The 409,241-nt window shown below is 62.7% G+C and carries 368 protein-coding genes, 6 tRNA genes, 11 pseudogenes and 2 riboswitches (1 of these 387 cut by a window edge); of the genes and pseudogenes, 218 read left to right on the top strand and 167 right to left on the bottom strand.

Going from position 1 to position 409,241, the window contains the following annotated elements:
* Positions 1–213: transposase (locus NP552_RS11620; RefSeq protein ID WP_274096740.1), on the bottom strand; the 213-nt coding region annotated here is incomplete at its 3' end.
* Positions 214–348: 135 nt separating this feature from the next.
* Positions 349–720 carry a histone-like nucleoid-structuring protein, MvaT/MvaU family gene (locus tag NP552_RS11615; RefSeq protein WP_100633735.1) on the bottom strand — a complete coding sequence of 124 codons (372 nt, stop codon included), beginning with the start codon at positions 718–720 and terminating at the stop codon, positions 349–351.
* A gap of 553 nt (positions 721–1,273) precedes the next feature.
* Here NP552_RS11615 and NP552_RS11610 point away from each other — a divergent pair.
* From NP552_RS11610 to NP552_RS11585, 6 genes are all read left to right on the top strand, one after another.
* Positions 1,274–2,026 (top strand): alpha/beta hydrolase family protein, encoded by a 753-nt coding sequence (locus tag NP552_RS11610; protein ID WP_100633734.1) that lies wholly within the window; start codon positions 1,274–1,276, stop codon positions 2,024–2,026.
* A gap of 747 nt (positions 2,027–2,773) precedes the next feature.
* Complete coding sequence (locus NP552_RS11605) at positions 2,774–3,061, top strand: carboxymuconolactone decarboxylase family protein (protein WP_100634010.1); 288 nt, start codon at positions 2,774–2,776, stop codon at positions 3,059–3,061.
* A gap of 93 nt (positions 3,062–3,154) precedes the next feature.
* Positions 3,155–3,850 (top strand): DsbA family oxidoreductase, encoded by a 696-nt coding sequence (locus tag NP552_RS11600; RefSeq protein WP_100633732.1) that lies wholly within the window; start codon positions 3,155–3,157, stop codon positions 3,848–3,850.
* A 51-nt stretch (positions 3,851–3,901) separates the two neighbouring features.
* Positions 3,902–4,450 carry an OsmC family protein gene (locus NP552_RS11595; RefSeq protein WP_274096739.1) on the top strand — a complete coding sequence of 183 codons (549 nt, stop codon included), beginning with the start codon at positions 3,902–3,904 and terminating at the stop codon, positions 4,448–4,450.
* An 88-nt stretch (positions 4,451–4,538) separates the two neighbouring features.
* Entirely contained in the window at positions 4,539–4,874 is a 336-nt protein-coding gene (locus NP552_RS11590) for a thioredoxin family protein (protein WP_100633728.1), read from the top strand.
* A gap of 74 nt (positions 4,875–4,948) precedes the next feature.
* The gene (locus NP552_RS11585) at positions 4,949–5,842 is read left to right on the top strand and encodes a DMT family transporter (RefSeq protein ID WP_100633726.1); all 894 of its coding nucleotides are present in this window, start codon (positions 4,949–4,951) and stop codon (positions 5,840–5,842) included.
* Positions 5,843–5,934: 92 nt separating this feature from the next.
* Here the strand turns inward: NP552_RS11585 and NP552_RS11580 are convergent, their stop codons facing one another.
* Positions 5,935–6,393: an Lrp/AsnC family transcriptional regulator gene (locus NP552_RS11580; protein ID WP_100633724.1), complete on the bottom strand. Its 459-nt coding sequence runs from the start codon at positions 6,391–6,393 to the stop codon at positions 5,935–5,937.
* 176 nt (positions 6,394–6,569) lie between these two features.
* Between NP552_RS11580 and metC the strand changes: the two genes are divergently transcribed.
* The 4 genes from metC to NP552_RS11560 all read left to right on the top strand — a co-directional run bounded on the left by metC (position 6,570) and on the right by NP552_RS11560 (position 11,055).
* A complete protein-coding gene (metC, locus tag NP552_RS11575) occupies positions 6,570–7,754 on the top strand; it encodes a cystathionine beta-lyase (protein ID WP_274096738.1) in 1,185 nt (394 codons plus the stop codon).
* 123 nt (positions 7,755–7,877) lie between these two features.
* A complete protein-coding gene (locus NP552_RS11570; RefSeq protein WP_100633720.1) occupies positions 7,878–9,308 on the top strand; it encodes an amino acid permease in 1,431 nt (476 codons plus the stop codon).
* Between the two features lie 76 nt (positions 9,309–9,384).
* On the top strand, positions 9,385–10,575 hold the full coding sequence (locus NP552_RS11565; protein WP_100633719.1) for an NAD(P)/FAD-dependent oxidoreductase: 1,191 nt from the start codon (positions 9,385–9,387) through the stop codon (positions 10,573–10,575).
* A gap of 30 nt (positions 10,576–10,605) precedes the next feature.
* Positions 10,606–11,055 (top strand): DUF1641 domain-containing protein, encoded by a 450-nt coding sequence (locus NP552_RS11560; RefSeq protein WP_100633717.1) that lies wholly within the window; start codon positions 10,606–10,608, stop codon positions 11,053–11,055.
* A gap of 83 nt (positions 11,056–11,138) precedes the next feature.
* Here the strand turns inward: NP552_RS11560 and NP552_RS11555 are convergent, their stop codons facing one another.
* Together NP552_RS11555 and NP552_RS11550 are read right to left on the bottom strand one after the other, a co-directional pair.
* Positions 11,139–11,339, bottom strand: coding sequence for a YbdD/YjiX family protein (locus NP552_RS11555; RefSeq protein ID WP_014860748.1), 201 nt, complete (start codon positions 11,337–11,339; stop codon positions 11,139–11,141).
* Positions 11,340–11,353: 14 nt separating this feature from the next.
* Positions 11,354–13,411 carry a carbon starvation CstA family protein gene (locus NP552_RS11550; RefSeq protein WP_100633715.1) on the bottom strand — a complete coding sequence of 686 codons (2,058 nt, stop codon included), beginning with the start codon at positions 13,409–13,411 and terminating at the stop codon, positions 11,354–11,356.
* A 295-nt stretch (positions 13,412–13,706) separates the two neighbouring features.
* Here NP552_RS11550 and NP552_RS11545 point away from each other — a divergent pair, with 295 nt between their 5' ends.
* The 3 genes from NP552_RS11545 to NP552_RS11535 all read left to right on the top strand — a co-directional run bounded on the left by NP552_RS11545 (position 13,707) and on the right by NP552_RS11535 (position 17,200).
* A complete protein-coding gene (locus tag NP552_RS11545) occupies positions 13,707–15,068 on the top strand; it encodes a cache domain-containing protein (RefSeq protein WP_100633713.1) in 1,362 nt (453 codons plus the stop codon).
* A gap of 32 nt (positions 15,069–15,100) precedes the next feature.
* Positions 15,101–15,742, top strand: coding sequence for a response regulator (locus NP552_RS11540; RefSeq protein WP_100633711.1), 642 nt, complete (start codon positions 15,101–15,103; stop codon positions 15,740–15,742).
* An 882-nt stretch (positions 15,743–16,624) separates the two neighbouring features.
* Positions 16,625–17,200, top strand: coding sequence for a TetR/AcrR family transcriptional regulator (locus NP552_RS11535; protein WP_100633709.1), 576 nt, complete (start codon positions 16,625–16,627; stop codon positions 17,198–17,200).
* Between the two features lie 545 nt (positions 17,201–17,745).
* Here NP552_RS11535 and NP552_RS11530 read toward each other — a convergent pair.
* On the bottom strand, positions 17,746–17,994 hold the full coding sequence (locus NP552_RS11530) for a hypothetical protein (RefSeq protein WP_100633707.1): 249 nt from the start codon (positions 17,992–17,994) through the stop codon (positions 17,746–17,748).
* Between the two features lie 538 nt (positions 17,995–18,532).
* The gene (locus tag NP552_RS11525; RefSeq protein ID WP_100633705.1) at positions 18,533–18,850 is read right to left on the bottom strand and encodes a transposase; all 318 of its coding nucleotides are present in this window, start codon (positions 18,848–18,850) and stop codon (positions 18,533–18,535) included.
* A 273-nt stretch (positions 18,851–19,123) separates the two neighbouring features.
* Between NP552_RS11525 and NP552_RS11520 the strand changes: the two are divergent.
* The 6 genes and pseudogenes from NP552_RS11520 to NP552_RS11495 all read left to right on the top strand — a co-directional run.
* Positions 19,124–19,572: pseudogene (locus NP552_RS11520) on the top strand (transposase); the annotation flags it as partial.
* A gap of 393 nt (positions 19,573–19,965) precedes the next feature.
* Positions 19,966–20,520, top strand: coding sequence for an OsmC family protein (locus tag NP552_RS11515; RefSeq protein WP_100633703.1), 555 nt, complete (start codon positions 19,966–19,968; stop codon positions 20,518–20,520).
* 72 nt (positions 20,521–20,592) lie between these two features.
* Complete coding sequence (locus NP552_RS11510) at positions 20,593–21,366, top strand: SDR family NAD(P)-dependent oxidoreductase (protein WP_100633701.1); 774 nt, start codon at positions 20,593–20,595, stop codon at positions 21,364–21,366.
* A gap of 95 nt (positions 21,367–21,461) precedes the next feature.
* Positions 21,462–22,052: a TetR/AcrR family transcriptional regulator gene (locus tag NP552_RS11505; RefSeq protein ID WP_100633699.1), complete on the top strand. Its 591-nt coding sequence runs from the start codon at positions 21,462–21,464 to the stop codon at positions 22,050–22,052.
* 3 nt (positions 22,053–22,055) lie between these two features.
* On the top strand, positions 22,056–22,754 hold the full coding sequence (locus NP552_RS11500) for a DsbA family oxidoreductase (protein WP_274096737.1): 699 nt from the start codon (positions 22,056–22,058) through the stop codon (positions 22,752–22,754).
* A gap of 63 nt (positions 22,755–22,817) precedes the next feature.
* Positions 22,818–23,147 carry a thioredoxin family protein gene (locus NP552_RS11495; RefSeq protein WP_100634008.1) on the top strand — a complete coding sequence of 110 codons (330 nt, stop codon included), beginning with the start codon at positions 22,818–22,820 and terminating at the stop codon, positions 23,145–23,147.
* A gap of 33 nt (positions 23,148–23,180) precedes the next feature.
* On the opposite strand, the gene kefC is transcribed toward NP552_RS11495, so the two are convergent.
* From kefC to NP552_RS11460, 7 genes and pseudogenes are all read right to left on the bottom strand, one after another.
* Positions 23,181–25,004: a glutathione-regulated potassium-efflux system protein KefC gene (kefC, locus tag NP552_RS11490; protein ID WP_186517019.1), complete on the bottom strand. Its 1,824-nt coding sequence runs from the start codon at positions 25,002–25,004 to the stop codon at positions 23,181–23,183.
* Entirely contained in the window at positions 25,005–25,526 is a 522-nt protein-coding gene (kefF, locus tag NP552_RS11485) for a glutathione-regulated potassium-efflux system oxidoreductase KefF (protein WP_100633693.1), read from the bottom strand.
* A gap of 109 nt (positions 25,527–25,635) precedes the next feature.
* Positions 25,636–25,854 (bottom strand): tautomerase family protein, encoded by a 219-nt coding sequence (locus tag NP552_RS11480; protein ID WP_014860756.1) that lies wholly within the window; start codon positions 25,852–25,854, stop codon positions 25,636–25,638.
* Positions 25,855–25,884: 30 nt separating this feature from the next.
* Positions 25,885–26,991, bottom strand: a complete 1,107-nt coding sequence (locus tag NP552_RS11475) for an alkene reductase (protein WP_186517017.1) — start codon at positions 26,989–26,991, stop codon at positions 25,885–25,887.
* 44 nt (positions 26,992–27,035) lie between these two features.
* Complete coding sequence (locus tag NP552_RS11470) at positions 27,036–27,368, bottom strand: carboxymuconolactone decarboxylase family protein (RefSeq protein ID WP_014860758.1); 333 nt, start codon at positions 27,366–27,368, stop codon at positions 27,036–27,038.
* A 316-nt stretch (positions 27,369–27,684) separates the two neighbouring features.
* Positions 27,685–28,075: pseudogene (locus tag NP552_RS11465) on the bottom strand (hypothetical protein); the annotation flags it as partial.
* Between the two features lie 62 nt (positions 28,076–28,137).
* Positions 28,138–28,488 (bottom strand): hypothetical protein, encoded by a 351-nt coding sequence (locus tag NP552_RS11460; protein ID WP_146095018.1) that lies wholly within the window; start codon positions 28,486–28,488, stop codon positions 28,138–28,140.
* An 86-nt stretch (positions 28,489–28,574) separates the two neighbouring features.
* Here NP552_RS11460 and NP552_RS11455 point away from each other — a divergent pair, with 86 nt between their 5' ends.
* Positions 28,575–28,736, top strand: a complete 162-nt coding sequence (locus NP552_RS11455; RefSeq protein WP_167400214.1) for a hypothetical protein — start codon at positions 28,575–28,577, stop codon at positions 28,734–28,736.
* A gap of 165 nt (positions 28,737–28,901) precedes the next feature.
* On the opposite strand, the gene NP552_RS11450 is transcribed toward NP552_RS11455, so the two are convergent.
* The 5 genes from NP552_RS11450 to NP552_RS11430 form a co-directional block, all read right to left on the bottom strand.
* On the bottom strand, positions 28,902–29,198 hold the full coding sequence (locus NP552_RS11450; protein WP_274096736.1) for a hypothetical protein: 297 nt from the start codon (positions 29,196–29,198) through the stop codon (positions 28,902–28,904).
* Positions 29,199–29,727: 529 nt separating this feature from the next.
* Positions 29,728–31,881 (bottom strand): AAA family ATPase, encoded by a 2,154-nt coding sequence (locus NP552_RS11445; RefSeq protein WP_100633686.1) that lies wholly within the window; start codon positions 31,879–31,881, stop codon positions 29,728–29,730.
* 274 nt (positions 31,882–32,155) lie between these two features.
* Positions 32,156–32,806 (bottom strand): HAD family hydrolase, encoded by a 651-nt coding sequence (locus NP552_RS11440; protein WP_100633684.1) that lies wholly within the window; start codon positions 32,804–32,806, stop codon positions 32,156–32,158.
* Positions 32,807–33,122: 316 nt separating this feature from the next.
* A complete protein-coding gene (locus tag NP552_RS11435; protein WP_100634006.1) occupies positions 33,123–33,419 on the bottom strand; it encodes a hypothetical protein in 297 nt (98 codons plus the stop codon).
* A 25-nt stretch (positions 33,420–33,444) separates the two neighbouring features.
* Positions 33,445–34,173, bottom strand: a complete 729-nt coding sequence (locus tag NP552_RS11430) for a metallophosphoesterase (protein WP_100633682.1) — start codon at positions 34,171–34,173, stop codon at positions 33,445–33,447.
* 292 nt (positions 34,174–34,465) lie between these two features.
* Between NP552_RS11430 and NP552_RS11425 the strand changes: the two genes are divergently transcribed.
* Positions 34,466–34,945, top strand: a complete 480-nt coding sequence (locus tag NP552_RS11425) for a helix-turn-helix domain-containing protein (protein WP_122389127.1) — start codon at positions 34,466–34,468, stop codon at positions 34,943–34,945.
* 126 nt (positions 34,946–35,071) lie between these two features.
* Here the strand turns inward: NP552_RS11425 and NP552_RS11420 are convergent, their stop codons facing one another.
* Positions 35,072–35,584: a hypothetical protein gene (locus NP552_RS11420; protein WP_100633678.1), complete on the bottom strand. Its 513-nt coding sequence runs from the start codon at positions 35,582–35,584 to the stop codon at positions 35,072–35,074.
* Between the two features lie 232 nt (positions 35,585–35,816).
* Between NP552_RS11420 and NP552_RS11415 the strand changes: the two genes are divergently transcribed.
* Together NP552_RS11415 and NP552_RS11410 are read left to right on the top strand one after the other, a co-directional pair.
* Positions 35,817–36,269, top strand: a complete 453-nt coding sequence (locus tag NP552_RS11415) for a helix-turn-helix domain-containing protein (protein WP_100633676.1) — start codon at positions 35,817–35,819, stop codon at positions 36,267–36,269.
* Positions 36,270–36,885: 616 nt separating this feature from the next.
* Positions 36,886–37,086 carry a hypothetical protein gene (locus NP552_RS11410; RefSeq protein ID WP_157811436.1) on the top strand — a complete coding sequence of 67 codons (201 nt, stop codon included), beginning with the start codon at positions 36,886–36,888 and terminating at the stop codon, positions 37,084–37,086.
* Between the two features lie 228 nt (positions 37,087–37,314).
* On the opposite strand, the gene NP552_RS11405 is transcribed toward NP552_RS11410, so the two are convergent.
* The 4 genes from NP552_RS11405 to NP552_RS11390 form a co-directional block, all read right to left on the bottom strand.
* The gene (locus NP552_RS11405; protein WP_100633674.1) at positions 37,315–37,521 is read right to left on the bottom strand and encodes a hypothetical protein; all 207 of its coding nucleotides are present in this window, start codon (positions 37,519–37,521) and stop codon (positions 37,315–37,317) included.
* A gap of 11 nt (positions 37,522–37,532) precedes the next feature.
* Positions 37,533–37,739: a hypothetical protein gene (locus NP552_RS11400; protein ID WP_371920438.1), complete on the bottom strand. Its 207-nt coding sequence runs from the start codon at positions 37,737–37,739 to the stop codon at positions 37,533–37,535.
* A 515-nt stretch (positions 37,740–38,254) separates the two neighbouring features.
* The gene (locus NP552_RS11395; protein ID WP_371920439.1) at positions 38,255–39,709 is read right to left on the bottom strand and encodes a methyl-accepting chemotaxis protein; all 1,455 of its coding nucleotides are present in this window, start codon (positions 39,707–39,709) and stop codon (positions 38,255–38,257) included.
* 342 nt (positions 39,710–40,051) lie between these two features.
* Positions 40,052–40,366 carry a DUF7673 family protein gene (locus NP552_RS11390; protein WP_274096735.1) on the bottom strand — a complete coding sequence of 105 codons (315 nt, stop codon included), beginning with the start codon at positions 40,364–40,366 and terminating at the stop codon, positions 40,052–40,054.
* 480 nt (positions 40,367–40,846) lie between these two features.
* Here NP552_RS11390 and NP552_RS11385 point away from each other — a divergent pair, with 480 nt between their 5' ends.
* Complete coding sequence (locus NP552_RS11385) at positions 40,847–41,848, top strand: AraC family transcriptional regulator (protein WP_274096734.1); 1,002 nt, start codon at positions 40,847–40,849, stop codon at positions 41,846–41,848.
* Between the two features lie 65 nt (positions 41,849–41,913).
* Here the strand turns inward: NP552_RS11385 and NP552_RS11380 are convergent, their stop codons facing one another.
* A complete protein-coding gene (locus NP552_RS11380) occupies positions 41,914–42,501 on the bottom strand; it encodes an acyl carrier protein phosphodiesterase (RefSeq protein WP_274096733.1) in 588 nt (195 codons plus the stop codon).
* A 290-nt stretch (positions 42,502–42,791) separates the two neighbouring features.
* Here NP552_RS11380 and NP552_RS11375 point away from each other — a divergent pair.
* Positions 42,792–43,288: pseudogene (locus tag NP552_RS11375) on the top strand (IS5 family transposase); the annotation flags it as partial.
* A 549-nt stretch (positions 43,289–43,837) separates the two neighbouring features.
* On the opposite strand, the gene NP552_RS11370 reads toward NP552_RS11375, so the two are convergent.
* Positions 43,838–44,860 (bottom strand): hypothetical protein, encoded by a 1,023-nt coding sequence (locus NP552_RS11370; protein WP_274096732.1) that lies wholly within the window; start codon positions 44,858–44,860, stop codon positions 43,838–43,840.
* 166 nt (positions 44,861–45,026) lie between these two features.
* On the opposite strand from NP552_RS11370, the gene NP552_RS11365 reads away from it, so the two are divergent.
* A complete protein-coding gene (locus tag NP552_RS11365) occupies positions 45,027–45,218 on the top strand; it encodes an MbcA/ParS/Xre antitoxin family protein (protein WP_100633664.1) in 192 nt (63 codons plus the stop codon).
* A gap of 177 nt (positions 45,219–45,395) precedes the next feature.
* Here the strand turns inward: NP552_RS11365 and NP552_RS11360 are convergent.
* A pseudogene (locus NP552_RS11360) lies at positions 45,396–45,563 on the bottom strand (IS5/IS1182 family transposase); the annotation flags it as partial.
* A gap of 372 nt (positions 45,564–45,935) precedes the next feature.
* A complete protein-coding gene (locus NP552_RS11355) occupies positions 45,936–46,430 on the bottom strand; it encodes a hypothetical protein (protein ID WP_274096731.1) in 495 nt (164 codons plus the stop codon).
* Positions 46,431–46,568: 138 nt separating this feature from the next.
* Between NP552_RS11355 and NP552_RS11350 the strand changes: the two genes are divergently transcribed.
* Positions 46,569–47,600 (top strand): hypothetical protein, encoded by a 1,032-nt coding sequence (locus NP552_RS11350; RefSeq protein ID WP_100633660.1) that lies wholly within the window; start codon positions 46,569–46,571, stop codon positions 47,598–47,600.
* A gap of 304 nt (positions 47,601–47,904) precedes the next feature.
* Here NP552_RS11350 and NP552_RS11345 read toward each other — a convergent pair whose 3' ends face one another.
* From NP552_RS11345 to NP552_RS11315, 7 genes are all read right to left on the bottom strand, one after another.
* Entirely contained in the window at positions 47,905–49,467 is a 1,563-nt protein-coding gene (locus NP552_RS11345) for a hypothetical protein (protein WP_100633658.1), read from the bottom strand.
* Complete coding sequence (locus NP552_RS11340) at positions 49,436–50,488, bottom strand: nucleoid-associated protein (RefSeq protein ID WP_100633656.1); 1,053 nt, start codon at positions 50,486–50,488, stop codon at positions 49,436–49,438. The genes NP552_RS11345 and NP552_RS11340 overlap by 32 nt, the downstream gene beginning before the upstream one ends.
* A gap of 848 nt (positions 50,489–51,336) precedes the next feature.
* A complete protein-coding gene (locus tag NP552_RS11335; RefSeq protein WP_100633654.1) occupies positions 51,337–51,993 on the bottom strand; it encodes a hypothetical protein in 657 nt (218 codons plus the stop codon).
* Entirely contained in the window at positions 51,962–55,342 is a 3,381-nt protein-coding gene (locus NP552_RS11330; protein ID WP_100633652.1) for a hypothetical protein, read from the bottom strand. The genes NP552_RS11335 and NP552_RS11330 overlap by 32 nt, the downstream gene beginning before the upstream one ends.
* Before the next feature lie 149 nt (positions 55,343–55,491).
* Positions 55,492–56,919: a tyrosine-type recombinase/integrase gene (locus NP552_RS11325; protein ID WP_100633650.1), complete on the bottom strand. Its 1,428-nt coding sequence runs from the start codon at positions 56,917–56,919 to the stop codon at positions 55,492–55,494.
* Between the two features lie 218 nt (positions 56,920–57,137).
* Positions 57,138–57,227 (bottom strand) — tRNA-Ser (locus NP552_RS11320).
* 23 nt (positions 57,228–57,250) lie between these two features.
* Positions 57,251–57,359 (bottom strand) — tRNA-Ser (locus NP552_RS11315).
* Positions 57,360–57,480: 121 nt separating this feature from the next.
* On the opposite strand from NP552_RS11315, the gene NP552_RS11310 reads away from it, so the two are divergent.
* The 8 genes from NP552_RS11310 to NP552_RS11275 all read left to right on the top strand — a co-directional run bounded on the left by NP552_RS11310 (position 57,481) and on the right by NP552_RS11275 (position 63,283).
* A complete protein-coding gene (locus tag NP552_RS11310) occupies positions 57,481–58,152 on the top strand; it encodes a Bax inhibitor-1/YccA family protein (protein ID WP_043860836.1) in 672 nt (223 codons plus the stop codon).
* A gap of 217 nt (positions 58,153–58,369) precedes the next feature.
* Positions 58,370–59,740: a nucleobase:cation symporter-2 family protein gene (locus NP552_RS11305; RefSeq protein WP_043860837.1), complete on the top strand. Its 1,371-nt coding sequence runs from the start codon at positions 58,370–58,372 to the stop codon at positions 59,738–59,740.
* Positions 59,741–59,833: 93 nt separating this feature from the next.
* Positions 59,834–60,226: a sulfurtransferase complex subunit TusD gene (gene tusD / locus NP552_RS11300; RefSeq protein WP_043860838.1), complete on the top strand. Its 393-nt coding sequence runs from the start codon at positions 59,834–59,836 to the stop codon at positions 60,224–60,226.
* The gene (gene tusC, locus NP552_RS11295; protein WP_043860839.1) at positions 60,227–60,586 is read left to right on the top strand and encodes a sulfurtransferase complex subunit TusC; all 360 of its coding nucleotides are present in this window, start codon (positions 60,227–60,229) and stop codon (positions 60,584–60,586) included.
* On the top strand, positions 60,586–60,882 hold the full coding sequence (gene tusB / locus NP552_RS11290; protein WP_058541209.1) for a sulfurtransferase complex subunit TusB: 297 nt from the start codon (positions 60,586–60,588) through the stop codon (positions 60,880–60,882). Before tusC ends, tusB begins: the two co-directional genes overlap by 1 nt.
* The gene (locus NP552_RS11285) at positions 60,879–61,214 is read left to right on the top strand and encodes a TusE/DsrC/DsvC family sulfur relay protein (protein WP_058541210.1); all 336 of its coding nucleotides are present in this window, start codon (positions 60,879–60,881) and stop codon (positions 61,212–61,214) included. Before tusB ends, NP552_RS11285 begins: the two co-directional genes overlap by 4 nt.
* Positions 61,211–62,206, top strand: coding sequence for a glycosyl transferase family protein (locus NP552_RS11280; protein WP_058541211.1), 996 nt, complete (start codon positions 61,211–61,213; stop codon positions 62,204–62,206). The genes NP552_RS11285 and NP552_RS11280 overlap by 4 nt, the downstream gene beginning before the upstream one ends.
* A gap of 108 nt (positions 62,207–62,314) precedes the next feature.
* On the top strand, positions 62,315–63,283 hold the full coding sequence (locus tag NP552_RS11275) for a glutathione S-transferase family protein (RefSeq protein ID WP_058541212.1): 969 nt from the start codon (positions 62,315–62,317) through the stop codon (positions 63,281–63,283).
* 92 nt (positions 63,284–63,375) lie between these two features.
* Here the strand turns inward: NP552_RS11275 and cysG are convergent, their stop codons facing one another.
* The 6 genes from cysG to ftsK all read right to left on the bottom strand — a co-directional run bounded on the left by cysG (position 63,376) and on the right by ftsK (position 70,870).
* On the bottom strand, positions 63,376–64,761 hold the full coding sequence (gene cysG / locus NP552_RS11270) for a siroheme synthase CysG (protein ID WP_043860844.1): 1,386 nt from the start codon (positions 64,759–64,761) through the stop codon (positions 63,376–63,378).
* Positions 64,762–66,042: a serine--tRNA ligase gene (serS, locus tag NP552_RS11265; protein ID WP_058541213.1), complete on the bottom strand. Its 1,281-nt coding sequence runs from the start codon at positions 66,040–66,042 to the stop codon at positions 64,762–64,764.
* Positions 66,043–66,059: 17 nt separating this feature from the next.
* Positions 66,060–66,434, bottom strand: a complete 375-nt coding sequence (crcB, locus tag NP552_RS11260; protein ID WP_043860846.1) for a fluoride efflux transporter CrcB — start codon at positions 66,432–66,434, stop codon at positions 66,060–66,062.
* Entirely contained in the window at positions 66,431–67,756 is a 1,326-nt protein-coding gene (locus NP552_RS11255; protein WP_043860847.1) for a replication-associated recombination protein A, read from the bottom strand. Before NP552_RS11255 ends, crcB begins: the two co-directional genes overlap by 4 nt.
* A gap of 19 nt (positions 67,757–67,775) precedes the next feature.
* Positions 67,776–68,399, bottom strand: a complete 624-nt coding sequence (gene lolA / locus NP552_RS11250) for an outer membrane lipoprotein chaperone LolA (RefSeq protein ID WP_043860848.1) — start codon at positions 68,397–68,399, stop codon at positions 67,776–67,778.
* Between the two features lie 65 nt (positions 68,400–68,464).
* Positions 68,465–70,870 carry a DNA translocase FtsK gene (ftsK, locus tag NP552_RS11245; protein WP_043860849.1) on the bottom strand — a complete coding sequence of 802 codons (2,406 nt, stop codon included), beginning with the start codon at positions 70,868–70,870 and terminating at the stop codon, positions 68,465–68,467.
* A gap of 341 nt (positions 70,871–71,211) precedes the next feature.
* Here ftsK and aat point away from each other — a divergent pair, with 341 nt between their 5' ends.
* From aat to infA, 3 genes are all read left to right on the top strand, one after another.
* Positions 71,212–71,889: a leucyl/phenylalanyl-tRNA--protein transferase gene (gene aat / locus NP552_RS11240; protein WP_088515153.1), complete on the top strand. Its 678-nt coding sequence runs from the start codon at positions 71,212–71,214 to the stop codon at positions 71,887–71,889.
* Between the two features lie 75 nt (positions 71,890–71,964).
* Positions 71,965–72,672, top strand: coding sequence for an arginyltransferase (locus NP552_RS11235; protein ID WP_043860851.1), 708 nt, complete (start codon positions 71,965–71,967; stop codon positions 72,670–72,672).
* Positions 72,673–72,773: 101 nt separating this feature from the next.
* The gene (infA, locus tag NP552_RS11230) at positions 72,774–72,992 is read left to right on the top strand and encodes a translation initiation factor IF-1 (RefSeq protein WP_002553999.1); all 219 of its coding nucleotides are present in this window, start codon (positions 72,774–72,776) and stop codon (positions 72,990–72,992) included.
* A 130-nt stretch (positions 72,993–73,122) separates the two neighbouring features.
* On the opposite strand, the gene clpA is transcribed toward infA, so the two are convergent.
* Complete coding sequence (gene clpA / locus NP552_RS11225; protein ID WP_043860852.1) at positions 73,123–75,393, bottom strand: ATP-dependent Clp protease ATP-binding subunit ClpA; 2,271 nt, start codon at positions 75,391–75,393, stop codon at positions 73,123–73,125.
* 30 nt (positions 75,394–75,423) lie between these two features.
* Positions 75,424–75,786: an ATP-dependent Clp protease adapter ClpS gene (clpS, locus tag NP552_RS11220; RefSeq protein ID WP_043860853.1), complete on the bottom strand. Its 363-nt coding sequence runs from the start codon at positions 75,784–75,786 to the stop codon at positions 75,424–75,426.
* Positions 75,787–76,014: 228 nt separating this feature from the next.
* On the opposite strand from clpS, the gene cspD reads away from it, so the two are divergent.
* The gene (gene cspD / locus NP552_RS11215; RefSeq protein WP_152644099.1) at positions 76,015–76,269 is read left to right on the top strand and encodes a cold shock domain-containing protein CspD; all 255 of its coding nucleotides are present in this window, start codon (positions 76,015–76,017) and stop codon (positions 76,267–76,269) included.
* 61 nt (positions 76,270–76,330) lie between these two features.
* Here the strand turns inward: cspD and icd are convergent, their stop codons facing one another.
* Positions 76,331–77,587, bottom strand: a complete 1,257-nt coding sequence (gene icd / locus NP552_RS11210; protein WP_274096729.1) for an NADP-dependent isocitrate dehydrogenase — start codon at positions 77,585–77,587, stop codon at positions 76,331–76,333.
* Positions 77,588–78,005: 418 nt separating this feature from the next.
* On the opposite strand from icd, the gene NP552_RS11205 reads away from it, so the two are divergent.
* The 23 genes from NP552_RS11205 to NP552_RS11095 all read left to right on the top strand — a co-directional run bounded on the left by NP552_RS11205 (position 78,006) and on the right by NP552_RS11095 (position 106,726).
* A complete protein-coding gene (locus tag NP552_RS11205) occupies positions 78,006–80,231 on the top strand; it encodes an NADP-dependent isocitrate dehydrogenase (protein ID WP_043860856.1) in 2,226 nt (741 codons plus the stop codon).
* A 163-nt stretch (positions 80,232–80,394) separates the two neighbouring features.
* Positions 80,395–80,835, top strand: coding sequence for an NUDIX hydrolase (locus tag NP552_RS11200; RefSeq protein ID WP_054915102.1), 441 nt, complete (start codon positions 80,395–80,397; stop codon positions 80,833–80,835).
* Positions 80,836–80,908: 73 nt separating this feature from the next.
* Positions 80,909–82,030 carry a tRNA 2-thiouridine(34) synthase MnmA gene (gene mnmA / locus NP552_RS11195; RefSeq protein ID WP_058541215.1) on the top strand — a complete coding sequence of 374 codons (1,122 nt, stop codon included), beginning with the start codon at positions 80,909–80,911 and terminating at the stop codon, positions 82,028–82,030.
* On the top strand, positions 82,030–82,650 hold the full coding sequence (gene hflD / locus NP552_RS11190; RefSeq protein ID WP_043860859.1) for a high frequency lysogenization protein HflD: 621 nt from the start codon (positions 82,030–82,032) through the stop codon (positions 82,648–82,650). The genes mnmA and hflD overlap by 1 nt, the downstream gene beginning before the upstream one ends.
* Before the next feature lie 135 nt (positions 82,651–82,785).
* Entirely contained in the window at positions 82,786–84,156 is a 1,371-nt protein-coding gene (purB, locus tag NP552_RS11185) for an adenylosuccinate lyase (protein ID WP_043860860.1), read from the top strand.
* 80 nt (positions 84,157–84,236) lie between these two features.
* Positions 84,237–85,403 (top strand): ribosomal protein uL16 3-hydroxylase, encoded by a 1,167-nt coding sequence (locus tag NP552_RS11180; RefSeq protein WP_043860861.1) that lies wholly within the window; start codon positions 84,237–84,239, stop codon positions 85,401–85,403.
* Positions 85,396–85,821 carry a GNAT family N-acetyltransferase gene (locus NP552_RS11175; protein ID WP_043860862.1) on the top strand — a complete coding sequence of 142 codons (426 nt, stop codon included), beginning with the start codon at positions 85,396–85,398 and terminating at the stop codon, positions 85,819–85,821. Before NP552_RS11180 ends, NP552_RS11175 begins: the two co-directional genes overlap by 8 nt.
* Positions 85,822–85,946: 125 nt before the next feature.
* Positions 85,947–86,681: a secretin N-terminal domain-containing protein gene (locus tag NP552_RS11170; RefSeq protein ID WP_231390883.1), complete on the top strand. Its 735-nt coding sequence runs from the start codon at positions 85,947–85,949 to the stop codon at positions 86,679–86,681.
* A 523-nt stretch (positions 86,682–87,204) separates the two neighbouring features.
* Positions 87,205–88,530 (top strand): isocitrate lyase, encoded by a 1,326-nt coding sequence (gene aceA / locus NP552_RS11165; RefSeq protein ID WP_043860864.1) that lies wholly within the window; start codon positions 87,205–87,207, stop codon positions 88,528–88,530.
* Positions 88,531–89,157: 627 nt separating this feature from the next.
* Positions 89,158–89,571 carry an NADH-quinone oxidoreductase subunit A gene (locus NP552_RS11160; RefSeq protein WP_010220397.1) on the top strand — a complete coding sequence of 138 codons (414 nt, stop codon included), beginning with the start codon at positions 89,158–89,160 and terminating at the stop codon, positions 89,569–89,571.
* A gap of 10 nt (positions 89,572–89,581) precedes the next feature.
* Positions 89,582–90,259 (top strand): NADH-quinone oxidoreductase subunit B, encoded by a 678-nt coding sequence (locus NP552_RS11155; RefSeq protein WP_043860865.1) that lies wholly within the window; start codon positions 89,582–89,584, stop codon positions 90,257–90,259.
* Positions 90,260–90,336: 77 nt separating this feature from the next.
* Positions 90,337–92,118: an NADH-quinone oxidoreductase subunit C/D gene (gene nuoC / locus NP552_RS11150; RefSeq protein ID WP_043860866.1), complete on the top strand. Its 1,782-nt coding sequence runs from the start codon at positions 90,337–90,339 to the stop codon at positions 92,116–92,118.
* Between the two features lie 2 nt (positions 92,119–92,120).
* A complete protein-coding gene (nuoE, locus tag NP552_RS11145; protein WP_043860867.1) occupies positions 92,121–92,618 on the top strand; it encodes an NADH-quinone oxidoreductase subunit NuoE in 498 nt (165 codons plus the stop codon).
* Positions 92,615–93,970, top strand: coding sequence for an NADH-quinone oxidoreductase subunit NuoF (gene nuoF / locus NP552_RS11140; protein WP_043860868.1), 1,356 nt, complete (start codon positions 92,615–92,617; stop codon positions 93,968–93,970). Before nuoE ends, nuoF begins: the two co-directional genes overlap by 4 nt.
* A gap of 128 nt (positions 93,971–94,098) precedes the next feature.
* A complete protein-coding gene (nuoG, locus tag NP552_RS11135; protein ID WP_043860869.1) occupies positions 94,099–96,813 on the top strand; it encodes an NADH-quinone oxidoreductase subunit NuoG in 2,715 nt (904 codons plus the stop codon).
* A complete protein-coding gene (gene nuoH, locus NP552_RS11130) occupies positions 96,810–97,817 on the top strand; it encodes an NADH-quinone oxidoreductase subunit NuoH (protein WP_054915105.1) in 1,008 nt (335 codons plus the stop codon). The genes nuoG and nuoH overlap by 4 nt, the downstream gene beginning before the upstream one ends.
* An 11-nt stretch (positions 97,818–97,828) precedes the next feature.
* On the top strand, positions 97,829–98,377 hold the full coding sequence (nuoI, locus tag NP552_RS11125) for an NADH-quinone oxidoreductase subunit NuoI (RefSeq protein WP_009400993.1): 549 nt from the start codon (positions 97,829–97,831) through the stop codon (positions 98,375–98,377).
* Between the two features lie 9 nt (positions 98,378–98,386).
* Positions 98,387–98,887, top strand: a complete 501-nt coding sequence (gene nuoJ / locus NP552_RS11120; RefSeq protein ID WP_043860871.1) for an NADH-quinone oxidoreductase subunit J — start codon at positions 98,387–98,389, stop codon at positions 98,885–98,887.
* Between the two features lie 3 nt (positions 98,888–98,890).
* The gene (gene nuoK / locus NP552_RS11115; RefSeq protein WP_010220409.1) at positions 98,891–99,199 is read left to right on the top strand and encodes an NADH-quinone oxidoreductase subunit NuoK; all 309 of its coding nucleotides are present in this window, start codon (positions 98,891–98,893) and stop codon (positions 99,197–99,199) included.
* Entirely contained in the window at positions 99,196–101,049 is a 1,854-nt protein-coding gene (gene nuoL, locus NP552_RS11110; RefSeq protein ID WP_043860872.1) for an NADH-quinone oxidoreductase subunit L, read from the top strand. The genes nuoK and nuoL overlap by 4 nt, the downstream gene beginning before the upstream one ends.
* A gap of 39 nt (positions 101,050–101,088) precedes the next feature.
* Positions 101,089–102,621 carry an NADH-quinone oxidoreductase subunit M gene (gene nuoM, locus NP552_RS11105; RefSeq protein WP_043860873.1) on the top strand — a complete coding sequence of 511 codons (1,533 nt, stop codon included), beginning with the start codon at positions 101,089–101,091 and terminating at the stop codon, positions 102,619–102,621.
* Between the two features lie 7 nt (positions 102,622–102,628).
* A complete protein-coding gene (gene nuoN, locus NP552_RS11100; RefSeq protein WP_043860874.1) occupies positions 102,629–104,098 on the top strand; it encodes an NADH-quinone oxidoreductase subunit NuoN in 1,470 nt (489 codons plus the stop codon).
* 534 nt (positions 104,099–104,632) lie between these two features.
* Positions 104,633–106,726 (top strand): TonB-dependent receptor family protein, encoded by a 2,094-nt coding sequence (locus NP552_RS11095; RefSeq protein ID WP_274096728.1) that lies wholly within the window; start codon positions 104,633–104,635, stop codon positions 106,724–106,726.
* Between the two features lie 17 nt (positions 106,727–106,743).
* Here NP552_RS11095 and NP552_RS11090 read toward each other — a convergent pair whose 3' ends face one another.
* Positions 106,744–107,805, bottom strand: coding sequence for an AI-2E family transporter (locus NP552_RS11090; RefSeq protein WP_043860876.1), 1,062 nt, complete (start codon positions 107,803–107,805; stop codon positions 106,744–106,746).
* A 120-nt stretch (positions 107,806–107,925) separates the two neighbouring features.
* On the opposite strand from NP552_RS11090, the gene trhP reads away from it, so the two are divergent.
* Positions 107,926–109,245, top strand: coding sequence for a prephenate-dependent tRNA uridine(34) hydroxylase TrhP (gene trhP / locus NP552_RS11085; protein ID WP_043860877.1), 1,320 nt, complete (start codon positions 107,926–107,928; stop codon positions 109,243–109,245).
* An 84-nt stretch (positions 109,246–109,329) separates the two neighbouring features.
* Here trhP and pvdQ read toward each other — a convergent pair whose 3' ends face one another.
* Complete coding sequence (gene pvdQ, locus NP552_RS11080) at positions 109,330–111,651, bottom strand: bifunctional acylase PvdQ (RefSeq protein ID WP_337994634.1); 2,322 nt, start codon at positions 111,649–111,651, stop codon at positions 109,330–109,332.
* A gap of 208 nt (positions 111,652–111,859) precedes the next feature.
* Here pvdQ and NP552_RS11075 point away from each other — a divergent pair, with 208 nt between their 5' ends.
* Positions 111,860–112,246, top strand: coding sequence for a fe2+ zn2+ uptake regulation protein (locus tag NP552_RS11075; protein ID WP_088515161.1), 387 nt, complete (start codon positions 111,860–111,862; stop codon positions 112,244–112,246).
* 40 nt (positions 112,247–112,286) lie between these two features.
* On the opposite strand, the gene NP552_RS11070 is transcribed toward NP552_RS11075, so the two are convergent.
* On the bottom strand, positions 112,287–112,475 hold the full coding sequence (locus tag NP552_RS11070; protein ID WP_043860879.1) for a hypothetical protein: 189 nt from the start codon (positions 112,473–112,475) through the stop codon (positions 112,287–112,289).
* 454 nt (positions 112,476–112,929) lie between these two features.
* Between NP552_RS11070 and NP552_RS11065 the strand changes: the two genes are divergently transcribed.
* Complete coding sequence (locus NP552_RS11065) at positions 112,930–113,310, top strand: Mor transcription activator family protein (RefSeq protein ID WP_043860880.1); 381 nt, start codon at positions 112,930–112,932, stop codon at positions 113,308–113,310.
* Positions 113,311–113,389: 79 nt separating this feature from the next.
* On the opposite strand, the gene NP552_RS11060 is transcribed toward NP552_RS11065, so the two are convergent.
* The 3 genes from NP552_RS11060 to NP552_RS11050 all read right to left on the bottom strand — a co-directional run bounded on the left by NP552_RS11060 (position 113,390) and on the right by NP552_RS11050 (position 119,517).
* Positions 113,390–117,064 carry a translocation/assembly module TamB domain-containing protein gene (locus NP552_RS11060; RefSeq protein WP_274096727.1) on the bottom strand — a complete coding sequence of 1,225 codons (3,675 nt, stop codon included), beginning with the start codon at positions 117,062–117,064 and terminating at the stop codon, positions 113,390–113,392.
* Positions 117,061–118,800, bottom strand: coding sequence for an autotransporter assembly complex protein TamA (locus NP552_RS11055; RefSeq protein WP_043860882.1), 1,740 nt, complete (start codon positions 118,798–118,800; stop codon positions 117,061–117,063). The genes NP552_RS11060 and NP552_RS11055 overlap by 4 nt, the downstream gene beginning before the upstream one ends.
* Positions 118,801–118,866: 66 nt before the next feature.
* Positions 118,867–119,517: a GNAT family N-acetyltransferase gene (locus tag NP552_RS11050; protein ID WP_043860883.1), complete on the bottom strand. Its 651-nt coding sequence runs from the start codon at positions 119,515–119,517 to the stop codon at positions 118,867–118,869.
* Between the two features lie 148 nt (positions 119,518–119,665).
* Here NP552_RS11050 and xthA point away from each other — a divergent pair, with 148 nt between their 5' ends.
* The 3 genes from xthA (at position 119,666) to NP552_RS11035 (ending at position 123,033) form a co-directional block, all read left to right on the top strand.
* Positions 119,666–120,478 (top strand): exodeoxyribonuclease III, encoded by an 813-nt coding sequence (gene xthA / locus NP552_RS11045; RefSeq protein ID WP_043860884.1) that lies wholly within the window; start codon positions 119,666–119,668, stop codon positions 120,476–120,478.
* Positions 120,479–120,563: 85 nt separating this feature from the next.
* On the top strand, positions 120,564–121,874 hold the full coding sequence (locus NP552_RS11040) for a substrate-binding domain-containing protein (RefSeq protein ID WP_104572630.1): 1,311 nt from the start codon (positions 120,564–120,566) through the stop codon (positions 121,872–121,874).
* Between the two features lie 160 nt (positions 121,875–122,034).
* On the top strand, positions 122,035–123,033 hold the full coding sequence (locus tag NP552_RS11035) for a TerC family protein (protein WP_058541225.1): 999 nt from the start codon (positions 122,035–122,037) through the stop codon (positions 123,031–123,033).
* Positions 123,034–123,117: 84 nt separating this feature from the next.
* Here the strand turns inward: NP552_RS11035 and NP552_RS11030 are convergent, their stop codons facing one another.
* Positions 123,118–124,347, bottom strand: a complete 1,230-nt coding sequence (locus tag NP552_RS11030; protein WP_058541226.1) for an acyl-CoA dehydrogenase — start codon at positions 124,345–124,347, stop codon at positions 123,118–123,120.
* A 150-nt stretch (positions 124,348–124,497) separates the two neighbouring features.
* Between NP552_RS11030 and NP552_RS11025 the strand changes: the two genes are divergently transcribed.
* From NP552_RS11025 to NP552_RS11015, 3 genes are all read left to right on the top strand, one after another.
* Entirely contained in the window at positions 124,498–125,424 is a 927-nt protein-coding gene (locus NP552_RS11025; protein ID WP_058541227.1) for a LysR family transcriptional regulator, read from the top strand.
* 166 nt (positions 125,425–125,590) lie between these two features.
* Positions 125,591–125,992 carry a MerR family transcriptional regulator gene (locus NP552_RS11020; RefSeq protein WP_043860889.1) on the top strand — a complete coding sequence of 134 codons (402 nt, stop codon included), beginning with the start codon at positions 125,591–125,593 and terminating at the stop codon, positions 125,990–125,992.
* A gap of 20 nt (positions 125,993–126,012) precedes the next feature.
* Entirely contained in the window at positions 126,013–126,912 is a 900-nt protein-coding gene (locus NP552_RS11015) for a hydroxymethylglutaryl-CoA lyase (protein ID WP_058541228.1), read from the top strand.
* 550 nt (positions 126,913–127,462) lie between these two features.
* On the opposite strand, the gene NP552_RS11010 is transcribed toward NP552_RS11015, so the two are convergent.
* Positions 127,463–127,981, bottom strand: a complete 519-nt coding sequence (locus NP552_RS11010) for an MgtC/SapB family protein (protein ID WP_043860891.1) — start codon at positions 127,979–127,981, stop codon at positions 127,463–127,465.
* Between the two features lie 139 nt (positions 127,982–128,120).
* Between NP552_RS11010 and NP552_RS11005 the strand changes: the two genes are divergently transcribed.
* The 4 genes from NP552_RS11005 to NP552_RS10990 all read left to right on the top strand — a co-directional run bounded on the left by NP552_RS11005 (position 128,121) and on the right by NP552_RS10990 (position 132,343).
* On the top strand, positions 128,121–128,360 hold the full coding sequence (locus tag NP552_RS11005) for a DUF3203 family protein (protein WP_054915115.1): 240 nt from the start codon (positions 128,121–128,123) through the stop codon (positions 128,358–128,360).
* A gap of 121 nt (positions 128,361–128,481) precedes the next feature.
* Positions 128,482–129,894, top strand: coding sequence for a cytochrome c oxidase accessory protein CcoG (ccoG, locus tag NP552_RS11000; RefSeq protein ID WP_058541230.1), 1,413 nt, complete (start codon positions 128,482–128,484; stop codon positions 129,892–129,894).
* 39 nt (positions 129,895–129,933) lie between these two features.
* Entirely contained in the window at positions 129,934–131,343 is a 1,410-nt protein-coding gene (gene mapR / locus NP552_RS10995) for a GntR family transcriptional regulator MpaR (RefSeq protein WP_043860894.1), read from the top strand.
* A 169-nt stretch (positions 131,344–131,512) separates the two neighbouring features.
* Positions 131,513–132,343: a hypothetical protein gene (locus NP552_RS10990; protein WP_196933145.1), complete on the top strand. Its 831-nt coding sequence runs from the start codon at positions 131,513–131,515 to the stop codon at positions 132,341–132,343.
* A 13-nt stretch (positions 132,344–132,356) separates the two neighbouring features.
* Here NP552_RS10990 and NP552_RS10985 read toward each other — a convergent pair whose 3' ends face one another.
* The 4 genes from NP552_RS10985 to NP552_RS10970 all read right to left on the bottom strand — a co-directional run bounded on the left by NP552_RS10985 (position 132,357) and on the right by NP552_RS10970 (position 136,838).
* On the bottom strand, positions 132,357–132,977 hold the full coding sequence (locus NP552_RS10985; protein ID WP_058541232.1) for a cell wall hydrolase: 621 nt from the start codon (positions 132,975–132,977) through the stop codon (positions 132,357–132,359).
* Positions 132,978–133,041: 64 nt separating this feature from the next.
* Positions 133,042–134,346: an NAD(P)/FAD-dependent oxidoreductase gene (locus NP552_RS10980; RefSeq protein WP_100633377.1), complete on the bottom strand. Its 1,305-nt coding sequence runs from the start codon at positions 134,344–134,346 to the stop codon at positions 133,042–133,044.
* Complete coding sequence (locus tag NP552_RS10975; protein WP_274096726.1) at positions 134,343–135,431, bottom strand: polyamine ABC transporter substrate-binding protein; 1,089 nt, start codon at positions 135,429–135,431, stop codon at positions 134,343–134,345. The genes NP552_RS10980 and NP552_RS10975 overlap by 4 nt, the downstream gene beginning before the upstream one ends.
* Positions 135,432–135,479: 48 nt before the next feature.
* On the bottom strand, positions 135,480–136,838 hold the full coding sequence (locus NP552_RS10970; protein WP_043860899.1) for a glutamine synthetase family protein: 1,359 nt from the start codon (positions 136,836–136,838) through the stop codon (positions 135,480–135,482).
* 173 nt (positions 136,839–137,011) lie between these two features.
* On the opposite strand from NP552_RS10970, the gene NP552_RS10965 reads away from it, so the two are divergent.
* The 6 genes from NP552_RS10965 (at position 137,012) to NP552_RS10940 (ending at position 142,805) form a co-directional block, all read left to right on the top strand.
* Positions 137,012–137,926, top strand: coding sequence for a helix-turn-helix domain-containing protein (locus NP552_RS10965; protein ID WP_054915122.1), 915 nt, complete (start codon positions 137,012–137,014; stop codon positions 137,924–137,926).
* Positions 137,916–138,125: a DUF6434 domain-containing protein gene (locus tag NP552_RS10960; RefSeq protein ID WP_043860901.1), complete on the top strand. Its 210-nt coding sequence runs from the start codon at positions 137,916–137,918 to the stop codon at positions 138,123–138,125. The genes NP552_RS10965 and NP552_RS10960 overlap by 11 nt, the downstream gene beginning before the upstream one ends.
* Positions 138,126–138,216: 91 nt before the next feature.
* Positions 138,217–138,654 carry a hypothetical protein gene (locus tag NP552_RS10955; RefSeq protein ID WP_054915124.1) on the top strand — a complete coding sequence of 146 codons (438 nt, stop codon included), beginning with the start codon at positions 138,217–138,219 and terminating at the stop codon, positions 138,652–138,654.
* Between the two features lie 147 nt (positions 138,655–138,801).
* Positions 138,802–139,305: a sigma-70 family RNA polymerase sigma factor gene (locus NP552_RS10950; protein ID WP_043860903.1), complete on the top strand. Its 504-nt coding sequence runs from the start codon at positions 138,802–138,804 to the stop codon at positions 139,303–139,305.
* On the top strand, positions 139,302–140,273 hold the full coding sequence (locus tag NP552_RS10945) for a FecR domain-containing protein (protein WP_274096725.1): 972 nt from the start codon (positions 139,302–139,304) through the stop codon (positions 140,271–140,273). The genes NP552_RS10950 and NP552_RS10945 overlap by 4 nt, the downstream gene beginning before the upstream one ends.
* A 108-nt stretch (positions 140,274–140,381) precedes the next feature.
* The gene (locus tag NP552_RS10940; protein WP_274096724.1) at positions 140,382–142,805 is read left to right on the top strand and encodes a TonB-dependent siderophore receptor; all 2,424 of its coding nucleotides are present in this window, start codon (positions 140,382–140,384) and stop codon (positions 142,803–142,805) included.
* A gap of 79 nt (positions 142,806–142,884) precedes the next feature.
* On the opposite strand, the gene NP552_RS10935 is transcribed toward NP552_RS10940, so the two are convergent.
* Positions 142,885–143,346, bottom strand: a complete 462-nt coding sequence (locus NP552_RS10935; protein ID WP_100633371.1) for a GNAT family N-acetyltransferase — start codon at positions 143,344–143,346, stop codon at positions 142,885–142,887.
* Between the two features lie 79 nt (positions 143,347–143,425).
* Between NP552_RS10935 and NP552_RS10930 the strand changes: the two genes are divergently transcribed.
* Positions 143,426–144,364, top strand: a complete 939-nt coding sequence (locus NP552_RS10930) for a helix-turn-helix transcriptional regulator (protein WP_157811430.1) — start codon at positions 143,426–143,428, stop codon at positions 144,362–144,364.
* 124 nt (positions 144,365–144,488) lie between these two features.
* Positions 144,489–146,681 (top strand): TonB-dependent alcaligin siderophore receptor FauA, encoded by a 2,193-nt coding sequence (gene fauA, locus NP552_RS10925; protein WP_116054834.1) that lies wholly within the window; start codon positions 144,489–144,491, stop codon positions 146,679–146,681.
* A 113-nt stretch (positions 146,682–146,794) separates the two neighbouring features.
* Here fauA and NP552_RS10920 read toward each other — a convergent pair whose 3' ends face one another.
* A complete protein-coding gene (locus tag NP552_RS10920) occupies positions 146,795–147,358 on the bottom strand; it encodes a GNAT family N-acetyltransferase (RefSeq protein ID WP_104572640.1) in 564 nt (187 codons plus the stop codon).
* A 159-nt stretch (positions 147,359–147,517) separates the two neighbouring features.
* On the opposite strand from NP552_RS10920, the gene NP552_RS10915 reads away from it, so the two are divergent.
* Together NP552_RS10915 and NP552_RS10910 are read left to right on the top strand one after the other, a co-directional pair.
* Positions 147,518–149,932, top strand: a complete 2,415-nt coding sequence (locus NP552_RS10915) for a membrane-bound PQQ-dependent dehydrogenase, glucose/quinate/shikimate family (RefSeq protein WP_274096723.1) — start codon at positions 147,518–147,520, stop codon at positions 149,930–149,932.
* Between the two features lie 5 nt (positions 149,933–149,937).
* Positions 149,938–150,573, top strand: coding sequence for a TetR/AcrR family transcriptional regulator (locus tag NP552_RS10910; protein ID WP_081315165.1), 636 nt, complete (start codon positions 149,938–149,940; stop codon positions 150,571–150,573).
* Between the two features lie 80 nt (positions 150,574–150,653).
* Here the strand turns inward: NP552_RS10910 and ppnN are convergent, their stop codons facing one another.
* Positions 150,654–152,027 (bottom strand): nucleotide 5'-monophosphate nucleosidase PpnN, encoded by a 1,374-nt coding sequence (gene ppnN / locus NP552_RS10905; protein WP_043860910.1) that lies wholly within the window; start codon positions 152,025–152,027, stop codon positions 150,654–150,656.
* 149 nt (positions 152,028–152,176) lie between these two features.
* The gene (locus NP552_RS10900) at positions 152,177–153,019 is read right to left on the bottom strand and encodes an SDR family NAD(P)-dependent oxidoreductase (RefSeq protein WP_058541240.1); all 843 of its coding nucleotides are present in this window, start codon (positions 153,017–153,019) and stop codon (positions 152,177–152,179) included.
* 113 nt (positions 153,020–153,132) lie between these two features.
* On the opposite strand from NP552_RS10900, the gene NP552_RS10895 reads away from it, so the two are divergent.
* Complete coding sequence (locus NP552_RS10895; protein WP_058541241.1) at positions 153,133–154,071, top strand: LysR substrate-binding domain-containing protein; 939 nt, start codon at positions 153,133–153,135, stop codon at positions 154,069–154,071.
* Here NP552_RS10895 and NP552_RS10890 read toward each other — a convergent pair.
* Together NP552_RS10890 and NP552_RS10885 are read right to left on the bottom strand one after the other, a co-directional pair.
* Positions 154,010–154,762 carry an anti-sigma factor family protein gene (locus tag NP552_RS10890; protein WP_088515176.1) on the bottom strand — a complete coding sequence of 251 codons (753 nt, stop codon included), beginning with the start codon at positions 154,760–154,762 and terminating at the stop codon, positions 154,010–154,012. The two genes, NP552_RS10895 and NP552_RS10890, sit on opposite strands and share 62 nt — an antisense overlap.
* Positions 154,759–155,268 carry a sigma-70 family RNA polymerase sigma factor gene (locus NP552_RS10885; RefSeq protein ID WP_116054857.1) on the bottom strand — a complete coding sequence of 170 codons (510 nt, stop codon included), beginning with the start codon at positions 155,266–155,268 and terminating at the stop codon, positions 154,759–154,761. Before NP552_RS10885 ends, NP552_RS10890 begins: the two co-directional genes overlap by 4 nt.
* A 131-nt stretch (positions 155,269–155,399) precedes the next feature.
* On the opposite strand from NP552_RS10885, the gene NP552_RS10880 reads away from it, so the two are divergent.
* The 8 genes from NP552_RS10880 (at position 155,400) to NP552_RS10845 (ending at position 164,627) form a co-directional block, all read left to right on the top strand.
* Positions 155,400–156,443 carry a catalase family peroxidase gene (locus tag NP552_RS10880; RefSeq protein ID WP_054915135.1) on the top strand — a complete coding sequence of 348 codons (1,044 nt, stop codon included), beginning with the start codon at positions 155,400–155,402 and terminating at the stop codon, positions 156,441–156,443.
* The gene (locus NP552_RS10875; RefSeq protein WP_043860916.1) at positions 156,440–156,967 is read left to right on the top strand and encodes a cytochrome b; all 528 of its coding nucleotides are present in this window, start codon (positions 156,440–156,442) and stop codon (positions 156,965–156,967) included. The genes NP552_RS10880 and NP552_RS10875 overlap by 4 nt, the downstream gene beginning before the upstream one ends.
* Positions 156,968–157,139: 172 nt before the next feature.
* Entirely contained in the window at positions 157,140–158,396 is a 1,257-nt protein-coding gene (locus NP552_RS10870) for an OprD family porin (RefSeq protein WP_043860917.1), read from the top strand.
* A 194-nt stretch (positions 158,397–158,590) separates the two neighbouring features.
* Positions 158,591–159,121, top strand: coding sequence for a sigma-70 family RNA polymerase sigma factor (locus NP552_RS10865; protein WP_054915138.1), 531 nt, complete (start codon positions 158,591–158,593; stop codon positions 159,119–159,121).
* Entirely contained in the window at positions 159,118–160,068 is a 951-nt protein-coding gene (locus tag NP552_RS10860; RefSeq protein WP_196932447.1) for a FecR domain-containing protein, read from the top strand. Before NP552_RS10865 ends, NP552_RS10860 begins: the two co-directional genes overlap by 4 nt.
* A gap of 154 nt (positions 160,069–160,222) precedes the next feature.
* The gene (locus NP552_RS10855; protein ID WP_443201034.1) at positions 160,223–162,706 is read left to right on the top strand and encodes a TonB-dependent siderophore receptor; all 2,484 of its coding nucleotides are present in this window, start codon (positions 160,223–160,225) and stop codon (positions 162,704–162,706) included.
* 113 nt (positions 162,707–162,819) lie between these two features.
* The gene (locus tag NP552_RS10850; protein WP_058541248.1) at positions 162,820–164,016 is read left to right on the top strand and encodes an MFS transporter; all 1,197 of its coding nucleotides are present in this window, start codon (positions 162,820–162,822) and stop codon (positions 164,014–164,016) included.
* A 62-nt stretch (positions 164,017–164,078) separates the two neighbouring features.
* Positions 164,079–164,627, top strand: a complete 549-nt coding sequence (locus tag NP552_RS10845) for a cupin domain-containing protein (RefSeq protein WP_043859772.1) — start codon at positions 164,079–164,081, stop codon at positions 164,625–164,627.
* 66 nt (positions 164,628–164,693) lie between these two features.
* Here NP552_RS10845 and NP552_RS10840 read toward each other — a convergent pair whose 3' ends face one another.
* On the bottom strand, positions 164,694–166,184 hold the full coding sequence (locus NP552_RS10840; RefSeq protein ID WP_054915142.1) for a DASS family sodium-coupled anion symporter: 1,491 nt from the start codon (positions 166,182–166,184) through the stop codon (positions 164,694–164,696).
* A gap of 439 nt (positions 166,185–166,623) precedes the next feature.
* Here NP552_RS10840 and NP552_RS10835 point away from each other — a divergent pair, with 439 nt between their 5' ends.
* Positions 166,624–166,953 carry a hypothetical protein gene (locus NP552_RS10835; protein WP_043859774.1) on the top strand — a complete coding sequence of 110 codons (330 nt, stop codon included), beginning with the start codon at positions 166,624–166,626 and terminating at the stop codon, positions 166,951–166,953.
* A gap of 133 nt (positions 166,954–167,086) precedes the next feature.
* Here the strand turns inward: NP552_RS10835 and NP552_RS10830 are convergent, their stop codons facing one another.
* The 3 genes from NP552_RS10830 to NP552_RS10820 form a co-directional block, all read right to left on the bottom strand.
* Complete coding sequence (locus NP552_RS10830; protein WP_043859775.1) at positions 167,087–167,389, bottom strand: hypothetical protein; 303 nt, start codon at positions 167,387–167,389, stop codon at positions 167,087–167,089.
* A 216-nt stretch (positions 167,390–167,605) separates the two neighbouring features.
* On the bottom strand, positions 167,606–167,794 hold the full coding sequence (locus tag NP552_RS10825; protein WP_043859776.1) for a hypothetical protein: 189 nt from the start codon (positions 167,792–167,794) through the stop codon (positions 167,606–167,608).
* Positions 167,795–167,932: 138 nt separating this feature from the next.
* Positions 167,933–168,253 carry a YbjQ family protein gene (locus tag NP552_RS10820; protein WP_043859777.1) on the bottom strand — a complete coding sequence of 107 codons (321 nt, stop codon included), beginning with the start codon at positions 168,251–168,253 and terminating at the stop codon, positions 167,933–167,935.
* A 177-nt stretch (positions 168,254–168,430) separates the two neighbouring features.
* On the opposite strand from NP552_RS10820, the gene NP552_RS10815 reads away from it, so the two are divergent.
* The 21 genes from NP552_RS10815 (at position 168,431) to NP552_RS10715 (ending at position 191,714) form a co-directional block, all read left to right on the top strand.
* Entirely contained in the window at positions 168,431–168,814 is a 384-nt protein-coding gene (locus NP552_RS10815) for a hypothetical protein (protein WP_370409155.1), read from the top strand.
* Positions 168,815–168,934: 120 nt separating this feature from the next.
* Entirely contained in the window at positions 168,935–169,723 is a 789-nt protein-coding gene (locus NP552_RS10810; RefSeq protein ID WP_058541250.1) for a hypothetical protein, read from the top strand.
* A 63-nt stretch (positions 169,724–169,786) separates the two neighbouring features.
* On the top strand, positions 169,787–170,692 hold the full coding sequence (locus NP552_RS10805) for a transporter (RefSeq protein ID WP_043859780.1): 906 nt from the start codon (positions 169,787–169,789) through the stop codon (positions 170,690–170,692).
* A 14-nt stretch (positions 170,693–170,706) separates the two neighbouring features.
* A complete protein-coding gene (locus tag NP552_RS10800; RefSeq protein WP_058541366.1) occupies positions 170,707–171,453 on the top strand; it encodes a DUF2092 domain-containing protein in 747 nt (248 codons plus the stop codon).
* On the top strand, positions 171,450–172,013 hold the full coding sequence (locus tag NP552_RS10795; protein WP_078481936.1) for a hypothetical protein: 564 nt from the start codon (positions 171,450–171,452) through the stop codon (positions 172,011–172,013). Before NP552_RS10800 ends, NP552_RS10795 begins: the two co-directional genes overlap by 4 nt.
* Positions 172,014–172,038: 25 nt before the next feature.
* Positions 172,039–173,016, top strand: coding sequence for an AAA family ATPase (locus NP552_RS10790; protein ID WP_043859761.1), 978 nt, complete (start codon positions 172,039–172,041; stop codon positions 173,014–173,016).
* Positions 173,017–173,025: 9 nt separating this feature from the next.
* Positions 173,026–173,976 (top strand): DUF58 domain-containing protein, encoded by a 951-nt coding sequence (locus NP552_RS10785; RefSeq protein WP_100633351.1) that lies wholly within the window; start codon positions 173,026–173,028, stop codon positions 173,974–173,976.
* Positions 173,973–174,464 (top strand): DUF4381 domain-containing protein, encoded by a 492-nt coding sequence (locus tag NP552_RS10780; protein ID WP_043859763.1) that lies wholly within the window; start codon positions 173,973–173,975, stop codon positions 174,462–174,464. The genes NP552_RS10785 and NP552_RS10780 overlap by 4 nt, the downstream gene beginning before the upstream one ends.
* On the top strand, positions 174,451–175,455 hold the full coding sequence (locus NP552_RS10775) for a vWA domain-containing protein (RefSeq protein WP_104572649.1): 1,005 nt from the start codon (positions 174,451–174,453) through the stop codon (positions 175,453–175,455). Before NP552_RS10780 ends, NP552_RS10775 begins: the two co-directional genes overlap by 14 nt.
* Complete coding sequence (locus tag NP552_RS10770) at positions 175,445–177,016, top strand: VWA domain-containing protein (protein WP_274096722.1); 1,572 nt, start codon at positions 175,445–175,447, stop codon at positions 177,014–177,016. The genes NP552_RS10775 and NP552_RS10770 overlap by 11 nt, the downstream gene beginning before the upstream one ends.
* Positions 177,013–178,329 carry a BatD family protein gene (locus NP552_RS10765; RefSeq protein ID WP_116054879.1) on the top strand — a complete coding sequence of 439 codons (1,317 nt, stop codon included), beginning with the start codon at positions 177,013–177,015 and terminating at the stop codon, positions 178,327–178,329. Before NP552_RS10770 ends, NP552_RS10765 begins: the two co-directional genes overlap by 4 nt.
* Entirely contained in the window at positions 178,326–179,342 is a 1,017-nt protein-coding gene (locus tag NP552_RS10760) for an HAD family hydrolase (protein ID WP_116054882.1), read from the top strand. Before NP552_RS10765 ends, NP552_RS10760 begins: the two co-directional genes overlap by 4 nt.
* A gap of 78 nt (positions 179,343–179,420) precedes the next feature.
* Positions 179,421–181,010 carry an arylsulfatase gene (locus NP552_RS10755; protein ID WP_043859768.1) on the top strand — a complete coding sequence of 530 codons (1,590 nt, stop codon included), beginning with the start codon at positions 179,421–179,423 and terminating at the stop codon, positions 181,008–181,010.
* Between the two features lie 153 nt (positions 181,011–181,163).
* Positions 181,164–183,782 carry a fused MFS/spermidine synthase gene (locus NP552_RS10750; protein WP_274096721.1) on the top strand — a complete coding sequence of 873 codons (2,619 nt, stop codon included), beginning with the start codon at positions 181,164–181,166 and terminating at the stop codon, positions 183,780–183,782.
* 51 nt (positions 183,783–183,833) lie between these two features.
* The gene (locus NP552_RS10745) at positions 183,834–186,191 is read left to right on the top strand and encodes a cytochrome c3 family protein (RefSeq protein ID WP_274096720.1); all 2,358 of its coding nucleotides are present in this window, start codon (positions 183,834–183,836) and stop codon (positions 186,189–186,191) included.
* A gap of 101 nt (positions 186,192–186,292) precedes the next feature.
* A complete protein-coding gene (locus NP552_RS10740) occupies positions 186,293–187,144 on the top strand; it encodes an STAS domain-containing protein (RefSeq protein ID WP_054915144.1) in 852 nt (283 codons plus the stop codon).
* Between the two features lie 4 nt (positions 187,145–187,148).
* Positions 187,149–187,511: an STAS domain-containing protein gene (locus tag NP552_RS10735; RefSeq protein WP_043861203.1), complete on the top strand. Its 363-nt coding sequence runs from the start codon at positions 187,149–187,151 to the stop codon at positions 187,509–187,511.
* Complete coding sequence (locus NP552_RS10730; protein WP_043861202.1) at positions 187,508–187,912, top strand: anti-sigma regulatory factor; 405 nt, start codon at positions 187,508–187,510, stop codon at positions 187,910–187,912. The genes NP552_RS10735 and NP552_RS10730 overlap by 4 nt, the downstream gene beginning before the upstream one ends.
* On the top strand, positions 187,903–188,913 hold the full coding sequence (locus NP552_RS10725) for an ATP-binding protein (RefSeq protein WP_210015328.1): 1,011 nt from the start codon (positions 187,903–187,905) through the stop codon (positions 188,911–188,913). Before NP552_RS10730 ends, NP552_RS10725 begins: the two co-directional genes overlap by 10 nt.
* Positions 188,906–189,781 carry a sensor histidine kinase gene (locus NP552_RS10720; RefSeq protein ID WP_043861201.1) on the top strand — a complete coding sequence of 292 codons (876 nt, stop codon included), beginning with the start codon at positions 188,906–188,908 and terminating at the stop codon, positions 189,779–189,781. The genes NP552_RS10725 and NP552_RS10720 overlap by 8 nt, the downstream gene beginning before the upstream one ends.
* A complete protein-coding gene (locus NP552_RS10715; RefSeq protein ID WP_054915145.1) occupies positions 189,771–191,714 on the top strand; it encodes a response regulator in 1,944 nt (647 codons plus the stop codon). Before NP552_RS10720 ends, NP552_RS10715 begins: the two co-directional genes overlap by 11 nt.
* 6 nt (positions 191,715–191,720) lie before the next feature.
* On the opposite strand, the gene NP552_RS10710 is transcribed toward NP552_RS10715, so the two are convergent.
* On the bottom strand, positions 191,721–194,360 hold the full coding sequence (locus NP552_RS10710) for an excinuclease ABC subunit UvrA (protein WP_196932455.1): 2,640 nt from the start codon (positions 194,358–194,360) through the stop codon (positions 191,721–191,723).
* A gap of 76 nt (positions 194,361–194,436) precedes the next feature.
* Complete coding sequence (locus tag NP552_RS10705; RefSeq protein WP_054915147.1) at positions 194,437–195,321, bottom strand: EamA family transporter; 885 nt, start codon at positions 195,319–195,321, stop codon at positions 194,437–194,439.
* Positions 195,322–195,519: 198 nt separating this feature from the next.
* Here NP552_RS10705 and NP552_RS10700 point away from each other — a divergent pair, with 198 nt between their 5' ends.
* The gene (locus NP552_RS10700; RefSeq protein ID WP_043861197.1) at positions 195,520–195,942 is read left to right on the top strand and encodes an NUDIX hydrolase; all 423 of its coding nucleotides are present in this window, start codon (positions 195,520–195,522) and stop codon (positions 195,940–195,942) included.
* Positions 195,943–196,010: 68 nt separating this feature from the next.
* On the opposite strand, the gene NP552_RS10695 is transcribed toward NP552_RS10700, so the two are convergent.
* Together NP552_RS10695 and NP552_RS10690 are read right to left on the bottom strand one after the other, a co-directional pair.
* The gene (locus NP552_RS10695) at positions 196,011–196,505 is read right to left on the bottom strand and encodes a copper chaperone PCu(A)C (RefSeq protein WP_043861196.1); all 495 of its coding nucleotides are present in this window, start codon (positions 196,503–196,505) and stop codon (positions 196,011–196,013) included.
* Positions 196,505–197,110, bottom strand: coding sequence for an SCO family protein (locus NP552_RS10690; protein WP_054915148.1), 606 nt, complete (start codon positions 197,108–197,110; stop codon positions 196,505–196,507). The genes NP552_RS10695 and NP552_RS10690 overlap by 1 nt, the downstream gene beginning before the upstream one ends.
* A gap of 228 nt (positions 197,111–197,338) precedes the next feature.
* Here NP552_RS10690 and NP552_RS10685 point away from each other — a divergent pair, with 228 nt between their 5' ends.
* The 6 genes and pseudogenes from NP552_RS10685 to NP552_RS10660 all read left to right on the top strand — a co-directional run bounded on the left by NP552_RS10685 (position 197,339) and on the right by NP552_RS10660 (position 203,512).
* Positions 197,339–198,511 (top strand): DUF1624 domain-containing protein, encoded by a 1,173-nt coding sequence (locus NP552_RS10685; protein WP_043861194.1) that lies wholly within the window; start codon positions 197,339–197,341, stop codon positions 198,509–198,511.
* A 40-nt stretch (positions 198,512–198,551) separates the two neighbouring features.
* Positions 198,552–198,746, top strand: a riboswitch (cobalamin riboswitch).
* A gap of 146 nt (positions 198,747–198,892) precedes the next feature.
* Entirely contained in the window at positions 198,893–199,906 is a 1,014-nt protein-coding gene (locus NP552_RS10680; RefSeq protein ID WP_274096719.1) for an ABC transporter substrate-binding protein, read from the top strand.
* Positions 199,903–200,919 carry a FecCD family ABC transporter permease gene (locus NP552_RS10675; protein ID WP_274096718.1) on the top strand — a complete coding sequence of 339 codons (1,017 nt, stop codon included), beginning with the start codon at positions 199,903–199,905 and terminating at the stop codon, positions 200,917–200,919. The genes NP552_RS10680 and NP552_RS10675 overlap by 4 nt, the downstream gene beginning before the upstream one ends.
* A pseudogene (locus tag NP552_RS10670) lies at positions 200,916–201,455 on the top strand (ABC transporter ATP-binding protein); the annotation flags it as partial. The gene NP552_RS10675 and the pseudogene NP552_RS10670, both read left to right, overlap by 4 nt.
* A 273-nt stretch (positions 201,456–201,728) precedes the next feature.
* Positions 201,729–202,166, top strand: coding sequence for a pseudoazurin (locus NP552_RS10665; protein WP_058541265.1), 438 nt, complete (start codon positions 201,729–201,731; stop codon positions 202,164–202,166).
* Complete coding sequence (locus NP552_RS10660; protein WP_274096717.1) at positions 202,163–203,512, top strand: OprD family porin; 1,350 nt, start codon at positions 202,163–202,165, stop codon at positions 203,510–203,512. The genes NP552_RS10665 and NP552_RS10660 overlap by 4 nt, the downstream gene beginning before the upstream one ends.
* 3 nt (positions 203,513–203,515) lie before the next feature.
* Here the strand turns inward: NP552_RS10660 and NP552_RS10655 are convergent, their stop codons facing one another.
* From NP552_RS10655 to glcC, 4 genes are all read right to left on the bottom strand, one after another.
* Entirely contained in the window at positions 203,516–204,025 is a 510-nt protein-coding gene (locus NP552_RS10655) for a GNAT family N-acetyltransferase (RefSeq protein ID WP_043861188.1), read from the bottom strand.
* Entirely contained in the window at positions 204,015–204,476 is a 462-nt protein-coding gene (locus NP552_RS10650; RefSeq protein ID WP_043861187.1) for an Lrp/AsnC family transcriptional regulator, read from the bottom strand. Before NP552_RS10650 ends, NP552_RS10655 begins: the two co-directional genes overlap by 11 nt.
* Positions 204,477–204,662: 186 nt before the next feature.
* Positions 204,663–206,729, bottom strand: a complete 2,067-nt coding sequence (gene treS, locus NP552_RS10645) for a maltose alpha-D-glucosyltransferase (RefSeq protein ID WP_043861177.1) — start codon at positions 206,727–206,729, stop codon at positions 204,663–204,665.
* Positions 206,730–206,876: 147 nt separating this feature from the next.
* Positions 206,877–207,635 carry a transcriptional regulator GlcC gene (gene glcC / locus NP552_RS10640; RefSeq protein ID WP_078481750.1) on the bottom strand — a complete coding sequence of 253 codons (759 nt, stop codon included), beginning with the start codon at positions 207,633–207,635 and terminating at the stop codon, positions 206,877–206,879.
* Positions 207,636–207,868: 233 nt separating this feature from the next.
* Here glcC and glcD point away from each other — a divergent pair, with 233 nt between their 5' ends.
* Genes glcD through NP552_RS10615 form a run of 5 tightly spaced genes read left to right on the top strand, consistent with a single transcriptional unit; the run spans position 207,869 to position 214,293 of the window.
* Positions 207,869–209,368: a glycolate oxidase subunit GlcD gene (gene glcD, locus NP552_RS10635; RefSeq protein WP_043861170.1), complete on the top strand. Its 1,500-nt coding sequence runs from the start codon at positions 207,869–207,871 to the stop codon at positions 209,366–209,368.
* Positions 209,368–210,447 carry a glycolate oxidase subunit GlcE gene (gene glcE, locus NP552_RS10630; protein WP_274096716.1) on the top strand — a complete coding sequence of 360 codons (1,080 nt, stop codon included), beginning with the start codon at positions 209,368–209,370 and terminating at the stop codon, positions 210,445–210,447. The genes glcD and glcE overlap by 1 nt, the downstream gene beginning before the upstream one ends.
* Positions 210,448–210,460: 13 nt before the next feature.
* Positions 210,461–211,687, top strand: a complete 1,227-nt coding sequence (gene glcF / locus NP552_RS10625; RefSeq protein ID WP_043861168.1) for a glycolate oxidase subunit GlcF — start codon at positions 210,461–210,463, stop codon at positions 211,685–211,687.
* A gap of 4 nt (positions 211,688–211,691) precedes the next feature.
* Positions 211,692–212,099 carry a heme-binding protein gene (locus tag NP552_RS10620; RefSeq protein ID WP_043861167.1) on the top strand — a complete coding sequence of 136 codons (408 nt, stop codon included), beginning with the start codon at positions 211,692–211,694 and terminating at the stop codon, positions 212,097–212,099.
* Positions 212,100–212,115: 16 nt separating this feature from the next.
* A complete protein-coding gene (locus NP552_RS10615; protein WP_274096715.1) occupies positions 212,116–214,293 on the top strand; it encodes a malate synthase G in 2,178 nt (725 codons plus the stop codon).
* 65 nt (positions 214,294–214,358) lie between these two features.
* Here the strand turns inward: NP552_RS10615 and NP552_RS10610 are convergent, their stop codons facing one another.
* Positions 214,359–215,045, bottom strand: a complete 687-nt coding sequence (locus NP552_RS10610; protein ID WP_210015277.1) for a lysophospholipid acyltransferase family protein — start codon at positions 215,043–215,045, stop codon at positions 214,359–214,361.
* 45 nt (positions 215,046–215,090) lie between these two features.
* Positions 215,091–215,675, bottom strand: coding sequence for an acyl-homoserine-lactone synthase (locus NP552_RS10605; protein WP_043861164.1), 585 nt, complete (start codon positions 215,673–215,675; stop codon positions 215,091–215,093).
* Between the two features lie 222 nt (positions 215,676–215,897).
* Here NP552_RS10605 and NP552_RS10600 point away from each other — a divergent pair, with 222 nt between their 5' ends.
* Both NP552_RS10600 and NP552_RS10595 read left to right on the top strand, forming a co-directional pair.
* Positions 215,898–216,611: a LuxR family transcriptional regulator gene (locus NP552_RS10600; protein ID WP_274096714.1), complete on the top strand. Its 714-nt coding sequence runs from the start codon at positions 215,898–215,900 to the stop codon at positions 216,609–216,611.
* A gap of 136 nt (positions 216,612–216,747) precedes the next feature.
* Positions 216,748–218,643 carry a sigma-54-dependent Fis family transcriptional regulator gene (locus tag NP552_RS10595; protein ID WP_274096713.1) on the top strand — a complete coding sequence of 632 codons (1,896 nt, stop codon included), beginning with the start codon at positions 216,748–216,750 and terminating at the stop codon, positions 218,641–218,643.
* Between the two features lie 101 nt (positions 218,644–218,744).
* Here NP552_RS10595 and aldA read toward each other — a convergent pair whose 3' ends face one another.
* Together aldA and NP552_RS10585 are read right to left on the bottom strand one after the other, a co-directional pair.
* Entirely contained in the window at positions 218,745–220,178 is a 1,434-nt protein-coding gene (gene aldA / locus NP552_RS10590) for an aldehyde dehydrogenase (RefSeq protein WP_274096712.1), read from the bottom strand.
* A gap of 17 nt (positions 220,179–220,195) precedes the next feature.
* A complete protein-coding gene (locus tag NP552_RS10585) occupies positions 220,196–222,352 on the bottom strand; it encodes a PQQ-dependent dehydrogenase, methanol/ethanol family (protein WP_054915158.1) in 2,157 nt (718 codons plus the stop codon).
* Positions 222,353–222,716: 364 nt separating this feature from the next.
* Between NP552_RS10585 and NP552_RS10580 the strand changes: the two genes are divergently transcribed.
* A complete protein-coding gene (locus NP552_RS10580) occupies positions 222,717–223,553 on the top strand; it encodes a bifunctional allantoicase/(S)-ureidoglycine aminohydrolase (protein WP_043861160.1) in 837 nt (278 codons plus the stop codon).
* Between the two features lie 66 nt (positions 223,554–223,619).
* Here NP552_RS10580 and NP552_RS10575 read toward each other — a convergent pair whose 3' ends face one another.
* The 8 genes from NP552_RS10575 to NP552_RS10540 form a co-directional block, all read right to left on the bottom strand.
* Positions 223,620–224,501 carry a LysR substrate-binding domain-containing protein gene (locus tag NP552_RS10575; protein WP_043861159.1) on the bottom strand — a complete coding sequence of 294 codons (882 nt, stop codon included), beginning with the start codon at positions 224,499–224,501 and terminating at the stop codon, positions 223,620–223,622.
* Positions 224,502–224,607: 106 nt separating this feature from the next.
* Positions 224,608–225,426, bottom strand: a complete 819-nt coding sequence (locus NP552_RS10570; RefSeq protein ID WP_231390634.1) for a sulfite exporter TauE/SafE family protein — start codon at positions 225,424–225,426, stop codon at positions 224,608–224,610.
* A gap of 22 nt (positions 225,427–225,448) precedes the next feature.
* Positions 225,449–225,772 (bottom strand): DUF3325 domain-containing protein, encoded by a 324-nt coding sequence (locus NP552_RS10565; RefSeq protein ID WP_274096711.1) that lies wholly within the window; start codon positions 225,770–225,772, stop codon positions 225,449–225,451.
* A 1-nt stretch (position 225,773) separates the two neighbouring features.
* Positions 225,774–227,297 carry a PepSY-associated TM helix domain-containing protein gene (locus NP552_RS10560; protein WP_274096710.1) on the bottom strand — a complete coding sequence of 508 codons (1,524 nt, stop codon included), beginning with the start codon at positions 227,295–227,297 and terminating at the stop codon, positions 225,774–225,776.
* Between the two features lies 1 nt (position 227,298).
* Positions 227,299–227,583 (bottom strand): hypothetical protein, encoded by a 285-nt coding sequence (locus NP552_RS10555; RefSeq protein WP_043861156.1) that lies wholly within the window; start codon positions 227,581–227,583, stop codon positions 227,299–227,301.
* Entirely contained in the window at positions 227,583–228,944 is a 1,362-nt protein-coding gene (locus NP552_RS10550; RefSeq protein WP_088515198.1) for a sensor histidine kinase, read from the bottom strand. Before NP552_RS10550 ends, NP552_RS10555 begins: the two co-directional genes overlap by 1 nt.
* A complete protein-coding gene (locus NP552_RS10545; RefSeq protein ID WP_104572668.1) occupies positions 228,941–229,651 on the bottom strand; it encodes a response regulator transcription factor in 711 nt (236 codons plus the stop codon). Before NP552_RS10545 ends, NP552_RS10550 begins: the two co-directional genes overlap by 4 nt.
* Before the next feature lie 106 nt (positions 229,652–229,757).
* Positions 229,758–231,974 carry a TonB-dependent siderophore receptor gene (locus tag NP552_RS10540; RefSeq protein WP_274096709.1) on the bottom strand — a complete coding sequence of 739 codons (2,217 nt, stop codon included), beginning with the start codon at positions 231,972–231,974 and terminating at the stop codon, positions 229,758–229,760.
* A gap of 333 nt (positions 231,975–232,307) precedes the next feature.
* Between NP552_RS10540 and NP552_RS26055 the strand changes: the two are divergent.
* The 3 genes and pseudogenes from NP552_RS26055 to NP552_RS10530 form a co-directional block, all read left to right on the top strand.
* Positions 232,308–233,639 (top strand): annotated as a pseudogene (locus NP552_RS26055) (PDC sensor domain-containing protein); the annotation flags it as partial.
* A gap of 102 nt (positions 233,640–233,741) precedes the next feature.
* The gene (locus NP552_RS26050) at positions 233,742–234,497 is read left to right on the top strand and encodes a methyl-accepting chemotaxis protein (protein ID WP_370409154.1); all 756 of its coding nucleotides are present in this window, start codon (positions 233,742–233,744) and stop codon (positions 234,495–234,497) included.
* A 198-nt stretch (positions 234,498–234,695) separates the two neighbouring features.
* On the top strand, positions 234,696–235,847 hold the full coding sequence (locus tag NP552_RS10530) for a cysteine desulfurase family protein (protein WP_213605859.1): 1,152 nt from the start codon (positions 234,696–234,698) through the stop codon (positions 235,845–235,847).
* 106 nt (positions 235,848–235,953) lie between these two features.
* Here NP552_RS10530 and NP552_RS10525 read toward each other — a convergent pair whose 3' ends face one another.
* The gene (locus NP552_RS10525; protein WP_043861150.1) at positions 235,954–237,333 is read right to left on the bottom strand and encodes an amino acid permease; all 1,380 of its coding nucleotides are present in this window, start codon (positions 237,331–237,333) and stop codon (positions 235,954–235,956) included.
* A 531-nt stretch (positions 237,334–237,864) separates the two neighbouring features.
* Here NP552_RS10525 and NP552_RS10520 point away from each other — a divergent pair.
* From NP552_RS10520 to NP552_RS10475, 10 genes are all read left to right on the top strand, one after another.
* Positions 237,865–238,269: a hypothetical protein gene (locus NP552_RS10520; RefSeq protein ID WP_274096708.1), complete on the top strand. Its 405-nt coding sequence runs from the start codon at positions 237,865–237,867 to the stop codon at positions 238,267–238,269.
* A gap of 93 nt (positions 238,270–238,362) precedes the next feature.
* The gene (locus tag NP552_RS10515) at positions 238,363–244,935 is read left to right on the top strand and encodes an SDR family NAD(P)-dependent oxidoreductase (protein WP_274096707.1); all 6,573 of its coding nucleotides are present in this window, start codon (positions 238,363–238,365) and stop codon (positions 244,933–244,935) included.
* 34 nt (positions 244,936–244,969) lie between these two features.
* Positions 244,970–246,286 carry a flavin-containing monooxygenase gene (locus NP552_RS10510; RefSeq protein ID WP_054915169.1) on the top strand — a complete coding sequence of 439 codons (1,317 nt, stop codon included), beginning with the start codon at positions 244,970–244,972 and terminating at the stop codon, positions 246,284–246,286.
* A gap of 28 nt (positions 246,287–246,314) precedes the next feature.
* Positions 246,315–249,851 (top strand): alpha/beta fold hydrolase, encoded by a 3,537-nt coding sequence (locus NP552_RS10505; RefSeq protein WP_274096706.1) that lies wholly within the window; start codon positions 246,315–246,317, stop codon positions 249,849–249,851.
* Positions 249,848–251,338 (top strand): flavin-containing monooxygenase, encoded by a 1,491-nt coding sequence (locus NP552_RS10500; protein WP_274096705.1) that lies wholly within the window; start codon positions 249,848–249,850, stop codon positions 251,336–251,338. Before NP552_RS10505 ends, NP552_RS10500 begins: the two co-directional genes overlap by 4 nt.
* Positions 251,326–253,986 carry a beta-ketoacyl synthase N-terminal-like domain-containing protein gene (locus NP552_RS10495; RefSeq protein ID WP_274096704.1) on the top strand — a complete coding sequence of 887 codons (2,661 nt, stop codon included), beginning with the start codon at positions 251,326–251,328 and terminating at the stop codon, positions 253,984–253,986. The genes NP552_RS10500 and NP552_RS10495 overlap by 13 nt, the downstream gene beginning before the upstream one ends.
* Positions 253,983–255,800 carry an ACP S-malonyltransferase gene (gene fabD, locus NP552_RS10490; protein ID WP_274096703.1) on the top strand — a complete coding sequence of 606 codons (1,818 nt, stop codon included), beginning with the start codon at positions 253,983–253,985 and terminating at the stop codon, positions 255,798–255,800. The genes NP552_RS10495 and fabD overlap by 4 nt, the downstream gene beginning before the upstream one ends.
* Entirely contained in the window at positions 255,797–256,060 is a 264-nt protein-coding gene (locus tag NP552_RS10485) for an acyl carrier protein (RefSeq protein ID WP_043860793.1), read from the top strand. The genes fabD and NP552_RS10485 overlap by 4 nt, the downstream gene beginning before the upstream one ends.
* Positions 256,053–257,783, top strand: coding sequence for a fatty acyl-AMP ligase (locus NP552_RS10480; protein ID WP_274096702.1), 1,731 nt, complete (start codon positions 256,053–256,055; stop codon positions 257,781–257,783). Before NP552_RS10485 ends, NP552_RS10480 begins: the two co-directional genes overlap by 8 nt.
* Positions 257,770–258,567: a thioesterase II family protein gene (locus NP552_RS10475; RefSeq protein ID WP_054915175.1), complete on the top strand. Its 798-nt coding sequence runs from the start codon at positions 257,770–257,772 to the stop codon at positions 258,565–258,567. Before NP552_RS10480 ends, NP552_RS10475 begins: the two co-directional genes overlap by 14 nt.
* Here NP552_RS10475 and NP552_RS10470 read toward each other — a convergent pair.
* The 3 genes from NP552_RS10470 to NP552_RS10460 all read right to left on the bottom strand — a co-directional run bounded on the left by NP552_RS10470 (position 258,564) and on the right by NP552_RS10460 (position 259,997).
* Positions 258,564–258,854, bottom strand: a complete 291-nt coding sequence (locus tag NP552_RS10470; protein WP_196932473.1) for a DUF3077 domain-containing protein — start codon at positions 258,852–258,854, stop codon at positions 258,564–258,566. The genes NP552_RS10475 and NP552_RS10470 overlap by 4 nt on opposite strands.
* Positions 258,855–259,054: 200 nt before the next feature.
* On the bottom strand, positions 259,055–259,282 hold the full coding sequence (locus NP552_RS10465) for a hypothetical protein (protein WP_078481922.1): 228 nt from the start codon (positions 259,280–259,282) through the stop codon (positions 259,055–259,057).
* 349 nt (positions 259,283–259,631) lie between these two features.
* Entirely contained in the window at positions 259,632–259,997 is a 366-nt protein-coding gene (locus tag NP552_RS10460) for a DUF2388 domain-containing protein (RefSeq protein WP_274096701.1), read from the bottom strand.
* A gap of 238 nt (positions 259,998–260,235) precedes the next feature.
* Here NP552_RS10460 and NP552_RS10455 point away from each other — a divergent pair, with 238 nt between their 5' ends.
* A complete protein-coding gene (locus NP552_RS10455) occupies positions 260,236–261,369 on the top strand; it encodes a hypothetical protein (RefSeq protein ID WP_258659416.1) in 1,134 nt (377 codons plus the stop codon).
* Between the two features lie 622 nt (positions 261,370–261,991).
* Here the strand turns inward: NP552_RS10455 and NP552_RS10450 are convergent.
* Entirely contained in the window at positions 261,992–262,501 is a 510-nt protein-coding gene (locus tag NP552_RS10450) for a DUF2514 domain-containing protein (RefSeq protein ID WP_258659417.1), read from the bottom strand.
* Positions 262,498–263,109: a glycoside hydrolase family 19 protein gene (locus NP552_RS10445; RefSeq protein ID WP_274096700.1), complete on the bottom strand. Its 612-nt coding sequence runs from the start codon at positions 263,107–263,109 to the stop codon at positions 262,498–262,500. The genes NP552_RS10450 and NP552_RS10445 overlap by 4 nt, the downstream gene beginning before the upstream one ends.
* 221 nt (positions 263,110–263,330) lie before the next feature.
* Here NP552_RS10445 and NP552_RS10440 point away from each other — a divergent pair, with 221 nt between their 5' ends.
* Positions 263,331–265,235 carry an SMP-30/gluconolactonase/LRE family protein gene (locus NP552_RS10440; RefSeq protein WP_258659419.1) on the top strand — a complete coding sequence of 635 codons (1,905 nt, stop codon included), beginning with the start codon at positions 263,331–263,333 and terminating at the stop codon, positions 265,233–265,235.
* 42 nt (positions 265,236–265,277) lie between these two features.
* Here the strand turns inward: NP552_RS10440 and NP552_RS10435 are convergent, their stop codons facing one another.
* The 3 genes from NP552_RS10435 to NP552_RS10425 form a co-directional block, all read right to left on the bottom strand.
* On the bottom strand, positions 265,278–265,988 hold the full coding sequence (locus NP552_RS10435) for a hypothetical protein (protein ID WP_274096699.1): 711 nt from the start codon (positions 265,986–265,988) through the stop codon (positions 265,278–265,280).
* Positions 265,988–266,842, bottom strand: coding sequence for a hypothetical protein (locus NP552_RS10430; RefSeq protein ID WP_274096698.1), 855 nt, complete (start codon positions 266,840–266,842; stop codon positions 265,988–265,990). The genes NP552_RS10435 and NP552_RS10430 overlap by 1 nt, the downstream gene beginning before the upstream one ends.
* A gap of 101 nt (positions 266,843–266,943) precedes the next feature.
* Positions 266,944–267,300, bottom strand: a complete 357-nt coding sequence (locus NP552_RS10425; RefSeq protein WP_274096697.1) for a hypothetical protein — start codon at positions 267,298–267,300, stop codon at positions 266,944–266,946.
* Positions 267,301–267,626: 326 nt separating this feature from the next.
* Here NP552_RS10425 and NP552_RS10420 point away from each other — a divergent pair.
* From NP552_RS10420 to NP552_RS10410, 3 pseudogenes are all read left to right on the top strand, one after another.
* A pseudogene (locus NP552_RS10420) lies at positions 267,627–267,959 on the top strand (SAM-dependent methyltransferase); the annotation flags it as partial.
* Positions 267,960–268,105: 146 nt separating this feature from the next.
* Positions 268,106–269,266: pseudogene (locus NP552_RS10415) on the top strand (IS3 family transposase).
* A gap of 28 nt (positions 269,267–269,294) precedes the next feature.
* Positions 269,295–269,822 (top strand): annotated as a pseudogene (locus NP552_RS10410) (tyrosine-type recombinase/integrase); the annotation flags it as partial.
* 69 nt (positions 269,823–269,891) lie between these two features.
* Here the strand turns inward: NP552_RS10410 and NP552_RS10405 are convergent.
* The 9 genes from NP552_RS10405 to thrS form a co-directional block, all read right to left on the bottom strand.
* Positions 269,892–269,968: transfer RNA gene (locus tag NP552_RS10405), tRNA-Pro, on the bottom strand.
* Positions 269,969–270,074: 106 nt separating this feature from the next.
* Positions 270,075–270,431, bottom strand: coding sequence for a MerR family transcriptional regulator (locus tag NP552_RS10400; protein WP_043860798.1), 357 nt, complete (start codon positions 270,429–270,431; stop codon positions 270,075–270,077).
* Entirely contained in the window at positions 270,412–270,714 is a 303-nt protein-coding gene (gene ihfA / locus NP552_RS10395; RefSeq protein ID WP_002553164.1) for an integration host factor subunit alpha, read from the bottom strand. Before ihfA ends, NP552_RS10400 begins: the two co-directional genes overlap by 20 nt.
* Before the next feature lie 3 nt (positions 270,715–270,717).
* Complete coding sequence (pheT, locus tag NP552_RS10390; protein WP_058541295.1) at positions 270,718–273,093, bottom strand: phenylalanine--tRNA ligase subunit beta; 2,376 nt, start codon at positions 273,091–273,093, stop codon at positions 270,718–270,720.
* A gap of 35 nt (positions 273,094–273,128) precedes the next feature.
* The gene (gene pheS, locus NP552_RS10385) at positions 273,129–274,145 is read right to left on the bottom strand and encodes a phenylalanine--tRNA ligase subunit alpha (RefSeq protein ID WP_054915262.1); all 1,017 of its coding nucleotides are present in this window, start codon (positions 274,143–274,145) and stop codon (positions 273,129–273,131) included.
* A gap of 107 nt (positions 274,146–274,252) precedes the next feature.
* Positions 274,253–274,609, bottom strand: coding sequence for a 50S ribosomal protein L20 (gene rplT, locus NP552_RS10380; protein WP_043860801.1), 357 nt, complete (start codon positions 274,607–274,609; stop codon positions 274,253–274,255).
* A 29-nt stretch (positions 274,610–274,638) separates the two neighbouring features.
* Positions 274,639–274,833, bottom strand: coding sequence for a 50S ribosomal protein L35 (gene rpmI, locus NP552_RS10375; RefSeq protein WP_027620572.1), 195 nt, complete (start codon positions 274,831–274,833; stop codon positions 274,639–274,641).
* Between the two features lie 60 nt (positions 274,834–274,893).
* Positions 274,894–275,445, bottom strand: a complete 552-nt coding sequence (infC, locus tag NP552_RS10370; RefSeq protein WP_173925091.1) for a translation initiation factor IF-3 — start codon at positions 275,443–275,445, stop codon at positions 274,894–274,896.
* On the bottom strand, positions 275,445–277,367 hold the full coding sequence (gene thrS, locus NP552_RS10365; RefSeq protein ID WP_043860803.1) for a threonine--tRNA ligase: 1,923 nt from the start codon (positions 277,365–277,367) through the stop codon (positions 275,445–275,447). The genes infC and thrS overlap by 1 nt, the downstream gene beginning before the upstream one ends.
* Before the next feature lie 370 nt (positions 277,368–277,737).
* On the opposite strand from thrS, the gene NP552_RS10360 reads away from it, so the two are divergent.
* Both NP552_RS10360 and NP552_RS10355 read left to right on the top strand, forming a co-directional pair.
* Complete coding sequence (locus NP552_RS10360) at positions 277,738–278,034, top strand: hypothetical protein (protein WP_043860804.1); 297 nt, start codon at positions 277,738–277,740, stop codon at positions 278,032–278,034.
* Positions 278,035–278,197: 163 nt separating this feature from the next.
* Complete coding sequence (locus NP552_RS10355) at positions 278,198–278,410, top strand: cold-shock protein (RefSeq protein WP_003179963.1); 213 nt, start codon at positions 278,198–278,200, stop codon at positions 278,408–278,410.
* Positions 278,411–278,491: 81 nt separating this feature from the next.
* Here NP552_RS10355 and NP552_RS10350 read toward each other — a convergent pair whose 3' ends face one another.
* Together NP552_RS10350 and NP552_RS10345 are read right to left on the bottom strand one after the other, a co-directional pair.
* The gene (locus NP552_RS10350; protein WP_043860805.1) at positions 278,492–278,812 is read right to left on the bottom strand and encodes an I78 family peptidase inhibitor; all 321 of its coding nucleotides are present in this window, start codon (positions 278,810–278,812) and stop codon (positions 278,492–278,494) included.
* A 140-nt stretch (positions 278,813–278,952) separates the two neighbouring features.
* Positions 278,953–279,255, bottom strand: coding sequence for a hypothetical protein (locus NP552_RS10345; RefSeq protein ID WP_054915264.1), 303 nt, complete (start codon positions 279,253–279,255; stop codon positions 278,953–278,955).
* Between the two features lie 324 nt (positions 279,256–279,579).
* On the opposite strand from NP552_RS10345, the gene NP552_RS10340 reads away from it, so the two are divergent.
* Complete coding sequence (locus NP552_RS10340) at positions 279,580–279,810, top strand: hypothetical protein (RefSeq protein ID WP_043860807.1); 231 nt, start codon at positions 279,580–279,582, stop codon at positions 279,808–279,810.
* On the opposite strand, the gene NP552_RS10335 is transcribed toward NP552_RS10340, so the two are convergent.
* From NP552_RS10335 to NP552_RS10305, 7 genes are read right to left on the bottom strand one after another with little or no spacing between them, the layout of a single operon-like run.
* The gene (locus NP552_RS10335; protein ID WP_054915265.1) at positions 279,782–280,807 is read right to left on the bottom strand and encodes a nucleoside hydrolase; all 1,026 of its coding nucleotides are present in this window, start codon (positions 280,805–280,807) and stop codon (positions 279,782–279,784) included. The two genes, NP552_RS10340 and NP552_RS10335, sit on opposite strands and share 29 nt — an antisense overlap.
* Before the next feature lie 30 nt (positions 280,808–280,837).
* A complete protein-coding gene (gene rbsD, locus NP552_RS10330) occupies positions 280,838–281,242 on the bottom strand; it encodes a D-ribose pyranase (RefSeq protein WP_043860809.1) in 405 nt (134 codons plus the stop codon).
* Positions 281,239–282,156 (bottom strand): ribokinase, encoded by a 918-nt coding sequence (gene rbsK, locus NP552_RS10325; protein ID WP_196932476.1) that lies wholly within the window; start codon positions 282,154–282,156, stop codon positions 281,239–281,241. The genes rbsD and rbsK overlap by 4 nt, the downstream gene beginning before the upstream one ends.
* A gap of 12 nt (positions 282,157–282,168) precedes the next feature.
* The gene (locus NP552_RS10320; protein ID WP_043860811.1) at positions 282,169–283,191 is read right to left on the bottom strand and encodes a LacI family DNA-binding transcriptional regulator; all 1,023 of its coding nucleotides are present in this window, start codon (positions 283,189–283,191) and stop codon (positions 282,169–282,171) included.
* Between the two features lie 3 nt (positions 283,192–283,194).
* Positions 283,195–284,190 (bottom strand): ABC transporter permease, encoded by a 996-nt coding sequence (locus NP552_RS10315; RefSeq protein ID WP_054915267.1) that lies wholly within the window; start codon positions 284,188–284,190, stop codon positions 283,195–283,197.
* On the bottom strand, positions 284,187–285,737 hold the full coding sequence (locus tag NP552_RS10310) for a sugar ABC transporter ATP-binding protein (protein WP_196932477.1): 1,551 nt from the start codon (positions 285,735–285,737) through the stop codon (positions 284,187–284,189). The genes NP552_RS10315 and NP552_RS10310 overlap by 4 nt, the downstream gene beginning before the upstream one ends.
* 46 nt (positions 285,738–285,783) lie before the next feature.
* On the bottom strand, positions 285,784–286,740 hold the full coding sequence (locus NP552_RS10305; protein WP_196932478.1) for a sugar ABC transporter substrate-binding protein: 957 nt from the start codon (positions 286,738–286,740) through the stop codon (positions 285,784–285,786).
* A gap of 335 nt (positions 286,741–287,075) precedes the next feature.
* On the opposite strand from NP552_RS10305, the gene NP552_RS10300 reads away from it, so the two are divergent.
* From NP552_RS10300 to NP552_RS10290, 3 genes are all read left to right on the top strand, one after another.
* Positions 287,076–288,164 (top strand): asparaginase, encoded by a 1,089-nt coding sequence (locus NP552_RS10300; protein WP_043860815.1) that lies wholly within the window; start codon positions 287,076–287,078, stop codon positions 288,162–288,164.
* A gap of 197 nt (positions 288,165–288,361) precedes the next feature.
* Entirely contained in the window at positions 288,362–288,607 is a 246-nt protein-coding gene (locus tag NP552_RS10295) for a DUF1654 domain-containing protein (protein WP_043860816.1), read from the top strand.
* Between the two features lie 87 nt (positions 288,608–288,694).
* On the top strand, positions 288,695–289,762 hold the full coding sequence (locus NP552_RS10290) for an endonuclease/exonuclease/phosphatase family protein (protein WP_196932479.1): 1,068 nt from the start codon (positions 288,695–288,697) through the stop codon (positions 289,760–289,762).
* 43 nt (positions 289,763–289,805) lie between these two features.
* Here NP552_RS10290 and NP552_RS10285 read toward each other — a convergent pair whose 3' ends face one another.
* Positions 289,806–290,771: a DUF559 domain-containing protein gene (locus NP552_RS10285; RefSeq protein WP_196932480.1), complete on the bottom strand. Its 966-nt coding sequence runs from the start codon at positions 290,769–290,771 to the stop codon at positions 289,806–289,808.
* Between the two features lie 145 nt (positions 290,772–290,916).
* On the bottom strand, positions 290,917–291,585 hold the full coding sequence (locus NP552_RS10280) for an FMN-binding negative transcriptional regulator (RefSeq protein WP_196932481.1): 669 nt from the start codon (positions 291,583–291,585) through the stop codon (positions 290,917–290,919).
* Between the two features lie 98 nt (positions 291,586–291,683).
* Here NP552_RS10280 and pdxR point away from each other — a divergent pair, with 98 nt between their 5' ends.
* Entirely contained in the window at positions 291,684–293,177 is a 1,494-nt protein-coding gene (gene pdxR / locus NP552_RS10275; RefSeq protein ID WP_043860820.1) for a MocR-like pyridoxine biosynthesis transcription factor PdxR, read from the top strand.
* Here the strand turns inward: pdxR and NP552_RS10270 are convergent.
* From NP552_RS10270 to NP552_RS10260, 3 genes are read right to left on the bottom strand one after another with little or no spacing between them, the layout of a single operon-like run.
* Positions 293,156–293,581 carry an HD domain-containing protein gene (locus NP552_RS10270; RefSeq protein WP_043860821.1) on the bottom strand — a complete coding sequence of 142 codons (426 nt, stop codon included), beginning with the start codon at positions 293,579–293,581 and terminating at the stop codon, positions 293,156–293,158. The genes pdxR and NP552_RS10270 overlap by 22 nt on opposite strands.
* Positions 293,582–293,593: 12 nt before the next feature.
* Positions 293,594–294,109, bottom strand: coding sequence for a GNAT family N-acetyltransferase (locus NP552_RS10265; RefSeq protein ID WP_043860822.1), 516 nt, complete (start codon positions 294,107–294,109; stop codon positions 293,594–293,596).
* A gap of 55 nt (positions 294,110–294,164) precedes the next feature.
* Complete coding sequence (locus NP552_RS10260) at positions 294,165–294,734, bottom strand: SPOR domain-containing protein (protein WP_054915273.1); 570 nt, start codon at positions 294,732–294,734, stop codon at positions 294,165–294,167.
* Positions 294,735–294,827: 93 nt separating this feature from the next.
* Between NP552_RS10260 and NP552_RS10255 the strand changes: the two genes are divergently transcribed.
* The gene (locus NP552_RS10255) at positions 294,828–295,292 is read left to right on the top strand and encodes a cysteine hydrolase family protein (protein ID WP_043859730.1); all 465 of its coding nucleotides are present in this window, start codon (positions 294,828–294,830) and stop codon (positions 295,290–295,292) included.
* 46 nt (positions 295,293–295,338) lie between these two features.
* On the opposite strand, the gene NP552_RS10250 is transcribed toward NP552_RS10255, so the two are convergent.
* From NP552_RS10250 to NP552_RS10235, 4 genes are all read right to left on the bottom strand, one after another.
* The gene (locus NP552_RS10250) at positions 295,339–297,585 is read right to left on the bottom strand and encodes an Orn/Lys/Arg decarboxylase N-terminal domain-containing protein (RefSeq protein ID WP_043859729.1); all 2,247 of its coding nucleotides are present in this window, start codon (positions 297,583–297,585) and stop codon (positions 295,339–295,341) included.
* Positions 297,586–297,671: 86 nt separating this feature from the next.
* Positions 297,672–298,424, bottom strand: coding sequence for a DNA polymerase III subunit epsilon (gene dnaQ, locus NP552_RS10245; RefSeq protein ID WP_229589435.1), 753 nt, complete (start codon positions 298,422–298,424; stop codon positions 297,672–297,674).
* 86 nt (positions 298,425–298,510) lie between these two features.
* Positions 298,511–298,966: a ribonuclease HI gene (gene rnhA, locus NP552_RS10240; RefSeq protein ID WP_043859728.1), complete on the bottom strand. Its 456-nt coding sequence runs from the start codon at positions 298,964–298,966 to the stop codon at positions 298,511–298,513.
* A gap of 9 nt (positions 298,967–298,975) precedes the next feature.
* Complete coding sequence (locus tag NP552_RS10235) at positions 298,976–299,758, bottom strand: class I SAM-dependent methyltransferase (protein WP_043859727.1); 783 nt, start codon at positions 299,756–299,758, stop codon at positions 298,976–298,978.
* 80 nt (positions 299,759–299,838) lie between these two features.
* Between NP552_RS10235 and gloB the strand changes: the two genes are divergently transcribed.
* The 8 genes from gloB (at position 299,839) to fabI (ending at position 310,471) form a co-directional block, all read left to right on the top strand.
* Entirely contained in the window at positions 299,839–300,618 is a 780-nt protein-coding gene (gloB, locus tag NP552_RS10230; RefSeq protein WP_043859726.1) for a hydroxyacylglutathione hydrolase, read from the top strand.
* Between the two features lie 99 nt (positions 300,619–300,717).
* The gene (locus tag NP552_RS10225; RefSeq protein WP_043859725.1) at positions 300,718–302,139 is read left to right on the top strand and encodes a LysM peptidoglycan-binding domain-containing protein; all 1,422 of its coding nucleotides are present in this window, start codon (positions 300,718–300,720) and stop codon (positions 302,137–302,139) included.
* A 119-nt stretch (positions 302,140–302,258) separates the two neighbouring features.
* On the top strand, positions 302,259–304,091 hold the full coding sequence (locus tag NP552_RS10220; protein ID WP_054915278.1) for an extracellular solute-binding protein: 1,833 nt from the start codon (positions 302,259–302,261) through the stop codon (positions 304,089–304,091).
* The gene (locus NP552_RS10215; RefSeq protein WP_274096696.1) at positions 304,088–305,950 is read left to right on the top strand and encodes an extracellular solute-binding protein; all 1,863 of its coding nucleotides are present in this window, start codon (positions 304,088–304,090) and stop codon (positions 305,948–305,950) included. Before NP552_RS10220 ends, NP552_RS10215 begins: the two co-directional genes overlap by 4 nt.
* A gap of 1 nt (position 305,951) precedes the next feature.
* Positions 305,952–307,025 (top strand): microcin C ABC transporter permease YejB, encoded by a 1,074-nt coding sequence (locus NP552_RS10210; RefSeq protein ID WP_043864486.1) that lies wholly within the window; start codon positions 305,952–305,954, stop codon positions 307,023–307,025.
* A gap of 1 nt (position 307,026) precedes the next feature.
* Positions 307,027–308,046, top strand: a complete 1,020-nt coding sequence (locus tag NP552_RS10205; protein WP_043864487.1) for an ABC transporter permease — start codon at positions 307,027–307,029, stop codon at positions 308,044–308,046.
* Position 308,047: 1 nt separating this feature from the next.
* Positions 308,048–309,658 carry an ABC transporter ATP-binding protein gene (locus NP552_RS10200; RefSeq protein ID WP_043864488.1) on the top strand — a complete coding sequence of 537 codons (1,611 nt, stop codon included), beginning with the start codon at positions 308,048–308,050 and terminating at the stop codon, positions 309,656–309,658.
* 18 nt (positions 309,659–309,676) lie between these two features.
* The gene (fabI, locus tag NP552_RS10195; protein WP_043864489.1) at positions 309,677–310,471 is read left to right on the top strand and encodes an enoyl-ACP reductase FabI; all 795 of its coding nucleotides are present in this window, start codon (positions 309,677–309,679) and stop codon (positions 310,469–310,471) included.
* 195 nt (positions 310,472–310,666) lie between these two features.
* On the opposite strand, the gene NP552_RS10190 is transcribed toward fabI, so the two are convergent.
* From NP552_RS10190 to NP552_RS10160, 7 genes are all read right to left on the bottom strand, one after another.
* Positions 310,667–312,538, bottom strand: a complete 1,872-nt coding sequence (locus NP552_RS10190; RefSeq protein WP_054915281.1) for a SurA N-terminal domain-containing protein — start codon at positions 312,536–312,538, stop codon at positions 310,667–310,669.
* Between the two features lie 196 nt (positions 312,539–312,734).
* Positions 312,735–313,007: an HU family DNA-binding protein gene (locus NP552_RS10185; protein ID WP_003183171.1), complete on the bottom strand. Its 273-nt coding sequence runs from the start codon at positions 313,005–313,007 to the stop codon at positions 312,735–312,737.
* 146 nt (positions 313,008–313,153) lie between these two features.
* The gene (gene lon, locus NP552_RS10180) at positions 313,154–315,550 is read right to left on the bottom strand and encodes an endopeptidase La (RefSeq protein WP_274096695.1); all 2,397 of its coding nucleotides are present in this window, start codon (positions 315,548–315,550) and stop codon (positions 313,154–313,156) included.
* A gap of 152 nt (positions 315,551–315,702) precedes the next feature.
* A complete protein-coding gene (clpX, locus tag NP552_RS10175) occupies positions 315,703–316,986 on the bottom strand; it encodes an ATP-dependent Clp protease ATP-binding subunit ClpX (protein ID WP_043864492.1) in 1,284 nt (427 codons plus the stop codon).
* Positions 316,987–317,091: 105 nt separating this feature from the next.
* Positions 317,092–317,727, bottom strand: coding sequence for an ATP-dependent Clp endopeptidase proteolytic subunit ClpP (gene clpP, locus NP552_RS10170; protein ID WP_043864493.1), 636 nt, complete (start codon positions 317,725–317,727; stop codon positions 317,092–317,094).
* 91 nt (positions 317,728–317,818) lie between these two features.
* Positions 317,819–319,129: a trigger factor gene (gene tig, locus NP552_RS10165; protein ID WP_043864494.1), complete on the bottom strand. Its 1,311-nt coding sequence runs from the start codon at positions 319,127–319,129 to the stop codon at positions 317,819–317,821.
* Positions 319,130–319,392: 263 nt separating this feature from the next.
* Complete coding sequence (locus NP552_RS10160; protein WP_043864495.1) at positions 319,393–319,698, bottom strand: DUF6388 family protein; 306 nt, start codon at positions 319,696–319,698, stop codon at positions 319,393–319,395.
* 226 nt (positions 319,699–319,924) lie between these two features.
* Between NP552_RS10160 and NP552_RS10155 the strand changes: the two genes are divergently transcribed.
* The 3 genes from NP552_RS10155 to NP552_RS10145 all read left to right on the top strand — a co-directional run bounded on the left by NP552_RS10155 (position 319,925) and on the right by NP552_RS10145 (position 323,360).
* On the top strand, positions 319,925–321,754 hold the full coding sequence (locus NP552_RS10155) for an SLC13 family permease (protein WP_058541306.1): 1,830 nt from the start codon (positions 319,925–319,927) through the stop codon (positions 321,752–321,754).
* A gap of 143 nt (positions 321,755–321,897) precedes the next feature.
* Positions 321,898–322,416, top strand: a complete 519-nt coding sequence (locus NP552_RS10150; RefSeq protein ID WP_043864497.1) for a sigma-70 family RNA polymerase sigma factor — start codon at positions 321,898–321,900, stop codon at positions 322,414–322,416.
* Positions 322,413–323,360 carry a FecR domain-containing protein gene (locus NP552_RS10145; RefSeq protein ID WP_274096694.1) on the top strand — a complete coding sequence of 316 codons (948 nt, stop codon included), beginning with the start codon at positions 322,413–322,415 and terminating at the stop codon, positions 323,358–323,360. The genes NP552_RS10150 and NP552_RS10145 overlap by 4 nt, the downstream gene beginning before the upstream one ends.
* A gap of 13 nt (positions 323,361–323,373) precedes the next feature.
* On the opposite strand, the gene NP552_RS10140 is transcribed toward NP552_RS10145, so the two are convergent.
* From NP552_RS10140 to NP552_RS10115, 6 genes are read right to left on the bottom strand one after another with little or no spacing between them, the layout of a single operon-like run.
* Positions 323,374–324,138 (bottom strand): ATP-binding cassette domain-containing protein, encoded by a 765-nt coding sequence (locus NP552_RS10140; protein WP_043864499.1) that lies wholly within the window; start codon positions 324,136–324,138, stop codon positions 323,374–323,376.
* Positions 324,139–325,149 carry a FecCD family ABC transporter permease gene (locus NP552_RS10135; RefSeq protein WP_054915286.1) on the bottom strand — a complete coding sequence of 337 codons (1,011 nt, stop codon included), beginning with the start codon at positions 325,147–325,149 and terminating at the stop codon, positions 324,139–324,141.
* A complete protein-coding gene (locus tag NP552_RS10130; RefSeq protein ID WP_082405732.1) occupies positions 325,146–325,982 on the bottom strand; it encodes a heme/hemin ABC transporter substrate-binding protein in 837 nt (278 codons plus the stop codon). The genes NP552_RS10135 and NP552_RS10130 overlap by 4 nt, the downstream gene beginning before the upstream one ends.
* Positions 325,979–326,923: a ChuX/HutX family heme-like substrate-binding protein gene (locus tag NP552_RS10125; protein ID WP_274096693.1), complete on the bottom strand. Its 945-nt coding sequence runs from the start codon at positions 326,921–326,923 to the stop codon at positions 325,979–325,981. Before NP552_RS10125 ends, NP552_RS10130 begins: the two co-directional genes overlap by 4 nt.
* Positions 326,924–326,951: 28 nt before the next feature.
* A complete protein-coding gene (locus tag NP552_RS10120; RefSeq protein ID WP_274096692.1) occupies positions 326,952–327,884 on the bottom strand; it encodes a ChaN family lipoprotein in 933 nt (310 codons plus the stop codon).
* A 17-nt stretch (positions 327,885–327,901) separates the two neighbouring features.
* Positions 327,902–330,310, bottom strand: coding sequence for a TonB-dependent receptor (locus NP552_RS10115; RefSeq protein WP_274096691.1), 2,409 nt, complete (start codon positions 330,308–330,310; stop codon positions 327,902–327,904).
* Positions 330,311–330,578: 268 nt separating this feature from the next.
* Here NP552_RS10115 and NP552_RS10110 point away from each other — a divergent pair, with 268 nt between their 5' ends.
* The gene (locus NP552_RS10110; RefSeq protein WP_054915290.1) at positions 330,579–330,764 is read left to right on the top strand and encodes a hypothetical protein; all 186 of its coding nucleotides are present in this window, start codon (positions 330,579–330,581) and stop codon (positions 330,762–330,764) included.
* A 100-nt stretch (positions 330,765–330,864) separates the two neighbouring features.
* Positions 330,865–331,257, top strand: a complete 393-nt coding sequence (locus NP552_RS10105) for a RidA family protein (protein ID WP_274096690.1) — start codon at positions 330,865–330,867, stop codon at positions 331,255–331,257.
* 99 nt (positions 331,258–331,356) lie between these two features.
* Here NP552_RS10105 and NP552_RS10100 read toward each other — a convergent pair.
* From NP552_RS10100 to NP552_RS10090, 3 genes are all read right to left on the bottom strand, one after another.
* Positions 331,357–331,441, bottom strand: a tRNA-Leu gene (locus tag NP552_RS10100).
* A gap of 53 nt (positions 331,442–331,494) precedes the next feature.
* Positions 331,495–331,570, bottom strand: a tRNA-His gene (locus NP552_RS10095).
* 41 nt (positions 331,571–331,611) lie between these two features.
* Positions 331,612–331,688 (bottom strand) — tRNA-Arg (locus NP552_RS10090).
* Positions 331,689–331,973: 285 nt separating this feature from the next.
* Between NP552_RS10090 and folD the strand changes: the two genes are divergently transcribed.
* The 11 genes from folD (at position 331,974) to NP552_RS10035 (ending at position 342,553) form a co-directional block, all read left to right on the top strand.
* Positions 331,974–332,828, top strand: a complete 855-nt coding sequence (folD, locus tag NP552_RS10085) for a bifunctional methylenetetrahydrofolate dehydrogenase/methenyltetrahydrofolate cyclohydrolase FolD (protein ID WP_043864505.1) — start codon at positions 331,974–331,976, stop codon at positions 332,826–332,828.
* 118 nt (positions 332,829–332,946) lie between these two features.
* Positions 332,947–333,149: riboswitch (cobalamin riboswitch) on the top strand.
* A 121-nt stretch (positions 333,150–333,270) separates the two neighbouring features.
* Positions 333,271–335,205 carry a TonB-dependent receptor plug domain-containing protein gene (locus NP552_RS10080; protein WP_210014999.1) on the top strand — a complete coding sequence of 645 codons (1,935 nt, stop codon included), beginning with the start codon at positions 333,271–333,273 and terminating at the stop codon, positions 335,203–335,205.
* A gap of 44 nt (positions 335,206–335,249) precedes the next feature.
* Entirely contained in the window at positions 335,250–335,591 is a 342-nt protein-coding gene (locus NP552_RS10075) for a (2Fe-2S) ferredoxin domain-containing protein (RefSeq protein ID WP_043864507.1), read from the top strand.
* Entirely contained in the window at positions 335,588–336,514 is a 927-nt protein-coding gene (locus NP552_RS10070) for an ABC transporter substrate-binding protein (RefSeq protein ID WP_088515234.1), read from the top strand. Before NP552_RS10075 ends, NP552_RS10070 begins: the two co-directional genes overlap by 4 nt.
* Positions 336,515–336,647: 133 nt before the next feature.
* Complete coding sequence (gene ctlX / locus NP552_RS10065) at positions 336,648–337,565, top strand: citrulline utilization hydrolase CtlX (RefSeq protein WP_043864655.1); 918 nt, start codon at positions 336,648–336,650, stop codon at positions 337,563–337,565.
* A 23-nt stretch (positions 337,566–337,588) separates the two neighbouring features.
* Positions 337,589–338,635 carry an ornithine cyclodeaminase gene (locus NP552_RS10060; protein WP_210015000.1) on the top strand — a complete coding sequence of 349 codons (1,047 nt, stop codon included), beginning with the start codon at positions 337,589–337,591 and terminating at the stop codon, positions 338,633–338,635.
* Positions 338,636–338,910: 275 nt separating this feature from the next.
* Positions 338,911–339,690 (top strand): ABC transporter substrate-binding protein, encoded by a 780-nt coding sequence (locus NP552_RS10055; protein ID WP_088515235.1) that lies wholly within the window; start codon positions 338,911–338,913, stop codon positions 339,688–339,690.
* Positions 339,691–339,764: 74 nt separating this feature from the next.
* Entirely contained in the window at positions 339,765–340,490 is a 726-nt protein-coding gene (locus tag NP552_RS10050; protein WP_043864511.1) for an ABC transporter permease, read from the top strand.
* Positions 340,487–341,200 (top strand): ABC transporter permease, encoded by a 714-nt coding sequence (locus NP552_RS10045; RefSeq protein WP_043864512.1) that lies wholly within the window; start codon positions 340,487–340,489, stop codon positions 341,198–341,200. Before NP552_RS10050 ends, NP552_RS10045 begins: the two co-directional genes overlap by 4 nt.
* A 3-nt stretch (positions 341,201–341,203) precedes the next feature.
* Positions 341,204–342,046: an ABC transporter ATP-binding protein gene (locus tag NP552_RS10040; RefSeq protein ID WP_236066305.1), complete on the top strand. Its 843-nt coding sequence runs from the start codon at positions 341,204–341,206 to the stop codon at positions 342,044–342,046.
* 12 nt (positions 342,047–342,058) lie between these two features.
* The gene (locus NP552_RS10035) at positions 342,059–342,553 is read left to right on the top strand and encodes an Lrp/AsnC family transcriptional regulator (protein WP_100633178.1); all 495 of its coding nucleotides are present in this window, start codon (positions 342,059–342,061) and stop codon (positions 342,551–342,553) included.
* A gap of 49 nt (positions 342,554–342,602) precedes the next feature.
* On the opposite strand, the gene NP552_RS10030 is transcribed toward NP552_RS10035, so the two are convergent.
* Entirely contained in the window at positions 342,603–344,300 is a 1,698-nt protein-coding gene (locus tag NP552_RS10030) for a putative bifunctional diguanylate cyclase/phosphodiesterase (protein ID WP_274096689.1), read from the bottom strand.
* Between the two features lie 21 nt (positions 344,301–344,321).
* Positions 344,322–345,887, bottom strand: a complete 1,566-nt coding sequence (locus NP552_RS10025; protein WP_043864515.1) for a methyl-accepting chemotaxis protein — start codon at positions 345,885–345,887, stop codon at positions 344,322–344,324.
* A 186-nt stretch (positions 345,888–346,073) separates the two neighbouring features.
* On the opposite strand from NP552_RS10025, the gene NP552_RS10020 reads away from it, so the two are divergent.
* The 5 genes from NP552_RS10020 to NP552_RS10000 all read left to right on the top strand — a co-directional run bounded on the left by NP552_RS10020 (position 346,074) and on the right by NP552_RS10000 (position 349,907).
* A complete protein-coding gene (locus NP552_RS10020) occupies positions 346,074–346,388 on the top strand; it encodes a helix-turn-helix domain-containing protein (RefSeq protein WP_210015001.1) in 315 nt (104 codons plus the stop codon).
* 251 nt (positions 346,389–346,639) lie between these two features.
* Positions 346,640–347,953, top strand: a complete 1,314-nt coding sequence (locus NP552_RS10015; RefSeq protein WP_043864516.1) for a C4-dicarboxylate transporter DctA — start codon at positions 346,640–346,642, stop codon at positions 347,951–347,953.
* 36 nt (positions 347,954–347,989) lie between these two features.
* Positions 347,990–348,694, top strand: a complete 705-nt coding sequence (locus tag NP552_RS10010; RefSeq protein ID WP_054915296.1) for a FadR/GntR family transcriptional regulator — start codon at positions 347,990–347,992, stop codon at positions 348,692–348,694.
* Positions 348,695–348,708: 14 nt separating this feature from the next.
* On the top strand, positions 348,709–349,395 hold the full coding sequence (locus tag NP552_RS10005) for a GntR family transcriptional regulator (protein ID WP_043864518.1): 687 nt from the start codon (positions 348,709–348,711) through the stop codon (positions 349,393–349,395).
* A gap of 146 nt (positions 349,396–349,541) precedes the next feature.
* Positions 349,542–349,907, top strand: a complete 366-nt coding sequence (locus tag NP552_RS10000; protein WP_063612014.1) for a DUF7079 family protein — start codon at positions 349,542–349,544, stop codon at positions 349,905–349,907.
* A gap of 18 nt (positions 349,908–349,925) precedes the next feature.
* Here NP552_RS10000 and NP552_RS09995 read toward each other — a convergent pair whose 3' ends face one another.
* The 4 genes from NP552_RS09995 to NP552_RS09980 all read right to left on the bottom strand — a co-directional run bounded on the left by NP552_RS09995 (position 349,926) and on the right by NP552_RS09980 (position 354,485).
* Positions 349,926–352,352: a TonB-dependent siderophore receptor gene (locus NP552_RS09995; RefSeq protein ID WP_210015003.1), complete on the bottom strand. Its 2,427-nt coding sequence runs from the start codon at positions 352,350–352,352 to the stop codon at positions 349,926–349,928.
* A gap of 98 nt (positions 352,353–352,450) precedes the next feature.
* Positions 352,451–353,425: a FecR domain-containing protein gene (locus tag NP552_RS09990; protein ID WP_043864520.1), complete on the bottom strand. Its 975-nt coding sequence runs from the start codon at positions 353,423–353,425 to the stop codon at positions 352,451–352,453.
* A 4-nt stretch (positions 353,426–353,429) separates the two neighbouring features.
* A complete protein-coding gene (locus NP552_RS09985; RefSeq protein ID WP_054915299.1) occupies positions 353,430–353,960 on the bottom strand; it encodes a sigma-70 family RNA polymerase sigma factor in 531 nt (176 codons plus the stop codon).
* Between the two features lie 84 nt (positions 353,961–354,044).
* On the bottom strand, positions 354,045–354,485 hold the full coding sequence (locus NP552_RS09980; protein ID WP_043864659.1) for a PACE efflux transporter: 441 nt from the start codon (positions 354,483–354,485) through the stop codon (positions 354,045–354,047).
* Between the two features lie 99 nt (positions 354,486–354,584).
* Between NP552_RS09980 and NP552_RS09975 the strand changes: the two genes are divergently transcribed.
* The 11 genes from NP552_RS09975 (at position 354,585) to NP552_RS09925 (ending at position 366,450) form a co-directional block, all read left to right on the top strand.
* Positions 354,585–355,475: a LysR family transcriptional regulator gene (locus NP552_RS09975; protein ID WP_043864522.1), complete on the top strand. Its 891-nt coding sequence runs from the start codon at positions 354,585–354,587 to the stop codon at positions 355,473–355,475.
* A gap of 144 nt (positions 355,476–355,619) precedes the next feature.
* Positions 355,620–357,500 (top strand): methyl-accepting chemotaxis protein, encoded by a 1,881-nt coding sequence (locus tag NP552_RS09970; protein WP_254998473.1) that lies wholly within the window; start codon positions 355,620–355,622, stop codon positions 357,498–357,500.
* Between the two features lie 155 nt (positions 357,501–357,655).
* Positions 357,656–358,441 (top strand): sulfite exporter TauE/SafE family protein, encoded by a 786-nt coding sequence (locus NP552_RS09965; protein WP_043864524.1) that lies wholly within the window; start codon positions 357,656–357,658, stop codon positions 358,439–358,441.
* A 478-nt stretch (positions 358,442–358,919) separates the two neighbouring features.
* Entirely contained in the window at positions 358,920–359,246 is a 327-nt protein-coding gene (locus NP552_RS09960) for a DUF485 domain-containing protein (RefSeq protein ID WP_274096688.1), read from the top strand.
* Positions 359,243–360,901 carry a cation acetate symporter gene (locus NP552_RS09955; RefSeq protein WP_058541320.1) on the top strand — a complete coding sequence of 553 codons (1,659 nt, stop codon included), beginning with the start codon at positions 359,243–359,245 and terminating at the stop codon, positions 360,899–360,901. The genes NP552_RS09960 and NP552_RS09955 overlap by 4 nt, the downstream gene beginning before the upstream one ends.
* Before the next feature lie 84 nt (positions 360,902–360,985).
* Positions 360,986–362,254: an OprD family porin gene (locus NP552_RS09950; protein WP_043864527.1), complete on the top strand. Its 1,269-nt coding sequence runs from the start codon at positions 360,986–360,988 to the stop codon at positions 362,252–362,254.
* 134 nt (positions 362,255–362,388) lie between these two features.
* Positions 362,389–362,691 (top strand): type II toxin-antitoxin system HigB family toxin, encoded by a 303-nt coding sequence (locus NP552_RS09945; protein WP_054915303.1) that lies wholly within the window; start codon positions 362,389–362,391, stop codon positions 362,689–362,691.
* A 4-nt stretch (positions 362,692–362,695) separates the two neighbouring features.
* Positions 362,696–363,085 carry a helix-turn-helix domain-containing protein gene (locus tag NP552_RS09940; protein WP_116055022.1) on the top strand — a complete coding sequence of 130 codons (390 nt, stop codon included), beginning with the start codon at positions 362,696–362,698 and terminating at the stop codon, positions 363,083–363,085.
* Positions 363,086–363,122: 37 nt separating this feature from the next.
* Positions 363,123–363,827, top strand: a complete 705-nt coding sequence (locus NP552_RS09935; protein ID WP_043864530.1) for a hypothetical protein — start codon at positions 363,123–363,125, stop codon at positions 363,825–363,827.
* A gap of 38 nt (positions 363,828–363,865) precedes the next feature.
* On the top strand, positions 363,866–365,743 hold the full coding sequence (locus NP552_RS09930; protein WP_104572751.1) for a DUF294 nucleotidyltransferase-like domain-containing protein: 1,878 nt from the start codon (positions 363,866–363,868) through the stop codon (positions 365,741–365,743).
* The gene (locus NP552_RS09925; RefSeq protein WP_043864532.1) at positions 365,740–366,450 is read left to right on the top strand and encodes a 3'-5' exonuclease; all 711 of its coding nucleotides are present in this window, start codon (positions 365,740–365,742) and stop codon (positions 366,448–366,450) included. The genes NP552_RS09930 and NP552_RS09925 overlap by 4 nt, the downstream gene beginning before the upstream one ends.
* Before the next feature lie 139 nt (positions 366,451–366,589).
* Here NP552_RS09925 and NP552_RS09920 read toward each other — a convergent pair whose 3' ends face one another.
* Positions 366,590–368,260, bottom strand: coding sequence for a BCCT family transporter (locus tag NP552_RS09920; RefSeq protein ID WP_054915306.1), 1,671 nt, complete (start codon positions 368,258–368,260; stop codon positions 366,590–366,592).
* 203 nt (positions 368,261–368,463) lie between these two features.
* On the opposite strand from NP552_RS09920, the gene NP552_RS09915 reads away from it, so the two are divergent.
* Positions 368,464–368,811 carry a hypothetical protein gene (locus tag NP552_RS09915; RefSeq protein WP_058541323.1) on the top strand — a complete coding sequence of 116 codons (348 nt, stop codon included), beginning with the start codon at positions 368,464–368,466 and terminating at the stop codon, positions 368,809–368,811.
* A gap of 6 nt (positions 368,812–368,817) precedes the next feature.
* Here the strand turns inward: NP552_RS09915 and NP552_RS09910 are convergent, their stop codons facing one another.
* Positions 368,818–369,783, bottom strand: a complete 966-nt coding sequence (locus NP552_RS09910) for a GlxA family transcriptional regulator (RefSeq protein WP_104572752.1) — start codon at positions 369,781–369,783, stop codon at positions 368,818–368,820.
* Between the two features lie 127 nt (positions 369,784–369,910).
* Here NP552_RS09910 and NP552_RS09905 point away from each other — a divergent pair, with 127 nt between their 5' ends.
* Positions 369,911–370,552, top strand: a complete 642-nt coding sequence (locus NP552_RS09905) for an HD domain-containing protein (RefSeq protein ID WP_274096687.1) — start codon at positions 369,911–369,913, stop codon at positions 370,550–370,552.
* Here NP552_RS09905 and NP552_RS09900 read toward each other — a convergent pair.
* Complete coding sequence (locus NP552_RS09900) at positions 370,500–371,447, bottom strand: NRAMP family divalent metal transporter (protein ID WP_274096686.1); 948 nt, start codon at positions 371,445–371,447, stop codon at positions 370,500–370,502. The two genes, NP552_RS09905 and NP552_RS09900, sit on opposite strands and share 53 nt — an antisense overlap.
* A gap of 58 nt (positions 371,448–371,505) precedes the next feature.
* Here NP552_RS09900 and NP552_RS09895 point away from each other — a divergent pair, with 58 nt between their 5' ends.
* The 4 genes from NP552_RS09895 to neuC are packed head-to-tail and all read left to right on the top strand — an operon-like array spanning position 371,506 to position 374,856.
* A complete protein-coding gene (locus NP552_RS09895; RefSeq protein ID WP_258659438.1) occupies positions 371,506–372,252 on the top strand; it encodes a formyltransferase family protein in 747 nt (248 codons plus the stop codon).
* 21 nt (positions 372,253–372,273) lie between these two features.
* Entirely contained in the window at positions 372,274–372,654 is a 381-nt protein-coding gene (locus tag NP552_RS09890) for a hypothetical protein (protein ID WP_274096685.1), read from the top strand.
* A complete protein-coding gene (gene neuB / locus NP552_RS09885; protein WP_274096684.1) occupies positions 372,611–373,681 on the top strand; it encodes an N-acetylneuraminate synthase in 1,071 nt (356 codons plus the stop codon). Before NP552_RS09890 ends, neuB begins: the two co-directional genes overlap by 44 nt.
* A complete protein-coding gene (gene neuC, locus NP552_RS09880) occupies positions 373,681–374,856 on the top strand; it encodes a UDP-N-acetylglucosamine 2-epimerase (RefSeq protein ID WP_274096683.1) in 1,176 nt (391 codons plus the stop codon). Before neuB ends, neuC begins: the two co-directional genes overlap by 1 nt.
* Positions 374,857–374,863: 7 nt before the next feature.
* Here the strand turns inward: neuC and NP552_RS09875 are convergent.
* Together NP552_RS09875 and NP552_RS09870 are read right to left on the bottom strand one after the other, a co-directional pair.
* Positions 374,864–375,001, bottom strand: a pseudogene (locus NP552_RS09875) (lysis protein); the annotation flags it as partial.
* A gap of 251 nt (positions 375,002–375,252) precedes the next feature.
* Positions 375,253–375,498 (bottom strand): annotated as a pseudogene (locus NP552_RS09870) (site-specific integrase); the annotation flags it as partial.
* Between the two features lie 103 nt (positions 375,499–375,601).
* On the opposite strand from NP552_RS09870, the gene dusA reads away from it, so the two are divergent.
* From dusA to NP552_RS09855, 3 genes are all read left to right on the top strand, one after another.
* Complete coding sequence (gene dusA, locus NP552_RS09865; RefSeq protein WP_274096682.1) at positions 375,602–376,612, top strand: tRNA dihydrouridine(20/20a) synthase DusA; 1,011 nt, start codon at positions 375,602–375,604, stop codon at positions 376,610–376,612.
* Positions 376,613–376,732: 120 nt separating this feature from the next.
* Positions 376,733–377,659 carry a transaldolase gene (tal, locus tag NP552_RS09860; protein ID WP_043864539.1) on the top strand — a complete coding sequence of 309 codons (927 nt, stop codon included), beginning with the start codon at positions 376,733–376,735 and terminating at the stop codon, positions 377,657–377,659.
* A 174-nt stretch (positions 377,660–377,833) separates the two neighbouring features.
* Positions 377,834–379,720, top strand: coding sequence for an alkaline phosphatase D family protein (locus NP552_RS09855; RefSeq protein WP_274096681.1), 1,887 nt, complete (start codon positions 377,834–377,836; stop codon positions 379,718–379,720).
* A 40-nt stretch (positions 379,721–379,760) separates the two neighbouring features.
* On the opposite strand, the gene rssC is transcribed toward NP552_RS09855, so the two are convergent.
* Positions 379,761–380,243 carry an anti-sigma factor antagonist RssC gene (gene rssC / locus NP552_RS09850; RefSeq protein WP_043864541.1) on the bottom strand — a complete coding sequence of 161 codons (483 nt, stop codon included), beginning with the start codon at positions 380,241–380,243 and terminating at the stop codon, positions 379,761–379,763.
* Positions 380,240–381,424: a two-component system response regulator RssB gene (gene rssB / locus NP552_RS09845; RefSeq protein WP_043864542.1), complete on the bottom strand. Its 1,185-nt coding sequence runs from the start codon at positions 381,422–381,424 to the stop codon at positions 380,240–380,242. Before rssB ends, rssC begins: the two co-directional genes overlap by 4 nt.
* Before the next feature lie 270 nt (positions 381,425–381,694).
* On the opposite strand from rssB, the gene NP552_RS09840 reads away from it, so the two are divergent.
* The gene (locus NP552_RS09840; protein ID WP_043864543.1) at positions 381,695–381,994 is read left to right on the top strand and encodes a PilZ domain-containing protein; all 300 of its coding nucleotides are present in this window, start codon (positions 381,695–381,697) and stop codon (positions 381,992–381,994) included.
* Positions 381,995–382,044: 50 nt separating this feature from the next.
* Here NP552_RS09840 and NP552_RS09835 read toward each other — a convergent pair whose 3' ends face one another.
* On the bottom strand, positions 382,045–382,749 hold the full coding sequence (locus NP552_RS09835) for an MlaA family lipoprotein (protein WP_043864544.1): 705 nt from the start codon (positions 382,747–382,749) through the stop codon (positions 382,045–382,047).
* A 206-nt stretch (positions 382,750–382,955) separates the two neighbouring features.
* Between NP552_RS09835 and NP552_RS09830 the strand changes: the two genes are divergently transcribed.
* On the top strand, positions 382,956–383,543 hold the full coding sequence (locus NP552_RS09830; protein WP_054916180.1) for a hypothetical protein: 588 nt from the start codon (positions 382,956–382,958) through the stop codon (positions 383,541–383,543).
* A gap of 124 nt (positions 383,544–383,667) precedes the next feature.
* Positions 383,668–383,931, top strand: a complete 264-nt coding sequence (locus NP552_RS09825) for a DUF4404 family protein (protein ID WP_043864546.1) — start codon at positions 383,668–383,670, stop codon at positions 383,929–383,931.
* 49 nt (positions 383,932–383,980) lie between these two features.
* Here the strand turns inward: NP552_RS09825 and queF are convergent, their stop codons facing one another.
* Both queF and NP552_RS09815 read right to left on the bottom strand, forming a co-directional pair.
* Positions 383,981–384,811, bottom strand: coding sequence for an NADPH-dependent 7-cyano-7-deazaguanine reductase QueF (gene queF / locus NP552_RS09820; protein ID WP_054916181.1), 831 nt, complete (start codon positions 384,809–384,811; stop codon positions 383,981–383,983).
* A 57-nt stretch (positions 384,812–384,868) separates the two neighbouring features.
* Positions 384,869–385,390, bottom strand: coding sequence for a cupredoxin domain-containing protein (locus NP552_RS09815; protein WP_043864548.1), 522 nt, complete (start codon positions 385,388–385,390; stop codon positions 384,869–384,871).
* Positions 385,391–385,542: 152 nt separating this feature from the next.
* Here NP552_RS09815 and NP552_RS09810 point away from each other — a divergent pair, with 152 nt between their 5' ends.
* Together NP552_RS09810 and NP552_RS09805 are read left to right on the top strand one after the other, a co-directional pair.
* Positions 385,543–386,223: a heavy metal response regulator transcription factor gene (locus tag NP552_RS09810; RefSeq protein ID WP_043864549.1), complete on the top strand. Its 681-nt coding sequence runs from the start codon at positions 385,543–385,545 to the stop codon at positions 386,221–386,223.
* Complete coding sequence (locus NP552_RS09805) at positions 386,220–387,578, top strand: heavy metal sensor histidine kinase (RefSeq protein WP_100633166.1); 1,359 nt, start codon at positions 386,220–386,222, stop codon at positions 387,576–387,578. Before NP552_RS09810 ends, NP552_RS09805 begins: the two co-directional genes overlap by 4 nt.
* A 102-nt stretch (positions 387,579–387,680) precedes the next feature.
* Here NP552_RS09805 and NP552_RS09800 read toward each other — a convergent pair whose 3' ends face one another.
* The 3 genes from NP552_RS09800 to NP552_RS09790 all read right to left on the bottom strand — a co-directional run bounded on the left by NP552_RS09800 (position 387,681) and on the right by NP552_RS09790 (position 390,939).
* On the bottom strand, positions 387,681–388,925 hold the full coding sequence (locus NP552_RS09800; RefSeq protein WP_043864660.1) for a lipoprotein-releasing ABC transporter permease subunit: 1,245 nt from the start codon (positions 388,923–388,925) through the stop codon (positions 387,681–387,683).
* A 72-nt stretch (positions 388,926–388,997) separates the two neighbouring features.
* Entirely contained in the window at positions 388,998–389,681 is a 684-nt protein-coding gene (gene lolD / locus NP552_RS09795; protein ID WP_173925058.1) for a lipoprotein-releasing ABC transporter ATP-binding protein LolD, read from the bottom strand.
* Between the two features lie 7 nt (positions 389,682–389,688).
* Entirely contained in the window at positions 389,689–390,939 is a 1,251-nt protein-coding gene (locus NP552_RS09790; protein WP_054916186.1) for a lipoprotein-releasing ABC transporter permease subunit, read from the bottom strand.
* Between the two features lie 94 nt (positions 390,940–391,033).
* Between NP552_RS09790 and NP552_RS09785 the strand changes: the two genes are divergently transcribed.
* Together NP552_RS09785 and NP552_RS09780 are read left to right on the top strand one after the other, a co-directional pair.
* A complete protein-coding gene (locus NP552_RS09785) occupies positions 391,034–391,621 on the top strand; it encodes a PilZ domain-containing protein (protein ID WP_043864553.1) in 588 nt (195 codons plus the stop codon).
* A gap of 27 nt (positions 391,622–391,648) precedes the next feature.
* Positions 391,649–392,371: a glycerophosphodiester phosphodiesterase gene (locus NP552_RS09780; protein ID WP_043864554.1), complete on the top strand. Its 723-nt coding sequence runs from the start codon at positions 391,649–391,651 to the stop codon at positions 392,369–392,371.
* A 42-nt stretch (positions 392,372–392,413) separates the two neighbouring features.
* On the opposite strand, the gene sthA is transcribed toward NP552_RS09780, so the two are convergent.
* The 3 genes from sthA to NP552_RS09765 all read right to left on the bottom strand — a co-directional run bounded on the left by sthA (position 392,414) and on the right by NP552_RS09765 (position 396,537).
* Entirely contained in the window at positions 392,414–393,808 is a 1,395-nt protein-coding gene (gene sthA / locus NP552_RS09775; RefSeq protein WP_043864555.1) for a Si-specific NAD(P)(+) transhydrogenase, read from the bottom strand.
* Between the two features lie 187 nt (positions 393,809–393,995).
* Positions 393,996–394,907: an FAD:protein FMN transferase gene (locus tag NP552_RS09770; protein WP_080922958.1), complete on the bottom strand. Its 912-nt coding sequence runs from the start codon at positions 394,905–394,907 to the stop codon at positions 393,996–393,998.
* A 166-nt stretch (positions 394,908–395,073) separates the two neighbouring features.
* Complete coding sequence (locus NP552_RS09765) at positions 395,074–396,537, bottom strand: glyceraldehyde-3-phosphate dehydrogenase (RefSeq protein ID WP_043864557.1); 1,464 nt, start codon at positions 396,535–396,537, stop codon at positions 395,074–395,076.
* 180 nt (positions 396,538–396,717) lie between these two features.
* Here NP552_RS09765 and mfd point away from each other — a divergent pair, with 180 nt between their 5' ends.
* From mfd to NP552_RS09750, 3 genes are read left to right on the top strand one after another with little or no spacing between them, the layout of a single operon-like run.
* Complete coding sequence (gene mfd, locus NP552_RS09760) at positions 396,718–400,167, top strand: transcription-repair coupling factor (protein ID WP_043864558.1); 3,450 nt, start codon at positions 396,718–396,720, stop codon at positions 400,165–400,167.
* Between the two features lie 10 nt (positions 400,168–400,177).
* On the top strand, positions 400,178–400,750 hold the full coding sequence (locus NP552_RS09755) for a CsiV family protein (protein WP_043864559.1): 573 nt from the start codon (positions 400,178–400,180) through the stop codon (positions 400,748–400,750).
* 4 nt (positions 400,751–400,754) lie between these two features.
* Positions 400,755–403,409 (top strand): DEAD/DEAH box helicase, encoded by a 2,655-nt coding sequence (locus tag NP552_RS09750; RefSeq protein WP_196932503.1) that lies wholly within the window; start codon positions 400,755–400,757, stop codon positions 403,407–403,409.
* Positions 403,410–403,482: 73 nt separating this feature from the next.
* Here NP552_RS09750 and nagZ read toward each other — a convergent pair whose 3' ends face one another.
* Genes nagZ through NP552_RS09735 form a run of 3 tightly spaced genes read right to left on the bottom strand, consistent with a single transcriptional unit; the run spans position 403,483 to position 405,787 of the window.
* Positions 403,483–404,481, bottom strand: a complete 999-nt coding sequence (nagZ, locus tag NP552_RS09745; RefSeq protein WP_196932531.1) for a beta-N-acetylhexosaminidase — start codon at positions 404,479–404,481, stop codon at positions 403,483–403,485.
* Positions 404,482–404,503: 22 nt separating this feature from the next.
* Positions 404,504–405,028: a L,D-transpeptidase gene (locus NP552_RS09740; protein WP_196932504.1), complete on the bottom strand. Its 525-nt coding sequence runs from the start codon at positions 405,026–405,028 to the stop codon at positions 404,504–404,506.
* Positions 405,029–405,073: 45 nt separating this feature from the next.
* Positions 405,074–405,787 (bottom strand): TetR/AcrR family transcriptional regulator, encoded by a 714-nt coding sequence (locus NP552_RS09735; RefSeq protein WP_043864562.1) that lies wholly within the window; start codon positions 405,785–405,787, stop codon positions 405,074–405,076.
* Between the two features lie 228 nt (positions 405,788–406,015).
* On the opposite strand from NP552_RS09735, the gene lexA reads away from it, so the two are divergent.
* On the top strand, positions 406,016–406,624 hold the full coding sequence (gene lexA / locus NP552_RS09730) for a transcriptional repressor LexA (RefSeq protein ID WP_043864563.1): 609 nt from the start codon (positions 406,016–406,018) through the stop codon (positions 406,622–406,624).
* Positions 406,625–406,636: 12 nt separating this feature from the next.
* Entirely contained in the window at positions 406,637–407,119 is a 483-nt protein-coding gene (gene sulA / locus NP552_RS09725) for an SOS-induced cell division inhibitor SulA (RefSeq protein ID WP_043864564.1), read from the top strand.
* A 66-nt stretch (positions 407,120–407,185) separates the two neighbouring features.
* On the opposite strand, the gene NP552_RS09720 is transcribed toward sulA, so the two are convergent.
* From NP552_RS09720 to topA, 4 genes are all read right to left on the bottom strand, one after another.
* Positions 407,186–407,422 (bottom strand): hypothetical protein, encoded by a 237-nt coding sequence (locus tag NP552_RS09720; protein WP_043864565.1) that lies wholly within the window; start codon positions 407,420–407,422, stop codon positions 407,186–407,188.
* A 50-nt stretch (positions 407,423–407,472) separates the two neighbouring features.
* Positions 407,473–407,994 (bottom strand): DUF6586 family protein, encoded by a 522-nt coding sequence (locus tag NP552_RS09715; RefSeq protein WP_196932505.1) that lies wholly within the window; start codon positions 407,992–407,994, stop codon positions 407,473–407,475.
* An 89-nt stretch (positions 407,995–408,083) separates the two neighbouring features.
* Positions 408,084–408,836 (bottom strand): HAD-IB family hydrolase, encoded by a 753-nt coding sequence (locus tag NP552_RS09710; protein ID WP_274096680.1) that lies wholly within the window; start codon positions 408,834–408,836, stop codon positions 408,084–408,086.
* Positions 408,837–408,975: 139 nt separating this feature from the next.
* On the bottom strand, positions 408,976–409,241 hold the end of the coding sequence (gene topA / locus NP552_RS09705) for a type I DNA topoisomerase (RefSeq protein ID WP_274096679.1). Its footprint extends 2,341 nt past the window's final position; 266 of the gene's 2,607 nt are visible here — the last part of the coding sequence; the start codon falls outside the window, past its right edge; it ends in the stop codon at positions 408,976–408,978.

Raw genomic sequence — 409,241 nt, 5'->3', positions numbered from 1 at the left:
GTTTCGCCAAACCCGAAACCGTTGATACACCGTTGACCACGGGCCAAAGCGCTCCGGCATATCTCGCCACGCAGCACCTGAGCAGAGCACCCAGAGCACGCCATCTAGCATCAGGCGGTCGCTCAGACGGGGCCGCCCCCGGCCATGGGTTTCGGTGAAGAGATCACCAATCACAGCCCAAGCCTCATCCGAGAGTTCGCAACGCTTTGCCATCACAGGATTCCTTTCCGTAGATGGTTGGAAACCTTACAAAAAATCAGCTTCTGAGGGACGCCGATTGGGTTTCTCTGGATTTCACTATCCCATAAAAAAGGGCCCCGCAGGGCCCTGATTTGTACTCAAACAGTGTTACTTAGCCAACCAGGATTCGACCTCTTCGGCACCGTGTTCAGCCTTCCACTCTTTGAGCTGCTTGTGATTGCCGCCTTTAGTTTCGATGACTTCACCAGTGTGCGGGTTTTTGTACTGCTTGACCTGGCGCGGCTTGCGATTGCCTTTTTCAGCAACTGCGATAGGAGCTGCCCGGCGAGAAGCGGCTTGAGGATCGAGGATGGCAACAACGTTACGCAAGCTATAATTGTACTCGCCCAATAAGTTGCGAAGCTTTTTCTCAAATTCGATCTCGCGTTTGAGACCATCATCGTTTTTCAAGCTTTCCAGCTCAGCCAACTGTGCAGCGAGCTGTTGTTCAAGGGCGCGGAATTCAGCGAGCCTAGACATATCGGTTCCTTTTAGATTATTGGTTAGGCTCGTTTTGAGCCTCAGGCAGAGCCTGGTGAGACTGCACGAATAGTACGATGGCCGAAGCTGCCGTGTGAAGGGTGTAGGCCACCATGTGGCAGTCAATTTCTTTGGCAACAACCCCTTGGCCAGACCGGCCAAGGCATTGCGAATGCTCGGCATGCCTCCAACCAATAGGTTTGTCCAACCAGACGGAAAAGTCGTTAACTGACAAAAAGCGTCGCGAATGACAAGATTGGTCTGACGCTGTCCGTGAAGTTCGGCATTTAACCGGGCGCTCCAATAGTAACGTATAAAACACGCTCTGGTGATCAGTCCCCCCCCTCAGTGCTTAGCACCGTGCAGCCCTGTGCCAGTTCGCCCCCCTCTAAAAATCGAGGCTGTCAATCACGATTGCAAGCACACCTACTAGATGGTAGGCTTCGATCCATTCGAGTTCGACCCTCAATTCCCTACCACCTTTGCGACAATTCACACACGCAAAACTCTCAGCAAGCCTACTCCAAGACCAATGCTTCCTACGGAGCTAAACATGACCAAACAGAAAATTACGTTTCCAAATTCCCAGGGCATGAACCTTTCAGGTCTGCTTGAGGCGCCTCAGTCAGCTAAAGCTTACGCATTGTTCGCGCACTGTTTCACGTGTGGAAAAGATATAAAAGCAGCCGCCCGAATTGCCAAAGCGTTGGTAGACAATAATATCGCTGTGCTTCGATTTGACTTCACAGGTCTTGGTGGCAGTGATGGAGATTTCTCCAACAGTAATTTCTCTTCTAATGTTGCCGACTTAGTAGCTGCAACAGAATATTTGCGTAATTTCCACCAGGCACCATCCCTTTTGATTGGACACAGTTTAGGCGGCGCCGCAGTTATAGCAGCGGCCAAGCACATTCCAGAGGCAAAGGGGGTAGTTACAATCGGCGCTCCCGCCGATGCGTCCCATGTCATGAAACAGTTCAAAGGTCAGGTGGAAACCATCAGAGACATTGGTGAGTACAGCGTAACGCTTGCAGATAGACAATTCACAATAAAAAAGCAGTTTCTTGACGACATTGAGAGCCACCAGCAGGATAACAGTGCTGCGAACTTGAAACGTGCGCTTCTTGTCTTTCACTCCCCCACGGACAACATCGTATCGATAGAACAAGCGCAGAAGATTTACCAAGCAGCTAAACACCCTAAAAGCTTCATTTCACTGGATTCCGCCGACCATCTATTAACTAACAGTCGAGATGCGGAGTATGTTGCCTCATGCATTGCCGCCTGGAGCTCTAGATATCTATAACAGTGTTACTGCCTCGATCTAAAGGAATTGTCTTATGCGATACTGCTCAATTTTGGCCCTAAAGAAGGCTAGGGAACAAGGGAAAGAAACTCCCCTCTGCTGCGATAGTGAATCGGCACAGCGACAAGGGAAAGAGAGTGCCAGTAGCAGTTCCTGGTCTATGATATTTCTCATCATATTAGTGGCGTTTTTTGCGTTAGCTCTAATGCAATCGTCCTAATCCCAGCGTTAGCGTAGGTGCGAGAATTCTGCATAGGGCTGGCACCCTACTCTTCAGCGGTCGCAAGGCTGTGTTGTTGCCGCCACCAATGACGAGCTCAATCGTGAAGCCATCCTAGACACCTAACGAATGGCCGTAGCTCCCCTTCAGACCAATTCCGCCAGTCGAGTCGATCACGTACAGCATCGGCTCACTCATATCCACTGCGGGAAACGGCTAAGCGGCAGGGGTGAGGAAAGCACAGGTAGCTCAGCATCCACAGCGCTCCGTGACCGCCGGAAGCTTCTGAAAGCCAGATATCAAGCCAAGTCCAGCCGACCAGACACAGAGGCTCGGCGCAAGTGATTGCGCCTGTTGGCTGGGAAATCCTAATAAATGAAACAGGATTGCTATTCCTACCTACTAGGTGGTAGGCTTGTTTTGCTTTCACGTAACCATACTAAATGTTTCAGTTCTACGCCTTGCCGTAGCTGAGAGGATCACATGCAAGATTGGAACAGGCCCGACAAGACATCAACGCCCGCGTTATGCAGCTTGGCTCGCTTTCGCCAGAAACCATTAAAGGCGTAATGGCACTAGGTGGGGCTGGCGCAAAAACCAATCACCTAGACGCGAAAACCCGCGAGCTGATTTCTCTTGCGGTAGCGGTGACCACTCGCTGCGACGGCTGCATTGCATTCCATGTAGCCGAAGCTAAGAAGCTTGGTGTTACGGTTGAGGAGGTCTCAGAAGCTCTGGGAGTCGCAATCAACATGAACGCAGGCGCAGCTCTGGTTTATAGCACCCATGTGCTAGACGCCTTCGACAAAGAATGACCTAAAGGGGCTGTTTTCCTAATGAGCAGCCATCCTTTTCCCGTCCGCGCCCAGACTAATAACTGGGCTGCTGAATCTTTCAGGTGATACAAAATGAGCGCAGAATCCAAATTGATCACGATTGACGTTTGGTCGGACTTCGTCTGCCCTTGGTGCTGGATTGCAAAGCGTCGGTTCGAGATTGCCCTCGCCGATTTCGAGCACAAGGACTTGGTTCAAGTTAACTACAAGGCATTTCGACTCGCTGCTGGCCAAAAAGCTGCACCGATAAAACAGGTTCTTGCGCAGAAGTTTGGCAACGAGCAGTCTGCCAAGGGGATGATCCAGGCTGTTGTTGCGAACGCCACAGAAACAGGCCTCGTTTACAACTTTGACACTATGCTTTTTGGAGACACCACAAAAGCACATGCTCTCGTCAAAGCAGTCGACGATAACGACATCAAAAAGGCTCTCAGCGAACGCCTTTATAAGGCCTGCACCACAGATGGACGCTCGATCTTCGAAGTGAACTCATTAGCGGAAATTGCGGGAGAAGTCGGCCTTTCAGAAAGTTTCGTCCAGCATGCCTGGAATGATGAGACGCTGCCTTACCTAGTCGCCAAGGATGAGAAAGAGGCTCGTGAGGTCGCAAACGGCGTTCCTCTGTTTGTCTTCAACAACGGCTTCTACATTTCGGGAGCCCAAACCGTTGACGCATTCAAACTGGCGCTACAACGAATGCATTCGGATGCCACCGAAGATGAATCTTTTCAAGGGCAGACCTGCGGCCTAAACGGATGTGACAGCTGATGAACGTGCTCGCACATTAACGATAAATATTAATTTCTGTAGGCCGTCAGCATGAACAACATTGTGAATGGTATCGACGTTACTAATCTAGAGAACTTCGCTCGCGAAGTAGCGGCGGATGACACAAAAGCTGAAGTCCGCTTCAATGTCCAGACTAAGTGGATGGGCCAAACCAAAAGCGTTACGAATGTTACTCAATGCAGGCTTGCCGGTCGGCAAATAGCGCGAGACTTCCAGATCGTCTCGGACGAGCCTGTTGAGCTGCTGGGTGAGAATACAGCTCCCGGCCCAATGGAGCTGCTGCTTGCCGCCCTGAATGCTTGTATGTCGGTGGGTTACGCAACAGGCGCTGCGGCGAGGGGCATCAAAATCAAGAGTCTTGAAATTGAAACGGACACTAATCTAGATCTACGTGGATTCTTGGGTCTTGATGAAAGCCTCAACCCTGGCATAAATGAAATTAACTACAAAGTAAAAATTTGCGCAGACGCGCCTCAGCATCAAATCGAGGAGCTTCATGCACACGTCATTAAAACCTCGCCAAACTTCCATAATATGGCGAGAGAAATCAAAGTATCACCTAAACTAGAGATCATATAATATCTGGCAGCATCATCGCTGAAGGGACGCCAAAGTACTACCTGGCGGCCCTACGCAGCACTTTAAGAACAAGCTTGGATATGTTTCTATGAGTGACGTTCATGACTTAGATGCAGACGGGCTGTATAGAGAACTTAGCGTACCCCATAGACTTTTTGTGGTCTACTTCTCTGCTCCTTGGTGCGGCCCGTGCACCGGAATGAAGCCAGTCTTCCAAAAGCTCGCTGACGCCTACTCTCAGCTCGCGTCATTCAGACACGTTGATGTCGCCCTATCCCCCACGGTTGCGAAAGCATCAAATATTCACGGCGTTCCTTCAATCGCAGTATTTAGAGAGGGGATTCTCTCTAAGTTGATCATGGGTGCGAATTCATACAGGGAGTTGCAGAAAGCTCTGGAAATTGAACTCAAATACATGGACTGAAGCGACCTTTAAGGTTGACACTCTATAACAGATTCTCGGTTGGAAATCTGACCCTACCCAGTGGAGGACTTCTCTTGAATACACGTCTATCTGCCGCTCTCACCACAAAAAAAACACAACGCGTTGTCATTCTCACCGCTATCGCTTTGACCGCCTTTGCTGCGAACTCAGTGCTGTGCCGCGTCGCACTGCGCCACAGCGCTATCGATCCGATCAGCTTCAGTGTCATACGTTTGGTGAGTGGTGCACTGATCCTATGGGTGATTCTTAAGTTTCAGCGGCCAGTAAAAAAGGCGACAGGCTCCTGGGGGGGAGCTGTATCACTCTATGTTTATGCCTTTGCGTTTTCCTACGCGTACCTGAAACTAGACACCGGTACCGGCGCACTTGTTCTGTTCGGCGCAGTGCAGCTAACCATGCTCGGGTACGGAGTTCTGCAGGGAGAGCGTATGGGCGTCTTGGCACTGCTAGGCCTAGTGTTGGCGGTTACTGGCCTTGTCGTGCTGCTTCTTCCTGGATCCAGCGCTCCGCCGCTGACAAGCGTAGTAATAATGCTAACATCAGGGGTGGCATGGGGGGTCTACTCAATCCTCGGTAAAAGCTTAACTGATCCGTTGGCGGCTACAGCTGGCAACTTCATGATGTCTGTGCCGCTAATCATGCTTACCTCCCTGCCCTTCATATCCTCTTTCCATGCAGACGTTGTCGGTATTACCTCTGCCGTCGTATCAGGCACAATCGCATCAGGCGCGGGATACGCTATCTGGTACGCGGCGGTTCGAAATCTCTCATCTTTTCGCGCAGCTACGGTACAGCTGACCGTGCCAGTGATTGCCTCTATCGCCGGAGTTCTACTGCTAGGGGAAACCTTTACTACTCGACTTGGCCTAAGCTCCCTCACAGTACTAGGTGGCATTGCCCTGGTACTGTCAGCTAAGCAAACAGCTTCATTAAAGCCGAGAGACTGAAAAGCATCGACACGTGCAGCACAGTCGATCTTAGGCTGCACGCACTGCATCAATCGCTGAGGCAAGTTCCACATCGCGCGTAACCTTGGCACTCACAAAGGAAGAGTCGGGCACCTTTTGATCTCTTTGAGAGAAAAGCCCGTATACATCTCCTTAATATTTCCCAAGCGGCGGATCTTATACATAGCCAGCTGATGGAAATCGTCCATGTCTTTAACCACCACCTGAAGTAAATAGTCATACTTCCCAGATATGTTATGACAGGAAATCACACTTGGAAGTGAATTGATTCCCTTCTCAAAGTTGTCCATCGCCTCCTCAGAATGCGTATCCAACGTAATACTGATGAAAGCAAAAACATTCAAACCAATAGCTTTTCGGTTAAGGGAAGCGTGATACCCCTCGATCACCTCTTCTTCAAGCCGCTTCAATCGCTTCCAGCTTGCAGGGGCCGAAAGCGAGACGCGAGCTGCAATCTCAGCGTTGGTGAGACGACCGTTCAACTGAACGATCTCAAGGATCATTCGATCCACCTTATCCAGCTCAATCATGGGCGCATCTCGGGCAATGGCAGAAAAATCTAAATTAATCGGATACGGAATTTTCCTAGACAGCCCTAATAATATTAACTAGATAACCGCCATGCAAGAAATATACGAAAGAAAATTTCTCTAGGAAATAAATATAATTAACTGGTCTAGCCACGCATCGATCAGAGAGAAAAGCCTTGAATAACAATAAGTTAACCACCTCAAGCGCGACGGTGATTGCTCACGCAGGTAGCCATCCCGAAGACCACTACGGTTTCGTCAACCCTCCTATCTACCGAGGTTCGACAGTCGTTTTCCCAAGCGTCGACTGTATGCAGAATGGCGACCAGCGCTATCAGTACGGTCGATGGAACAATCCATCGACCGAGGCCCTGTGCGAAGCTATATCAACGCTGGAAGGCGCCACTGGGGCCGTTCTGTGCCCTTCCGGCCTATCCGCGTGCGTTACCGCGATATTGTCCGTTGTAGGCTCAGGCGACCATATTCTGGTACCGGACAGTGTTTATGCCCCGACACGCCATTTTTTGGATACTGCAGGAAAACGGCTGGGTATTCAGACAACCTACTACGACCCTCAAATTGGAGCGGGCATCTCCGAACTTTTCCAATCTAATACTGAGGCGGTGTTTACTGAGTCCCCAGGCTCTCACACCTTTGAAATTCAAGACATCCCGGCAATCGCCAAGGCCGCACACGCCCATGGCGCACTGGTTCTGCTCGATAACACCTGGGCGACGCCGCTTTACTTCAAAGCGATCGATCATGGCGTTGATCTCTCGATTATGGCTGCCACCAAGTATATCGTTGGTCACTCTGATGCCCTTATCGGCACCATCGCCGCATCATCACGCGCATGGCCGCAACTGAAAGCCTACCATTTCCAATCGGGTACCTATGTAAGCCCAGACGACGCGAATTTGGCTCTGCGAGGACTGCGGACATTAGATGTTCGTCTGGAGCGACATCAACGCAACGCCATGTGCGTGGCCAAATGGTTGGAAGAGCAAGACCAAGTTTCTCGTGTCATTTACCCTGGGCTACCATCCCACAAAAATCACTCCCTATGGCGCCGGGACTTTACCGGCGCAACAGGCCTCCTATCGTTTGTTACCAAGTCCGCCCCCATTGAAGCAGTCAAAGCTCTTCTTGATGATCTAAGTCTTTTCGGACTCGGCTATTCCTGGGGTGGCTTTGAAAGCCTAGCGATGACAGTTGATCCACGAAAAATGCGTACCACAACCACTTGGGAGGAAGAAGGTCACCTGATTAGACTTCATATCGGCTTGGAAAATGCAGAAGACCTGATCGCCGACCTCAAACTAGGCTTTGATAGATTCGATCTGATTTTCCATCAGGCTTAACATTGGTCTAGCGTTAATTAACCGAGAAGATAAATAAAGCCTTGCGCACGCTAAAACAGGGGGAGCCGGTAGGTTACCCCCCTTCTTCACGTACTGCCGCGAATAATAAAACCGGAGGCAATTGTGAGCATTTTTAGAACAAAAAGCTTAGACGAAATAAGCAAATTACAGAACTCGAACGCATCTCTGAAAAAAGTGCTAGGGCCAGTCGATATGATTTTTATCGGTGTGGGCGCCATTGTAGGAACAGGTATTTTTGTGTTAACGGGCACAGGGGCTCTAACAGCCGGCCCCGCATTAACAATTTCGTTCATCATCGCTGCTTTAGCATGTGGGCTCGCAGCACTCTGCTATTCAGAGTTTGCATCAAGCATTCCAGTAGCAGGCTCCGTCTATACCTACAGCTATTTCACCCTTGGGGAGATTGTTGCATGGATGATCGGCTGGGATCTTATGCTCGAATACGGCCTGGCTAGCGCAGCAGTCTCTGTTGGTTGGTCTGGTTACTTTCAATCCCTGCTAAGCGGATTCGGATTATCGTTACCCACTGCGTTGACGGCAGCACCTGGGGCGCTGCCAGGCGTTAGTACGTTCTTCAATCTGCCTGCGTTTGTCATCATGATGGTAATCACTTGGCTGCTTTCTATTGGAATACGTGAATCTATAAAAATCAACAATATCATGGTGGCACTCAAAATTGCAGTAGTACTTTTGTTCATTCTCGTCGGCGCCCGACACGTAAAGCCCGAGAACTGGCAGCCCTTCGCGCCTTTTGGATTCAATGGAATAATGAGCGCAGCAGCATTGGTCTTCTTCGCGTTCATTGGTTTTGACGCAGTATCTTCTGCAGCTGAGGAAGTCAAAAGACCTGAGCGTGATCTGCCAATCGGGATTATTGGTTCACTTGGTATATGCGCGATATTGTACGTTGTGGTATCCATGATCATGACAGGTATCGTTCCATTCGGTGAGTTCCTCGGCGTCGACCATCCAGTCTCGCTCGCCCTCCAGTATGCAGGTGAGAACTGGGTAGCGGGCTTTGTCGACCTGGGTGCTATTTTGGGGATGACCACGGGTGTTCTTGTAATGCTCTATGGGCAATCCAGAATTATCTTCGCTATGTCTCGCGATGGACTGGTACCCTCAAAGTTTTCCGAAGTTCATCCTAAATATGGCACACCATTCTTCACTACTTGGGCGATCGGCATCATTTTTGGTCTTATCGCAGCAGTAGTACCACTGAATGTACTTGCCGAACTTATGAACATCGGCACGCTAGCCGCATTCTGCCTAGTTTCGTTTGCAGTAATCGTGCTTAGGAAGAAGCGTCCCGAACTGCCACGCGCCTTCAAGTGCCCGCTCGTGCCGCTCGTACCAGCACTCGCAATTATTTCCTGCATTACGCTGATGTCGTATCTGAAACTGCACACATGGATTGCATTCGGAGCATGGCTGCTCATTGGTGCCGCAATTTACTTCCTATACGCCAAAAAACACTCAAAACTCAATATGTCTACAGAAGGTGCAGTGAATACAGGCATCCCCTCGGTCTAATCCGCTAGCGCCTCATTGTGGCCAGTCTCGCTCAGAGCAAGACTGGCCTTCATTTAGACAAAGCTAAGGAGAACACATGCCCCATCGGATAATTATTGTCGGCGGCGGTATTGGCGGCACAATGACTGCCAATCACCTTGCCACCAAACTCTACCCTGAAATACGCAGTGGTAAAGTAGAAATCTTGATGTTGTCAAACTCCCCCTGGCACTACTACAAACCAGCCTTCATGTACATCGCCTTTGACAGCTTCTTCAAGAATGAACTCAGGCGGCCTCAGCGCAGCCTACTCCGCCCTGAGATTGACTTTCTTATTGAAGAGGTCGAGGAATTCCAATTCAATATAAACCGCGTGAAATGTAAGAGCGGAAAAGCATACGGATACGACCAACTCATTATCTCCACAGGGTGCATACCAAGCCCTGAACGAATCGACGGCCTAAAAGAAGGCGGTGATCACTTCTATCAGCATGAGCCTGCGCGGCAGCTTGCAGATAAGTTAAAGTCGATCGAAAAAGGTCGCATCCTAGTCACGGTAACATTCCCCAAGACGCCCAATGTACCTCATCAATGTGGTATTGCGCCCATTGAAACTACACTAATGCTTGACGACCTGCTACGTAAACGCGGCGTTAGAAACAAGGTGGAAATTGTCTACACGTACCCCACCGTAGCTCAACTGTTAAGAAACTGTCTTTTTTTGCAAAAGGACACCTGCGAAGTACTACCAAGCATATTTGAGCAAAGGGGCATCAAGCATCAAAGAAGCTTTACTCTCAACAGAGTTGATCCAGAAAGCAATATCGCCTTTTCAGAAGAGGGTGGGGCTGAAGATTTCGATATCCTTATGGCAACCCCACCTATCCGCGCCGTAGAGGCGGTCAGAAACTCCGGACTATCGCAAGCTGCAGACGATGAAGGGTGGCTCCCTACAAATTATCAAACCATGAAAGTCTATGGCTTAGAAAACGTCTATGTTTTGGGCGATACCGTTGATCTCCCCGTGAGCAAGGCCGGAGGCGCATGCCATAGCCAGTCCCCCGTTGTAGTAAATAACATAGCCTCCGAGCTTCGTTTCGGGCGGACTTGCGACAGTTACGAGGGCAAGGTTGCTGCAATTGCTCAGATGGGACTGGAGGCAGGAATGCCGCTCTGGTACGACTATGAAAGTGATGTAAAGCCTACGCCCCCCACTAAGGTTGGCGGACTTATGAGGAAAAGCTTCAATAGAGGCATATATTGGGCGGTCGCGCGCGGCCTGGTGTAACACGATCAATAATTTTACAGGACACCTCAGATGAGCTTACTCTCTGAACAAGGAAGCGCCTCGGAAAATCAACCGGGAGCGCCCTCGATTTTGGAATCGTTGGAACTTAGCGAGGCGGCGCTCGAAGGGCTCAGGCTGCTTGTCGTAAAGCTTGAGCCACTCTTGGCCGGAGATCGACTCTCAAGGCTGGTCGACCTAATGTCAGTTGCGACCGACATCGTCGACATGAGCGATTCTTACATGGTCGAAAAGCTAGCAAATGTCTTCGAAGAAGGCACGTCTGCTGCATGGTTAGCGGGTAACGCAGCTCGCGTCGCAAGCGCGCAAGTGAGCAAGCTTTCGGAACCCCCCTCTTTAATCCGTTTGCTTCGGATGACCTCTGATCCGGATGTCAGACGGGGACTAGCATTTGCGTTGGAATTTTCGGGAGCACTCGGAAAGCAACTCAACCATGGCGTTACCAACCATTTAGATGACTGACACCGTTTTCGCAGACCAAGACGCAAAGCGCCCGATGCATTGCATCGGGCGCGATTGACTACGCAGATAAATACCTCAAGGTGCTAACAGCAACGTGGCTGACCGTTGCCACCGCCATATCGAGCTTCCTGTCTCTCCCGAAAGAATTCCTCATATGACATCAGAGGTTTGTCAGGGTGCTTGTTCTGCATGTGCTCGACGTAGGTGTCGTAGTCAGGCATGCCCACCATCAGACGCGCTGCCTGACCCAGGTATTTACCGAGGCGGCTCAGGTCATTGAACACGCTACCACCCTCCTTTATGCATCAGGCAGTGCTTGGTAAGGCGACTCTTTATCCGTCCGCTCCTTGCTACCCCACGCCGCAATCCCAACCTTAAGCGCGTAGAACAAAATGCTAAACATAACAAGCAAGAACAGGGCTGTGAGCGTAGCGTTCGTATAGGCGTTGAAGATCACATGCTGCATCTGCGAAATGTCCTTCGCCGGCGCCAAAATCTGACCATTGGCCTGCGCATCACTGTACTTACGGGCCAACGCCAGGAAGCCCATAGCAGGGTTAGCATCGAACAGTTTGATGAATCCTGCAGTTGTAGTGCAAATCAGCAGCCAAATCGCTGGTAGCAGGGTCACCCAAACATACCGATGACGCTTCATTTTGATAAGCACGACGGTACTTAGCATCAGAGCGATACCTGCCAACATCTGGTTGGAAATGCCGAACAGCGGCCAAAGCGTATTGATACCACCCAACGGATCGATCACGCCCTGGTAGAGCAGGTAGCCCCACAGTGCCACACAGCCAGCGGTGGCAATAAGGTTCGCCGTCCAGGACTCTGTGCGGCGTAGGGAAGGAACAAACGAACCTAACAAATCCTGCAGCATGAAGCGTCCTGCCCTGGTGCCAGCATCGACTGCGGTCAAGATAAACAGCGCTTCGAAGAGGATTGCAAAGTGGTACCAGAACGCCATGGTATTTTCACCCGGCAAGAGGTGGTGCAGGATTTGGGCAATACCTACAGCTAACGTCGGTGCACCTCCTGCCCGGGCAAGAATTGTGGTTTCACCGATATCTCGGGCAACAGCCTCAAGCTGATCAGGTGAAATTGTGAACCCCCAACTGCTAACCGTCTGCGCTACGGACACTGCATCACCACCAACGATAGCCGCAGGGCTGTTCATGGCGAAGTACACACCAGGCTCAATTACCGACGCAGCCACCATAGCCATGATCGCTACGAAGGACTCCATCAACATGCCACCGTAGCCGATGTAGCGGGCGTGGCCTTCGCTTGCGAGCAATTTAGGTGTTGTGCCAGAGGCTATCAGCGCGTGGAACCCCGACACGGCACCGCATGCAATGGTAATAAAGAGGAACGGGAACAAGCCGCCTTTCCACACCGGCCCCGTGCCATCGGTGAACTGAGTCAACGCCGGCATTTTCAGCTCGGGCATAGTGACGAGAATCCCGACGGCAAGTGCGAGAATCGTGCCAATTTTGAGGAATGTGGACAGGTAGTCACGCGGTGCCAAGATCAGCCAGACGGGCAGCACCGCAGCGACGAAGCCGTAGCCAATCAGCATCCAGGTGATTTGAATACCGGTGAAGGTAAAAGCCTTGGCCCAAACTGGATCAGCAGCAATCTGCCCTCCCAACCAAATTGAGCCCAACAGCAGCAGCACCCCAATTACCGAGATCTCTCCGATGCGCCCGGGACGAACATAGCGCATGTAGACGCCCATAAACATGGCGATCGGAATGGTGGCCATGACGGTGAAGATACCCCAAGGGCTCTCGGCCAGCGCCTTGACCACAATCAGCGCTAATACGGCAAGGATGATGATCATGATCAGGAAGCAGCCGAACAGCGCGATCGTTCCTGGAACTCTGCCCATCTCCTCTCGCACTATGTCTCCCAAAGAGCGACCGTTGCGGCGGGTAGACAGGAATAGCACCATGAAGTCTTGTACCGCGCCGGCAAGCACCACGCCGGCTATCAGCCAAAGCGTTCCAGGCAAATAGCCCATCTGGGCAGCGAGTACCGGCCCAACCAAAGGCCCCGCACCAGCGATGGCAGCGAAGTGATGCCCGAAGAGCACGTGTTTGTTGGTCGGCACATAATCCAGGCCGTCGTTGTTGACTACGGCGGGAGTGGCTCGACGAGGGTCTAGCTGCATCACTTTCTCGGCGATGAACAGACTGTAGTATCGGTATGCAACGAGATAGATGGCGACTGCTGCGACTACGATCCAGAGAGCATTGATAGCTTCGCCACGGCGCAAGGCCACGACGCTCAGCGCGAATGCTCCCAGAACAGCCACGGCAAACCAGGCAATGTGTTTAGCCATATGGGTCATTACGTGTCTCCTGTCGACAGCCTGTAGGTCGTCGACCGTGATTTTTATATTTGTGTCCGCTTCGCGGCAGCGGCCAATATCCGCGTATACCCACCACAAATAAATCCGCAGAACTACGCCCACAAGGCTACGTAGTTCTACTGAGCTGCCGGCTATGCAATCGGGCCTTTCGACCGCTAGCCGCTTTCGGCTACTCGGTGCATCGGGGATTGACATAAGATGCTGGTGCCTCGGTGGTCTCTAACCGCAGAGCCCAAGACCGCTGGTCGAGTACAAGGTCTGGACAGGAGTAGGAATGCAGCTCAAACACAAAATTGTCGCCCTGGGGATCTTGCCACTTGTACTGGCTATTGCCGCTATCTGCGCGCTTGTCATCTCCCTGAACAACCAGCTAGGTGACCAGCAAGCACAACTGATCGAAGACAGTATTTTGGTCAGTAAGCGCGCAGAGCTGGAGAACTACGTAGCGATGGCGAGGAGCTTGATCGCCCCCCTCTATAACGATGGCCATGGTGACGACCAGGCCAAGCAAAAAGTCCTAGACGAGCTGAGGAAGCTAAGCTTTGGTATAAATGGTTATTTTTTCGTCTACGACCGCCAAGGCCGCAGTCTGATGCATGCACGGCAGACGGAGCTTGTCGGCAAAGACCTCATGGATATGAGAGATCCACACGGTCTGCTAGTAATTCAAGCGTTGCTGCAAAGTGCCCGGTCTGGAGAGGGTTTTCAACGCTATGCGTGGAACAAACCTTCATCCGGAAGAGTGACCGAAAAGCTAGCGTACGTCGTAATGTTAGAACAATGGGGGTGGATGATCGGTACGGGCATCTACCTCGAAGACGTTGAGAAAGCCACTCAGCAAGCTCGTGATGAAGTGGCCCAGGGTATCCGCAAGACGATGGTTTCAATTGCCGTCGTCGCACTTGTGGCGGTCTTGTTCGTATTTGCAAGCGGAATGACGCTGAACCTGAGTGAGCATCGGCTAGCCGACACCAAGCTGCAACGCTTGAACCAGCGAATTGTCAGCCTTCAGGAAGAGGAGCGTTCGCGCGTTTCTCGCGAGCTTCACGATGGCATTAGCCAAGTTCTCGTATCCATAAAATACAAACTTGAGCTAGCAGGCTTTCTGCTCGAAAACGAAGAAAGCCGAGGTGCAGTCATCTTAAAAGAGGCTACCGAGCGGCTTGGGGAGGCAATTGGGGAGGTTCGCAGCATCTCACACGACCTTCGCTCTTCGCTATTGGACACCCTGGGGCTTCCTGCCGCGATTGGACAATTATCTGAGGAGTTCGAGCAGCGCAGTGGGCTGCGGGTAACGTTTGAGACTAATGAGTTTGAGTGCCTGCTGGACGACGGGGTGCCCGTCTCGCTTTTTCGAATTGTTCAGGAAGCGTTATCCAACATCGAGCGACACGCTCAAGCTCAGGATGTAGCCATTACTTTGTTTGGAACCGAGCAATCTGTTCGTTTAAGAGTCATCGACGATGGAATTGGCTTTAACGTCGATGAAGTTGAGCGTCGCCATGCCGGGATCGGGCTCAGAAACATACGCGAACGCGTCGAACACTTGGGTGGTCGATTTCATCTGGCATCTTCACCTGGCCGGAGTGAGGTCGACATTGAGATCCCAATGAGCATCCCCTGTAGAAAAGTTTGAATCACTTATTTCGATAACGATGGACACCCCCAATGAGCCTATCAACAAAAATTCGTTTAGCCTTAGTCGATGACCACTCGCTCGTTCGCGATGGAATCAAGGCACTGCTTTCAGTAGTACACAACGTGACTGTTGTTGGTGAGGCCGAAAACGGCGCACGCGCCATGGAAATGGTTGAACAGTGCAAGCCAGACCTACTTCTAGTAGACATCAATCTACCAGACATAAACGGTCTTGTACTCACACGAAAAATACGCGAAAAGCATCCTTCATTGCGGGTTCTGGTGCTCAGCATGCACGACAGTAAAGAATACGTCAGCGAATCACTGCGTGCAGGCGCGAGCGGCTACGTGTTAAAAAACTCCCCTTCGAGAGAAATAGTTGCGGCGATTGAAGCGATCGCAACTGGAGGTACTTTTTACAGTGCCGAAATAGCACAAAAACTTCTCCTTGAAGACGGCGAGTCCAGCGAACTAACACCCAGGGAGAGCCAAGTTCTTTATAAAATGGCTCAAGGACTGAACAACAAAGAAATGGCCCGTGAACTTAATATAAGCGTCAGAACAGTAGAGACGCACCGCCTGAGCATTCGACGAAAATTAAAAATCGACAAACCTGCAGCGCTAGTAAAATATGCAATCGATCATGGGATAATTTCCAGCCAACCACATTGAAAATGTGACGATAACCTAAACAACTATCTGGCTCGCCAAATTGTAATGAAATCGTACCATTTCTCGTGCGTCATTATACACCAGCCAGCCAGCCAGCCGCGCACCAGCAGGACTGGCACAGCCACACTCCAGCTCACAAGGATGCAGCAGTGCCCCATTCCGTGTACCTCTGAATCCAAATTCCTTAGTACTGCCCCCCGACATAAGTGATGTCAGATGGCACCACCCATTGCAAGCCTACCTACTGGATGGTATCCTGCCTTCACAAGTCGGAGGAATTTACACGTGGACACAAACGATAAACCACCCACCCGAGCTACCTTTCGGTTCGGCATCAATCGATCGTCGGCTAATAAGCGAATGCGTTACATTGAAGGAACGCAAATCGATCCAAACGAATGCATTTTTTGCGTGCCCGACCTCAATGATGACGTCGTCGAATTAGGCAAGCGGGTGCCAGACGCAGAATCACCCCAGAAAACTCAGTGATCAAGCAAGGCGGCAAACGGCATGACCCCCGTACTCCCGCTCTTGGTAAGCTTTTTCCCGCCCTGCCCTCCAAAAAATAGATAGCCTGGCTGGGAAGCCTCATTGATCACGTATGGATTTTGATCTGCGCATTCGCAACCAATCCCAACAAAATTCGTTGATCCCGAACCAGTTTGCGTCTTAGCGTTTCTGGCTCATTTCGAAATGGCCTCAGATCAGCCGCCGCCTGGTGGATCGGTAGTCCTAAGCAGGCTCCTAGGCTCGCCAATCCCGCATGGAGCCTATTCGAGATGGGCGCTAAGGGTTAGGAAGCCCAGTGCGCGCATGGCGAGCGCTGTCTTATGAGGGGTGACTAATTTATGATGTCTGGATGACAAATTTGGATGCCGCATCATGAGTACACGTTCAGACCTTTTGACCAGCGCTGAAATTCTGTTGCGCACGAAGGGCTACGCAGCCTTCAGCTATGCCGACTTGGCAGAGGAAATTGGCATCAAGAAGGCGAGTATTCATCATCATTTCCCGACCAAGGAAGGCATGGCAATTGCCATCGTCGAAAGCTATCTGTTTCGTTTCAAGAAGCAGTTGAATGCCATCAATGATGAAAATATTGGCGTTGTTGACCGGTTGAACGCCTTTGCTCTTATGTTCGCGCACAGTAGTGAAAATGGAATGCTTCCACTCTGCGGGGCGTTGGCTGCAGAGCTGCTGGCCTTACCTGAAAGCCTCAAGGCGATAACAAAGGATTTTTTCGAAATCCATCTCACTTGGCTTCAAGATAACATCAAGCATGGCCAGGTTCTGGGTGAGCTTAAGGCCGACCTAGACGTTACGAAGGTTTCAAGATTTATATTGAATGCCCTGGAGGGTGCCAGCTTTGTGTCTTGGGCCATGAACGATGATTACCAGAAGTCTTCTGGGTTTGATTTGATTCTGGCTGGGCTTTTGAATTCTGAAACTAAACATTGATAGTAACCGTCCGGCCAACACATCTTCCCGCCCCACCCGCTGCAAGCCATGGTGTCCACCTAATCGAGTGGACACCATCGCCCTCAATACTGGGGTTTTGAAGGTGCGTTCTTCGACCTCTTACGTGACTCGAACAGGGTCATCTTTCCCTAGCATACGCCTGTATCCGTCCAGCAATTCGCTGAGGGCGTTCGCGACGCCCTCGCCATAGCAACCCGAGGCGCGCCCCAGACGTCACTGACGATTATGCTTTCCATTCCACTCGCTCTAACGCTCAAAGACCGAAAAGGCATCGCCAGGGCAATAGGCCATCAATGCACAGGAACAACTCGAAGCTCAATCTAAAGCAGACGGGGGTTATCCATTGCTGGCCCACAATCAAGAAATCCCGCTACGGTACTCGCCTCAACGGGCAGCCGGAGCCAAGCTCCACCTCGCAAAAACTACCTCATGGCGGGGTGTCACAGGTAGGAGATGAACCGTCGGGCTCCGCAACAGAAATAGAAACGCCCCGCCTGGGCGGGGCGTGGTTACCAGCACCGAACTCAGCGCTCTTTGTTCGCCTGCGAAAGCACGGAGCCGGCCAGGCTCAACACCGTCTGGCTGTGGCCCAACTCACCCAGAATTTTGCTGGCTAGCTCCTCCATCCGAGCACTGGTTTGCTTGGTAGATGAGGCCTGAGAAAGCGCCGAGCCAGCTAGCTCCTTGGCCAAAGCGGAGGATTTAGAGTCAAGCAGTACAGCCGAGGCCAGGCTGGCGATCGAACTGCTGGTTTGTTTCGCATTAAAGCTCATAGTCTTACCTTTTGATCAGAGATTAAGTGCCCCGACCGAGCGCTAGCGCATCGAACCACGCGTCACCTTTCATTTGACGCGGCAGTGCGCAATTCGATGTAATGCGTTCACTCAAGTCAGGTTGTCCAACCGTATGGCTTTGAGAGCGAGTGGATCACGGAACGTTTGGCGACCTAACGTGACCGCTCGCTGAACTCGCCTCCCGTCTAGGGACACGGCACTGCAAACACCATATCTAGGGTGTCTTTGTCGCAGCAACCACAAGATGAGCGATTTCCGCTTAGTTATCAAGCGTTGAAGACACATATGCCCTGTGGATAATGTGTGCATATCCTGTTGGGCGTACAGCCCAAGCTGCATACCGCTTGGCTTGCAGCGCGCCCCAAAAATTTCGAACTTTTTTTTGACGCTGGCCATTACGTGATTCGTCGTGAGGATCTGAAGCGCTCACGCATGCTGAATTGGCCTGCACCTGGTGGCGGAGACGCTCGGGAGATAGGGCGAAAATGATGCAGGCCAGCCTCGTCCCGCTTGGCCTTCAAGCTAAGGCTGCGCAGGCGGCGGCACTGTCGACGGGCCAACTCATTTTGATGAGCGTGCGCGGATATTGGATTTCAAGGCAAATGTAGGCGGGTTGGCCTTGTGATCTGGTCGGGAGCATCTGGGTATGCAGAGGGATGAACGCTGGCTGCAACGCGGTGGATTTCTGCGTGTGCAGGCGTATCCATTTATGCACGAGGTTGGCGTTGAGGCTGGGGCCCAATCCGATGTTGGCGATGGAGGCGCCGGGCTCTGAACACTCTTGAATGACCTGGGCTTTGAAGGATTTGCTGTAGGTACGGCGCTGAAGGCGCATGAAGAGTCCGCCTGATGGGTCAGAAATGGCGTCCACTTAAATTAGGTGGATACCATGGCCTCCGGCGTTTGCATCGGGAAGGTGTGTTCGCCGGTCCCTTACCATTAATTAGGCGTTTTGGGGCTCAGAAAAGCTTGTTCTTCATGCGCTGATTATTGAGAAACCAGGGCAACGCCCTGGTTACATTCTTCACGGACGCACGTCCCCCAACTAATGCAGGCGCACCAGCCACAGATTTGAGAGCGCAAACAACTTGATCAGTCTCGCCGTGCTCTGCAAACACGCCACAAGCGTTTCCTGGCTGAGATGAAACAGGTCGTGCCGTGGCATGCACTGGTTGCATTGCGAACCGCATAATCCAAAAGCTGACAGCGGTAGGAAGCCCTATCCACTGGAAACCATGCTGCGCATCCACCTCTGCAATACTGGTCTCACTAGCGATCCAGCCATGGAAGAAGCGCTGTAAGAGATCACCTCGATGCGCCAGTCTGCACAGCTGACACTCAGCGCCCCGACCCCTGAGGGCACCACGATGGTGAGTTACCGGCATCTGCTGGAAGAGCATCTGCTTGCGAGGGGCATTCTGGAGATCATCGACGACTTCTTCTCGACAAAGGCCTCTCATTGCGCAAGTGGTCGATGGTCGATGCCATCATCGCCACCCTCCCTGTTCGACCAAAAACATGCATGAAAAACGTGCCCCTAAGGTGCATCAGCCGAAGACAACTGCTGCCAGCCTAAAACCCCTCTTGTCTGGTTTATGTTTTCATTAATTATATTAAAAACAACGTCTTGGAGTATTTCACTCTGAGCCGCTACCACCTCTTCGCAGTGGAGCTCCGCACTGTCCGCTGCCAGTTCTTAACGGAGCTGGCCTCTTCCCCTCTGTGTAAATCTAAAACCTCCGAGAGCCTGGCATTTCAGTCGCCTAACCTGCTGAAATAGCAGGTATTTCACCAAGCTTAAGATACGAGCCTCTTCGGATCGAAAGGTCGCCGCATGCGTGCGCACACTTCACGGGAAAAGAATTTCTTGCACGCCAACCTACCAGTTGGTAGAGTTGTTTCTCAGCGAACAACCTACCCCCGTAAATGCGTGCACCGAGGATCTATCAAATGACTACCAATCTGAACGGTATTGACGTAGCTGCCCTGCAACAATTTGCCCAAGCCGTTGCTGAGGATGCGAGCAAGCGCCACGCCAGTTTCAACGTTAAGACCGCGTGGAAAGGCCAGACCCGCTCTGTAGCCAAAGTCAGCCGTTATAGCCTGGCCGGTGAAACCTACTCGCGTGATTTCGAAATCGCCGCCGATGAACCCAATGAACTGCTGGGCGAAAACACTGCGCCTAACCCTCAGGAACTGCTGATGGCTGCTCTCAACGCCTGCATGTCGGTCGGCTATGCCGCCAATGCCGCGATGATGGGCATCAAGATCCACAGCCTGGAAATTGAGACCGACGGCACTCTCGACCTGCGTGGCTTCCTGGGTATCGATGAAAGCGTTAACCCAGGCTACGACGAGGTAAGCGTCGTAATCCGCCTGCACACCGACGCCTCCCGTGAGCGCGTGGAAGAGCTGCACAAGGTGGTGCTTAAGACTTCGGTCAACTACGCAAACTTCTCTAAAGCCATCCGCATGCTCCCTAAGCTCGAAGTCATCGAAGGCTAACTGTCATGGCCGCAGGTGTGTACGGCACCTGGCGGCCAGCGACCTTTCGGTTATCTGGTACTGGAGTCTGTAATGAACGATTTTTTTAAAGGCAAAAAACTGTTGGTCGTGGGCGGCACAAGCGGCATGGGCCTGGAAACAGCACGCCTGTTTTTGAAGGCTGGTGGCAGCGTGGTTCTCACCGGCAGTAAACAGGATAAAGCCGACGCTGTTCGCGCTGAGCTGAGTTCGTTGGGGAACGTATCGGTGATCGTTGCCAACCTCATGACCGAAGAAGGGATGAATTTCGTACGCAACGAAATCAATGCCAATCACAGTGACATTGGCTTCATGGTGAACTCCGCAGGCATATTCATTCCGAAGCCTTTCATCGAGCACGATGAGGCTGATTACGACATGTATCTGGATTTGAACCGCGCCACGTTCTTTATCACGCAGGCCGTGGTCAAGAATATGCTCGCCGCCAAGCGCGAAGGTTCCATTGTCAACGTCGGTTCGATTGGCGCCCAAGCTGCACTGGCAGGCTCTCCAGCGACTGCTTATTCGATGGCTAAGGCGGGTCTGCACGCAGTCACCCGAAACCTGGCAATTGAGCTGGCGCACTCCGGTATCCGAGTTAATGCCGTGTCTCCTGGCATCGTTCACACCTCGATCTATGAAGGTTTCATGGACAAGGACGCGATTCCGGATGCGATGAAGTCGCTCAACGATTTCCACCCGCTGGGGCGTGTCGGTGTTCCCGAGGACGTCGCCAACACCATCCTCTTCCTGCTCTCGGATAAAACTTCCTGGGTGACAGGTGCTATCTGGGACGTTGATGCAGGGGTGATGGCAGTACGGGCCTAATACCGTAGCAAGCGCTGCATATAGCGCCTCTCAGTGAGGCGCTTTCCCAGTGCACTGCCTCCGGTGGAAAAAGGTGCTGGCCGTAGGAGTTCCAAATGCCTATCACGACAAAAGCTGCGCTCATGAGTTACGCGGAAACCCAGATGCGTTCAAAGGGTTACTCAGCATTCAGTTACGCTGATCTCGCTGCGAAGATCGGTATCAGAAAAGCCAGCATTCACCATCATTTTCCTACGAAGGAGTGCTTGGGCGCAGAGCTGATCAACGATTACATCTCCCGGTTCAATGAAACGCTGGCCTCAATCGAAGCCATGTATCCCGAGCCACTGCAGCGTCTGCAGGCCTTTTCTCGACTTTTCGTGATCAGCGCGAATGATGGGCTGCTGCCTTTATGCGGCGCCTTGGCTGCGGAAATGGCTGCGTTGCCGTTGTCGCTCCAAGGGCTCACGCGGGACTTCTTCAACTCTCAGCTCGCCTGGCTCCAAAGCACCCTGAATGACGCAGTCCGCCAGCACAACTGGTCGCTGGGAACAACGGCTGAAAACTTCGCCTTCATGCTGTTGAGTATGTTGGAGGGAGCAAGCCTCATTGATTGGACACTCGGTCGATCAACCGACCCTTTGGCTGGTTTTAACCATTTGCTTGAAATGGCGGCAATTCGGTCTTCATTTCTTCGTGCAGGATAGATTATGAAAACTCCTTCGAAAAAATACGTTGTCGATATCTGGTCTGATTATGTGTGTCCTTGGTGCTGGATTGCCAAGCGCCGCTTTGAGAAAGCACTTGAATGCTTCCCAGAGAAGGACGACGTACAGGTCAACGTTCGGGCCTATCGGCTGGCTGCCAACCATGCTCCGGAGCCGATGATTCCTACCTTGAAGCGTAAGCTTGGTAACGCAAACTCCGCTTTATCGATGATGAGTACCGTCAGTAAATATGGCGAGGTCGACGGGCTTGATTACCGCTTTGACACCATGATGTTTGGCGATACTGCGGATGCTCATGTGCTGGTAAAAGCTGTTGAAGACTCGGAGGTAAAGAAGCGTCTTGTGGAAGCGCTGTACGAGCAGAGTACCAGCCACGGTAAGTCCCTTTTTGATCGCGCCAGCTTGGCGGCGATTGCTAAAGGCGCAGGTGTGTCGGACGAGTCCATCCAGCTGGCTTGGTCATCTGCAGAGTTGCGCGCTGAGATGAAGGCGGATGAACAGTTTGCCGCCCAATTGGGTTCCGGCGTACCGCTCTTCGTCTTCAATAATGCGTTCTCGGTATCAGGCGCACAGACAGACGCATCCTTTCTTCAGGCGTTGAATCAGATGGCAGCTGAGGCGAAATCCCTGGATAGCTCATCAATGGGCCAAGTCTGCGGGATCGATGGCTGCAAAATTTGACTGGCAATGGATGGCGGCATTCTCAAGGTGCCGCCTTTCCTCAATACAGAACGAGAAATCCAGATGAGTCGTATCGTTGAGTTGAGCGCTCCCCAATTTGCTCGCTTCGTAGCCAAAGGGAGCAGTGTCGTAATGTTCTCAGCCTCCTGGTGCAAACCTTGTAAAGAGATGAAGCCGATCTTCTTGGAACTGGAGGGAAAACTCCATTCTCTAGCGGTCTTTGGAAAGATTGATATTGCGGTGTCTCCGACAATTGCGCCGATGTATGGCATCCGCTCTGTGCCGTCCTTGGCGGTGTTTCACGAAGGCCGCTTATTGAAAGTCTTCGCTGGGTCTAAGTCAGTTTCAGCCTTGAAGAAAGCAATTATCACTGAGCTGGAAGACGCTAGCTAACGGAGCGTTCTCCATAACTCGCAGTCTGGCCGGCTATTCACCTCTCGGTGCTGAAGACTCATTTTTTCCTGGGCCTGCGTCAATTGGATGAGCACGATCTTCGTTGAATATTTCCGTCAGTAAAGCGTTGGCTCGTTTGTAAGCGTCGTACTTGAATTCGGTGTCATCAGCGGGCTGAGCGGCCATTTCTTCCAGCATTTCCAAATTCAGGCGACGGAACCGATCCGCACGCTCACGAGCCTCGTAGCGCCCTACACCCAGTTGCTCCAAGGCTCTACGCCCAAGGGATAACGCGCTTTCAAAAGTTTCCCGCTCGACGGCCTCTATGCCCATCTGGCGCAGGGTAATGCTATGCCCCATATCACGAGCACGCACCACCAGTTTCAGGGATGGAAAATGCTCTTGAGCCAGCTCGGTCAGTGCCAGGTTATCGTCCTGGTTGTCGATGGCGTTGATCAGCACCACGGCTTTCGCGGCACCCGCAGCGTGAAGTAAATCGAGACGTGTGGCATCCCCATAAAACACCTTCACTCCGAATTTTCGCAGTGTCTCGATGTGGTCGGGATCATGATCCAAGACCACTACCTCAAAGCCACAGGACATCAGTAGACGCCCAGCGATTTGACCGAACCGACCGAAGCCAGCAATGATGACCCGAGGATTGCTCTGATCAATGATGTCCGATTCCTTGCTACCCTGTTTGCCCGACGAGTCCAAGTGATTGAGCAAGAGGATCAGCAGAGGCGTTATACACATGGACAGCGCCACCGCCAACGTCAGGCTTTTACCCCAAGGGTCGATCAGGATGCCGGCGACAGTCGCTGCGCCAAATACCACAAAGGCAAACTCACTGCCTTGGCCGAGGAACACCGCCTGCCACGAGCGCTGATCACTTGGGACACTCAAGAAACGCCCCAGAAGCTTTATCACGAGCAGCTTGATCAGGATAAAGCCCAACGTCAGAGTGATGACTTTCAAAGGGGCGTCGATCAGCGTTCCGAAGTCAATCGACATGCCTACGCCGATGAAGAACAGACCCAGCAATAATCCCTTGAAAGGCTCGATATCGCTCTCTAGGGCATGACGATATTCCGAGCTAGCCAATAGAACGCCCGCTAAGAAAGCACCCATGGCCATCGATAAGCCTGCCTCTTCCAATAAGAGGCCGAATCCGAATACCAGGAACAGCGCGACAGCACTAAAGATCTCTCTCAGGCCAGAGCGCGCTACAAAGCGAAGGACGGGTCTGGATACGTACTGACCCAAAAGAACAACTGCGACAACTGCACCTACGATTTTCGCGATAGACAGGGCCAGTTCCGCACCCGAGGGCGTGCCACCGTTTGCGGCCAGCAGTGGAATCATAGCCACCAGGGGAATCGCCGCGATGTCTTGGAAAAGCAACACGGCAAAGCTGCTTCGACCCACGGCGGTCGAGGTCATGTTCCGCTCATTCATGGCCTGCATCGCGATAGCTGTCGACGAGAGGCTCAGCGTTAGCCCTACCAGCAGCGCAGCTGTCCAGTTCAAGCCTAGTGCAGCGCAAAATATTGCGATGGCTGCACCACATGCCAGCATCTGCATCGCACCACCACCGAACACCATCCGGCGCATAGCCCAAAGACGCCTGGGGTCGAGTTCGAGACCAATGATGAACAGCATCAACACCACGCCAATTTCAGCGAAGTGCAGTATGGACTCGACGTCGGTCACAAGCTTCAAGCCCCACGGGCCGATTAAGCAGCCGGCTATCAGATACCCCAGAACCGGGCCTAAACCTAACCGAACGGCAATTGGGACTATCAAGGCAGCTGAGCCCAAGTAAATGAGCATTTCAATCAGGCTATGAGTGTCCATTCAATCTTCCTTCCACGAGGCCAGGCGCTCGCCGTAATGGCGGATCTGCTTGAGCAGTCCGTCTTGGTCTGCTCTATATGCACCATGAACTGCGACTGGGCTTAACCAACGCATTCCACAGTAATTCGCGGTTGCTTGAAGAGGCTGGGACAGCACCGCGAAACCCGGATGGTCACCGCCTTCAAAATGATCATGCTCTCCGCCCGTGGTCACGGCCCACAGGAGATTTTTATTTTTCAAAGCAGTAGCACCCGCCCCGTAGGCCCAGCCCTGCGTGAAGACCTTATCGATCCACAGCTTCAAAAGTGGGGGGTAGCTATACCAATACAAAGGATGCTGCAGAACCAGCAGGTCTGCTTGCTCCACGGCCTTCTGTTCAGCTTCAACGTTGATGTTGAAATCGGGGTATAGGTCGTACAGGGAACGGACTACAACATCGGATTTGTTAGCTGCGAACCTGAGCATCAACGTGTTTACGTTGGATTTCTCAGGGTAAGGATGGGCGTAAATGATCAGAATCATGACGTGATTCCCCACAAACCTGGCGTTCTTCAAGAACGGAAAAAGCCCCCTGATCGTTGAGCGTAAATACACTCAGCGATCAGGGAGCTAATGGTTTGGCGATGAAGCCTTATTGGCCTGCTTGCAACTTCAGCACGTCCTGTGCAGTGACTGGATTGCCAGCGATACCCCAGTCTCCGCTCTTAACCTCTTCGAAAATGACCCAGGTCAGGGCACGCATGTTTTCGCCTTCCACCGACACCATGGCGTCAGTCACTTTGCGAATGACCTCGGCTTTTTGCTCGTCAGAAAAAACCCCTTCAATACCTTTAATAGTTACGAGTGGCATGGTGTTCTCCTAAATGTTTGGGATGGAATTTCAGGCTTTTGCTGCTGCGTATTCAGGGTAGTCGGTGTAACCCTTATCAATCGAATCGCTTACGCCGTAGTAGGTAGCGCGATCACCCTCGGCCAGCGGCCAATCGTTTTGCATGCGCTCGACCAGATCCGGGTTGGCGATGTAAGCGGTGCCGAAAGCGATCAGGTCGAGTTCGCCTTTGGCCAGCTCAGACTCTGCGATCTCTTTGGTGAAGCCGCCAGCAGCCATCAAGGTGCCTTTGTAAGCGTCGCGGAACGCAGCACCGAAGCCTGGGGGCGTTTGCGCGGCCAAGATGGTCGGTTGGTAGTTCAGGTGAACAAATGCCAGCTCTCGTTCGTTGAGGGCAGCCGCCATGCTCATCCAGGTTTCTTCTTCGCCTTCGTACACCCCGAAGTCGTACAGGCGACCAAACGGCGAGAAGCGAACGCCAATCTTCGAACCACCAATTTCAGCAGCAATCGCGTCAATTGTTTCCAGCAGGAAGCGCTGACGGTTGGCAATAGAGCCACCGTACTGATCAGTGCGAGTGTTCAGGGCGCTGCTCAGGAATTGATCGAACAGGAAGCCGTTGGCTGCCATGATTTCGATACCGTCAAAACCTGCGTCCATCGCCATCCGCGCGGATTTAACGAAATCCGCAATGACCCGTTTCACTTCTTCAGTTTCCAGGGCGCGAGGTTCGCTTGGTTGAACAGGCCCAGATTTGCCCGGTTCGATCCAGGCATACACCGTGGTGTCTACGGCAGGCACTTTGCCCGAGGAGACCGGTACCAAACCATGCACCGAGACATGGGACATACGCCCTACGTGCCAGAGCTGCGCAAAAATCTTCCCGCCTTTGGCATGCACAGCGTCAGTGACATTGCGCCAGCCTGGCAGGTGCTCATCTTCGTAAATGCCGGGGGTGTACAGATACCCCCGAGCCTCGTCGGAGATAGGCAGGCCTTCGGTGATCAGCAAGCCGGCAGAAGCACGTTGCGCGTAGTACAGCGCGTTGGATTCATTTGGAATGTTGTTCAAGGTTCGGGTGCGAGTCATGGGGGCCATGACGACGCGGTTTTTGAGCGCAATACCGGACAGGTCGTACGGAGTGAACAGCTTATTCATGATTAATCTCGACGTCGTTGGAAGGTTGAAAGTCAGCGTCTGATTCAGGACTTATCAAACGCGTCGAGCACGTGGGTGCTGTAGACCAGCGCAGCACCGGCGTTCATGTTGATGGCTACACCCAGGGCTTCAGCTACTTCTTCACTGGTAACGCCGAGCTTCTTGGCCTCAGCTGCGTGGAAAGCGATGCATCCGTCGCAGCGAGTGGTCACAGCTACAGCCAAAGAAATCAGCTCGCGGGTTTTGGCGTCCAGATGGTTCGTCTTGCCGCCAGCGGCGCCTAGCGCAGCCATGCCTTTCATGGTTTCAGGGGACAGGCCATTGAGCTCAACGAGGCGAGTGTTGATGTCTTTGCGGGTTTGCTTCCAATCTTGCATGAGGCTCTCACGTGGGCGTTAACGCCCGGCAGGTTCACGGGTTGGTTTCGACTATGAGCATACGCTACCATCTAGTTGGTAGGCTTGCAACGCCTCATGCTAAATTCACGTCATTACGCAGGATCGAGGTGACAGTATCGATACGTGGCCAATGATATTTTGGTCGAAGGCGCCTGGCCATGACTGCGCACCTACCTATAGGTAGCCATCTTCAAAAAGAAGATTCGAATGAGCGTAGGCAGTGCAAAGGCTCAAGTGGAGCGATCCATATTCGCGAAATGTGGTTGAGGCTCGGTCAGAGTCAAGCCTGGCCTTATCAGGGTTGAAGGCACTGAATAGGCTCTGGGCTGAGCCCTGCGAGGGTGCGCCGGCAATAGGCTCTGTACCGCATGGAACAAGCCAGTGAGACTATGGCGGCATAGCCTCTGGCAAGCTTATCGAAGCCCGGAGGTTCTCTTCAGCCAGCCAAACATGCGCTTGGTGATGTTGCGCTGTCGATACTTGGGCTGATCGAACACTCTGGGTAATCTAGGCTTGGGCTTGCATTTCTTCGAGCGCAGGGAGATGGCGGGCTGCATTCGCTATTGGTCGCATTAGCGGCGTAGCGCTTCGACGTTGTAGCCCTTGTAGGTAAGCAACCATTTACGGCGCTTACGCGGGCGGCTAGGTTGGCTCGATGGAATGCTGACCTCGTCCAACAGTGGCTGGACGTAGTTCATTCAAAACGGGGCCCGGTCAGCATCAGATTGATTCTGATCGACGCCGTTATTCATACACCAAGATCTCCCGCAAAAAAGGCATCTCTCAGAGCAGGCGTGCCCTCATGCTCAAAGACGAGCTTACGCAGTAAATACTGCGCGAGGTATGACCGAAGACGGGATCGGAGCTGAACATAAGGTTCTGCATGCCCCACATCGCTATCAGGCCAGCGAAGCTTCAAGGCGTGTCTCAAACTCATCAGTGTCTCGCCGCCGAGTGTGTCCTCGTAGAGCCGGGTCAAATCGTCGAAGCCAGCGGTGCGCTTGTAGCCGACCAGTGCCTCACTCAGAATCAAGCTAAGCGAATCCGCGTAGACCTGCCACGCCCTTTCCCACACCAGCTTTTCCACATCACTGTCCAAGCACAAACCTCGCTGCTACAGCACAACTACACCGTGCCCACTAGAACACGGCACGACATTTAACAGCCCTGGAATTGAGCCTGAGCATGCACATCGAATTTGACCTGAATCAGAACGACCTGGAAGCCCTCTTGCGCCACTGCCAGGCCTACAGACCAACAAGCAGTGATCCTCGTGAGAATCAACGCCTGCAGGATGCGCTGGAGGCGTTGGAGCAGGCCTTGGTGGAGGCAAATGCTACTCGGTAATCCGAGGACATCATTATGCAGATCAATATGCTGATAACCAGAGGCAAGGACACCCGTATGCACTAGGGAAAATAAGGCGGCGCAACTCCAGCGTCGCCGTAGGTTGTCTGACATGGGTGCATTTTGAGACGGAGCTACTCCACTCAAAAAATTGGGTTCAGCTTGTTATTTGAAGTCAAAAGCAAAAGCAGCGGCCTTACGGCCAAAAAGACGATCTCCCCTACCGGCCCTCGCCTCGCCTATCGGCAAGGCAATTGAGGCCTGAAAAGCGCTCAGACCAAAAGCGAAAAGATCGGCCATCACACCGTGTCTTATCCAAGCATCATCGGTGGCGCCGACACGGTAGAAAATCTTTTTGCTCTCAAATATAGAACTCCGTCTCGCTTTAAAAATTTCAAGAGGGGGGGTGGCGAAAACGTCGCAAATTGATAAGAGATGTCGCAATTGAACAAGGTTGTCCAACGCTGTCCTTGGAATGTGACATTTTGACGATTGTTACGATGGTAGTAGCTTTCCCCAATTTGGGGTTCATCAGCAACGCATCAAAGGCCTGACGGGCGCCAAGTTAGGAGGCTGGTACGTCATCTGGTTACGCGATCGGCGGCCAGGTCTGGCAATAAGGAAGGGCCTGAGGGAGGGGGTGCAGCTACCACCTCGGTACGTTCAATTAACGGCGCGGAAGGGAGCGCATGTGCGTGCACACGATCTCCCATTGCCCCAGCCGGAAACGGTTGTACTGGCGAACCAAGACAACTTTTCCATGATCGGTCATGGCGTATTCTCCATCTGATCTCAGCGGGCCGCTGATAGCCTTTACACGCCACGTGCAAAGCGAGCAGATGAGTGCCAGGCAGGAAGGAGAGTCCTTTGGTGGTAGCTGCAGGCGTAATGCTATCAGTGGAGGGCCAGCCTGAGAAGACTCGCATTTACTTTGGTGGCCTTCCCACCTTTCCCCATACCGGCTTCGAAAAACCATCGCCTCCAGGCAACCTCATGCCATCATCTTGTCGAAATGAGCTTCGAAATTCGTTTCGACGAACACGTCCTTGAAACGATCGATGAAGGTGGCAGGATCGATCTCTCCAAAGTCTGTGATGTTGACCGCATCAGTATGGGACTCGCGGTTGATGTAACGAAAAAAGGCCGTGAATTCCGGCTTGTCCTCGCTGAGCTTCATCAGCGCCTGGCGCAGCGTGGGTGCCTGGTGCACGAAGCTGAAGTAGTACTCCAAAATGTTACGCATCATGTTCGGCATCACGTTGGGGGACGTCCTGCCTTGCAAGGCGTCCTTGATCGTCTGCCAGCACGCCTGGTAGTCATTCTGAATTTCCCTCTCCTCCATCGCCACTACCGAGCTGTATTCAGACTTGGTAATACGGAACAGCGCAAACGCCTTCTCCCCATCCTCTTTCAACAGCTTCACCATTTCATGGAAGAAGAAGAGGTTGTGCGTGAGTATAATCACCTGCTTGAAGCGCTCCTTCGGCATCAACACCTGGCGCCTGATCAAGGAAGCTATGTCGTACACGTAGTTATGGGAAAGGCTCGAAATCGGATCGTCGATGACGATGATCCGGTCACTCTTGAGCCTCCCACCTCCAGCACCCATTTCGCCATTGCAGACTTCAAGGAAGTAGAGGAATGAGATCAGTGTTTTCTCGCCCTCACTCAGGGTCTTGAACACCCCCTCAGTCTGACCTGGACGCTCTAGCCGGTATTGGGGTACTGCCCCCTCCTCCCTGATCAGCGTAAAACCCTTCAGTCCGAGCATCCGCAACCAGTATTTGATGTTCTCGACCGCTTGGTCGATGTTTGTGATGGACGCTCTGGACGTGCTGACGATGCCCTGCTGCTCTTGAATACGATTTCTGAGGGCCTGCACTTCATCCTTGGCCGCTTGGCGTACGCGGCCTTGGGCCTTTTCAACTTTGTCGAATGTCACGAAAAAGGCGTTGCACGCACCTCTGTACCATTTCCAGAAGCGTTGCTTAATGCTCTCTTCATGCTGCTTACGGTTTTTTATCTTCCCGTTGACCTCGTCGATCTTCTGCTGCTCCGCGTCGATCACAGAATTCAATTGAGCTGTTAAAGGAACGGTGGACTCCAACGTCGTTACTAGCGAAGGACTGGCGATTTTCCCGGCCAAGGCTTGGAGGTTATTTTGGAGCACAGCTTGCAGCTTGGAGACATGCAGCTTGATTGCTTGATGCTGATACTCCGGAGCCTCGCACCGACGTAGAAACTGCTCGACTCCGCTCCGGTACCGGCCTTCGAGTTGTCGCAGCACATCCAGGCGTTCCTCGTAGGTCTTGTCGAAGACTTTACGAACCTCAGCGTAAAAATCCGGTGGCAGGTTTTGCTGGCAAAGCGGGCATTTGTCGTGTGCTTCTGTCTCGTAACGCAGGGCATGCTTGACCCAGTCCGAGTTTCCCAGCTGCTGAATAAACGCAGAAAGGTAGGAGTTACCTGACCCGGTGATGACCTCTTGCAGAATCGGATCCCCCTCAAGGCTTTGCGCTTGAAACGCGAGCTGCGGGATACCTGGCAGTTCCTGATCGCTGAACTCCTTTAGCGCAGCGGCCTCAGCCAACAGCACTTGGGCAGTTTCGGAGGAGGCCTCCAGCGGTACACTGCGTACGTGCTCTAGCAATCGCTCCTTTGTGTTGAGCAACTTGAAGCAATAGGCCAGTGCAGTACCATCAAACTCGCGCTTGGGCTTCCACACATTCTCCAACAGTACCTCGTACGCGGCGTCATTAACCTTCTTGCTGTTAACTCCCTTCTCCATTTCAGCGTCATGGGCGATCGTAAGCTCAGCAATGGATGCCTCTGCCGTCGCCAGTGCCTCTTTGGCCTCAATGTTTCCCTCATTGAGCGTGAATACCCCTGGCTGAGAAGTCGCTTCCTGGAAGTTCTTCTCCATGAAATGATGGTTGTAGACCAGCACCTCGCGACCGACCTTGATCGGCTCCACCCCGCAGACGCTATAACAGGCCTCGCCTGGGGCTTGGAGATAGTTGCCAATGGTGGTTTTGCCTGTACCGTTCTGGCCATAGAACAGGCTCACGCGCTTGAGCGGAGCAATGGACACGGCAGCGTCAGGCGAGTAGCTGGAAACATTGCGGAGAAGGATTTTTTCGAGCATGGCACAGTCCCTGGCAGAGGCAGATCCAGCTCAAAGATAGGCAGAAACCGTGCGATTTCATAGGGCCAGCACGCGCTAGAAAACAACTATTCGTGTCGCTAGTGTGAATCGGGGAAGTGTCAGGGGCAGCAGGCTCGTGCCGATCTGGCTCAGCGTCCATTCACAGGGCTGATCAGGGTGGCTCAGCTAGAGAGCTGGGCCGGCTGCGTGGGTGATGATCAGAGAGCGTTCTGGGCTGACCTCTGGTTGGCTCTGATCATTCAGTGGTTACTGCTCAACCGGCGCGATTGTGGTCGGTGACCAGGTTGGCGAATTGCACAAGGTCGCTGATATGCCCCTGGCCTGACCGATCCAAGTGATGCCCCACGATTCCCACAGCTCTAGGGCCATCCCTGTCGCATTTTCTGGAATCGCCAATCATCACCACTCGGGCTTTCTCTCGGGCTCTTTGAATCTCCGCATGGCGGGCGTCCACCCCCATCTCTCGGCAAATGTGCAGGTAGATTCTGGGGTCAGGCTTCATGACCCCAAGCTCGTAACTGAAAGCGTGACATTGCACGTGCGGGAAGGCTTTCCTGATAACAGGGCCGTAGGGCTGGGCTAGGTTCGAACAGATGCCAATGAGCAGCCCCGCTTCCTGCAGTCGGTCAATCACCTCAAGGGCATCAGGGTATGGCTCGATTGATGCCAGTTCCTCGCCCAACGCATCGTTCATCTCCGCTCGCTCCGAAGAAGAAAGCTCGATCCCCAGATGATCAGCTACCTGGTCAAAACTGAGGTTCGCTGTCATCACGAAATGGGTGCTGTCGGATGTTAGCGCCAAACCCTGTCGGCGGCCTTCTTTAAGCAAAGCGCCGTAAGGGTTGGTGCGTTGACCGATGCGAACAACGGTACCGTATGCATCGAAAACGACTGCTGAAATCATGTGCCCTTCTTCCTGTCCAGCCTTATTCAAAAGCCATTGTTCAGATCAAGTAGTAGTAAGACGGAACTGAGCCCGAGCCTGTTCCGCCACCCGTTTTCCTCAGGACTTAGCCCGCCAGAATTGGACTGTAAACCATTTTTTTGACCTGTAAACTAAGTAGGTTTACACATCAAAAAACCGGTTTACACAATCCAGAACTAGGAATCGACAGTCCACTGGCTGTCATACGAGCCCGACTCCGCGCGAAAGCGATTGCCTCATCCAAGAGCACACTGGCCCCGGGCACCCCCTCCTCTGGTCGATGATCCGGATCATTTCAGGGGCAGGGATGAGTGCTAGCCTCATCGGCTTCGAGCCAACTCACGACGACGTAATGATCACGCCCACAAAGGCTCTGGAGCAACACGAAGCCCTGCTGCTCAGCGACAGCCATAGCCGGGGGAGTGGCGACGGTCTCGCCATCACCGATGAGGCCCGAGCGATCCGCGAAAGCAATAGCCGAATAACGCGCACCTACCTTGGCGACATTAGTAAGGTAGGCATCGATGATCACGCCCCACTTGATACGCTTCGCTGCTAAGACTTTCAGAGGAATGGGGTGCTCGTCGCTCACCGAGCACCTTGCTACTGTCGACACTTCAAATCTCCAAAATTTTAAACGGGTTAAAACCGGTTTCTTCTTGGGGGTATCCACGTGGATTCGAGATCAGCCGGCACCGCCCGAATGGTCGATCGATCGAATGGTGGGTATGCCCAAAAATCCAGACGTCTGCCTGGTCAACTAGCTGGTGCCATCGATTGAAATAGGCAGCGCTCAAATGCCCAGAATGCTCTGACCCAGAGGCCTCAGGGATAGGACAGTGATGGGTTACGACGACGGTCTGGCCGGCGTAGGGAGTCGCGAGCTTTTCGCGGAGAAACTCGTACGACGCGCGATTTAATTCGATGAGATCTGCAGGCCGGATACGTCGGTACTCACTGCCCGTACGGATCATCCGAAAATCGTTCATTCCCCCCAAACACGCACTGGAGGCTGCCATCACATCCCCGGTGCCACTGAAATCTGTCCAACACGTCGCGACTAGAAATCGAACGTTGTTCGACGTCCAGACCTGGTTATCCAGGACGTGGACATGCGAGGCGGCTACGGCTTCCATTTTTTCGCGAGTACGGGTGAGATGGCCTTTGTAAAATTCGTGGTTGCCGCTGCAATAAATCACATCACTGCTGAACGACTCATTGGCCCACTTCACACCTCGGTTCAAGAGATCAATATCCCCTGCCAAAATGACAAGATCTGCATCGACGCTCGGAGGGCTGAAGCAGTCGAATTCGTTGTGCAAATCCGAGTAAATCAAAATCTTCATTCAGGAACCCTTGCCTGAGCCGGGGTGGCATGCCTGGCCGACCGCAGAGCCTGCTGAGGGCGGTTCTGCATGGCCTTCCATTTGACGGTTTATCGCTATATTGAAGTTCCGTGAAGCCTGACTAGGAGCCCTACTCTCCCCGGTATTCACAGGCCTGGAGGGAGCAACTGATACAGGGCGAACCTCCCTTCAAGGAGACGATCACGCGAAAACAAAGTCCGTTAATGACAACTATATATGGTGGAACCAGACTGAGCAACATGGCCTTATCCTCGATTTTTGAGGATGCCCCATGACGCTTAAGCTCGGCGTTGCTGCAGTGCTTCGAACGCTGCGAAGCGGGCAGCGCCTGACGATTGAAAGCGTCAACGATGCCACCAGCCGCCAGTACTTGACCCAGCTTGAGCAAGCCAAGTCCAGTATCTCACTTGAAAAACTTCAGGCGATCAGCACTGCCTTGGGCATGAGCCCGCTCACCTTCATCGCCCTCACGCTCTCCGTCACCGGCGAGGAGTCGGCGCAAACACTTCTGAAAACCGCCCAAGGTGAACTGGACGAATTCGAAAAAGCTGGTGGAGTAGAAGCGCTGCAGCACCAGTTCAGCCAAGGGGCGGTAGCTTCTCGACGCCCAGGTCGGCCCGTGGATCAGGATCGCTTGAACAGCGTTTTGCGTTGCAAGGCTGAGGGGCTTACTCAGTCAGCAACTGCTCAGAAATTGGGTATCTCCAAGCAGACCGTGCATGAATTATGGAAGCGAGAGGTCGGCCTGTAGGCCAGGCACTAAGCAGATCTGAGAATTCCCGGCGATCAGAAAGACCTGAGGAAATAAAGTCAGAGGATAGCGAGCGCGTGTTTCGTAGCCCTGGCTGCATGTAAACACCCACCGCCCCAAAGACATTTATCTCGACCAACCCTCCCCCACATTAATACCAAGCTGCGAAAAATCTTGCAGAAGACGCTTGCGACTCAAAATTGCAGGGATCTTGAAAATCTGCTTGTAAGCCTGATAGAGGCCAAAGGGGATCAGCAAAAGTCCCGCCCCGAAGGTTGCAGTAGCAATGACTATACCCGCAGGGATCGAAGCAACGCCAATCAGAACGCCAGCCCAAAAACCGGATCGTGACAACTGACGAACTTCGTCCAAGTCATATTCGACCGTGCCGTTTTTGGTTTCAAACGCGACCAGCACAACGGCGGACTTATGAATATTTTTAACATACCACGTCCTTGGCACATCAGATGCAAGCGCACCTCTGCTCTCAAGGTATTTAGGAATAATTAGGTTTTTATAGTAGAAAATTTTGCCTGACTCATCCAACAAGCGAACCTTTTTGTAGAGGCGCGCACAGTCTTGAGACGAATGAAATTCATAATTTTTTACAGTAGCTGTTACTTTCTTCAGCTCCGACATCCTAGCGTTCCTTAATGCCTGTTCCGTCGACAATTTTTCGATCAGCCTTGGTGCCTGAAGGCGACTGTATGAAAGCCACCACCAGGCTCATGCGCCACCGGTGGGTAAGGCTTCAACTGGCCTGTGCGCAACTCACCTCGGATAATGATGGCGAAAAGCCCATACGTTTCAATATATAGATTTGTATGGATTCAGGCAAACGCGGCATACCGTCTGTTTTTGGGGTGCCGCCATGTCGATTCAGGAAGGTTTCGCCGCAGCGCTGCGGCTGATTCGAATGACCAAAGGGCTGAATCAGAAGGATTTAAGCGGCACAGTTACAGGATCGCACGTCAGCCAGCTCGAAAGCGGCAAAACCTATCCAACGGTCAAGGTGGCTGGTGACCTGGCCCAGGCTCTGGATCTCTCACCCTCAGCATTACTCGCTGTTGCCATGGCTTGTGATTCGGGGGCCACTCCAAGGGCCGTGCTTCTGCAGGCCATCAAAGATCTGGAATCGCTCGGATTGATTGACCAGGTGCCTCCTGCTTCAGCGGATGCCCTGGATGGAACCCATCCGACTAGTCTTCGAGCAGCCGCTGTTCGCGCCAAAGTCCAGGAGCTCAAGAGGCAGGGGCTAAAGCAGGTCGAGGTGGCCAAAGAACTGGAGCTACCTAGGACGACAGTCCAACGGCATTGGCACTAAGTTTGTTAATCCGGGTCTTCAAAGCCAAGTCACTGAGCCTCCCCGCACCTGTAAAAGCTAGCTGAAATTCATCCTCGACGACTGGTGAAGGTGTTCGCACGCAGGGGCGAGGACTTCGACGACGCAGCGCTGGAGTGCGCCGCTGCCATAGGCTCGCTTCGCCTTGCCAAGCGTGTTTCGGAGAGGCTGCTGGTCGGAGCACCGGAACAGCGCGCAGCGAAAGCTTCCAATTTTGCTACGGTTGCTTGTGATGGCCAAGCAAGCGGCTAGGCTGATCGGCGATCGCCACCTCCAAGCTGGAGAACGCAGACTTCTTAGCTCAACAGCAAACCGCCTAGAGCTGACCACCTTCTGCCGATGCTGCCATATATAACGGAGGACAGTTGAGACCGCCAGAACCAGATTTCTTGACCAAGCTGTTTTAAGCCACTAGCGAACATGGGAGCTGGAGGGTTGTGTGCATCGTGATCAAACGATGCTGAACGAAAGTTAGATCGGAGCCGTAGGGACACACTATTTGAGGCATATCAACAACTTGCCTGCCGGAAAGCCACCGACAGCTAGTAACAAAGCTAGTTACCTTTCCACATACCGCGAATAACGTTTCGCATCCCTCTTGAAAGCGCCCATCAACAGCAATAAGATCTTCATGCACCACCAACATCCACATCAACACAAGGAAGATTTTATGGCGCTTAAACCAGGCCCAAAGCCGATTGCCAAGTCAACCGGCGAAGTAGATAAACGTCGCCGTGACAATAAAGACACGCAAGGTAACAACCCTGACTTGAAGCCGAGCAAATCTTCAAAGAAATAGCTTGTTACAGACAGAGCTACTGTAACGGTAGCTTTTGTCATTAAAGCCTGCAAGAGACCGACGAGCAGCCGGACGGTTGAGTTATCGTTACTTTTGTAAATTACTTGCAGGCTACCTACTTATAATTTTACGTACTCTATTTCTTGCTCTTCAGAGAAGCTGAGTGGCCGTTTTTTGCATTCTTCTATCGGTCTCTGCAAAGCATGGAGCCGACTATCCAGACGCCCATCAGTGAGTAGTCCCGCCGCCACTGCCGAATGCCCTCATTTGATAGTCTGTTACAGACTGGAACAGAGCCTCGGCAATCAAGCGTAGCCTTTCCACTTCGATTGCGGGCGCGCCAGTGCCCTGAGCTTGATGGTAACGGCGCATCGCCTCAACTGCCTCAGAGTAGGCTGGATGGTCGGGCGGCAGGAGATCGGACAGTTTTGGCATAAATGCTCCGATTAGTGAATCAGGTCAGGCAGACTACAGGTTGCCAGCAACTGGAAATCCACTACCTCGTGATAAAGGGACTCCGCTCGCAATCGACGGCGCTCTACCTCTTCCAGAGATGCCTCTTGATCCTGAGCTTTTTGATGCGCCCGCATCGCTTCAAGGGCTTCGCGCAGCAGCGGCTCGCCAGCCTTGGCCATGCCTTCTAAGGTTCGCACAGTGCGCTCCTCTCTACACTGATTGTTTGGCCTATTTGCGAGCGGAGGTGATCAAGGATCGGATGCCTGTTACCACTAGGAGGAGTGGCACCCAAACGTTGACTTCACTCATTAACCGCTGAGGCGACACTGAAGACCTGAAAGCACAAATCAACTGAGATAGGAAACGGCTCCTCTCAGACATGCAGTTCAGTTAGTGACTGCGGGTATCGGCAATTATAGCGATAACGGTGACAGCGTCCGCATGAAAATATGCAGACACCATTGCCGTTAACGCTAGAGTTCGGAGGGCAAATTGACAGGACGCTTGCACCCCTCGCGCCCCTACGTTGAGACAAACGGTCATGAGAACAGCGGTTCGGTCGCGCAGAAGAATTTACGGAAGGAAGGGCAAACGCCACTCAAGCCACTTCAAGACCCCGACGTCGCTGCAAGCCTTGATTTCCAAAGATTCGAACAGGTTAGTCAAAAGCACTATCGTCACCGTTACGAGCACGAAGAGTGCCCTGAGTCATTTAGATAACGAAACGGGCGACCATGCCATTGAGTTCCACGGCTAGCCTAGACAACTCATGGCTAGCGGCACTGGTCTGATTAGCTCCAGCGGCGGATTGAGTCGCCAGGTCGCGAATATTCACAAGGTTCCGGTCTACCTCGCGAGAAACCTGCGCCTGTTCTTCGGATGCACTAGCGATTACCAAGTTGCGTTCATTGATCTGAGAAATGGAGGCAGCGATTTGTTCCAATGCATCGCCTGCTGAGCGTGCGAGTTCCAGCGTGCTTTGCGTGCGATTGGTATTAAGAGACATCGACTGAACAGCATCGCCAGTACCAGTTTGGATGCCCGCTACCATCTGCTCTATTTCTTGGGTAGATTGAGCCGTCCTGTGGGCCAAGGCGCGAACCTCATCAGCCACGACTGCAAACCCTCGGCCCGCCTCTCCTGCACGCGCGGCCTCAATGGCTGCATTCAATGCCAGCAAATTGGTCTGCTCGGCAATAGTACGAATAACATCCAGGACTTTACCAATCTCGCGTCCTTGCTCAGCAAGACCTTCGACCTGAGAAGAGGTAGTTTGTACATCTTGAGTCATGGCCTGAATGGCCTTCACCGTTTCTACCACCTTATCGCGCCCCTGGCGCGCAGTGTCGTTAGACGCCTGGGATGCTTGAGAGGTAGACACCGCATTGCGGGCTACTTCTTCGACCGCAGCCGTCATTTGGTTGACCGCTGTTGCAGCCTGCTCAAGTTCATTATTTTGTTGCATCAGCCCCCGCGAAGACTCCTCGGTAACGGCGCTTAACTCCTCCGCTGAAGAGGCAAGTTGCGTGGCCGATCCAGAAATCATCGCGATCGTTGTACGCAGATTCTGCTGCATGATGGACAATGCTCCTAGCAACCGCGCAGGCTCATCACTACCTCCAACCTCGATATGTCCAGTCAACTTACCTTCGGCAATGTCCTGCGCGGCACTCACAGCTTCGCTTAATGGGGTTACTATGCTTCGCGTTAGCAACCAAGCGAGTAGCACTGTCAGCAGAGTGGCAGCCACCGAAACGATGATAATAGCCAATTTTGCGTTGCTGTATTGTTCACCTGCCAAATCCGAGGCATCACTCGCGTTGACTTTATTTATAGCTATTAACTTACTGAGCTGAACACCCATCAAGTCGGCCAAATCCTTCATCTGACCATTTACAAGTTGGCGGACAGCTTCAGTCTGTCCTTGCTGTGACAACTCTAGCGCCCGAGCTTGCTCTGACAAATATGTCTTTAAGGTAATGTCGAATTGAGTGTAGAGCGCTCGCTCATTGGCACCCGACGGCAGGATTGCATAGCTGTCTTTTGACTTTTGGAGGAGCTCAATTAACTCTTTTACGCGACGTTCAGTTTCCTGGAGCGCAGCAGGCTCACGATTGACCAAGATGCGAAAAATGGTAATACGTAACCGCAATGTATTTTCAGTCATCCCCCAAGAAAACCTACACTAGGCAGAAGGTTAGTTTCCATATTTACCGTTGTGTCACGGATCACAGACATGCGCCCCTGAGCAAATAATTCAAGTAAAATAACTAGCCCAGCAATAAACGAAAATCCCGAGAACGCCCGGGGCGCTATATTAAGTCGCCTCAACATCATGGAACGCCCTCCAGGTTTTAAATAACGGCCATAGCTATAGAACTCGCAAAAAAAACGATGACCTAAGGCGAGAAGTAGATCTAGCTTAAACCGTGCACTTTAGTTAAATTTTGGCACCCTCGAAATTAATAATAAATTCGTTGACAGCTTCGACCCCACAGCCTAAATTTCTTTAGTAAGCCCAACGAGCAGCTATAGCATTAAATACAATTTGGAGGCCTAGTTCACGAGGCGTTACGTGATTTTTGCTAAGCCACACAAATAAAACCACTGCTGCTTGCCGCGACTTTTTATTCATCACCCAGAGATCCGACAAATTGAAGCCGCCATAGCTTTCTGGGTCATGCCACGCCATGAGAAATGCCGCGACGGGCTCGGCTGCACAGTCACCCGCAATGGCTGCAGCAATTAGATCGCGGATAGATAAGGATACAAGCTCGTCCAACTCGTCATATCGGAAGTGTGCTAAAGATTTCTCGTAACTCATAATTCTCAGGCTGACCGTCTCGGTATGATAGAAATCACCACATCAAGCGTACGCCTCCTCTCAACCTCATCGGGGAACGCGGTTAAGTCGTACGGATGAGCAGAGGAATGGTACAGCTCATTAGGCGACGCCAGCCTTTCCCAGGTCAACAGAACCCAATTAAAAAATCGCCTAGACCTCCATGATTGATACTTATATCTAGAAGAACACGATAACCTAAAAAGACTACCAAGGAGAAGGCTTAAATACCACTAAAAATTTTACCGATATTTCAACATACTTTTTTGTTTTATGTTGCTTCCTGAGACGCAAATTTTCACGTCCACAGGCGCAAATCGAAGAAAGAAAACTGTAGCCATCTTGAAGGCCTGTCTGCACTCAAAAGTATTGGCGCCATAGCCGCTTTTTGAACGCTAGAGACTTGGCATGCTTTCTCATATTTGGCATGCTCATTGGCTACCTAACCCATTGAGTTCTATCATGCCCACACTAGCGCCCTCTTGCGCCCAAGTGATTTTACGCTTGGCCGAATACGTGCCTGAGCCTCCGGTACCGCTTCAACACCTATACTCAAGTGTGGACTCAAAAGTCAGAGCAGACGCTAGGGTAGATATCATTGAGGCGGCAAGCCTGGTACAAGCGATTGCACTCGTCTCAGGAGATATTGATATTGGACTAATGGCATATGACCTATTCAGGCCTGGGCAGCTCAATGCCCAACTCTACGCAATCATGTCGAGTGACAACCTGGGCGAAGCACTTAGAGTCGCAGTTAAGTATTCAATATTACTAGCCGATGGCACGCCGATTTCATACACTCAGAATGAAGATGGGTTGACGCTAAAATTCCTAAGAGTTGAATCGATGAATGTCACTCGACAGTACATTGATTGCTGCCTATCCACGATGGTGGGGCTAACCCACTGGCTGCTTCCTTGGGAGCCACCTATTCCGCTGTCCGCGACATTTAGCTACCAGGCCCCAGCCGACCAAAGCAAGCTGAAACGCATCTTCGGAAATAATTTAACATTCTCTAGCGAGTTGAATACTATTACCTATTCCGCTCGTGACTTAATGAAACCCCTAGACACTGCTAACCCACAGCTCAAAATATATCATTTAAGCCAGATCAACGAATTACTCTCTAAGCGACAAAGCAAGATCACCTCTATCGTCAAAAATCTGATTTTCACAGACCTAAATTCAAGCCGATTGATGTCTCTGAATAAAGCGGCACGTGAACTAAATTTTAGCTCTCGTACGCTTCAAGCTCGACTCAATGAGGAACGGACATGCTTCAAAGACTTACTTGATGAGTGCCGGCGTGAAATAGCGTGTGAATTTTTACGCACCTCTGATGCTACGTTTACTTCAATCGCAGATAGATTGAGCTTTCGCGGAACAAGTAGCTTCCACAAAGCTTGTACTAGATGGTTTGGCTGCTCGCCCGGCATGTACAGATCCAATCAAAAAATTGATTAATTAGTACGCTAAAATGCAACCTCAGCTGGAGGACTGTTTAGTCCAGACCGAAACATCAGGAATTCTCACACTGCTTTTTTGGATAAGGCGGATCGAGCGTAGTGCCAGAGCAAAGGATAAAACTCCTTAAAGTCCACGCTCAGGGAGTCATAATTATCCATCATTTCGTCGTAAGCACCAATTAAGTGCGTGGGTTGAGACAATCGCTGGGAAATGACATGTAATCCCTCACCAATCTTGGAAATATTTCTGTAAGCGCCAAGCCAATCCTCGGAAATGATTAGAGGGGCTATAGGCTTCAAACGCTCAGGTAAAACCGGCTCATCCTCCAAAATTTTGTAAACTTTATGTGAAAAGGTATCGAGCGCAACATCTGAATATTGATCCCAGTCTCGCGCCAGACAGTGATCAAAAAACATATCGATCACGATCCCCGCATAACGACGCCTTTGGCTAGGGAAACGTCCAAGTGCGCGCCTCACCACGGAATGGGCATCAGTAAAAACATCGATTTTTCGATGTAACTTTATAGCTTCCTCTGTCTGGAAAGAAAATTGCCCTGTCAGCGGCCCTTTTACAAAGTCACCATACAAGCTGCCAAGCAGTTGGTCAGGATCCTGGCCGCCTAAGTGCAAATGCGCTAGATAATTCATTAACAGTACCTACTGTGCTCGCCTATAAAGTCGCGCCAAGCGATCTGAATTTCGATAGCCCGAACGATTAACCTCTCATCCATCAGGTCGGTATCGTACACCCCCCTATCCTAACCTAGCTATCGATCACGTCGATTATCACAATAACCTGAACGACTACCTTCTGGATTGTTTTTATGAAAACCCAGCATTTTTAGCTCAGACCAACAGGAAAAACGACTAGGTAAACTCTGAAAAAGACCTCCTGATTTGGCAAAATTTCCGAATACCAGTTTCTGAGCCTTTCGATCATGAAACAGATGTCCTTCGCCGACACCGAGTACGCCAGCAAGCGCAAGTAGACCCGCAAAAATTATTCCTGATCGAGAGGGATCAGGTGGTGCCCTGCAAGGGTTTGATTACTCTGATCGAGCCGCATTATCCAAAGGGTGAAGGTGGTCGTCCGGCCTACCCATTGATGGCGATGCTGCGGATACATCTGATGCAGAGCTGGTTCGGCTACAGCGACCCGGCGATGGAAGAGGCGTTGTATGAGACGACCATTCTGCGCCAGTTTTCTGGCCTGAGCCTTGTGCGAATCTCGTACGAAACCACCACTCTCAATCTCCGGCGCCTGCCGGAAAAGCACGACCTGGCAACTGGAATTCTCGGTGTGATCAATAGCTATCTGGGCGATCACGGCCTGTCGCTGCATCAGGGCACTATCGTCGATGCCACTTTGATTCACGCCCCCAGTTCGACAAAAAACAAGGACGGCAAGCGCGATCCCGAGATGCACCAGACGAAGATGTATTGGCTGCGCGAGGGCACCGGATAGGCGATCTCTAAAGTTTTAAAACCGGCCCTGCCTAACCCTCGCTCAACCTTCAAGCCTATGCCTATGCGCTATGTGGCCGCTGCTGAGTCGAGCAGTTCCTGCGCGCCCAGAGTCACCGACATTCAATACGATGATCCGTATCGGTTGAGCACGCTTTTACTATTGCGAAACAGGCAGAAGATCGTACCGCCTGAATAGCGATCGATAGAAGGAGATCATCTGCTCCTCTGCATCCGGCAGGGAGAGTTCGTAACCACCAAATCGATACACCTCATACCCTGCGAGCCTCAGAGCCCTGTCTGCCGACATCATCGCTGAGTAGCGGCGGGGGCTGGCTCGTCCATCATCAGTCGCGTAGTGATGATCACCATCGACCTCAATGACTACCCGGACTCCTCCAGGTAGCAACAGCAGAAAATCCATTCGAGAACGGAGCAGCGCGTCCTTGCCTCGTTGAGAGACCGTCTGCGGATCCCAGAAAAACCAGACCTCCGGCAAGAGGACTGGGAGCTCAGGAATTCAAGCTTTATCAAAGGCCTTGTAGAAGCTTGTAAAGGCCAAAATCTGCGGAGGCGATGACTTGGGTAAACAGTTACCCAATCGTTGATACAACGCCTTCTTGCCCTCCCCCGCTGCCAATCCCCGGGTGTGCTCGAACCAGGATTGCAGGTCACGCCAAAGCAGCCCCGCCGGCCCTATCGCTCGGTCGTACATCAAGACCTTGTCAGCATTGCTGACCACTTCAATGTCGTTGTCCAGTGCATTACTGAAGCGCAGGTCGGGCTTGGCTTTGGATGCAAAGATAAGGTTCTTAGGCGAAGCCTTAGCATTGCCGCCAAGATACGTGAGCTGACCCTCCAGGTAGGCGTCAGCCCCAATCGTGACGATGAAATGGACGCCGTAGGGCTTCAACACTTCATCCACTGCATCCATGAACGCCCGCTGAGCGGCCTCGTCGGGGCGCACCGAGGAAGAAGCCAGTGCTTCGATGAATCGCACGAAACGGGCATCGGTGGATTTGAAGGCGCCCACCTTTTCAAAGAGTGTCGTGGCGCTCCAATCATCGTTGGCGATGCAGTGACGCTCAATATGGTCACGCAGGCTGGGGGCCAGCGAAAAATCTGCCAGCAAGCTTCGCTCATCGATACGCCAGAAGTTCGCAAGGGTCGTGAGAAACCCTTCCCCATGGAGAAACAGTGCTTCTTGATCAAGTCGCCGGGATAAATCCCGCCGGTACCGTGCGGGGATGGCCGGGCGAGAGCCCTCGTCCCAGTAGAGCTCTTGAAGCTCATCGCGATGCACGACCGGTAAATCAAGTTGTGCCAAGGCCGCGCCGGCAGCGAAGACCAACTGCTCGTCTGAAGCTTCGTACACAGCGCCACGAAAGTGATCGCGCTTCGAAGGTGCGCCCAAGTAGTCGTTCAGCCCTATCGACGCGAGGACGCCTGGAATTTGAGTACCGGTGTAGTGATTCTTCTGCTCGCCCAGGATCTCGCCTAGACGCTCACGTAACGCAATCAGGTTTGACGGGGCTCGGGGCATTCGAGAACCTTTGTGCAGAGGACGACAGTGAACTTGAACGTACGTGGTGCTACGGTCGCGCCGCGATCGGCAAAGCCTAACCGTTGTGATGCCTTGACCGTAGCTGTATTCGCACTGAACAGCAGCTACGCTTGGCACACACCATTTAGGCCCGGAGGAAATCACGATGGCGTATTCAGAGCTCCTGCGCGACCAAACTGAGCGAGTCTTTGGGGACAAAGTCAAATCAGCGGTGTGGCTCAGTCAGCCACGTGCTGCGTTCGATGGGCTAAGCGCGCTGGAGTATGCCCGAGACGAGCCTACGTATCTTCGCGTAAAGGAAACACTGGACAGGATCGAGCATGGGTTTGCAGCCTGATTCCGTTTCAGCAAGGCCTCTGTTCGGAGATCACTCCAACTAAGCGCTCGGACGGTAACCGCTATCCAACATCCTGAGCGATGGCAAACCCTCATCATGGGAGGTGCAGCTGATTGTTCTACAGCCCGTCACGCGCCCCCAAAACCTCTGCTTTCCAGAATTACCCTTTCACCGAGGTAATGCGTAGGGTTTGCGACCGCCACCTGCCTTCGGGTAATGCGGCTCGATCAACGCGACCAGCCTGCTCCACGGCACGACCTGTTCCATCTCCGCCAGGAAACGCTCACGAGGGGTTTACTTGCGCTTACCGGCGTATTCGAAATCGGAGAAGCTCATCTGTCTCATGGGCAAGGCTTGTTGGCGTGGATGAACGGAGCACTATTTCAGCACTGGTCAGGCTGCCTGTGCTGACTTGATCGGAGTTTCCCTAGAGCTAGGCTTCGTACCGTCAGCACCGTCCGCTGCGCTGCTTTGGTGAATCACAGCCGCAGTCTGACAAACCTTGGTTCATAGATAAAAGATCGCTCCCTTCTACTCGGAGAGCAATCAATGCATCGACATACAGTGCTTGCTTGGCTGCAGAGCTTCCTCAGCGGCGTCGATCTGCAGGGCCTTGGCGATTGACCGGAGGCTCCTCCGAGCGTCGTTGATACTCAGTGGTGGGCGGAGGTGGCGGAACGCGCGTTTGTTCGTTATTGCTTGGTTTCTGGTTGTCGGTCACGCAATTAGCTCCCTTAAGGTGACTAGAACAGCAAGTGCCGCAAGAGCCCCTGCTCCGATTATGATTTCCTGGTATGCCAGATCGAGTGGTTTGGTCTTCTCAGCTACCGTGACCTTCAGCGACTCCAAGGTATCGATGTAGCAGTTGTAGATGTGCTTCTTCTGCGCCTCTTCATCTACGGCAATCAGGTACTCGCAAGTCGGTCGGGAGGACGGCAGGTTTGGATAGTCCTTGATTCGCAGTGCGCTCAGCGCGTGCCCCCATGCACAGGCGATTGCGAACGCTGCCACGGCGAAAGCAATGAAAATCAGTATGGCCAGGGGAGACCCGAGCTGAAAGATGACTCCGTTCTTTAGGCCTGCTATTGCGCTGAGGCCTGCGATGAGAATCGAGACCGCAGTGAAAAAACGAGCGCTCTTGTTCTCTACGTGATTGAAGCGTTCCTGCTCATCCTTGAACCTGTCTTTCAGGTAGGAAATGGTTTCGTCCATTAGACCATCCAGAAGTTGCTGGCATGCTTGCGTACTGGATGTGACATTAGGCTGTGACATCTGCACGTATGGGAGGCCGCTATGATAGCGTTTTAATGCCCCAGCGGGCACCAAAGGCCAACAGAAGGGATCTGACCGATGAGTACCAGCCTCTATCGCACCCAGATAGCGCAGCATCAGCGCACCATCGCCAGACTTCAAGGCGAAAAAGTAAAGAAGGTCAAGGCAGCAGCAAACGCGGGCAAGAAAAGCGCCGACGCCAGCGCAGCTGCGGCCAAAACCTCATCGGTCTCAACGATGAAATCGAAGCTGCGTGATGCAATGCGCTACGACAGCGAACAGACCAAAGCGCTATCGGAAGTCAGCCAACTGGAGAAAAAAATCTTCGAAGCCCAGAAACGGCTCACCCAGAGCGAGCAGCGGCTTACCGAGGTGCTCAAGCGTGAACAGCGACGCTCTGACGCAGCACATGAGCAACGCATGCGGCAGATCAATGACGGGCTATCCCGCCATGAAGAACTCCACGATCAAACCGCCAAGGAGATCGAAAAGCTGAAGGCCTTGCCCGAGAAAATCACGGTCGTGTTCTTTGCCGCAGACCCCGGTAGCGATAAGAGCAACAGGCTTCTGCTGGATGAGGAAGCTCGTTTGATTGGCGAGAAGATCAGGGCATCCGAGCACAGGGATGTGCTTGAGTTCCACACCCGATGGGCAGTGCGGCCCATGGACGTTTTCCAGGCAATGAACGAGCTCAAGCCAACCATCGTCCACTTCAGTGGTCATGGCACGAGTGCCGACACGCTGGTGCTTCAGGACGATCAGGGAAACCCGAAACATGTTCCTTTGGAAGGCATCGTAAGCGCTATGGCTATTGGCTCTGAAAACCTGAAGCTGGTCTTCTTCAATACGTGCCACTCGTTCAACCAGGCCGAAGCATGCATACGCCACATACCGGCAGCGATTGGCATGAACCGCGACGTGGGAGATCTCCCCGCTCGATTCTTTGCCGCACAGTTCTACTCAGCGATCGGTTTCGGCCATTCCGTCCAGAGAGCCTTTCACCAAGCCAAAGCCTTGGTCGCGATGGAGTTTCCAGGCGAAGAAGCCATACCTGAGGTGTATGAGCAGGATGAGGGGTCGCTGGTTTTGGTGAGGCCTTCAGAGTTTTGATTGCACTCTTGCCCTGATTTGCTTTGTTCGGGAAAGTTTCCAAGCAAATGCTGCGCTTTCCACTAGCAGGGTGGAGAACATTCCATGAAGAGCTTACTGAAAAAGTGGTTGACACTAACACTGTATGCACATACAGCTAGCTCGTCAACCCACGGTTCCCTCTTCAACTAGCGAGCAACACAGCTTTGCAATGTGCCTGGGTAGAGTTGCGCTACAAACAGGATGTTTGTGACGTATTGAGATAGCTCCTAGCGGGGCTTTTTTCGTTTTTGTGCCCGGTCGGCTGCCCAGAACTGTTCGGCTTTCACGTAACCCTCTCTGAGCTCTGCATAATCGACCGCGCAGCGAAAATCCCCTGATCAAACCTTGCGGGGGTCTCCCTCTTTTCCAACGGTTTCGACGGGACGTGTTCTTTCTGCTCCGGGTTCGGTTGTGGCTTTATCTCAGGCCGAGTCGTAGCTGGGTCGTCGACAGACGGATGCGGGGTTGCTGGAGCTTGAGGCGATGGAACGGCGAGCGTAGCCGCTGAGGGTGCAGGGGCGCTATAGGTAAAGGCGTAAATAGAAATACCCAGCGCCGCGAGCCCAAGCATCGCAGTACCTCGGCAACTGACCCTGTAGAAGAGCCCCTCAGCTTGCTCAATGGGCTCCCCAACCATTTTCTTGAATTCAGCTTCAGACAGAAAGCGATACAGCTTTGGCTGCCAGTCCTTACGCAGCTTTCGCTGGATGCTGATGAACTTTCGGCCCGACATCACGTTCAGTACCGTGTAGCCAAATGCGACCGCCATTACGATCGAGATCAGGTACGGGTTGATCTGCAACGTGAGCCTCGCGGCAATCAAGCCCAGGCCAACAGTCAGCGCCGTGGAGATCGCGGCAATTGATTGGCGAGTCGCGTCTGTGGCCTTCGACGTTTCCTCCGTCACGGCCTTACGAAGATCTGTAAGGGATTTCAGTGTGTCTTTGGTGATTTCCGAGACCGCCATCTGATAAGCGATTCTCGCGCAATCCAAGGCAGCGGCCAGGTTCTCCCTGAAGTACTCCTGTACCTCCCCGTCCGCCCGACCGGAGCGCGCGATTTCGGCGGACAACAGGATGTGCTTCACCTCTGCTTCCCGCGCGTTATCGAACACCCATGCCGCTGCTTCCTGGACAACCTCGAAGTCTTTAAGCGAGATGGATGGAGTCCCCTCGACCGCCGCTGGGATTGTCAGGTTGAGCTTGGGCGGCCCTTTGAAGGTGAGCTTGCTACCACTGGTGTCGATTTCATTCGCAAAGCAACAGCTGAGGGCACCGAACGCCTGCGCTGCCCAGAGCATGTGTAAAGGATCAGCCTCATCGAGATGGTGTCCTTCTGCGAGCAACCAATGGCGCACATCCTCCGGTACTTTGCGGAGGGTCGCTGATTCTTTCACCAGGAGTCGAGGTGACTTGGTCGCCTGTGATTCGGTGTAGTCGCCCCCTTCACCCCAACCACAATATGCCCTCGCTCTGGTATTGAAAGGCTGAGTGAGGCCAAGCAGGTGCCAACGTGCAGCAGCGTGTCCATTGACCAGGAACGCCTTGAAGCCTACTTCCGTCGCCACATAGAGGGCCTGTTCCTGGACATGATCTTCCGGAAGTGGCTTCTCCAGCTCAACGCGGAACGGCCCGAAATCTTCATCCTCGTCATCGACGTCAGTTTCGCTGCTCGCGCAGTCGTAGATCGTGAATGACCAGGCAGCAGCGACAGCGGCTTTCTTGATCGACCGAGCAGTTTCCGCTGATAGGTCGGAAACGATGAGGGTAAGGTTGCCCTCTGTGATTAGCGCCTGACGCTTGCGCGATAGCTCGTTAAGCAGGCTGGCCAGGCTTTGGTGTGACAACGCTGTCCTCCTTGACTCGATCTGTATCGACGATGATTTGTTTCTTATCTCCGTCGAGCTGTATCACCTGGACGTTGGGGTTTTCCTTCCGATCGGGGAAGAGAATGGTGACGCCCTCAGCCGTGACGATCTTGCGCATGTAGGGCTGACGGAGGATCCGGCGATCGGGCTTGAAGCTCAGCTCGTGCAGCTTGCTCTTCCTGACACGACTCCGAGTCTCACGCTCCAGGCGGTTGGCTATTTTCTCATCCTCAGGATGTCCCGCTGCCATCATCACTGCCTCAACGATCGCCTCTTCATCAATGCGTCGACGAGTGCCCAGGTTGGCTTGGGCCCGCTGCAGCGCCTTGGCTATATCCTGACCGGGCAGGTGCTCAATGCAGGTCTGCAGCGCAGCCTTTAGGACTTTGCGGGTTATCTCGCTCAGCTCAGTGTCCGAGACTGCTCTACTCACAGCCAAGAAATCGGCGAAGTAGTCGGCAAGATCCACCCCTTGCTTGGTGCGATCGGTAGCCGAAATGTTCTGGTCGGCAACCCCGCTGATCACCCGAATCAGTGCCGTTTTCTGAATGGCCTTCTTCTCGTCTACCAAAGCATTCACGATACGCCGCAGCTTCTTTCCTGGAGCACCGTCATTCTGCTCCAACGCAAGCTTGTAGTCGTACTTGATCAGGCTGTAGATCTTCACATCCGGGTCTGCGACAGACAGCTCGAACATCAACAGAACGCCATCAGCACTGCCGCCCACGTGCGCACGGTTGAAACTGGCGGCTAGGGCCTGAGCGCCGGCCACGAAGGACGTGTCCGCACTTGCGATCGCCTCGACCTCGTTACGGGTCACCGATACCGCTTTGAACATGAAGACCGGCGCGGTGGCCATGTCCACGATCTTGCCGATGAAGAACGCTTCCTCCTCCAGAGCCCGCTCTGGCATGGCCGCGAAGTCCTTGGTACCCACGACATGCAAGATCATCCGTGTGATCTTGAGTGAATCAATCTCTTCGTCCGAAAAAAAGCTCATGCCATCTCCATGGAATCTGCCCCCCTCCTGAGCAGGAAGAGGAACCACCCGCCTCGGCATGCGCCCAGGCGACAATTAAGCATCAATTGCAGCCTGCAGGGCCGATGGCCACTTTCGCGGAGGGCTAGGATGTAATGCTGTGGCCGGAGCATATCCGGAAAGAATGGCCAGCAGCCAGTACAACAGCGCTGTGGGTGCATTAGCCAACTTAAGCAGCGTAAGGCCATCCCACAGTCGCCAAGCCGATCAGCTTTTGCTGCCAGAAATCCTCACAACCGCCTGGCTCCTCCATAAAGAGTACATTTGTACCAAAACGCTACAAGTTTCTGCGTTGGGTTTCTCAATGGACGAAACTCTGCTAATTCACATGATCCGGAATGGATGAACGAGTGAGCTATTAGAGAATGTTGCATCTCAACAGAAATTAGTTAGAGAAAGTATTAATAAATATCATTGACACCAATGACATCTAGCAAGCGAGCCAAGGCTTGGGAAAATCGACGGATAGCATGAAGAATTAGATAGTGAGTGAAGTGATCATGCTTTAACCAAGGACTAACCTCGAACGCCTAATTCGCTCTAACAATGCGCTATTTATGAATGACTATGTAACTCAGTAGAACCACCGGCAAGGCGACCATCCAGCGGAGCGATGTTATTAAGTCAAACACTCCACCTACGCAGCCCCGTCACCCACGCCATCTAAATCTTCTGAAAACCACTTGATATCTAATAGCACAAAATATAAAGCAACGGAAACTGACTTTGACTCCATTGATTTATTGCGGACACACTAAAACCCGGAAAATTCCGAACAAAATCAAAAAAGGGAAAAATTTGGATGCTCTTTAACTCAATCGCTTCCTAATTCTATCTAGCTCTCTAAGCTCATCCAATGTCGATATTTTAGCCCAAGGCCCATAAAATCCTGGCTCTGGGAAGTTTTCGGACTCCTCCCCTTCTAGAACTGTTTTATATATATCTGCCGCTTGCTCTACCATGCCATCAATCATCTTTAAGAATGTAACCAACGCATGCCTTAAAGTCTCAGACTCATCCACCACAGCTTGATCTATCTTTCCCTGCGTTGGCAAAGCCACTAAATCAATGCTTCTAATCTTTTCTTTAAGCAATAAATTCTGCGACTCAAGGCTCGCATTGCGTATCCTCAAAGCTTCTATATCGGTTATGACACTACCTGAAACTGCCTCCACGGAAGCCTCCGCCCCCAGGAAGTCTTCAAGTAGCTTACGGTAACTTGTATTCCTGAGCAGCGTAACGTGGCTCACAGGCTTACAAAGCTCCTCACGCTCTGAACCCGTCTGAGCGAAGAACGCTTTTAACTCAAACTCCGTTACCAGCTTAGCCACATCCTTGGCTAACCTGGTAACATTATTATACTTAGCATTAGAAAGAACAATCAGTGCCTTTCTAATAAACTCTATACGCTGTTGTCTATGATTTTCCCTATACTCATCGAACGTGTCCTTTTTCGGGTTCAGCATCGTGTTTCTCCACTTGGCTGTGCCCGATCCTATTGGTTATTAGCAAATCGGGTTTCACGGGCACTGGCGGTTTGGCTGCCGCCTGACTGATCTTGAAGACGTCCATAACGTCTAGTGCCTGTGAATTTACCATACTGCCAATTTGCGAAGCTAACGCCACGCCTGGTGGATGCTCGCTGATATTGAGGACGCTATCTAGATCCCCCTGCTTCATTAGCAACATTGCTCGAAGATAGGCGAATTTAGTATCCAGATCGGCGCTAGATGCGTCCGGAAAATTCTGGACGTCGATGAGCCGTTTGACCAAATGCTCCCCCCCGGTGAGCTCCACCCGCTTGAAGTGGGTCAACAGATCATCCTTCCTGGGAACGAACAGCTTATTCGCCTGCCCATTGAGTGCCATTTGGTACAGCTGCTGCTCGACAGCCTCGTACGCAAAGGCTTCACGAGCATACCTATCGTGATCCTCACTCAGCGTCTCGATCACCTGCCGATCAGCTGCGGTGCGTTTGAGACTCCGATAATGTTTCAGCTTGCGGAGCACCTCTGCCATTAACTCCTTGCATTTGTCCTTTTCGGCACTGATTGCCGGTAGGTGACAAACTCCGCGAATGGCGTAATGACACATATCACAGGGCCTGCCAGCCCCCAGCAGCTCCAAAATCTCTTTGGGGCACCGATTGTTGAATGGACAGATGTGAGTTGGGTTGTAGGCAAATACCGTATCCTTACGAGCCCTTAGAATCTCAATTCCGCTTTGATCTTCCTTCACTCCAATCAAGCTGATCAGCCCATGCGTTTTAATAGCTTGAGCGGGATCAGTTTTGATGTCAGCAGCTAATCGTGCATTGAGCTTGATGACCGCAGCAGCCAGCTCCGGAGCCTCTGCATCGTTGAGTTTCTCTGTGTTTTTCAGCAAATAATTCGCTAGTAGTTTCTGATGATTCGGAAGGTCATCCTCTTCAAATACAGAGTAATACCACACATGCGGCTCGGACTGACCTGTCATATATTGACCGACAACCCATGCAGGGAGGAACCTGACTGCTTCCGAGACGAAGCCAGCGCGCAGCCCGTGAGGCGTATAATCACTGACCATAGAATCAACAGTGATCCCCGCAAAGAACTCGTCGGTGTAAACAATAGGGATCTCAGCCCCACCATTTCTCCTTCTTACGAAGACCAGGTCAGGGACTTTCAGATCTTTGAGTTGATTATGGATAAAGCACTGCAAAATCGACAGCATCACAGGATAATATCTATAGCTCGCCCAACTATTTTGCCCTTCCAGTGGCATTCTGAACAATGGCTTGAATTTGCCAAATTTAGAGCTCTCCTTATTTCCGTACCATAAAGGCTCGCTGTAGTTTTGCGCACTGCACTGTCCATACCATTTCCTTTGCCTATCAAGGATGGCCATCACCGGACGAGCAACAATCGCAGTCCATTCGCCATGCGACTTATCACTACTAACAAACAGCGGCGACAGCTGGCTACCACTACTGCGATCCAGCATGCAATCGTATCGATCTTTATCAAGCCAGATGAGATGCTTCTGACGAAGGCCAGTCTCACACATAAGCTGCGTCAGGCGAACGTGATTAGGCACGATCCTCGGCACAACTTCGCCCCCAATCTCATAATCGATCGTACGATAGAAACGGGGAAGAAATTCAAACTTATGGATTTTTCCATCGCAGTAGAAAATAGGACAATAGTTCAATTTGCTCTGATCAATAACCGTGACCCGAGCCTCCCCCCTACCCCACATCGACTCCCATTCAGAAGATTCTTGCAGTTCGGCTAGACTAGGTTGATACAGCGCCCCCTGAATGACCCCTGGCATTTGACCGTCAGCCATCATATTCAGATGCATAACCAAGTATTCCATGGAATAAAGCATACTCACAAAGGCACCAAAGTACGCTCGGGGAATTGGCCGTTTGACTGTACCGCTCCGCCGCCTCACCGGTGGATAGCAGGCTGACGAAAAATTGTTCGTAAAACGATCAGCATTTGGGATGGTGAACCGGTGCTCTTGCACCCAATCACAAAACTCGTCTGCACAAAGGACGCGCGAATACCACGACTCATTCCCCCAATCGTTAAACCTAGCGTAGCACTCAAGAAATTTCAGAAATGTCATGGGAGGTTCTTTCTCATACACAAGAACCCCATCTACAAAGTTAGCCTCACGAGTAAAATACAACACGCAATCGTAATCATTGAAAGTAGCCGGGTAATCTCGCAGATCTCCATCGCGAGCCAGGAAGAAATTAGGCAGATAAGTCGACAAGTATGCCAACTGCAAATTCAGCAGAAAAATCTGAGTTTTTTCGCTTTGCAACCGCTTCGATTTTACAAATGATCGGAAGGTGGCATCCACTCCAGCACAGAAGACCCTGACCTTCTCAGGCAACCTAGCATAAAACTTCGCACCACCCTCTTGCATATCAAATACAGGTTTAAGCATGTACGACTTGACGCAACGAGTGAAAAGAGCATCAAGATCTACGGGCTTAACGCCATTCCCATACTCGACGCCCTCGTCAAACGCGATGTCTGCAGCCGTCTTTTTTGCAGGTTTCTTTCTATTTTCCCGAGCAATTCTATTGATGTCGTCGATTTCCCTCCTGACTTCCGCGACTACCTCTTCTACCATTCCCCGAGCTGCAACGTTATCCCCGGCCAAAAAATACAGGAACTGCAACACACGGTATTGTCCAAGAGACTTTTTTCGCCCAATACTATCTTTATAAACCGCAACACAGTACTCCCGAGTCAAATCATCCGAACAGTAAACCTGACCACTTAGCAACAGCTTAGTCCAACGTGTATAAGCGCTCTTGTCAAAATGACGATCGTGCTTGCTGGCGTATAACTTGTCATGATTCATATTCTTTCGTATCTGTTGGAGCGCAGGCGCTCCACCCAATGCGATCACTTTTTCAAGGACGCTATCCAGATGGCTTACGGCCCTCATCGAAAGAGGCAGGATGACCTGCCTCCTCGACCACATGAGAATAAAGACTAGCTTGAAGAAATTTGCGAGGGCCTGTTCTTGCCGTGGAGTGCACGAAGTCAGCTGGGGATGAACATCCGCGAATTTCGCATCAGGATCATCAGTGCAGCAATTCACCAGCGCACGATAATGACTTTTCTCCCACAACGAGAAGTTAATCATCGCCCCCTGAAAATAACTATCAACCTGATAAGTTGCATCGGGAGTTACCCCTGAAGAGTGCTCCTGATAGAAAGCTCTGACCTCTTTGCAAGCGCCTTGAATCGCAGAGGCGATCTCCGAACCAGGAATCAACCACATCATGGAGTTTTTGTATAAAATCTTCATACCATCTTTACTCTTTAAGCAGAACGAAATAGCGAATTTTGGACAAGAGAAGCCCACAGGACGCACTTTCTAATTAAGTGCGCTCGGATACTCCGCGCGTTTTTTGACTAGACGTTATTTACAGGGGCCAAATAGCACCAAAAGGTAGATCAGGCTTCGCTGGTTACAAATTTTTCAAGATGAGCAATTTGCTGCCTCAAATGCTCAATCTGTACCTTAGCTACATTGAAGGTACCATCTCGCATTCTCATAAGGTTCATCGCAGCCATGGACGCTCGAAGCATGTGGCTATCTTTGCGCGCATATCGCTGGACTGCAGTAGCGGAGGAGTGCCCAAGTAATTTCTGGACAACGCCAAGCTCGAAGCCAAAGGCACCAGGTTTGAAAGGATTTGGGCAGTGATTGTGCAAGTAGTACGCATACATATGGCGAAGAGCATGAAACCCATAGCTCTCGCCCGTCAACGCTTTAGCGGCTGCGTTGAAGCGCTCCCATACGGCTTGATAGGAGGATGGCATGCCCTCTCCGTTGATGAGGTTCCTAAACAGAAAATGATGCGACACAGGCCTGTGGCGCTTCATTTCCAGAGCACGCTGCTCGGCGATGTAAAGATCCAGATTCACCCAAAAATGAGAAGCGAACGGCTCTATCAAGAAGGTTTCGGGGTGCAAACGCCCTTTGTGGCTCAGCTTGCTGATAGCCACATCTGTCATGAAGCGGGACAGCTCTTTGATTCGAGTGTTCGGATCGATGATCTGAACGTAGTTGTCAAATGGCTTCCCAGGATAGATACATACATCAGACGTAAACATCGTCAGCGCTTCTGAGATACGGCAACCGCAGGCCGCTAGCAGTGACCATAGCGTCTTGTCCCTGAGGCACGTCGCGCTCTCGATAAGCTTCACACACAGGTCAATCGGAAAGACTTTTTCATCGCCACCATAGCTATCAGTATGTGCCATGGTTGACGGCTTGGAGGTGGCGACCAGCCCCACCTGTCGTATCCGTTTTGCCCCACCCGCTATGCATCCTGCCAACCAGCTACTGTTGCCAATTGCAATGCTGATCTTCGTAGGTGCAGCTACGTACTGAGAGGTGATTGCCGGCAGCGCTGAAACGAGATCTTTGCCTACGTAGCCGGTCTCCTGGAGCTGAAGGATTGCCTTTCTGAAAGTCTCACTCGCATCGATGAAGTTATTGACGGCAGTAAGGTGCTTCCGGATCGAGCTACCCCCCATTTTCCGGTCACCCAAAATCCTCGCGACGGATCGGCTCAGCTCGACACTGCTGCCCGAGCCATAAGCCAGGAAATTCTCGTACCCCTCGATCGCTTCAGTCAGAAGCAAAGGCGTGAGGCCCCCATTCAGATCGGCAACCACCTGGATGTATTGGATGAACAGCAGCACTGCTGGGCCATAGGCTTTCACTGTGTTCCAGGCCTGACGCTTCGAGAGCTCGAAGATCCAGGTGTCAAAGAACTCGCTGGTCACCACGTCAGCAGAAAGCATGCGGTACGTTGGCCTTCCGGCGCGAAACGTTTCCATGATGCTGACCGACACATCTACCACTGCAGCCATTAAGCCCCCGTCTCGGATGTAGGTTTGCTGGAATGGGCAAACCCCTAAGGTGCAACTACCAGTTGCAACGGGTGGCGATACTGCAACAAGACGCAACAACACGCAACCAAAACGTTGCACATTTTAGTTTTCTTGTGGGCCTGGTGAGGTTGGGGTTAAGAAAATCGAGACGAAAAAAAAGGGCCTAGATTGCTCTAGGCCCTTAATTCATTGATGTTTGGCGGGAAACCAGGGATTCGAACCCTGGGAACGCTCTCACGTTCGCCGGTTTTCAAGACCGGTGCATTCAACCACTCTGCCAATTTCCCGGGATGTTCGTAGCGCGACTGGACAACAGCGCTATAAGATGCAACTAGAAGGGGCCTTAGATAAGAACTCTAGGATAGTTGCCCATCGACGGTTTTCAAGACCGTTGCCTTAAACCACTCGGCCACGCTTCCTCGTATTGCGGGCGCCATAATACCGAAATGAAACAAGCTGTCAAACTCTCTAGGTGGCTGGTCTGCGCGCCTCTGTTATGATCTTTGCATCTGAACGTTTCAAACCCACAGGAGTGTCGCCATGCGCGAACAGGATTACGCCGTCAACCACGGCCTGCAGGTCGAACAGCAAGAGGTCAGCCGCGTCCTGCGCAACACCTATGGCCTGCTGGCCATCACCCTCGCTTTCAGTGGTGTCATGGCCTATGTGGCCCAACAGATGCGCGTCGGCTACCCGAACATTTTCGTGGTACTGATCGGCTTCTACGGCCTGTTTTTCCTCACCAACAAGCTGCGTGATTCGGTATGGGGCCTGGTGTCCACCTTCGCGCTGACCGGTTTCATGGGCTTCCTGCTCGGCCCTATCCTCAACCGCTACCTGGGCATGGCCGGCGGCGCTGAAGTGGTCAGCTCGGCATTCGCCATGACCGCACTGGTGTTCGGTGGTCTGTCGGCCTACGTGCTGATCACCCGCAAGGACATGAGCTTCCTGGGCGGCTTCATCACCGCAGGCTTCTTCGTGCTGCTGGGCGCTGTGCTGGCAAGCTTCTTCTTCCAGATCAGCGGCCTGCAACTGGCGATCAGCGCAGGTTTCGTGCTGTTCTCATCGGTGTGCATCCTGTTCCAGACCAGCGCAATCATCCACGGTGGTGAGCGTAACTACATCATGGCAACCATCAGCCTGTATGTATCGATCTACAACCTGTTCGTCAGCCTGCTGCAACTGTTCGGGCTGATGGGTCGGGACGACTGATCTGAGCTTGGTTGGTTGAGTGTTGAAAAAGCCCGCTTCGGCGGGCTTTTTTGTGGGTGGCGTTTGAGGGGCGCTGGCTTCGCGCTCGTTCGCTGGCAAGGCCGACCCCTACGCCCCGCGGGCTGTAGCGCCAGATAATGCTGGCAAACTGGACTACCCCAATCCCCGCGCGCGCCGTAGAATGCGCTCCTTTTTTCTGCCCGGGGCAGCAACACCCATGAGCTCACTCGAACAAGCGCCCGAACAGGCCAATGAACTGGTTCTAGGCCTGGAAGACCGGCCCCGGCCGCTGATCGCCCTGCTCGCTGCCCTGCAGCACCTGCTGGCGATCATCGTGCCTATCGTTACCCCCGGCCTGCTGATCTGCCAGGCACTCGGCGTATCGGCCCGCGATACCAACCTGATCGTGTCGATGTCGCTGGTGATCTCCGGGATCGCCACCTTCGTGCAATGCCGACGCTTCGGGCCCTTCGGCGCCGGGCTGTTGATCGTGCAAGGCACCAGCTTCAACTTCGTTGGCCCGCTGATCGCCGGCGGCGCGCTGATGGTCAAGCAAGGTACGCCCGTAGAAGGCGTAATGGCGGCAATCTTTGGTGTGGTGATTGCCGGCTCGTTCGTTGAGATGGGCATTTCGCGCATTCTGCCGTTCGTGAAGCGCCTGATCACCCCCCTGGTCACCGGCATAGTAGTGCTGATGATCGGCCTCACGCTGATCAAGGTGGGCCTGATCAGCATGGGCGGCGGCTTCGGCGCCATGGCCAACGGTACCTTCGCCAACGGCGAAAACCTGCTGCTGTCCGGCGTGGTGCTGGCCATCATCGTGGTACTCAACCGCATCCCGGTGGTGTGGATGCGCAGTTGCGCGATCGTGATCGCGCTGGCCGTCGGCTACGCACTGGCCGGCTACCTGGGCCGCCTGGACTTTACCGGCATGCATGAAGCCGCCGTGTTCCAGGTGCCGGTGCCATTGCACTTCGGCCTGAGTTTCTCCTGGGCGCTGTTCATTCCGATGCTGGTGATCTACCTCGTGACTTCGCTGGAAGCCATCGGCGACGTTACCGCCACCAGCAAGGTGTCGCGCCAGCCGGTCGAAGGCCCGCTGTGGATGCAACGCATCAAGGGCGGCGTGCTGGTCAACGGCGCCAACTCGCTGCTGGCCGGTGTATTCAACACCTTCCCCAGCTCGGTGTTCGCGCAGAACAACGGCGTGATCCAGCTGACCGGTATTGCCAGCCGCCATATCGGTATCTGGATTGCCGCAATGCTGGTGATTCTGGGGCTGTTCCCAAGCGTGGCCGGGGTGATCCAGGCGGTGCCGGAGCCGGTGCTGGGTGGCGCTGCTATGGTGATGTTCGGTGCCGTAGCGGCCTCGGGTATCAATATTCTGGCCAGCATCAGCCTGGACCGTCGCGCCCTGCTGATCATCGCGGTGTCCCTGGCGTTGGGCCTGGGCGTGGCGCAGGTGCCGGAATTCCTGGCGCACATGCCATCGGCACTGCGCAATGTGCTGGAGTCTGGCGTGGCAACCGGTGGCATCTGTGCGCTGGTGCTGAACTGGTTCCTGCCCGAGTCCAAAGCCCAGAACTGAGGCCGCTTGCCAAGCTGCCCCAACCAGGCCCGCGCCCACAAGGCGCGGGCTTTTTGCTTTATCATGGGCGCAGTTTTGCTGACAGAGCCTGCCATGAAGTTCGCCCTCGCGGTATTTTCCCCCGGCCATGCGCCCTCCTCGCGCCGTGCACTGCTGTTCGCCCAGGCTGCCCTGGCCAGCGGGCACGAGATCGTGCGGCTGTTTTTCTATCAGGATGGCGTGCACAGCGCCTCGGCCAACGTGGTCGCGCCGCAGGATGAGCTGGACGTGCCGGCGCAATGGCGTGCCTTCGTCACGGAGCACCAGCTCGATGCAGTGGTGTGCATTGCCGCCGCCCTGCGCCGTGGCGTGTTGAACGCCGAAGAAGCCCAGCGTTATCAACGCCCCGCGGTGAACCTGCCCGCGCCGTGGGAGCTGTCGGGCCTGGGTCAGTTGCACGAAGCTGCACAAACCGCCGACCGCCTGGTCTGCTTTGGAGGCGATTGAATGGCCAAGTCATTGCTGATCATCAGCCGCCAGGCCCCCTGGGCCGGCCCGTCGGCCCGCGAGGCACTGGATATCGCCCTGGCCGGCGGCGCCTTCGACTTGCCGCTGGGCATGCTGTTTCTGGATGATGGCGTGTTTCAGCTGGCACCTGCGCAGCAACCGGCACAGCTGCAACAGAAGAACCTGGCGGCCAACCTCCAGGCGCTACCGATGTTCGGCGTGGAGGCCCTGTTCGCCGACGCCCGCAGCCTGCTCGAGCGCGGCCTGGACGCTGAACACCTGACACTGGACGTCGAGGTACTCGACGACGCTGCACTGGCAGCCCTGATCGACCGTTTTGACCAGGTGGTAACCCTCTGATGAGCACACTGCACGTCATTTCCCACTCGCCCTTCGGCGATAACCGCCTGAGCAGTTGCCTGCGCCTGCTGGGCAGCAACGACGGCCTGCTGCTGTGCGGCGACGCGGTGTATGCGCTGCAGCCCGGCAGCGAGCCGCTGAAAGCGCTGGAGCACGCCAACCTGGGCGCAAGGCTGTTTGCGCTGGAAGAAGACCTGCAAGCTCGCGGTATCTCCAGCGACGCGGCCCGGGCCATCGACTACCCGGCGTTCGTGCAGCTGTCGCTGGACCACGACAAGGTCAACAGCTGGCTATGAGCACCCTGAGCCTCGACAACCAGGACATTGCCCTGGACAAGGACGGCTTCCTGGTCGACCTGAAGGACTGGTCGAAGCCCGTGGCACAAGCCCTGGCCGAGCGCGAAGGCCTGGAACTGACTCCCGAACACTGGGAGGTACTGGAGCTGCTGCGCCAGTTCTACCAGGAGTTCGAGCTGTCGCCGGCCACGCGCCCGCTGATCAAGTACACCGCCTTGAAGCTGGGCCCGGACAAAGGCAACAGCCTGCACCTGAACCGCCTGTTCAACGGCACCCCCGCCAAACTTGCCGCGAAGCTCGCGGGCCTGCCAAAGCCGACCAACTGCATATGACTGCCCCTACCCCGCTCACCCTCGAAACGCCCGCCGAACACCCCTTCGCTCAGTTCGTGCGCATTTTGGGCAAAGGCAAACGCGGCGCCCGCGGCCTGACCCGGGAAGAAGCCCGCGAGGCCATGGGCATGCTGCTGGACGGCAAGGTCGAGCAGACGCAGCTGGGCGCCTTCCTGATGCTGCTGCGTCACAAGGAGGAGAGCCCCGAGGAGCTGGCCGGCTTCACCGAAGCCGTGCGCCAGCGTGTACAGGCACCGCCCATCGCGGTCGACCTGGACTGGCCGAGCTATGCGGGCAAGAAGCGCCACCTGCCGTGGTTTCTGCTGGCGGCCAAGTGCCTTGCGAAAAACGGCGTGCGCATCCTGCTGCACGGCGGCGGCGCTCACACCGCCGGGCGCCTGTATACCGAACAGGTGCTGGAACAGGTGCAGATCTCGCTGTGCCGCGACTGGGCCAGCGTCGCCAGTGCCCTGGACGAGCACTGCATCGCGTTCATCCCCCTGCAGGACTGGGCGCCGCGCCTGCAGCACATGATCGACCTGCGCAACACCCTGGGGCTGCGCTCGCCCATTCACTCCCTGGCACGGGTGCTCAACCCGCTGGGGGCGCGGTGCGGCCTGCAGAGTATCTTCCACCCCGGCTACCAGGCCGTACACCGCGAAGCCAGTCGGCTGCTGGGCGATACGGCGATTGTGGTCAAGGGTGACGGCGGTGAGATCGAGATCAATCCGGATGCCACCAGCCACCTGTACGGCACTGCCCATGGCCAAGACTGGGATGAAGAATGGCCGCAGCTGTCGGCCCAGCGCCATGTGAAGCCGGCCAGCCTCGACCTGCAGCACCTGCTGGCAGTATGGCGCGGCGAGGCCCGCAACAGCTACGGTGAACTGGCTCTTGTATCGAGCATGGCGCTGGCGCTACGCGGCTTGGGGCAAACCCGAGAGGACGCCTTCACGCAGGCGCAGCACTGGTGGGATCAACGCCTGAGCTAGGCGACTGATCGGGGTTTTCGATCAAACAGGCCGATGCTTTGCGCCATTGGTTCGAACTTGAACCCGTACACTGGGCTCCAAGTTGAACGAATCGCCAAGGAGACCACCATGGGCCTGTTGATCGACGGCCGCTGGCATGACCAGTGGTATGAAAGCAGCAAAGACGGCACCTTCCAGCGCGAGAACGCGCAGCGGCGCAATCAGCTGCCCGCAGCCGACGCCGGGCGCTATCACCTGTATGTGTCGCTGGCCTGCCCCTGGGCGCACCGCACGCTGATCTTTCGCACGCTCAAGGGCCTGGACAAGCTGATCGACGTGTCGGTGGTCAGCTGGCTGATGGGCGAGAACGGCTGGACCTTCGACACAGCCCTGGGTTCGACGGGCGACAAGCTCGACCAGCTTGAATTCCTGCATCAGCGCTACACCCGCGACGACCCGCATTACACCGGCCGGGTCACGGTCCCGGTGCTGTGGGACAAGCAGGAACAACGCATCGTCAACAGCGAGTCGGCCGAGATCATCCGTATCTTCAACACCGCCTTCGACGGGCTGACCAGCAATCGCCTGGACCTTTACCCCGAGCCGCTGCGCGCGAGCATCGATGCACTGAACGAGCGGATCTACCCTGCCGTGAACAACGGCGTGTACCGCGCAGGCTTTGCGACTACGCAAAAAGCCTACGAGCAGGCGTTCGACGAGCTGTTTGCCGAGCTGGATGCACTGGAAAAGCTACTGAACGACCAGCGCTACCTGGCCGGCGAGTACCTGACCGAAGCTGACTGGCGGCTGTTCACCACGCTGGTTCGGTTCGATGCGGTGTATCACGGGCACTTCAAGTGCAACCTGCGGCGCATCGCCGATTATCCGAACCTGTCGAACTGGCTGAGGGAGCTGTACCAGTGGCCGGGAGTGGCCGAGACGGTGAACATGGAGCATATCCAGCATCACTATTACATGAGCCACAAGACCATCAACCCGAACGGGATCGTGCCCAAGGGACCATTGCAGGACTTTGCGGCGCGACATGATCGGGATCGGCTGGTGGGCCGGGGGATTTGGGACAAGACCAGTTTTTGATCAGGGGTTGAAGGGCCCCTTCGCCAGCAAGGCTGGCTCCTGCAGTGGGTCGCGTGAAGCTGCAGGAGCCAGCCTTGCTGGCGAAGCTGTTGTTACTGAGCCCCTTCGAACCAAGCCAGCTTCTCGCGAAGCTGCACCACCTCGCCCACGATCACCAGCGTCGGCGCATGCACTTCATGCTCCGCCACCAGTTGCGGCAGGTCGGCCAGGGTGCCGGTAAACACCCGCTGGTTGGTGGTAGTGCCCTGCTGCACCAGCGCCGCCGGCGTACTAGCCGCACGACCGTGACGAATCAGCTCGGCACAGATGGTCGGCAAGCCCACCAGCCCCATGTAGAACACCAGGGTCTGCGCAGGCGCCACCAGGTCATTCCACGGCAGGTTGCTAGTACCGTCCTTGAGGTGGCCGGTCACGAAGCGCACCGACTGGGCATAATCGCGATGGGTCAGCGGGATGCCGGCATACGCCGAGCAGCCGCTGGCCGCAGTGATGCCCGGCACCACCTGGAAGGGTATGCCATGCTCGGCCAGCTCTTCGATCTCCTCGCCACCCCGGCCGAAGATGAACGGATCGCCGCCCTTGAGGCGCAGCACGCGCTTGCCTTGCTTGGCCAGGGTCACCAGCAGCTGGTTGATCTGGTCCTGCGGCACACTGTGATCGGCACGGCGCTTGCCCACGTAGATGCGCTCGGCGTCGCGCCGGCACAACTCGATGATGGCGGGCGCCACCAGGCGGTCGTACAGCACCACATCGGCCTGCTGCATCAGGCGCAGCGCACGGAAGGTCAGCAAGTCCGGATCACCCGGCCCCGCCCCCACCAGGTACACCTCGCCCGAGGTCTGCGGCAGCGCGCCATCCACCTTGGCCTGCAGCAGGCGTTCGGCTTCGGCGCCCTGCCCGGCCAGCTGGCGCTCGGCAATCGGGCCCTGGAACACGTCTTCCCAGAACCCACGACGCTGGTTCACGTCGGGGTACAGTTCCTTGACCCGATGGCGAAAGCGCGCGGCCAGGCCGGCCAGTTCGCCATAGGCGGCAGGAATCCAGGTTTCCAGCTTGGCGCGGATCAGGCGTGCCAGCACCGGCGCATCGCCGCCGCTGGACACCGCTACCACCAGTGGCGAACGGTCGACGATCGCCGGGAAGATCACCGTGCACAAGGCCGGCGCATCCACCACGTTGACCGGCACACAGCGCTGGCGCGCATCGGCCGATACCTGGGCGTTGAGCGCCTGGTCGTCGGTGGCGGCGATGATCAGCTGGCAACCGTCGAGGTCGCTTTCGTGATAGCCGCGGGCCAGGGTCTGGCCGCCACTGGAGCGTGCCAGTTCGGCCAGCTGCCCCTCGATTTCAGGGGCAACCACCCGCAGCACGGCACCTGCATCGGCCAGCAGGCGAGACTTGCGCAGGGCAATCTCGCCTCCACCCACGACCAGCACCTGGCTGCCCCGAAGGTTGTGGAACAGCGGCAGGAACTCCATTTAACCGATGATCTCCAGGCCACCCATGTAAGGCTTGAGCACGTCCGGTACACGGATGCTGCCATCAGCCTGCTGGTAGTTCTCCAGCACTGCCACCAAGGTACGGCCTACAGCCAGGCCCGAGCCGTTGAGGGTGTGCACCAGCTCCGGCTTGCCGGTTTCCGGGTTGCGCCAGCGGGCCTGCATGCGGCGCGCCTGGAAGTCGCCGCAGTTGGAGCACGAGGAAATTTCGCGGTACTTGTCCTGGCTCGGCACCCACACTTCCAGGTCGTAGGTCTTCACGGCACTGAAGCCCATGTCGCCGGTGCACAGCGACAGTACGCGGTAAGGCAGCTCCAGCAGTTGCAGCACGCGCTCGGCGTTGGCAGTCAGGCCTTCGAGGGCTTCCATCGACTTGCTCGGCTCGACCACCTGGACCATCTCGACCTTGTCGAACTGGTGCTGGCGGATCATGCCGCGGGTATCGCGACCTGACGCACCGGCTTCGCTACGAAAGCACGGGGTGTGGGCGACGAACTTGATCGGCAGTTGCTTGGCATCGACGATTTCGCCGGCCACGATGTTGGTCAGCGACACTTCGGCCGTCGGGATCAGGTAGAAGTCGGCCTCGCCTTCACGGCTGATCTTGAACAGGTCTTCCTCGAACTTGGGCAGCTGGCCGGTACCTTGCAGCGCCGGGGCCTGTACCAGGTACGGGGTGTAGGCTTCCTCGTAGCCATGCTCGGCGGTGTGCAGGTTGATCATGAACTGCGCCAGGGCACGGTGCAGACGGGCGATCGGGCCGCGCAGCAGGGCAAACCGCGCGCCCGACAGCTTGGCCGCGGTCTCGAAGTCGAGGTAGCCGTTGCGCTCGCCCAGGGCGACGTGGTCCTGGATCGCAAAATCGAAGCTGCGCGGGGTGCCCCAGCGGCGCACTTCGACGTTGTCGTCTTCATCGGCGCCCACCGGTACGCTGGCGTCCGGCAGGTTGGGGATGGTCAGCAGGATAGCGTCCAGCTCTTCGCGGATACCTTCCAGCTCCACCTTGCCGGCAGCCAGTTCGTTGGCCATGCGCTCGACGTCGGCCATCAGCGGGGCAATGTCCTCACCCTTGGCCTTGGCCTGGCCGATGGATTTGGAACGGGCGTTACGCTCGGCCTGCAGCTGTTCGGTGCGGGTCTGCACAGACTTGCGGCGCTCTTCAAGTGCTTCGATGCGCGCGACATCCAGGCTGAAGCCACGGGAAGCCAGGCGATCCGCCACTTCCTGAAGTTGGCCGCGTAACAGTTGGGAATCGAGCATATCGTTTTCTCGCTGGTTCAGAATTTGGTCAAGGACAAACCGGCCCAGGTGGCGAGCAGGCCACCCACTACACTGAGGCTGGCATAGCCGAACGCCAGGGGCGCTTGCCCGCTTTCGAGCAGGCGTACGGTGTCCATGGAAAAAGATGAAAAGGTCGTCAGGCCGCCAAGGAAGCCGACGATCAGGCCTGCGCGCAGCTCGACCGGCACCAGCGGGCGATGCAGAAACAGCCCGTAGAGCAAGCCGATCAGCAGGCAGCCAATCAGGTTGACCGCCAGCGTACCGAGATAGAAGTGGCGTGGCCAGTGGGCATTGACCCAATTTCCCGCGGCAAAGCGCAGCAGCGTGCCGGCAATGCCCCCGGCGCTGACTGCGGCCACCAGGGCAATCATGGCTTTCTCCGCTGGCGCGGGCTCAGGCGATCGAGTTCGGCCAGGTGGCGCAGCTTCTCGCCGATCTTCAGTTCCAGGCCGCGAGGCACCGGCTGGTAGTACTGGCGCGGCGCGAGGTCATCGGGAAAGTAGTCTTCGCCCGCCGCATAGGCATCGGGCTCGTCGTGGGCATAACGGTACTCGTCGCCGTAGCCCAGTTGCTTCATCAGCTTGGTGGGTGCGTTGCGCAGGTGCAGCGGCACTTCCAGCGAACCATGCTCGGCGGCTTCGCGCAGGGCGGTCTTGAAGCCCATGTACACCGCGTTGCTCTTGGGCGCACAGGCCAGGTACGTAATGGCCTGGGCCACCGCCAGCTCGCCCTCGGGGCTGCCCAGGCGCTCCTGCACGTCCCACGCGGCCAGACACAGGCTCAGCGCACGCGGGTCGGCGTTGCCGATGTCTTCGCTGGCCATGCGCACCACGCGCCGCGCCAGGTACAACGGGTCGCAGCCGCCATCGAGCATGCGTGCGAACCAGTACAGCGCCCCATCGGGGTTGGAGCCGCGCACCGATTTGTGCAATGCGGAAATCTGGTCGTAGAAGGCCTCGCCGCCCTTGTCGAAACGTCGACGGGTATCGCCAAGCAGGCTTTGCAGCAGCTCCACCCCGATCTCGCTGCCGTCTTCGGCCAGGTCCGAGGCATTCTCCAGCAGGTTGAGCAGGCGCCGGCCATCGCCATCGGCGGCAGCCAGCAGCATCTTGAAGGCTTCGTCGCCCAGGCTCAGGTTGCGCTTGCCCAGGCCGCGCTCCTCGGTCAGTGCGCGCTCCACCAGGCGGTGCAACGCGGCTTCGTCCAGGCTCTTGAGCACATACACACGCGCCCGCGACAGCAGGGCGTTGTTGAGTTCAAACGAGGGGTTTTCGGTGGTGGCGCCGATGAAGATCAGCGTGCCGTCTTCCACATACGGCAGAAAGGCGTCCTGCTGCGACTTGTTGAAGCGGTGCACTTCGTCGACGAACAGGATGGTGCGCCGCCCGTACTGGGCGGCCTGCTGCTTGGCGATCTCCACCGCCTGGCGGATCTCCTTGACCCCGGCCAGTACGGCCGAGACGGTCTCGAAGTGCGCCTCGCAGAACTGTGCCAGCAAACGCGCCAGGGTGGTCTTGCCCACCCCGGGCGGGCCCCAGAAGATCATCGAGTGCAGCGCGCCCTGCTCCAGTGCCTCGCGCAGCGGCTTGCCGCGCGCCAGCAGGTGCTGCTGGCCGACGTATTCGTCCAGGTTGGCCGGGCGCAGGCGCGCGGCCAAGGGCTGGGCAACAGGGTCACTTCGAAACAGGTCCATGGACGCGGGCTTGACCTCTTTACTCTTGAATCACGTCGGCGCCTTCAGGCACGACGAACTTGAATTTGCTCGCCGGGATCGGCTCATTGGCCTTGACCCCGCTGAACAGGATGTTGGTGCGCTGGCCGACGCTGTCGATCAGTTGCATATCGTTTACCAGCCCCTTGCGGAACGACAGGCGCAGCGAGTCGAACAGGGTGTCCTTGGTTTTGGGCTTGAGCGTGAAATCGATCACGTCACCCTGTTGCTTGGAGGTGATATCGAAGCTCTGGCTGATTTTCGAGATATCACCCGACAACAGCAAGGCCGGCGTTTCGGTCAGACGCTCGTCGAGCTTCTTGATGGTCGCCTGCTCCAGGTCCGGGTCCCACAGGGTCACCTTCTTGCCGTCCGACACCACCACCTGCTCGGCAGGCGCATCGGTGTGCCAGTAGAACAGGCCAGGGCGCTGCACCGCCATCTGACCGGTGGTTTCCTGCAACTGGGTGCCGCTGCCATCGAGGGTCAGTTGCGAGAAACCGGCAGAAATGGTCTTGGACGTCTCCAGCAATTGGGTCAGGCTTTTGACGTCCGCCTCTGCGGCGAAAACCGAAGCGCTGGACAGGGCCATGGCGGAAACCAACAGCATGCGAATCAGGCGCATGGAAATCCTCGTTGCAGTAGGGGTGGGCCGGCGGCCGTCAATGGCCGCCGGCAGATAAGGAATCATCAGTCGCGCATCGGTCCGGGCGCAATCACTTCACGCGAACCGTTGGTGTTCATGGCAGTGACCACACCGGCCATTTCCATCGCCTCGATCATGCGGGCGGCGCGGTTGTAGCCAATCTTGAGCTTGCGCTGTACCGCGGAAATGGAGGCACGACGGCTTTCGAGCACGAACTGCACGGCCTCGTCGTACAGCGCGTCGGTTTCGGCGTCATCGTCACCGCCACCACCACCGCCCCCATCGAAGCCGCTGCCGGCCTCTTCGACACCGCTGAGGATGTCGTCGTTGTAGTCCGGGGCGCCGCGCAGCTTCCAGGCCTCGACCACGCGGTGAACCTCTTCGTCGGACACGAAGGCGCCGTGCACGCGAATCGGCAGGCTGGTGCCCGGCGGCATGTACAGCATGTCACCATGGCCCAGCAGTTGTTCGGCGCCGCCCTGGTCGATGATGGTGCGCGAGTCGATCTTGCTCGATACCTGGAACGCCATGCGGGTCGGGATGTTGGCCTTGATCAGGCCGGTGATCACGTCCACCGACGGACGCTGGGTGGCCAGGATCAGGTGGATACCGGCAGCCCGCGCCTTCTGCGCGATACGGGCGATCAGTTCTTCGACCTTCTTGCCGACGATCATCATCATGTCGGCGAATTCGTCCACCACCACCACGATGGTCGGCAGGGTCTTGAGCAGCGGCGGCACGTCATCCATGCTTTCGCGCTTGAACATCGGGTCGTAGATCGGCTCGCCCGCTTCTTCGGCGTCCTTGATCTTGCGGTTGAAGCCGGCCAGGTTGCGCACGCCCATGGCCGCCATCAGCTTGTAGCGGCGCTCCATCTCGGCCACGCTCCAGCGCAGGGCATTGGCGGCGTCCTTCATGTCGGTGACCACCGGGCACAGCAGGTGCGGGATGCCTTCGTAGATCGACAGTTCGAGCATCTTCGGGTCGATCATGATCAATTTGGCGTCTTCGGGGCCGGACTTGAACAGGATCGACAGGATCATCGCGTTCACGCCCACCGATTTACCGGAACCTGTGGTACCGGCCACCAGCAGGTGCGGCATCTTGGCCAGGTCGGTGATCACCGGCTTGCCGCCGATATCGTGACCCAGGGCCATGGTCACAGGCGACTTGGCCTCGTCATACTGCGGCGACGACAGCACCTCGGAGAAGCGCACGATCTGGCGGTCTTCGTTGGGGATCTCGATACCCACCGTGGTCTTGCCCGGGATCACTTCGACCACGCGCACGCTGGTTACCGCCAGCGAGCGCGCCAGGTCCTTGGCCAGGTTGGCGATGCGGCTGACCTTGACCCCGGCGGCCGGCTGGATTTCGTAGCGGGTGATCACCGGGCCGGGGTGGATCGAGTCCACCGACACTTCAACCCCGAACTCCTTGAGCTTGATTTCCAGCAGATGGCCCACGCCCGCCAGGGACTCTGGCGAATAGTTGACCTTCTTCTTCTCGGCCGGGTCGAGAATCGAAATCGGTGGCAGCGTGCCTTCGATGGCGCTGTCCACGAACAACGGCGCCTGCTTTTCCTTCTGCACGCGCTTGCTCGGCTCTGGCGCCTTGGCCGGCGCCGGCATGATCACCGGTGGCACATGCTGCTCGCGTTCGGCCACATGCTTGCTCAGCGCGGTATCGCGCTCGATGATGCGTTCCTTGGCCTTGAGCTGCTCGCGGCGGTCGGGCACCACAGGCGCCACCACGTCGTGCACCTGCTCGTCGACTTCACGCAATTGGGCAACCAGGCGCTTGCGCTCGTTGCGCCCGGCCCACCAGCGGTTGGCCGCACCCTGGAACAGTTCGAACAGGTCAAGGGTGATCTTGCCGGTGATGTCCATCACCTTGAACCACGACAGGTCGGTGAACACGGTCAGGCCGAACAGGAACAGCGCGATGAACATCAGGGTGCTGCCCTGCACGTTCAGCGCGTTCTTGGCCAGGTCACCCAGACTTTCGCCCAGCGCGCCGCCCGCCGAGGCCGGCAGGCTCGGGGCCGAATGGAAATGGATATGCGCCAGCGCGGCGCCCGACAGCACCAGGAACACCAGGCCGATCAAACGCCAGGAGAACAGCCAGCCGCTCCACTGCCAGGGCTGATGACGTTCGCGGAAGATCTGCCAGGTCTTGATCGCCAGCAGCAACGGGAAGATATAGGCGAAATAGCCCAGCACCATGAACAACACGTCGGCAAAGAACGCCCCGGCGCGACCGGCGGCGTTCTGCACCTGCTCGACATTGCTGGTATGGCTGAAGCCCGGGTCGGCCTGGTCGTAGGTGAGCAGGGCCATCCACAGGTACAGGCACAGCGCGCCCATGGCGATCAGCGCACCTTCCTTGAGCCGGTAGTGCAGCTGCTGGCGCCAGATCGGCTCGGGGTTGGGTGTTGCGGTGGATTTCTTCAAAACGCGTCTATTCCTGCGCTCAATGCGCGTCCAACAGGGGTTGACCGGGCGACCGGGTCAACAAACCACTACTTTTAACATTACTGCCCGCCTGCCGCCATGACGGCACGCCGGAACGAGGCGTAAACGGGGGCCAATTTCCTATACGGCAATTTGAGCACGCATTCTCTTTTGTGACAAAGGCTTATGCGGGGTTTTTGCGTAGTTGGGACAGCATAGTGCAGGTTAAGTTGCGCCGCCCGCCAACGCCGGCGGGGCAACGGCAGGCGCCGGCCTTGCCGACGAAGCCTTTTGCGGCGATCCTTCCCCTCCCCTCCTCCACCGCACGGCGACCCACCTCCATGCTGACTTGGCTGAGCCGCAACAACCTGGACTTCCCGCCCCTGGAAAAGGCCCTGCACGAACCCAACGGCCTGCTCGCCGCCGGCGGCGACCTGAGTGCCGAGCGCCTGGTGCAGGCCTATCGCCATGGCTGCTTCCCCTGGTACCAGGACGGCCAGCCGATCCTGTGGTGGTCGCCCGACCCGCGCACCGTGTTGTTCCCGGACGAGCTGCACGTGTCGCGCTCGCTGCGCAAGGTCATTCGCCAGGGCCGCTACCAGGTCAGCTTCGACCAGGACTTTGCCAGCGTGATCAGTGCCTGTGCGGCGCCTCGCGACTATGCCGACGGCACCTGGATCACCGACCCCATGCAGGCTGCCTACCTCACGCTGCACCAGCAGGGCTTCGCCCACTCGGTGGAAGTGCGCGAAAACGGCGAGCTGGTGGGCGGGCTCTACGGCCTGGCCATGGGCCGCCTGTTCTTTGGCGAATCGATGTTCAGCCGCGCCGACAACGCCTCCAAGGTGGGCTTCGTGCACCTGGTCGAACACCTCAAGGCGGCCGGCTTCGTGCTCATCGACTGCCAGATGCCCACCAACCACCTGCACAGCCTCGGCGCCCGCTCCATCGCTCGCAGCGCCTTTGCCGAGTACCTGCGCAACTACCTCGACCAGCCGGCCAACGTCAGCTGGGCCTGACGTCCTGGCGTTTGCTAGGCGAGTTTTCACAGCTGGCTTACACTTAATCCAAACGCACCTCCCGAGGGGTTGATCATGACAGAGCTGGCGCGGTTGAAGTTTTATGCCACTCAACCCCATGCCTGCAGCTACCTGCCAGACGAGCAAGCCACCACGCTGTTTCTCGACCCGAGCCAGCCAATGGACGCCAACGTCTACGCAGACCTGTCGGAAATGGGCTTTCGTCGCAGCGGCGACCACCTGTACCGCCCGCATTGCCAGAACTGCAATGCGTGCGTACCTGCGCGCATCCCGGCGGCTCGCTTTACGCCCAATCGCCAGCAGAAGCGCATCATCAAGCGCAACGCCGACCTGGTGGTGACCCCCGCACGCCCTCGGTTCAACGAAGAATACTTCGAGCTGTACCGCCGCTACATCGAGCAGCGCCATGCCGACGGCGACATGTACCCGCCCAGCCGCGACCAGTTCTCCACCTTCCTGGTCCGCGACCTGCCGTTTTCACGCTTCTACGAGTTTCGCCTGGACGGCAAGCTGCTGGCGGTGGCGGTCACCGACCTGCTGCCCAACGGCGTATCGGCGGTGTACACCTTCTACGAACCCCAGGAAGAACGGCGCAGCCTGGGACGTTTCGCGATCCTCTGGCAGATCAGCGAAACCCTGCGCCTGGGGCTTGAAGCGGTCTATCTCGGGTACTGGATCAAGAACTGCAAAAAGATGAATTACAAGACCCAGTACCGCCCCATCGAGCTGCTGATCAATCAACGATGGGTCACGCTTAACTGAAACCCTTGGCTTGAACCCCATTTTTCGGGCACAATGCACGCCACTTTTTAGCCTGGCGCAGTTGCACCGGGCCGGCAACTGGACACCGAGGGCTTTACTGCATGTCGAAAGAAGACAGCTTCGAAATGGAAGGCACTGTCGTCGACACCCTGCCCAACACCATGTTCCGCGTGGAGTTGGAAAATGGGCACGTCGTTACCGCGCATATCTCCGGCAAGATGCGCAAGAACTACATCCGTATTCTCACCGGCGACAAGGTCCGCGTCGAACTGACGCCTTATGACCTGAGCAAAGGGCGCATCACCTACCGCGCCCGCTAAACGCTACACACAAGAACGCCCGGCCAGTGCCGGGCGTTTTTGCGTGCCTGCCTGAAAAGCCTCGCCGGCCAGGCCGACCCCTACCAGGGCTGCATCACCCCGCAGGAGCCGGCCGTGCCGGCGAACGCGATCAGGCCATCTCGGCCGTGGTCTCGAAGTCGAACACCAGCTCGCCATCGCGCAGGTCGATGTGCACCACGCCGCCATGCTCGGCCAGCTCGCCAAACAGGATCTCTTCGGCCAGCGGCCGCTTGATCTTGTCCTGGATAAGCCGCGCCATGGGCCGCGCACCCATCTGCGCATCGTAGCCACCGGCTGCCAGGTAGCTGCGAGCAGCATCCGACACCTCCAGCAGTACGCGCTTGTCTTCCAGCTGGGCCTGCAGTTCGGTGAGGAACTTGTCGACCACGCTCTTGATCACTTCGTGGCTCAGGCGACCAAACTGGATGATGGTGTCCAAGCGGTTGCGGAACTCCGGCGTGAAGCTCTTCTTGATCACTTCCATCGCGTCGGACGAGTGGTCCTGATGGGTAAACCCGATCGAGGCCCGTGCCGCAGTCTCGGCGCCGGCGTTGGTGGTCATGATCACGATGACGTTGCGAAAGTCCGCCTTGCGCCCGTTGTTGTCGGTCAGGGTACCGTGGTCCATCACCTGCAGCAGCAGGTTGAAGACTTCCGGGTGAGCCTTCTCGATTTCATCGAGCAGCAGCACGCAATGCGGCTGCTTGGTGATGGCTTCGGTCAACAGGCCGCCCTGGTCGAACCCGACATAGCCCGGAGGCGCACCGATCAGGCGCGACACGGTGTGACGCTCCATGTACTCGGACATGTCGAAACGCACCAGCTCGACCCCCAGCGCCTTGGCCAGCTGACGCGCCGCCTCGGTCTTGCCGACCCCGGTAGGGCCTGCAAACAGGAACGAGCCCACCGGCTTGTCCGGCGCCTTCAGGCCGGCACGCGACAGCTTGATGGCGGTGGCCAGCGAATCGATCGCGGCATCCTGGCCAAACACGGTCAGCTTCAGGTCGCGCTCCAGGTTGCGCAGCAGCTCCTTGTCGGAACTGGTGACGTGCTTTGGCGGAATGCGCGCAATCTTGGCGACGATGTCTTCCACCTGCTGCACATCGATGCGCTTGACGCGCTTCTCGACCGGCTGCAGGCGCTGGTACGCCCCCGCCTCGTCGATCACGTCGATGGCCTTGTCCGGCATATGCCGGTCATTGATGTAGCGCGCTGCAAGCTCCGCTGCGGCACGCAGCGACTCATCGCTGTACTCGATGCTGTGATGGGACTCGAAACGCCCCTTGAGGCCGCGCAGGATGCCGATGGTGTCTTCCACCGACGGCTCGCTGACATCCACCTTCTGGAAGCGCCGCGCCAGGGCCCGGTCCTTCTCGAAGATGCCGCGGAACTCCTGGAACGTAGTCGAGCCGATGCAACGGATATCACCCGAAGACAGCAGCGGCTTGAGCAGGTTGGACGCATCCATCACCCCGCCCGATGCCGCACCGGCGCCGATGATGGTGTGGATTTCGTCGATGAACAGGATCGCCTGCGGACGCTTGCGCAGTTCGCCGAGCAGCGCCTTGAAGCGCTTCTCGAAGTCGCCACGGTACTTGGTACCGGCCAGCAAGGCGCCCAGGTCCAGCGAATAGACCACGCTCTGGGCCAGCAGGTCAGGCACCTGACCGTCGACGATACGCTTGGCCAGGCCTTCGGCGATGGCGGTCTTGCCCACCCCGGCCTCGCCCACCAGCAGCGGGTTGTTCTTGCGCCGACGCGCAAGGATCTGCGCCACGCGCTCGACCTCGGTCTCGCGCCCCACCAGCGGGTCGATACGCCCCTGGCGTGCCAGTTCATTGAGGTTGCTGGCATAGGCATCCAGCGGATTGCTCGAGGACGAGGCTTCGCCGCCGTCTTCGTCCTGCATGTCCTGCTCGCCGTCCTGGTGTTCACCATGGCCCGGCACCTTGGAGATGCCGTGGGCGATGTAGTTGACCACGTCGATTCGCGCGACACTTTGCTGTTTGAGCAGGAACACCGCCTGGCTTTCCTGCTCGCTGAAGATCGCCACCAGCACATTGGCGCCGGTGACTTCACGTTTACCCGAGCTCTGTACATGGAACACGGCACGCTGAAGCACCCGCTGGAAGCCCAGGGTTGGCTGGGTCTCGCGGTCTTCATCATGCACGGGGATCAGTGGCGTGGTGGAGTCGATGAACTCCTGCAGGTCGTGCTTGAGCTTGTCGAGGTTGGCTCCACAGGCACGCAAAACGGTTGCGGCGGCCTCATTATCCAAAAGCGCCAGCAGAAGGTGTTCGACGGTCATGAACTCATGACGCTTCGAACGGGCCTCCTTGAAGGCCAGATTGAGGGTGACTTCGAGCTCGCGGTTTAACATAGCTTCACCTCATACCCAAGTGGTCGGCGATTAACCGTCCTTCTCGATTTCACAGAGTAGCGGATGCTGGCTTTCCCGGGCGTATTGGTTGACCTGCATGGCCTTGGTCTCGGCGATGTCGCGGGTAAACAATCCGCACACTGCCCGCCCTTCTGTATGGACGGCCAGCATGACCTTGGTCGCCAGCTCGCGATTCAGGTTAAAAAACACCTCGAGCACTTCGACGACGAAATCCATCGGTGTGTAGTCATCGTTGAACAAAACCACCTTGTACATCGGTGGTGCCTGCAGCGCGGGCTTGGCTTCCTGTACCGCCAGACCAGAGCCATCGTCCTCATCCTGCTGCGGGCGATCCTGATTGAATGTTAGTCGAATCTGGCTATGTGCATGCATGGAAAGAAATTCATCATTTCGACAGGTTAAGGTTGAATGTGGACCGCCTGGCCACACGCCGGAACGGCCGTCGCCTGACCTTGACTATCGGCAAATCGGTGTTACAACCAATAAGAGCCCACCGTGGTCGATAAAGATCCGCGCAGTCAACCAGAATTTTCGCAGGTTCATAGGCGGATGGAGTGGATGATACTCCAGTGATGGAGTCCTTTGCAGAGGGATATGAGGATGGCAACCGGCAAAGTCAAGTGGTTCAACAATGCCAAGGGATTCGGATTCATCAACGAGGATGGCAAGGATGAGGACCTGTTTGCCCACTTCTCTGCCATTAACATGGAAGGTTACAAGACCCTGAAGGCCGGACAAGTCGTCACATTCGATATCATTCAGGCACCCAAGGGGTTTCATGCGCAGAACATAAGACCCGTCGTCACCAGCGCCCAGAGCGAGCCCGCCAGCAGCGCGACCACGATCGACGCCTGAACACCCCAGGAACACCAGGGCCGGCCTGCCCTCACGGACAGGCCGGCCTTTTGCTGCCCGCTTACATGTGCTTGATCAGCGCCTCACCGAAGCCCGAGCTCGACACCAGCGTCGCGCCTTCCATCAGGCGCTCGAAGTCGTAGGTCACGGTCTTGGCCTTGATAGCCCCGTTGGTGCCCTTGATGATCAGGTCCGCCGCCTCGGTCCAGCCCAGGTGACGCAGCATCATCTCGGCCGACAGGATCACCGAACCAGGGTTGACCTGATCCTTGCCGGCGTACTTGGGCGCCGTGCCGTGGGTGGCCTCGAACATGGCCACGGTGTCCGACAGGTTGGCACCCGGCGCGATACCGATACCGCCCACCTCCGCCGCCAGGGCGTCGGACAGGTAGTCACCGTTCAGGTTGAGGGTGGCGATCACGTCGTACTCGGCCGGACGCAGCAGGATCTGCTGGAGCATGGCGTCGGCAATGGCGTCCTTGACGATCACTTCACGCCCGGTCTTGGGGTTCTTGAATTTCATCCACGGGCCGCCATCGAGCAGCTCGGCGCCGAATTCGTTCTTGGCCACCTCGTAGCCCCAGTCCTTGAAGGCCCCCTCGGTGAACTTCATGATGTTGCCCTTGTGCACGATGGTCAGCGACTCGCGGTCGTTATCCACCACATACTGCAGGGCCTTGCGCACCAGGCGCTGGGTGCCTTCCTTGGAAACCGGCTTGATGCCGATGCCGCAATCCTGGTCGAAGCGGATCTTGGTGACACCCATTTCCTCCTTGAGGAACCTGATGACCTTGTTCGCTTCGGGCGAGCCGGCCTTCCACTCGATGCCGGCATAGATGTCCTCGGAGTTCTCGCGAAAGATCACCATGTCGACGTCGCCAGGTTTTTTCACCGGGCTGGGCACACCCTCGAACCACACCACCGGACGCAGGCACACGTACAGGTCCAGTTGCTGGCGCAGGGCGACGTTCAGCGAACGGATGCCGCCGCCGACCGGGGTGGTCAGCGGACCCTTGATCGATACCACGTAGTCTTTCACCGCATCCAGGGTTTCCTGGGGCAGCCAGGTGTCCTGGTCGTAGACCTGGGTGGCCTTCTCGCCGGCGTACACCTCCATCCAGGAGATCTTGCGCTTGCCGCCATAGGCCTTTTCGACTGCAGCATCGACCACCTTGATCATCACCGGGCTGACATCGACGCCAATACCGTCACCTTCAATGAAGGGGATGATCGGATTGTCGGGAACATTGAGAGAATGGTCTGCGTTGACGGTGATTTTGTCACCGACTGCCGGAACCTTGATTTTCTGGTATCCCATGCTGCACTCCGCTTTTTTCTGGTTGATAGGACTTCATGCAATCCCCAGAGCCTAACCCAGTTGAACGCAGACGCAAACCTCGCCGAAAAAACCGTCATACCAGCGTAAAACGCTCTACGTCTTTGGTCTAAAAGTGGCCATCCGACATGTTGACCTTGATGATTACGACCAAGGGTTTGATATACTCCGCCGGTGACCAAAGGGTCACTGGGGGCGACCGGTCCGAATAGAGACGTCCGGCCCCGACAAGACTGGGCTGTTACCGCAGTTCAGCCGTTTGACACTCGACTGATGCAACCCACCATCACAGCCCGGAATCCTCGACTTTCTGCTCATGGATCCGCTTGAGCGAAGCGCCTATCCTGCGCACCCCTCGAGATTCCGCGCACGCTCAGCAAAACAGAGAGTTAACCCGAATATGCCCACCCGATCCAAGATCATCTACACCTTCACCGACGAAGCCCCCGCCCTCGCCACCTACTCACTGCTGCCCATCGTCGAAGCGTTCACCGCCACTGCCGACATCGCCGTCGAAACCCGTGACATCTCGCTCGCTGGCCGTATCCTCTCTGCCTTCCCTGAACAGCTCGGCGCCGACAAGCAAGTGGCCGACCACCTGGCAGAACTGGGCCAACTGGCAACCACGCCTGAAGCCAACATCATCAAGCTGCCGAACATCAGCGCCTCGGTACCGCAACTGAAGGCCGCGATCAAGGAACTGCAAGCCAAGGGCTTCAACATCCCGGACTACCCGGACACCGTCAGCACCGACGCGGAAAAAGAAGCCCGCGCCCGCTACGACCGCATCAAGGGCAGCGCCGTGAACCCGGTACTGCGCGAAGGCAACTCCGACCGCCGCGCACCGCTGTCGGTCAAGAACTACGCCCGCAAGCACCCGCACAAGATGGGCGCCTGGGCAGCCGACTCCAAGTCGCACGTCGCGCACATGGACAACGGCGACTTCTACGGCAGCGAAAAAGCCGCGCTGATCGAAGCCGATGACAGCCTGCGCATCGAACTGCTGGCCAAGGACGGTTCGACCACCGTCCTGAAAGAAAAGACCGCGGTCAAGGCCGGCGAAATCGTCGACTGCGCCGTGCTCAGCACCAAGGCCCTGCGCAGCTTCATCGCTGCCCAGATCGAAGAAGCCAAGGCCCAGGGCGTACTGCTGTCGGTTCACCTGAAAGCCACCATGATGAAGGTCTCCGACCCGATCATGTTCGGCCAGATCGTCGCCGAGTACTACAAGGACGCGCTGACCAAGCACGCCGCCGTACTGGAGCAGGTCGGCTTTAACCTGAACAACGGCATCGGCGACCTGTACGCCCGCATCAAGGACCTGCCAGCCGAACAGCAGGCCCAGATCGAAGCCGACGTGCAGGCCGTGTATGCCGTGCGCCCGGCGCTGGCCATGGTCAACTCCGACAAGGGCATCACCAACCTGCACGTGCCAAGCGACGTCATCGTCGACGCCTCGATGCCGGCGATGATCCGCGACTCGGGCAAGATGTGGAACACCGAAGGCCAGCTGCAGGACACCAAGGCAGTGATCCCGGATCGCTGCTACGCCACCATCTACCAGGCGGTGATCGAAGACTGCAAGCAACACGGCGCCTTCGACCCTACCACCATGGGCAGCGTGCCGAACGTCGGCCTGATGGCACAGAAGGCCGAAGAGTACGGCTCCCACGACAAGACCTTCCAGGCCAAGGCTGATGGCGTGATCCGCGTCGTCGACGGCAAGGGCAACCTGCTGCTGTCCCAGGACGTCGAGGCCGGCGACATCTTCCGCATGTGCCAGACCAAGGACGCGCCGATCCAGGACTGGGTCAAGCTGGCCGTCAACCGTGCCCGCGCCAGCGCCACCCCGGCGATCTTCTGGCTCGACCCGCAACGCGCCCACGACGGCGTGCTGATCGAGAAGGTCCAGAAATACCTGAAAGACCACGACACCACCGGCCTGGACATCCGTGTCCTGTCGCCTGTCGAGGCCATGAAGGTTTCGCTGCAGCGCATCCGTGCTGGCAAAGACACCATCTCGGTCACCGGCAACGTGCTGCGTGACTACCTGACCGACCTGTTCCCGATCATGGAGCTGGGCACCAGCGCCAAGATGCTATCGATCGTGCCGCTGATGAACAACGGCGGCCTGTTCGAAACCGGCGCCGGCGGTTCGGCACCCAAGCACGTGCAACAGCTGGTGGAAGAAAACTTCCTGCGCTGGGATTCGCTGGGCGAGTTCCTGGCCCTGGCAGCTTCGCTCGAGCACCTGAGCACCGCCTACGCCAACCCCAAGGCCAAGGTACTGGCTGCGACCCTGGACCAGGCCACCGGCCAGTTCCTGGACAACAACAAGTCCCCTGCGCGCAAGGTTGGCAGCATCGACAACCGTGGCAGCCACTTCTACCTGACCCTGTACTGGGCCCAGGCACTGGCTGCACAGACCGATGACGCGGCGCTGCAAGCACGCTTCGCACCGCTGGCCAAGGCACTGACCGAGAACGAAGCGACCATCGTCGCCGAGCTCAACGCAGTCCAGGGCAAGCCGGTTGAAATCGGTGGTTACTACTACCCCGATGCCGAGCTGACCGCCAAGGCAATGCGCCCGAGCCAGACCTTCAACAACGCGGTTGCCGCGCTGTAAGGTTGGCTTGAGCTGACACACAGACCCCGGCCACGCACCGGGGTTTGTGCTTTCTGGAATCTGTGTCGTCTGCATCGCGGGTCAAGCCCGCTCCCACAGGGGTTGTGTGGGAGCGGGCTTGACCCGCGATGCAGGCGACGCTGCCCTGAGCAGGAGCACCCGCATGACCTGGCAACCCCACATCACCGTCGCCACCATCGTCGAAGACAACGGCCGCTTCCTGCTGGTCGAGGAATTCAAGGCCGGCCGGCACGTCTTCAACCAGCCCGCCGGCCACCTCGAAGCCAACGAAACCCTGCTCGAAGCCGCCCTGCGCGAGACCCTCGAAGAAACCGCCTGGGACGTCGAGCTTACCGGCATCGTCGGCATCTACCTCTATACCGCCCCCAGCAACGGCGTGACCTACCAGCGCATCTGCTTCGCTGCCCGCCCGCTTCGCCACCACCCCGAACGCGCCCTGGACACCGACATCGTGCGCGCCACCTGGCTCACCCGCGACGAACTGCTGGCCGACCCCGAGCGCTGGCGCAGCGAGCTGGTGCCGCAATGCATCGACGACTACCTGGCCGGCCCGCTGCACAGCCTGAGCCTGATCCGCAATTGAAGCCGCGGCTTTCGCCTTGCGCGGCGCAGCCTGATAGAATCGACGTCTTTTTCCAGATACACAGCCGGTACCTATGACCAGTCCAGCACTCTACGAACCCGAAAAGACACGCGTCATCGTCGGCATGTCCGGCGGCGTGGACTCTTCCGTCTCCGCCCTCCTGCTGATCGAGCAGGGCTACCAGGTGGAAGGCCTGTTCATGAAGAACTGGGAAGAGGACGACGGCACCGAATACTGCACCGCCCGCGAAGACCTGGCCGATGCCCAGGCCGTGTGCGACCGCATCGGCATCAAGCTGCACACTGCCAACTTTGCCGCCGAGTACTGGGACCACGTGTTCGAGCACTTCCTGGAAGAGTACAAGGCCGGGCGCACGCCGAACCCGGACATCCTGTGCAACCGCGAAATCAAGTTCAAGGCGTTCCTCGACTACGCCCTGATGCTCGGTGCCGACCTGATCGCCACCGGCCACTATGTGCGCCGCCGCGACATCGACGGGCGTACCGAGCTGCTCAAGGGCCTGGACCCGAACAAGGACCAGAGCTACTTCCTGCACGCCGTCGGCGGCGAGCAGATCGCCCGCACGCTGTTCCCGGTGGGCGAACTGGAAAAGCCCGAGGTGCGCGCCATCGCCGAAAAACACGGCCTGGCCACGGCCAAGAAGAAGGACTCCACCGGTATCTGCTTTATCGGCGAGCGCCGCTTCAGCGATTTTCTCAAGCAGTACCTGCCGGCGCAGCCCGGTGAAATCCAGACCACCGAGGGTGAAGTCATCGGCCAGCACCACGGCCTGATGTACCACACCATCGGCCAGCGTCAGGGCCTGGGCATCGGCGGCCTCAAGGATGCCAGCGACGAGCCGTGGTACGTGCTGGAGAAAGACCTCAGCCGCAACGTGCTGGTGGTCGGCCAGGGCAACGAGCACCCGTGGCTGTTCTCCCGCGCCCTGCTCGCCTCGGAGATCTTCTGGGTCAACCCCGTCGACCTCTCCAGCCCGCGCCAGCTGACGGCCAAGGTGCGCTACCGCCAGAGCGACCAGGCGTGCACCCTGGAACGCACCGCAAGCGGCTACCGCGCCGTTTTCGACGAGCCGCAGCGCGCCGTGACGCCGGGCCAGTCGGTGGTGTTCTATGACGGTGAGGTATGCCTGGGGGGCGGTGTGATCGAAGTGGCCGAGCCCTGGAGCAGCCGCTGATGAACCAGATGCAAGAGCAACTGGTCGCCCTGGGCGGGGTATTCCAGGCCGCCGTGCTGGTCGACCGAATCGCCCGCACGGGCCAGGCCAGCGAGGCCGACCTGGGCTGCATGCTCGGCAGCCTGCTGGTACGCGACCCCAAGGACACCCTGGAGGTGTTCGGCGGTGACGACCTGAACCTCAAGGATGGCTACCGCGCCCTGGCCAGCGCGCTGGAGCGCGACCCTGCCAGCCTGCAGCGCGAGCCGCTGCGCTACGCCTTGTCGATGCTGGGCCTGGAGCGCCAGCTGGCCAAGCGTGGCGACATGCTCGACACCATCGGCAAGCGCCTGCCGCAGATCCAGTCCCAGGCCGATCATTTCGGCCTGGTGCATGAAAACGTGATCGCTTCGTGCGGCGCCCTCTACCAGGACACCCTGAGCACCCTGCGCCAGCGTATCCAGGTGCATGGCGACATGCGCAACCTGCAGCAGCCCAACAATGCCTCGAAGATCCGCGCCCTGCTGCTGGCCGGCATCCGTGCTGCGCGCCTGTGGCGCCAGCTGGGCGGGCACCGCTGGCAGCTGGTGATCAGCCGGCGCAAGCTGCTCAAGGAGCTGTACCCGATGCTGCGCGGCTGACCCTGACCGCGTCGCGGCCTTCGCTGGCTTGCCAGCGAAAAGGCCCGAAAGACCTTTTGTCACCCTCAAAACCCGGGCGCGTTTTTCATGTATGATATGCGCCCTTTTCGTTGCCCGACTGTCCGAGAACACCCCATGCAGCTTTCCTCGCTCACTGCGGTTTCCCCTGTTGACGGCCGCTACGCCGGCAAAACCCAGGCCCTGCGCCCCATCTTCAGCGAATACGGCCTGATCCGTTTCCGCGCCCTGGTCGAGGTCCGCTGGCTCCAGCGCCTGGCCGCCCACCCGCAAATCGCTGAAGTACCAGCGTTTTCCGCCGAAGCCAACGCCGTGCTCAACGCCCTGGCCGACGACTTCGCCCTCGAGCACGCCGAGCGCGTCAAAGAGATCGAGCGCACCACCAACCACGACGTCAAGGCCATCGAGTACCTGCTCAAGGAGCAGGCCGCCCAGCTGCCGGAACTGGCCAAGGTCAGCGAGTTCATCCACTTCGCCTGCACCAGCGAGGACATCAACAACCTGTCCCACGGCCTGATGCTGCGCGAAGGCCGCGACAGCGTGCTGCTGCCGCTGATGCGCCAGATCGCCGAGTCGATCCGCGAACTGGCCCACCGCTTCGCCGACGTACCGATGCTGTCGCGCACCCACGGCCAACCGGCTTCGCCGACTACCCTGGGCAAAGAGCTGGCCAACGTGGTGTACCGCCTGGAGCGCCAGATCGCCCAGGTTGCCGCCGTGCCGCTGCTGGGCAAGATCAACGGCGCCGTGGGCAACTACAACGCCCACCTGTCGGCCTACCCGCAGATCGACTGGGAAGCCAACGCCCGCGCCTTCATCGAAGACGAGCTGGGCCTGGTGTTCAACCCCTACACCACCCAGATCGAACCGCACGACTACATTGCCGAGCTGTTCGACGCAATCGCCCGCTTCAACACCATCCTGATCGACTTCGATCGCGATATCTGGGGCTACATCTCGCTGGGCTACTTCAAGCAGCGCACCATTGCCGGCGAAATCGGTTCCTCGACCATGCCGCACAAGGTCAACCCGATCGACTTCGAGAACTCCGAAGGCAACCTGGGCATCGCCAACGCGCTGTTCCAGCACCTGGCCAGCAAGCTGCCGATCTCGCGCTGGCAGCGCGACCTGACCGACTCCACCGTGCTGCGCAACCTGGGCGTCGGTTTCGCCCACAGCGTGATCGCCTACGAGGCCAGCCTCAAGGGCATCAGCAAGCTGGAAATCAACGAAGCCCGCATCGCCGAAGACCTGGACGCCTGCTGGGAAGTCCTGGCCGAGCCGATCCAGACCGTGATGCGCCGCTACGACATCGAAAACCCGTACGAGAAGCTCAAAGAGCTGACCCGCGGCAAAGGTATCAGCCCTGAAGCGCTGTTAACCTTCATCGATGGCCTGGACATGCCGGCCGAAGCCCGCGCCGAGCTGAAGAAGCTGACCCCGGCCAACTACATCGGTAATGCCGCGGCACAAGCCAAACGCATCTGATTGCCCCCGCGTTTTGACGCCCGGCTTGGCCGGGCGTTTTTATTGCTGAAAGAAAATTACTTTTTTTCAATAGGTTACACATGAATCCTGATACCCCACTTCAGCTGCTGGGCGGCCTGACTGCCCGCGAATTCCTGCGCGACTACTGGCAGAAGAAGCCCCTGCTGGTTCGCCAGGCCTTCCCTGATTTCGAAAGCCCGATCGATGCCGATGAACTGGCCGGCTTGGCACTGGAAGAGGAAGTCGAATCGCGCCTGGTCATCGAACATGGCGAGCGCCCGTGGGAACTGCGCCGCGGCCCGTTCGACGACGACACCTTCAGCACCCTGCCTGAGCGCGACTGGACCCTGCTGGTACAAGCCGTCGACCAGTTCGTGCCGGAAGTGGGCGAGCTGCTGGAGAGCTTTCGCTTTCTGCCAAGCTGGCGCATCGACGACGTGATGATCAGCTTCGCCGCCCCGGGTGGCAGCGTGGGCCCGCACTTCGACAACTACGACGTGTTCCTGCTGCAAGGCCAGGGCAAGCGCAACTGGAAGATCGGCCAGATGTGCGACAGCGACAGCCCGCTGATCGAGCACGCCGACCTGCGTATCCTGGCCGACTTCGAGCAGACCGACGAGTGGACCCTGGAACCGGGCGACATGCTCTACCTGCCACCGCGCCTGGCCCACTACGGTGTGGCCGAAGACGACTGCCTGACCTATTCGGTCGGCTTCCGCGCGCCGAGCGCCGCCGAAGTGCTGACCCACTTCACCGACTTCCTCAGCCAGTTCCTGCCTGACGAAGAGCGCTACACCGACGCCGACGCCCAGCCAGTGAGCGACCCGCACCAGATCCAGCGCGACGCCCTGGACCGCCTCAAGGGCCTGCTGGCCGAGCACATGAGCGACGAGCGCCTGCTGCTGACCTGGTTCGGCCAGTTCATGACCGAACCACGCTACCCGGAACTGGTGGCTGGCGAGGCACTGAGCGAAGAAGACCTGATCGACAGCCTGGAACAGGGTGCGATCCTGATCCGCAACCCGAGCGCGCGCCTGGCCTGGTCGGAAGTCGACGACAACGTGCTGCTGTTCGCCAGCGGCCAGAGCCGCCTGCTGCCGGGCGAACTGCGCGACCTGCTCAAGCTGATCTGCGCCGCCGACGCCCTGCACGTGGAAAACCTCGCGCCATGGCTTGGCGACGAAAATGGCCTTACCCTGATCTGCGAACTGGTCAAGCAAGGAAGCCTGGGATTTGCCAATGAATAAGATCGAAGTACGCCTGGCCGATTGGCAGAAAGACAACGCCGACATCCGCCGTATCCGCGAATCGGTGTTCATTGCCGAGCAGAACGTGCCGCCAGAGCTGGAGTGGGATGCCGACGACAACATCGCCGTGCACTTCCTGGCCTTTGAGGGTGACTACGCCATCGGCACCGCCCGCCTGTTGCAGGATGGCCAGATCGGGCGCGTGTCGGTCCTCAAGGACTGGCGCGGGCTCAAGGTGGGTGACGCACTGATGCAGGCCGCCATCGCCGAGGCGCAGAACCGCGATCTGCGCCAGCAGAAGCTCACCGCACAAGTGCATGCCACCGCATTCTACGAGCGCCTGGGCTTCAAGGTCGTCAGCGAGGAGTTCCTCGAGGCCGGCCTGCCGCACGTGGACATGGTGCGCGACTCGCAGTAAGCGCCAACCCTGTCGCCGGCAAGACCAGCTCCCATACCCGCGGGAGCCGGCCTTGCCGGCGAACAGGCCAGCACAACCGCTACAAATTTGCCATCATGTCCACTCCACCCGCGGAGACCATGGACATGCCGCTACGCCCCCTGCTCGCCACCCTGCTTCTGTCGTTCAGCCTCAGTGCGCTGGCCGCCACCGAAGTCCTGCCGCTGAACCACCGCACCAGCGCCGAACTGCTCCCCGCCGCGCAAGCCTTCATCGGCAAGGACGGCAGTGTCAGCACCTTCGAAAACAAGCTGATCGTCAATGCCGAGCCCGGCAAGATCGACGAACTTCGCACCCTGCTGCAACAACTGGACACCGCCCCCAAGCGCCTGCTGATCAGCGTCGACAACACCGACAGCAACGTCCAGGACAACCGCGGCAACGCCCGCGTGATCCGCTACGGCACCGCCAACCGCGAGGGTGGGCTGCAACAGGTGCAGGCCAGCGAGGGCACTCCGGCGCTGATCCAGGTTGGCCAGAGCATTCCCATTACCAGCACCCAGACCGACAGCTACGGACGCGTTCAGAGCAACACCGAGTACCGCAACGTCACCCAGGGTTTCTACGTCACCGCCAGCGTCACCGGCGAAACCGTGCACCTTGCCATCAGCACCAACAATGACCGGATGAGCCAGGAACGTCCCGATGTAGTGAAGGTGCAAAGCACCGACACGAAGGTCACCGGCAAGCTTGGCGAGTGGATCAGCCTGGCAGGTGTCAACGCTCAAAGTCAGGCCGATCGCAGCGCTTCGACCCTCAGTTACTCCACACAGCGCGGTGAGAACATGACTTTGCGGGTAAAAGTCGAGGCACTGGACTGACCCCGCGTCGTTCAAGGCCTCGACCAAAGGCCTCGAAACTGACTGACGAGTCGTATTAGACCAAAGATGTAGTGGATGAAAAAAAGCACTACAAAACATTTGACGCCCCCGAATCGCAGAGGCATGATGGCCCCGCTCCCGCTAATCAGAGGCCCTGGCAAGGGCCTTCGAGTTGCGCTCTGACCTACCCGACCTGAGCCGATTCGTGTCTGTACAGCCCACAAGGCGGTTTGACGAGATTGCGACTGGAACGAAGTTGTCCCGAGGGACGGAAGCGCATCAAACGGTAGACGGCACACCCTGATCGACGCAGCACGGCAACCACGAGCCAACCTGCCCGACAGCCACGCCAAGGACCTGCTCACTTCCCCCCTTCGAGCCCCATCGTTCAACGTCGCCATTTCGCCCACACCACTGGCTGCCAGTGCTTCTGACCAGCGAGCAATCGGAGCTGCCCCTGTACGCACAGCGCAGCCGACAGAGCGAACATTTTTTACCGACCTATGCGACGAGGTTTACTTTCATGGCACTGACACGCGAACAGCAAATTGCAGCCCTCGAAAAAGATTGGGCCGAGAACCCACGCTGGAAAGGCGTGACCCGTACCTACTCTGCCGCTGATGTCGTTCGTCTGCGTGGCTCGGTTCAACCTGAGCACACCCTGGCCCGCATGGGTGCCGAGAAGCTGTGGAACCTGGTAACCAAAGGCGCCCACCCTTCGTTCCGCCCTGAAAAAGATTTCGTCAACTGCATGGGCGCCCTGACCGGCGGCCAGGCTGTTCAACAGGTCAAGGCCGGTATCCAGGCTATCTACCTGTCCGGCTGGCAAGTGGCTGCCGACAACAACTCGGCCGAGTCCATGTACCCCGACCAGTCGCTGTACCCGGTGGACTCCGTGCCAACCGTGGTCAAGCGCATCAACAACTCGTTCCGTCGCGCCGACCAGATCCAGTGGAAAGCCGGCAAGAACCCGGGCGACGACGGCTACATCGACTACTTCGCACCGATCGTGGCTGACGCTGAAGCCGGTTTCGGCGGTGTACTCAACGCCTACGAGCTGATGAAGAACATGATCGAGGCAGGCGCCGCCGGCGTTCACTTCGAAGACCAGCTGGCCTCGGTTAAAAAATGCGGCCACATGGGCGGCAAGGTACTGGTTCCGACCCAGGAAGCCGTACAGAAGCTCAGCGCTGCCCGCCTGGCGGCCGACGTTGCCGGTGTACCGACCATCATCCTGGCCCGTACCGACGCCAACGCCGCCGACCTGCTGACCAGCGACTGCGACCCGTACGACCAGCCATTCGTGGTGGGTGAGCGCACCCAGGAAGGTTTCTACAAGGTACGTGCCGGTCTGGACCAGGCGATTGCCCGCGGCCTGGCCTACGCACCGTATGCCGACCTGATCTGGTGCGAAACCGCCAAGCCGGACCTGGACGAAGCACGCCGCTTTGCCGAAGCCATCAAGAAGGAATACCCGGACCAGATCCTGTCCTACAACTGCTCGCCTTCCTTCAACTGGAAGAAGAACCTGGACGACGCGACCATCGCCAAGTTCCAGCGCGAGCTGTCGGCCATGGGCTACAAGCACCAGTTCATCACCCTGGCTGGCATCCACAACATGTGGCACGGCATGTTCAACCTGGCGCACGACTACGCCCGCAACGACATGACTGCCTACGTGAAGCTGCAGGAGCAGGAATTCGCCGACGCGTCCAAAGGCTACACCTTCGTGGCGCACCAGCAGGAAGTGGGCACTGGCTACTTCGACGACATGACCACCGTGATCCAGGGTGGCAAGTCTTCGGTTACCGCCCTGACCGGCTCGACCGAAGAAGAGCAGTTCCACTGATCGGCTGATCGATTGGTGACATTCGGGTAACACGCAAGACCCGGGGCCTGTGATGGGGCTCCGGGTCTTGTGCCATTCATACCCCGCGCAGGCGCCAGCCTTGCCGGCGAAAAGGCCAGCCGCCCGGCACAAGGCTTCCTTATTACCCCCGATTGGCTATGCTAGTGCACACCGGCGTCAGCGGACGGCCGTGGCAGCGCAGATACCGACGCGCCACCCCCGCGCACAACCCTGAGCCAGAGCCCAGCGCCAGCACGCAGACACTGCCCGAAACAGGGGCGCACAAACTTGCCGGCCACACCCTTGAACAACAACTTTTAGTTGACGCAGGAGGTAGGAATAACAGGAGCTCTTCAAATGATATTAATTATCATTTCGAAACTTGCATTTCGTTACGCCATACAAGAAACATAATTAACAAAAGCACGCGCAATCCACGGAATACGTGGCCTGCAGCGAGTTACGAAAGATTTTTGTTCTTAATGCTACGAATAAATTTGCTGCAGAAATTTTACTTGCTACGGGTTTACCCATAAAATCAGCGCGATAGATTTCGCTGCGACATATCGTCACTGCTCTACTTCTTTTCAAGCTCAGAGACCAAGCGCTCTGTTAAGGATTTTCAGCATGCCCGATTCGACAGGACTCATCGCCCACAACTGGGGCTTTGCCATCTTCCTTTTGGGTGTCGTCGGCCTGTGTGCCTTCATGCTCGGCCTGTCCGCCCTGCTGGGCAGCAAGGCCTGGGGCCGCAGCAAGAACGAACCGTTCGAGTCCGGCATGCTGCCAACAGGCGGTGCCCGCCTGCGTCTTTCCGCCAAATTCTATCTGGTCGCGATGCTGTTCGTGATCTTCGATATCGAAGCCCTCTTTCTCTTTGCATGGTCTGTGTCCGTCCGCGAAAGCGGCTGGACCGGATTCGTCGAAGCACTCGTTTTCATAGCAATTCTGTTGGCAGGTCTTGTCTACCTATGGCGCGTCGGGGCCCTCGATTGGGCTCCCGAAGGTCGTCGCAAGCGGCAAGCGAAGCTGAAACAATGAGGCTTTGGCAATGCAATACAATCTCACCAGGATCGACCCCGATGCGCCCAACGAGCAGTATCCAATCGGTGAACGGGAAACCGTCTCCGATTCGCTGCTAGAGGACCAGGTCCACAAGAACATCTTCATGGGCAAGCTCGAAGATGTACTCAGTGGAGCCGTCAACTGGGGGCGCAAGAATTCCCTGTGGCCGTACAACTTCGGCCTCTCCTGCTGCTACGTGGAAATGACCACGGCCTTCACGGCGCCCCACGACATCGCCCGCTTCGGCGCCGAGGTCATCCGGGCATCGCCGCGTCAGGCCGACTTCATGGTCATCGCCGGCACCTGCTTCATCAAGATGGCGCCGATCATCCAGCGCCTGTACGAGCAGATGCTCGAACCCAAGTGGGTCATCTCCATGGGTTCGTGCGCCAACTCCGGTGGCATGTACGACATCTACTCGGTCGTTCAGGGGGTCGACAAGTTCCTCCCCGTGGATGTCTACGTGCCTGGCTGCCCGCCTCGCCCCGAAGCGTTCCTGCAAGGCCTGATGCTGCTGCAGGAATCGATCGGCAAGGAGCGGCGCCCTCTTTCGTGGGTCGTCGGCGATCAAGGCGTGTACCGCGCCGAGATGCCGTCGCAGAAAGAGCAGCGTCGTGAACAGCGTATCCAGGTTACCCACCTGCGCAGCCCCGACGAAGTCTGATCCAGCGACCTGCCGCCTGTTCATTCGAGCAGGCGGCCTGGCTTCATTCTCTACGTTGACCGAAAGCGATCGAGACCATGACAGCGGACACCGCTATTTACATCCCGCCTTACAAGGCTGACGACCAGGATGTGGTCGTCGAATTGAACAATCGTTTTGGCCCCGAGGCGTTCACCGCCCAGGACACCCGCACCGGCATGCCGGTGCTTTGGGTTGCCCGCGCCAAGCTGATCGAAGTGCTGACCTTCCTGCGCAACGTGGCCAAGCCGTACAGCATGCTGTACGACCTGCACGGCGTGGACGAGCGCCTGCGCACCCAGCGTCGCGGCCTGCCGGGCGCCGACTTCACCGTGTTCTACCACCTGCTGTCCGTCGAGCGTAACAGCGACGTGATGATCAAGGTGGCACTGAACGAAGGTGACCTGAACCTGCCCACCGTCACCGGTATCTGGCCCAACGCCAACTGGTACGAGCGCGAAGTCTGGGACATGTTCGGCATCGACTTTGCCGGCCACCCGCACCTGACCCGCATCATGATGCCGCCCACCTGGGAAGGCCATCCGCTGCGCAAGGACTTCCCGGCGCGCGCCACCGAGTTCGACCCCTACAGCCTGAACCTGGCCAAGCAGCAGCTCGAGGAAGAAGCCGCACGCTTCAACCCCGAAGCCTGGGGCATGAAACGTTCCGGTGCCAACGAGGACTACATGTTCCTCAACCTTGGCCCCAACCACCCTTCGGCTCACGGTGCGTTCCGTATCGTGCTGCAGCTGGACGGTGAAGAGATCGTCGACTGCGTCCCGGACATCGGCTACCACCACCGTGGTGCCGAGAAGATGGCCGAGCGCCAGTCCTGGCACAGCTTCATCCCCTACACCGACCGCATCGACTACCTGGGCGGGGTGATGAACAACCTGCCCTACGTGCTCGCGGTCGAGAAGCTGGCCGGCATCAAGGTGCCGCAGAAGGTCGACACCATCCGCATCATGATGGCCGAGTTCTTCCGCATCACCAGCCACCTGCTGTTCCTGGGTACCTACATCCAGGACGTCGGCGCCATGACCCCGGTGTTCTTCACCTTCACCGACCGTCAGCGCGCCTACACCGTGATCGAAGCCATCACCGGTTTCCGTCTGCACCCGGCCTGGTACCGTATCGGTGGCGTGGCCCACGACCTGCCGCGCGGCTGGGAAAAACTGGTCAAGGACTTCGTCGACTGGCTGCCCAAGCGCCTCGACGAGTACACCAAGGCCGCCCTGCAGAACAGCATCCTCAAGGGCCGTACCATCGGCGTGGCTGCCTACAACACCAAGGAAGCCCTGGAATGGGGCGTCACCGGTGCCGGCCTGCGTTCGACCGGTTGCGACTTCGACCTGCGCAAGGCACGCCCGTACTCGGGCTACGAGAACTTCGAGTTCGAAGTGCCGCTGGCCAGCAATGGCGATGCCTATGACCGCTGCATGGTGCGCGTGGAAGAAATGCGCCAGAGCATCAAGATCATCGACCAGTGCATGCGCAACATGCCGGAAGGCCCGTACAAGGCGGATCACCCGCTGACCACGCCGCCGCCAAAAGAGCGCACCCTGCAGCACATCGAGACCCTGATCACGCACTTCCTGCAGGTTTCGTGGGGCCCGGTCATGCCGGCCAACGAGTCCTTCCAGATGATCGAAGCGACCAAGGGCATCAACAGTTACTACCTGACGAGCGACGGCGGCACCATGAGCTACCGCACCCGGATCCGCACTCCGAGCTACCCGCACCTGCAGCAGATCCCTTCGGTGATCCGCGGCAGCATGGTCGCGGACCTGATTGCGTACCTGGGCAGTATCGACTTCGTTATGGCTGACGTGGACCGCTAAGCATGAATAACACGCTTATCCAAACCGACCGTTTCGCCCTGAGCGAAACCGAGCGCTCGGCCATCGAGCACGAGATGCACCACTACGAGGACCCGCGCGCGGCGTCCATCGAAGCCCTGAAGATCGTTCAGAAGGAACGCGGCTGGGTGCCGGACGGCGCCGTGTACGCCATCGGCGAAGTGCTGGGCATCCCTGCCAGCGACGTCGAAGGCGTGGCCACCTTCTACAGCCAGATCTTCCGCCAGCCGGTCGGCCGCCACATCATCCGTGTGTGCGACAGCATGGTCTGCTACATCGGCGGCCACGAGTCGGTGGTCAGCCAGATCCAGAGCGAGCTGGGCATCGGCCTGGGCCAGACCACCGCAGACGGGCGTTTCACCCTGCTGCCGGTATGCTGCCTGGGCAACTGCGACAAGGCCCCGGCCCTGATGATCGACGACGACACCTTTGGCGACGTGCAACCTGCCGGCGTTTCCAAACTGCTGGAGGGTTACGTATGACCATCACTTCCTTCGGCCCGGCCAACCGCATCGCGCGCGCCGCCGAAACCCATCCGCTGACCTGGCGCCTGCGCGACGACGGCGAGCCACTGTGGCTCGACGAGTACCAGGCCAAGGACGGCTACACCGCTGCCCGCAAGGCACTGGCGCAGATGTCGCAGGACGACATCGTGCAGACCGTCAAGGACTCCGGCCTCAAGGGCCGTGGCGGTGCGGGCTTCCCGACGGGCGTCAAATGGGGCCTGATGCCCAAAGACGAATCCATGAACATCCGCTACCTGCTGTGCAACGCGGACGAAATGGAGCCCAACACCTGGAAGGACCGCATGCTGATGGAGCAACAGCCCCATCTGCTGATCGAAGGCATGCTGATCAGTGCCCGCGCGCTCAAGGCCTACCGCGGCTACATCTTCCTGCGTGGCGAATACACCACCGCCGCGCGCAACCTCACCCGTGCGGTCGAGGAAGCCAAGGCTGCCGGCCTGCTGGGCAAGAACATCCTGGGCAGCGGTTTCGATTTCGAACTGTTCGTGCACACCGGCGCCGGGCGTTACATCTGTGGTGAAGAAACCGCACTGATCAACTCCCTCGAAGGCCGCCGCGCCAACCCGCGCTCCAAGCCGCCCTTCCCTGCCGCCGTGGGCGTGTGGGGCAAGCCGACCTGCGTGAACAACGTCGAGACCCTGTGCAACGTGCCGGCCATCGTCGGCAACGGCATCGACTGGTACAAGTCGCTGGCCCGCGAAGGCAGCGAAGACCACGGCACCAAGCTGATGGGCTTCTCCGGCAAGGTGAAGAACCCTGGCCTGTGGGAACTGCCCTTCGGCGTCACCGCCCGCGAGCTGTTCGAAGACTACGCCGGCGGCATGCGCGACGGCTTCAAGCTCAAGTGCTGGCAGCCAGGCGGCGCCGGTACCGGCTTTTTGCTGCCCGAGCACCTCGACGCCCAGATGTACGCCGGCGGCATCGCCAAGGTCGGTACCCGGATGGGTACGGGCCTGGCCATGGCCGTTGACGACAGCGTCAACATGGTCTCGCTGCTGCGCAACATGGAAGAGTTCTTTGCCCGCGAATCGTGCGGCTTCTGCACCCCGTGCCGCGACGGCCTGCCGTGGAGCGTCAAGCTGCTGCGCGCCATCGAGAAAGGCCAGGGTCAGCCAGGCGACATCGAGACGCTGCTGGGGCTGGTCGGTTTCCTCGGCCCAGGCAAGACCTTCTGCGCTCACGCACCCGGTGCGGTCGAGCCGCTGGGCAGTGCCATCAAATACTTCCGCCCCGAGTTCGAAGCCGGCATCGCAGCCACTGCTGCACCGCGCCCGGACTTGGCCAAACCCGTTGTGGTTGGCGCATAACGAACAAGAAGACGGGCGGTCCGTGCCGCCCGTTGCCCGCGATGCTCGCCCGGATGACGGCGAACCGCAGGCATACAGCTTTCCATTAGCCACGCCCGCAGACGCGGGCCAACGAAGAACTTTGAACCATGGCCACTATCCACGTAGACGGCAAAGAGCTCGAAGTCAACGGTGCAGACAACCTGTTACAGGCGTGTCTGTCGCTAGGCCTCGACATCCCCTATTTCTGCTGGCACCCGGCGCTCGGTAGCGTCGGTGCCTGCCGCCAGTGTGCGGTCAAGCAGTACACCGACGAGAACGACACCCGTGGTCGCATCGTCATGTCCTGCATGACCCCTGCCACCGATGGCAGCTGGATTTCCATCGAAGACGAAGAAGCCCGCGTGTTCCGCGCCAGCGTCGTCGAATGGCTGATGACCAACCACCCGCACGACTGCCCGGTGTGCGAGGAAGGCGGTCACTGCCACCTGCAAGACATGACGGTGATGACCGGCCACAACGAGCGCCGCTACCGTTTCACCAAGCGTACCCACCAGAACCAGGAGCTCGGCCCGTTCATCTCCCACGAGATGAACCGCTGCATCGCCTGCTACCGCTGCGTGCGCTACTACAAGGACTACGCCGGCGGTACCGACCTGGGCGTGTTCGGTGCGCACGACAACGTGTATTTCGGCCGTGTCGAGGACGGTGCCCTGGAGAGCGAGTTCTCCGGCAACCTGACCGAGGTCTGCCCGACCGGTGTGTTCACCGACAAGACCCACTCCGAGCGCTACAACCGCAAGTGGGACATGCAGTTCGCCCCGAGCATCTGCCATGGCTGCTCCAGCGGCTGCAACATCAGCCCGGGCGAGCGCTACGGTGAACTGCGCCGCATCGAGAACCGTTTCAACGGCTCGGTGAACCAGTACTTCCTGTGCGACCGTGGCCGCTTCGGCTACGGCTACGTCAACCGTACCGACCGCCCACGCCAGCCACTGCTCCAGGACGGCCAGAAACTGGGCCTGGACGCCGCGCTGGACAAGGCCGCCGACATGCTGCGCGGGCGCAACATCGTGGGTATCGGTTCGCCCCGTGCAAGCCTGGAGAGCAACTACGGCCTGCGCGAGCTGGTGGGTGCCGAACATTTCTATGCAGGCATGGAAGCCGGTGAGCTGGAGCGCGTGCGCCTGGCTTTGCAGGTGCTCAACGACAGCCCGCTGCCGGTGCCGACCCTGCGCGACATGGAAGACCATGACGCGGTGTTCGTGCTTGGCGAAGACCTGACCCAGACCGCTGCCCGCGTGGCCCTGGCCCTGCGTCAGTCGGTCAAGGGCAAGGCCGAGGCGATGGCCGATGCCATGCGCGTTCAGCCATGGCTCGATGCCGCGGTGAAGAACATCGGCCAGCACGCCATGTACCCGCTGTTCATTGCCAGCCTGAGCGAGACCAAGCTCGACGACGTGGCGCAGGAGTGCGTGCACGCCGCGCCGGACGACCTGGCCCGCATCGGTTTCGCCGTGGCCCACGCCATCGACCCGAGCGCCCCAGCCGTCGAAGGCCTGGACGCCGAAGCCCTGGACCTGGCCAAGCGCATCGCCGACGCCCTGGTCGCGGCCAACCGCCCACTGGTGGTTGCCGGTACTTCGCTGGCCTCCAGGGCTCTGATCGAAGCCGCTGCCAACATCGCCAAGGCACTCAAGCTGCGCGAGAAGAACGGCTCGCTGAGCCTGGTGGTGCCCGAGGCCAACAGCCTGGGCCTGGCCATGCTCGGTGGCGAGTCGATCGATGCGGCGCTGGACGCCGTGATCGCCGGCAAGGCCGATGCCATCGTAGTGCTGGAAAACGACCTGTACAGCCGCGTACCGGCTGCCAAGGTCGACGCTGCCCTGGCCGCGGCCAAGGTGGTGATCGTTGCCGACCACCAGAAAACCCCGACCACCGACCGTGCGCACCTGGTGCTGCCGGCCGCCACCTTCGCCGAGGGCGACGGTACCCTGGTCAGCCAGGAAGGCCGCGCCCAGCGCTTCTTCCAGGTGTTCGACCCGCAGTACCTGGACAGCAGCATCCTGGTGCACGAAGGCTGGCGCTGGATGCACGCACTGCGTGCCACCCTGCTCAACAAGCCGGTCGACTGGACCCAGCTGGACCACGTGACCCACGCCGTGGCTGGCGTGGTGCCGCAACTGGCCGGCATCGTCAACGCCGCGCCATCGGCCGCGTTCCGCATCAAGGGCATGAAACTGGCCCGCGAGCCGCTGCGCTACTCGGGCCGTACCGCCATGCGCGCCAACATCAGCGTGCACGAGCCACGTACCCCGCAAGACCCGGACACCGCGTTCGCCTTCTCCATGGAAGGCTACTCGGGCTCCGCCGAACCGCGCCAGCAGGTGCCGTTCGCCTGGTCGCCGGGCTGGAACTCGCCGCAGGCCTGGAACAAGTTCCAGGACGAGGTCGGTGGTCACCTGCGTGCAGGCGACCCGGGCACCCGCCTGATCGAGACCCAGGGCGACAGGCTGAACTGGTTCGCCAGCGTTCCGGCGGCGTTCTCGCCGGCCCGTGGCACCTGGCAGGCCGTGCCGTTCTACCACCTGTTCGGCAGTGAAGAGAACTCTTCGCGCGCCGCCCCGGTGCAGGAGCGCATCCCGCAGGCCTACGTGGCACTGGCCAAGTCCGAAGCCGACCGCCTGGGCGTCAACGACGGCGCACTGCTGAGCCTGAACGTGGCCGGCCAGACCCTGCGTCTGCCGCTGCGCATCAATGAGGAACTGGGCGCAGGCCTGGTTGCATTGCCCAAAGGCCTGGCCGGCATCCCGCCTGCCATCTTCGGTGCATCCGTCGAAGGCTTGCAGGAGGCAGCACAATGACCTGGTTCACCCCTGAAGTGATCGATGTGATCCTCACTGTCATCAAGGCCATCGTGGTGTTGCTGGCGGTGGTGGTCTGCGGTGCGCTGCTCAGCTTCGTCGAGCGTCGCCTGCTGGGCTGGTGGCAGGACCGTTACGGTCCTAACCGCGTCGGCCCGTTCGGCATGTTCCAGATTGCCGCCGACATGCTGAAGATGTTCTTCAAGGAAGACTGGAACCCGCCCTTCGTCGACAAGGTGATCTTCACCCTGGCGCCGGTGGTGGCCATGAGCGCCTTGCTGATCGCCTTCGCGATCATCCCGATCACCCCGACCTGGGGTGTCGCGGACCTGAACATCGGCCTGCTGTTCTTCTTCGCCATGGCCGGCCTGTCGGTGTACGCCGTCCTGTTCGCCGGCTGGTCGTCGAACAACAAGTACGCCCTGCTCGGCAGCCTGCGGGCCTCGGCCCAGACCGTGTCGTACGAAGTGTTCATGGGCCTGGCGCTGATGGGCATCGTGGCCCAGGTCGGCTCGTTCAACATGCGCGACATCGTCGAATACCAGGCGCAGAACCTGTGGTTCATCATTCCGCAGTTCTTCGGCTTCTGTACCTTCTTCATCGCTGGCGTGGCCGTGACTCACCGTCACCCCTTCGACCAGCCGGAAGCGGAACAGGAACTGGCCGACGGCTACCACATCGAATATGCCGGCATGAAATGGGGCATGTTCTTCGTGGGCGAGTACATCGGCATCATCCTGATCTCGGCGCTGCTGGTAACCCTGTTCTTCGGTGGCTGGCACGGGCCGTTCGGCATCCTGCCGCAACTGTCGTTCGTGTGGTTCGCCCTGAAGACCGCGTTCTTCATCATGCTGTTCATCCTGCTGCGCGCCTCCATCCCGCGCCCGCGCTATGACCAGGTGATGGACTTCAGCTGGAAGTTCTGCCTGCCGCTGACCCTGATCAATTTGCTGGTGACCGCTGCGCTCGTGTTGCTCAACACGCCAGCTGTTGCGGCCCAGTGAGGATTTGACCCATGTTCAAGTATATTGGCGACATCGTTAAGGGCACTGGCACCCAGCTGCGCAGCCTGGTGATGGTGTTCTCCCACGGGTTCCGCAAACGCGACACCCTGCAATACCCCGAAGAGCCGGTCTACCTGCCGCCGCGCTACCGCGGCCGCATCGTGCTGACCCGCGACCCCGACGGCGAGGAGCGCTGCGTGGCCTGCAACCTGTGCGCCGTGGCCTGCCCGGTGGGTTGCATCTCGCTGCAGAAGGCCGAGACCGAAGACGGTCGCTGGTACCCCGAGTTCTTCCGCATCAACTTCTCGCGCTGCATTTTCTGCGGCCTCTGCGAGGAAGCCTGCCCGACCACCGCGATCCAGCTCACCCCGGATTTCGAAATGGCCGAGTTCAAACGTCAGGACCTGGTGTACGAGAAAGAAGATCTGCTGATCTCCGGCCCCGGCAAGAACCCTGATTACAACTTCTACCGTGTTGCAGGTATGGCCGTTGCCGGCAAGCCGAAGGGCGCCGCGCAGAACGAAGCCGAGCCGATCAACGTGAAGAGCTTGCTCCCTTAAGGAAGAAAGATGGAATTCGCTTTCTATTTCGCATCCGGTGTCGCCGTGGTGTCCACCCTGCGGGTGATCACCAACACCAACCCGGTGCATGCCCTGCTCTACCTGATCATTTCGCTGATCTCCGTGGCGATGACCTTCTTCGCCCTCGGCGCGCCGTTTGCCGGCGTGCTCGAAGTGATCGCCTACGCTGGCGCCATCATGGTGCTGTTCGTGTTCGTGGTGATGATGCTCAACCTGGGGCCGGCCTCGGTCGCCCAGGAGCGCGGCTGGCTCAAGCCCGGCATCTGGGGCGGGCCGGTGTTCCTCGCCGTCCTGCTGCTGGCCGAACTGCTGTACGTGCTGTTCGTGCAGCCGAGCGGCGCCGCCATCGGTCATACCACCGTTGACGCCAAGGCCGTGGGCATCAGCCTGTTCGGCCCTTACCTGCTGGTGGTGGAACTGGCCTCGATGCTGCTGCTGGCTGCAGCAGTGACGGCGTTCCACCTCGGCCGCAACGAGGCGAAGGAGTAAATCATGTCAGCAATTCCTCTCGAACACGGCCTGGCCGTCGCCGGCATCCTGTTCTGCCTCGGCCTGGTCGGGCTGATGGTGCGCCGCAACATTCTGTTCGTACTGATGAGCCTGGAAATCATGATGAACGCCTCGGCACTGGCATTCATCGTGGCGGGCAGCCGCTGGGCGCAACCGGACGGGCAGATCATGTTCATCCTGGTGATCAGCCTGGCCGCCGCCGAGGCCAGTATCGGCCTGGCGATCCTGCTGCAGCTGTATCGCCGCTTCCACACTCTCGATATCGATGCTGCCAGTGAGATGCGCGGATGAACCTACTCTTTCTGACCTTCGTCTTCCCCCTGATCGGCTTTGTGCTGCTGTCGTTCTCGCGCGGGCGGTTCTCGGAGAACCTGTCGGCGCTGATCGGTGTCGGTTCGATCGGCCTCTCGGCCATCGTGGCCGCCTACGTGATCTGGCAGTTCAACGTCGCCCCGCCTGAAGGCGGCGCGTACAGCCAGCTGCTGTGGCAGTGGATGCAGGTGGGCGACTTCAAGCCCAACTTCACCCTGTACCTGGACGGCCTGTCGGTGACCATGCTCGGCGTGGTGGTCGGCGTGGGCTTCCTGATCCACCTGTTCGCCTCGTGGTACATGCGTGGTGAAGCCGGCTACTCGCGCTTCTTCGCCTACACCAACCTGTTCATTGCCAGCATGCTGTTCCTGATCCTGGGCGACGACCTGCTGTTCATCTACTTCGGTTGGGAAGGCGTTGGCCTGTGCTCGTACCTGTTGATCGGTTTCTACTACAGCAACCGCAACAACGGCAACGCAGCGCTCAAGGCCTTCATCGTCACCCGTATCGGCGACGTGTTCATGGCCATCGGCCTGTTCATCCTGTTCCAGCAACTGGGCACCCTGAACATCCAGCAACTGCTGGTGCTGGCGCCGCAGAAGTTCCAGGCCGGTGATTTCTGGATCGTGCTGGCAACCCTGATGCTGCTGGGCGGCGCCGTGGGCAAATCGGCCCAGCTGCCGCTGCAGACCTGGCTTGCAGACGCGATGGCCGGCCCTACCCCGGTATCGGCACTGATCCACGCCGCCACCATGGTGACCGCCGGTGTCTACCTGATCGCGCGTACCCACGGCCTGTTCGCCCTGGCACCCGACGTGCTGCACCTGGTGGGTGTGGTCGGCGGCGTGACCCTGGTGCTGGCCGGCTTTGCCGCGCTGGTACAGACCGACATCAAGCGTATCCTGGCCTACTCGACCATGAGCCAGATCGGCTACATGTTCCTGGCCCTGGGCGTGGGCGCCTTCGACGGCGCGATCTTCCACCTGATGACCCACGCCTTCTTCAAGGCCCTGCTGTTCCTTGCCTCCGGTGCGGTGATCGTTGCCTGCCACCACGAGCAGAACATCTTCAAGATGGGCGGCCTGTGGAAGAAACTGCCACTGGCCTACGCCAGCTTCATCGTCGGTGGTGCCGCCCTGGCTGCCCTGCCGCTGCTGACCGCCGGCTTCTACTCCAAGGACGAGATCCTCTGGGAAGCCTTCGCCAGCGGCAACAGCGGCTTGCTGTACGCCGGCCTGGTGGGTGCGTTCATGACCTCGCTGTACACCTTCCGCCTGATCTTCATCGCCTTCCACGGCGAAGCCAAGACCGAAGCCCACGCTGGCCACGGCATCTCGCACTGGCTGCCGCTGGGCGTGCTGATCGTGCTGTCGACCTTCGTCGGCGCCTGGATCCACCCACCGCTGGCCGGCGTGCTGCCGCAGAGCGTCGGGCATGCCGGTGGCGAAGCCAAGCACAGCCTGGAAATCGCCTCGGGTGCCATCGCCATCGCCGGCATCCTGCTGGCCGCCATGCTGTTCCTGGGCAAGCGTCGCCTGGTTACCGCGATCGCCAACAGCGGTATCGGTCGTGTGCTGTCGGCCTGGTGGTTCGCCGCCTGGGGCTTCGACTGGATCTACGACAAGCTGTTCGTCAAACCTTACCTGCTGATCAGCCACATCCTGCGCAAGGATCCGGTTGACCGCAGCATCGGCCTGATTCCGCGTTTGGCCAAGGGCGGTCATGCCGCCATGAGCAAAACCGAAACCGGTCAGCTGCGCTGGTACACCGCCTCGATCGCCATTGGTGCCGTGCTTGTGCTCGGTGCCGTTGTTGTGGCTGCGGTCTGATATGAACCTTGCGACTTTGCGAAAGGAATTGAGCCCGTCATGATTTTGCCTTGGCTGATCCTGATCCCCTTTATCGGCGGCCTGCTGTGCTGGCTGGGTGAGCGCTTCGGCGCCACCCTGCCGCGCTACATCGCGCTGCTGACCATGTCCCTGCTGCTTGGTATCGGCCTCTGGCTGTGGGCCAACGGCGACTACACCCTGGCGCCTGCGCCGGGTGCCGCGCCACAGTGGGCCTACGAGTTCAAAGTGCTGTGGATCGAGCGCTTCGGCATCAGCCTGCACCTGGCCCTGGACGGCCTGTCGCTGCTGATGATCCTGCTCACCGGCCTGCTCGGTGTGCTCTCGGTACTGTGTTCCTGGAAAGAGATCCAGCGCCACGTCGGCTTCTTCCACCTCAACCTGATGTGGATCCTGGGCGGCGTGGTCGGTGTGTTCCTGGCCCTGGACCTGTTCCTGTTCTTCTTCTTCTGGGAAATGATGCTGGTGCCGATGTATTTCCTCATCGCGCTCTGGGGTCACAGCTCCTCGGACGGCAAGAAGACCCGGATCTACGCAGCCACCAAGTTCTTCATCTTCACCCAGGCCAGCGGCCTGATCATGCTGGTGGCGATCCTGGGCCTGGTACTGGTCAACTACGGCAACACCGGTGTGATCACCTTCGACTACACCCAGTTGCTCAAGGCCGACCTGCCGGCGGGTACCGAATACCTGCTGATGCTGGGCTTCTTCATCGCCTTCGCGGTCAAGCTGCCGGTAGTACCGTTCCACTCCTGGCTGCCTGACGCCCACGCCCAGGCGCCGACTGCCGGTTCCGTCGACCTGGCCGGTATCCTGCTGAAGACCGCGGCCTACGGCCTGCTGCGTTTTGCCCTGCCGCTGTTCCCGAACGCCTCGGCCGAGTTCGCGCCGATCGCCATGACCCTGGGTCTGATCGGGATCTTCTACGGTGCATTCCTGGCCTTCGCGCAAACCGACATCAAGCGCCTGATCGCGTTCTCCAGCGTCTCGCACATGGGCTTCGTGCTGATCGGCATCTACTCCGGCAGCCAGCAGGCCCTGCAGGGCGCGGTGATCCAGATGCTGGCCCACGGCCTGTCGGCGGCGGCGCTGTTCATCCTCAGCGGCCAGCTGTACGAGCGTCTGCACACCCGTGACATGCGTCAGATGGGTGGCCTGTGGTCGCGCATCGCCTACCTGCCGGCCATCAGCCTGTTCTTCGCCGCGGCTTCGCTGGGCTTGCCGGGTACCGGCAACTTCGTCGGCGAGTTCCTGATCCTGATCGGCAGCTTCGTCAGTGCCCCATGGGTCACCGCGATTGCCACCTCCGGCCTGGTGTTCGGCTCGGTGTACTCGCTGATCATGATCCACCGCGCCTACTTCGGCCCGGCCAAGTCCGACGAAGTACTGGCCGGCATGGACAACCGCGAACTGATCATGGTGCTGGGCCTGGCGGTACTGCTGATTGTGCTGGGCGTTTACCCGCAGCCGTTCCTGGATACCTCCGCCGCCACCATGAGTGGTGTGCAGCAGTGGCTCGGCTCCGCTTTCACTCAACTCGCTTCGGCCCGGTAAGAGCGCTATGGACCTGACGATTCAACACTTTATTGCGCTTGCGCCACTGCTGATCACCAGTATCACCATCGTCGTGGTGATGCTGGCCATCGCCTGGCGCCGCAATCACTCGCAAACCTTCCTGCTGTCGACCGTGGGGCTGAACCTGGCCCTGCTGTCGATCATCCCGACCCTCAAGGTGGCCCCGCTGGCGGTCACCCCATTGCTGACCGTCGACAGCTTCGCGTGCCTGTACATGGCGTTGATCCTGGTCGCCACCCTGGCCTGCGTGACCCTGGCGCATGCCTACCTGGGTGACGGCGGCAAGGGTTACCCGGGCAACCGCGAAGAGCTCTACCTGCTGATCCTGATGGCGGCCCTGGGCGGCCTGGTGCTGGTCTGCGCGCAACACCTGGCCGGCCTGTTCATCGGCCTGGAGCTGCTCTCGGTACCGGTGTATGGCCTGGTGGCGTATGCGTTCTTCAACAAGCGTTCGCTGGAAGCCGGCATCAAGTACATGGTGCTGTCGGCAGCCGGTTCCGCGTTCCTGCTGTTCGGCATGGCGCTGCTGTATGCCGACGCTGGCAGCCTGAGCTTCGACGGCATCGGCAAGGCCCTGGCCACCACCAGCCTGCCAAGCCTGATTGCCCAGCTGGGCCTGGGCATGATGCTGGTCGGCCTGGCGTTCAAGCTGTCGCTGGTACCGTTCCACCTGTGGACCCCGGACGTATACGAAGGTGCTCCGGCGCCGGTCGCCGCGTTCCTGGCCACCGCGAGCAAGGTGGCTGTATTCGCCGTTGTGGTACGCCTGTTCATGCTCTCCCCTGCTGCCAGCAGCGGCGTGCTGACCACCGTGCTGTCGGTGATTGCAGTGGCCTCGATTCTGGTCGGCAACCTGCTGGCGCTGACCCAGAGCAACCTCAAGCGTCTGTTGGGTTACTCCTCGATCGCCCACTTCGGTTACCTGCTGATTGCGCTGGTGGCGAGCAAGGGCATGGCGGTGGAAGCCATTGGCGTGTACCTGGTGACCTACGTGATCACCAGCCTGGGCGCGTTTGGCGTCATCACCCTGATGTCCTCGCCTTACAAGGGCCGTGATGCCGATGCCCTGTACGAGTACCGCGGCCTGTTCTGGCGTCGTCCGTACCTGACGGCGGTGCTGACCGTGATGATGCTGTCGCTGGCGGGTATTCCGCTGACCGCGGGCTTCATCGGCAAGTTCTACATCATTGCTACCGGCGTCGAGTCGCAGCTGTGGTGGCTGGTGGGTGCGTTGGTGATCGGTAGTGCGATTGGGGTGTTCTACTACCTGCGCGTGATGGTCACCCTGTACCTGATCGAGCCGAACCTGCGTCGTCACGATGCGCCGTTGAACTGGGAGCAGCGTACCGGTGGTGTGATGCTGCTGGCGATTGCGATTCTGGCGTTCGTGCTGGGTGTTTATCCGCAGCCGTTGCTGGACCTGGTGCAGCATGCAGGTTTGCAGTTGCTTGGTTGAGTGCTGATGCATTGACAGGACACCCCGCTTCGGCGGGGTGTTTTGTTTTTGGCGATTGAACAACCAATACACCAAACCGCCGTTGCTCTTGCTCTTGATCTTGATCTTGATCTTGATCTTGATCTTGATTGTCCGGCCTGTCAGGAGGCCGAGTGGAGGTGTCGTGCAGGGGGCGGGGCGAAGCTCCTTCGGCGTTAGCCGAAGCGAGCGACTGTTAGAGTTGCGCAGCAACTCGGGTCGCGTGCCCCCTGGACGGCGCCGGAGGGAGGGAACCCGGAGCGAAGCGTAGGGCCGTATGTTTGGCCGGGGACCTTTTGGTTACTTTTGCGTCCTTGCAAAAGTGACCCGCTGTAAGAGCGGAAGGCGTCATTCGCAGCGCTATCCATGCCGGATAAACACACCACTCGGTAAAATCGACGACCGTGAACATATCCAGAGCAGATCAAAAACATGACTGCACTACAGATCACCCACTGTGCTTCGTCTGATACTTGCAACGTCAGATAGCCGCCCCACCGTCCCGGAACCCCTTCGATGCACCCCACCCTGCCCCGCTCGTCCCTCGCCGTATTGATCGCCTGCACCGCCACCGCCCAAGCCAACCCAGGCATCGAACTCGGCCAGGTACTGATCCAGGACCAGGAACACAACGAGCTTCAGGACGCCCGTGAGCGCCTGCAGCAAATCCCCGGGGCCACCAACCTGATCGACATGCAACAGGTCGAACAAGGCCGCGTCGCCAGCAACCAGGACGTGCTCGCCTACCAGCCCGGCGTGTTCGCCCAATCCGCCGGCAACGACGGCATCAAACTGTCGATTCGCGGCTCGGGCCTCAACCGTGCCCCCGGCGCCCACGGCTCCGGCGTATACACCCTGTTCGACGGCCTGCCCCTGACCGGCCCCGGCGGCACGCCCTATGAACTGTTCGAGCCCCTGTGGCTAAGCCGCGCCGAGGTACTGCGCGGCGCCAACGGCTTCGACCGCGGCGCCCTGGCCCTGGGCGGCGCCATCAATTACGTGACCCACACCGGCTACGACGCCGCGCCCCTGCAGGTACGGGTCGAGGCCGGCAGCCGTGGCTACGGCAAACGCCAGGTCAGCTCCGGCCAGGTACTGGGTGACCTGGACTACTACGTCGCCCTCACCGACTCGGAATACGACGGCTACCAGGACCACAGCAGCGGCAGCAGCAAGGGCATCGCCGCCAACGTCGGCTACCGCTTCAACCCCAACCTGGAAACCCGCTTCTACCTGCGTTACCGCGAAACCGAAAACGAACTGGCCGGGCGCCTGACCAAGGACCAGATCAAGCACCACCCGCGCGCTGCCAACCCGCTGTACCTGAGCCGCGACGCCAGCCGCCCGCAACCGGGCAGCACCTGGCTGGGCAACAAGACCACCTTCTACCTCGATGACGACTCGCTACTGGAAGCCGGCCTGGTCTACCACGACTACCCCATGGACCTGCGTGAAGGCACCAAGCGCCTCAAGGTGGCGTACACCGACGTCAGCGGCACGCTCAACTACCTGCGCCGCGACACCCTGTTCGGCCGCGAGAGCAAGACCACCCTGGGCTGGCGCACCACCAAGCACCTGCCCAACACCGGGGCCTCGGAGTTCGTGCGGGTCGAGACCGACCCCACTCAGCCCATAGGCACCAAGACCCGCGACTTCACCTACCAGGGCTCGGACAGCGTCCTCCACTTCAGCAACGAACTGGAACTGGTGCCAGACCTGTGGCTGACCAGCGGCCTGGCGATGATCTATACCCGCCGCGAAAGCGCCGTCACCTATCCGGCCAGCGGCGGCAAGGTCAGCCAGCATGACTGGGACTACGCCCCGCGCCTGGGGCTGCGCTACGACTTCAGCCCCGCGCTGCAGCTGTACGGCAACCTGAGCCGCTCGGTGGAGCCTGCGCACCCCTGGGCACTGATCTGGAGCTCGCCAGCGATCAAAGGCCTGCAGACCCAACCCATCGAGCTGCGCAACCAGACCGCCACCACCCTGGAGCTCGGCGCACGCGGCGACTCGCGACTGGGACGCTGGGACCTGGCCTGGTACTACTCGGCCGTGCGCCACGAACTGCTGACAGTGGAAACCGTGGCCGCCAGCAGCACCACCAACGCCATCGTCGGCGAGGTGAATGCCAGCCCTACCGTGCACCAGGGGGTGGAAGCCAGCCTCGACAGCCTGCTGTGGGAACACAGCGGAGTTGGCCGGGTGTCGCTGCGCCAGGCCTACACCTTCAGCGACTTCCACTACCGCGATGACGCGGCGTTCGGCGACAACCGCCTGCCCGGCATGCCGATGCACTACTACCAGGCGCAGGTGCGCCTGGACCATCCCAGCGGCTTCTATGCCGGGCTCAACACGCAGATGGCCTCAAAGGTGCAGGTCGACTACGCCAACTCCTACCAGGCCGATGCGTATGCCCTGCTGGGCGCAACCTTCGGCTACGCCTCCCCCCGACAGGACTGGACCACCTGGCTCGACCTGCGCAACCTCACCAACCAGCGCTATGCCGCAACCGTGACGCCCGGCTACGACGACAAGGGTCTCGATGCCGCACGCTCCACCCCCGGCGAAGGCTTCGCAGCCTACGTGGGCATGTCCTATAGCTGGAAGTGACGCTCGCCAGCGGCGCCTCAGGGCAGTTGCACCTGAGGCTTGGTCGCCACGAAAATCCCCCAGCTGGACATGAACAGCGCCGCGATCAACGGCCCGATGACGAAGCCGTTGAGGCCGAACACCGCCAGCCCGCCCAGGGTCGAGATCAGGATCAGGTAGTCGGGCATGCGGGTGTCCTTGCCCACCAGGATCGGGCGCAGCACGTTGTCCACCAGGCCGATCACGAACACCCCGAAGGCGGCAAGCACCACACCCTGCCAGATCGAACCACTGAGCAGGAAGTACGCGGCCACCGGGCCCCACACGATGCCGGCACCCACCGCCGGCAGCAGCGACAGAAACGCCATCAGCACCGCCCACACCAGCGCACTGGGGATATCCAGCACCCAGAAGATGAACCCGCCGAGCGCGCCCTGGGTCACCGCCACCAGCAGGTTGCCCTTGACCGTGGCACGCACCACGCGATTGAACTTCAGTTGCAGGCGACGCTTCTGGTGTTCGGCCAGGGGCACCGCCGTGCGGATCTTGCGCACCAGCTCGGCGCCATCGCGCAGGAAGAAGTACAGCAGGTACAGCATGATGCCGAAGCTCACCAGGAACTCGAACGTGCCCTGCCCGAAGCTGAACGCCTGGGTGGCGAAGAACTGGCTGCCCTGCATCGCGCCCTTGGCGATCTTGTCGCGCAAGCCCTCCAGATCCCCCATGCCCAGGCGTTCCAGGCCATGCTGGGCCACAGCGGGCAGCATGTCCTTGAAGCGCTCGATGTAGCCGGCGATATCCAGTTGGCCGCTCTCGATGTTCTTGTACAGCGTGGCGCCTTCCTGAACCAGCAACGTGCTGATGACGATCACCGGCAGAATCGCGATCAGCAGGCACACCAGCAGCGTGATACCCGCCGCCAGGTTGCGCCGCCAGCCCAGGCGCAACAGCAACCGGCGCTGCAACGGCGCAAACACGATGCCCAGGATCACCGCCCAGAACACCGCGCCGTAGTAGGGCAATAGAATCCAGATGAAGGCCAGGGTCACCAGGACCAGCAACCACATCAGGGCTTTTTGCTGCAATACCGATTCGTTCATGTCCGCTCCTTTGCGCTCTGATGATTAGTGCGCGGCGCACTGCAGAAAGTGCCGTTGCCGTGGATCAATAAAATCGGTGGTGCAGGCGCGTAGCATCCGCGCTTTTGTCGCGACCTTGCCATGACCCACCTCGCCCGACCCGAACTGCTCGCCCCTGCCGGCACCCTGAAGAACATGCGCTATGCCTTCGCCTACGGCGCCGATGCGGTCTACGCCGGCCAGCCGCGCTACAGCCTGCGTGTGCGCAACAACGAATTCGACCATGCCAACCTGGCGCTGGGCATCCAGGAAGCCCAGGCCCAGGGCAAGCGGTTCTACGTGGTGGTCAACATCGCCCCGCACAATGCCAAGCTCAAGACCTTCCTCAAGGACCTGGAACCTGTGATCGCCATGGGCCCGGACGCGCTGATCATGTCCGACCCTGGGCTGATCATGCTGGTGCGCCAGCACTTCCCGGCCATGCCGATCCACCTGTCAGTACAGGCCAATACGGTGAACTGGGCCAGTGTCGCGTTCTGGCAATCCCAGGGCCTGAGCCGAGTGATCCTGTCCCGGGAGCTGTCGCTGGAAGAAATCGAAGAGATCCGCCAGCAGGTGCCGGCGATGGAGCTGGAAGTGTTCGTGCACGGCGCCCTGTGCATGGCGTATTCGGGGCGCTGCCTGCTGTCGGGCTACCTGAACCGGCGCGATGCCAACCAGGGCAGCTGCACCAACGCCTGCCGCTGGCAGTACAGCGCCACCCCGGCCCAGGAAAACGAGGTGGGTGACATCGTGCGCGAAGTCCAGCCGACCCTGGGCGTCGGCGCCCCCACCAACCAGGTGTTCGTGCTGCAGGAAGCCAACCGGCCCGGCGAAGACATGCCGGCATTCGAGGACGAGCACGGCACCTACATCATGAACGCCAAGGACCTGCGTGCCGTGCAGCACGTCGGGCGCCTGACCCGCATGGGGGTGCACTCGCTGAAGATCGAGGGGCGTACCAAGTCGCACTTCTACTGTGCCCGCACCACCCAGGCGTACCGGCAGGCCATCGACGATGCGCTGGCGGGGCGTGAATTCGACCGTTCGCTGATGCTCGACCTGGAGTCATTGGCGCAACGCGGCTACACCGAAGGCTTCTTGCGCCGCCACGTGCACGACGAGTACCAGAACTACGAGCGGGGCAACTCGGTGTCCGAGCGCCAGCAATTCGTGGGCGAGCTGACCGGGGAGCGGGTCGACGGGCTGGCCGAGGTCAAGGTCAAGAACCGTTTCGGGCTGGGCGATCACCTGGAGCTGATGACGCCGCGGGGCAACTACCATTTCGACCTGCACCAGCTGCGGGATCGCGCAGGCAATCCGCTGGAGGTGGCGCCGGGGGATGGGCACACGGTGTACCTGCCGATTCCCGAACAGGTGGAGCTGGGCTTCGGGCTGTTGTTGCGGGATCTGAATACGTAGACACGCTATCGCGGGTCAAGCCCGTCCCCACAGGTAGTGCGCAACCCTGGTGGGAGCGGGCTTGACCCGCGATGCAACCGACGCTCAACGTGGGCTGCTGGCTACAGCTGCAGTATCCGTCTCACGTATCACCTGCACCTGATACTGCGGGTCCGCCTTGATCTGCGCCTCGGTGAATGGAATGGTGTGCCAGTGCCCGGCCGAGAACGCACGGGTCTGGTCACTGGCATGCACCGACCCCGCCTCGCTGGACTGGGAAAACGCCAGCAGCCCCTGCGCGTGCGGCCCCTTGTCATCGAAACTGACCACTTGCAGGTAACTGGTGCCGCTGATCACGGTGCGCTTGCCCCCCTCGCCCGGCACGCTCTGCATGGCGTTGTACACCCCAAGGCTCGACGGCCCGCCATGCATCGGCGTGCCGTCGCCCGCCTGCTGGATCTGCCCCCACTGCACATTCGCATTCAGCCCGGCCTCGGCCACCTGGGCCTGCGACGCCAATGCCGCCGCACGCACGGCCCTGGCCACCTCGGCACGCTCCAGCGCAAGGCCGCGTGGGGTGTGCTGGGGGTCGGCCGGATCGAATGCCACGCGCCAGAATTCACCGTGCTCCTGCAACGCCTGCAGGATGTTCTGAAAGTGCACCAGGCCGATGCCACTGGCCAAGCCGGCCTTGCCATCCCACGCCGCCAGGCTGTCACATACGGCCTTGAGCTGCGGATCGGCCGTGGCGCCCTTGCACCACTGCAGCAGGTCGGGCAGCGCCAGCTCGGCCAGGTACACCTTGTCGTCCATGACCATGTGGTGCAGGTCCTGCGCGCTGATCTTGCCGGGGCGGTTCAACCGCTGCAGGGCAAAGCGGCTGCGCGGGCCCAGGGGCACGTCTTCACGGCTGATGATCGGCGAGTAGCCGCGCAGCGGCTGCGCCGGGTTGACCATCCAGGCCGAATCGTTGGAGTGTTGTACGAAGTCGCCACGCAGCAGGCTGGGCTGCAGTTGCGCGGGGAAGATACCGGGCTGCGCCGCTCGCGCATCGACCTTCCAGTTGCAGGCGCTGCGCGAACCGTCGAGCACGATCAGTTCCAGGCCCGCCGCCGGGTCGCTGCACTGCGCCAGCAGCGGCGCATCCACATAGGGCACCACCGACTGGTTCAGGTACAACGCCTGCCCCCTGGCATCCACCGCCAGGGTGTTGACCCAGGGTATGCCCTGCAGGCGCTGCACCGACTGCTGCAGGGCCTGCAGGCTGTCGGCCTGGTTCATGCTGTACCACTGCTGCAGCACGCGGGTGTTGCCCAGGTTGGCATCACGCAGGCTGAAGGCCACCTGCCCGGTCCAGTCCAGCCGCCCGGGCCACTGCACCAGCGGGCCGTAGATCGTGCCGTACAGCTCGCGGGTGACCACCTGCTGCTGGCCGTCCTCAGCCTTGACCGACACGCTCACCGGCTGGCGGGTCATGGGGGTGGACACGCCGTCGAGCAGGTAGCGGGTCGAGTCTTTCGGGTCCAGTTGCAAGCGGTGCAAGGTGAAGTGCCGGGAGGTGTCGACGGTGTGCGTCCAGGCCAGATGCCGGTTGAAACCGATGTTGATCAGCGGCAGGCCGGGCAACGCGGCGCCCATCACGTTCAGCTTGCCGGGGATGCTCAACTGCATCTGGTAGAAGCGCATGCCACCCACCCACGGGAAATGCGGGTTGGCCAGCAACAGGCCACCGCCATTGGCCGAACGCTCGTGCCCTATCGCCACCGCGTTGCTGCCGCGCTCAAGCGCAAAGTTGGCCTGGCGCGCCTGGGCCACACTGAAGGCCGCAGCCGGCAACCCCGCCGCTGCAGCGGGGGGGGCGGCACCGGCCACGGCTTCGACGAACTGCCCGGCCCCACCCTCGACCAGCAGGCGCCGGGTCAGCTTGACCAGGTCCAGGGCGGTGATGGGGCGCAGCCACTCGGCCTGCTGGCACTGGGCAGGCAGGCCCTGGGCAGTGCGCTCGGCCAGCGCGCGGTTGTAGCCCAGCGCGTAGCCTTCGAGCAATGAACGGATCGGCGCCGGTTGCGCCTGCCAGTACGCAGACACCGCCGCCGGCGTGTTCAGCCAGGTGAAAAACACGTCGCTGGCCAGGTTTTCACGCTGCTCCAGGGTCAGCGCCTGCGGCCCGAAGAACCGCGAGCGCTCACCGTTGACGGTCACCACTTCGTTGGCCAGCAGGCACAGGTTGTCCTGCGCGTAGGCATACCCGATGCCATAGCCCAGGCCACGCTCATCGCGGGCCACGATGTGCGGCACACCGAAGCTGGTGCGGCGGATCTCGGCCCGGGCCTCGCCCGGCGGCGCCTCGCGGGCGTGGGCTGAACAACTCAGAGCAACCAGCAGGGCCGTCAGGCAGAACGAGGGGATCGAGCGATTGGCAGACACGCGGACTCCGGCAGCATCAGGGTGAACGAACATCCTGACTAGACGAATTTCATCATGAAAATTTACCGCTTTTGCGCCGCTCGTTCGTCTCTCTCTACATAAAGGCAATATTTTTTGCCTTGCCGATGCAGATTTGCCGCGCTCGTTCGTCTTATAGAGTGAGAGCACCACACGCAAACTGGACAGGCTCGAGAAAGGGAGTTTTCACATGTACAACCAGCAACAGCCAATCACACCGCTGCGCTTCAGGCGCAAAGCCCACGCGCCGCTGCCGGAAAAGCCCGAAGCGGCTGAACCGGACCGCGCCGGCAACGAACATATCCGCGAACTGCTCAAGGCATTCGGCCTGCGCACCAGCCTGATCCGGCTGAAGGTCATCGATGCGCTGCACGCGGCCGCCAGAGAGGGGCGCAGTATCGGGGTGCGCGGGGTGCACAGCCAGCTCGAGCAGCTGGATATTCCGCTGTCGTTCCTGAGCGTTCGCGAAGTGCTCAAGCGCCTGTGCGTCGAGGGTGTGATCAGCCTGGGCAGCGACAAGTGCTACAGCCTCAACCCCGAGGCCCGCGCGGTGCTGGAACAGCCGGTTTCACGCTAGGCCAACGGCCGGGTGACGCCGGCCGCAGCCTCGCAAGCGGTCAGAACTTGACCTTGCGCCGCATGATGCCGTTCACGATCACGGCCAATACGGCTACGCCGATGGCGATGTACTGGAACACCTTTTCGCTGATCACGCCGGCGTTCTGCAGGTACGAACCGCCCAGCATGATTGCCAGCACCACCAGGGCAACCAGGATCGAGTATTTCAGGCGTTGAGCTTGAGTCATTGAAAAATCCTTACGACAACGGGTTTGAGGGCCCTACTGCGGCCGGCGGCCATGATACAACGCCACGTCACGCAGGAGGATGTTTCCCGGTTTTTCCCGACGCGACAACCTGAAATCATCCGCCAGGTGTGCCCATGCCCTGCGTTCAGGGTTGAGCAACCTGAACCACAGCGCTGGAGCAGGCTCGCCGTAGACACGCGGCCACGCCCTCCCTGGCGCCGCTGGTTCCTACAACAGACCACCGACTTCCTCACGCAATGTGTACGGAAAGACTACCTCCCCTGACCCGCTTGCTGCCTAGTCTCCCCTTGGCGGTTGACCGAGAATTCCTTCAGGCCACTTGGCAGTTCAACGCTGTCGACGTGGGGCGCGCCGCACCTGGCAAGGATGCTCAGGCACGGACGGCACCCGATGAAGTGGCCCCTTCGCTCATACCGCCAACAAGGAAGTCATCATGGAACTGTGTGACCTGAACAAGATCGACATCGAACAACTGCCCCAGTCACTGCAGATGCTCATCGAATGCATCGGGCTGGAGCATGCCTACCGCCTGACCACCATCTACGGCGGCCGCCCCAAGTACATTCCCAAGCACCGCGAGCGCACCACGCTGGCCGAGATCCTGCCAACCGAAGCGCTGGATGCATTGATCAAGCGCTACGCCGGCATGGCGCTGGAGATTCCCAAGGCCGACCACTTCAATCGCCAGCTGCGCAACCAGCAGATCCAGCAGGAAAGCTCCAATGGCCAGTCACGCAGCGTGCTGGCCGACAAGTACGGGTTGAGCCTGCGCCAGATCGGCAACATCCGGCGCCAGGAAGCGCACACGCGCTAGACACACCCTGCACACAACAACGCCAGGCGCGAGCGGTCGCGCCTGGCGTTGTTGTGTGCGCAGCCCTTGACTGGCCGTATCAGAAGTCGCGCTTGTAGAAGATATCCAGCGAGCTGGCGATACCGCTGGCAGCCTCCAGGTAGACCTTCTTGCTGAGCAGGTAGCGCAAGGCGATGGTGTTGGCCGGCTCGAACACCCCTACGCCGTAGCGCAGGCTCAGGCGCTCGGTCAGCTTGCCGCTGGCCACCACGCTGGTGTTGTCACCGCTGCCCTGGGTGTCGAGCTGGAAGTCCTCGATGCCCAGGCTCGATGCCAGGCTGCCGGTAATCCCCGCGCTGCCCGCCAGGCCCAGGCCCAGGGCCGCCTCCGCCAGCATGTTGTTGTCTTCGCCGGTATTGCCCAGCGGACGCCCCAGCACCAGGTACGACAAGGCCTGCTCCTGGCTCATCGCCGGCTCGGAAAACACCTGGGTGGTGGGCTGTTCGGCGCTGCCGCTGAGGCGGATGCCGGCAATCACGTCGTCGGTCTGGCGAATGGCCTCGATGTCCAGGTAGGGCTGGTCGATAGGCCCGGCAAACAGCAGCCGCGCACGGCGGATGGTCAGGCGCTGGCCATAGGCGCGGTAGCGCCCATCGGCCAGGCTGAGCTCGCCACGGGTATCGAGGTTGTCGCCAATGTGCACGCGCCCCAGCAGGTTGGCGGTCAGGCCGAAGCCGCTGAATGCCAGCTTGTCCTGCCCCACCTCCACGTCGATGTCCATGGCCACGGCCATCGGCGCCTTGCCCTGCTCGGTCTGGTGGCCGACGATGACCGTGTCATCCGACACCTTTACAGTCGAAGGCGGCAGTTCGCGCACGGTGATCTTGCCCTTGGGCACCAGCACCTTGCCGGTGACCGCGAGCTTTTCGCCGATCATGTGGATCTTCAGGTCCGGCGCCACCTCCAGGTTGGCGTAGGGTTCGACGGTGACCGGCAGGCGCTGCCCCTGCAGTTGCAACTCCACCGCCAGGCCCTGGGCCCAGCCGATCTGGCCACTCAGGCGGCCCTGGCCGACCGGGCCGCTCTTCCACTCGCCGCCCAGTTGCACCTGCTCGCCTGCGATCTGTGCCCGCAGGCTGAGGTCGCTGAGGCTGATGGGCAACTCGGCCCCCGACACTTCGCCATTGCTCAGCGTCAGGTTGCCGTTGACCTGGGGCGCCAGCAGCGTACCGGTGATCTGTCCGCTGCCGTTGAGCTGGCCAGCCAGGCGCTCGACCATCGGCGCGAACGGCCGGCCCACCGACAGGTCCAGCCCGCTCAGGCGGAAGTCTCCGCTCAGCGGCTTGTTGCGCGCCAGCGGGTCGATGCGCGCCGACAGGGTCAGCTCGCCCAGGCGCCCGCCCACGAACTCCAGGCGCGTGTCCACGCGGCGCGGGCCCAGGGTGCTGTTCAGGCGCAGCGCCTGGTACGGGAAGTCCAGCCATCGATCCTTTTCCCGCACCCGCAAGGTGCCGCCACTGGCGTCCACCACGATCGACCCCTTGGGCCCGCTGGCCGGCAGGTCGAGGTTGATGTCGGCATTGAGCATGCCCTGCCAGGCGAAGTCCTTGGGCAACCACTGCGCCAGGCTTTGCAGCGGGAACTGCTTGAGGTGGTACCGCAGGCGCGGGTCGGGCATCAGGCGCTGGTCTTCACCACACAGGCTGGCCTGCCCGGAGCGCCAGCAATGGGCGCCGAAATCCACCTGCCCATTGGCCAGGCGCTGCAACCTGGCCGGTGCCTGCAGCTGCCAGTCCTGCCCGCCTGCCTGCACCTGGCCGCTGGCCAGGCGTCCGCGCCAGTTGCCCTTGTCGAGCTGACCGTCCAGGCCCAGGTCGAGCTTGAGTTGCGGCCCATCGAGGGCCAGGTGCAATTGCTGCTTGCCAATGTCGCCCTGGCCTTTGGCGGTCAGGGTGCCCAGGTTGGTTTCGCCCAGGCGGATCGACCCGGCCTGCAGGTCGATCAGGGCACGCTGAGCGCTGTCCAGCCGGGCGTCCAGGTCAAGGCGTTGCACGCGGTTTTCGGCCTGGCCCAGTTGCTGGCCCTGCAAGGTCAGTTGCCCCTGCGGCGCCTTGAGCGTACCGGCCACATCAAGCCGGCCCTTGAGCTGGCCTTGCAGTTGCGGCCACAGCTGGCCCAGGCGCGGCAGGTTGAGGTCAAGCTGACCGGCCAGGCGTTGCTGCACACTGGCGCTGCCGTTGATCTTGTTGTCCCCCAGCTGGATCAGCAAGGTGCCCAGGGTCCAGTTCTCGCCTGCACCGTCGGCCTTGGCCTGCAGCACGGCGGGCTGGCCGCGCAATCGCCCCTTGAGGTCCAGGTCGGCATTCAGGCGCATCGTGTCGCCCTTGAGTTCGCCCTTGCTGCGCAGCGGGCCCGCCAGGGTGCCCGGCAGCTCGGCCAGCCAGTACGCCGGGTTGAGCGCCGACAATTCCAGCGCCGCGTCCCACGCCACGCCCTCGGCAAACTGCACGGCGACGCTGCCGGCCACCTTGCCCTGGCCGGCTTCAAGGGCCAGCTGTGGCAGGCTGACCTGGCCCAGGTCGCCCTTGAACGGGCTGCTGACCTTGAAGGCACCTGCCGGCCCGTCCAGGTCGCCACTGAAATCGCCCTGGTAGTTGCCGTCGCGGTAGTTGACCTTGGCGTTCAGGCGCCGCAGCGTGACCTGCGGAGCCTCGTCCAGCGGGTACAGGCGCAGCCACGGGAAGTCCAGCCAGTCGATGCTGGCATCGGCAACCAGACCGCTCTGCCAGTCGGCAGTGGCGCTGAGCGTGACACGCTGCTGCGCGGCGGCGCTCAGGTCCAGGGCGGCGATCTGGGCGCCCTTGGCATCCACCCGGCCACGCAGGCTCAGGCTGATCGGCCCCTGCTCGGCCGGCAGGCGGCCGGCGCCCACCAGTTGGTAACCTTTTGCCAGGTCGCCATAGGCACTGAGTTCCAGCTGCTCGAACTGCAGGGTGTCCGGCAATCCGGCCGATGGCTTGAAGCCGGTGGCGCTCAGGCGTACCTGGGCCGGCAGGTGCTCGGCCAGGGGCCGCAATTGACCCGCCAGGCGCCCTTGCAGGTAGCCGCTGCTGTCGGCCTGCAGGTCGAGGCTTTTCTGCAGGTCGCCTTTTATCTGCACCGCCAGTTGCCAGGGCTGGTCGTCGATGGCCGGCAGTTGCACCTGACCCTGCAGCTGCAACGGCCAGTCACCCACCGGTTGCAGCAGGCCGCTGAGGTTCAGGCTGAGGTCTTCGCGTTGCAGGTTCAGGCTGTCGATCTGCAGGCCCTGGGCGGTCCAGTGTGCAGCCAGTTGCAACTGGCTCAACTGCTCGCTGCCGTCCAGATGCAACTGGCCGACCTGTACTTCGCCCAGTTCGATCGCCACTGGCAACTGGAGGCTGGGCAACTGCAGCGGGCCGCTGTCAGCCGCTGCCTCGCTGGGGGCGAAGTCCAGGTTGACCTGCCCGGCGCGCAGCTGGTCGATGCACAAGGTCATGCGCAACAGGCAGCCGGGCGACCAGGCAAACACCGGTGCAAGCACTTCGACCCGGTCCTCGCCCTGCTGCCAGATCAGCCGATCGGCCTGCCATTGCCCGCCAAGGCGGCCTTGAAAATTGTCCAGCTGCAAGCCCGGCACCAGGCTCAAGGCCCAGCGGCTGCCGGCCTGGGTACCCAGCAGGATACCCACGGCCAGCACCAGCACGACCAGCAGCGCCAGCAGGGCCAGCCCGCCGCGTTTCAACACCTTGCTCACAACTCGGGCCCCATGGAAAAGTGCAAACGTATGCCGCCGTCATCGTCCAGCGCCTTGGCCAGGTCGAGCCGCAGCGGGCCGACCGGCGACACCCAGCGCACACCGAAGCCGACGCCGGTCTTGAGGCTGGGAAGCTCCAGGCTGTTGAACGAGTTGCCCTGGTCGACGAAGGTCGCCAGGCGCCACTTCTCGGCGATCGAGTACTGGTACTCGGCACTGGCGGCCACCAGGTAGCGCCCGCCGATACGGTCGCCATCGGCGTTCTTGGGTGAAAGGGTCTGGTAGTCGTAGCCACGCACGCTCTGGTCGCCACCGGCAAAGAAGCGCAGCGAGGGGGGCACCGACTTGTAGCCGTTGGTGGCGCTGCCGCCGAACTGCACCCGGCCCAGGAAGCGGTGGTTCTGCGCGACGGTGGTCAGGCCCTTGAGCAGCACGTTGCCATGCAGCAGGTTGGTGTCGGACAGCAGCCCTTCCTTGGCCACCTGCGCGTCGAACTGCAAGCGGTAGCCGTTGTGCGGGTCGATGCGGTTGTCGCTGCGCAGGTAGCTGTAGCTCACACCCGGCATCAGCAGGGTGCTCAAGCCCGAATCGTCACCCAGGCGGTACTCTTCGCGCTGCCACTTGAGCGATACCACGCGCTGCCAGCCGCTGGGCAGCTTGCTGTGCCATTCCGGGCCCACGGTGAGCAGTTTGCTGAGGCTGTCGGTGCCGGCGATCTCTTCGTTCTGGTAGCCGCCGGCAAAGCGCAGCTTGTCGGTCAACGGCGGGTCGAGCGGTATGTCGTACCACAGGCCGACGTTCTGGCGCGGCGCCGAAAGTTCGGTTTCCAGGCCATAGCTGTGGCCTTGCGGGTTGACCCAGTGGCGGGTCCAGTTGGCCTTGCCGCGCGGCCCGACGTCGGTCGAAAAGCCCAGGCCCAGGCCCATGGTACGGGGCTTGCGGGTTTGCAGTTGCACCTCTACCGGGATGCTCTGCGCCACGGCGGCAGTGGGCGCAGCGTCGACCCGCACGCCTTCGAAGTAGCCGCTCGATTGCAGCGCGTTGTTCAGTTCGGCGATCAGTTCGGAGTCGTAGGGGGTGCCTTGCTTGAAGGGCACCATGCGTTGCAGCAGGCTCTCGTCGAACGGCGCGTCGCCTTCGAAGCGGACCTTGCCCAGCTGGTAACGCGGGCCGCTGTCGTACACCAGTTCGATATCTGCCACACCCGCCGCCGGGTCGACCGCCAGGCGCTGGCGCAGGAAATGCCCGCTGAAGAAACCGTAGCGCGAGGCCTGGTTCTGGATCAGCCGCTTGGCGTCCTCGTAGTTGCCATGGTTTAGCACTGCCCCAGGCCGCAGCGCCTTGCTCGAAGGAACCCGGAAGGCCGTCATCTCGCTGGCCGGGCCCTCGACGCGCACGGTCACCTCGCGCAGGCGCACCGGCTCGCCCGGCTCGATGCTGAGCACCAGTTGCGGGCCCTTGTCGGCCTTGGGCGAAGGTTTGACCTGGCTGTCGATCTGCGCCTGGTAGTAGCCCAGCGCCTGGGCGGCTTTTCTGGCCTGCTCCACGGCGCCGCGGCTGAAGCGCAGCAGCGCTTCTTCATCGCGGGTGCCAAGGCTGCCGATATAGCCTTCGACGTTGGCCTTGAGCTCGTTGTTGGCGGGCTTGATGCGTACTACCAGCTCGCTCTGTGCGTACACCGCGCAGCTGGCAACCCATAAAATCAACCCGCAGGTGAATCGTCCTGAATACGTCATAGGCGCGGATGCTACCAGAGCTTGGCGGTTGCCCGCAGCTCGCCGACGGTCTGATACACCACCCCTTCAGGCCTGTGCCTGGCGCAAACGCTGGGGATTGGGATGAAAAAACACATGCTCGCGGATTGGTCCTACAGCAATTTCACCGATTTCCAGGTAGCCCTGTCGCTTGTAGAACTCGAGGTAGTGGTCATTGCCGGTATTCAGTACCACCCCTTCGGACTGTTCGTCCTCGGCGCACCAGTCATGCAGCGCCAGCAGCAACTGTTCGCCATAGTGATGGCCCTGGAACTGCGGGTGAATGCCCAGTAGCGGCAGCACATGCACCGCGTCGCCCGGCACACAGGCCATGACCGCGGCCTGGTAGTCCAGGTAGCGCCGGGTACAGCGCAGGCCGGCGCTCAGCAGCATGCGCAGGCGCCACGCCCAGCTCTCGGTGATGCCCAGGCGCCGCTGCGGCGGGGCGATCAGGGCGATGCCGATCAGCCGGTCCTGCACCAGCAGGCCCAGCGCCGGCAGGTCCTGGAAGAAATGCTGACGCACCAGCTCGCGTACCGTGGCGCGCACGCGATGGTCGTAGCCGGGGCGATCGGCCTCGAACAGGTAGCGAAAGGTCGGCTCATGCCGGTAGGCCTGGTACAGCAGCGAGCGCGCCTCACGGCTGTAGCCGCTGTCGAGCTGACGAACTTCGGCCGGTACGGCAGGGGTATCGGACATGGTGACTCTCCTGGTGGGCTTCAATGCCTCTTTCTGAGTACTGCGCGCTGGCCAACGTTCCCTTTGACTATAGGCCAGGACGCCACGCGTGCTGACACGCCGGGCGCCATCGGCTAGCATTCCCGATTTGCTCAGGATTGCGCCCCCCATGAAGATCGTCTCGTTCAACATCAATGGCCTGCGCGCCCGCCCCCATCAACTGGCCGCGCTGATCGAAAAGCACCAGCCAGACGTGATCGGCCTGCAGGAAACCAAGGTGTCCGACGAGCAGTTCCCGCTGGCCGAGGTGCAGGCGCTGGGCTACCACGTGCATTTTCACGGGCAGAAGGGCCACTACGGTGTCGCCCTGCTGTCGCGCCAGGCGCCGCTTAGCCTGGTCAAGGGCTTCAGCACCGATGAAGAGGACGCGCAGCGGCGTTTCATCTGGGGCACCTTCGCCGACGAGCACGGCAACCCCATCACCATCATGAACGGCTACTTCCCCCAGGGCGAAAGCCGTGACCACCCCACCAAGTTCCCGGCCAAGCAGCGCTTCTACGAAGACCTGCAGGCCCTGCTCGAATCCCGATTCCAGAACGACCAGCCACTGGTGGTGATGGGCGATGTGAACATCTCGCCCGAGGACTGCGACATCGGCATCGGCCCAGACAATGCCAAGCGCTGGCTGAAGACCGGCAAGTGCAGCTTCCTGCCCGAAGAGCGCGAGTGGATGGCGCGCCTGAAGAACTGGGGCCTGACCGACAGCTTCCGCCATCTGCACCCGGAAGTGGCCGACCGCTTCAGCTGGTTCGACTACCGCAGCCGCGGCTTCGAGGACGAGCCCAAGCGCGGGCTGCGCATCGACCTGATCCTGACCTCCCAGGCACTGCTGCCGCGCATCAAAGCCGCCGGGGTCGACTACGAGTTGCGTGCCATGGAGAAACCCTCCGACCATGCGCCGATCTGGCTGGAACTGAACTGAGTCATGCGCTCGATGGCAGTCATTGGACTGTCATCGATCTGTCTTAATCTGCGCTCACCATCTTGAGTGCAGAGCACCCCCGGCAATGTTGCGATCTTTCTGTCTGCTGCTTGGCCTGCTGCCGGCGCTGTGCTGCGCCGAGCCGGCCAGCCTGCGCCTGCAAGGCTCCAATACCGTGGGCAGCGTGCTCGGCCCCGCGCTAGTACGCGGCCTGCTGCAGGCCCAGGGCGCCCGGTCGATCCAGACCCTGCCCGGGGCACGGCCCAACGAGGTGTGGGTGCAGGGGGTTTCGCCACAGGGTCAGACACTGCGCGTGAGCATTGCCGCCCATGGCTCGAGCACCGGCTTTGCTGCGCTCAAAAGCGGCGACGCCGACCTGGCGGCCACCTCACGCCCGATCAACGACAGCGAGCAGCAGGCGCTGCACGCGCTGGGCGACCTGAAAAGTGCCGACGCCGAACAGGTCATCGCCCTCGATGGCGTGGCCGTCATCGTGCACCCGGACAACCCGCTGCCCCAGCTGAGCACCACGCAACTGGCGCAGATCTTCGCCGGCCGCATCACCACCTGGGATGAACTGGGCGCCGGCAGCGGGCCGATCCACCTCTACGCCCGCGATGACCGCTCGGGCACCTTCGACACCTTCAAGGCCCTGGTGCTGGACGCCCAGCAGTATTCGCTGGCCAGCCACGCCAGGCGTTTCGAGTCCGGCGAGCAGTTGGCCGACGAGGTCAGTGCCGACCGCCAGGCCATCGGCTTCAGCAGCCTGGCGTCGGTGCACGGGGCCAAGGTGCTGGCCATCGTCGACGGCACCTCCCAGGCCATGCTGCCGACCCCCGCCCTGGTGGCCAGCGAAGACTACCCGCTGTCGCGGCGACTGTACCTGTACCTGCCGCCCGCCCAGCGCAACCCGCTGGCCAGTGCCCTGGTGGAGTTCGCCCAGAGCGCAGCGGGCCAGGCCATCGTGGCCAGCAGCGGGTTCGTCGCACAGCAGGTGCGGCCGGTCCAGGTACAGGCCTTGCCGGGCATGCCGGCGCAGTACCGCCAGTTGATCGCCAACGCCAGGCGCCTGAATGTCAATTTCCGCTTCCAGGAAGGCAGCGCCAGCCTCGACAACAAGGCACTGCGCGATGTCCAGCGCGTGCTGGAGTACCTGCGCGAACACCAGAAGCTGCAGCACAGCGTGGTGCTGGTGGGGTTTGGTGACGCCAAGGACGACCCCGACCGCGCCGCCCTGCTCTCGCGGCTGCGGGCCATGGCGGTACGCCGCGAACTGGTGCGCGAAGGGGTGAACCTGCGCGAAGTGACGGGCCTGGGCGGTCAGATGCCCGTGGCGACCAATGCCGCCGAGGAAGGCCGAATCCGCAACCGCCGCGTGGAAGTCTGGGTCTACTGACCCACCCACCCGGGAAACCATTTGTAACAGCCTCCCCCCTCACCCTTTCCAGAGGCGAGCTAGGCTTTGGCTCAGTGACACCGGGCCCCTCTGACGGCTGATCGCCGCCATGTCGGAGTCACAGTTGTTTTCATACAACTACGACGACAAGGAGGGGCTCATGAGCGCTCTGCCGTTATTTCTCTTCGACGACTTCCTGGGCACGGCCGTGTGGCTGTGGCTGGTGTTCATCACCCTGGTGGTGGCTCTGCTGGTCCTGGACCTTGGCGTGCTGCACCGTCGCCCGCACGACATCGAAATGCGCGAAAGCCTGCTGCTGTACTCGGCCTACTTCAGCGTGGGGCTGCTGTTCGGTGGCTGGGTGTGGCTGGAGCTGGGTGCGCAGAGCGCGCTGGAGTTCTACACCGGGCTGCTGGTGGAGCAGTCGCTGTCGATGGACAACGTGTTCGTCATGGCGATGATCTTCGGCTTTTTCGGCATCCCGCGCCGCTACCAGCACCGCGTGCTGTTCTGGGGCATTCTGGGCGTGGTGGTGCTGCGCGCCCTGATGATCGGCCTGGGCAGTGCGCTGGTGCAGGAATTCGACTGGATACTGTACCTGTTCGGCGCATTCTTGCTGTTTACCGGCCTCAAGATGCTGTTCACCCGCCACGAAACGCACCCGGACCTGGCACACAACCCGGTGATCAGGTTCGTGCGCCGGCACATGCGCGTGACCGATGACCTGCATGGGGCGCGCTTCTTCGTGCGCCTCAAACCGGCTGGCCAGCCCAGGGCACTGCTGTACGCCACACCGCTGTTCCTGGCCCTGGTGCTGATCGAGCTGGCCGACCTGGTGTTCGCGGTAGACAGCGTGCCGGCCATCCTGGCGATCACCCAGGACCCCTTCATCGTGTACACCTCCAACATCTTCGCCATCCTGGGCCTGCGTGCGCTGTACTTCGCCCTGGCGGCGCTGGTGCACCGCTTCGTTTACCTCAAGTACGCCCTGGCGCTGGTGCTGATATTCATCGGCGGCAAGATCTTCGCCCACGGCCTGATCGGCAAGGTGCCGCCGCTGCTGTCGCTGTGCGTGACGTTCGGGCTGCTGGCCGGTGGCGTGCTGCTGTCGCTGTTCAAGACACGAACGGCGGCCAAGGAGGTGAAACGGGTGGAGTAGCCTCGGGCAGCGTGTCGAATACCCTCGCGGATCATGCCCGCCCTACCCGATCAGCAGGCGATCCGCGAGGGCATCGACGCGGGCTCAGTGCCCGCTGCGCAGCATCTCCCGGGGCACGTACTTGCCGATCTCGTACTTGCCGATCGCCGCGCGGTGCACTTCATCCGGCCCGTCGGCCAGGCGCAGGGTGCGTTGCATCGCGTACATGTAGGCCAGCGGGAAGTCGGCACTGACCCCTGCCCCGCCGTGAATCTGGATGGCCCGGTCGATCACCTTCAGCGCCACGTTCGGTGCCACCACCTTGATCTGCGCGATCTCGCTGCGGGCCACCTTGTTGCCGACGGTGTCCATCATGTAGGCCGCCTTGAGGGTCAGCAGCCGGGCCATGTCGATCTCCATGCGCGAGTCGGCGATCTTGTCGATGTTGCCACCCAGGCGCGCCAGCGGCTTGCCGAATGCGGTGCGCTCGGCCGAACGCTTGCACATCAGCTCAAGGGCACGCTCGGCCATGCCGATCGAACGCATGCAGTGATGGATGCGCCCCGGCCCGAGACGGCCCTGGGCGATCTCGAAGCCGCGCCCTTCGCCCAGCAGCACGTTGTCATACGGTACGCGCACGTTCTCGAACAGCACCTCGGCGTGGCCGTGGGGCGCATCGTCGTAGCCGAACACCGGCAACGGGCGAACGATCTTCACCCCCGGTGCATCGGTAGGCACCAGGATCATCGAGTGCTGCTGGTGACGCGGCCCGTCCGGGTTGCTCAGGCCCATGAAGATCATGATCTTGCAACGCGGGTCGCAAGCGCCGGAGGTCCACCACTTGCGGCCGTTGATCACCCACTCGTCACCGTCGCGCACCGCCCGTGCGGCCATGTTGGTGGCATCGGACGAGGCCACGTCGGGCTCGGTCATGGCGAACGCCGAACGGATCTCACCGCGCAGCAGCGGCTCCAGCCACTGGCGTTTCTGCGCCTCGCTGCCGTAGCGCACCAGGACCTCCATGTTGCCGGTGTCCGGGGCCGAGCAGTTGAACGGTTCCGGCCCCAGCAGCGAGCGACCCATGATTTCGGCCAGCGGCGCGTACTCCAGGTTGGTCAGGCCGGCGCCCAGCTGCGACTCGGGCAGGAACAGGTTCCACAGGCCCTCGGCCTTGGCCTTGTCCTTGAGTTCTTCCATGATCGCGGTCGGCTGCCAGCGATCACCTTCGGCAACCTGACATTCGAACACCGCCTCGGCGGGATATACATAGGCGTCCATGAACGCGATGACGCGTTCGCGCAGTGCCTGGACCTTGGGTGAATAGGCGAAATCCATGAGCGGTACCTGCTGGGAAAGGCGAGTGATTTAAGAGATCTGGCTTGGATGCTAGATCACCGGGCAAAATCCACCTAGCCTATTCTCGGCGTGTATAAACATTCATAACCGATATATGATCGGGCCATAACTCCAACAAGAGCGGCATCCATGAACCTCAGCAAGGTCGATCTGAACCTGTTCATCGTCTTCGATGCGATCTACACCGAAGCCAACCTGACCCGTGCCGGGCAGATCGTCGGCATCACCCAGCCTGCGGTGTCCAATGCGCTGGCGCGGCTGCGCGAGACCTTCAACGACCCGCTGTTCGTGCGCACGGCCCAGGGCATGGTGCCCACGCCCATGGCCCAGAACATCATCGGCCCGGTGCGCAATGCTTTGTCGCTGCTGCGGGTGTCGGTGCAGGAGAGCCGCATCTTCAACCCCTTGCAGGCCAACAAGACCTTCCGCATCAGCATGACCGACCTTACCGAGGCGGTGGTGCTGCCATCGCTGTTCCAGCGCCTGCGCCGGCTGGCGCCGAACGTGGTGATCGAGAGCTTTTTGTGCAAGCGCCGCGAGACCACCAAGGAACTGGCCGCCGGACGCCTGGACTTTGCCGTGGATGCACCGCTGAACACCGACCCGCAGGTGCGTCACGTCAAGCTGATGCAGGACCCGTTCGTGTGCGCGATGCGCCAGGGCCACCCGCTGGCCAGGGACAGCATCAGCCTGGAGGATTACCTGAGCCTGACCCACATCCAGATCTCCAGCCGGCGCAACGGCCTGGGGTATGTGGACCTGGCGCTCGGCAAGCAGGGGCTCAAGCGCAAGATCGCGCTGCGCTCGCAGCATTACCTGATGGCCTCGCAGGTGCTGCAGCAGACCGACATGGTGATGACCGTGCCGGAGCGCTTCGCGCGGCGCCATCAACTGAGCTACGTGAGCCTGCCGGTGGGCGACGTGCCGCCTTTGGAAACCCACCTGTACTGGCATGAAAGCACCGACCAGGACCCGGCCAACCGCTGGATGCGCGAGCAGATGATCGAGTTGTGCCAGGCGGTGGTGGCGCAGGACGAGCGGGAGGCGCGCGCATAAGCTGCAGGCTGCGTTGAAGCCATCGCGGGTCAAGCCCGCTCCCCCCGACCTGCGCTGAAGCTGTGGGAGCGGGCGTGACCCGCGACAGGCACCCCCGAATGCCTGCTTGACGTATACGTCAACCAGCCAGTAGCTTAGCCGTATGCCCCCTTCCCCGAGCCATGCAATGAGCAGCCAGACCTACAGCATCTCCGACCTTTCCCGCGAACTCGACATCACCACCCGGGCCATCCGCTTCTATGAGGAGCAGGGCTTGCTCAGCCCCGAACGTCGTGGCCTGGAGCGTGTGTATTCGGCCCGCGACAAGGTCAGCCTCAAGCTCATCCTGCGCGGCAAGCGCATCGGTTTCTCGCTGGCCGAGTGCCGCGAGCTGATCGAACTCTACGACCCCACCAGCGGCAATCAGAAACAGCTGCACAGCATGCTGGCTAAGATCGCCGAGCGCCGCGCCCAGCTCGAACAGCAACTGCTCGACATCCAGCAGATGCAGCTGGAACTCGACACCGCCGAGGAGCGCTGCCAGCAGGCGCTGGCCACCACCCTGAACAATCAGAAAAACGGCCATTGAGGCCCACAGGAACCCTAGCCATGTCATTGCCTACCCATGTGCGTCTGGTCGAAGTCGGCCCCCGCGACGGCCTGCAGAACGAAGCCCAACCCATCAGCGTGGCGGACAAGGTCCGCCTGGTGGATGACCTGACCGACGCCGGTGTGTCCTATATCGAGGTGGGCAGCTTCGTCTCGCCCAAGTGGGTACCGCAGATGGCCGGTTCGGCCGACGTGTTCGCCAGCATCCGCCAGCAGCCCGGCATCACCTATGCGGCGCTGGCCCCCAACCTGCGCGGTTTCGAAGACGCACTGGCCGCAGGCGTCAAGGAGGTGGCCGTGTTCGCCGCCGCGTCCGAGGCGTTTTCGCAGCGCAACATCAACTGCTCGATCAGCGAAAGCCTGCAGCGCTTCGCGCCCATCATGCACGCGGCGCGCGAACACGGGGTGAAGGTACGCGGCTATATCTCGTGCGTGCTGGGCTGCCCCTATCAAGGCCAGGTAGATGCCGAGCAGGTCGCCCCCATCGCCCGCGAGCTGCGCGACATGGGCTGCTATGAAGTGTCGCTGGGCGACACCATCGGCACCGGCACCCCGGGCGCCACCCGCCGCCTGTTCGAAGTGGTCGGCGCGCAGGTGCCACCTGCCGAGCTGGCCGGGCACTTCCACGATACCTACGGCCAGGCGCTGGCCAACGTGTACGCCAGCCTGCTGGAGGGAATCAACGTGTTCGACAGTTCGGTCGCCGGCCTGGGCGGCTGCCCGTATGCCAAGGGCGCCAGTGGCAACGTGGCCAGTGAAGACCTGCTGTACCTGCTGCAGGGCCTGGGCATCGAGACCGGCATCGACCTGGACAAGCTGATCGACGCCGGCCAGCGCATCAGTGCCGTGCTGGGCCGCGCCAGCGGTTCGCGTGTGGCCAGGGCACGCGCTGCCCGGTAACGGTGCGCAGCAACAGGGCCAATGGGGGGTGAGTGTTACCGCCCCCACACCCGACAGGGAAAATCCGGGTAACACGGAAACAAATCAGCACAATTTCCCGTGACGATTTTTCCACCAAACCAGCAAACCATTGATTTTATTGGGTTTTAAAAAGTTGGCACGGCACCTGCTATATCTTTCGTACAACAACAATAAAAAATGCGACAACCCAATAAAAATAAGACGTACCGGCTCTGACATAACAAGAACAACACGGCAGAGGCGCAGCTAACAGATTTTTTTGAAGTGGATGGCTTTTCGGGGGCGTGCCCCGCGACCTGACAGAGAACAATAAAACTACCCCAAGGTAGCGCCCGTCTCGGTTGGATCAGCAATGATAAAGGTCGATCAGCGCTCAAAAAAATACGTTTGCTCTTGATCCCGGATGGGGATCGCAACGCAACAAGAGGCAAGGGTCGCCAAAAACAACAATAGACCACCCTCCAATAATAAAAAGAGCACACGCAACAAAATTTGAGGGGAGCCCAGGCTCCCCTCAGTGCTTGCTGCCCTACTCGTTCTGCTGGTCATCCTCTGGCTTGCGCTTCTCCAGGCGGTCGACCACCCACGGCATCACCCCCAGCACCAGCAACGCCAGCACCGTGCTCACCAGCGCAGTGGCTTCGCGCCCCATGCCTGCGGCCACGCCGATGGCGGCGGTCATCCACAGGCCCGCAGCAGTGGTCAGGCCCTTCACATGACCCGCATCGTCCTCCTTGCCCTTGAGTATGGTGCCCGCCCCCAGAAAGCCGATGCCGGCGACGATCCCCTGCACCACCCGACTCAACGCTGCGTCGTCCGCCCCGGCCATGCGCGGCACCAGCACGAACAGCGCCGCACCGATGGCCACCAGCATGTGCGTGCGCACTCCCGCCGCCTTGCCCTTGAGCTCGCGCTCGAAGCCCAGCACCGCCCCCAGCAGCGCAGCCATCAGCAGGCGCACCGTCACCTGCGTCAGTTGCTTGGCATCGGTGATATCGGCGAATTCGGCAATCAGTGTCGACCAGACTTGGTGCCACCAGGCGTCCATGAGCAGCGTCCATCAGCAAGGGGATACTGGATGGACAACAGCCTGGCGCGCGAGTGCTGTCGACCGCTGATCGGCCACGCTCAGCAACCCGGCCGGCAACGGAGTCACAGCTGTAAGCCCCCCGTTCGAGGACACCGCCATGCCCATTGAAATCAACGAAACCACCAAGCGCTGCACCCTGATAGCCGACGACCTGAACATCGAAGGTGAAGCGGCAGAGGTGCAGATCATCACCGATGCCGACCTGCGCATGTCGATCGCGACCCTGGCCGGGCAACGGGTGCCGATCACCGAGGCAGAGGCTGACGCGCTCACCGTGGCAGGTGCGGTGGATAGTCGCAGGCATTTGAAGACCTCCGAGGAGGGCTCGATCATATAAGGGCTGCAGGGTTTCAAGGGATAATCTGATACGGTTTTTATCCAGATATCTGCACCTGTTATGCAAACAGATGGGACGCCATAGTGCTCTGGCCTGATCGAGGCCTGATGAGCGACGAACCATGAGCGAACGAATTCCCGTCCAGATCGTTGAAATTGCCGAGCCCTCCACGTTCAAGAAGAAGGCCGCCAGCAGCGACAGACACATCCACACCCGTAGCTTCACCGGCTTTTTCCGAAACCTGCGCCTGGGTGGCGCGGGTTTTCTGTTTCTGCTGTTTTTCGGCACCGTCTGGCTGAACTGGGACGGGCGCCAGGCGGTCCTCTGGGACCTGGCCGACAGCAAGTTCCACATCTTCGGCGCCACCTTCTGGCCGCAGGACTTCATCCTGCTGTCGGCGCTGCTGATCATCTGCGCCTTCGGCCTGTTCGCCATCACCGTGTTCGCCGGGCGCGTCTGGTGCGGCTACACCTGCCCGCAAAGCACCTGGACCTGGGTGTTCATGTGGTGCGAAAAGGTCACCGAGGGCGAACGCAACCAGCGCATCAAGCTCGATGCGGCGCCCTGGGGCCCCAACAAGCTGGCGCGCCGCGCAGCCAAGCACACCCTGTGGCTGGGCGTCAGCCTGCTGACCGCACTGACCTTCGTCGGCTACTTCACCCCCATCCGGCCACTGACCCAGGAGCTGTTCACCCTGCAGCTGGGTGGCGTCAGCCTGTTCTGGATCCTGTTCTTCACCGGTGCCACCTACATCAACGCCGGCTGGCTGCGCGAGGCGGTGTGCATGCACATGTGCCCGTATGCCAGGTTCCAGAGCGTGATGTTCGACAGGGACACCCTCACCATCGCCTATGACCCGCAGCGCGGCGAGTCGCGCGGGCCGCGCAAGAAGGACGCCAACCACAAGGCCCAGGGCCTGGGCGACTGCATCGACTGCCACATGTGCGTGCAGGTATGCCCCACCGGCATCGACATCCGCGACGGCCTGCAGATGGAGTGCATCGGCTGCGCCGCCTGCATCGACGCCTGCGACAGCATCATGGACAAGATGAACTACCCACGCGGGCTGATCGGCTACAAGTCCGAGCACACCCTGCAAGGCGGCACCACCCAGTGGATGCGTCCGCGCCTGCTGGGCTACGTGACCGTGCTGGTGGTGATGATCGGCGCCCTGGTGATCGCCCTGCAGCAACGCCCGATGGTGTCGATGGACGTGATCAAGGACCGCGGCCTGTTCCGCGAGAACGCCCTGGGGCAGATCGAGAACATCTACACCCTCAAGGTCATCAACAAGACCCAGCAGCCGCAGACCTACCGCCTGCGCCTGGTGGACGCCGAGGGCTTCGAACTGCATGGCAAGACCGAGTTCACCCTGGCGGCCAGCGAGATGAGCGATATACCGGTCTCGGTGGCGATGCTGGCCGACCGTGCGCCCAGCAGCTCCCAGGAGATCAGCTTCGAACTCATCGACACCGACCAGCCGAACGTGCGCAGCCTTGCGCGCAGCCGTTTTGTCGCGCCTTTGAACCGCTGATCACATACACTCCGCTGAGTCAGACCGCCCAGAGCCATGATGAAACGCTACGAGAAATTCGCCGACGACATTGCCGAACTGATTCGCTCCGGGGTACTCGGCCCCGGCCAGCGCGTGCCGTCGGTGCGTTACGCCAGCCAGACCCACGGGGTCAGCCCGTCCACGGTGTTCCAGGCCTACTACCTGCTGGAGCGTCGCGGGCTGATCCGGGCCCGGCCGCGCTCGGGCTACTTCGTCAACACCCACGCCCCGCGCCAGTTCAACGAGCCGCAGATCATCGAGCAGGCCAGCGAATCGACCGAGGTGGACGTCAGCGAGCTGGTGTTCTCGATCCTCGACTCGATCAAGGACCCGCAGACGGTGGCCTTCGGTTCGGCGTTCCCCAGCCCCAACCTGTTCCCGCTGCCGCGCCTGGCGCGCTCGCTGGCCAGCGCCAGCCGCGAGATGGACCCGCGCATGGTGGTCACCGACCTGTCGCCGGGCAACCCGCAACTGCGCCGCCAGATCGCCCTGCGCTACATGGTCGGCGGCTTGATGCTGCCGATGGAAGAACTGCTGATCACCAACGGTGCGCTGGAGGCGTTGAACCTGTGCCTTCAGGCGGTAACCGAGCCGGGTGACCTGGTGGCCATCGAGGCACCGGCGTTCTATGCCTGCCTGCAGATTCTGGAGCGGCTCAAGCTCAAGGCGGTGGAGATTCCGGTGCACCCGCGCGAAGGCATCGACCTGGGGGTGCTGGCGCAGACGCTGGAGCGGCATCCGGTCAAGGCCGTGTGGTGCATGACCAACTTCCAGAACCCGGTGGGCGCGAGCATGCCGGAAGACAAGAAGAAGCAGCTGGTCGAGCTGCTGAGCGTGCACCAGGTGCCGCTGATCGAAGACGACGTGTATGCCGAGCTGTACTACGCGCAGCAGGCGCCCAAGCCGGCCAAGGCATTCGACACCGAAGGGCTGGTGATGCATTGCGGCTCGTTCTCCAAGAGCCTGGCGCCGGGCTACCGGATCGGCTGGGTGGCGGCCGGGCGCTATGCGCAGAAGATCGAGCGGCTCAAGCTGATGACCTCGCTGTGTGCATCGATGCCGGCGCAGGCGGCGATTGCCGACTACCTGCAGCATGGTGGCTACGACCGCCACCTGCGGCGCCTGCGCTATGCGCTGGAAGAGCAGCAGAACGCCATGCTGGCGGCGATTGCCCGGCACTTCCCGGCGCAGACGCGGGTCAGCCACCCCAGCGGCGGGTACTTCCTGTGGTTGGAGCTGCCGGAGCAGATGGACTCGCTGAAGCTGTTCCAGATGGCATTGGCCCAGGGCATCAGCATTGCGCCGGGGCCGATCTTTTCGCCGACGCGGCGGTTTCGCAACTGCATCCGCCTCAATTACGGCAGCCCCTGGACCGAGCAGTCGGAGCAGGCGATGGAGACGCTGGGGCGGATCGTGCGGTCGTTCTGAGGGGCTGGCATGACGGCCAACGCCCCATCGCGGGTCAAGCCCGCTCCCACATGACTGCGGTGATCCTGTGGGAGCGGGCTTGACCCGCGATTGGGTCGTTGCAGCCCCTTGCCCACACCCGCACAATCGCGCACCATCCCCTCCCGCACTTGCCCACGGATGGCCCCGGATGAAACCGCTGTACCTGCTACTGGCCCTGCCCCTGCTGCCCGCCTGCAGCCTGATCGGTTTCGTCGCCAAGGAAAGCGTCGTGGGCGCCACCAGCCACTACGGCTTGAGCAGCACCACGCTGATCGCCGAACTCCCGCCCAACCACGGCGTCACCTACAACGCCAGCTACGCCCCGCTCGACCCGTACCGCTGCACCGTGGCCTCCCCCGCCACCGGCGGCATGCGCTCGCGCCCCAACCAGTACCGCACCGACCAGGCCGATGCGCACCCCGACGCGCGCACCGTCACGTTCAGGATCCCGCTGACCTACACCATCGGCAGTTGCACCCAGCAACTGGACAACATCACAGTGAGCATCAAGTCCCCCAGCGGGCGGTACAGCCTGGCGGGGGTCAAGGTATTGCCGGCACTGCCCGACGGCACTGGGCCGGTGCGCGACGCAGACCCCGAGCTGGTTGTGCGCCGCCTGTGCGGCACGGCCTACCACATCTTGCCCGGGCATGAGCGCCACGTGCTGGCCAGGGACATCGACTGCCTCGCCGCCGACAGCCAGTGGCAACCCCTGGAGCGGACCTCCAGGCACCCCGGCCCGGTCGCCAACGTCGCCTACACCCAGCTGAACAAGACCGACCTGCGCTTCGTGTACCGCCTCATCGACAAGGAGTGGCCGCTTTATCCCGAGAACTGGTCACCGGTCGGCAATGGCATGAAGCCCTGCGCTTCACAATGGAAGTGGGTTGGCGAAGCCTCCTGCAGCTACCGCCAGCAGACCTTCAGCACCTTCGAGATGGACGGGCGCCAATGCACCACCTACCCGGGCTGCTCGTAACCGCGTCGCCCCTTCAACGGGCCTCCCCCGCACGCGGCTTGTAGAACAGGAACCTGGGAGTTTCGGCGGTCTTCAAGTACGTCCTGGCCCACGCGGGATGCACATGGCGGTCATGAAAGTACATCGCGCCATCGGTGCTGTCGGTCAGTTGCTGATTCAGCGCCTTGCGCGCGATTTCCTTGGCCACGGTGTACTGCACCGGCTCTTCCACATCGTCCGAGCGCCCGTCGCACCACCACGAGAACTGGCATGTACGCTCCTTGATGCCCTGCTTGACCACCTCGCACACGGTGCCCGGAAACCCTTCGTGCCCCAGCCGGTTCATCACCACGCTGGCCACACCCTGCATGTCCGCCGCCTCACCGCCCTTGGCCTCCCAGTAGAGGGTGCGCGCCAGGCAGGTGATCGCGTCATCCAGCGCGGCCTCGCCCTTGGGGTCGACCGCCTGCACTTCGCTGCGGGTGATGGCCTGGTCGCTGGGTACGCTGGCCTCGCGCCCCTGTTCGGCAGCCTTCTGCTCCAGCACCTGGGCCTTGTCTTCGGCTACCGCCGCAGGCGGCGCCGCGGCGGCAGAGCCCGGCAGAACAGCGATCAACCACACGGCAAGACAGCAAACTGCAGCGAATGAGCGCATGACCGAGCCTTCTTGTGAGCCTCTGATAGATGCACAGTAGCTGCAACCGGCGATTTGCGCCGCCCTACCCCAGCAGCTCGCGCAGGCGGTACCACAACATGCCCAGCGCCAGCAGTGGCGAGCGCAGGGCCGGGCCGCCGGGGAAGGTCATGTGCGGCACCTTGCTGAAGATATCCAGGCCCTGGCTATGCCCGGCGTGGATCGCCTCGGCCAGCAACTTCGCCGTCCAGTGGGTGACGTTCACCCCGTGCCCCGAATAGCCCTGGGCGTAGAACACGTTGGGGTGCTGCTGCAGGCGTCCCACCTGTGGAAAGCGATTGGCGGTAATGCCGATCTTGCCGCCCCATTGAAAGTCGATGCGCACATCCGCCAGTTGCGGGAACACCTTGAGCAGCTTGGGCAGCATGTAGCCGGCGATATCCGCCGGGTCGCGCCCGGAATAATGGCAGGCCCCGCCGAACAGCAGGCGCCGGTCGGCAGTAAGGCGGTAGTAGTCCAGGCCGACCTTCTGGTCGCACAGCGCCAGGTTCTGTGGGATCAGCCCGGTGGCGCGCGGTGCCGACAGCGGCTCGGTGGTGATGATGTAGCTGCCGGCCGGCAGCACCTTGCCGCTCAGGCGTGGCTCCAGGTCGTCCAGGTGCGCATTGCACGCCAGCACCAGGCTGCCGGCCCGCACGCTGCCGCGCGCGCAGCGCACCTGCACGGTGGGGCCATGCACCAGTTCGAGCACCGTGCTGTGCTCGAACACCTGCACCCCCAGCGACGCCGCCAGGCGCGCCTCGCCCTGCACCAGGTCGAGCGGGTGCAGGTGGCCGGAGCCCATGTCCAGCAGCCCGCCGGCATACACCTTCGAGGCCACCACCTCGTGCATCTGCTGCGGCCCGTAGAGTCGGGTCTGGTGCCGATAGCCCAGCGCCTCCAGGCTCTGCTGTTCAGCCTGGAACGCTGCGTACTGCGCCGGGGTATTGGCCAGCTCGCAGAAGCCCCAGCGCAGGTCGCAGTCGATGCCGTCCTCCTGCACCCGGCGGCCCACCACCTCCACCGACTCGATGCCGGCGCGTTGCAGGTAGGCCACCCCTTCCTGCCCCACGTAGCGGGCAAACCCCGACACCTCGTGGCCGATGCCGCGAATCAGTTGCCCGCCGTTGCGCCCGCTGGCACCCCAGCCGATGCGCCGCCCCTCCAGCAACACCACCGAAAGCCCGCGGCGAGCCAGTTCGATGGCGGTGTTGACCCCCGTGAAGCCACCGCCGATCACGCACACATCGGCGATCAGGTCCTGCTCCAGCGTCGGGTAGTCGGCCTGGCTTCTGGCCGTCGCTGCGTAGTACGAACGGGCGTGTTGCGCATTGCCATTCACGTTGTTCATTTGTTCGATTTCACTTTGCTCCACGAGCGGGTCATCAAGCGCATGATGGCCGGCGTGGGGGTGCTGGAGATGTACAGTTTGTCGAGCACCGCCTGGGGCGGATACACCTCGGGGTTGTCGACCAGGTCGGCGGCCATGTACTGGCGCGAAGCCGGCGTAGGGTTGGCGTAGCCCACCAGGGTGCTGACCTTGGCGATCACCTGCGGGTCCATCAGGTAGTTGATGAAGGCGTGCGCCTCCTTGGGGTTGGTGGCGTCGGCCGAGATCGCCAGCAGGTCGAACCACAGGTTGCTGCCCTCCTTGGGAATCGAATAGGCGATGTTCACGCCGTTGTGGGCTTCCCTGGCGCGGTTGGCCGCCTGGAACACGTCGCCGGAGTAACCGAAGGCGATGCAGATGTCGCCGTTGGCCAGGTCCGTGACGTACTTGGAGGAATGGAAGTAGGTGATGTACGGGCGCAGCGCCAGCAGCTTGGCCTCGGCCTTCTTGTAGTCCTGCGGGTTTTCGCTGCGCGGGTCCAGGCCCATGTAGTTGAGCACTGCCGGGAACAGCTCGTCGGCAGAATCCATGAACGACACGCCGCACTGGCTGAGTTTTTTCAGGTTCTCGGGCTCGAACAGCACCGCCCACGAATCGATATGGTCGATGCCCAGCACCTGTTTGACCTTGTCGACGTTGTAGCCGATGCCATTGGTGCCCCACAGGTAGGGCACCGAGTGGCGGTTGCCGGGGTCGTTGTCCTCCAGTTTCCTGAGCAGCACCGGGTCGAGGTTCTTCCAGTTGGGCAGTTGCGAGCGGTCCAGCTCCAGAAACGCCCCGGCCTTGATCTGGCGCGCCAGGAAGTGGTTGGACGGCACCACCACGTCGTAGCCGGTGCGCCCCGCCAGCAGCTTGCCCTCCAGGGTTTCGTTGGAGTCGAACACGTCGTAGATCACCTTGATCCCGGTCGCCCCCTGAAAGTCGGCCAGGGTGGTGGGGCCGATGTAATCGGTCCAGTTGTACACGCTGACGCTCGGCTGGGCCTGTGCGGCGGCCCCCCACAGCAACCCCAGGGCCACCGGCAACACGGATTTCAACAGACGCATATCGACACCTCTTCTGATTGTTTTATCGATGATCGGCAGGTCAGCGCATCACACGCTCAGCAGCAGGAACTCGCGCTCCCACGAACTGATCACGCGCTTGAAGTTCTCGTGCTCGGCGCGCTTGACCGCCACGTAGCCACGCACGAACTTGCTGCCCAGGTAGCGTTCGATGGTCGGGCAGTCTTCCATGTGCGCCAGCGCGTCCTCGATGGTGATCGGCAGGCGCAGGTTGCGCCGCTCATACGCACGCCCCTGCACCGGGGCGCTGGGCGCGATGCCCTCGACCATGCCCAGGTAGCCGCACAGCAGGCTGGCGGCAATCGCCAGGTACGGGTTGGCATCGGCGCCGGGCAGGCGGTTCTCAACGCGCATCGACTCGGGGCTGGAGGTGGGCACGCGCAGGCCCACGGTGCGGTTCTCTTCGCCCCACTCCACGTTCACCGGTGCCGAGGTGTCGGGCAGAAAGCGGCGGAACGAGTTGACGTTGGGCGCGAACATCGGCAACACCTTGGGGATGTACTTCTGCAGGCCGCCGATGTGCTGCAGGAACAGCTCGCTCATGCTGCCGTCGTCATTGACGAAGATCGGCTTGCCGGTGGCGCTGTCGACCACGCTCTGGTGCAGGTGCATGGCGCTGCCCGGCTCGTCGCCCACCGGCTTGGCCATGAAGGTGGCGGTGACGTTGTGCTTGAGTGCGGCCTCGCGCATGGTGCGTTTGAACACGGTGATCTGGTCGGCCAGGTCCAGGGCGTCGCCGTGGCGGAAGTTGATTTCCATCTGCGCCGGGCCGTCTTCGTGAATCAGCGTGTCCAGGTCCAGGCCCTGGGCCTCGCACCAGTCGTAGACGTCCTCGAACAGCGGGTCGAACTCGTTGGCGGCATCGATGGAGAACGACTGGCGGCCACTTTCGGCGCGGCCCGAACGGCCCAGTGGCGCCTGCAACGGCAGGTCCGGGTCTTCGCAGCGCTGGGTCAGGTAGAACTCCATCTCCGGTGCCACGATCGGTTGCCAGCCCTTGTCGGCGTACAGCTTGAGGACTTTCTTGAGCACGTTGCGCGGCGACAGCTCGATGGGGTTGCCCTGCTTGTCGAAGGTGTCGTGGATCACGATCGCGGTGGGCTCCAGCGCCCAGGGTACCGGGTAGATGGCCGTCGAGTCGGGGCGGCAGAGCATGTCGATGTCGGCCGGGTCGAGCAGGTCGTAGTAGATCTCGTCCTCGACGAAGTCGCCGGTCACAGTCTGCAGCAGCACACTTTCCGGCAGGCGCATGCCTCGCTCATGCAGGAACTTGTTGGTGGGGGCGATCTTGCCGCGGGCGATACCGGTCAGGTCGGTGACCACGCATTCCACTTCAGTGATCTTGTGTTCTTTCAGCCAGGTGGACAGCTGATCGAAGGGGGTATTCATGAGAACCTCGTTGTCGTGATGCAGGGCATGCGCAAGGGTGTGTGTGGCGCGGGCGGGCAAGGCCTGGCTTCCCCTGCGCCGCGTTGAGGTCTATCTTGGTGCCGCAGCTGCGGCTGCATCTATCCACTTTGAGCAGAAGAAAATGCACCAAAGCAGTGCATTCAGAGGTTCTCATGACAACCCCGTCGCCCTTGCGGGTACAGGCCTTCACCAGTGCCGATGTGGCCGAACAGGTACGCGCCACGCCAGGCTGGGCACAGCACTACCAGCAGATGTCACCCGGGCACTTTGCCGGGATGGTGCGCTGCCTCGACCTGCAGGGCGTGGAGGTGTACGAAGAGCGCATGAACACCCGGGTGGAGCAGAGCTTCAGCGCCCCCGGCGGTTCGCTGTCGTTCTGCTTCGACCGCAGTGACAACAGCCTGTACGTGCTCAATGGCGAAAGCCGCAACATCTGGATCACCCCCGAGAACTACCAGGAAGTGGCCGTCGTGTTCGGCCCTGCGTTCGTGCGTGAGCACGGCGTGGACGTTGCGGCGCTCGAAGGTCTGTTCATGGCACCGCTCAATTCCCAGCGCAATGCCTTGTTCAGCGGCTGGCTGAGCAGTACCCTGACGCGCCTCTCGCAGAGCGAGGACGCGCCGTGCCAGCAGGTGCTGGCCAGGCAGTTGCTGGACGATTGTCTGTACATTCTCGACACCGCCTCGGTGTGCCTGGACCGAGGCGAGCTGTGGCGGCGCACCGAGGAGCGCACCATCATGCGCAAGGTCAGCGAATGGGCGGCGGATTCGCCGGAGGAGTCATTGAACCTGCTGCAACTGGCGCAGGTGGCCGGCAGTTCGGTGCGTCAGTTGCAGCATGCGTTCAAGGCGTACACCGGCATCACGCCCAGCCACTGGCTGCGCCTGCGCCGCCTCAATGGCGCGCACCGCGAGCTGCTGACCGCGCGCGGCCACACCGTGGCGGAAGTGGCGATGCGCTGGTCGTTCTGGCACCTGGGGCGGTTTTCCAGCAGTTATCAGGCGCTGTTCAAGGAGTTGCCCAGTGAAACCCTCAAACGACGCAAGGAGACACGGTATGGCTTTTGACTGGCATGGCGGGGTGATTACCCGGGATACACCGGTGGGCGAGGATTACCGCAACACGCAGAACGTGCGGCGGTTCATGCGTGAGCAGTGTGGCGAGGATTTCAGGTTCGACCGGCCGTTGATGGCGTGGATAGTCGATGGTACGGCGCGGACGATGGGGGATGTGGTGGATGAGTGGGCCAGACGTCGTAGTGCTTAGCTGAACCCGCGACATCCCTGCGCAAGTACCCACTGGCAGCCCAGGCTGGTATTGTGCCGCCCTGCAAACCCAACTGGATGACTGTGAGGAAATGACGTTGAACGCTGATGCGAACATGACCGGGGACCTGTTCGAAGTCGACAAGCGCCTGGGCCTCAAACCCGTGGTGGACTTCAACACCTACCTGCGCGCCGCATTCGCCGACGGCGCCTGCGCATGCAGCCGCTGCCTGGAAAACAAGGGCGACGAGAGCGGCTACGCCTTCGCCCATACCTTCGACTTCCAGGGCCAGGTCACCCATCGCCGCTTCGCCACCACCACCGCCAGCGATGTGCTGATGGTCCTGAAAAAAGCCTGGCTGTCCTACACCAAGGCCGAACTGGATGTCAGCGGCAACCTGGACCTGGACGCCATCAAGGCCTTCGTCGAGCCACAGCTGCACAAACGCCTGGTGCCACTGTTCGTCGCCAGCGGGCTGGTTGTCGAGGTCGACGGGCAACTGGTGCTGCAAGCCCAGGCCGCCGCCTGACGGCCATGCCTGGGGCGCGTTGCCGGCAGAGCCGGCAACGCGCCCTGGCGCAACCCGCGCGCGATTGCACCCCCGCCCAGGCTACACACAGGCATTGCGACACTGTAGTATTGAGAACTATTCACATTCACTGTCGAGTCGTTCCCGGTGCACACGCCTTCCTCCAAGCTCGGCTTCTTCTTCAGCGACCACCACCGCTGGCTGCTGCAACACATCCAGAAGCGCCTGCGCAACCGCGCCGACGCCGAAGACACGGCTGCCGAGGCGTTCTGCCAATTGCTGGTGGCGCGGGTTGATCCGGACAGCATCCAGCAACCGCGGGCCTTTCTGTCGACCATCGCGCGCCGGCTGATCTTCGACCGCCACCGCCGCCGCCAACTCGAAAATGCCTACCTGGAACGCCTGTCGAGCCTACCCGAGCAGGTAGCGCCCTCCCCGGAGGAACAACTGCTGCTGGTCGAAGCGCTGGTGGCCATCGACCGAGCGCTCACCGGCCTGCCCGCGGTGGTCAAGGCAGCCTTCCTCTACAGCCAGCTCGATGGCCTGAGCTATGTGGAGATCGGGCGCAAGCTCGCGCTGTCGGAGCGCACCGTCAGCCGCTACATGAAACAGGCCCTGCGCCAGTGCTACCTGGCCGAGATGGCACCATGAGCAAGGCCCGCCTCGACCCGGCCGCGGAGCAGGCCATCGACTGGATGGTGCGCCTGAGCGCCGATCGCAACGACACCCGCCTGCACGCCCGTTTCGATACCTGGCTCAACAGCGACCCGGCCCATGCCCAGGCCTGGGGCCGGCTGCAGGAGCGCCTGGGTGGCGCGTTCGGCACCGTGCGGGCGCTGGACCAGCGCCTGCCCGGCCAGGCCGGCGAAGCCCGGCGCGTGCTGATGCAGCCCGGCACCTCCCGGCGCGATGTGCTGCGCGCCATCGGCGGGCTGGGCCTGCTGGGCGGCGGGTTGTGGCTGGCGGCGCGCAGCGAGGTCGGCACCACGCTGATGGCCGACCTGCACACCGGTACCGGCGAGCGGCGCACCCTGGAACTGGAAGATGGCAGCCAGCTGAGCCTGAACGCTAGCACTGCCGTCGACCTTCAATTCGATGCCCACCAGCGCCTGGTGCTGCTGCGCCAGGGCGAACTGGTGATTGAAGTGGCACCCGACCCGCAGCGCCCCCTGCGCGTGCGCACCGCCCAGGGCGAAATCCGCGCGCTGGGCACGCGCTTTCTGGTCAGCCAGCAGCCCGACGCCACCCGCGTGGTGGTGCTGCAGCATGCGGTGCGCGCACGCCTGCACGATGGCAGCGAACTGGACCTGCAGGAAGGCCAGGCCGCCCTGCTGCACGCCCAGCGCATCGAGCGTCTGGGCCGGGACGAGCGTCACCGCGCCGACTGGCTGAACGGGCACCTGAATGTACTGGATGACCCGCTGGATGCAGTGGTCGACGCGCTGCGCCCCTACACCCGCGGCTTCGTGCGTGTCGCGCCGCAGGTGCGCAACCTGCGCGTGCAAGGGGTGTTCCCGCTCAACTATCCGCAGCGCAGCTTCGGTGCGCTGGCCGAAACACTGCCGATCGAGGTGCGACACTACGGCCCGTGGTTGACCCTGATCGGCCCGAAAAGCTGAGCCCGAGAACCCTCTGATAAGTTTTTATGAAAAACAATCGCATTTGTGTCCGGTTTTCATTTCTCATCCCACCTATCTCCTGACTGCACACACAATCAGGAGAATTCCGTGCTCAACCCTTGGTCCCGCGCCCTCCCCGCCGCCGCTGCCCTGGCCACCCTGAGCTGCGCCGTGTCTGCCCAGCAGCAGGCACTTGCGTTCAACCTGCCGGCCGGCCCGCTCGCCGCCACGCTCAATGCCATCGCCAGCCAGAGCGGACAGATCATCTCCCTCGACCCGGCCCTGGTGCAGGGCAAACAGGCCCCGGCCGTCCGTGGGCAGATGAGCGCCGAGCAGGCCCTGCAGGCCGCACTGGCCGGCAGCGGGCTGCAACTGCTGGTGACCGGCAGCGGCCACTTCAGCGTGGTGCCGGGGGTAGACACCGCAGGCGCACTGGAGCTGGGCGCCACCAGCATCACCGAGGTGCGCAACCTGGCCACCACCGAAGGCTCGAACTCCTACGCAGCGCGGGTCACCACCATCGGCAAGGGCGAACACACGCTCAAGGAAATCCCCCAGTCGGTCAGCGTCATGACCCGCAAGCAGATGGACGACCAGGGCCTGACCAACCTCAAGGACGCCGCCAACCAGACCACCGGCCTGGTCGGCCAGCAAGGCGTGGGCAAGGGCATGATCCTGATGTCGCGCGGCTTTCAGATCGACGACTGGCAGTACGACGGCGTACCGATTCCGCGCAACACCTACTCGCTGGGCAACTGGGCGACCCAGGACCTGATCTTCTTCGACCGCATCGAGTTCCTGCGCGGTGCCTCGGGCCTGCTGCAGGGCACCGGCAGCCCGGGCGGCGCGATCAACCTGGTGCGCAAGCGCGGGCAGGACAAACCCACCGTGACCGTCACCGGCAAGGCCGGCTCCTGGGACCACTACGGCCTGCAACTGGACGCTGGCGGCCCGCTGAACCCGCAGGGCACGATCCGCGGGCGCTTCGTCGCCGACGAAGACCAGAGCCAGTCGTTCATCGACTACGAGTGGAGCAAGACCCACTCGCTGTACGGCGCGCTGGATTTCGACCTGAGCCCGGACACCACCGTGGGTGTGGGCGTCAGCTACTCGGACAACACCTCACGGCCCATGCTGCGTGGCCTGCCGCGCTATGCCGACGGACGCCCTGTGGACGTGCCGCGCTCGACCTATACCGGCGCGCTCTGGAACCACTCGGAAATCGACGTGACCACGGTGTTTGCCGACCTCGACCACCGCTTCAACGACGACTGGAAGGTGCATGCCGCCGCCGTGTACATGAGCGAGAACAACGACTCGCTGCACCAGCGGGTGCAAACCACCGGCCAAGGGCTGAATCCTGACGGCAGCGGTGTCCAATATGCCAACTGGTACACAGACTTCGACTCGACCAAGGTGGGTCTGGACGCCTACGTCAACGGCCATTTCGAGACGCTGGGGCTGCAACAGGAACTCATCCTGGGTGGCAACTATTCCCAGCTCAAGACCGACGATGTGTTCGCGCGCACCTTCATCAACGGCGGCAATATCTTCGATATCGACCACGACCGCCCCAAACCCAGCTACGACAGCCTGATGCGTGACGGCGGCCGAGCCACCGCAAGCGAATATGACGTGCGCCAGAAAGGCCTGTACGGCAGTTGGCGGGTCAAGTTGGCCGAGCCGTTGACCGTAGTGCTTGGCTCGCGCGTGAGCTGGTACGACTTCCGCTACTCCTCAGTCATCACACAGGGCAACACGGTGACGGTCGCTGACCCAAGCGTCATGACCGAAACCGGTGTGGTTACCCCCTATGCCGGCATCATCTATGACCTGACCCAGGAATGGGCGGCCTACGCCAGCTACACCGACGTGTTCCAGCCGCAGAGCGAACTCGATGCCGCACAATCGGTGCTGAAGCCGATTGTCGGCAGCAACTACGAAGTGGGCCTCAAGGGCGAACTGATGGATGGCCGGGTCAACACCTCGTTCGCCGTGTTCCGCTACGACCAGAACAACCGAGCGATCACCGACGCTTCTGCGCAATGTGGCTCCGGCGATTGCTCGAAAGCGTCCGGCAAGGTGCGCAGCCAGGGTTTCGAAGCCGAAATCAGTGGCGAAGTGATGCCCGACCTGCAGCTGTTCGCCGGGTACACCTACACCACCACCACGTACATCAAGGACCCGGAGAACGAAGGCAAGGTCTTCAACCAGTGGACCCCCAAGCACATGCTGCGGGTATGGAGCGACTACCGTTTGCCGGGCGACTGGAGCCGCGTAAGCGCGGGCCTGGGCTTCAGCAGCCAGAGCCACACACTGGGTTACGAGAGTACGTTTGATGTGCCCGGTTACACGGTGTGGAATGCACGCCTGGCCTATCAGCTGACGCCAGAGGTGAGCGTGGCAGTCAACGCCAACAACCTGTTCGACAAACACTACATTGCCTCGGGCTACAACCAGCTCGGCGGCAACAACAACTACGGCGAGCCGCGCAACATGATGTTCAGCGTCAAGTACACGCCGCAGTTCTGAGGCGCCTGTTTCGCCGGCAAGGCCGGCTCCTGCACAGCCTGTAGGAGCCTGCCTTGCCGGCGAATGCCCCGACGCGGTGTCACCTGCCCAGCGCCCTGGCCATCACGATGGTGCGCTCTTCCCCCTCCACCACCTCGCGTACCACCGCATACCCCAACCGCGCATAGAACGCCTGCGCCGTCAGCGAGGACGGTACCCGCAGCGCCTGCACCCCCGACGCACCGGCCAGCTCTTCAACATGCAGCATCAAGGCCCGACCGATGCCCAGCCCCTGCCGGTCCGGCGCCACGAACACCGTGCGCACCACGTCCCCCTCCAGGCTCGCGGTACCCACCACCTGCCCGCCCAACTGCGCCACCACCACCTGCCGGCGCGCCATCAACCCCAGCAGCGCCTCGGGGGAAAAACTCTGCTCCACCCGCGCAATCACCGCCGGCGAATAATCCTGGCTGTTGCTCGTGCGCAAGGCCTGGACAATCACCCGGCTGATCGCCGGCACATCCGTTTCCAGTGCTTGGCGCACCTGACATGTTTCGCTCATCACCGCCCCACTCCAGCCACCCTGCATTTGAGAATGAATGCTATTATCGCCTTACTTTTTTCGACACCCGAGCCCTGTCTTGTCCGCGCCCACCCGCTACCTGCTGAGCGACTTCCATGCCCTGGGCCAGCGCTACGACGTGCACTATAGCCTGCCCGAAGGCGACGGCGGCGAGGACGATCCGTGCCTGATGCAGGGCCATATCAGCGAACATCGCCTGGCCCCCGGCTTCAGCCTGGTGAACTCCGACGTGCAGGCCTTCCACACCTACCGCGCCGATTCACTGGACATGCCCGACCTGACCCTCGCGCTGGTACTCCAGGGTCAGGCCTCGATCACCTACACCCGCACCCAGCCCCTGCAACCAGGCGCCTGCATCACCGCGCTGTGCGGCGATGGCCGGCCGATGTCGGCACTGCACCGCGGTGGCGCGCACCTGCGCGGGCTCAACCTGTCGCTGCGCCGCCCGCAGGATGTGGGCGAAGAGGCCTTGGCCGAGCTGATCGAGGCCCGCCTGCGCGGCCACGGCTCGGCCCTGAGTTGCTGGGCCCTGCCCGCGCACCTGCTGGCGGGCATCGAAGACATGTTGTCCGGTCGCTGGCAAGGCACCCTGCAGCACCTGTTGTGCCAGGGCCTGAGCCTGCAACTGCTCAGCCACGGCCTGGCCAGTTTCGACAGCCTGCCGGCCCCTTCGCCGGGCCTGTGCCCACGCGACCGGCTGATGCTCGAACGGGTGCGCGAGCACCTGCACCAGCAGCCCGGCGACGAGCACGACCTCACCGAACTGGCGCGCCTGGCCTGCATGAGCAGCAGCTCACTGCGCAGCAAGTTCCGCGCGCTGTACGGCGAAACGGTGTTCGGCTACCTGCGCAACCGGCGCCTCGACCAGGCCCGCCAGTTGCTCGAACAGGGCTGGCAGATCCAGCAGGCCGCCCACCATGTCGGCTACCGCCACGCCAGCAATTTCGCCACCGCGTTTCGCCAGCGCTTTGGCCACGCCCCCCGCGAGACCGCCTGAAGTTCCCCACCCGACGCACGCTTTGGCAGCGCCCATAAGCAGTCTGGCATCTGCCAAACGTGGCCCCGCAAGCAACTGTGAATAATACGCAGACGATAACGATACTCTGCGGAGAACGATTCCCATGCAGCGCCGCCTTGCCCCCTCTACCCGACCGATCAGCAGCGTGCGTATCGCCCTGCTGGGCGGGGCCTTTGTCTCCCTGATGGCCAGTGCCGAGGAGTCCGCCGAAAAGCCGGTGCTGACACTGCAGGCCACCGACGTACAGGGCGAGGCGTACCGGCCGCAGACCACCGAAGGCAGCGCCAGCTACACCACCGGCGCGATGTCCACCGCCATCGGCTTGCCGATGTCGATCCGCGAAACCCCGCAGTCGGTCAGCGTGGTGACCCGCCAGCAGATCGAGGACGAGGGCCTGAGCAACACCGCGCAGATTCTCGACAGCGCGCCGGGCATTTCCCATGTGCGCAACGACAGCAATCGCCTGTCGTTCTCGGCGCGTGGTTTCACCATCGACAACTTCCAGTTCGACGGCCTGGCCTCGCCGATCAACGGCTTCTGGAACTTCGGCGCCACCGAGATGGACTCGGCCATCTATGATCGCGTCGAGATCGTGCGCGGCTCCACCGGCCTGCTGACCGGCGCCGGCAGCCCGTCGGCGGCGGTCAACTTCGTGCGCAAGCGCCCGCTGCCCGAGTTCGCCGCCAGCGGCTCGGCGGGCATCGGGCGCTGGGACGAGCGACGTGGTGATGTGGACGTGTCGGCCCCGCTGACCGAGGACGGGCGCATCGCCGCGCGGGTGGTGGCCGCCTATTCGCAGAAGGACAGCCACGTCAGCTACCTGGACTACGGCTCGCGCACCTTGTACGGCGTGGTCAGCAGCGAACTGGGCCCGCGCACCCGGCTGACCACCAGCCTGGAGTACCAGAAGAACGAAACCGACGGCATGGGCAGCGGCTTTCCGCTGTTCTACAAGGACGGCGGGCGTACCGATTTCGGCCGATCGGCGGCCAACAACACCAAGTGGGGCTACTTCGGCACCGAGTCCACCACCGCCTTCGTCGACCTCGAGCACCAGTTGGAAAACGACTGGAAGCTGCGCGCCGCCTACAGCCGCTTCGAAGGCAACTACCGCATGCGCTACCTGTACCGCGGCGGCTACCCGGACCGCGAAACCGGGCGCGGCATGTCGGCCAGCTTCCTCAAGTACGAGGGCGAACGCACCCGTGACGACTGGCACCTGACCGCCAGCGGGCCGTTCCAGCTGCTGGGCCGCAGCCACGAACTGGCGTTCGGTGCGATGAGCATCGACGACGACCTGACCATCGACCAGTTCAGGCCGCTGGGCACGGTGCCGGATACCGGCAACTTCATGGACTGGAACAGCAACCACATTGCCGAGCCCGCCTGGTCCAACGTGCGTGCCTCGGGCGATGCCACCCACACCCGGCAGAACGGCGGCTACGCGGTAACGCGCCTGTCGCTGGCCGACCCGCTGCACCTGATACTCGGCGCACGGGTCAGCAACTGGGAAATCGACCAGGACTACTACGGCAGCCTGCGCCAGTACCGCTACCGCAACGAAGTGACGCCCTACGCGGGGCTGGTGTATGACCTGAACTCGACCTACAGCCTGTACACCAGCTACACCAGCATCTTCAACCAGCAGAACGCGCGCGGGCCGGACGGCAGCATCCTCGACCCGGTGACCGGTGACAGCTACGAGGCCGGCATCAAGGCCGGCTACCTGGACGGTCGCCTGAACGCAGCGCTGGCGGTGTACCGCACCCAGCAGGAGGGCCTGGCCGAAGCGATCCCGGGGGTGAACGTGGAGGGGCGCCCCAATGAGCAGGCGTACAAGGCCGGCACCGGGGCGCGGGTCGACGGCTTCGACCTGGAGCTGGCCGGACAGCTCACCGAGCAGTGGAACCTGTCGGCCAGCTACACCCACTTCATTGCCCGCAATGCTGACGACAAGGCGATCAACACCAACCACCCGCGCACCCAGGCCAAGCTGTTCACCACCTACCGCCTGGGCGGTGTGCTGGACAAACTGACCGTGGGCGGAGGCGCAACGTGGCGCAGTGGCGTGTCACGCAGCGACGTGGCGATGCCGGGCGGTTTCACCGACCTGGAGCAAGGCGGCTACACGCTGGTCAGCCTGATGAGCCGTTACGCCCTCAACGACCACCTGAGTGTCAGTGCGCATGTCGACAACCTGTTCGACAAGCGTTACTACGAGCAGATCGGCTTCTACAGCCAGGGCTGGTACGGCGAGCCGCGCAACCTGCGCCTGAGCGTGCGCGCCACCTTCTGACCGCATCGCGGGTCAAGCCCGCTCCCACAAGTACTGCGCCGGCCCCAGGAACATCGCAATACCTGTGGGAGCGGGCTTGACCCGCGATGGGCTGCAAGGCAGCCCCGCCTCAATCATCCCTCAACCCTGCGCTCGAATATCCAGGTGTCATGCACCCCATGCCACGGTGTATCGCGCACACCCTCCACCACCCGCACCACCTCGAACCCCAGCGCCCTGGCCAGCCCATGGCTGGCGCCGTTCACCGACGCCGCGGTCAGGCGCAGGGTGCCGAAATCCTGCGCCGCCAGCAGCGCGCCGATGCCTTCGCTCATCAACCCCTGCCCGCTGTACCCGACGTTGGCCCAGTACCCCAGCACATGCGCATGCTCGCCCGCAGGGTCCGGGTGCAGTCCCGCACAGCCAATCACCGCGGTCTGATCGGCCGTGAGAATGAAGTAACGTTTCTCGGCCGCCACCCGCGCGTGGTCCAGCAACGCCTGGCGCAGGTTGTTGCGCGTGTCCTGCAACGCCGGTGCGGCCTTGGCCCACGGCAAAAACGGCTGGTGCAGCACAAAGCTGTCGATCAACGCCTGGTTCACCCACGGCGCCAACACCGCATCCGGCATCACCACCACCGTCCTGGGCGTACTCGCCACCACCTGCAACACCATGTCTGCACTCCCCTTGCTGTTCATCCTGATCCCGATGATTGTCACAAAAAATTTCACCGGTGCGACATTTTGTCTTTCATTGCCGCCTGAACAGGTTCAAAATAAAACTGTACCGTACAGTACTAAACATGAATCCACGCCCCCATGCCCGCGCAGCTGGGGTCGTGTCATGGACAAACAGGAATGAAAAACACAGATAACCCGGGGGCCCCTGCCCCTGCTTCAACTCGCCTTGCCTTTTATACCTTCGGTACCCTGCTCGGCCTCAGTGGCCTGGCCCTGGCGGTCGGCGGTGTGCGCCTGGCCACCCTCGGCGGCTCGTGGTACTACCTGCTGGCCGGCCTGGGCATGCTGCTGGCCGGTGTGCTCTATGCCCGGCGCAAGCCGCTGGGCGCCGGCCTGATGGCGCTGGTGTTCGGCGCCACCGTCATCTGGTCGCTGTGGGAAGTCGGCCTGCGCTTCTGGCCACTGGTGCCGCGCCTGGCGCCGTTCCTGGTGATCGGCCTGGTGGCGGCGGTGTTGCATCCGTACCTGGCCGGCGGCCGTCAACGTGGCCTCAGCCATGCCTGCGCCGCCCTGTTCGGGCTGGCCCTGGTGGCCGGCGGCGCCTCGACCTTCGTGCCGCACGGGGTCATGCACGCCACCACCCAACCGGTGCTCGACACCCCGGCCACCACGGCCGGCACCCCCCAGGACTGGCAGCACTACAGCAACGGCCCGCAGGGCACGCGCTTCACGCCGCTGGACCAGATCAACAAGGGCAACATCGACAAGCTCCAGGTGGCCTGGACCTACCGCACCGGCGAGATCGCCGAAGGCGCCTCCGAGTCGCAGAACACGCCGATCCAGATCGCCGACACGGTGTACACCTGCACCCCGTTGAGCAAGGTCATCGCGCTGGATGCCGACACCGGCAAGGAGCGCTGGACCTTCGACTCCAAGCCCGCCAACGACAAGACCTGGAACCGCTGCCGCGGCCTTGGCTACTACGAGCCGGCCAAGGTCCAGAAGCCGTTCCAGTTCGCTGACCTGGCACCCGCCCCACGCGCCACGGGTGGTGTGTGCGCCAAGCGCATCGTGCAGGTCACCATGGATGCACGGCTGATCGAGATCGACGCCGACACCGGCAAGCCGTGCGAAGACTTCGGCGACAAGGGCTCGGTCGACCTGACCCAGGGCCTGGGCCTGGTGGATGAAGGCGTGCCGTACTACGCCTACACCTCCGCGCCCACCGTGGCACGCAACCTGATCATCCTCGGCGGCTGGGTCTTCGATGGCCGCTCCACCGACGAACCGTCAGGCGTGGTGCGTGCCTTCAGCGCCGATACCGGCGAACTGGTATGGGCGTGGGACCTGGGCAACCCGGCCATCACCAAGCTGCCACCGGAGGGCGAAACCTATACCCGCAGCACGCCGAACATGTGGTCTACCCCGGCGTTCGATGACGAACTGGGCCTGGTCTACCTGCCTACCGGCAACCAGCAGCCCGATTTCTGGGGTGGCGATCGCCCGGCGCTGACCGAGAAATACTCGTCTGCCGTGGTTGCCCTGGACATGGCCACCGGCCGCGAGCGCTGGACCTTCCAGACCGTGCACCACGACATCTGGGACTACGACGTGGCTGCCCAGCCGGCGCTGTACGACGTGCCGGACGGCAAGGGCGGCAAGATCCCCGCGCTGATCCAGCTGACCAAGCGCGGGCAGATCTTCCTGCTCGACCGTCGCACCGGCAAGCCGATTGCCGACGTGGTCGAAAAACCCGTGCCCCAGGCCCATGCCGAAGGCGACTGGGTAGCCAAGACCCAACCCTACTCGGTAGGCATGCCGGCGCTGGGCGCCGAACCGCTGACCGAACAGGACATGTGGGGCGCGACCTTCTTCGACCAGCTGATGTGCCGCATCAACTTCCGCGAGCTCAACTACGAGGGTGAGTTCACCGCACCGAGTACCCGCGACACCCTGATCTACCCGGGTTACTACGGTGGCTTCAACTGGGGCGGCGCGGCCATCGACGAGCGCAACGGCTACCTGTTCCTCAACGACATCCGCATCCCGCAGGTGGTCAAGCTGGTCAAGCGTGAAAACGTCGACCTGTCGCACCTCAAGTCCGGGCACGGCGTGGGCAGTACCTACCCGATGGACGGCACGCCGTTCGTGATCGACCACAAGGCCTTCAACTCGCCACTGGGCATCCCCTGCCAGAGCCCACCATGGGGCGTGTTCGCCGCCATCGACCTGAAAACCCGCAAGCAGGTCTGGGAACGTCCGGCCGGTACGGTGCAGGACGCGGTGATCAATGGCGTGCGTGCCAACCTGCCGATCCCGCTGGGCATGCCCACCCTGGGCGGCGGCGTGAGCACCGGTGCCGGGCTGGTGTTCTATGCCGGTACCCAGGACTACTACCTGCGGGCACTGGACATCGCCACGGGCGAGGAAGTGTGGAAGGGTCGCCTGCCGGTCGGCGGCCAGGCCACGCCGATGAGCTACGTGTCGCCGCGCTCGGGCCGTCAGTACGTGGTGGTGGTGGCCGGCGGTGCGCGCCAGTCTCCAGATCGCGGGGATTACGTGATAGCGTACGCGCTCCCTGACAAAGAGTAGCGCCCATGACCCCGTTGCACCGTGCCCCGACTTCCCCTACGAGCCGAAGTGTGGAGCGCAGGCGCAACCTGCTGGTGACCGCCAGCGAGCTGTTTCTGGAGCACGGCTACGATGGCGTCAGCATGGACGCCATCGTAGCCGCGGCAGGCGGTTCCAAGGCCACCATCTACCGCTACTTCGGCAGCAAGAACGAGCTGCTGGTGGCGGTGGTGGAGTACCTGTGCGACGACTTCATCATCGACCTGCGCCAGCTGGACACCAGCACCGTGGGCCTGGCCGAGGGGCTGCGGCTGATCCTCGACCAGTTGGTGGCGGTGGTCACCAGCCCGCGGCACGTGGCGTTCTACCGCCTGGTGGTCAATGGCACGGCGCATGTGCCCGAAGTGGGCCAGACCTGGTACGAGCATGGCCCGCAGGTGTGGCATTCGCTGATTCTGCGCTTGCTCGAAGGCCAGCGCGGGCAAGGGGCAGTGGCCGCGGATGCATCGCTGTCGGAACTGCCGCACGTGCTGTTCGATGCGCTGTTCTCGCACCTCACCACACGCACCGTGATGCTCGGGCAGCACTGCACGGCCGAAGCGTTCCGGCCGATGATCGATGAGCTGACCGGGTTGGTGCTCAGGCGTTTGCAGCAGGGCTGATCGTTTTGGCCCATTCGCCGGCAAGGCCGGCTCCTACAGGTCGTGCACCGTCTGTAGGAGCCGGCCTTGCCGGCGAAGCTTCAGCTCACCACGCGGTAGCACGGCTCATACGCCGCCCCACCCGGCAGCTTCATCCGATGCTGCTCCACGAACGCCTGCAACAGCTTGTCCAGTGGCTGCATGATCGCGGTATCGCCATGGATCTCGTACGGCCCATGCTCCTCGATCAGGCGAATGCCCTTGTCCTTCACGTTGCCCGCCACGATCCCGGAGAACGCCCGGCGCAGGTTCGCCGCCAGCTCGTGCGCCGGCAAGTCGCGGCTCAGTTGCAGGCTGGCCATGTTGGCGTGGGTCGGGTCGAACGGGCGCTGGAAGCCCTCTTCGATCTTCAGCATCCAGTTGAAGTGGAACGCATCGTTGCGCTCGCGGCGGAACTGCTTGACCTGCCTGAGCCCCTCGGTCATCTGCCGCGCCACCTGGGCCGGGTCGTCGATGATGATCTCGTACAGCGCATGGGCCGCCTCGCCCAGGGTGGCGCCGACAAAATCATGCAGCTGCTGCAGGTACGCCTCGGCGCTGCGCGGGCCGGTGAGGATCACCGGGAACGGTAGGTCGCGGTTTTCCGGGTGCATCAGGATGCCCAGCAGGTACAGGAACTCCTCGGCCGTGCCTGCGCCACCGGGGAAGATGATGATGCCGTGGCCCACGCGCACGAAGGCTTCCAGGCGCTTTTCGATGTCCGGCAGAATCACCAGCTCGTTGACGATCGGGTTCGGCGCCTCGGCGGCGATGATGCCCGGCTCGGTCAGGCCCAGGTAGCGACCGATGCTCATGCGCTGCTTGGCGTGGGCGATGGTGGCGCCCTTCATCGGCCCCTTCATCACGCCCGGGCCGCAGCCGGTGCAGATGTCCAGCTTGCGCAGGCCCAGCTCGTGGCCGACCTTCTTGGTGTACTGGTATTCCTCGGTGCTGATCGAGTGGCCGCCCCAGCACACCACCATCTTCGGCTCCACGCCCGGGCGCAGGGTGCGCGCGTTGCGCAGCAGCTGGAAGACGTAGTCGGTGATGCCCTGGGAGCTTTCCAGGTCGATGCCCATGCGGTCCAGTTCGCTTTCGGTGTAGACGATGTCGCGCAGGGCGCTGAACAGCATTTCGCGGGTGCTGGCGATCATTTCGCCATCGACGAAGGCGTCGGCCGGCGCGTTCAGCAGCTCAAGGCGCACGCCGCGGTCCTGCTGGTGGATACGGACTTCGAAGTCCTTGTAGGCGTCGAGAATGGTCTTGGCGTTGTCGACGTGGGCGCCGGTATTGAGGATGGCCAGGGCGCACTGGCGGAACAGGGTGTAGATGCTGCCGGAACCGGCTTCGCTCAGTTGCTGCACTTCACGTTGGGAGAGTGTCTCCAGGCTGCCTTTGGGGCTGACAGATGCGTTGATTACGTGTCTTGGGGTCATTCTGGATTCCATATGTACGACGCCAGCGAACGGCTGTGGCATCGGGGTATTAACGCCTGACGCAATGCTGCATACAGGTTTTATCAGGTGGCCGGTCGCAATGGCAAACGGTCTGCCTGAAAGAGTAGGCGCGATCCCCCGGCGATGCCTCAGATTCCGTGCGCCGCCCAGCACTGCGCCACCTGCTCGGGCTGCTGCGCCTCGACCCCGCGCAGATCCCTCGGGTAGGTGACCCCCGCCTGCTCCTCGAAGCGCGTGGCCACGAACTGCCCGTTGCTGGCGCGCAGCACCTGCCCCGTCACCTGGCACGCGTCCGACACCAGGTACACCACCCCCGGCACCACCCACTCGGGCTTGAGGTCATCCGGCTCGCCCTCCTCGCCCCACATGCGCGTGCGCGCCACCGGCGAAACCGCGTTGACCAGAATGCCGTGTGCGGCGCCCTCTTCGCTCAAGGCATTCATGATGCCCAGCTGCGCCATCTTGCCGGCCGCATAGGCCGCCAGCCCGGTTTGCGCGTAGCACGCATACATGGCCCGGTCGGAGGTCGTCAGCACCACCCGCGGCGCGGCGCTGGCCTTCAGGTGCGGCCAGGCGTGCTTGCACAGCCACAAGGGCGCCTGCACGTTGATCGCCAGGGCGCGCTCGACAAAGCCAGCATCCACCTGCTCGATCGGCTGGTAACCCACCCAGCCGGCGTTGTGGATCACCCCGTCGAGGCCGCCGAACTGCTCCACAGTGCGTGCCACCAGCGCCTCACAGGCCGCTTCATCGGCCAGTTCGGCGCAGTGCCCGAGTACCTGGTGCCCCGCCGCCCGCAGGGCCTGGGCCGCCTGTTCGACCGGGCCGGGGTCGGTGCCGCAGCCGGCGCGGTCGGCGCCGCGGTCGGTAATGACCACCTGCGCGCCACGTTCGGCCAGGGCCCTGGCGTAGGCAAGCCCCAGGCCGCGGGCGGCGCCGGTGACGAGAAAGGTGCGATGGGTGAAGTTCATGGGCGCTCTCCTGTAAAGTCGTCGAGCCTATCGAGCGCGCTGCGCAAAGTTGAATACTATCGAAGGCCGGTTCCGATACCCGTCAGATATCGCACCGCGCCAGGGACGCCGCCATGATCGAGACCCGCCTGTTACGCCAGTTCATCGTCGTTGCCGAAGAACTGCACATCCACCGCGCCGCCGAACGCCTGCACATGGCCCAGCCGCCGCTGAGCCAGGCGATTGCGCGGCTGGAACAGAAGCTCGGTTGCACACTGCTGGTCCGTCACTCGCGCGGGGTGTGCCTGACCGGCGCCGGCCAGGCCTTCGTCGAGACAGCGCGCGCCACCCTGAGCCTGCTGGACCAGGGCGCCGAACACGCCCGCGAGGTGGCCGACGGGGTCAGCGGGCACCTGCGCATCGGCAGCCTGGCACTGGCCGGCTACCCGCCGCTGCTCGAGGCCCTGCGCCGGTTTCGCGCGCAGTGGCCCAAGGTGCGCCTGAGCCTGCAGCAGCAACCCTCGGCGCAACTGGCCGAGGGCATGCTGGGTGGTGAACTGGACGTGGCCTTCATGCGCCAGTTGCCGGGGCTGAGCGAGCGCCTGCACAGCCGGCTGATCCTCGACGAGCCGCTGCTGCTGGCGGTGCCTGCCGGGCACCGACTGGCCCACGGTGGCCCGGTGCACCTGGGCGAGGCCGCAGACGAAGACTTCGTGTTCACCCCGCCGGCCCTGGGCAGCGGCTTTCACCAGCAGATGCTGAGCCTGTGCGAACGCGCCGGCTTCACCCCGCGCATCAGCCAGCAGGCGGCGCAGATGCAGACACTGGTCAGCCTGGTGGGCTGCGGGTTCGGCGTGGCCCTGGTGCCGCAGGCGGCGGCGCGGGCCAACCGTCAGGACGGCGTGCACTTCTGTGCCCTGCACGACACCCCGCCGCTGGGCCTGTACATGGTGTGCCCGGGGGAGCAGAGCACCCCGCAGGCACGCCACTTCATGGACCTGTTCGCACCGGCTACAGGGCAATCCCCAGTGCCTGGCGCAACTGCGCGGCACGCGGCTCTGCTGCCGGGCTGACCAGCGCGTAGTTGTAGGCGCCCTGCGACCAGTAGCGGGCCTGCAACTCGCCGTCCACCCGCTCGCCACTGGGCATGCGCGCATAGTGCTCGCCGGGCGAACGCAGGAACAGGCTGACCCGCTCGCCGCTGGCATCCTGAAACAGCAGCAGCGCCGCCGGCCCCTGCTCGTTGCTGAGCAACCGCGCGCCCACCGGCGTGAAGCCATAGGCCGAGAGGTCCGGCAACTGCCCTGCCTGGGCAAAGTGCTCGCCCAGCCAGGCCTGCAATTGCCCCGGCCGCTGCACGTTCAGGTCCAATGTGCCCGACTGGGCAAACAGGCGGTGCGCCTGCACGGCATCGGCCATCGGTGCGAGGCCCGCCTGCAGGCTCGACTCGCGCGCCTGCCAGCCGCCCAGGCCACCGATGCCCAGTGCCACCAGCAACATCGCCGCGCTGGCCCATTGGCGGCGATGGCGCTGGCGCACGGCGCGGCGCACGGCTGCCGGGTCGAGCCGCGGGTTCGCGGGCTGCTCGGCCAGCCCGGCCAGGGCGGTGCGCAGCAGGCGTGCATCGGCGCGCCAGCCCTCGACCCGCGCCGCCTGCTCGGGGTGGGCTGCCAGGTACAGTTCCACCTCGCGGCGGCGCGCCGTCTCGAGGCGTTCGTCGACATAGGCGTGCAACTCGTCTTCGGACGGGATCAGCCGGCTCATTTCAACCTCCGCAATGCCGGGGGCGGCGTATTGCCCTCGGCCAGTTCTCGCATTGCCGCACGCGCCCGCGACAGGCGCGACATCACCGTGCCGATGGGCACGTCCAGGGCCTGGGCGGCCTCCTTGTAGCTCAGGCCCTCGACACTCACCAGCAGCAACAGCGCCCGTTGCTCGGTGGGCAGGCGCGCGAATGCGGCCAGGCCCGACTCGGCGAGCACGATATCCTCGGTGCTGCTGCCCACCGCCTCGTCGCGCCCGAACCACGCCAGCCAGCGGGCATGCCGGCGCTCGCGGCGCTTGGCGTCGATGAACAGCCGGTACAGGATCGCGAACAGCCAGGCGCGCAGGCTGTCATCGCCACGCTGCTGGCTGCGCCGGCTCAGGGCGCGCTCCACCGTGGCCTGCACCAGGTCGTCGGCGCTGCTGGCCTCGCGGGTCAGCCACAAGGCAAAGCGGCGCAGGCGCTGGAGCATGTCGCGCAACTGGTCGTCATCAAGATCGTTCATGGTCGGGGTTCTGGGCGGCTGGCAGTCAGTGTACGAGGCAGACGCTCGCCGCCGAAATTTATTCCCGCCGGCGTGGAATAAAACCTGGTGCGGTGCGTCGTACCAGCTCATTCACTGACCGGATCGCCGCCATGAGCACTCCGTTAAACGGTCGCGCCCGCACCCTGCGCCTGGCCGTCATCGGCCTGGGTATCGCCGCCCTGGGCGCAAGCTTTGCCTACGCTGCCGGCTGGATCGGCCCGCAGCGCCTGACCCCGCAACGTATCATCGACACCTTCGAGGCCCAGGCCGGGCACTACCCCGGCTATCGAAAGAACCACGCCAAGGGCCTGTGCGTGAGCGGCTATTTCGACAGCAGCGGCCAGGCTGCCAGCTGGTCGCGGGCCCGGGTGTTCAGCCAATCCAGAGTGCCGGTGATCGGACGTTTCGCCATCGGCGGCGCCAACCCGTTCAGCGCCGACGCCAGTGTCGCCACCCGCAGCCTCGCGCTGCAGTTCAGCAGCGACGACGGTCAGCGCTGGCGTACCGGCATGAACACCCCGCCAGTGCTGGCCGTCAGCGATGCCGCAGGGTTCTACGAACAGGTGCTGGCCTCGACGCCCGACCCGGCCACCGGCAAGCCGGACCCGGCGGCCCTGCAGGCGTTTTTCGCCAGGCATCCCGAAAGCGCCGCCTTCCGCCAGTGGGCCAGGGACTACAAGCCCTCCGACAGCTTTGCCAGCTCGGCCTTCAACAGCATCAACGCGTTTCGCCTGGTGGATGCGGCGGGCAAGGTGCAGTACGTGCGCTGGAGCCTGCAGCCGCACAGCGACTTCGCCCCGTTGCCAGCCCAGGTCGACGACAGGAACTTCCTTCAGCACGACCTGCAGCAACGCCTGGCCAAGGGCCCGCTGCGCTGGACCCTGCGCCTGACCCTGGCCGGCGCCGACGACCCGGTGGACGACCCCGCGCGCCCCTGGCCCGTCACCCGCCAGCAGGTCGATGCCGGCACCCTGGTGATCGACCACGTCGATGCGCCCGAGCAGGGCGAATGCCGTGACCTGAACTTCGACCCGCTGATACTGCCCGACGGCATCCAGGCCTCGGCCGACCCGATCCTGGCCGCCCGCTCGGCCGCCTATGCCGAATCCTTCAACCGGCGCAGCCGCGAAACCGCCCTGGGGGCCCACCCATGAACCTGCACCCGTCCACCCGCTTCCACCCGTTGGCGCGCCTGCTGCACTGGCTGATGGCCGTGTTGATCCTGGCGATGCTGTTTGTCGGCGTGAGCATGGTCGCCGACCTCTCGCCCCGCCACCCCTGGCTGGTCAGCCTGCACAAGGCCATCGGCCTGGCCCTGCTGGTGCTGGTGGTGCTGCGCATCGCCACACGCCTGCGCTACGCCACCCCGCCCCTGCCCAGCGACCTGCCACGCCTGCAGCAGTGGGCCGCCAAGGCTTCGCACCTGCTGCTGTACGGGTTGATGCTGGGCATGCCGCTGATCGGCTGGGGCATGCAATCGGCCGGTGGCTACCCGCTGCCGTGGCAACTGCCGGCCATCGCGCCCCACGACCTGCGCCTGTACGCCCTGCTGCGCGCCCTGCACGGCTGGCTGGCGTACCTGCTGTTTGCCACCGTGCTGGTGCATATCGCCGCCGCACTGGTGCACGGTTTTGTCCGCCGCGATGGCGTGTTGCGCAGCATGTGGCCGGGGCGCTGAGCGCGCCGGCGCAGCAACAGGCAACCTACCTGGCAACGGGCATAACGTTAACACGTTAACTTTTTTCGCTCACAAGCCTGCAAAGGCTTTCGGGGCAAAAAGATAATATGTTAATTATATGCCCGCACCGCAGCAGCGGCTGCCGCCAGAACAACAACAAAAGGTAGATTGCATGTCGTTTTCCCGCCGTCCCCTGACGGCCAGCGCCGGCCTGTGCGCCGCGCTTGCGCCGTTGCTTGTGCAGGCCGATTTCATCCAGGACAGCAAGGCCAGCCTGGAGGCCCGCAACTTCTATTTCAGCCGCGACTTTCGCCAGCACGCCGCGCCCCAGAGCCAGGCGCGCGAATGGGCCCAGGGCTTCATCCTGCGCATGGAATCGGGTTACACCGAAGGCACCCTGGGCGTTGGCCTGGATGCGCTGGGCGAGCTGGGCCTGAAGCTCGACTCCAGCAAGGCGCACCGGGGCACCGGCCTGCTGCCGTTCGGCGCCAGCCAGGAGCCGGCGCACGACTACAGCGAACTGGGCCTGACCGCCAAGCTGCGCCTGGGCAAGAGCGTGCTCAAGCTCGGCACCTTGCAGCCCACCTTGCCGGTTGCCTCGATCAACGACGTGCGCCTGCTGCCCTCGACCTACAACGGCAGCCTGCTGACCTCGCAGGACATCGACGGCCTGACCCTGAACGTGGGCCGCCTGGAAAAACAGAACCTGCGCGACTCCTCGAGCAACGACCAGATGAGCTATGCCGGTGTCCAGAGCAGCCACCTGGACCTGGCAGGCGGCACCTACGCGCTGCGCCCCAACCTGGCGCTGAGCTACTACTACGCACAGATGCACGACCTCTACCGCCAGCACTACGCCGGGCTGGTGCATGACCTGCCGCTGGCCGAAGGCGTGAGCCTGCGCAGCGACCTGCGCTACTTCGACACCCGCGAACAAGGCAACGCCAACCTGCGTTCCGCTGCGCGGGTGGACGGCGGGCGCATCGACAACCGCTTCTTCAACGGCATGCTGACCCTGGGCGTGGGCGCGCACAAATTCGGCCTGGGCTACCAGAACCTCTCGGGGGACGGCGACTTCGCCTACCCGGGGCTGGACCCGTACTCGGTCAACCTGGTGACGGTGAATGTGTTCACCAAGGCCGAAACCGATGCGTGGCAGGCGCGCTACGACTACAACTTCGCCGCGCTGGGGCTGCCGGGGTTGAGCTTCATGACCCGCTATGTGAATGGCAGCCATATCCAGACCGCGACGGTGAGCGGCGGCAAGGAATGGGAGCGCGACACCGACATCGCCTATGTGGTGCAGAGCGGGCCGCTGAAGAACGTGAGCGTGCGATTGCGCAATGCGACGTTCCGTTCCAGTGGCGGGTTGACCAGCGATATCGACGAGAACCGCTTGATCGTGGGGTATACGCTGGCGTTGTGGTAATCGCCAAGGGGCCGCGTGGCGGCCCTTTCGCGGGGGCAAGCCCGCCCACAGCCAAACCGCTGCCTTGCAGGACGGTGCAGACCCCGTGGGAGCGGGCTTGACCCGCGATGCGCCCAGCGCTATTTCACCTGCCCTCTTTCTAACATTCTTGGGAATGCTTATCATCTGCATCCTTTTTCTCGGAAGTCGCCAGGATGAGCGCCCCCACCTCACCCGCCAACGCCGAAGTCGGCCAGCTCTACCAGCACCATCACCTGTGGTTGCAGCACTGGCTGCGCCGGCGCCTGAGCTGCCCGCAGCGCGCCGCCGACCTGATGCAGGACACCTTCGTGCGCATCCTCGCCTCGTCCGAGTCGCTGGAGCTGGTGCGCCTGCTGCGCGAGCCGCGCAGCTACCTGGCGACCGTGGCGCGGCGGGTGATGATCGACCACTTCCGGCGCCAGAAGCTCGAACAGGCCTACCTCGAGGCCCTGGCCGCCCAGCCGGTGTACGAGGAGATCTCGCTGGAAGAGCGCCTGCTGATTCTCGAGACCCTGCGCGAAGTCGACCGCCTGCTGGCCGGGTGCGGCGCCAAGGCGCGCCAGGCGTTCCTGATGGCCAACTGGCTGGGCATGACCTATGGCGAAATCGCCACGGCGCTGGGCGTTTCGCTCAGTTCGGTGAAGAAGTACATGTACAAGACCACCGAGCGCTGCCTGCTGCTCGCCTTCGACGAGCAGCCATGAGCAACGACCGCGAAGCGCAGCGCCAGGCGCTCAAGGAAGCCGCCCGCTGGCATGTGCAGCGCATGGCCGGCGATGCCAGCCCCGGCCTGGAACGGGCCTGGCGGGCATGGTTGGACAGTGCCCCGCAGAACGGCTGGGCCTGGGCCCGGGTCGAGCAGTTGCATGGGCAACTGGCCAGTGTGCCGGGTGGGCTGGCGTTCGATGCCTTCAAGCGTGCCGAAGCCCAGGGCCTGACCCGCCGCGGCGTGGTCAAGGGGCTGCTGCTGGCGACCGGGCTGGGGCTGGGTGGCTGGGCCAGCTACCGCAGTACTCCGGCGCAGGCGTTGCTGGCGGACGTGCACAGTGGCACGGGTGAAATTCGCAGCGTCACTCTGGCCGACGGTAGCCAGTTGGTGCTCGATACGGCGTCGGCGGTGAACATCCGCTTCGACAGCGGGCAACGGCTGATTCAGCTGGTGCGCGGGCGCATCCTGCTTACCAGTGGCAAGGATGTGCAGCAGCGGCCGTTGCGGGTGCAGACCGCGCAGGGCGTGGTGCAGGCGTTGGGCACGCGCTTCAGCGTGGCGCAGCAGGCCGGGCGCAGCGAGGTCGAGGTGTTCGAGCATGCGGTGCGGGTCAGCCCCTTGCTGGGGGAGGCGCAGCGCCTGGAGAGCGGGCAGGCGTGCGGGTTCAGTGATCAGCGGGTGGATAGCCCGCAGCTGGCGTCGGCGGCCCAGGCGGCGTGGAGCCTGGGGCAACTGGTGGTGGAGAACTGGCGGCTGGGTGATCTGCTCGACGAGCTGGGGCGGTACCGGCCGGGGTTGCTGACCTATGCGCCGCAGCTGGCAGAGCAGCGTGTGTCGGGCAACTTCTCGTTGACCGACAGTGATGCAGCGCTGTCGGCGCTGGCGCGCTCGTTCGATTTGCGAATCGAGCGGCATGGTCGGTACTGGGTGCGGGTGATGTAGGCGCCGGCCTTGTCTGGCCGGCTCTTGACCTGCACAGCGCAGTGTTTGATGCAGCAAAAAAAATTCCTCATCCCGCGGTACTTTTTCTCATTCTCATCCGCCTTGTCTGAAACACCCCCTTTCGCGCATCCCTTCTGCATCCGACGAGGCCCCCATGTCACCCCGTTCCCCCCGCCTGCTCCCCGCCCACCTGCTGGCCGCCGCCATGGCCGCCAGCGTGCTGCCAGCCCCCTCGGCGATGGCCGATGAAGTCAGCAGCAGCCGCACGGCCTACAACATTCCGGCCGGTTCGCTGGCCAGCGTGCTCGGCGCCTTCGCCGCCGCCAGCAGCCTCAACCTGTCCTACGACGCCGCCCTCACCCGCGGCAAGCAGAGCCCCGGCCTGCAAGGCCAGTACGCCACCCTCGACGGCCTCGGCCGCATCCTGGCCGGCAGCGGGCTGCAAGCCTTCCCACAAGGCGACGGCAGCTACTCGCTGCGCCCGGCCCCCAGCAGCAACGGCGCCCTGGAACTGGGCGCCACCAACGTCGACGGCACCCGCACCAGCAGCACCGGCGACAGCACCGACAGCTACACCGTGCGCAGCGTCAGCATCGGCAAGGGTCAGCATTCGCTGCGCGAAACCCCGCAGTCGGTCACGGTCATCACGCGCAAGATGATGGACGAACAGAACCTCACCAGCCTCGAACAGGTGATGGAGAAAACCCCCGGCATCACCGTTCACGACTCGCCCATGGGCGGCAAGTACTTCTACTCGCGCGGCTTCATGATCGCCGGCCAGTACCAGTACGACGGCGTACCGCTGGATGTGGGCGGCAACTACGTGCAGGCCAACAGCTTCTCCAGCGACATGGCCTATTACGACCGCGTCGAGATCATGCGCGGCGCCGCCGGCATGATGAAAGGCGCCGGCAGCTCGGCCGGCGGGGTCAACTTCATTCGCAAGCGCGGCCAGGACAAGGCCGCCACCCACGTCACGCTGTCGGCCGGCACCTGGGACAACTACCGCGCCCAGGTCGACACCGGCGGCCCGCTCAACGACGCCGGCACCCTGCGCGGGCGCGCCGTGGTCGCCCAGCAGGACCGCAAGTACTTCTACGACATCGGCGAGCGCGAAGACCAGGTGGTGTACGGCGCACTGGACTACGACCTGAACGAGGACACCACCCTGGGCCTGGGCCTGGCCTACGAAAAGCTCGACGCCAAGCCCTGCTGGCAGGGCCTGCCGCGCTACAGCGACGGCAGCGACCTGAAGCTGTCGCGCTCCACCTGCCTGGGCGCGTCGTGGAACCACTGGGACAGCGAGCGAACCAGCCTGTTCGCCGACCTCACCCACCGTTTCAACGCAGACTGGGCGCTCAAGGTCGCCTCGATGTACACCCACAACGACCAGAACATGCAATACGCCATGGGCGAAGGCACCGTGCCGGTGGGCAGTACCCAGGGCGCCTCGAAGCTGTACTCCGGGCTGTTCGACTACGACCAGGACGACTACGGCTTCGACGCCAACCTGGACGGCCATTTCCAGGCCTGGGGCCTGGAGCACGAGATCATCGTCGGCGCCAACGCCAGCCGCTCCAAGGGCCGCGACCGCTACGAACTGATCAACCTGACCGAGCTGTACGGCGTCACCCAGAACCCGTTCAACCCCAACCCGCACATCCCCAAGCCGGGTGACTCGGTCTACGAGAAGGAGTCCTACCGCGGCGGGCCGATTCCGGTGACCTCCGACACCCGTCAGTTCGGGACCTACGCCACCCTGCGCCTGAAGCTGGCCGAGCCCCTCACCGCCGTGCTCGGCAGCCGCGTCAGCTGGTACCGCAACAGCAGCGACAGCTACACCCAGGCCTGGGACTACTGGCAGCGCAACCGCAGCCAGGAAAACGGCCAGGTGACGCCGTTCGCCGCGTTGATCTACGACCTGGACGACACCTGGTCGGTGTACGCCAGCTACGCCGACATCTTCCAGCCGCAAAGCACCTACACCAAGGCCGACGGCAGTTCGCTCAAGCCCAAGACCGGTGCCAGCTATGAGGTGGGGGTCAAGGCCGAGTGGTACCAGGGTCGCCTCAATGGCGCCTTCAACCTGTTCCGCAACACCAAGCAGGGTCGCGCCGAGGCTGACTACAACACGGTATGCGGCGGGTCGTCCGACGGTTTCTGCTACACCGACAGCGGCAAGGTTCGCGCCCAGGGCTTCGAAGCCGAGCTGAGCGGTGAACTGATCGAGCGCCTGCAGGTGCTGGCCGGCTACACCTATACCCAGGTCGAATACCTCAAGCGCATCGACGACACCCGCCAGGACGCCACCTTCACCGCCAGCTACGTGCCCAGGCACATGGCGCGTGTATGGACCAACTACGACCTGGACGGCGCCCTGCAGCGCTGGAGCGTTGGCGGCGGGGTCAGCGCGCAGAGTGCCAACCACTTCGTGGACCGCAACACCAAGATGGTGCAGCCCGGCTACGCCCTGTGGAGCGCCCGCATCGGCTATCGCCTGGATGACAACTGGAGCCTGGCCCTCAACGGCAACAACCTGTTCGACAAGCACTACTACAGCAGCGTCGGCGCCGCTGGCTGGGGCAACTTCTATGGCGAGCCGCGCAACCTGATGGTGACCCTGCAAGGCGACTTCTAACCCACAGCAACAAGGCTGAAGTCAATTAAATGATTATTACTATCGTTTACAGGCTTTAGCCTTGGGGACAGCTGCGGCACAATGGCCGCCCTGCTCCTCTGCCTTGGATAGCCATGAACACCGCCCAGCAACCCCCGCTGCTCAAAACCCCCGCCTTCGACCTGCGTCCGCTGATGGTGGTCAACATGGCCTGCACCATGGCGATGATGGCCTTCGTCGCCCTGATCGGCCCCATCGCCCGGGTGCTGGGCCTGGCAGCCTGGCAGGCGGGGGCGGCGGTCACGGTAGCCGGGGTGGTGTGGATGCTGCTGGCGCGCCCCTGGGGCCGGGCCAGCGACCGCTTCGGTCGCCGCCGGGTGCTGCTGGTGGGCACCGCGGGGTTCACCCTGGCCTATTGGGCCCTGTGCCTGTTCATCGATGGCGCGCTGCGCTACCTGCCGGCCACCTCCCTGGCCTTTGCCGCACTGGTGATCGGCCGCGGCCTGATCGGTGCATTCTATGCCGCCCTGCCGGTCGGCTGCGCCGCGCTGATTGCCGACAACATGCAACCGCAACAGCGCGCCCGCGCCATGGCCTCGCTGGGTGCGGCGAACGCCGTGGGCCTGGTGATGGGCCCGGCACTGGCCGCGCTGCTGGCGCGCCACAGCCTGAGCCTGCCGTTCTATGCGATGTCGGTGCTGCCACTGCTGGCATTGCTGGTACTGCAGTTCAAGCTCAAGGGTCAGGAGCTGCACCTGAGGCAACCGCCCCGCCCCGTCAGCCTGACCGACCCGCGCCTGCTTCGCCCGCTCACGGTGGCCTTCGTGGCGATGCTGTGCGTGTCGCTGGCGCAGATCACCGTAGGCTTCTTTGCCCTTGACCGCCTGGGCCTGGCGCCTGCCGATGCCGCCCAAGCGGCGGGCATTGCCCTGACCATGGTGGGTGCGGCGCTGATCTTCTCGCAGGTGCTGGTGAGCAAGCTGCAATGGCCGCCGCTGCGCATGATCCGCGTGGGCGGCTGCATCAGTGCGCTGGGTTTTGCCAGCGGCGCCCTGGCCGACAGCGTGGGCATGCTGTGGGCGTGCTACTTCGTCGCTGCGGCCGGCATGGGCTGGGTGTTCCCGGCGTTCCAGGCGCTGGCGGCGAACGCGGTGGATGCCGGTGAACAGGGCGCGACCGCAGGCTCTGTGGGCGCGGCACAGGCCCTGGGCACGGTGATCGGGCCGCTGGCCGGCACCCTGATCTATGCCCTGGACCCGCGCCTGCCGTACCTGATGGCCGCCTTGCTGCTGCTGTTGATCGCCTTGTGGCCGGTGCCTGCACGCCAGTAGGCGGGTTCGGCGACGGAATGTGTTTTAATGCGTCGCCCATTATTTTTGACATCAAGGCGGCTATGGACACGGGGACACGACTCAAACTGGTACGTGAACGCACCAAGCTCTCGCAACGGGAGCTGGCCAGGCGCAGCGGCCTGACCAACTCGACGATTTCACAGATCGAGCAGAACCGCGTCAGCCCATCGGTGAGCTCGTTGAAAAAGCTGCTGGAAGGCATCCCGATGTCGTTGGCGGAGTTCTTCAGTTTCGACGAACCGCCGCGCGAAGAACGCTTCGTGTTCCGCGCCAACGAGCAGCCCGACCTGGGCAGTGGTGGCTTGCGCATGCTGCTGGTCGGCGCCAGTGTCGAAGGTCGGCAGATGCGCATGCTGCGCGAGCTGTATGCGCCGGGCGCCGACTCCGGCGAAGAGCCGATCGTGCACACCGAGGGCGAGGAATGCGGCCTGGTGACCCGTGGCACCATCGAGTTGCGGGTAGACGGCCAGGTCAGCGTGCTGAACTCCGGCGACGGCTACTACTTCCCCACCACCCTGCCCCACAGCTTCAAGAACATCGGCCAGGACGAAGCCGAGATCATCAGCGCCAACACCCCGGCGAACTTCTGATGAGCATCGCTGCAAGCGGCAAGCTGGCTCGGCCTCGCTTGCCGCTTGCCGCTTGCAACGGCCCTTCTACATCCAGCCCAGCCAGTGCCACCAGGTTGCGGCGAACACCAGCATCAACCCGTACCCCACCAGCGTCACCACGATTCCGACCTTGGCAAACTGCCGCGCGTTGAAGGTTTCGGTACCCAGGCACACCATGTTCTGCGGTGCGTTGATCGGCAGGATGAACCCGTAGCTGACCACAAACCCCAGCACCATGGTCATGCCCAGGCGGCTGAAATCCCCCGGCAAGGTCTGCAGCACCGCGATCAGTATCGGCAGCAGCGCCGAGGTCAGCGCCGTGGCACTGGCAAAGCCCAGGTGGATCACGATCAGAAACGCCGCCAGAATCGAAAACACCCCCAGCGTGCCCAATTGATCCAGCCCGGTATTGGCCACCACCTGCCCGCCCAGCCATTGCCCGGCCTGGGTGGTCAACAGGGTGGTGCCCAGGCTGATGCCGACGCCGAACACGATCACCGTGCCCCACGGAATACGCGCCTGCACATCCTTCCAGGTCATCACCCCGAAGCGCGGCAGCAACAGCAGCACCAACCCGGCGTAGGTGGTCGAGGTGGTGTCGAAGTGATGCAGCTTGCCCTCGGTGGCCCAGGCCAGCAGCAACAGCAGCGACACCCCCAGCAGACGCTTCTGCGCCCCGCTCATCGGCCCCAGCGCCTGCAACTGCTCGGCCACCGCCGCCTTGCCGCCGGGAATGCTGTCGCTCTCGGGGGGCAGCATCCTGAGCACCAGCACGATCAGCACCACCGACATGATCAAAGCCCACGGCGCCCCGGCGATCAGCCAGTCGATCCATGACACCCGTGCACCGAGCATCTTGTCCATGAAGCCGACCGTCAGCAGGTTCTGCGCGGCAGCGGTCTGGATACCGATGTTCCAGATGCTGGTGCCCTGGGCCACGATGATCATGATGCCGGCGGCGATGTTGGAGCGCTTGTTCACACCGAACGCTGCGATCACGCCCATCATGATCGGCACCACGCAGGCACTGCGCGCCGTGGCACTGGGCACCACCAGGCTGAGCAGGATGATCACCACCATCGCCCCCAACAGAATGCGTCGGGTGCTCACGCCCACACGGTTGAGCGTGACCAGCGCGATGCGCCGGTCCAGCCCGGTGTGGGTCATCGCCGCTGCGATGAACAGGGCCCCCACCACCAGTGCCAATGCCGGGTTGGCAAAGCCCGTCAGGGCCATGCTCACGGCTGCCGACGAGCCGTAGATCACCGACGGGTCGGCAAGGGTCGGTGCGGTGCCCAGCAAAAATGCCAGCAGCGAGGTGATCATGATCGCACTGGCTTCGTACGACACCGCCTCGGTGATCCAGATCACCACCGCAAAGGCCAGGATCGCCAGCACGCGGTGACCGGCCACCGGCAGGTCGGCCGGCAGCGGCAACAGCAGCACGCCGACCAGCGCGACGATGCCCAGCAGCAGGCCCACGGGCAACAGGGGTTGAGCGCCAGGCGCTGCGGGAGGATTGGCGGGGGTACTCATGGGCAGGACTTCTTTGGCAACAAAACAGGCCCCTATCATCCCCAGCGCCTGGCCGGTACGCGCTGACGCGGGTCAATACATGGCCAAGACGCCCTGACCAGAACGCTTTGTAGGACATTCCAACAGCCGGTGGCGCGGCGACCCGTAAGCTCGAAAAAGACTGACCGGTCATTTGTAGTGAATAAAAAAAATCACTACAAAACCTATTGACGGCATTCGTTGCCCCTTGCATGATGAGGCCGTCTCCCTGATCGGGAGCGCTGGCAAAGGGTGTTCCAGACAGTTCGAGCGGTTTCGGGCTGTCCGTGGAGAGGGACTGTCCAAAAGGCAGAGTGAAGAAAGCCCCTGTTGCGACGCTGCTGTAGCAGCCTTGGTAGATCGCTACATGAAGTAGCGCAGGTTTGAACTCACCAACGACGAATAGGTAATAGGGGGCTTTATGATCAACTTGAACAACCAACCCACCATCGACCAATTGGCTCAGCTGTTCGCTGCCCGCAAGGACAGCCTCGATGACCACCTGCTGTGGGTCAGTGCCACAGGTGACGTGCACATCGACAAGATGCCGCCGCACACTGTCGAAGAGGCGATCGATGCGAAGCGTGAAATGCGCGCCCGTTTCAGGATGTTCCGCCGTGGCAAGGGCTACGTCGGCAAGAAGGCAGCGGCAGACACCGCGTTTGTCGCCAAGGTGCTGGAGACCCTGCAACAGGAATGGCCCGCCATCCGCGAGCGCCAGGACGTGAAGGTGATCGACCGGCTGTGCTGAGCCAGGCGAATTGAAAAAGGCGACCTTCGGGTCGCCTTTTTTATGCGTGCCTTTATCGCCTCATCGCGGCTCCGGCTCGCCCCACCGTCTGCGCACATTTCCTGTGCGCCACGACAGGGCGTAACCGCAGGCATCAGGCCTGACGACGAAACCGCGGGTGCTCCATCGGCACGGCGTCGGTGGCCAACGCCCGGGCCCGGTCCACACCGCGCACCAGCGCACGGCTCATGGTTTCACCCGGGCACGAGGGGTAGTACTCCTCGAACAGCGCCTTGCCCCGGCGCCCGTACACCCCCAGGAACATCTGCGTGGCCCCGGTGCGCGACAACCGCACCTGCACGTCGATGCTGGTGCCATCGCTGAGTTCTTCGTCATGGCTGCGGCTGTGCAGCTGAGAGTCGGCCCACGCCCAATAAGTCTCTTCCCTGATGCGCATCGCACTGCTCCTTGTTCGTTCGAACCGACAGTAAGGCATACAACCGCCAAGGGGGCTAGCGACAGCCGTCGCCCCATTGAGCGAGGTCAAGAAAGCCGCATAAAACGGCAGATTCAGCGTACCGGTCGTCTGTTTGCGAAATAGCCTACAACCTACATGAAAAAGCCCCACACACCGCAGCACAGACTGGATGGCGGGGCCTCTTCGGCGTCGTGGCTACTTCTTGCGCAGGCCCGGCAGAAACCGGCGGCGCTCGCTGCGCGGTGGCACCGTGGAGCGCACACGTACCGGCGCGTCTTCCAGGGTCATGTTGGCAAACCCCAGCTGGAACGCTGCTTGCCCGCAACGCACCTGGCTGTTGATGGGAAACTCGTCACCATCGTCTTCGAAATACGATTCCTTCATACCCGGCTCCCCTGCTGTGGATCACTACCGGCACGCAGATGAATGCCTAGGAAATAGTGACCTGTTGCTTTCAGAGACTAGCCGGACATTTGAAGACTGCCTGGTCACTTATTGTCGCACCCGACCAGTGGCCTATGGCTACCTGAGTTTGACCGCGGTGCCGGTGACGAACACCACCACCATGCCGCCACGGGCCGACGGCATGCTGATTTCGTAATCCAGGCCGATCACTGCATCGGCCTGCAGGCTGCGGGCGCGCTGGCGGATTTCGTCGGTGGCCTGGATGCGCGCTTCTTTCAGGGCGCTTTCCAGGGTTTGCGAACGGCCGCCGAAAAAGTCGCGAAAGCTGGTGAAGATGTCGCGTACCACGTTGATGCCCTGCACCGATTCGGCGCTGACTACATCCAGGTAGGCCGCGACTTCGCGCCCTTCGACAGTGCCAGTGGTGGTGAGGATCATTGCGTACTCCTGAGCGTTGTCGGGGCATGCCCCGACCCAAAAGAACACGATGGTAACAAACCCGCACTTTCGCCGCCCGTCACTTGCGGCCCGCCCAAGTGCGGCTATTTTCATTGGAACGTTGTTACAGCGTATTAATACTTCGGACGGAGTCGAAGCATGTCGATACCACGTTGCATGAGCGTTCTTGCATTGGGCCTGGTGCTGGCCGGGCTGGCGGGCTGCAGCAGCATCGATGCCCGCACCACACAATACGTCGGGGCGCCCCATCCTTCGCCCACCGCTGCGGCTACGGTCGAGGTACTGCGCAGCGAACCGACCCGCCCCCATGTCCGCCTGGGCGAGATCGTGGTCGATGCCAGCGTGTCCCCGCCGCCACCGATCACCGACGTGGAGCAGAAGCTGCGCGAACAGGCCGCCAGTATCGGCGGTGACGCCGTCGTGGTGGTCTACGACCGCATCCAGCCGGTTTCGGCCTATGTCAGTGGCCCGCTCTGGGACCGCGATATCCGCTCCATCGACGGACGCAAGCTCAAGGGCATCGTCATCAAGTATCAGTGACCCTGTGGTCGCCGATGGTGCCGGCGCCGGCGTACGCGCCCATTCGCCCCCTTCGGCCCCTGCCTCGCTGGCAAGGCCGGCCCCTGCCCAGAAGCGCAACATTGAACAGGCACCACCGTCATGCAAAGGACCACCGCCACTTGTCTCGTACTGCCCTGCGCCCTGCTGTTCCTGCAGCACGCCCTGGCGGACAACGCCGAAACCGCCAACAAGAGCAACAACCCGCTCAACCTGGCACCGGGCCTGAACCTGCAGGACTACTACACCCCCTCGGTGTACGACAGCAACGTGCATACCAACGATTTTCTGGTGCGCGGCACCCTGCCGGTCGCCCCTGGCGAACTGCTGCCGGTACCGCAACTGCTGCGCGCCACCCTGCCCATCAGCACCCGACCCGACCCCCACGGCGGCTACAGCACCGGCATCGGCGACCTGAACCTGTTCGACATCTTCCTGCTCAAGACCGAAGGCGTGCAGCTGGGCATCGGCCCGCAGCTCACCGCCCCCACTGCCGAGCACGACGAGCTGGGCACCGGCAAGTGGCAGGCGGGGCTGGCGGCGGTGGCCATCGACGCCTCGCCACGCGGGCTGCTCGGGGCGCTGGTGCAGTACCAGAGCTCGTTTGCCGGCGACCATGACCGCGCCCACGTCGAAACCGCCACCCTGCAGCCATTCATCATCCACAACCTGCCCAAGGGCTGGTACCTGCGCTCCACCGGCACCTGGACCTTCGACCTGAAGAACGACACCCACTACATCCCGCTGGGGCTGGGCGTGGGCAAGGCCTGGAAGGCCGGCAGCAACATCCTCAACGCCTTCATCGAGCCGCAGTGGACGGTGGAAAAGAAAGGTGACGGCCTGCCGCAGTTCACCGTGTTCGCCGGCCTCAACGTGACCTTCGGCAAGTAGCCAGCCCATGACCGGACCCTCCGGCAGCCAGCACCCTGTGCGTTCAATTGAAGGAGCACCACCATGCATACCCGACCTGTCCTGCGTTACCTGCCGGTGCTCGTGCTCAGTGGCGCGCCGCTGCTGGTGCAGGCCGACAACGCGCGTGACTGGCAGAACATCCCGATCGACCTGAACATGGTGTTCGGCTACTACAACCGCATCGACACCAACACCCCGATCGACACCGCCCTGCCCATCGACGGCCTGTCCCTGGATGCCGACCTCTACATCCTGCGCCTGGCGCGCTCGTTCAGCATCGACGGACGCAACAGCGCGATCCAGCTGGTGCAGCCATACGCCGACGTGTCGGCCTCGTTCGACGATGCACGTTTCTTCAATGGCACCAAGCACAACGGCGGCATGGGCGACACCCAGATCGTGTTCGCCCACAACTTCTTCGGCGGCCCGGCGCTGACCGCCGAGGAGTTCGCCAGCTGGACCCCGGAAACCTTCATGACCGGCGCCGTATGGCTCACCGTGCCCAATGGCGACTACGCCAAGAACCGCGTCATCAACATCGGCGCCAACCGCTGGGTGGTCAAACCCGAAATCGGCTTCGGCCACCCCATCGGCCCCACCTGGCTGGAGGTCAACACCTGGGTTTCGCTGTTCGGCGACAACGACGACTACCTGGGCGACAACAAGCTGGAGCAGAAACCGCTGTATGCCGTCGAAGGCCACTACAGCTACACCATCAACCGCGGCCTGTGGGCTTCCCTCGACGCCACCTACAGCTTCGGCGGCGAAACCCGCATCAACGGCGAAAACCAGGACAACAAGCAGGCCAACACCCTGGTCGGTGCCAGCCTGGGCTTCATGCTCTCGCCGCAGTTCGGTGGCCTGATCGCCTACACCGACACCGTGTCCGAACGTACCGGCTCACCCGATGTGAACACCTGGACCTTGCGCCTGAACTACGCCTGGTAGCCATGGGAGGCCTGATGAAGCGTTCGCACCGACTCACCTGCATGGCCCTGCTGGCCCTGTTGCCGGCCCTGGCAAAGGCTGCCGACCCGCTCGACCCCAGGGCCCTGGCCGCGCTGTCGAACATGGGCAGTTACCTGCACCGCCTGCAGGCCTTCAGCCTGAGCACCCGCAGCGAAACCGACCAGCAGCTCGACAGCGGCCCCACGGTGACCTTCACCCACCACACCCAGGTGCTCGCCCGCCAGCCCGACAAGCTGTTCGTCAGCGTCGACCAGGGCTCGGCGGCGCGCCAGTTCTTCTACGACGGCAAGCAGTTCACCCTGTATGACGGTCGTCATGGCTACTACAGCAAAGGCGCGGCGCCGGCGACCATCGAGCAACTGCTCGGACAACTGAGCGAGCGCTACGCCATCACCCTGCCGCTGGCCGACCTGTTCCGCTGGAACGCCCAGACCGCGAAACAGGTCGGCATCACCCAGGCCACGCTGATCGGCAGCGAATCCCTCGACGGCCAGGCCTGTACCCACTACGTGTTCCGCCAGCCCGACATCGACTGGCAACTGTGGCTACGCGAAGGCGCGCAGCCGTTGCCGTGCAAGCTGATGATCACCCGCCGCGACGACCCCGAGCGCCCGCGCCATAGCGTGACCTTCGACTGGGACCTGAGCACGCCCATCAACCCGGCAGCCTTCGACTTCACCCCGCCGGCCAAGGCCGTGGCGGTGCCGCTGCGCGAACCGAACGAGGGCCGCCAGCCATGACGCCACTGCGTACCTGCCTGCACCTGGGCCTGAGCGCCTGCCTGCTGACACCGCTGATGGCCGACGCCTGGCAACTGCGCGGCGGCGGTGGCGGGCGTACCTTCGTGGTGCCCTATCACGCCGGGGGCGGCCATTTCGCCCCCCCGCCGCCGCATTACCAGCCCATGCCGCACCCGATGCCCCCGCATCCGCAGCCGATGCCGCCCCACCCGGCGCCGCCTCCGCATCCGCAGCCCGGCCCTGGGCCGCACCCACCGGGCCCGCCACCGCATCCACCGGGCCCGGGCCCTCACCCGCCCGGCCCCGGCCCGATGCCGCCACCACCGCCACCGCCACCGCCGCACCCGGACGACTGGTATCACCCCTGGGCCGCCGCTGCCGTGGTCGGTGCCACCACTGCCACGGCCATCGCCATCGGCACCCAGGTGGCCGAAGTACCGCCGGACTGCGTGTCGGTGGTCGCCAACGGCGTGGCCTACCAGCACTGCGGCGCCACCTGGTACCAGCCGCAATACGTCGGCAGCAACGTGCAGTTCATCGTGGTGCCTGCGCCATGGTGAAACCACCCGCCCCAAAGGAATGCCCATGAGCGCCCTCACCGACATCAATGCCCTGCACGCCGCCATCGCCGCCTCGGTGCTGGGCCAGGACCAGGTGATCCGCCAGATCCTGGTGGGCCTGCTGGCCAACGGGCACGTGCTGCTCGAGAGCCTGCCGGGCCTGGCCAAGACCCGCACGGTCAAGGCCCTGGCCCGGCACCTGGATGCACGCATGAGCCGCATCCAGTTCACCCCCGACCTGCTGCCCTCCGACATCACCGGCGCCGAGGTGCTGCAACAGGTCGAGGGCCAGCACCAGGTGCGCTTCCAGCCCGGCCCGCTGTTCGGCAACCTGATCCTGGCCGACGAGATCAACCGCGCCCCGGCCAAGGTGCAGGCGGCGCTGCTCGAAGCCATGGAGGAGCGCCAGATCACCGTGGCCGGCACCAGTCACAGGCTGCCCGACCTGTTCATGGTGATCGCCACCCAGAACCCCATCGAGCAGGAAGGCACCTACCCGCTGCCCGAGGCGCAGATGGACCGCTTCCTGATGAAGGTGCTGCTGGATTACCCCGCGCCGGCCGATGAAAGCCAGGTGTTGCAACTGCTGCGCCAGGAGGAACAGCGGGCGGCGGCCAAGGCGGCCAGCGACAGCTTCAGCCTCGGCCAGGAGGTGATCTTCCAGGCCCGCCGGGAAGTGGCGGCCATTCACGTGGCCCCGGCCATCGACAGCTACCTGATCGCACTGGTCAACGCCACCCGCCACCCCGCCGACTACGACGCCGACCTGGCGCGCTGGCTGCAGCTGGGCGCCAGCCCGCGCGGCGGCATCGGCCTGGACCGCTGCGCGCGCGCCGATGCCTGGTTGCAGGGCCAGGACTTCGTCTCGCCCGACAACGTGCGCGCCATGCTCCACCCGGTGCTGCGCCATCGCCTGCAACTGAGCTACGACGCGGTGGCCGACGGCGTGACCAGCAGCGAGGTACTCGACCGCCTGCTCGACAAGGTGGCCATCCCGGCCTGAGGACCGCATATGCCAGCACCGGCGCAGCAACCCGACGGGCACGTCTACGTATCGCTGGCGCAGCTGATGGCGCTGGCGTTCGATGCCCGTGGCCTGAGCTTTCTGGCGCGCCAGCCCAGGGCCAGCGTGCTGGCCGGCAGCCACGCCTCGCGCCTGCGCGGGCGCGGCCTGAACTTCGACGAGCTGCGCCGCTACCAGCCCGGCGACGACCTGCGCCATCTCGACTGCAGGGCCAGCCTGCGCACCGGCACGCCGGTGGTACGCACCTTCACCGAAGAACGCGACCGCCCGGTGCTGGTGGTGCTCGACCAGCGTATGTCGATGTTCTTCGGCTCGCAGGTCAGCTTCAAGTCGGCGCTGGCCGCGCAACTGGCCGCGCTGTGCGCGTGGATCGCGCTGGCGGCAGGCGACCGGGTCGGCGCCCTGCTGTTCGACGACACCCGCATCGAATACCTGGCGCCGCTGCGCAGCCGCAGCCGGGTCCAGGCGATCTGCGCCAGGGCCGCACAGTTCAACCAGGCGCTGTCGGCGGATGTACCCGATGGCGATGCTGCGCACGGCCTCGACACAGTCCTGCAGCGCTGCCTGGCGCTGGCCGCGCACGACTGCCTGATCTGCTTCATCAGCGACTTCGCCGGTGCCGGCGAACGCACCCTGCATCAGTTGCGCCAGCTGCGTACCCACAACGACGTGATCGCGTTGCAGGTCTACGACCCGCTGGCCCTCGACCTGCCACGCCAGGGGCGCCTGCTGGTGACCCAGGGCCAGTTGCAGGTGGAGCTGGCGGTGGAGCGGCGTCAGGTGCACAAACCCTTGAGCGAGTTTCTCAGTGGCCGCCTGCACGACGTGGCGCAGATGCTGCGCCGCAGCCAGGTGCCGCTGCTGATGTTCAGCACCGCCCAGCCTGCCGCCCAACAGCTGCGCATGGAACTGGGCAAGCTGCGCAGGCCACCGGCATGACCGCGCCAGTGCCCAGCGTCGACCAGCTCAAGGAGCTGGCGCTGCCGCCCGCCGTCAGCTACTGGCCACAAACCTGGGGCTGGGCGCTGCTGGCGGCATTGCTGCTGGCCGGGCTGGTGCTGTGGGCGGCGCTGCGCCTGCGCCGCTGGCAGCGCGACCGCTACCGCCGCCAAGCCCTGGCACGCCTGCGCCAGCTGGAACAGGCAATGGCAGATCAGACCCGGCGCGTGCAGGCCCTGCGCGAAGTGCCCGAGCTGCTCAAGCGCGTGGCCCTGTCGATGCCCGAGGCTCCGGCCGTGGCCCCGCTGCATGCCGCCGACTGGCAGGCGTTTCTGGTGAGCCATTCACGCACCCCGCTGCCCGCCGACTTCGCCTGGCAACTGGCGCAGCTGGCCTATGCCCCCGACAGCCGCCTGCACGAAATCGATGCGTCAGCGCTGTTGGGCTACAGCCGCGCCTGGGTGGAGCATCATCATGTGGCAGCTTGATTACCCCTGGCTGTTGCTGATGCTGGCGCTGCCCTTGCTCGGCTACCGCTACCTGCCGCCCTATCAGGAAGCCCGCAGCGCCTTGCGCGTACCGTTCTTCGAGGCCATCAGCCAGGCCACCGGGCAGCGTCCGCGCCTGCCCGGCACCCGGGCCAATCGCTGGCAGCTGCTGTTGCACTGGCTGGTGTGGGCACTGCTGTGCCTGGCCGTGGCACGCCCGGTGCTGGTCGAGCCCCCCATCGAGCACCAGGCACCGGTACGCGACCTGATGCTGGCCATCGACATCTCCCAGTCGATGCAGACCGTCGACCTCAAGAACGCCGACGGCAAACCGGTTTCGCGCATCAGCGCGGTCAAGGCGGTGGTCGCCGACTTCATCGCCAGGCGCCAGCAGGACCGTCTCGGCCTGGTAGTGTTCGGCAGCGGCGCCTACGCCCAGGCACCGCTGACCCTGGACCACGCCAGCCTGTCGATCCTGCTGCAGCAGACCGACGTCGGCATGGCCGGGCCCAACACCGCCATTGGCGACGCCATCGGCCTGAGCCTCAAGCTGCTGGAGCAGGCTCACGAGCCGCAGAAGGTGCTGATCCTGCTGACCGACGGCAACGACACCAGCAGCGCCATCACCCCCGCCCACGCCGCCCAGATCGCCGCGGCCCGCGGGGTGGTGATCCATACCATCGGCATCGGCGACCCGCAGGCCGAAGCCGAGGCCAAGGTCGACCTGCCGACCTTGCAGCAGATCGCCACCGTCACCGGCGGGCAGTTCTTCCGGGCCCAGGACCGCGATGCCCTGCAACAGGTGTACGCCACCCTCGACACGCTCACCCCGCACGCGGTGAAGACCTACAGCCACCAACCCAAGCGCGACCTGTTCTGGCTGCCGCTGGGCGCGGCCCTGTTGCTGCTGACGCTGTACCACCTGCTCGCCCTGGCGGCAGCGTGGTGGCGCAGGCGCCTGCCTGCGGAGGCGCCCGCGCATGGACATTGACCTGAACAACCTGCATTTTCTGCGCCCGCTGTGGCTGTGGCTCTGGCTGCCCGCCGTGCTGCTGGTGCTGGCCTGGCGCCGCCAGCGCGGCCAGGCGCTGAACGTGAGTATCGCCCCGCAACTGCTGGCGCACCTGCGCATGGACGGCCACGACCGGCACCGCATTCGCCCCATACACCTGCTGGCGGCCCTGCTCGCACTCGGCGCACTGGCCGCTGCCGGCCCCACCTGGGAGCAGGACCGCCCGCAGTTTCTCGACAACCGCGCGCCGTTGATCCTGGCCCTGGACCTGTCCGGCTCGATGGACGCCAGCGACCTCTCGCCCACCCGTCTGGAGGCCGCCAAGCACAAGCTGCACAGCCTGGTGCAACGCCGCCAGGGCGCAGCCACCGGGCTGATCGCCTATGCCGGCAGCGCACACCTGGTGCTGCCCCCCACCCGCGACCCGGCGCTGCTCGACAGCTTCATCCAGGCGCTGGGCAGCGACCTGATCGAACAGCCTGGCAAGAACGTTTTGGCCGTGGTGGCGCTGGCCCGCCAACTGATCGCCGCCGAGCCCGGCCCCGCCACCCTGGTGCTGCTCACCGACGGTGCCGACACCACGCAACTGGCCCCGCTGGGCAAGGCCCTGGACGCCAGCCTGCTACAGGTACTGGTGCTGGCCGTAGGCAGCAGCGATGACGGCCTGGTCAGGGGCGCCGACGGTCAGCCGCGCACCGACAGCAACGGCCGGCCGCAACTGGGCCGCTTCGACAAGGCCGGCCTCGAACAACTGGCCAGGGCGCTGGATGCACCACTGGGCAGCCTGACCCCCGACGATGACGACCTGGACTGGATCGAGGCCCATGCCCAGCAGCACTTCGCCGACGTCGACCCGGCCAGCCAGCAGCTGCGCTGGAAAGACGCCGGCTACTGGCTGTGCTGGCCGTTGCTGCTGATCGCCCTGTTGTGCATCCGCCGCGGCTGGAGCCTGAACTGGAGCGCGTGCCTGCTGCTGGGCCTGGTGCTGGCCCCGGACGGGGCGCGCGCCAATGCCCTGGTGGATGCATTCATGACCCCCGATCAGCAGGGTCGCTGGGCCTTCGAACACCACCACCTGCCCGCCGCGGCGGCGCACTTTCAGGACCCTTACTGGAAGGGCATTGCCGCCTACCAAGGGGCCGACTACGACCTGGCGCTGGCCAGTTTCGCGCGCCTGCACACCGCACCGGCCTATTTCTACCTGGGCAATATCTACACCCGCCGCTTCAAGTTCGACCAGGCCATCGCCGCCTATCGCCAGGCACTGGCCCTGCAACCTGGGTTTGCCGAGGCCCAGGCCAACCTCGCCCTGGCCATCGCCCTGCAGAAGGACACCGAGTCGGCGCAGCAGAACGCCCCAGAGGTGCAGGCCGACCAGGTGGCCTTCGACAAGCCGGCCGGCAAGGGCCCGAGCAAGCAGGTGCAGACCCCGCAGGCGACCTCGGACGCCCTGTGGCTGCAGAACCTCACCACCTCGCCCGCGCAGTTTCTCAAGCGCAAGTTCAGCCTGCAGGACCAGGCTGCCAGGGGGGCGCCATGAGGCTTGTCGGCCTGCTCCTGGCCTGGCTGCTGTGCAGCTGTGCGCTTGCCGCCGACCCGCAGTTGCGGGTGCAGGCGCAACTGCTGGGGGGCGACAGCGTGGTGGTGGGTGAAACCGTGCAGTTGCAGCTGGACGTGCTCACCGACACCTGGTTCACCGGCGCCCCGCAGTTGCCGACGCTGAGCGTGCCCGGCGCACTGGTCACCCCACCCGGCGACCAGGCCCAGCACCTGACCCTGAACCTGGACGGCAGCACCTGGTTCGGCATGCGCTACCTGTACCCGATCACCGTGCAGCAGGCCGGCACCCTGGACATTCCCGCACTGACCGTGACGGCCCGGCCGGGCAATGCCGCGGCCGCCCTGAGCGCCACCACGGCGGCGCTGCACCTGCGCGTGCAACTGCCGGCCGGGGTCGAGCCGGGCCAGGCGGTGCTGGTGGCCAGCGCCCTGAGCCTGACCCAGCAGGTGAACCCGGCAAGCAGAACACTCAAGGTGGGTGACAGCCTCACCCGCAGCGTGACCCTGCAGGCCCAGGGCGCGCCGAGCCTGATGCTGCCGGTGACGGCGCTGCAGGCCGTGCCGGGCCTGAGCCTCTACCTCAAGACGCCCCAGGTGCAGGCCCTCGACGATGGCCGTGGCCACGTCGTGGGCGGCCAGCGCATCGACACCGCCAGCTACCGCATCGAGCAGCCCGGCAGCTACCAGCTGCCCGCCGTGCAGGTGCACTGGTGGAGCACCACCGACCAGGCCCTGCGCAGCACAACGCTGCCCGCCGTGCCCTTCACCGCCAGCGCCGGCCCTGCCTACACCCCGGTGTTCTCGGTGGCCGACGATCTGCAGCGCCTTGGCCAGCAGGGCCGCCTGCACCTGTCGCGGCACTGGCTCGGCGCCGCTTTGGTGCTCGCGGCACTGGGCCTGGCGTGGCGGGTGTGGCGTAGCCGCGGGCCGACCTGGCTGGCCCGCTGGCGGCACTGGCAGGCCCGACGCCAGGCCCGTCGCCTCGCCTCTGCCGAGCATGCATGGCAACAGGTGCCCGTTGATCTGGCCAGGCATCCGCCGCAGCTCACTGCGCTATACCTGTGGTTCAGGCGCAGCCAGGGCAGCGTGCGCCTGGCCACGGCCGACGACACCACCCTGCTGGCGCTGCTGCGACGCGGCTACGGCGCAGACGGCGCCCCCGATACGCTGCTCGCTGCGCTCAAGGCCGAACTTGCACAGCTTCATGCACGGCATTCACCGCGCCAGCCTGCCGCGCCCGCGCGCCACGGCCTGCGCCCGCTCAATCCAATGCAGAACAGGGAGTCGCGATGAAATCCAGTCCGAGTGTTCGTGGGTGGCTGCTGCTGGTGTTGCTGCTGCACTGGCCATTGTCGGCCCAGGCCGATGCGCCGCTGCCCTCATGGCACCAGGGCGCCGCCAGGGCCGCCCTCGTGCAGTTCGTCGAAAGCGTCACCCGCGAGGGCGACCCGCAGTTCGTGACCCCCGCGCAACGCATCGCGGTGTTCGACAACGACGGCACCCTGTGGAGCGAACAGCCCGCCTACTTCCAGGTGCTGTTCGCCTTCGACGAGATCCGCCGCATGGCCCCCGAGCACCCCGAGTGGAAGACCACCCAGCCGTTCAAGGCGGTGCTGGAAAACGACCAGAAGGCCCTGGCCGCCGCCGGCATGGACGGCCTGCTGAAAATCATCGGCGTGACCCATACCGGGGTCAGCACCGAAGCCTTCATCGGCCATGCCCGGGCCTGGCTGGCCAAGGCCCGTCACCCCACCCACCAGCGCCCCTACACCGAGATGATCTACCAGCCCATGCACGAGCTGCTCGACTACCTGCGCAGCCAGAGCTTCAAGGTGTACATCGTTTCCGGGGGCGACACCGCGTTCATGCGCGCCTTCGCCGACGAGGTGTACGGCGTGCCGCCCGAGCAGGTGATCGGCTCCAGCTTCGTCACCGAATACCAGCTGGTCGACGGCGTGCCGGCCCTGCTGCGTACCGCCAGGATCGCGCACAACGATGACGGCCCGGGCAAGCCCGAAAGCATCGACGCGATCATCGGGCGCCGGCCGATCCTGGCCTTCGGCAACTCCGACGGCGACCTGCAGATGCTGCAATGGACCGCCGCCGGCAAGGGCCCGCGCTTCATGGGCCTGGTGCACCACACCGACGCGAAACGTGAATGGGCCTACGACCGCCAGTCGCAGGTCGGACGGCTGGACAAGGCGCTGGACGAAGCGCGCCGCCAGCAATGGACAATCGTGGACATGGCGGCTGACTGGGCCCGGGTATTCCCGTTCGAGCCTGCCTCCACCCCGCAATCGCAGTGACGCGGTAACGAGCAAAGCAGTGATGCAACCGACATGTCGCCTGCGGGCGGCTCGAATGGCGAAAGGGAGGCAAGTCAGATGACTCGCATACGCAGATGGGCACCGCAGCTCGCGCTGGTCGCGGCCACGGTGATGGGGCTCGCGACAGGGGCGGCAAGTGCCGCCGACAAGCCGAATATCCTGGTGATATTCGGCGACGACATCGGCCAGACCAATATCAGTGCCTACTCGATGGGGGTGGTCGGCTACCAGACCCCCAACATCGACCGCATTGCCAAGGAAGGCATGCTGTTCACCGACTACTACGCGGAAAACAGCTGCACCGCCGGCCGCTCCAGCTTCATCACCGGGCAGACGCCACTGCGCACCGGCCTGTCCAAGGTCGGCGCACCGGGGGCGCCGGTGGGCCTGCAGGACCGCGACATCACCATCGCCCAGGCACTCAAGTCGCTGGGCTACGCCACCGGGCAGTTCGGCAAGAACCACCTGGGCGACAAGGACGAGTACCTGCCGACCAAGCACGGCTTCGACGAGTTCTTCGGCAACCTCTACCACCTCAACGCCGAAGAGGAGCCCGAGCGCCCCTACTGGCCCAAGGACCCGAACGACCCCTACGTGAAGAACTTCAGCCCGCGCGGGGTGATCCACGCCTTCGCCGACGGCAAGATCGAGGACACCGGTTCGCTCAACAAGAAGCGCATGGAAACCATCGACGATGAAACCACCGGCGCGGCCGAGGAGTTCATCAAGAAGCAGGTGGCCGCCGACAAGCCGTTCTTCGTGTGGATGAACACCACGCGCATGCACGTGTACACCCATGTGCGCGACTCGATGAAGGGCCAGAGCGGCATGCCCGGCAACGAGTACGCCGACGGCATGCTCGAGCACGATGGCGACGTGGGCAAGCTGCTCAAGACCCTCGACGACCTGAAGATCGCCGACAACACCATCGTGATCTACACCACCGACAACGGGCCCAACCAGTTCTCCTGGCCGGACGCGGCGACCACGCCGTTTCGCAGCGAGAAGGACTCCAACTGGGAAGGCGCCTTCCGCGTGCCGGCGATCATCCGCTGGCCGGGCAAGATCAAGGAAGGCACGGTGTCCAACGAGATGTTCTCGGGCCTGGACTGGTTCCCCACCCTGCTGGCGGCTGCCGGTGACACCGGCGTGAAGGACAAGCTGCTCAAGGGCTGGGCACCCACTGCCGGTGGCAAGAACTTCAAGGTGCACCTGGACGGCTACAACCAGCTGCCCTACCTCACCGGCCAGCAACCCAAGGGCGCACGTGACGAGTTCTACTACTTCAACGACGACGGCGACCTGGTGGCGATGCGCTTCGGCGACTGGAAGGCGGTGTTCTGCGAACAGCGTCGCCCCGGCGGCTTCGAAGTGTGGCAGGACCCCTTCGTGTGCCTGCGAGTGCCGAAGATCTTCAACCTGCGCATGGACCCGTATGAGCGCGCCGACGTGGTCTCTGACCAGTACAACGACTGGCTGGCGAAGAACGTCTACCTGACCGGCATCGCCACCATGAAGGCCTCGGTGTTTCTCGAAACCTTCATCGACTACCCACCCAGCCAGCACCCGGCCAGCTTCAGCGTCGACCAGGTGCGCAAGCAGGTGGACGCGAAGATCGAGGAGAAGATGAAGCAAGGCAAGCAATAGGCGGCAAGCTGCACACGGATGCCTCGTCCCTGACGGGGCATTTTGCCGACTGCGATACCCGCCCAACCCGCCAATCTGCTGCTAGGCTCAAGCACTGGTTGTCCCTCCCGCGAGGGCGTATTCCCAGCACTCACCACAAGGCCCCTTGCCCTGATGCCGGTCGCCAGCCGCTCCTCCCGACACGCCAAAGCCCCCGCCGCCTGCGCTCCACCCCGCACACTGCCCCTGGCAGCGACCCTGCTGCTGGTCTCCGGCAGCGCGGCGCTGATCTATCAGGTGCTGTGGATCAAGCAGCTGTCACTGGTGGTGGGGGTGGAAGTGCATGCGATCACCACCGGCATCAGCGCATTCTTCGCCGGGCTGGCGCTGGGCGGCTGGTGGCTGGGGCGTCACGCCGATCGGCTGCGCCAGCCGCTGCGCCTGTATGCGCTGCTCGAACTGGCCGTGGCCGTGGTCGGCATCGCGGCCACCCTGGCCCTGGGCAGCAGCGCCGGGTTGTTCGCCCGCCTGCAGGGCAGCATCGGGCTGCTGGCCTGGGCGCTGCCGTTCAGCCTGGTTGCCCTGCCGGCGCTGCTGATGGGCGGCACCCTGCCGGTGCTGGTGCGTGCCGTGACCGCGCAGGGGGCAACGGCCGGACGCGCCGGCGGGCAACTGTACGCGGCCAACACGGCCGGGGCGATTGTCGGCACCCTGCTCGCAGCCTTTGTGCTGATCCCGCTGCTGGGGGTACGCGGCAGTGCCTGTGCCGCCGCCGTGCTCAACCTGCTGGCCGGGGCCGGTGCACTGTGGCTGCTGCGCCTGACACCGGACGTCGAAGCCGACACCGTGGTAACCGCCAGCGCCCCGCGCAGCCCGGCGGCGCGCCTGGCCCTGGCCCTGTACGCGGTGGCCGGGGGCATTGCGCTGGGCTATGAGGTGATCTGGTCACAGGCCCTGGTGCAGTTCATGAGCACCCGCACCTTCGCCTTTGCGGTGATGCTGGCCACCTACCTGGCCGGGCTGATGCTGGGCAGCGCACTGATTGCCCGGCGCGTGGAGCGGCTGCGCGACCCGTGGGCCACCTTTGCCGTGCTAATCGGTGCGGCGGGGCTGCTGGCGCTGCTGGAAATCGCCGGGCTGGGGCGCTGGCTGATCAGTGCGCAAACCCAGGCCGAAGCGCTGGTACTGGGCCTGGGCGGCAGCGCACTGGCGGGCATGAGTGCCCGCTTTGCGGTGGTGGCGGTGAGCGTCGTGCTGCTGCCCACCACGCTGCTGGGGGCGGCGTTTCCGGTGGCGCTGCGCCTGGCCTGCGCGCCGGGCCATGCGGGGCGCGACGTGGGCGCGGTGGTGGCGCTCAACACCCTGGGCGGGATTGCCGGGGTGATGCTGTGCGGGTTCGTGCTGGTGCCCGCGCTGGGGCTGGTGCGCAGCCTGGGGGTGCTGGCGGTGCTGGCGGCAGGGGTCGGGGTAATCGCGGTCGTGGTGGGGGCAGGCCTGGCCGCTTCGCCGGCAAGGCCGGCGCCTGCAGGTACAGGCTCAGGATCTGCTCGAACCCTGTGGGAGCGGGCTTGCCAGCGAACAGGCGCGCTCAGTCAACCCAGATTCATCGCCCTCTACGCCATTGCCCTGGCCAGCCTCCTGACCGCCCTGCTCACCCCACCCCAGCGCCTGGCCAACCTGCTGCCCGGCGCGCGCAGCGGCGAGCTGGTGTTCTATCAGGAAGGCCGTGGCGCCACGGTCGCCGTGGTCGAACAGCACAAGCCCCAGGGCAGCTTTCGTCGCCTGTACATCCAGGGCGTGTCCAACACCGGCGATGCCATGCCGTCGCTGCGCTACATGCGCCTGCAGGCCCTGCTGCCGCTGTTGATCCACAACGGCGAGCCGCGCTCGGCGCTGGTGATCGGGCTGGGCACCGGCATCACCGCCGGCGCCCTGCTGCGCTACCCGGGCCTGGAGCAACGCGTGGTGGCCGAACTGCTGCCGGCGGTGGTGCACGCCTCGACGCTGTTCCAGGGCAACTACCACGCCGCCGACGATGCGCGCCTGGACATCCGCCTGCGCGACGGGCGCCGTGAACTGCTGGCCAGCCCGCAGCCCTACGACCTGATCACCCTGGAGCCACCGCCCCCCTCGGCAGCCGGCGTGGTCAACCTGTACTCGCGTGACTTCTACCAGCTGGCCGCCAGCCGCCTCAACCCCCAGGGCCTGGTCGCCCAGTGGCTGCCGCTGCCCACCCAGAACATCGACGACAGCCGTGCCCTGGTGCGCAGCTTCATCGACGTGTTCCCGCATGCCTCGCTGTGGACCACCGAGTTCCATGAAATGCTGCTGGTCGGCTCGCTGCAGCCGGTGCGCCTGGACCTGCCGCGCATCAGCGCGCGCCTGGCGCAACCCCCCGTGCAACGCACCCTGGCCGAGGTGGGCGTGGACTCGCCGGCCGCACTGCTGGCCACCTGGGTCACCGACCGCGCCGGCCTGGAGCGCTTTGCCGCACAGGCCCCGGCCGTCACCGACGACCAGCCACGCATCGAGTACGCCCCCTGGGTGCGCAGCGACGAGATCACCCGGGTGTTGCCGGCCCTGCTGGCGCTGGGCAGCCCGGTGCCGCTGGAAGGCGCCGATGCCCTGGCCAGCCTGCGCCTGAACGACCAGCGCCAGCGCCTGCAGCGCTTCTACCAGGTGGGCCTGAGCGCCTACCGCGGCCAGCGCGACACCTGGGCGCGACAGGTTCAGGGCGTGATGCGAGAAGATGGCAGCAACCCGTACTACCGTTGGTTCCTGGGCATGCCGTGAAGCGCGCCGCCTGATTGAAGCGCCCCTTACCCCAACAGCATGGACGTCTGCATGTCGAAAAAGCGCGCCGTTACGCCGCCCCAACAGCCCCCCGTGCGCGGCACCAGCCTGCTCTGGCCGGTGCTGGCCGGGGCGGTCCTGCTGGCCCTGCTGGGCACCTGGTTCGCCCTCGACCGTGCCCCGGCACACCTGCCGGTGGCCGCGCAGAGCACGCCACCAGCCCCGCCGGCGCCAAGCAGCCCCGCCCCGGCGCTGGTCGACGAAGCCACCTGCCAGGGTTGCCATGGCGAACAGGTTCGCCAGTGGCAAGGTTCCCATCACCAGCTGGCGATGCAGCCGGCCACCGCCCAGACCGTGCTGGGCAATTTCGCCGACGTGCAGTTCAAGAGCGACCGCGAGACCACGCGCTTCTTTCGCCAGGGCGACCGCTTCTGGGTCAACACCCCAGGCGCCGACGGCCGGCCCCAGGATTTCGAGGTGGCCTATGCCTTCGGCATCGAGCCTTTGCAGCAGTACCTGATCGACACCGGCGGCGGGCACCTGCAGGCGCTCGGGGTGGCCTGGGATACGCGCCAGCAGCAGTGGTTTCACCTGTACCCCGGCCAGGGCGTGGACTTCAAGAACCCGCTGCACTGGAGCAAGCCGCAGCAGAATGCCAACTTCATGTGCGTGGAGTGCCATACCACCGGCTTCAAGCGCAATTTCAACGCTGCCAGCGCCACCTTCGACAGCCACTGGAACAGCCTGGGCGTGGGGTGCCAGGCGTGCCACGGCCCGGCCTCCGGGCACCTGGCGTGGGCGGCGCAAAAGCCGGCCAGGCAGGTTGCCCATGCCGGCTTCCAGCAGAGCCTGGTGGAGGGTGGCAACCTGGCCGAAGTCGAGACCTGTGCCCGCTGCCATGCGCGCCGCGCGCCGCTGGGCGATGGCTTTCACAACGAGCGCCGCCTGATGGACGACTACCTGCCCAGCCGCCTGACCCGCGAGCTGTATGAGCTGGACGGCAAGATCAAGGACGAGGTGTTCGAGTACGGCGCCTTCACCCAGAGCAAGATGTTCGCCAAGGGCGTGCGCTGCAGCAATTGCCACGAGCCCCACAGCACCCAGCTCAAGGCACCGGGCGACGGGGTGTGCCTGCAGTGCCACAACCCTGCGGGCAAGACCGGCGTGGCCGGGGTCGACGGCGCCGGGCTCAAGGCCCGCGACTATACCGCCACCGAGCACCATCACCATGCCCCCGGCAGCCCCGCGGCGCAGTGCGTCAGCTGCCACATGCCCGGCAAGTTCTACATGGTCAACGACTATCGCCACGACCACGGCTTCAGCATTCCGGCACCGGCCCAGGCACTGGCGCTGGGCACGCCGGATGCCTGCCTGGGGTGTCACAAGGGCAGTGCCGGGCAGCGCGTCAGCGAGCAGTTCGCGCTGTGGTACGCCGACCGGCCCTCCGACACACCGGCCTACGCTGCCAGCCTGGACCTGCTGCGCAGCGGCAAACCCGGTGCCGCCCAGGCGCTGCTGACGCAACTGGCCAACAGCGAACTGCCGGCGATCCGCCGCGCCACCCTGCTCGCCGAACTGCCCAACTACCCGAGCGAACGTACCCTGCAGGCGGCGCGCAGCGCCCTGGGCGACAGCGCACCGCAGGTACGCGCCGCGGCGGTGGAAGCCCTGGCCGCGCTGCTGCCCCCGCAACAGCGAAGCATGCCGCTGGCCCCCTTGCTGCGTGACCCGGTGCTGGCCGTGCGCATCGCGGCCGCCTACGCCCTGCTGCCGGCACGGGCAGCCGGGCTGGGCGCGGCGCAGGCGGCGTTCGAGCAGGCGCTGGGCGAATACGAAAGCGTGCAGCTGAGCCTGCTCGAACGCGCCGAAGCCAACCTCAACCTGGCCCTGCTGTACCAGGCCAGCGGACGCACCGATGCGGTCGAGCCGTACCTGCGCAGCGCGGTGCTGCGCGACGCCGACTTCCTGCCGGCCCGTGTGGCCCTGGTGCAGTGGCTGGACAGCCATGGCCGCCAGGACGAAGCACGCACGCTGCTGGAAGACAGCCTGCGCCAGCACCCCGACTCGGCGCTGTTGCAGCAGGCCCACGGCCTGGCCCTGATTCGCCAGGGCCGTCGCGACCAAGCGCTGGTGGCGCTGCGCAAGGCCGTGCAGCTGGCCCCGCAGAACGCCGGCTACGGGTATGTGCTGGCGGTGGCCCTGCACGATCAGGGGCAGCGCGAGCCGGCAATGCAACAACTGTGGAGCAGCCTGCAACAACAACCGTTTAACCGTGATGTTCGGCTGGCCTTGATGCATTATCTGCAACAGGCCCGGCAGGTGGACACAGCCAATGCCCTGCTCGAGTCGCTGCGCCAGCTCAACCCCTACGACCCGATGCTGCAACCGCGCCCCGCCAGCGGGAGCTGAGGGCCTGCAAAAAATTTGATGAAGGCAATATCGAACTAGAATCAGGCCTGCACACTCAGATGCGCATGTGCCTTACCTACCCTGCTCAGGAGCTTGTCCAAATGGCTGCACTGCAACCTGTCACCCTCACCGCCATCCGCACCCACCAGGCCTCCCTGGTAGCCGAATGGCTGGCCGGGCTGGACGCGTCGGGTGCCACGCGCAACCTCAAGGCCGACGACCTCAAGCGCCAGACCGAAGAGTTTCTCGACCTGCTGCACGCCGGCCTGCAGAACGGCGATGCCAGCAACCTCAACGCCGGTGCCTGGGACGAGGTGCGCCTGTTCCTGGAAAAGCTCTCCCATAGCCGCGCCCTGCTCGGCCAGGACTCGCAGCAGACCGCCACCTTCATCTTCTCCCTCAAGGGCCCGCTGTTCGCCCTGCTGCAGCGCGAGTACAGCGAGCAGCCGGCGCAACTGGCCAACCAGCTGCTGCAGGTGTCCGAACTGCTCGATGCCCTGGGCCTGCACACCATCCGCACCTTCCAGAAATCCCGCGAGGCGGTGATCAAGCGCCAGCAGGAAGAACTGCTGGAGCTGTCCACCCCGGTGGTCAAGCTGTGGGACGGCGTACTGGCACTGCCGATGATCGGCACCCTGGACTCGCAACGTACCCAGGTGGTGATGGAATCGCTGCTGCAGCGCATCGTCGACACCGGCTCTGAAATCGCCATCATCGACATCACCGGTGTGCCCACCGTCGATACCCTGGTGGCCCAGCACCTGCTCAAGACCGTGACCGCCATCCGCCTGATGGGCGCCGACTGCATCATCAGCGGTGTACGCCCGCAGATCGCCCAGACCATCGTGCACCTGGGCCTGGACCTGCAGGGCGTGGTGACCAAGGCCAACCTGGCCGACGCCCTGAAGCTGGCCCTGCATCGCCTGGGCCTGTCCGTCGCCAAGGCGGGCTGAAGCCATGGAGCGCATCCCGATTCTGCAAATCGGCGAATTCCTGCTGGTGACCATCCAGGTCGACATGCATGACCAGCTGGCCATGACCCTGCAGGACGACCTGTCCGAGCGCATCAGCGCGACCTCGGCCAAAGGCGTGCTGATCGACATCTCGGCGCTGGACATGGTCGACTCCTTCATCGGCCGCATGATCGGCACCATCTCCGGGGTGTCGCGCATCATGGACACGCAGACCGTGCTGGTGGGCATGCAGCCGGCCGTGGCGATCACCCTGGTCGAACTGGGCCTGACCCTGCCCGGCGTGCGTACCGCGCTCAACGCCGAGCGCGGCATGCGCCTGCTCAACAACTCGGCTGCACCGCAATGAGCGCCGAGCAAAGCGGCACCCAGCCCATCCTGCTGGAGCAGGATGTGGTACGTGCACGGCAACTGGCGCGCACCCTGGCCCAGGGCTGCGGCATGAGCCTGATCAACCTGACCAAGCTGGTCACGGCGGTCAGCGAGCTGGCCCGCAACGCCGTGGTGTATGGCGGCGGTGGCCACATGGACTGGCAGGTGGTCGAGAAGGACCATCGCAAGGGCCTGCGCCTGACCTTTCGCGACGAAGGGCCGGGCATCCCCGACATCAAGCTGGCCATGACAGATGGCTGGACCAGCGGCGGCGGCCTGGGCCTGGGCCTGACCGGGGCCAAGCGACTGGTGGACGAGTTCGAACTGGATACCGCCCCCGGGGCCGGCACGCGCGTGACGATTCTGCGATGGGCCTGAGTATCCTGGGCAGCCTGACCCAGGTGCTGCCGATAGAAGACGAGAGCCAGGTCGGTCATGCCCGGCGCTGCGTGCAACGCCTGGCCGAACAGCAGGGTTTCGATGCCACCGACGCCGGGCGCGCCGCGCTGCTGGCCACCGAGCTTGCAAGCAACCTGCTCAAGCATGCCGGGCGCGGTGAACTGCACCTGCGGGTGCTGCCCAACAGCGGCTACAGCGGGCTGGAACTGATCGCCATCGACCGTGGTGCAGGCTTCGACCTGCACCACTGCCTGGCCGACGGGTTCTCCACCGGCGGTACCCAGGGCATCGGCCTCGGCGCGATCAAGCGCCTGGCCGATGTGTTCGATGTGTACGCCGACAGCCGTGGCGCCGCCGTGCTGGCGCGCCTGTACCCGCGCAGCAGCGCGGCCTGCGACCTGCGCTGGGGCGCCAGCCAGCACAGCCTGCATCACGACCCGGCCTGTGGCGATGCCTGGTACCTGGCCTACGACGGCCAGCGCATCAGTGCCCTGGTGGTCGACGGGCTGGGCCACGGCGAGCTCGCCGAACGGGCCGCCCACGCCGGCACCCAGGCCTTTGCCCAGGCCCCGTTCGCCGACCCCGCGCAGGTGCTCGAGGCGATGCACGTCAACATGCAGGGCACCCGTGGCGGCGCCGCGGCCTTCGCCCAGTACGACAACGGCGCGCTGCGTTTCAGCGGCGTCGGCAACATCGGCGCGCACCTGCTCGCACCCGGTAGCAGTCGTGGCCTGGCCTCGCACCCGGGTATCGTCGGCGGGCAATTCCGCCGCGTGCGCCCCTTTGACTACGCTGATGTGCAGGCCAACCTGCTGGTGCTCTACAGCGACGGGCTGCAATCGCGCTGGGACCTGCAGCAGTATCCTGGCCTCATGCATCAGCACCCGGCACTGATCGCCGCCGTGCTGCATCGCGACTTCTGCCGAGGCCGCGATGATGTCACCGTACTGGTTGTTGCCCTGGAGACCCTAAGTGGCTGATTCCCCTACCCTTGCCGACACCGAGGCGCAGGCGCTGATCGCGCGGCTGCGTGAAGAGGGCGACGCCCTGCGCGCCGAACTCGAAGAAACCAACCAGGGCGTGCTGGCCCTGTATGCCGAGCTGGATATCCAGGCCGAGCAACTGCGCCAGGCCTCGGACCTCAAGAGCCGCTTCCTGTCGTACATGAGCCACGAGTTTCGCACGCCGCTGGGTTCGATCCTGAGCATCGCCCGCCTGCTCAGCGACGAGCTGGACGGCCCGCTGAGCCCCGAGCAGCACAAGCAGGTGACCTTCGTCAGCAATTCGGCGCGCGAACTGAGCGACATGGTCGACGACCTGCTCGACCTGGCCAAGATCGAGGCCGGGCGCATCACCATCTCGCCGGCCTGGTTCGACATGCTCGACCTGTTCGCGGCCCTGCGCGGCATGTTCCGGCCGATCGTCGATGCCTCGGCGGTCGACCTGATCTTCGAAGAGCCCCAGGGCCTGCCGCGCCTGTACAGCGACGACAAGAAGCTGGCGCAGATCCTGCGCAACTTCATTTCCAACGCGCTGAAATTCACCGCCCGTGGCGAAGTGCGGGTATCGTCGCAACTGGAAGACGACGGCCAGATCCGCTTTGCGGTGCACGACACCGGCATCGGCATCCCGGGCGAGTTGCACGACACGCTGTTCGAGGACTTCGCACAGATCGACTCGCCGCTGCAGAAGCGCCTGCGCGGCACCGGCCTGGGCCTGTCGCTGTGCAAGCGCTTCGCGGCGCTGCTGGGTGGCCGGGTCGGGGTCGAGAGTACGCCCGGGGTCGGCTCGACCTTCTACGTAGTGATCCCCTTGGCGCTGGCCCAGGAGCCTGGTGATGAAGCCTGACATCCGCCTGCTGATCGTCGACGACAACATCGTCACCCGCTATGCCCTGCGCCGGCGCCTGGAATGCCATGGCTACCGCATCGACGAGGCCGGCACCGGTGGCGAGGGCCTGGAGCTGATTGCCAGCCAGACCTACGACGCGCTGATCCTGGATGTACACCTGCCGGACATGAGCGGCTTCGATATCGTGCGCATCCTGCGCGCCACCCCGGCCACCGCGTTGCTGCCGGTGATCCACGTATCGGCGGCCGCCATCGGTACCGGCGACATCATCACCGGGCTGGACGCCGGGGCCGACGCCTACCTGATCCACCCGGTCGACCCCGAGGTGTTGCTGGCCACCCTGCGCACGCTGCTGCGGGTACGCGACACCGAGCAGGCGCTGCGCGAGAGCGAGGCGCGCTTTCGCGAGATCTTCGTCAGCACCGCCGCGCCCATCGCGCTGCTGGGCACCGGGCTCAAGGTGCACGAATGCAACCAGGCGTTCGCCCAGCTGATCCAGGACAACCTGAGCCCCGACACCCTGGTCGAGTGCTTTGCCGACGACCAGCAGCCGGTGATCGACGAGCTGCTGCGCAGGCTCGGCACCCGGGACCGCTGGAAGGGCCTGCTGCACATGCGCGTCAACGGCCAGCTGCGCGAGACCCAGTGGCAGGTGTCGCCCTACCGCAGCGGCGAGTCGAGCCTGATCTTCGTCGAGGACGTGACCGAACAGCGCCACCGCGAACGCACCCAGCGCGCCGAACTGGACAGCGCGACCACCCTGCTGGCCCAGGAAGTGGCCGAGCGCGCCCGTACCGAGGCGCAGTTGCTGCAGGTGCAGAAGATGGACGCACTGGGCAAGCTTACCGGCGGCATCGCCCATGACTTCAACAACATGCTCACCGGCATCATCACCAGCCTGGAGCTGATCAAGAAACGCATCGAGCAGGGCCGCGTCGACAAGGTGCAGTCCTACGCCGACGCTGCACTGGGCGCCGCCATGGGGGCCGCCACCCTGACCCACCGCCTGCTCGCCTTTGCCCGCCAGCAACCGCTGGACCCCCGCCCGGCCGACATCAACCAGCACATCCGCTCGCTGGAGGAACTGCTGCGACGCACCATCGGCGAACACATCAGCCTGCACCTGAACCTGAGCGAGCACCTCAGCGTGGCCCTGGTAGACCCGATCCAGCTGGAGAACGCCGTGCTCAACCTGGTGATCAACGCGCGCGACGCGCTGCCCCAGGGTGGCAACATCTGGATCAGCACCTACGCGGCGCACACCCAGGACGACCTCAAGCTGGCCGATGGCGCCTACGTGGCATTGTCGGTGCGCGACGACGGCAGCGGCATCGCCCCCGAGGTGATCGGCAAGGTCTTCGACCCGTTCTTCACCACCAAGCCCATCGGCCAGGGCACCGGGCTGGGGCTGTCGACCATCTACGGCTTCGCCCGCCAGTCGGCCGGCGACGTGCAGATCCGCAGCACCGGCGGGCGCGGTACCGAAGTGACGCTGCTGCTGCCGGCCAGCCAGAGCCCGCTGTTGAGCATCACCGAACCCACACCCGACACCGTGATCAGTACCGCCGGCGAGCATGTGCTGGTGGTCGAGGACATGTCGGTGGTGCGCAGTTTCGTCTGCGAGGTGCTGACCGATGCCGGTTACCGCTGCACCCCGGCGCCGGACGTCGAAAGCGCCCTGCAGAAACTGCATGCCGACCCGAGCATCGCCCTGCTGCTCAGCGACGTGGGCCTGCCGCACATGAACGGGCGCGAGCTGGCCAATGTCGCGCGCATGCTGCGCCCGAGCCTGCCGGTGCTGTTCATGACCGGCTACGCCGAGAACGCCATCGACCGGCAGCATTTTCTCGGTGAGCGCATGGACATCGTCACCAAGCCGTTCCAGATCCACGAACTGCTGGACAAGGTTCGGCGCAGCCTCGACGCCTGAGCCGCCTCAGCCCAGGGCCCGGGCCAGAAACGGCGCGGTACGGCTGTGGGCACTGGCCGCCACCTGCTGCGGCGTGCCGCAGGCCACCAGCGTGCCGCCCTGGTCCCCCGCCCCCGGGCCGATGTCGATCACCCAGTCGCTCTGGGCCACCACGCGCATGTCGTGCTCCACCACGATCACCGTATGCCCGGCATCCACCAGGCGCCCCAGCTGCAGCATCAGCCGGTCGATATCCTGCGGATGCAGGCCGTTGGTGGGTTCGTCGAGCACATACAGGGTGGCCCCGCGGGCCATGCGCTGCAGTTCGGTGGCCAGCTTGATGCGCTGCGCCTCACCGCCCGACAGCTCGGTGGCCGGCTGGCCCAGGCGCAGGTAGCCCAGCCCGATTTCGTGCAGCACCGCCAGGGCACGCTGCACCGCCGGCTGCTGCTCGAACACCGCCAGTGCCTGGGTCACCGTCAGCTGCAGCACCTGGGCGATGTTCAGGCCCTGCCAGGTGACCGCCAGGGTCTGCGGGTTGTAGCGGGCGCCATGGCAGGTGGGGCATGGTGCGTAGACGCTGGGCATGAACAGCAGCTCGACGCTGACAAAGCCTTCGCCTTCGCAGGTTTCGCAACGGCCCTTGGCCACGTTGAACGAGAAGCGCCCGGCGTCGAAGCCCTGCTCGCGGGCCGCATCGGTGGCGGCGAACAGTTTGCGCACGTGGTCGAACAGGCCGGTGTAGGTCGCAAGGTTCGAGCGTGGGGTACGGCCGATGGGCTTCTGGTCCACCTGCACCAGCCGGCGGATGTGCTCCAGGCCCGCCGTGACCTGGCCGCCGCTGGCCTGCGCCACGTCATCCTCCAGGCTCTGCTCCTGGGGCTCGCTGGGCGCGGTGGCCTGGCCCAGGTGCGCGCCCACCAGCTCCAGCAGCGCCTGGCTGACCAGGCTGGACTTGCCCGAGCCGGAAATCCCGGTAACGGCCGTGAAGCACCCAAGGGGGAAGGCCGCATCGAGGTTGTGCAGGTTGTTGCGCGTCACGCCCTCCAGGCGCAGCCAGCCGCCGGGTTCACGCGGGGTGCGCGGCTCGGCGGCCTGGGCGCCGAACAGGTAGTTGCGGGTCTGCGAGGCCTCGACCTCGGCCAACCCGGCCGGGGGCCCGCTGTACAGCACCTGGCCGCCCTGCTCGCCCGCCGCCGGGCCCACGTCCACCAGCCAGTCGGCGCGGCGCATGGTGTCCAGGTCGTGCTCGACCACGAACACCGAATTGCCCGCGGCCTTGAGGCGCAGCAGGGCCTCGTACAGCGCCTCGCCATCGGCCGGGTGCAGGCCGGCCGAGGGTTCGTCCAGTACATAGATCACCCCGAACAGCTGCGAGTTGAGCTGGGTGGCCAGGCGCAGGCGCTGCAGCTCGCCCGAGGACAGGGTCGGCGTGCTGCGCTCCAGGGCCAGGTAACCCAGGCCCAGGTCGATCAGGGTGGCCACCCGTTCGAGCAGGTCCTGGGCGATGCGCTGCGCGGCCAGGCGTTTTTCCAGCGAGAGGTTGGGCGTGTGGCGCACGTCCGGGCCGCCGGCATGGGCGTTGTCGCCCCTGGCCGCGCGCTGCTGGCGGGCGTCACGGGTTTGCGCGTGGGTCAGCACCGCACCCTGCTCGTCGCCATGCTCGACATAGGTGGCGCTGGCCACCGGCTTGAGCACCTCGGCCAGCTGCAGCAAGGGCAACTGCGCCAGCTCGGCAATGTCCAGCCCGGCGAAGGTCACGGTCAGGGCCTCGCGCTTGAGCCGCTTGCCCGCGCACAACGGGCAGGCGCTGGCCCGCATGAACTGGCTGACGCGCTTGCGCATCAGCGCGCTCTGCGAATGGGTGAAGGTGTGCAGCACATAGCGCCGCGCGCCGCTGAAGGTGCCTTGATAGCTGGGTTCGAGCTTGCGCTTGAGGGCGTCGCGGGTCTGGGCCGGGGTCATGCCGGCATACACCGGCACGGTGGGGGTCTCTTCGGTGAACAGGATCCAGTCGCGCTGCTCCTGGGGCAGGTCGCGCCACGGAATGTCGACGTCATAGCCCAGGGTCACGAGGATGTCGCGCTGGTTCTGGCCCTGCCACGCCAGCGGCCACGAGGCCACCGCACGCTCGCGGATGGTCAGCGACGGGTCGGGCACCATCGAGGCCTCGTCCACCTCGTAGACCCGGCCCAGGCCGTGGCACTCGGGGCATGCGCCCTGGGGCGTATTGGGCGAGAAGTCCTCGGCATACAGCATCGGCTGGCCGTCCGGGTAACTGCCGGCGCGCGAATAGAGCATGCGGATCAGGCTCGACAGCGTGGTCACGCTGCCCACCGAGGAGCGCGCGCTGGGGGTGCCGCGCTGCTGTTGCAGGGCCACCGCCGGCGGCAGGCCTTCGATGGCGTCCACATCCGGCACCCCGACCTGGTCGATCAGGCGTCGCGCATAGGGCGCCACCGACTCGAAATAGCGGCGCTGGGCCTCGGCATACAGGGTCGAGAACGCCAGCGACGACTTGCCCGAGCCGGACACGCCGGTGAACACCACCAGCGCATCGCGGGGGATGTCCACATCCACGTTCTTGAGGTTGTGTTCGCGCGCGCCGCGCACCTTGACCATGCCGGCCGGGCCGGCATGGGGCGTGGTGGATCGAGGTGAATTCATGGTCGGACCTTGGTCGGCGAGGGTCTGGAATTGGAGCGGCGTGCGCGGCGGATCGTTCCACCGCCGCCCTGGGGCCTCAGCTCAGCGCGGCCCGCAGGCGTTGACGCAGGCGCGAGCCGAACACGTTGATCAGCAACCCCACCATCACCAGCACCCCACCCCAGCATTGCAGGGTACTCAGGCGCTCACCCAGCAGCAACGCCGAGGAGCTCAGCCCCACCACTGGCACCAGCAGCGAAAACGGTGCGACCTTGCCCGCCGGGTAGCGCGACAGCAGGCCGCTCCACAGGCTGTAGCCGAGCATGGTGGCGATGAAGGCCAGGTACGCCAGGGCCAGGATCGAGTTCAGGCCGATGCCGCGCAGCGAGCTTTCGATCAGCGCCGGCCCTTCGAGCCACCACGACAGGGCGAAGAATGGCAACGGCGGAATCAGCGCGCCCCAGATCACCAGCGCCACCAGGTCGATGTTGCCGAAGCGGCGCGTGATGATGTTGCCCATGGCCCAGCATGCGGCGGCGCACAGGGTCAGCACCAGCGCCAAAAATGGCACGTGGCTGCCGTTCTCGCTGCCGATCAGCGCCAGGCCCCCGGCGGCCACCAGCAGCCCCAGCAGGCTGGCGGCGCGCAGCCGCTCACCGAGAAACATCGCGGCAAAGAACAGCGTGAAGAAGGCCTGCGACTGCAGCACCAGCGACGCCAGGCCCGGCGGCATGCCGTTGCCCATGGCCTCGAACAGAAAGGCGAACTGGCCCAGCGAGATGGTGGTGCCGTAGGCCAGCAACCAGCGCCACGGCAGTTGCGGGCGCTTGATGAAGAAGATCGCCGGAAACAGCACCAGCACGAAGCGCAGGCCACCCAGCAGCATGGGCGGCAGGCCGTCGAGGCCGACCTTGATCACCACGAAATTCAGGCCCCAGGCGACGATCACCACCAGCGCCAGCAACAGGTCCTTTAACGGCATTCTGCCCTCACCAATTTGTAATATTTCGAAACAGCATATCCTTATTCCCGGGTTCAGTTATACCCGTCGGCGGCGCATGCCTGTGTGACCAGGAGCTGCCCGGCAGCCCACACCACAAAAAATGCCGCGCAACCTGCAGAACCATCGTATAAATACCGGCCCGGTGCCTAACGCCCGTCCTGCCAGAGGCCAGTCTCCATGCCCCTCAAACCCTTCTGCGGTGCCAAACTCGCCCTGCTGTTCCACGACCACCTGCTGACCTACAAGCGCGACGTGAAAAGCACCATCCCCTTCCCCGGCTGCTGGGACTTTGCCGGCGGGGGGCGCGAAGGTGATGAGACCCCGGTGGAATGCGCGCTGCGCGAGCTGGACGAAGAGTTCGCCCTGCGCCTGCCCCCCGAACGCATCGAATGGCGCCGCAACTACCCCAGCCTGGCCAGACCCGGCTGGGAGTCCTGGTTTCTGGTGGGGCACATCACGCAGGGGGAAATCGATGCCATCGAATTTGGCGACGAAGGCCAGTACTGGCAGATGATGCCGATCAGCGATTACCTGAAACACGCTGAAGGTGTGTGGTATCTGCAGGATCGGCTGCGGGACTATCTGGCGCAGGCCAGTTGAACCCATTGGGTGGCGAACCACCCGGCAGGAACGGATTGCGCCGGCGCAAGGGCCGGCGCGGCGGGTACTTACATGTGGCTGTGGTCGTGCATCGAGTGCTCGCCGTGACCGTCGGTGGCGGTCAGCGAACGCACCGGGGCGTCGACCTTGATCGACTCCTTCTGGCCCTTGGCGTCTTCGACGATCAGGGTCAACGGCACCGTGTCGCCTTCCTTCACCTGCTTGACCAGGCCCATCAGCATCACGTGGTAGCCATTGGTGTCGAGCACCACCGGCTTGCCGGCGGGCAGGTCCAGCGCCTTGACTTCACTCATGCTCATCACGTCGTTGTGCATCTGCATCTGGTGCACCTGCACGGTCTTGGCCACCGGCGACTCGACGCCCACCAGCTTGCTGTCGGTGCTGGCAGTGAGGGTCATGAACGCACCGGTCGACTGCTGCTGCGGCACGCTGGCGCGCACCCAGGGCTCGCCCACGGTGGTCTGGGCAACGGCGGGCAGCGCCGCACCGAACAGGGACAGCAACGCCATCGCGCCAAGCGCGTGTTTCACGGGAGAACGCATTAACAAACCTCCATTACGGTAAGCAGGTCTTCGGTGCATTCCCTGGCATTGAGGGAGTGCGAGAGGCCAAGGCGCAGCACGCCACGCGAGTCGAACACGTAGCTGGTCGAGCTGTGGGAAATGGTATAGGTGTCGCCGGCCGGCACCTTCTCGTAGAACACGCCGAATTCCTTGGCCACTGCGGCCGTCTCTTCCAGGGTACCGGACAGCGCCACGAACGAGGGATCGAAGGCCTTGACGTAGGCGTCCAGCACTTCGGGGGTGTCGCGCTCGGGGTCCAGGCTGATGAACACCACCTGCAGGAAGTCGGCGTCGCGACCCATCAGCTTCTTGATCTGCACCGCGCGGGCCAGGGTGGTGGGGCACACCGCCGGGCATTGGGTGAAGCCGAAGAACACCATCGGCATCGAGCCCTGGAAGCTCGACAGGGTCATTACGTTGCCTTGCGGGTCCTTGAGCTTGAAGGTGCGGCCGAGGATCTTGTTGCTCAGGTCCTTGCCGTATTTGAAGTCCAGCGCGCCGGAGTTGTTGCAACCTGCCAGGGCACCGAGGCCGAGCAGGCCGAGCCCGGCGATCACCGTGCGCCGGGTCAGTAAATCGTTCATGTAACCATCCTTTTGGGAAGGTGCCGGCCCCGAGAGCGGGAGCCTTGTGCAAGGGTTTTGCGAGGCGGCATTTTGTCACGCAGGGTCGACGGGTTCCAGCGCGCAGCGCCAGATGGGTGCGGTCTGATGTCGCAGCATGGCAGTCAAGATTGTAAGGAAGATTTACCGAGCGAATAGAAATGTTATACAGTAACCATTCAATTCGCCCCCTCTGCCTGCGACCTTTCAATGACTAGCGCTACTGCCCTCCCCGCCGCCAGCAAACCGAGCCAACGCCTGCTGTCCATCGATGCCCTCAGGGGCCTGGTGATCCTGTTCATGCTGCTGGACCACGTGCGCGAAACCTTCTTCCTGCACCGCCAGGTCAGCGATCCGATGGCCATCGACAGCACCGAACCTGCGCTGTTCGTCAGCCGTACGCTGGCCCACCTGTGCGCCCCGGTGTTCGTGCTGCTGACCGGTCTGTCGGCCTGGCTGTATGGCCAGAAGCACCAGGGCCGGGGCGATGTGTCGGCCTTTCTGTTCAAGCGCGGGCTGTTTCTGGTGGTGCTGGAGTTCACCCTGGTGAACGTCGCCTGGACCTTCCAGCTGCCACCCAGCGTGATCTACCTGCAGGTGATCTGGGCCATCGGCATCAGCATGATCGCCCTGGCGGCCCTGGTGTGGTTGCCGCGCCCGCTGTTGCTGGTGCTGGGCGCCGCGATCGTGGCCGGTCACAACCTGCTCGACGGCCTGCACTTTGCGCAGGGCTCTGCGCTGCACGTGCCGTGGGCGATCCTGCATGACCGCGGCTGGCTCGAGTTCTCCGACAGCCTGCGCCTGCGTACCTCGTACCCGGTGCTGCCGTGGGTCGGGGTGATCGCGCTGGGCTACGGCCTGGGGCCCTGGTTCGCCCACTCGATGCCGGCCGCCACGCGCCAGCGCCGTCTGCTGCTGGCAGGCCTGGCAACCCTGCTCGGCTTTGTCGCCCTGCGCCTGCTCAACGGCTACGGCGAGGCGCCATGGACGGTTCAGGCCGATACCGCGCACACCCTGATGAGCTTCTTCAACATCACCAAGTACCCGCCCTCGCTGCTGTTCCTGGCCCTGACCCTGGGGGCTGGCCTGCTGTTGCTGCTGGGCCTGGAGCGCGCCGGGCAGCGCCGGTGGATCAGCACCCTGGCGGTGTTCGGCGCCGCACCGATGTTCTTCTACCTGCTGCACCTGTATGTGCTGAAAGTGGCGTACCTGGCCTGCGTTGCACTGCTGGGCCTGAACCAGGGCAATTACTTCGGCTTCGATGGTATCTGGGCGGTGTGGCTGACCGCCGTGCTGCTGGCCGTGGCGCTGTTCCCGCCGGTGCGCTGGTTTGCCGCGTTCAAGGCACGCCGTCGCGACATTGCCTGGCTCAAGTACCTCTGAGGCTGGCGGGGTTTTGTTTCCCTGCGGGCGGCATGATCGACTACCATGCCGCCCGCCGGTTTCCACACGGAATCAATAGGGAATCCGAGACGCCACTGCATGGCGTCAAACGGAACTGCCCCCGCAACTGTAAGTGCCGAGCCTGCTCCTGAAATGCCACTGGGTGCCCCCCGGGAAGGCCGGAGCCAGGTGACGACGCACCAGTCAGGAGACCTGCCGGCACAGCAACAATCACTAACCGGCGGGGTGTCCGGGGAGTACATCTGTGCCGCGAGCGCCCCGCGCGCCGAACGGCCTTGCCCTGCCCTCGCGGCAGCGCCTGTCGATGTGTTTCCAGGTTGTACACCCCTGCCCGTGTACGGTTCGAATGGAGATCGCATCATGCAGTTGCCCCGCCTTGCCACCCTGCTCGCGGGCCTGGGTCTGTCGACCCTGGCCCAGGCCGCCCCGACCCACTACCCGCTCACGCTGCAGAACTGCGGCATGCCGCTGACCTTCCAGCACGCGCCCGACAGCGCCGTGACCATCGGCCAGGCCGGCACCGAGATGTTCTACGCACTGGGCCTGGGCGACAGGCTGGTCGGCACCTCGCTGTGGTTCAACGATGTGCTGGCGCAGTACAAGGTGCAGAACGACAAGGTCGAGCGCCTGGCCGACAACGACCCCAGCTTCGAGGCGGTGATCGGCAAGCGCCCGCAACTGGTGGCGGTGCAGCTGGAGTGGATGGTCGGCCCGCAGGGCGTGGTCGGCACCCGCGAGCAGTTCCATGAGCTGAACATCCCCACCTACCTGATGCCGTCCGACTGCGAGGGCAAGGACAACCTGGTCGGCGCCGACGGCACCCGCCTGGAGCCGTTTCGCATCGACAGCATCTACAACAGCATCAGCCAGCTGGCCGAGATCTTCGACGTGCAGGCGCGTGGCGAGCGGTTGAACAGCGAGCTCAAGGCACGCCTGGCCAAGGCTGCCGCCACCGTGAAGGGCAAGGATCTGAAGGACACCAGCGCCCTGTTCTGGTTCTCCAGCGCAGACCTGGACATCGACCCGTACGTGGCCGGGCGCAAGGGTATCCCCGACTACATGCTGCAGACCCTGGGCGTGCGCAACGTGGTGCAGTCCGATGAGGAATGGCCGACCGTGGGCTGGGAAACCATCGCCAAGGCCAACCCCACCTTCCTGGTGATCGCGCGCATGGACCGTCGTCGCTTCCCGGCCGATGACTACCAGAAGAAACTCGAATTCCTGCGCAGCGACCCGGTCACGCGCAACATGGACGCGGTCAGACACAACCGCATCGTGATTCTCGATGCACATGCCATGCAGGCCAGCACGCGCCTGTTCAGCGGCATGGAGACCCTGGCCTCGGCCATCAACGGCTTCGACCTGGCGCCATGACAGGCAGCGTTGTGCGCGGCCTGCTCGCGTGCCTGGCCCTGCTGCTGGCGATACTGGCAGGGGTGGCGATTGGCGAAACGCCGATCGCCCCCTCGGTGGTGCTGCAGGTGCTGGCCAACAAGCTGTGGGCCGCCGGGCACCTGCTGGACCCGATCGATGAAGGCATCGTGTGGAACTACCGCCTGACCCGTGCGCTGGTGGCCGCCGCCTGCGGCGCGGGGCTGGCCACCTGCGGGGTGGTACTGCAGTCGCTGCTGCGCAACCCGCTGGCCGACCCGTACCTGCTCGGCATCTCGGCCGGCGCCTCCACCGGCGCGGTACTGGTGGCGCTGCTGGGGCTGGGCGCGGGGGCGTTCACGCTGTCGCTGGGCGCCTTCGTCGGGGCCATCGCGGCCTTCGCGCTGGTGGCGCTGCTGGCCCGTGCCAGCGGGCCGTCCAACAGCACGGGGCAGATCATCCTCGCCGGGATCGCCGGCTCGCAGCTGTTCAACGCGCTCACCGCCTTTCTGATCACCCGGTCGGCCAGTGCCGAGCAGGCGCGCGGCATCCTGTTCTGGCTGCTGGGCAACCTCAGTGGCGTGCGCTGGCCGTCGGTGTGGCTGGCGGTGCCGGTGGCGCTGGCCGGCCTTGCGGTGTGCGTGTGGCATCGGCGGGCGCTGGACGCCTTCACCTTCGGCAGCGACTCGGCTGCCTCGCTGGGCATCCCGGTACGCCGCGTGCAGGTGCTGCTGATCAGCTGCGCGGCACTGGTGACGGCAGTGATGGTGTCGATCGTGGGCGCCATCGGCTTTGTCGGGCTGGTGATTCCGCATGCGATGCGGCTGCTGTTCGGTACCCCCCATGCGCGCCTGCTGCCGGCCAGCGCGCTGGGTGGCGCGCTGTTCCTGATTGCCGCCGACGTGCTCTCGCGCACCCTGATCAAGGGCCAGGTGATTCCGGTGGGGGTGATCACGGCGCTGGTCGGCGCACCGGTGTTCGCATTGATACTGATTGGCCGCAGGAGCGCCCGATGAACGCTGTCACCCACCCGCTGGATGAAGCTGCACTGCGCTGCACTGGGCTGGGTTTGAAGGTGCGCGATGCCGTGCTGCTGAACGCGGTCGACCTTGAGGTGCGCCGTGGCGAGACCCTGGGTATCGTCGGCCCCAACGGCTCGGGCAAGTCCACCCTGCTCAAGCTGCTGGCCGGGCTGCGCACGCCCACCTGCGGCGAGGTGCAGCTGGGCAGCAACGCGCTCAGGCAGCTGCCACGCCGCGAGGTGGCGCGGCGGTTGGCAGTGGTCGAGCAACAGGCCGACACCAGCGATGCGATCAATGTGTTCGATGCCGTGGCCCTGGGCCGCACGCCGTGGTTGTCGGCGTTGCGCCCGTGGTCGGCAGACGATCACGCCATCGTGCAGCAGGCCCTGGCCGACGTGGATGCCACCCACCTGGCAACACGCAGCTGGCGCAGCCTCTCCGGTGGCGAGCGCCAGCGCGTGCACATCGCCCGGGCCCTGGCGCAACGCCCGCAGCTGCTGTTGCTCGACGAGCCGACCAACCACCTCGACATCCAGCACCAGCTGGGCATTCTGCGCCTGGTTCAGGCGCTGCCGGTGACCACCCTGATCGCCCTGCACGACCTCCACCAGGCCCTCACCTGCGATCGCCTGGCCGTGCTCGAGCGCGGGCGCCTGGTGGATGTCGGCCCGCCGTTGCAGGTGCTGACCCCGCAACGCCTGCAGGCCACCTTCGGGGTGCAGGCGCACTACCTGACCGACCCCTTCGACGGCGCGCAGATCCTGCGCGTTCGTTCCCCTTGACCTGAAATGGATAGCCCGCCCATGCGCCTTGCCGCCTTGCCCCTGCTGCTCGCCAGCGCCCTGCTCGCCCCTTCGGTATCGGCCGAGGTGCACGAAGTGAAAATGCTCAACCGTGGTGCGACCGGCAGCATGGTGTACGAGCCGGACTACCTGCGCATCGCCCCCGGCGATTCGGTGAAGTTCATCGCCACCCAGAGCGGGCACAATGCCGCCTCGCTGCCCGGCCTGCTGCCCGAAGGCGCCGAGGCGTTCAAGGGCAGGATCAACCAGCAAATCGAGCAGACCTTCAACGTGCCGGGCCTGTACGGCATCCAGTGCATCCCGCACCTGTCGATGGGCATGGTGATGCTGATCCAGGTCGGTGAGCCCGCCGCCACGCCACCGAGCCTGCCGAGCACCTTGCCCAGGCGTGCAGCAGATCGTCTTGCCGCCCTGCTGCAACGCGAGGCCGCACAATGATCGCACTGCGCACCCGTTCGGCCCTGCTGCTGGCATTGGCCGGGCCGGCGCCCCTGGTGCTGGCCGAATCGGCCCAGGAGCAGGCCAACGGCCTGGTCGAAGACAGCACCTGGAGCCTGCTCAACCGCAGCGTGTACGACAAACGCGAATACCGCCACGGCGCGCGCAACAGCGGCGCACGCAATGCCTACAAGCCCCGTGCCGAGCGCAACGGTTATGCCGAGGAATGGGCCTATGGCCTGATGGGCACGTTGCAGTCGGGCTTCACCCAGGGCCTGATCGGCGTGGGCGTGGATGCCCATGCCTACCTTGGCGTGCAACTGGACAGCGGCGGCGGACGCGCCGGCAAGGCGCGCCTGCTGGGGCTGGACAACCACGGCCACCCCAAGAACGAATTCAGCCGCGGCGGCGCGGCGGTCAAGCTTCGGGCCTCCTCCACCGTGCTGTCGTATGGCGAACAGCGGGTCAAGACCCCGGTGTTCAGCTCGTCCGACAGCCGCCTGCTACCCGAAACTGCCACCGGGGTATTTGTCACCAACACCGAATTCGATGGGGTGAAACTGGTAGGCGGGCACTTCACCGAGAGCACCGACCGCAACGCCAGCAGCCATGACCAGGGGTTCGTGGTGAACTACTCCAACGCAGCAAAGGGCGATGCCTTCGACCTGGCCGGGGTGGTCTACAGTGCAAGCCCGAGCCTCAGCGCCAGCCTGTACACCTCGCGCTACGAAGACACCTGGAACCAGCACTACCTGGGCGGCACCTTCAGCCATGCACTGGACGCCAATCGCTCGCTCACCTTCAACCTCAACCTGTACCGCACCACCGACACCGGCAAGGCGTTGTCCGGGCAGATCGACAACACCACCTGGAGCCTGCTCTCGACCTACGCCCAGGGCCCGCACAGCTTCAGCCTGGGCTACCAGAAGGTCGATGGCGACACACCGTTCGACTATGTGACCCGTGGCGCGATCTTCATCAGCAACGCCGTGCAATTGTCGGACTTCAACGCCCCCAACGAGCAGTCGTGGCAGGCCCGCTACGACCTGGCGATGACCCCGTGGGGCCTGCCCGGGCTGGTGCTGAGTGCGGCGTATGTGCGCGGCAGCCGCATCGATGGCAGCCACGTCGACCCGCGTGGCGGCTATGCGTACCTGGGCTACGGCGAAGGCGGCAAGCACTGGGAGCGCGACCTGGAGGCGCGCTACGTGGTGCAGGGCGGCGTGGCCAAGGGCACCACGGTGTCGCTGCGGCACAACGTGCACCGGGGCAACACTGCCCAGGCCGAGCTGGATGCCGACCAGATCCGCCTGGCGGTGGAATACCCGCTCAACGGGCGCTTCTGAGGTTCAGCCGGCGGGCAGGCGACATTGCATGTGGGTGGTCTGCCACACCGGGTCGGCTTCCACATCGATGATCTCGAAGCCGTGCTTTTGCCAGAAACCAATGGCGCCTGGCAGAAACGGATGGGTGTGCAGGTACAGCACCTGCACCTGGTCCTGCAACGCCAGCTCACGCAACGCGCGGTACAACTCACCGGCCAGCCCGCTGCGGCGATAGGCCGGCAACACGAACAGGCGCACCACTTCCACCACCTTCTGCCCACGGTAGTCGAGCTGGCGGAAGCGGTGGTCGTAAGGCAGGTAGCCGATGGCCGCGACGATCTGGCCATTGCAGCGGGCCAGCAGGAAACGCCCCGCGCCGTGCAGGTAGACCTGTTCGAACTGCTGCAGGTCTGCCGGCATCCCGGTGGCGGCGAGCTTGGGGAACAGCGCGGCGCGGGCCTGCATCACGAATGCTACGGCAGCCTGCCTGTCGTCGGCGCCGGCCTGGTGCAGCGTGATCGGCTCAGGGCGCATAGCGCAGCGGCAGGCGGGTGGAGTACTTGATCTGCTCCATGGAGAAGCTGGAGCTGATGTCGGACAGGCCCGGAATGCGGATCAACTGCTTGTACACCGCGTCGTAGGCGGCCACGTCCGGCACCACCACGCGCAGCAGGTAGTCGGTGTCGCCGGCCATGCGGTACACCTCCAGCACTTCGTCGATACCGGCCACGGCGGCATGAAAGCCGGCCAGCCAGTCGGCGTTGTGCTGGGTGGTCTTGATCGAGACGAACACCACCACGCCGACATTGAGCTTCTTGCCGTCGAGCAGGGCCACGCGGCCGCGGATGATGCCGGCCTCTTCGAGCTTCTGGATGCGCCGCCAGCAGGCGGTGGTGCCCAGGCCGATCTGCTCGGCGATATCGCCCACCGCGCGGGTGCAGTCGGTTTGCAGAAGGTCGAGTATTGCCCGGTCCAGCTTGTCCATGCAGAAGCCTTTTGGTGGGGGAGGCGTCGGGCATTTTCCATCAGGTGGGCGGGGTGTGTCACGGGGCAGGCAGCAGTGCGGTGACGGTGGCGGCCCCTTGCAGGAGCTGGCCTTGCCAGCGAAGGGGCCGGGGAACCGTCAGACACGAAACCCCGGGCCTGTAAAAACGTTACCGCATGCAAACGCCTACAGCGTCGCCACACTGCTCACGATGCGCAGCGAAAGGCCCTCATAGCCATCCAGATTGATGGTCATCTCCCCCGCTTCGCTCAGCTCGCCCTCCAGCCGTTCGTTGATCATGTCCACCACCGCGCCGGGGCTTACATCCGGCAGATGCAGGGTTTCGCTCAGTGGCTCGGCACCGAAGTTGAGTGCGGTGATCTGGATGCCCTTGCCTGCCGGCAGCTCGTGCACCATCAGCAGCAAGGCCGGGTTGGCCACCTCGGGGATCAGGATCTGCCGGCTCGCCGCAATCGCATAGGCCTGGCGCACAGCGAGCATGCGTTTCAGGCTGCTGGCAAAACTGTCGGGCTGCTGCAACTGGCTGGCCAGGCTGCCATACAGCGAACGCGCACGCGGCAGGCCCTCGGCCGAGAGCTGCGCCTCCACGTCCAGGTCGGCCAGGTCATAGGCGCCGCGATGAATCCAGCGGGTGTCGCCGTCACCCATCAGCCCCTCCACCTGCTCGGGCTCCAGCGGCAAGGCGCCGACCAGGTCCCAGCCCGACAGCGCAAACACCCCCGGCTGCATGGCGTTGTACATGGCCAGCAGCAGGTGCACCTTCTGGATCAGCGCCAGCTGCTCGGCGTCGATGCTGCCCAGGTCGCGAATGCCCAGCGCGGCAGTGATGATGCTGACCGTGGTGCACGACACGCCATTGGTCACGAACTTGAGGTTGTACGGTGCGTGCTCGCCCGCCAGGCCCTCGTACATCTCGCTGCGGATATGCTCGCGCAGGATATTGCCGGGGAAGGTCTGGCCCTTGTACAGGTAGCTGTCGTTGGCGTGCAGGGTCCAGAAGTGCACCAGCTCCAGGGTCAGTTCATCGTGGTTCTGCAGGGCATGGATCAACGAGGCCGGGTCGATCTTGAACGCATGCATCTGGTGCAGCATCAGGCGCAAAAACTCGGTGTCGCCGGTCAGCAGCGCGTGCTGGTAGGCCGGGCGCGTGACGAAGTCGTAGGACAGGTCGGCGCCGCCGTGGGACATGTTGGCGATGTCGTCCAGGGTCAGGTTCAGTTCCTGGAAGCTGAAACCGCCGGCCTTGCGGATCATGCCGCCCAGCAACTGGTTGCCGGTGACCGACAGCGGGTGGCTCTCCGACCAGGCCGGCCCTTCGGCGCGCCGCTCCACGCCGAGAAAGCCATTGGCATCCAGACGCAGGCCACGGGCGCCGAGCACGTCGATGGCGTGCAGGGCGTCGCCGATGATCAGCTGCTGCGCGGCAAAGCTTGGGTCCAGCCAGTTCAGCGATGGCTGGCCCTCCTTGAAGTAGTGCAGGTACACCCAGCGTCGCAGCTTGCCGTCGACCCCGAGTACCGGCGGCGTGGCGCTCCAGTCGGTTTCCTTGATGCCGGGTTCGAAGAAGATCACCCGCTGCAACTGGCCAACGATGTAGTGGCGGGCCTTGAGCTCGTCGCACATGGCCGGCGTGAGGTTGGCCGCATCGCGCCCGGCCGGCACCTCGGGCAGCAGGCCCCAGTCGGCTTCGCGGATCTCGATCATGTGGTACAGCCCGGGATAGTCGCCGTAGGCCATCTCGGCCAGGCGAAAATCGGCGCCCTTGCCGGTGTGCGCCGGGATCGAGTCGTCGATGGTCACCGCGTTGTGCGCCGAGGCCACCTTGCTCAGGTGCACCAGCTCGGCCTCGCTGCCGTAGCGCGGGTCGATGTCGAAGCTGATGCGGTCGAAGTTGCCGTCCACGCTGGGGGTGAACTCGCGCTGGGTGATGCCGCCCGAGCGCTTCAACGGCCCGGTGTGCACGCCCTGGATGCCCAGCTCCGACAGCGCCTGCCACAGCTGCTCATGGGCCAGCGCCTGCAACACCGAACCGCCCTCCTCGACGATGATCGAGGCCGGGTACACCGTCAGCCACACCGAGGCGATGGCACTGGCGTCGCGGGCGCGGGCCTCGGCGTAAGGGTGCAGCCACATGCGCGCCTGCCCTGCATACAGCCGGGCGCGGTCGCGGGCGGCTTGCAGCATGGACTGGCCTTGCAGCCATTCGATGGTGTCCTGGCCTCGCTGGGTCATACGCTTGCTCCTTCGACGGGGGGCGTGGGGTCGTGCCCTCAAGGTGTGAGTGGGTTTGACTGCAATCGTTCGCATTTTTTGCTGCGACCAGCGGGCAGATGTGGCAGAGCTCCGCCGCACGGCGCGCCTACCCCGGCCCACACGCCCTCAAACCCACCCCTCCAGCCGCAACGTCGCGCGTACCAGCCGCTGCTCCTCCTCCTCGATCTCCTTGAGGTTCGCGCAGATGCCCTGGATATGCGCAATCGCCGCCTTGCGCGCCTGCTCCGGCATTCGCCCGGTCACGGCGTTGTACAACCGCGCATGCTGGCGGTCGATCTGGCGCTTCTGCACATCGCGGTGGTACAGGTTGTTCACCGAGGCGAACACCGAGTTCAACAGCAGGTCGGTCAGCGAGCGCAGCGTCTGCACCAGCACCGGGTTGTGCGAGGCCTCGCAGATCGCCAGGTGAAACGCATGGTCCAGGTGCGCATGCTCAGAGGCCGTCAGTGGCTGCTCATGGGCCGCCAGCAACGCCTCGTAGCTGCGCCGTATGAGCACGAAGTCCGCCTCGGTGCCGCGCAGCGCCGCCAGGCGTGCCGACTCCCCTTCCAGCAGGCTGCGCACCTCGAACAGGTCGTACAGGGTGCGCGGCTGCGAACTGAACAGGTGCATCAATGCCGAGGTGCTGCCCTGCCCCGACAACTGCGCGACATATGAACCCTTGCCATGCGCAGTCTCGATGATGCCTTTGGCGCGCAGCAGCTTGAGCCCTTCGCGCAGGGCCGTGCGCGACACGCCGAGCTTTTCGGTCAGGCGCCGCTCCGACGGCAGCGCCTGGCCGACCTTGAGCACGCCATCGACGATCAGCCGCTCGATGCGCTCGCACACCACGTCTGCCACCTGCATTGAAAGCGGTTCGCCCATCGTTCCTCCAACTGGTATGACCAGACACCGTGGGCTTTATTACCCTTGCCAGATCAATACATAACTAACTGTATTTATTGAATATTCATGAAAAAGCCGGAAAAACCGCAGCAACAAACTGGTTCGACCAGTGATTTGAGCGATAGACACTAAGCCGCCGCCGGCCAATGATGCAAGTGAGCCGTGTTCCATCGAGCTTCCATAACAACAAGACAAGGGTCGTTAGCCTGCCCATGAATATTCTCTACGACGAACGCGTCGATGGTGCGCTGCACAGCGTCGACCGGGCCGAGTTCCTGCACACCCTGCAGAGCCGCCTGCCCGACCTGGATATCCTGCACGCCGCCGAAGACCTCAAGCCCTACGAGTGCGACGGCCTCTCGGCCTACCGCACCACGCCGATGCTGGTGGTGCTGCCGCGCCATCTGGAAGAGGTGCAGAGCGTGTTGCGCCTGTGCCACGAGCGCAAGGTGCCGGTGGTGGCACGTGGCGCCGGCACAGGTTTGTCCGGCGGCGCGCTGCCGCTGGAAAAGGGCGTGCTGCTGGTAATGGCGCGCTTCAACAAGATTCTTGAAATCGACCCGGCCGGGCGCTTTGCCCGCGTGCAGCCCGGCGTACGCAACCTGGCGATTTCCCAGGCTGCCGCGCCGCATGGGCTGTACTACGCACCCGACCCCTCCTCGCAGATCGCCTGCTCGATCGGCGGCAACGTCGCCGAGAACGCCGGTGGCGTGCACTGCCTCAAGTACGGCCTGACCGTGCACAACGTGCTCAAGGTCGAGATGCTCAGCGTCGAGGGCGAACGCATGACCCTTGGCAGTGATGCCCTGGACGCCCCCGGCTTCGACCTGCTGGCGCTGTTCACAGGTTCCGAGGGCATGCTCGGCATCATCACCGAAGTCACCGTCAAGCTGCTGCCCAAGCCGCAGGTGGCCAAGGTGCTGCTGGCCGCCTTCGACTCGGTGGAAAAGGCCGGCCGCGCCGTGGGCGACATCATCGCCGCCGGCATCATCCCCGGCGGCCTGGAGATGATGGACAACCTGGCGATTCGCGCCGCCGAAGACTTCATCCACGCCGGCTACCCGGTAGAGGCCGAGGCCATCCTGCTGTGCGAACTGGACGGCGTCGAGGCCGACGTGCACGACGACTGCGAGCGCGTGCGCGTGCTGCTCGAACAGGCCGGTGCCACCGAAGTGCGCCTGGCCCGCGACGAAGCCGAGCGCGTGCGCTTCTGGGCCGGGCGCAAGAACGCCTTCCCCGCCGTGGGCAGGCTGTCGCCCGACTACTACTGCATGGACGGCACCATACCCCGGCGCGAACTGCCCCACGTGCTGGGGGCCATCGCCGACCTCTCGGCCGAGTACAACCTGCGCGTGGCCAACGTGTTCCATGCCGGCGACGGCAACATGCACCCGCTGATCCTGTTCGATGCCAACACCCCCGGCGAGCTGGAACGCGCCGAGGCGTTCGGCGGCAAGATCCTCGAGCTGTGCGTGAAGGTCGGCGGCAGCATCACCGGCGAGCACGGCGTAGGCCGCGAGAAGATCAACCAGATGTGCGCCCAGTTCAACAGCGACGAGCTGAGCCTGTTCCATGCGGTAAAGGCTGCGTTCGACCCGCTGGGCCTGCTCAACCCGGGCAAGAACATCCCCACCCTGCACCGCTGCGCCGAATTCGGCGCCATGCACGTGCACCACGGCCAACTGCCCTTCCCGGACCTGGAGCGCTTCTGATGAGCACCGTACTGTTCGACCCGGCCCACGGCAGCGACCGCAGCGCCGACCTGCTGGCCCGCGTGCAGCAGGCCATCGCCGAGCGCACCCCGCTGTTCATCCGCGGCGGTGCCAGCAAGACCTTCTACGGGCGCCCCGTCGACGCCCAGCCACTGGACCTCGCCGGGCACACCGGCATCGTCTCCTACGACCCCACCGAACTGGTGATCACCGCCCGCGCCGGCACGCCCCTGCGCGAGCTGCAGGCCGCGCTGGAGCGTGGCGGGCAGATGCTTGCCTGCGAAGTGCCGTGCTTTGGCGACAACGCCACGGTCGGCGGCATGCTCGCTGCCGGCCTGTCGGGCCCGCGTCGCCCATGGGCGGGTTCGGTACGCGACTTCGTACTGGGCACGCGCATGATCAGCGGCCTGGGCACGCACCTGCGCTTTGGCGGCGAGGTGATGAAGAACGTCGCCGGCTACGACCTGTCGCGCCTGCTGGCTGGCAGCCTGGGGTGCCTGGGGGTGATCACCGAAGCCTCGTTCAAGGTGCTGCCCAAGTACCGCTGCCGGGTCAGCCTGCGCCAGGCCATGCCGCTGCAGATGGCCCTGGACAAGCTCGGCGAATGGGGCCAGCAGCCGATCCCGCTGACCGCCGCCAGCCATGACGGCAGCACCCTGTACCTGCGCCTGGAAGGCAACGAGGGTTCGGTACGCGCCGCCGCTGAACGCCTGGGCGGCGATGCGCTGGATGACAGCTACTGGGACGACCTGCGCGAACAGCGCCTGGCGTTCTTCGACGACCCGCGCCCGCTGTGGCGCCTGTCGGTGCCGGCACTGACGGCGCCGCTGGCGATCGAGGGCGAGCAACTCGTCGACTGGGGCGGCGCGCAACGCTGGCTCAAGAGCAGCGCCGATGCCGACAGCATCCGCCAGCTCGCCGCCGCCGCCAACGGGCACGCCACCTGCTTCACCCCGGGCGTGGTGGACAGCCCGTTCCAGCCGCTGGCCGCACCGATCCTGCGGTTTCACCAGACGCTCAAGCGCAACCTGGACCCTCAGGGCATCTTCAACCCCGGCCGCCAGTACGCCGACGTCTGACCCAGGAGCCACCATGCAGACCAACCTGAGCGAAGCGGCCAAGCGCCTGCCCCACGCCGACGAAGCCGAACGCATCCTGCGCAGTTGCGTGCACTGCGGCTTCTGCAATGCCACCTGCCCCACCTACCAGGAACTGGGCGACGAGCTGGACGGCCCGCGCGGACGCATCTACCTGATCAAGCAATTCCTCGAGCAGGACACCGTCAGCGAGAAGACCCAGCAGCACCTGGACCGCTGCCTGACCTGCCGCAACTGCGAAACCACCTGCCCGTCGGGGGTGGAGTACCACAAGCTGCTGGACATCGGTCGCGACGCCATCGAGGCCCGTGTGCCCCGCCCGCTGGGCCAGCGCCTGCTGCGCAGCGGCCTGCGCGCCGTGGTGCCGCGCCCGGCCCTGTTCCAGGCGCTGGTGAGTACCGGCGAGCTGCTGCGCCCAGTGCTGCCCGAGGCATTCAGGACCCACCTGCCACGCAGCGTGGCACCGGCCCGGCAACGCCCCCAGGCCACCCATGCACGGCGCGTGCTGATGCTCGAAGGCTGCGTGCAGCGCAGCCTGTCGCCCAACACCAACGCCGCCACCGCGCGCGTGCTCGACCGCCTGGGCATCAGCATCACGCCGATTGCCCAGGCCGGCTGCTGCGGCGCGGTGGACTATCACCTCAACGCGCAGGACACCGGGCTTGAACGTGCGCGGCGCAACATCGACGCCTGGTGGCCAGCCGTGGAAGCCGGCGCCGAAGCCATCGTGCAGACCGCCAGCGGCTGCGGCGCCTTCGTCAAGGAATACGCCTACCTGCTGCGCGACGACCCGGCCTACGCGGCCAAGGCCGAGCGCATCAGCGCCCTGGCGCGGGACATCGTCGAAGTGATCCGCGCCGAACCGCTGGAGCGCTTCGAGGCCTGCTGCGACCAGACCCTGGCCTTCCACTGCCCGTGTACCCTGCAGCACGCACAAAAACTTGGCGGCGCAGTTGAAGCCGTACTCAAACGCCTGGGCTTCAACCTTACCGAGGTACCCGACAGCCACCTGTGCTGCGGTTCGGCCGGCACCTATTCGCTGACCCAGCCGGTGCTGTCCAGGCAACTGCGCGACAACAAGCTCGATGCGCTGGAAAGTGGCCACCCCGACGTGATCGCCACGGCCAACATCGGCTGCCAGACCCACCTCGACGGTGCCGGGCGAACCCCCGTGCGGCACTGGATCGAACTCGTTGACCAAGCCCTCAACCCAGGAGCCTGATTTCATGCAAAGCAAACCCGTAATGACCCTGAGCGACGTGCAGCAGATTCTCGCCGCCGCCCGTGCCGAGGCCCAGGCCAACCAGTGGGCCGTGAGCATTGCCGTGGTCGACGACGGCGGCCACCCGCTGGGCTTCGAGCGCCTGGACGGCTGCGCGCCGGTGAGTGCCTACATCGCCACCGAAAAGGCCCGCAGCGCGGCGCTGGGCCGACGTGAAACCAAGCTGTACGAAGACATGATCAATGGCGGGCGCACGGCGTTCCTGTCGGTGCCGGTGATCAGCGGCACGCTCGAAGGCGGCGTGCCGGTGATCGTCGACGGCCAGGTGGTCGGCGCGGTGGGTGTGTCGGGGGTCAAGTCCGAACAGGACGCCCAGGTGGCCAAGGCCGGCGTTGCCGCCGTTAAAGACTGATCAGGAGCAACCGAACATGAACGACCGTATTCAGCGTCAACGCCTGCAGGTCGCGAGCGCCCTGCAGCACTTCATCGAAACCGAGGCCCTGCCCGGCACCGGTGTGCCGGAGGCCAACTTCTGGCAAGGCTTCGACGCCCTGGTGCACGACCTGGCGCCGAAGAACCGCGCCCTGCTCGCCGAACGCGACCGCCTGCAGGCCGCGCTGGACACCTGGCACCGCGCCCACCCGGGCCCGGTGGCCGACATGCCGGCCTACCGCGCCTTCCTGAGCGAGATCGGCTACCTGGTGCCGGTGCCTGAACAGGTGGCGGTGAGCACCTCCAACGTCGACAGCGAGCTGTGCGAACAGGCCGGCCCGCAGCTGGTGGTGCCGGTGATGAACGCGCGCTATGCGCTCAACGCCGCAAACGCACGCTGGGGCTCGCTGTATGACGCGCTGTATGGCACCGACGCGATCAGCGACGCCGACGGCGCCGAGGCTGGCGAGGGCTACAACCCGCGCCGTGGCCAGAAGGTCATCGCCTTTGCACGCAAGGCCCTGGACCAGGCTGCACCGCTGGCCGGCGGCTCGCACGCCGAGGCCAAGGCCTACCGCATCGAGGGCGGGCAACTGCGCGTCGAGCTCATCAGCGGCATGACCACCACACTCAAAGACCCCGCCAAGTTCGTCGGTTTCCAGGGCGATGCCGCCCAGCCGAACGCGGTGCTGCTGAAGAACAACGGCCTGCACCTGGAGATCCAGATCGACCCCACCAGCGCCATCGGCCAGACCGATGCGGCCGGGGTCAAGGACGTGCTGGTCGAAGCCGCCCTGAGCACCATCCTCGACTGCGAGGACTCGGTGGCCGCGGTGGATGCCGAAGACAAGACCCTGATCTACCGCAACCTGCTGGGCCTGATGAAAGGCGACCTGAGCGAAGCGATCAGCAAGGGCGGCAAGACCCGCGTGCGCCGCCTCAACCCGGACCGCGTCTACACCGCAGCCGATGGCGCAACGCTGACCCTGCATGGCCGTTCGCTGCTGTTCGTGCGTAACGTCGGCCACCTGATGACCAACCCGGCGATTCTCGATGGCGATGGCGCCGAGATTCCCGAGGGCATCATGGACGCGGTGCTCACCGGCCTGATCGCCATCCACGACCTGCAGCGGCGCGGCAACTCGCGCAGCGGCAGCGTGTACATCGTCAAGCCGAAGATGCACGGCCCTGCCGAAGTGGCGTTTGCCGCCGAACTGTTCGGGCGTGTCGAAGACCTGCTGGCGCTGCCGCGCAACACCCTGAAGATGGGCATCATGGACGAGGAGCGGCGCACCTCGGTGAACCTCAAGGCGTGCATCGGCGCAGCGCACGAGCGGGTGGTGTTCATCAACACGGGCTTTCTCGACCGTACCGGCGACGAGATGCACAGCGCCATGGAAGCCGGCCCGATGCTGCGCAAGGGCGACATGAAGTCCACGCCGTGGATCACCGCCTACGAGCGCAACAACGTGCTGGTGGGGCTGGCCTGCGGGCTCAAGGGGCGCGCGCAGATCGGCAAGGGCATGTGGGCCATGCCCGACCTGATGGCCGACATGCTGGTGCAGAAGATCGGCCACCCCAAGGCCGGTGCCACCACCGCATGGGTGCCCTCACCCACGGCCGCCACGCTGCATGCGCTGCACTACCACCAGGTGGACGTGCAGGGGGTGCAGAGCGAATTGCAGCGCATCGACCTGGCCGGCGAGCGTGACAGCCTGCTCAACGACCTGCTGACCATTCCGGTGTCGCCGCGTCCGAACTGGAGCGATGCGGAAAAACTGCAGGAGCTGGAGAACAACTGCCAGGGCATTCTCGGCTACGTGGTGCGCTGGGTGGAGCAAGGGGTCGGGTGCTCCAAGGTGCCGGACATCCACAACGTCGGCCTGATGGAAGACCGTGCGACCTTGCGTATATCCAGCCAGCACATTGCCAACTGGCTGCTGCATGGCACGGTGAGTGAGGCCAAGGTACGCGAGGTGCTCGAACGCATGGCGGTGGTGGTCGACCGGCAGAATGCCGGGGATGCGGCATACCGCCCGATGGCGCCGGACTTCGCCACCTCGATGGCGTTCCAGGCCGCCAGCGACCTGGTGTTCAAGGGGCGTGAGCAGCCGAGCGGGTATACCGAGCCGCTGCTGCATGCGTGGCGCTTGAGGTTCAAGGCGGCGAACTGACGGGCCTCTTCGCCCGCAAGGCTGGCTCCTGCAGGAACCAGCCTTGCGGGCGAAGGCCCCGGCAACTACACGATGGGCAACCCATTGTTGACCACTTCCCGCGTATACGACGCCAGCTGCTTGGCATCCATGCTGGCCACCAGGTCGGCCTCGATGGGCCGGTGCGCCACGATACTCACATCGGTGCAGCCCAGGGCGTTGTGGCGAATCCGGCGCACCGCCGGGCTGATGGTCACGGGGATGATGCCGATGCCCATTTCCTTGGCGATGCGAAATGCACCGGTCTTGAACGGCAGCACGCCCTGCCCGGTGTTGCGCGTGCCCTCGGGGAAGATCCAGAGCGATGTCTTGCTGTCGGCCACGCGGGTGGCGATGCGCCGCAGGCTGGTGATCGACGCGCGCGGGTTGCTGCGGTCGATGAACAGGCTGCCGGTCAGCCAGTACAGTTGCCCGGCCAACGGCAGCCAGCGCAACGATTGCTTGCCCACGATCACCGTGCCTGGGCGCAGCGCCTGGGCCACGACAAATGCATCGTGGTTGCTCTGGTGGTTGGCCACATAGATGTAGGAGCGGTCGGGCGCGATGGCGTCGAAACCACCGACCTCGACGCGCACGCCAAAGATCCAGTTGATGGCCCTGTAGACCTTGCAGGCCAGGTAGAGGTTGTCCTGCTTGCGCGGGTTGAGCAACAGCACCAGGCACAGGAACGGAAACGTCACCACCACGAACAGCACGACCAACAGCCAACGCACACACGCAATCATTGCTTTACCACCTTCCCTCGACATGTTCACCCGTCACGCTGCCAGTTGCAGTGCGCGGGTCGTCTGGTCATCGATTTCGATCCAGAAGGCCAGCACCGGCTTGTCGTCAATCATCTGCGGACGCGCGATTCTTCGCGTGGTCACGCCCATGCGCTTGAGCAACCGCTCGTTACCCATTGCAGTAAAGGCAATCAGCCTGCGCGCCCCCTGGGCACGGGCCACATCGATCACCTTGCCGACCATCGCCACGGTATTCTGCCAAGCCTGTTCAGCCGACAGGTATTGGCCTTTGGGCGAACTCATGGCGAAGCGCGAGAGCTCCCATATGTCCTGCTGATAGGGGAGCGGCGCATCGCCAACCAGGTGCGGAAACACTTCTGCCAGCAGGTACGGGCGATGGGTGGGGATCAGGCGGGCACAACCGAAAATATTCTGTTGCTTGTCGCATGCCAGCACATACAGCGTATCGGGGCGGTCGAACTCATCCCACTCCTGACCCTCGGGACACTGCAATGGCCAGCCCAGCTCCCTTACAAACACCTGGTAGCGGTACTCGGCCAGTGCGCTCGCCATGGTGCGCGGAAAGTCTTTGATGGTCCCGGTTACAGCAGTGAACATGAAAACGCCCCAACTCAAAGAGCTGGGAGTACAACAAACCCTCCGGAGCCTATATAGCTGCCCGAAAGGGCAGGTTTATTCGTAGGAAAAACCTGAAATGCCAGCGCACTGATGGCCATTTGCTACAGAAGTTTTCCGCGAAAACTGTACCGTACGGTATAATTCGGGCCTGTTTGCACTCTCCATTGGCCGAGCACATTCCACCCATGAAAGGCACATTGCGTGAATGACTGGCGCGAGCACTTCATTGCCGTGGTGACGGGGTGCCGCAACGAAAGCGAGCTGTTCAGCGAGCTGACCCGGCTTACCCGCGAGCTGGACTTCGAGTTCTGTTCCTATGGGCTGAAGAATCCGCTGCCGATCGCCGCCCCGCAGTTCATCCTGCGCTCCAACTACCCCAGCGCCTGGGAAGCCAGGTACGTGGCCGAGGACTATTTTTCCTGCGACCCGACGGTGGCCCACGGGCTGACCCGCACCACGCCCCTGCAGTGGGCCGCCGCGCAACAGCAGCACCAGCAGGCATTCTGGGAAGAGGCGCGGCACTACAGCCTGGACCACGGCTGGTGCCTGTCGGTGCAGGGCGACTACGGCACCATCGGCCTGCTGTCCCTGTCCCGCCCGGATGACCCGATCTCCACACTTGAACTGGACGCCAAGGAAGCCAAGCTCATCTGGCTGTCGCAACTGGCGCACAGTGCCATGACCGGCTTCTTTGCCCAGACCCACCTGCCCGAGGCCCAGAAGACCCTGACCGCACGGGAGAAGGAAGTGCTCAAATGGACCGCCGTGGGCAAGACCTACAGCGAGATCAGCATCATCCTCACCATCGACAGCCGCACGGTGAAGTTCCACCTGGTCAACGCCATGCGCAAGCTGCAGGCCAGCAACAAGGCCGAGGCGACGGTGAAGGCGATTCTGCTGGGGATGCTTTTCTAGGCCAGGGCTGCATCAATAGCTGAAAATTCCCGACACAGCGACTAAGGTAGGCACAGATCGGTGCCCGCCCCTGGCCCGAGACAACAAGATGACGGTGAGCCGCCCCTGCGCGCGCCACGGTCGACGGGAGCCCAGCATGCAGCATACCCAGACCAGCCCGAGCGATCTCGCGGCCTTCGTCGACGATCACTTCCCCGAGCGCGGCATCCGCCCCGACCCTGTCATTGCGCAGTCCTGGTACCGCAGCGTGGTCGAGCATCGCCTCGACCCCGGCGCCGCCGGGCGTACCCACGTGCTGGGCGCCGACGCCATCCGCCAGCATCAACAGCAGCACCAGCAATACCTGGCCATCGCCAGCCAGGGCGTCAGCGGCCTGGCCAGGCGCGTGGTGCCGGCCGGGTTCGCGGTGCTGCTCAGCGACGAACACGGCATCACCCTCGACACCCGCCTGCCCGAAGCCAGCCACATCTATACCCAGGCCGGGCTGGTGGTGGGCGCGCGCTGGGACGAGTCGATTGCCGGCACCAACGGCATCGGCACCACCCTGGCCGCCGCGCAGCCGCTGATCATCCACCGCGAAGAGCACTTTCTGGCCTCCAACTTTCGCCTGAGCTGCTCGGTGGCGCCGATCTTCGACGCCCAGGGCCTGCTGCGTGGCTGCCTGAACGCCACCTGCCTGAACAGCAACGGGCCCAAGGAGGCGCAGTACCTGACCCTGCAACTGGTGATCCTGTATGCGCGGCTGATCGAGAACGCGCACTTTCGCGAGTGCTACCGCGACCGCCTCACCCTGTCGCTCAAGCCCATCGACGACATAGCCGACCTGGCCAACGAGCAGTTGCTGGCGCTGGACGACAACGGCCGCATCATCGGCGCCAACCGCGCCACCTTCGTTGCCCACCAGCGCGATGCGGCGCCGCTGCTGGGTGCGCGCATCGACAGCCTGCTGCCAACCTCGGTGGATGAACTGCTGCACCTGACCCAGGGCGGTGCACGCGGCGTGCGCCTGCGCGGGCAGCAGGACGACGCCTTGCTGGATGTGGGCCTGCGCATACCGTCGCAGCGCCACCGCCCTGCCCCGGCCAGACCGCCGGTGCGCAGCAGCCACCCCGACCTGCAGCAGCTGGCCGGCGGCGATGCGCGCCTGCAACAGGCGGTGCAGCGGGTGCGCAAGGTGCTCGACAAGGACCTGCCGATACTGATCACCGGCGAGACCGGCACCGGCAAGGAGGCATTCGCCCGCGCCATCCACCAGGCCAGTGCGCGGCGCGCCGGGCCGTTCATCGCGCTCAATTGCGCGGCGATTCCCGAGACGCTGATCGAGAGCGAGCTGTTCGGCTACCGCGGCGGCAGCTTCACCGGGGCCGACAAGAAGGGCATGAAGGGCAAGCTGGAACTGGCCGCCGGCGGCACGCTGTTTCTGGACGAGATCGGCGACATGCCGGCGCACCTGCAAACCCGTTTGCTGCGGGTGCTGGCCGAGCGCGAGATCTTCCCGATCGGCGCCCAGGCGCCGGTGGCGCTGGACGTGCAGGTGGTGTCGGCGACCCACCAGGACCTGCACGGGATGATTGGCGACAAGCGCTTTCGCGAGGACCTCTACTACCGCCTGGGCGGCATGAGCCTGGCGTTGCCGGCCTTGCGCGAACGCAGTGACCGGGGCGCGTTGATCGAGCAGTTACTGGCGGCGCAGAGCAGCGGCGTGCGGCTGACCGAACAGGCCCGCCAGTGCCTGCATGCCCATGCGTGGCCGGGCAACATTCGTCAGTTGCTCAATGCGTTGCGCTACGCGGTGGCGTTGGCCGAGGACGGGGTGATCGACGTGGATTGCCTGCCGGCGGAAGTGGTGCAGGTGGTGCGCGACGAGCCGCTGCGCATCGACAGCCAGGACCCGGCCAGCGAGTTGCTGCAAAGGTTGCGGCGCCATCGCTGGAACATCAGTGCGGTGGCGGCTGAACTGGGGGTGGCGCGCTCGACGCTGTATCGGCAGATGAAGAAGTACGGGGTGGTGCAGCCCAATGATCGGTTGTGATGGCAGGGGTTGCTGTGCAACCCATCGCGGGTCGAGCCCGCTCCCACAGGCTGTGGGAGCGAGCTTGACCCGCGATGAGGCCCTAACAGGCTACCTGGGCCTCAGATCTGGATATAGACCACATGGGTATGCGTGTACTCATACAACCCATGCTTGCCATCGGCCCCACCGATCCCCGACTTGCGCGTGCCGGCATGGAAGCCCTGCATGGCCTCGAAGTTCTCGCGGTTGATGTAGGTCTCGCCGAAATCCAGCGCGTTGCTGGCATGCATCGCTGCACTCAGGCTGCGCGTGTACAGCGATGAAGTCAGCCCGTATTCACTGTCGTTGGCCAGCGCAATCGCCTCGTCCAGGCTCTCCACGATCTGGATCGGCAACACCGGCCCGAAGATCTCCTTGCGCATGATCTCCATGTCGGCCGAGCAGCCGGCCAGCACCGTCGGCTGGTAGTGGAAGCCCTGCCCGCGATCGGCCACCGCGCCCCCGGTCACCAGCTGCGCGCCCTGCCCGGTGGCGGTGCGCACCATCTGCCCGACCTTGTCCAGGGCGGCCTGGTTGATCAGCGGGCCCATGTCCAGGTCCGCCTCGGCCAGCGGGTCACCATAACGGGTGGCGGCCATGGCGCTGGCCAGTTTGTCGGTGAACTCATCCGCCACCTCGCGCTGCACGTACACCCGCTCGGCGCAGTTGCACACCTGCCCGGTGTTGATCACCCGCGACGCGGTGATCGACTTGACCGCCAGCTCCAGGTCCGCATCAGCCAGCACGATGGCCGGCGCCTTGCCGCCCAGCTCAAGGTTGAGCTTGGTGATGTTCGGCGCCGCCGCGGCCATGATCCGCGAGCCGGTGCCCACGCTGCCGGTGAAGCTGATCAGGTCGATGCCGGCGTGGCTGGTCAGGCGCTGGCCCACGGTCGCCCCGGTACCGCACACCACGTTGAACACACCGCTGGGCAGGTCGGTCTCGGCCACCAGGCGGGCGAACTCGAAGCAGTTGATCGGTGTTTCCTCGCTGGGCTTGATCACGATGGTGTTGCCCGTGAGCAGGGCCGGCGCCATCTTGCGGGCGATCAGAAAGAACGGGAAGTTCCACGGCAGAATCCCGGCCACCACGCCCAGCGGCTTGCGCAGCAGAAAGATGCTTTCACCGGCGCGGTCGCTGGTGAGCACCTCGCCTTCCAGGCGTCGCGCCCACTCGGCCATGTAGTCCAGGTAGTCGGCGGTGAAGTTGACTTCGACCAGGGCCAGGCCGAGCACCTTGCCCTGCTCGGCGGTGATGATGCGCGCCAGGCGCTCGGCGTTGTCGCGCACCTTGCTGGCGATCTTGCGCAGGTAGCCGGCGCGCTCGATGGCCGGGCGCATGGCCCAGCCCTTCTGGGCCTTGCGCGCGGCGGCAATGGCCTGCTCCACCTGCGCGTCACTGGCCTGGGGCACGCGCCCCAGCAGTTGTCCATTGGCCGGGTTGTGCACCTCGATCTGCGCGTCGCTGTCGACGAACGCATTGGCGATGTAGTTCTGGTAGATGACGTCACTCATGGATCAATGGCTCCTTTTCAATGGGATGACTTGGCGCTGAACTGCTTCCAGGTATCGCCTTCCTGATGAAGGTCGTGGGCGCGCTTGATCAGGTACTGGTGGATCTGGTCGACCTGCTCGGGGGTGAAGGCGTCGGCGAACGACGGCATGCCATCCGGCACGCGGCCACCGAAGAGGATGCCGAGGAACATCTGGTGCTTTTCCGGGGTGAGCTTGCGCAGGTCGGGCAGCACGCCGCCGCTGACCGCGTGGATACCGTGGCACTGCGAGCAGTAACCGTCGTACAGCTTGGCGCCCGCCTCGATCGAAGCGGTGTCGTTGCTCAACGCGGGTGGTTTGGGGGTGTCCGGGCGTGGCGCCGGCTCTTGCAGCTTGGCGGTGCCGCCCAGCTTGTAGGTCAGCACCTGGGCGTACGGCTGCACGCCGGCCCGCAGCGACAGGGCCCCGGCAAAGGTGGAGAACGCGCCGCCCCAGCCGGCCATGAAGGTCACGTACTGCTCGCCATCCACGCTGTAGGTGACGGGCGCGGCCATCACGCCGCTGGCAGCCGGTTGCTCCCAGAGTTTTTCGCCGGTGTCGGCGGCATAGGCGATCACCCGCCCGTCGGCGCTGCCCTCGAACACCAGGTTGCCCGCGGTACTCAAGGTGCCGCCGTTGAAGATGGTCACGTAGGGCACTTCCCAGGCGGCCTGCTGCTTGACCGGGTCCCAGGCGATCAGCTTGCCCGACCAGCTCTTGGCCATCTCCAGCAGGCCTTCGGCGCCTTCGGGCATCATCCCGGTGCGCAGGCCCAGCTGGTACATGCTCTTGAACGGGTTGCGCTTGGGCGCCTCGGGGATGTGCTCGTAGTAGGCCGACATGATGTGCGCCGGGATGTACACCAGCCCGGTGTCGGGGTTGTACGACATCGGCTGCCAGTCATGCGCGCCCCAGAACGCCGGGGTCACCAGGTTGCGCTTGCCGTTCTTCCAGTAGGCGGCGTTCTCTTCGTCCAGGATCGGCCGCCCGGTCTTCATGTCCATGCCCTTGGTCCAGCTCTGCGGCACGATGCCCTTGGCCGACAGCAGCTCGCCGGTGGCGCGGTCGATCACATAGAAGAAGCCGTTTTTCGGCGCCTGCATCAGCACCTTGCGCGGCTTGCCGTCGATGGGCAGCTCGGCCAGGATCATGTGCTGGGTGGCGGTGTAGTCCCAGGCATCGCCCGGGGTGGTCTGGTAGTGCCACACGTATTCGCCGGTGTCGGCATTGACCGCCACGATGGACGACAGGAACAGGTTGTCGCCCTTGGCCTGGCTACGCCATTTGGGGTCCCACAGCGAGCCGTTGCCCACGCCGATGTACAGCAGGTTCAGCTCCGGGTCGTAAGCGAACGAGTCCCAGGCGGTGCCGCCACCGCCCTGCTCCACATAGGCATCGCCGAACCAGGTCTTGGCGGCGATCTCCATGCCCTTGCCCTCGGGCGGCAGCTTGGGGTCGCCCGGCACGGTGTAGAAGCGCCACGCCTCCTTGCCGGTTTCGGCGTCGTAGGCGGTGACATAGCCCCGCACGCCGAACTCGGCGCCGCCGTTGCCGATCACCACCTTGCCGTTGACCACCCGAGGGGCGCCGGTGATGGTGTAGCTGCGCTTGTGGTCGGCGCGGGTGTCGACCGACCAGGCGCGCTGGCCGGTCTTGGCGTCGATGGCCTCCAGGCGCCCGTCGAGCACGCCCACGTAGACCTTGCCCTTCCACACCGCCACGCCACGGTTGACCGCGTCGCAACAGGCTTCGCCGGCGCGGTGGCGGTCCGATTGCGGGTCGTACTTCCAGATCAGCCTGCCGTCGCGCGCATCCAGCGCGTACACCACCGAGAACGGCCCGGTGGTGTACATCACCCCGTCGACCACGATGGGGGTGGCTTCCACGCCACGGTCCAGGTCCAGCTTGTAGCTCCAGGCCAGGCCCAGCTGGCCGACGTTCTGGTCGCTGATCTGCTTGAGCGGGCTGTAGCGCTGTTCGTCGTAGGTGCGCCCGGTGCTCATCCAGTTACCGGGCTCCTTGTCGGCGGCGATGATGCGCGCGCCATCGACGTTGGCCGGGATGTCCGCAGCCAGCGCCGGTGTACCCGCCAGGCTCAGCAGCACGGCAACGGCAAGGGATTTGAGGGGAAGCGAGGCGAGGCCAGTCTGTCTCATGGGAGTGTCCTGTTCTTATTAGTGGCGCAGTCTTCGCGCTGCGCCATCAGCTCATCGCAACCGCCATGCCAGCTGTGACATGAACCGCCACAACCGCTCTGGCACGCGGCTTTGCGCGCGCCGCACCGATGCCGCCCACGCTGCAATCAACGCTACAGGTGTTGCATCACCCGCTACACAGGGCGCACACCTGTAGCGCAGTGCTGGCCCGGCGCACGCCGCATTCACAAATCGAATGACAGGGATTTCAACATTTAATTTGTGGATAGCTAAAGATGGTCATAACGTAGCGGTGCAATCCCTGAACGGGGCCGCCCGCCGCAGGCTGGCCCGGGGGACACAACAACAAACATCGAGACTGTCCATGTCCAGAACCACTTACTTCGCCCCCCACGGCGGGCACCCGGCTCAGACCGAGCTGCTGACAGACCGTGCCATGTTCACCGAAGCCTACGCGGTGATCCCCAAGGGCGTGATGCGTGACATCGTCACCAGCCACCTGCCCTTCTGGGACAAGATGCGCATGTGGGTCATCGCCCGCCCGCTGTCGGGTTTCGCCGAGACCTTCTCGCAGTACATCGTCGAAGTTGCCCCTGAAGGCGGCAGCGAGCGCCCGGAGCAGGACAAGAACGCCGAGGCGGTTCTGTTCGTGGTCGAAGGTGAAGTCGACATCACCCTGCAAGGCAAGCCGTACACCCTCAAGCCAGGCGGCTACGCGTTCATTCCGCCGGGCGCCGACTGGAGCCTGCGCAACAACAGCGCGGCCAACGTGACCTTCCACTGGATCCGCAAGCACTACCAGGAAGTCGAAGGCCTGGCGCACCCGGAAGCGTTCGTCACCAACGAACAGGACGTTACCCCGATCCCGATGCCGGGCACCGATGGCGCCTGGGTCACCACCCGCTTCGTCGACATGGCCGACATGCGCCACGACATGCACGTCAACATCGTGACCTTCCAGCCGGGCGGCACCATCCCGTTCGCGGAAACCCATGTGATGGAGCACGGCCTGTACGTGCTGGAAGGCAAGGCGGTGTACCGCCTGAACCAGGACTGGGTCGAAGTGGAAGCCGGCGACTTCATGTGGCTGCGCGCCTTCTGCCCGCAGGCCTGCTACTCGGGTGGCCCTGGCCCGTTCCGCTACCTGCTGTACAAGGATGTGAACCGCAACGTGAACCTGACGCTGAACCCAAAGCGTTAAGCAGGTAGCAATGCAGAAAGCCCGCCGTGACTGGCGGGCTTTTTTGTGGGGAAGTGACCCGCAGGCTCACACCGCCTGTGCTTCGAGCAGGCCGGTCAACACGCCCGCCAGCGCTCGTACCATCGGGTCGGCCGTCTGGCGATGCAGAATCAGAATCTCGTAGCTGTCGATCACCGGCAGGCCGTCCGCCTCGCCGAGCACCCGGTGCTCGGCGGTGACGGCGCGTGGCGGCAGCAGGCTGATACCCATGCCGTCGGCCACGGCGGCCTGAATGCCGCTGAGGCTGGAGCTGGTGAACGCGATGCGCCAGCGCCGGCCCAGGCTCTCTACTGCGCTGATGATTTCGTCGCGGTACAGCCCGCGTGGCGGAAAGGTCACCAGCGGGATCGGGTCCAGCGCCAGGGCCGGGTTGTGCGCGCTGTCGATCCAGCGCAATTGCTCCGGCCAGCTGGCCACCCCTTCGCGACCGTTGCGCCGCTGCTTGAGCAGCACCAGGTCGAGCTCGCCGTTGTCGTAGCTCTGGCTGAGGTCGCGGCACAGGCCGCTGGTGACTTCGAGCTTGACCTGCGGGTGCTTGCGGTTGAACGCCGACAGCGCGTTGGTGGTGCGCCCGCCAACGAAGTCTTCGGGTACGCCCAGGCGCAGGGTCACGCCGACCGTGGCGCCGGCCAGGGCTTCGAGCATCTGGTCGTTGAGGGCGAGCATGTGGCGGGCATAGCCGAGCAGGGTCTGGCCGGCGTCGGTGGGCAGCACCTCGCGATTGCCGCGCTCGAGCAAGCGGTGACCGACCATCTCCTCGAGGCGCCGGACCTTCTGGCTGATGGTCGACTGGGTGGAATGCAGGCGCGTGGCCGCCGTGGTGAAACTGCCGCAGTCGGCCACCACCACGATGGCGCGCAGCAGGTCGAGGTCGAACAGAGACCTGTTGGGTTTGAGGCTGAGGCTCATGGCGGGATTCAGGTTTTGAATGGGTAGGCGGTTTTCTAGCATGTACCGGGGGGTTGGGCAAATGCGCGAACCTGCAGGAGCCGGCCTAGCCGGCCAAAGGGTTGGGTTACCCCAGCAGGTTCGGCACAGACGAAATCAGCAGCGAGACACCCGAGGCAGTCAGCAAGCCCAGCACGATGCGGCGAAACTGCAGGTCGCTGATGCCGATGTACAGGCGCGTACCAAGGAAGGTCGGAATCAGCATGGCCGGCGCGACGATGGCGAAGAACGGCAGCATGTCCACCGTAACGATGCCGGTGCCCAGGTAGGTGAGCATGGTCACGAACAGCATCGACAGGTTGAAGTTCTGGATGATCGAGCGCTGCAGGTCGCGCTCGTAGCCCTTGAGGGTGCACCACAGCGTCGGGACCGTGCCGGTGAAACCGCCAAGCCCACCCATAACGCCACCGATCACACCGATGACGCCATCGACCAGCCGGCCGGCCAGCGGGATTCTCGGCAATCTGCCGGCCAGCAGCATGACCGGGCACCAAGTCACCAGCAGGGCCCCGAGCAAGGTCTTGAACCAGTGCATGTCCAGGTTGGGCAACAGCGCAACACCCAGAGGAATGCCGGCCAGGCCACCGAGGATGAAGGGCAGCAGGCGTTGCAGGCTCAAGCCCCGGCGCACCGAGAACGCGGCCACCACCTGCCCGGTGAGGCCGCCGAACACCGCCAGGGTGGCGGCCAGCTTCGGGTCGAGCACCCAGGCCCAGAACGACATCGCGACCATGCTGAAGGCGAAGCCCGAAAGCCCCTGGACGAACCCCGCAACAACGGCCCCGAGAGCGACCACCAGGTAGATCGTGAGCATCTGCAAGACATCCGGGGTGACTGTGAACGAGTTAGCGATGATGCCATCGCGCAGGGGGGGCCTGTCCAGCATGTCAGCCCCCACTGCAACATCGTCACACCGCCAGCAGCACGCCCCACAACGGCAACGCTGCAGCCAGCCAAACCATTGCACGCGGCCAGTACGGCAACAGCATCGCCACCCCGAACCCCGCCAGTGAAATACCGCCAAACCAGGCTACCGGCCCCATCGCCCAGCCCCAGGCCACGCCACTGACCCACAGGCTGATGGCCAGCGCCGACCAGCCCGCCGACCGCAGGGCCACCCTCAACCAGGGTGCAGGTGACCTGCCCCACACCTGCTTGTAGTGCCGCTCCAGCCCCAGGCACAACGCCAACATACCCACATAGGCAAACACCACCGCGCCGATCATCAGCATGTCATTGCCCCTCCACCGCTACCGTCGCACGCTTGCGCGCAGGTTTTTCTTCACGCGGCGCCACGCAGCGCCATGCCGCATACGCCAGCAACCCACCCAGCACCACGCTGGTGGCCTCCAGCACGCGGTGCGCCGGGTCGTGCTGCGCGGTCAACGCGCCCAGCACCGGCAGGCCGATGCACAGTACCGCGGCCAGCCCCAGCTGCTCGGCCCAGGCGCGCTGCGCCGGGCGCAAACCGGCATGCAGCAGCGACAGCAACCACACCGCGAAGAACGCCTTGACCTCCCAGTTGGCCCGCTGCGCCAGCTCCACCGGCAGCAGGCGGTTGGCCCACAGCAAGCCTGCGCAGGCCAGCATCAGGCCGGCGACGAACGCCACGTTGAAGTTCTCGGCCACCTTGTACCAACGCTGCGCCGACACCGAGGCACTGGCGTACTTGCGCCGGCGCTTGACGCAGAACAGCACCAGCCCGGTGCCGATCATCGCGGTGCTGACCAACGCACACACGAAGTACAGCCAGCGCATCGGATAGCCGCCGAACTGGGCGAAGTGCAGCCCCGCCATCACCCGCTGGGTGAGCACGGCAGGCCGCATGTCGGGCACATCGCGCAGCAGCTCGCCGCTGACGCCGTCGAACACCATGGCCTGCCCCTTGCTCAGGGCGATGCGATACCCCAGGGTCGGGCGCACCTCGATCCGCGCGGCCGCCGTACCGGGGTTGGAGATACCGATGCTGCTGATGGCGCCCAGCCGCTCTTGCGCGCTGGCCAGTACCGGGGCCAGGTCGACCAGCGCGGCTGGCTGCTTGAGCGCCGCGCGCGGCGTGGGCAGACGCTGCTCGCCCTGGGCCTTGTAGTACGCCTGGTTGTCACCCTCGAACAGCGCATCCACCGCCGCCGGCATGTAGATCAGCAAAAAGATCACCAGCCCGGTGTAGGTGATCATCAGGTGAAACGGCAACAGCAGCACCGCGCTGGCGTTGTGAAAATCCAGCCACGAGCGCTGGCCCTTGCCGGGGCGGAAGGTGAAGAACTCCTTGAAGATCTTCTTGTGGATCACGATGCCGCTGACCAGCCCCACCAGCATCACGATTGCCAGGGCACCGACCACGAAGATGCCCCAGTTGCGCGGCAGGTTCAGGGTGAAGTGAAAGCGGAAGAAGAAGCTGCCACCGGCCGTCTCGCGCACCTCGATCGGCTCGCCGGTATGCGGGTCGAGCGGGGTGCCGCCACCGCGTCGACGCTCGCCGGACGCTACCTGCAAACCGGGCGAACGCGCATCCGGCAGGCTGATGTTCCAGTTGCTGGCGCCCGGTGCATGCTGGGTCAGGTAGGCCAGCCCGCGTTGCGCGGCCTGCAACTGGGTGAGGTCGTGGCTGCGCACCTCGGGGCGCATCCAGTTGTCGATTTCGCTGTCGAACACCGCCAGCGTACCGGTGGCGAATATCGCGAACAGCAGCCAGCCGAAGATCAGGCCGGCCCAGGTGTGCAGCCACGCCATGGATTGGGTGAAGGTATTTTTCATCTCACAGGCTCCACAACTGCGGCCAGAAGCCGACCGCCGCCAACGGCACCGCCAGCGCCGCCGGCCACCACGCACGCAGGGCATCGCGACTGGCGAAGGCCCACAGGAACGCGCAGGTGTAGAACGCAAAGGACGGCAGGCTGGCCACGATCACCGCATCCACCGCAGGCATTGGCAGCACACGGGCCAGAAAAGCCGTGGCCGCATAGCTGAATGCATAGCCGCCCAGCAAGGCGGCTGCCGCGCGCGACACAATCAACAACCAGACCGGTCGGGTGTTGCTCATCAGGTTTCTCCTTGTGCTGCCGCTGGCAGGCGCAGGTTCACGCGCAGGCCCGGCTTGAGGTTCTGTGCCCATACCTGGCCGCCCTGCAATTGCACCCGGCAACGGGCGATCGTCAGGCCCAGGCCGAAGCCGTCGCCGCCCGGGCGTGCGGCGTCGAGTCGGGTGAAGGGTTGGAAGATGGTCTCCAGCGCAGCCTCGGCCACGCCGGGGCCCTGGTCGTCGATCCACAGGTGCCAGCAATCGCCATCGCGCCGGCCGCCCAGGCGCACCTGCCCGTTGGCAGGCGAATGGCGGATGGCATTGCGCACGATGTTTTCCATCGCCTGGGCCAGGCCGTTGAGGTGGCCGCGCACCAGGCAGTCTTCGGTGAGCGCCATGGGCAGTTGCCCCTCACGCCAGCCGGACTCGAAACAGGCGTTCTCGCGTACCACCTCCCACAGGGTCTGCACCTCGACCGTGTCCAGCGCCAGTTGCGGGCGCTCGGTGCCGAGCCACACCAGCTCCAGGGTGTCGTCGACCAGCTGGCGCATGCACTGCACCTCACGGGTCAGGCGCTCGCGCAACACATCATCGTCGGGCTCGTTTTCGGCGGCCATGTGCAGGCGCGTCAACGGCGTGCGCAACTCGTGGGACAGGTCGGCGAGCAGGCGCTGCTGCAGCGACACGGTCTTTTCGAGGCGCTCGGCCATGTGGTCGAAGGCCCGCCCCAGATCGCCCAGTTCGTCGCTACGCCGGGAAATCGCCGGGTCGACCCGGGTGTCCAGGCGGTCGGCACGCAGGGCATTGGCCTGGGCGCGCAGGTGCGCCAGCGGGCCGATCAGCACGCGATACAGCAGAAAACCCGCCAGCAGTGCCAACAGCGCCGGCAGTAGCCCGTGGATCAGCAGTTGCACCAGCAGCGGACGCATCGACGGCATGAAGCGCTCGGGCAACTGGATCACCAGCCTGCCGGCCTGGGGCGCCTCGGGGAACGGCACGCTGATCGCCGGCAGCTCGGTGGAGCGCTTGCTCATGGGCCAGTCGAGCTCGCGCATGAACGTCACGTACTTCTGCTGCTCATCGGTCAGCGTCTGGCTGCTCAACGAGCGCAGGTCGCTGCCCAGCACCAGCGCCCAGCCCGGCTCGCGGATCTTCAGGTCGGCCAGCCACCGGTCGACGCCTGGCGTACCGCCGCTGCGCCACGCCGCGTGGGCCTCCACGGCGTAGCCCTTGAGCACCTGGCGCGCCTCCTCGCTCAGGTGATAGCTCCTGCGCTCCAGGTGCGCACCGCCCGAGCGGCTGAACCAGATGATCGACAGGCACAGCACCACCAGAAGCGCGCACAGTTTCCACAGCAGCGAGTGACGTCCGGGCAAGCTCATGCCGGCACCTGTGTCAGCACGTAGCCCTTGCCCCATACCGTGGCCAGGCGGCCGGCATAGCCGATGGCGGCCAGCTTGCGGCGCACATGGCTGACGTGCATGTCCAGCACGCGGTCCTGCTGGGAGAACGGCCTGTGCAGCACCTGCTGGTAGAGGAACGGCTTGCTCAGCACTTCCTCGGGGTGCGCCAGCAGCACTTGCATCAGGCGGTACTCGATGGGGGTGAAGCTGGCCACCGCGGCGCCCAGCTGCATGTCCTGGCGCATGTCCTTGCGCAGCGCCGCCGGCTCGCCCTGCGCGCCTTCCGGCGCGGCCCGCTCATAGGCAACCCGGCGCAGCACCGCATCGATGCGCACGTCCATCTCGTTCATGCTGAACGGCTTGGGCAGGTAGTCGTCGGCGCCCTGGCTGAAGCCGACGATGCGGTCCTGCTCGGCACCCAGTGCCGACATCAGGATCACCGGCACCATGAACCGCTCGCGCAATTCACCCAGCAGTTGCAGGCCGTCGCGACCGGGCAGGAGGATGTCCATGAGGATCAGGTCGAAGGCCGTCCAGGCCTGCAGGTCGGTGCTGTCGTCCACGCCATGACAGACGCTCACATCGAAACCGCGGCGACGCAGGTGCTGTTCCAGATGGGCCGCCAGCAGCGGATCGTCCTCGACGGCCAGAATCTTCGTGGCAGGTTGTGCTGATAGATAACTCACGCTTCACCTTGGGTAGTACGGGTGTAGAGGGCCTGAAAACACAAAAAAGCCGCCCCGGGCCGATCGATGCGCGATCGACCCGGGGCAGCCTGTAGGCAATGGCGGCTCAGAACGAGATGTTCAGTGCCGCGAACAGCGCCCGGCCCGGCTGGTTGTAGGTGTTGGCGCCCGAACTGCTGGCGTTGCCACCCCGGTGGATCTGCTTGTCGAACACGTTGTTCACGCCAAAGCGCACGTCGTAGTTCTTGGTGATCTTGTAGCCGGTGCTCACATCGACCAGGCCGTAGGCTTCGACGTCCTGCTGGGCATCCAGGTCGTAGTTCTGCTGGGTGCGGTAGTTGTAGGTCGGCGACTTCTGCTTGCCGAAGTAGGTACCGGCGACCTGGAACGACAGCTTGTCGGTGGCACGCCAGTCCAGGGTGCTGTTGACCGTGTACTTGGGAATCACGCTCAGCGGCTCGCCGGTGTCGCGGTTGTCGTTGTTGAGCATCAGGGTGAGGTTGGTGTTCCAGTCCAGCGACGGGGTCAGCTCGACGAAGAAGTTGCCTTCCACCCCTTCCACCAATGCCTTGTCGGCGTTTTCCCACTGGGTCACGCGGCGACCGCTGTTGATGTCGTAGATCACGTCGGTGCCACCGATGATCTTGTTCTTGTAGTCGTTGCGAAAGTACGTCGCGCTGGTGCGCCAGGTGCCACGGTCGTAGAGCAGGCCGATTTCCTTGTTGACGCTGGTTTCGGGGTCGAGGTTGGGGTTGCCCTGCAGGTAGCAGCCACCGTTGTTGGTCTGCTGGGTGCTGCAACCGTTGCCCCGGCTGTAGAGCAGGTAGTTGGGGTTGGCCTGGTACAGGTTCGGGGTCTTGTAGGCCCGCGCGATACCGCCCTTGACGGTGAGGTCGTCGGTGAGCTTGTGCGCCACGTTCAGGCTCGGGCTGTAGTTGTCGCCGAACTCTTCGTGGTGGTCCAGGCGCAGGCCCGGGGTGATGGTGGTGTCGCCGATCACGATGTTGTCTTCGGCGAACAGGGCGAAGCTCTTGGCCGACATCTTCGAGTCGCTGCGATCGAAGCCTGCGATTTCATTGCCGGCACCACCGCTGGGGTCGAAGCTTTGCGGGCGCAGCGAGCCCTTGTCGTTGAGCACTTCGTACAGGTACTCGCCACCCAGGGTCAGCACATGTTCGCTGCTGTCGAGGCTGAACGGCAGGTTCACTTCGCTGGACAGGCGCGTGTTGCGCAGGCGCGACATGTCGGCACCGGTGTCGTTGATCGAGCCTTCCGGGCCACCGGCCAGACCTTCGTTGAGGCGCCAGTTGCGCACGTATTCATACGACAGCGACGACTTGGTCGAGCCCCACTGGAAGTCGCCCAGGTGCGTGAGGTCGTAGGTGCTGCGTTGCATCACGTTGGTTTCGTGGCCGTACAGGCTGGAGATGCGCTCCACGTCACCGCCGCCGTTGCTGTTCATGGTGTCGCCGGCGTAGATATTGCCCTGGCGGCTGTAGCCGCTGCCCAGCTCCAGGCGGTGTTCATCGTTCAGGCGCCAGCTGAGCAGGCCGTTGATGTCCTTGTTGCGCACGCCTTCGCGGCCGGCCACCAGCGCGCTGTTGGCGCTCTTGGCGTTGATGTCCAGGTCATCGGCGTCGGTCTTGGCCAGGCCGCCATACACACGGAACGCCAGGTCGTCGGTGAGGCCGCCGCTGAGGCTGAAGTTGGTGCGCTTGCTGGCGCCTTCGGCGTGGTCTTCGGGCAGCGTGGTGAACAGGCTGACGTTGCCCTGCAGCTCCTGGGTGGGGCGCTTGGTGATGATGTTGACCACCCCGCCCATTGCGCCGGAGCCATAGCGTGCAGCAGCCGGGCCGCGCAGGATCTCGATGCGCTCCACCGCCTCGGCCGGTACCCAGTTGGTTTCGCCACGGGTGTCGCGGTCGCCGTTCCAGCCGTAGCGCACTGCGTTGCGGGCGCTGGAGGGCTTGCCGTCGATCAGGATCAGGGTGTTTTCCGGGCCCATGCCGCGCAGGTCGATCTGGCGGTTGTTGCCGCGTGCGCCGCTGGCGCTGTTGCCGGTGAGGTTGACCCCCGGTTCGCGACGGATGATGTCGGACAGGTCGTTGGCGGGCGGGTGACGCTTGATGTCCTCGGCGGTGATGATCGAAGAGCCCAGTGCCTGCTTGGCTTCCTGCTCGGCGGTGACCATGGTGTTCTGGATCACCAGGGTGTTCTCGCCGTTCTGCTCGTCATCGGCCTGGGCCGAGGTGGCAATCAGGGCCGGCGATGACAGCGCGACAAAGGCCCAGGCCAGGCTGTTGTGGGTACTTCTGGACTGCATTTCACGTCTCCGTCACATCAAGCACAAGGGCAGCCTGCACGGCAGGGCTGCCACAAAGAGACGCCAAATATAATGATTCTCAAATGGGTTTAAATCTTATTTACGAAATTTACATATGGTTCCGCCTGGGCTGATAACCAATCTGTCTAATTTAATAAACAAACCATCACTCATCACCCACGAAAAAACGGAAACATCGGCAATTTTGCGTTTTATCTGCGAACACCCCGCCTCAAAGTGGAAATATTAATTGACACTTGTCTGTCAATTTTCTTATGGTCCGTGCCTCCTGTATGCCATCACTGCGCCACCCCTGCCGAGCACCGCCCAACGATGCCTACCCGCGATCCAGAGCGGGCCGTTGCTGCTCGACACCGTGAAATCAAGGACCTGATCATGTTGCTGCGTCGCCTGCGAATTCAATGGAAGATCACCTTGCTGGCGGGCCTGTGCCTGCTGGCCGTCGTGGTGGTGCTGATGGTGGCGACACGGGTGCAGTCCTCGCGCAGCGCCACGCTGGTGAGCAGCGCCAGCACCCAGATGCTCGACCAGAACGCGCGCCTGCGCCTGCACACCTACGCGCAGCTGCAGGCGGCGCAGATCCAGCGCTACTTTCAGAGCGCCTACCTGTACGGCAACGGTTTTGCAGACCTGGTGATGTACCTGCGCGCCCAGGGCAATGGCGACCTGCGCCAGGTCCTGACCCGCGAAACCGAACGGGCGCTGGGCAACAACCCCGAACTGCTCGGGCTGTACCTGGTGTTCCTGCCCGATGCGCTGGACGGCAAGGACGCGGCCTTCGTCAACCAGGCCGGCGCGGGCAGCAACGAGGCCGGACGGTTCTCGTTGTACTGGTCGCAGCCCAGCCCCGGCACCCTGGAGCGCGAGGCGATGCCTGAATCGATGCTCGCCGACACCAGCGTCTCGGCCAATGGCTCGGTCTCCAATCGCTGGCTGACCTGCACCCTGGAGAGCGGTGACACCTGCATGGTGGAGCCCTACTTCGACACCGTGGGCGACCGCACCCCGCTGACCACCAGCATCTCCATCCCTCTCAAGCACAACGGCAAGCTGATCGGCGTGCTGGGTGTGGACATCAGCCTGGACAACCTGCAGCTGCTGAGCCTGGAGGGACGCAAGGACCTGTTCGACGGCAACGGGCAGGTGAGCATCGTCAGCGCGACCGGCCTGCTGGCCGGGCACAGCGAGGACAGCGGCCAGTTGAGCAAGCACTTCGAGCAGGTGTTCGGCACCGACTCCAGGGCCCTGGCCGAACAGATGCGTGCCGGCAAGGCGGCCGAATTCAACGACAACGGCCTGCTGCAGGTGAGCCAGTCGTTCGCCCCGGTGCCCGGTGCCCAGCCGTGGAGCGTGCTGCTGGAAGTGCCCGAGCAGGTGCTGCGTGCGCCGGCCGTGGCACTCAACAATCGCCTGGACACCTACAATGCCAGCGCCAACCTCAGCAGCCTGTTGATGGCACTGGTGGCCGCGGTGGTGGGGTTGCTGGTGATCTGGCTGACCGCGCGCGGCGTGACCCGCCCGATACTGGACGTGGCGGCGATGCTCAAGGACATCGCCAGTGGCGAGGGCGACCTGACCCGGCGCCTGGAGTATGCGGGCAAGGACGAGCTGGGTGAGCTGGCGGGCTGGTTCAACCGGTTTCTCGACAAGCTGCAGCCGGTGATTGCCGACGTGAAGGCCTCGGTGCACGACGCACGCGGCACCGCCGACCAGTCGGCGGCACTGGCCAGCCAGACCAGCGCCGGCATGCATCAGCAGTACCGCGAGGTGGACCAGGTGGCGACGGCGTCGCACGAGATGAGCGCGACTGCGCAGGATGTGGCGCGCAACGCCGCGCAGGCCGCCGAGGCTGCACGCGGCGCCGACCATGCCAGCCGCGAAGGCCTGGAGCTTATTGGCGACACCACCCGCGCCATCGAACAACTGGCCGGCGAGATGACCACCAGCATGCAGGAGGTGGAGCACCTGGCCACGCGCAGCGAGCAGATCGGCTCGGTGCTGGACGTGATCCGTTCGATTGCCGGGCAGACCAACCTGCTGGCGTTGAATGCCGCCATCGAGGCAGCGCGAGCGGGGGAAGCCGGGCGCGGCTTTGCGGTGGTGGCCGATGAAGTGCGCAACCTGGCCAAGCGCACCCAGGACTCGGTGGACGAGATTCGCGTCGATATAGAAGGGTTGCAGCAAGGCACCCGCGAGGTGGTGGAGGCCATGCACAACAGCCACCGCCAGGCGCAGGACAGCGCGGCGCGTGTGGAGCAGGCATTGCCGGCCCTGCAGCGCATTGGCGATGCGGTGGCGGTGATCACCGACATGAACCTGCAGATCGCTTCGGCGGCGGAGGAGCAGAGTGCCGTGGCCGAGGAAGTGAACCGCAACGTGGCGAGCATTCGCGACGTGACCGAATCGTTGTCCGGGCAAGCCGAGGAATCGGCGCAGATCAGCCAGACACTCAACCGGCTGGCCAATCATCAGCAGGGGCTGATGGCCATGTTCAGGGTGTGATGCGGTTGGCGAGGCGCAACGGTTTAGGCATGAATACGGTCGGCGGCGCGCCATAACGAAAAAAATACTAACTCTTTGGATTCAAATAGAAGATTTTTTCTACAAACACCAAACAAACCGAACAACAGTCAAAAATTTTCTCCGTCATCGTCGGTAGGCTACCTACCTGCCCTTCACGTGCACAAAAAGACGATGACCATGCCAGAACTACCGCTGTACCTCGACTACGCCGCTACTACTCCGGTCGATGACCGGGTGATCGAAGCCATGCTGGCCTGCCTCGGCCGCCAGGGCAATTTCGGCAACCCCGCCTCCACTGGCCACGGCTATGGCCAGGCCGCCCGACAGGCCGTGGACCACGCGCGCCAGCAAGTGGCCGACCGGGTTGGCGCTACCGCAGACGCCCTTGTATGGACCTCGGGCGCCACCGAGTCCAACAACCTGGCCCTCAAAGGCATTGCCCAGGGCCAGCCTGGGCGCCGTCACCTGATCACCAGTTGCCTGGAGCACAAGGCGGTGATCGACACCGCCCATGAACTGGAGCGCCAGGGCCACACGGTCACCTGGCTCAAGCCCGATGCACAGGGGCTGATCCAGCCCGAGGCCGTGCAGGCGGCCTTGCGCGAGGACACCGCACTGGTGTCGTTGATGTGGGTGAACAACGAACTCGGCACCCTCACCGACATTGCCCGCATCGGCGACATCGTGCGCGAACACGGCGCACTGCTGCACGTGGACGCGGCGCAGGCGGTGGGCAAGGTGGCCATCGACCTGGGCACGCTGGCGGTCGACCTGATGTCGTTTTCGGCGCACAAGGTCTATGGGCCCAAAGGCATCGGTGCGCTCTACGTCGGCCCGCGTGCGCGCCCCGTGCTGCAGGCGCAGATGCATGGCGGCGGGCACGAGGGCGGTATGCGCTCGGGTACGCTGGCCACGCATCAGATTGTGGGCATGGGCGCGGCGTTCGAGCTGGCGGGCGTGCAAGGTGATGCGCAAAGCATGCGCATCGAGCAACTGAGCCAGCGCCTGCGTGAAGGCTTGCTGGCCCTGCCGGGCGTGACCCTGAATGGGTGCGCGCAGCAGCGCATCCCGCACACCTTGAACCTGTGCATCAGCCGCAGCGGGTTCAACAGCGCGCAGGTGGCCGGCAGCCTGGCGCTGTCGTCGACCTCCGCGTGCAGCTCGGCCACCCAGGCCCCTTCGCATGTGCTGCTGGCACTGGGGCTGGATGCCGGCCAGGCGCTGAGCAGTGTGCGGGTTAGCGTGGGGCGGTACACCGAGATGGCGGATGTGGAGCGGGCAATCGAGGTGTTCAGGGCTGCGCTGCAGGCGCCGGCAGGGTTCTGGTAAAGCGGCCTGCAGGAGCCGGCCTTGCCGGCGATGGTGCGTATAGCACCCCTGGCCCGGCATGGCCGGGCATCGCCAGCAAGGCTGGCTCCTACACCCTTGCCACGGCTTACTCGGCTTGCACGTAAGCCGCCGGTTTGTCGGCCACCCGATTGCGCTTCACGAAATAGGCCACCACCACCAGCACCGTGGTGGCCGCGATGAACCACAGTTGCAGGCGTGATGCCGGGTCGATGGCCTGGCTGCCGATCACGGCGAGCAGCGCAAGCAGTGCCACGACGTTGGCATAAGGGAAGAACCAGGCGCGGAAGGCCTTGGGGTCGACCGGTTCGTGACGGGTTTTCAGGCGCATGGCCAGGTGGGCAATGATGATGAAGATCCACACGATCATCACGAAGGTGCCGCTGCTCTTGGCCAGGGTCATGAACAGGTCGCCGCCGCTGAGAAAGTGCACGGTCAGAATCGTCAGGCAGATGCACAGGCTGAGCAGCAAGGCATTGAGCGGCACGCCCTTGGCCGTGGTGTGCGAGAACAGCTTGGGCGCATGCCCACGCTGGCTCAAGGAGAACAGCATGCGCGAGTTGGAGAACATGAACGAGTTCATCACCGACATGAACGAGACGAACAGCACGATCTTCATCGCCACCGCCGCGCCGCCGAACCCGGCCAGGGTGAACAGCGACACATAGGGCGACGCCAGGTTGGCCTTGTCGGTCCACGGCAGGCACAGGATCAGGATCGACACCGAGCCCACGTAGAACAGCATCACGCGCAGGATCACGCTCTTGATCGCGCGGATCACGTTGCGGCGCGGGTTCTCGGACTCGCCAGCCGCCACGGCGGCGATTTCACTGCCGCCCAGCGAGAAGATCACCACGATCACCCCCGCCATCACCGGCGACAGGCCATTGGGCATGAAGCCGTCGTGCGCGGTCAGGTTCACCAGGCCAGGGGACGGGATGTCGCTGTGCAGGCCGAGCAGTATCGACACGCCCAGCAGCATGAAGATGAGGATGGTGGCGACCTTCAGCGCGGCCAGCCAGTACTCCACTTCGGCGAACGACTTCACCGAGTAGGCGTTGCTCGCCATCAGGGTCACCAGCATGATGAACGCACCCGCCCAGATCGGCAGCCAGGGCAGAAAGTCATGCAGGATGGCGCCCAGCAGCACGGCCTCCAGGGTGATCGTCATCATCGACTTGAACCAGTACAGCCAGCCGACGGTAAAGCCGGCCCACTCGCCCAGGTACATGTTGGCGTAGGTGGAGAACGACCCCGCATCGGGGGTGCGGCAGGCCATCTCGCCAAGCATGAACATCACCAGGGTGACCACGATGCCGCCGATGAAGTACGACAGGATCGCGGCGGGGCCGGCCGACGCGATCAGCGAGCCGGAGCCCATGAAAAGCCCAGCCCCGATCACGCCCCCCAGCGCGATCATGGTGATGTGACGTTGCTTCAGGCTCTGCTTGAGACTGTTGGATTGCATTTCCTTTACCTCTCTTATTATTGGGAGAAGACGGCAACGTTCTGCAGCGAGATGACGCGTCACGCTTGCAGAAGGCCGCTCCTCACGCAGGCATCGTCATGTGCCTGCGCCGCACGCTTCAGCCTTTTTCAGGCAATGGCTATCAGGGTGGCACCTTGGACGGCAAGGCCGGCTACCTCAAGCGATTTCTGCGCACAACATCCTGCATTTTTTTCCTGAGGGGCTGCAGCGGGTTTGTGGTAGGCGGCGAGCGAGTGGGCCCTGACGGTCATGTGCCGGCAGGGCTCGCAACTATCGGATAAATAAAACTTTATTCACCCGGTTATTACTTGATAACTTCACCTGCCGTGAAGCGGTTGATAACGTTTTAAGTCTCGCGCCCTAAGTAGTACGACTCTCGACCCGGCTCCCCTTCTTTGGTATTCCCCCACCGCGGCTTGCTTGACACACAAGTACCGCCCTCGCAATGCTTGCCCCCAGCAAAACCCCACGATGAATAACAACAATAACAATTGAACAAGGAGTTCGCCGATGCTTGGCTACTATGCGCAATACAGTAGTGTGTACGTCACCACCCTGATGATCGTGACCACGCTGTTCTTCGCCCTGCCGATCTTCATTGCGCCACTCACCTGGGCGCGCCTGATGCAATGGACCATCCCGGAACATACCCACCTGGCCATCTATTTCGGCCGCTGCCTGGGCGCGTTCATTCTGGTGGTTGAAGTGGCCATGTTGCGCTCGGCCACCACCGGCACCAGTTTCAGTTATGCCTTCGACATACTCTTCGTGGTATTCACCCTGATGTTTGTGGTGCATGTCTATGGCGCGATAAAACGTATTCAGCCTATTACCGAAACACTGGAAATCGGCTTCTGGATGATTCTGTTCGTATTGAACATGCTGTTCTACCCCACCACCAGCATTACCCTTTAATACCTGACCCAGCCACTTGAAGGCTGACGCCACCGCGGCGTCGGCCTCTGTGTGCCTGCCCGTCGTCTGTCAACTTTTATTCAGGAATTGAAGATGCTCGATACCGAGGAAGCCCGTTCGCACGCCGCCTTGATGGATCTGGTGCGTCAACTGCTGGAGCAGGCGACCGGTGTCGAGGCCCACACCCTGTACAACGATGCGCCCTTCCACGAGATCGGCCTCACGTCGCTGGCCATCCTGAATTTCAACGAGCTGATCCAGCCCCTCTTCGCCGACCTGAACAAGACCCTGCTGTTCGACTGCCGCAGCATCCGCGACGTTGCCACGCACCTGCTGCGCGAGCATCCGCAGGCCAGCGCCAGCTACCTGCAGGGCCGCCCGCCCAGCCCGCCCCCACCAACCGCAGGCGTCGAGGCCTGGCCCTCGATTGCCCCCCTGGCGCCGTGCAACGAGGAGCCCGCTGGCGATATCGCCATTGTCGGCCTGCATGGCCGCTTCCCCGGTGCCGACGACCTGGATGCGCTGTGGCGCAACCTGCTGGCGGGTGTCGACTCGGTGAGCGAGATACCCGCCGAGCGCTGGCCGCTGGACGGTTTTTTCGCCGCGGGCAGCGACGCCCGCAGCAGCGGCCTGAGCTATGCCAAATGGGGCGGTTTTCTACCCGATATCGATCGGTTCGATGCGCAGTTCTTCGCCATCGCCCCGCGTGAAGCCGCCTGCCTCGACCCGCAGGAGCGGCTGTTTCTCGAATGCGCCTGGCATGCCCTGGAAGACAGCGGCCACCTGGGCGAGCGCGGCCAGTTGCTGCGCGGCGCCCAGGGTGCGCTGGATGTCGGCGTGTTCGTCGGGATCACCAGCAACACCTACCCCCTGCTCGGACCTGCCCTGTGGCAGGCCGGGCAACCGGCGATCCCCAGTGGCCTGCCGTGGTCGGTGGCCAACCGGGTGTCGTTCGCCCTGGACTTGTGCGGGCCGAGCCTGGCCATCGACACCGCCTGCTCGTCATCGCTCACGGCATTGCACAGCGCCATCGACAGCCTGCGCAAGGGCGAGTGCCGGGCAGCGCTGGTGGGTGCGGTCAACCTCTACACCCACCCCGCCAAGTACGTGCAGTTGTGCCAGCAGCACATGCTCTCGCCCACCGGACGTTGCCATGCGTTCGGCAGCGAGGCGGACGGCTTCGTGCCCGGTGAAGGGGTTGCGGCCGTGGTGCTCAAGCCGCTCGAGGTGGCCCGGCGCGACGGCGACCGGATACTGGCAGTGATCAAGGGCAGTGCGATCAACCACAGCGGGCGCACCAACGGCTACACCGTGCCCAGCGCCGGTGCCCAGGCCGCGCTGATCGAGCGGGCGCTGGCCGATGCCAGGGTACCGGCCGCCAGCATCAGCTACATCGAAGCCCACGGCACCGGCACGCGCCTGGGCGACCCCATCGAGTTGCAAGGGCTCAGGCAGGCACTGGGCGGGCAACACTCGGCGACCTGCCATGTCGGCTCGATCAAGGCCAATTTCGGCCACCTGGAAGCGGCCGCCGGCATGGCCGGGCTGAGCAAGGTGGTGTTGCAGTTGCAGCACCGGCGCCTGGCGCCGTCGCTGCATGCCAGGGTGCTGAACCCCGACGCCGGGCTCGAGCACAGCCACCTGCAGATCGTGCGTGACACGCGCGATTGGACCAGCGACAACGGCCCGCGCCGCGCCGGCATCAGCTCGTTCGGCGCTGGCGGCGCCAATGCCCATGTGATTGTCGAACAGGCCCCCGAACCCACACCGTCGAGCGCCAGCACGGGCCCGGCGGTGTACCCGCTGTCGGCGCGCAGCCAAGCGCAAGTGCGCGAACAGGCCACCGCCCTGCTGGCCTGGTTGCAACGCCACCCCGACGCATCGGCCAACCAGCTCGCCTACACCCTGCAATGCTGCCGCCCGGCGTTCGACCATCGCTTCGCGCTGGTAGCTGCCGACTTGACGCAGTTGCAGGCTGGCCTGGAGCGCTTCGTGCAATCGATGCCGGGGGGCTATCAGGGCCGGCTGCTGCCCGGCACACCAACGCGCGAGCTGAGCGCCAGCGCCCCCGATGAACTGGCAGCGGCCTGGGTAGACGGCACGCTCGCACGCTGGGGCCGCTTCTGGCCGCAGCCGCCCAGCCCACTGGCCGCGCCGCTCTACCCCTTTGCCAGGGACCGCTACTGGGTGCCGCGTGTGGCGTCGGCCGCGCCCCACGCCAGCACCCAGCTGCACCTGGATGCCGGCCAGTTCTTTCTGCGCGACCATGTGGTGCAGGGCCAGCCGGTGCTGCCCGCCGCCGCCTACATCGACTTGTGCTGCAACCAGGCGCGCCGCCACGGCCTGGACCTGCCGCTGACCCTGCACAAGCTGACCTGGGCCAGCCCTATCCGTGTCGAGCCCGGCCAGCAGCGCAGCATCGAATGCCGCAGCGAGCGCACCCACGACGGTGTGCGCCTGGCGTTCCAGCCGCTGCCGGCCAGTGACCCCACCCCGAGCTTTCGTGGCGAGTGCCGCGCCGTGCAGGTGCCCGCCGACAGCCTGCCAAGCCTGGCGCAGGTGCGCAGCGAGTGCACCCGACCGCTGGCCCTCGACGCGCTGTACCCCACCCTCGAGCGCCTGGGCATCGCCTACGGCCCCACCCTGCGCTGCATTGCCGGCGCGTGGCTGGGCGAGCAACAGGCGCTTACCGAACTGCACTGGCGCCCCGAGCAGCGCCAGGGCGAACCGCTGAGCACGCTGGACCCGGCGTTGCTCGATGCGGTGCTGCAAAGCGCCTTCGTCACCGCCGCCCAGGGCAATGCACAGATCGACACCACCTTCGTGCCCTACGCCTGCCAGGCCCTGCACGGCTACCGGCCCTTGACCGAGCGCTGCTTCGTGCACGTGCGCCCGCGTGCTGCCCAGGGCAGCCAGATGCGCCTGTACGACTTCCGGGTGTTCGATGCAGACGGCCAGGTGCTGATGGACATCGAGGCCTTTGCCTTTCGCGAGTACCGCGTCGACCCCGAGCATGCCGTGCATCTGCTCGAACCCTACTGGCAGCACCAGCCCGCCGCCCCGGCCGTGCCCGGGCCGATGCCCACCACACTGCTGCTGTGCGACGACCCGCAAGCCTTCGCCCAGTTACCCGCGCAACTGCGTGACGCCGCCTGGCGACTGGTACCCGCGCAGCAGTTCCACTACACCTCACCACGCACCGTCGAGGCCGACCTGGGCGATGCGCGCCACATCGACCTGTTGCTGCGCCTGCTGACCAGCCAGCAGCAGGTACCCGCACGCCTGCTGATCGACCTGCGCAGCACCGGCAGCCAGGACGCCGGCCTGGGCGAAGGGCTGGACGCCGCCCTGGCCACCGCAGACCTGCTGCGCCACCTGTGCCAGGGCCAGAGCACCCCCGCGCTGCATACCCGGATCGTGCTGCACCCCGGCCCTGTCAGTGCCCTTGAAGGGCTGCTGCGCTCGGTGGTGCAGGAGATCCCCAGCCTGAGCGCCAACCTGATCGAAACCAGCCACCAGCCCGGCAGCGCAGAGCGTGAAGCGCTGGCGCACGAACTGCTTGCGGCTGCGCAGCCCGGTGTCAACCGGGTATCGCTGTGCGAAGGGCAACGCCGCGTGGCGAGCCTGCGCTTTGTCACCCCGGGTGCCGGCACAGCGCCGACGCAACTGAGCGCCGGCGATGTGCTGGTGATCAGCGGCGGGCTGGGGGCCGTCGGCCGTGCACTGGGTGAAGCGCTGGCGAGCCTCGGCGGCCTGCGCCTGGCCGTGCTGGGCCGTCGCGCCCTCGATGCAGACGCTGCCCGATGGCTGCAGCGCCTCACGCACCTGGGCGCCGACGATGCCGCCTACTGGCAGGCCGACTGCGCCGATGCCGACTCGTTGCACACTGCCCTGGCCAGCATTCGCCAGCGCTATGGCGCCTGCCACGGGGTGATTCACTGTGCCGGGGTTCTGCAGGACGGGTTCTTCCTGCGGCAACCTGCCCAGGAGCGCGCCAGCGTACTCCAGGGCAAGACCCTGGCCGCCCGCCATCTGGATGCAGCCACCGCCGATGACCCGCTGAAACTGTTCATGGTGTGCTCGTCGCTGGCCGGGGTGTACGGCAATGTCGGGCAGAGCGCCTACGCGCTGGCCAACGCCTGGCTCGACCGCTTCGTGCAGGCCCGCCAGCAGCGCTGTGCCAGCGGCCAGCGCCAGGGCCGCTCGCTGTCGATTGCCTGGCCACTGTGGCAGACCGACAACGGCATGCAGGCCCCGGCGCCGGTGCGCCAATGGCTGGCTCGCCATGGCCTGGCCCTGTTGCCGAGCGATCAGGGGGTGGCCACGTTCCTGCGCTGCCTCGCCTTGGCGCAAGCGGTGTTGATCCCGGTGTGCGGCAAGCGCGACGCGGTTGCACGGTTGTTCGGCATCGAGGCGCCGCCTGTGCAGGTCGCGCCGCAGGCGCCCAGCGACGCGCCCTGCCTGCTCGACTACCTCACCCGTCAACTGGCCGAGGTGACGGCCACGCCGCTGGACAAGGTCGACCCCGACACCTCGCTGGAGGTATTCGGCCTGGACTCGATCCTGGTGATGGAACTCAACGGCCGGCTTGAACAGCACTTCCCCACCCTGTCGAAGACCGTGCTGTTCGAAGTGCGCAGCCTGCGCGAGCTGGCCGCCCTGCTCGGCAGCGAGCACCCGGCCGAAGTCGCCCGGCTGGCACCAGCCCCCGTGGTGGTCGAGCCGCCAGCACCCGCGCTGTCGGTGGTCACGCAGGGCACTGCCGACACCCAACGCCAGGACATCGCGATCATCGGCCTGGCCGGGCGCTACCCCGGCGCACGCGATGCCCAGGCGCTGTGGCAGCACCTGGCGGCCGGCGATGACCTGATCAGCGAAGTGACCTCGCGCTGGGAGCAACCGGGCGGCGACGACCAGCTGTATGCGCGCTGGGGCGGCCTGGTGGATGATTTCGACTGCTTCGACCCGCTGTTCTTCGGCATCTCGCCGCGCGACGCCGAGCGCATGGACCCGCAGGAGCGCCTGTTTCTGCAAACCGCCTGGCATGCCGTGGAAGACGCCGGCTACACCCCGCAGAGCCTGTGCGGGCCGCGCCAGCCGGGCGTGGAGCGACGCCGCGTGGGGGTGGTCGCGGGGGTGATGTACGGCGAGTACCAGTTCTATGGTGCGTCGAGCTGGCCCGCGCGGCCGGCGACCCTGACCAACTCCTCGTATGCCTCGATCGCCAACCGCGTGTCGTTCTGCCTGGACCTGGAAGGCCCCTCGTTCGCCGTCGACAGCATGTGTTCGTCGTCGCTCACCAGCCTGCACCTGGCCTGCGACCTGATTCGCAGCGGCAGTTGCGAGCTGGCCCTGGCCGGCGGGGTGAACCTGTCGCTGCACCCGTACAAGTACCGCATGCTGTGCGAGCTGAACTTCGCCTCCACCCAGGGCCAGTGCCGCAGCTTCGGCGCCGGCGGCGACGGCTACGTGCCGGGTGAAGGCGTGGGCGTGGTGCTGCTCAAGCCGCTGGCCCAGGCCCTGCGCGACGGCGACCACGTGTACGGGGTGATCCGTGGCAGCGAGCTCAACCATGGCGGGCGCACCTCGGGCTATACCGTGCCCAACGCCGAATCGCAGGCCCAGGTGATCGGCCGCGCCCTGCAGCGCTCGGGCCTGCCCGCCGCCAGGCTGGGCTATATCGAGGCCCACGGCACCGGCACCAGCCTGGGCGACCCGATCGAGATCCGTGGCCTGGGCAAGGCCCTGGCCGCCCAGGTACCCAGCGAGTGGCGCTGCCCCATCGGCTCGATCAAGGCCAATATCGGCCACCTGGAATCGGCCGCCGGCATGGCCGCGTTGACCAAGGTGCTGCTGCAGTTCAAGCACCGGCAACTGGCGCCGTCCATCCATGCCCAGCCGCTGAACCCGAACATCGATTTCAGCAACACGCCCTTCGTGGTGCAGCAGCGCCTGGCCGACTGGCCGGACCCTGCAGATGGCCTGCCCCGGGTGGCCGCCATCAGTTCGTTCGGGGCCGGCGGCGCCAATGCCCATGTGCTGATCGAGGACGCTCCGCTGCAAGCGCCACCCGCGCCCACCGGCCCCCAGGCCTTTGTATTCAGCGCGCACAGCGCCGGGCAACTGCGCAGCTACCTGCAGCGCTTTGTCGACTGCCTGGAGCATGAACACGCCCTGGCACCGCAGCACCCCGAGCACTACCTGGGCCTGCGCTGCTTCACCACGCGGGATGTCGCCAGCACCCTGCTGCACGGGCGCCAGGCGTTCGAGCAAGCACGGTTGGCCGTGGTGGCCGACGACTTCGACGCGCTGCGCCGGCAGTTGAGCGAATGGTTGATGAGCCCGCCGGCCGACGACGCACGGGTGCTGCTCAGTGGCCCGGCCCCTGCGCCCGAGTGTGCGGCCCTGGCCCGCACCTGGCTCGATGCGCACCTGCCCGCGACGCCACCAGCGGCGACCCAGGCGTGGCGAAAGGTGCCGCTGCCCGGCTATGAATTCTTGCGTCGTCGCTACTGGATCAGTACGCCGCCCACGGTGAGCAGCCCACCGCTGCCGGCGCCACCGCACGCTGCGCCCGCGGTGACGCCACAAGACATTCTCGACCGCCTGGCCCGCCGGGAAATCAGCCAGCAACAGGCCCGCGACCTGCTGCGCTCGATGCTCTGAATTCGCCTGTTTCCACCTTCAAGGGAGTGATGCAATGCAGCAGCCGACTATCGCCATCATCGGCGCCGGGGCCAGTGGCCTGGGCGTGGCAAAGGCCCTCGGCGAAGTGGGCCTGGCCTTCGAGATCATCGAAGCCACCGCGCGTTTCGGCGGCAACTGGCAGCCCGACGGCCCGGCCTCGAAAATGTATGAAGCGGTGCACCTGATCAGCTCCAAGCGCAACACCCAGTTCGCCGACTTCCCGATGCCCGAGCACTACCCGGACTACCCGCGGCACACCCAGGTGTTCGACTACCTGACGCAACTGGCCGAGCATTGCCAGCTGCAGCAGCACACCCGCTTCAACACCCGCGTCACCCACATGGACAAGACCGCCGACGGCTGGCTGCTGAGCTTCGACGACGGGCGCCAGGCCCGCTACGAGGCGGTGGTGGTATGCAACGGCCTGCTCGGCACGCCCAAGGTGCCGCAGTACCCCGGCACCTTCAGCGGGCAGGCCCTGCATGCCAGCGCGTACCGCAGCTCGGCACAGTTTCGCGGCAAGCGCGTGCTGGTGGTGGGTGGCGGCAACTCCGGTTGCGACATTGCCGTGGACGCCGCGCAAACCGCCAGCCTGGCGCTGCACTCGACCCGGCGCGGCTACCACTACATGCCCAAGTTCATCGATGGCCAGCCGACCCAGGAATGGCTGATGGACCAGGCGCCGAAATTTGCCGACGAGGACGAATACTGGGCGCACGTGGAGCGCAGCTTCAAGTTCGCCGGCTACGACGGGCGCGACTATGGCCTGCCCGCACCGGACCACGGCATTCGCGAATGCCACCCCATTCTCAACTCGCAGATTCTCTACTACATCGGCCATGGCGATGTGCAGGCCAAGCCCGACATCAGCCATTTCGACGGCCAGCAGGTGCACTTTTGCGACGCCAGCGTAGCCACCATCGACCTGATCGTATGGGCCACCGGCTACGGCATCGACCTGCCGTTTCTGCCGCTGCAGACCTTCGACTGGCAGCGCGATTTCGACTCGCTGTTTTTGCGCATGCTGCCGGCCGAGCACGACGACCTGGTGTTCGTCGGCTACCTCAACACGCCGTCGGGCATCGGCAACCTGGCCAACATGACCGGGCGCTTCGTGGCCGCCTACCTGCAGGCCCGTGCCTTGCGCAGCCCGGCCTGGCACACCGTGCAGCAGATCAAGCGTCAGCCGCAGCTGCTCGACCTGGGCCAGCAGCGCTTCATGCAGACCCAGCGCCACGCCCACGAAGTGGACCTGTGGAAGTTCATCCGGGCCGTGAACTTTCTGACCGCGCGGCTGCAGCCCTCGCCACCCTTGGCGCGTAGCGCCTGACCATCGACGACACGCCGGGGAACCGACCATGAACCAACCGACCCACCTGCCCCTGACGGGCGACCCGGATGCCGGCGCGCTGAGTGCGCGCCAGGCGCTGCTGCTGCTCGACAGCCTGGATGCCGGCGCCGCGCCGCCGCTGGAGCAGCGCCTGCTGGAGGACCTGCGCGATCTGCTGCTGGGCGTGCTGAAGATCGACCCGGCGGACTTTTCGCCCACGCGTGCATTGATGGACTACGGCCTGGACTCCATCGCCTCCACCGAAATCGGCACGCTGTTCACCCAGCGCTTCGGCATCAGCGTGCCACCGACGGTGTTCTTCGAATTCCAGAACCTGCGGAGTTTCTGCGGCTACCTGCTGGCCAACCATCACGGGCAGTTGCTCGAGCATTACGGCGACAGTGCGCCCTTGCCCGCCCCCGCACCGGTTGTGGCTGCGGCGCCACCGATGGCGCAGGTGGTTGCGCCCGTGGCTGCCGGCGCAGTGGCCACACCCGCTACGCAAGGCCCCTTGAGCATCGAGGCGCTGTGGCAACGCTATGAGCACCTCGCCCCCGCTGCCCCGGCGGTGGTCCAGGGCACGCAAGCGAGCAACGAGTACGAGCCCAGCCAGGCCCTGCTCGACGAACAGTTCAGCCTGTGCCAGCAGGCCACGCGGGTGCAGATCCACCGACCCGGCGCGCCGCGCCTGGAATGCGCGACCTATGGCAGCGGCACGCCGGTGTTGATGCTGGGCGGGCTGGTGATGCAGTACGACGTGATGTGGCGCCTGCAACTGCAGGCGCTGGGGCGCGGTCACCGGTTGATCATGCTGCACCTGCCCGGCTGCGGCGAGGCCGAGCTGCCGCCTGCGTTCGACATTGCGCACCTGGTGGCCGATATCGTGGTGCTGCTGGATCAGCTGGGTATCGACCAGCCGCTGCCGGTGATCGGCTATTCGTTCGGCGGCGTGCTGGCCCAGGCCTTTGCCCTGGCCCACCCGCACCGCTGCGCAGGGCTGTGCATCAGCGTCAGTTCGCCGTTCAGCGAAGGCGCGTCGAACTTCCCGGTACTGATGGGCGAGCTGCAGAAAAGCCCGCGCTTCATGACCCTCAACCGCGGCTGGAACATGGCAGCGCTGCCGGCCTACCAGCAGGTGATCGGCGACTTCGACCTGCGCCCGCAGTTGGGCAACCTGCACTGCCCGTGCAGGATCATCTGCGCCAGCGACGATGCCTATCAGCCGCCGGCCTATTCGGCGCTGATCGCCAACGCCGTGCCGCATGCCGAACTGATCGAGGTGCAGGGCGCCGGGCACCTGCTGGGCTTTACCCATCACCAACGCTACAACCAGTTGCTGCTGGAGTTCCTGCACAACCTGCCAACTCCCGAAGGCCCGGCCCGGCGCCCCGTGCCCCCGGTGTTTCAGCCGGCCACCGCGCACACCCTGCAGACGCTGGAAGACTACGTGCGCCAGGGCGAACAGGGCCACTGCGCGATCCTGTCGGCGCCCGCCGCGCAGACCGCCCTGCTGCTCAATCACCTGGCCAAGCGCGGCAAGCGCGAGCCTGCCGATTACCGCAGCTACTTCATGACTTCGCTGGAGGAAGCCCTGGATGCGGCCCTGCGCCTGGCCCGCCACCATGCACGCAACCGCACCCCCGACGGCCAGGGCGAACTGCTGCTGATCGACGACAGCGGCTACTGGGCGCGCTACTTCAACCCGCTGCAGCGCGCCGATGCCAGTGCGCTGGTACCCGGCATCCGGGTGGTGGCGAGCCTTGCCCAGGCGCTGGCCTACCAGCGCCAGCATGGGCCCGAGCAACTGGCGGCGGTGGCCTGCATCCAGGCCGCCGACGCCAACGCCGAGGCCTGCGATGCCTGGCTGCGCGAGCTGGCCGGCAGCGGCATTCTCAGCCTGGTGGTGGAGCCTGCCCGGCAGGCCGGGCACTGGCCGTTGCTGGCGTTGTGCGAAAGCCCCGACCTGATCGTGCTGGGCGAGGGCCTGAGCGGGTTCCAGGCGCCGCTGGGCGCCTGCCTGGTACATGAACGGGTGAAGAACCCGTGGCTGATGACGCCCAACGAAAGCTATGTGCGCCATGTGATGAGCAACTTCGGCCTGCCGTTCAAGCTGGCCTTCGAACACCTGATGGCGCAGTTCGCCGCCGGGCTGAGCGTGGATGAACAACGCGAACTGCGCCGTATCGCCAGCAGCAGCGAAGCGACCTACCAGGCGCACCTGTGCTACGGCAACCGCGGTTACGCGAAGATCGCCCGCATGCACGGCTTCGATGGGCGCTTCCACGAGGCTCGCGGGGTGCGCTCACGGCTGATGCACGATGGCGAACCCTCGCGGGAAATCATCGACTGCTTTGTCAACGTGGGCACCTGCCCGCGCGGCCTCAACCCGCTGGATGTGATCGAGCAGGTCGCGCGCCAGCACGACACCCGGCGCGACTACTGGGGCGAGCTGCAAGGCCTGCTGCAGCACAACACCGGCCTGCCGATGGCGCTGCCGGCCTCCAGCAACGTCACCGCCGTGGAGGCCGCGCTGACCCTCGGCCTGCTGGCGGCCAGGGGCGAACGTCACAAACTGCTGTGCTTGAGCGGCGGGCTGGGGTTCTCGATGCTCAGCGCCGCGGCCTCGCACACGCTGGGCTTCGATATCTTCCGCGCGCCGTTCGAGCCACTGCATGCGCATACAGTGTTCATCGACCCGCTGGCCGAAGACGCCGAGGCGCAGTTGCAGGGCCACCTGCTGAGCGGCGAAATCGCCCTGGTGTGGTTCGAGACGATCCAGGTCGATGCCAATGCCTCGCGCCCGGTGCCGCCCCACCTGATCGCGATGATCGAGCGCCATCGCGACGCCGGCGGCTACCTGGTGGGCATCGACGAAACCCAGACCAACCTGATGACCGGGCGCTTTCTGCACAGCCAGGCACAGGTGCCGCAGCCGGATATCGTGGCACTGGGCAGCGCGCTGTGCGACAGCCTGCTGCCGATGGGCGTGGTGCTGTGCAGCGAGGCCGTGACCCAGGCTGGCGCCCAGCGACAACCGCAGCGCGTGGCCGACCTGCAGGGGCGCGGCATCAGCCAGCTGAGCGCACACCTGGCGCTGAACTGCCTGCAGGCACTGGAGCGCGAGGGTGCGCTGGCCCATGCGCGAACGCAGGGGGAGTACTTCCACCAGCGCCTGCTGGAGCTGCAACGGGCGTTCCCGCTGATTCGCGCAGTGCGCGCCGAGGGCCTGCTGCTGACGGTGGAGCTGGAGCTGGCCGGCACCCCGGCGTTTGTCGAGCGCAGCTTCGGCTACCTGCTGTGGGGCAGCCTGCTGCGCGACCCCGAAGGCGGGGTGGCGGCAGCCGTGTGCCCGATCCACAACCACTGCCTGCGCTACCTGCCGCCGCTGAACATCGACCGCGACAGCATCGACCTGATGGTCGCCAACCTGCGCCGGGCCCTGGCCCGGGGCGTGGACGGCGTGTTGCAGGACTGCGCCGAACACAACCGGCACCTGGGCGATACGCGCACTGCGCAGTTTCTGTCGAGCCTCACCCACCCTAAAAAAAAAGGACCCAACCTGTGACTGAGCACACTCGCGTCAACTCGCCAAGCCACGCCGCACCGGGTGTGGCCGCCATTCGCCCGCTGACCGGGCCAGGCCCCAGGGTGTGCATCGTCGGCGCCGGGGTCGGCGGCCTGTCGATGGCCCGCGCGCTCAAGCGCAAGCACATGGCCTTCGACTGCTTCGACAAGCGCGACCGCATCGGCGGTATCTGGGCCTTCGACCACACGGGCGAGCACACCTCGGTGTGGCACAGCATGAACATGAACACGCCCAAGGGCCTGTACCAGTTCAGCGACTTCCCCATGCCGTCGCATTACCCGGACTTCCCCTCGCACCGCCAGGTGCATGCGTACCTGGACAGCTTCGTCGAGCACTTCGCGCTGCGCGACAGCATTCACCTGGAGTGCCCGGTGCAGCACACCGAGCGCCTGGCCGACGGCACCTGGCGGGTGACCCTGGGCTCGGGCGAAGTACGCCACTACGACGCGCTGGTGGTCGCCAACGGGCACCACAACACGCCCAACCTGCCGGACTACGCAGCCACTGCCCGGATCGACAGCATCCACTCCAAGCACTACCGCTATCGCCACCCCTACCAGGACAAGACCGTGATGGTGGTGGGCGTGGGCAACAGCGGCGCGCAGATTGCCGTGGACGTGAGCCACGATGCACGCATGACCTACCTGTCGCTGCGCCGTGGGGTGTACGTGCTGCCGCACTACCTGTTCGGCATTCGCGTGGACAAGGTGATGGGCCCACTCAACGACTGGTGGGTGAAGAAGCTTCTGCCCTACCCGCTGACCGGGCTGATGTTCACCGGCCTGTACAAGCTGCTGATCGCCAAGCGCAAGCAACTGGGCATGCCCAAGCCCGACCACCTGATGATGTCGAGCCTGCCGACGCTGTCGGAGAACTTCGCCAACCGCGTGGGCGACGGCAAGCTCAAGGTGGTGCCGCAGGTGCAGCGCATCGACGGCAACACCGTGCACTTCGTGGATGGCAGCAGCCTGGAAGTGGACGCGGTGATCTACGCCACGGGCTATCACACCGACTTCCCGTTCTTGCCCCAGAGCCTGTTGCAGATCGAGGAAAACCGCATTCCGCTGTACCAGCGGATCTTTTTGCCCGAGGTGCCGAACCTTGCCTTCATCGGCGTGTTCCAGGCCGTGACCTGGGGCTTTCTGGACATGATGGAGCGCCAGGCCGAGGTGGCCGCCGACTACTTTGCCGGTGCGTACCAGCGCCCCGGGGCCGAGGCCGAGCGCGCGCACATTGCCGCCGAGCGCAAGGTGATCGAGCGCGAGTTCCTGGCCACCCCACGCAACAACTACGAGATGCACGGCCCCACCTACCTGCACTACCTGGCCAAGGAGCTGCGCCAGGGTCGCGAGCGGGCCCAGGCCGGCAATCGCCAGAGCCCGTTGCTGAGCATCGCCCACACCTATGACGCCAGCAGCGCCGCACACCACGTCCAAGAGCGGGAGCCGGTCTCATGCCCGTCGTGACGCCGGTCGCCGTGGTCGGCATGAGCGCTCGCCTGCCGGGGGCGCCAGACCTGCGCGCGTTCTGGCAGCTGTTGCGCGAAGGCCGCGATGCGGTCGGCCAGGTGCCGGCCGAGCGCTGGAACTGGCGCGACCACGACAGCACGCTGAACCCCGGGGAAGAGACCACCTACTGCCAGCGCGGCGGCTTCATGCCCTGGGTCGACCGCTTCGACGGGCGCTTCTTCGGCATTCTGCCCCGCGAAGCGCAAGGCATGGACCCGCAGCAACGGCTGTTCTTGCAGGCGGCCTGGGCGGCGCTGGAAGATGCCGGCTATGCGCAGGGCCAGTTGGCCAAACGGCGGGTGGGGGTGTTCGTGGGCGTGGGCCATGCCGACTACCCCACGCTGATGCGCCGCGACGGCGTGCCCAGTGATGCCTGGCGCGGCACCGGCATTGCGCTGACGGCCATCGCCAACCGGGTGTCGTACTGCCTGGACCTGCACGGCCCCAGCGAGGCCATCGACACCGCCTGCTCCAGCTCGCTGGTGGCACTGCACCGTGCCCGGCAGGCACTGCAGGACGGTGAATGCGAGCTGGCGATCGTGGGCGGGGTCAACCTGCTGCTGGGGCCTGAGCTGTTCATCGCCTTCGGCAAGGCCGGCATGCTCAGCCATGCCGGACATTGCCAGACCTTCGCTGCCAGTGCCGACGGCTATGTGCGCGGCGAAGGGGTGGCCGCGCTGGTGCTTGCGCCGCTGGCGGCAGCCCAGGCCAACGGCGACTTCATCTACGGCCAGGTGTGCGCCAGCGCGCAGAACCACGGCGGCCGTGCCCACAGTTTTACCGCGCCCAACCCCAAGGCGCAGACCGAGGTGATCACCCGGGCCTGGCAGCAGAGCGGCCATTGCCCCAGCCAGGCGCGGATGATCGAGACCCACGGCACCGGCACGCCGCTGGGTGACCCGATTGAAATCAACGCGCTGAAGAACGCCCTGCCCATGACCGAGGCCGGCACGCCCATCGCACTGGGCGCGCTCAAGAGCCAGATCGGCCACCTGGAAGCCGCGGCCGGGATTGCCTCGGTGATCAAGAGCCTGCTGTGCCTGCAGCATCGCCAGGTGGTGGGCAACCTGCACCATGACGCGCTCAACCCGCAGATCGAGCTGGCGGGCAGCCCGTTCTATCTGCCCGATGCCACGCATTCCATGGGCGAACAAGATGCACCGCTGCTGGCCGGGGTGAGTGCGTTCGGGTTTGGCGGGGTGAATGCGCATGTGGTGCTCAAGGCTGCCGACAGGGGGAGCGACAGCCCTGGCGTGCCCGACGGCCAGCCGTATCTGGTGCTGCTGTCGGCCAAGGATGAAGACGGCCTGCGCGCCCGTGCGCGGCAGTTGCTGGCGGCCTTTGGCGAGCCCTTGCCCGATGCCGGCGGCGCGCTGCGCCAGGCGCTGGACGAACGTCTGCGCGACCTGCTGGGGCTGATGCCAGGCAACGGTGTGGCCACCCGGCTTGCCGAACTGAAGATGGACGCCGAGGATTTTGTAGGTTGCCTGGAGCAGGCGCTGGACGCCCTGCAACTGGACGTACCCATCGATGCATGGCGCGGTGCGGTAAGCCTTGAAGAGGTGGTGGAGCGGCTGGTGGGCGAAGCGGCGGTGCAGCCTGAAGAGGCGGCACGGCTGGAGAGCTTGAATGCGTTGCCGGGCGACCTGTCGGCCAGCCTTGCGGCCATCGCCCGCAGCCTGCAGGAGGGGCGCGATGCGATGGTGCGGCGGCTGGCGGTGGTGGTCGATAGTCGCGAGGCGTTGTTCGAACAGCTGCGGGCGTATCTGGGGTCGTCTGATTGCCCCTCGGATACCCGGTGGCACAGCGCTGATGGGCTGACCGCCAAACCGGCGCCGGAGGCTGGCAGTGGCCGGGCCGACCGCGCACTGCTCGAGCACTGGGCTGCGCATTGGGTGGCCGGCAAAGTGCCGAGCCCGGGCTGGGCCACGTTGTATGGCGACGAACCGCGGCCACACAAGTATCCCTTGCCGGCCTACCCTTGGCGGCTGGAGCGGGTGTGGTACAGCGCAGCCGTCGCAGCACCTGCGCCGGCCACGCCGGCACAGGCGTGGCTCGACTGCTGGGCGCCTGGCGCGGCGCTGCCGGGTTCATGCATGGCGCTGGCCGCCCTGGTGGACCATGTGGCCCAGCCAAGCAGCGTGCTGCACTGGCACGATGTGTGTTTTGGCCCGCCGGTTACCCTTGCGGCAAGCGACACGCTGCACTTTACCCGCGCCCCACGGCATTGGCAGGTGAGTGTGAACGGGCAGGTGCTGCTGCAGGTCGAGACCGCGGCTGCGGCTGCTGCCGCGCCGGTATTGCAGGCGTTGCCCGTCACGGCAGAGTGTGTGCAGGCGACACTGCCTCAGGGCCTGGACGGCTACCAGCTGTGGGCTGCGCTGTTGACCCACCTGAGCACGGCGGCGGGCACCAGCCTGCCCTATCGCATTCGCACGCTGACGCTTGATCCCCAGGCGTTGCGAGACGCGCGGCAGCTGAGTGTCGAGCGCCAGGGCATGACCTTCGATGTGGCCCTGTGCACGGCCGATGGCCGCTGCGCATTGCGCCTGGAGGGCATGCAGATGCGCGTCTTCGACCTTGTGCGCCAGCAGGTGAGCGCATGAAGGCGTGGCTGTTTCAGGGCCAGGGCAGCCAGCGCAAGGGCATGGGCGCGGCGTTGTTCGCGCGTTTTCCCGCGCTGGTGGCCGAAGCCGATGCGGTGCTGGGTTACTCGATCGAGCGTCTGTGCCTGGAAGACCCCGAGCAGCAGTTGAACCTCACCACCTTCACCCAGCCGGCCATCTATGTAGTGTCGTGGCTTGGCTACCTGGCGGCACGTGAGGATGGCGTCGTTGCCAGCGTTGCGGCCGGGCACAGCGTGGGTGAGTACGCGGCGCTGACCGCTGCCGGCGCGCTGGACTTCAGCCTGGGCCTGCGCATCGTCATCGAGCGGGCGCGGTTGATGGCCCAGGTGCAGGGCGGCGGGCTGGTGGCGGTGCTAGGCCAGGATCGGCAGCGGGTGCAGGCACTGCTGGACGAACGGCCGGATGCAGGCCTGGCCATCGCCAATATCAACAGCCCCACACAGATCATCGTAGGGGGCACGCTGGCAGCCCTTGAACAGTTGCTGGAGCACTGCACAGCGCAGGGGATTCGGGCCATTGCGCTGAAGGTGAGCGGGCCCTTTCATACCGCGCACATGGCCGCTGTGGAGCAACCGTTTCGGGACTTTCTGCATCGCATGAGCGGAGCGTTTCGCGAACCGGCATTCCCGGTGATCGCCAACGTGCACGCGCGCCCGCATACCCGCGACGGGCTGGTGGAGGCACTGTCCACACACCTGACGCACCCGGTGCAATGGCAGCAGGTGATCGAGCGGATGCTGGCCGAGGGCGTCGAGGATTTTATCGAGATCGGCCAGCCTGCGATTCTGGGTGGGATGCTCAAGGCTATTCGTGAGCAGCCTGCCGTTGAGCGGTCGAATGCCCCTGCGCGCCCTGTGCTGGTGATTGCGCCTGACGTTCCCGCACTGCTGAGCGAACTGGCGCGCCACGGGGCCATGGGGCTGATCGACAGTCACGGCCTGGACAAGAATCAGTTGAAGGCCCGTGTGTTGCGCCTGAATGCCGAGCCGCAGGTGGGCGGCCGTTTCGGTATCCGCCTGCATGGCCGCGCTGATCCGGCACTGATTGATTGGCTGGCGGACCAGACACTGGCCTGCATCGAGGTGCCGGCCCACTGGCAGCCCCTGCGTGAGCGCTGCCCTGGGGTGCGGTGGCAGGTGCGGGTCGAGTGCATCGATGAGCTGGAGGCTGACGCCGATGCGCTGGTGATTGCTGCCGATACACACCTGCCCCTGCTGCTGGCAGCGCTGGCCCGGCGCAAGCCTTGCGGGCCGAAGATCGGCGCCAGCGGCCTGATCGGCAGCCCTGCCAGCGCCCAGGCGATGTTCGATATGGGGGTGGATTTCGTGGTGTGCGGCAGCGTGTTTCTGCTGGGCAGCGAGGCCGGCCTGCCCGTCGAGCGTCAGCAACAGCTTGCCGGCATGACACAGTCCGAGCATCGCCCGTTGACGGACTGGCGCTACCCCGAGTTCGCCAGCCGCACGCCCGGCTATGTGCTCGACAGGTTGCGCAACGAACAGGCCGAGGCGTTGCAGGCCTTCTACCTCAGCGACAGCGGCAGCGATCAGGCCGCGCTGCGCGACCGCCTTGGCGACGCTGCCAACCCCGCGACCCAAGCCACCTGCGCACGCCGCGCACTGCAGGCCCACATGCTCGCCGGCCTCAACCAATGGCAACAGCCGGGCGATGCCTCGCTGTGGCTGTTCAATCACTGGCGCCAGCGCTGCCGGCCCGAGCTGCCCATTCCCATGCCCACGGAGCAATTGCTCAACCTGCTCTGCCCTCCCCTCTGCCCTTCAAGGACAACGCCATGACCCTGGTCGAGACGCTGCAAACGCGCATCAGCGAATTCATCTGCTGTGAAATGGACCTGCCGCCCGAGGACATCGACCTGGATACGCCCCTGGGTGCGTTCGGGCTCGGCTCGCTGGCGGGCATGAAACTGATCGGCAGCCTGGAGCAGCAGTTTGGCTTGCGCCTGTCGCCGACCCTGGTGTTCGAGCACCCGACCATCGCCGAATTGGCCCTCGCCATCGCGGCGATTGCCGCCCGTGGGGAGGCCGCGCATGTTTGACAAGAGCTGCCTGAGCCCACAGGAACTGGCCAGTGCAACCGGCCTGCTGGCGGTGCACGATAGCCTGGCGCTGCGCGCCTGGGTGCACCCGCACAAGGTGCTGTTCACCCTGCTCGACGACCAGGGGGAAGAACAGCAGCAGGTCAGCTACCAGCAGTTGCTGGGGCGGGCCAACGCCATCGCCCGCCAGTTGCAGGCCGTGAGTGAGCCGGGTGATCGCGTGGCGCTGTTCTTCCCGCAGGGCCTGGACTTTATCGCAAGCTTTCTGGCCTGCCTGATCGCCGACCGCATCGCCGTCCCCGTCAACCTGCCGAACCGGCGCCGGGTGGAGCGTTGCCTGAGCATTCTGCATGACAGCGGCAGCCGCCTGCTGCTGGTGGCCGCAAGCGAACAGGCAATGCTGCAGCAGGCATTTTCCGGCACCCCGGCGGCGGCGCTGGCGATGCTGAGCCCTACCGACGATTGCGACACACCGCTGGCGTTCGCCCGGCCTGCGGAGCGTGACCCACAGCGCGTCGCCTTTTTGCAGTACACCTCCGGCTCCACCTCGGCGCCCAAGGGCGTGAGGGTGAGCCACGCCAACATCACCGCCAACCTGCGCATGATGCGCGACAGCTGGGCGCTGGACCACACCAGCGACTTCGTCACCTGGCAGCCGCACCACCATGACATGGGCCTGATACTCGGGCAGCTGCTGCCCATCGTGCTGGGCAACCACACGGTGATCATGGCGCCGGCGACCTTCGTGCGCCAGCCGCTGATCTGGCTGCAGGCCATTGCGCGGTACAAGGCGCGGTTGGCCGGGGGGCCGAACTTTGCCTACAACCTGGCGGTGGAGCGTTACGACGCCGAACGCCTGCAGGGCCTGGACCTGTCCCACTGGACCCACGCCCTCAACGGCGCCGACGTGGTTCGCCCGGCAAGCCTTGCGCGCTTTGCGCAGCAGTATGCGGGGCATGGCTTCAGGGCCAGCGCGTTTGTGCCGTGCTATGGGCTGGCGGAGGCAACGCTGTTCGTGAGCGGTGGGCCGCAGGGGCGGCCGGTATGCTCGGTGGTGGTGCCCGTGGATGCGGGGGCACCGCAGGAGCTGGTGGGGTGTGGCGAGCCTTCGTGGGAGGTGGAAATCGCGATCGTCGACCCGGCCAGCCGACAACGCTGCACGCCTGGGCGCATCGGCGAAATCTGGCTACGCGGGCCGAGCATTGCACAGGGCTATTGGCAGAACCCGGCGGCGACCGAGGCGGGTTTCAAAGCGCGGATCGACGATGGCAGCCCCCTGGATTACCTGCGCACCGGCGACCTGGGTTTTGTCGGCCCCGACGACCGCCAGCTGTACGTGTGTGGCCGGCTCAAGGACCTGATCATCTGCGAGGGCCGCAACCTGCACCCCGAAGACATCGAGTACACCGTGATCGAAGCCCTGGACGAGGTGCGCCCGCAGAGTTGCGCGGTATTCAGCCACGACAACGAGCAGCAGCGCCAGACCCTGGTGGCGGCCATCGAACTGAACCGCGAGATCAAGCGCTGGCTGCAGGACAACCCGCGTCAGCTCAAGGCGGTGGTGCGCAGCGCGGTGGTGGACCAGTACGGCATCACCCTCAACCGCATCGTGTTCGTGCAGCCCACCAGCATGCACAAAACCACCAGCGGCAAGATCCAGCGCGCGAAGATGCGCCAGCTGTACCTGGCGAGCGAGCTGGACCTGTTCGATGAGACCCGCTGAGCCGCTGGTGCAGTGGCTGGCAGACGCCGAAGCGCCGGTCAGCCTGGTCTGCTTTCACTGCGCGGGCGGCAGCGCGCAGAGCTTCTTTGCGTGGAAGCAGGCGGCGGCTGGGGTATGCGAGTTGTACGCCGTGGAGCTGCCGGGGCGCAGCCGGCGCTTGCGCGAGCCGTTCGCCCGCTCGGTAGCGGAGGTGGCCGCGGCGTTTGCCGAGCAGTGCCAGGCGTTGCCCGACAAGCCGCTGGTGCTGTTCGGGCACAGCCTGGGCGCCCTGCTCGCCTACGAGACTGCGCGGGTGTTGCTGGCGCAGGGGGTGCGCAAGCCCGTGCACCTGCTGGTGTCTTCTCGCCAGAGCCCGGACTGGCTGCCCGTGTGCGCTGGCCTGCCAGCACTCAATGACCAGGCCTTGCGCGATTACCTGGCGAACCTTGCCGGCACGCCACGGGAGGTGCTGGCGAACCAGGCGATGATGGACCTGGCGGTGCCGATACTGCAGGCCGACCTGGAGTTGATTCTGGGGTATCGCCACACGCATGTGCGCGGCCTGGACATCCCGGTGGATGCGTTTGGCGGTATGGGTGACGAGCAGGTGCGCTTTGAATCGCTGGGTTGTTGGCAGCGCGTGACCGAGGGTGGTTTCAGCCTGCGCATGATCGAGGGCGGGCACTTTGCGGTGATGCAGCAGCCGCAGGTGGTGATGGCCCGGGTGCGGGTGATCGGTGACGGCCTTGCAGCGGCCGAGGGGCAGCATCGGCGCCCTTCGCCCGCTGCTGTGCGGGGTGGCTAGTCGGTGAGCATGGCGTGAGCCACGTCCTCGACCAGGGCTTTTGACATGCCGCTGAGGCAGTGCGCGGCCCAGATCAGCGAGGTGTCCTGCTGGGTGCCGGCTTGCAGGGTGAGCCTATACACGCAGCTCATCAGCGCGGCGGCTTGCTCCAGCGCGAACTGCGCATTGTGGCCGGGTTGCACGCGGAACAGCCGGTCGGCGTTGGAGGCTGCTTCGCCTTCGCCGAAGGTGCCGACGCCGATGGTTTTGACCGCGTTTGTGGCGGGTGCAATCGAATCCTTGTCCATCCAAAATGCTCCTGCAGCGTTGCCAATTTCAGGAGGTGTGGGGGCTCTACAGGCGCCGCATAACCTTGTAGGAGCTGGCCTTGCCAGCGAATGCAGACACCGCCGTAGCCGAATGCACACCACAAAACCCTGTAGGAGCGGGCTTGACCCGCGAACGACCGCAACGCGGTCGCATAGCACCCAAGCCCCCTACTACCTCATCAGTGAACAGCCTGAACCCGACTCAACGCCACCTCCACCAACCCCCGCGCGTGCTCTATCTCATGCACGGCCGCCAGGCTGAGCATCTGCTGGGGGGCTTGGGAGTGAAGTAGCACCGCGTGCTGCGACACGGTCTGTGCGCAGAGCAGGTATTCGGAGAGTTGAATGAGGATGTCTTCGAGGGTTTGGGGGGTGTGGTGGGGTGGGTCTGGGACGATCTTGAGCATGATGAACCTCTAGAGTCGATGAGGCTGCTACAGACCTGCTGTCAAACAAGAAGGTGGCAGCGGTACGCGGGTTGACAGACCGAGGACTCTAGAACTCGGCGCACACGAGTGTGCCCCACGTACAGCCGCCATAAAGGGTGCACGTGCGCCAAGAGTCAGGGACGGCCTGTCAAAGCCGGTCGTTGATGAGCAACGACGCTGAGGAGACTAGAGCGCTGACAGGGCCGGCGCAATGGCTGGCGTGCGGCGGGAGTATGATTGGGAAAGAGACTACAGGGAATAGGGAAAGGCTGAGGTTTGGATGTAACGGATTGCAAATTCGTTGTGAGAAATGCGCTTTAGCAGGACTTTAGTTCGCTGGTTGATAGGCCAGGATCGCCTTCGCCAGTTGCATCTCGTCCTCAGTAGTTACCGTGCTTGCGGGCCGCAGCGCTGACAAAGCAGCTTGCAGCTCCACGCCCAGAATGGCGCCGTCGCTTGCCACGTAGGCCGCCGCGTCATTGCGGGCGTCTACGATTTTTTTATCCTGGCTTTTGCTGCTATTTCGGCTGCTGGCTTGCGCGTCCTCGGTCAGGGTCACGGGAAACAGCGTCACGGCCAGAGACGAGGTAACGATTACTCCGAGGAACGTGGGTTCTACGGCGCGTCCATCCCCCGCCAAGGCGGGCAGAGAGCAGGAAAAACCGAGCACTATTGCCGCTAGTAAATGACGCACCTACTCGCTCCATGCGTTAGACCGATCATCAAAATCGAAATGTGCGCGCATTCTGGCGGAGTATCGCCTGGAGGAGAAGTGCTACTCACAAATGCCGAGCTCGGCATTTGCTGGGAAGTCCGGTATGACTTGCCCGTCGAGACCTGTCTTCAGTAAATACCCGTCTTCCGCCGGCTGGCGCATTGCCAGTCGGTGTGCTATCCCTCAGAGACCACATCGATGATCAATGAGGGCATTTATGAAGCTTTTGGCATCATTTCTTCCCGCAATATCTTTGTTGGCCGTACCCCAGGCTTTTGCGCTCGACAGTGTTTGCGATGCAATTCTTAAACACGGAATATACGACAAGGAGAACGTCTTAGACTTCCAGCACAAATACAATCTCTCGAAAGATGTAATTTGTAACTCCGAGGCCAGATCAAGCAACTATGACGGCAGCCTCAACTACAACACTATAACCGGCTCTGCAAGCTCAAATCAGTCGTACTCCAGCAGTTACTGCTCATCGGATTATGATGAAGCCTTATCTAACACCCTCTACAAGAAAATCGCCCAAAAAGCCAGCAACGTGATTGCCAACACTTGGTCTGAATGTATTAGACAAAACAGCTCTGGCGTCAGTCATTATATACAGCCATCTCAAGACCCAAAACGTTTTATTTATCATATCCAGTATTCACCCGGGGGTGAAAAAGGCTTCACAGAAGTTCGCCAGTGGGCAATATCACCCAGTTCAGATGTCAATTGCCAGGGCGATATACCGAAAGCAGGAGACCAGATTACCGCGTCGGGATTTTCATTAATTTGCACTAGAAGGGAAGCTGACCTTGCTGTAATAGTTGTGGCCACTACTACAGAAGGCGGTAAAAATTTGAAATCTGTTGAGCTTCCTCCATACGTTTCTTCACCCGTTCCCGTACCAGAGCCCGAGCCCCCCACACCACCCACTGGGGTTGTCGATGTGACTGCCATTTGGCCTGCGACCGGTAAAAGCGCAGCTCAAAAATGCAGCACGCTTGGAGAAGGATGGTCTTCTTTCTCATTTGATGGAAAATCAGATATTGCTTATTGCAAAAAAACCGGAACATCCAACAGATACATAACAGACTTCAAAGGGTACAACACCGCCAACTCAAACCTACCTTGCTCCAATACATTTGGGAATGACTGGGAGCGGGTCATTTGGGACGGAAAGTCCAAAACGCTAATATGCAAACAAGTCAGGAGTCTAGCTATTATAAATACCGGCCAAGCAAGTTACTTGAAGGACATCGGCTCTGCATGGCCTCATGAGTGCCCACCTACTCAAGGGCGCCTCTACAAAATTAACTATTCGCAAATATCTTTCTGTGGCACGTGGGCAAAGCAGTAAACTTAAGGCCGCTGGAGCATCTCCAGGGGCCTCCAGATAATATCCCGCTATCTTTAATCAGGCACTCTTACAAAAACTGCCTATTAACGAACTCAGCATTTCATGCATAGAATGGCTATCTGGTATTTGAACTAGCCGCCCCTTACTATGAGCGTTTCCTGCTTTCCGGCGGGGGCGACGCTGTCTGCCAACGCAGTTAACTCAAAAGGATCCTTGAAGAGCTCGGGCTCCTAAACCCCAGATTCACGCGCCGGACAGTAGCTAACAGCTAAGCCCGAGGCAACCGCCTCGCAGAAGGAAATCAATCACTGAAAGCGTTGTGCTTTGTTTGTGTCCTGAAACCAGGGCACAAAAATCACGCACATGAAAAAGGCCATCCCTTTCGGAAATGGCCTTACTCACTGAATATATGGTCGGGACGGAGTGATTCGAACACTCGACCCCTTGCAGCTCATGCGTGCAGCAGGCCATAACCCCCTGTAAACGTTGGATTAACCTCAGCGCTCGCTGCAATCGACTGCTCATAGGTGTTTTCAAGCGTTGCCAAGAGTCACGCAAATCTCACGCAGGCTTCCTGCGCCTCCACCGGCGTTCTGCCGACCGTTTCCCTTCCTTTATATGGCTACTCACCCTTTCGACGCATGCCATCGACCACAGCCTCACAGGCCAGACCAGCTATTCGACTTCGCTCAAGCGCTGCCGAGCAGCTTCCCGCCATTCGATCAGCGTCTTCAAGCAATCCCCCGAGCACCACGACGGCAGAGGTTCCTGCTTGGCGCTGCTGGGCAGCGATGGCATTGCAGGTGGCTGAATGTCCGGCGCGCAGCCGGCTGATTTCTCCGCGCAGCCCACCAGCAGCAGACTCGGCAGCAGCAGCGCGATCCGCCGCCAGTTCAAGCTGTTTCCTCGCATTGCTCTCCTCCTCATCCACCACCGCCTGCCGGCGAAGTTCTTCTTTTCTGGCCACCTGCTCAGCCAGGGCCCAGGCCTGCTTGTCACTGGCATCGCGCGCAGCCCACCTGCCCTGCCACTCGGCGTCCATCGTCGTACGCCCATGCTCATAGGCACCCCAGTACAACACCAGAACCAGGGCAAGACACACCGCCGCGCCGGCGGTACGCCACCCGATCACGCCAACACCTTCAGTGCCCGCTCGTACAGAGCCACCCGATCAGCCTGGCCATTGAGTCCGCCGTTGGTCTTGCGGGTGATAGCCTCGAACTTTCCGGCGTCCGCCAGCTCGCTCAGTCCGTTCTGCGACCACCACCACGCGGCCGACTGGCAGGCAAATTCAGGCTGCTCCAGAAGCTCAGGCTTATCGATCAGGGGCAGGCCCAGCCCATCAGCGGTGGCGCGGTAGTTCGCCCGGCCGGTGAGCTGGATCAGCCCGCGGCCCCGGTACCGCCAACCAGCGCCCGATGACTCGGGGCCATTCGCCATGCGATCGGCATATACCTTGTTCGCGATCTTCTCAGGTTGCCGGGCATAGGCGGCGCTCGACAGCGCAGTGAACCGGGTGGGCCAGGTCCGTGCCAGCGCATCGGCGCGGTAGTTCAGGTTCTCCACCAGGTTGCGCATCTGGCCGGATTCATGGCCGACTTGGGCAAGAAACGCCGCAGTGCGCAGCCTGCTGTTGATCTTGAAGCGAGCCATCGCACGGTTTAGTGCAGGCAAAAAAATGCCCGCGACTTGGCGAGCATTGGGGAGGATCTGCAGCAACTGCTGCTCGGTGATGGGCATGGTTTCTCCAGGCAATAAAAAACCCGCTCAAGGCGTGTATCGGCATTGAGCTGTGGTCAGGTCGGCCTTGCGGGCCGCCGCCCGATGTCAGGGGCCCTATTGCCCTTCCGTCCAAGCCCGCCAGGGCATCGGGAAGGGCCCACAACATCTGCTGCTCTGAAATATTCATAATCGTCTCTCTATTTGCTACGATAATCGGCTAATCCAAGGTAGGTCCGTAAATGAAAAAACTACTATTAGCATCTGCACTAGTCCTGGGCGGGTGTGGGGACACCGCGCCCGCAGGCCTGATACTGGGCGATGTAATATTTGGTATTGATTCCTCCAAGCCAATGCCAGTAGAAAACGCAAGGCTTAATTACCCAGAAGACGCAGTGGAAGCAAGCGATGGAACTATCTATGTTTCGGATACGCACTTGCACGTGATCAGAAAAATCAAAGATGGCATAGTGGAAAACTTCGCAGGAACTTTTGAATCAGGATTCAATGGTGACGGCCCCAGAGAATCTGTCATGCTCAATCTTCCTACGGGACTGCTTATTTCTGACGATCAGAAGTATCTGAATTTCGCAGACAGTGGCAACAATCTAATTAGAAGAATAAACATAGAAAGCGGTGAAGTTTCAACAATTGCCGGAATTCGTGGCGGTGAAGAGCTGCCTAACGTGGGCACAGCAGCCGCCACCTCTCCAATCGGATACACAGCCTCTTTAAAATATGACGAAAATGGCAATTTATGCTTTCCCTCAACACGCATGATAAAAGGAATTTCTGTTGAGGGTGGCATTTTTTGCATAGACAAATCTCAGACAATAATACCCAGCGCCACGACATCTACTCAAAAATTCGAAAAAGCAAAAGACATACTGATAGGAGAAAATGAATCCTATGTTACGGAAGTAAACAAACTCTACAGATTCAAGCAAAATAAAGATACAGAAGTTCTTAAAATGCAAAGTGGTTACGGGAAGGGGCTTGCGAAACTCGGCAACACTCTTTTCGTAGGCAATCATACATTGCTTTACGCGGTAGACGAGAGCTTTAACTCAAAAATTGCAGCATCTGGGTTTGCTAACATTTCGAATGTCAAACCATATCATGGCGGATTACTGATTACCGACTCCGACCAAGGTGTTATCTACTCGTTCGATGGTGTAAACAAAACCCAGCTCACTGGCACGAGCCCTAATGCGATAGGTGCTCTTACCAGTGTTGCACAATATGGTGAAGGGAAGCTTTTAATACTCGACAATCAGCGACCAAGAATTTTTATACTTGATATAGCTACGGGCGAGTCGTCCGTTTGGGCTGGCACTGGAGAGCAGGGCTGGGCATCGATTAACGTAGATAAACTAAATACGAAATTTTACTACCCAACTACACTGGCAGTAGACAAAAACCTCAATGTATTTGTATCAGAGCAACATCGAATCATGAAGATTGATGCAAGCGGGCAGGTAAGCAGATTCGCTGGCCATGACACCTACGGCGATGTTGACGATGAAAACCCTGAAAATGCTCGCTTCAAATCTATTGCTGGAATGTCATTTGGTGCAGATGGGACCCTATACGTAACGGACACATATAACCACAAGATTCGAAAGATAAGCCCTACCGGAAAAGTTACTACCTTGATAGGGAATGGAAGCGCAGGAACTCCTGTCATAGGGGGCACGGCAAACATGTCAAAACTGAATCACCCTCTCGGTGCTATTGCACTGAAGGATGGTGACGTGTTGATCGCGGACGGCTGGAACAACTCCGTACTTAGAGTCGATACAGATGGAATAATACACAGCTTTGCCGGTAAACAAAAATATTCAATTTATCAAGGAATGGGGTCATACGCTGGCGACAACGGATTGGCTGTGGATGCCGAGCTTAACACTCCAACCAAGCTGGCGGCGGACGAAAACGGAAACGTATTTATTACAGATCAATTCAATCATAAAATAAGGATGGTCTCCAAGGACGGAAAAATAACAACAATAGCTGGAGAGGCGCAAGGATTTGCTCCGCACGGGAAAAGATTGAATTTCCCTAACGGGATTCAAGTTATAGATGGACACCTATATGTTGCCGACAGCGGCAACAGGGTCGTAGTGAAATATAAAATAGCCAAATAACTGCGCAACATAAAATTGGCAGGATGATTACATCCTGCCTTTTTATGCCTCAATGTATCCGTTTATATTCATCTGCGAGTTGATGCGACTGTTGGTTATAGCATCTGCCCCGCCATTTGAATAGTACAGCTCTCCAGGGTATAGAAAAGCCACCAAAATTCCTGGAAAATAATATGGAAGACTTGCAGCGGCAGTTTTAATTATAGTCCCTGTGTAAGCCGTATGATTTCCGCCATCGCCTGCAAAGTACTCTGCCAACTGACCTGTAGACGATGTGCTAATATTTGCAGAGCTATCGAGCATCACGCCAGTGGCGAGAGGGGAAATATATCCAGAGCAGTCTAGCTTCATTGGGCTTGCAATTTTTCCATTGGTGGATGGCGACTGAATAAAAATTCCTCGTGATCTAACTATAGATCCAGTGTCATGAATATTTCTGACCTCTTGGGTATCCATATAGAAAGTGCCCAAATACCCAAACTCTTCAGATGCTGGAGGGGCAGGCAACAAAAAGTCTCCAAAACCAAGTTCCCCTACATCATGGAGAGTTACAGTTCCGTTATTGTTCGCAGTTACAGTGGTTACGCGACCTGAAAATCTCCCGCCTTCAGAAATAATTAGGCACTTTGCGGTTCTTAAGTTGTTTTCTGAGGTCCACGCATAGGTTTGGGCTTGCAAAGTGTGGATGCCCTCCCCGGCCTTGTTTAGAGAGACAACCTTTCCATCAACGGAGGCCACCCTGAGAAATGGCATCACTCGATAGATGCACTGGTATCAGCCGTGTTAGCAACTGCAAACGCCGTGTACCAATTCTGTGTACGGAATGAGCTTTCCGCACCAAGTCCAGCTGGTGAAACTGTGACAATCTGCGTAGAGAGCGGTAGAACTCGCCCACGGTTTTTGGTAAAGCCTGCCATAAATCTAAACTCACCCATGCATGCTTGGCTGGCATGAATCTGCACGCTAGTTGCGTTGTAGTAGCGGATTACTGGGCGCGGCGCAAAAAGCGCCTGTATCGCTCCCGGCCCATATGCGTCCCGGGCCAAGTCTGATAGTGGCACCGGCACCGACCCACCTGTAGGCAAGACATCAGCTGCGAGATTGCCGCTCTCGTCGATGCTTACCTTTCCAGCCCGTGCGGCAGTGAAAGCCGCGTCAGCCGCGTAGTCGGCTCGGCTCACAACTTCGCGAAGCTTCTCCTGAACGGTGCGCGGCACCGTATTCGGACCTGCCGAAGAATAGCCGATTAGACCAGAACCGTTTTGCCCCGACATTGCTTGGACTACTGTGATGCTACCGTCTGGCGCGGCGTAGATCACATTTGCGGCATTGTTGACCGGCCCCTGGCCGGTTGCGAGGATAGAGGCAATAAACGCCTCCGCCCACCCCCTGGTTGCAGCATCCTGTGGGCTCAATGGGTTCGCGAGATTGGCGATCCTCCAGCCTTCGGCATCGAAGTAATCGGCGCCAATTGGGCGTTTCAGGGCACGGCTTGACTCTGAAAACCCCTGTTGAATCAGCATGGTCAGCCGATCAAAAACGTTCTCATGCGTCTCAGCCAGGAACCTGCCCTGGTTGCGCAGATCCGTTGGCTGGACGGCAATCATCACCCTGGAGATCGTCAAGGTGGTCCCACTGGCAGCATATGCCGAGGTGAGCGTACCGCCGCCTTGCGTACCAGCGCCGGTCAGCGAGTACTGAGCCCCAGTCAGCGTTTCGGTTGTTCCGTCCTGCTTGACCAGAACGGCCTCGATGTCAGAGTTCTGCAGGAATCGAAAAATGGGATCGGAAAGTTCGGTCCACCCGTGCTGTATGTTTTAACGCTATCGGTGGTCGATACGGTCAATTTTCTATGCTCCAGAAAGAGGTTCATGAACGGTGTATTGTTTTGAGCCAGGCGGAGGGCTGATGGTGTAGTGTCGTCACCCGCCTTGGCCCATAGGTTGATCAGGTCGGGGGCGGTGCCCAGGGCAAGCCCTGCAGCTGATTCGAGCGCAGTATTACCGAAGCGGTTGGGCTCGCCGAATAGGTAGTAGCCGAAGATGCCCAGGCTGCCGCCCTGCACCATCGCCGCCAGCCAGGTCTTGGGATAATCGGCCGGACGAGGCTAGCCCCCTCTTGTGACGTTCTTCGATGCGGTCGATAGGTAGCCGAACGCAGTGGTCCACAAGATAAGTTGTGCCAACGCCAGTCGCTCGCCGTTTCCGTTGCGCAGCGCCTGCACCAGGTCTCGCCCGCCACGGAAGTTACTGCTCAGGGCAGTCGGCGTGTACCCACGGCCATACAGCTCTCGACCGAGTGCCTTCTCCATGTAGGCAGCCGGGAAGCTCTTGAACTGGGTGATGAAACGCAGGAGATCACCCAGGACGGTACCGGGCTGGGTGCCCTGGGCCGGATGTGCTGATGGACTTCCGGCAACTGCCCTTCGAGGATTCGACATCCCGCGTGGTGGTGTTCGATCCGCCGCACCTCACCCGCACCGGCGTCGATAGTTGGATGCGAGCCAAGTACGGCCTGCTCACCAGCGACTGGCGCGAAGACATCCAGCAGGGGTTCGCCGAGTGTTTCAGGGTTCTGGAACCTGAAGAAATCCTGATCTTCAAGTGGAACGAAACCCAGGCGCTGGCCAGCGAACTGCTAGCCCTAACCGATGAAAAGCCCCTGTTTGGCCACAAGTCCGGCAAGCGCGAAAAGACGCACTGGACCACCTTCATGAAGCGCCCCGCCTCAGCCTACCCCCTCCCCTACAACTCAAGCCCGCCGACATGCGCGGGCGAAGATTCCCTATGTCCGCAATCAACCGATTTGTAGTGGTCTAATGATTCCGGACACCCATTTAGGCGAGAATGCTCGCTACAGAGAGGTGTCCGATGACCAAGCAACGCCGTACCTTTACCCCTGAGTTCAAGCGCGAAGCTGCCTGCCTGGTGCTCGATCAAGGCTACAGCCACATCGAAGCAGCCCGTTCGCTCGGCTTGGTGGAGTCGGCCCTGCGTCGATGGGTCAACCAGCTCCAGCAAGAGCGAGGCGGTGTCACTCCGACCAGCAAGGCGCTGACGCCCGAGCAGCAAAAAATCCAGGAATTAGAAGCCCGAATCAATCGGCTGGAACGGGAAAAATCGATCCTAAAAAAGGCCACCGCGCTCTTGATGGCCGAGGAACACGAGCGTTCGTGTTAATCGATCAGCTCAGCTCTGAAGAGCCTGTTGATCTGTTGTGCTCGGTATTTGAAGTCACCCGATCTTGCTACTACGCGCACTGCCGAAAACGTCGAATTCCCGACGTTGAGCGGCTGGTTTTACGCAGCCGAGTGAACGAACTGTTCACCCAAAGCCGCAGCGCGGCGCAGCCCAAGCATCATGCTCATGATGCGCGAGGACGGCATAAAAATTGGGCGCTTCAACGTGCGTAAGCTGATGAGCGAAATGAAGCTAATCAGTAAGCAACCCGGTTCACATGCCTACAAAAAAGCGACGGTCGAGCGACCAGATATCCCGAACGTGCTGGATCGAGCGTTCACCGTATCGGCACCAAACGAAGTTTGGTGCGGTGACATCACTTATGTCTGGGCTCAAGGTTGCTGGCACTATTTGGCTGCCGTCATCGATCTATTCGCCAGCCGCGTGGTGGGCTGGGCATTTTCAGCGAAGCCCGATGCCGACCTGGTGATCAAGGCATTGGACATGGCCTATGAACAGCGTGGTCGGCCACAGAGCGTGCTGTTTCACAGCGACCAAGGCAGCCAATACGGCAGCCGAAGCTTCCGTCAGCGGCTGTGGCGTTATCGGTTCAAACAGAGCATGAGTCGACGGGGAAACTGCCACGACAACGCGCCGATGGAGCGGTTGTTTCGCAGTTTGAAAACAGAATGGGTGCCAACAGTGGGATACATGAGTGCTTCCCTGGCACAGCAGGATATTGGTCGGTTTTTGATGCAGCGCTACAACTGGCAACGGCCACACCAATTCAACGGCGGACTAGCGCCCGCCGTGGCTGAAGAAAAACTTAACGCAGTGTCCGGGATTAGTTGACCACTACAGGCCGATGGCCAGCAGTGGGAAACTGAGGTGGGATTGGGAGGTATCGGTGTGGGAACTTGGGACCAGTGTATACCTGATCCCCGCTGACTTCGGCGGGAGACACGCCCGGTCGGGCGTAAAGAATGGCGACGAGCGCCTGGTGGTGTTGAACACCGTGGCCAAGTCGATCATTGAAAAGCAGCGCGGGATCAGCAAGGAATGGGTATCTCCATACAACGGCACCGCGATGTAGCGAATGAACGTCTCGGCCTGGAAGAAGGCACGGGTGAGAGCGGCGAAACTCTGGCAGGAGGAAAACCTTCGCCCCGCTCAACCTGGATATGCCTCTATCAGGATTCACGACTTGAAGCACACATTCGGTCGCCGACTGCGGGCAGCAGGCGTTACTGAAGAGGACCGGAAGTCACTGCTCGGGCACAAGAACGGCAGCATCACCAGTCACTATTCCGGCGCTGAGCTGGGCAAGCTGATTGAGGCTTCAAACATGGTATCAACAACCGACTCGCGCGGGCCGGTGTTGACGATCTTGAAGAGGAAAATCGGATGATGTTCCGAAAAAGTCCCCACACGCAGAAATGAAAAAGCCACCCGAAGGTGGCTAAGTCATTGAAATATATGGTCGGGACGGAGTGATTCGAACACTCGACCCCTTGCACCCCATGCAAGTGCGCTACCGGGCTGCGCTACGCCCCGACTGGGCTTGAAGCATGTTCCCCTTGTTGCTGAGAACGATGAAGAATTTACCTTAAGCTTTTGAATTATGGAAGCTTTTTTTCCAAAATTCGTGAAACGGCTTCGGTCACTTCTTCAACACCACCAGCACATCCTCCAATTCGACAATCATCTGCCGAATCATCTGTTTGTACTGGGTCGTGTCATCCTTGGCTTCATCCCCCGACAGGCGCAACCGCGCACCGCCGATGGTGAAGCCCTGGTCGTACAACAGCGCCCGGATCTGCCGGATCATCAGCACGTCCTGGCGCTGATAATACCGGCGGTTACCGCGGCGCTTCACCGGGTTAAGCTGGGGAAACTCCTGCTCCCAGTAACGGAGCACGTGCGGTTTTACCGCACAAAGCTCGCTCACTTCACCAATGGTGAAGTAGCGTTTGCCTGGAATCGGCGGAAGCTCGTCGTTATGACTTGGTTCCAGCATAGGCCTCAACTCGGGCTTTCAACTTCTGCCCTGGACGAAAGGTGACGACTCGACGCGCCGTGATCGGGATCTCTTCACCCGTTTTCGGGTTGCGGCCCGGCCGCTGGCGCTTGTCACGCAAGTCAAAGTTGCCGAAACCCGACAATTTGACCTGCTCGTTGTCTTCAAGAGCGTGCCTGATCTCTTCAAAAAACAGCTCGACCAATTCCTTGGCCTCGCGCTTGTTCAGGCCCAGCTCCTCGTACAGCCGTTCGGCCATCTCAGCTTTCGTCAGAGCACCCATACGCTATTTCCTTAACGTGGTGTTCAACCTTTGTTCAAGCGAGGTGAGAATGTTTTGCGTGGTGGCGTTCACCTCATCGTCGTTAAGAGTGCGCGATGGATGCTGCCAGGTCAAGCCGACGGCCAGGCTTTTTCTATCAGGATCAATACCTTTACCCTGATACACATCAAACAGCCTGAGGTCGGTGAGCCACTCGCCCGCGTTTTCACGGATTACATCCAGCACCGCGCTGGCCGCCACATCACGCCCTGCGATCAACGCCAGGTCACGGCGTACTTCGGGGAAGCGCGACAGTTCGTGGAACTTCGGCAGGCGCCCTTCCACTACATCCGCCAGCACCAGCTCGAACACATACACGGTGCGATCCAGGCCCAGGGTCTTGACCAGCTCGGGGTGCAAGGCGCCCAGGTAGCCGACTTCGACGCCGTCACGCTCGATGCGCGCGGTCTGGCCTGGGTGCAGCGCCGGGTGTTTGCCGGGCACGAAGGTGAAGTCGTCGAGCGAACCGGAGAAGCCCAGTACCGCTTCAACGTCGGCCTTCACATCGAAGAAGTCGATGGTGTCGCGGCCGTTGGCCCAGCCTTCCGGCAGGCGGCTGCCGCAGACCACACCAGCCAGCATCGGCTGTTGCTTGAGGTCGCCCAGCTGGCCGACGAAGCGCTGGCCGCTCTCGAACAGGCGCACGCGGTCTTGCTGGCGGTTGAGGTTGTGCTGCAGTGCCTTGACCAGGCCCGGCCACAGGCTGACGCGCATGGCCGCCATGTCGCTGGAAATCGGGTTGGCCAGCAGCAGCGGCTCTACGCCAGGGTTGAACAGCTCGAACTGCTTGGGGTCGATGAAGCTGTAGGTGATCGCTTCCTGGTAGCCACGGGCAACCAGCAGGCGACGCAGCGCAGGCAGTTCGCCACGCACTTCAGACCTGGCCTGCGGGGCCAGGCGCGCTTGCGGGTAACGGACCGGCAGGCGGTTGTAGCCGTACAGACGGGCCAGCTCTTCGATCAGGTCCACTTCCAGGCTGATGTCGAAGCGATGGCTGGGCACTTCGACCTGCCACTGCCCGGCCTCACCGCTGGTTTTCAGGCCCAGGCCGTTGAGCAGTTGCTCGACTTCGGCGCTGTCCATCTCCATGCCCAGCATCTGGGTGATGCGCTCGGCACGCAGGGTGACCGGGGCGATGTTGGGCAGGTGCTCTGGGCTGACGGTCTCGATGATCGGGCCGGCTTCGCCGCCTACGATATCCAGCAGCAGGCCAGTGGCGCGCTCCATGGCTTCGCGGGCCAGTTGCGAGTCGACGCCACGCTCGTAGCGGTGCGAGGCATCGGTGTGCAGGCCGTAGGAACGGGCCTTGCCAGCCACCGAGATCGGCTCGAAGAAGGCGCTTTCAAGGAAGATATCCTTGGTGGTGGCCGCAACGCCGCTGTGCTCGCCACCCATCACGCCGGCAATGGCCAGGGCGCGATCGTGGTCGGCGATGACCAGCGTGTCGGCACGCAGGGCAACTTCCTGGCCGTCGAGCAGGACGAGCTTCTCGCCCTCCTCGGCCATGCGCACCCGGATGCCACCGTTGATTTCAGCCAGGTCGAAGGCGTGCAGCGGCTGGCCCAGCTCGATCATCACGTAGTTGGTGATGTCGACAGCAGCATCGATGCTGCGCACGTCACTGCGGCGCAGACGCTCGACCATCCACAGCGGGGTCGGGCGTGACAGGTCGACGTTACGGATAACGCGGCCCAGGTAACGCGGGCACGCGGCCGGCGCCAGCACGTCTACCGGGCGCACGTCGTCGATGCCTGGCGCAATGGCCGGCACGGTCGGGCGGGTGACCGGGGCGCCGTACAGGGCACCGACTTCACGGGCAAGGCCGGCCAGGGACAGGCAGTCGCCGCGGTTCGGGGTCAGGTCGACCTCGATGCTGGCATCGTCCAGGTCCAGATACACGCGGATGTCCTGGCCAACCGGGGCGTCTGCCGCCAGTTCCAGCAGGCCGTCGTTCTCTTCGCTGATCTGCAGCTCGGCGGCCGAGCACAGCATGCCGTTGGACTCGACGCCACGCAGCTTGGCCTTCTTGATCTTGAAGTCGCCTGGCAGTTCGGCGCCGATCATGGCGAACGGGATCTTCAGGCCAGGGCGCACATTCGGCGCGCCGCACACTACCTGGAAGGTCTCGCTGCCATTGCTGACCTGGCACACACGCAGCTTGTCGGCGTCGGGGTGCTGCTCGGTGCTCAGCACCTCGCCCACCACGATGCCGCTGAATTGACCGGCGGCCGGGGTTACGCTGTCGACCTCAAGACCGGCCATGGACAGACGTGCCACCAGCTCGTCACGGGATACCTGCGGGTTGACCCAACCGCGCAGCCACTTTTCACTGAATTTCATCCTGCTCTCCTAAAGATTCGTTACGGGTGCGCGACCTAGCGAAATTGCGCAAGGAACCGCAAGTCGTTGTCGAAGAACAGGCGCAAATCGTTGACGCCGTAACGCAGCATGGCCAGGCGCTCGGCCCCCATGCCAAATGCGAAGCCCGAGAACTCTTCGGGGTCGATACCAGACATGCGCAGCACGTTCGGGTGCACCATGCCGCAGCCCATGACTTCGAGCCAACCGGTCTGCTTGCACACACGGCAGCCCTTGCCGCTGCACATCACGCACTGGATATCGACTTCAGCCGAAGGCTCGGTGAAGGGGAAGAACGACGGACGGAAACGTACCGCCAGCTCTTTTTCGAAGAACACGCGCAGGAATTCTTCGATGGTGCCTTTGAGGTCGGCAAAATTGATGTCGCGATCGATCAGCAGGCCTTCGACCTGGTGAAACATCGGCGAGTGGGTAATGTCCGAGTCGTTGCGGTACACGCGACCCGGGCAGACAATGCGAATCGGCGGCTGAGTGGACTCCATGGTCCGCACTTGCACCGGCGAGGTGTGGGTGCGCAGCAGCATGTTGGCATTGAAGTAGAAGGTGTCATGCATTGCCCGGGCCGGGTGGTGGCCGGGAATGTTGAGCGCTTCGAAGTTGTGGTAGTCGTCTTCGACTTCCGGGCCTTCGGCGATGCCGTAGCCGATATGGGTGAAGAACTGCTCGATGCGTTCGAGGGTACGGGTGACAGGGTGCAAACCACCGGAGGTCTGGCCACGGCCAGGCAAGGTGACGTCAATGCACTCGGCAGCCAGGCGAGCGCTGAGCTCGGCTTCTTCATAGGCGGCTTTGCGGGCGTTGAGCACCTCGGTAACGCGTTCCTTGGCTTCGTTGATCAGCGCGCCGACTTTGGGCCGCTCTTCAGCCGGCAGGTTGCCCAGGGTCTTCATCACCTGAGTCAGTTCGCCTTTCTTGCCAAGGAATTGAACCCGGATCTGCTCCAGGGCATTGATGTCTTCAGCGCGCTCCACAGCCTCGAGGGCTTGGGAGACCAACGCATCCAGGTTTTCCATGTACAGACTCCAGATACAAAATAGGGGAAGAGCTTACAGGCTCTTCCCCTATCTATGACGTTTAACATCCGCCGCCGACATCGACGGCGAATGATTGTCGTGGGTACTTAAGCCAGAACGGCTTTAGCCTTTTCGACAATCGCAGCAAACGCCGCTTTTTCGTTCACTGCCAGATCAGCCAGAACTTTGCGGTCGATTTCGATCGACGCTTTTTTCAGGCCAGCGATCAGGCGGCTGTAGGACAGACCGTTGACGCGAGCACCAGCGTTGATACGAGCGATCCACAGAGCGCGGAACTGACGTTTTTTCTGGCGACGGTCGCGGTAGGCGTATTGGCCTGCCTTGATGACCGCTTGCTTGGCAACACGGAATACGCGCGAGCGAGCGCCGTAGTAACCTTTAGCCAGTTTCAGAATTTTCTTGTGACGCTTACGAGCGATGACGCCACGCTTTACACGAGCCATGAGTAATTTCCTCTATCTATAACCAAAAATTAACGAAGGCGCAGCATGCGCTCGACTTTTGCAACGTCCGACGCGTGCAGCAGGCTGCTACCGCGAAGTTGACGCTTACGCTTGGTCGACATTTTGGTCAGGATGTGGCTCTTGAAAGCGTGTTTGTGCTTGATGCCGTTAGCCGTTTTCAAGAAACGCTTGGCTGCACCGCTTTTGGTTTTCATTTTTGGCATGTTCGGATACTCCGCATTCAGTTGATAAACATAACCGCAAGGCCTGCCGTGCCCTGGTGGTTATTTCTTTTTCTTGGGGGCGATGACCATCAAAAGCTGGCGTCCTTCCATCTTAGGATGCTGTTCGACGGTCCCGTATTCGGCAAGATCAGCTTCGATCCGCTTCAACAGTTCCATACCCAGCTCCTGGTGGGCCATCTCACGACCACGGAATCTCAGAGAGATTTTGGTCTTGTCCCCATCAGTAAGGAAACGTACCAGGTTGCGTAGTTTTACCTGGTAATCCCCTTCCTCCGTCCCTGGACGAAACTTGATTTCTTTGATCTGGATGATCTTCTGGTTCTTCTTCGCCGCAGCCTGCTGCTTTTTCTTCTCGAACAGGCTTTTGCCGTAGTCGAGGACTTTGCAGACAGGCGGAACGGCGTCAGCAGAAATTTCTACCAGGTCCAGTTTCGCTTCTTCAGCGATACGAAGCGCTTCTTCAATCGAGACGATGCCCAACTGCTCGCCGTCAGCGCCAATTAACCGAACCTCACGTGCCGAGATATTCTCGTTGATCGGGGCTTTCGGTGCAGCTCGTTTATCTTGTCTCATATCACGCTTAATAGTAATTACTCCGAATCTTGGCGACCACGCCGGGAAACCGCTTGCGCGAGCAGGTCCGCAAATTGGGCGACGGGCATGGAGCCCAGGTCAGCACCTTCGCGGGTACGCACAGCGACAGTTTGCGTTTCGACTTCCCGATCCCCGATAACCAGGAGATAGGGAACCTTGAGCAAGGTATGCTCGCGGATTTTAAAGCCGATTTTCTCATTTCTCAAGTCGGACTTGGCACGGAAGCCGCTTTCGGCCAGAGTTTTTTCCACTTTCTGGGCGAAATCCGCTTGTTTGTCGGTGATATTCATGATCACCGCCTGCGTAGGCGCCAGCCAGGCTGGGAATGCACCTTCGTAGTGCTCGATGAGAATTCCGACGAAACGCTCGAACGAACCGAGGATGGCACGGTGCAGCATTACTGGATGCTTGCGGCCGTTGTCTTCGGAGACGTATTCGGCGCCCAGACGGATCGGCAGGTTGAAGTCGAGCTGCAGGGTACCACACTGCCACACACGGCCAAGGCAATCCTTCAGCGAGAATTCGATTTTCGGGCCGTAGAACGCCCCTTCACCCGGCTGCAGGTCGTACGGCAGGCCGGCGCTGTCGAGCGCGGCGGCCAGTGCGCCTTCGGCACGGTCCCACAGGTCGTCGGAACCCACGCGCTTTTCAGGGCGCGTCGAGAGCTTGAGCTCGATGTCCTTGAAGCCGAAGTCCTTGTACACGTCCAGGGTCAGCTTGATGAACGCGGCGGACTCGGACTGCATCTGTTCTTCGGTGCAGAAGATGTGCGCATCGTCCTGCACGAAGCCGCGCACACGCATGATGCCGTGCAGGGCGCCCGAAGGCTCGTTGCGATGGCAAGCGCCGAACTCGGCCAGACGCAGCGGCAGCTCGCGGTAGCTCTTCAGGCCCTGGTTGAACACCTGTACGTGGCACGGGCAGTTCATCGGCTTGATGGCGTAGTCGCGGTTCTCGGACTGGGTGGTGAACATGTTGTCACCGTAGTTGGCCCAGTGCCCGGACTTCTCCCACAGCGTGCGGTCGACCACTTGCGGGGTCTTGATTTCCAGGTAGCCGTTGTCGCGTTGCACCTTGCGCATGTACTGCTCGAGCACCTGGTACAGGGTCCAGCCATTGGGGTGCCAGAACACCATGCCCGGCGCTTCTTCCTGGAGGTGGAACAGGTTCAGGCGCTTGCCGATCTTGCGGTGGTCGCGTTTCTCGGCCTCTTCGATGCGCTGGATGTAGGCGGCCAGCTGCTTCTTGTCAGCCCAGGCCGTGCCGTACACACGTTGCAGTTGCTCGTTCTTGGCGTCGCCGCGCCAGTAGGCACCGGACAGCTTGGTCAGCTTGAACGACTTGAGAAAGCGCGTATTGGGCACGTGCGGGCCGCGGCACATGTCGACGTATTCTTCATGGAAGTACAGGCCCATGGCCTGTTCGTTCGGCATGTCTTCGACCAGGCGCAGCTTGTAGTCTTCGCCACGGGCCTTGAACAGCTCGATCACCTCGGCGCGCGGGGTGACCTTCTTGATGACGTCGTAGTCCTTCTCGATCAGCTGCTGCATGCGCTGCTCGATCGCCGCCAGGTCTTCCGGGGTGAAGGGACGCTCATACGCGATGTCGTAGTAGAAGCCCTCGTCGATGACCGGGCCGATCACCATCTTGGCGGTCGGGTACAGCTGCTTGACGGCATGACCGACCAGGTGAGCGCAGGAGTGACGGATGATCTCCAGCCCCTCTTCGTCCTTGGGCGTGATGATTTGCAGGCTGGCGTCCTGCTCGATCAGGTCGCACGCGTCGACCAGCTTGCCGTCGACCTTGCCGGCCACGGTGGCCTTGGCCAGGCCTGCACCAATGGATGCGGCGACCTCGGCTACGGTTACGGCCTTGTCGAACGAACGTTGACTGCCATCGGGAAGAGTAATAGTGGGCATGGCGCCTCCTCTCCTAGTGGTGACCCCTACCAAAGGTCACGTGGGTTGGGATGAGCCAGTACGCGATTCGACCCTGTCTTTGCAATGCAAAGCCTGCCTCACAGTGGCAGAAGCCCAAGGGCCTGCCAGGGTACGAACCAGAGTGACTGGATACATATATATAGAAAGATTTGAGCGGCAAGACGAATCGGCCAAATCCTGAGCCAGGCATGCTAGCACAAAGCTTTCGGCGCGTAGGGCCATGGGCCGGGGATATGCAGAAATATTCTGAAATTAGACCGATGCGGTGAACTTGAGCGGTTTTTTTCCGCTCAGAGATTAGGAAGCGACCTACTCTAGATACACCCGACCTAATAAAGGAGTGACCGGTATGCGACTTCATTCTCTTCTGGCCTTGGCGGCCACTGGTGCCCTGCTGCTGCCGCTTGGCGCCAACGCAGGCACTGTTCCACCAGGCTACCTGACGTCCTGCGTGGCCACCGCCTCTGCCCAGCCGGGCATGACGAAACAATCCGCCGAAAAGCACTGCAGCTGCAGCGTGAATGTGATCGAAAAAAACTTTTCGGACGCAGAGATCAAAGAGCTCAACAGCACTGACGGCGTAGACCAGAAGCTCATAGACAAGGCAACCCAGCTGGTTACGAAGGCCTGCAAGCCCCAGAAATAAGGGCGCAGGCCATACAAAACTCAGTTAATTTGCGCCAGATCAGCATTCGGCACACGTAAAAGTCACCACAAGCGCAAAATTAGACTATGATGCCTCTGTGCACCTTGTTGGCCTCGGCGACACCGCACTACTGAAAAACATCATGTTTCCTGGAGATACACCCATGTCCAATCGCCAAACCGGCACCGTCAAATGGTTCAACGATGAAAAAGGCTTCGGCTTCATCACTCCACAAGGTGGCGGCGACGACCTGTTCGTACACTTCAAGGCCATCGAGTCTGACGGCTTCAAGAGCCTGAAAGAAGGCCAGACCGTCTCCTTCGTTGCCGAAAAAGGCCAGAAGGGCATGCAGGCTGCACAAGTTCGTCCAGAGTAAGTTCTGACGAATTAAAAAAACCCGTCCTAGGACGGGTTTTTTTGTGCCTGCCGTTTATGCAACGGCAGGCCCGGGGCGGAATCAGCCGCAGTTGACCCGGGTGACCACGCCCTTGTCGTCGGCGTTGAGGTTCAAGCGCTCGGAACGGTACTCCAGGGTGATCATGTCGGTCGGCTTGAGCACGCGGGCGATCTGCGCCCCGCTCGCCTTGCGCGCCTGCTCCAGCAGCTCGGGGGTTGCCGGCTTGCCGACGGTGAATGCGGCGTTGCTGGCATCGCAGCGACCATCGAGGTTCGGTGCTGCCGCTACCTCTGGCGCCTTGGACGATGAGCCATCGGTACTGCAACCTGCCAGAACCACGGCTGCCAACAGGCTCGCCAATGTTGCACGCGTGCGGAACATGAATCCTCCTTTCAAATACTGGAATGCTGTCTGATACGACAGTTTTAAGCACTTTTGGTTGCAAAAACGTCCCAGTCTGCCTGAGACGTGCTCGTCAGGGAAACCTCAATCGTGACCGGATTTTGCCTGAGCGCAGCGGTTCAGTAGATATCGATGTAGTCGCTGGCGGGCTTGGGCCAGTTGCTGGCCAGCACGTTGTACACCTGCATGACCCAGCGTTCGTCGTCGGCGGCAACAGGGCCCACGCAGCCCGAGCCGGCGGCCCAGGTCTCGAGGCGAAACAGCAGGCCATCGAGCTCGCGCCCGCCGGTAATCTGCGACAGGTAGGCAATGCCGCCGCGGGTGACGCGCAACTGGTTGTGGATTCGGTCGTTGCCTTCGGCCAGCAGCTGGCGCACCTGCTGGGGGGTGAGCTGCTCGGGGGTGTTCAAGTCGATCTGCACGGGGTGTCCTCGGGCGTGCGCGGTGGCTGTGGGGTGCAGGGTACATCAGGCGGACTCTGTACGCCCTCTTCGCTGGCAAGCCAGCTCCACGGCTACCGCGCCGACCCAAGTGCCAACGAAGAATCGGTACAGACGTCACGAATAGGCGAACCCAACCACCATTTAGTTTGCCTAGCCCCGCTGCTTATGCATAAGTAGCAGTGCCGGCCCTGTTGCAACATGTTTAACTTGTACCAGTTGGCGGAGCGCAATCATGCCCCCGCTGTAGACGCCAGGGCCCGGCATCTGCACCAAACAGCACGCGTATTTTCGATCGAGACCCCCATGAATAGCCCCACCCTGGACACCAACATCAAGGTCACATGGCCTGACGGCCATCGTTCCTACAGCCCCGGCACCACCGAAGAGCTGTTCATCATCGCCGCCGACCTGCTGCTTCAAGACCTCGGCCACGAAGCTGCCCGCACCTTCGTCGACCAGGTGTTCGAACGCCACTGGCCCGCGACCGAACACCAGCCCACACCCATTACTGCAATCGAGCAAGACGCTCGCTGAGCAAATCGAAAAAGCCCTGGGCATCGCCGCTCTCGATCCACATCACATTGGCCGGTAGCTCGAGCGTGCCGTACCAGTCCGCAATGGTCTGACCAAAGGTCGGGCCTTCGCGGCTATCCACGCTCATGTGAATCTGCCGGCCACTGAACAGCTCGGGCTTGAGCAAGTAGGCAATCACGCTGGCATCGTGCACCGGCCCACCCGGCAGGCCGTAGTGCGCCATGTCCCCCTTGACGTAAGCATCCAGAATATCGCCCACCAGCTTGCTGGCGTGGTTGTTCAACCCGCGAATCTGCTTCAGGCGCGCCTCGCTGGTGAGTACCTTGTGGGTCACGTCCAGCGGCAGGTAGGTGAGCTTGACCCCGCTGCGCAACACGACCTCTGCCGCCTGTGGGTCGGCGTACAGGTTGAACTCGGCCACCGGGGTGATATTGCCGCCATTGAAGTGGGCACCGCCCATCACCACCACTTCCTTGATGCCCTTGACGATCTGCGGGGCCTGAATCAGCGCCAGTGCCAGGTTGGTCTGCGGGCCGAGCATGGCAAGGGTGATGCTGTTGGGTTCAGCGCCACCGAGGGTGTCGATCAGGTACTGCACCGCGCTGCCCTGGGCCAGGCCCTTTTTCGGCTCGTGCACCGCCACGCCAGGCAAGCCCTCCTCGCCATGGATGTTCTCGGCATAGATCGGCGTGCGCACCAGCGGCGTGGGCGCGCCGGCGTACACCGGCACCTCTTCGCGCCCCGCCCACTCCCGGGCCAGCCGTGCGTTGCGCGAGGTCTTGTCGAGTCGCACATTACCGGCCACGGTGGTAATGGCGCGCACCTTCAGTTCCTCTGGCGACGCCAGGGCGAACAACAACGCCACCACGTCATCCGCGCCGGGGTCGGTATCGATGATCAGGTCGCGGGGCGCGGCCAGCACGGCAGTACTCGACAGGGCAGACATAAGCACTAAACCTCGTAGCAAACGTTTGGCTTTTTGGACACGTTCAGGCATTGGGCACTCCTTGTGCTCAGGGGACAACAGTCAAAAGGTCACGCCCGCCACCAGCGCGATGTTGGTATAGGGCTGGCATTCGCCGGTGCGCACGATGGCCCTGGCCTGCGCACCGAGCTGCTTGAACGCCGCATGGCTCATCAAATGGCGCGCGCCCAGCTCGCCGCGGGCATGCAGCAGCTCGATGCCTGCCAGGGCCGGCGGCCTGTGTTGCAGGGTCTCGTCGGCCAGCACGTGGCTTTCGACCTGCATTTCGGCCAGCACCGTGTGCAAGGTACTGATGAAATCCGGTATGCCGGGCGTCAGTGCAAGGTCGATCAGCTCGACACCGGCAGGCACGGGCAGGCCGGCGTCGCCGATCAGCACCACATCGCCATGCCCCAGCGACGCGATCAGGCGCGACAGGGCGATATTGAGCAACGGAGTCTTCTTCATGGCGTGCTCCCCTGCAGTTCGCTCAGATACGGAATGGAGGGCTGGGCACCGGCGCGGGTGACCGAAATGGCGGCGGCCTGCTGGCCGAAGGCAATGGCCTCGCGCTCCGACCTGCCAGCGGCCAACGCAGCGGCAAAGCCACCGACGAAGGTATCCCCGGCCGCCGTGGTGTCCAGTGGCTGCACCCGCGTCGCCGGAAAATGCGCAAAACCCTGGCCATCGGCGAACAGAGCGCCTTGCGCGCCCAGGGTGACGATCACCTTGCCCACCCCCAGCGCCAGCAGTCGGCTGGCGGCTGCCTGCGCCTCCTGCAGCGAAGCCACCGGCAGCCCGGTCAGGGCGCTGGCCTCGCTCTCGTTGGGGATCAGGTAGTCGATGTTGGCAAACCAGTCAGCCGGCAGCGGCCCGGTGGCCGGTGCCGGGTTGAGGATCACGGTCTTGCCCAGCGCCCGGCCACGGGCCAGGGTATGTGCCACGGTGGCCTGCGGTACTTCGAGCTGACAGATGATCACATCGGCAGCCTGCAGCAGGCGGTCCAGGCGCTGTACCGATGCCGGCAGCAAGTGCCCGTTGCCACCGGCCACGATGACGATGGCGTTCTGGCTGCTGGCATCCACCACGATCAGTGCCACACCACTGGAAACACCCGCCACCGTGTCCACGCCCTGGCAATCGATGCCCTCGTCGAGCAGCGCCTGACGCAACTGCGCACCGTAGGCGTCCTCCCCCACACAGCCGATCATTGCCACCGCTGCCCCCAACCGCGCAGCTGCTACCGCCTGGTTGGCGCCCTTGCCGCCCGGCACGGTGCCGAACCATTCGCCGGCCAGGGTTTCCCCCGCCTGCGGCAGGCGCTCGGCGCGGGTCACCAGGTCCATGTTCAGGCTGCCTACCACCACTACATTTGCTTGCATGGCATGTCGGTCCTAGCGGTAATCATTGAAGAGGTCGGGACGCGGCCCGGTGGACTCGCGCAGCACGATGCTCGGCGCGACGATGCGCTGCTCTACCCCACTGCGCTGCGGCTCGCCGATACGCCGCAGCAACAGTTCGGACGCCATCTCGCCCAGCTCGCGGATCGACTGCCCTACCGTGGTCAGCGCAGGGTAGACGTACTGGCTCATCTGGATATCGTCGAAACCGATCACCGACAGTTCGCTCGGCACGCAGATGTTGCGCTCGGCCGCGGCACGCAGCACGCCCATGCCGATCATGTCGTTGGCCGCGAAGATCGCGGTCGGGCGGTCGTGGCCCAGCAGTTGCGCTGCGGCGCCATAGCCGCCCAGGCTGGTGAAGTCGCTGTCCACCACGCGGCCCTCGCGCAGGGGCACCCCGGCCTGGGCCAGTGCCCGGTGAAAGCCGGCCAGGCGCATCTTGGCCACGCTGGTGTGTGCCGGGCCGTTGATGCAGGCGATGTCCTGGTGCCCCAGCTCCAGCAGGTGCCGGGTGGCCAGGTAGGCCCCCTGCTCGTGGTCGATGCGCACCAGGTCGGCGTCGACGCCCGCCAGCGCGCGGTCGACGATCACCATGGGCGTGCGCACGCTGGCCAGGCTGTCGAGCAGGTCGGCCTCCTCGCCCACCGAGGCCACGATCAGACCGTCGATGCGTTTCTCCAGCAGCACGCGCAGGTAGCTGCGCTGCTTGCGCGGGTCGTCGTCGGAGTTGCACAGGATCACGCAGTAGCCATTGCGCTCGCAGCCATCCTCGATGCCCCGCGCCAGTTCGGCGAAATACGGGTTGACGCTGTTGGGCACCAGCAGGCCGATGGTGGCCGTGCAGCGCGCCTTGAGCGAGCGCGCTACCGCACTGGGCACGTAGTCCAGCTCGGCAATCGCCGCTTCTACCTTGCGCCGCACCGGTTCGCTCACCGGGCGGGTCTTGTTCAGCACGTGGGAAACGGTGGTATAGGAAATACCCGCCAGCGCCGCTACATCTTTGATGGTTGCCATTGTTCAGGTCCGCCGGCGCGCGCGCCGGCTGCGGTAAGTGTCGAGAACCACGGCGATCACGATGACCGCCCCGGTGATGATGCGTTTGGTCGGCTCGCTGGCGCCGATCTGCGCCAGCCCTGCGGCCAGCACCGAAATGATCAGCACACCGAAGAAGGTGCTGATGACCGAACCTCGACCGCCCATCAGGCTGGTGCCGCCGATCACCACGGCGGCAATCACCTGCAGCTCCAGCCCGGAGCCGGCATTGGGGTCGGCGGCCTCCAGCCGCGAGATCTGGAACAGCGCCGCCAGGCCGGCCAGCAGGCCCATCAGCGAGAACACCAGGATCTTGTACGGGCGCGGATCGATGCCGGCCAGGCGCACGGCCTCTTCGTTGGTGCCGATGCCGATCAGGTAACGGCCGAACACGGTGCGGGTCAGTACCAGTTGCGCCACCACGATCACCAGCAAGGCGATGATGAAGGCCGGCGATATGCCGAAGGCCACCGGCTCCGACAGCCAGGCAAAGGCATCACCGATGTACGCGGTGCGCGAGTCGGTGAGCTGGTAGGCCACGCCACGCGCCATTTCCAGCACACCCAGCGAGACGATGAACGAAGGGATGCGCCAGGCCACGGTGATCGAGCCGGTAAGGGTCCCGGCCAGTGCCGCGCACCCCATGCCGAGCAGTGCCGCCGGCAGCACGCTCCAGCCCCAGCCCAGAATCGCCACGCTGACCGCCGACGCGGCCAGGGCCAGTACCGAGCCCACCGACAGGTCGATGCCGCCGATGATCAGCACGAAGGTCATGCCCACCGCCAGCACCATCAGGTCGGGGATCTGGTTGGCCAGGGTGCTGAAGGTGCCGTACGACAGAAAGTGGCTGCTCAGCAACGAGAACAGCACCACCATCGCCAGCAACGCACCGGCCAGGCCCAGGTAGGTCCCCAGGCCGAGGTAGGTACCGCTGCGCCGGGCCGGTGGGCCAGGCGGTGTGTCTATCGGGGAAGTGTTCATGCGGGGTTCCTGGGCACTGCGTCTTGCAGCAGCGCGTCACGTTTCTGATAGCCGGCAAAGGCGGCGGCCAGTAGCTGGTCCTGGCTCCAGTGCTCACGCTCGAAGGTTTCAATCAGGCGCCCTGCCGAAAGCACGCCGATGCGATCGCAGATCAGCATCAGTTCGCGCAGGTCGCTGGACACCACCACCAGCGCCTTGCCCTGGCGGGTCAGCTCGGCGAGCAGCCCATAGATGTCGAACTTGGCGCCCACATCGATACCGCGCGTGGGCTCGTCGAACAGCAGCACGGCGCAGTCGCGCTCCAGCCAGCGGCCGATCACCACCTTCTGCTGGTTGCCACCCGACAGCTCGCCCACCGTTTGTGCGGGCCCGGCGCTGCGGATGCGCATGGCCTGGATCTGGCGCTCGGCCAGGGCACGCTCGGCAGCACCATCCACCAGGCCCGCGCGTGAGATCGCCGGCATGTTGCCCAACGCCAGGTTGGCACTGACCGACTGCGACAACAGCAGGCCTTCGCCCTTGCGGTCTTCGGTAATCAGGGCCACGCCGTGGCGCACTGCAGCCATGGGCGAATCGATGCGCACCGGGCGCAACGGGCTGCCCAGCTCGATGCTGCCGCTGTCGGCCGTGTCGGCACCGAAGATCAGGCGCAGCAGCTCGGTACGCCCGGCACCGATAAGCCCGGAGATGCCGAAGATTTCGCCGCTGCGCACCTCGAACGAGACGTCCTGCACCTTGTCGCCCCGGCCCAGGCCGCTGACACGCAGTACCGGCTCGCCGATCGTGCGGCGCCCCAGGTCGATATGCTCGCCCAGCTCGCGCCCCACCATCAGGTTGACCAGTTGCTCGCTGCTGTAGCGCTGCATCGGTTCCACGCACACCAGCTTGCCGTCGCGCAGCACGGCAATGCGCTGGGCGATGCGCTTGAGCTCTTCGAGGCGGTGGGAAATGTAGATGATCGACACACCCCGTTGCTGCAGGCGCTCGATCTGGCTGAACAGCAGCTCCACCTCGCGTGCGGTGAGCATCGCGGTGGGCTCGTCGAGAATCAGCACATGGCAGTCGCCGATCAGGTTGCGGGCGATCTCCACCATCTGCTGATGGCCGATGCCCAGCTCGCCGACCAGCGTATCGGGGTCGATCGCTTCGAGCCCCACCTGCGCCATTGCTGCGATCGCCAGTTGGCGCAGGCGCGTGCGATTGACCCAGCCGGCGCGGCTGGGCAGGTTGTGCAGAAACAGGTTCTCGGCCACGCTCAGGGTGGGCAGCAGGTTGAGCTCCTGCATCACCATGCGCACGCCCTGGCGCTCGGCCGCGGTGCGGCTGGCGGGCTGATACACCTGGCCCTGGTAGAACATCTGCCCGGTGGTGGGGGTTTCGAGCCCGCCGATGATCTTCGACAGGGTGCTCTTGCCCGCACCGTTCTCGCCAGTCAGGGCCAGCACTTCGCCGCGCAGCAGGGACAGTTCGATATCGCCCAGCACGGGCTGGGCGTAGGTCTTGCCGATTGCACTGACCGACAACACGACATCCGCAGTCGCCGACATAAGGTGTTCTCCTGGCGCCCGCACCACGGCAGGCACCGTCAGCGGGCTAGGGCTGCTTGACCAGCTCGACCGGGGTCTGGATGACGTTGTCGGCATCCACGTCCGGCTTCTCGCCGCGCAGCATCTTCAGGGCCGCCTCTATACCGAACACCGCCTGCTTGGCGGCGTATTGATCGGCCGTGGCCAGCACGCGACCGTCGAGCAGCATCGGCTGGATCGCCTTGATGTTGTCGTAGCCCACCACCTGCACCGCACCGACCTTGCCTGCCGCGCGCACCGCCGACACCGCGCCGAGCGCCATGCTGTCGTTGCCGGCCAGCAGCGCCTTGAGGTCGGGGTATTCGTTGAGCATGGCCGAGGCCACGGCATTGCCCTTGTCGATCTCCCAGTTGCCCGATTGCACCGAGACAATCTTGATCTTGGCTGCCTCCATGGCGTCCTTGAAACCGGCGGTACGCTGCTGGGCGTTGGTGGTGGTCGGCACGCCCTCGATGATGCCGACCTGATCGCCCACGCTCAGGCGGGTGGCCAGGTACTCGCCCACCAGGCGCGCGCCCTTGCGGTTGTCGGGGCCCACGAAGGGCACGCTGAGGTTCTTGCTCTTGAGTACATCCGGGTCGAGGCGGTTGTCGATGTTGACCACGGTGATCCCCGCGTCCATGGCCTTCTTGACCACTGGCACCAGGGCCTTGGAATCGGCCGGGGCAATCACCAGCGCGTTGACCCCGGAGACGATCATCTGCTCGACGATGCGGATCTGGTTGCTGGTATCGGACTCGTCCTTTATGCCATTGGATACCAGGTCGAACTCGCCTGCGTGGTCTCTCTGGTAGGCCTTGGCGCCGTCTTCCATGGTGAGGAAGAACTCGTTGGCCAGCGACTTCATCACCAGGGCTACCTTGGGCTTGGCGGTGTCGGCACGGGCGTGGCTGAAGGGTACGGCGGTGGCGAGGGTGGCCAGCATGGCAACGGCCAACAGGCGTCCAGCAAAGGGCAGCGTCATGGGTTCACTCCGAATCTTATGATTTTTGTCGGGTCGCAAACGTTTGCGGTTAACAACTATGGAAACGCTACCGGGTTTTGTCAAATCTGCCGACCGCCCTTCATGGCCCCAATAGTGCCGGGAATTATCCTTAAAATCTTCGGAAAACCGAACATCTGGCACCGCAATAATTCGGGTTTCCGAAAACAGTTCCGGGCAGCACGGGGCATAAGCCCAAATAAATTTCTTATAAATCAATGAATTGACATCAACGCTCAGTTAATTGGGCAACTGGTACGCTTTCTGCTGAACTTGTGTGGGCAACACAGCAATTTCACTCATAAGGAACAATAACGATGAAAGCTGCGCTTCACTCCTTCGCTCCGGCCGCCCTGGCCCTGTTCATGTTCTTCCCTGCTGGCGCCTACGCCAAGGAAGCCGAAACCCAACAGAAACTCGCCAACGTGGTTATCCTCGCCACCGGCGGCACCATTGCCGGTGCTGGTGCCAGCGCCGCCAACAGCGCTACCTATCAAGCCGCCAAGGTGGGCGTCGACAAGCTGATTGCCGGTGTTCCGGAGCTGGCCAACCTGGCCAACGTACGCGGCGAGCAGGTGATGCAGATCGCCTCCGAAAGCATCACCAACGAAAACCTGCTGCAACTGGGCAAGCGCGTTGCCGAGCTGGCCGACAGCAAGGACGTGGACGGCATCGTGATCACCCACGGTACCGACACCCTCGAAGAGACCGCCTACTTCCTCAACCTGGTGGAAAAGACCGACAAGCCGATCGTGGTCGTGGGTTCCATGCGCCCCGGTACCGCAATGTCGGCTGACGGCATGCTCAACCTGTACAACGCCGTGGCCGTGGCCAGCGACAAGCAATCGCGCGGCAAGGGCGTGCTGGTCACCATGAACGACGAGATCCAGTCCGGTCGCGACGTGAGCAAGTCGATCAACATCAAGACCGAAGCGTTCAAGAGCGCCTGGGGCCCGATGGGCATGGTCGTGGAAGGCAAGTCGTACTGGTTCCGCCTGCCGGCCAAGCGCCACACGATGGATTCGGAGTTCGACATCAAGACCATCAGCAGCCTGCCTGCCGTGGACATCGCCTACAGCTACGGCAACGTAAGCGACACCGCCTACAAGGCCCTGGCGCAAAATGGCGCCAAGGCCATCATCCATGCCGGTACCGGCAACGGTTCGGTGTCCTCGCGCGTAGTGCCGGCCCTGCAGGAACTGCGCAAGAACGGCGTGCAGATCATCCGTTCGTCCCACGTCAACCAGGGCGGGTTCGTGCTGCGCAACGCCGAGCAGCCTGACGACAAGAACGACTGGGTAGTGGCGCACGACCTGAACCCGCAAAAAGCGCGCATCCTGGCCATGGTCGCCCTGACCAAGACCCAGGACAGCAAGGAGCTGCAGCGCATCTTCTGGGAATACTGAGTGCAGTAGCCCGGCAGGCCGCCCTTCCTACAGCGGGGCGGCCTAACCTCTTGTAACCTCGCCGCTTTTATTTTGCCCACGGTGCAGCAAAGCCTGCGCCGTGTGGTCACATGGGTTCTTTGAGCGACACGCAGTTGCGAAAAGCCTTACAGTAAAATACTGTATGCGCATACAGCAAAAACAAGGAACCTGTACCTGTGGCCACCTCCTCTGCCGCCAAGCCCGTCAGCAGCTACGAGCAACTGGGCATCCGCATTCAGAAAATCATCAACTCGCCAACCGCGCAGAAGTCCCGCGCGGCGCTGATCTTTCGCCTGGAGCACGAGTCGCCTGCCGACTGGGAGACCCTGCTCGAGGAAATCGCCGAAAACGACAACGTCACCCTGGCCTACAGGGATGACGGCGGCGTGCAGATTTTCTGGGTTGTGCCCAAGGAAGACTGAAGCCGTCGCCAGGCGCTGCCCGCCCACCCTGCTCCGACTTGTCGCCCTTCTGGGCGATGGTGTTATCCGTAGAATCTGGAAGTAATGATGTTCAAGAATCTTGCAGCTGCAGTGATGCTGCTGATGTTGTTGTGTGGCCAGGTGTTTGCTGAAACGCGTATCGGCACCTGGAACCTGGAACACCTGAGCGACCGCCCCAACAAGGACTTCAAGGCCATTGCCAAGGTCGCCAAAAATGTGGATTTTCTGGCTGTGCAGGAGCTGATGAGCGAAGCGGCCCTGGACAAGCTGGCCAGGGAACTCAGCCGCCAGAGCGGCGAGCCCTGGAGCCACATGGCCTCCGATGCGGTAGGCAGGTCTTCGTACAAGGAAATGTATGGTTTCGTGTGGAAGGACAGCAAGGTCGCCTATGAAGACGGTGCGGTGTCCTACCTGGACCGCAAGAAGATCTTCGAGCGCGAGCCCTACTCCGCGCGCTTCAAGTCACTCACCGACAATGCCTATTTCGTGGTGGCCACGGTGCATATCGTGTACGGGAAAAAGCCGTCTGACCGGGTCGCGGAAATCGATGCGCTGTCGAGCTACTGGACCTGGCTGAAGGAAGTCTACCCCGGCAACAATCACATCCTGCTGATGGGCGACTTCAACATGCCGCCCACTTCGCCTGCCTGGAAGTCGCTCAATGCCGCCGCCAGACCACTGGTGGTCGCAGGCGCCAGCACGTTGTCCACAACCGACGGCAAATTCGCCAACCTTTACGACAATATCTTCGTCAGCCATTCCTCGCCGCTGAAGGTCAACAGCGTGGGCGTGTACGACTACCCGAAACACCTGGGCATGACTCACCAGCAAGGCCGGGCGAACATCTCCGATCACGCGCCGATATTCCTGCGTGCAGAGCTGGGGCAAGGCAAGGGCACGGCCACGACCGCCGCGTCACCGGCAAGACCCGCCGCCGCCGCCAAAACCAAGGCTGCAACCGTGGCCGACGCCACCGGGCAAGTGCGCGGCAACCGGGCCAAGAAGCGCTACCACCGCCCGGACTGCCCGTCGTACAACAGCATTGCCGAAAAGAATCGGATCGAGTTCAGCAGCGAATCTGCCGCCCAGGCAGAGGGCTACAGCATCGCCGGCAATTGCCAGAAGGCCAGCTGAGGGGATAACGGTGCAGCCTTGGCGCCAAGGCTGCACCTGAAGATCACTTGACCAGCTGGAACTGACTGGCGCCCTGCAACTCCAGACGCGGCACGCCCTTGTACTGCTCGATACGCCCTATCACGCACACCGTGCGCCCCTCCAGCGGCTGCGCCAGCAACGTGGCGAACGCCGGGCGATGCTCGCCCCATACCACCAACCCCAACCGTCGCTTGCTGGGGAAGCTGGCACCCAGGTCGATCCAGGTCGGCTGGCCCCTGGACGACGGTTTGTAGGTCACCTTCATGATCGGGCCCAGCACCGCAGCGCTCTGCCCGATATGGTCGGCGGCCTGACGCCAGTCCAGCGGGTTATCGCAGGTGGCGCCCTGCAAGGTGGCGGGTGACGCCGGCGCCGCCACTGCCTGGCTGACCACGGCCGAGCCTGCAACCGACTCGGTGCCCTTGAACGCAAACACCACGATCAGAACCCCGATCAGCGCAGTGAATGACATGATCGTGTACTTCATGACCGAAACCTCCTTGTTGAGCCCTTTGATCCGGCTGCCCTGCGCCTGCGCCAACTGCTGCACGCTGGCGCTCTGGCGCGTGCTCGACAGCAGGTCGTGGGCTTTTTTTCGCTCGGCATCGAGCAGTACGCTGATATCCCGAGCGCAACGCTGCGGGTGATCCCTGACATCGCGGTTGGCAAAGCGCAGCACCCGCCAGCCCTGGGAAGTGAGTGCAGACTGCCGCCGCTGCCAGTCGATGAACTCGGGGTGCGACATGCCGGTGCCCGTACCGCTTTTGTCATAGCCATCGATTTCGATGGCGATGCGCACGTCTCCCTCTTCATTGATGACAAGGTCGCAGTAGCGTTGCTTGCCGTCATTGTCCTTGAAGGGGTATTGCGCACTCAGCGACTCGTAACGGATGCCCGCCACGAGGCTGAGCACGTTGCTGGCGAACAATCGTTCGTAGTCACTGCCGAACCGCGCCGCATTGGCCTTCAACCACTCGTCCTGGGTCATGTCCTGTCGTCTGCGCTGGAAAGTCGGGCCGGTGCAAAAGCACCCACTCTCGACCGATGCAGTCAAAAAGCCATAACGCAGCCGAGCCGCCGATTCTGGCCGACTCTGTAGGAAAAGTCGATTTTCAGGTGGGATCAGACGGCGGTCATTCGGGTAACTTCGCCGGCAAGGCCGGCCCGTGCAGCGGGTGACCGGTGGCGCTCAACATGGCTTCGCCCAGTGCTGGTTTGCCCGACGCCTTCAACCCCTGGGCGGCGCCCTGGATATCCCGCCCCTCCTTGTTCTGGCCCAGCTTGAACTTGCCGACCAGACGGGTGATCTCGATCTCGAGCCCGACGATGGCCTTGAGCATGTCGCGGATGTAGTCCTTCGGCGCGTCGGACATCTTCCACGGCACGGGCTGGGATGCTTCGTGGGTGCGCGTGAGCAGGGCCACCAGGCCACGCACGTAGTGCTCGTCATCGTGCAAGGTCACGCGGCCATGGGCGTGCACCACCTGATAGTTCCAGGTGGGCACCTGTTTGTGGGTCTCGTGCTTGCTGGGATACCAGTTGGGCGAGATGTAGGCATCGGCGCCGCGAAAGATCACCAGCACTTCATCGCCATCCTTGAGTTCGCGCCACAGCGGGTTGGCCCGCGATACGTGAGCATGCAGCACCCCCTGCTTGCCCTCCTGCGGCTTGAAGTGGAACGGCAGATGGTTGGCATCCAGCCCACCCTCGCCGTGGCTGACCAATACACCCAGCGGGTTCTGCATGATCAGCTGATGCAGCACCTCGGGGCGCGACTCGTTGAAATACTGCGGTACGTACATGGTTTGCATCCATCCGGCACAGGGCGATGGCAAATTGTGTGGCGCAACTGGCCCATGGTATAGATCCACTATCGAACAAAATGACTGGACCAGAAAACATGGCGCGCAAAGCTAACGTGGTGGATATTCCTTCGCTGGGCACGCTGGACCGCAGCAGCGGCCAACTGGGGCGCCAACTGGCCCAGGCGCTGCGTGCGGCGATCCGGCGCGGCGACCTCAAGCCCGGCGAGGCGCTGCCCTCGACCCGCATGCTGGCCAGATCGCTGATGATCGCGCGGGGCACGGCCATCGAGGCGTTCGAGCAACTGACGGCCGAGGGGTTTCTGGAGTCCCGCGGCCGTGCCGGCACGCGGGTCGCGCACAGCCTTGAAGAGCCACCTGCCGCGCACACGACAGGTGTGGCGCGGCCCGCCGCCAGCTCGGCACGCATCGAACGCTTTGCACAACTTGCCCGCCGCTTCGGCGAGGTACCCCAGGTACCGTTCGCCGTCTCGGTACCGCTGGGCAAGGCCGCGCCGGATGATATCTGGCGGCGCCTTGGCAACCGGGTGCGCGCCCGCGGCCCGGGTGCCCCTGCCGGCTATGGCGACCCGCTGGGGGAAATCGAGCTGCGCGAGGCGGTGGTGGACTATGTGCGCAAATCCCGCTCGGTACGCTGCGAGGCCAGCCAGGTGATCATCACCTCCGGCACCCAGCAGGGCCTGTATCTGGCCTGCCAGGTGCTGCTGGACATCGGCGATTTCGCCTGGGTCGAAGACCCGGCCTACCGCGGTATCACCGCCATTCTCGAAAGCGCCGGGCACAGCGGGCAGATGGTGCGCGTACCGGTGGACGCCGAGGGCATGGACGTGGAACACGCCGTCGCCACCTGCCCCCACGCCCGCGCCGCCTTCGTCACCTCTTCGCACCAGTACCCGCTGGGCATGCCGATGAGCATGACCCGGCGCGAGGCACTGCTGAGCTGGGCCAGAACCCACAATGCATGGGTGATCGAGGACGACTACGACGGCGAGTTGCGCTATGCAGGGCACCCGTTCCCCTCGTTGCAGGGGCTGGACCCTGAACGGGTGATCTACCTGGGCACCTTCAGCAAGATCCTGTTCCCGTCACTGCGCCTGGGCTATGCGATCGTGCCGCCGGACCTGGTGGACGCCTTCTGCGGTGCCCGCGTGCTGATGGACCGTCATCCGGCCAACGCCGACCAGCAGGTACTGGCGGCCTTCATCAACGAAGGCCATCTGGACCGGCACATCCGCCGCATCCGCGGTGTGTACGCCACCATCCACCGCCAGGTGAACGAAGCGGTGGCGCGCTGGCTGGAGCCTGAGCTGGCCTGGCTGCAACCGACCGACCAGGGCATGCACCTGGTGCTGTGGCTGGCAGCAGGTATCGACGACAGGCAGGTAGCGGACCAGGCCGCAGAGGCCGGGGTGGTGGTGCGCGCGGTATCCCCCATGTATGCGGGGCCGCACGGCAGGCCCGGGCTGGTGCTCGGCCTGGGTGGGTTCAGTGGCGAAGCCATCGATGCGGCGATGCAGCGCCTGGCACGGGTGATCGAAAGCGCCAGCGTTCAGGCCAGCGCCTGCAGGTAGGCGCTGGCCTGCTGATAGCGCTGCAGGCGCGCGATGTCTTCGGGGCCGGGCATGGCGATGCGCGAAAGGTCGCTGTTGTCGGCAAGGTCGGCAAGCTTTACCACCCGTGCCAGCGGGTCGCTGCCCAGCCGCGCGACGAAGGCCTCGTAGCTTTCGTCATCGCGCCGGCTCAGCGCCTGCACCGCCGCCAGTATCTTCAGGGCGAAGCCTTCGCGGGCCAGGTCCGACAAGCTCATGCTGGTATCTTCAAGCACGTCGTGCAGCACCGCGACGATGCGCTGTTCGGTGGTCTGCACCCTCAGCATCACCCGCAACGGGTGCAGGATATACGCAGTGCCGCCCTTGTCCTGCTGCCCTTCATGGGCCCTGGCGGCAACCGCAATGGCTCGCTCCAGTGTGGACATAAGCCCCCTCCTCTAACCCTCGCGCCGTCGCAGGCGCGCCATGCTGCAGGCATCGGTGAACACACCGTCACGTAAAGCATAGTCGCGCAAATGCCCTTCCACCTCGAAGCCGTGGCGCCGGTACAGCGCCAGTGCCGGCTGGTTATCGGCGTAAACAGTGAGTTCGACGCGCTGCAGGCCCATCCAGTTGTCCGCCACCTCGAGCACCGCCGACAACAGCCGTGTGCCCACCCCCTGCCCTTGCCAGGCCGGGGCGACGCCCATGCCGATGCCGCCGCAATGACCGCGACGTACACGTATGAACTGCTCGAGCGTACAGCTGCCGATCACCTCGCCTTGATGTAAGGCCACCAGAAACACCATTCGTTCGTTGTCGGTGGCGATGCGTTTGCGCCACAGGTCGGCGCTCTGATACGGCATCTGCAGCACCTGCCGCGCCACCTGCGGGTGGTTGTACAGGGCCGTGAGCCCCTCGACGTGCTGTTCGGTACAACGTTGAAGGGTAATGGCGAAGGGCGAATCACTCATGACGGCTCATCCTTGAAGACAAGCCGTGAGTGTAAGAGGCGCCGCCGCGTGCTGGCTAGCGCTCGGCGCCGTGCTGGATGACCACCGAATCGGTACCCAGGCGCGCCATCACATCGTTCTTGCTGGCCAGGGCCTCCTCTTTGGTCGGGTAAGGGCCCAGCAGTACCACCGGCTTGCCGTCGCGGTACACCACCGAGGATGGAATCTGTTTTTCGATCAGGCGCGCGGTCATGTCGCTGAGGGCGCCCATGTTCGGGCCCTGGATGATCTCGACGTCCCAGCCTTCGGGCGCGGGCTGGTCGGCCAGGGCATCGGCACGGCGCTGCAGGTCGGCACCACCGCAGATTTCGCGGATGCGCAGGTCGCCGCCGGTTTCGTCGATGATGATCTGGTAGTCGTCGCCCTGCTTGATGGCCACGTAGCTGCGGTAAGGCTGGAACACACCGGCCGCGTCCTTGCCACGGAACTGGCCGCAGATATCGCCCTGCTTGTTGAATCGCACGTTGGCGAACTTGGCCGTCTTCGGGTTATCCAGATGCTCGGCAACCTGCTTGTGTACCCGTTCGGCATCGTTGTCACAGCCGGCCAGGGCCAGCACTGCCATTACCACCGCCACTTTGCGCACGCGTCTATCTCCAGGTTTCAAGCGGCGGATTTTAGCATCTGTGCAAGGCCGGGGGTTACAATCGCCCGGCCTTGAACTTCCATAGGGCATTCCATGCGCCAGGTACTGCTGATTATCGACGTACAACCCTCGTTCAACCCGCCGCAATGGCTGGTAGACGGCATAGCATCACTGATCGGCCGCATGCCGTCGGTGGCGAGCGTGGAGCGCCATGATGAATCGGTGACCCCGTTTCAACGTCAGCTGGGCTGGCAACCGGCGGCGCACGACCAGAGCCTGGTGGCGGCAGATCGTATCTTCATCAAGCATGGCTACGCCCCGACGGCCGAGATGCTGGATTACCTCAGGCAATTGAACCCCGAGCGCGTGCTGGTGTGCGGCATACAGACCGACACCTGCGTGCTGGCGGCGGGGTTCGCGCTGTTTGATGCGGGGCTGCAGCCGACCCTGATCAGCGACCTCACGGTAGGGTCGTCGCTGGATCGCTCGGGGCAGTTGGGGGTGAGCCTGTGGCGGCATCATTTCGGGCACGTGGTGAGTACGCAACAGTTGCGGTGAAGGCTTCGCCGGCAAGGCCGGCGAAGCGGCCAGCACAAACCATCCCTCATTCGCGGATGCAATCCACCGTATACACGTCCCCCACCTCATGCTGCAGCCCGTGCACATCGGCCACAAACCCGGGGAACCCACGGTCGAACGCCCGTGCAAAGCCCAGGTAGTCGATGATCGAGCGCGTCGACTCGGTAAACCGCTCCCCGGGCATGATCAACGGAATCCCCGGCGGGTACGGCACCAGCATCACCGCCGCCACCCGCCCGATCAGGCGCTCGATCGGCACCGCCTCGACCTCGCCGCGCACCAGCTTGTCATACGCATCCCCCGGCTTCATCACCACCTCGGGCAAACGCGTGTACAAGCGCTTGAGCTGCTTGGCCGTGGCGTTGGCGCGGTAGCATTCGTGCAACTGCTCGCACAGGTCGCGCAGGCCCATGCCGTGGTAGCGCAACGGGTCCAGCTGCGCCACGCACGGCAGGCTCTGCAGCAGCGCGGTATTGGCGTCGTAGTTGCGCTTGAACTCCAGCAGTTCGGTGAGCAAGGTGCTCCACTTGCCCTTGGTGATCCCCATCGAGAACAGCACCAGAAACGAATACAGGCCGGTCTTCTCCACCACCAGCCCGCGCTCCCACAGGAACTTGCTGACCACTGCCGCAGGAATACCATGCTCGCCCAGGCTGCCGCCCGCATCCAGCCCCGGCATCACCAGCGTGACCTTGATCGGGTCGAGCAGCACGTAGTCTTCGCTCACATCGCCAAAACCGTGCCATTCGGCCTGGGGTTGCAGCAGCCAGTCCTCGGTCGCCACGCGGTGAATGCCACCCACCTGCGGCGGTTGCCAGATACTGAACCACCAGTCGTCGTCGGCCAGGTGCTCGCGCAGGTTGGCCAGCGCACGCCGAAAGCTCAGCGCCTCGTCGAACATTTCCTGCAGCAGCGAGCGCCCAGCCGGGCCTTCCATCATCGCCGACGAGACGTCCAGCGAGGCCAGGATGCTGTACTGCGGCGAGGTGGAGATATGCATCATGAACGCCTCGTTGAATCGATCACGGTCGAGCTGGCGTGCACCGCCGTCCTGCACGTGGATCATCGAGGCCTGGCTGAACGCGGCCAGCAGCTTGTGGGTGGAATGGGTGCTGAACACCAACGGGCTGTCGGCACTGCGCGAAGTACCCATGGCGTAACGCCCGGCAAAGAATTCGTGAAACGCCGCGTAGGCGTACCAGGCCTCGTCGAAATGCAGCACCTCGACACTGTTGCCCAGCACCTGCTTGATCATTTCGGCGTTGTAGCACAGCCCGTCATAGGTGGAGTTGGTCACCACCGCCATCTTCACCCGCGGCTCGCGCCCTGCGGCCAGCGGGTTGGCTTCGATCTTGGCCTGGATCGCCTCGCGGCTGAACTCGCTCAGCGGGATGGGGCCTATGATGCCCAGCTCGTTGCGCTCCGGACACAGGTACAGGGGGATTGCGCCGGTCATGATGATTGCGTGCAACACCGACTTGTGACAGTTGCGATCCACCAGCACCAGGTCGTCACGCCCGACCATCGAGTGCCAGACGATCTTGTTGGCGGTGGAGGTGCCGTTGATCACGAAGAAGGTGTGGTCGGCGCCGAAGTTGCGCGCCGCACGCGCTTCGGCCGCCGCCAGGGGGCCGGTATGGTCGAGCAGCGACCCCAGCTCCGGCACCGACACCGACAGGTCCGAACGCAGGGTGTTCTCGCCGAAGAACTGGTGAAACGCCTGGCCCACCGGGCTCTTGCGATACGCCACGCCACCGCCATGGCCCGGCGTGTGCCAGGAGTAGTTCGATTGCGCGGTGTGCTGCACCAGGGCCTTGAAGAACGGCGGCAGCAGGCCGTCCAGGTAGTTGTGCGCTGCCCGCGCCACTTGCCGGGCCAGAAACGGCACGGTGTCTTCGAACAGGTAAAGGATGCCGCGCAACTGGTTCAGTTCGCTCATGGCGTCGGCTGGCGCGTTCTCCAGGGTCACCTGCTCGCCCAGTGCGAAGATCGGCAAGTGCGGTGCGCGCACCCGCGCCAGGCGAATCAGCTCGACCATGTTCTGCAGCAGGTGGGTGTTTTCCCCCGCGCCTTCGGCCGCAATCAGCATGCAGGCCAGGCCGTGGTGGGTGGCCGCTACCAGGCGGCCCTCGGCGTAGTCCACCGCCGGCAGAATGGTAAAGCCGTCCTGGGCCAGTTCCTGGGCAATGCCGCGCACGCGATCACCGGCCACGCTGTCGGCCTTGATATCGCGGTGCACGATGAGTATCGGAAACTTGAGGTCCTTGTACATGGGCGCCGGCACCTTCTGAGCGACAGGCCGTGAGGCCGTTCATTTCAGGGTAGAAGGTCGGCGCCAGGTACGCGGCGGGATTTGCTTCAGCGGGCCTCGAGCAGTTGCTGCCACAAGGCCGGGCCACCGGTGGATTTTGCCACTGCTTCAAGGCGCGCCATGTGCGCTTGCAGCTCTGCCTCGGTGGCCGGGATGATGCGCCCCGGCTGACGCCCCACCAGCCGACGGATCTCGCTGCCCTGGCTGGACTGGCCTTCGCCCTCGCTGTCGCTGCCGGCCAGTGACAGGCTGGTCTGGCCGCCGGTCATGGCCAGGAACACGTCCGCCAGCAACTCGGAGTCGAGCAACGCGCCGTGCAGTTCGCGGCCGGAGTTGTCTACGCCATAGCGTTTGCACAAGGCATCGAGGCTGTTGCGCTGGCCGGGGTGACGCTCGCGGGCCATCAGCAGGGTGTCGAGCACCTCGCAGTGCTGTGCGATATCGGCGCGATCGTGCTGGCCGAGCATGGCGAATTCGTTGTTGATGAAACCAACGTCGAACGCCGCGTTGTGGATGATCAGCCGCGCGCCCTTGATGTACTCGAAGAACTCGTCGGCGATTTCGGCGAAACGCGGCTTGCCCACCAGGAATTCGTCGGTGATGCCGTGCACCCCGATCGCGCCCTCGTCGCTTTCGCGGTCGGGCTGCAGGTACACGTGGAAATTGCGTCCGGTCATGCGCCGGCCGACCAGCTCGATACAGCCGATCTCGATGATGCGGTGACCATCGGCCACCGGCATACCGGTGGTTTCGGTGTCGAGCACTACCGACCTGTTGTTCTGCATCTCCACGTCGGTCATCTCCTGCCGCGTACTGCCTGAATATTGAAAGCGGCGAATTTTACCTCACCCGGGGCAGGATGTGGCGAATTCGCTAAAGGGAGGGTTCAGCGTTGCTTGCGCAGATCGTCGACGCCGCGGTTGGCCAACTGGTCGGCACGCTCGTTGCCCGCGTGGCCGACGTGCCCGCGCACCCACTGCCATTTCACGTTGTGGCGGTTGACCTGTTCGTCGAGCTGCTGCCACAGGTCGGCGTTCTTGACCGGCTCCTTGGCGGCGGTCTTCCAGCCACGCTTCTTCCAGTTGACCATCCACTCGGTGATGCCTTTCATCACGTACTGCGAGTCGGTCACCAGCAGCACATCACACTGGCGCTTGAGCGCCTCGAGGCCCTTGATGGCGGCCATCAGCTCCATGCGGTTGTTGGTGGTTTCGCGCTCGCCGCCCCACAGCTCCTTTTCGACGCCCTTGCAGACCAGCAGCGCGCCCCAGCCGCCCAGGCCAGGATTGCCCTTGCAGGCACCATCGGTGTAGATCTCGACGCTTTCGACGCTTTCGCTCATGTACAGCCTTTATTCATCATTGAAGGTGCGGCCCTCGGGGTGAGGCGTGCGCCGGTTGACCTTGGCCATCGGCAACGGCAGCAGCTTGCCCATCGGCTCGCGGCGCACCTGGCGCAGCGGGCGCAGGCCCACCACCATCTTGCGCGCCACCAGCACGTACACACCGCCACCGGATATCTGCCAGCGCCCGGCAGCACGCTCCCAGCCAGACAACCGTGCCTGCCAGGCCGGCGAGGCAAGCGGCGGACGATAGCACCCGAAGCGGCGTTTCTCCAGCGCGAAGCCCAGCAGGTTGAGCCAGTCGCCCACCCGCGACGGCGAGATGCAGCGCGCCTTGCGCAACGCATCATGGGCAAACACCCGGCGCAGGCCCCAGGTGCTCCAGGGGTTGATCCCGACGATCAGCAGATGCCCGCCAGGGCGCACGCTGCTGGCCGCCTCGCGCAGCAGGCCGTGGGGCGAGAGGCTGAAGTCCAGCCCGTGCTGCAGCACCACCACGTCGGCGGCGTGCTCGCTCAGGGGCCAGGCCTGTTCTTCGCACACGATCTCGACGCCCGGTAGCGGCGCCCCCAGGCGCACGTTGCGTTGCACCTGCGGGGCATTGGGCGGTGCCTCGGCGCAAGGGCCGTAATGCACCAGGTAGCCACCGAAGAAGCGCCCCAGCTCCTCTTCGAGCAGGCGCTGTTCCCCGGCGAGCAGCTGCTGGCCCAGCGGGCCGGCGAACCACTCGCGCGCCTGGCTGATCAGCTCGAGCCACTGCGGGTCGGCCTGGGCAAAGGCTTGATCGGTCATTGCTGTCTCCCTTGGAAGGTTCTCGACAACGCACATAGCTACTAAGATGCACCCATGTCCACCGTTTGGCGAATCGCACGATGATACAGATACAGGCCCTGCCCGCTTTCAGTGATAACTACATCTGGTTGTTACAAGATGCCGTGAACCAGCGTTGTGCGGTGGTCGACCCGGGCGATGCCGCCCCCGTGCTGGCCTGGCTGCAGGCGCATGCCGACTGGCAACTGACCGACATTCTGATCACCCATCACCACCACGATCATGTGGGCGGCGTTGAGCAGCTCAAGGCGCACACCGGCGCCCGCGTCAGCGGCCCGGCCAACGAACGCATACCCGCCCGCGACCAGGCCCTGAACGACAATGACCGCCTCGAGGTGCTGGGGCTTGAGTTCCAGGTGTTCGCCGTACCCGGCCACACCCTGGGGCACATCGCCTATTACTGTGCCCAGCCGCAGTTGCCGATGCTGTTCTGTGGCGACACGCTGTTCGCCGCCGGCTGCGGGCGCCTGTTCGAGGGCACGCCGGAGCAGATGCACCACTCGCTGGAGCGCCTGGCAGCGCTGCCGGCGGCCACCCAGGTGTATTGCGCCCACGAATACACCCTGAGCAACCTGCGCTTTGCCTGTGCGGTCGAGCCGCAGAACCCGCACGTTATCCAACGCTTCGAAGACGTTACCGCACTGCGCGCGCAAGATCGCATCACTTTGCCCTCCACCATCGCGCTGGAGAAGCTGACCAACCCGTTTTTGCGGGTAGCAGAAACATCCGTTAAACAAAAAATAGACGAACGGGTGGGCCGCATAAACCCTACGCCCAGTGCTGTTTTTGCAGGGTTGCGGGCCTGGAAAGACACGTTCTAAACAGGCGCTGTGAAGGTCGGAAAATTCTCAAAGGTTGACCGATGGGGGGTGCCTTTCTAGAATCGCCCGACATTTTTGCCCGGAACTTTCCCCCAGCCAATGTCGTCCCCTAGCCGCAGAACCTTCAATTCCGTTGCCCTGACGCGCCTGGCCCAAGCCAGTGCGCTGGCCCTGGCCGCCACCCTCGTGGGCTGCCAGAGCACGCGCCAGGTCGATGAATCCGATAGCGTTCGCGCGCACAACTTCCAGGCGCGGATCAAGCAGAAACCGATCTTCGTGCATGACAAGAAGCCGGTCGAGCCAGCCGTGGCCCAGGACGTCTGGGAACGCATGCGCCAGGGCTTCCAGTTGCAGGACGGCATTGCGGTGAACCCGCGCATCGAGCAGCAGCGCCTGTGGTTCGCCAGCAACCCTTCGTTCCTGGAAGGCGCCGGCGACCGCGGCAGCCTGTACATCCACTACATCGTCGAGCGTCTTGAAGAGCGCGACATGCCGCTGGAGCTGGCCCTGCTGCCGGCAATCGAAAGTGCCTACAACCCGATGGCCTATTCCCGCGCCCACGCGGTGGGCCTGTGGCAGTTCATCCCGTCCACCGGGCGCTACTTCAACCTGCGCCAGACGCGCTTCTACGATGGCCGTCGCGACATCACCGCCTCGACCAACGCGGCGCTGGACTACCTGACCCGCCTGCACGACATGTTCAACGGCGACTGGCTGCTGGCGCTGGCGGCCTACAACGCCGGTGAAGGCACGGTCAGCCGCGCCATCGAGCGCAACGAGAAGCTCGGCCTGCCAACCGACTACTGGAACCTGCCGCTGCCCAAGGAAACCCGTGACTACGTGCCAAAGCTGCTGGCCCTGTCGCAGGTGGTACTGACCCCGCAGGCGTACGGCGTGAACCTCAACCCGATTGCCAACGAACCCTACTTCGAAGCCGTGGCGATCAAGGACCGACTCGACCTGTCGCGGGTCGCCGCACTGGCCGAGATCGACGAAGACGAACTGTTCCAGCTCAACCCGGCCTTCAAGAAACGCATGACCGTGGACGGCCCGCAGCAGTTGCTGGTACCCACCGCCAAGGCGCAACTGCTGACCACCAGCCTGTCGAACATGAAGCCCGAAGAGCTGCTCAGCCTGCAGCCGAAGAAGGCGGTATTCGAGGCAGCCCTGGCCGAAGCCTCGACGCCGGTGCGCAACAGCCGCTACCGGGTCAAGCGTGGCGACAACCTGGGCAGCATCGCCCGGGCCAACAAGGTCAGCGTCAAGGACCTGCAGCGCTGGAACAAGCTGCGCGGCAACAACCTCAAGGTCGGCCAGACCCTGGTGATGCAAGGTGCGCAGCCTGCCAGCGCGGCCGGCAACCAGAAGAAGCCTACCCAGTACAAGGTGCGCAAAGGCGATTCGCTGTACATGGTGGCCAAGCGTTTCAACGTTGAAATGCAGCACCTCAAGCGTTGGAATCCGCGCAGCGGCCACGCCCTCAAGCCCGGCCAGACCCTCACCGTCTACCTGCCGCACTGAGACCCGGGCCAGGCCTGCCTGGCCGCGGCCCCGGCGATCTCCGGGGCTGCTCTTTTTCCTGCCGATACAAGCTGTTACTGTAGCCGGAATAAAGCCCAAGCCCGGATCGGATCGCCGACTTGATACGTCCCCTCCTGTTGCTGTCATTCAGCCTGGCCTTGAGCTTTCCCGCGGGCGCGACCATCAGCGAAAGTCACGGTTACGCCCAGTTCGGCACGCTCAAGTACCCAGCCAAATTCACCCATTTCGATTGGGTAAATCCGCAAGCGCCCAAAGGCGGCACCTTGCGCGCCATGGCATTCGGCACGTTCGATACCCTCAACCCCTATACCTTCAAGGGCTCAAGCCCGGTCACCACGCCCAACTTCCTGCAGTACGGGGTGAACGAGCTGAACGAGACCCTGATGGTGGGCACCGGCCAGCGCGACCCCTCGGGCGATGAAGCCACCTCCAGCTACGGGCTGATCGCCCGTTCGGTGGAGTACAGCGAAGACCGCAGCTGGGTGGTGTTCAACCTGCGTCCCGAGGCACGCTTTCACGATGGCCGGCCGATCACCGCCGCCGACGTGGCGTTCTCCTACCGCACCCTGCTCAAGGAAGGCCACCCGCTCTACCGCACCAACCTGCAGGAAGTGCAGCGGGTCGACATCCTCAACCCCAAGCGCATCCGCTTCGTGTTCAAGCGTGCCGGCAACCCGCTGCTGATCTTGCGCCTGGGCGAAATGCCGGTGCTGCCCCAGCATTACTGGAAAGGCCGCGACTTCAAGGCCACCACCTTCGAACCGCCACTGGGCAGCGGCCCGTACCGCATCACCCAGGTACAGCCAGGTCGAAGCCTGGTGTTCGAGCGGGTCAAGGACTACTGGGGCAAGGACCTGGCAGTCAACCGCGGCAAGTACAACTTCGACCGCGTCGAGTTCGAGTTCTACCGCGACAGCGATGTGGCCTTCGAGGCCTTCAAGGCGGGTGAGTTCGATGTCTACATCGAGCACCAGGCCAAGAACTGGGCCACCGGCTACAACTTCCCCGCTGTGCGTCGTGGCCAGGTGATCCAGGCGCAGATCGCCCACCAGATCCCGACCCAGACTCAGGGGTTGTTCATGAACAGCCGGCGCGCCGCCTTCAGCGACGACCGCGTGCGCCAGGCGCTGGGCCTGATGCTGGACTTCGAATGGACCAACCGCACCCTATTCAGCAGCGCCTACAAGCGCGCCAGCAGTTACTACCCCAACAGCGAGTTCAGCGCCACCGGCCTGCCGGTGGGCAAGGAGTGGCTGCTGCTGGCGCCGTACCGCGACCAACTGCCTGCCGCCCTGTTCACCCAGCCCTACAGCGTGGGCAAGACCAACGGGCGCGGTATCGACCGCGATACCCTGCGCCAGGCCCTCAACCTGCTCGGCCAGGCAGGCTGGAAGCTCAGCGGCCAGCGCCTGCTCAACAGCAACGGGCAGCCGCTGAAGCTGGAAATTCTGCTGGTGAACCCGAACCTGGAGCGGATCCTGCAACCTTATGTCGAAAATCTTGCCAGCATCGGTATCGACGCGCGCTTGCGCACGGTAGACCGGGCCCAGTACAAACAACGGCTGGACCAATTTGATTTCGACATGATTCTGATGACCCTGAACCAGACCCTGAGCCCGGGCCTTGAGCAGTGGCTGTATTTTCATTCCAGCCAGGCCGCCACCAAAGGCAGCAAGAATTACGCGGGCGTGAAGAGCCCGGTGGTCGACCACCTGCTAGAGTCCCTGCTCAATGCACAGAGCCGCGACGACCAGGTGGCTGCGGCGCGCGCCCTCGATCGAGTGCTGCTATGGCAGCACTACATGGTTCCCAACTGGTATCTCGACTATCACCGCCTGGCCTACCGCAACCGGTTTGCCTTTGTCGCCACGCCGCCCTACACCCTGGGGCTGAACAGCTGGTGGCTCAAGCCCACGGAGAACGCCCAATGATGCCATTGCCGTGCCTGCGCCTGATCGCAGGCGGCCTGCTGCTGGCCAGCCTGAGCCTTCAGGCCCTGGCCGCCCCGCAACATGCAGTGACCCTCTACGACGAAGCGCCCAAGTACCCGGCCAACTTCAAGCATTTCGACTATGTGAACCCCGACGCGCCAAAGGGCGGCACCTTTCGCGTGAACGGCTCCGGCAGCTTCGACAGCCTCAACCCCTTCATCAACAAGGGCGTGCCGGCCGACAACATCGATCTGGTATACGACACCCTGGCGCGCAACAGCCTCGATGAGCCATTCACCGAATACGGGCTGCTGGCCAGGCAGATCGAAAAAGCCCCCGACAACAGCTGGGTGCGCTTCTACCTGCGCCCCGAGGCGCGCTTTCAGGATGGCCATCCGGTCCGTGCCGAAGACGTCGTGTTCACCTTCAACACCCTGGTCACCAGCGGCGCACCGCTGTACCGCGCCTACTATGCCGACGTCGACGAAGTGATCGCCGAAGACCCGCTGCGTGTGCTGTTCAAGTTCAAGCACAAGGGCAACCGTGAACTGCCGCTGATCCTCGGCCAGTTGCCGGTGCTGCCCAAGCACTGGTGGGCCAACCGCGACTTCACCAAAGGCAACCTGGAGATCCCCCTGGGCAGCGGGCCGTACAAGGTCGCCGAGGTCAAGGCCGGACGCTCGGTCCGCTACGTGCGCGACCCCGAGTACTGGGGCAAGGACCTGCCGATCAACCGCGGCTTCTACAATTTCGACACCATTCGCGTCGACTACTACCGCGACAATACCGTGGCGCTCGAGGCGCTCAAGGCCGGCCAGTTCGACTACTGGCTGGAGGTCAGCGCCAAGAACTGGGCCACCGCCTACAACATCCCGGCAGTTCGCCAGAACCGCCTGATCCGCGAAGAGATCGCCAACGGCAACCCGACCGGCATGCAGGGCTTCGTGTTCAACCTGCGCCGCCCGATCTTCCAGGACGTGCGCGTGCGTGAGGCACTGAGCCTGCTGCTGGACTTCGAGTGGACCAACAAGCAGCTGTTCAATGGCGCCTACACCCGCACCACCAGCTACTTCGAAAATTCCGACATGGCGGCCAGCGGCCTGCCGGATGCGGCCGAACTGAAACTGCTGGAACCGCTGCGCGGGCAGATCCCCGACAAGGTGTTCACCGAAGCGTTCAAGAACCCGGTCACCGATGGCAGCGGCATGATCCGCGAGCAGCAACGCCAGGCCTACAAGCTGCTGCAGGAAGCCGGCTGGCGCATCCAGGACGACAAGATGGTGGATGCCCAGGGCAAGCCGGTGGTGATCGAGTTTCTGCTCGCCCAGACCGAGTTCGAGCGCATCCTGCTGCCCTACAAGCGCAACCTGGCCGACCTGGGCATCGAGCTGAACATTCGCCGGGTGGACGTATCGGAGTACATCAACCGCCTGCGCTCGCGCGACTTCGACATGATCGTGGGCGGCTTCCCGCAATCCAACTCGCCGGGCAACGAGCAACGCGAGTTCTGGCAGAGCGCCAGCGCCGACAAGCCCGGCAGCCGCAACTTCATGGGCCTCAAGGACCCGGCCGTGGACACCCTGGTGGACGGCCTGATCAATGCCGACTCGCGCCAGAGCCTGATCGAACACACCCGTGCCCTGGACCGCGTGCTGCAATGGGGCTACTACGTGGTACCCAACTGGCACATCAAGACCTGGCGCGTGGCGTACTGGAACCATATCGGCCACCCGGCCACGCCGCCCAAGTACGACATCGGCATCAACACCTGGTGGATCAAGCCGGACGTGAAACCGGTGGTGCCGGGGGCCGCAGATGCCGCCCCAGCCGATGCTGCCCCAGCGGGCGAGGCACCTTGACATGCTGGCCTATATCTTTCGCCGCCTGTTGCTGATCATCCCCACCCTGCTGGGTATCCTGATCATCAACTTCGTGATCATCCAGGCCGCGCCCGGTGGCCCGGTGGAACAGATGATCGCCAAGCTCGAAGGCTTCGACGGCGCCACCAGCCGCATCGCCGGTGGCGGCTCGGAAGTATCCGTGGCCGGCTCCAACTACCGTGGCGCCCAGGGCCTGGACCCTGCCCTGGTCAAGGAAATCGAGCGCATGTACGGCTTCGACAAGCCGGCGCCGGAACGCCTGTGGATCATGATCAAGAACTACGCGCGGCTGGATTTCGGCGACAGCTTCTTCCGCGACGCCAAGGTCATCGACCTGATTGCCGAGAAGATGCCGGTGTCGATCTCGCTGGGGCTGTGGAGCACGCTGATCATGTACCTGGTGTCGATCCCCCTGGGCATCGCCAAGGCTACCCGGCACGGCAGCCACTTCGACGTGTGGACCAGCTCGGCCATCATCGTTGGCTATGCGATCCCGGCATTCCTGTTCGCCATTCTGCTGATCGTGCTGTTTGCCGGCGGCAGCTACCTGGACTGGTTCCCCTTGCGCGGGCTCACCTCGAACAACTTCGATGAGCTGAGCACCACGGGCAAGATCCTCGATTACTTCTGGCACCTGACCCTGCCGGTGACCGCGCTGGTGATCGGCAACTTCGCCACCATGACCCTGCTGACCAAGAACAGCTTCCTCGACGAGATCAACAAGCAGTATGTGATCACCGCCAAGGCCAAGGGCCTGAGCCCCAACCGGGTGCTCTACGGGCACGTGTTTCGCAACGCGATGCTGCTGGTGATCGCGGGCTTTCCCTCGGCATTCATCGGCATATTCTTCACCGGCTCGCTGCTGGTGGAGGTGATCTTTTCCCTCGATGGCCTGGGCCTGATGAGCTTCGAGGCGGCCATCAACCGCGACTACCCGGTGGTGTTCGGCACGCTGTTCATCTTCACCCTGCTGGGCCTGGTGGTGAAGCTGATCGGTGACCTGACCTACACCCTGGTCGATCCGCGTATCGACTTCGACAGCCGGGAGCACTGAGATGACCCTATCCCCTCTCAACCGCCGCCGCTTCGAACGCTTCAAGGCCAACCGCCGTGGCTGGTGGTCGCTGTGGCTGTTCCTGATCCTGTTCGGGCTGAGCCTGGGCGCCGAGCTGATCGCCAACGACAAGCCGCTGGCGGTGCGTTACGACGGCGAATGGTACTTCCCCGCCCTCAAGCGCTACCCCGAGACCACCTTCGGCGGCGAGTTCCCGCTGGAGGCCAACTACAAGAGCCCGTACATCCGCGAGTTGCTGGCAGCCAAGGACAGCTGGGTGCTGTGGGCACCGATCCCGTTCAGCTACCAGAGCATCAACTACGACCTGAAGGTGCCCGCCCCGGCCCCGCCCTCGGCGCAGAACCTGCTGGGCACCGACGACCAGGGCCGCGACGTGCTGGCGCGGGTGATCTACGGCTTTCGTATCTCGGTGCTGTTCGCCCTGACGCTGACGGTATTCAGCTCCATCATCGGGGTGATCGCAGGCGCCCTGCAGGGCTTCTATGGCGGCTGGGTCGACCTGGCCGGGCAGCGCTTTCTGGAGATCTGGTCGGGGTTGCCGGTGCTGTACCTGCTGATCATCCTGGCCAGTTTCGTGCAGCCCAACTTCTGGTGGCTGCTGGGCATCATGCTGCTGTTCTCGTGGATGAGCCTGGTGGACGTGGTGCGCGCCGAGTTCCTGCGCGGGCGCAACCTGGAATACGTGCGCGCGGCGCGGGCGCTGGGCATGCAGAACGGCGCGATCATGTACCGGCACATCCTGCCCAACGCGATGGTCTCGACCATGACCTTTTTGCCGTTCATCCTGACCGGCGCCATCGGCACCCTCACGGCGCTGGACTTTCTCGGCTTCGGCCTGCCACCGGGCGCGCCGTCGCTGGGCGAGCTGGTGGCCCAGGGCAAGTCCAACCTGCAGGCGCCGTGGCTGGGCATGAGCGCCTTCGCGGTACTGGCACTGATGCTCAGCCTGCTGGTGTTCATCGGCGAGTCCGCCCGCGATGCCTTCGACCCGAGGAAATGAGATGAGCAACGACACCTTGATCGAAGTGCGCGACCTGTCGGTGGAGTTCGTCACCGGGGCGCAGCAGCAACGCGTGGTCGAAGGCATCAGCTTCGACATCCGTCGTGGCGAGACATTGGCACTGGTGGGCGAAAGCGGCTCGGGCAAGTCGGTGACCGCGCACTCCATCCTGCGCCTGCTGCCCTACCCGCTGGCCCGCCACCCCAGCGGCAGCATCACCTACGAAGGCCAGGACCTGCTCAAGCTGGAAGAAAAACAGATGCGGCGCATTCGCGGCAACCGCATCGCGATGATCTTCCAGGAGCCGATGACCTCGCTCAACCCGCTGCACAACATCGAGAAGCAGATCAACGAGATTCTCATGCTGCACAAGGGCCTGCGCGGGAAGGCGGCCACCGAGCGCACCCTGGAGCTGCTGGAACTGGTGGGCATTCCCGACCCGGTCAAGCGCCTCAAGGCCCTGCCCCACGAGCTGTCGGGCGGTCAACGCCAGCGGGTGATGATCGCCATGGCCCTGGCCAACGAGCCGGAGCTGCTGATCGCCGACGAACCGACCACCGCGCTGGACGTCACCGTGCAGCTGAAAATCCTCGAATTGCTCAAGGACCTGCAGGCGCGCCTGGGCATGGCGCTGCTACTGATCAGTCACGATTTGAACCTGGTGAAAAGAATTGCCCACCGCGTATGTGTCATGCAGCGCGGTTGCATCGTCGAACAGGCGTCGTGTGACGAATTGTTCCGTGCCCCGCAGCATCCGTACACGCAAATGCTGCTCGGTGCCGAGCCCAGCGGCAAGCCTGCCGACAACCCGGTGGGCCCGCCGCTGCTCGAGGTCGAGGACCTGCGCGTGTGGTTCCCGATCAAGAAGGGCCTGCTGCGCAAGACCGTGGACCACGTCAAGGCGGTGGACGGCATCAACTTCAGCCTGCCCCAGGGCCAGACCCTGGGCATCGTGGGCGAGAGTGGTTCCGGCAAGTCTACCCTGGGCCTGGCGATCCTGCGGTTGATCGGCAGCCAGGGCGCGATACGCTTTGAAGGCCAGGCGCTGGACGGCCTGACCCAGCAACAGGTGCGGCCGTTGCGCCGCCAGATGCAGGTGGTGTTCCAGGACCCCTTCGGCAGCCTGAGCCCGCGCATGAGCGTGAGCGATATCGTCGGAGAGGGCCTGCGCATTCATCGGATTGGCACGGAGGCAGAGCAGGAACAGGCGATCATGGAGGCGCTAGAGGAAGTAGGACTGGATCCGCAAACCCGGCACCGCTACCCTCACGAGTTCTCCGGTGGCCAGCGACAACGTATTGCCATTGCCCGGGCACTGGTATTGAAACCGGCGCTGATACTGCTGGACGAGCCCACTTCGGCGCTCGACCGGACCGTTCAGCGCCAGGTGGTGGAACTGCTGCGTACGCTGCAGACCAAGTACAACCTGACCTACTTGTTCATCAGCCATGACCTGGCGGTGGTCAAGGCGCTCAGCCACCAGTTGATGGTGGTCAAGCAGGGCAAGGTGGTGGAACAAGGTCCGGCTACGGGTATTTTCAGCGCCCCGCAACATCCCTATACACAGCAGCTGCTGGAAGCCGCCTTTTTGGCCCCCACAGCTGTCGATTAACCTGAAGAGGAACAACACATGGGTTTTCTCGCCGGTAAGCGCGTACTGATCGTCGGTGTCGCAAGCAAACTGTCCATCGCATCCGGCATCGCTGCCGCCATGCATCGCGAGGGTGCAGAACTTGCCTTCACCTACCAGAACGAAAAGCTCAAGGGCCGCGTCGAAGAGTTCGCCGCTGGCTGGGGCTCCAGCCCTGAGCTGTGCTTCCCCTGTGACGTTGCCAGCGATGAAGAAATCGCCAAGGTCTTCGAAGAACTGAGCAAGAAGTGGGACGGCCTGGACTGCATCGTGCACTCCGTAGGCTTCGCGCCGGGCGACCAGCTCGACGGCGACTTCACCCAGGCCACCACCCGTGATGGCTTCCGCATTGCCCACGACATCAGCGCCTACAGCTTCGTGGCCCTGGCCAAGGCCGGTCGCGACATGATGAAGGGCCGCAATGGCAGCCTGCTGACCCTGTCGTACCTGGGCGCCGAGCGCACCATGCCCAACTACAACGTGATGGGCATGGCCAAGGCCAGCCTGGAAGCCGGCGTGCGCTACCTGGCGCGCAGCCTGGGCCCGGAAGGCACTCGTGTGAACGCCGTTTCGGCCGGCCCGATCCGTACCCTGGCAGCCTCGGGTATCAAGAACTTCCGCAAGATGCTGGACGCCAACGAAGCGCAGACCCCGCTGCGTCGCAACGTCACCATCGACGAAGTCGGCAACGCCGGCGCGTTCCTCTGCTCGGACCTGGCGTCGGGCGTGAGCGGTGAAATCATGTACGTGGACGGTGGCTTCAACACTACCGCCATGGGCGACCTTACCGAGTAAGGTTGGCAGGATGGGAAAAGGCCGCTAATGCGGCCTTTTCTTTTGTCCGGGATCTGGCCATTCGCCGGCAAGGCCGGCTCCTGAAGAGGTTGCGATCCCTGTAGGAGCCGGCCTTGCCGGCGAACGCCCCCATACAACCAACACAAAAACAGAAAGGGCCGCATCAGCGGCCCTTTCCGTTTACAGCAGCATCACTCAGTAACGGGTGATGTCCGCCTTCTCTTCCAACTGCTTGCGGTACGCAGCGAAGTCCTGCTGGCCAGCACGCGACGCCAGGAAGCGACGGTAGGCCGCCTTCTCTTCGTCACTTGCCGCAGCACCTTCGTTGACGCCGTTCAGGCGCAGGACCACAAAGCTGCCGTCGTTCAAGGTGACGCTACCGAAGGTCGGCTTGTCCTTGGCTTGCGGCTTGCTCATGCGGAACACCGCCTGCAGCTCGGCCGGGTCGATGGCCTCCTGGTTGCGTGTGACCGCTTCCTGGACCTTCCAGCTCTGCCCTTCCTGGCTGGCTGCCAGTTCGACCTTGCCGTCGCGCAGGCCGGCGATCAGCGCCTCGCCCTTGGCCTTGGCCGCCGCACTGGCGTGCTCCCTGGCCAGGTGCTTGCGAATGCTGTCGCTCACCACTTCCAGCGGCAGTTGCTCAGGCTTGCGGTGCTCCTTGACACGGATGACCACGACCGTCTCCGGGTCCAGCTCGATGGCGGTGCTGTTGGCACCCTCTTCCAGCACTTCCGGGCTGAACGCCGCCTGGATCACTGCACGGTTGGCCGTGATGCCATCGCCACCTTCACGGCCGAACGGCGCCGAGGTGTTCAGCTTCAGGCCAAGCTCCTGGGCCGGCTGGGCCAGGTCGGAGGCTTCGAACGCCGAGTCCTCCAGTTGCTTGGTCACTTCGACGAAGCGCTGTTCGACCTGCTGGGTCTTGAGCTCGCGGGTCAGCTTGTCTTTCAGGCTGGCGAAGGTCGGCACTTCAGGTGCCTGCACATCCAGCAGCTTGATCAGGTGCCAACCGAAGTCGGTACGCACCGGCGCCGATACCTGGCCCTTGTTCAGCGCATACAGCGCCTCTTCGAAGGCCGGGTCGTAGACGCCCTGGCCGGCATAGCCCAGGTCACCACCCGTGGCGGCAGAGCCCGGGTCCTGGGAGAACTCCTTGGCCAGCTTGGCAAAGTCTTCGCCTTTGTCCAGACGCTGCTTGATCTCTTCGATGCGGGCCTTGGCCTGGGCATCGTCAAGCTTGTCGTTGACTTCGATGAGGATGTGGGCGGCATGACGCTGCTCGGCCAGGTTGGCGATTTCCTTCTGGTAAAGCGCCTGGAGCGCCTCGTCGTCGACCTTGACCTGGTCGAAGAACGCGGCCTTCTTCAGCTCGATGTAGTCGATGACCACCTGATCGGGGCTCATGAACTCCTTGGCGTGCTCGTCGTAGTGCGCCTTGATCTCTTCGTCGGTGACCTTGACCGCGGCCGGGTCGGCCTTGAAGGTCAGCGAAGCGAAATCACGGGTCTGCTTCTCCAGGCGGGCAAATGCCTCGACCTGCGAATCGGTAACGAAACCGCTGCCGGCCAGGCCAGCACGCAGTTGGCCGATCAGCATTTCCTGCGCCAGCATGTCGCGGAACTGCAGGCGACCGTAGCCCAGCTGACGAATCACCTGGTCGAAACGCTCGGGGCTGAACTTGCCGTCAACCTGGAACTCCGGCGTTTGCAGGATGACCTGGTCAAGCGCGGCTTCGGAGAAGCTGAACTTGGCATCCTTGGCGCCCTGGAGCAGCAGCTTGCGCTCGATAAGGCCCTTGAGTGCTGCTTCACGCAGCATTTTTTCATCCAGCAGGGAGGCGTCGAAATCCTTGCCCAGCTGTTGCATCAGTTGCCGACGTTGCATGTCGACAGCCTGGCTCAGCTCATTCTGGCTGATGGTGTCGCCATTGACCTTGGCAGCGTCCTGGCTATGGGTGGTGGCCTGGAAGATGGCATCGAAGCCGGTCAGCGCCATCAAGGCCACGATGACACCGATGATGGTCTTGGCAATCCAACCTTGTGAATTGTCCCTGATATTTTGAAGCATGCGTCCCCCAGAAACGGCCGTACTAAATAAACAACCGCGGAGCGTGGGTAGAGTCCTGATAGAAGAAAGGCGCATCCGAGGATGCGCCTTCTCGTAACTGGCGAAGCACACGGGAATCTGTTTTTGCGATTCCCCGTGCTGCGCTACCAGGCCAGGCGAAACCCGACCCGGTTAGGCGAAGCCTGAAAGAGACGCCTTAGTTGACGGCTTCTTTCAGTGCTTTGCCGGCCTTGAAGCCTGGCTTCTTGGCAGCAGGAATTTCCAGAGTCTTGCCGGTTTGCGGGTTGCGACCGGTACGGGCAGGACGATCGGTTACCGAGAAGGTACCGAAACCGACCAGCACCACGGAATCACCGGCTTTCAGGGCGCCGGTGACGGATTCGATGACTGCGTCCAGCGCACGGCCGGCAGCAGCTTTCGGGATATCAGCAGATGCGGCAATAGCGTCAATCAGTTCCGACTTGTTCACTCTAAGTCCCCTTATCTCTATTTGAGTTTGTTTCTAAGTATGTAATGAAAAGCAAAACGATTGCCGGGTGGCCCACCGACAAGTGGGCGCCGCTTTATAACAAGGGCCCGAATTAACGTCGTGGAGGCCCCCCAGCCAAATACGTACTAATGGGTACTGATTCGTTCCTTGGAATCGCTGTCGCGCTTTTCATCCTTGGCGACAATCTCGGGAGCCACATCTGGCAAGGGCTCCGGGGCGTATTGCAGCGCAATTTGGAGGACTTCGTCAATCCATTTGACAGGTTTAATCTGAAGATCCTGTTTAATATTGTCAGGAATTTCCTTCAGGTCGCGCACATTCTCTTCTGGAATGATCACGGTCTTGATCCCGCCGCGGTGTGCTGCCAGCAGTTTTTCCTTCAAACCGCCAATGGCCAGCACCTGGCCACGCAGGGTGATTTCCCCGGTCATGGCCACATCGGCGCGCACCGGAATCCCGGTCAGGGCCGACACCAGTGCAGTGCACATGCCGATGCCAGCGCTCGGGCCGTCCTTGGGGGTAGCCCCTTCCGGCATGTGAATGTGGGTGTCGCGCTTCTCGTGGAAGTCGGCCGGGATCCCCAGGCTGCGTGCACGGCTGCGCACCACGGTCTGCGCGGCAGTGATCGACTCGACCATCACATCGCCCAGCGAACCGGTCTTGATCAGTTGACCCTTGCCCGGAATCACCGCGGCCTCGATGGTCAGCAGCTCGCCGCCCACCTGGGTCCACGCCAGGCCGGTTACCTGCCCTACCTGGTCCTGCTGCTCGGCCAGGCCGTAGCGGAACTTGCGAACGCCCAGGTAATGCTCGAGGTTGTCACCATCGACCTTGACGGCCACCTGCTTGAGCCCGGCATGTTCCTTGACGACCTTGCGGCAGATCTTGGCGATCTGGCGCTCCAGGCCCCGCACACCGGCTTCGCGAGTGTAGTAGCGGATGATGTCGCGGATGGCGGCAGTGTCGATCTCCAGCTCGCCCTTCTTCAGGCCGTTGGCCTTGATCTGCTTGGGCGAGAGGTACTTGACCGCAATGTTGATCTTCTCGTCTTCGGTGTACCCCGGCAGACGAATCACTTCCATCCGGTCGAGCAGCGCCGGCGGGATATTCATCGAGTTGGAGGTGCACAGGAACATCACGTCCGACAGGTCGTAATCGACCTCCAGATAGTGATCGTTGAAGTTGTGGTTCTGCTCGGGGTCGAGCACTTCGAGCAGTGCCGAGGCCGGGTCGCCACGCATGTCGCTGCCCATCTTGTCGATTTCATCGAGCAGGAACAACGGGTTGCGCACACCCACCTTGGTCATCTTCTGGATCAGGCGACCTGGCATCGAACCGATGTAGGTACGGCGGTGACCGCGAATTTCTGCCTCGTCACGCACGCCACCCAGGGCCATGCGCACGAACTTGCGATTGGTGGCGCTGGCAATGGATTCGGCCAGGGAGGTCTTGCCCACACCCGGCGGGCCGACCAGGCACAGTACCGGGCCGCGGATCTTCTTCACGCGCTTTTGCACGGCGAGGTATTCGAGGATGCGCTCCTTGACCTCGTCCAGGCCATAGTGATCGGCATCCAGGATCTCTTCGGCCTTGCCCAGGTCAAGGCGCACCTTGCTCTGCGCCTTCCACGGCACCTGCACCAGCCAGTCGAGGTACGAGCGCACCACGGTGGCTTCAGCCGACATCGGCGACATCTGCTTGAGCTTGTTCAGCTCGGCCTGGGCCTTGGCGTAGGCATCCTTGGGCAGGCCGGCAGCGTCGAGGCGCTTTTTCAGCTCTTCGACTTCGTTGTGGCCTTCGTCGCTGTCGCCGAGCTCTTTCTGAATGGCCTTCATCTGCTCATTCAGGTAGTACTCGCGCTGGCTGCGCTCCATCTGCTTCTTGACCCGACCACGGATGCGCTTCTCGACCTGCAACAGGTCGATTTCGGCATCCAGCAAGGCCAGGACGTGCTCGACCCGGGCGCCCAGGTCGATGATTTCGAGAATTTCCTGCTTCTGCTCGATCTTCAGGGCCATGTGGGCGGCCATGGTGTCGACCAGGCGGCCCGGCTCGTCGATGCTGTTGAGCGACGAGAGGACTTCAGCGGGGACCTTCTTGCCCAGCTGCACATACTGTTCGAATTGCGACAGCAGGCTGCGCACGAAGACTTCGGACTCGCGATCGGCGGCCTCGACTTCGTCGATCAGCGCCACATCGGCGCGAATATGCCCGTCGACTTCGACAAAGCGCTCAACCGCACCGCGCTGCTCGCCCTCGACCAGCACCTTGACGGTGCCATCGGGCAGTTTGAGCAGTTGCAGTACGGTTGCGATGGTGCCGACACGGTACAGGGCATCTTCACCTGGATCGTCATCAGCTGGATTCTTCTGGGCCAGCAGGAGGATCTGCTTCTCGCCCGTCATCGCGGCCTCGAGGGCCTCGATGGACTTTTCACGCCCCACGAACAGCGGGATGACCATGTGCGGGTAAACGACGACATCGCGCAATGGCAAAAGAGGCAAGTCGAGGGTTGTCTTCATGATTTCGCCTCTACAGCGGCCTTATGGCCGTAATCCGATGGAAATTTGAGCATGGACTTAATGTGGGGGCAGGCCCGCAAAAAAACAAGCTCTGCGACAGGAAAAGCAAAGGGGCCCGTAGGCCCCTTGCTGGTTTGCTGCCGTCACCCGACTCAGGCGTCGGGTGCAGCCTTGGCTTGCGGCTCGCTGTTCTCGTAGATCAACAGCGGCTTGGACGAGCCATCAATGACGCTCTCGTCGATCACCACCTTGCTGACATCCTTCTGCGAAGGAATCTCGTACATGGTGTCGAGCAGGATGCCTTCGAGAATCGAACGCAGGCCACGGGCACCGGTCTTGCGCTCCAGTGCCTTGCGGGCCACCGACTTGAGCGCATCGCTGCGGAACTCCAGGTCGACGCCTTCCATCTCGAACAGCTTGCCGTATTGCTTGGTCAAGGCGTTCTTCGGCTCGGTGAGGATCTGCATCAGTGCAGCCTCGTCGAGCTCGTCGAGGGTTGCCAGTACCGGCAGACGACCGACGAACTCGGGAATCAGGCCAAACTTGACCAGATCGTCCGGCTCGACTTCACGCAGCGACTCGCCAACCTTCTTGCCTTCTTCCTTGCTGCGAACTTCCGCACCAAAGCCGATGCCACCGCGGGTGGAACGGTTCTGGATGACCTTTTCGAGGCCCGAGAACGCACCGCCGCAAATGAACAGGATGTTGCGCGTATCGACCTGCAGGAACTCCTGCTGCGGGTGCTTGCGGCCACCTTGCGGTGGTACCGAGGCAACCGTGCCCTCGATCAGCTTGAGCAATGCCTGCTGCACGCCTTCGCCCGAAACGTCACGGGTGATGGACGGGTTGTCCGACTTGCGCGAGATCTTGTCGATTTCGTCGATGTAGACAATGCCCATCTGGGCCTTTTCCACGTCGTAGTCGCACTTCTGCAGCAGTTTCTGAATGATGTTCTCGACATCTTCACCGACATAACCCGCTTCGGTCAGCGTGGTGGCATCGGCAATGGTGAACGGCACATTCAACAGACGCGCGAGGGTTTCGGCGAGCAGGGTCTTACCCGAGCCCGTCGGTCCGATCAGCAGGATGTTGCTCTTGCCGAGCTCGACATCGTCGTTCTTCTTGTCACGTTGGTTCAGGCGCTTGTAGTGGTTGTACACCGCTACGGCCAAGACTTTTTTCGCGCGCTCCTGACCAATGACGTACTGGTCCAGGATGCCGCTGATTTCTTTCGGCGAAGGCAATTTATGCGCGCTGCTCTCGGCCTGGGCTTCCTGCACCTCCTCACGGATGATGTCGTTGCACAGGTCGACGCACTCGTCGCAGATAAAGACCGAGGGGCCGGCAATCAACTTGCGTACTTCATGCTGGCTTTTGCCGCAGAAGGAGCAATAGAGCAATTTGCCGTTGTCCTCGCCGTTACGGGTGTCAGTCATTCGATCGATCCAATCCGGTAGGCTTGCAACACAAGATGAAGGCAATTGCGGGCTTTTTCAAGTCCACAGGTGGCGGGAAGGCCCGGCCACCCGCTTGGCTGCCTATCAAACAGGCCGCTTGTGGAGCACCGAGTCGATCAGGCCGTATTCGGCAGCACGCTCGGCGCTCATGAAGTTGTCGCGGTTGGTGTCACGCTCGATGGTTTCGAGGTCCTGCCCGGTGTGATGGGCCAGCAGCTCGTTCAGACGCGAACGGATCTGCAGGATTTCCTTGGCGTGGATCTCGATATCCGAGGCCTGACCCTGGAAGCCACCCAGCGGCTGGTGAATCATCACCCGCGAGTTCGGCAGGCAGAAACGCTTGCCATGGGCACCGGCAGCCAGCAGGAACGCGCCCATGGAGCACGCCTGGCCGATGCAGGTGGTGGAAACGTCGGGCTTGATGAACTGCATGGTGTCGTAGATCGACATGCCTGCTGTCACCGAACCACCCGGCGAGTTGATGTAGAGATGGATGTCCTTGTCCGGGTTTTCCGCTTCAAGGAACAGCAATTGCGCTGCGATCAGGTTGGCCATGTAGTCCTCTACCGGGCCGACCAGAAAGATCACCCGCTCCTTCAACAGGCGCGAGTAGATGTCATAGGCGCGTTCGCCACGAGCGGATTGCTCGATAACCATCGGGACCAGGCCGCCTGCGGCCTGGATGTCAGAGCTCTGCTGATAATAAGAATTGCGGGACATGTCCTGCACTCACTCCCAAATAGTCATGTCTTGAATACGCACAAGCCAGCTCGAAGGCTGGCTTGTGGTGTTTTCCTACAAGAGAAGGAAATCAGTCAGCGGCAGGTGCCTGCACCGGCTTGACAGCTTCTTCGTAAGAGACCGATTTGTCGGTCACAGTCGCTTTCTGCAGAACAGTATCCACAACTTGTTCTTCCAGCACAACCGAACGGACTTCGTTCAGCTGCTGGTCGTTCTTGTAGTACCAGGCCACGACTTGCTCAGGCTCCTGGTAGGCCGAGGCCATTTCCTGGATCATTTCGCGAACGCGGTCTTCGTCTGGCTTGAGGTCGAACTGCTTGACCACTTCGGCGACGATCAGGCCCAGCACGACGCGGCGCTTGGCTTGCTCTTCGAACAGCTCGGCCGGCAGTTGCTCAGGCTTGATGTTGCCACCGAACTGCTGAACGGCCTGCACGCGCAGACGGTTCACTTCGTTTTCCAGCAGGGCCTTTGGCACTTCGATCGGGTTGGCAGCCAGCAGGCCGTCCATTACCTGGTTCTTGACCTTGGTCTTGATGGCCTGGCGCAGTTCACGCTCCATGTTCTTGCGAACTTCGGTGCGGAAGCCTTCGATGCCGGTTTCCTTGATGCCGAACTGGGCGAAGAACTCTTCGGTCAGCTCAGGCAGTTTTGGCTCGGAAACGCTGTTGACGGTAACGGTGAACTCGGCGGCTTTGCCAGCCAGGTCCAGGTTCTGATAGTCCTCGGGGAAGGTCAGGTTCAGAACGCGCTCTTCACCGGCCTTGGCGCCGACCAGACCTTCTTCGAAGCCTGGGATCATGCGGCCGGAACCCAGCACCAGCTGGGTGCCCTGGGCCGAACCACCGGCGAACACTTCACCGTCGACCTTGCCGACGAAATCGATGTTCAGCTGGTCTTCGTTCTGGGCAGCACGATCGGTCGCTTCAAAGCGAACGTTCTGCTTGCGCAGCACTTCCAGCATGTTGTCCAGGTCGGCGTCAGCCACTTCGGCGCTCAGGCGCTCGACGTTGATCGACTCGAAACCGGCAACGGTGAACTCAGGGAACACTTCGAAGACGGCAACGTATTCCAGGTCCTTGCCCGCTTCGAGCGACTTTGGCTCGATCGACGGCGAACCGGCCGGGTTCAGCTTCTGCTCGACCACGGCTTCGTAGAAGGAGGACTGGATCACATCGCCTACTGCTTCCTGGCGAGCGTCAGCACCGAAACGGCGCTTGATTTCGCTCATTGGAACTTTGCCTGGACGGAAGCCAGCGATCTTGGCCTTTTGGGCGGTCTGCTGCAGACGCTTGTTGACCTGGCTCTCGATACGCTCAGCCGGCACGGTGACGCTCATGCGGCGCTCGAGAGCGGAAGTATTTTCAACAGAAACTTGCATGGATATTCCTCGTTGCACAGACGTTAGCCGGCGATACCGACTCCAGAATCAAGGGCAAGCATTCTAGTGACTCAAACACCAGAAGTCACCCCGTTCAAATCAAGGAGAACAGGCCGCGGCACATTTGAATTTCGCACAACTGCCCCGAAGCCTCTTGCCCGGGCGCCGGAACCCGCCGTTGAAGGCGTTGCGGCCTGACCGGCGGGCATCCCGATGCCCAGTGGAGGCTATGGAACAGAAACTTTTCAACACACTACCGCGCCTCAGGGCGCAGCATCTTCAATTTCGTTGAACTCGCAGTATTCCTGCCAGCTCAGGCCCAATGCCTCGGCCACTTCGCGGTGCACTTCAAGACGCATCTCGCGCAGTTGTTCGGGCGACTCGGCAATCAACTCCAGGGTCAACTCCCAGGATTGAAGGCCACGCTCCTGCGCCTGGTCATCGAACGCCCACTGGATCTGCTGCTGTTGCTCGTGGGCATTGAGCCCGGCTATCTCTTCGAGCAACTGCGGGTTTGCCTGGGCAAACCGCTCTAGCGCGACCGCCTGGCGTGATTCTTTTGCAATCATGGTGCATTCCTTCCTGCGGCCGATAACCCGGCCACTGCTTCAACCGCCTGAAATCTATCAGCTTTGGCTTATTTGTCACTAGCCAGGGTGACATCGGCGACAGGTGAACAGCAGAATGCCGCGCACCTTAACATCTGGCCCTGTGCCACCCAAGCGCTGCAGCAAATCAACAAACGGCCGCCCGGTTTCTGCCAGACTCACCGGCGTCTTCTTTTCGGATACCTGCATGAATCACGAATTGTTCTGGGTCCTTGGCCTGCTGTTCAGCGCCGTCGCGCTGTTTGTCATCAATCGCCCGCGCATGGACGTGGTGGCGCTGCTGGTGATCGTCGCCCTGCCCCTGCTCGGCATCCTGAGCGTGCAGGAAGCCCTGGCCGGCTTCAGCGACCCCAACGTGGTGCTGATTGCCGCGCTGTTCGTGATCGGCGAAGGGCTGGTGCGCACCGGTATTGCCTACCGCATCGGCGAGTGGATGGCCGAACGCGCCGGCAACAGCGAAACTCGCCTGATCGTGCTGCTGATGGTGTCGGTGGCAGGCCTGGGCTCGGTGATGAGTTCGACCGGCGTGGTGGCGATCTTCATCCCGGTAGTACTGAGCATCGCCGCACGCATGAAGGTGTCGCCCAGCCGCCTGATGATGCCACTGGCCTTCGCCGGGCTGATCAGCGGCATGCTCAGCCTGGTGGCCACGCCTCCCAACGTGGTGGTGCACAGCGAGCTGGTACGCCACGGTGAAACCGGTTTCAGCTTTTTCAGCTTCACCCCTTTCGGCCTGGTGATCCTGGTGCTGGGGGTGGGCTACATGCTGCTGACGCGCAACTGGCTGGGCAGCGCGACGCGCAAGGACGGCAGTACCGAAACCCGCCGCACCCTGCTCGACCTGATCATCGACTACAAGCTGGCCGGGCGTGAACGACGCCTGCGGGTCAGGCCCCATTCGCCGCTGATCGGCCACAGCCTGAGCGAGCTGAAGCTGCGCACCGAGCACGGTGCCAACGTGGTCGGCATCGAGCGCCAGCACAAGTTCAGCACCCGCGTGATCAGCCCCGACTCCAGTACCCTGGTGCACGAAGGCGACGTGCTGCTGCTTGACCTGTTCTCGCCCAAGGACGACCTGCGCAGCCTGTGCCAGACCATGCGCCTGGAGCCTCTGCACTTCAAGGCCGCCTACTTCATCGACCAGTCGCGCGAAGTGGGCATGGCCGAAGTGGCGCTGCCACCGGGCTCGCAGTTGATCGGCAAGAACCTGCTGGAGCTGACGTTCCGCAGCCGCTGGGGGCTGAACGTGGTGGGCCTGCGTCGCGACCAGGCGGCCATCGACGAGCAACTGGTGGAAGAAAAGCTCAAGCTGGGCGACACCCTGCTGGTGATCGGCACCTGGAAGGCGATTCGCCAGCTGCAGACGCAACCGCGGGACTTTCTGGTGCTGAGCCTGCCGGCGGAAGTGGACAACGTGGCCCCGGCCCTGAATCAGGCGCCTTATGCGCTGATCAGCCTGGCGGTGATGGTGGGCCTGATGATCAGCGGCCTGGTACCCAACGTGATCGCCGCGCTGATCGGCTGCCTGCTGATGGGCGCCAGCCGCTGCATCGACATGGAGAGCGCCTACCGGGCGATCCACTGGCAGAGCCTGATACTGATCGTGGGCATGCTGCCCTTTGCCCTGGCGTTGCAGAAAACCGGAGGCATCGCCCTGGCGGTGGACGGCCTGGTGGGCGTGCTGGGCGGTGCCGGGCCCTACGTGATCCTCGCCACGCTGTTTGCGATCACGGCGCTGATCGGGCTGTTCATTTCCAACACCGCAACAGCGGTACTGATGGCGCCGGTTGCGATCACCACCGCACAGCAACTGGGCGCATCGCCCTACCCGTTCGCCATGATCGTGGCGCTGGCCGCATCCGCCGCGTTCATGACGCCGGTGTCGTCGCCGGTGAACACCCTGGTGCTGGGGCCGGGGCAGTATCGCTTCGCCGACTTTGTGAAGGTGGGGGTACCGTTCACGATCCTGGTGATGATTGTGAGCGTGCTGATGGTGCCGTGGATTTTTGCTCTGTAGACGGCGGTGCTGCCTTCGCCGGCCATGCCGGCTCCTGCAGGAGCCGGTTTGGCGGCCACAACCCACTAACAATAACAATTATCATTTGAGAAATAATCTCGTTATACTCCGCAGCCTCATCAGCCCTGCACCGATCGCACTCGATGGAATCCAGCCCACACGCCCCTGCCAGCGCCCATGCGTACCTGCAGACGCTGTACACCGATCACCATCGCTGGCTACGCCAATGGCTGCGCAACCGTATGGGTTGCCCGGAGTCGGCGGCTGACCTGGCCCAGGACACGTTCCTGAGCATCCTGGCCTCCAAGGACCTGTTCAGCATCCGCGAGCCGCGCTCGTTCCTGTCCACCGTGGCGCGGCGCCTGATGGCGAACGTACACCGGCGCCGACTGGTGGAGCAGGCCTATCTCGAAGCCCTGGCCAACCTGCCCGAAGCCGTGGAGCCCTCGCCCGAGGTGCGCACCCTGGCCCTTGAAGCCCTGACCCTGCTGGACAGGCTGCTCGACGAGCTGCCGGCCAAGGTCCGCGAAGCGTTTCTGCTGTCGCACCTGCAGGGTCTGAAAATCGCCGAGATCGCCGAGCGCCTGCAAGTCAGCACACGCTCGGTGAAGCTGTACCTGGTGCGCGCCAACCAGCACTGTTTTTTTGCGCAGCTGCCATGAGCACACCGCAACCGGCCTTCAAGCCCCGCACCACCCGTGAGGCTGCCCAATGGCTGACCCTGTGGATGGACGGCGACCTGCCGCCCGAGCAGGCCCAGGCCTTTGCACGCTGGCGCGCCGCCGACCCGGACAACGAACGCGCCTGGCTGCATATAGAAAGCCTGCGCGGTCGCCTGGCCGGGCTGGAGCCCACCGCCGGCTACCGCAGCCTCAGTCACGGCGGCGGCAGTCGTCGGCGGGTGGTCAAGGCATTGCTGCTGCTTGCCCTGGCCGGCGGCACCGGCGGCCTGGCCTACCGCGAGCCCTGGCGCAGCGGTGCGGGCCTGGCCTACCACAATGGCGCCAGCGCCCCTCGACACATCACCCTGGCCGATGGCAGCCAGCTGACTCTGGATGCCGACAGCACGGTGGAGGTGGACTTCACTCCCACCCAGCGCACCCTGCACCTGCGCAGTGGGCGGCTGCTGATCAGTACCGGGCATGATGACGCGCAGCGCCCCTTCAGCGTGAAGACCACCCAGGGCAGCGTCCTCGCGCTGGGCACCCGGTTCGTGGTGCAGGTGCAGCCCGAGCGCACCGATGTGCAACTGTTCGAAGGCGCGCTGAAACTCAGCCCGCTGCACACCACGCCACAGCGGCTCAGTGCCGGTGAGCGCACACGCTTCACTGCCATGCACATCGACGACAGCACCCGGGTGGGCCGCGAGCCTTCATGGGGCGTGGGCGCACTGGAGGCCGACGACATGCGCCTGGGGCACTTCATTGCCGAACTGTCGCGCTATCGCCCCGGCCTGTTGCGCTGCGCCAGTGAAGTGGCCGAGCTGCGCATCTCGGGGGTCTACCCGCTGGCCGACAGCGATGCGGTACTAGACGCGCTGACCCAGTCGCTGCCGGTCAGCATCAACCGGCGCTCGCGCTACTGGGTCACGGTCAGCGCCCGCTGAGGGAACTGGCCATTCAGCACGCCAGCTCGATGCCCACCGCGTGGCCGGGCCCCGCCGTTACACTGACCTGAGCCCCGAACACCGTCTCGATGGTATGTGCATTCAGTACCTGTGCGGGCGTCCCGCTGGCGCACAACCGGCCCTTTTCCATCAGCCACAGCCGGTCGCAGTAGCGCGCCGCCAGGTTGAGATCATGCAGCACGCACACCACCGCGATATGTGGCAGGCGGGCCAGCCGGCGCAACAGGCGCATCAGATTCTGCTGCTGGCCGATATCCAGCGCGCTGGTGGGCTCGTCGAGCAGCAGCAGGCGCGGCGCCTGGCCCTCGGTGGGGCCCGCAGGGCTGATGGCCAACTGGTTCAGCGCGCGGGCGATGGTCACCCGCTGCAACTCGCCGCCCGACAGCGACAGCACGCCGCGGTCGAGCAGATGAGTGATGTCCATGGCCTCGACGATGCCGGCGCACGGCAACCCCGCATGCCCCTGGCCCAGCTGGATGAATTCGCCGACCTGCCAGTCGAACGCACTGTCCATGTGCTGGGTGACCAGGGCACGGTTGCGCGCCAGCTGGCGCGGTGAATAGGCGCTCAACGGCTGATCGAGCAGCCGCACTTCGCCGCAGTCGGGCGTGATATAGCCGGAGATCAGCGACAACAATGTGCTTTTGCCTGCGCCGTTGGGGCCGATCAGCCCCAGTAGCTGGCCGCCCTGTATGGCCTCGGTGACCGGGCTGAGGGCAAATGGCCGATGCAGGCCGACAGCGAGAAGATCGAGCATTCAGAACTCCCGGACCTTGCGGCCCAGCAACAACCAGAGAAAGTACGGCCCGCCGATCACGCTGGTGACCAGGCCGACCGGAATCTCGGCAGGGCTGACCAGGCTACGCGCCAGGGTGTCGGCAAGCAGCAGCAGAATCGCCCCGCACAGCATCGAAGCCGGAATCAGCAGACGGTGGCCCGGCCCGAAGTACAGGCGCAGGCAGTGCGGCACCAGCAGGCCGATGAAGCCGATGATGCCGGTGAGTGCGACGCACAGGCCCACGCCCAGCGAGGAGGCCAGCACAATGCGATTTTTCAGGCGCTCGGCATTGAGCCCCGCCGCATGGGCAGACACCTCACCCAACTGGAACAGGTCCAGGTCGGCGGCGCTGCGCACCAGCACCAGCAAGGTCAACGGCAACACCACCAGCGCTACGCTCAGGGTCGACCACTCGGCACTGCCCAGGCTGCCCATGCCCCACAGGCTCAATTGGCGCAACTGTTCTTCGCTGGCCATGAAGGTCAGCATGCCGCCCACCGCGCCGGTCAGGGTATTGATCACCAGGCCGGCCAACAGCAGGGTGATGGTCGATTCACGACCTTTGTAGCCGCGCCCGATGCGGAAGATCACCAGCGTTACCAGCAACGCCCCGACAAACCCGGCCAGAAACTGCCCATACAGCTCCAGGCCGGCAAAACGCCCATTGAACAGCACGATCCAGATCGACACCGCCAACCCCGCACCGCTGGCCTGGCCCAGCAGCGTGGGGTCGGCCAGCGGGTTGCGAAACAGCCCCTGCATGGCGGTGCCGCCTGCTGCCAGGGTCGAGCCCACCAGCACCGCCAGCAGCAGCCGCGGCAGGCGTACCTCGCTCCACACTTGCCATTCCAGCGGCGCGGGCAGATGGCCCAGCAGGATGCGCGGCGACAGGCCGATGCTGCCCACCAGCGAACACAGCGCCAGCAAGGCGCACAGGCCGGCCAGCATCAGCAACAGCGTGGGCAATGAGCGGGTGTGCGAGCGCGTCATGGGAACAGCGCCCCGGCATCACGGCGCAGTTGCAGCATGGCCGCCACGGTGCGTGGGCCCAGGTTGAGCAGCGCCTGATCGTCCACCTGCACCAGGCGCCGGTGCTGACCGGCCGGGGTCAGCGCCAGGCCGCCGAGCTTCCACAGGTTGTCCTCGCCGCCCAGGGCCTGCAACCCGGCGCGGCTGATGATCACGAAATCCGGTGCAAGCGACACCATCGCTTCGGCCGCCACCTGCTTGTAGGCACTGAACGGCGCGCAGTTTTCGATGCCCGCCTGCTCCAGTGCGGCATGGGCTTCGGTGCCGCGCCCCATGATCAGCGGGATCATGCCCGCTCGATTGAAGATGAACAGCGCCCTGGGGCCCTTGAGCGGCGCCAGTGCAGCCAGCTCGGCGGCCAGACGTTGCTGCTCTGCAACCAGCGGCGGGCTCAGGGCTTCACGGTCGAAGGCCTTGGCCACCTGTTCTATCTTGCGCGGGATATCGGCGATGCGCTTGCCCCTGGGCACTTCGATGACCTCGACGCCCACGGTATCCAGCTGGCGCAGCACCACGGCCGGACGCGCCGCATCGCTGAGCACCACCCGCCGCGGATGCAGGCTCAGGATGCCTTCGGACGACAACTGGCGCAGATAGCCCACCGACGGCAGGCGAGCCACTTCGGGTGGGTAGTGACTGGAATCGTCACGCCCCACCAACCGCGAAGTGGCCTGCAACTGCGCGGCAATCTCGGCCAGGTCGTTGCCGATGACCAATGTGTCGGCCTGATCGGCATGCACGGGCGCTGTACCTATTAAAAGAAGCAGGCACACACTCAGCAGCCGAGCGCTCATTGCCCCGCCTCCAACCGATCGAGCAACTCGCGCCAGGCTGGCTGTTCGGGCTGCCCGGCAGGGCGACGTCCGAACAGTTGCACGATCAGGCGCTGCTCGGCATCGAAGATCTCCAGGCTGTTGACCCCGCCTACGGCATTGGGTTTGTACACGCGCCAGGCTTCGGCTTCGACGGTGTCACGTATGCCGAAACGGGTTGGTGCGGCGTCACCATCACCCGGCATGTCGAACACCAGGCTGTCGCCCTGCCGCGTGGCGCCGTCGAGCTTGCCGGTGTAGATCTGCGTGGAGCCGGGGCTATAGATGAAGACCATCAGTTCCAGCCCGCTGTCGGCCAGTTGCCCGAGCAGCGCCGCAGTGCCCGCGCTGCCGATACGCCGGGCAAACTGCGGGGCCACGCCCTGGTTGCCCTGATAGCGGGTCAGGCCATGACGCTTGAGCAGCGCGAAGTGGTCATGCACATCCCCCATCGCTGCCCAGTCGTCGACCAGCCCGGCGACCTGTACATCAGTTTTGACCAGCGCCTCGCGCGGTGTGAAGTGCGGCTGCTCCAGGCTGCCCTGGGCATACAGCTCGGCCCACGCCTGCAGGTCCGAGCCGGGTAGCGACGCCAGGCGCAACAGCGGCGCGGCATGCCGGTCGAACACCCGCAGCTCGAAATCACCAGCGGCCTGGCCACGGGTGAGGCACAGCCAGTGCCAGGCGCGCAGGTTCAGGCGCAGGTCCAGGCCATCTTCGCCAAGCACCAGACCGACCTGGGCAACATCGTCCGACCGTGGGAAGCGCCCCACCTGGTCGAGGAATGCATGACTGGCCTGGGTCATGACCCTCAGCGGGCCAAGGTGATACAGCCGGGCCGCCACTTCGGCGGCAGGCAGGGCGAGGCTGAGGCAGTCTTGCCCAAGGCGTTGGCGGAGGTCGCTGGCAGTAATAGCAGGCATGTGGGGATTCCTTGTGAGCAGAAAAGGTTCAGTGAAGGGGTGGCTGCAAGGGTGCGTCGCAGCTGGCAGCCGCCGGGGCAAGCGCAACGCCGTCGCCGTCCTGGCTGGGCAACAGCCACACGAAGTCGGCATCCTGAGCGGCTGGGGCCTGGCCCTCCTCCCCCAGCACCAGCACCTTCAAACCGGGATCGCGCGCGCCATGCCTGAGGTACTGGGGCGCGCCCTGGGACTTGAGGGTGTGCAGCACACCGGCGAACAACAGGCGCGGGGCCGGCGCGGCGTCGAGCACCTGGGCCATGCGCCGGTCGCGACCGTGCTGAATGGCGAGCATGGCGTTCAGTCGCGGCAGGTCGATCTCGCCACAGTGCATCTGCACGATGCGCTGACGCTGCACCTCGGCGATTGCCGCTTGCGGAAACAGGCTGGCCGCATCCGCGGGCGCGTCGGCTGCCACCTGCTTGCGTTCGCGGGAAGACAGGTTGCCGGCCAGCACCGGTGCCGGGGCCTGCATCAGTGCCTGCATCAACGGGCCGTATTGCTCCCAGCTCCAGCGCTCATCCCACTGCATGATCTTGCGCAGACGCGCCAGCCGCACGCGGTTGCCTGCGCCCAGCCACGCCTGCACATCGCCAACCGGGCGCTGCTGATCGCTATCGAGCATCTCGAGCACCACGGCGCCTTGCTTGCGCCGCTCGGCCAGGCCGGTGGCCAGCCACTGCTCGATCAGGTGATGAGCCACGTTGTCGTGGGTCTCCCCCACCATCACCGTGGGGGCTTGCGCCAGTACGTCGAGCAATTGCCCGGCATCGATCTGCTGGCCGCTGCGAACATCAACGATCGCGCCCCAGCCGGGGATGTTGGCTTCGACACGGGCATAGGCGGTCTGGGCCGGCGGCGCATTGACCGTGGCGCAGCCGACGAGCAGGGCAAGGCACGCCCCAAGCAGGCAGTTCGTGTACATGAGAGGGTCCTGTGGGGTCAGTATTCGAACGTGACGCCGAACGAGGTGGTACGCCCACGCCCGGTACCGCGGTCCAGTGAGGCGGACATGATCGAGTCCACCGAGGCGTTGTAGCTGTAGGTCTTGTTCTCCACGTTCTCGACGTTGAAGAACAGGCTGACGTTCTGCTGCACCTGCCAGCTGCCGTAAAGGTCCCAGATCACGCCGGTGGACTGTGTCTTCCTGGTTTCGTACCAGTCCCAGCTTTCTTCGGCAGGGCCGGAGTACTCGCCGCGGGCGCCGAGCACCACGCGCTCGTCGAACCAGCGCGTGCCCAGGTCGAGGGTCCAGTAGCGGTCGGGCTGGCTGTTGATGTCTTCGAGTTCGATGCCCGAGGTGGTCGGCGCCTTGGTGGTGGCGCGGGTCCAGGAGAGGTTGGCGTAGACGAAGCCTGCGTCGTAGCGGCCCTCGATCTCGTAGCCGCTCATGCGCACCTGCTCGGGCCAGTTGACCCAGTTGGCCTTGGCCGAGTATTCGCCGTCGTCATCGACGATGTCGAACGACTGCGGGGTGATATAGCCGTCGATCTTGCTGATGAAGCGGTTGACCTTGAGCTGGGCGTAGTCGTTGCTGCTGAACAGCTCGGCGCGACTGAGATTGAAGCCGAACTCGTAGTTGGTGGAGCGCTCCTGGCGCAGGTACGGGTTGGCCCCTACGCCGTCGGCATCGCTGGCGTCGGCGGTCATCGGCACCTTCTCGAAGAACATCTCCTGCACCCGCGGTGCACGCGAGGTGCGCGACCAGCTGGTATAGAGCTGCATCCAGTCATAGGGCTTTACGGCAAAGCCGATACGCGGGTTGAAGCTGTGCTCGCGGCGGGTGATGTCCACATCGCCCCCGCCGATAGCCGCGCACTCGCGCAAAATCGAGCACTTGGGCACGTGGCCGCTGACCTTGTAGCCGTCGTAGTGCATGCCCAGGGTCATGGCATAGATGTCGTAGTCCAGCTCCAGGGTACTGAACAGGCTTTCGGTCTGCTGCTTGCCTTCGGGGTTGGCCCCGCGTTTTTCCGGCGTGTCGGCAACGAAGTCGTCGGTGTAGTAGCGCATGCCGTTGCTCCAGCTCGCTTCCACCGGGCCGAGGTTGAAACGGCTGAGGTTGGTGAAGTCGAAACCGTGGGCATCGTCGTGGGTCTTGCGGCCGATGAAGGTGGATTCCTCCACCGGCGGGTAATCGAGCTGGGTCTTGTTCTGGTAGGCGTTTACCGTCAGGTTCACCCATTCGTTGTAGGGCGTGTAGGCGTACTTGGCGCGGTAGGTTTCGTTGCGCAGTTCCCATGGGTAGTTGTGGTAGAACTCGTTGCGGTACTGCACGCCGCTGAGGTCCAGGCGGTGCAGGTCGTTGGGCTGCAGGCGCACCTTGAGCAGGCCCGAGCGCGGGCTCTGCTTGGTGGTGTCGTAGTGGTTTTCCTGGCCGGAGCTGGTCTTGTATTCGCCGGTTTGCGAACTGCTGGCGGCGGCGACGATGCCGTACACGCCTTCGCTATCCTCGGGACGGGTTCGTGCGCCAGCGGCGAGCATGCGCGTGTTGCCGTAACCGTTGTTGCCGGTGCGGTAGGTGCTGCGCACACCCACGCGGTGATCAGGCTTGACGATGTCGTCGATATCGAAGGTGCGGAAGTTGGCGGTGCCCCCCAGGGTATTGGCACCTTCGGCGCCGTCCACCGCGCCGCGCTGCACATCGACACCGGCCAGCAGGTTGGGGTCGACGAAGGCCATCGGCCCGCCCGAACCGTGACCGGCGTTGTTGCGGAAGGTCTGGGTCACGCCGTCGATCATGGTGTTGACCCGCCCCAGGCCCGACAGCCCGCGGATGTTCACCGAAACCCCGGGCTGGCTGCGTGAATGCAGGGTGTAGGTACCGGGCATGGAACGCACCAGGCTGTTGAGGTCCTGGCGTTCGGCGTGCACTTCGCGGCTGCTGCGGATCACGCCCGGGCGCTCGCCCAGTGCGTTGACCAGCGTGGGGCCCACCTCCAGCGCGCTGCGGCTCTGTTCCTCGGCGCGCAGCACGAAGCTCTTGTCCTTGAGCTGCACGATGCGCAGCCCGGTACCCATCAGCAGCAGGTCGAAGGCTTCCTTGCGGTTGTACTCGCCATCCAGGCCCTGGGTCTGGCGCTTGTCGGTCAGCTCCGGGGCAAAGGTCAGCATCACGCCGGTGGCGCCCGCCAACTGATTGAGTGCGGGCGCCAGCGGGCCTGCCGCAATCTGGTAATGCTTGCGTACAGCTGCGTGCTGAGCGGTGGGCGCCTCCATGGGCGCCGCCATTGCAACGCTGGCACCACTGACGGCAAGCGCCAGCACAGTAAGCGCGCCCTGCGCCGCCTTGAAAACACGGTGCCTGTCGGGCTGCTGGCCTGGATTTACGGTCGGCGCGATGCGTTTCACGTGAAGCTCCCTGGAACGTTGCAATGGTCTTGCAATAGAGGTCACGTGAGGCAGCCAAAAGTGGAAATGAAAATCAGTATTATTTTTAAAATCATTCATCAGCATGCGCGCGGATAAATGTTGGAACAGTTCTGCCCGTGGTGTTCACGCGCCTACGGCGCAAAGGACGCTATGCTTGCAGGGCCTTCCGTTGACGAACGGTGCCACAGCACCCCCACACGGAACGGCCGACTCGAGTGGCAGGGAGGCCGTGATAAAGGAACCGCACATGGAAAAATACCGATTGGCCGCTGCGCAGCTCGACGAGAGCCTCAGCAGAATTCGCGAACAACGCGATCACCTCCTCGCACTGGGGGAGGCGGAGCAAGCCGCTCCACTCACCAGAATCCTCAACATCGTTCGACTGGAGCTTGAGTTGTCACCGGTAGGTGGGCCCAAGGCGACCAGGCATTGACGCGAGGGCACTGAAACGCGAAAGCCACCTTGATAGGTGGCTTTTCTGTTCTATAGAGTGGCGCGTCGCTTGATAGCCCTACTCCCCTGGACCCTGCCCCATGACTGATCACCAGATTATCGTCCCCGACGAGATGAAATTGCTTTGCGAGCGTGCTGGTTATGCCCCCGCGGTAAAGGTGGGCAGCACCCTGTACTGCGCCGGGCAGGTGGGTCGAACGCCGGAGCTGGAGGTGATTGAAGACCCGGAGCAGCAGTTTCTGGCGGCCTGGGAAAACCTTCGCCTCGTGCTCGCGGCGGGCGGTTGCGGGTTTGACGACGTGGTCGAAATGACGACCTATCACATCGACATGCAACGCCATATGCCGCTGTTCAGGAGCGTGAAGGACAAGGTCTTTCCAAGGGGCACCTGTGCATGGACCTGCATAGGCGTCAGCGAACTCGCCCGACCAGGGTTGCTGGTGGAGATCAAGTGCATTGCGGTGCAGCGGTAGGTGCGGGTAAGGAGTAGAAGCCCAGAAACGAAAAAAGCCGCTCAAGGCGGCTTGTTCCGGGCTTCAACGCACTTCAGCGAAGGGCGGTGAAAGCATCTATGGTGCGGACGAAGAGACTCGAACTCTTACAGCTTGCGCCGCTGGAACCTAAATCCAGTGTGTCTACCAATTTCACCACGTCCGCGTGAAGCTTTTAAAGCAAAGGCGCCGGATTTTCATCGGGCGCCTTTTAGAATATGGGGTGGACGATGGGGATCGAACCCACGACAACAGGAGTCACAATCCTGTGCTCTACCAACTGAGCTACGCCCACCATATTGCTTTACTGCTTTTACTTGTGCCAGCTGCCTGTATTGGCGCACCCGGCAGGACTCGAACCTGCGACCATCCGCTTAGAAGGCGGATGCTCTATCCAGCTGAGCTACGGGCGCATATTTAATCTGCTTTCTGTTAGGATTACAAATTAACTTTTAGTCATACCGAACAAGCTATCAAAACCACTCATTCTGCCTGACCTTGCTAACCAGTGCTAGGCTCTGCCCGACAAGTGCGATGAATGTTATAGACGAGCGGCAAAGTCGTCAACACCTTTTTGAAAAAAATTCATTTTATTTAAGGGGTTAGGGGAATTGCCAGACCAAGCGCCTTTGCCCTGCGCCCCGGTCATGCGAGAATGCGCGCTCTTTTTATTCCCTCTCGATGGTTAATCACGCGTCATGACTGCACAACTTATCGACGGCAAGGCGATCGCCGCCAGCCTGCGCCAGCAGATCGCCCAACGTGTCGCGCAACGTCGCGAGCAAGGCCTGCGCACCCCCGGCCTGGCAGTGATCCTGGTAGGCAGCGACCCCGCCTCCCAAGTCTATGTTTCGCACAAGCGTAAAGACTGTGAAGAGGTCGGCTTCAACTCCCAGGCCTATGACCTGCCCAGCGACACCACCCAGCAGGCGCTGACCGACCTGATCGACCGCCTAAATGAAGACGCCGACATCGACGGCATCCTGCTGCAGCTGCCACTGCCGGCGCACCTGGATGCCTCGCTGCTGCTCGAGCGCATTCGCCCCGACAAGGACGTGGACGGTTTCCACCCTTATAACGTAGGCCGCCTGGCCCAGCGCATCCCGCTGCTGCGCCCGTGCACCCCCAAAGGCATCATGACCCTGCTGCACAGCACCGGTCAGGACCTGTACGGCATGAATGCGGTGGTAGTGGGCGCCTCGAACATCGTCGGCCGCCCCATGGCCATGGAGCTGCTGCTGGCCGGCTGCACCGTGACCGTGACCCACCGCTTCACCAAGGACCTGGCCGGCCACGTCGGTCGCGCCGACCTGGTGGTGGTGGCTGCCGGCAAGCCGGGGTTGGTCAAGGGTGAATGGATCAAGGAAGGCGCCATCGTCATCGACGTGGGCATCAACCGCCAGGAAGACGGCAAGCTGGTGGGCGACGTGGTCTACGAGACCGCCCTGCCCCGCGCCGGCTGGATCACTCCGGTGCCAGGCGGCGTCGGGCCGATGACCCGGGCGTGCCTGCTGGAGAACACCTTGTATGCGGCCGAAGAGCTGCACAAGTAAGGCTCGATCGGCAGCATCAGATAACGGCACCTGAGAAGGTGCCGTTTTTTTTGGCCTGGAACAAACGCACGCTCGTCAGCAAAGGCTGTCAGGTTGACGAACGGTCATGACAATGGTCAGATGCGGCCCAGTTTCAGGTGCCTGCTGCCGCCGTGCAGCAGGTGAAACGGGAAGCCGGTGCGTCTTGCATGACTAGTCCGGCGCTGCCCCCGCAACGGTAAGCGAGTGAAGCATCCAAAAGGCCACTGTGCGCAACGCATGGGAAGGCGGATGACTTCGAGCCTCGCAAGCCCGGAGACCGGCCTGCAAACCCACGACTGTTGAAAGGATGCGTTCAGTCATTTTGGCAAACCTGCGGTGGGCGGGCACGAGCCGGTATTCTGGCGCGCGTTCGCCGGAACCCTCCTGTGCGCTTCCCGAAAAATCCTTTTTCGAGAAGTAGATGAAGACACGTCGTTTTACCCTGATCGGTTGCCTGATCGGCAGCCCGGCCCTGGCGGCCAGCGAACCCCTGACCCTCGACCAGCAGATCGTTTCCGCACCCTCGGTGGAGTCCACCACGGTGGCCGAGATGGCGCGCTATGGCAGCAAGGTGGAGGTCGTGGACCGCGAGCAGATCGAGCGCGCCGGCCCCAGCGCCGACATCACCCGCGTGTTGCAGATGTTCGTGCCGGGCCTGTATGTGGCGCCCAAGCAGGGGCCGTTCGACTATGGCACCTATTCGCTGCTGGGCGGGCGCAACGACGACACGCTGATCATGCTCGACGGGGTGCGCCTGAACAACCGCCTCTACGGCGGCATCTATATAGACACCCTGCCCGCCGCCGCCATCGAGCGCATCGAGGTACTCAAGGGCGGCCAGAGCCTGCTGTTCGGCACCCAGGCCGTGGCCGGGGTCATCAACATCGTCACCCGTTCGGCCCATAGCCGCGACCCCTCGGGCCAGGTCAACCTGGGCGTCGACAGCTTCATGGGGCGCAACGGCGATGCCCGTATCGAGCGCATCTTCAGCAACGGCCTGGGCGACCTGGGGCTGCTGGCCTACGTCAGCCACAACGTGTCCGAGGGCTATCAGCCCTACCACAGCAGCCAGATCACCTCGACGGTCAGCGACAAGAAGCGCAGCTACGAGGTCAACACCTTCGGCGCCAAGGCCGCACAAAGCCTGGGCGATGACAGCCGCCTGGAGCTGTTCTACCAGTACAGCGCCGCCAACCTGGACTTCCTGCGCCCGGACGCCAACCGCCGTACCACCAACGACCGCGTGCAGCAGATCGCCACGGCCACCTTCGAGCAGCGCCTGAACCCCGACTTCAGCTACTTCGTCAAAGGCCACATGAACGATTGGGATACGCGCTACACCCGCATCTACAACAACACCGACGGCAGCACCCGCACCCTCAACCACGATGACTACTGGGGCTTCAGCGACTGGGGCATGCAGGCCGAAGGCAAGGCCGTGCTCCCCGGCGAGCACACCCTGGTGTTCGGTACCGACAACCAGTGGTTCAAGGGCAAGGACGACGTGCTCAAGATCGATAACAACCAGGCCGAGGCCCATGCGCTGTATGTGCAGCTGCGCCCTGTCATCGACGCCCTGCCTGACTGGCACCCCAGCATCGGCGTGCGCCGCGAGCACCTGAGCGGCGGTGACAGTGCCACGGTGGGCATGCTCACCTCGCTCTACGACCTGACCGACCAGCTCAAGCTGCGCGGCCAGTTCGGCACCGCCTACAAGCTGCCCAACGCCGAGCAACTGTACGTCAACGAACCGGGCGACGAGATGGGCAACCCCAACCTCAAGCCGGAGAAGAGCCGCAATGCCGAACTGGGCCTGGACTACACCGGCCTGATCCAGGGCCAGCCTTACAGCCTGAGCGGTACGCTGTTCACCCGGCGCATCGAGGACCTGATCACCATCGTGGATGCACAATGGGTCAACGGCGATGGCGAGATCCAGGTGCGCGGCGTCGAGGTCAACGGGCAGTTCCAGCTCAGTGACCGCTGGCAGCTGGCGGCAGACATGACGCGCAACCTGAGCGAGTCGCGCAACGGCGCCACCCTCAACAACATTCCCGGGTTCTTTGCACGCAGCCGGCTGGGGTACGAGTCGGGTGACCGAATGTGGGGCGCAGGCGCGGCGGTGCGCTACATCGGCACGGTGAAAAGCCCGCGTGATGTGGACTACGGGCATTACACCGTGGTGGACGCCGATGCCTACCGCTACCTGGACGGCGCCCGCCAGCATCGCCTGAGCCTGCTGCTGGAGAACCTGCTGGACCGCGACTACACCACCAGCATGGACAGCGGCGTGCGCAAGGTGCAGAACCTGGGAAGGCCGTTCACCAGCGAAGTGCGTTACACCTACAGCTTCTAGAAGCAGCGCGGGTCAAGCCGCACCACGGACTCAAGGACAAGCCCATGCCCATCCCCAGCAAACCCGAGTGGTCGCACATTCCCGCCCACGCCCGCCACGTGATGCTGTGCACCGGCCCGCGCTGCACCCAGCGCGGCGCGCAGCAGGTGTGGAAAGTGGTGCGCAACGAACTGCTCGCCGCCCAGCGCATGGAAACCGCCGACGGCGTGCTGCTGACCCGTACCCACTGCCAGTTCCCGTGCAACCTGGGCCCGGTCGCCACCGTCTACCCCGAGCGCTGCTGGTACCGCATCGCCAGCGCCGACGATGCCCGCCGCCTGGTGCGCGAGCACCTGGTCGCAGGTACCCCGGTCAGCGCACTGCTGCTCAATGGTGATACCCCATGACGCGCCTGCTCTGCCTGCTGTTGTGCCTGCTCGGCACCACGGCCCACGCCCAGACCTACCGTAACTGCGGCCAGGACTGGACCCTGCCGCACGCCCCGCCGCAGCGCATCCTGGCGCTCAACCAGCATGCCGCCGACCTGCTGCTGGCCCTGCAGGTCGGCCCGTCGCTGGTTGCGGTGAGCTACATCGATGACGACCCCGAGGCGCTGGCCTCCCGGCGCTACCGCGGCGTGCCCCTGCTGTCGCGGCTGTATCCCTCGCCGGAGGTGTTCTATGCCCAGCGCTACGACCTGGTGGTCGGCGGTTTCGCCAGCGCCTTTCGCGATGGCGTGGGCGCCCGTACCCACCTGACCCGCAATGGCATCGGCAGCTATCTGCTGGAGAACGCCTGCGACCCGCGCCCGGCCTCCGGTTTCGCGGCCATCGAAGACGACCTGCGCAGCCTGGGCAAGCTGCTGCAGCGCGAATCCCAGGCCGCTCGGCTGATCGCGCAGCAACGAGCAGACCTGGACCGCGCCCGCCAGCTCGCCGCGCAGCATGCCCCGCTTTCGGTGTTCTACCTGGACAGCGAGCACCAGGGCCTCGACAGCGAGGGCAGCCGCGGCTTCATCACCCAACTGATCCAGGTTGCCGGTGGGCGCAACCTGTTCGCCGACGTCGACCTGCACCGCGTGACCGTCGACCCCGAAACCCTGCTGCAACGCGACCCGGACGTGATCATCCTGGCCGACGCCGTCTGGTCGCCGGCCCGGCGCAAGCGCGAGTACCTGCACAACCACCCGGCCCTTTCGAAGTTGCGTGCGGTGCGCGAGGGCCGGCTGATCGACCTGCCCTTCACGCACCTGGTGGCAGGCGAACACAGCGCCCGTGCTGCCGTCGCGCTGGCCAACCAGTTGCGTGACATGGCCGAGCACCTGCCCTGAACCGGCACAGCCGATTACGCTGCAATACCCCGCTTTTCAGCTTTCCCCGCTGAGCGCCCCGCGCGCTTCAGCCGGGATTGCAGCGCCACTGCATCGACAATAGACGCACTGCCAACCCCGGATGCGTGCCTCGATGCAAACCACCAATACAGTCTTGATGATCCGCCCCGCGCGGTTCGCCTTCAACCCGGACACCGCACTCAACAACCGCTTCCAGCAGCCTGCACTGGACCCCGACCAGGCACAGCATAAAGCGCTGGAAGAGTTCGACGGCTATGTGGACACCCTGCGCCAGCATGGCGTCGAGGTGCTGGTGGTGCAGGACACGCCGGCCCCGCACACGCCTGACTCGATCTTCCCCAACAACTGGTGGAGCAGCCACGCCGACGGCAGCCTGGTGCTCTACCCGATGGAGGGCCACAACCGCCGGCTGGAACGCGACAAGGGCGTGCTGCAGGTGCTCGCCGACCGTTTCAGCATTCACAACACCATCGACCTGAGCCCGCTGGAGCAACAGAGCATGTTCCTGGAAGGCACCGGCAGCATGGTGCTCGACCGCGAACACCGCATCAGCTACGCCTGCCACTCCGGACGCACCCACACCGAAGCACTGCGCCAGTTCGCCGACAGGCTCGACTACCGCCTGTGCCTGTTTCACGCCGTCGACCGACACCGGGCGCCCATCTACCACTGCAACGTAATGATGAGCGTGGGCCGCGGGCTGTCGGTGGTGTGCCTCAAGGCACTGCCCGATGCCGACGAGCGCCGTACCCTGGAACACAGCCTGCGTGCCACCGGCAAGGACATCCTGGCCCTGGACTTCGACCAGCTCGAAGGCTTCGCCGGCAACATGCTCGAAGTGCACGACAAGCAAGGCCAGCCGCTGCTGGTGATGTCGCGCAGTGCCTGGCGCTCGCTGCACCCCGAGCAGCGCCGCCAGGTCGAGCGGCACACCCACCCGGTGGTGGTGAACATCGACAACATCGAACGCATCGGCGGCGGCAGCGCGCGCTGCATGCTCGCCGAAGTGCACCTGCCGGTGCGCAATTGACCGACCACAAGAAGGAGCTCCCCATGACCCGTTACATCGACGTCAACGACCTCAGCCAAATGGTCGCCCGCAAGGGCCTCACCACCTGCCTGGAAGAAATGGCCGAGTACATCCGCCAGGACTACCTGCGCTGGCACGACTTCGAAAAGTGCGCGCGCCTGGCCAACCACTCGCCAGACGGGGTGATCGAGCTGATGCCGGCCTCCGACGCCAACCTCTACGCCTTCAAGTACGTCAACGGCCACCCGAAGAACACCCAGCGCGGCATGCTCACCGTGATGGCGTTCGGTGCGCTGGGCGATGTCGACACCGGCGCGCCATTGCTGCTCAGCGAAATGACCCTGACCACCGCGATCCGCACCGCCGCCACCTCGGCCCTGGCCGCACGCTACCTGGCGCGTCCCGACAGCCGCAGCATGGCGCTGATCGGCAACGGCTCGCAGAGCGAATTCCAGGCCATCGCCTTCCACGCGCTGGTAGGCATCGAAGAAATCCGCCTGTACGACCTGGACCCACAAGCCACGGCCAAACTGGCCGCGAACCTTCGCGCCTTCCCGGCGATCAAGGTGGTACTGGCCAGCTCCGTGGCCGATGCGGTACGCGGCGCCGACATCGTCACCACGGTCACCGCCGACAAGGCCTACGCCACCATCCTGACCGCCGACATGATCGAGCCGGGCATGCACCTGAACGCGGTGGGTGGCGACTGCCCGGGCAAGACCGAGCTGCACCGCGACATCGTCGACGCCGCACGGGTGATCGTCGAGTACGAACCGCAGAGCCGCATCGAGGGCGAGATCCAGCAGATGCCAGCCGACTCGCCGATCACCGAGTTCTGGCAAGTGGTCAACGGCCAGGTGCTCGGCCGCGAGAACGACACCCAGGTCACCCTGTTCGACTCGGTGGGCTTTGCCATCGAAGACTACTCGGCCCTGCGCTATGTGCTGGATGTGGCCAAGGCCCTGGATATCGGCCATGAAATAGACCTGGTGCCGACCCTGGAAAACCCCAAGGACCTGTTTGCACGGCTGCTGCCCAAGGTTCAGGCGGTGTACAAGAAACGCGCCTAGACCGGGCCTGCACGTCAATCCAGGCGGCCGTGCACCTTGCACGGCCGTACACAGCAAGCTGCCCCGAAGCCAAAACAGGAGGTCATGCAGCCGATTCGGCTGACACCGAATCGCCAACAGCAGAATCCGGCAGCAAGCGCCGGCCCAAACGACACAAAAAAAATGCTGCCTTCACGCATTCTGACGCCCAGAGCGAAGAGTCACACACAGACCAAGGCTCAGGCCAACGAAGCGTTCACTGCCCTACATCAACTACAAGACACAGGGATACCTTTATGACCTCGCTGCGAAAGCTGCTCAGCGTGCTGCTCCTGCCCATGTGCGCGAGCACAGTCCAGGCCCAGGAATGGAAAGAAATCCGTTTCGGCGTGTTCCCCGAATACCCGCCCTTCGAATCCGTCGCCGCCGATGGCAGCCTGCAAGGTCTCGACATCGAGCTGGGCAATGCCATCTGTGAAAAGCTGCAGGTCAAGTGCACCTGGGTGCACAACGAATTCGACGGCATGATCCCGGCCCTGCGTGCACGCAAGTTCGACGCAATCATGTCGTCCATGGCGGTGACGCCGGCCCGTCAGAAGCAGATCGAGTTTTCCGATCGCCTGTTCCTCAGCCCCACCTCGGTGATCGTGCGCAAGGGCGCCGACTTCGGCGACACCCCCGAATCGCTCGAGGGCAAGACCGTTGGCGTGTTGCAAGGCTCGCTGCAAGAGGCCTACGCCCGCGCCAAGCTGGCGCCGCTGGGCGCCCGGGTCAAAGCCTACCAGGCCCAGAACCAGAACTATGCCGACCTCATGAACGGGCGCCTGGACGCCACCCTCACCGACAAGCTCGAAGCGCAGCTGAACTTCCTCAACACCCCCGAAGGCGCCGACTTCAAGAGCGGCCCGGCAATCAAGGACCCCACCCTGCCCCTGGACATCGCCATGGGCCTGCGCAAGAACGACGCCGAGCTCAAGGCGCTGATCGACAAGGGCATCGCCGCGGTGCTGGCCGATGGCACCTTCGCCAGGATCCAGCAGAAGTACGTCGGCGACCTCGATATCTACAACGAGTAATCGCCTGCAGAGCCCGGGCCTGCACGGCCCGGTGCGCTGTCGCACCCGCCTTTGGTCCTACCGAGAGTTTTCCCGTGAACGACTTCCTCACCTCCACCGGCTTGCAGGCGCTGAGCCTGCAGGGCTTCGGCCCGCTGTTGCTGCAAGGAACCTGGATGACCCTGCAACTGGCCTTTCTGTCACTGGGCCTGAGCCTGCTGCTGGGCCTGATCGGCGCCAGCGCCAAGCTGTCCTCGCTGCGCCTGCTGCGCATTCCCGCCACCCTCTACACCACGCTGATTCGCAGCGTGCCCGACCTGGTGCTGATCCTGCTGATCTTCTACACCCTGCAGCTGTGGCTCAACGACCTGACCGAGCTGCTTGGCTGGGATTACGTCGAGATCAACCCGTTCATGGCCGGCGTGATCACCCTGGGCTTCATCTATGGCGCCTACTTCACCGAGAACTTTCGCGCAGCGATCCTCAGCGTGCCCCATGGCCAGCTGGAAGCGGCTACCGCCTACGGGCTGAGCCGCGTGCAGCGCTTCCAGCTGGTGCTGTTCCCGCAACTGATGCGCTTCGCCCTGCCGGGGCTGGGCAACAACTGGCTGGTGCTGCTCAAGTCCACCGCGCTGGTGTCGATCATCGGCCTCTCCGACCTGGTAAAGGCTGCGCAGAACGCCGGCAAGACCACCAATGAGCCGTTGTACTTTCTGCTGTTCGCGGGGCTGGTCTACCTGCTTATCACCACCCTTTCCAATCGCCTGTTCAAGGTGCTGGAACGGCGCTACAACACCGGCATCAAGGGGTTGGCATCATGATCGAACTGCTTCAGGAATACGGCCGGGCCTACCTGTACAGCGATGGCGCGGGCATGTCGGGGCTGGCGATGACGCTGTGGCTGTTCATCGTGACCATGGTGCTGGGTTTGGTGCTGTCGTTGCCACTGGCGCTGGCGCGGGTGTCGCGCAAGCGCTGGCTGCGCTGGCCGGTAGAGCTGTACACCTTCGTGTTTCGCGGCACCCCGCTGTATATCCAGTTGTTGATCTGCTACACCGGGCTGTACGGGCTGGAGGTGGTGCGTGACAACGCGCTGCTCGACCAGTTCTTGCGCAATGCGCTCAACTGCACGCTGCTGGCCTTTGTGCTCAACACCTGCGCCTACACCGTGGAGATCTTCGCCGGGGCCATTCGCAACATTCCCCATGGCGAGATCGAGGCCGCCCAGGCCTACGGCCTGCATGGCTGGCGCCTGAACCTGTTCGTGGTGCTGCCGGCAGCCCTGCGCCGTGCGCTGCCGGTGTACAGCAACGAGCTGATCCTGATGCTGCATGCCACCTCGCTGGCGTTCACCGCCACCGTCGCCGACGTCCTCAAAGTGGCCCGCGACGCCAACGCCGCGACCTTTCTGACGTTCCAGGCCTTCGGCATCGCGGCCATTCTGTACATGCTGCTGTCCTTCGCGCTGGTCGGGCTGTTTCGCCTGGCCGAACGCCGCTGGATGCGTTTCCTTGTTCCTGCCCGAGGCTGACCCATGACCCTTTGCGCACACCCCCTGCCGGCCCATGGCCAGGCCCTGTACGAAACCCCCACCGCCCCGCGCGTCAGCAGCGCCGCCATCAAACTGAGCGTGGATGCCCTGCACAAGAGCTATGGCGATCACCAGGTACTCAAGGGCGTCTCGCTGCAGGCGCGCAAGGGCGACGTGATCAGCCTGATCGGTGCCAGCGGCTCGGGCAAGAGCACCATGCTGCGGTGCATCAACTTTCTCGAACAGCCGGACTCGGGCGTGATCACCCTCGACGAGCAGAGCATCGAGATGCACCAGGGCCGCGCCGGCACCCGCGCGCCGAACCCGGCCCAGCTGCAGAACCTGCGCACGCGCCTGGCCATGGTGTTCCAGCACTTCAACCTGTGGAGCCACATGACCGTGCTGGAGAACATCTGCCTGGCGCCGCGCCGCGTGCTTGGGGTGAGCCCGCGCGAGGCCGAGGCCCGCGCCCGCGCTTACCTGGACAAGGTCGGCTTGCCAGGGCGCGCGGCCGATCAGTACCCGGCATTCCTGTCTGGCGGGCAACAGCAGCGCGTGGCCATTGCCCGGGCGCTGGCGATGGAACCGGAGATCATCCTGTTCGACGAACCGACCTCGGCACTGGACCCGGAACTGGTTGGCGAAGTGCTCAAGGTGATACAGACGCTGGCCGAGGAAGGCCGTACCATGCTGATGGTCACCCACGAGATGGGTTTTGCCCGCCAGGTGTCGAGCCAGGTACTGTTCCTGCACCAGGGCCGGGTCGAGGAACAGGGCGGCCCGCAGATGCTCGACCAGCCGCAGAGCGAGCGCCTGCAGCAATTTCTTTCCAACCGTTTGAAGTGAACCGACGCCACCATGGACACCAAGGCCAACCGCATGCATGACACGCCGCCTCTGGATCGGATCGACGAGGCGATCATCGACGTACTGCGCCACAACGGGCGCATCACCTACGAGAAGCTGTCTTCGCTGGTGCACCTGACGCCCAGGCCTTGCCTGGAGCGGGTGCGCAAACTGGAGCGACGCGGGGTGATACGTGGTTATGGCGCGATCATCGATGTGCAGCGGGTGTCGCCAGGGTTGTCGCTGCTGGTGCTGGTGGCGTTGTCTAACCAGAGCGGGCGCTCGGCTCAGCGGGCCTTCGAGGCCTGCATGAAGGCCTGCCCGCAGGTATTCGAGTGCCAGCTCATCAGCGGGCATTTCGACTACAGCCTGCGCATGCGCTGCCGGGACATGGAGCATTACCGGGTGCTGAGCGAAACCTGGATGAACAACGACGAGCTGCACATCGACAAGCTGGTGGCGCACCCGGAACTGGCGGTGGTGAAGAACACGGCGCCGCAGTTGTAGCGCCGGCCCTGCAGGAGCCGGCCTTGCCGGCCAAGGGCCCGATGCGGCATTACGCCTGGCGCAACACCACCCACTCATGCGGCTGCACATACTCGCGCACCCATCCCACCACCTCCGCCGCCGGCATCGGCCGGGCGATGCCGTAGCCCTGCGCCACATCGCAGCCAAGCCCCATCAGCACCTCGCCATGCTCCACCGTCTCTACCCCCTCGGCGATCACCTGGCGCCCGAAGGCCCGTGCCAGGCCGATCACCGCGCGGGTCAGGGCCAGGTCATCCTGGTCATGCAGGATGTCGCGCACGAACGACTTGTCGATCTTGATCGCCTGGGTGGGCAGGCGCTTGAGATAGCTCAGCGACGAATAGCCGGTGCCAAAGTCATCCAGTGAAAACTGCACCCCCAACTGCTGACACGCCTCCAGGCATTCGCTGACCCGCTTGATGTTCTCGATTGCCACCGACTCGACGATCTCAAGGTCGAGCATGCGCGGCGCAACCCCGTCATGACGCGCAAGCAACAGGCGCAGGCGCTCGACGAAGTCAGACCGTTGAAAGTGGCGCGCCGCGATGTTCACGCTCACCGACCAGCGATACCCGGCGTCCTGCCAATGCTGCATCTGCGCCATCGCGCGGTCGATCACCCACTCGCCGATGTCCACGATCAGGTCGGTCTGCTCGATCAACGGCAGGAACTCCGCTGGCGGCACCAGCCCCTTGACCGGGTGCTGCCAGCGCAGCAAGGCCTCGAAGCCCAGCACCTCGCCACTGCGCATGTTCACCTTGGGCTGGTAGAACAGGTGCAGCTCGCCATTCTTCATGGCGCGGCGGACCCGCTCAACCGTCTGGTGCGTGGCCTTCACTTCCTGGTCCAGCGACACGTCGAACAGGTGGAAGCGATTGCGTCCGCTCTGCTTGGCCACGTACATCGCCTGGTCGGCATGGCGCAGCAGGGTGTCGGCATCATCGTTGTCGGCCGGGTACAGGGTCACGCCGATACTGGCGCTGACACTGATCTGCTGGCCGCGAATCGAATACGGCGCCGCCACCGCCGACAGCACCCGCCCCAGCACCGTGCGCAACTGCGCCTGGCCCTCGACATGGCGCAGAATCAGCACGAACTCGTCACCAGACAACCGCGCAACCGCATCGCCGCCACGCAGTATGCCCTTGAGCCGCGCCGCCACCTCGACCAGCAGCAGGTCGCCGCAGGCATGCCCATAGCCGTCGTTGACCGCCTTGAAGCCGTCCAGATCGAGCATGCACACCGCCAGCGGGAACTGCTCGGTGCGCGAGAATTCCAGGGCCTGGTTCAGCAGGTCCGAAAGGAATGCGCGGTTGGGCAGCCCGGTGAGCACGTCATGCCCCACGCGCCATTGCAGGGTGTGCACCAGCTGGCGTTTCTCGCTGACGTCGAAGCGGATCGACACATACTTGCGGACCTTGCCGGTGGCCGGGTCCAGCAGTGGCACCATGGTGCTGTCGACCCAGTACAACGAGCCGTTCTTGGCGCGGTTGCAGATCTCGCCCTTCCAGACCTTGCCGGCTACCAGCGATGCCCACATGCTCTCGAAGAAGTCACTGCCGTGCAGGCCGGAATTGAGGATGCGGTGGTTGGCCCCCAGCAGCTCTTCACGGCTGTAGCCGGAGATGCTGCAGAACTGCTGGTTGACGTAGGTGATGCGTCCGGCGAGGTCGGTTTCGGAAAAGATCGCGGCCGCGTCGACGGCCGCGCGGTAGTTGTCATCCATGCTCGTTCACTCGCCTGGCGGCTATCGGTTGAAGCGTTCAACCAAGGCACGCAGGCCGCTGGAAATATGCTCAAGCTCGCCACCACGGGTGGCGGCGGCATTGGCGTTGTCGGCAGTCTTCTGCACCGTGCCGGCTACCCGATTGATCTGCTGCGACACGTCCTCCGCCACGTAGGACTGCTCCTGCGAGGCGGCCGCCATCTGCTGGGTCATATCGGTGATGCGTGCCACCGCCTCGCGAATGCCTTGCAGTGCGCGCTGCGCCTCGACCACCTGCGCCACGCCCTGCTCGGCCTCCTGGATGCCCAGGTTGGCGATGCTCACCGCGTCATCGGCGCCGCTGCGCAGGGTCTCGATGATGCCCTGGATCTGCTGGGTCGACTGGCGGGTCTTGCCCGCCAGGGCGCGCACCTCATCGGCCACCACGGCAAATCCGCGGCCCTGCTCGCCAGCACGCGCCGCTTCGATGGCAGCGTTGAGCGCCAGCAGGTTGGTCTGGTCGGCAATCGCCTGGATCACGCTGGCAGCCAGCATGATGTCCTGGGTCTGCCCGGCCAGGTGGCCGACCGCCTGGTTGATCTGGGTGACGGTGCTGGCCAGCAGCTGGATCGCCTCGCGCGAGGTACCGGCCACCTGGCTGCCCTGTTCGGCCAGCTGGTTGGCGGTGCCGGCCTCGCTGGCGGTCTGCTGTACATGCACCGCCACTTCGGCGATGGATGCCGCCATCTCGGTCATCGCCGCCGCGGTCATGTCGGTTTCGGCGCGCTGGTCGAGCAGCGCCAGCTCGGTGGCATTGGACAGCCGGCTGGAATCGCTGGCGGCCACGGCCATCTGGTTGGCCAGGTCGCTCAGGCGCGTCAGCGCGGTTTTCAGGCGCGCCTCTTCACTGATCAACACCATCTGCAGTTGCGCGGTCGGCCCCAGCGCTTCGCTGTAGGCCAGCGCACTGATCGGGTCGGAGAACGTGTTGGGGGTGCTGCGCACGATCTGGCGCACTTCATGGCGCAGGCGATTGTGCCCCCACAGGCCCACCGCCACGAACAGCGCCAGCGTGATGCCCTGCCCGCCCCAGCCCGGCAACAGCCGGTTGGCGCCCATGGCCAAAGCGGCTGCCAGCAACGGCAGCGCAAGCACGCGGCCCTGCAGGGCCAGGCGACGCCCGAAGGGCACGGGGGGCTTGCCTTCACGCAGACGGGCATACAGCGCTTCGGCGCGCTGCACCTGATCGCGAGTGGGCTTGACCCGTACCGATTCGTAGCCGACCAGGCGGCCGTCCTCGAGCACCGGTGTGACGTAGGCGCTGACCCAGTAGAAGTTGCCGTTCTTGCAGCGGTTCTTGACGATGCCCATCCAGCTCTGGCCGGCCTTGAGGTACTGCCACATCAGGGCAAATACGGCAGGCGGCATGTCCGGGTGGCGCACCAGGTTGTGCGTGCTGCCGATCAGTTCCGCCTGGCTGAAGCCACTCATGGCGGCGAATTCGGCATTGCAATAGGTGATGTTACTGTCGGTATCGGTGGCGGAAATCAGCCGCTGATGGTCCGGAAAGGTCTGTTCGACAGCCGTGACCGGCAGATTGAGACGCACGTTAAAACTCCCTGAAGCGCACGCTAAAGCCTTGTCCAGCGGCCCTGAAACCTGCAGCGTAAATGTCGGTCCAAGTGAACGATTCTACGAAATACATCACATTTTGCAAGGAAAGGTGATGAAACGTGGCGTTGTGCAATGCCAATATTTATCGTTAAGTTCTTGATTCTAAATGGGAATCGAGCGATGGAATTATCTAGTTTGGGTCCAGCCATCAGACGCTATCGCAAGGTAGCCGGGCTTACTCAGGCTGAACTTGGCGAAAAAACCGGTTTTGACCCCAAAACCATAAGCCGCTTTGAAACCGGCACCTACACCCCCAGTGTCGAAGCGCTGTTCACCTTTGCCGACGTGCTGGGCGTCAAGCTCAATGCCTTTTTCGCCGACCTGGAAGATGCGGACGAGCAACGTGCCTACTTGTTCGGTGTTATTCACAAAGCTCCACCCAAGGACCTGGGAAAGCTGATTGCAGCGGTAGACATGGCCCTTTCCAAGCCTTGATCACTGCCCTCGCAAAAGCGTGACAGGCGCCTGCCACTGTTGCTTGAAGCGCTTTTGTCGTCGATAAGTACTGCAACTGGTCAGACCGGTAAAACCGATCTGATGCCCTGGATTCGCGAAATACTTGCAAACCCGCAAAAACTCCGCCTACACTGCGCCTGCACTGGACATACCGGTAAGACCACAATAATTAAGTCTGTCGCTCGGCGCTTGTTGCCAGAAGCACGGACACCGACCAGAGATCCCTCCCCATGCTCAAATGGTGCTCGCGTTCGATCTTCCTCCAAGTGGTGCTCGGCCTGATGCTCGGCATCGCCTGCGGCCTGAGCTTTCCTGAAGTTTCCCTGCAACTCAAACCCCTCGGTGACGGCTTCATCAAGCTGATCAAGATGCTCATCGGGCTGATTGTGTTCTGCGTGGTGGTCAGCGGCATTTCCGGTGCCGGCGACCTCAAGAAGGTTGGCCGCATCGGCCTCAAGTCGGTGATCTACTTCGAAGTGCTGACCACCATTGCGCTGGTGCTGGGGCTGGTACTGGCATTCACCTCAGGCATCGGTACCGGTGCCAACATCCACCTCGACCAGTTGTCGACCGCCGATGCCGGTGCGCTGGCCGAGCGTGGCCAGCATATCCAGGGCACGGCAGCGTTCCTCATGGGCCTGATACCCAATTCGGTGCTCGGCGCCTTCGCCGACAACAACATCCTCCAGGTGCTGCTGTTCTCGGTGCTGTTCGGCAGCGCCCTGAACCTGGTGGGCGAGGCCGCGTCGGGCATCACCCGGCTGATAAACGAACTGAGCCATGTGATCTTCCGCATCATGGGCATGATCGTGCGCCTGGCGCCGATCGGTGTGTTCGGCGCCATCGCCTTCACCACCAGCCAGTACGGCCTGGACTCGCTGCAACACCTGGGCGGCCTGGTGGCTCTGTTCTACGTGACCTGTGCAGGCTTCGTGCTGGTGATCCTGGGGACAGTGATGCGCGTCTCGGGCCTGAAGCTGTTCCCGTTCCTCAAGTACATGCGCGAAGAACTGGGCATCGTGCTGGGTACTGCTTCGTCCGATGCGGTCCTGCCGCAGATCATGCGCAAGCTCGAACACCTGGGCATCGGCAGCTCCACCGTCGGCCTGGTGATCCCCACGGGCTACTCCTTCAACCTGGACGGTTTCTCGATCTACCTCACCCTGGCCATCGTGTTCATCGCCAACGCCACCGGCACACCGCTGGCCATGACCGACCTGCTGACCATCCTGCTGGTGTCGCTGATCACCTCCAAGGGCGCCCACGGCATTCCGGGGTCGGCGCTGGTGATTCTGGCCGCCACCCTCACGGCAGTACCGGCCATCCCGGTAGTGGGCCTGGTGCTGGTGCTGGCGGTGGACTGGTTCATGGGCATCGGCCGCGCGCTGACCAACCTGATCGGCAACTGCGTGGCCACCGTGGCCATCGCCCGCTGGGAAAAGGACATTGATCTGGAACGCGCCAACAACGTACTCAACGGCAAGCAGGGCTTCAGCTTCCAGACGCGCAAGCTGCCGACCCCTGCCCATCAACAGGAATTCTAGGCAACGACGTATGCATGTGTTTTCAGGGAGCAAACAGTGATTACCTCATCGACGGTAGTGAATGCGGTAGTGGAGAAACTGCGCCAGGCACTGGCCCGTGGCCAGTGGCGCTCGGGCGAGATGCTCCCGGGTCAGCGAGAACTGGCCGAGCAACTGGGCATCAGCCGGCCAAGCCTGCGCGAAGCGGTCACGGTGCTGGAGACCCTCGGCCTGGTGCGTTCCATGCCAGGCAAGGGAGTGCTGGTGCTCGACCCCGGCACCCAGGAGCTGGTACAGGCCCCCGCGGCCGTGGCCGGAGCCAGCCTGGAGGACGTGCTGCAGCTGCGTTACACGCTGGAGCCGTTCATTGTCGGGCTGGTGGCGCAGTCGGTCAGCAGCAAGGAAATCGGCCAGTTGCGCCTGACCCTGATGGACATGCGCGAGGCCCTGGAGGCCAGCGACAGCGAAGCCGGGGTGCGCGCCTACCTGGCATTTCACGAAGAGCTGTTCGCACTGACCGCCAACCCGATTTTCCAAAGTGTGGTGCAGCAGACCAGCAATGCCCTCAAGCAGAGCGCCCAGGTGCTGCACAACTCGCCCGAGCACCTGGCCGCGCGTCTGGAAGAGAACGAGGCGGTGGTGCGCGCCATCCGCAACAAGGACAGCGCCCAGGCCAGTGCGCAGATGCGCCGGCACATTCTGCAGGAAGGCCTGCGCATGGGCATCGAATTGACCATTCCGGATGAACACCCGGGCAACTGACCAGGAGAGCGACCATGAACGCCTGCCCTGCTACCCCGTCCGCGATCGCCCTGCCCGCGCTGCTGGCGGCCGGCGAGCAGCGCCTGAGCGCTGACGAGATCTACCCGCGCCTGTTCGATGCGATCCTCGAACAGCGCCTGGCGCCAGGTACCGCGCTGACCGAGCAGGCGCTGGGCCAGGCCTTCGGCGTGAGCCGCACGGTGATCCGCCGCGTGCTGGGGCGCCTGTCCGACCAGCAGGTGGTGGTGCAACGCCCGGCGCACACCGCCCGGCTGGCCGCACCCGACCCGCAGCAGGCGCGCCAGGTGCTCAGTGCCCGGCGCCTGGCTGAAACCACGCTGATCGGGCTGGCGGCGCGGCGCACCAGTGCCCCACGCATCCGCCAGTTGCGCGAGCTGATTGCCCGCGAGCGCAAGCACCACGAGCAGGGCCATCGGTGCACGGCGATTCGTCTGGGGGGCGAGTTTCACCTGAAGCTGGCGGAGATGGCCGACAATGCCCCGTTGACGCGGTTTCTCAACGGGCTGGTGCCCATGACGTCGCTGATCATTGCCCAGTACGAGACCCAGCCTTGCGAACACTGCGCCTGGCAGGAACATGCAGCCCTGGTGGACGCACTGGAGGACGGCGACAGCGAGGCGGCGCTGCAGTTGATGCACCAGCACCTGGACCGCATCGAGGCCAAGCTGAGCCTGGATTGAGAATGGCGGTGCGCCTTTCGCCGGCAAGGCCGGCTCCTGCAGGAGGTGTTGTGCAGGAGCCGACCTTGCCGGCGAAGGGTCTTGCTGCGCTTGACCTGCCAACGACAAACCGCGCAGCATCGGGCATCCCCACAAGAGCCCGCCCCGTGACCCCAGAACAACGCCACAACGTCCGCGCCCTGCTCTCCGAGTCGTTCGTCGACAGCTGGGTGGACTACGCCTGGATCGCCCGCGAACTCGAACCCTTCGACCTGGCCGAGCTCAAGCGCATCTTCTACGAGGAAGTCGCGCCGGTCTGCTACTACAACATCGTGGCACCGGTACCACCGGTATGGACCGGTTTCGAGCCGGTATCGCTCAACGAAGAAATCGAAGAGCTGCTGGAGGCGCGCCGACGCAACCCGTTGCGCCGGCATTGGGACCGACTGTGGGCCGCCACCTGGATCCGCCTGTGGAGCCAGGAATGCTGGGACGCGATCCACCAGGCCTGCCTCGCCCAACGGCAGGCCTGACACCTCGGCACGCTGGCCTCAGAAGTCCCAGCGAGTGGTCACCATCACGTTGCGCGGGTCGCCATAAGAGGCCGAGTTGTAGAAGCCGATATTGGTGAAGTAGGCCTTGTCGAACACGTTGTTGACGTTCAGCGTGGCCGACAGCTGCTCGTTGATCTGGTAACGCGCCATCAGGTCCACCAGCCAGTAAGGGTCCTGGGCAAACTCCTCGTCGCGCTTCTTGACGTTGTTCGACAACACCTGCCAGCCCTTGCCCTGCCAACGCGCACCACCGCCGATGGTCAAGCGGTCGAGCGCCCCCTTGAGCTTGTAGCTGGTGTAGAAACTGACCTGGTCCTCAGGCTCCCAGGTCGACACCTTCTTGCCCTGGTCATCGCGGATCACCTTGTGGGTGTACCCCCCTTGCAGTTGCCAGCCCTCAGCCAGTTCGCCGGAGATCTCTGCCTCATAACCCTTGGTCTTGGCCTTGATGCCTTCGTAGGCATACTCGACCGCCGGGTTGGTCGGGTTGCCGTTGTAGGCCCGGTCCTCTTCGCCCCGGCTGCTCTGGTGAATCTCGAAATACGCCAGGCTCGCATTCAGGCGCCCGTCCAGGAACTCACCCTTCAGGCCCACCTCGTAGTTCTGCCCTTCATCCGGGTCGAGCAGGCGGTTGTTGCGGTCGCGGTACCAGGCATCCTGCGGCATGAAGATATCGGTGTAGCTGGCATACAGCGACAGGTAGTCATTGAGGTCGTACACCGCCCCCAGGTAGGGCAGCAGGCGATCGTCCTCGCGGCCGTTGGCGGTCACGCCATTGATGCGGTAGTTGGCCAGGCGTGCACCGAGCAGCAGCGTCAGATCGTCGGTGGGGTGCAGGCGGGTGGTCACGTAGGTGCCGGTCTGGCGCACGCGGTCATCCACGGTCTGGGTCTGCTCCCCCCAGTCCGGTTCGGGGGTGTTGCCGTTCCAGCTGCCGTAGTCGACGGAGTTGCCATTGGGGTATCTGGCGCTCCACCAGCCCTTGCCTTCCCAGTGAGACTGGGCAAACGAGGTACCGATCACCAGTTCGTGCTCACGCCCCAGCAGCTCGAACGGCCCGCTGGCGTAGAGGTCGGCCGAATTGCTCACCGTCTCGCCCGTGTATTTGGCCGAATAGAGGCTGGCGGTGCCGTCGGCGCGCGGGTAGTAACCCTGGATCGAGCCCAGCGGCGCGTCATAGCCGTTGATCTTGTGGTCCAGCTGCGCCTTGGCAACCCAGCCGTTGGCCAGGTGATGCTCCAGGCTGGCAAACACGGTGCGGGTGTACTGGTTCCAGTGGCTCCACTTGGCGCCGTTGTTGAAGTGGCGTGGCAGGTCGTTGCGGTTGCCCTGGGCATCGAACAGCGGAATGCTGCCCGACCAGCTCGAGCCTTCCGGCTTGTTGTCCTGGTAGTCACCGCCCACGGTGAGCAGGGTGTCCGGGCTCAGGTCGAATTCGAGGATGCCGTAGTAGACGTTGGTCTTGCGCTGGTAGTGGTCCATGAACGAGTGCTTGTCCTGGTAGGCCGCCACCGCACGGCCGCGCACGTTGCCGCTGTCGGTCAGCGGGCCGCCCACGTCGAGTTCGCTGCGGTAGTTGTCCCAGCTGCCGGCGCCCAGGGTGAAATGCCCCTTGAAATCGGCAGTCGGCTTCTTGCGCACCAGGTTGATCGTGGCCCCCAGCGACCCCGCGCCGGTGAGCAGGCCGGTAGCACCCTTGAGCACTTCCACGCGGTCATAGATGGCCATGTCGCTCAAGGTGTTGCCGGCCGAATAGCCGACGTTGCGCGCCGTCGAGGGGATGCCGTCGTACTGGAAGTTGTTGATCGAGAAGCCGCGGGCATAGTAGCTGGTGCGGTCGCTGTCGAAGGCCGACACGGTGATGCCCGGGGTATGGCGCATCACATCGTCGATGTTGTTGAGCCCGAAATCGTCCATGTGCTGACGGGTGACCACGGTGATGGTCTGGGGCGTTTCGCGCGGTGTCAGCACCAGCCGTGTGGCGGTGGCGATGGTGCCTGGCGTGTAGGAGCCGCTGTCTTCGGTGATGGTACCCAACTGGTTGCTGGTGACTTCGGTCACGCCCAGGTTCAGCGCCCCGGCAGTTTGCGGCAGCGGGGCCAGGCTGTAGCGCCCGTCGTCTTCACGCACGGCCATCAGGCCATTGCCCTCGAGCAACGCCTGCAGGCCCTGATCGACACTGTAACGCCCGTGCAGGCCGGCGCTGGTCTTGCCCGCGGTCAGGCTCGGTGCGAACGAGAGCACCACGCCGGCCTGGGCGGCGAAGCGGTTCAGAACCTGACCCAGGTCGCCCTGGTCGAGGTTGTATTCGGTCGGTGTGGTGCTGTCGGCGTGCGCCATGCCCGGCATCGCCAGCGGCCACAGCAGGGTGGAGCACAACAGCGTGGTACGCAGCCTTGCCGCGACCGGTGATCGGGTATTCATCGGTTCTTTTCTCTTCTGGTTGGCAGTCAGGCCATCACGCCTGCATGCCTAGAAGTCGAACGAAGGAGCGAATACCTATCATTTACGAAAAATATTTTTCAGGTGGTGAGGGGTTCGATGCTTACCCAGTATTTTGTGCGCCGCTCGACCCGCACCGGCAGGGTCTTGCCGATGGCGCGCAGAATCTGCTCGGTATCGTCGAGCTTGAAGGTACCGCTGATACGCAGGCTGGAAACCTCGTTGGCACAGTTGAGCCAACCGGGGCGATAACGCCGCAGCTCGGCGATGAATACCCCCAGCATCTGGTCGTTGGCAATCAGCAGCCCCCTGCGCCAGGCATCGCGGTCGGGCTCCAGTGGCGAGCCAAGCACGAACTTGGGGTGTGAAAACCGCACCTGATCCCCGGCATCGACCACCGCCCCCCCCATGCCATCGCGCGGCATCACGCCCACCTGGCCCTGGTACACCGCCAGTTGCGTGCTGCTGGCGTCGCTGTCGCGGCGCACCAGAAAGCGCGTGCCCAGCGCTTCGACGGTGCCGTTGACGGTCTGCACCCGCAACGGGCGCCCGGCCTTGTCGGCGGCGCTGGTGATCATCACCTCGCCCTGGCGCAGTACCAGCAGGCGCTGCTGGTTGTCGTAGCGCACATCCAGGGCAGTGTCGGTGTTGAGTTCGAGCCGGGTGCCATCGGCCAGGGTCAATGCCTGACGCTTGCCGACGCGGGTATGGTAGTCCGCCGTCCACGGCCCGCTGCTCAGCTCTCGGTAGCCGGCCCAGCCCAGGCCGCTGGTGCCGGCCAGCACCAGTATGCCCTTGAGCACGCCGCGCCGCGGGATCGCGGCAGGCTGCCCGGCGATGTCCAGGGTACGCCCGGCCAGCCCGCCAGATAGCTGGCCAAGCCGCTGCTGAACCTGGACGACCTGTTGCCAGGCCCAGCGATGCTGGTCGTGGGCGTCCAGCCAGGTCTGCCACGCTTGCCGGTCGGTATCATCCACGGCATCAGCATTGAGGCGGGCGCGCCAAAGCGCAGCCTGTTCCAGCGCGGCGCGCTGGAGAGGGTCGAGAGTAGCCATGGGGTCACGTGTCGGCTTGCAGGCTGTACAGCGTACAGTGGTGAAAGGCCTTGGCGATATAGCGGGTGACCGTCACCTCGGAAACCCCCAGCTCCTCGCCGATCAGCCTGTAGGTCATGCCATCGAGCTGCGACAGCAGAAAGGCCCGGCGTATGCGCGGGCCGAGCCCCGCCAGCATGGCATCCAGCTCGCACAGGGTCTGCAGCAGGATCAGCCGCTCCTGCTCGGATATCTCCACCGCTTCGGGCTGCTCGGCCAGTGCCTGCAACCAGGCCCGCTCGAGGCGGGCACGGCGAAAGTAGTCGATCATCAAACGCCGCGCGATGGTGGCCAGGTAGCCGCGTGGCTCGCGTACCGCGCCGAGCCGGTCGCTGGCGTCCGGGGCGCTGAGCACCCGCACGAACACGTCCTGCATCAGGTCGGCCGCCAGGTGCCGACAGGCCACCCGCGGACGCAGCCAGCCCTGCAACCAGCGGTGGTGGTCCTGATAGATACGGCTGACCTGTTCGCGCAACGCGGGATCGGGAGTGGACATGGGCGACCGGGGGTACGAATGAGAATTCCTATCATTCTATGCCTAGCCGACGCTCAGAAGCAAAGCATCGCGGGCCTGCACGACCTACACGGCGGGCGATACCTGTGCCGATGCCGAACTCGGCAGCCCGAACACCCGATCGAACAGCCAGTTGTAGAGGAACGTGTAGCACGGGATCAGGATGATGAACGCCAGGTCCACCACGAAGGCCTCCCACAGCGAAATCCCCAGCCACCAGGCAATCAGCGGGATCAGGTACACCACCAGGGTCAGCTGGAACCCGATCGCGTGCGCCACGCGCCGGGCCACGCTGCGCCCCCGTGTGGCCTGGCGGCTCTCCCAGTACTCGAACAGGGTGTTGTAGATGAAATTCCACACCATCGCGATGGTGGTGATCATCACGGCCAGCGGCCCGGTGTTGCTGGGCGCGGTGCCGGACAGCAGCGCCAGCCCGAGTGTCGACAGACACAGCCCGATACCTTCATAGGCCGTTACATACACCAGCTTGCGTTTCAGACCTTGCACCTTTTCACCCCTCGGCAAATCAAATTCGGCCGGCAGGATGCGTCAATCTTCTTGACAGAAAAAGTCAGCAGCTATCAGATTTACTGAAAGGAGAGGCTGATGAATTTTTCCAGCGACACTATCGAACTGTTTCTTGCAGTGCTCGACCGCGGCTCGTTCTCGGCTGCCGCCCGGGCATTGGGGCGGGTACCCTCGGCAGTCAGCATGGCCATCGCCAACCTGGAGGCGGAGCTAGGCTTTGCCCTGTTCGAGCGTACCCACCGTGAAACCCGCCCCACCCCGCTGGCCCTGGCGCTGGAGCCCCATGCCCGGCTGATCGCCGACCAGCTGACGCAGCTTCAGGTGCACGCCATCGAGCTTTCCCAGGGCCTGGAAAGCACACTGGCCATCGGCGTGGTGCCCGACATCGATCACCAGCCGCTGCTCCAGGCCATCGGCCAGATCAGCCAGCGCCACCCGCTGCTGCAGGTGGAGGTACTCAGCGCCCCGCAGGAAGATGCGCTGCACCTGCTGCACGAGGGTCGCGTGCAGCTGTGCCTGGCGTTTGCCGGGCTGACGGTCGACCCGCGCCAGCGCTTCGAACAGGTCGGCATGGAGTCGCTGACCGCCACCCTCTCGCCCCATCACCCCGCGCTGGGCGAGCAGGTGCGCTACCTCGAAGACCTGGTCAACGTGCGCCAGATCGTGGTGGCCAGCCGCGATTTGCCGATGCTCGACCCCCGCGTGCTGATCGGCGCCTCGCACTGGCGCACCGACAGCCTGAGCATGGCCATCGAGATGGTCGAGGCCGGGCTTGGCTGGGGCGACTTCCCGCTGTCGCGCATTGCCCCGCTGCTCAAGGCCGGGCGACTGGTGCAACTGGATTTTCGCAACACCCGCAATGAACTGCGCCTGCCGGTGCATGCCTTCTGGCTCAAGCAGCAGCCGCTGCAACGCGCTGCCCAGGAGCTGGTGAGGTTGCTGAGACAGACCGCAGCCCTGGCCGACTGACCCCGCGTCAAAATGGTACGTAAATATTTCGTGGTTTCAGCCGATACCTGAAAGGTCAGTCGCGTGCAATTCACGATGGCGGTGCTCACAAGGCTCCGACCCGTGACGCCGTCACTTCCCCTATCTGGCTAAAGGTCTCGAAACATGAACCTGAAATTTCGCCACAAGATCCTGCTCAGCGCCGGCGCAGTCGTCGTGCTGGCCTTTGCACTGTTCACCCTCTACAACGATTACCTGCAACGCAACACCATCCGCCAGAACATCGAATCGTCGGTCAACCAGGCCGGCGCGCTGACAGCCAGCAGTGTGCAGAACTGGATGAGCGGGCGCATCCTGGTGCTGGAAAACCTGGCCCAGAACATCGCCCATCAGGGCGCCAATGCCGACTTCCCCGGGCTGGTCGACCAGCCCGCCTTCACATCGAACTTCCAGTTCACCTATGTGGGCCAGACCAACGGCGTGTTCACCCAGCGCCCGGACGCGAAAATGCCCGACGGCTACGACCCGCGCCAGCGTCCCTGGTACACCGCTGCTGTCGCCGCCGGCAAACCCATGCTAACCCCACCCTACCTGGCGGCTGTCGGCGGACTGGTGGTGACCATTGCGATGCCGGTCAAGAGCAACGGCGAACTGGTCGGCGTGGTGGGCGGCGACCTGAGCCTGGCCACCCTGGTGGACATCATCAATGCCGTGGACTTCGGCGGTATCGGCCACGCCTTCCTGGTCGACCGCGACGGGCAGATGATCGTCAGCCCGGACAGCGACCAGGCCATGAAGAACCTCAAGGACATCTACCCCGGCAGCAACCTGCAGGTCGCCGCCGGCCTGCACGACGTGACCCTCAACGGCGAACAGCGGATCATCTCGTTCGCCCCGGTCAGCGGCCTGCCGTCGGCCGACTGGTACATCGGCCTGTCCATCGACAAGGCAAAGGCCTACGCCCCGCTGAGCCAGTTCCGCACCTCGGCCATCATCGCCATGCTGATCGCCGTGGCCGCCATCGCCGGCCTGCTGAGCCTGCTGATTCCGGTGCTGATGCGCCCCCTCACCACCATGGGCCGCGCCATGCAGGACATCGCCCAGGGCGAAGGCGACCTGACCCGGCGCCTGACCGTGGAAAACAAGGATGAATTCGGCGAACTGGCCGGTGCCTTCAACCAGTTCGTGGAGCGCATCCATGCATCCATTTCCGAAGTAGCCTCGGCCACCCGCCAGGTGCACGACCTGTCGGAACGCGTGATGAGCGCCTCCAACGCCTCGATCATCGGCTCCGAGGAACAGAGCCTGCGCACCAACAGCGTGGCCGCTGCAATCAACGAACTGGGCGCCGCCACCCAGGAAATCGCGCGCAACGCCGCCGATGCCTCGCAACATGCCAGCGGTGCCAGCGACCAGGCCAACGATGGTCGCCAGGTGATGCAGGAGACCATCAGCGCGATGACGGCGCTGTCGCAGAAGATCAGCGAGTCGTGCGAGCAGATCGAAACCCTCAACGCCAGCACCGATGACATCGGCCAGATCCTCGACGTGATCAAGGGCATCTCGCAGCAGACCAACCTGCTGGCACTCAACGCCGCCATCGAGGCAGCACGGGCCGGTGAAGCCGGTCGCGGCTTTGCCGTGGTGGCCGACGAAGTGCGCAACCTGGCGCACCGTACCCAGGAATCGGCCGAAGAGATCCACAAGATGATCACCACCCTGCAGGTGGGGTCGCGCGAGGCAGTGCACAACATGAACGCCAGCCAGGTGTCCAGCGAGCAGAGCGTGCAGGTCGCCAACCAGGCCGGCGAACGCCTGACCAGCGTGACCATGCGCATTGGCGAGATCGACGGCATGAACCAGTCGGTAGCAGCCGCCACCGAGGAACAGACCGCCGTAGTCGAAAGCCTGAACCTGGACATCACCCAGATCAACGTGCTCAACCAGCAGGGTGTGGCCAACCTCAACGACACCCTCAAGCACTGCGATGACCTGGCGCGTCAGGCCGGGCGCCTCAAGCAACTGGTAGACAGCTTCAAGATCTGACCCCCGCCCTCGCCCATCGGCCGCCCAGGCGGTCGATGGCACCCTCGCCTGCTGCGTTACGGTTATAAACTAATAACGAACAAGTCTATTTGGCTATAAAAAAACCTTTATGCTGGCGCCATCCGATCACGGGCTCGCTGGGTGTTTAGGTATTTATGGATGTAGGTTCTTTTGGTTTCACCATCGCAGGCCTGGTTGTTGGGTTCATTGTCGGCATGACCGGCGTTGGCGGTGGTTCGTTGATGACCCCGATCCTGCTCTGGTTCGGCATCAACCCGGCCACTGCAGTGGGCACCGACCTGTTGTATGCGGCCATCACCAAGGCCAGTGGCGTCTGGGTGCACAGCAAGCAAAAGAACATCGACTGGAAGATCACCGGGCTGCTGGCCATGGGCAGCGTGCCAGCGGCGGCCTTGACCCTGTGGTTTCTGAGCACCCTGCATACCGACACCCAGACGCTCAACGGCGTGATCAAGCAGGGCCTGGCGGTGGTGCTGATCCTCACGGCGCTGGCCATCCTGTTCAAGTCGCGGTTGCAGGCGTTTGCCAGCAAGCACGCCGGTGACCGCTACCACCTCAGCGAACGCAGCCTGAACGCCCTGACCGTGGTCACTGGCGTGGTGCTGGGCGTGATGGTGTCACTGACCTCGATTGGCGCGGGCGCCCTGGGCACTGTCGCGCTGTTTCTGCTGTACCCGTACCTGGTCACCCGGCGCCTGGTGGGCACCGAGATCGCCCACGCCGTACCTCTGACCCTGGTCGCCGGCCTGGGCCATGCCAGCATGGGCAACATGGACTGGTCGTTGCTGGGCTACCTGCTGCTGGGCTCGTTGCCGGGGATCTACCTGGGCAGCCACCTGACCGGGCGCATTTCCGACAACGTACTGCGCCCTTGCCTGGCGGGGATGCTGTTGCTGATCGGGTACAAGCTCGCGTTCTGAGCGCATCTTTCCGACAGCGCGTCGACGCCATTCGCCGGCAAGGCCGGATCCTACCGTGATCATGTAGGAGCCGGCCTTGCCGGCGAAGCTTTTTATGGCTAACCGTATAGTAGTATTACCATACATCACAGGTAGTACTTCCATAACAACCCGACATTGTTATATAAGATGCCCGGAGCCATCTGCGCTGCCGCCACCGACAAGGGGGCAGCTGACATCAAGAGCTAACAATCAGCCAACGGGTGCCACACATGTCGAATTTTCACCAGGGCTTCGCCCCTGCCTGTACGAGCCTGCTCAACCTCGGCTCACCCCCGCGCACGTTACCTCGCCCCGCGACCTGATCGCGGCGCGCCGGCGCCTGCCCCACAGCATTTACCGTCTGGCTGCGAGCCCTGCCCGCCGCCCTGACGCCCCACACCCGCAACAAAGTCGATGGCCCGCCCCAGGCAATAAAAACAACAAAGGAGCCCCACCCATGACGCACGCCCCAACCGATCACGCGCAGAGTTGCGACCGCATCCGCGCCAACCCCAAATTCCAGCAACTGGTGCGCACCCGATCGCGCCTGGCCTGGTCACTCAGCGCCGCAGTGCTGGGTGCCTACTACCTGTTCATGCTGGTGGTGGCGTTCTACCCGCAGGTGCTGCACACACCGCTGGGGGACGGTCGCCAACTGACCCTCGGCATTACCGTGGCCTCGGCACTGATCGTGCTGTCGTGGCTGCTGACCGGCTGGTACGTGCGCAGCGCCAATACCCGCTTCGACAGCCTCAGCGCACAGGTACTGGAGGAGTCGAAATGAACCGCACCGCACTGCTAGTACTGAGCAGCCTGCTGCTGACCCCGGCGGCTTTCGCGGCGCCGCTGGTGGCCGACAAACAACCGGTCAACCTGCACGCCATCGCGATGTTCTTCGTGTTCGTGCTGGGCACCCTGGCGATCACCTGGTGGGCCGCGCGCCAGACCCGCTCCACCTCCGACTTCTACACCGCCGGCGGCGGCATCAGCGGCTTCCAGAACGGCCTGGCGATTGCCGGCGACTACATGTCGGCGGCCACCCTGCTGGGCCTGTCGAGCCTGGTGTTCGCCAAGGGCTACGACGGCTTCATCTACACCGTGGCGTTCTTCGTCGGCTGGCCGATCATCACCTTCCTGATGGCCGAGCGCCTGCGCAACCTGGGGCGCTACACCTTTGCCGACATCGTGTCGTACCGCCTGGACCAGACCCGCATCCGCACCTTCGCCGCCTTCGGCTCGCTGACCGTGGTGTGCTGCTACCTGGTGGTGCAGATGGTGGGTGCCGGGCAACTGATCAAGCTGCTGTTCGGCCTGGACTACAGCACCGCCGTGATGGTGGTGGGCGCCCTGATGCTGGTGTACGTGATCTTCGGCGGCATGATCGCCACCACCTGGGTGCAGATCATCAAGGCCGTGCTGTTGCTGGCCGGTGGCACCACCCTGGCGCTGCTGGCCATGGCCGAGTTCGGTTTCAGCCTGGAAACCCTGGCCAGTCGCGCAGTGAACGTGCACAGCACAGGCTGGAGCATCATGGGCCCCGGCTCGATGCTGGCCGACCCGATCAACGCCGCGTCGCTGTCGCTGGGGCTGGTGTTCGGCATCGCCGGGCTGCCGCATATCCTGATGCGCTTTTTCACCGTGCCCAACGCCAAGGAAGCACGCAAGTCGGTGTTCTACGCCACCGGCTTCATCGGTTTCTTCTTTCTGGTGGTGATGGTGCTGGGCTACGCGGCCATCGTCATCGTCGGCACCGACCCGCAGTTCTACGTGGACGGCGACCTCAAGGGCGCGCTGATCGGTGGCGGCAACATGGTCGCCATGCACCTTGCAAAGGCAGTGGGCGGCAACCTGTTCCTGGGCTTCCTGTCGGCGGTGGCCTTCGCCACCATTCTCGCGGTGGTGTCGGGCCTGGCACTGGCCGGTGCGTCGGCCATCTCCCATGACCTCTACGCCACCGTGTGGAAAAAGGGCACCGCCAGCGAAAAGGACGAGATGCGCGTGACCCGTATCGCCACCGTCGGCCTGGGCATCATCGCGATCCTGCTGGGCATCCTGTTCGAGAAGCAGAACGTGGCCTTCCTGGTGGGCCTGACCTTCGGTATCGCCGCCTCCACCAACTTCCCGGTGCTGATCATGGCCATGTACTGGAAAGGCCTGACCACCCGCGGCGCGCTGGCCGGCGGCTTTGCCGGGCTGATCACCGCGCTGGGGCTGGTGATCCTGTCGCCGGCGGTGTGGGTGTCGGTGCTGGGCAACGCCCAGGCGATCTACCCCTATGACCATCCGGCACTGTTTTCCATGCCGCTGGCGTTCCTGGTCACGGTGATTGTGTCCAGGCTCGACCGCAGCGCCCGCGCAGCCCGCGAACGTGCCGCCTTCGACGACCAGTTCGTGCGCGCACAGACTGGCCTGGGTGCCGCCACCGCCGTCAGCCACTGAACCACTGCAACCCCTGTCACGGGCCGCTACGGCGGCCCGTGCGGGCATCGCTGCACCTCATAAAAACAAAAAAGAGGATTTACCATGCACCGCACTTTCCCACCGTTCAGCCTTGGCCTGCTGGCCACGGCAACACTCGCCGGCGTTTGCAGCACGGCCAACGCGGCCTTTGTCGATGACAGCAAGGCCAGCGTGGAACTGCGCAACTTCTACTTCAACCGCGACTTTCGCCAGCACGAGGCCCCGCAGTCCAAGGCCGAGGAATGGGCCCAGGGCTTTGTGCTGCGCTACGAGTCCGGCTTTACCGAGGGCACCCTGGGCGTTGGGGTGGACGCCATCGGCCTGCTCGGGCTCAAGCTCGATTCCAGCCCCGAACGCAGTGGTAGCGGCCTGCTGCAGCGTGACCGCGAGGCACCGCGCCGTGCCCAGGGCGAATACAGCGAGCTGGGCCTGACCGCCAAGGTGCGCGCCAGTCACAGCGTGTTGAAGGTCGGCACCCTGATACCCAGGCTGCCGGTGCTGATGCCAAACGACTCGCGACTGTTGCCGCAGACCTTTTCCGGCGGGCAGTTGAACGTGCAGGAGCTGGAGAACCTGAACCTCGACATCGGCCGGCTGCGCCAGGTCAACCAGCGCGACTCCACCGACTACGAGGACATGGGCGTGACCACGGGCGCGGCAAAAAACATCGTGGCCCGGCGCAGCGACAGCGATCGCTTCGACTTCGCCAGCCTTAGCTACAAGTGGACCGACAGCCTGAGCACCAGCTACAGCTACGGTGCGCTCGACAACCTCTACCGCCAGCACTTCGTGGGCCTGAACCACACCTGGGCGCTGGGTGAGGGGCAGTCGCTCAAAAGCGATATCCGGTTCGCCCGCTCCAGCGACGACGGCGCCAGCAACGTCGACAACAAGGCGCTGGGGGCGATGTTCACCTATGGCATACAGGGCCACGCCTTCGGTGTGGGCTACCAGCGCATGCGCGGCGACACCGGCTTTGCCTACCTCAACGGCGCCGATGCCTACCTGGTGAACTTCGTGCAGATCGGCGACTTCGCCAACAAGGACGAAACCTCGTGGCAGGCCCGCTACGACTTCAACTTCGCCAGCGTGGGCCTGCCGGGGTTGACCTTCATGACCCGCTACCTGCGCGGCGACGGCATCGACCTGGGTGCGGGGCGGCCCGATGGCAAAGAGTGGGAGCGCGACACCGATATCGGCTACGTGGTGCAAAGCGGCCCGCTGAAAAACGTCGGCGTGAAGTGGCGCAACGCCACGGTACGCTCCACGCATTTCGGCAACGACCTGGACGAGAACCGGCTGATCCTGTCGTACACCGTTGCACTCTGGTAATTGAACATTGGCCATTCGCCGATAACACTCAGGCGTTGCTCGTGGTCCAGAGGGCAACGTCTGACGTCATCAAGCGACGAACAACTGGAAGTCGCGCTTGAAAAAGTCCCGCCTTGGGACCAGAATGGGGCCTTATGAGAATCATTGCCATCAGTCACCTGAAAGCATTTTCCGAGAAGCATCCTGCATCCAAGCAACCCTTGCTCTCATGGATTGACGAAGCCAGGCAGGCAAGATGGTCCACGCCTGCGGATATCAAGGCGCAGTTCGGCAATGCCAGCATCCTCAAAAGTCGCAGAGTGGTGTTCAATATCAAAGGCAATGACTATCGGATCGTGGCTGCCGTGGCCTATCGCTTCGAAGCCATCTACATCAAGTTTGTCGGTACTCACGAACAATACGATGGCATTGACGCCGACACCGTTGAGATGGAGTGATCCTGTGAACATTCACCCAATTCATACCGAGCAGGACTACCAGGCCGCGTTGAACGCAGTGTCCGAGCTGTTCGACAACGAGCCGGAACCCGGCACGCCCGAAGGTGATTACTTCGATGTCATGGTCACGCTGATAGAGGCGTATGAGACCAAGCAGTTTCCGCTCGACCTGCCCGACCCCATCGAGGCTATTCGCTTCAGAATGGAGCAGTCCGGCCTGAGCGCCGCCGACCTGGTACCGGCAATCGGCCGGAAGAACCGGGTCTACGAAGTACTCAATGGAACGAGAGCGCTGACACTGCCGATGATATGGCGGTTGCACGAAATGTTCGGAATTCCGGCGCAAAGCCTGATAAAACCTCGACAAGTACAGGGCGTCGACACTACACGTTGACTGCTTGCGCAGCGCTATCGAGCCAGGGAGGCCCGGCATGTTGCACGTTCTGTTCCACCGCTTTCCTCTTGCCCTTGCCCTGAGCGCCCTGCTCGTCGCCTGCGTGCCCTACCCGCGAGAGCGCCCGGCCTATGCCGACCTGTGCGAGTCGCGCCAGGTGTTCGAGGTGCCGACCGCGCACGGGGTCAAGACCTTCTACCTGTACACCTACCTCTACGACCATGCGCTGATGTGGAGAGATCGACCCTACACGCAGGGTTACTTCAGCGTGCCCCATGGCTCGCCACAGCGCGAGTTCTACGTGCAGGTGATCGGCTTCAACAAGAATCGCCAGCAGCCTCTCAAGCCAGGGTCGGGCGAAGCGCCCATCCCCATGCTGTACGACAGCCGCAAGGCCTACCTGACCTTCGAGAATGGCCAGCGCCTGGCGGCCCGCCCGGACCTTTACCTGGGCGCGCTGAACAACGACTTCCCGCTTTCGGGCAAGGACTACGTGCGCCCCTCGCCGTTCGACATCAACAGTGACGAGGTGCACCGGCGCATTCCCAAGCTCACCAACAACAGCCGCTATGGCTCGGTCTACGTCGCGTTCAACACCCCGGACTTCAACGCCGACGCCAAGTGGACGATCAACCTGGGCACGTTGGAAATCGACGGGCAGTCGGTTACTGTGGCGCCACTGCAACTGTGCCACCACCCGAAAAAATCCTGGATCGGCGTCGAGCCGTTGATGCGGCCCTGAGCCCCGGTCCACTTCACGCCCACATTCAGCGAGGTTGCATGCAGATCGAGCTTCTGGAGGTTCGCGATCACCTCCACCGTTTCGCCCCTTTCGACGCCCTGCCCGAAGAAACCCTCAATGGCATTGCGCCACGAATCCAGGTGAGCTATTTCAAGGCCGGTAGCACCATCCTGGAAGCAGGCGCCAGCATCCAGGACCTGCACTACGTGCGCAGCGGTGCGGTGGAGATCTACCGGCGCAACGGCGAGCTCTACAACCGCCTGGGCGAAGGCGACATCTTCGGCCAGGCCGGGTTGCTGCGCAGCAACAAGGTGCGCTTTCCGGCCAAGGCGCTGGAAGACAGCCTGATCTACTTCATTCCAGCAGACCTGTTTGCCGAACTGTGCGAGCAGCACGACAGCTTTGCCGAGTTCGTGGAGGCCGAAGGACATTCGCGTCTCAAGTCCGCTGTCGAAGGCCAGGGCCGCGCCAGCGAGCTGATCCAGCTCAAGGCACGCACCCTGCTCTCGCGCAGCCTGGTGTGGGTGAGCCAGGACACTTCGATTCTGGACGCGGCGCGCCTGATGGCCGCCGAAAGCGTGTCGTGCGTGGCAGTGGTCGAACCGGTACCGGATGCCCCCGACAAACTGCTGGGGCTGGTCACCGACCGGGACCTGCGCACCCGCGTGCTGGCCGCCGACCTCAGCAGCAGCCTGCCCATCAGCACGGTGATGTCGAGCGATCCGGTGGTGATCCAGGCCAACGACTCGGTGTTCGAAGCCATGCTGTGCATGCTGCGGCGCAACATCCACCACCTGCCGGTGGTGCACAAGGGCCGCACGCTGGGGCTGATCAACCTGTCGGACATCATCCGCCACGAGTCCCAGAGCAGCCTGCACCTGGTCAACAGCATCTCCAACCAGAACAGCGTGGCCGGCCTGCGCTCGCTGCTGCGCGACCTGCGCGGCACCTATGTGCGCATGGTGCGCGATGGCGCCACCGCGCACATGATCGGCAGCGCGATTTCCGGCATCGGGCGCGCCTTCACCCAGCGCCTGCTGGAACTGGCCGAACGCGACCTGGGCCCGCCGCCCGTGCCGTACTGCTTCATGGCGCTGGGCTCGATGGCGCGGGACGAACAGTTGCTGGTCACCGACCAGGACAACGCCCTGGTGCTGGACGACAGCTTCGACCCGGTGCAGCACGACGCCTACTTCCTCAAACTCGCCACCTTCGTCAGCGACGGCCTGGCCGCGTGCGGCTACAGCTACTGCAAGGGCGGGATCATGGCCACCAACGACCAGTGGCGCCAGCCGCTGCGGGTATGGAAGGGCTACTTCACCCAGTGGATCGACAAACCCAACGCGGCCACCCTGCTCAACAGCAGCATCTTCTTCGACCTCGACGGGGTGTATGGCCAGCTGGAACTGGTGGAAACCCTCAAGATCCTGTGCGCGCAGAAGTCCAGCGCCAGCCCCGCCTTTCTTACCGCCATGGCGCGCAATGCACTGAACCGTACGCCGCCGCTGGGGTTCTTCCGCACCTTCGTGATGGAAACCGACGGCCGCCAGAAACAGATCATCAACCTCAAGGGCCGCGGCACCGCACCGCTCACCGACCTGATTCGCGTACATGCCCTGGCCTGCGCCAGTACCGCGCAGAACTCGGTCGAGCGCCTGGAAGCCATCAGCGCCACCAAGCTGATGCAGCCGGCGGCCATCGAGCACCTGCGTTATGCGCTGGAGTTCCTGTCGATGGTGCGCATTCGGCACCAGGTGGACGCCCTCGAAAACGGCCAGCAGCCGGACAACTACATCGAGCCCGAGCGCTTCTCCAGCAGCGAGCGACACAACCTCAAGGAAGCGTTCCAGGTGCTGAGCCATGCGCAGAAGTTCCTGCGCTTTCGCTACCCTGGCATCGTGCGGCACTCGCGATGAAGCCGCGTGGTATCGACCGTATCGACTGGGCAACGCGCTTTCAGGCATTGGCAGCCCAGGCGCGCAACCCGCTGCTGAAGAACTTCTATGCCGCCGGCGTGGTGCCGGCTGGCACTCCCCTGGAGCAGGTGCCGTTGCTGGCGCTGGATGTGGAAACCACCGGGCTGGATGCGCAGAAGGATGCCATTGTCAGCATTGGCCTGATGCCCTTCACCCTGCAGCGCATCCGCTGCGCCGAGGCGCGCTACTGGGTGGTGAAACCGCGCACCGAACTGAGCGACGAGTCGGTGACCTTCCACCACATCACCCACAGCGACATCCGCCATGCGCCCACCCTGCCCCATGTGCTCAACGCGTTGCTGGGAGCCATGGCCGGGCATGTGATGGTGGTGCATTACCGCAACCTGGAACGCGGGTTTCTCGACAATGCGGTGCGACGGCACCTGGGTGAGGGGTTGGAGTTTCCGGTGATCGACACCATGCAGCTGGAAGCACTGCTGCACCGTGGCAAACGCAGTTGGCGGGACCGCCTGCTGCGCCGGCCGCCAGCCTCGATACGCCTGGCCGACAGCCGCGCGCGCTATCACCTGCCGCCGTATCACGCGCACCATGCCCTGACCGATGCGTTGGCCACGGCCGAGCTGTTGCAGGCCCAGGTGGCACATCGGTTCGAAGCGGGAATGGAAATCGGGCGGCTGTGGGATTGAACGCCAGCAAACTGGCTTTGTGCAGAAGCCAGCCTTGCTGGCGATGCCCGGCTACGCCGGGCCAGGGGCGCCATGCACGCCATCGCCGGCAAGGCCGGCTGCTACGCCCCCACAATAAAGTTGCTGCGCCGGGCGGGCTTTAACCGCGCGGCTCCGACATCAGTCCCTTGACCAGCGACACACAGCCGAGCAGCAACACGATGGCGAACGGCAGGCCGGTCGACACCGCCATCGCCTGCAGCGCAATCAAGCCGCCACCGAGCAAAAGCGCAATCGCGATCACGCCCTGCATCACCGCCCAGAACACCCGCTGCGGCACCGGTGCATCCACCTTGCCACCGGCGGTGATGGTATCGATCACCAGCGAGCCGGAGTCGGACGAGGTGATGAAGAACACCGCCACCAGCACGATGCCGATGAACGAGGTGATCTCCTTGAGCGGCAGGCCGCTGAGCATCGCGAACAGCTTGAGCTCCAGCACCGCATCGGTCACGCCGGCAAAGTGCTGGTTCACGGTCTGATCGATGGCGGTGCCGCCGAAAGTGGTCATCCACAGTACCGACACCAGCGAGGGCACCAGCAACACGGCGATGAGAAACTCGCGCACCGTGCGGCCACGGCTGACACGGGCGATGAACATGCCCACGAACGGCGACCAGCTGATCCACCAGGCCCAGTAGAAGGCAGTCCAGCCCTGGGTGAACTCGGCATCCTCGCGCCCCACCGGGTTGGACAACGCCGGCAGGTACTCGATGTAGGCCGTGAGGTTTCTGAAGAAGCCGGTGAAGATCGCCAGGGTCGGCCCGACCACGATGATGAACACCAGCAGCAGCAACGCCAGGCCCATGTTCACCTGGGACAGCATCTTCACGCCCTTGTCCATGCCGGCCAGCACCGAGCCCAGTGCGATGATGCTGATGCCGATGATCAGCAGCACCTTGCTGACATTGGTCGAGGGGATCGCGAACAGGTATTCGAGCCCGGCTGCCGCCTGCTCGGCACCGATCCCGAGGGAAGTGGCCAGGCCGAACAGCGTGGCGAACACCGCCAGGATATCGATCACATGCCCCGGCCAGCCCCACACGCGCTCACCCAGCAACGGGTAGAACACCGAGCGGATCGACAGCGGCAAGCCCTTGTTGTAGGTGAACAGCGCCAGCGACAACGCAACGATCGCGTAGATCGCCCACGGGTGCAGGCCCCAGTGGTAGATGGTGGCCGCCATCGCCATGTCGGCCGCCACCTTGGCATCACCGCCTGCACCGCCCAGCGGCGCCCAGTCGGTACGCACGCCGTTGGCGTCGAGGGTGACCCCGCCCATGGCGGCCGAGAAGTGCGACATCGGTTCGGCCACGCCATAGAACATCAGGCCGATACCCATGCCGGCGGCGAACAGCATCGAGAACCAGCCCACATAGGAATGGTCCGGCACCGCTTCGCGCCCGCCCAGGCGCACCTTGCCCAACGGCGAGACGATCAGGCCCAGGCACAGCAGTACGAAGATGTTCGCGGTGCTCATGAAGAACCACGCCAGGTTGGCGGTCAACCAGCTGCGCATGGCGCTGAACACCGGCTCGACTTCGTTCTGCAAGGCCAGGGTGAGGATGACGAACAGGAAGATGGTGGCGGCAGAGATGAGGAACACCTTGCCGTGGATGTCCAGCGAGAAGGAAAACTCGCCCTTGAAATTGTCCTGGCCGACGACGTAGTCGGTATCGATCAGGTTTACTTCACCGCTGGGAGCTGGAATGCCGTCGACGGTCGGCGGCTGAGAATGCCCGGGTGTGTCGTTGGAGGGGGTTCTTCCCACGAAATAGCTCCTTGAATTGCTGGCACGCTTCGACGTGCAGTGATCTGATAGCCCCGCTGTTCCTATGGCAAAACGAGAAATGTGAAGGCCACAGGGTAGCAGGCCTGAGGTCGGACCGCCGCACCCGTCATCGGTTCAAGGCTTTTTGCCATTATTTGCATTCACCTTGCCGGCCCTTTATTGCACGACTCAAGCGAGCCCCCATGTCCCGATACGCCATCGCCGTCACCGCCGCCGACCACAAGCCAGGGATCGTCAAGCTGCTGCGCCAGTGGTCTGCCGACAGCATCGGCGAGCTGATGCGCAAGGTGGGCACGCAAACGCCGGTCGTGCTGTTCGATACCACGGACTTCGCCCTGGAGGTGCCCAGCGAGCAAGGCACGGTGACGCAGCAGCAAACGCTGCTGGCAATCATCGATGCGCTGGAGCAGGCCGGCGCCAGCCTGCGCATCACCCACCATGCAGGCACGCTGGTGGAGCCGCTGACGCGTGAGATGCTGGAGAACCTGTTCGAAAGCGAGCTGCTCTATCTGGGCCAGGAGCACGACTGAGCGTTGCTACGCCCCGCCGTGCCCGTAACGCTTGCGGTACTCGGCAGGTGTCACCCCCACGTGCTTGAAGAACGCGCGGCGCAGGGTGTCGGCGTTGGCGAAGCCGCATTTGGCGGCGACCTGCTTGGGCGCATCACCACCGGCCTCCAGCAGGGCGCGTGCAGCGGCCACCCGCGCCGACTCCACCCAGGCTGCGGGCGTGACGCCCACCTCGGCATGAAACAGCCGGGCAAAATGCCGGGGGCTGAGGCCGGCATGTTCGGCCAGTGCCTCGACTGTCAGCGCCAGCTGCGGGTTGGCGGCCACCCAGCGCTGCACTTGCTGCAACACCGAACGCCCGGCTGGCTGCGCCTCGCCCTTGCGGCTGAACTGCAACTGCCCGCCCGGGCGCTTGAAGAACATCACCAGTTGCGCCGCTACCCGCAGCGCGATTTCACGGCCCAGGTCTTCCTCCACCAGCATCAGCGCCAGGTCCAGCCCGGCAGTGACCCCGGCGGCTGTGCGCAGCTTGCCGTCGCGCACATACAGCGCATCCTCTTCCACGCTCAGGCTCGGGTAACGCTGTGCCAGGGCCTGTGCCGCGGCCCAGTGCGTGGTCACCCGCCGCCCATCCAGCAACCCGCTGGCCGCCAGCGCGAAGGCGCCGGTGCACACCGAGCCGAAGCGGCGCGACTGGCCCGCGCAATCGCGGATCCAGGCCAGCAGCGCGTTGTTCAGTTGCATCCGCGCCGCATCCGGCGCCCCGGCCACCAGCAAGGTGTCGAAGCGCTGCCCGGGCTCACCTGCCACCAGGTCGGGCAACAGCCGCGCACCGGACGAGCTGTGAATGGGCCCTGGCTCGCACGCCACCACCTGCAACGTGTAGACCTGCCGACCCGCCTCGACATTGGCCTGGGCGAACACATCCAGCGGGCCCGACACATCGAGCAGTTGAACACCGGGCAGCGCGAGTACGGCAATGGTTCTGGTCATGGCGAAGGGGCGAACCTCAAGGCGTCGTGATTTCACGTGAAATGGCAGTATATGGCGTATCACGCCATTTGAGGACAGCAGTGTCGAGGCTGACAATGGAGGCGAACCGCAACCCGGAGCCTGCCCCATGACACTCGACATCCACGGCATCAAGATCCCCGACAGCCAGCTCGCCCGCGAAATCACCGAGGTGGTACGCGATACGGCCTCGCCCCTGCTGTTCCACCATTCCAGCCGCGTGTTCTACTTCGCCGCCCTGGCGGGCCAGAAGCGCGGCCTGAAGTTCGACGCCGAGCTGCTGTACTGCGGCTGCATGTTCCACGACATGGGCCTGACCCATCAGCACAGCAGCGCCTGCGAGCGTTTCGAAGTGGATGGCGCCAATGCCGCACACGACTTCATGTGCGGCCACGGCATCGCCCAGCAGGACATCGATACGGTATGGACCGCCATCGCTCTGCACACCACCCCAGGCATACCCGAGCACATGCACCCGGTGGTGCCGCTGGTGACGGCAGGGGTCGAGATGGACGTGCTGGGGCTGACCCACGGCCAGTACAGCGCTGCCGAGCGCGAAGCCATCGTCAGCGCCCACCCGCGGGGCGAGCACTTCAAGGAAGACATCATCCAGGCCTTCTACGACGGCATCCGCCACAAGCCGCAGACCACCTTCGGCAACGTCAAGGCGGATGTGCTGGCCGACAAGGACCCCGCCTTCAAGCCCGGGAATTTCTGTGCGGTGATTCGCGGCTCGAAGTGGGCGAGCTAGGCACCTGCTCTACAGCGTCACCAGCATGCAGGCCACGGTGATGGCCATGACCCCGGTGGCAATCCACCCAAGCCAGCGCAACCGCGGCGTGATCACGTGCTCGCCCATCGTTTGCGGCCGCGATGCCAGCAGCATCATGACCACCATGATGGGCACGGCGATCACGCCGTTGAGCACTGCCGACCAGAACAGCTCCTTCACAGGTTCGGTGGGCGTGAAGCACAGGATCACCCCACCGCTTCGGCCACGGCACCGTATCGACCCGGATGCGCAGCAGGTGCCGGCGCACCTCGCGCCTTGCCGGCACCTGCTGGCCCGTGGTGGCGTCTTCCATTTCCTGCTCGGCCTGCCAGAAGAACAGGTAGGGGCTGATGGTGGTACCCAGTACCGCCACCACCATCAGCAGGGTGTCATGGTTGAATGCGATATCGGGGAACACGATACCCCGCGCTACCGCGCTCCAGTCCACGTGCACCATGAACGCCACCGCCACGTACGACAGCAGCGCCAGGGTCAGCCATTTGAGCCAGCTGACGTAGGCGCGGTACGGCATGAACACCTGCAGCACCAGGCACAGCAGGCCGAACGTGACGGCATAGATATGCGCCGACCCGCCCACCAGCAAGCGAAGGGCCTCGGCCATGGCTGCGATGTCCGCCAGGTTCAGCGTATTGGCCACCAGCAGCATGCTCACCACGGCCCACAGCATGGAGAAGCCAAACTGTGCGCCGGCTTGCGAATAGGTGGCGATACCGCTCGGATCGTCGTCGGCAGCGCCGGTGATCAACCCGGGCCCAAGCCATCGCAGGCTGCGGCGCAATTTAATTTTCCTGACAGGCTTCATGGCCGCGCCTCGATTCACCTGCGGGGGGTGGGTAAAGTAGGCATAGGCCATGTTATCCTCTACATGATTACTGTTAAAGCGCAAGCATATTTTTGCAAGGAAAACGGGAATGACCTCTTTAGATGACGCGACTCCTTCTTCACATAACGAAAATAAAGAAAAAGTAAAAGTTCTTTTTTTTGGAAGAAGCAAATGCGACGCCACTGACAAAGCTATAAACTTTTTAAATCGTCTAGATTTTGAGGTAACTACTGTTAAGTCAAATGGCAGAGGTGAATCCTTACCTGAAGATATAGATCGGTGGACAGGCGACTACATATTCTGCTTTAGAAGTTTGTTTGTACTTCCTAAAAGGATATTGGAGAGAGCCAAGATAGCGGCGATAAATTTTCACCCGGGCTCAGCAGAATATCCAGGCAGTGGATGCCTTAACTTCGCGCTGTACGAAAACGCGAAGGAGTATGGAGTTACAGCCCATCTTATGAGTGAGAAAGTAGATGATGGCAGCATAATTGAATGTCGCCGATTTCCAATTGTCGCGGGCGACACAGTTGACTCCCTTCTCGAACGTACTCATTTAAAATTGCTGGACTTGTTTCTTGACACGGTAGGGGGCATAGGGACGCTGGGCGATAGCTACATAAAAAGCTCATTGATTAAATCAGGGAATGAAAAATGGAGAGGGGAGGCTCGCCGCATGAAGGAGCTAGATAGACTCTCAACCATAGACATTGGAGTGTCAGCACTTGAACTTGAGCGAATTATCAGAGCGACCCATACTGATTTATTCCCACCAAGAATAATGCTTCACGGGTACGAGTTCGCCCTGCGCTCCCCCAAAAAGAAAACATCTTAACACATCGAAACGAGCCCTATCGTGACCACTACAATCTCCGAAATCCATTTTATCGGCATGCTAAACACACTTTTAATGAGAGGGTACGAGGCATACCAGAATTATCAAAAAAATGGCAAGACCTTCTTGTATGCAAAAACAATCAAAGCCAATAATGAAGCAACCCTAAACCTTATTCTTTCCCATTGCCACCTTATGCCTCCAGAGCAACAAAAAGACTTAATAAAGTTAGTTTCTCATCTGGATGTATGGATTTGCCAGTGGGATGACCTGTATACAAAAAACAACCCTAACCTGACAGATGCCTTCATCTTTGATACCGCCCTAAACTTCCCAAAAGAATCAATGGATCGTTTGGATGCGTACTTTGATTCAAGACTACAAAACAAAAACATCATTTAATCAAAACTGGCGGACATTAGTTATGAACCACACAATAGTGATAGCCGAGGCCGGCGTCAATCATAATGGCGATATGAATATCGCCAAGCGCTTAATTGAAGTTGCAGCCGACGCCGGCGCTGACTATGTAAAATTCCAAACATTCACTGCCAGTGAACTCGTTACAAGCGAAGCGAAACAAGCTGACTATCAAATTAAAAATACTGGCATCAAAGAAACGCAACAAGAGATGATTAGACGCTTAGAACTTAAACGTGAAGATCACAGCATGCTAATAGAGCACGCTGAGAAATGCGGAACCAAATTTCTTTCCACAGGCTTTGATATAGCCAGCTTAGATTTTCTCAACAGCCTGGGAACCCCATTGTTCAAAATACCATCAGGCGAGATAACCAACCTCCCATACCTCAAGGTAGTTGCAGGCTACAAAAAGCCAATAATTTTGTCGACCGGCATGTCGACGATTGGTGAAATTGAAAATGCGATAGAGGTATTAGAAAAAAACGGGACCAACCTATCGGACATCACGGTTCTGCACTGCACCACTGAATACCCTGCTCCTATTTCAGAAGTCAACTTGAACGTCATGCATACTATCCGCAGGGCCTTTGGAGTAAACGTTGGGTATTCCGATCACACCATGGGCATTGAGGTCCCTATTGCGGCCGTCGCTTTAGGTGCCAGCATCATTGAAAAGCATTTTACGCTAGACCGTACTATGCAAGGGCCAGATCATCCTGCCAGCTTGGAACCGGAAGAACTGAAGCAAATGATCGCGTCTATCCGAAATATAGAGAAAGCACTGGGCGATGGTGTGAAGAGAGTAACGCTTAGCGAACAGAAAAACATTTCTGTCGCTAGAAAATCTCTGGTCGCAGCGTGCGCGATCAAAGAAGGTGAATATTTCACAGAGCAAAACCTAACCGTCAAGAGGCCAGGTATCGGAATTAGCCCGATGCGCTTTGAAGAAGCCCTGTCGAGAAAGGCCAATAGAAATTTTCTACCAGATGAGATTATCGAATTCTAATGCCAATTTTTAAACGTAAAATCTGCGTAGTAACTGGCACTCGTGCGGAGTATGGGTTGCTGCGACACTTGATAAAAGCAATCGACAACTCGAGCGAGTTTGAACTTCAACTAATAGCAACTGGAACTCACCTATCCGAACTATTTGGTTATACCTATAAAGAAATTGAAGCCGATGGGATCACTATAGATTGCACAGTTGATATCGAGCTTGTTGGAGACACCTCACGCGATATTGCTCGATCCACGGCATTGGGTATCACTGGGTTCTCGGAAGCTTATGAGAAATTAAAACCTGATTTAGTGGTAGTTCTCGGAGACAGATTCGAAATACTGTCAGCCTCCATTTCAGCTATGCTTGCGAGAATCCCAATTGCTCACCTTCACGGCGGTGAGGTAACGGAAGGGGCGATGGACGAGGGCATTCGGCACTCTATTACCAAATTCTCCCAACTCCATTTTGTTGCCAATGAAGAATATAGAAATAGAGTAATTCAACTAGGCGAAGACCCAAAGCACACATTCAATGTAGGCGGTCTTGGTGTGGACGCGATACGTAGAATTAAACTATTAACAAGAAACCAGCTTGAGCATGATTTAGGCTTTACCTTCAAAAAAAGAAACCTCCTAATCACTTTCCACCCTGTTACGCTTGAGGATTCAACTTCTTCGCAGCAGATGAAAGAACTATTATCCGCCCTTTCAAAGCTAAGCGATACACAGCTTATATTTACCATGCCGAACGCCGACACTGATAGTCGAATTCTATTTACGATGATAGAAGACTTTGTTCGGTCAAATGCAAATTCCTGCGTATTTACTTCGCTCGGCCAAGTACGATATTTTTCTTGTGTTTCAGAAGTTGATGGCATTATCGGAAACTCGTCCAGCGGACTACTCGAAGTGCCATCTTTCAAGAAAGCCACAGTAAATATTGGTGACAGGCAGAAAGGCAGGCTTAAAGCATCGAGCATTATTGATTGCGAGCCAAGCGCCGCAGAGATCGGACTTGCCATCAATACCATTTACAGTCCCGACTTCCAGCGAACCCTCAAGCTTGCGGAAAATCCTTATGGTGATGGGGGCGCTGTCGACAAGATCATGGATACGCTTAAAAGCATGTCTTTCAAAGGTCTTATCAAGAAAAAATTCTATGACCTGCCCCCACAAAGCTGAAGACGAGTTACGGACCAATAGCTCGGCCGTGCGCCAGGCACGCCTTCAGCGCAATCAATCCTTGGTCGCCATAGTCGGTAACGGTGACAATGCGTTGAGCGTACGCCGGGTCAAGTCGGGCGCGCGCTCCTCCATGAACCACGCCGATGGCAGAAAACGCCCCGTCAGTGCGGGGCGTTATGCGTCTGGTGAGTGGCGGACTGCGCACTAGTCGGAAGTTGGCTTACTAAGACAAAGTCAGTAGCGTCATACACAATGCCCGCGGCCTGACCGGCAGCTATAGCCCCAGTAGCTTTTTGTCGACTTTGTCGTATTGCTCACTCAACGCTGCGACTAGGCTGGATGTTCCGATGGCTGGCGCTACGGTGCTGGCTACATGGAATGTTATCGGCCGAGCTTCTCCATTTCATTCAGGTAGCGGGTGATCATGTCCTTGACCATGACGCCCTTTCGGTTCGCCTGCCCAAGTGCGCCAGACTCATCCAGCTCCGCACCGCGCTTTCGCGCCTAGGCCTGAGCCGACTGTTTTCGGGCGAAGGTCTGACTCTCTTGGTAGACTTGCACTCCGTAGCGCTTGATGCGGATCTGAGCCGTGTAGCTCATCGTCCCATCCGCCAGTTTTCTTGCCCTGATAGTCGCCATATCGAAAGTGGTACGCGTCAGTTTTGAAGTGGTACACCGTACCACCGACATTCAAAAAACGCCCGAAAACACCCGAAAACATGCCGAACACACGTAGAGCAAAATGGTACAGAACACCCACTCCAGACCAGTAAATTCAAGCCCTGCGTTGTCCCGCCGGTTCAGCGTTGCACCCATGATGGACTGGACCGACCGCCACTGCCGCTTCTTCCTGCGCCTGCTGTCGCGCAATGCCTTGCTCTACACCGAAATGGTCACCACCGGCGCCCTGCTGCATGGCGACGCCGAGCGTTTTCTGCGCCATGACGAAGCCGAGTACCCGCTGGCCCTGCAACTGGGTGGCAGCGTGCCGGCGGACTTGGCCGCCTGCGCCGTACTCGCGCAAAACGCCGGCTACAACGAAGTGAACCTCAACGTCGGCTGCCCCAGCGACCGCGTGCAGAACAACATGATCGGCGCCTGCCTGATGGGCCATCCGGGGTTGGTGGGCGATTGTGTCAAGGCCATGCTCGACGCAGTGCAGATCCCGGTCACGGTCAAGCACCGCATCGGCATCAATGGCCGCGACAGCTACGCCGAGCTCTGCGACTTCGTCGGCCGGGTACGCGACGCAGGCTGCCGCAGCTTCACCGTACACGCGCGCATCGCCATCCTCGAGGGCCTCTCGCCCAAGGAGAACCGCGAGATCCCGCCACTGCGCTATGACGTTGCCGCGCAGCTCAAGGCCGACTTCCCGGACCTGGAGTTCATTCTCAATGGCGGCATCAAGACCCTCGCCGAATGCCAGCAGCACCTGCAGACCTTCGACGGCGTGATGCTCGGCCGCGAGGCGTACCACAACCCTTATGTACTGGCCGAAGTCGACCAGCAGCTTTTCGGCAGCGACGCCCCGGTGATCAGCCGCAGCGAAGCGCTGGCCAGGCTGCGCCCGTACATCGCCCAGCACCTGCAGAACGGCGGCGCCATGCACCATGTCACCCGGCATATCCTCGGCCTGGGCCAGGGCTTCCCCGGCGCTCGCAAGTTCCGCCAGCTGCTGTCGGTGGACATCCACAAGAGCACCGACCCCCTGGGCCTGCTCGACCAGGCGGGGCTGCTGCTGGAAGGACGCTAGGAACCTGCGCGCGGCTGGACACTCCAATCGTTACCCTCCCCCGATAGCCTGCCGCACAGCCCTTGAGCGGCCGGCAGCGCTCGGGTAATGTCGTCCAACCGCACAGGACAGAGCACGCTCATGACTTCCAAGCTGGAACAACTCAAGCAGTTCACCACGGTCGTCGCCGACACCGGCGATATCGATGCGATCAGCCGGCTCAAGCCGGTCGACGCCACCACCAACCCGTCCCTGTTGCTCAAGGCCGCCGCCATGCCCGGCTATGCCGAGCTGCTCGATGACGCGCTCAAGCACAGCAAGGGCGACCTGGGCCTTGCCTGCGATGCATTCGCGGTATCGGTGGGCAGCGGAATTCTCAAGGTGATCCCGGGCCGTATTTCCACGGAAGTGGACGCCCGACTGTCCTTCGACCAACCTGCCCTGCTGTCCAAGGCGCGCCAATTGATCGAGTTGTACGACAAGGCCGGCATCGGCCGCGACCGCGTGCTGATCAAGCTGGCCTCCACCTGGGAGGGCATCCGCGCCGCCGAGGTGCTGGAAAAGGAAGGCATCCAGACCAACCTGACCCTGCTGTTTTCCTTCGCCCAGGCGGCTGCCTGTGCCGATGCCGGGGTGTTCCTGATTTCGCCGTTCGTGGGCCGTATCTACGACTGGTACAAGAAATCGACCGGCAAGGAGTATGTCGGGGCCGAAGACCCGGGCGTGAAGTCGGTCACGCGTATTTACGATTACTACAAGGCCAACGGCTACGACACCGTGGTCATGGGCGCCAGCTTCCGCAACATCGGCCAGATCGAGCAGTTGGCCGGCTGCGACCGCCTGACCATCAGCCCTGAGTTGCTGCAGCAGCTCAGCGATGACCAGGGCACCCTGGCGCGCAAGCTCACCCCGGGCAAGGCTGGCGAGCCACGCCTGACACTCGACGAAAGCCAGTTCCGCTGGCTCTCCAACGAAGATGCCATGGCCACCGAGAAACTCGCCGAGGGCATCCGCCAGTTTGCGCGGGATCAGGAGAAACTCGAGGCGTTGTTGGCTGCAAAGGCCTGATACAAATACGGTTTGCCAGGCAAGGTGTGAAGGCGGAGCATTAGCGGTTTTGCACGCTGGATCTTGCAGACCTCTTCGCCGGCAACGCCGACTCCTACAGGGCTGCACGATACTGTAGGAGCCGGCATTGCCGGCGAAGCGCCGAAGGCGCCCCCATCCATCTTCGAGTAATCAATGCCCGAAAACACCCCGCTGCCCCTGGTACTGGCCGGCCCGTTGCTGCGCCGCCTGGAGCCTGCGCGCATGGTCTTCTGGCTGGTCGGCTCACAGCCGTTGCAGCCCGAACTGCACCTGCAACACTCCACCGAATACACCCTGAGCTGTCAGGTCATCCCCATCGGCCAGCACGCCTTCGTGCACCTGCTCGATATCCAGCTGCACACCCCACTGCCCACCGACGTGCAGATCGACTACGACGTGCTGATCGGCGGCCAGGGCATCGCCACCTGGGCCCCACACCTGCTGTATGAAGGCGCCCGCCTGCCCAACTTCGTGATACGCGAGCGCCTCGACCAGTTGTTGCATGGCTCGTGCCGCAAGCCGCACCACCCCGCCGCCGATGGCCTGTTGTGCGCCGACCGCCTGCTGGCCGCGCCCCACGCACCCGCCGAGCGCCCGGCGCTGCTGATGATGAGCGGTGACCAGGTGTACGCCGACGATGTGGCCGGCCCCATGCTGCGGGCCATCCACGGGCTGATCGAGCGGCTGGGCCTGTACCACGAGCACCTGGAAGGCGCCGTGGTGCAGAACAGCGCCGAGCTGTACCGCCACCCGGCCAGCTACTATCACCGTGCTGACCTGCTGCCAGCCCTGGAGAGCAACGAAACCCTGCGCGAGCGCTTTTTCGGCGGCACGCGCAAACCCATCTTCACCAGCAGCAACGCCGACAACCACCTGGTAACCCTGGCCGAGATCATGGCCATGTACCTGCTGGTCTGGTCGCCTGTGCCCTGGACCTTGGTCGACACCCCCATGCCATCAGACCTGACCACCCAGCGCCAGGCCCGCTACCAGCGCGAACAGCACTGCCTGAAGGGCTTCGTCGAAGGGCTGGATGGCGTGGCGCGGGTACTGGCGCACCTGCCCAGCCTGATGATCTTCGATGACCACGACATCACCGACGACTGGAACCTCTCGGCCCAATGGGAAGAAACCGCCTACGGGCACGCCTTCTCGCGGCGCATCATCGGCAACGCGCTGATCGGCTACATGCTCTGCCAGGGCTGGGGCAACAACCCGGACGTGTTTGGCGAGCTGCTGCAAAGCTGCCAGGCCCTGAGCCACAGCGCCGATGACGACGGCTATTTCGACCGCGCTGCGCAAGATGGCCTGATCAAACAGCTGCTGCGCTTTCAGGAATGGCACTTCGTGCTGCCCACCCAGCCTGCGCTGCTGGTACTCGATACCCGCACACGTCGCTGGCGCAGCGAGAGCAAGCTGCAAAAGCCCTCCGGGCTGCTGGACTGGGAAGCGCTGTGCGAACTACAGCAGGCCTTGCTGGACCACCCCTCGGCCATCATCGTCTCCCCCGCCCCGCTGTTTGGAGTGAAGCTGATCGAAACCATCCAGCGCGTGTTCAGTTGGTGCGGCTATCCGCTGCTGGTGGACGCCGAGAACTGGATGGCGCACCGGGGGGCGGCACAGGTGATCCTGAATATCTTCCGTCACTCGCGCACGCCAGGGCATTACGTGATCCTCTCGGGCGACGTGCACTATTCCTTCGTGTACGAGGTAATGATTCGTCACAAACGCGGCGCCCCGCACCTGTGGCAGATCACCAGCAGCGGCATCAAGAACGAATTCCCGCGCCGACTGCTCGATGTGTTCGACCGACTCAATCGCTGGCTCTATGCCCCACGATCACCGTTGAACTGGTTCACCAAGCGCCGCCTGATGCAGGTGGTGCCGCGTACACCCGCGCACAGCAAGGCCGGCGAGCGCCTGTGGAACAGCGCCGGGCTGGGCCAGGTGTTCTTCAACGCGCAGGGGCAGCCCGAGCGCATCTTCCAGCTCAACGCCAACGGCGCGCCGCCCACGGAGTTTCCCCGCGAGGCTGAATGAAAAGGTGAGTTCGGCGCCCGCTACAGGGCGCCAGGATCGATCAGGTCCGCTCCAGGGCGTTGACCAGGTCGTGGAAGGCTTCGCGGTTGGAGTCGTTCAGGCCCATGAGGATCTTGTGCGCTTCCAGCACCTTGGCGCGCACTACCTCTTCGTTCTGGTCCTGGGACGGCAGATCGGTCAGGCACTCAGGGCACGGGATTGGACGATCGACGATGTTGAACACCTGATCGAAGCCCATCGACTGCAAAAGCCGGGTGATATCGGCATGGGTAGTCACCACCGTGGGCAGCAGGCCGACCTTCTGCCGCGACAGGATCGACAACTTGGCCAGCAGGCCCAGAGTGGTGCTGTCGATACTGTTGGTTTCGGTAAGATCGATGACGATCGCCGAGAAATTCAGCGCCGTGAAGATCTTTTCAATCGTTGCATCCAGCGCCGAACACAGGGTCAGACGCACTTCACCGACGAACTTCAGAACAAAGGTGCCATTCTGCTCGGCAAACTGGATTCTTCCAGTACTCATTGAAGGTTCCTGCTCAACACCATTAGGGCGATATCATCCGGCATCTCCCCAAGCGTAGCCAATTCGAATCGTTGGCGCAGCCCATCCAGGCTGCCACCTGCTGCCTTGATGATTTCAGGCAAGGCAGCCTCCTTATCTTTGAGTGTGTCGCCAGGCAAAAGGTCCAGAATGCCATCAGACAGCAATGTGAGGCTGAACTGCGGCGGCAACTCCAGAACGTGATCCTGGTAGGTGGCCTCGTCGAACAGCCCCACCGGCAGGCCGCGCCCTTCGAGGTAGCGGGTGTCGTCCGGGGTGTACAGCACCGGCAACGGCAGATGGCCGCCGATGCTGTAGGTCATCAGGCCGGTGTGCTCGTCGATCACGCCGCCCACCATGGTCACGTGCTTGCCCAACCTGCAATTGATCAGGCCGCGGTTGATATGCCCGAGCACCTCGGACGGCTTGAACTCGGGCAAGGTGCCGGCGCGCTTGAATTCGAACAGCAGGCGCGTGGTCATGAACTTGAGCAGCACAGTCACGAACGCCGAGGAGGCACCATGGCCGGACACGTCGGCCAGGTAGAACGCCACGCGTCGCTCGTCGACACGAAAGTAATCGGTGAAATCGCCAGACAGGTACAGAGACGGAATGATCTGGTGTTCGAAACGCAGGTCTCCGGCCTTCCACGGGTTCTCCGGCAGCATGTTCATCTGCACCTGGCGCCCGGCAGTCTGGTCTTCCTGCAGCAGGTGCAGGCTGGCCTCCAGCTCACGGTTGGCGGTTTCGAGCTTGTCGCGGTAACGCTGGTTTTCCAGTACCAGATGCGCCCGATCCAACGCCCGGCGAACCGAGTGCTCCAGCACTGCCAGGTCTTCCAGGGGCTTGATCAGGTAGTCGGCAGCACCCAGGCGCAACGCTTCGACGGCATCGTTCATCACGCCCGCGCCCGACACCACGATCACCGGCAGGTCGGGGGCACGCTCGGTAACCTGGCGAATCAGCTCCAGGCCGCCCATTTGCGGCATGCGCAGATCGCAGATCACCAGATCAGGCTGTTCCTGCTCGAAGACCTGGAGACCCTGCTGGCCGTTGCTTGCCTGCAGGACGCTGAAGCCGCTGTCTTCCAGGTAGGCGGCGAGGCTCGCACGCACTACATCGTCATCATCGATTATCAGCAGCGTTGCACTGTTTTTCTGCATGTGGGCAAACGGCGCCAGAAATAGGTTGGGGTAGGCGGCCAGGCAAAACGAGGCCCGCTTACTGGATTCACTTCTAGCCACTCTTGCATTTCAGGTGTAGGACAAAAGGCCTGCCCGGCAAATGTCAGAGGTGCCCTGTAAGGCGCAGACGGTACTCCCATCCGCCGGGGGTTTCAAGCATGCACCGATGGTCGCCTGTGCTCTTTACAGCACAAATCACCGGGAGTTATAAAAACCCCTTCTATCGCAACCCAATGGAAGGATGCAGGCATGAGCCAGAACCACGCCGACTATAGCGAGAAGCGTGATTTCATCAGGATGCGGGTAGATACCGACGTTACCCTGATACATGCCGAGCAAGTGATTGCGGCGGTGTGCCTGGACCTCTCGAGCAGCGGCATGCAGGTACAGGCAGCGAAAACCTTTCAGGTTGGAGACAACCTCAGCGTCAGCATCGATTCGGACCACCCTTCACTCAAGGGCCTGCACGCCACAACGCAAGTGGTGTGGATTGCCGATCAGCCCCAGGGCCAGCAGAAACTGGGCCTCAAGATCCTTGCGATGAGCTGAGCAGCAGGCATGAAAAAGGCGGCCATGGCCGCCTTTTTCATGCATCACGATCAGAAATCGTCTTTTACATCCCCGTCCTTGACCTTGAACTCGCGGTTCTGCAGGTAGGCATTGCGGATGAAGCTGTACTTGTCGCCACGGATCATCTTCTCGGCCGACAGCAGGCTGGCACGGGTGTCCACCACGTCCACCGCGATTGCGGTATTGCGGGTGGGCACATGGTCCATGTAACGGTAGGGTTCGGTGTAGGTATCCGGGTACTTGGCGATCGCATCGCGCACGGTGCTCGGCCCAAGCAGCGGCAGCATCACGTACGGGCCACTGCCTACACCCCAATAGCCGAGGGTCTGGCCGAAGTCCTCGTCGCTGCGCTGCAGGCCCATCTTGGTGCCCACATCGAAGAAGCCGGCCAGGCCGAAGGTGGTGTTGACGATCAACCGCGCGGTATCCACGCCGGCTGCGTGGGGCTTGAGCTGCAACACGTTGTTGGCAAGGTTGGTCACGTCACCGAGGTTGCGGAACATGTTGTGGATGCCGTCCTCGAGAAACTGCGGCGTCACCCACTGGTAGCCCTGGGCCAGCGGCTTGAGCGCGTAGGTATCGATCGTGTCGTTGAACCGGAAGATCGGCCGGTTGATGCTCTCCCACGGGTCTTCCTCGGTCGCCGCCTGGGCCAGTACCGGCGCCAGCAGCAGGCTCGCGCAGACACAGGCACGGGTCATACGATCGATCACGCCAGCACCGATCCCACGCATAAAATTTCTCCTAGGCAAACATTGCACTGCGCCGGCATCAGGCCGTCGACAGCCAAAAGGAAACAAGTATAAAGCCTCTCTGGCAGATTAGGCAGCTTCCTCCAACCTGCGTCGATATTTTGTGAAAGCCGCCTGAAGGTCATCAAAGCGTCACGCCACGGTCACACCCCGACGTTAGGCTTGCTGGTTATTTCAGGGACGTTGCCATGCCCCATTCCCCCGCCTTCACCGCCGTGCTGTTCGGCCTGCGCGGCTGCCTGGTCGACTTCGGCGCACGATGCCAGGCGCCCGGCAACGCACCGGCCAGGCCTACACCAGGCGCCCTGCCCGCCCTGCACTGGCTGCGGGAACACGGCGTGCCCTGTGCCTGGCTCGACGAACTGCCGGCTGCCCTGGGCCAGCACCTGAGCCAGGCGCTGCCCGCCTGGGTGCGCCGACCGGATACCACCGGCCACGCGCCCTGGCCCGCGCCGGATGCCTGCTGGCACGCCCTGATGCAGCTCAAGGCCGACCGGCTCGATGGCTGCGTGCTGGTCAGCGGCGAGCCGCGCCTGCTGCAGGCCGGGCTCAACGCCGGGCTGTGGACCGTGGGCCTGGCCTCGTGCGGCTCGCTGTGCGGGCTGGACGAGGCTACCTGGCAGGCACTGGAGGAACGCGAGCGCGAACTCAAGCGAGGCAAGGCTACCGTTCACCTGTTCGGGCTGGGGGTGCATTCGGTGATCGACCAGCTGGAACAACTGGCCGATTGCCTGGCCGATATCGGCCTGCGCCGCCTCAAGGGCGAAAAACCCTGATACAGGCACATTGATCAGGGTCATGCAAAGCGGCGCCGGGTGGATTAACCTGAACAGCGAGGCACGGACCTTTCGCCCGCGCGCGGGGTCCATGTCTGAGCCTATTCATAGAGGGAGAACACCCATGCCTGCCCGCGAACTTCAAGCGCAACTCGACGCCCTGCGCGAGCAACTGGAGCAAAACCCACCGCTCTCGGAACAGGAGCGTGTCGAGCTGCACGAACTGATGGCGCAGATCCAAGCAAAAATCGAACTGGAGGCCGTAACCCCGGACAACAACCTGGTCGACGGCGTCAACCTCGCTGTCGAACGTTTCGAAGTCGAGCACCCGGGCCTGACCGCCACCCTGCGCAACATCGTTCAGAGCCTGCAAAGCATGGGCATCTGAACCCCGCGGCAAAAACGAAAGCCCCGTCACACTGGACGGGGCTTTTTCGTTACTGGCGAACCAGGCGCAGGTTCTTCAGGGTGACCGGCCCGGTGCTGCGGTACGGGTTGATGTCCAGCCCGCCCCGGCGCACGTAGCGCGCATACACCGTGAGGGTCTCAGGGTTGAGCAGGCGCTTGAGGTCCAGGTAGATACGTTCAACGCATTGCTCGTGGAAGTCGGCATGCTGACGGAAGCTGATCAGGTAGGTCAGCAGGCTGGCATGGTCCAGCGCTGCGCCACGGTAATGGACGGTCACGCTGCCCCAGTCCGGCTGCCCGGTCACCGGGCAGTTGGATTTGAGCAGATGGCTGTGCAGGGTCTCTTCCACCACACGCTCGGCATCGCAGCGCAGCAGCTCCGGTTGCGGCTGCTCGTAGTTGCTGATGCTGACCTCCAGGTCATCGATGCAGGTGCCCGGCAGCGCCATCACCCCTTCGCGCTGAACCTCGGCCAGGCTGCGGATACGCACCCCTACCGGCTTGCCGGCTGCCGCGGACAGGTCCTTGACCAGACAGGCCTGCACCGCCTGCGCCGAGGCGAACTCGGTCTGGTTCAGCGAGTTCAGGTACAGCTTGAACGACTTGGACTCGATGATGGCCGGCGAATCGGCCGGGATGGCGAACTCGCCGATGGCCACCACCGGCTTGCCCGAAGGCAGCAGCCAGGACAGCTCGAAGCAGTTCCAGTAATCCACACCCGACCACGGCAACGTTTGCGCGGTGACCCCAAGCTCGGCCCATTTGGCTGCACGCGGGATGGGGAACAGCAGCGACGGCGTGTAGGTGCTGATGTATTCACTGGACTTGCCCAGTGGCGAATGTTCGGCGGCGGGATGCATGGCTCAAACCTGAAGGACGAAATTGGTCTAGTTTATCGGGTTTGCGCGCTGCATTGGTCATTTGGCGATAGTCAGCTTGCCCACCATGCCGGCCTGGTAATGCCCCGGCACGTTGCAGGCGAACTCGATCGGCGTGCTCTGGCTGAAGGTCCAGGTCAGTTCGGCGCGCTTGCCCGGCGCCACCATCACCATGTTCGGGTCGTCATGCTGCATGCCGCCGCTACCCATCGCACCATGATCATCACCGCCATGATTCATGCCGCCATGTCCCATTGCCGAATGATCCATCTGCCCCTGCATGGCGAGCATCTCCTGCTGGTGCCGGGCGTGCATGGCCGCATCCCCCAGGTTGAACTCGTGGGGCACCTGGCCGTTGTTCACCAGCACGAAACGCACCGTTTCGCCGGCCTTGACCTGCAGCGCGCGCGGCTCGAAGTACATGTCGCCCATCACGACCTCCACCGTGCGCGTGGCCTGCGCCGCCGCAGCCGGCTTGCCGAAGGCGTACTCGTGCCCGGGTGCCGCCAGCAGCGGCAAGCTCCACAGCGCCAGGGCGCTCGCGATCATCAAGCGTTTCATCGTGCATCCTCTATCATGTGCAAGCTCATGCCCCGCACTGTAGAAAACTGCCGCTGGCAACCACCTGACGAAAACATTACAACTTTGTCAGCTTTGCCCCGCGCACCCTGCCACAGGGTATAAACCCAGCCCCCAACGCTGCCGAGAAGCCCATGAAACTGTTGATCGTCGAAGACCAGCCCAAGACCGGCCTCTACCTGCGCCAGGGCCTCAACGAAGCCGGCTTCAGCACCGAACTGGCCACCGACGGCGATACCGGTCAGCACCTGGCCCTGAGCGGCGACTACGACCTGCTGATTCTCGACGTGATGCTCCCCGGGCGTGACGGCTGGCAGATTCTGCAAGCCGTGCGCGAGGCCGGCTTCGACACCCCGGTGCTGTTCCTCACGGCCCGCGATGCGGTAGAAGACCGCGTGCATGGCCTGGAACTGGGCGCCGACGACTACCTGATCAAACCCTTTGCGTTCTCCGAACTGCTGGCGCGGGTCCGCACCCTGCTGCGCCGCGGCGCCAGCCCGCCCCAGGAAACCACCCTGAACCTGGCCGACCTGCGCCTGGACCTGATTCGCCGCCGGGTGGAACGCGCCGGGGCACGCATCGACCTCACCGCCAAAGAGTTCGCCCTGCTCGAACTGCTGCTGCGCCGCCAGGGCGAGGTGCTGCCCAAATCGCTGATCGCCTCGCAGGTGTGGGACATGAACTTCGACAGCGACACCAACGTGATCGAAGTGGCGATCCGGCGCCTGCGCCTGAAGGTCGACGATGGCCACGACAACAAGCTGATCCACACCGTGCGCGGCATGGGCTACGTGCTCGAGGAGCGCCCGGCGTGATGCGCAGATTGTCCCTGGGCGCACGCCTGGCGCTGTTGTTCGCCGCCTGCACGGCGGCGGTGTCACTGACGGCGGGGCTCCTGTTCAGCCGGGCCAGCGAGGCGCACTTCATCGAGCTCGATCAGCAGTTGCTCGACAGTCGTCTGTCGGTACTGCGCCAGGCGCTCGTTGGCGTGCACGACCGCCCGAGCCTGGCAGCGCGGCTACCGCTGCTGCGCGGCGAACTGAGCCACCAGGCCGACCTTGCACTGCGCATTCGTGGCAGCGACGGGGCGCAGTGGTTTGCCAGCCGCCCCGGCCTGCCTGACGCACCCGACATACCGGGCCTGAGCACCCTGCGCAGCGAGGGCATGGATTTTCGCAGCCTGTGCGTGGTGCTTGAAGGCGGCAGCCGGCTCACTCTGTTTCTGGATATCACCCACCACCAGCACTTTCTGCAACGCATGCAGCGCCTGATCTGGCTGACGATGGGCCTTTCGGCGCTGGCCACCGCGCTGCTCGGTGCCTGGGCCGTGCGCCGTGGCTTGCGTCCGCTGCGCCGGATGGGCGAGGTGGCAGCCGGCGTTTCGGCGCGCTCGCTGACCACACGCCTGCCCCAGGCCCAGATGCCGCCAGAGCTGGCGCAACTGGCCGGCACCATGAATGCCATGCTCGAACGTCTGGACGATGCCTTCCAGCGCCTGTCGGCCTTCTCGGCCGACATTGCCCACGAGCTGCGCACGCCGCTGTCCAACCTGCTGACCCACACCCAGGTCACCCTCACCCGCCCGCGCAGCCTGGAGGAGTATCGCGAGGCATTGCACGGCAACCTCGAGGAACTGCAATGGATGGCGCAACTGGTCAACGACATGCTGTACCTGGCCAAGGCCGACCACGGCCTGCTGATGCCCAATCGCGAGCCCCTGGCGCTGGACCAGGAGGCTGATGCCTTGATCGAGTACTACGCGCCATTGGCCGAGGATGCACAGATCAGCCTGAGCCGCGAAGGGCTGGCCGAGCTGACGGGAGACCGCAACATGCTGCGACGGGCCCTGTCCAACCTGCTGGACAACGCGCTGCGCTTTACCCCGGCACAGGGCGAGATACGGGTCGAGATTGCGCAGGGTGATGGCAGGGTTCGCCTGGTGGTGGCCAATCGCGGGGCGCCGATCGATGCAGCGCTATTGCCGCGGCTGTTCGACCGGTTCTACCGGGCCGACCCGGCACGCCGGGAAGGCAGCAGCGAACATGCGGGGCTGGGGCTGGCGATCACCCGTTCGATCGTGCAGGCGCACGGTGGGGTGATCAGTGCCGAATCGGCGCAGGGGTGGACGCGGTTCCTGATCGACTTGCCGGAACACAACGCAGCCCTGTAGGAGCCGGCGTTGCCGGCGAATCGGCGCATGCGACATGCCTGAACATGGCCAGGCAGTGTGTCCGCTTCGCCGGAAACGCCGGCTCCTACAAGAGCGGTGGCATCACTCGTACCGCAAGGCGTACGCCGGCTCGACCTGCGAAGCACGCCACGCCGGATACAGGGTGGCCAGAAAGCTCATCACCAACCCCGCCGTGCAGATCAGCGCCACATCGCCCCATTGCAGTTCCGATGGCAGCGTACTGATGAAGTACACGTCCGAGGTAAAGATATGCTGCCCGCTGACCCGCTCCAGCCAGCCGACGATCTGGCTCACATTGAGCGCCGCGATCACGCCGAGCACACCACCGATCAAGGTGCCCACCACACCGATCAGGCTGCCCTGCACCATGAACGTGCCCATGATCTGCGCCGGCGTCGCGCCGATGGTACGCAGGATGGCGATGTCCGCGCCCTTGTCGTTCACCACCATGATCAGGGTGGCAATGATGTTGAACGCCGCCACCGCAATGATCATCATCAGCAGCAGGCCGATCATGGTCTTTTCCATCTTCATGGCACTGAACAGGCTGCCCTGGGTGTGGGTCCAGTCATCGGCACGGTACTGCTCGCCCAGTTCGCCCACTATCGCCCTGGACACCTGCGGCGCGGCATACAGGTCCTTGACCTTGAGCCGCACGCCCTGCACCTGGTTCGGCGCCCAGCGCTGCATGCTCGCCGCATCGGCCATGTGGATCAGGCCCATGGAGCCATCCAGCTCGGCGCCCACCTTGAACACACCGACCACGTTGAGGCGCTGCATGCGCGGGGTGATGCCGCCGGGAGCGGTGCTCACCTCGGGCACGATCAGGGTCAGCTTGTCACCGACCCTGAGGCCAAACCGACGCGCCGTCATCTCGCCTACCACCACGCCGAACTCGCCCGGCTTTAGGTCGTCGAGCCGGCCCTGAACGATGTGGTCGGCCACGATCGAGACCTTGCCTTCCTGCGCAGGGTCGATGCCGCTGATCTGGATCGGCTGCATCGCGCCCTTGTAGGAGAGCATGCCTTCCATCTCGGTCAGCGGCGCAGCGGCCAGCACTTCGGGGTTCTTCAACGCGGCATCGGCCACCGCCTGCCAGTTGTCCAGCGGCTGGGCGCCCAGCACGGCGGCATGCGGCACCATGCCCAGGATCCGCGCACTCATTTCACGCTGGAAGCCGTTCATCACCGATAGCACCACGATCATCGCCAGCACGCCCAGGGACAGGCCGATCATCGAGGTCATCGAGATGAACGAGATGAAGTGGTTGCGGCGCTTGGCACGGGTGTAACGCGCACCGATGAAAATTGACAAGGGTCTGAACATGAACTGAAGCACCCAGGTAAAGAAAAGAGACAAGGGGCCCGCCATGCACGGCGGGCCACCTGTACTGCCAGGTCAGATCGAAACCAGACGCCCGTCTTCCAGGCGCAGCACACGGTCCATCTGCCGCGCCAGGTTGAGGTCGTGGGTCACCACCAGGAACGCGGTCTGCGAGGAGCTGCTCAGCTCCTGCATCAGGTCCTGGATGCCCTGTGCGGTGTGGTGGTCGAGGTTGCCGGTAGGCTCGTCGAGCATCACCAGCCCGGGCCGGTTGACCAGCGCCCGGGCAATCGCCACGCGCTGGCGCTCGCCGCCGGACAGCTCGGATGGCTTGTGCGTCAGGCGATGGCCCAGGCCGACACGCGTGAGCAGCGCCTCGGCACGTTCGCGCGCCTCGGGGATCGGCGTGCGGCCGATCAGCAGCGGCATGCACACGTTCTCCAGCGCGGTGAACTCCGGCAGCAGGTGGTGGAACTGGTAGACGAAGCCCAGTGCGCGGTTGCGCAGCAGGCCACGTGCACGCTCGCCCAGCGCCGACAGCTCTTCACCGGCCAGCCATACGCTGCCCTGGGTCGGGGTATCGAGGCCACCCAGCAGGTTGAGCAAGGTACTCTTGCCCGACCCTGAACTGCCGACGATCGCCACACGCTCACCCGGGTGCAGCTCCAGCTGCAGGCCCGACAACACTTGCACCGACTCCGGGCCTTCCTCGTAGGACTTGCCCAGGTTGCGGCAACTCAGCACTGCTTTATCACTCATGCCCAACTCACTCATAACGTAGCGCCTCCGCAGGCTGGGTGCGCGCCGCACGCCAGGCCGGATACAGGGTGGCGAGGAAACTCAGGACCAGCGCCGCACCGCAGACCATCCACACGTCTTCGGCCATGACCTGGGACGGCAGGTAGTCGATGAAGTACACGTCGGCGTTGAGGAACTTGTGCCCCATCAACCGCTCGAGGCCGGCAATCGCTGCACTCACGTTGAGCGCGGCGGCGATGCCGACCACGGCGCCGATCAGGGTGCCGACCACGCCGATCACGGTGCCCTGCACCATGAAGATGGCCATGATCTGACCCGGCGTGGAGCCCAGCGTGCGCAGGATGGCGATGTCGCCCTTCTTGTCGTTGACCACCATCACCAGCGTGGAAATGATGTTGAACGCCGCCACCGCGACAATCAGCAGCAACAGCAGGCCGATCATGGCTTTTTCCATGCGGATGGCCTGGTACAGGTTGCCGTGGCTGCGGGTCCAGTCACGGGCGTAGAACTCGTGCTCGCCCAGCTTCTGGGCGATGTTCCAGGCCTCGCGGGGTGCCTGGAACAGGTCGTCGAACTTCAGGCGCAGGCCCTGCACCTGGTCGGCCTTCCAGCGGTGCAGGCGCGACAGGTCCGACAGGTTGGTCAGGCCAAGGTAGCCGTCGATCTCGCCGGCGCCCACGTGGAAGATGCCGACCACGGTGAAGCGCTTCATGCGCGGGAACATGCCGGCCGGGGTCACGGTGACCTCTGGGGCGACGAAGGTCAGCTTGTCGCCGATGCCCACGCCCAGCTTGGCTGCGGCCTTGTCGCCGATCATGATGCCGAAGCTGCCCGGCGCCAGCGCGTCGAGCTTACCCTCGCGCACGAAGTCGTCGATGATCGACACCTTGCGCTCTTGCGCCGGGTCAATACCGTTGAGCAGCACCTTCTGTACCTTGCCGTCATGGGTCAGCAGGCCCTGCATCTGGGTGAACGGCGCCACCGCCAGCACCGCCGGGTTCTGCTTTACTGTATCGGCAAGGGCTGGCCAGTCGCTGATCGGCTGTCCGGTCTCGAGGGTGGCATGGGGCACCATGCCCAATACGCGGGTACGCATTTCATGATCGAAGCCATTCATCACCGACAGCACCACGATCATCACCACCACGCCCAGGGCGAGGCCGATCATCGAGGTCAGCGAAATGAACGAGACGAAGTGATTGCGACGTTTGGCACGGGTGTAACGCGTACCGATAAATACGAAAAGAGGTCTGAACATGTCGGGGCTTGTTCGGAGGAAAGAGGAACGTCCTTGTGGCGGGGCTTGAATAGCAGCTTTACACTCAGACCACCGCCGCTACCATGGGTTCGCCATGTCGACATTAGATGAAGAAGATCGCCGCGAATACTACCGTATCGAGGACAGGATCGCACTGGAAATTACCCCTCTGAGCGCCGCCGAGGCCTTGGGCGGCGAGTTGTTGCAAGATGCTTCACCACTCTTCAACCTGCTCAGCGAACTGCACCTGAGCGAGTTCGAGTCCCAGCACCTGCTGCGCCAGCTCAGTGACAAGGACCGCACCCTGGCAGCCTTTCTCAAGGCCCAGAACAAACGCATCGACCTGCTCAGCGCCGTGGTTGCGCAAACCCTGCTGGGGCAGATCGGCGAGGCGCGCCCGGTGACTCTCTCCGAAGGTGGCGTCGAGGTGCACCAGGCCCAGGCCATCACCGCCGGCAGCCGCGTCTCGGTGAAGATGGTGCTGATGCCCCAGGCCCTGGGCCTGCTGCTGCGGGCCAAGGTGACCCACTGCGACAAGGCCGCTGACGGCCTGTTCGACATCGGCGCCGAATTCGTCGAGATGACCGACGCCCAGCGCCAGTTGCTGGCGCGCTATATCCTGCAGAAACAGGCACTGCAACGCCGCCAGGCACTGGAACAGAACACCCCGCCTGCCTCCTGATTTTCCGTCTTGCTTGAAGGAACGAACGTGACCCTGATTTACGGCCACCGCGGCGCCAAGGGCGAAGCCCCCGAGAATACCCTGACCAGTTTCCAGCAATGCCTGAGCCACGGCGTTCGCCGTTGCGAGCTGGACCTGCACCTGTCCTCCGACAACGAGCTGATGGTCATTCATGACCCCAGCCTCAAGCGCACCACCGGCCGTGGCGGCAAGGTGGTGGAGCACAGCGCCGCCGACCTGGTGACCTACGATGCGCGCAAGGGCGGCCCGGGCTGGGTCAACCCCTGCCCGATTCCACGCCTGGAAGAGCTGTTCGAGAAATGTGATTTCGACCACTGGCAGCTGGAGGTCAAGAGTGCCTCGCGCACCCGCGCTGCCACCACGGTGCTGGCGATTCGCGAAATGGCCCAGCGCTTCGGCCTGCTGGACAAGGTCACCATCACCTCAAGCTCGCGGGAGGTGCTGGGCGCCGCCCTGGAGCTGACCCCGGACGTGTCCCGCGGGCTGGTCGCGGAATACACCTGGCTCGACCCGTTGAAGGTCGCGCAGAACTACGGTTGCGAACTGCTGGCGCTGAACTGGACGCACTGCACCCCCGAGCGCCTGGCCAAGGCCCAGCGTCAGGGGTTGCATGTGTCGGTGTGGACAGTCAACGAGCCGGCGCTGATGCTCCGACTCGCCGACTTCGGCGTAGACAGCCTGATTACAGACTTTCCCGGTTTGGCCAGCGCCACCCTCGAGAATCGCTGAAATCGGTCTCCCCGGCCGGCTCAGGCCACCGGCCGGAGCCGCTCAAAAAAGCCGGTTGAGACCGTCGTAGGCGGCAACCCGATAGGCTTCGGCCATGGTCGGGTAGTTGAAGGTGGTGTTGACGAAGTACTTCAGCGTGTTCTGCTCGCCCGGCTGGCCCATGATCGCCTGACCGATGTGCACGATCTCCGAGGCCTGGTAGCCGAAGCAGTGCACGCCGAGAATCTGCAGCGTCTCGCGGTGGAACAGGATCTTGAGCATGCCTTGCGGCTCGCCAGCGATCTGCGCCCGGGCCATGCCCTTGAAGAACGCCTTGCCCACTTCGTACGGCACCTTGGCCTGGGTCAGCTCCTGCTCGTTCTTGCCGATCGAGCTGATCTCCGGAATGGTGTAGATGCCGGTCGGCACGTCGTTGACGAAGCGCCAGCTGCCATTGTCGACGATGCTGCCGGCGGCCGAGCGGCCCTGGTCGTGGGCGGCACTGGCCAGGCTTGGCCAGCCGATCACGTCACCGGCACCATAGATGTTCGGCACGCAGGTGCGGTAGGCCTCGTCCACTTCGATCTGGCCACGGCTGTTGACCTTCACGCCGATGTTTTCCAGGCCCAGGCGGTCGGTGTTGCCGGTACGCCCGTTGCACCACAGCAAGGCGTCGGCCTTGATCTTCTTGCCCGACTTCAGGTGCAGGATCACACCGTTGTCCAGGCCTTCGACGCGCTCGTACTCTTCGTTGTGGCGCACGGTGATGTTGTTGTTGCTGAAGTGATAGCTCAGGGCCTGGGAGATTTCCGAGTCCAGGAAGCTCAGCAGCTGGCCGCGGTTGTCCACCAGTTCCACCAGCACGCCCAGGCCGCTGAAGATCGAGGCGTACTCGCAGCCGATGACGCCGGCGCCGTACACGATCAGTTTGCGCGGGGTGTGGCCCAGGCTCAGGATGGTGTCGCTATCGTAGATGCGCGGGTGATGGAAATCGATATCGGCCGGGCGATACGGGCGCGAGCCGGTGGCGATGATGATGTGCTTGGCTACCAGCTTCTCGACCACACCGTTGGCGCAGACCACTTCGATGGTCTGCTCGTCGGCGAAGCTGCCGGTGCCGAAGAACACGTCAACGCGGTTGCGGGCGTAGTAGCCAGTGCGCGAGGCGACCTGCTTGGAGATGACCTTCTCGGCGCTTTTGAGCACGTCGGGGAAGGAGAACCAGCGCGGCTCACCGATGGCCCGGAACATCGGGTTGGTGTTGAACTGCATGATCTGGCGCACCGAGTGACGCAGGGCCTTGGACGGGATGGTGCCCAGATGGGTGCAGTTACCGCCGACCTGGCGACGGCTATCGACCATCGCTACCTTGCGTCCTGCTTTGGCGGCGTTCATTGCCGCCCCTTCTCCTGCCGGGCCGGAACCCAGCACCACTACGTCGTAGTTGTAGACAGCCATGCGTACTCCTTCAGAACAGGCCCGGACGCCAGATTGACCTCCGGGGCTACATCATGCCGCCATCGGCGCCATGCAAAAATTCGGGTGCAGTCTAATCAAGCTTGAACGCCGCGCACATTAACCCTTGGTCGCGTCGTAGGCTATTTTTCTCTGCACTACATGTAGGCCGCCTTGCTGGCGAAGCCTTTCATTTCCCCGCAATGCTGTTGAATGCTGGCGTGGCCCGTGAAACGAACCCACCCTCGACCCGATTCACGAACACTGCCGCAATCCGATGCTCGACCGCGAAGCGCCAACCCTGCTCCGGGCCCAGGATCAGCAACAGGGTCGAGTACCCGTCAGCCATCAGCGCAGTGGGCGCCAGCACCGTCACCGCCGCCAACGCATGGGCAACCGGGGTGCCCAGGCGCGCATCGAAGGTATGCGAATAACGCTGGCCATTCTCCTCGAAATAATTGCGGTAGTCACCCGACGTGGACACCCCGTACCCCTCCAGCGGCAACACCTGCTGGGCTATCTGAAGATCGTCGCGCGGCAGTTCGAGTGCAATGCGCCAGGCACTGCCATCGGGTTTGCGCCCCATTGCCTTGAGCTCACCGGTAGCTTCCACCAGAAAGCTTTCGACCCCCAGAGCTTGCATCCGTGCCACGATCAGGTCGACCGCATGCCCGGCGGCGATGCTGTTGAAGTCGACCTCGACGCCAGCGTCCTTGCACAGTTGCTGGCCTTCGATACGCAAGTGGGTATACCCCACCCGCTCGCGCACCTGTGCCAGCCGCCGGGCATCGGGCACCTTCTCTTCACGCGCCTGGGGCCCGAAGCCCCACAGGTCGAGCAGCGGCTCCACCGTGAGATCGAAGGCCCCGTCACTCTGGCGCGAGAGCTGCTCACCTACCCGCACAAGCTGCAGCACGTCGGCCGGCATCGCCTGGCAGCGGTGGGCGGGCAGCTGGTTGAACTGCCCCACCAGTGAATCGCTGCGGTAGGTGGAGAAGCGCTGGTCGATGCCCTGCAGGATCGCCTCGACCTCCTGCTGCACCTGCCCAGGCGTCGGGCCGCCGGCCTTGCGCACGTACTGCACGGTGTAGCTGCTGCCCATGGTCGGGCCACTGATGCGCTCGATCGAATCCCTGTGCTCGCAACCGGCCAGCAATGCCACCAGGGCAGGCAGCGCAGCCCATCCCTTTTTCACACGACGCCTCCTTTTCTGAAGCCAAAAAAAACGGGAACCCGCAGGCTCCCGTTCTTTCAACGCAACGTAATGCTTAGCGTGGGAACGCTGGCGGGTTGACCCCGGCCATGTCTTCCATCACGCGCACTACCTGACAGCTGTAACCGAACTCGTTGTCGTACCAAACGTACAGTACAACGCGGTTGTCGTTGCAGATGGTGGCCTCGGCATCAACCACACCGGCGTGACGCGAGCCGACGAAGTCGCTGGAAACCACTTCCTGCGAGCTGACGAAGTCGATCTGCTTGTGCAGGTCCGAGTGCATGGCCATCTGGCGCAGGTACTCGTTGATCTCGTCGCGGCTGGTGGCCTTTTCCAGGTTCAGGTTCAGGATCGCCATCGAGACGTTCGGCGTCGGAACGCGGATCGCGTTACCGGTCAGCTTGCCCTTGAGCACTGGCAGCGCCTTGGCGGCGGCAGTGGCGGCGCCGGTCTCGGTGATGACCATGTTCAGCGCAGCGGAACGACCACGGCGGCTGCCCTTGTGGAAGTTGTCGATCAGGTTCTGGTCGTTGGTGTACGAGTGAACGGTTTCGACGTGACCGTTGACGATGCCGAACTTGTCGTTGACTGCCTTGAGCACCGGCACGATGGCGTTGGTGGTGCAGGAAGCCGCCGAGATGATCTTGTCGTCAGGGCTGATGTCGGCGTGGTTGATGCCGTGCACGATGTTCTTCAGCGCGCCCTTGCCCGGTGCGGTGAGGATAACGCGTGCGGCACCCGGGCAGGCCAGGTGCTGGCCCAGGCCGTCGGCATCGCGCCAGACGCCGGTGTTGTCGACCACCAGGGCGTTCTCGATACCGTACTGGGTATAGTCGACTTCGCTCGGGTTCTTCGCGTAGATAACCTGGATCAGGTTGCCGTTGGCGGTGATGGTGTTGTTTTCTTCGTCGATGGTGATGGTGCCATCGAACGGACCGTGCACCGAGTCGCGACGCAGCAGGCTGGCGCGCTTGATCAGGTCGTTCTCGGCGCCCTTGCGCACAACGATGGCACGCAGGCGCAGGCCGTCGCCACCACCGGTCTTCTCGATCAGGATACGCGCCAGCAGACGGCCGATACGACCGAAGCCGTACAGGACCACGTCGGTGCCCTTGCGTGCGGAGGCGTTCTGCTGGCCAACCACGTCGGCCATTTCTTCACGCACGAACTGCTCGGCGCTGCGGCCGTTGCCTTCTTGCTTGAACTTGTTGGCCAGCTTGCCCAGGTCGACCGAAGCGGCGCCCAGCTTGAGCTCGCTCATGGCCTTGAGCAGCGGGAATGTCTCGTGGACAGACAGTTCGGTTTCGTCGGTCTGGCGATGACGGGCAAAGCGGTGGGCTTTGAGGATCGCGATCACCGAACGGTTGATCAGGCTACGGCCATAGATCGAGCTCACCACATTGTTATTGCGGTAGAGCTGACCGATAAGCGGGATCATCGCTTCTGCAAGCGCTTCACGATCGATCCACTCACCAAGACACTGGTCGGGCTTCTGAGTCACGGGAACCTTCCACATGTAGGGACAGAAAAAAGGGGCTACATTATGACGCCCCGCGTCGCTTCGAGCAATGAGCGCCTGTCGCCGGCGCCGCACGGCATGATCCGGGCCCCACATTCAGGCGGCTGAAACCTGACAGCAATGCCCCGCGCCCGGTACAATCGGCGTTTTGTCGCAACGCTTGGAGCTCGACCTCCCGTGCCTGTTCTGCGTCTACCTCACCTGCCGGCCAGTGCCGGCAAACACACCTGGGGCAACCTGCCCGGTGCCGCCCTGAGCCTGGCCATCGCCGAGGCCGCCAGCGCCGCGAAGCGCTTCACCCTGCTGCTGACCGCCGACAGCCAGAGCGCCGACCGGCTGGAGCAGGAGCTGCGTTTCTTCGCCCCGGAACTGGCCGTGCTGCCGTTCCCCGACTGGGAAACCCTGCCCTACGACCTGTTCTCGCCGCACCAGGACATCATTTCGCAGCGGATCGCCAGCCTGTACCGGTTGCCGGAGCTGGACCACGGCATCCTCGTGGTGCCGATCACCACCGCACTGCACCGCCTGGCGCCCACGCGCTTTCTGCTGGGCAGCAGCCTGGTGCTGGACATCGGCCAGAAGCTGGATGTGGAACAGATGCGCACGCGCCTGGAGGCCAGCGGCTACCGCTGCGTCGACACCGTGTACGAGCATGGCGAGTTCGCCGTGCGCGGTGCCCTGATCGACCTGTTCCCGATGGGCAGCAAGCTGCCGTACCGCATCGACCTGTTCGATGACGAGATCGAGACCCTGCGCACCTTCGACCCGGAGAGCCAGCGCTCGATCGACAAGGTCGACTCGGTACGCCTGCTCCCGGCCCGCGAGTTCCCGCTGCAAAAAGACGAAGTCACCCGCTTCAAAGCGCGCTTTCGCGAACGCTTCGACGTGGATTTTCGCCGCAGCCCGATCTTCCAGGACCTGAGCAGCGGTATCGTGCCGGCCGGCATCGAGTACTACCTGCCGCTGTTTTTCGAAGAAACCTCGACCCTGTTCGACTACTTGCCGGAAAACACCCAGGTGTTCTCCCTGCCCGGTGTGGAACAGGCCGCCGAGCACTTCTGGAGCGATGTACGCAACCGCTATGAAGAGCGGCGCATCGACCCTAACCGCCCTCTGCTGCCGCCTGCCGAGCTGTTCATGCCGGTGGAAGACTGCTTCGCCCGGCTCAAGGGCTGGCCACGGGTGGTGGTCAGCCAGGACGACATCGACGCCGGCCCCGGCCGCGAGCGCTTTGCCGCGCAGACGCTGCCCAACCTCGCCATCGAAGCCAAGGCCAACCAGCCCCTGGCGGCGCTGTCGGGGTTTCTCGAGCAATTCCCCGGCCGCGTGCTGTTCACCGCCGAATCGGCCGGGCGCCGCGAAGTGCTGCTGGAACTGCTCGAACGCCTGAAACTGCGCCCGCAAACCGTCGATGGCTGGCACGAGTTCGTCGCCAGCAAGCAGCGCCTGGCAATCACCATCGCACCACTGGACGACGGCCTGCTGCTGGACGATCCGGCCCTGGCGCTGGTTGCCGAGAGCCCGCTGTTCGGCCAGCGCGTGATGCAGCGTCGGCGCCGCGAAAAGCGCAGCGACGTCAACAACGACGCTGTGATCAAGAACCTTACCGAGCTGCGCGAAGGCGCCCCGGTGGTGCATATCGACCATGGCGTGGGCCGCTACCTGGGCCTGGCGACACTGGAGATCGACGGCCAGGCCGCCGAGTTTCTCACCCTTGAATACGCCGAAGGCGCCAAGCTGTACGTGCCGGTGGCCAACCTGCACCTGATCGCGCGCTACACCGGCAGCGACGATGCGCTGGCACCGCTGCACCGTCTGGGCTCCGAGACCTGGCAGAAGGCCAAGCGCAAGGCGGCCGAACAAGTGCGCGACGTGGCTGCCGAGCTGCTCGACATCTATGCCCGGCGCGCCGCGCGCAAGGGCTATGCGTTTGCCGACCCGTCGGTAGACTACGCCACCTTCAGTGCCGGCTTCCCGTTCGAGGAAACCCCGGACCAGCAGTCGGCCATCGAAGCGGTACGCGAGGACATGCTCGCCGCCAAGCCGATGGACCGCCTGGTGTGCGGCGATGTCGGCTTCGGCAAGACCGAAGTGGCCATGCGTGCCGCCTTCATCGCCGTGCACGGCGGGCGCCAGGTCGCGATCCTGGTGCCCACCACCTTGCTCGCCCAGCAGCACTACAACAGCTTCCGCGACCGCTTTGCCGACTGGCCGGTAACCGTCGAAGTGATGAGCCGCTTCAAGTCGGCCAAGGAAGTCGGTGCCGCCGTGGCGGACCTCGCCGAAGGCAAGATCGACATCGTCATCGGCACCCACAAGCTGCTGCAGGACGACGTCAAGTTCAAGGACCTGGGCCTGGTCATCATCGACGAGGAACACCGGTTCGGCGTGCGCCAGAAAGAGCAGCTCAAGGCGCTGCGCAGCGAAGTCGACATCCTGACCCTGACCGCCACGCCGATCCCGCGCACGCTGAACATGGCGGTGGCGGGCATGCGCGACCTGTCGATCATCGCCACCCCGCCGGCACGCCGGCTGTCGGTGCGCACCTTCGTGATGGAGCAGAACAAGAGCACCATCAAGGAGGCGCTGCTGCGCGAACTGCTGCGTGGCGGCCAGGTGTACTACCTGCACAACGACGTGAAGAGCATCGAGAAGTGCGCCGCCGACCTCGCCGAACTGGTACCCGAGGCGCGCATCGGTATCGGCCACGGGCAGATGCGCGAACGCGAACTCGAACAGGTGATGAGCGACTTCTACCACAAGCGCTTCAACGTGCTGATCGCCTCGACCATCATCGAGACCGGCATCGACGTGCCCAGCGCCAACACCATCATCATCGAGCGTGCCGACAAGTTCGGCCTGGCCCAGTTGCACCAGTTGCGCGGCCGTGTGGGGCGCAGCCACCACCAGGCCTATGCCTACCTGCTGACGCCCCCACGCCAGCAGATCACCCCCGACGCCGAAAAGCGCCTGGAGGCCATCGCCAATACCCAGGACCTGGGCGCAGGCTTCGTGCTGGCCACCAACGACCTGGAGATCCGCGGCGCCGGCGAACTGCTGGGCGAAGGCCAGAGCGGGCAGATCCAGGCGGTGGGCTTCACCCTCTACATGGAAATGCTCGAACGCGCCGTCAAGGCGATTCGCAAGGGCACCCAGCCCAACCTCGACCAGCCCCTGGGCGGCGGCCCGGAGATCAACCTGCGCGTACCGGCACTGATCCCCGAGGACTACCTGCCCGACGTGCATGCGCGCCTGATCCTGTACAAGCGCATCGCCTCGGCGGTGGACGAAGATGGCCTGAAGGATCTGCAGGTGGAGATGATCGACCGTTTCGGGCTGCTGCCCGAGCCGACCAAGAACCTGGTGCGCCTGACCCTGCTCAAGCTGCAGGCCGAGAAGCTGGGCATCAAGAAGGTCGACGCCGGCCCGCAAGGCGGACGGGTGGAATTCGAGGCCGAGACCCCGGTCGACCCGCTGGTGCTGATCAAGCTGATCCAGGGCCAGCCCAAGCGCTACAAGTTCGAAGGCGCGACGATGTTCAAGTTCATGGTGCCCATGGAACGCGCCGATGAACGCTTTACTACAGTGGAGGCGCTGTTCGAACGACTCGCCCCGAAACCCGCTTGAAGGATGATCCATGCGTGCAATTCGTAGCTTGACCCTGCTGCTGGCGCTGATTGCGCCGGCCGCCTTTGCCGACAGCCAGTACCAGGTCGAGATGTTCCTGCTGCGCCAGAATGCGGTGCCCGCGATCACCAGCCAGTTCGCCCCGGAAGACTGGCGCCAGGGCGCCAAGGCCCCCAGCGACTACGACGTGCGCAAGCCGGTGCTGACCGCACAGGCCGAAAAGCTGGCCGCCGACAGCAACTACACCGTGCTGCTGCACAAGGCCTGGCAGCAGCAGGTAGGCAGCGAACCGTCGCGGGTTGCCATCAGCGAGGGCCAGGAGCAGTTCGGCCACTTCCCGGTCGAAGGCAATGTCAGCCTCAGGCAGGGCCGTTTCATCGAAGTGCAGGCCAACTTCTGGGTCAACCAGCTCGATGGCAATGGCAGCGTGATCCAGAGCGAACAGCTCAGGCAGGTCAACAGCACGGTGAAGAACAACGAACTGACCTTCCTCGATGGCGGGCACCTGGCGGTCCTGTTCAAAGTGATCGCCGCCGGCACACGCACCACCTCTCCTGCTGAAGCGGAGATGATGGAACAGTAGAGCCATGTCGACCACACTGCAGCGCGCGCTCAAGAGCAAGCTCTGGCGCGAACAATTCGGCCCCAAGACCCTCACCCGAGGGCTTGACTATGCAGACAACAAGCGCGTCAGGCTCGTTTCGGTTGACGACAAGGGCGCGACAACCCTGTGCCACGGGTCCGGCGGCAACCTCTACCGTCAGACCCTGCTGATCGAAGGCGACGTTCACCCCCTCCTGATCGCCACCTGCAGCTGCCCTGTCCGCCAGAACTGCAAGCATTGCGCAGCGGCGCTGTACACCCTGACGGAGCGGCTGACGGCCAACGACTTTCCGCCGCCTCCAGCCACGGCGACCTACCAGAACCAGGTCATCGAAAATGTACCGGCTGTTGCGCACCTCACCCTGGGCAGCTACGAATTCACCGCCTACATGCCCAAGACCGGCAAGATGCAGCGCCAGTTGCAACACCGTGCGGCACTGGCGTTCACCTATGACGGGCAGCGCACCAGCGACAAGAGCAGCAGCGAAGTCATCCGTATCGACGGCAACGTCCGCCAGCGTATCCAGCGTCAGCCAGACGCCGAAAAGGCGCTGCGCCAGACCTTGAAGAAAATGGGCTTCAGCGTTGCCACGCGCCAGAGCAAGGCGTTGCCCGACAGCGCCGGCGAAATGCTGCAGATGGCCGACGACCAGGCCTGGCTGCAGTTCGCCCGCACCGGCATCGATACCCTGCGTGCAGCCGGCTGGGAGGTGGAAGTGAGGCCCGACTTCGCCTTCAACCTGCATGACATCGACGACTGGTACGCCGATGTCGAGGAAGCGCCGGGGCGCGAATGGTTCGACCTGGAGCTGGGCATCGTGGTCAACGGCCAGCGCCACAGCCTGCTGCCGATCGTGCTGCACCTGCTGCGCAGCAACCCCGAACTGCTGCGCCCCAGCGAACTGGCCCGGCGCAGCGACGACGAGCACCTGCTGATCGACCTGAACCGCGCCCGCCATGACAGCCCGGCGCTGCGCGTGGCCTTGCCCTACGCACGCATCAAGCCGCTGATGGCCACCCTGGGCGAGCTGTACCTGGGCAATGACAGCGGGCCTTCGCTGCGCCTGGCAGCGCCGGATGCCGCGCGCCTGAGCAGCATCGACGACATGGCGCTGACCTGGCGCGGCGGCGACCGGGTACGCGACTTTGCCCGCCGCCTGCGCGAGTCCAGGCGTACCGACATCGCCGCCCCCGAGGGCCTGAACGCCACGCTGCGACCCTACCAGCTCGAAGGCCTGAACTGGTTGCAGACCCTGCGCGAACTGGAGGTCGGCGGGATCCTGGGCGATGACATGGGCCTGGGCAAGACCCTGCAGACCCTGGCGCACCTGCTCACCGAAAAGAACGCGGGGCGCCTGCAGCGCCCTGCCCTGGCCGTGATGCCGACCAGCCTGATCCCCAACTGGCTCGACGAAGCGCAGCACTTCACCCCGCAGCTGCGCGTGCTGGCCCTGCATGGCCCCGGCCGCACCCGACACTTCGCCGACCTTGACCAGTACGACCTGGTACTGACCACCTACGCCCTGCTGCCCCGCGACCTGGCTCACTTCACCGCGCAGCCCTGGCACCTGCTGATTCTGGATGAAGCGCAGAACATCAAGAACGCCAACAGCAAGGCCGCCGAAGCGGCGCGCGAGATCCAGGCCAACCAGCGCCTGTGCCTGACCGGCACACCGATGGAAAACAACCTGGGCGAACTGTGGTCGATCTTCCACTTCCTGCTACCCGGCTGGCTGGGCGACAGCAAGGCCTTCAGCCGCGATTACCGCACCCCTGTCGAACGCCATGGCGACGTCGAGCGCATGGCGCATCTTGCCGCGCGCATCAAGCCATTCCTGCTGCGCCGCACCAAGGAACAGGTGGCCCGCGAACTGCCGGCCAAGACCGAGATCGTGCATTGGGTGGAGCTGAGCGACGCGCAGCGCGACACCTACGAAACGGTGCGGGTGGCGATGGACAGGAAGGTCCGCGAGGAAATCACCCGCAACGGCGCGGCGCGCAGCCAGATCGTGATTCTGGATGCGTTGCTCAAGCTGCGTCAGGTGTGCTGCGATCTGCGCCTGGTCAAAAGCATTGCGCCAAGAACCACCCATTCGGACAAGGGCAAGCTGGGCAGCCTGATGCAGATGCTCGACGAACTGCTCAGCGAAGGGCGACGCATCCTGCTGTTCTCGCAGTTCACCTCGATGCTCGAACTGATCGAGCAGGAGCTGCACAAGCGTGGCGTCCGCTACAGCCTGCTGACCGGTGAAACCCGCGACCGGCGCACCCCGGTGCAGCAGTTCCAGAGCCTGCAGACGCCACTGTTTCTGATCAGCCTCAAAGCGGGCGGCACCGGCCTCAACCTCACCGCGGCCGACACGGTGATCCACTATGACCCGTGGTGGAACCCGGCCACCGAAAACCAGGCCACGGACCGCGCCTACCGCATCGGCCAGGACAAGCCGGTGTTCGTCTACAAGCTGATTACACGGGGCACGGTGGAAGAGAAGATCCAGAAGTTGCAACAGGAGAAGGCAGCGCTGGCTGCAGGCTTGCTGGAGGGGCGTCAGGCGGGGGACTGGAAGCTGGCGGATGAAGACATTGATGCGCTGTTTGCGCCGTTGCCCGGGAAGCGGCAGGCCGCGAAATCCAGTTGAGCCTTTCGCCGGCAAGGCCGGCTCCTACAGGTATCGCAGCACCTGCAGGAGCCGGCCTTGCCGGCGCAGGACCTCAGTCGATCAGTTGCGCATCCCTCAGCGCGCCAAGCGCCTCCAGCCAGCGGGGCTGCTGGCGGTAGTCGGTACGCGCAAAACCCTGCCCGCGCATCTGCGCGATCCGCGGCGACGGCCTCACCCTCAACCGCTGCGCCGCCGACAACGCAAGCTCGGCAGCCGCCCGATCATTGCACACCAGGCCCATGTCGCAACCGGCACTCAGCGCCGCCTCGATACGGCTGGCGGCGTCCCCCACCACATGCGCACCGGCCATCGACAGGTCATCGCTGAAGATCACCCCATCAAAGCCCAACTCGCCACGCAGAATCTCCTGCAGCCAGCGCCGCGAGAAGCCGGCCGGCTGGTTATCGACCTGTGGATAGATCACGTGCGCCGGCATCACTGCCGCCAGTTGCCCGCTCAGGCGCGTGAACGGCACCAGGTCGGCTGCGCGGATCTGCTCCAGGCTGCGCTCGTCGGTGGGTATCGCCACATGCGAATCCGCCTCGGCCCAGCCATGCCCCGGGAAGTGCTTGCCGCAGGCCGCCATGCCCGCCGCGTTCATGCCGCGAATGAAGGCACCGGCAAGCAAGGTGGCGCGCTGCGGGTCACCCTCGAAGGCGCGACTGCCAACCACCGCGCTGCGCTGGTGGTCAAGGTCCAGCACCGGGGCAAAGCTCAAGTCGAGCCCTACCGCCAGCACTTCGGTTGCCATCAGCCAGCCGCAGTGTTCGGCCAGGCGCTCGGCATTGGGGTTGTCTGCAATCGCACGCATCGCGGGCAAGCGCACGAAGCCCTGGCGCAGGCGCTGTACGCGACCACCCTCCTGGTCCACGGCCAGGATCAGGTCCGGGCGCACGGCACGGATAGACGCACTCAGTTCGCGCACCTGGCGCGGGCATTCGATGTTGCGGGCAAAGATGATCAGGCCGGCCACTTCGGGCTGACGCAGCAGGTGGCGGTCTTCGGCAGTCAGCCAGGTGCCGGCCACGTCGACCATCAGGGAGCCTTGCAGGCGGGTACTCATAAATGATCCTTCAGTTGAGGGGCGCGCTCGCCCACTGGGGGCAGGCGGCTTCTTCGATCTGTACCGAGCAATGCACAGGCACCCGGTCGAACAGCGCTACCAGGTCGGCGTTGCGCAGGCGTATGCAGCCGTGGGACAACGGCACACCCATGGGTTCGCTGTCGGGCGTGCCGTGCAGGTAGATATAGCGGCGGAACGTATCCACGGGCCCGAGGCGGTTGCGCCCCGGCTCGCGACCGCTGAGCCAGAGAATGCGCGAGAGAATCCAGTCGCGCCCAGGGAACTGCGCGTGCAGGTCGGGCGTCCAGACCTCGCCGGTCCAGCGACGCCCGCGCAGCACCGCGCCCTGGGGCAGGCCGGCGCCGATCTTCGCACGCACCTGATGCAGCCCGCGCGGTGTACAACCGGAGCCGTTGTGCTCGCCCGGGCCATTGAGTGCGGTGGACACCGCAAGACGCACCGCCAGTCGCCCCTGGGCGAACCCATAAAGGCACTGGTCGGCGATGGAAATGTGCAGCAAATCGAGAATAGGCATGGGCGCTAGCTTAGCCGAAGCCGGCTGTGCCGCCCAGCCGGGGAATCAGGCCTTTGCCGGTACCGGGGCGTGGCTGGTCTTGCTGCGCGGACGCAACTGCGCCGCCGCCATCGCCTCGTCCGTGACCCCGCTGTCGGCACGCATGCCGGCGGCCAGGAACGGCACCATCAGGCGCATGACCTGCTCGATCGAGGTATTGACCCCGAAATCGGTCTCGGCAATCGCGCGCAGGGCCTTGATGCCCGACATGCTGAACGCTGCAGCGCCGAGCATGAAATGCACGCGCCAGAACAGTTCGAGGGGAGGAATCTGCGGCGCGGCCTCGTTGACCAGCAGCATGTAGCGGCGGAACACCTTGCCGTACATGTCTTCGAGGTAACGACGCAGGTGGCCCTGGCTCTGGCTGAAGGCCAGGCCCAGCAGGCGCATGAAGATCGACAGGTCATTGCCGCTGCGCGGCTGCACCACCAGCGCCTGCTCGACCAGCATCTCCAGCAGTTCTTCAAGGCTGGGCTTGTGCTCGGGGCGCGCCTGGCGCCGCTCGAGCTCACGCTCCAGGCTCTGGCAGAACGGCCCTAGAAAACGCGAGAAGACCGCCTGGATCAGCGCCTTCTTCGAACCGAAATGGTAGTTCACCGCCGCCAGGTTGACGCCGGCCTTGCTGGTGATCAGCCGCAATGAGGTTTCGGCAAAACCTTTTTCCGCGAACAGCTGCTCGGCAGCATCGAGAATGCGTTCAACGGTTTCCGACTGGGCCATGACTACTCCGCGAGACAAACACTTGTTTGAAACATACGTTTCAAGGCAGGGTTCTGTCAAGTACGCACGGGCGTTTTGTGCCCGGCCGGTCATGGTATTGAAGGCAGCGACAAGCCACAAGCCGGAAGCGGCAGGCAGCTGCGGGCATGCCTGGAGCTTGCCGCTTGTAGCTTGCCGCTATCACTGTATATAATCCCAGTCACTGTATAAAAAGACAGAGCGATCGACATGCTAAAACTGACGCCACGCCAAGCTGAGATTCTGGCTTTCATCAAGCGCTGCCTCGAAGACAACGGCTTCCCGCCCACCCGCGCGGAAATCGCCCAGGAACTGGGGTTCAAATCCCCCAACGCCGCCGAAGAGCATCTGAAGGCACTGGCCCGCAAGGGTGCAATCGAGATGACCCCTGGTGCCTCGCGCGGCATCCGCATTCCGGGGCTCGAGAGCAAGCCCGATGAAAACGCCCTGCCCATCATTGGCCGCGTGGCTGCGGGTGCCCCTATCCTCGCCCAGCAGCACATCGAGGAATCCTGCGCCATCAACCCGGCCTTCTTCCACCCCCGCGCCGACTACCTGCTGCGCGTGCACGGCATGAGCATGAAGGACGTCGGCATCGTCGACGGCGACCTGCTGGCCGTACACACCTGCCGCGAAGCGCGCAATGGTCAGATCGTCGTAGCCCGCCTGGGTGACGAAGTCACGGTCAAGCGCTTCAAACGGGAAGGCAACAAGGTCTGGCTGATCGCCGAGAACCCCGAATTCGCCCCTATCGAAGTCAACCTGAAAGAGCAGGACCTGGTCATCGAGGGCTTGAGCGTCGGCGTTATCCGCCGCTAATAAGGAGGCGTCATGCAGTTCCCCCACGCACCACAGCAAGCACAGTTGCCCTTGTTCGAAGCATTCCTGGCCCAGCCGGTACTGCCGCGGGTCAAAACCAGGCAGCCCGCCCGGCAAAGCAACAAGCCGCAGGCATTCAGCGAGCTGTCCTTGCGTGGCGCGCTGGAGCACTGCCAAAGCCTGCTGGCACCGGTGCTACGCGACCTGAGCGAACTGAGTGAAGAGCATGACGCCCGCTGGCTTACCCTGATCGCCCCGCCCGGCAGCCTTACCCAGGCCTGGCTGAGGGACGCAGGGCTCAACCGCGAACGCATACTGCTGCTGCAGCCTCGCGGCAACCAGAGTGCGCTGCAACTGGCCTGTGATGCCCTGCGCCTGGGGCGCAGCCATACGGTGGTCACCTGGTTCAATCCGGTCAGCAACGGCGCCCGCCTGCAACTGACCAATGCTGCCCGTGCGGGTGACGCACAAAGCCTGAATATCCGCCTGGGCTGATACTCGCTGAACGCTCGAAGGGTATGCAGCAGGCTTCCTCAGGACGAGGAAGCCGGATACTGACGGTCAGTGCAGAACCCGTGGGCCTGCATGTTCCTGTTCGATCTCGCCTTCAACCAACTTGCCGGCCATCTGCACACCAACGCTGAGCATGGCCTTGGCCACCTCGACGTGTTGGCCCTGCAGGAACGCCTTGGCATCTTCCGAAAAATCCAGGGTTACCAACGACCCCTCGTCCTCGGCGCGGCGCAACTCGATGCGACCGTCAGGCAACTCTACAATTTCTAGAAAGGACGTGGGCATAAAAGACTGTTCTCCAGGAAAGGCCGGCATTGTACCAGCCACTGGCAGGATCAGCACTCACTCAGACCTTCGCGAAAACGCACCACGAGGCGTTTGAGATTCTGCCGCCAGCTCTCCAGTTCTTCGCGCGACAGCGCTGGCGCCTCGGGTTCATCCAGGCTCACGGCCTGAATCAACGGTTGGGTCACATCACCTTTGGGCGCCTTGGTCGCGACAGGTGGTCGGAACAAATCGGCATAAGCCCTGAGCAGTTGCGCCAGCCAGGTTTCAGGCTGCTCGGCGAGTTCGACCAGTTCAGCCAGCTCGGGAATGGCAATGGTCGCCAGTACTTCACGGCTCAGCAGTTGCTCGGCACGCAGCGCGGTTGCCTGGGGCAAGCGATAATAGCCACCGATCTCATGACACAGCCCCAACAGCGCACCATACAGGTGAAACAGCGCAGACTCCCGCTCGGCCTGGGTCTGCGCCTGGGCGTTCATGGCGCGACTGTCCTGCGCCTTGCCCAGTGCCTCCAGGGCCAGACCGGCGAAATAGATCTTCTGGTTGGTACGGGTATAGAGTTCCTGGGCCATCGAGGCGCGCTCCGAGGGAGTGTGAGGCGGGGGCTCAGTTTCTGTGATGGATCGCAGGCACGCAAGCTGAATCACCGCAGGCGTGAGGCTCAACCGCCCTTGCGGTCATCGTTGCGCGGCAAACCGCCAACCGTGGTTGCAGCCGACTCTTTCGACGTGGCCGGGGTGACCGGGCCGTAGATCTTTTCGACGCGCAGGCGGCCACGCTGCCACGCGGGATGAAAGTGCCGCCAGTGTGCGTCCTGAGCCGCGGCCAGCAGCTCATGGTCGCCCCGCGTGTCGCCCCAGGCGCGCATGCGGTACTGCGTCAGCACCCCGTAAACCGCCTCCAGGCGCAGAACCTTGGCTTCGCAGCGGCAATTGTCGCCACTGATCCTGCCGGTCAGCACGCCATCGATCACTTCCAGCTCGGTACCGATCAGCTTGATGCCCAACTGTTCGGCAAAGGGCTTGAGCACCAGCGCCGGCGATGCCGAACAGATCGTCACCTCGGCACCAGAGGCCAGTTCCTGTTTCACCGAAATCACGCCCTGCGGGCGCATGAGCCGGGTCCACGCCTGCGACTTGAACGCCACCGCCCTCTGCGCGACCCATTGCTCTTTCACACCCGCAAGAAACGTCTGGATCAACTGGGCCTTGAGTTCATCGCGGCTGATCCGCCGCCCCATATAGCGCAGGCTTGGCCAGATCATCCGCAGCATGCGGCGAGCAAAAAAGCCGTTGCCGAAAGCGAACCTCAAAAAAGGTACAAAGCTGTCACGGCGGGTCAGCGTGCCATCGAAATCGAACACCGACAGGATTCTGGCCGACTGCGGCCCTGCTTCCAACATTTCCTGACTCATCTGCTTGCCTCTGCTCGATGGTGTACAGCCCTGGCGGAGAAACGTCCCGATCAAACCTCACAACCGTTCGCTGACCTGACTAAAAAAAAGGCTGCGTCCAGGATCACCAGATGCAGCCTCTTGTAGCCGATTCTATCGCTTAGCGCTTGTCTTCCACCTTCCACGCCTTGCCGTCATAGAACGCTCGCCAGCCGGTCGGCTTGCCGTCGACCTCGGTCTGCACATACTGCTCCTTGGTCTTGCGGCTGTAGCGGATCACCGTAGGGCGACCGTCCGGGTCCTTCTTCGGCGCCTCACAGAGGAAGTGATACTTCGGATCGATCTCGTCCTTGTGCGGCACGATCTCCATCACCAGGGGGGCGCGGGTCTCGCGGTTCTTCGGGAACTGGCTGGCGGCCAGGAACA

Source organism: Pseudomonas sp. 8209, from assembly GCF_028682105.1.
Classification (GTDB): Bacteria; Pseudomonadota; Gammaproteobacteria; order Pseudomonadales; family Pseudomonadaceae; genus Aquipseudomonas; species Aquipseudomonas palmensis.
Note: the sequence above shows the minus strand (reverse complement) of the source record. Positions and strands in the feature narration are given on the sequence as shown.

Excerpts from the sequence above, each read along its gene's own strand:
- NP552_RS11615 (WP_100633735.1), bottom strand. The coding sequence starts at position 720 with ATGTCTAGGCTCGCTGAATTCCGCGCCCTTGAACAACAGCTCGCTGCA.
- NP552_RS11610 (WP_100633734.1), top strand. The coding sequence starts at position 1,274 with ATGACCAAACAGAAAATTACGTTTCCAAATTCCCAGGGCATGAACCTT.
- NP552_RS11605 (WP_100634010.1), top strand. The coding sequence starts at position 2,774 with ATGCAGCTTGGCTCGCTTTCGCCAGAAACCATTAAAGGCGTAATGGCA.
- NP552_RS11600 (WP_100633732.1), top strand. The coding sequence starts at position 3,155 with ATGAGCGCAGAATCCAAATTGATCACGATTGACGTTTGGTCGGACTTC.
- NP552_RS11595 (WP_274096739.1), top strand. The coding sequence starts at position 3,902 with ATGAACAACATTGTGAATGGTATCGACGTTACTAATCTAGAGAACTTC.
- NP552_RS11590 (WP_100633728.1), top strand. The coding sequence starts at position 4,539 with ATGAGTGACGTTCATGACTTAGATGCAGACGGGCTGTATAGAGAACTT.
- NP552_RS11580 (WP_100633724.1), bottom strand. The coding sequence starts at position 6,393 with ATGATTGAGCTGGATAAGGTGGATCGAATGATCCTTGAGATCGTTCAG.
- NP552_RS11565 (WP_100633719.1), top strand. The coding sequence starts at position 9,385 with ATGCCCCATCGGATAATTATTGTCGGCGGCGGTATTGGCGGCACAATG.
- NP552_RS11560 (WP_100633717.1), top strand. The coding sequence starts at position 10,606 with ATGAGCTTACTCTCTGAACAAGGAAGCGCCTCGGAAAATCAACCGGGA.
- NP552_RS11550 (WP_100633715.1), bottom strand. The coding sequence starts at position 13,411 with ATGACCCATATGGCTAAACACATTGCCTGGTTTGCCGTGGCTGTTCTG.
- NP552_RS11545 (WP_100633713.1), top strand. The coding sequence starts at position 13,707 with ATGCAGCTCAAACACAAAATTGTCGCCCTGGGGATCTTGCCACTTGTA.
- NP552_RS11540 (WP_100633711.1), top strand. The coding sequence starts at position 15,101 with ATGAGCCTATCAACAAAAATTCGTTTAGCCTTAGTCGATGACCACTCG.
- NP552_RS11535 (WP_100633709.1), top strand. The coding sequence starts at position 16,625 with ATGAGTACACGTTCAGACCTTTTGACCAGCGCTGAAATTCTGTTGCGC.
- NP552_RS11530 (WP_100633707.1), bottom strand. The coding sequence starts at position 17,994 with ATGAGCTTTAATGCGAAACAAACCAGCAGTTCGATCGCCAGCCTGGCC.
- NP552_RS11525 (WP_100633705.1), bottom strand. The coding sequence starts at position 18,850 with ATGCGCCTTCAGCGCCGTACCTACAGCAAATCCTTCAAAGCCCAGGTC.
- NP552_RS11515 (WP_100633703.1), top strand. The coding sequence starts at position 19,966 with ATGACTACCAATCTGAACGGTATTGACGTAGCTGCCCTGCAACAATTT.
- NP552_RS11510 (WP_100633701.1), top strand. The coding sequence starts at position 20,593 with ATGAACGATTTTTTTAAAGGCAAAAAACTGTTGGTCGTGGGCGGCACA.
- NP552_RS11505 (WP_100633699.1), top strand. The coding sequence starts at position 21,462 with ATGCCTATCACGACAAAAGCTGCGCTCATGAGTTACGCGGAAACCCAG.
- NP552_RS11500 (WP_274096737.1), top strand. The coding sequence starts at position 22,056 with ATGAAAACTCCTTCGAAAAAATACGTTGTCGATATCTGGTCTGATTAT.
- NP552_RS11495 (WP_100634008.1), top strand. The coding sequence starts at position 22,818 with ATGAGTCGTATCGTTGAGTTGAGCGCTCCCCAATTTGCTCGCTTCGTA.
- kefC (WP_186517019.1), bottom strand. The coding sequence starts at position 25,004 with ATGGACACTCATAGCCTGATTGAAATGCTCATTTACTTGGGCTCAGCT.
- kefF (WP_100633693.1), bottom strand. The coding sequence starts at position 25,526 with ATGATTCTGATCATTTACGCCCATCCTTACCCTGAGAAATCCAACGTA.
- NP552_RS11480 (WP_014860756.1), bottom strand. The coding sequence starts at position 25,854 with ATGCCACTCGTAACTATTAAAGGTATTGAAGGGGTTTTTTCTGACGAG.
- NP552_RS11475 (WP_186517017.1), bottom strand. The coding sequence starts at position 26,991 with ATGAATAAGCTGTTCACTCCGTACGACCTGTCCGGTATTGCGCTCAAA.
- NP552_RS11470 (WP_014860758.1), bottom strand. The coding sequence starts at position 27,368 with ATGCAAGATTGGAAGCAAACCCGCAAAGACATCAACACTCGCCTCGTT.
- NP552_RS11455 (WP_167400214.1), top strand. The coding sequence starts at position 28,575 with ATGCACATCGAATTTGACCTGAATCAGAACGACCTGGAAGCCCTCTTG.
- NP552_RS11445 (WP_100633686.1), bottom strand. The coding sequence starts at position 31,881 with ATGCTCGAAAAAATCCTTCTCCGCAATGTTTCCAGCTACTCGCCTGAC.
- NP552_RS11440 (WP_100633684.1), bottom strand. The coding sequence starts at position 32,806 with ATGATTTCAGCAGTCGTTTTCGATGCATACGGTACCGTTGTTCGCATC.
- NP552_RS11430 (WP_100633682.1), bottom strand. The coding sequence starts at position 34,173 with ATGAAGATTTTGATTTACTCGGATTTGCACAACGAATTCGACTGCTTC.
- NP552_RS11425 (WP_122389127.1), top strand. The coding sequence starts at position 34,466 with ATGACGCTTAAGCTCGGCGTTGCTGCAGTGCTTCGAACGCTGCGAAGC.
- NP552_RS11420 (WP_100633678.1), bottom strand. The coding sequence starts at position 35,584 with ATGTCGGAGCTGAAGAAAGTAACAGCTACTGTAAAAAATTATGAATTT.
- NP552_RS11415 (WP_100633676.1), top strand. The coding sequence starts at position 35,817 with ATGTCGATTCAGGAAGGTTTCGCCGCAGCGCTGCGGCTGATTCGAATG.
- NP552_RS11405 (WP_100633674.1), bottom strand. The coding sequence starts at position 37,521 with ATGCCAAAACTGTCCGATCTCCTGCCGCCCGACCATCCAGCCTACTCT.
- NP552_RS11395 (WP_371920439.1), bottom strand. The coding sequence starts at position 39,709 with ATGACTGAAAATACATTGCGGTTACGTATTACCATTTTTCGCATCTTG.
- NP552_RS11390 (WP_274096735.1), bottom strand. The coding sequence starts at position 40,366 with ATGAGTTACGAGAAATCTTTAGCACACTTCCGATATGACGAGTTGGAC.
- NP552_RS11385 (WP_274096734.1), top strand. The coding sequence starts at position 40,847 with ATGCCCACACTAGCGCCCTCTTGCGCCCAAGTGATTTTACGCTTGGCC.
- NP552_RS11380 (WP_274096733.1), bottom strand. The coding sequence starts at position 42,501 with ATGAATTATCTAGCGCATTTGCACTTAGGCGGCCAGGATCCTGACCAA.
- NP552_RS11370 (WP_274096732.1), bottom strand. The coding sequence starts at position 44,860 with ATGCCCCGAGCCCCGTCAAACCTGATTGCGTTACGTGAGCGTCTAGGC.
- NP552_RS11365 (WP_100633664.1), top strand. The coding sequence starts at position 45,027 with ATGGCGTATTCAGAGCTCCTGCGCGACCAAACTGAGCGAGTCTTTGGG.
- NP552_RS11355 (WP_274096731.1), bottom strand. The coding sequence starts at position 46,430 with ATGGACGAAACCATTTCCTACCTGAAAGACAGGTTCAAGGATGAGCAG.
- NP552_RS11350 (WP_100633660.1), top strand. The coding sequence starts at position 46,569 with ATGAGTACCAGCCTCTATCGCACCCAGATAGCGCAGCATCAGCGCACC.
- NP552_RS11340 (WP_100633656.1), bottom strand. The coding sequence starts at position 50,488 with ATGAGCTTTTTTTCGGACGAAGAGATTGATTCACTCAAGATCACACGG.
- NP552_RS11335 (WP_100633654.1), bottom strand. The coding sequence starts at position 51,993 with ATGCTGAACCCGAAAAAGGACACGTTCGATGAGTATAGGGAAAATCAT.
- NP552_RS11330 (WP_100633652.1), bottom strand. The coding sequence starts at position 55,342 with ATGAAGATTTTATACAAAAACTCCATGATGTGGTTGATTCCTGGTTCG.
- NP552_RS11325 (WP_100633650.1), bottom strand. The coding sequence starts at position 56,919 with ATGGCTGCAGTGGTAGATGTGTCGGTCAGCATCATGGAAACGTTTCGC.
- NP552_RS11310 (WP_043860836.1), top strand. The coding sequence starts at position 57,481 with ATGCGCGAACAGGATTACGCCGTCAACCACGGCCTGCAGGTCGAACAG.
- NP552_RS11305 (WP_043860837.1), top strand. The coding sequence starts at position 58,370 with ATGAGCTCACTCGAACAAGCGCCCGAACAGGCCAATGAACTGGTTCTA.
- tusD (WP_043860838.1), top strand. The coding sequence starts at position 59,834 with ATGAAGTTCGCCCTCGCGGTATTTTCCCCCGGCCATGCGCCCTCCTCG.
- tusC (WP_043860839.1), top strand. The coding sequence starts at position 60,227 with ATGGCCAAGTCATTGCTGATCATCAGCCGCCAGGCCCCCTGGGCCGGC.
- tusB (WP_058541209.1), top strand. The coding sequence starts at position 60,586 with ATGAGCACACTGCACGTCATTTCCCACTCGCCCTTCGGCGATAACCGC.
- NP552_RS11285 (WP_058541210.1), top strand. The coding sequence starts at position 60,879 with ATGAGCACCCTGAGCCTCGACAACCAGGACATTGCCCTGGACAAGGAC.
- NP552_RS11280 (WP_058541211.1), top strand. The coding sequence starts at position 61,211 with ATGACTGCCCCTACCCCGCTCACCCTCGAAACGCCCGCCGAACACCCC.
- NP552_RS11275 (WP_058541212.1), top strand. The coding sequence starts at position 62,315 with ATGGGCCTGTTGATCGACGGCCGCTGGCATGACCAGTGGTATGAAAGC.
- cysG (WP_043860844.1), bottom strand. The coding sequence starts at position 64,761 with ATGGAGTTCCTGCCGCTGTTCCACAACCTTCGGGGCAGCCAGGTGCTG.
- serS (WP_058541213.1), bottom strand. The coding sequence starts at position 66,042 with ATGCTCGATTCCCAACTGTTACGCGGCCAACTTCAGGAAGTGGCGGAT.
- crcB (WP_043860846.1), bottom strand. The coding sequence starts at position 66,434 with ATGATTGCCCTGGTGGCCGCAGTCAGCGCCGGGGGCATTGCCGGCACG.
- NP552_RS11255 (WP_043860847.1), bottom strand. The coding sequence starts at position 67,756 with ATGGACCTGTTTCGAAGTGACCCTGTTGCCCAGCCCTTGGCCGCGCGC.
- lolA (WP_043860848.1), bottom strand. The coding sequence starts at position 68,399 with ATGCGCCTGATTCGCATGCTGTTGGTTTCCGCCATGGCCCTGTCCAGC.
- aat (WP_088515153.1), top strand. The coding sequence starts at position 71,212 with ATGCTGACTTGGCTGAGCCGCAACAACCTGGACTTCCCGCCCCTGGAA.
- NP552_RS11235 (WP_043860851.1), top strand. The coding sequence starts at position 71,965 with ATGACAGAGCTGGCGCGGTTGAAGTTTTATGCCACTCAACCCCATGCC.
- infA (WP_002553999.1), top strand. The coding sequence starts at position 72,774 with ATGTCGAAAGAAGACAGCTTCGAAATGGAAGGCACTGTCGTCGACACC.
- clpA (WP_043860852.1), bottom strand. The coding sequence starts at position 75,393 with ATGTTAAACCGCGAGCTCGAAGTCACCCTCAATCTGGCCTTCAAGGAG.
- clpS (WP_043860853.1), bottom strand. The coding sequence starts at position 75,786 with ATGCATGCACATAGCCAGATTCGACTAACATTCAATCAGGATCGCCCG.
- cspD (WP_152644099.1), top strand. The coding sequence starts at position 76,015 with ATGGCAACCGGCAAAGTCAAGTGGTTCAACAATGCCAAGGGATTCGGA.
- icd (WP_274096729.1), bottom strand. The coding sequence starts at position 77,587 with ATGGGATACCAGAAAATCAAGGTTCCGGCAGTCGGTGACAAAATCACC.
- NP552_RS11205 (WP_043860856.1), top strand. The coding sequence starts at position 78,006 with ATGCCCACCCGATCCAAGATCATCTACACCTTCACCGACGAAGCCCCC.
- NP552_RS11200 (WP_054915102.1), top strand. The coding sequence starts at position 80,395 with ATGACCTGGCAACCCCACATCACCGTCGCCACCATCGTCGAAGACAAC.
- mnmA (WP_058541215.1), top strand. The coding sequence starts at position 80,909 with ATGACCAGTCCAGCACTCTACGAACCCGAAAAGACACGCGTCATCGTC.
- hflD (WP_043860859.1), top strand. The coding sequence starts at position 82,030 with ATGAACCAGATGCAAGAGCAACTGGTCGCCCTGGGCGGGGTATTCCAG.
- purB (WP_043860860.1), top strand. The coding sequence starts at position 82,786 with ATGCAGCTTTCCTCGCTCACTGCGGTTTCCCCTGTTGACGGCCGCTAC.
- NP552_RS11180 (WP_043860861.1), top strand. The coding sequence starts at position 84,237 with ATGAATCCTGATACCCCACTTCAGCTGCTGGGCGGCCTGACTGCCCGC.
- NP552_RS11175 (WP_043860862.1), top strand. The coding sequence starts at position 85,396 with ATGAATAAGATCGAAGTACGCCTGGCCGATTGGCAGAAAGACAACGCC.
- NP552_RS11170 (WP_231390883.1), top strand. The coding sequence starts at position 85,947 with ATGCCGCTACGCCCCCTGCTCGCCACCCTGCTTCTGTCGTTCAGCCTC.
- aceA (WP_043860864.1), top strand. The coding sequence starts at position 87,205 with ATGGCACTGACACGCGAACAGCAAATTGCAGCCCTCGAAAAAGATTGG.
- NP552_RS11160 (WP_010220397.1), top strand. The coding sequence starts at position 89,158 with ATGCCCGATTCGACAGGACTCATCGCCCACAACTGGGGCTTTGCCATC.
- NP552_RS11155 (WP_043860865.1), top strand. The coding sequence starts at position 89,582 with ATGCAATACAATCTCACCAGGATCGACCCCGATGCGCCCAACGAGCAG.
- nuoC (WP_043860866.1), top strand. The coding sequence starts at position 90,337 with ATGACAGCGGACACCGCTATTTACATCCCGCCTTACAAGGCTGACGAC.
- nuoE (WP_043860867.1), top strand. The coding sequence starts at position 92,121 with ATGAATAACACGCTTATCCAAACCGACCGTTTCGCCCTGAGCGAAACC.
- nuoF (WP_043860868.1), top strand. The coding sequence starts at position 92,615 with ATGACCATCACTTCCTTCGGCCCGGCCAACCGCATCGCGCGCGCCGCC.
- nuoG (WP_043860869.1), top strand. The coding sequence starts at position 94,099 with ATGGCCACTATCCACGTAGACGGCAAAGAGCTCGAAGTCAACGGTGCA.
- nuoH (WP_054915105.1), top strand. The coding sequence starts at position 96,810 with ATGACCTGGTTCACCCCTGAAGTGATCGATGTGATCCTCACTGTCATC.
- nuoI (WP_009400993.1), top strand. The coding sequence starts at position 97,829 with ATGTTCAAGTATATTGGCGACATCGTTAAGGGCACTGGCACCCAGCTG.
- nuoJ (WP_043860871.1), top strand. The coding sequence starts at position 98,387 with ATGGAATTCGCTTTCTATTTCGCATCCGGTGTCGCCGTGGTGTCCACC.
- nuoK (WP_010220409.1), top strand. The coding sequence starts at position 98,891 with ATGTCAGCAATTCCTCTCGAACACGGCCTGGCCGTCGCCGGCATCCTG.
- nuoL (WP_043860872.1), top strand. The coding sequence starts at position 99,196 with ATGAACCTACTCTTTCTGACCTTCGTCTTCCCCCTGATCGGCTTTGTG.
- nuoM (WP_043860873.1), top strand. The coding sequence starts at position 101,089 with ATGATTTTGCCTTGGCTGATCCTGATCCCCTTTATCGGCGGCCTGCTG.
- nuoN (WP_043860874.1), top strand. The coding sequence starts at position 102,629 with ATGGACCTGACGATTCAACACTTTATTGCGCTTGCGCCACTGCTGATC.
- NP552_RS11095 (WP_274096728.1), top strand. The coding sequence starts at position 104,633 with ATGCACCCCACCCTGCCCCGCTCGTCCCTCGCCGTATTGATCGCCTGC.
- NP552_RS11090 (WP_043860876.1), bottom strand. The coding sequence starts at position 107,805 with ATGAACGAATCGGTATTGCAGCAAAAAGCCCTGATGTGGTTGCTGGTC.
- trhP (WP_043860877.1), top strand. The coding sequence starts at position 107,926 with ATGACCCACCTCGCCCGACCCGAACTGCTCGCCCCTGCCGGCACCCTG.
- NP552_RS11075 (WP_088515161.1), top strand. The coding sequence starts at position 111,860 with ATGTACAACCAGCAACAGCCAATCACACCGCTGCGCTTCAGGCGCAAA.
- NP552_RS11070 (WP_043860879.1), bottom strand. The coding sequence starts at position 112,475 with ATGACTCAAGCTCAACGCCTGAAATACTCGATCCTGGTTGCCCTGGTG.
- NP552_RS11065 (WP_043860880.1), top strand. The coding sequence starts at position 112,930 with ATGGAACTGTGTGACCTGAACAAGATCGACATCGAACAACTGCCCCAG.
- NP552_RS11055 (WP_043860882.1), bottom strand. The coding sequence starts at position 118,800 with ATGACGTATTCAGGACGATTCACCTGCGGGTTGATTTTATGGGTTGCC.
- NP552_RS11050 (WP_043860883.1), bottom strand. The coding sequence starts at position 119,517 with ATGTCCGATACCCCTGCCGTACCGGCCGAAGTTCGTCAGCTCGACAGC.
- xthA (WP_043860884.1), top strand. The coding sequence starts at position 119,666 with ATGAAGATCGTCTCGTTCAACATCAATGGCCTGCGCGCCCGCCCCCAT.
- NP552_RS11040 (WP_104572630.1), top strand. The coding sequence starts at position 120,564 with ATGTTGCGATCTTTCTGTCTGCTGCTTGGCCTGCTGCCGGCGCTGTGC.
- NP552_RS11035 (WP_058541225.1), top strand. The coding sequence starts at position 122,035 with ATGAGCGCTCTGCCGTTATTTCTCTTCGACGACTTCCTGGGCACGGCC.
- NP552_RS11030 (WP_058541226.1), bottom strand. The coding sequence starts at position 124,347 with ATGGATTTCGCCTATTCACCCAAGGTCCAGGCACTGCGCGAACGCGTC.
- NP552_RS11025 (WP_058541227.1), top strand. The coding sequence starts at position 124,498 with ATGAACCTCAGCAAGGTCGATCTGAACCTGTTCATCGTCTTCGATGCG.
- NP552_RS11020 (WP_043860889.1), top strand. The coding sequence starts at position 125,591 with ATGAGCAGCCAGACCTACAGCATCTCCGACCTTTCCCGCGAACTCGAC.
- NP552_RS11015 (WP_058541228.1), top strand. The coding sequence starts at position 126,013 with ATGTCATTGCCTACCCATGTGCGTCTGGTCGAAGTCGGCCCCCGCGAC.
- NP552_RS11010 (WP_043860891.1), bottom strand. The coding sequence starts at position 127,981 with ATGGACGCCTGGTGGCACCAAGTCTGGTCGACACTGATTGCCGAATTC.
- NP552_RS11005 (WP_054915115.1), top strand. The coding sequence starts at position 128,121 with ATGCCCATTGAAATCAACGAAACCACCAAGCGCTGCACCCTGATAGCC.
- ccoG (WP_058541230.1), top strand. The coding sequence starts at position 128,482 with ATGAGCGAACGAATTCCCGTCCAGATCGTTGAAATTGCCGAGCCCTCC.
- mapR (WP_043860894.1), top strand. The coding sequence starts at position 129,934 with ATGAAACGCTACGAGAAATTCGCCGACGACATTGCCGAACTGATTCGC.
- NP552_RS10990 (WP_196933145.1), top strand. The coding sequence starts at position 131,513 with ATGAAACCGCTGTACCTGCTACTGGCCCTGCCCCTGCTGCCCGCCTGC.
- NP552_RS10985 (WP_058541232.1), bottom strand. The coding sequence starts at position 132,977 with ATGCGCTCATTCGCTGCAGTTTGCTGTCTTGCCGTGTGGTTGATCGCT.
- NP552_RS10980 (WP_100633377.1), bottom strand. The coding sequence starts at position 134,346 with ATGAACAACGTGAATGGCAATGCGCAACACGCCCGTTCGTACTACGCA.
- NP552_RS10975 (WP_274096726.1), bottom strand. The coding sequence starts at position 135,431 with ATGCGTCTGTTGAAATCCGTGTTGCCGGTGGCCCTGGGGTTGCTGTGG.
- NP552_RS10970 (WP_043860899.1), bottom strand. The coding sequence starts at position 136,838 with ATGAATACCCCCTTCGATCAGCTGTCCACCTGGCTGAAAGAACACAAG.
- NP552_RS10965 (WP_054915122.1), top strand. The coding sequence starts at position 137,012 with ATGACAACCCCGTCGCCCTTGCGGGTACAGGCCTTCACCAGTGCCGAT.
- NP552_RS10960 (WP_043860901.1), top strand. The coding sequence starts at position 137,916 with ATGGCTTTTGACTGGCATGGCGGGGTGATTACCCGGGATACACCGGTG.
- NP552_RS10955 (WP_054915124.1), top strand. The coding sequence starts at position 138,217 with ATGACGTTGAACGCTGATGCGAACATGACCGGGGACCTGTTCGAAGTC.
- NP552_RS10945 (WP_274096725.1), top strand. The coding sequence starts at position 139,302 with ATGAGCAAGGCCCGCCTCGACCCGGCCGCGGAGCAGGCCATCGACTGG.
- NP552_RS10935 (WP_100633371.1), bottom strand. The coding sequence starts at position 143,346 with ATGAGCGAAACATGTCAGGTGCGCCAAGCACTGGAAACGGATGTGCCG.
- fauA (WP_116054834.1), top strand. The coding sequence starts at position 144,489 with ATGCAGCGCCGCCTTGCCCCCTCTACCCGACCGATCAGCAGCGTGCGT.
- NP552_RS10920 (WP_104572640.1), bottom strand. The coding sequence starts at position 147,358 with ATGAACAGCAAGGGGAGTGCAGACATGGTGTTGCAGGTGGTGGCGAGT.
- NP552_RS10915 (WP_274096723.1), top strand. The coding sequence starts at position 147,518 with ATGAAAAACACAGATAACCCGGGGGCCCCTGCCCCTGCTTCAACTCGC.
- NP552_RS10910 (WP_081315165.1), top strand. The coding sequence starts at position 149,938 with ATGACCCCGTTGCACCGTGCCCCGACTTCCCCTACGAGCCGAAGTGTG.
- ppnN (WP_043860910.1), bottom strand. The coding sequence starts at position 152,027 with ATGACCCCAAGACACGTAATCAACGCATCTGTCAGCCCCAAAGGCAGC.
- NP552_RS10900 (WP_058541240.1), bottom strand. The coding sequence starts at position 153,019 with ATGAACTTCACCCATCGCACCTTTCTCGTCACCGGCGCCGCCCGCGGC.
- NP552_RS10895 (WP_058541241.1), top strand. The coding sequence starts at position 153,133 with ATGATCGAGACCCGCCTGTTACGCCAGTTCATCGTCGTTGCCGAAGAA.
- NP552_RS10890 (WP_088515176.1), bottom strand. The coding sequence starts at position 154,762 with ATGAGCCGGCTGATCCCGTCCGAAGACGAGTTGCACGCCTATGTCGAC.
- NP552_RS10885 (WP_116054857.1), bottom strand. The coding sequence starts at position 155,268 with ATGAACGATCTTGATGACGACCAGTTGCGCGACATGCTCCAGCGCCTG.
- NP552_RS10880 (WP_054915135.1), top strand. The coding sequence starts at position 155,400 with ATGAGCACTCCGTTAAACGGTCGCGCCCGCACCCTGCGCCTGGCCGTC.
- NP552_RS10875 (WP_043860916.1), top strand. The coding sequence starts at position 156,440 with ATGAACCTGCACCCGTCCACCCGCTTCCACCCGTTGGCGCGCCTGCTG.
- NP552_RS10870 (WP_043860917.1), top strand. The coding sequence starts at position 157,140 with ATGTCGTTTTCCCGCCGTCCCCTGACGGCCAGCGCCGGCCTGTGCGCC.
- NP552_RS10865 (WP_054915138.1), top strand. The coding sequence starts at position 158,591 with ATGAGCGCCCCCACCTCACCCGCCAACGCCGAAGTCGGCCAGCTCTAC.
- NP552_RS10860 (WP_196932447.1), top strand. The coding sequence starts at position 159,118 with ATGAGCAACGACCGCGAAGCGCAGCGCCAGGCGCTCAAGGAAGCCGCC.
- NP552_RS10855 (WP_443201034.1), top strand. The coding sequence starts at position 160,223 with ATGTCACCCCGTTCCCCCCGCCTGCTCCCCGCCCACCTGCTGGCCGCC.
- NP552_RS10850 (WP_058541248.1), top strand. The coding sequence starts at position 162,820 with ATGAACACCGCCCAGCAACCCCCGCTGCTCAAAACCCCCGCCTTCGAC.
- NP552_RS10845 (WP_043859772.1), top strand. The coding sequence starts at position 164,079 with ATGGACACGGGGACACGACTCAAACTGGTACGTGAACGCACCAAGCTC.
- NP552_RS10840 (WP_054915142.1), bottom strand. The coding sequence starts at position 166,184 with ATGAGTACCCCCGCCAATCCTCCCGCAGCGCCTGGCGCTCAACCCCTG.
- NP552_RS10835 (WP_043859774.1), top strand. The coding sequence starts at position 166,624 with ATGATCAACTTGAACAACCAACCCACCATCGACCAATTGGCTCAGCTG.
- NP552_RS10830 (WP_043859775.1), bottom strand. The coding sequence starts at position 167,389 with ATGCGCATCAGGGAAGAGACTTATTGGGCGTGGGCCGACTCTCAGCTG.
- NP552_RS10825 (WP_043859776.1), bottom strand. The coding sequence starts at position 167,794 with ATGAAGGAATCGTATTTCGAAGACGATGGTGACGAGTTTCCCATCAAC.
- NP552_RS10820 (WP_043859777.1), bottom strand. The coding sequence starts at position 168,253 with ATGATCCTCACCACCACTGGCACTGTCGAAGGGCGCGAAGTCGCGGCC.
- NP552_RS10815 (WP_370409155.1), top strand. The coding sequence starts at position 168,431 with ATGAGCGTTCTTGCATTGGGCCTGGTGCTGGCCGGGCTGGCGGGCTGC.
- NP552_RS10810 (WP_058541250.1), top strand. The coding sequence starts at position 168,935 with ATGCAAAGGACCACCGCCACTTGTCTCGTACTGCCCTGCGCCCTGCTG.
- NP552_RS10805 (WP_043859780.1), top strand. The coding sequence starts at position 169,787 with ATGCATACCCGACCTGTCCTGCGTTACCTGCCGGTGCTCGTGCTCAGT.
- NP552_RS10800 (WP_058541366.1), top strand. The coding sequence starts at position 170,707 with ATGAAGCGTTCGCACCGACTCACCTGCATGGCCCTGCTGGCCCTGTTG.
- NP552_RS10795 (WP_078481936.1), top strand. The coding sequence starts at position 171,450 with ATGACGCCACTGCGTACCTGCCTGCACCTGGGCCTGAGCGCCTGCCTG.
- NP552_RS10790 (WP_043859761.1), top strand. The coding sequence starts at position 172,039 with ATGAGCGCCCTCACCGACATCAATGCCCTGCACGCCGCCATCGCCGCC.
- NP552_RS10785 (WP_100633351.1), top strand. The coding sequence starts at position 173,026 with ATGCCAGCACCGGCGCAGCAACCCGACGGGCACGTCTACGTATCGCTG.
- NP552_RS10780 (WP_043859763.1), top strand. The coding sequence starts at position 173,973 with ATGACCGCGCCAGTGCCCAGCGTCGACCAGCTCAAGGAGCTGGCGCTG.
- NP552_RS10775 (WP_104572649.1), top strand. The coding sequence starts at position 174,451 with ATGTGGCAGCTTGATTACCCCTGGCTGTTGCTGATGCTGGCGCTGCCC.
- NP552_RS10770 (WP_274096722.1), top strand. The coding sequence starts at position 175,445 with ATGGACATTGACCTGAACAACCTGCATTTTCTGCGCCCGCTGTGGCTG.
- NP552_RS10765 (WP_116054879.1), top strand. The coding sequence starts at position 177,013 with ATGAGGCTTGTCGGCCTGCTCCTGGCCTGGCTGCTGTGCAGCTGTGCG.
- NP552_RS10760 (WP_116054882.1), top strand. The coding sequence starts at position 178,326 with ATGAAATCCAGTCCGAGTGTTCGTGGGTGGCTGCTGCTGGTGTTGCTG.
- NP552_RS10755 (WP_043859768.1), top strand. The coding sequence starts at position 179,421 with ATGACTCGCATACGCAGATGGGCACCGCAGCTCGCGCTGGTCGCGGCC.
- NP552_RS10750 (WP_274096721.1), top strand. The coding sequence starts at position 181,164 with ATGCCGGTCGCCAGCCGCTCCTCCCGACACGCCAAAGCCCCCGCCGCC.
- NP552_RS10745 (WP_274096720.1), top strand. The coding sequence starts at position 183,834 with ATGTCGAAAAAGCGCGCCGTTACGCCGCCCCAACAGCCCCCCGTGCGC.
- NP552_RS10740 (WP_054915144.1), top strand. The coding sequence starts at position 186,293 with ATGGCTGCACTGCAACCTGTCACCCTCACCGCCATCCGCACCCACCAG.
- NP552_RS10735 (WP_043861203.1), top strand. The coding sequence starts at position 187,149 with ATGGAGCGCATCCCGATTCTGCAAATCGGCGAATTCCTGCTGGTGACC.
- NP552_RS10730 (WP_043861202.1), top strand. The coding sequence starts at position 187,508 with ATGAGCGCCGAGCAAAGCGGCACCCAGCCCATCCTGCTGGAGCAGGAT.
- NP552_RS10725 (WP_210015328.1), top strand. The coding sequence starts at position 187,903 with ATGGGCCTGAGTATCCTGGGCAGCCTGACCCAGGTGCTGCCGATAGAA.
- NP552_RS10715 (WP_054915145.1), top strand. The coding sequence starts at position 189,771 with ATGAAGCCTGACATCCGCCTGCTGATCGTCGACGACAACATCGTCACC.
- NP552_RS10710 (WP_196932455.1), bottom strand. The coding sequence starts at position 194,360 with ATGAATTCACCTCGATCCACCACGCCCCATGCCGGCCCGGCCGGCATG.
- NP552_RS10705 (WP_054915147.1), bottom strand. The coding sequence starts at position 195,321 with ATGCCGTTAAAGGACCTGTTGCTGGCGCTGGTGGTGATCGTCGCCTGG.
- NP552_RS10700 (WP_043861197.1), top strand. The coding sequence starts at position 195,520 with ATGCCCCTCAAACCCTTCTGCGGTGCCAAACTCGCCCTGCTGTTCCAC.
- NP552_RS10695 (WP_043861196.1), bottom strand. The coding sequence starts at position 196,505 with ATGCGTTCTCCCGTGAAACACGCGCTTGGCGCGATGGCGTTGCTGTCC.
- NP552_RS10690 (WP_054915148.1), bottom strand. The coding sequence starts at position 197,110 with ATGAACGATTTACTGACCCGGCGCACGGTGATCGCCGGGCTCGGCCTG.
- NP552_RS10685 (WP_043861194.1), top strand. The coding sequence starts at position 197,339 with ATGACTAGCGCTACTGCCCTCCCCGCCGCCAGCAAACCGAGCCAACGC.
- NP552_RS10680 (WP_274096719.1), top strand. The coding sequence starts at position 198,893 with ATGCAGTTGCCCCGCCTTGCCACCCTGCTCGCGGGCCTGGGTCTGTCG.
- NP552_RS10675 (WP_274096718.1), top strand. The coding sequence starts at position 199,903 with ATGACAGGCAGCGTTGTGCGCGGCCTGCTCGCGTGCCTGGCCCTGCTG.
- NP552_RS10665 (WP_058541265.1), top strand. The coding sequence starts at position 201,729 with ATGCGCCTTGCCGCCTTGCCCCTGCTGCTCGCCAGCGCCCTGCTCGCC.
- NP552_RS10660 (WP_274096717.1), top strand. The coding sequence starts at position 202,163 with ATGATCGCACTGCGCACCCGTTCGGCCCTGCTGCTGGCATTGGCCGGG.
- NP552_RS10655 (WP_043861188.1), bottom strand. The coding sequence starts at position 204,025 with ATGCGCCCTGAGCCGATCACGCTGCACCAGGCCGGCGCCGACGACAGG.
- NP552_RS10650 (WP_043861187.1), bottom strand. The coding sequence starts at position 204,476 with ATGGACAAGCTGGACCGGGCAATACTCGACCTTCTGCAAACCGACTGC.
- treS (WP_043861177.1), bottom strand. The coding sequence starts at position 206,729 with ATGACCCAGCGAGGCCAGGACACCATCGAATGGCTGCAAGGCCAGTCC.
- glcC (WP_078481750.1), bottom strand. The coding sequence starts at position 207,635 with ATGGGCGAACCGCTTTCAATGCAGGTGGCAGACGTGGTGTGCGAGCGC.
- glcD (WP_043861170.1), top strand. The coding sequence starts at position 207,869 with ATGAATATTCTCTACGACGAACGCGTCGATGGTGCGCTGCACAGCGTC.
- glcE (WP_274096716.1), top strand. The coding sequence starts at position 209,368 with ATGAGCACCGTACTGTTCGACCCGGCCCACGGCAGCGACCGCAGCGCC.
- glcF (WP_043861168.1), top strand. The coding sequence starts at position 210,461 with ATGCAGACCAACCTGAGCGAAGCGGCCAAGCGCCTGCCCCACGCCGAC.
- NP552_RS10620 (WP_043861167.1), top strand. The coding sequence starts at position 211,692 with ATGCAAAGCAAACCCGTAATGACCCTGAGCGACGTGCAGCAGATTCTC.
- NP552_RS10615 (WP_274096715.1), top strand. The coding sequence starts at position 212,116 with ATGAACGACCGTATTCAGCGTCAACGCCTGCAGGTCGCGAGCGCCCTG.
- NP552_RS10605 (WP_043861164.1), bottom strand. The coding sequence starts at position 215,675 with ATGTTCACTGCTGTAACCGGGACCATCAAAGACTTTCCGCGCACCATG.
- NP552_RS10595 (WP_274096713.1), top strand. The coding sequence starts at position 216,748 with ATGCAGCATACCCAGACCAGCCCGAGCGATCTCGCGGCCTTCGTCGAC.
- aldA (WP_274096712.1), bottom strand. The coding sequence starts at position 220,178 with ATGAGTGACGTCATCTACCAGAACTACATCGCCAATGCGTTCGTCGAC.
- NP552_RS10585 (WP_054915158.1), bottom strand. The coding sequence starts at position 222,352 with ATGAGACAGACTGGCCTCGCCTCGCTTCCCCTCAAATCCCTTGCCGTT.
- NP552_RS10580 (WP_043861160.1), top strand. The coding sequence starts at position 222,717 with ATGTCCAGAACCACTTACTTCGCCCCCCACGGCGGGCACCCGGCTCAG.
- NP552_RS10575 (WP_043861159.1), bottom strand. The coding sequence starts at position 224,501 with ATGAGCCTCAGCCTCAAACCCAACAGGTCTCTGTTCGACCTCGACCTG.
- NP552_RS10570 (WP_231390634.1), bottom strand. The coding sequence starts at position 225,426 with ATGCTGGACAGGCCCCCCCTGCGCGATGGCATCATCGCTAACTCGTTC.
- NP552_RS10565 (WP_274096711.1), bottom strand. The coding sequence starts at position 225,772 with ATGCTGATGATCGGCGCGGTGGTGTTTGCCTATGTGGGTATGTTGGCG.
- NP552_RS10560 (WP_274096710.1), bottom strand. The coding sequence starts at position 227,297 with ATGAAAAATACCTTCACCCAATCCATGGCGTGGCTGCACACCTGGGCC.
- NP552_RS10555 (WP_043861156.1), bottom strand. The coding sequence starts at position 227,583 with ATGAGCAACACCCGACCGGTCTGGTTGTTGATTGTGTCGCGCGCGGCA.
- NP552_RS10550 (WP_088515198.1), bottom strand. The coding sequence starts at position 228,944 with ATGAGCTTGCCCGGACGTCACTCGCTGCTGTGGAAACTGTGCGCGCTT.
- NP552_RS10540 (WP_274096709.1), bottom strand. The coding sequence starts at position 231,974 with ATGCAGTCCAGAAGTACCCACAACAGCCTGGCCTGGGCCTTTGTCGCG.
- NP552_RS26050 (WP_370409154.1), top strand. The coding sequence starts at position 233,742 with ATGCATCAGCAGTACCGCGAGGTGGACCAGGTGGCGACGGCGTCGCAC.
- NP552_RS10530 (WP_213605859.1), top strand. The coding sequence starts at position 234,696 with ATGCCAGAACTACCGCTGTACCTCGACTACGCCGCTACTACTCCGGTC.
- NP552_RS10525 (WP_043861150.1), bottom strand. The coding sequence starts at position 237,333 with ATGCAATCCAACAGTCTCAAGCAGAGCCTGAAGCAACGTCACATCACC.
- NP552_RS10520 (WP_274096708.1), top strand. The coding sequence starts at position 237,865 with ATGCTTGGCTACTATGCGCAATACAGTAGTGTGTACGTCACCACCCTG.
- NP552_RS10515 (WP_274096707.1), top strand. The coding sequence starts at position 238,363 with ATGCTCGATACCGAGGAAGCCCGTTCGCACGCCGCCTTGATGGATCTG.
- NP552_RS10510 (WP_054915169.1), top strand. The coding sequence starts at position 244,970 with ATGCAGCAGCCGACTATCGCCATCATCGGCGCCGGGGCCAGTGGCCTG.
- NP552_RS10505 (WP_274096706.1), top strand. The coding sequence starts at position 246,315 with ATGAACCAACCGACCCACCTGCCCCTGACGGGCGACCCGGATGCCGGC.
- NP552_RS10495 (WP_274096704.1), top strand. The coding sequence starts at position 251,326 with ATGCCCGTCGTGACGCCGGTCGCCGTGGTCGGCATGAGCGCTCGCCTG.
- fabD (WP_274096703.1), top strand. The coding sequence starts at position 253,983 with ATGAAGGCGTGGCTGTTTCAGGGCCAGGGCAGCCAGCGCAAGGGCATG.
- NP552_RS10485 (WP_043860793.1), top strand. The coding sequence starts at position 255,797 with ATGACCCTGGTCGAGACGCTGCAAACGCGCATCAGCGAATTCATCTGC.
- NP552_RS10480 (WP_274096702.1), top strand. The coding sequence starts at position 256,053 with ATGTTTGACAAGAGCTGCCTGAGCCCACAGGAACTGGCCAGTGCAACC.
- NP552_RS10475 (WP_054915175.1), top strand. The coding sequence starts at position 257,770 with ATGAGACCCGCTGAGCCGCTGGTGCAGTGGCTGGCAGACGCCGAAGCG.
- NP552_RS10470 (WP_196932473.1), bottom strand. The coding sequence starts at position 258,854 with ATGGACAAGGATTCGATTGCACCCGCCACAAACGCGGTCAAAACCATC.
- NP552_RS10465 (WP_078481922.1), bottom strand. The coding sequence starts at position 259,282 with ATGCTCAAGATCGTCCCAGACCCACCCCACCACACCCCCCAAACCCTC.
- NP552_RS10455 (WP_258659416.1), top strand. The coding sequence starts at position 260,236 with ATGAAGCTTTTGGCATCATTTCTTCCCGCAATATCTTTGTTGGCCGTA.
- NP552_RS10445 (WP_274096700.1), bottom strand. The coding sequence starts at position 263,109 with ATGCCCATCACCGAGCAGCAGTTGCTGCAGATCCTCCCCAATGCTCGC.
- NP552_RS10440 (WP_258659419.1), top strand. The coding sequence starts at position 263,331 with ATGAAAAAACTACTATTAGCATCTGCACTAGTCCTGGGCGGGTGTGGG.
- NP552_RS10435 (WP_274096699.1), bottom strand. The coding sequence starts at position 265,988 with ATGCCATTTCTCAGGGTGGCCTCCGTTGATGGAAAGGTTGTCTCTCTA.
- NP552_RS10430 (WP_274096698.1), bottom strand. The coding sequence starts at position 266,842 with ATGATTGCCGTCCAGCCAACGGATCTGCGCAACCAGGGCAGGTTCCTG.
- NP552_RS10400 (WP_043860798.1), bottom strand. The coding sequence starts at position 270,431 with ATGCTGGAACCAAGTCATAACGACGAGCTTCCGCCGATTCCAGGCAAA.
- ihfA (WP_002553164.1), bottom strand. The coding sequence starts at position 270,714 with ATGGGTGCTCTGACGAAAGCTGAGATGGCCGAACGGCTGTACGAGGAG.
- pheT (WP_058541295.1), bottom strand. The coding sequence starts at position 273,093 with ATGAAATTCAGTGAAAAGTGGCTGCGCGGTTGGGTCAACCCGCAGGTA.
- pheS (WP_054915262.1), bottom strand. The coding sequence starts at position 274,145 with ATGGAAAACCTGGATGCGTTGGTCTCCCAAGCCCTCGAGGCTGTGGAG.
- rplT (WP_043860801.1), bottom strand. The coding sequence starts at position 274,609 with ATGGCTCGTGTAAAGCGTGGCGTCATCGCTCGTAAGCGTCACAAGAAA.
- rpmI (WP_027620572.1), bottom strand. The coding sequence starts at position 274,833 with ATGCCAAAAATGAAAACCAAAAGCGGTGCAGCCAAGCGTTTCTTGAAA.
- thrS (WP_043860803.1), bottom strand. The coding sequence starts at position 277,367 with ATGCCCACTATTACTCTTCCCGATGGCAGTCAACGTTCGTTCGACAAG.
- NP552_RS10360 (WP_043860804.1), top strand. The coding sequence starts at position 277,738 with ATGCGACTTCATTCTCTTCTGGCCTTGGCGGCCACTGGTGCCCTGCTG.
- NP552_RS10355 (WP_003179963.1), top strand. The coding sequence starts at position 278,198 with ATGTCCAATCGCCAAACCGGCACCGTCAAATGGTTCAACGATGAAAAA.
- NP552_RS10350 (WP_043860805.1), bottom strand. The coding sequence starts at position 278,812 with ATGTTCCGCACGCGTGCAACATTGGCGAGCCTGTTGGCAGCCGTGGTT.
- NP552_RS10340 (WP_043860807.1), top strand. The coding sequence starts at position 279,580 with ATGAATAGCCCCACCCTGGACACCAACATCAAGGTCACATGGCCTGAC.
- NP552_RS10335 (WP_054915265.1), bottom strand. The coding sequence starts at position 280,807 with ATGCCTGAACGTGTCCAAAAAGCCAAACGTTTGCTACGAGGTTTAGTG.
- rbsD (WP_043860809.1), bottom strand. The coding sequence starts at position 281,242 with ATGAAGAAGACTCCGTTGCTCAATATCGCCCTGTCGCGCCTGATCGCG.
- rbsK (WP_196932476.1), bottom strand. The coding sequence starts at position 282,156 with ATGCAAGCAAATGTAGTGGTGGTAGGCAGCCTGAACATGGACCTGGTG.
- NP552_RS10320 (WP_043860811.1), bottom strand. The coding sequence starts at position 283,191 with ATGGCAACCATCAAAGATGTAGCGGCGCTGGCGGGTATTTCCTATACC.
- NP552_RS10315 (WP_054915267.1), bottom strand. The coding sequence starts at position 284,190 with ATGAACACTTCCCCGATAGACACACCGCCTGGCCCACCGGCCCGGCGC.
- NP552_RS10310 (WP_196932477.1), bottom strand. The coding sequence starts at position 285,737 with ATGTCGGCGACTGCGGATGTCGTGTTGTCGGTCAGTGCAATCGGCAAG.
- NP552_RS10305 (WP_196932478.1), bottom strand. The coding sequence starts at position 286,740 with ATGACGCTGCCCTTTGCTGGACGCCTGTTGGCCGTTGCCATGCTGGCC.
- NP552_RS10300 (WP_043860815.1), top strand. The coding sequence starts at position 287,076 with ATGAAAGCTGCGCTTCACTCCTTCGCTCCGGCCGCCCTGGCCCTGTTC.
- NP552_RS10290 (WP_196932479.1), top strand. The coding sequence starts at position 288,695 with ATGTTCAAGAATCTTGCAGCTGCAGTGATGCTGCTGATGTTGTTGTGT.
- NP552_RS10285 (WP_196932480.1), bottom strand. The coding sequence starts at position 290,771 with ATGACCCAGGACGAGTGGTTGAAGGCCAATGCGGCGCGGTTCGGCAGT.
- NP552_RS10280 (WP_196932481.1), bottom strand. The coding sequence starts at position 291,585 with ATGTACGTACCGCAGTATTTCAACGAGTCGCGCCCCGAGGTGCTGCAT.
- pdxR (WP_043860820.1), top strand. The coding sequence starts at position 291,684 with ATGGCGCGCAAAGCTAACGTGGTGGATATTCCTTCGCTGGGCACGCTG.
- NP552_RS10270 (WP_043860821.1), bottom strand. The coding sequence starts at position 293,581 with ATGTCCACACTGGAGCGAGCCATTGCGGTTGCCGCCAGGGCCCATGAA.
- NP552_RS10265 (WP_043860822.1), bottom strand. The coding sequence starts at position 294,109 with ATGAGTGATTCGCCCTTCGCCATTACCCTTCAACGTTGTACCGAACAG.
- NP552_RS10255 (WP_043859730.1), top strand. The coding sequence starts at position 294,828 with ATGCGCCAGGTACTGCTGATTATCGACGTACAACCCTCGTTCAACCCG.
- NP552_RS10250 (WP_043859729.1), bottom strand. The coding sequence starts at position 297,585 with ATGTACAAGGACCTCAAGTTTCCGATACTCATCGTGCACCGCGATATC.
- dnaQ (WP_229589435.1), bottom strand. The coding sequence starts at position 298,424 with ATGACCGACGTGGAGATGCAGAACAACAGGTCGGTAGTGCTCGACACC.
- rnhA (WP_043859728.1), bottom strand. The coding sequence starts at position 298,966 with ATGAGCGAAAGCGTCGAAAGCGTCGAGATCTACACCGATGGTGCCTGC.
- NP552_RS10235 (WP_043859727.1), bottom strand. The coding sequence starts at position 299,758 with ATGACCGATCAAGCCTTTGCCCAGGCCGACCCGCAGTGGCTCGAGCTG.
- gloB (WP_043859726.1), top strand. The coding sequence starts at position 299,839 with ATGATACAGATACAGGCCCTGCCCGCTTTCAGTGATAACTACATCTGG.
- NP552_RS10225 (WP_043859725.1), top strand. The coding sequence starts at position 300,718 with ATGTCGTCCCCTAGCCGCAGAACCTTCAATTCCGTTGCCCTGACGCGC.
- NP552_RS10215 (WP_274096696.1), top strand. The coding sequence starts at position 304,088 with ATGATGCCATTGCCGTGCCTGCGCCTGATCGCAGGCGGCCTGCTGCTG.
- NP552_RS10210 (WP_043864486.1), top strand. The coding sequence starts at position 305,952 with ATGCTGGCCTATATCTTTCGCCGCCTGTTGCTGATCATCCCCACCCTG.
- NP552_RS10205 (WP_043864487.1), top strand. The coding sequence starts at position 307,027 with ATGACCCTATCCCCTCTCAACCGCCGCCGCTTCGAACGCTTCAAGGCC.
- NP552_RS10200 (WP_043864488.1), top strand. The coding sequence starts at position 308,048 with ATGAGCAACGACACCTTGATCGAAGTGCGCGACCTGTCGGTGGAGTTC.
- fabI (WP_043864489.1), top strand. The coding sequence starts at position 309,677 with ATGGGTTTTCTCGCCGGTAAGCGCGTACTGATCGTCGGTGTCGCAAGC.
- NP552_RS10190 (WP_054915281.1), bottom strand. The coding sequence starts at position 312,538 with ATGCTTCAAAATATCAGGGACAATTCACAAGGTTGGATTGCCAAGACC.
- lon (WP_274096695.1), bottom strand. The coding sequence starts at position 315,550 with ATGAAGACAACCCTCGACTTGCCTCTTTTGCCATTGCGCGATGTCGTC.
- clpX (WP_043864492.1), bottom strand. The coding sequence starts at position 316,986 with ATGACTGACACCCGTAACGGCGAGGACAACGGCAAATTGCTCTATTGC.
- clpP (WP_043864493.1), bottom strand. The coding sequence starts at position 317,727 with ATGTCCCGCAATTCTTATTATCAGCAGAGCTCTGACATCCAGGCCGCA.
- tig (WP_043864494.1), bottom strand. The coding sequence starts at position 319,129 with ATGCAAGTTTCTGTTGAAAATACTTCCGCTCTCGAGCGCCGCATGAGC.
- NP552_RS10160 (WP_043864495.1), bottom strand. The coding sequence starts at position 319,698 with ATGATTGCAAAAGAATCACGCCAGGCGGTCGCGCTAGAGCGGTTTGCC.
- NP552_RS10155 (WP_058541306.1), top strand. The coding sequence starts at position 319,925 with ATGAATCACGAATTGTTCTGGGTCCTTGGCCTGCTGTTCAGCGCCGTC.
- NP552_RS10150 (WP_043864497.1), top strand. The coding sequence starts at position 321,898 with ATGGAATCCAGCCCACACGCCCCTGCCAGCGCCCATGCGTACCTGCAG.
- NP552_RS10145 (WP_274096694.1), top strand. The coding sequence starts at position 322,413 with ATGAGCACACCGCAACCGGCCTTCAAGCCCCGCACCACCCGTGAGGCT.
- NP552_RS10140 (WP_043864499.1), bottom strand. The coding sequence starts at position 324,138 with ATGCTCGATCTTCTCGCTGTCGGCCTGCATCGGCCATTTGCCCTCAGC.
- NP552_RS10135 (WP_054915286.1), bottom strand. The coding sequence starts at position 325,149 with ATGACGCGCTCGCACACCCGCTCATTGCCCACGCTGTTGCTGATGCTG.
- NP552_RS10130 (WP_082405732.1), bottom strand. The coding sequence starts at position 325,982 with ATGAGCGCTCGGCTGCTGAGTGTGTGCCTGCTTCTTTTAATAGGTACA.
- NP552_RS10125 (WP_274096693.1), bottom strand. The coding sequence starts at position 326,923 with ATGCCTGCTATTACTGCCAGCGACCTCCGCCAACGCCTTGGGCAAGAC.
- NP552_RS10120 (WP_274096692.1), bottom strand. The coding sequence starts at position 327,884 with ATGTACACGAACTGCCTGCTTGGGGCGTGCCTTGCCCTGCTCGTCGGC.
- NP552_RS10110 (WP_054915290.1), top strand. The coding sequence starts at position 330,579 with ATGGAAAAATACCGATTGGCCGCTGCGCAGCTCGACGAGAGCCTCAGC.
- NP552_RS10105 (WP_274096690.1), top strand. The coding sequence starts at position 330,865 with ATGACTGATCACCAGATTATCGTCCCCGACGAGATGAAATTGCTTTGC.
- folD (WP_043864505.1), top strand. The coding sequence starts at position 331,974 with ATGACTGCACAACTTATCGACGGCAAGGCGATCGCCGCCAGCCTGCGC.
- NP552_RS10080 (WP_210014999.1), top strand. The coding sequence starts at position 333,271 with ATGAAGACACGTCGTTTTACCCTGATCGGTTGCCTGATCGGCAGCCCG.
- NP552_RS10075 (WP_043864507.1), top strand. The coding sequence starts at position 335,250 with ATGCCCATCCCCAGCAAACCCGAGTGGTCGCACATTCCCGCCCACGCC.
- NP552_RS10070 (WP_088515234.1), top strand. The coding sequence starts at position 335,588 with ATGACGCGCCTGCTCTGCCTGCTGTTGTGCCTGCTCGGCACCACGGCC.
- ctlX (WP_043864655.1), top strand. The coding sequence starts at position 336,648 with ATGCAAACCACCAATACAGTCTTGATGATCCGCCCCGCGCGGTTCGCC.
- NP552_RS10060 (WP_210015000.1), top strand. The coding sequence starts at position 337,589 with ATGACCCGTTACATCGACGTCAACGACCTCAGCCAAATGGTCGCCCGC.
- NP552_RS10055 (WP_088515235.1), top strand. The coding sequence starts at position 338,911 with ATGACCTCGCTGCGAAAGCTGCTCAGCGTGCTGCTCCTGCCCATGTGC.
- NP552_RS10045 (WP_043864512.1), top strand. The coding sequence starts at position 340,487 with ATGATCGAACTGCTTCAGGAATACGGCCGGGCCTACCTGTACAGCGAT.
- NP552_RS10040 (WP_236066305.1), top strand. The coding sequence starts at position 341,204 with ATGACCCTTTGCGCACACCCCCTGCCGGCCCATGGCCAGGCCCTGTAC.
- NP552_RS10035 (WP_100633178.1), top strand. The coding sequence starts at position 342,059 with ATGGACACCAAGGCCAACCGCATGCATGACACGCCGCCTCTGGATCGG.
- NP552_RS10030 (WP_274096689.1), bottom strand. The coding sequence starts at position 344,300 with ATGGATGACAACTACCGCGCGGCCGTCGACGCGGCCGCGATCTTTTCC.
- NP552_RS10020 (WP_210015001.1), top strand. The coding sequence starts at position 346,074 with ATGGAATTATCTAGTTTGGGTCCAGCCATCAGACGCTATCGCAAGGTA.
- NP552_RS10015 (WP_043864516.1), top strand. The coding sequence starts at position 346,640 with ATGCTCAAATGGTGCTCGCGTTCGATCTTCCTCCAAGTGGTGCTCGGC.
- NP552_RS10005 (WP_043864518.1), top strand. The coding sequence starts at position 348,709 with ATGAACGCCTGCCCTGCTACCCCGTCCGCGATCGCCCTGCCCGCGCTG.
- NP552_RS09995 (WP_210015003.1), bottom strand. The coding sequence starts at position 352,352 with ATGAATACCCGATCACCGGTCGCGGCAAGGCTGCGTACCACGCTGTTG.
- NP552_RS09990 (WP_043864520.1), bottom strand. The coding sequence starts at position 353,425 with ATGGCTACTCTCGACCCTCTCCAGCGCGCCGCGCTGGAACAGGCTGCG.
- NP552_RS09985 (WP_054915299.1), bottom strand. The coding sequence starts at position 353,960 with ATGTCCACTCCCGATCCCGCGTTGCGCGAACAGGTCAGCCGTATCTAT.
- NP552_RS09975 (WP_043864522.1), top strand. The coding sequence starts at position 354,585 with ATGAATTTTTCCAGCGACACTATCGAACTGTTTCTTGCAGTGCTCGAC.
- NP552_RS09970 (WP_254998473.1), top strand. The coding sequence starts at position 355,620 with ATGAACCTGAAATTTCGCCACAAGATCCTGCTCAGCGCCGGCGCAGTC.
- NP552_RS09965 (WP_043864524.1), top strand. The coding sequence starts at position 357,656 with ATGGATGTAGGTTCTTTTGGTTTCACCATCGCAGGCCTGGTTGTTGGG.
- NP552_RS09960 (WP_274096688.1), top strand. The coding sequence starts at position 358,920 with ATGACGCACGCCCCAACCGATCACGCGCAGAGTTGCGACCGCATCCGC.
- NP552_RS09955 (WP_058541320.1), top strand. The coding sequence starts at position 359,243 with ATGAACCGCACCGCACTGCTAGTACTGAGCAGCCTGCTGCTGACCCCG.
- NP552_RS09950 (WP_043864527.1), top strand. The coding sequence starts at position 360,986 with ATGCACCGCACTTTCCCACCGTTCAGCCTTGGCCTGCTGGCCACGGCA.
- NP552_RS09945 (WP_054915303.1), top strand. The coding sequence starts at position 362,389 with ATGAGAATCATTGCCATCAGTCACCTGAAAGCATTTTCCGAGAAGCAT.
- NP552_RS09935 (WP_043864530.1), top strand. The coding sequence starts at position 363,123 with ATGTTGCACGTTCTGTTCCACCGCTTTCCTCTTGCCCTTGCCCTGAGC.
- NP552_RS09930 (WP_104572751.1), top strand. The coding sequence starts at position 363,866 with ATGCAGATCGAGCTTCTGGAGGTTCGCGATCACCTCCACCGTTTCGCC.
- NP552_RS09925 (WP_043864532.1), top strand. The coding sequence starts at position 365,740 with ATGAAGCCGCGTGGTATCGACCGTATCGACTGGGCAACGCGCTTTCAG.
- NP552_RS09915 (WP_058541323.1), top strand. The coding sequence starts at position 368,464 with ATGTCCCGATACGCCATCGCCGTCACCGCCGCCGACCACAAGCCAGGG.
- NP552_RS09910 (WP_104572752.1), bottom strand. The coding sequence starts at position 369,783 with ATGACCAGAACCATTGCCGTACTCGCGCTGCCCGGTGTTCAACTGCTC.
- NP552_RS09905 (WP_274096687.1), top strand. The coding sequence starts at position 369,911 with ATGACACTCGACATCCACGGCATCAAGATCCCCGACAGCCAGCTCGCC.
- NP552_RS09900 (WP_274096686.1), bottom strand. The coding sequence starts at position 371,447 with ATGGCCTATGCCTACTTTACCCACCCCCCGCAGGTGAATCGAGGCGCG.
- NP552_RS09895 (WP_258659438.1), top strand. The coding sequence starts at position 371,506 with ATGACCTCTTTAGATGACGCGACTCCTTCTTCACATAACGAAAATAAA.
- neuB (WP_274096684.1), top strand. The coding sequence starts at position 372,611 with ATGCGTACTTTGATTCAAGACTACAAAACAAAAACATCATTTAATCAA.
- neuC (WP_274096683.1), top strand. The coding sequence starts at position 373,681 with ATGCCAATTTTTAAACGTAAAATCTGCGTAGTAACTGGCACTCGTGCG.
- dusA (WP_274096682.1), top strand. The coding sequence starts at position 375,602 with ATGGTACAGAACACCCACTCCAGACCAGTAAATTCAAGCCCTGCGTTG.
- tal (WP_043864539.1), top strand. The coding sequence starts at position 376,733 with ATGACTTCCAAGCTGGAACAACTCAAGCAGTTCACCACGGTCGTCGCC.
- NP552_RS09855 (WP_274096681.1), top strand. The coding sequence starts at position 377,834 with ATGCCCGAAAACACCCCGCTGCCCCTGGTACTGGCCGGCCCGTTGCTG.
- rssC (WP_043864541.1), bottom strand. The coding sequence starts at position 380,243 with ATGAGTACTGGAAGAATCCAGTTTGCCGAGCAGAATGGCACCTTTGTT.
- rssB (WP_043864542.1), bottom strand. The coding sequence starts at position 381,424 with ATGCAGAAAAACAGTGCAACGCTGCTGATAATCGATGATGACGATGTA.
- NP552_RS09840 (WP_043864543.1), top strand. The coding sequence starts at position 381,695 with ATGAGCCAGAACCACGCCGACTATAGCGAGAAGCGTGATTTCATCAGG.
- NP552_RS09835 (WP_043864544.1), bottom strand. The coding sequence starts at position 382,749 with ATGCGTGGGATCGGTGCTGGCGTGATCGATCGTATGACCCGTGCCTGT.
- NP552_RS09830 (WP_054916180.1), top strand. The coding sequence starts at position 382,956 with ATGCCCCATTCCCCCGCCTTCACCGCCGTGCTGTTCGGCCTGCGCGGC.
- NP552_RS09825 (WP_043864546.1), top strand. The coding sequence starts at position 383,668 with ATGCCTGCCCGCGAACTTCAAGCGCAACTCGACGCCCTGCGCGAGCAA.
- queF (WP_054916181.1), bottom strand. The coding sequence starts at position 384,811 with ATGCATCCCGCCGCCGAACATTCGCCACTGGGCAAGTCCAGTGAATAC.
- NP552_RS09815 (WP_043864548.1), bottom strand. The coding sequence starts at position 385,390 with ATGAAACGCTTGATGATCGCGAGCGCCCTGGCGCTGTGGAGCTTGCCG.
- NP552_RS09810 (WP_043864549.1), top strand. The coding sequence starts at position 385,543 with ATGAAACTGTTGATCGTCGAAGACCAGCCCAAGACCGGCCTCTACCTG.
- NP552_RS09800 (WP_043864660.1), bottom strand. The coding sequence starts at position 388,925 with ATGTTCAGACCCTTGTCAATTTTCATCGGTGCGCGTTACACCCGTGCC.
- lolD (WP_173925058.1), bottom strand. The coding sequence starts at position 389,681 with ATGAGTGATAAAGCAGTGCTGAGTTGCCGCAACCTGGGCAAGTCCTAC.
- NP552_RS09790 (WP_054916186.1), bottom strand. The coding sequence starts at position 390,939 with ATGTTCAGACCTCTTTTCGTATTTATCGGTACGCGTTACACCCGTGCC.
- NP552_RS09785 (WP_043864553.1), top strand. The coding sequence starts at position 391,034 with ATGTCGACATTAGATGAAGAAGATCGCCGCGAATACTACCGTATCGAG.
- sthA (WP_043864555.1), bottom strand. The coding sequence starts at position 393,808 with ATGGCTGTCTACAACTACGACGTAGTGGTGCTGGGTTCCGGCCCGGCA.
- NP552_RS09770 (WP_080922958.1), bottom strand. The coding sequence starts at position 394,907 with ATGGGCAGCAGCTACACCGTGCAGTACGTGCGCAAGGCCGGCGGCCCG.
- NP552_RS09765 (WP_043864557.1), bottom strand. The coding sequence starts at position 396,537 with ATGTGGAAGGTTCCCGTGACTCAGAAGCCCGACCAGTGTCTTGGTGAG.
- NP552_RS09755 (WP_043864559.1), top strand. The coding sequence starts at position 400,178 with ATGCGTGCAATTCGTAGCTTGACCCTGCTGCTGGCGCTGATTGCGCCG.
- NP552_RS09750 (WP_196932503.1), top strand. The coding sequence starts at position 400,755 with ATGTCGACCACACTGCAGCGCGCGCTCAAGAGCAAGCTCTGGCGCGAA.
- NP552_RS09740 (WP_196932504.1), bottom strand. The coding sequence starts at position 405,028 with ATGCCTATTCTCGATTTGCTGCACATTTCCATCGCCGACCAGTGCCTT.
- NP552_RS09735 (WP_043864562.1), bottom strand. The coding sequence starts at position 405,787 with ATGGCCCAGTCGGAAACCGTTGAACGCATTCTCGATGCTGCCGAGCAG.
- lexA (WP_043864563.1), top strand. The coding sequence starts at position 406,016 with ATGCTAAAACTGACGCCACGCCAAGCTGAGATTCTGGCTTTCATCAAG.
- sulA (WP_043864564.1), top strand. The coding sequence starts at position 406,637 with ATGCAGTTCCCCCACGCACCACAGCAAGCACAGTTGCCCTTGTTCGAA.
- NP552_RS09720 (WP_043864565.1), bottom strand. The coding sequence starts at position 407,422 with ATGCCCACGTCCTTTCTAGAAATTGTAGAGTTGCCTGACGGTCGCATC.
- NP552_RS09715 (WP_196932505.1), bottom strand. The coding sequence starts at position 407,994 with ATGGCCCAGGAACTCTATACCCGTACCAACCAGAAGATCTATTTCGCC.
- NP552_RS09710 (WP_274096680.1), bottom strand. The coding sequence starts at position 408,836 with ATGAGTCAGGAAATGTTGGAAGCAGGGCCGCAGTCGGCCAGAATCCTG.